The sequence below is a fragment of the Adlercreutzia equolifaciens genome, assembly GCF_029076695.1.
GTDB classification, from domain to species: domain Bacteria; phylum Actinomycetota; class Coriobacteriia; order Coriobacteriales; family Eggerthellaceae; genus Adlercreutzia; species Adlercreutzia equolifaciens_A.
This window is the reverse complement of record NZ_JARFIK010000002.1, coordinates 1-461,373: the sequence shown is the minus strand read 5'-3', so window position 1 is coordinate 461,373 and position 461,373 is coordinate 1. Positions and strand designations below refer to the sequence as shown.

318 protein-coding genes, 1 tRNA gene and 1 pseudogene (1 of these 320 only partly in view) are annotated in these 461,373 nt (G+C 62.5%); 101 read left to right on the top strand and 219 right to left on the bottom strand.

Going from position 1 to position 461,373, the window contains the following annotated elements; genetic code table 11:
- The 4 genes from PZH32_RS07715 to PZH32_RS07700 form a co-directional block, all read right to left on the bottom strand.
- On the bottom strand, positions 1–1,485 hold the 5' portion of the coding sequence (locus PZH32_RS07715; protein ID WP_275207353.1) for an InlB B-repeat-containing protein. 543 nt of this gene lie to the left of the window's left edge; the window shows 1,485 of its 2,028 coding nt (coding positions 1–1,485); its start codon is at positions 1,483–1,485; the stop codon falls past the left edge of the window.
- A gap of 252 nt (positions 1,486–1,737) precedes the next feature.
- The gene (locus PZH32_RS07710; protein WP_275207351.1) at positions 1,738–3,054 is read right to left on the bottom strand and encodes a L,D-transpeptidase family protein; all 1,317 of its coding nucleotides are present in this window, start codon (positions 3,052–3,054) and stop codon (positions 1,738–1,740) included.
- A 123-nt stretch (positions 3,055–3,177) separates the two neighbouring features.
- On the bottom strand, positions 3,178–4,629 hold the full coding sequence (locus PZH32_RS07705) for a hypothetical protein (protein WP_275207350.1): 1,452 nt from the start codon (positions 4,627–4,629) through the stop codon (positions 3,178–3,180).
- Positions 4,630–4,879: 250 nt separating this feature from the next.
- Entirely contained in the window at positions 4,880–5,590 is a 711-nt protein-coding gene (locus PZH32_RS07700; protein WP_275207349.1) for a flavin reductase, read from the bottom strand.
- A gap of 146 nt (positions 5,591–5,736) precedes the next feature.
- Between PZH32_RS07700 and PZH32_RS07695 the strand changes: the two genes are divergently transcribed.
- On the top strand, positions 5,737–6,975 hold the full coding sequence (locus tag PZH32_RS07695; protein WP_275207348.1) for an acyltransferase family protein: 1,239 nt from the start codon (positions 5,737–5,739) through the stop codon (positions 6,973–6,975).
- A 64-nt stretch (positions 6,976–7,039) separates the two neighbouring features.
- On the opposite strand, the gene PZH32_RS07690 is transcribed toward PZH32_RS07695, so the two are convergent.
- The gene (locus PZH32_RS07690) at positions 7,040–8,785 is read right to left on the bottom strand and encodes a right-handed parallel beta-helix repeat-containing protein (protein ID WP_275207346.1); all 1,746 of its coding nucleotides are present in this window, start codon (positions 8,783–8,785) and stop codon (positions 7,040–7,042) included.
- Positions 8,786–9,051: 266 nt separating this feature from the next.
- The gene (locus PZH32_RS07685; protein WP_275207344.1) at positions 9,052–11,754 is read right to left on the bottom strand and encodes a bifunctional glycosyltransferase/CDP-glycerol:glycerophosphate glycerophosphotransferase; all 2,703 of its coding nucleotides are present in this window, start codon (positions 11,752–11,754) and stop codon (positions 9,052–9,054) included.
- Between the two features lie 200 nt (positions 11,755–11,954).
- Between PZH32_RS07685 and PZH32_RS07680 the strand changes: the two genes are divergently transcribed.
- From PZH32_RS07680 to PZH32_RS07660, 4 genes are all read left to right on the top strand, one after another.
- Positions 11,955–13,064, top strand: coding sequence for an NAD/NADP-dependent octopine/nopaline dehydrogenase family protein (locus PZH32_RS07680; RefSeq protein ID WP_275207343.1), 1,110 nt, complete (start codon positions 11,955–11,957; stop codon positions 13,062–13,064).
- A gap of 12 nt (positions 13,065–13,076) precedes the next feature.
- Positions 13,077–14,135: a pyridoxal phosphate-dependent aminotransferase gene (locus PZH32_RS07675; RefSeq protein ID WP_275207341.1), complete on the top strand. Its 1,059-nt coding sequence runs from the start codon at positions 13,077–13,079 to the stop codon at positions 14,133–14,135.
- Positions 14,136–14,395: 260 nt separating this feature from the next.
- Entirely contained in the window at positions 14,396–15,748 is a 1,353-nt protein-coding gene (locus PZH32_RS07665; RefSeq protein WP_343074502.1) for an adenylyltransferase/cytidyltransferase family protein, read from the top strand.
- A gap of 9 nt (positions 15,749–15,757) precedes the next feature.
- On the top strand, positions 15,758–16,777 hold the full coding sequence (locus PZH32_RS07660; RefSeq protein WP_275207340.1) for an acyltransferase: 1,020 nt from the start codon (positions 15,758–15,760) through the stop codon (positions 16,775–16,777).
- Positions 16,778–17,290: 513 nt separating this feature from the next.
- On the opposite strand, the gene PZH32_RS07655 is transcribed toward PZH32_RS07660, so the two are convergent.
- Positions 17,291–17,794 (bottom strand): InlB B-repeat-containing protein, encoded by a 504-nt coding sequence (locus PZH32_RS07655; protein WP_275207339.1) that lies wholly within the window; start codon positions 17,792–17,794, stop codon positions 17,291–17,293.
- An 862-nt stretch (positions 17,795–18,656) separates the two neighbouring features.
- On the opposite strand from PZH32_RS07655, the gene PZH32_RS07650 reads away from it, so the two are divergent.
- Positions 18,657–19,673, top strand: a complete 1,017-nt coding sequence (locus PZH32_RS07650; protein WP_275207338.1) for a hypothetical protein — start codon at positions 18,657–18,659, stop codon at positions 19,671–19,673.
- A gap of 198 nt (positions 19,674–19,871) precedes the next feature.
- Here PZH32_RS07650 and PZH32_RS07645 read toward each other — a convergent pair whose 3' ends face one another.
- Positions 19,872–22,010: a S8 family peptidase gene (locus PZH32_RS07645; RefSeq protein WP_275207337.1), complete on the bottom strand. Its 2,139-nt coding sequence runs from the start codon at positions 22,008–22,010 to the stop codon at positions 19,872–19,874.
- 94 nt (positions 22,011–22,104) lie between these two features.
- On the opposite strand from PZH32_RS07645, the gene PZH32_RS07640 reads away from it, so the two are divergent.
- Together PZH32_RS07640 and PZH32_RS07635 are read left to right on the top strand one after the other, a co-directional pair.
- A complete protein-coding gene (locus PZH32_RS07640) occupies positions 22,105–24,114 on the top strand; it encodes a DUF6020 family protein (protein WP_275207336.1) in 2,010 nt (669 codons plus the stop codon).
- Positions 24,115–24,129: 15 nt separating this feature from the next.
- Positions 24,130–26,439, top strand: a complete 2,310-nt coding sequence (locus tag PZH32_RS07635; RefSeq protein WP_275207335.1) for a polysaccharide pyruvyl transferase family protein — start codon at positions 24,130–24,132, stop codon at positions 26,437–26,439.
- A gap of 123 nt (positions 26,440–26,562) precedes the next feature.
- On the opposite strand, the gene secA is transcribed toward PZH32_RS07635, so the two are convergent.
- The 3 genes from secA to PZH32_RS07620 all read right to left on the bottom strand — a co-directional run bounded on the left by secA (position 26,563) and on the right by PZH32_RS07620 (position 32,223).
- Complete coding sequence (secA, locus tag PZH32_RS07630) at positions 26,563–29,301, bottom strand: preprotein translocase subunit SecA (RefSeq protein ID WP_275207334.1); 2,739 nt, start codon at positions 29,299–29,301, stop codon at positions 26,563–26,565.
- A gap of 130 nt (positions 29,302–29,431) precedes the next feature.
- Positions 29,432–32,026, bottom strand: a complete 2,595-nt coding sequence (locus PZH32_RS07625) for an S-layer homology domain-containing protein (RefSeq protein WP_275207333.1) — start codon at positions 32,024–32,026, stop codon at positions 29,432–29,434.
- A complete protein-coding gene (locus tag PZH32_RS07620) occupies positions 32,023–32,223 on the bottom strand; it encodes a hypothetical protein (RefSeq protein ID WP_275207332.1) in 201 nt (66 codons plus the stop codon). Before PZH32_RS07620 ends, PZH32_RS07625 begins: the two co-directional genes overlap by 4 nt.
- A 556-nt stretch (positions 32,224–32,779) precedes the next feature.
- On the opposite strand from PZH32_RS07620, the gene PZH32_RS07615 reads away from it, so the two are divergent.
- Entirely contained in the window at positions 32,780–33,565 is a 786-nt protein-coding gene (locus tag PZH32_RS07615; RefSeq protein ID WP_275207331.1) for a sce7726 family protein, read from the top strand.
- Here PZH32_RS07615 and PZH32_RS07610 read toward each other — a convergent pair.
- From PZH32_RS07610 to PZH32_RS07600, 3 genes are read right to left on the bottom strand one after another with little or no spacing between them, the layout of a single operon-like run.
- The gene (locus PZH32_RS07610) at positions 33,562–34,599 is read right to left on the bottom strand and encodes a hypothetical protein (RefSeq protein WP_275207330.1); all 1,038 of its coding nucleotides are present in this window, start codon (positions 34,597–34,599) and stop codon (positions 33,562–33,564) included. The genes PZH32_RS07615 and PZH32_RS07610 overlap by 4 nt on opposite strands.
- An 8-nt stretch (positions 34,600–34,607) precedes the next feature.
- Positions 34,608–35,669, bottom strand: a complete 1,062-nt coding sequence (locus tag PZH32_RS07605) for a helix-turn-helix domain-containing protein (RefSeq protein ID WP_275207328.1) — start codon at positions 35,667–35,669, stop codon at positions 34,608–34,610.
- A gap of 2 nt (positions 35,670–35,671) precedes the next feature.
- Positions 35,672–35,962, bottom strand: coding sequence for a hypothetical protein (locus PZH32_RS07600; protein ID WP_275207326.1), 291 nt, complete (start codon positions 35,960–35,962; stop codon positions 35,672–35,674).
- A gap of 158 nt (positions 35,963–36,120) precedes the next feature.
- Here PZH32_RS07600 and PZH32_RS14135 point away from each other — a divergent pair, with 158 nt between their 5' ends.
- Positions 36,121–36,423, top strand: a complete 303-nt coding sequence (locus PZH32_RS14135) for a YjzC family protein (protein ID WP_343074529.1) — start codon at positions 36,121–36,123, stop codon at positions 36,421–36,423.
- 225 nt (positions 36,424–36,648) lie between these two features.
- On the opposite strand, the gene PZH32_RS14245 is transcribed toward PZH32_RS14135, so the two are convergent.
- The 4 genes from PZH32_RS14245 to PZH32_RS07575 all read right to left on the bottom strand — a co-directional run bounded on the left by PZH32_RS14245 (position 36,649) and on the right by PZH32_RS07575 (position 40,492).
- Positions 36,649–36,837 (bottom strand): recombinase family protein, encoded by a 189-nt coding sequence (locus PZH32_RS14245; RefSeq protein ID WP_275207324.1) that lies wholly within the window; start codon positions 36,835–36,837, stop codon positions 36,649–36,651.
- The gene (locus PZH32_RS07585; protein ID WP_275207323.1) at positions 36,831–37,238 is read right to left on the bottom strand and encodes a recombinase family protein; all 408 of its coding nucleotides are present in this window, start codon (positions 37,236–37,238) and stop codon (positions 36,831–36,833) included. Before PZH32_RS07585 ends, PZH32_RS14245 begins: the two co-directional genes overlap by 7 nt.
- A 951-nt stretch (positions 37,239–38,189) precedes the next feature.
- Entirely contained in the window at positions 38,190–39,854 is a 1,665-nt protein-coding gene (locus tag PZH32_RS07580) for an MBG domain-containing protein (protein ID WP_275207322.1), read from the bottom strand.
- Positions 39,855–40,126: 272 nt separating this feature from the next.
- Positions 40,127–40,492, bottom strand: coding sequence for a PH domain-containing protein (locus tag PZH32_RS07575; protein WP_275207321.1), 366 nt, complete (start codon positions 40,490–40,492; stop codon positions 40,127–40,129).
- A gap of 833 nt (positions 40,493–41,325) precedes the next feature.
- Here PZH32_RS07575 and PZH32_RS07570 point away from each other — a divergent pair.
- Positions 41,326–41,472: a hypothetical protein gene (locus PZH32_RS07570; protein ID WP_275207320.1), complete on the top strand. Its 147-nt coding sequence runs from the start codon at positions 41,326–41,328 to the stop codon at positions 41,470–41,472.
- A 38-nt stretch (positions 41,473–41,510) separates the two neighbouring features.
- Here the strand turns inward: PZH32_RS07570 and PZH32_RS07565 are convergent, their stop codons facing one another.
- From PZH32_RS07565 to PZH32_RS07555, 3 genes are all read right to left on the bottom strand, one after another.
- Positions 41,511–43,508: an S-layer homology domain-containing protein gene (locus PZH32_RS07565; protein ID WP_275207319.1), complete on the bottom strand. Its 1,998-nt coding sequence runs from the start codon at positions 43,506–43,508 to the stop codon at positions 41,511–41,513.
- A gap of 252 nt (positions 43,509–43,760) precedes the next feature.
- Complete coding sequence (locus PZH32_RS07560; protein ID WP_275207317.1) at positions 43,761–45,434, bottom strand: FAD-dependent oxidoreductase; 1,674 nt, start codon at positions 45,432–45,434, stop codon at positions 43,761–43,763.
- 165 nt (positions 45,435–45,599) lie between these two features.
- Complete coding sequence (locus PZH32_RS07555) at positions 45,600–47,006, bottom strand: response regulator transcription factor (protein WP_275207315.1); 1,407 nt, start codon at positions 47,004–47,006, stop codon at positions 45,600–45,602.
- 982 nt (positions 47,007–47,988) lie between these two features.
- Between PZH32_RS07555 and PZH32_RS07550 the strand changes: the two genes are divergently transcribed.
- Together PZH32_RS07550 and PZH32_RS07545 are read left to right on the top strand one after the other, a co-directional pair.
- A complete protein-coding gene (locus PZH32_RS07550; RefSeq protein ID WP_275207314.1) occupies positions 47,989–50,097 on the top strand; it encodes a glycosyltransferase in 2,109 nt (702 codons plus the stop codon).
- 6 nt (positions 50,098–50,103) lie between these two features.
- Complete coding sequence (locus tag PZH32_RS07545) at positions 50,104–51,435, top strand: glycosyltransferase family 2 protein (RefSeq protein ID WP_275207313.1); 1,332 nt, start codon at positions 50,104–50,106, stop codon at positions 51,433–51,435.
- 138 nt (positions 51,436–51,573) lie between these two features.
- Here PZH32_RS07545 and PZH32_RS07540 read toward each other — a convergent pair whose 3' ends face one another.
- The 10 genes from PZH32_RS07540 to rfbA form a co-directional block, all read right to left on the bottom strand.
- Entirely contained in the window at positions 51,574–52,767 is a 1,194-nt protein-coding gene (locus PZH32_RS07540) for a glycosyltransferase family 2 protein (RefSeq protein ID WP_275207312.1), read from the bottom strand.
- 52 nt (positions 52,768–52,819) lie between these two features.
- Positions 52,820–53,173: a multidrug ABC transporter gene (locus PZH32_RS07535; protein WP_275207311.1), complete on the bottom strand. Its 354-nt coding sequence runs from the start codon at positions 53,171–53,173 to the stop codon at positions 52,820–52,822.
- Complete coding sequence (locus tag PZH32_RS07530) at positions 53,166–53,699, bottom strand: hypothetical protein (protein WP_275207309.1); 534 nt, start codon at positions 53,697–53,699, stop codon at positions 53,166–53,168. Before PZH32_RS07530 ends, PZH32_RS07535 begins: the two co-directional genes overlap by 8 nt.
- Position 53,700: 1 nt before the next feature.
- Entirely contained in the window at positions 53,701–54,870 is a 1,170-nt protein-coding gene (locus PZH32_RS07525; protein WP_275207308.1) for an ATP-grasp domain-containing protein, read from the bottom strand.
- Positions 54,871–54,950: 80 nt separating this feature from the next.
- On the bottom strand, positions 54,951–55,967 hold the full coding sequence (locus tag PZH32_RS07520; RefSeq protein ID WP_275207306.1) for an NAD-dependent epimerase/dehydratase family protein: 1,017 nt from the start codon (positions 55,965–55,967) through the stop codon (positions 54,951–54,953).
- A 39-nt stretch (positions 55,968–56,006) separates the two neighbouring features.
- The gene (locus PZH32_RS07515) at positions 56,007–57,152 is read right to left on the bottom strand and encodes a glycosyltransferase family 2 protein (RefSeq protein ID WP_275207305.1); all 1,146 of its coding nucleotides are present in this window, start codon (positions 57,150–57,152) and stop codon (positions 56,007–56,009) included.
- Positions 57,145–58,305 carry a dTDP-4-amino-4,6-dideoxygalactose transaminase gene (gene rffA, locus PZH32_RS07510; RefSeq protein WP_275207303.1) on the bottom strand — a complete coding sequence of 387 codons (1,161 nt, stop codon included), beginning with the start codon at positions 58,303–58,305 and terminating at the stop codon, positions 57,145–57,147. The genes PZH32_RS07515 and rffA overlap by 8 nt, the downstream gene beginning before the upstream one ends.
- Entirely contained in the window at positions 58,289–61,129 is a 2,841-nt protein-coding gene (locus PZH32_RS07505) for a YfhO family protein (protein ID WP_275207301.1), read from the bottom strand. Before PZH32_RS07505 ends, rffA begins: the two co-directional genes overlap by 17 nt.
- Positions 61,130–61,135: 6 nt before the next feature.
- On the bottom strand, positions 61,136–62,206 hold the full coding sequence (gene rfbB, locus PZH32_RS07500; protein ID WP_275207299.1) for a dTDP-glucose 4,6-dehydratase: 1,071 nt from the start codon (positions 62,204–62,206) through the stop codon (positions 61,136–61,138).
- Between the two features lie 28 nt (positions 62,207–62,234).
- Entirely contained in the window at positions 62,235–63,125 is an 891-nt protein-coding gene (gene rfbA / locus PZH32_RS07495; protein WP_275207297.1) for a glucose-1-phosphate thymidylyltransferase RfbA, read from the bottom strand.
- 239 nt (positions 63,126–63,364) lie between these two features.
- Between rfbA and PZH32_RS07490 the strand changes: the two genes are divergently transcribed.
- On the top strand, positions 63,365–65,080 hold the full coding sequence (locus PZH32_RS07490; RefSeq protein ID WP_275207296.1) for a hypothetical protein: 1,716 nt from the start codon (positions 63,365–63,367) through the stop codon (positions 65,078–65,080).
- A 34-nt stretch (positions 65,081–65,114) separates the two neighbouring features.
- Here PZH32_RS07490 and PZH32_RS07485 read toward each other — a convergent pair whose 3' ends face one another.
- Together PZH32_RS07485 and ispD are read right to left on the bottom strand one after the other, a co-directional pair.
- On the bottom strand, positions 65,115–66,161 hold the full coding sequence (locus PZH32_RS07485) for an NAD-dependent epimerase/dehydratase family protein (RefSeq protein WP_275207295.1): 1,047 nt from the start codon (positions 66,159–66,161) through the stop codon (positions 65,115–65,117).
- A 12-nt stretch (positions 66,162–66,173) separates the two neighbouring features.
- Entirely contained in the window at positions 66,174–66,890 is a 717-nt protein-coding gene (gene ispD / locus PZH32_RS07480) for a 2-C-methyl-D-erythritol 4-phosphate cytidylyltransferase (protein WP_275207294.1), read from the bottom strand.
- A gap of 204 nt (positions 66,891–67,094) precedes the next feature.
- On the opposite strand from ispD, the gene PZH32_RS07475 reads away from it, so the two are divergent.
- The 3 genes from PZH32_RS07475 to PZH32_RS07465 all read left to right on the top strand — a co-directional run bounded on the left by PZH32_RS07475 (position 67,095) and on the right by PZH32_RS07465 (position 71,401).
- Positions 67,095–68,504: a polysaccharide pyruvyl transferase family protein gene (locus tag PZH32_RS07475; protein ID WP_275207293.1), complete on the top strand. Its 1,410-nt coding sequence runs from the start codon at positions 67,095–67,097 to the stop codon at positions 68,502–68,504.
- An 80-nt stretch (positions 68,505–68,584) separates the two neighbouring features.
- Positions 68,585–70,108, top strand: a complete 1,524-nt coding sequence (locus PZH32_RS07470) for an MBOAT family O-acyltransferase (RefSeq protein ID WP_275207292.1) — start codon at positions 68,585–68,587, stop codon at positions 70,106–70,108.
- 9 nt (positions 70,109–70,117) lie between these two features.
- A complete protein-coding gene (locus tag PZH32_RS07465; protein ID WP_275207291.1) occupies positions 70,118–71,401 on the top strand; it encodes a hypothetical protein in 1,284 nt (427 codons plus the stop codon).
- Positions 71,402–71,501: 100 nt separating this feature from the next.
- Here the strand turns inward: PZH32_RS07465 and PZH32_RS07460 are convergent, their stop codons facing one another.
- Both PZH32_RS07460 and PZH32_RS07455 read right to left on the bottom strand, forming a co-directional pair.
- Positions 71,502–72,893, bottom strand: coding sequence for a right-handed parallel beta-helix repeat-containing protein (locus PZH32_RS07460; RefSeq protein WP_275207290.1), 1,392 nt, complete (start codon positions 72,891–72,893; stop codon positions 71,502–71,504).
- A 112-nt stretch (positions 72,894–73,005) separates the two neighbouring features.
- Complete coding sequence (locus PZH32_RS07455) at positions 73,006–74,787, bottom strand: CDP-glycerol glycerophosphotransferase family protein (RefSeq protein WP_275207289.1); 1,782 nt, start codon at positions 74,785–74,787, stop codon at positions 73,006–73,008.
- Positions 74,788–74,873: 86 nt separating this feature from the next.
- On the opposite strand from PZH32_RS07455, the gene PZH32_RS07450 reads away from it, so the two are divergent.
- Complete coding sequence (locus PZH32_RS07450) at positions 74,874–75,989, top strand: CDP-glycerol glycerophosphotransferase family protein (protein ID WP_275207288.1); 1,116 nt, start codon at positions 74,874–74,876, stop codon at positions 75,987–75,989.
- Between the two features lie 96 nt (positions 75,990–76,085).
- Here the strand turns inward: PZH32_RS07450 and PZH32_RS07445 are convergent, their stop codons facing one another.
- The 7 genes from PZH32_RS07445 to PZH32_RS07415 form a co-directional block, all read right to left on the bottom strand.
- Positions 76,086–76,955: an ABC transporter ATP-binding protein gene (locus tag PZH32_RS07445; protein ID WP_275207287.1), complete on the bottom strand. Its 870-nt coding sequence runs from the start codon at positions 76,953–76,955 to the stop codon at positions 76,086–76,088.
- Entirely contained in the window at positions 76,945–77,754 is an 810-nt protein-coding gene (locus tag PZH32_RS07440) for an ABC transporter permease (protein ID WP_275207286.1), read from the bottom strand. Before PZH32_RS07440 ends, PZH32_RS07445 begins: the two co-directional genes overlap by 11 nt.
- Positions 77,755–77,958: 204 nt before the next feature.
- Positions 77,959–78,999, bottom strand: coding sequence for an MraY family glycosyltransferase (locus PZH32_RS07435; protein ID WP_275208213.1), 1,041 nt, complete (start codon positions 78,997–78,999; stop codon positions 77,959–77,961).
- A gap of 123 nt (positions 79,000–79,122) precedes the next feature.
- A complete protein-coding gene (locus tag PZH32_RS07430; protein WP_275207285.1) occupies positions 79,123–81,483 on the bottom strand; it encodes a glucosaminidase domain-containing protein in 2,361 nt (786 codons plus the stop codon).
- A 418-nt stretch (positions 81,484–81,901) separates the two neighbouring features.
- Entirely contained in the window at positions 81,902–82,492 is a 591-nt protein-coding gene (locus PZH32_RS07425; protein ID WP_275207284.1) for a C40 family peptidase, read from the bottom strand.
- 426 nt (positions 82,493–82,918) lie between these two features.
- Positions 82,919–85,030 (bottom strand): NAD-dependent DNA ligase LigA, encoded by a 2,112-nt coding sequence (gene ligA, locus PZH32_RS07420; protein WP_275207283.1) that lies wholly within the window; start codon positions 85,028–85,030, stop codon positions 82,919–82,921.
- Between the two features lie 71 nt (positions 85,031–85,101).
- Positions 85,102–85,641, bottom strand: a complete 540-nt coding sequence (locus PZH32_RS07415; RefSeq protein WP_275207282.1) for an HdeD family acid-resistance protein — start codon at positions 85,639–85,641, stop codon at positions 85,102–85,104.
- 158 nt (positions 85,642–85,799) lie between these two features.
- Between PZH32_RS07415 and PZH32_RS07410 the strand changes: the two genes are divergently transcribed.
- Entirely contained in the window at positions 85,800–86,723 is a 924-nt protein-coding gene (locus PZH32_RS07410; protein WP_275207281.1) for an NAD(P)H-hydrate dehydratase, read from the top strand.
- Here PZH32_RS07410 and PZH32_RS07405 read toward each other — a convergent pair.
- Entirely contained in the window at positions 86,713–89,274 is a 2,562-nt protein-coding gene (locus PZH32_RS07405; protein ID WP_275207280.1) for a hybrid sensor histidine kinase/response regulator, read from the bottom strand. The genes PZH32_RS07410 and PZH32_RS07405 overlap by 11 nt on opposite strands.
- 128 nt (positions 89,275–89,402) lie before the next feature.
- The gene (gene glmS / locus PZH32_RS07400; protein WP_275207279.1) at positions 89,403–91,250 is read right to left on the bottom strand and encodes a glutamine--fructose-6-phosphate transaminase (isomerizing); all 1,848 of its coding nucleotides are present in this window, start codon (positions 91,248–91,250) and stop codon (positions 89,403–89,405) included.
- Positions 91,251–91,523: 273 nt separating this feature from the next.
- On the opposite strand from glmS, the gene acpS reads away from it, so the two are divergent.
- Positions 91,524–92,081 carry a holo-ACP synthase gene (gene acpS, locus PZH32_RS07395; RefSeq protein ID WP_275207278.1) on the top strand — a complete coding sequence of 186 codons (558 nt, stop codon included), beginning with the start codon at positions 91,524–91,526 and terminating at the stop codon, positions 92,079–92,081.
- 84 nt (positions 92,082–92,165) lie between these two features.
- On the opposite strand, the gene pheT is transcribed toward acpS, so the two are convergent.
- From pheT to PZH32_RS07380, 3 genes are all read right to left on the bottom strand, one after another.
- Positions 92,166–94,616, bottom strand: coding sequence for a phenylalanine--tRNA ligase subunit beta (pheT, locus tag PZH32_RS07390; RefSeq protein WP_275207276.1), 2,451 nt, complete (start codon positions 94,614–94,616; stop codon positions 92,166–92,168).
- Positions 94,617–94,824: 208 nt separating this feature from the next.
- On the bottom strand, positions 94,825–95,886 hold the full coding sequence (pheS, locus tag PZH32_RS07385) for a phenylalanine--tRNA ligase subunit alpha (RefSeq protein ID WP_275207275.1): 1,062 nt from the start codon (positions 95,884–95,886) through the stop codon (positions 94,825–94,827).
- Positions 95,887–96,285: 399 nt separating this feature from the next.
- A complete protein-coding gene (locus tag PZH32_RS07380) occupies positions 96,286–97,461 on the bottom strand; it encodes a coiled-coil domain-containing protein (protein WP_275207274.1) in 1,176 nt (391 codons plus the stop codon).
- 274 nt (positions 97,462–97,735) lie between these two features.
- Between PZH32_RS07380 and recN the strand changes: the two genes are divergently transcribed.
- The gene (gene recN, locus PZH32_RS07375; RefSeq protein ID WP_275207273.1) at positions 97,736–99,364 is read left to right on the top strand and encodes a DNA repair protein RecN; all 1,629 of its coding nucleotides are present in this window, start codon (positions 97,736–97,738) and stop codon (positions 99,362–99,364) included.
- A 152-nt stretch (positions 99,365–99,516) separates the two neighbouring features.
- Here the strand turns inward: recN and PZH32_RS07370 are convergent, their stop codons facing one another.
- Entirely contained in the window at positions 99,517–101,247 is a 1,731-nt protein-coding gene (locus PZH32_RS07370) for a polysaccharide deacetylase family protein (protein ID WP_275207272.1), read from the bottom strand.
- Positions 101,248–101,595: 348 nt separating this feature from the next.
- Positions 101,596–103,713 (bottom strand): excinuclease ABC subunit UvrB, encoded by a 2,118-nt coding sequence (gene uvrB / locus PZH32_RS07365; RefSeq protein WP_275208212.1) that lies wholly within the window; start codon positions 103,711–103,713, stop codon positions 101,596–101,598.
- 177 nt (positions 103,714–103,890) lie between these two features.
- Between uvrB and PZH32_RS07360 the strand changes: the two genes are divergently transcribed.
- Entirely contained in the window at positions 103,891–104,946 is a 1,056-nt protein-coding gene (locus PZH32_RS07360) for a YeiH family protein (protein WP_275207271.1), read from the top strand.
- 777 nt (positions 104,947–105,723) lie between these two features.
- Here PZH32_RS07360 and coaE read toward each other — a convergent pair.
- The 5 genes from coaE to PZH32_RS07335 form a co-directional block, all read right to left on the bottom strand.
- Positions 105,724–106,323 carry a dephospho-CoA kinase gene (coaE, locus tag PZH32_RS07355; RefSeq protein WP_275207270.1) on the bottom strand — a complete coding sequence of 200 codons (600 nt, stop codon included), beginning with the start codon at positions 106,321–106,323 and terminating at the stop codon, positions 105,724–105,726.
- 236 nt (positions 106,324–106,559) lie between these two features.
- Positions 106,560–107,786: a 30S ribosomal protein S1 gene (rpsA, locus tag PZH32_RS07350; RefSeq protein WP_275207269.1), complete on the bottom strand. Its 1,227-nt coding sequence runs from the start codon at positions 107,784–107,786 to the stop codon at positions 106,560–106,562.
- Between the two features lie 288 nt (positions 107,787–108,074).
- Complete coding sequence (locus tag PZH32_RS07345) at positions 108,075–108,323, bottom strand: TIGR03905 family TSCPD domain-containing protein (RefSeq protein WP_275207268.1); 249 nt, start codon at positions 108,321–108,323, stop codon at positions 108,075–108,077.
- A gap of 118 nt (positions 108,324–108,441) precedes the next feature.
- Entirely contained in the window at positions 108,442–108,780 is a 339-nt protein-coding gene (locus PZH32_RS07340; protein WP_275207267.1) for a P-II family nitrogen regulator, read from the bottom strand.
- Between the two features lie 62 nt (positions 108,781–108,842).
- Positions 108,843–110,174, bottom strand: coding sequence for an ammonium transporter (locus PZH32_RS07335; protein WP_275207266.1), 1,332 nt, complete (start codon positions 110,172–110,174; stop codon positions 108,843–108,845).
- Between the two features lie 371 nt (positions 110,175–110,545).
- Here PZH32_RS07335 and PZH32_RS07330 point away from each other — a divergent pair, with 371 nt between their 5' ends.
- Together PZH32_RS07330 and PZH32_RS07325 are read left to right on the top strand one after the other, a co-directional pair.
- Positions 110,546–111,211 (top strand): GNAT family N-acetyltransferase, encoded by a 666-nt coding sequence (locus PZH32_RS07330; RefSeq protein WP_275207265.1) that lies wholly within the window; start codon positions 110,546–110,548, stop codon positions 111,209–111,211.
- A gap of 131 nt (positions 111,212–111,342) precedes the next feature.
- Positions 111,343–112,551, top strand: a complete 1,209-nt coding sequence (locus PZH32_RS07325) for a hypothetical protein (RefSeq protein WP_275207264.1) — start codon at positions 111,343–111,345, stop codon at positions 112,549–112,551.
- A gap of 55 nt (positions 112,552–112,606) precedes the next feature.
- On the opposite strand, the gene dxs is transcribed toward PZH32_RS07325, so the two are convergent.
- The 9 genes from dxs to PZH32_RS07280 all read right to left on the bottom strand — a co-directional run bounded on the left by dxs (position 112,607) and on the right by PZH32_RS07280 (position 123,217).
- A complete protein-coding gene (gene dxs / locus PZH32_RS07320; RefSeq protein ID WP_275207263.1) occupies positions 112,607–114,487 on the bottom strand; it encodes a 1-deoxy-D-xylulose-5-phosphate synthase in 1,881 nt (626 codons plus the stop codon).
- A gap of 9 nt (positions 114,488–114,496) precedes the next feature.
- A complete protein-coding gene (locus tag PZH32_RS07315) occupies positions 114,497–114,826 on the bottom strand; it encodes an exodeoxyribonuclease VII small subunit (protein ID WP_275207262.1) in 330 nt (109 codons plus the stop codon).
- A 4-nt stretch (positions 114,827–114,830) separates the two neighbouring features.
- Positions 114,831–115,337 carry a transcription antitermination factor NusB gene (gene nusB, locus PZH32_RS07310; RefSeq protein WP_275207261.1) on the bottom strand — a complete coding sequence of 169 codons (507 nt, stop codon included), beginning with the start codon at positions 115,335–115,337 and terminating at the stop codon, positions 114,831–114,833.
- Between the two features lie 169 nt (positions 115,338–115,506).
- Complete coding sequence (locus PZH32_RS07305; RefSeq protein WP_275207260.1) at positions 115,507–115,857, bottom strand: Asp23/Gls24 family envelope stress response protein; 351 nt, start codon at positions 115,855–115,857, stop codon at positions 115,507–115,509.
- On the bottom strand, positions 115,854–117,206 hold the full coding sequence (gene accC, locus PZH32_RS07300; protein ID WP_275207258.1) for an acetyl-CoA carboxylase biotin carboxylase subunit: 1,353 nt from the start codon (positions 117,204–117,206) through the stop codon (positions 115,854–115,856). The genes PZH32_RS07305 and accC overlap by 4 nt, the downstream gene beginning before the upstream one ends.
- Before the next feature lie 2 nt (positions 117,207–117,208).
- Positions 117,209–119,095, bottom strand: a complete 1,887-nt coding sequence (gene accB / locus PZH32_RS07295) for an acetyl-CoA carboxylase biotin carboxyl carrier protein (protein ID WP_275207256.1) — start codon at positions 119,093–119,095, stop codon at positions 117,209–117,211.
- A 147-nt stretch (positions 119,096–119,242) separates the two neighbouring features.
- Positions 119,243–120,667, bottom strand: a complete 1,425-nt coding sequence (locus tag PZH32_RS07290) for a helix-turn-helix transcriptional regulator (RefSeq protein WP_275207255.1) — start codon at positions 120,665–120,667, stop codon at positions 119,243–119,245.
- Positions 120,668–120,879: 212 nt separating this feature from the next.
- A complete protein-coding gene (locus PZH32_RS07285) occupies positions 120,880–122,604 on the bottom strand; it encodes an FAD-dependent oxidoreductase (protein ID WP_275207254.1) in 1,725 nt (574 codons plus the stop codon).
- Positions 122,594–123,217, bottom strand: a complete 624-nt coding sequence (locus PZH32_RS07280) for a cytochrome c3 family protein (protein WP_275207252.1) — start codon at positions 123,215–123,217, stop codon at positions 122,594–122,596. Before PZH32_RS07280 ends, PZH32_RS07285 begins: the two co-directional genes overlap by 11 nt.
- Before the next feature lie 516 nt (positions 123,218–123,733).
- On the opposite strand from PZH32_RS07280, the gene PZH32_RS07275 reads away from it, so the two are divergent.
- Complete coding sequence (locus PZH32_RS07275) at positions 123,734–124,615, top strand: DegV family protein (protein ID WP_275207250.1); 882 nt, start codon at positions 123,734–123,736, stop codon at positions 124,613–124,615.
- Positions 124,616–124,784: 169 nt separating this feature from the next.
- Here PZH32_RS07275 and efp read toward each other — a convergent pair whose 3' ends face one another.
- From efp to PZH32_RS07185, 18 genes are all read right to left on the bottom strand, one after another.
- On the bottom strand, positions 124,785–125,348 hold the full coding sequence (gene efp / locus PZH32_RS07270) for an elongation factor P (RefSeq protein WP_275207249.1): 564 nt from the start codon (positions 125,346–125,348) through the stop codon (positions 124,785–124,787).
- 182 nt (positions 125,349–125,530) lie between these two features.
- Positions 125,531–126,400, bottom strand: coding sequence for a YczE/YyaS/YitT family protein (locus PZH32_RS07265; RefSeq protein ID WP_275207248.1), 870 nt, complete (start codon positions 126,398–126,400; stop codon positions 125,531–125,533).
- Positions 126,401–126,564: 164 nt separating this feature from the next.
- Positions 126,565–127,614 carry a sensor histidine kinase gene (locus tag PZH32_RS07260; RefSeq protein ID WP_275207246.1) on the bottom strand — a complete coding sequence of 350 codons (1,050 nt, stop codon included), beginning with the start codon at positions 127,612–127,614 and terminating at the stop codon, positions 126,565–126,567.
- A 2-nt stretch (positions 127,615–127,616) separates the two neighbouring features.
- Positions 127,617–128,420, bottom strand: coding sequence for a hypothetical protein (locus PZH32_RS07255; RefSeq protein ID WP_275207244.1), 804 nt, complete (start codon positions 128,418–128,420; stop codon positions 127,617–127,619).
- Positions 128,421–128,422: 2 nt separating this feature from the next.
- Positions 128,423–129,190, bottom strand: a complete 768-nt coding sequence (locus PZH32_RS07250) for a hypothetical protein (RefSeq protein WP_275207242.1) — start codon at positions 129,188–129,190, stop codon at positions 128,423–128,425.
- Complete coding sequence (locus tag PZH32_RS07245) at positions 129,174–130,172, bottom strand: ABC transporter ATP-binding protein (RefSeq protein WP_275207240.1); 999 nt, start codon at positions 130,170–130,172, stop codon at positions 129,174–129,176. The genes PZH32_RS07250 and PZH32_RS07245 overlap by 17 nt, the downstream gene beginning before the upstream one ends.
- A 153-nt stretch (positions 130,173–130,325) precedes the next feature.
- Positions 130,326–131,009, bottom strand: coding sequence for a response regulator transcription factor (locus PZH32_RS07240; RefSeq protein WP_275207239.1), 684 nt, complete (start codon positions 131,007–131,009; stop codon positions 130,326–130,328).
- Between the two features lie 86 nt (positions 131,010–131,095).
- Positions 131,096–132,244 carry a Xaa-Pro peptidase family protein gene (locus PZH32_RS07235; RefSeq protein ID WP_343074501.1) on the bottom strand — a complete coding sequence of 383 codons (1,149 nt, stop codon included), beginning with the start codon at positions 132,242–132,244 and terminating at the stop codon, positions 131,096–131,098.
- Between the two features lie 90 nt (positions 132,245–132,334).
- Complete coding sequence (gene aroQ, locus PZH32_RS07230) at positions 132,335–132,763, bottom strand: type II 3-dehydroquinate dehydratase (RefSeq protein ID WP_275207237.1); 429 nt, start codon at positions 132,761–132,763, stop codon at positions 132,335–132,337.
- Positions 132,760–133,869: a 3-dehydroquinate synthase gene (aroB, locus tag PZH32_RS07225; protein WP_275207235.1), complete on the bottom strand. Its 1,110-nt coding sequence runs from the start codon at positions 133,867–133,869 to the stop codon at positions 132,760–132,762. Before aroB ends, aroQ begins: the two co-directional genes overlap by 4 nt.
- Positions 133,851–134,387: a shikimate kinase gene (locus PZH32_RS07220; protein WP_275207234.1), complete on the bottom strand. Its 537-nt coding sequence runs from the start codon at positions 134,385–134,387 to the stop codon at positions 133,851–133,853. Before PZH32_RS07220 ends, aroB begins: the two co-directional genes overlap by 19 nt.
- Before the next feature lie 74 nt (positions 134,388–134,461).
- Positions 134,462–135,628 carry a chorismate synthase gene (gene aroC / locus PZH32_RS07215; protein WP_275207232.1) on the bottom strand — a complete coding sequence of 389 codons (1,167 nt, stop codon included), beginning with the start codon at positions 135,626–135,628 and terminating at the stop codon, positions 134,462–134,464.
- A 186-nt stretch (positions 135,629–135,814) separates the two neighbouring features.
- Positions 135,815–136,741, bottom strand: coding sequence for a shikimate dehydrogenase family protein (locus tag PZH32_RS07210; protein ID WP_275207230.1), 927 nt, complete (start codon positions 136,739–136,741; stop codon positions 135,815–135,817).
- Between the two features lie 31 nt (positions 136,742–136,772).
- Positions 136,773–137,375, bottom strand: a complete 603-nt coding sequence (locus PZH32_RS07205; RefSeq protein WP_275207228.1) for a YqeG family HAD IIIA-type phosphatase — start codon at positions 137,373–137,375, stop codon at positions 136,773–136,775.
- A 20-nt stretch (positions 137,376–137,395) separates the two neighbouring features.
- Entirely contained in the window at positions 137,396–138,598 is a 1,203-nt protein-coding gene (gene mltG / locus PZH32_RS07200; RefSeq protein ID WP_275207226.1) for an endolytic transglycosylase MltG, read from the bottom strand.
- Positions 138,599–138,668: 70 nt separating this feature from the next.
- A complete protein-coding gene (gene ruvX, locus PZH32_RS07195; RefSeq protein ID WP_275207224.1) occupies positions 138,669–139,085 on the bottom strand; it encodes a Holliday junction resolvase RuvX in 417 nt (138 codons plus the stop codon).
- 3 nt (positions 139,086–139,088) lie between these two features.
- Entirely contained in the window at positions 139,089–140,237 is a 1,149-nt protein-coding gene (locus tag PZH32_RS07190) for a toxic anion resistance protein (RefSeq protein ID WP_275207222.1), read from the bottom strand.
- Positions 140,238–140,286: 49 nt separating this feature from the next.
- Positions 140,287–141,747 (bottom strand): 5-bromo-4-chloroindolyl phosphate hydrolysis family protein, encoded by a 1,461-nt coding sequence (locus PZH32_RS07185; protein ID WP_275207220.1) that lies wholly within the window; start codon positions 141,745–141,747, stop codon positions 140,287–140,289.
- 352 nt (positions 141,748–142,099) lie between these two features.
- On the opposite strand from PZH32_RS07185, the gene PZH32_RS07180 reads away from it, so the two are divergent.
- The gene (locus tag PZH32_RS07180) at positions 142,100–143,026 is read left to right on the top strand and encodes a site-specific integrase (protein ID WP_275207218.1); all 927 of its coding nucleotides are present in this window, start codon (positions 142,100–142,102) and stop codon (positions 143,024–143,026) included.
- 9 nt (positions 143,027–143,035) lie between these two features.
- On the opposite strand, the gene PZH32_RS07175 is transcribed toward PZH32_RS07180, so the two are convergent.
- Complete coding sequence (locus PZH32_RS07175; protein ID WP_275207217.1) at positions 143,036–143,614, bottom strand: hypothetical protein; 579 nt, start codon at positions 143,612–143,614, stop codon at positions 143,036–143,038.
- Between PZH32_RS07175 and PZH32_RS07170 the strand changes: the two genes are divergently transcribed.
- Complete coding sequence (locus tag PZH32_RS07170; RefSeq protein ID WP_275207215.1) at positions 143,593–144,180, top strand: restriction endonuclease subunit S; 588 nt, start codon at positions 143,593–143,595, stop codon at positions 144,178–144,180. The genes PZH32_RS07175 and PZH32_RS07170 overlap by 22 nt on opposite strands.
- An 11-nt stretch (positions 144,181–144,191) precedes the next feature.
- Here the strand turns inward: PZH32_RS07170 and PZH32_RS07165 are convergent, their stop codons facing one another.
- The 13 genes from PZH32_RS07165 to PZH32_RS07105 all read right to left on the bottom strand — a co-directional run bounded on the left by PZH32_RS07165 (position 144,192) and on the right by PZH32_RS07105 (position 164,249).
- Positions 144,192–147,422: a type I restriction endonuclease subunit R, EcoR124 family gene (locus tag PZH32_RS07165; protein WP_275207213.1), complete on the bottom strand. Its 3,231-nt coding sequence runs from the start codon at positions 147,420–147,422 to the stop codon at positions 144,192–144,194.
- 12 nt (positions 147,423–147,434) lie between these two features.
- A complete protein-coding gene (locus tag PZH32_RS07160) occupies positions 147,435–148,079 on the bottom strand; it encodes a Fic/DOC family protein (RefSeq protein WP_275207211.1) in 645 nt (214 codons plus the stop codon).
- A complete protein-coding gene (locus tag PZH32_RS07155) occupies positions 148,072–148,254 on the bottom strand; it encodes a hypothetical protein (RefSeq protein ID WP_275207209.1) in 183 nt (60 codons plus the stop codon). Before PZH32_RS07155 ends, PZH32_RS07160 begins: the two co-directional genes overlap by 8 nt.
- Before the next feature lie 31 nt (positions 148,255–148,285).
- Complete coding sequence (locus PZH32_RS07150) at positions 148,286–149,518, bottom strand: restriction endonuclease subunit S (protein WP_275207208.1); 1,233 nt, start codon at positions 149,516–149,518, stop codon at positions 148,286–148,288.
- Position 149,519: 1 nt separating this feature from the next.
- A complete protein-coding gene (locus PZH32_RS07145; protein ID WP_275207206.1) occupies positions 149,520–152,030 on the bottom strand; it encodes a type I restriction-modification system subunit M in 2,511 nt (836 codons plus the stop codon).
- Positions 152,031–152,254: 224 nt separating this feature from the next.
- Positions 152,255–154,891, bottom strand: coding sequence for an alanine--tRNA ligase (gene alaS / locus PZH32_RS07140; protein WP_275207204.1), 2,637 nt, complete (start codon positions 154,889–154,891; stop codon positions 152,255–152,257).
- A gap of 123 nt (positions 154,892–155,014) precedes the next feature.
- On the bottom strand, positions 155,015–156,415 hold the full coding sequence (locus PZH32_RS07135) for an AI-2E family transporter (protein ID WP_275207202.1): 1,401 nt from the start codon (positions 156,413–156,415) through the stop codon (positions 155,015–155,017).
- 34 nt (positions 156,416–156,449) lie between these two features.
- Complete coding sequence (locus PZH32_RS07130; protein ID WP_275207201.1) at positions 156,450–157,319, bottom strand: DUF948 domain-containing protein; 870 nt, start codon at positions 157,317–157,319, stop codon at positions 156,450–156,452.
- A gap of 143 nt (positions 157,320–157,462) precedes the next feature.
- The gene (locus PZH32_RS07125) at positions 157,463–159,013 is read right to left on the bottom strand and encodes a response regulator transcription factor (protein ID WP_275207200.1); all 1,551 of its coding nucleotides are present in this window, start codon (positions 159,011–159,013) and stop codon (positions 157,463–157,465) included.
- A gap of 150 nt (positions 159,014–159,163) precedes the next feature.
- Complete coding sequence (locus tag PZH32_RS07120) at positions 159,164–160,783, bottom strand: FAD-dependent oxidoreductase (RefSeq protein WP_275207199.1); 1,620 nt, start codon at positions 160,781–160,783, stop codon at positions 159,164–159,166.
- Positions 160,784–160,952: 169 nt separating this feature from the next.
- A complete protein-coding gene (locus PZH32_RS07115) occupies positions 160,953–161,618 on the bottom strand; it encodes a helix-turn-helix transcriptional regulator (RefSeq protein ID WP_275207198.1) in 666 nt (221 codons plus the stop codon).
- A gap of 148 nt (positions 161,619–161,766) precedes the next feature.
- Positions 161,767–163,083: a replication-associated recombination protein A gene (locus tag PZH32_RS07110; protein ID WP_275208209.1), complete on the bottom strand. Its 1,317-nt coding sequence runs from the start codon at positions 163,081–163,083 to the stop codon at positions 161,767–161,769.
- Between the two features lie 353 nt (positions 163,084–163,436).
- Complete coding sequence (locus PZH32_RS07105; RefSeq protein WP_275207197.1) at positions 163,437–164,249, bottom strand: UTP--glucose-1-phosphate uridylyltransferase; 813 nt, start codon at positions 164,247–164,249, stop codon at positions 163,437–163,439.
- A gap of 48 nt (positions 164,250–164,297) precedes the next feature.
- On the opposite strand from PZH32_RS07105, the gene PZH32_RS07100 reads away from it, so the two are divergent.
- Positions 164,298–165,383, top strand: coding sequence for an FAD:protein FMN transferase (locus PZH32_RS07100; protein WP_275207195.1), 1,086 nt, complete (start codon positions 164,298–164,300; stop codon positions 165,381–165,383).
- A 165-nt stretch (positions 165,384–165,548) separates the two neighbouring features.
- Complete coding sequence (locus PZH32_RS07095) at positions 165,549–166,502, top strand: MarR family transcriptional regulator (RefSeq protein ID WP_275207193.1); 954 nt, start codon at positions 165,549–165,551, stop codon at positions 166,500–166,502.
- Between the two features lie 45 nt (positions 166,503–166,547).
- Here the strand turns inward: PZH32_RS07095 and PZH32_RS07090 are convergent, their stop codons facing one another.
- From PZH32_RS07090 to PZH32_RS07075, 4 genes are read right to left on the bottom strand one after another with little or no spacing between them, the layout of a single operon-like run.
- Entirely contained in the window at positions 166,548–167,309 is a 762-nt protein-coding gene (locus tag PZH32_RS07090; RefSeq protein WP_275207191.1) for a hypothetical protein, read from the bottom strand.
- Complete coding sequence (locus tag PZH32_RS07085) at positions 167,306–169,156, bottom strand: FAD-dependent oxidoreductase (RefSeq protein WP_275207190.1); 1,851 nt, start codon at positions 169,154–169,156, stop codon at positions 167,306–167,308. Before PZH32_RS07085 ends, PZH32_RS07090 begins: the two co-directional genes overlap by 4 nt.
- A gap of 4 nt (positions 169,157–169,160) precedes the next feature.
- Positions 169,161–169,676 carry an FMN-binding protein gene (locus PZH32_RS07080; RefSeq protein WP_275207188.1) on the bottom strand — a complete coding sequence of 172 codons (516 nt, stop codon included), beginning with the start codon at positions 169,674–169,676 and terminating at the stop codon, positions 169,161–169,163.
- 12 nt (positions 169,677–169,688) lie between these two features.
- Positions 169,689–170,294, bottom strand: a complete 606-nt coding sequence (locus tag PZH32_RS07075) for a cytochrome c3 family protein (protein ID WP_275207187.1) — start codon at positions 170,292–170,294, stop codon at positions 169,689–169,691.
- 331 nt (positions 170,295–170,625) lie between these two features.
- Between PZH32_RS07075 and PZH32_RS07070 the strand changes: the two genes are divergently transcribed.
- Complete coding sequence (locus PZH32_RS07070; RefSeq protein ID WP_275207186.1) at positions 170,626–171,765, top strand: DUF5692 family protein; 1,140 nt, start codon at positions 170,626–170,628, stop codon at positions 171,763–171,765.
- A 156-nt stretch (positions 171,766–171,921) separates the two neighbouring features.
- On the opposite strand, the gene PZH32_RS07065 is transcribed toward PZH32_RS07070, so the two are convergent.
- From PZH32_RS07065 to PZH32_RS07000, 14 genes are all read right to left on the bottom strand, one after another.
- A complete protein-coding gene (locus tag PZH32_RS07065; RefSeq protein ID WP_275207185.1) occupies positions 171,922–172,338 on the bottom strand; it encodes a DUF454 family protein in 417 nt (138 codons plus the stop codon).
- Positions 172,339–172,581: 243 nt separating this feature from the next.
- Positions 172,582–172,773: a hypothetical protein gene (locus PZH32_RS07060; RefSeq protein ID WP_275207184.1), complete on the bottom strand. Its 192-nt coding sequence runs from the start codon at positions 172,771–172,773 to the stop codon at positions 172,582–172,584.
- Positions 172,774–172,834: 61 nt separating this feature from the next.
- A complete protein-coding gene (gene ccsA / locus PZH32_RS07055; RefSeq protein ID WP_275207183.1) occupies positions 172,835–173,599 on the bottom strand; it encodes a cytochrome c biogenesis protein in 765 nt (254 codons plus the stop codon).
- 85 nt (positions 173,600–173,684) lie between these two features.
- On the bottom strand, positions 173,685–174,392 hold the full coding sequence (locus PZH32_RS07050) for a heme exporter protein CcmB (protein ID WP_275207182.1): 708 nt from the start codon (positions 174,390–174,392) through the stop codon (positions 173,685–173,687).
- The gene (locus PZH32_RS07045; protein WP_275207181.1) at positions 174,393–175,106 is read right to left on the bottom strand and encodes an ABC transporter ATP-binding protein; all 714 of its coding nucleotides are present in this window, start codon (positions 175,104–175,106) and stop codon (positions 174,393–174,395) included.
- Positions 175,103–177,394, bottom strand: a complete 2,292-nt coding sequence (gene ccsA, locus PZH32_RS07040) for a heme lyase CcmF/NrfE family subunit (RefSeq protein ID WP_275207180.1) — start codon at positions 177,392–177,394, stop codon at positions 175,103–175,105. Before ccsA (PZH32_RS07040) ends, PZH32_RS07045 begins: the two co-directional genes overlap by 4 nt.
- 15 nt (positions 177,395–177,409) lie before the next feature.
- Positions 177,410–178,075, bottom strand: coding sequence for a cytochrome c maturation protein CcmE (locus tag PZH32_RS07035; protein ID WP_275207178.1), 666 nt, complete (start codon positions 178,073–178,075; stop codon positions 177,410–177,412).
- 429 nt (positions 178,076–178,504) lie between these two features.
- Complete coding sequence (locus tag PZH32_RS07030; protein WP_275207177.1) at positions 178,505–179,578, bottom strand: CapA family protein; 1,074 nt, start codon at positions 179,576–179,578, stop codon at positions 178,505–178,507.
- A gap of 176 nt (positions 179,579–179,754) precedes the next feature.
- Positions 179,755–181,023 carry an ammonia-forming cytochrome c nitrite reductase subunit c552 gene (locus tag PZH32_RS07025; protein ID WP_275207175.1) on the bottom strand — a complete coding sequence of 423 codons (1,269 nt, stop codon included), beginning with the start codon at positions 181,021–181,023 and terminating at the stop codon, positions 179,755–179,757.
- Between the two features lie 429 nt (positions 181,024–181,452).
- The gene (locus PZH32_RS07020; protein WP_275207173.1) at positions 181,453–182,295 is read right to left on the bottom strand and encodes a NapH/MauN family ferredoxin-type protein; all 843 of its coding nucleotides are present in this window, start codon (positions 182,293–182,295) and stop codon (positions 181,453–181,455) included.
- Between the two features lie 180 nt (positions 182,296–182,475).
- Positions 182,476–182,727: a chaperone NapD gene (locus tag PZH32_RS07015; RefSeq protein WP_275207171.1), complete on the bottom strand. Its 252-nt coding sequence runs from the start codon at positions 182,725–182,727 to the stop codon at positions 182,476–182,478.
- A gap of 132 nt (positions 182,728–182,859) precedes the next feature.
- On the bottom strand, positions 182,860–183,192 hold the full coding sequence (locus tag PZH32_RS07010; RefSeq protein ID WP_275207169.1) for a nitrate reductase cytochrome c-type subunit: 333 nt from the start codon (positions 183,190–183,192) through the stop codon (positions 182,860–182,862).
- A gap of 10 nt (positions 183,193–183,202) precedes the next feature.
- Positions 183,203–185,746: a molybdopterin-dependent oxidoreductase gene (locus tag PZH32_RS07005; RefSeq protein ID WP_275207167.1), complete on the bottom strand. Its 2,544-nt coding sequence runs from the start codon at positions 185,744–185,746 to the stop codon at positions 183,203–183,205.
- A 64-nt stretch (positions 185,747–185,810) separates the two neighbouring features.
- A complete protein-coding gene (locus PZH32_RS07000; RefSeq protein ID WP_275207166.1) occupies positions 185,811–186,467 on the bottom strand; it encodes a 4Fe-4S dicluster domain-containing protein in 657 nt (218 codons plus the stop codon).
- A gap of 280 nt (positions 186,468–186,747) precedes the next feature.
- On the opposite strand from PZH32_RS07000, the gene PZH32_RS06995 reads away from it, so the two are divergent.
- On the top strand, positions 186,748–188,136 hold the full coding sequence (locus PZH32_RS06995; RefSeq protein WP_275207165.1) for a PLP-dependent aminotransferase family protein: 1,389 nt from the start codon (positions 186,748–186,750) through the stop codon (positions 188,134–188,136).
- Positions 188,137–188,426: 290 nt separating this feature from the next.
- On the opposite strand, the gene PZH32_RS06990 is transcribed toward PZH32_RS06995, so the two are convergent.
- Both PZH32_RS06990 and PZH32_RS06985 read right to left on the bottom strand, forming a co-directional pair.
- Positions 188,427–188,502: transfer RNA gene (locus tag PZH32_RS06990), tRNA-Ala, on the bottom strand.
- A gap of 68 nt (positions 188,503–188,570) precedes the next feature.
- On the bottom strand, positions 188,571–188,897 hold the full coding sequence (locus tag PZH32_RS06985; protein ID WP_275207163.1) for a Veg family protein: 327 nt from the start codon (positions 188,895–188,897) through the stop codon (positions 188,571–188,573).
- Positions 188,898–189,186: 289 nt separating this feature from the next.
- Between PZH32_RS06985 and PZH32_RS06980 the strand changes: the two genes are divergently transcribed.
- The gene (locus tag PZH32_RS06980; protein ID WP_275207161.1) at positions 189,187–190,176 is read left to right on the top strand and encodes a C-terminal binding protein; all 990 of its coding nucleotides are present in this window, start codon (positions 189,187–189,189) and stop codon (positions 190,174–190,176) included.
- Between the two features lie 282 nt (positions 190,177–190,458).
- Here PZH32_RS06980 and PZH32_RS06975 read toward each other — a convergent pair whose 3' ends face one another.
- Together PZH32_RS06975 and PZH32_RS06970 are read right to left on the bottom strand one after the other, a co-directional pair.
- Positions 190,459–191,145: a cytochrome c3 family protein gene (locus PZH32_RS06975; RefSeq protein ID WP_275207160.1), complete on the bottom strand. Its 687-nt coding sequence runs from the start codon at positions 191,143–191,145 to the stop codon at positions 190,459–190,461.
- Positions 191,146–191,260: 115 nt separating this feature from the next.
- Positions 191,261–192,937 carry an FAD-dependent oxidoreductase gene (locus tag PZH32_RS06970; protein ID WP_275207159.1) on the bottom strand — a complete coding sequence of 559 codons (1,677 nt, stop codon included), beginning with the start codon at positions 192,935–192,937 and terminating at the stop codon, positions 191,261–191,263.
- 461 nt (positions 192,938–193,398) lie between these two features.
- On the opposite strand from PZH32_RS06970, the gene PZH32_RS06965 reads away from it, so the two are divergent.
- Positions 193,399–194,955, top strand: a complete 1,557-nt coding sequence (locus PZH32_RS06965) for a helix-turn-helix transcriptional regulator (RefSeq protein WP_275207158.1) — start codon at positions 193,399–193,401, stop codon at positions 194,953–194,955.
- Positions 194,956–195,206: 251 nt separating this feature from the next.
- Here PZH32_RS06965 and PZH32_RS06960 read toward each other — a convergent pair whose 3' ends face one another.
- From PZH32_RS06960 to nifS, 10 genes are all read right to left on the bottom strand, one after another.
- Entirely contained in the window at positions 195,207–195,878 is a 672-nt protein-coding gene (locus PZH32_RS06960; RefSeq protein WP_275207157.1) for a peptidylprolyl isomerase, read from the bottom strand.
- Positions 195,879–196,030: 152 nt separating this feature from the next.
- Positions 196,031–197,230 (bottom strand): NADP-dependent isocitrate dehydrogenase, encoded by a 1,200-nt coding sequence (locus PZH32_RS06955; RefSeq protein ID WP_275207155.1) that lies wholly within the window; start codon positions 197,228–197,230, stop codon positions 196,031–196,033.
- Positions 197,231–197,465: 235 nt separating this feature from the next.
- Positions 197,466–199,019, bottom strand: coding sequence for a cellulase family glycosylhydrolase (locus PZH32_RS06950; RefSeq protein WP_275207153.1), 1,554 nt, complete (start codon positions 199,017–199,019; stop codon positions 197,466–197,468).
- An 882-nt stretch (positions 199,020–199,901) separates the two neighbouring features.
- A complete protein-coding gene (rsmA, locus tag PZH32_RS06945; protein ID WP_343074500.1) occupies positions 199,902–200,960 on the bottom strand; it encodes a 16S rRNA (adenine(1518)-N(6)/adenine(1519)-N(6))-dimethyltransferase RsmA in 1,059 nt (352 codons plus the stop codon).
- Positions 200,944–202,086 (bottom strand): flavodoxin family protein, encoded by a 1,143-nt coding sequence (locus PZH32_RS06940; protein WP_275207151.1) that lies wholly within the window; start codon positions 202,084–202,086, stop codon positions 200,944–200,946. The genes rsmA and PZH32_RS06940 overlap by 17 nt, the downstream gene beginning before the upstream one ends.
- Positions 202,079–203,065, bottom strand: a complete 987-nt coding sequence (locus PZH32_RS06935) for a TatD family hydrolase (RefSeq protein WP_275207150.1) — start codon at positions 203,063–203,065, stop codon at positions 202,079–202,081. The genes PZH32_RS06940 and PZH32_RS06935 overlap by 8 nt, the downstream gene beginning before the upstream one ends.
- 8 nt (positions 203,066–203,073) lie before the next feature.
- A complete protein-coding gene (gene metG / locus PZH32_RS06930; RefSeq protein WP_275207149.1) occupies positions 203,074–204,648 on the bottom strand; it encodes a methionine--tRNA ligase in 1,575 nt (524 codons plus the stop codon).
- Positions 204,649–204,753: 105 nt separating this feature from the next.
- Positions 204,754–207,405 carry a hybrid sensor histidine kinase/response regulator gene (locus PZH32_RS06925; protein WP_275207148.1) on the bottom strand — a complete coding sequence of 884 codons (2,652 nt, stop codon included), beginning with the start codon at positions 207,403–207,405 and terminating at the stop codon, positions 204,754–204,756.
- A gap of 204 nt (positions 207,406–207,609) precedes the next feature.
- Entirely contained in the window at positions 207,610–208,074 is a 465-nt protein-coding gene (gene nifU / locus PZH32_RS06920) for a Fe-S cluster assembly scaffold protein NifU (RefSeq protein ID WP_428994022.1), read from the bottom strand.
- Positions 208,075–208,142: 68 nt separating this feature from the next.
- Positions 208,143–209,369, bottom strand: coding sequence for a cysteine desulfurase NifS (nifS, locus tag PZH32_RS06915; RefSeq protein ID WP_275207146.1), 1,227 nt, complete (start codon positions 209,367–209,369; stop codon positions 208,143–208,145).
- 200 nt (positions 209,370–209,569) lie between these two features.
- On the opposite strand from nifS, the gene PZH32_RS06910 reads away from it, so the two are divergent.
- Positions 209,570–209,968 carry an RrF2 family transcriptional regulator gene (locus PZH32_RS06910; protein WP_275207144.1) on the top strand — a complete coding sequence of 133 codons (399 nt, stop codon included), beginning with the start codon at positions 209,570–209,572 and terminating at the stop codon, positions 209,966–209,968.
- Here the strand turns inward: PZH32_RS06910 and PZH32_RS06905 are convergent, their stop codons facing one another.
- Positions 209,969–210,430, bottom strand: coding sequence for a cupin domain-containing protein (locus tag PZH32_RS06905; RefSeq protein WP_275207143.1), 462 nt, complete (start codon positions 210,428–210,430; stop codon positions 209,969–209,971).
- 168 nt (positions 210,431–210,598) lie between these two features.
- Here PZH32_RS06905 and PZH32_RS06900 point away from each other — a divergent pair, with 168 nt between their 5' ends.
- Positions 210,599–212,107, top strand: coding sequence for an MATE family efflux transporter (locus PZH32_RS06900; RefSeq protein WP_275207141.1), 1,509 nt, complete (start codon positions 210,599–210,601; stop codon positions 212,105–212,107).
- On the opposite strand, the gene PZH32_RS06895 is transcribed toward PZH32_RS06900, so the two are convergent.
- The 6 genes from PZH32_RS06895 to PZH32_RS06870 all read right to left on the bottom strand — a co-directional run bounded on the left by PZH32_RS06895 (position 212,104) and on the right by PZH32_RS06870 (position 278,166).
- Positions 212,104–212,991: a LysR family transcriptional regulator gene (locus PZH32_RS06895; protein WP_275207140.1), complete on the bottom strand. Its 888-nt coding sequence runs from the start codon at positions 212,989–212,991 to the stop codon at positions 212,104–212,106. The two genes, PZH32_RS06900 and PZH32_RS06895, sit on opposite strands and share 4 nt — an antisense overlap.
- A gap of 10 nt (positions 212,992–213,001) precedes the next feature.
- Positions 213,002–213,898 (bottom strand): MBL fold metallo-hydrolase, encoded by an 897-nt coding sequence (locus PZH32_RS06890; RefSeq protein WP_275207138.1) that lies wholly within the window; start codon positions 213,896–213,898, stop codon positions 213,002–213,004.
- A gap of 866 nt (positions 213,899–214,764) precedes the next feature.
- Entirely contained in the window at positions 214,765–215,337 is a 573-nt protein-coding gene (locus PZH32_RS06885; protein ID WP_275207136.1) for a M48 family metallopeptidase, read from the bottom strand.
- Between the two features lie 3 nt (positions 215,338–215,340).
- Positions 215,341–216,216 carry a 16S rRNA (cytidine(1402)-2'-O)-methyltransferase gene (rsmI, locus tag PZH32_RS06880; RefSeq protein ID WP_275207135.1) on the bottom strand — a complete coding sequence of 292 codons (876 nt, stop codon included), beginning with the start codon at positions 216,214–216,216 and terminating at the stop codon, positions 215,341–215,343.
- Between the two features lie 304 nt (positions 216,217–216,520).
- Entirely contained in the window at positions 216,521–277,900 is a 61,380-nt protein-coding gene (locus tag PZH32_RS06875; RefSeq protein WP_275207134.1) for a PASTA domain-containing protein, read from the bottom strand.
- 38 nt (positions 277,901–277,938) lie between these two features.
- Positions 277,939–278,166 (bottom strand): hypothetical protein, encoded by a 228-nt coding sequence (locus PZH32_RS06870; protein WP_275207132.1) that lies wholly within the window; start codon positions 278,164–278,166, stop codon positions 277,939–277,941.
- Positions 278,167–278,466: 300 nt separating this feature from the next.
- On the opposite strand from PZH32_RS06870, the gene PZH32_RS06865 reads away from it, so the two are divergent.
- On the top strand, positions 278,467–279,717 hold the full coding sequence (locus PZH32_RS06865; protein ID WP_275207131.1) for an acyl-CoA dehydrogenase family protein: 1,251 nt from the start codon (positions 278,467–278,469) through the stop codon (positions 279,715–279,717).
- A gap of 358 nt (positions 279,718–280,075) precedes the next feature.
- Here the strand turns inward: PZH32_RS06865 and PZH32_RS06860 are convergent, their stop codons facing one another.
- From PZH32_RS06860 to PZH32_RS06845, 4 genes are all read right to left on the bottom strand, one after another.
- Positions 280,076–280,969, bottom strand: a complete 894-nt coding sequence (locus PZH32_RS06860) for a LysR family transcriptional regulator (protein WP_275207130.1) — start codon at positions 280,967–280,969, stop codon at positions 280,076–280,078.
- 135 nt (positions 280,970–281,104) lie between these two features.
- Entirely contained in the window at positions 281,105–281,899 is a 795-nt protein-coding gene (locus tag PZH32_RS06855; RefSeq protein ID WP_275207129.1) for a TorD/DmsD family molecular chaperone, read from the bottom strand.
- 53 nt (positions 281,900–281,952) lie between these two features.
- A complete protein-coding gene (locus PZH32_RS06850; protein WP_275207128.1) occupies positions 281,953–282,534 on the bottom strand; it encodes a 4Fe-4S dicluster domain-containing protein in 582 nt (193 codons plus the stop codon).
- A gap of 18 nt (positions 282,535–282,552) precedes the next feature.
- Positions 282,553–285,282, bottom strand: a complete 2,730-nt coding sequence (locus PZH32_RS06845; RefSeq protein ID WP_275207127.1) for a molybdopterin-dependent oxidoreductase — start codon at positions 285,280–285,282, stop codon at positions 282,553–282,555.
- 156 nt (positions 285,283–285,438) lie between these two features.
- Between PZH32_RS06845 and PZH32_RS06840 the strand changes: the two genes are divergently transcribed.
- Entirely contained in the window at positions 285,439–286,035 is a 597-nt protein-coding gene (locus tag PZH32_RS06840; RefSeq protein WP_275207126.1) for a hypothetical protein, read from the top strand.
- Between the two features lie 424 nt (positions 286,036–286,459).
- Here PZH32_RS06840 and PZH32_RS06835 read toward each other — a convergent pair whose 3' ends face one another.
- The 4 genes from PZH32_RS06835 to PZH32_RS06820 all read right to left on the bottom strand — a co-directional run bounded on the left by PZH32_RS06835 (position 286,460) and on the right by PZH32_RS06820 (position 294,286).
- Positions 286,460–291,283, bottom strand: a complete 4,824-nt coding sequence (locus PZH32_RS06835; protein ID WP_275207125.1) for a 2-hydroxyacyl-CoA dehydratase — start codon at positions 291,281–291,283, stop codon at positions 286,460–286,462.
- Between the two features lie 24 nt (positions 291,284–291,307).
- Entirely contained in the window at positions 291,308–291,967 is a 660-nt protein-coding gene (locus PZH32_RS06830) for a TetR/AcrR family transcriptional regulator (protein WP_275207124.1), read from the bottom strand.
- 169 nt (positions 291,968–292,136) lie between these two features.
- Complete coding sequence (locus PZH32_RS06825) at positions 292,137–293,609, bottom strand: sensor histidine kinase (protein WP_275207123.1); 1,473 nt, start codon at positions 293,607–293,609, stop codon at positions 292,137–292,139.
- On the bottom strand, positions 293,603–294,286 hold the full coding sequence (locus PZH32_RS06820; RefSeq protein ID WP_275207122.1) for a response regulator transcription factor: 684 nt from the start codon (positions 294,284–294,286) through the stop codon (positions 293,603–293,605). Before PZH32_RS06820 ends, PZH32_RS06825 begins: the two co-directional genes overlap by 7 nt.
- Positions 294,287–294,478: 192 nt before the next feature.
- Between PZH32_RS06820 and PZH32_RS06815 the strand changes: the two genes are divergently transcribed.
- Complete coding sequence (locus tag PZH32_RS06815; RefSeq protein ID WP_275207121.1) at positions 294,479–295,267, top strand: hypothetical protein; 789 nt, start codon at positions 294,479–294,481, stop codon at positions 295,265–295,267.
- Here PZH32_RS06815 and PZH32_RS06810 read toward each other — a convergent pair.
- On the bottom strand, positions 295,264–295,872 hold the full coding sequence (locus PZH32_RS06810) for a carbonic anhydrase (protein WP_275207120.1): 609 nt from the start codon (positions 295,870–295,872) through the stop codon (positions 295,264–295,266). The two genes, PZH32_RS06815 and PZH32_RS06810, sit on opposite strands and share 4 nt — an antisense overlap.
- Before the next feature lie 69 nt (positions 295,873–295,941).
- Between PZH32_RS06810 and PZH32_RS06805 the strand changes: the two genes are divergently transcribed.
- The 6 genes from PZH32_RS06805 to PZH32_RS06780 are packed head-to-tail and all read left to right on the top strand — an operon-like array spanning position 295,942 to position 304,269.
- Positions 295,942–297,321: a hypothetical protein gene (locus tag PZH32_RS06805; RefSeq protein WP_275207119.1), complete on the top strand. Its 1,380-nt coding sequence runs from the start codon at positions 295,942–295,944 to the stop codon at positions 297,319–297,321.
- 1 nt (position 297,322) lies between these two features.
- Positions 297,323–298,099, top strand: coding sequence for an FHA domain-containing protein (locus PZH32_RS06800; protein WP_275207117.1), 777 nt, complete (start codon positions 297,323–297,325; stop codon positions 298,097–298,099).
- Positions 298,100–298,101: 2 nt separating this feature from the next.
- Positions 298,102–298,767, top strand: a complete 666-nt coding sequence (locus PZH32_RS06795; RefSeq protein ID WP_275207115.1) for a 4Fe-4S single cluster domain-containing protein — start codon at positions 298,102–298,104, stop codon at positions 298,765–298,767.
- The gene (locus tag PZH32_RS06790; protein ID WP_275207114.1) at positions 298,764–300,893 is read left to right on the top strand and encodes an AAA family ATPase; all 2,130 of its coding nucleotides are present in this window, start codon (positions 298,764–298,766) and stop codon (positions 300,891–300,893) included. Before PZH32_RS06795 ends, PZH32_RS06790 begins: the two co-directional genes overlap by 4 nt.
- Complete coding sequence (locus PZH32_RS06785) at positions 300,883–303,789, top strand: protein kinase domain-containing protein (RefSeq protein ID WP_275207113.1); 2,907 nt, start codon at positions 300,883–300,885, stop codon at positions 303,787–303,789. The genes PZH32_RS06790 and PZH32_RS06785 overlap by 11 nt, the downstream gene beginning before the upstream one ends.
- A gap of 54 nt (positions 303,790–303,843) precedes the next feature.
- Entirely contained in the window at positions 303,844–304,269 is a 426-nt protein-coding gene (locus tag PZH32_RS06780) for a hypothetical protein (protein WP_275207112.1), read from the top strand.
- Positions 304,270–304,317: 48 nt separating this feature from the next.
- On the opposite strand, the gene PZH32_RS06775 is transcribed toward PZH32_RS06780, so the two are convergent.
- The 4 genes from PZH32_RS06775 to PZH32_RS06760 form a co-directional block, all read right to left on the bottom strand.
- Positions 304,318–305,625 carry an MFS transporter gene (locus PZH32_RS06775; RefSeq protein WP_275207111.1) on the bottom strand — a complete coding sequence of 436 codons (1,308 nt, stop codon included), beginning with the start codon at positions 305,623–305,625 and terminating at the stop codon, positions 304,318–304,320.
- A gap of 4 nt (positions 305,626–305,629) precedes the next feature.
- Positions 305,630–306,322 (bottom strand): Crp/Fnr family transcriptional regulator, encoded by a 693-nt coding sequence (locus PZH32_RS06770; protein ID WP_275207110.1) that lies wholly within the window; start codon positions 306,320–306,322, stop codon positions 305,630–305,632.
- A gap of 149 nt (positions 306,323–306,471) precedes the next feature.
- Positions 306,472–307,035, bottom strand: coding sequence for a 4Fe-4S dicluster domain-containing protein (locus PZH32_RS06765; RefSeq protein WP_275207109.1), 564 nt, complete (start codon positions 307,033–307,035; stop codon positions 306,472–306,474).
- A gap of 7 nt (positions 307,036–307,042) precedes the next feature.
- Positions 307,043–309,505 carry a molybdopterin-dependent oxidoreductase gene (locus PZH32_RS06760; protein ID WP_275207108.1) on the bottom strand — a complete coding sequence of 821 codons (2,463 nt, stop codon included), beginning with the start codon at positions 309,503–309,505 and terminating at the stop codon, positions 307,043–307,045.
- A 331-nt stretch (positions 309,506–309,836) separates the two neighbouring features.
- Between PZH32_RS06760 and PZH32_RS06755 the strand changes: the two genes are divergently transcribed.
- From PZH32_RS06755 to PZH32_RS06745, 3 genes are all read left to right on the top strand, one after another.
- Positions 309,837–311,201 carry a PFL family protein gene (locus PZH32_RS06755; RefSeq protein WP_275207106.1) on the top strand — a complete coding sequence of 455 codons (1,365 nt, stop codon included), beginning with the start codon at positions 309,837–309,839 and terminating at the stop codon, positions 311,199–311,201.
- Positions 311,202–311,296: 95 nt separating this feature from the next.
- On the top strand, positions 311,297–311,608 hold the full coding sequence (gene rhaM / locus PZH32_RS06750) for an L-rhamnose mutarotase (protein WP_275207104.1): 312 nt from the start codon (positions 311,297–311,299) through the stop codon (positions 311,606–311,608).
- A gap of 60 nt (positions 311,609–311,668) precedes the next feature.
- Entirely contained in the window at positions 311,669–312,139 is a 471-nt protein-coding gene (locus PZH32_RS06745) for an acyl-CoA thioesterase (protein WP_275207102.1), read from the top strand.
- A 610-nt stretch (positions 312,140–312,749) separates the two neighbouring features.
- On the opposite strand, the gene PZH32_RS06740 is transcribed toward PZH32_RS06745, so the two are convergent.
- From PZH32_RS06740 to PZH32_RS06725, 4 genes are all read right to left on the bottom strand, one after another.
- Positions 312,750–315,218, bottom strand: a complete 2,469-nt coding sequence (locus PZH32_RS06740) for a phosphatidylinositol-specific phospholipase C domain-containing protein (protein WP_275207101.1) — start codon at positions 315,216–315,218, stop codon at positions 312,750–312,752.
- A gap of 251 nt (positions 315,219–315,469) precedes the next feature.
- Positions 315,470–316,951, bottom strand: coding sequence for a helix-turn-helix transcriptional regulator (locus tag PZH32_RS06735; protein WP_275207099.1), 1,482 nt, complete (start codon positions 316,949–316,951; stop codon positions 315,470–315,472).
- 554 nt (positions 316,952–317,505) lie between these two features.
- Positions 317,506–322,668 carry a DEAD/DEAH box helicase gene (locus PZH32_RS06730; protein ID WP_275207097.1) on the bottom strand — a complete coding sequence of 1,721 codons (5,163 nt, stop codon included), beginning with the start codon at positions 322,666–322,668 and terminating at the stop codon, positions 317,506–317,508.
- Positions 322,665–322,862, bottom strand: coding sequence for a hypothetical protein (locus tag PZH32_RS06725; protein WP_275207096.1), 198 nt, complete (start codon positions 322,860–322,862; stop codon positions 322,665–322,667). Before PZH32_RS06725 ends, PZH32_RS06730 begins: the two co-directional genes overlap by 4 nt.
- A gap of 157 nt (positions 322,863–323,019) precedes the next feature.
- On the opposite strand from PZH32_RS06725, the gene PZH32_RS06720 reads away from it, so the two are divergent.
- The 3 genes from PZH32_RS06720 to PZH32_RS06710 all read left to right on the top strand — a co-directional run bounded on the left by PZH32_RS06720 (position 323,020) and on the right by PZH32_RS06710 (position 326,041).
- On the top strand, positions 323,020–323,652 hold the full coding sequence (locus PZH32_RS06720) for an NAD(P)-binding oxidoreductase (protein WP_275207095.1): 633 nt from the start codon (positions 323,020–323,022) through the stop codon (positions 323,650–323,652).
- A 103-nt stretch (positions 323,653–323,755) separates the two neighbouring features.
- Entirely contained in the window at positions 323,756–324,568 is an 813-nt protein-coding gene (locus PZH32_RS06715) for a MerR family transcriptional regulator (protein ID WP_275207094.1), read from the top strand.
- Between the two features lie 147 nt (positions 324,569–324,715).
- Positions 324,716–326,041: an MFS transporter gene (locus PZH32_RS06710; protein ID WP_275207093.1), complete on the top strand. Its 1,326-nt coding sequence runs from the start codon at positions 324,716–324,718 to the stop codon at positions 326,039–326,041.
- Here the strand turns inward: PZH32_RS06710 and PZH32_RS06705 are convergent.
- Complete coding sequence (locus PZH32_RS06705) at positions 326,038–328,221, bottom strand: HelD family protein (RefSeq protein ID WP_275207091.1); 2,184 nt, start codon at positions 328,219–328,221, stop codon at positions 326,038–326,040. The two genes, PZH32_RS06710 and PZH32_RS06705, sit on opposite strands and share 4 nt — an antisense overlap.
- A 648-nt stretch (positions 328,222–328,869) precedes the next feature.
- Between PZH32_RS06705 and PZH32_RS06700 the strand changes: the two genes are divergently transcribed.
- The 4 genes from PZH32_RS06700 to PZH32_RS06685 all read left to right on the top strand — a co-directional run bounded on the left by PZH32_RS06700 (position 328,870) and on the right by PZH32_RS06685 (position 333,714).
- Positions 328,870–330,438 carry a C69 family dipeptidase gene (locus tag PZH32_RS06700; RefSeq protein WP_275207089.1) on the top strand — a complete coding sequence of 523 codons (1,569 nt, stop codon included), beginning with the start codon at positions 328,870–328,872 and terminating at the stop codon, positions 330,436–330,438.
- A 269-nt stretch (positions 330,439–330,707) separates the two neighbouring features.
- The gene (locus PZH32_RS06695) at positions 330,708–331,724 is read left to right on the top strand and encodes an alpha/beta hydrolase (RefSeq protein ID WP_275207087.1); all 1,017 of its coding nucleotides are present in this window, start codon (positions 330,708–330,710) and stop codon (positions 331,722–331,724) included.
- Entirely contained in the window at positions 331,697–333,058 is a 1,362-nt protein-coding gene (locus PZH32_RS06690; protein WP_275207086.1) for a phthiocerol/phthiodiolone dimycocerosyl transferase family protein, read from the top strand. Before PZH32_RS06695 ends, PZH32_RS06690 begins: the two co-directional genes overlap by 28 nt.
- On the top strand, positions 333,055–333,714 hold the full coding sequence (locus tag PZH32_RS06685) for a DUF6320 domain-containing protein (protein WP_275207084.1): 660 nt from the start codon (positions 333,055–333,057) through the stop codon (positions 333,712–333,714). Before PZH32_RS06690 ends, PZH32_RS06685 begins: the two co-directional genes overlap by 4 nt.
- A gap of 5 nt (positions 333,715–333,719) precedes the next feature.
- On the opposite strand, the gene PZH32_RS06680 is transcribed toward PZH32_RS06685, so the two are convergent.
- From PZH32_RS06680 to PZH32_RS06660, 7 genes and pseudogenes are all read right to left on the bottom strand, one after another.
- Positions 333,720–333,857: a hypothetical protein gene (locus PZH32_RS06680; protein ID WP_275207082.1), complete on the bottom strand. Its 138-nt coding sequence runs from the start codon at positions 333,855–333,857 to the stop codon at positions 333,720–333,722.
- A 26-nt stretch (positions 333,858–333,883) separates the two neighbouring features.
- Positions 333,884–334,096 (bottom strand): annotated as a pseudogene (locus PZH32_RS14240) (HipA N-terminal domain-containing protein); the annotation flags it as partial.
- Positions 334,086–334,412 carry a helix-turn-helix domain-containing protein gene (locus PZH32_RS14235; protein WP_428994021.1) on the bottom strand — a complete coding sequence of 109 codons (327 nt, stop codon included), beginning with the start codon at positions 334,410–334,412 and terminating at the stop codon, positions 334,086–334,088. The pseudogene PZH32_RS14240 and the gene PZH32_RS14235, both read right to left, overlap by 11 nt.
- A gap of 116 nt (positions 334,413–334,528) precedes the next feature.
- Complete coding sequence (locus PZH32_RS06675) at positions 334,529–335,296, bottom strand: energy-coupling factor transporter transmembrane component T family protein (RefSeq protein ID WP_275207080.1); 768 nt, start codon at positions 335,294–335,296, stop codon at positions 334,529–334,531.
- Between the two features lies 1 nt (position 335,297).
- Complete coding sequence (locus tag PZH32_RS06670) at positions 335,298–336,275, bottom strand: energy-coupling factor ABC transporter ATP-binding protein (protein ID WP_275207078.1); 978 nt, start codon at positions 336,273–336,275, stop codon at positions 335,298–335,300.
- Positions 336,272–337,111, bottom strand: a complete 840-nt coding sequence (locus PZH32_RS06665) for an energy-coupling factor ABC transporter ATP-binding protein (protein ID WP_275207077.1) — start codon at positions 337,109–337,111, stop codon at positions 336,272–336,274. The genes PZH32_RS06670 and PZH32_RS06665 overlap by 4 nt, the downstream gene beginning before the upstream one ends.
- 239 nt (positions 337,112–337,350) lie before the next feature.
- Positions 337,351–337,959, bottom strand: coding sequence for a hypothetical protein (locus PZH32_RS06660; RefSeq protein ID WP_275207075.1), 609 nt, complete (start codon positions 337,957–337,959; stop codon positions 337,351–337,353).
- A gap of 629 nt (positions 337,960–338,588) precedes the next feature.
- Here PZH32_RS06660 and PZH32_RS06655 point away from each other — a divergent pair.
- On the top strand, positions 338,589–338,897 hold the full coding sequence (locus PZH32_RS06655; protein WP_275207074.1) for a type II toxin-antitoxin system RelE/ParE family toxin: 309 nt from the start codon (positions 338,589–338,591) through the stop codon (positions 338,895–338,897).
- The gene (locus PZH32_RS06650; RefSeq protein WP_275207072.1) at positions 338,890–339,189 is read left to right on the top strand and encodes an addiction module antidote protein; all 300 of its coding nucleotides are present in this window, start codon (positions 338,890–338,892) and stop codon (positions 339,187–339,189) included. The genes PZH32_RS06655 and PZH32_RS06650 overlap by 8 nt, the downstream gene beginning before the upstream one ends.
- A 184-nt stretch (positions 339,190–339,373) precedes the next feature.
- Here the strand turns inward: PZH32_RS06650 and aroF are convergent, their stop codons facing one another.
- The 12 genes from aroF to PZH32_RS06590 form a co-directional block, all read right to left on the bottom strand.
- On the bottom strand, positions 339,374–340,177 hold the full coding sequence (gene aroF, locus PZH32_RS06645) for a 3-deoxy-7-phosphoheptulonate synthase (protein WP_275207071.1): 804 nt from the start codon (positions 340,175–340,177) through the stop codon (positions 339,374–339,376).
- Complete coding sequence (locus PZH32_RS06640) at positions 340,174–340,455, bottom strand: chorismate mutase (RefSeq protein WP_275207070.1); 282 nt, start codon at positions 340,453–340,455, stop codon at positions 340,174–340,176. Before PZH32_RS06640 ends, aroF begins: the two co-directional genes overlap by 4 nt.
- A 205-nt stretch (positions 340,456–340,660) precedes the next feature.
- Positions 340,661–341,239 (bottom strand): HdeD family acid-resistance protein, encoded by a 579-nt coding sequence (locus PZH32_RS06635; RefSeq protein WP_275207069.1) that lies wholly within the window; start codon positions 341,237–341,239, stop codon positions 340,661–340,663.
- 360 nt (positions 341,240–341,599) lie between these two features.
- Entirely contained in the window at positions 341,600–342,019 is a 420-nt protein-coding gene (locus PZH32_RS06630) for a HepT-like ribonuclease domain-containing protein (RefSeq protein WP_275207068.1), read from the bottom strand.
- A complete protein-coding gene (locus tag PZH32_RS06625) occupies positions 342,000–342,653 on the bottom strand; it encodes a nucleotidyltransferase domain-containing protein (RefSeq protein WP_275207067.1) in 654 nt (217 codons plus the stop codon). The genes PZH32_RS06630 and PZH32_RS06625 overlap by 20 nt, the downstream gene beginning before the upstream one ends.
- A gap of 232 nt (positions 342,654–342,885) precedes the next feature.
- Positions 342,886–343,569, bottom strand: a complete 684-nt coding sequence (locus tag PZH32_RS06620) for a molecular chaperone TorD family protein (protein WP_275207066.1) — start codon at positions 343,567–343,569, stop codon at positions 342,886–342,888.
- Between the two features lie 69 nt (positions 343,570–343,638).
- Positions 343,639–344,235: a 4Fe-4S dicluster domain-containing protein gene (locus tag PZH32_RS06615; RefSeq protein ID WP_275207065.1), complete on the bottom strand. Its 597-nt coding sequence runs from the start codon at positions 344,233–344,235 to the stop codon at positions 343,639–343,641.
- 15 nt (positions 344,236–344,250) lie between these two features.
- The gene (locus PZH32_RS06610; protein ID WP_275207064.1) at positions 344,251–347,001 is read right to left on the bottom strand and encodes a molybdopterin-dependent oxidoreductase; all 2,751 of its coding nucleotides are present in this window, start codon (positions 346,999–347,001) and stop codon (positions 344,251–344,253) included.
- Positions 347,002–347,200: 199 nt separating this feature from the next.
- On the bottom strand, positions 347,201–348,184 hold the full coding sequence (locus tag PZH32_RS06605) for a slipin family protein (protein ID WP_428994020.1): 984 nt from the start codon (positions 348,182–348,184) through the stop codon (positions 347,201–347,203).
- Position 348,185: 1 nt separating this feature from the next.
- On the bottom strand, positions 348,186–348,650 hold the full coding sequence (locus PZH32_RS06600) for a GntR family transcriptional regulator (RefSeq protein ID WP_275207062.1): 465 nt from the start codon (positions 348,648–348,650) through the stop codon (positions 348,186–348,188).
- Positions 348,651–348,671: 21 nt separating this feature from the next.
- Positions 348,672–349,679 (bottom strand): NrfD/PsrC family molybdoenzyme membrane anchor subunit, encoded by a 1,008-nt coding sequence (nrfD, locus tag PZH32_RS06595; protein WP_275207061.1) that lies wholly within the window; start codon positions 349,677–349,679, stop codon positions 348,672–348,674.
- Positions 349,680–349,902: 223 nt separating this feature from the next.
- The gene (locus tag PZH32_RS06590) at positions 349,903–350,856 is read right to left on the bottom strand and encodes an undecaprenyl-diphosphate phosphatase (protein ID WP_275208206.1); all 954 of its coding nucleotides are present in this window, start codon (positions 350,854–350,856) and stop codon (positions 349,903–349,905) included.
- A 634-nt stretch (positions 350,857–351,490) separates the two neighbouring features.
- Between PZH32_RS06590 and PZH32_RS06585 the strand changes: the two genes are divergently transcribed.
- The 4 genes from PZH32_RS06585 to PZH32_RS06570 all read left to right on the top strand — a co-directional run bounded on the left by PZH32_RS06585 (position 351,491) and on the right by PZH32_RS06570 (position 354,771).
- On the top strand, positions 351,491–351,937 hold the full coding sequence (locus tag PZH32_RS06585; RefSeq protein WP_275207059.1) for a helix-turn-helix domain-containing protein: 447 nt from the start codon (positions 351,491–351,493) through the stop codon (positions 351,935–351,937).
- A gap of 81 nt (positions 351,938–352,018) precedes the next feature.
- Entirely contained in the window at positions 352,019–353,248 is a 1,230-nt protein-coding gene (locus PZH32_RS06580; protein ID WP_275207056.1) for a hypothetical protein, read from the top strand.
- Positions 353,249–353,352: 104 nt separating this feature from the next.
- Positions 353,353–353,910 (top strand): phosphodiesterase, encoded by a 558-nt coding sequence (gene yfcE / locus PZH32_RS06575; protein ID WP_275207054.1) that lies wholly within the window; start codon positions 353,353–353,355, stop codon positions 353,908–353,910.
- 33 nt (positions 353,911–353,943) lie between these two features.
- Complete coding sequence (locus PZH32_RS06570; RefSeq protein ID WP_428994026.1) at positions 353,944–354,771, top strand: TrmH family RNA methyltransferase; 828 nt, start codon at positions 353,944–353,946, stop codon at positions 354,769–354,771.
- On the opposite strand, the gene PZH32_RS06565 is transcribed toward PZH32_RS06570, so the two are convergent.
- From PZH32_RS06565 to PZH32_RS06540, 6 genes are all read right to left on the bottom strand, one after another.
- Positions 354,768–356,303, bottom strand: coding sequence for a serine/threonine protein kinase (locus PZH32_RS06565; RefSeq protein WP_275207052.1), 1,536 nt, complete (start codon positions 356,301–356,303; stop codon positions 354,768–354,770). The two genes, PZH32_RS06570 and PZH32_RS06565, sit on opposite strands and share 4 nt — an antisense overlap.
- A 23-nt stretch (positions 356,304–356,326) precedes the next feature.
- Positions 356,327–356,749 (bottom strand): XRE family transcriptional regulator, encoded by a 423-nt coding sequence (locus tag PZH32_RS06560; protein WP_275207051.1) that lies wholly within the window; start codon positions 356,747–356,749, stop codon positions 356,327–356,329.
- 105 nt (positions 356,750–356,854) lie between these two features.
- Positions 356,855–357,607 carry a DUF5067 domain-containing protein gene (locus tag PZH32_RS06555; protein ID WP_275207050.1) on the bottom strand — a complete coding sequence of 251 codons (753 nt, stop codon included), beginning with the start codon at positions 357,605–357,607 and terminating at the stop codon, positions 356,855–356,857.
- 167 nt (positions 357,608–357,774) lie between these two features.
- Entirely contained in the window at positions 357,775–358,584 is an 810-nt protein-coding gene (locus PZH32_RS06550; protein WP_275207049.1) for a hypothetical protein, read from the bottom strand.
- Positions 358,578–359,273 carry an ABC transporter ATP-binding protein gene (locus PZH32_RS06545; RefSeq protein ID WP_275207047.1) on the bottom strand — a complete coding sequence of 232 codons (696 nt, stop codon included), beginning with the start codon at positions 359,271–359,273 and terminating at the stop codon, positions 358,578–358,580. Before PZH32_RS06545 ends, PZH32_RS06550 begins: the two co-directional genes overlap by 7 nt.
- 104 nt (positions 359,274–359,377) lie before the next feature.
- The gene (locus PZH32_RS06540) at positions 359,378–360,307 is read right to left on the bottom strand and encodes a C39 family peptidase (protein WP_275207046.1); all 930 of its coding nucleotides are present in this window, start codon (positions 360,305–360,307) and stop codon (positions 359,378–359,380) included.
- A 266-nt stretch (positions 360,308–360,573) separates the two neighbouring features.
- Between PZH32_RS06540 and PZH32_RS06535 the strand changes: the two genes are divergently transcribed.
- The 4 genes from PZH32_RS06535 (at position 360,574) to PZH32_RS06520 (ending at position 366,249) form a co-directional block, all read left to right on the top strand.
- Positions 360,574–361,275 (top strand): response regulator transcription factor, encoded by a 702-nt coding sequence (locus PZH32_RS06535; RefSeq protein WP_275207044.1) that lies wholly within the window; start codon positions 360,574–360,576, stop codon positions 361,273–361,275.
- Entirely contained in the window at positions 361,265–363,532 is a 2,268-nt protein-coding gene (locus PZH32_RS06530; RefSeq protein ID WP_275207042.1) for a sensor histidine kinase, read from the top strand. Before PZH32_RS06535 ends, PZH32_RS06530 begins: the two co-directional genes overlap by 11 nt.
- Positions 363,529–364,512, top strand: coding sequence for a diaminopimelate dehydrogenase (locus PZH32_RS06525; RefSeq protein WP_275207040.1), 984 nt, complete (start codon positions 363,529–363,531; stop codon positions 364,510–364,512). The genes PZH32_RS06530 and PZH32_RS06525 overlap by 4 nt, the downstream gene beginning before the upstream one ends.
- Positions 364,513–365,289: 777 nt before the next feature.
- Complete coding sequence (locus tag PZH32_RS06520; protein WP_275207039.1) at positions 365,290–366,249, top strand: DUF559 domain-containing protein; 960 nt, start codon at positions 365,290–365,292, stop codon at positions 366,247–366,249.
- An 84-nt stretch (positions 366,250–366,333) separates the two neighbouring features.
- Here PZH32_RS06520 and PZH32_RS06515 read toward each other — a convergent pair whose 3' ends face one another.
- Genes PZH32_RS06515 through PZH32_RS06490 form a run of 6 tightly spaced genes read right to left on the bottom strand, consistent with a single transcriptional unit; the run spans position 366,334 to position 373,385 of the window.
- Entirely contained in the window at positions 366,334–368,931 is a 2,598-nt protein-coding gene (locus tag PZH32_RS06515) for an acetyl-CoA carboxylase carboxyltransferase subunit alpha (RefSeq protein ID WP_275207038.1), read from the bottom strand.
- Complete coding sequence (gene fabZ, locus PZH32_RS06510; protein WP_275207037.1) at positions 368,924–369,397, bottom strand: 3-hydroxyacyl-ACP dehydratase FabZ; 474 nt, start codon at positions 369,395–369,397, stop codon at positions 368,924–368,926. Before fabZ ends, PZH32_RS06515 begins: the two co-directional genes overlap by 8 nt.
- Before the next feature lie 15 nt (positions 369,398–369,412).
- Complete coding sequence (fabF, locus tag PZH32_RS06505; protein WP_275207035.1) at positions 369,413–370,690, bottom strand: beta-ketoacyl-ACP synthase II; 1,278 nt, start codon at positions 370,688–370,690, stop codon at positions 369,413–369,415.
- Positions 370,687–371,445, bottom strand: coding sequence for a 3-oxoacyl-[acyl-carrier-protein] reductase (gene fabG / locus PZH32_RS06500; protein WP_343074499.1), 759 nt, complete (start codon positions 371,443–371,445; stop codon positions 370,687–370,689). The genes fabF and fabG overlap by 4 nt, the downstream gene beginning before the upstream one ends.
- A 1-nt stretch (position 371,446) precedes the next feature.
- A complete protein-coding gene (locus PZH32_RS06495; RefSeq protein WP_275207033.1) occupies positions 371,447–372,409 on the bottom strand; it encodes an ACP S-malonyltransferase in 963 nt (320 codons plus the stop codon).
- A 10-nt stretch (positions 372,410–372,419) separates the two neighbouring features.
- Positions 372,420–373,385 (bottom strand): nitronate monooxygenase, encoded by a 966-nt coding sequence (locus PZH32_RS06490; RefSeq protein ID WP_275207032.1) that lies wholly within the window; start codon positions 373,383–373,385, stop codon positions 372,420–372,422.
- Between the two features lie 175 nt (positions 373,386–373,560).
- Here PZH32_RS06490 and PZH32_RS06485 point away from each other — a divergent pair, with 175 nt between their 5' ends.
- The gene (locus PZH32_RS06485) at positions 373,561–374,634 is read left to right on the top strand and encodes a 3-oxoacyl-ACP synthase III family protein (RefSeq protein ID WP_275207031.1); all 1,074 of its coding nucleotides are present in this window, start codon (positions 373,561–373,563) and stop codon (positions 374,632–374,634) included.
- 540 nt (positions 374,635–375,174) lie between these two features.
- Here the strand turns inward: PZH32_RS06485 and PZH32_RS06480 are convergent.
- Positions 375,175–376,326, bottom strand: a complete 1,152-nt coding sequence (locus tag PZH32_RS06480; RefSeq protein WP_275207030.1) for a CapA family protein — start codon at positions 376,324–376,326, stop codon at positions 375,175–375,177.
- Positions 376,327–376,336: 10 nt separating this feature from the next.
- Positions 376,337–377,203: a hypothetical protein gene (locus PZH32_RS06475; protein WP_275207029.1), complete on the bottom strand. Its 867-nt coding sequence runs from the start codon at positions 377,201–377,203 to the stop codon at positions 376,337–376,339.
- Between the two features lie 479 nt (positions 377,204–377,682).
- Between PZH32_RS06475 and PZH32_RS06470 the strand changes: the two genes are divergently transcribed.
- Both PZH32_RS06470 and PZH32_RS06465 read left to right on the top strand, forming a co-directional pair.
- Positions 377,683–378,462, top strand: coding sequence for a sortase domain-containing protein (locus PZH32_RS06470; protein WP_275207026.1), 780 nt, complete (start codon positions 377,683–377,685; stop codon positions 378,460–378,462).
- Positions 378,463–378,544: 82 nt separating this feature from the next.
- Complete coding sequence (locus tag PZH32_RS06465) at positions 378,545–379,456, top strand: exopolyphosphatase (RefSeq protein WP_275207025.1); 912 nt, start codon at positions 378,545–378,547, stop codon at positions 379,454–379,456.
- A 35-nt stretch (positions 379,457–379,491) separates the two neighbouring features.
- On the opposite strand, the gene PZH32_RS06460 is transcribed toward PZH32_RS06465, so the two are convergent.
- Positions 379,492–380,160 (bottom strand): dioxygenase, encoded by a 669-nt coding sequence (locus PZH32_RS06460; RefSeq protein ID WP_275207024.1) that lies wholly within the window; start codon positions 380,158–380,160, stop codon positions 379,492–379,494.
- Between the two features lie 54 nt (positions 380,161–380,214).
- A complete protein-coding gene (locus PZH32_RS06455) occupies positions 380,215–380,478 on the bottom strand; it encodes a hypothetical protein (protein ID WP_275207022.1) in 264 nt (87 codons plus the stop codon).
- Between the two features lie 154 nt (positions 380,479–380,632).
- On the opposite strand from PZH32_RS06455, the gene thrH reads away from it, so the two are divergent.
- The 4 genes from thrH to PZH32_RS06435 all read left to right on the top strand — a co-directional run bounded on the left by thrH (position 380,633) and on the right by PZH32_RS06435 (position 384,672).
- Positions 380,633–381,232, top strand: coding sequence for a bifunctional phosphoserine phosphatase/homoserine phosphotransferase ThrH (gene thrH, locus PZH32_RS06450; protein WP_275207020.1), 600 nt, complete (start codon positions 380,633–380,635; stop codon positions 381,230–381,232).
- 83 nt (positions 381,233–381,315) lie between these two features.
- Positions 381,316–383,262 (top strand): elongator complex protein 3, encoded by a 1,947-nt coding sequence (locus tag PZH32_RS06445; RefSeq protein WP_275207019.1) that lies wholly within the window; start codon positions 381,316–381,318, stop codon positions 383,260–383,262.
- Positions 383,259–384,140 (top strand): class I SAM-dependent methyltransferase, encoded by an 882-nt coding sequence (locus tag PZH32_RS06440; RefSeq protein WP_275207018.1) that lies wholly within the window; start codon positions 383,259–383,261, stop codon positions 384,138–384,140. The genes PZH32_RS06445 and PZH32_RS06440 overlap by 4 nt, the downstream gene beginning before the upstream one ends.
- Positions 384,141–384,318: 178 nt before the next feature.
- On the top strand, positions 384,319–384,672 hold the full coding sequence (locus PZH32_RS06435; protein WP_275207016.1) for a nitrous oxide-stimulated promoter family protein: 354 nt from the start codon (positions 384,319–384,321) through the stop codon (positions 384,670–384,672).
- Between the two features lie 18 nt (positions 384,673–384,690).
- Here PZH32_RS06435 and PZH32_RS06430 read toward each other — a convergent pair whose 3' ends face one another.
- The gene (locus tag PZH32_RS06430; RefSeq protein ID WP_275207015.1) at positions 384,691–385,146 is read right to left on the bottom strand and encodes a low molecular weight protein-tyrosine-phosphatase; all 456 of its coding nucleotides are present in this window, start codon (positions 385,144–385,146) and stop codon (positions 384,691–384,693) included.
- Between the two features lie 21 nt (positions 385,147–385,167).
- The gene (locus PZH32_RS06425) at positions 385,168–385,947 is read right to left on the bottom strand and encodes a hypothetical protein (RefSeq protein ID WP_275207014.1); all 780 of its coding nucleotides are present in this window, start codon (positions 385,945–385,947) and stop codon (positions 385,168–385,170) included.
- A 287-nt stretch (positions 385,948–386,234) separates the two neighbouring features.
- On the opposite strand from PZH32_RS06425, the gene ettA reads away from it, so the two are divergent.
- The 9 genes from ettA to PZH32_RS06380 all read left to right on the top strand — a co-directional run bounded on the left by ettA (position 386,235) and on the right by PZH32_RS06380 (position 395,122).
- Positions 386,235–387,914, top strand: a complete 1,680-nt coding sequence (gene ettA, locus PZH32_RS06420) for an energy-dependent translational throttle protein EttA (RefSeq protein WP_275207012.1) — start codon at positions 386,235–386,237, stop codon at positions 387,912–387,914.
- A gap of 360 nt (positions 387,915–388,274) precedes the next feature.
- Positions 388,275–389,510, top strand: coding sequence for an ABC transporter substrate-binding protein (locus PZH32_RS06415; RefSeq protein WP_275207011.1), 1,236 nt, complete (start codon positions 388,275–388,277; stop codon positions 389,508–389,510).
- Between the two features lie 3 nt (positions 389,511–389,513).
- A complete protein-coding gene (locus PZH32_RS06410) occupies positions 389,514–390,377 on the top strand; it encodes a carbohydrate ABC transporter permease (RefSeq protein WP_275207009.1) in 864 nt (287 codons plus the stop codon).
- Complete coding sequence (locus PZH32_RS06405) at positions 390,374–391,042, top strand: carbohydrate ABC transporter permease (protein ID WP_275207007.1); 669 nt, start codon at positions 390,374–390,376, stop codon at positions 391,040–391,042. Before PZH32_RS06410 ends, PZH32_RS06405 begins: the two co-directional genes overlap by 4 nt.
- Positions 391,039–391,548: a hypothetical protein gene (locus tag PZH32_RS06400; protein WP_275207006.1), complete on the top strand. Its 510-nt coding sequence runs from the start codon at positions 391,039–391,041 to the stop codon at positions 391,546–391,548. The genes PZH32_RS06405 and PZH32_RS06400 overlap by 4 nt, the downstream gene beginning before the upstream one ends.
- On the top strand, positions 391,545–392,291 hold the full coding sequence (locus PZH32_RS06395; protein WP_275207005.1) for an ABC transporter ATP-binding protein: 747 nt from the start codon (positions 391,545–391,547) through the stop codon (positions 392,289–392,291). The genes PZH32_RS06400 and PZH32_RS06395 overlap by 4 nt, the downstream gene beginning before the upstream one ends.
- 43 nt (positions 392,292–392,334) lie before the next feature.
- The gene (locus PZH32_RS06390; RefSeq protein WP_275207004.1) at positions 392,335–393,651 is read left to right on the top strand and encodes an RNA polymerase sigma factor; all 1,317 of its coding nucleotides are present in this window, start codon (positions 392,335–392,337) and stop codon (positions 393,649–393,651) included.
- A 116-nt stretch (positions 393,652–393,767) separates the two neighbouring features.
- Complete coding sequence (locus PZH32_RS06385) at positions 393,768–394,337, top strand: helix-turn-helix domain-containing protein (RefSeq protein ID WP_275207003.1); 570 nt, start codon at positions 393,768–393,770, stop codon at positions 394,335–394,337.
- Positions 394,337–395,122, top strand: a complete 786-nt coding sequence (locus PZH32_RS06380) for a zeta toxin family protein (RefSeq protein WP_275207001.1) — start codon at positions 394,337–394,339, stop codon at positions 395,120–395,122. The genes PZH32_RS06385 and PZH32_RS06380 overlap by 1 nt, the downstream gene beginning before the upstream one ends.
- A 73-nt stretch (positions 395,123–395,195) precedes the next feature.
- Here PZH32_RS06380 and PZH32_RS06375 read toward each other — a convergent pair whose 3' ends face one another.
- The 4 genes from PZH32_RS06375 to PZH32_RS06360 form a co-directional block, all read right to left on the bottom strand.
- A complete protein-coding gene (locus PZH32_RS06375; protein WP_275207000.1) occupies positions 395,196–395,984 on the bottom strand; it encodes a 4Fe-4S dicluster domain-containing protein in 789 nt (262 codons plus the stop codon).
- Between the two features lie 9 nt (positions 395,985–395,993).
- Positions 395,994–399,104 (bottom strand): molybdopterin-dependent oxidoreductase, encoded by a 3,111-nt coding sequence (locus PZH32_RS06370; RefSeq protein WP_275206998.1) that lies wholly within the window; start codon positions 399,102–399,104, stop codon positions 395,994–395,996.
- A 176-nt stretch (positions 399,105–399,280) separates the two neighbouring features.
- The gene (fdhF, locus tag PZH32_RS06365) at positions 399,281–401,989 is read right to left on the bottom strand and encodes a formate dehydrogenase subunit alpha (protein WP_275206997.1); all 2,709 of its coding nucleotides are present in this window, start codon (positions 401,987–401,989) and stop codon (positions 399,281–399,283) included.
- Positions 401,982–403,814, bottom strand: a complete 1,833-nt coding sequence (locus PZH32_RS06360; protein ID WP_275206996.1) for an NAD(P)-binding protein — start codon at positions 403,812–403,814, stop codon at positions 401,982–401,984. Before PZH32_RS06360 ends, fdhF begins: the two co-directional genes overlap by 8 nt.
- Positions 403,815–403,972: 158 nt before the next feature.
- On the opposite strand from PZH32_RS06360, the gene PZH32_RS06355 reads away from it, so the two are divergent.
- Positions 403,973–405,205, top strand: coding sequence for an MFS transporter (locus tag PZH32_RS06355; protein ID WP_275206995.1), 1,233 nt, complete (start codon positions 403,973–403,975; stop codon positions 405,203–405,205).
- Between the two features lie 148 nt (positions 405,206–405,353).
- Positions 405,354–406,082: a hypothetical protein gene (locus PZH32_RS06350; protein ID WP_275206994.1), complete on the top strand. Its 729-nt coding sequence runs from the start codon at positions 405,354–405,356 to the stop codon at positions 406,080–406,082.
- Between the two features lie 183 nt (positions 406,083–406,265).
- On the opposite strand, the gene PZH32_RS06345 is transcribed toward PZH32_RS06350, so the two are convergent.
- Positions 406,266–407,369 (bottom strand): cation diffusion facilitator family transporter, encoded by a 1,104-nt coding sequence (locus tag PZH32_RS06345; protein ID WP_275206993.1) that lies wholly within the window; start codon positions 407,367–407,369, stop codon positions 406,266–406,268.
- A 326-nt stretch (positions 407,370–407,695) separates the two neighbouring features.
- On the opposite strand from PZH32_RS06345, the gene oxc reads away from it, so the two are divergent.
- From oxc to nifJ, 3 genes are all read left to right on the top strand, one after another.
- Entirely contained in the window at positions 407,696–409,477 is a 1,782-nt protein-coding gene (gene oxc, locus PZH32_RS06340) for an oxalyl-CoA decarboxylase (protein ID WP_275206992.1), read from the top strand.
- A 187-nt stretch (positions 409,478–409,664) separates the two neighbouring features.
- Positions 409,665–410,714, top strand: coding sequence for an AEC family transporter (locus tag PZH32_RS06335; protein ID WP_275206991.1), 1,050 nt, complete (start codon positions 409,665–409,667; stop codon positions 410,712–410,714).
- Between the two features lie 323 nt (positions 410,715–411,037).
- Positions 411,038–414,763, top strand: a complete 3,726-nt coding sequence (gene nifJ, locus PZH32_RS06330; RefSeq protein WP_275206989.1) for a pyruvate:ferredoxin (flavodoxin) oxidoreductase — start codon at positions 411,038–411,040, stop codon at positions 414,761–414,763.
- A 92-nt stretch (positions 414,764–414,855) separates the two neighbouring features.
- Here nifJ and PZH32_RS06325 read toward each other — a convergent pair whose 3' ends face one another.
- From PZH32_RS06325 to frc, 10 genes are all read right to left on the bottom strand, one after another.
- Positions 414,856–415,947 carry a 4Fe-4S binding protein gene (locus tag PZH32_RS06325; protein WP_275206987.1) on the bottom strand — a complete coding sequence of 364 codons (1,092 nt, stop codon included), beginning with the start codon at positions 415,945–415,947 and terminating at the stop codon, positions 414,856–414,858.
- 45 nt (positions 415,948–415,992) lie between these two features.
- Entirely contained in the window at positions 415,993–416,622 is a 630-nt protein-coding gene (locus PZH32_RS06320; RefSeq protein WP_275206986.1) for a 4Fe-4S dicluster domain-containing protein, read from the bottom strand.
- A gap of 12 nt (positions 416,623–416,634) precedes the next feature.
- Positions 416,635–417,372, bottom strand: coding sequence for a TorD/DmsD family molecular chaperone (locus PZH32_RS06315; RefSeq protein WP_275206985.1), 738 nt, complete (start codon positions 417,370–417,372; stop codon positions 416,635–416,637).
- Positions 417,373–417,443: 71 nt separating this feature from the next.
- Positions 417,444–418,292, bottom strand: a complete 849-nt coding sequence (locus PZH32_RS06310; protein WP_275206983.1) for a dimethyl sulfoxide reductase anchor subunit family protein — start codon at positions 418,290–418,292, stop codon at positions 417,444–417,446.
- Positions 418,293–418,883 (bottom strand): 4Fe-4S dicluster domain-containing protein, encoded by a 591-nt coding sequence (locus PZH32_RS06305; protein WP_275206981.1) that lies wholly within the window; start codon positions 418,881–418,883, stop codon positions 418,293–418,295. It abuts the gene before it with no gap.
- The gene (locus PZH32_RS06300; RefSeq protein ID WP_275206980.1) at positions 418,884–421,754 is read right to left on the bottom strand and encodes a molybdopterin-containing oxidoreductase family protein; all 2,871 of its coding nucleotides are present in this window, start codon (positions 421,752–421,754) and stop codon (positions 418,884–418,886) included.
- Between the two features lie 49 nt (positions 421,755–421,803).
- Positions 421,804–422,613, bottom strand: coding sequence for a hypothetical protein (locus PZH32_RS06295; RefSeq protein WP_275206978.1), 810 nt, complete (start codon positions 422,611–422,613; stop codon positions 421,804–421,806).
- A gap of 198 nt (positions 422,614–422,811) precedes the next feature.
- The gene (locus PZH32_RS06290) at positions 422,812–424,311 is read right to left on the bottom strand and encodes a helix-turn-helix transcriptional regulator (RefSeq protein WP_275206977.1); all 1,500 of its coding nucleotides are present in this window, start codon (positions 424,309–424,311) and stop codon (positions 422,812–422,814) included.
- 355 nt (positions 424,312–424,666) lie between these two features.
- The gene (locus PZH32_RS06285; RefSeq protein ID WP_275206976.1) at positions 424,667–424,879 is read right to left on the bottom strand and encodes a helix-turn-helix domain-containing protein; all 213 of its coding nucleotides are present in this window, start codon (positions 424,877–424,879) and stop codon (positions 424,667–424,669) included.
- A 157-nt stretch (positions 424,880–425,036) separates the two neighbouring features.
- A complete protein-coding gene (gene frc / locus PZH32_RS06280) occupies positions 425,037–426,404 on the bottom strand; it encodes a formyl-CoA transferase (RefSeq protein WP_275206975.1) in 1,368 nt (455 codons plus the stop codon).
- 233 nt (positions 426,405–426,637) lie between these two features.
- Between frc and PZH32_RS06275 the strand changes: the two genes are divergently transcribed.
- Entirely contained in the window at positions 426,638–427,654 is a 1,017-nt protein-coding gene (locus PZH32_RS06275) for a helix-turn-helix transcriptional regulator (RefSeq protein WP_275206974.1), read from the top strand.
- Between the two features lie 11 nt (positions 427,655–427,665).
- Here the strand turns inward: PZH32_RS06275 and PZH32_RS06270 are convergent, their stop codons facing one another.
- The gene (locus PZH32_RS06270) at positions 427,666–429,321 is read right to left on the bottom strand and encodes a PAS domain-containing hybrid sensor histidine kinase/response regulator (protein ID WP_275206973.1); all 1,656 of its coding nucleotides are present in this window, start codon (positions 429,319–429,321) and stop codon (positions 427,666–427,668) included.
- A gap of 161 nt (positions 429,322–429,482) precedes the next feature.
- On the opposite strand from PZH32_RS06270, the gene PZH32_RS06265 reads away from it, so the two are divergent.
- Positions 429,483–430,067 carry a hypothetical protein gene (locus tag PZH32_RS06265; protein ID WP_275206972.1) on the top strand — a complete coding sequence of 195 codons (585 nt, stop codon included), beginning with the start codon at positions 429,483–429,485 and terminating at the stop codon, positions 430,065–430,067.
- Here the strand turns inward: PZH32_RS06265 and PZH32_RS06260 are convergent.
- Entirely contained in the window at positions 430,064–430,990 is a 927-nt protein-coding gene (locus PZH32_RS06260; RefSeq protein WP_275206971.1) for a LysR family transcriptional regulator, read from the bottom strand. The genes PZH32_RS06265 and PZH32_RS06260 overlap by 4 nt on opposite strands.
- A 219-nt stretch (positions 430,991–431,209) precedes the next feature.
- Between PZH32_RS06260 and cysK the strand changes: the two genes are divergently transcribed.
- Positions 431,210–432,145 carry a cysteine synthase A gene (cysK, locus tag PZH32_RS06255; RefSeq protein WP_275206970.1) on the top strand — a complete coding sequence of 312 codons (936 nt, stop codon included), beginning with the start codon at positions 431,210–431,212 and terminating at the stop codon, positions 432,143–432,145.
- An 80-nt stretch (positions 432,146–432,225) separates the two neighbouring features.
- On the opposite strand, the gene mnmA is transcribed toward cysK, so the two are convergent.
- Positions 432,226–433,380 carry a tRNA 2-thiouridine(34) synthase MnmA gene (mnmA, locus tag PZH32_RS06250; protein WP_275206969.1) on the bottom strand — a complete coding sequence of 385 codons (1,155 nt, stop codon included), beginning with the start codon at positions 433,378–433,380 and terminating at the stop codon, positions 432,226–432,228.
- A gap of 336 nt (positions 433,381–433,716) precedes the next feature.
- Here mnmA and PZH32_RS06245 point away from each other — a divergent pair, with 336 nt between their 5' ends.
- The 3 genes from PZH32_RS06245 to PZH32_RS06235 all read left to right on the top strand — a co-directional run bounded on the left by PZH32_RS06245 (position 433,717) and on the right by PZH32_RS06235 (position 435,861).
- Positions 433,717–434,574, top strand: coding sequence for a hydroxyethylthiazole kinase (locus PZH32_RS06245; RefSeq protein ID WP_275206967.1), 858 nt, complete (start codon positions 433,717–433,719; stop codon positions 434,572–434,574).
- 56 nt (positions 434,575–434,630) lie between these two features.
- Positions 434,631–434,927 (top strand): MTH1187 family thiamine-binding protein, encoded by a 297-nt coding sequence (locus PZH32_RS06240; protein WP_275206966.1) that lies wholly within the window; start codon positions 434,631–434,633, stop codon positions 434,925–434,927.
- 160 nt (positions 434,928–435,087) lie between these two features.
- A complete protein-coding gene (locus PZH32_RS06235; protein WP_275206964.1) occupies positions 435,088–435,861 on the top strand; it encodes an ATP-binding protein in 774 nt (257 codons plus the stop codon).
- Here the strand turns inward: PZH32_RS06235 and PZH32_RS06230 are convergent.
- Positions 435,858–437,399: a PLP-dependent aminotransferase family protein gene (locus tag PZH32_RS06230; RefSeq protein WP_275206962.1), complete on the bottom strand. Its 1,542-nt coding sequence runs from the start codon at positions 437,397–437,399 to the stop codon at positions 435,858–435,860. The genes PZH32_RS06235 and PZH32_RS06230 overlap by 4 nt on opposite strands.
- 358 nt (positions 437,400–437,757) lie before the next feature.
- On the opposite strand from PZH32_RS06230, the gene pdxS reads away from it, so the two are divergent.
- Both pdxS and pdxT read left to right on the top strand, forming a co-directional pair.
- Positions 437,758–438,714 (top strand): pyridoxal 5'-phosphate synthase lyase subunit PdxS, encoded by a 957-nt coding sequence (pdxS, locus tag PZH32_RS06225; protein WP_275206961.1) that lies wholly within the window; start codon positions 437,758–437,760, stop codon positions 438,712–438,714.
- A 42-nt stretch (positions 438,715–438,756) separates the two neighbouring features.
- A complete protein-coding gene (gene pdxT, locus PZH32_RS06220; RefSeq protein WP_275206959.1) occupies positions 438,757–439,386 on the top strand; it encodes a pyridoxal 5'-phosphate synthase glutaminase subunit PdxT in 630 nt (209 codons plus the stop codon).
- A gap of 78 nt (positions 439,387–439,464) precedes the next feature.
- Here pdxT and PZH32_RS06215 read toward each other — a convergent pair whose 3' ends face one another.
- Positions 439,465–440,019 carry a MarR family winged helix-turn-helix transcriptional regulator gene (locus PZH32_RS06215; RefSeq protein WP_275206958.1) on the bottom strand — a complete coding sequence of 185 codons (555 nt, stop codon included), beginning with the start codon at positions 440,017–440,019 and terminating at the stop codon, positions 439,465–439,467.
- A gap of 161 nt (positions 440,020–440,180) precedes the next feature.
- Positions 440,181–440,696, bottom strand: coding sequence for a very short patch repair endonuclease (locus tag PZH32_RS06210; RefSeq protein ID WP_275206957.1), 516 nt, complete (start codon positions 440,694–440,696; stop codon positions 440,181–440,183).
- Between the two features lie 114 nt (positions 440,697–440,810).
- On the opposite strand from PZH32_RS06210, the gene PZH32_RS06205 reads away from it, so the two are divergent.
- The 5 genes from PZH32_RS06205 to PZH32_RS06185 all read left to right on the top strand — a co-directional run bounded on the left by PZH32_RS06205 (position 440,811) and on the right by PZH32_RS06185 (position 445,386).
- The gene (locus tag PZH32_RS06205) at positions 440,811–441,326 is read left to right on the top strand and encodes a pyridoxamine 5'-phosphate oxidase family protein (RefSeq protein WP_275206955.1); all 516 of its coding nucleotides are present in this window, start codon (positions 440,811–440,813) and stop codon (positions 441,324–441,326) included.
- A gap of 73 nt (positions 441,327–441,399) precedes the next feature.
- Positions 441,400–442,056 carry a response regulator transcription factor gene (locus PZH32_RS06200; protein WP_275206954.1) on the top strand — a complete coding sequence of 219 codons (657 nt, stop codon included), beginning with the start codon at positions 441,400–441,402 and terminating at the stop codon, positions 442,054–442,056.
- A 9-nt stretch (positions 442,057–442,065) separates the two neighbouring features.
- Positions 442,066–443,535 (top strand): sensor histidine kinase, encoded by a 1,470-nt coding sequence (locus PZH32_RS06195; protein WP_275206953.1) that lies wholly within the window; start codon positions 442,066–442,068, stop codon positions 443,533–443,535.
- Positions 443,522–444,409, top strand: a complete 888-nt coding sequence (locus PZH32_RS06190; protein WP_275206951.1) for a hypothetical protein — start codon at positions 443,522–443,524, stop codon at positions 444,407–444,409. The genes PZH32_RS06195 and PZH32_RS06190 overlap by 14 nt, the downstream gene beginning before the upstream one ends.
- Before the next feature lie 143 nt (positions 444,410–444,552).
- Entirely contained in the window at positions 444,553–445,386 is an 834-nt protein-coding gene (locus PZH32_RS06185) for a M15 family metallopeptidase (RefSeq protein WP_275206949.1), read from the top strand.
- Positions 445,387–445,446: 60 nt separating this feature from the next.
- On the opposite strand, the gene nrfD (PZH32_RS06180) is transcribed toward PZH32_RS06185, so the two are convergent.
- From nrfD (PZH32_RS06180) to PZH32_RS06165, 4 genes are read right to left on the bottom strand one after another with little or no spacing between them, the layout of a single operon-like run.
- Positions 445,447–446,346 carry an NrfD/PsrC family molybdoenzyme membrane anchor subunit gene (gene nrfD / locus PZH32_RS06180; protein ID WP_275206948.1) on the bottom strand — a complete coding sequence of 300 codons (900 nt, stop codon included), beginning with the start codon at positions 446,344–446,346 and terminating at the stop codon, positions 445,447–445,449.
- 5 nt (positions 446,347–446,351) lie between these two features.
- Positions 446,352–446,891 (bottom strand): 4Fe-4S dicluster domain-containing protein, encoded by a 540-nt coding sequence (locus PZH32_RS06175; RefSeq protein ID WP_275208204.1) that lies wholly within the window; start codon positions 446,889–446,891, stop codon positions 446,352–446,354.
- On the bottom strand, positions 446,891–449,053 hold the full coding sequence (locus PZH32_RS06170; protein WP_275206946.1) for a molybdopterin-containing oxidoreductase family protein: 2,163 nt from the start codon (positions 449,051–449,053) through the stop codon (positions 446,891–446,893). The genes PZH32_RS06175 and PZH32_RS06170 overlap by 1 nt, the downstream gene beginning before the upstream one ends.
- Positions 449,054–449,103: 50 nt before the next feature.
- Complete coding sequence (locus PZH32_RS06165; RefSeq protein ID WP_275206945.1) at positions 449,104–449,838, bottom strand: ferredoxin-like protein; 735 nt, start codon at positions 449,836–449,838, stop codon at positions 449,104–449,106.
- 298 nt (positions 449,839–450,136) lie between these two features.
- Here PZH32_RS06165 and PZH32_RS06160 point away from each other — a divergent pair, with 298 nt between their 5' ends.
- Positions 450,137–452,296 (top strand): aldehyde ferredoxin oxidoreductase, encoded by a 2,160-nt coding sequence (locus PZH32_RS06160; protein WP_275206944.1) that lies wholly within the window; start codon positions 450,137–450,139, stop codon positions 452,294–452,296.
- A gap of 108 nt (positions 452,297–452,404) precedes the next feature.
- On the opposite strand, the gene PZH32_RS06155 is transcribed toward PZH32_RS06160, so the two are convergent.
- Together PZH32_RS06155 and PZH32_RS06150 are read right to left on the bottom strand one after the other, a co-directional pair.
- Positions 452,405–453,550 carry a hypothetical protein gene (locus PZH32_RS06155; protein WP_275206943.1) on the bottom strand — a complete coding sequence of 382 codons (1,146 nt, stop codon included), beginning with the start codon at positions 453,548–453,550 and terminating at the stop codon, positions 452,405–452,407.
- Positions 453,551–453,559: 9 nt separating this feature from the next.
- Entirely contained in the window at positions 453,560–454,156 is a 597-nt protein-coding gene (locus tag PZH32_RS06150) for an iron-sulfur cluster assembly scaffold protein (protein WP_275206941.1), read from the bottom strand.
- Between the two features lie 258 nt (positions 454,157–454,414).
- Here PZH32_RS06150 and PZH32_RS06145 point away from each other — a divergent pair, with 258 nt between their 5' ends.
- Positions 454,415–456,286, top strand: coding sequence for a response regulator transcription factor (locus PZH32_RS06145; protein WP_275206939.1), 1,872 nt, complete (start codon positions 454,415–454,417; stop codon positions 456,284–456,286).
- Positions 456,287–456,296: 10 nt separating this feature from the next.
- Entirely contained in the window at positions 456,297–456,518 is a 222-nt protein-coding gene (locus PZH32_RS06140) for a hypothetical protein (protein WP_275206938.1), read from the top strand.
- Here PZH32_RS06140 and PZH32_RS06135 read toward each other — a convergent pair.
- The 3 genes from PZH32_RS06135 to PZH32_RS06125 all read right to left on the bottom strand — a co-directional run bounded on the left by PZH32_RS06135 (position 456,515) and on the right by PZH32_RS06125 (position 460,973).
- A complete protein-coding gene (locus PZH32_RS06135) occupies positions 456,515–457,696 on the bottom strand; it encodes a pyridoxal phosphate-dependent aminotransferase (protein WP_275206937.1) in 1,182 nt (393 codons plus the stop codon). The genes PZH32_RS06140 and PZH32_RS06135 overlap by 4 nt on opposite strands.
- Positions 457,697–457,823: 127 nt before the next feature.
- Positions 457,824–459,182, bottom strand: a complete 1,359-nt coding sequence (locus PZH32_RS06130) for a hypothetical protein (protein ID WP_275206935.1) — start codon at positions 459,180–459,182, stop codon at positions 457,824–457,826.
- Positions 459,183–459,629: 447 nt separating this feature from the next.
- A complete protein-coding gene (locus PZH32_RS06125; RefSeq protein ID WP_275206934.1) occupies positions 459,630–460,973 on the bottom strand; it encodes an MFS transporter in 1,344 nt (447 codons plus the stop codon).
- Positions 460,974–461,373: the final 400 nt, after the last annotated feature.

Below are 461,373 nucleotides of genomic sequence, written 5' to 3'. Positions count from 1 at the left end.
GAACTGCGACAGGTTGCCGCTGACGTTCTTGCCGCCGTTCAGCTGATAGGTAACGGTATGCGGCTGGGACCACTTGGCGTAGACCGTCACTTTGTTGTCGGTGGTGTGGCTGGCCGTGAGCTTCGTTACCTTCGTGGTGCACTCCGCATCGGTGTGCCACCCGTCGAACTGGTAGGCCGAGCGCGTGGGACTCTTCAGCGTCAGCGACGTGTAGAACGAGCTTACGTTTGAGGCGTGGTTCGTGCCGCCGTTGAGCACGTAGGTCACCTTATAGGGCTGGGTCCACTTCGCGTAGACCGTGGCGTTTTTCTTGGACAGCGAGGTAACAGGCGTGGTCAGAGCCGCATCCGAGAACCAGCCGTCAAAGCGGTAGCCCGAGCGCACCGGAGTGGGCAGCGTCAGCGTGCCCGTGTACACCACGGGATTGGGAGCATAGAGCGTGCCACCGTTGAGCTGGTACTTCACCTGATAGGTTTTAGCCGCCGTGCCGAACTCCACGTAGGAGAAGTTCACATCGCAGTACTTGCGGGAGGTGCCGGCCACCGTGCCCACCGAAGTGAACTGCCACAGGTCCGTAGACTCTACCCCCGAGGAACTGGATCCCCAGGAATAGCGCGCCACCCAACGCGACCAGCCGTTTTTCTTCATGGTGGCAGCGCTGAAGCGCGTGTCGGTCAGCACATTGTTGAACCAGTCCTGGTTAGCGTAGATGCCCACCGTGTAGCCCTTGGCCTGCAGCTGCGTGCAGAAGGCCTCGGCAATGTCTCCGATAGTCTTCTTGGCCAGCTTGCGCTGGGTGGCATCCTCCATATCGAAGTACACCGGCAGCTCCAAATCAGCTGGACCGAGGCCCGCCTTGCTCATCTGGTCGAGCACCAGGTTCACCTCGTGGCCTACCGAATTGACGCCGGAGCTTTTCGTGTTAAGGGCACGCGAGTAGATGTAGACGCCCACCTTGATGCCGGCCGCCTTGGCCCCCTGGATGTTCTGCACGAACCAAGGGTCGTAGAACCCGGTGGCCGAAGTAGAGCCATCGCCGGCGCGGATAATGGCGAAGGTGATGCCGTCGGCCTTCATCTTCTTCCAATCGATGGCCGTGTACTTGCCGCCGCTCTCGTTGTTGAAATAGGAGATGTCGACGCCCACTTCCTTGACCCCGGGCACGGCAATGACCGTGTCCTTATCGGTGGGGTTCTTGCGGTAGGCGTAGGATTGCACGCCGAAGGGGTTGGACCAGGTGGCGCGATAGCCGTCGTCCACATCGGTGAAGGCGCCCATGAGGGCGATGCCCGCTTCTTCGGCCTGTTCCAACAGGTAGTTCTGGGGATAGCCGTCGGTGAAGCGCCAGCTTTGGGCAGGGCTCTCCTGAGCCGCCACCGGAGCCGCTGCCGAGGCATCTTGGCCATCGGCGGCAAAGGCGGCCGTGGGCACCAGGGCCAACACCAACAGCGCGGAAAGAGACAGTCGAAGTGCTTTTGAGTTCATTGAGGCTTCCTTTTACACTCGATTGACACCGACGGCAATTTCGTCAGCAAAGTGCAAGCATGGTAGCATTTTTCTCGAACGGGCCGCAACCGATTCGCAATCTTAACGAGGGAAAGCTACAAAAACCGTGCTTACCTGAACAGGGGTTCTTGCAAAAAAAGCGAGCCGGTTTCCCGGCTCGCTTCACCATGCAATCTCTGAATTACCCGAAGGCGTCCGCCGCAGCGCGGGACTGAGAAAAGCGCTCCTCCCCTAGTAGGTCCACACCTTCGTGCCGCTGGGGATGTTGCGGTTGATCCACTTGGCATTGGACAGGGCCAGGCGCACGCAGCCGTGAGAGGCGTTGATGCCCAAGCGTCCGTCCTGGATGGACGTTTGGGAATGCGGGTTGTACAGCACGCTGTGGAACAGGTAGTTGCCGTAGAACTGCGTCCAGTACCAGCAGGAATAGCCCTTTTCCTCACCGAAGGACAGGCCGCGGCTTCCAATGGTGAACTTGCCGCGCACCGTACGGGAGCCCCAGGCGCCCGTGGTGCACTTCCAGTACTTGTACACCTGCCAATTGCCTTTCTGCCCCTTGAGAATTTCCACGCGATTCTTCGTGGTGTCCACCAGGATGAGCCACTTCGTGGCCGAGCTTTGGCTCTGGGCCTTGGCGGCCATGGTCATCTGGGTGTTCATCTCGGTGCCGGACTTCGTGGTAATGCGGGCGCTGTTGCGGTTCGCCTTCGTGTTGTACTTCTTGTTCGTTGCCTTGCTGGATTTCTTCACCAGCTTCACCTGGTAGGCCTTCACCTTGGCCAGCTTGGGGGCACCCACCACCGCACCGTTGGTGCCCCAGCCGGTCCAGCCCAGGCCCACCAAATACACGCGGTAGTACAGGTTGTACGTCTTGGCCAGGGTGCCCGTCAGCTTCACCTGCATGCCCTGCACCGCCGTAGAAGCCTTGCTCGTACCGGCGGACGTGCCATTGGCCTTCCAGGCCGACCAGCCCTTATTGGCCTGGTAAACACGGTACTTGATGGAGCCGGAAATGTTCTTGCACTTGTTGTAGATGCGGATGGCCGTGATAGGACTCGTAGTGATCTTCTTGCCCATGAGCTGGCCCATGGCGGCCTTCTGCCACTTTCCGCCCTGCTTCGAGGCGGTGATGAAGGACACCGTCACCTTCTTCGGCTTGGACGGCGCGGGCTTTGTCGGCGTGGTGGGCGTAGTGGGCTTGCTGGTGTCGGGCGTGGACGGCGGCGTCACCGGGGTGTCGGCACCGGGGGTATCCGGGGTATCGGCACCGGGGGTATCCGGGGTATCGGTGCCCGGGGTATCGGGCGTGTCCGTGTCCGGGGTGTCAGGCGTGTCGGGCGTAGCCTCGCCCGCGTCCGTGCTGGGCGCGTCGGGCGTGGTTTGACCCGCGTCCTGGTCGGGCGTAGTTACGGCTCCCGGCGTGTTGGCATCCGTGCCGTCGGCCGCATCAGCAGCCAAGGCCGTTGCCGGACAGAGCGATACGGCCAGCATACCGGCCAACCCCAGCGCTACACAGCGCTTCCAGAAAGACAGAGCAGTAGATTCCATGACAACCTTTCGCTTTCATTGCTAGCTCAACGGCTCCCCCGCCGTCATAGTTCATAACCTGGCATTATAGTCTCGTTTCCCCGCTCGCCACAACCCATAGTTATCGCGATGTGGGAAACCCTGCTAACCCTTCTTCACCATATCGGCATGCACGCCATCGATGGCCTGCACCAAGGCGGCCAGCTTGCCGTACTGGCCGCAGGCGGAACTCATGACCGACAGCACGTAGGGATGTCCGTCCACCAGCACCACACCGGCATCGTTCTGCACGTTGTAGCCGCCCCCGGGAAACCAGCCGGGCTTCGTGCGCGTGGGCGTGGTCAGGGCCCGATCAATAAACGAATTCAACGGATGCGCGTGCAGACCGCGCACCTTGGCCGAACGGCTGTTGGTCTCGCGATAGTAGTACCAGTAGGTGCCGATCCACAGCTTCGCCAGCGTGCGAGAGGAGAGGTAGGTATAGTTGCGATTGCCGTTCATCTCGGCGGACGAGATGCCGCAGTAGGCCATCATCTTGAGCATGGGGCTGTGGCCGAACCGGCTTCGCAGGCTTGCGTACCCCTCGTTACTGGACACTTTGATGGTGCTGCTCATGGTGCCGTAGGCCGAGGCGGCGCTGCTGGGGCGGTACTTGTTGACCGCCGCCACGTAGGGGCCCTTGATGGTGCTGGCGCTGTACTGCACCTTCCCCGGATTGTAGCTGATGCCGGCCCCCGTGGTCAGATCCATCATGACGAAGCTGAGCTTGTAGCGACTAAGGGCCTTGATGGCCTTCTGCAGCTTTTTGCCCGCCGAGGAATTAAGCGAGTACGAGGTGCCGAACACCTTGAGGCCACTGCCCTTGGCCTTCGCGATGGCCTTGATAAGCTGCGGGCGCGTCTTGCCGCCCTGGGCGTAGAAGTACTCGGCGCTGGACTGACCGGCCGAGAAGTAGCGGTTATCACGGGAGCCGGGGGCTGCCGAGCCCTTCTTCACTACTTTCACCTGATAACCGCGCACCGACGCCAGCTTGCGGGCGCCCACGGACTCGCCGTTCTTGCCCCAGCCCGTCCAGCCGTAGCCCACCACGTTGGCGCGATAGTAGATGGCGTACTGCTGGGCCAGCTTGCCCGTCAGCTTGATGCGCAGGGCCTGCACGGGAGCGGAACTTTTCTTCAGGCCGGCCGTGGCGCCGTCGCGCACCAGATCGGTCCAGCCCTTGCCCGCCAGGTACACCCGGTAGACCACCGATCCGGACACGGAGCTTTTCACCGAGAGGCGCAGGGCCGTCACCGCGTTCGAGCCTGTGGTGCGGCCGGCCTTGGCAGGAGCCTTCACCGCCTTCCAGCCGGATTGCCCCACCTGGGTCGTCTTGCAGGTGATGACCGGGGCGGCAGGAGCCGCGGGAGTTGTGGGAGCCGCGGGGGTAGAGGGATCTGCGGGTTCAGAAGGCTCGGGGGCAACGGGCTCATCGGCAACCGAAACCGCCGCGGCCGCCGTCGTGGACGAAACCTCTTCTGCAGCGAAGGCCGCCACGGGGCACAGAGCCGCCGTCAGCACCACCATCAGTGCGGCAAGGATAATGCACTTGCTCACTCGTTTTACCATAGCAGCGGCGTCGCGCGCCTTCCTCCTTCAGGAATCGGAAACCCAGCGAAAAGCCGTGCCGACCCCACCAGAGGCGACACGAACAGAATAAGCTTTTCTCAGGCTGTAGATTACCAAGGAAAAACGGCGCTCTTGACGTTTCTCGACCAAATGGGCAGAAGCCCAGCGGTCGATGGCGGCCGCCTACCGCCGTCGCCGAAAAAAAGAACGCGGCCGGGATGCCCCGGCCGCGAACGGTTTAAATCTCGATGCGCTCGAACATGTCGCGCGGCGCCCCGCAGATGGGACACACAAAGTCCTCGGGTAATCCGTCCGGATAGCCCTCCTCCACGTAACCGCAGATCATGCAGCGCCAGGCCACGCGCTTGCCCGCGGCCGGAGCCTCGGGGGCTGCCGCATCCGCCGCCGCAGGAACCGCAGCCGCGGAGTTCTCCGGATCGCCCTCGGGATTGTAGCTGGCCGCCTTCGCCGGCGTCTTGCCGCCCTTCACCGCATGATAGTAGGCATAGGTCAGCGGATCGCCCGTGCCCAGCACCTCGCTTTCCTCCACGGTGCCGACGAACAGATAGTGGGTGCCCACGTCGATGGTCTCGGTGACGCGCACCGAGAAATGGGCCAGACCGTGGGCCGTGACATAGGGAATGTCCGCGCTGTCGACACTGTATTCGCAGGCAGCGAACTTATCGGTGTCGGCGCTGGTATGGAACCCGAAGGTGCCGATAAGCTCCATGGGTGCGTCCTGGGACAGGACGGTAGCGGCGTAGCGGCCCGTTTCCAGAATGGCCGCCGTGGTGGCGTTTTCCTTGTTAAGCGACACGGTTACCGTGGGCGGCTCGGAGGCCACCTGCAGAAACGTGTTGACAACGCAGCCCATCTTGCGGTCGCCCACATGGGAGGTGATAAGGTACAAGCCCGAGCTCAAAGAGCGAAAAGCCTTGCGATCGATCATAACGGTTCCTTTCAAGCAGCTTTTTTGCTGACCTTTGCGATTATAGCTAGGAAACCATCGCCGTTTCCGCCGTGAAAGATTTCTTGACGGAATTGAAAAGTACCCTCACAGTGATCACGGAAAACGAAGCCGACCAAGGAGCACCGGTGAGAAGCTCGAACATCGAACTTTTGCGCATCCTCAGCATGCTGATGATCATCCTCTTTCACTTCAGCGTCCACGGCACCTGGCCCGAGGGCGGTCCGCTGGCCTCGGACGTGGCCGTGGAAATGCTCAGCTTCGGCGGCAAGCTGGGCGTCAACTGCTTCGTGCTCATCACGGGCTACTTCATGGTGAAGTCGCGCCTGAAGCTGGGGTCGCTGCTGCGCATTGTCTTCGAAACCTGGTTCTACTCCTTCGCCATTCTGTTCTTGTTCCTGGCAGCCCAGCCCGACCTGGTCACCGAGGCGAAGCTGCGCAAGGCCGTACTGCCGGTCATCTCCGGCGAGTACTGGTTCATTACCTGTTACCTGGCCCTTATGGTGATCAGCCCGCTTTTGAACCGCGCCTGGAGCCAGCTGGGGCCGCGCGGGCGCAGCCGCACCATGGCCGTAGGTTTCGTCATGCTGTCGCTTTTGCCCACGGCCAGCACCTTCAACCCCATTGGTTCGGACTTGATCTGGTTCTGCTATATCTACCTACTGGGCGGTTGGGTGCATGAGCGCCACCAGAATGGATGGGATCGGCGCAGCGCGGCGGTGGCGCCGGCGCGCACCGCAAGCGTGCTCTCCTCGGCGGCGAGCCGCGCGGGCGCCAGCACGACGCCTAGCCCGGCGAACACTCCAGCTGCAGACGACACTCCCCCCTTCTGCCGACTCGACCCCGCCGTGTTCGTGAACCGCTGGGGCGCCGGCCGCACGGCCGTCATCAGCGTGCTCTTCGTCTGGGTCAGCATGGCCGTCATTGGCTGGGCCCAGCGCGCCGTGGGCTTTGACCTCATCTACCCCGATTATTTTGTGTGGCAGTACATGGTGCCCACGTTCTTCGCCTCAATGGGATTGCTGCTGGTGTTCCAGAGGCTGACGATGCCGGCCATTCCCTGGGTGAACACCGTGGCGAAGACCACCCTGGGCATCTACCTCATCCACGACAATCCCATCATGCGCGCCTGGATTTGGCCGCACTTCGCCCCCGTCTATGACCTGGGATTCTTCGGCATCCTAGGCTTGAGCCTCCTGGCGGCCATCGGGGTGTTCGCAGTGGCGAGCGCCATCGACTTCGCGCGCATCACGCTGCTGGAGAAGCCGCTGTTCGCCTGGATCAACCGCCGCTTCAGCGACACCATCGAGCGCGCCAACCAGTGGCTTTCGCTTGCGGAACCCGAGGAAGACGTCGGCCGCTCCTAAGGCCGCCCGCGCAAGCCGCGCCCGTACCCGCGCTCGCCAGCGAGCGGAGATTCCGCCCGACGGCCTACTTCTTCGTGGTGGTCTTCTTCACGGGCTCCTTCACCAGCGTGCTGCCGGACACCTTCACCTTGCCCGTCTTCAACTTCACCACCTTGGCGGCCTTGGTGCCCGAGAACTTATTGGCCTTGATGGTGATGGTGGAGGTCTTGGTGGTGTCCACGTAGATGGCGGGCTGCTTCACGTTGCGAATGCGGTTGCTGGCGATAGTCTTCGCGTAGCCCTTGGCCAGCACGTTGATGCCGTGGGAGCCGGGGCTCGTGATGACGTTGCTCTTGATGGTGGTGGCCGTAGCGCCCTGGATGCTGATGCCGTACTTCTTCGGCGACGTGATGGTGTTGCTCTTGATGGACGCCGCCGAGGAGCCGTCGCTCACAAACACGCCATGGCCCGAGAACTTCGCAATGGTGTTGCTGGCAATGGTGTTGTTCGTAGCCTTGCTGAGCAGCCAAATGCCGTAGCGCAGAGCGCCGGCGCGATTGCCCGTGAAGGTGATCTTGTTGCCGGAAATAGTGGAGTTGCGCGCGTCGTCGAGCATGATGCCATGACCCGTGGTCTTGATGGTGTTGCCCTTCACCGTGACGCCGCTGACGTAGTAGTTGCCCGCGGGAATGGGGTCCCACTCCACGCTGCCCGAGGTCAGCTTGCGCGAGAACGTCCAACCGCACAGGAAGATGCCGCGCGGCGAATTGCCCGTGTACCAATCGTAGCCGGACGCCGTAATGGTGTTGTTGCGGATGATAATGTCCTGCTTCTTCGCCGGCGCCTGGTACTTGCTGGACACCGTCGTGGGCACGCCACCCTGCTTGGCCAGCGTGGAGGCGAAGTACATACCGCGCGCGTGACCCATGTACACCACCACGCCAGCCGGGGCGTTCTTGATGGTGTTGCCCTCGATGAGGGTGTGGTAGAAGTTCATGGTCTGGATGGCCGCGCTCTTCAAGTTAGTGAAGGTGTTGTTGCGAATGGTGACGTTGCGCACGTACTGGTTGAGCACCGCCGTGTGCGCGCCAATGCCCCGCGGCACGTTGGTAAAGGCGCAGTCCTCGATGGTCAGGTTCTTCACCGGCAACGCTTCAGGCAAGTGCCCCGGGAAGTGCTTGGTGTTGAGCACGTCAATCTGGAAGGCCTCGGGAATCATGGTGTAGGTGCCCACCTGCACCTGATCGCGGAAGGTGCAGCCCGACACCGTCATATTGGCCACGCCGCCCACTTCCACCAAGTGCCCGTTGCGGGCGTTGCGCACGGTAACGCCGGTCATGGTGACGTTCTTGGCATGAGCCAGCTTCACGCAGGTGTTCGCGCGGCCGTTGTTGTCCAGGGTACCCCCAATGAGGTGGATGTTCTCGTAGTAGTAGCCGGCCTGGGTGTCGACCGCCTCACCGATGCGCACAGCGTTGCAAGTTTTGTCCTTCTGTACCGTGAGCGTCACGTCGGTCAGATCCAAGGTGGTGTTGCTGTACAAGCGCAGTGACTTCGATAAGGTGTAGGAGCCGGGTGCCACCTTAATAATGTAGGGCTCTTTAGCCGTCGCGCTCTTCTTCGCTCCGTTGAGCTGCTTTTGCACCTCGTTGGCCGCGTCCTCGGTGGTGGGCGTTACCTCGATGACGGTGTCCGCAAACGCCATCTGGGGCACAGCCGCTAGAAGCAGACAGAGCACGAGCGCTACCACCGCAACAACCATTACGCCCGTCACGCCGCCTTCGGGCCGACGACCCACGGTTCCGTTCGCTGCCGCCCAGTCAATTGTCATAGCTCGCACCGCATTCCTTGTCAAAAAGCCTGATGAGGGAAGGATCCATACTAACAGGCCGTCAAGAAAAGCGCTAGCATTTCGAGCCAGATTCCACGACAGAATTCCGCAGCCCTCCGGGATTTCGGCAACGCCCAGGGACCCCGCGTGCCTAGGACTCCTTCAGGGCCTGAGCCGTTACCTCACTGAGCAAGTTGGTGCTGCGCATGACGAACACCACATCCTTGATGTCGGTATGCTCGGCCAGGAAATCATCGATAGTGCCGCTACGACCGGTTCTTGGTCTTCTCTTCGCTCAACTTCACCACGGCGTCGAAGATACGCTGGCAATTGTTGTAGTCGGAGAATCCGAACATGGCATCGGCGCGGGCCAAGTACTCCTCTTCCACCTGACAGTCGCGCTCGATGTAGGAGATGATGGTGTCCACCGTGCCGTCCAGCGTAGGAGCAATAGGGCCGAAACCGTCTTCCTCGTAGCTGAAATAGCTTTCCTCCCCGTAGCTGTGACCCGTGCCGAACACCGAGTCGTACTGGCAGTACACCAAGGGCTGGCGCTGATAGCCGAAGTCGAAGCCCACACCGGAGTAGTCCGTCACCAAAATGGCGGACTCGCCCAACACGCGCTCGTAGTCGGCCGACCCCTCGCCCACCTTGATGACCTGGTTGCCCTTGAAGTCCTTCGCCTGCTGCTCGAAGGCCGGATGAACGTAGAACTCGCCGGTGTAGCCATGCTTCTCCATGACCTCCAGCAAGCGCTGATTGTTGATGAGCCCGTTGTAGAACTTGCAGTAGTCGGTGTCGGCGAAGCCAGGCACCTCCTCGCGCTCGCTGGTGCCGGGGATAATGGGGCCGGCAATATTCGCGCGCCAGGTGGGCAGGAAGGCCACCACGCGCTTCTTGGCCACGCCGTCGTAACCGTCGTAGCGCGCCATGCCCAGCACCGCCACCTCGTCGGGCAGATAGCCGTAGTCATCGCCCACCAGGGCGTTGCGCTCCATTTGAGTGCTGACGGAGAACAGCTTGATGGGACGGCTGGCCTTGCCCAGCATGGAGGTCAGGTCGCCGAACAAGGTGCCGTGGGTCAAGTACACCAAATCGTAGTCGAGCATATCCTTCACGAAGTTGAGCTCTTGGCCGAAGGGGTCGATCACCGACATCTCGGTGCGCGAGGACACCACGATGTCGGCCAGCAAGAAGCGCAGGCGATACCCGAAGGTGCGCGGGTCCAACACCTGTCCGTAAGACTTCACCGCTTCGTAGTCGGAACTGGACTTCTCCAGAGCGAAGTACATCTTGGCCCCGTGATAGCCCGACTTCATGGCGTAACGGTAGACATTCTCGGCGTTGTCGCCGGCCTTCCACTCTTTGTCGGCGAAGATCCAGATGGGCTTCTTGAGCAGGGCTCGGTGGAGATGAGCACGCAGGCGCATCCAGGCGTACTGGGCGCGCACCGAAAAGGCGAACTTGTCGTTGCCCATAATCTCCTTCAGGCGGCGCCACTCCGAAGCGGCCACCGTCCGGGCACTGCGGCGATAGGTACGCAGCTCGTCGTCCATGTGCTTGATAACCACATCGCCCATGACGCAGTAGTCGTGCTTGGCCGTTTGGACGAACTTGGCGAACAGCTCAAAGTGGGGCGAGAGCACCACTTCGTAGCCCTCGGCACCCACCTGGGCCCGCACGCTGTAAATGCTTTGGGGGCGCAGCGGCACATCGGCGATGAAGCGCATGCCCTTAAAGGCCACCTCCCCGGTGATCAGGCGCTTGTCCCGCGCCGGATAGGGCACCAACCGCGCGTCGAAGCGCTCGTTGGTGGCGCGGTCGTAGAGGTACAGCTGGTAGGGCACGCCCATGCCCTCTAGGTCGGTGGTGCCCTCGATGTGCAACGAAGCACCGCGCTTCTCCAGCTGGAAAATGTCACAGTCGGCCTTCGCGTTCAAGGTAAGCACCGAATGGCCCTGATAGTAGGCGCGCTTGTGGTCGGCCCACACCACCTGGGTAAAGAAGTCCGGCTGCTTCATGCGATAGACAATCATGCGCTTGTCGCGCGACATCCAGCGGGCGCGGGCGATGACGGGCACCGTCACCTCGTCCAGCAGCGCCAGTACCTGGCTTTCCCAGGTGGCCCCCTGCTCTTCGGTCAAGGGCTCGCTGGCGGCGCCGAACAGCTGCCAATTGATGATATAGAGCGCCGTGGCCTGGATAAAGGGCTGCACGAAGCCGTAGCGGTCGCGCGAAGCCTGGTACAGACGGCGACACACCTCAAGGTTCTGAAGATGCTTCTGGTACGTGGCCACCTGGGACAGCGAGGAGCCGTCAGCGCGCTTGCGATACTGGTACACGCACTCGGAAGCGGCCCCGTACAGGCACTTATTCAACAGCACGCGAGCCACGAACAACGTGTCCTCGGACGTGGACAAATCTACATCGAAGCGCAAGTCGGCCACAGCCGAGGCGCGGAAGAAGCAGTTGCCGATGGTGCTTTGGATATCGTCGGGCGACGAGGCCAGGGCAATCAGACGGCTCGTGTTCTTCTTTTTCTTCTTGAAGCGGTAGGCCAAGGGGTGATCGCTTTTGGCGCTCTCGAAAAGCACCAAATCGCCCACAAGTAGATCCACACCGTCGCCCTCGTCCTCGAAGAACTGCAGGGCGCTTTTGAACGAGGTGGACGTCCACAGGTCATCACTGTCCAGGAAGGTGACGAAGCGGCCCTTCACGTGCTCGAGGCCCGCGTTGCGCGCTGCGGACACGCCGGCGTTTTCCTGGTGAATGACCGTGACGTTTTTCGGGTAACGCTCACGGAACTGGTCGCACAGCGCGGGGCTGCCGTCGGTGCTGCCGTCGTCCACCAGAATAACCTGGATAGCCTTCATGCCCACCGTCTGGTCTACCACTGACTGCAGCGTGCCCTCCAAGTAGGCCTCGGAGTTGTAGACGGGGATGATGACCGATATATCGAATGTAGGCACGGCGAACCTCCCGTTCATGCCTATTCACCTGGTAATACGTTACCCGATTGCCGCCTTGGGCAACCGTGGGCAGTAACGAATCATACTATCACAGCGCGACCGCGCGCATTCTGTGCATATGCCGAAGATACGAAAACCTCTCTCCAGCTGCACAAACCTTGGTTTACCATGATGGTCGATCAAGACCTCAAGGAGACCCTATGGTTATTTCCGTTTTCGGAGCGGGCAATCTGGGACTTGCCTGCTGCGCAAAACTGTCGCGCAACCACCGCGTGACGCTCTACACCCAGCGCCCCCACCACCAGCGCGAGGAAATTCGCTTTGAAGACGAAGGCTCCCCCGCCGAAACCGCCACCTTCTTCGTGACGGACAGCCTGGAGGAAGCCTGCAACGCCGAGCTGATCCTGTGCACCTACCCGGCCTTTCTGCGCCAGCAGTTCGTGACTGACATCACGCCCTTCATCAAGCCCGGCACCCTGCTGGGCTTCGTGCCCGGCTACGGCGGTATCGAGTACTTCTGCCAGGACCTCATCCGCCACGGCGTCACGGTCTTCGGCTTCCAACGCGTGCCCTACGTGTGCCGCTCCAACTGGAACGAGCGCTTCGCCCAAATTCTCTCGGCCAAAGCCGAACTGTTCGTGGCGGCGCTGCCCAAAACCGAAACAGCATCCGTGGCCGCGCTTGTGCAGTCGCTGTTCTCCATTCCTACCCAGGGACTGAAGGAGTTTCTGGCCGTCACCCTGGTGCCGTCCAACCCGCTGCTGCACACCTCCGGCGCCTACGGCATCTTCAAGGATTACCAGCCGGGCAACACCTACCCCGAGCAGCTTATGTTCTACGAGCAGTGGAACGACGACACCTCGCGCTTCCTTTTGGCCTACGACGACGAGCTGCAGGCCATCTGCCGGGCCCTGGCCCCGCTGGATCTCAGCGAAGTGGTGTCGCTGCGCACCTACTACGAATCCCCCACCCCCGAGGCCATGACGCAAAAGCTCAAAAGCATCAAGGCCTTCGAGGTGGTGAAGGCCCCCATGCGCGCCACCGAGGACGGCGCCTTCGTGCCCAACTGGGACGACCGCATGTTCACCGAGGACTACCCCTTCGGCGTGGCCATCATCAAGGACATTGCCACCTTGGCCGGTGTGCCCACCCCCACGGTGGACACGCTGCTGGACTTCTACCGCCAGCAAACCGGCATTGCCTACCTGGACGCCGACGGGCGCGCCCTCAAGGACGCCAGCGCCAGCGCCATGCCCCGCACCTTCGGCCTGGACAGCCTTCAGGCCCTCATTCAGTTCTACCAGTCTTAAGGAGTACGCTTCATGGCTTATTACGTTGACGAGCACATCGAGAACACCGAGCGCGTTTTCCCGGAGCCCGGCCGCTACGGCACCCTGCGCTACGACATGAACGAGAACCCCGAGGGACTGCCCGCCTGGTTCGTCGAAGAGGTGAAGGCCGAGATCACCCCCGAGTTCCTGTCCATCTACCCCGAGCCCGGCCGCTTTCTGGAGAAGTACGCCGCCTACGTGGGCGTGCGCCGCGATTGCGTGACGGCCACCAACGGCTCCGACCAGGCTATCCGCTACCTGCTGCAAACCTTCTGCGGCCAGGGCCACGACGTGGTCACCGTGGCGCCCTCCTTCGAGATGTACTGGGTGAACTGCAACATCCTGGGACTGCACCACGTGCCCGTCTCCTACAACGACGACCTGTCCTTCAGCATGGACAACCTGCTGGCCGCCATCACGCCCAACACCGATGTGGTGGTGCTGCTGAATCCCAATAACCCGGTGGGCGACGCCTTCAGCCGCGAGGACGTGGTGGCCGCCGTTGAGGCCGCCCGCGCCGTGGACGCCGTGGTCATCATCGACGAGGCCTACCACTACTTCTACCCGAACACCTTCATCGACCTGACGCAAACCTACGACAATGTCATCGTGCTGCGCACGTTCTCGAAGCTGTTCTCCCTGGCCGCGCTGCGCCTGGGTGTCATCATCTCGAATCCCGAGATCATCCACTACGTGAACAACGCGCGCCTCACCTTCGACGCCAACGCCCTGGCCCTCCTGTTCGCCGAGCGCATCCTGGATCATCCCGAGATCATCGACGAGCTGGTGGCCACCGCCGTGGAGGGTCGCCAGTGGGCCGTGGACGAGCTGGCCGCCCGCGGCTACGAGACGCGCCGCTGCGAAGGCAACTTCATCTTCGTGCGCCCGAACCGCCCCGCCCCCGAAGTAGCCGCCGACCTGGCCGCCCGCGGCGTGCTGGTGAAGTCGTGGAATTCCGGCATGCTCAAGGACTACCTGCGCATTTCCACCGGCTCGAAGCAGGCCATGGAGAAGCTGGTAGACGCCCTGCTGGCCGTGGACGTCGCCTAGCGCGCGTCCTGTTGGAGCCGCGCCGGCCGCGCACGCTACCCGCAGCGAGTCACTTCCAACCGCTGCGCTTGCGCGGCTGCCCCCACCTAGCGCGCGTCCTGTTGGAGCCGCGCCGGCCGCGCACGCTACCCGCAGCGAGTCACTTCCAACCGCTGCGCTTGCGCGGCTGCCCCCAGCGCCTCGCGGCCCCCACGCCCGGGCAAAGCCGCCGGCACCCCACGCGTCCCACCCCATTACCTCCGCGACCCAAAGGATTCCCCGTGAAAAAAGTCATCACCTACGGCACCTTCGACCTGCTCCACCACGGTCACGTCAACTTGCTGCGCCGCGCCAAGGAGCTGGGCGATTACCTGATCGTGGGCGTCACGTCGTCGGACTTCGACAAGAACCGCGGCAAGATCAACGTGAAGCAGTCGCTCATGGATCGCATCGAGGCGGTGAAGGCCCTGGGCATTGCCGACGAGGTTATTCCCGAGGAGTACTACGGCCAGAAGATCGACGACATCCGGAACTACGACGTGGACATCTTCGCCATCGGCTCCGATTGGCGCGGGCACTTCGACTACCTGAACGAATACTGCCAGGTGGTGTACTTGGATCGCACCGAGGGCATCTCCAGCACCCAGCTGCGCGAGGGACACAACCACATCGCCCTGGGCATTGTGGGGGCCTCGCGTGACATCAGCAAGTTCATTGCCGAGAGCAAGTACGTCAGCGGCATCGACATTGTGGCGCTCTTCCCCGACGGCGACGACTACGATTTGGGAGATGCCGTTTCGCAAGTGGACTCCCTCGAGGCGCTGCTGGCGGAGTGCGACGCCGTGTACGTGGCCAACGCCCCGGAGCGCCGTCACGCCACGACCACCACTGCCCTGGAGGCGGGCAAACACGTGCTGTGCGAGTCGCCCGTGGCGCTCACGGCCGCCGAAGCCGCCGCTTCCTTCGCCCTGGCCCGCGAGAAGGGGCTCGTGTTCCACGAGGCCGTGAAGACCGCTTACGCCTTGGCTTTCTCGCGTCTGACGCTGCTCATCAAAAGCGGCATGATCGGCACGCCGGTGTCGGTGCGCTCCACCTGCACCAGCCAGGCCTTCGCCAGCCCTGCCGGCAGCCTCATCGGATGGGGGCCCATCGCGTCGCTGCCCATCTTCGAGATGCTGGGCACCAACTATCTGTCGGCCAGCGCCGCCTCGCTTTACAGCCGCAAGGACGGCACCGACGTGTTCACCAAAGTGGACTTCATCTACGAGGGCGCCTGCGCCTCCTTCGAAGTAGGCAGCGGCGTGAAGTCGGAGGGCGAGCTGGTCATCGCCGGCACCAAGGGCTACGTTTACGTGCCCTCCCCCTGGTGGAAGACCGACTACTTCGAGGTGCGCTTCGAGGACTTCTCCAGCAACAAGCGCTACTTCTACCAGCTGAACGGCGAAGGCATCCGCGACGAGATCTCGGTGTTCGCGAAGACCATCCAGGACGGCAAGAAGCCCAACCTGGACATCACCGAGGAGCAGACCGTGGCCCTGAGCGGCCTCATCGAGGCCTACCGCGCCGGCACCATGACCGTGCACAACCTGGGCCTGGAGGCCAAGGGCACCACCATCAGCTTCTTCCAAAACTAGGAGGGCCCCATGAGCGTGGTTCTGACGTCGAGCGAAGACGCGGCGGCATACTTTGAAAACGCGGACAATTGCCTGATCGGAAGCGTGCCGGCGCTGAATTCGTCGCGCATCGAGTTCGCCGAGGGCGCCTCGGGCAACATCTTGTGCTGCGGCGAGGGCGTCTCTCTGGCCAGCACGCGCATCACCTTCAAGGGGTCCAACGCCGTGGTGTTCATCGAGGGACCGAACAAGGATCTGCGCCTGAGCGTGACCGTGTGGAGCTCGTCGGTGTTCGCCATCGGCGCCTCCACGTACACCAACGGTGCCCTGAACGCCATCGCCTCCGAGCGCCGCTCCATCTTGATTGGCAAGCGCGGACTGTTCTCGTTCGGCCTGTGGATGCGTACGGCCGACCCGCATCTGGTGTACTCGGCGGACACCATGGAGCGCATCAATCCCAGCAAGGACGTGCTCATCGGCGACCACGTATGGCTCGGTCAAGACGCCATGCTGCTGAAGGGCGCTACCGTGGGTTCGGGCAGCATCGTGGGCGCCTGCGCCGTGGTGGCCGGCAAGCGCATTCCCTCGAACACCAGCTGGGCAGGGAACCCGGCGCGTCAGGTGGCTGCAGGCGTGTTCTTCGACAGCGCCTCGGTGCACAACTACGCGGAAGCGGACACCAAGCGCTCGCAAACTTACAATTCCGACCGCTGGATCTACCGCGGCCCCGCCGAAGCTGCCGATTCCGACCTGGTAAAGCTTGGGCAGCAACTGGCCGCGCTTGGCAGCGACGCCCCCGCCAAGGCTGAGGCGCTAACCGCAGCCTACGCCACAGACAAGAAGAACCGCTTCGCCTTCGGCGGCACAGGCCGCAAGGCCAACGACGAGGGAGCCGCGGACGCAGGGAAGACCGCGAGCTCAGGGCACAGCGAGAAGGATGCTGCCGCCGACATCCCTAGCGGACAGGCCGCGAGCGGAAAACGCAAAGCGAGCGCGCCTCGCAAGAGCGGCGGCCTGAAAGCCGCCCTCAAGAAAGTCCTAGGCAAGTAGCGCACCGCGGCGAGAAGGCCGCTGGACAAACCCTACTTGATCGCGTTGCAAAATTGCGGTTTTGTAAATTCGACACGCTTCGAGACAAAAATCCGTTGCAAACGAGCGATTTTTCACCGTCGAGCATTCCCGCACGAGCCGTCTTCCCCGAAGTCGAACTCGTTTCCCCAGGGCGCATTTAGCTGCGGACGACCCACGCATCCACAGTGACCCTTTTCTCGGTGCAAAATCGTCGCTTTGCAACGGATTTTTGCTTGCGAAGCATCAAAAAATGCAAAATCGCACTTTTGCAGCAGCGAAGCAAGCCGACCCTCGAAGCTGGCCCGACATACAACCTCAGCAGGCCAATTCCGCAACAACCCAACTAAGCGCCCCTCGGAACAGGGGTACCGGCCGGCTCTCAGCAGAGCGCCTCTCATGGTAGGCCAAAACCCCTCCGCTGCAGGTCAGCTAGCAGCCCACAGCAGGCCGAGCATCTGGCTCTCGCAGCAATCTAATTGGTTGGCTTCCACTCTACGGGCGGCACACTTTGCAGGCCTCGTAGCCCTGAGCGCGAGCACTGGAGCGCGTCGTCTTGATGGGTGTCTTTTTCAGCGTTCGGCAGCTGACGCGATGATACTTCGTGCCAGTTTGGGACAGATAGACCACATCGCCTTTAGACTCGCTTGCCGAAGAGCTAGAGGACGACTTCTTTTTGGCCCATTTCGCATATACGGTGATATTCTTGTTCGTCACCGACTTCACGCGCTTGGTGCACTTTTTATCGGAGTACCAGCCCTTGAAGGTATACCCGGAGCGTTTCGGGCTCTTAAAGGTCAGTTTGCCGCTGTACTTGGCTTTGTTGGCTTTAACGTTCTTACCGCCATTGAGCACGTACTTAACCTTGTACGTTTTTGCCTTGGCGGCACTGTCCGCATGGGCCACTTCCGGAGAGGCCACCGTCGCGGCAACCGCCCCCGCAGGCACCAACGCAAAGCACAGCAACGCAGACAGCAGTACATTTCCCAGTTTGTTCATAGAAGCCCCCTTCGTAAACCCACGAACTACCAGGCATTATAGCATGACTGCTTCCTGAAGATCGCCCGACACCTCCCTCGCTGTCGCCCGACCGCCCCCACGATCGAGCGACAGCATCTCCCGCGGATTTTGCAGCGCCCTAGCTGGCTCGGCGGCATCTCCTGCGAAGCCTCCAAACCTCCTGGTTCGCACGGCAGCACTTCCTGCGGATCTTGCAGCGCCCCCTCTCGGTTCGCCGGCGGCATCTGCTGCGTCATCGCTTGCGACAGAGCAAACTGTCGCAAGCCACCACCACGGCAAGCCAAATCGACGTAAACCGCCATAGGCAGCAAGCCAAGCCGCCGCAAGCCACCAACACTGCGAGCTAAGCTGCTGCAAAATTGCGGTTTTGTAATTCCGGCGCGCTCCGAGACAAGAATCCGTTGCAAACGCGCGATTTTACACCGCTGAGCACCCCCGTATGAACCGCCCTCATCGGCGCCAGGCGCATTTCCCCAGGTCACACCCACCAGCAGGCAAGCTACGCACCCGAAGCAGCCCTTCCCGCGGTGAACAATCGTCACTTTGCAACGGATTTTCGCTTGCGAAGCGTCCAAAAATGCAAAATCGAACTTTTGCAGCAGGCAAGGAGGGGATGCTTGCGGGCTTGCGGGCTTGCGGGCTTGCGGGCTTGCGGGCTTGCGGGCTTGCGGGCTTGCGGGCTTGCGGGCTTGCGGGCTTGCGGGCTTGCGGGCTTGCGGGCTTGCGGGCTTGCGGGCTTGCGGGCTTGCAGCTCACCCCCTCATGATGCAAGTTGGCAGCGCACCAACAATCCGTCCGCGAGGGCACCTGAAGAGGTGCCCCTCGGCTACCCTTCCCTGCTATGAGAATCTTCCTATACGGAACATCCGCCTTCGCTCATTGGCTCACTACGCCGGCGGTGCCCCGCGCGGAAGACCTGGTGGGCGTCAAAGCCCTCATAGATTGTCGGCCCACCGCCGAAGCCGTCACCTATCTGCACACGCACTACCCGGCGCTCCCCCTTCCGCTGCACTTCACCGTGGACAAGCGAGTGGGCCGCACGCCGTTGCATGCGGTGGCCCACCTCAATACGTTTCCCCTGGCCGGGAAGCCGTTCGTGCGCATCGGCAACGGTGTGCATGCGGCCAGCCCCGAGCTCTGCTTCGTGCAGATGGCGCGCGAACTCCCCTTCCCCGAACTCGTGAAAGTAGGCAGTGCGCTATGCGGCTCCTACCGTATCGACGCGCGACGGCGCAACCAGCTGGCCGATCGACCACCGTTAACCACGCGGGCGAAGATTGAGCGCTTCCTGGAGCGCAACCCAGGTATCACGGGAGCCAAACAAGCGCGGCGGGCAGTGAAGTTGCTGGCGGAAAAGACCGCCTCACCGCCGGAAGCTTTTCTGGCCGTCTTGCTCGGGGCCGACCATCGCTACGGAGGCTTTCATCTGCCCGACCTGGAGGTTAATCGGCGCATGACGCCAGGCAGCAAGGCGCAGGCCATCGCGTCTCAAGGCAGCATCACGCCCGATTTGGTGCACCGCGCCACCAAGCTCGCCATCGAGTACGACTCGAACAGCGAGCACTTGACGCCCCGGCAAATTGCCAAAGACGCGCGACGGCGCCTAGCGCTCGAGGCCCAAGGCTACAAGGTCATCACCGTCACCGCACGCCAGCTGGGCAATCGGTTCGACATGCAGCGCATCGCCACCGAAGTGGCGCGTCACCTGGGACGCGAGCTGCGTCCTCAGGGGAAGAACTTCCCGCAGCGACAAGCCGAGCTGTTCCAAGCGGGTTGGTCGCTGAGCGCATACCTCAACCCGTGCTGGCTCACGGGACAGGAGATCATCTCGAGCGCAGCAGGCCTCCCGCAATCATAAGCCTCTTTACTGAGCTTTTACCGCGCCCGTCGGAAACCAGCCCACGCATCAGCAGTCCCCCGCGCGCAACCAGGAGTTGTAACATGCGGCGTCTCTCTGCGCGAAAACTAGCGCGCACACGAGGGTACACCATCCCTCGACCGACAGCCGACCGAGCCCCCACCCCAAAGCCCTGCGGCAACGACCCCGACGCGCTCCCTACAAAATCCCCGCTTGGATGGCGTTCATCATGATGCCGGCCATTTGGGCGCGGGTGACGTAGCTGAGGGGAGCCAGGCTGCGAGTGCCGTCGCCGTTGTCGATGCCGTTGAGCACGCCTTTGTCCACAGCCCACATAAGCGACTCGCGGGCCCAATCGCTGGTCTGGTTCGTGCCCTGAAGCGCGTTGTACTTCGCGGGATCGGCGCTGGCGGTATCGGCATGGGCCACGTTGGCGATGATGCAGGCCGCCTGCTCGCGGGTCAGGCGATCGCCCACGCCGAAGAGCGAGGACGTGTAGCCGTTCATGGCGCCGGCGCTCACGGCCCAGTTCACGCCCTTGTCGTACCACTCACCCTGCTTCACATCGCGCTGCGGGGCGGCGGGGGCCACCGCGTCATGGCCCAAGTAGTTGTACAGCATGCTGGCCGCCTGCTCGCGGGTCATAACGGCGCTGGCGCCGAACAAGCCGCTGCCGTCGGCATAGCCGTTCAGAATGCCGCGCTCAGCCACGAAGCCCACGGCGGGATAAAACCACGCCGAGGACGGCACGTCCAGGAACTGCCAGGGATGATGCTCCTTCAGGTAGGACACCGCCGCGGCCGCGTCCAAGGCGCCGTGACTGCCGCTGGTCTGGGTGCGATCATTCACCGGATCCTTGATGGGCGTGGCCGTGGCGTACAGCGCCGCGCAGGCCTCGTCCACCGTGGCGTTGGGCACCGCGGCGAACATCAGAGCGAAGGTGCCGGCCACCATGGGCGACGACGACGAGCTGCCCGAGGCCGCCGTGTAGTCGTTCGTCGCTGCAGGGTAGGTAGACCAGACGGCCTCGCCCGGAGCACTAATGTCTTTGGCGGCGTTGTAGTCCGACCAGGAAACATTCGTGCCCTGAGGCGTCAGGGCCGTCACCGCCACGCACTCCTCGAAGTCGGCCGGATAGAGCGGCTCGGTACGCGGCTTGTCGATACCCACATTGGCATACCCGTTTCCACCAGCGCAAACCGTCACAATGCCGTACTTCTCGCGCGCCTCGCGAATATAGTCGTGCAACACCTTATCGTTGACCCTCGAGTCATAGGAGCCCAAGCTCATGTTGATAACGCGCAGGTTGGGCAGCGCCCCCGACGACTTCAGCTTGATCACCCGGGCGAAGGCATTACGCAAGAACACCGTGGAGCTTTGCCCCTGCTCGGTGAACACGCACACCGGCAGGATGCTGGCGTTATAGGACGATCCGGCAATGCCAATGCCGTTGTTGGTCACGCCAGCGGCAATACCGGCCACATAGGTGCCATGGCCTGAATTCGCCAGGAAGTTCACCCCCGAGTAGCTTTGGGCACGGTTGGTGGTGGCGTCCCAGGCGTAATTGGTCAGCACATTGGCCTTCAGGTCCTCATGCGTGGGCATGACCAAAGCGTCCAGCACAGCAATGGTCACGTTCTTGTTGGTAATTGCTTCGTTCCAGGCGTCGGTCAGCTTGGCGTTGTAGAGCCAGTACTGGTTCGGGCTCTGGTTGGGGCTGGAAATAGCGGCGTAGGGATCGTTGGCGCGCAGGGCTGCGTAAAGAGCCAAGCCCTCGCCGGCCTCCTCGCCCAGGCCAGCGGAATACAAGTCCACAGAGGCACTCTCTTGCGGGGCATCAATGAGGTAGTACACGTAATTCGGCTGGGCCGCCACCACACCAGGCACCTGGGCCGCTGCGCGGGCCGCCTCCTCGTCGCTCTGACCGTCGACGGCTTCGGCGGCGAAGACGGCCTGGCCGTCAGAGGCCTCCACCAGGTCGGTCACCTCAATGCCGACCTCGGACAGCGAGTCCACCACGGCGTCTGCGGCATCCGCGATAGCTGCCGCATCCGCGCCGCCTTCCGACCGCATTCCCGTCGCAGTCTCGACAGAAAGCGCCGCAATGGCCGGATCCTCCACGGTCACCAGGATGCCATCGGTAGCCGCTTCGGAAGTTTCCCCAACCCCCGCTGACACAGCGGCCGAAGGAGCCATCGAGGCACCGGCCCCGTCCCCGCCTGCAGCGAGGGCGCCCACGGGTGCACCCAGCATAACGCCGGCCGCCAAAACGGCGGCGCACAGGCACGCGAAGAAGAATCCCGGCAGTGAGACGAAAGAGCGGCATTGTTTGTTCATGTCATTCCCCTAATGTGGCGTCTGTCGTTTATGGGTCTATGGTACTTTACTAGCATAAACACACACGTAAAAGCAACACAGGAGAAAGGATACCATGGGCGCTCTCCGTCGTTCGACACCGATCTACGGTTCGGCGCTTATCTGCGCTTTCTTCATGGCTTTGGCGAACCTCGCAGGCTTCGTCTGCTCGCGCGCCACGGCTGAGGACTCCTATGCGCTTCACTGGCCCGCGGCCCCTGTGGCCATCGGCGCCATCGTGGCCATGACCCTTGTGGCCTACCTGTTGCTTTCCCTCCTGTTCCGTTGGTTCGATAGGCACACCGGCTGGCGCACCTTTTACCCCTCCGGCTTCTTCGCCCGCCACCCGTTCCTCATCTCGGCCGTCATCATCGCTTTGGCGTGGCTTCCCTACCTGATTGTCTACTTCCCCGGCACGCTCACCTGGGACGGCGCGCGCTCTATGAACCAGTTCATCACCGACGCGCCGCTGGAGAACCACCACCCCGTGCTCATGAACGCGCTGTACGCGGGCCTTATGACGCTGGGCCGCACGCTGTACTCCGACAACCTGGGGCTTTTGCTGGTAGTGGGCTTCCAGTACGCGGCCTGCGTAGCGGCGTTCTCGCTTTCGGTGCGCCAACTGGTGCGTATGGAGGCACCCCGCGGACTGACCATAGCCTCCCTTGTGTTCTACGCGGTCTACCCCGGCTGGGGCATCTTTGCGCAAACCGCCATCAAAGACACGCTGTTCTTCGCGGTGTTCTGCTGTTTCTCGCTGGTGCTTCTGCGCCTGTTGCGCAGCCCGCAGCCCACGCGCGGAATGTGGGTGGGGCTACTCCTGGCCAGCTTGGCCTTGTGCTTCACCCGCAACAACGGCATCTACATTGTGCTGCCCACCCTGGCGGCCGTGGCTCTTTACTTCTGGGCGAAGAAACGGCGCGAGACCCGGGAACACGCCCGGGCGGCCGCCGCCACGGGCCGCTCCGAAGCCATCCCTAGCACCCGCCAGCCAGCCCACGCCCGTCACGCAACCAGCACGCAGCCCATGATCCAGGCTCGCTCACAGCACGCCACCCAGCCGCCAAGCGACGGCGCCAGCTCTCCCGATAGCGCCCGAAACACCACCCGCCGCCCCGCTCTCACGGCTCTGGGTGTCCTCGCCGCCTGCCTGGTCACCTACGCGCTTGTCTTCCAAGTGGCATGGCCCGCGCTGGGCATCAACACCAAGGAGGACAAGGAAATGCTCTCGGTGCCCTTCCAGCAGACGGCGCGCACGCTGCTGGAGCACCCCGACGACGTCACCGACCAGGAGCGCGCCGCCATTGCCGCCATCCTCCCCTACGACCAGCTGGCCGACACCTACCTGCCCGATCTGGCCGACCCCATCAAAGAGGCGCTCATCAGCGAAGACGGCAGCCTGAGCGGCGCCAATCGCAGCAACTACTTCGCCGCGTGGCTCTCCATGGGACTGCGGCACCCGGCCACTTACCTGCGCGCCACCCTGGCCAACACCTACGCCTATTTCTACCCCTGGACCATCGTAGGCCCCGATATCGATCGCCCGCTCTTCTATGTGTGGATGCAGGGCGAGCCCATCAACAAAACCTTCGCCGTGCACAACGTCATGCCCGACAGCGTGCGCCGCCCCGTCACGCACTTCCTGGACCAGCAGCTGGAAACCCCCGGCATAGCGGTGCTGTACTCGCCGGCGCTGTACGTATGGCTCTTCCTTATCCTGCTGGCCTACGCCGCCCATAGGCGCAACCGCCAAGCCTGGGTACTGGCCGCGCCCGCCATCATGCTGCTTATCACCGTGCTGGCCGGCCCCTTGAACGGCCAGCTACGCTACGTGCTGCCCATTGCCGCTATGCTGCCACTGTTCGCTGCCTGCGTGCTGATGCCGCAGCAGAAGACAGCGGCCCCGCCACCGGCAACGCGGGGGACGCAACGCGGCCGTGCCATAACCATCCCCGCCGGACGGCCGGCCGAAAGCAACGCCTGGAGCACCCAGCCCGTATCGTCCGCAAGTCGCACAACCGACGCTCGCCGCACGCCCATCCCATGCCGCACCCCCTCGCCCACTCCGCGCCGCCGGACGCGCTAACCGTTTGGAGACCCCATGTACCATCGCTTCATCCTGCTTGCCAACCCGCTCGACGGCGCCGCCTCGCTCTCGTGGCGCGTTAAAGGCGCCTTGGAGAACCTGGGTCACACTGTGTTCTGGTTCACCCCAGAGCAGCATCCTTTCCTATTCGAAGTGGCGAAGAAAAGCGAAGGGAACGAAGGTGGCGGAGAGGACAAGGGCAGCGAAGGAACCGTACCCACTGCGTCCACCCTGCGCGTCAACCTCGATAGCCTGGCGAAATTCCTGAAGCGCCAGCAGCCCGACGGCTTCATTACCGCCGACGGCATTGCCCTTACCAACGAGCAGCACGCCACGCTCCGCCGGCTCAGCCCGACAACCACAGTGCTGCCCCTGGAGCAACTGGCGCCGCAGCCTCTGGTGGACCAAACCTACCTGACCACCCCGCTGGCCAACACCATCGCCTACCCGCCGCGCCTTATGTGCCTGGAAGAGGCCACGCCCCAGCGCATCGAAGCACTGCGCCAGCTGGAAAGCACGGCGAAGGAGCTCAAGCTTCCCATCCGCTGCCTGGGCAGTGGATGGCCCAAGGAGTGGCGCATCGACCGCGGTGTATTCCACTGGTTGGCGTACACCTCGCGCTCGGCCGTGGCCCGCATCCAGTTCGCCGACAACGGCCCGAAGCCGAACGCGAATCTGGAGGCCCTGGCGGAGGCCGACGGCGCACCCGTCATCGTCCTAGAGGGCCCCGAAAGCGCAGCCAGGGCGACTACCGCCGCGGATACCCTGCGCGCACTGGTTGCCGAAGGGCTCCCCCGCGAAGCCCAACGCTTCCCGCGCCACACCCAGGCCCTGGAAGACGGCACCACCCTGGAAACCGAGCTGGAGCGCACCCTGGCCAGTCTGACAGGACTGGCCGGCTCCCCCAGCCCCCGCACCATCGTCTCCATCCTAGGCTACTTCGGCATGGGCAACTACGGTGACGAGTACATCCTCGCCACCCTGGACGAGCGCCTGCGCGAAACCGTGCCCGGTAGCAGCATCGTGGCCATCAGCGAGAATCCGCGGCACACCCTGGAGCAGCGCGGCATCTACGCCCTGTCACTCAAGGACATCGTCGCCGTCGACCGCGCCCTGGCCTTCGCCAGCGCCGCGCTAGTGGTGGCCGGGCTGTTGTTCGACCAGGGCATCCGCTGGACCGCGGGCAAGGCCGAGGCGTTCACCTCCATCCGCGTGTCCGACATCCCCGGCATTGCCGCCTACGCCTCGCTGGCCGCGGCCAACGACACGCCCATGATCTTCCACGGCATTGGCGCCGGCCCTCTGGAGGTGCTGGACGGTCGACAGCTGGTGAAGCTCTTGGGCAAGCAAGGCGCCCTGTTCACCCCGCGCGACAAAGAGACGGCCGAGCTGCTGCGCGGCTGCGGCGTACCCGAAGCACAGGTCATCGAATGCGCCGACACCATCTTCCTGAACACCATAGGGAACGAAGCTGCTCCCACCGCCGACAGCGAGGGCCTGGACGCCAGGAGCGTGCCCGCCCCCTCTCCCTTCGTCGCCATCTCACTGCGCGAGTACGAGAACACGCCGGCCGACTTCCCCGCTCGCATGGCCCGCACCCTGGACGCCGTCGCCACGGCCCATCCGGAGCTCGCCTTCATCTTCTGCATCCTGGACCCCGGCGACCTGAAGCTGTCCCAGGCCGTTATCAATGCCATGGAGCACGCCGAACGCTGCCGCATTTTCGAGTACGACAACAACCTGGACGCCCTGACCGAGCTGCTGAAGAGCGCCCAGGCCGGGTTCTCCATGCGCTACCACAGCGCTCTGGTCATGAGCGCGTTCGGCATCCCCTGCGTGGGCATGGACTACCTGCCCAAGGTAGCCTCGCTCTACGTCGACCTGGGCGTACGCGACCTCCTGGTGCCACCCACAGCCACCACCGAGCAGTGCACCACCGCCCTGCTGTCGGCCATCGATGACGCCGCCACCTGGCGCAGCAAGCTGGCCGAGGGCATCGCTCCGCTGCAAGCTGGCAGCCAGCGCGCCTTCGATCTGCTGCTGGAGAACATCGCCGCCACCAGCCCGTCCAAGCAAGGCGCCATCCCCCAGGAATTCTTCCTGCACACGAAACCCGCCCCCCAGCGTCGCCAAGCTTCACTGGAGAAACAGCTGGCCGCAGCCAAGGACGACGCAGCAACAGCGAAGAAAGAGCTGGCCGCTACCAAGAAGAAGCTGAAGAGCGCTCGCGCAAAGCTAGCAGTTGCGAAGGAGGCTGCCCAGCAAAACGCCCAGAAGCGCAGCCCCGTCGCACGCGCCCTGCGCAAGCTTACAGGTCGCAAGTAGCAGCAACCAGGCCATCAACATCCACGCCGACACGTATATACCGCAGGCCGGCTCGTTAGCAGCCCCTGCGCCATTCGGCATGACGGAAGCGGTCATGCCGAATGGCGCCACGAGGCTAGACGCCTACTTGGAGCCAGACCTCGGTTCATCCATGCCAACAAAATCATCTTCAGACGACCCGCGTTGGCACGAATCGTCTGTCAACTGCTCATCGACTTCCGACCGGACCTCTGAAGTAGCTTCACACTCAAATTCTTCTTCGTCGATCAGTGCCGACTCTTCGTCATCCTGAGGCCCAGAAAAAACCATTCGCTCAGGATCCATAGTTGTCGCACCATCTAACGACTCGATCATCTGCATCGCTTCGGCCATAGAAAGCTCTTCTTCAGTAGGTGGAGCGATACGCAAAGCCGCCTGCAACATATTTTCATACACGGAATCAACCATTGCACCAAAAGAGTTGTATGTGTCTTCCTTATACTCAACCAAAGGATCACGTTGCCCGAAACTACGAAGGCCAATCCCCTTTTTTAGATAATCCATATTCGTTAGATGATCAACCCAATGAGCATCCAGCAGGTTGAGCATCATGCTATCGCAAATGTCACGAAATTCATCTTCGCCAAACACGCTTTCTTGCTTCTTGATCGCACTTTCGATTTTTTCGCATATCGCCTCAACAAGAACCGAGCCATCCTCATTGTGCTCAATTGCTTCAACATCGAAGTCTTCATCGCCTGTCATAGCAACAAGCCACGCACTCAGCGCCTGCAAGTCCCAATCATCGCTAGCAAGGTTAGCGGGGCACAGCTCATCAACCTTAGCCTGCACGGCATCTAAAGCGATTTCATCTAATTTGTACAGGATATGCTTACCATCAAGTACTGCATTACGCTCTTCGTAGACTGCCTTTCTCTGCAGATCCATCACGTCGTCATATTCCAAAATACTTTTCCGGACAGCAAAATGCATAGATTCAACTTGACGCTGAGCCATGTCGATCACTTTTGAAACAAGCTCATCCTGAAGCGGCTGGCCATCAGGTATTCCCCGACTCTCCATCATAGCCGACACTGCCCCAAGACGATCTGAGCCAAACTTACGCAACAACGGATCATCGAGAGACAGGTAAAACTGGGATTCACCGGGATCGCCCTGGCGTCCAGCGCGGCCACGGAGCTGATTGTCGATACGTCGCGATTCGTGACGCTGGGTACCTAGCACGCACAGGCCGCCAAGCTGTCTAATCTCATACCCCTCACGCTCGATGATAAAATCTGCTTCATTCTTAGCATGGCGCAACTGCCACTCTTCAGCGTCCTCCTCCGAAACGTTAAAACGACTAAGCGCGTCCTTGTAGAGATGTTGATAGCTACCGCCTAAAAGGATATCTGTACCACGTCCCGCCATGTTCGTAGAAATGGTGACCGCGCCCTTTCTGCCCGCCTCGGCAACAATAGCAGCCTCTTTCTCGTGATTCTTGGCATTTAGAACCTCATGCTTGATGCCGTTTTTCTTGAGCATTCCAGAGATGGTCTCAGACTCTAGCACAGAAGCAGTACCCACCAAAACTGGCTGACCAGACTTATGCCTACGCTCAATCTCCTCTACTACTGCCCTATTACGAGCATCTGCCGTTCGATATATTAGATCCGGCCTGTCTTTACGAATAACTGGTTTATTAGTGGGTATTACCACTACAGGTAACTGATAAATTTGATTAAATTCACTATCCTCGGTCAGTGCGGTTCCCGTCATACCCGATAGCTTGTCATACATTCGGTAGTAGTTCTGCAGTGTTACCGTAGCAAGAGTATGGTTCTCTGGTTTAAGCTCTACGTGCTCTTTCGCTTCAATGGCTTGATGGAGACCCTCGTTGTAACGACGTCCTTCCATAACACGACCAGTGTACTCATCAACAATTTTCACTTCACCATCAACAACGACATATTGGTCGTCACGATGAAATAAATACTGCGCAGTAAGAGCCTGCTTCAAATGATTAGCTAATTGACCCGTCACATCGCTATATATGTCAAGCTGAAGACGATCTTCGATCTTGTCAAGACCAGACTCGCTAGCAAATATAGTACGGCGCTTCTCATCAAGACTGTAGTCGTCTTCAGTGAGATCTCGCACAGCAGCAGCAAACTTTTTGTAGCGATCAACGGCATCTAGACCAAGACCGGAAATGATGAGTGGAGTACGCGCTTCGTCGATGAGAATCGAGTCCACCTCATCAATAATCGCAAAAGAATGTCCCCTCTGCACCCGGCCCCCGACATTCATGACCGTGTTATCTCTTAGGTAGTCAAAACCGAATTCAGCATTAGTGCCATAGGTAACAGAGGCATCATAGGCTGGCTTTCTATCGCTAGACTTCATTCCATTTTGAAGCAAGCCAACTTCCATGCCCAAAAATCGGTACACACGGCCAATCCATTCGCTGTCGCGCTTAGCAAGATAGTCATTGACTGTAACTATGTGAACATTTGAGCCATCAAGCGCATTCAGAAAGCCCGCAGCAGCCGAAACAAGGGTTTTTCCTTCACCTGTTTTCATTTCAGCAATGCAACCATCATGAAGAGCCATTGCGCCCAGAAGCTGTACGTCATATTGACGCAACCCGATAGAGCGACGGCTTGCCTCCCTGACCAGAGAGAACGCCTTAACAACAAGGTTGTTCTTATCCTCGCCCAAGGCAACAGAGCGACGCAGCTCATTGGCAAAAGCTTTTAATTCATCATCACTCATCAACTCTAAAGATGACTCCATCTCATTGATAAGCATTAGTTTTTCATTGTATTGCTTAAGCCTTTTGCCCTCGCCGAGAGTAAGAAACCTGGAAAGTAAGTTCGGCATAAATTACCTCTAGTCATTTCAGTAGAAACATATGAGACTCCCCCTGCAATTGCTCACAGGGGGAGTCTCTATCGAAAGCCTATACGACAACCGTGCTCATCCTAAGGCTTAGGATGCCATACAAATTGTGCTACACAAGCTTCGTCGGCTGATAGTTCACAGCCATCGCAGCAGCCTCAGCGCGGTTCACCTTTGCAAGAGGATTAATGATGCCGTCATTGTTGCCCATAACCTTAGCGGAAACAGCCCAAGCGACACCGTCCTTCGCCCAATCGGAGACAGAAGCGCCATCCTTAGCGGCAGCCAGCGTAGCAGTCACGTCAACACCAGCAACCGTAGTGGACTTCACGGCCTTAGCATAGTTCCAAAGCATGCAGGCAAACTGCTCACGAGTAACAGTCTGCTCAGGACCGTAATTGTCAGTACCAGCGAAACCATTCACAACGCCGGCAGCCTTAGCCCAAGCAACAGCCTTGGCATAATAAGCCTTCGGGTTTACGTCGTCAAAGGATACATAACCCATGTCAGCATCGCCGATGATACCGCCCTCGTTGCCGAGAATACTACCGTCGCCAGCCATGTTGAACAGGATGCAAGCAGCCTGACCACGAGTCAGCTTATCGTAAGGACCAAACAGCCCCTGGCCCTCATAGCCAGTCATATACCCGAGCTTGTCAGCCTTATATACGGGATTGAAGAACCACTCGCCAGGAAGAACGTCAGCGAACTTCAGCTTAGCGTAAGGAGCGGTCTCGAAAGTGAGAACCGTCTGATTCTCAGCAGCATCGGAGAAGACGTAGTTGCCAGAAGCATCCTTGTTAGCAGCCTTAACGATAGCACGAACCTGCGTCTGGGCATCCTGCGGAATGGAGGTGACTACCTTCCACTGATCCTTCTCAGCGTCATACATTTCCCAGGTAACCTTGGTGAGCGTACCAGCCACGGCGCTGTAGTCAACGTCGTCGTACTCAATAGTACCGTCAGCATCCTTGACGAAGACATTCGTGGGCAAGGAGTCGATTTCGGCGGTGGTGTCGAACCACTTGTAGCCAGTCGGCGTCGAAGTGTAACCCACGGTGCTATCGCTCACGGAATCATCAGCCGTCGAGAGAATGATGTTATCAGCAGTGAGATTCAGCTTGTTGATCGTGATGGGGAGAGTGTTAACACCCGTCACGACATAGTTAGCAGGATTGAACGTCACAGTATAAGTGCCGGCCTCAGTAAGCGGGAAGCCGATCTTCTCGCCAGCAGCATTCGTCACCGTCACACCAGCAGAAGCGCCAGTCTGATTCTGGGCGAATGCAGGAGTACCATTTGCATCCTTGATGTTCCAAGTAATGTCAGCAGAGGTGATACCATTGTTGGCACCGGAACCATTGTAGGTAGTGGTGATGGAGGTCACACCCTTGCCCTTGTAGGCAACATAGAGGCTAGTGTCGGCATTCACGGAACCAGCCAGAACGGTAACCGTGATGGTCTGGTAGCCAGCAACATCGAAGTTAGCGTCAGCGGCTGCCTGAACAGTAACCTGGTACTTGCCAGGAACATTGGCTGCAAGATCCTCAGCAGCCGACTTGTCGGCAGTGCCGGTCAGGCGATCCACCGTGACGGTGAGAGCATTCGTTGCGGAATCAAGCTTCTGAGTACCATTCCAGGCAGTAATCTTATCCGTGTCATAAGCAGCATCGCCGTCGGCCACATTGATGGTAGTGTCAGCAAGCGCAGCATTATTGTACTTGAAAGAAGCCAGGGTATTAACCTTGGTGATGGTAAGGCCAGTCTTCGGAGCGGTCTTGCCAGAGGCCTGAACGAAGTTCGCATCGCGCGGAGTTACAGAAGTAGCCTCCAGGTTGTACACACCGACGTTGCCCCAAACGCCATGATTGGCGCTTTGGGTATCCGCCATATAGAGCTTAACAAGCTCGGGCTTTGCAAGCGTGGCCTTCTCGGTGCCAGTGCCCACCGTAACGGAAGTCGGAGTCGTGGGGTAATCGCCCGTGACAAACTTGGGGTACTCAACAGTTGCATTAGCCAGATCGAACGGATCCACCTCAACAGAAGCCAAGGTAACCTGCTGGCCAGCATAAATGCCGCTACCAGTCACCACAGCGTAATAGGTATCCGCATCCAGGACCTCAACACCAGGAGCAGAAGCCAGCGAACCGGCCTTGAGCCACTTCACCGAATACTGACCCTCAACGAGGGGCGTATACACAGTATCAGAGCCAGACGTGTCCTTCTGAACCACGCCGAGGTTCAGCGGGGCGCCAGTGTAAACAAAGTCCTCATCCGCATAGTTGGTGGCGTTCTCCGGATCCACCTCGTACACGGTCAGGTTGTTAAAAGTGGCAGGCGTAACGGTAAAGGGAAGAGCGATCTCGCCGCCAGCGTAGGGGCCCTCTTCGGCAGTAACAACAGCCAGATACTTGCCCGGGTAGATAACCTGATTCACCTGCTCGCCCTTGTTGCCCTGGGCATCGGCGGTGTAGTAAGTCAGGGTATAGCCCTTCACCATCGTATAAGAGTTTGCAGTGGCCGCAGTGCCATCAACGGTATCGCCAACCTTAACGACGTTGGCAACCGTCTCCGCAGTCGCGCCAAAAGGCGTAACCTGCGTAGGCACCACGTTCAGCGGCTCACCGGTAGCCTGAATGGTCACACCAGTGGTCTGCGTTGCGGCAGCCTGATCAGACCCAGTAGCCCACTGAGCAGCAGCGGTCACAGTACCACCGGAGAAAGCATCGCCAGCGAGCAGGGGGAGATGCCGTCGTTGGACTCAACATCCTCTGCGCCAGCAGCAAACGCGGCAGCAGGAACCATACCGACAGCAAGCACACCAGCCAGCGTTACGCTGGTTGCCTTTGCAACGCCCCCTTTCATAGATCCCTCGATAACGGTCTTGTTTGTGCTGGTAGTCATATATGACTCCTTCCTCAGTTCTAGCACACTTTCCTGAAGAGAATTGCTAAGGGTCGGAAATCTTGTGGTTGTCGCATAAAGCTTGTGCCGTTTTGTTTTTTGGCAAAGATAGACCAAAGCAAATCTTCTAGAGACGGATTTTATACGATGACAAAGCGTTTTGCCAGAAATTTTGCCTTTTTTTCCTAAGCGGCACAATTTCTCGTATATTTCCGCGTTTGCTCCTGCAGAATCTACCTTAAATACAGGTATTTCATGAAAGTCCAGTTGCAGTTCGGTGTGAACATTTTATGCACGTGCTTATCATCTTATGCTTGGAGACTCACACCGAACACCTTATTTTTTCAAATGCATCATCAACTTGTTTACGGAACGACGTTTGTCGACCTAGTATTAGAGAGACAGCGTGCTCCCACGCTCCAGGCCGTCCTGAGTCTACAAAAAAATGAACGGGTGAGATTTTTTAATTGTAGGTCAGTCTATGACCTATTTGGCGCTCCGCAAACTATTGTAGTATTTATTCTTGTTTTAGATCAAATTAATCAAGAGTTGGGATTTGTCAGAGATCATGCTCAGCAGCAAAACGGAGCTCCAACACCTATTTGCCAATTACTCGACTTTGAAAACGTCGAACGTGCTTGAGCAGCTTCTAGAAGAGTGCTGCGTTGACACAAAAGGAAGGAATCCGCGCGAGGTAATCAACGATCTTTATTTTGACCTCTACCCCAACGAAACCGTCGTGAAGGCCTCGTTCGTGCAGAAGGCTCTCCCTCTCAAAAAAGCTAATTCCGTTTACGCATTCGAAGTACCAGCCGGCAATAGTCGTGCGGATGTTTGTCGCATAGGACGACTCTCAACTGCGTATGAAATCAAGACTGAGTATGATTCATTCACTCGCCTCGAAACACAGCTTAGGGACTATTTGAGCATTTTCGATCTTTGTTACCTCGTCGTCCCCAGAGCGCAGCTTACGAAAGCCGTGAATCTATCACCCCCCACTTGCGGCATCATCACCTACACGCACCACCGACGCTCCATTGCATTCTGCACGAAAAGGAAAGCCCTACCTACCAAAGATAAAAACGTTCAGAAGCAAATTAACTCCTTGTCCCAATCCGAACTGCATAAAGCTCTATCTAGCACTCAAGCAGAAAAGCAGCCAGGGGCAACACTTGGCAACACGACACAAAGCCCCACAGACCTCAATAGATCCTTCAAAAGAATCCTTAAGCAGCGTTATGAGCAGCGATGGCGCTTTCTGCAGGAGCATCAGGCCGAAATACTTCCTATCGACTACGAGTGGTTCTTCTTCAACAACATCGACCCTTCAAAAGTGTACTAACGCTCACTTTGGGCAATCTGCTGTATATAACGAATAACGGTTCTAGTGACCCAAGTTGCAAAATTCCCAGCATTCCCGTTAGGCCAAGCTGCACGGAACTGCCCGAGCGCAACACAATCCCGTCTAGGGTCAAGAACATCTAGGTCATCCTCGAGCGCTTTGCAAACGCTCATTAAACCCCTCATGCCTTTGCTGGAATCCGGATTCATATACACGCGAAACCTATTAACATCATCACAATAAATGAAAATAGTGGCGCAGGCTTTGCCGCCGTTCTTTATGTTTAGCTTTAGGTCGTTCCTCAAGCCCGCATAGTCACCAAAACCGTCGAAACCATGTATCCAAAAATCGGTCCGCACCCTATTGTCAATCAACGATGTGTAGCCACGCTCCTCGTACTCCTTGTTATTTACAGAGCGCTTTCTCGGCGAATTAAGCAGAATGGAACAAGCGGCGACTTTCGCGCTTCTCAGTTTCTCAAACTGGATAGCCTGCGACTTCAAAGGCTTTTCACCAATATCGAAAAAAAAGTAATCTGACCCAGTGAGCCGTGAAACGGAGGCGGGATAGCCCCTTGGATCTTTGTCGATACAAAAACCAACTGGCTTGCCAGGATACGCGCTATGCATCCTGTCGATAAAGGAGGCCACCTCTTCGTCCGGCGGATTAATAACCCCTGAGCAGATTGAGACAACTGGCACAAGATGCTCGAACCTGGCTAGCTTTTCCAAAGAAGCAAGATAGCTCCTCGGGTCATCACTCAGCTCACGAACGCGTCCCAGCTTACTAACATCCAGCTGTTTGAATTCGCTCAGATCGCAACGATGGTAATCTACAAAAGCAGTGCTGGACGTAAAGAAGCTGTTTAAACTTGCCGGACTTTTGTACCAGCATCGCTTGGACGGAGAGGCGTCCTCTTCAACAATTCTTACCAGCGGCATAATTCCAGGCCGCGGCAAAATCCCCTTTGAAGTCAGCTCTCTCAACGCACGCATTTCGCTATCCCAGTTTTTCACTATGGGCACATACACCATGGCTATCCTCACTTACGCAACGCCGCAACAGCCCTATAATCCACTATACTCTCGCGAGCCAACCGCCCTGCCAAAATACCGGGATGAATATCATTGCGAGCGGCCTGTCTTCGTATTTCCGCAGAAATATCTTCCTGAGCCGTAGTGGCCAAATCGTTTAGAATATTTTGATAAACGTCCGGATCAATCAACAAATCGCGAGCAAAGACGTTAGCATCTTGCTCTTTTTCATCTTTGCTATCGTCGTCCTTGTCCGAGGACACAATCGTCCCTTCTTCAAGATGGCCACAGGCAATATGGCCCAGTTCGTGAGCAATCGCGAACCAGACAAGGTCGTGACTGCGAAAACGCTTTGTGTACACAACGGCAGGTCTACCATTGCAAAAAATGGATGCACCCCTAACTTTTGACTCACTTAGCGCTTCCCGATGATGCAGGTATACACCACAACTATTTAGCACGAACCGACAATCGTCGAGCGATTGTTCCGTATCTGGATTCTGGGACAAATCACGCAAAACCGATAGCTGCTTCGTTAGTTTTTCGGCATCAAATTCAGGGAGATCACCCTGATCGTCAGTGGCAATTTCATGCAATGCTAGTCTCAGCCAAAGCTCAATGGCCTCTCTCTCGCCCCCGTCTTCGAGAAAGGCCGCCCTATTTTGGTATGCCGGCTTAAAGTCGCTGAATCGCTCAAGTCTCAGGATCTGAAGCATCTCAGCCGCCATCTCAAGATCACTGAGGGTCGTGCGGCCGAACACTTCCTTGAATTTGAATCGTTTAGCAATACTAGGCAATTCGTCGAGAGGAATGCGTTTGTATTCTTCACGTTTTAACTTGTATTCCTGGTATTTTCCCTCGTAATTAATCCAGTAGGATGCTGGGACGTCCGATATAACCTTTTCAAGCAAAACGGCCATTTCGACAGTAAGCGCTGTCTTTCCCCGAACAATGTTTGACAGGTGTTTTTGGGTTACACCCATTAGGCGGGCTGCATCTTTCTGTGATATTTCATTAGCCTCCAGATATTCTTGAATCAAGCTTCCTGTATGAACAATGAACTCTTCCACTGCTACCCCATTCTGCGTTTTTCGATATTCAGTATCCGGAGGGACACAACATCTTTTTCCTCCAGGAGAGCTCCTTGGCTATTTGCCGCAGCCTCCACAATAAAGGAGTATTTCGAATTAAGAGACACGCTCCAGCGGTTTACGCCTTCGCCAAGTCTTTTAAGTTTCGGAGGAGGACAGGTGGGAATGTCGCCCAGACATTTAGCAGCCCTAAGCTCCGACAACCTATTAACTATTTGAGACGCTACAAACGGAAAGGATTCATTGATCCTTAGCCGATCGTTCAGCTGCAACTCCAGTTCTTTGGTTTTATAACTAATATCCAAGTTTACACCCCGACTTATTCCTAAAATTAACCTTATAGGTAAAATATTATAATGATTACCATATCACTTGACAAGACAGTAGACGGCCTTTACCATGACTGCTACCATCCATCCGTATCACCGTGATGCAGAGGTGGCCACGGAAGGGCGGTAAAAGGAAAGCGGCCCCGTGGGGCCGCAAAGAGGAGTCTGAGCCATCCACCAAGATTGTCGCTCAGACACAACGCACCATAAAGGTGCAGAGAGGATCTATTATGACATATAACAGCATCTTGCACAAACCCGGCGAAGACGACCAGCCGCCGGGAACGTACGTAGAGACCGGCCCGCGAGGAGGGGAGGTGCGCGATCCCCGTATTGTCCATATCGATCCCGGCGATCGGCTCCCCCCTACACAAGAACCTGGCCACCGCTGGGTACGCAAATAGCCGTCTAGGCTTACGCAGGAGCCTGCATCGCCTCGCATAAGTCTCAAGACTCGAGGGCGCGCTTCAACAGGCGCGCCCTCTGCGTACAGCTCAAACAGCGCACGCCCAACGAGCACCTGCTGTAATAGCCGCTTCGCCCTCACCTGAAGCTTCAACAGCTACACTTAATGCTCTGCCACCAAACCATGCAGCATAACCAGATCCCCGAGAGAAAGGCTTCGTTAGCTATCCAGCTGCGTGTATCACTCCTCGCGCCTTCGCCAAGGCAACGCCCTCCGCCTGACGCTGACGGATGTTCTCTCGCTCCACCTGAGCCACGTAGCTGAGGATCTGCAGCACCAGCTCCGAGATAAAGCGGCCCGTAATGTTCTCCTTGTTCTCGCGCGTATCAAGAAGCGGCATGTCAATCACCACAATGGCGCAGCTTTGCGCTTCGTGATGGTGCGCCACTCCTCTATCACCTCGTCGTAGTTGCGACCCAAACGGTCGATGCTTTTGACGGCCATCACATCGCCCGGCTTCATCTTCCGCATGAGCTTGCGATACCGAGGCCGCTTAAAGTCCTTGCCGCTTATTTTGTCCGAGAAGATGTTCTCCTCCGCGACGCCAAAGTTCAGCAGCGCATCAATCTGGCGATCGAAATTTTGGTCCTTAGAGGAAACCCTCGCATAGCCATAAACGGTTCCACTGCCTGCTGTATCTTCGCTTGCGGCCGCGATGCTTATTTTGCCCCCGCAAGCCTTCTCGTTGTCCATTCCGCCCTCGCGAGCAGCTCCGTTATCCATTGCGCCCTTGCGAGCAGCTCCGTTATCCATGACGCCTCCTGACCGTGCCCAATGCAGGCTCCCACAAAACGCACGGTTCCTGCTGATGTTTTATTACATTATTTTCCCCTTTTTTACCATCAACGCACCTGATAGAAACCCATTTTTCGCCCGATAAACTGCTGCAGGACACGCTGCACCACGCATCTGGGTCGAAGCCGGGGCAGCAGGAGGCCTTCCCGGGCACCGCAAGACACACCGTAAGACAAACAGAGCCCCATCCCCGCCGTAAACCAGCCAAAGGCCATCCCTGCGCGCCGCAGACCGGCGACACTCCTTCTGCGTGCCCCAAGACAGGCAAGCACCTATCTCCGCTGCAAAAACAAGAAGGGGCCTTCTCTCCATATGCTGCAAAACGCGGTTTTGTAATTTCTGCTCCTGGCGCAATGAAAATCCGTTGGTAAGCGACGATTTTGCACCGTGAGAGCGGCGTTTTCCGGGCGTTCAGCAACTCAGTCGCAGAGTTTTCCCAGGTAACATCAGCACCTTCCCCGCCTCTACGCGACTACAGGCGGCGATGGCGGTGAAAAATCGGCCTTTTTCAACGGATTTTTGCCTCAATGCCTCCCGAAATTGCAAAACCGCGTTTTTGCAGCGCGGCTGGCCACCTCGATCGGCCCGACGGGGGACGTCACCATCGAAATTATCAGCTGCCATCTCAAGCACGAGCCGCCCGGACAACGCATCACCAAAACCACCCGTCGGCTAAAACACAAGCCGTCCCACCGCAGGAACCAGCAACCCAGCGTCCACCACACCTTCCGCCCCTCGGGCGTCTCGCACGCCTCATGCACCACGGCCGTCTCGTACGCCTCGCGCGCTCGAGCGCCCTCGGCGCCCACAACGCTTCGGCCCGCGCGGCCCACCGTGCCCCTAAACAGCGGAAGCCCCTCATGGGGGCTTCCGCTTCCTTCGCTTCTCTCACTCAGAGCCTAGTGCCGCCTAGTAAGGCGTCACGCTCTTCGTTTTACTCCAAGGGCTCACCTTCAAGGTTCCGTTCTTGTCGTAATAGTAGGCCCGAGCGCGTATGTAGATCTTCTCGCCAGAAGAATAGTTGCCCGTCACCGTATCAGTGTAGCCTCGCCAGGATTGCGTGAACTCCGGATAGCTGCCCTTCTTGAAACTCTTGTTCGAGCTAACCTGAACCTGATAGTAGAAAGACGACTTGAATCGGATCTCAATCCTATTGAAGTCGGTTTTCTTCACGGTAAAGCTTGGTGCCGTAAGCTTCAGGTACTCCCAGCCGTAACCGCCATACTGGCTCAAGTACGTCTTCTTCCCCACCTTCTTGTAAGCCTTCACGTAGAAGGAAACGCTACGATCGTCCTTTGACGCGCGCGTGATGGTGCAGCTGTTGCTCTTTGTCGTGCGGTAAAGCGTGTACTTGCCTTTCTTGGCGTTGTAGCGGTACACCCGATAGCCATCGGCGCCCTTCACCTTGCTCCAGCGTGCGCTGATACTTGAGGTAGAAAGCGTCTTAGTTTTCTTCACCACAGGATCTTTGGGCAGGATCTTGTAGGTCTTTTTCGCCGTACCGGCATAGTTGCCCTTGAATTTGATGGTGGCGGTGTACTTGCCTACCTTCTTGGCACCGCCCGATATCTTGATGGTGTAATCACGGCCCTGCTTGAGCGGAGTGTACACACTGTAGGAGTCACCGTAGTCGTCGGTCCTGGTGGCATAGATATAAACGCCGGGCACGCGTTTTTTGCCCGTGTACGTCATGTTGTCGATATAGCACTTCGAGATCTTTACCGGATTGATCTTGAACGTCGCTTTGGCGGTTCCGCCGTAGTTTGAGGAATCGCACGTTACCGTTACCGTAGCCGTTCCAGCATTTACGTTATTGCTATAGCTTACGTCGTAGTCATACCGGCTCAGCGTTTCATCGCCGGCCTTAACGGTGACATCAGGCTCAATTTTTTCGCCCGTATAGGTGTAGCTGGTCTTACTCAGGCTGACCTTAATACCTTGCTTGGTGATCTCGAACGTCGTTTGTCCCGAGCCGGTCAGTCGCTCCGAATTCGCCCTTACGGTCACCGTAGCGGTGCCAACGTTGTAGTTGTTTCGGTACGAGACGGTGTACTCTTCAGGATCGATCGCCTCTCCCCCAATGCGCACCGTCGGTACCGGTTCGATGTATTCGCCCTGGAAGGTGTACGAATTCCGAGGCAGCGTAATCGCAGCCGTGGAAAGATCAAGCCTCTCCTTAATTTCGAACACGGCACGGAGCGTTCCCTTATACTCCGGCGATCGGCCGGTTACCGTCACAATGCCCGTTCCAGGCGCGTTGTTGTTCTCATACGTCACGCTGTAATAATACGAGGAGAGGATTTCTCCACCGACACGCACGGTAACGTCAGGCCGAATGCTCCATCCCTGGTAGTAATAGCTTGTCTGCGATAAAGTGAGCGAGCCAGTACTGATGTCGATCGCCTTATCGGCCTCATCCGTCTCATCGGCAACAAGCGCATCGAGCTGGGCGGTCTTTTCGGCCCGGTCGATAGCGGCCGTTTCGTTCCCGTCGGCAGCGAACGCAGGAGTCGCAAACGCGCACAACGCCGCTAGCGCGCAAGCAGCAACAAATAAGAGCTTGGTCTTCCGCATCAGAATCTCCTTCTCCCCATGGTGCGGCAGCGCTATCCGCGAAATGGCCGCCGATGACCTGCGCCAACACCCTGAAACTGATGTCTATGTTAGCGCACAGCGCGCCCAATTGAAAGCCAAACCTGACCAGGGAGCTTAGCAGATGTAGCGGCGTGGCATTTTTCGGCAACCAGGCCCCTCTGGCAACAAACCGAAGGAACAGACGGGGCTACAAACAGGCCATCAAAAGTAGGGCCGCCTCGCCTTGCGGGCGAGGCGGCCTCTGCTGATACCTACCTCAAAACATAAGCCCCGATAAGAAGATCCAACCTGCGGATGTTGATGTCGCGCTTCAGATTGACTTTCACATGTCCCACATGCGTCCATAGCTCCAGCTCGGCGTTGATGTCAATATGCCCGGCGTTCTCAGACGACCACACCTGTACGGCCTTCCACGGGATGCTGTAGACCTCCACCTTCTTGCCGGTAATGCCCTGCGCGTCGCGAAGGATCAAGCGACGGTCAGTAAAGATCGCGCTGTCGCGCAGCGTCTTGTAGGCGGCCACCGGCTGCTCGCCGGGAACCAAAAGTTGCTGAACGTCGCCCGGGATGGGGCATTCCTCAATGAACGTGAACTCCATCATGTTGTCGATTGCCATGGCGCTTCCTCTCTCCTCTATCGGATTCCAGCACGGGCCTTCATCTGCGCGCGAGACTTACGCCATCGCGTCCGACGAAACCCGTGCGGGACAAGATAAATCACCAGCCCGCTCTTCAGTCTGCAGAGCCCCCATCCTTAACCAAGCAGCCACCTTCCATCATGGGGCGCACAGGATGGCCCTATAAGCCCAGCCAAATCACCCGACATCCCCAGCCCACCTCAGATGCGTCAACCATGGGACTACAGCCCAGCCGTAGCCATCGGCTCCAGGGCGCCGCGAGCTTCTTAACGGTCTGTACGTGCGGCAAGGCTCACACACCCAAACGGCTCCGCACCCTGGAACTTCCCCAGGCACATGAAAATCCCGAACCTCTACAAGACCCATGTCTAAGCCATACGCCCACGCCAGACACACGGACCCCGCTGCAAAAGTTCGATTTTGCATTTTTTACCTTTGCCGCGCCGAAAATCCGCTGCAGAAGTTCGATTTTGCACCGTTGAGAGGGGGCCGCGGGCCCGAGGCTGCGCAAGAGAATCTACGCCACCTGGGAAAACTCGCCCAGTACGAGCGCGCTTTGGCGATTTGCTGGGTTCATGCGGTGCAAAATCGCACGATTGCAACGGATTTTTCGTTCCGAGCCTTCCGAAATTACAAAACCGCACTTTTACAGCGCAACAGCTGCCATGACGAGTCTTTCCAACGTATTCAGGGACACTAGCCAGAAAAGACACCAGCTAGAGTAACATCGCCGGCCAAAAGCAAAAGGGCCTGACTGCATGATGCAGTCAGGCCCTGCTTATTGCACGCTTATACGGAGAAAGAAAATCCAGGTGGCAAAACAAGGCGACGCTCACCAAGTCCGCAACTATCCAAGCGGCAAGACAACGAGCACCCGACCACTCGCTCCTCAAGAAGCCGATGCCCCCGAGGGACGCATCGTGCTTCCTTCCATCCAGCTGGCGGAAGAAGGCGCGTAGGATCGGCGGTTGCGACCGCTTCGCGCCTCCCTACTCCCCTACTTCCCCAGGACGTCTCGCTGGAGAACGGCCAACATCTTGGCTGCCTGGCAGCGCTCGGTGTAGCCGCTCGGGCGGATGGCGGTGCCTCCGTCGGCCAGGGCGTAGCCGGTGATAATTTCCTTGTCCATGATCCACTCCACCGAGGGAACAGCCCAGCTGGAAATGCTGCTGTAATCGGACATGGCCTGGGCCTTTTCGCCCACAGGCGTCACGTCTACCTTCCCCACCACGCGCGCGTAGGTGGTCAGCATGGCGGCAAACTCCTCGCGGGTCACGTAGTTGTTGGGGCCGAAGGTGTTCGTGCTGCCGTAACCGCTGATGATGCCCTCGGCGCGGGCCCACGCAATGGCCGGCCCGTAGTACTCGTTGTAGTTCACGTCCTTGAACTTCGTCGAGGTGGCGGCAGGCTTGCCGGCCAAATTGTGCAGCACCGTGGCCGCCTGACCACGGGTGATGCGGTCATGGGGGCCGAAGGTGCCGTCGGCGTAGCCGTTCATGATCTTGCGATCGGTCACGAAGCCCAGCACGTCATCGATGGCGTACCATGCGCCGCGCTCCACGTCCGAGAAGCCGTAGTTGTCGCCCACAATCTCGAAGGAGATGTCGCGCTCGGTGCCCTGGTACAGGCCCTTGCCCACAATCTTGCCGTGGACCGTGCCGGGGTTGACGTTGTTCTGCAGCTCGAACTCGAAGTCGATGCCTTCGACCAGCGCCACTCCGTTGTACTTCAGCGTCACCTGGGGCTTCACCGGCTTGCCCGTGAACTTGTAGGTGGCGCCGTCCTCGGTCAGCACCGCGTCGCTCAGCGCGCGATAGCTGTTCACGAACTCCACGGTGTACTCGATGGGATCTTCCGCAGCCCCCACAATGCGCACGCGGAACGTGTCGCCGTCCTTGTAGGGATAGATGGTCTCTTCGGTGTTGTCGGGCGTGAAGATGACGCACCCGCGATCGCCGTAGCCCTGGTTGCTCACGTACAGCTCACCGTCGTTGCCCTCGGTGCCGCCCGGCTGGGAGAACTGCCAGGTCTTGCCGTCGTAGAGCCGCGTGAGCGTGACACGCACCTTTTCGGGCTGGGCAATGGTGCCGCCCACCGAGAATGACCAAGGGTAGCCCTTCTGGTAATCGCTGGTAACAACCAGCTGAACCGGCGTCGTTTGCGCGGGCCACGCCACGTACTTGCCCGTGTCGCCCGCATAATTGCCCGCCGTCTCCATGGCGGAGTAGTAGCGGTAGCTCAGGTTGCTCTCGGCGAAGCCAAAGCCCGTCGTGGTGAGGTTGGGGTACAGAATCCAGCGACGATGCCCCAGGTCGGTCTTATTGTTCTCGCCGGGGTCGGCCAGCCAGCCTTGGAGGACCGCAGAAGCTAGCTGCGGACGGCCCGCGGAAAGGTTCGACGAGCCCGCACCTTCGTAGCCTAGCTGGTAGAGGGCATCGTCCATGCCCGCCGGGCGTGCCGGGGTGTGATCGATGGTGCCATTAGCGGCGCAGACCACGGCCGCGGCCTGGGCGGCCTCGTTCTTCGCCGTGGTAGTAGTCACATCATGGCCCAGACCAGCCAGGTAGCGAACGAGGTTCACGTAGCCCAGCGCGGGCTCGATGGTAGCGCGGTTGAGTGCGCCGGCACGATAGGGCGCCACGGTGCTGGGGGTTACGTCGTAGATGGTAGCGAAGCTGGGATAGGTGGCGTCAAACTGACGCAGAGCGGCCAGGGCGTCTTCGCGGGAGATCTTCTGGTCCAGCGGGTTGATAGCCTGCAAGGCAATGCCGTCGGTGGCAGCGGGGGCGCTCGCCTCAGTGGCGGCGGCGACCGGCGCAGAGCCGATAGTCGTTACGAGGGAGCTTTCCATCCCCTGCGCGACAACTTCCTGAGCCGACCGAGCCGGCGCTTCGGCGGCGCCTCCCTCGCCCGCCAAGGCCGTGGCGGGCACTAGCGAGACCGTCAAGAGGCCGCAAAAAGCCATGCTGAAAACGCTGCGTGTCAAGTGCTTCATTTCTACTCCCTTTAATTTGACCTGCGCAATCATTGTTAGTCAGTATAGGATAATGACGCCCCGTCCACAAGCCGACGACCCGTCAAAAGGCATCTTCTAACAGGGAAGAAGCCAGCACGTAAAGCACATTTCGAAGTGCAGGCAGCAAGAGGAAGAGGCCCACTGCCGCGCCCTCCCTTCTCCACGCCAAGTAGTAAGCGCCCGCACGGCCTAAAGGCCGACGGGCGCTTACCGGGAGGGCAAAAGCGAAGCTTAAGCGGTCTGCTTGATGAACTTATCAGCCGCCTCGGCTCCGTGATATCCCGAGAAGTACGAGAAGGAAGATGCCGAGCCAGAGAACGCATGGTTGTAGTCCGTAGTGAAGAATCCGCCAGAATCTAGACCGCCGGCATACAGGCCCGCAATGGGCTTGCCATTTGCGTCGGTCACCTGCAAATCCTCGTTCACCTTAACGCCGCACAGCGTGGAAAGACGCGAAGGAATGCACTTGATGGCGTAGAACGGCGCCGTCTTGATCGGGAGCAGCATCGAAGCATCCTTGAAGAAGATGTCGTCCTCGCCCTTGTCGCACAGGGCGTTGTACTCGTCGATGCTCTGGACCAGCGCCGCCGCTTCGATACCGGTTTGGGACGCCAAGTCCTCAAGAGTATCGGCCTTGAAGCAATTGCCCGCTGCAGCCCCAGCGTCGAGGGCCTCCCCCATGCCCGGCTCGGGATCAAACGTGTAAGGCAGCCCACGGCTCTGGCAGAAGAAGTTCTCGGTCTCCATGCGCTTTACCATATCGGCATCGAAAACGTTGTAGTAGCAGTGACCAGGCGCGTAGGAGGCAAAGTTGAACGGGATCGTGAGATTGGTGAAGCTCTCGCATCCCACTCGCTTGCCGTACTTGTTGATCCACAGATACGGCTCGCTCGCCGCTCGGTCAATGGGGTCTCCATAGGGAACGCCGCCGTCAACGTTCGGCGTCTGGCCCTGGGACCACTCCAGGCCACCGTTAGTGGCGCCGACACCCAGCATCATATTGATGCCGTCGCCGTCATGCTCAAGCTGCTCGTCACCCACAAAAGCAGCATCGCCCTTGGAGCCCAGATAGTAGTGAACCATTTCGGCATTGCGCCCAAAGCCGCCCGTAGCCACAAAAACAGCTTTCGCCTGGTAGTACGTAGGGGAATCAGCTGCACCGGCAACGGCGCCCACCACAGCGCCGTCGGCATCCACGACCAAGCTGGTTGCCGGCGTCCCCGTTACAATCTCTCCCCCGTTTTCCGCCAAAATCTGACGGCAGATATCGGCCAACGCGGCAGCTTTTCCTTCGAAGAACATACCCGCACCGGTATTGGGGCCGGCCAGCGAGTAGAGCAGCGTGTTCACCTGGGCGCCCTTGTCGATGAACCAGTCATAGGGCTCATTGCAGTGACGCAAGAACGAGCTGACCAGCATCCCGTCGGGACGGTAATTGTTGAAGTGCATGAAGTAGTCGTAGGCCTCTTTGATGGTCCATGTTTTGTGGCCCTGCTCCTTGACGTACTTGCATGTGTCGAGCGCAAAATGCGCCTCTGTGTAAGAGGTGGCGCCGCCATCGCTCGTTGCCTTTTCAAGCACAATAACCTGGTTGCCAAGCTCAGCCGCATGAGCCGCCGTGGTCAAGCCGCACACGCCTGAGCCGATGACCAAATAGTCGCACGACACCGTCTCCAAGCCCGCGGCCTGGTCTGCCGGGGTGCCCTCAATGGCGAAGGGATGAGTGTCGCGCGTCAGATCGACGTTCGCCTCCGCTCCTGCCGTAGCATCCGTGCCCGTTTCGCTCAACTCGGGATCGTCATTGGCAGCTGGCTGAGAAGCGCAACCCGCCAAAGCTCCTGTGGCGCATACCGCAAATGCTCCCGCGCCGCCCGCTTTCAAAAAATCGCGTCGTGAAATAGTCATGATTGACCCTCCTTTTGATACTCCCTCCGGACGCCGCACAATGAGGACGCCCAACGAGGATCACCATAACCAGAGAGCAACAAGAGCAAAAGCCACCTTTGGGGCTGTTTTCTGCATCCAACCCCTTTTGGGCTATCTATTTTTCGATGCAAAATACGGGATCATTCACTTGTTGAACTGGAATAAGTCAAGAAGCTCCTGTTTCGAGTGAACATCAAGCTTGGCGTAAATGCGACGCGTGTGACCTTTGACGGTATCGGGCGAAATACACAGCGTTTCAGCTATGTAGGTACCACTGCGTCCTACCGCCAAGAGCTTGAGCACATCCTGCTCACGCGGCGTCAATCCATGGCTTTGGACCAGGGAGCCGACGATATCGTCGATACTGGGAGGGGTGATAGCAGGCACCGAAACAATCGTTTCAGTGCTTTCGTTCGGCTTGGCCTCGCTACGACGTTTGCGCGCCGGGGCAACAACGGCGAAAACCAGCGCGATAATAATCAGGTAGGCGAACACCATCGCAAGGCAACCGTAGAAAAGCGCCTCGTCCAACGAAAGCTGCGAGCAAATGCGCCCCAGCACGGCGCCAACCCCCGTCGAGAGAGACAGCACACCCCAGCACACAGCGCCCAAGGGCACGCTTACAACACCATGTCGCTGAGCCTCATAAGCACAGAGCGCAACCGCCTGCACGAAGAGAAACTCCACCGCAGCCATGGAGAGCAACTTGAAAATAGTCACGTACGACGACTGGAGAATCGGCACAAAGAGAATCAACGTGGCCATCAGAAATATGACAACTTGAGAGCCGTTAATCCGACTTTTGAATGTGCGAACGAGAAGAAGCGCCAAAGCCGACCCCAGCGTCGGCCCAATCAAATGAATCCAAATCTGCGCGCCAATGGGAACTTGGCGCTCAAAAAGAGCGATGTAGCTCATGGCAATTGAGATGATAGAGATTGTGGCGAAACTTACCAGCGCCATAGCGGGCAGCTTGAGAGCGTGACCCAGAACAAGCCGCCCGTCTTCCTCCTCTTGGCCACCCGTATTATCAGGAGAAACGCACAGAAGGGCGTCGACGAAAAGGAGCACCACGAATACTGCGTAGACAATGGGACCTTCCACGAATTCGTAGCCCCAAGCAAAGACGTTCCCTGCCAAAAAGCCAAGTGCCACATTGACCAGCACGTTGCCGCGTAAAGAAGCACTCAACGCCCTAAACCAGAGCACGAACAAGCCCGTCATTCCCACCGAGCAAAGCAAACACCCAACGGCACTCAACGAAAGCGTCGAGCCTGACAGCAGCAGCAAGCCCGCACATGCGCAAAGAGCGGGAATCCAGGCTGGCACCAAAAGCCGAGCGCCGCGGCGAACACCGAACACAAGAAGTCCAACAGCAAAGAGAGATGACACGATCAGGTATAACAAGAAGAGCGATCCCTCGCCCCCGGACCGGTCAGGAAAAGAGAACACTTGACTGTTCATGTAGCCCTTAGTCAAGGACCAGAATATGCCGAAGCCCAGCACAAGTCGTGCACGCTCAGCGCCATTATGCGTCAAGTTTGCTCCCATAGCGGCTCCCTCCCAAAAGCAGCTTTTCAGTATAACCGAGCATTAGTTCTTGCTGGTGCGAGGGCAGAAAAACGTGAGCATCGCGAAACCCGCTATGCTACCGAGAGGAGGCACCGCCACCTGGACGGTGTCAAGAAAGGGTTGTCTCGATCTGCACACTGCCGAGGGGGAGCGCCGCTCCTCCGCTGCCGAGGGACTGCTCTCGGCACGCGCAGACGAGAACAGCAAAATCGCCATTTTCAGCGGCTCCACACGATGCCAAACGCTTTCTTCGCTCCCCTCCATGCTGCAAAAACACGGTTTTGTAATTTCTTGCTCTCCGAATTCAAAAATCCGTTGTAAACGTGCGATTTTGCACCATAGCGACGGCACCGACCGAGTGAAGGTCAGCTGTCAGTCTTTCGCGACCTGGGCAAACGCATGTCGACGCAAATCGCAACGCGCCTCAGGCGACTTTCAGCGGTGCAGAATCGAACTTTTGCAACGGATTTTCAGTTGCGCGCCTTCGGGTTTTACAAAATCGCATTTTTGGAGCGCCTCACAACGGGATGAGCCGCAGCGCAGGTCCCGTAGCTAGCGACAAGTCGAACGAAGCTGTGGCACAGACATAGCGGCCAGTGGCAACCCGGAGCGATTCACGACGCAAATCGCAGCTCGCAACAACATAGAGAAAGAGAACCGGGACGCAGAGGACGCGACAGCAACCCCTCCATGCGCCTCAGGCTTGCAGCACACGTAAGGCACCAGAGCGGCCGCCTTTCGCGACAGCCAAAAGCCGTCCTCGCCATCAGCCTGCATTTTTGCTATCGCGTTAGCTCTTCCACTGCAGAAGCGTCTGAATTGCGCGGTAGAATACGAGTGCTGGTAGGCTGCTGGCGCACTGCTTGTGTCGCCTCCAACTTGGCGCAACTGCATGCAGCCATGCAGACGCCCATCGGCAGCAGCCAGCATCTACCGTTCGAACCTGTTGCTAAGGGGACCCATGGAGCCTGTGCTTTCCATCATCATGCCGGTGTACAACGTGGAGCGCTATCTGGCCGCGTGCCTGGAAAGCGCCTTGGCCCAGGACATCCCCGGCCTTGAAATCATCTGCGTCAACGACGGATCCACCGATTCCTCTCCGGAAATCTTGCAGCAGTTCGCCGCCCAGGACAGCCGCATCCGCGTCATCAACAAGGAGAACGCCGGCTACGGCGCCGCCATGAACGACGGCCTGCGCGCAGCGCGCGGCACCTACGTGGGCATCCTGGAATCCGACGACCGCGTCTGCGACGGCGCCTGGCAAACTCTGCTTGACCTGGCCCAGGACAACGACCTGGACATGGTGCGCGGCTCGTATATTCGCTGCTACCACGGCACCGAGTCGCTGTACGACCCCCACAAGGGCGCCAGTGCGTTCTGCTCGGAGCAGCAGCCCCCGCTCCCCTTCGACGAAGTGTTCGACCCCGCGAACTTCCCCGTCTGCTTCTGGGTGAATCCCAGCTTGTGGACCGGGCTCTACCGCCGCAGCTTCCTGACCGACAACGGCCTTTGGTTCACCGAGACGCCGGGCGCGTCGTACCAGGACACCGCCTTCGGCTTCAAAACCTGGGCCCTGGCCAAGCGCGTCATGCTCACGGAAACCCCGGTCATCCTGTACAACCGCGACAACGAGGCGTCGTCGTCGAACTCGAAGAGCAAGGTCTTCGCCATCTGCGATGAAGCGGCCGAATGCGAGCGATTCCTGGCCGAGCGCAACCTGATCGATACGCTGGGGGCGGCGCTGGCCTCGCTGCGCTACCGCACCTACCACTGGAACGCTCAGCGCGTCGCCGACGAGTTCAAAGAGAGCTTCAGCGAAGTCATGGAGCGCGAACTGGGCGCCGACTACCGTGCGGGATACTGCACGCCGGAAGTGTTCAAGCGCAACGATCTGGAGTTCATCACGCGCATGGCCGAAGGAGCACCGGCCGTCAGCGTAGTCTTTGCGGCCAACGGTTCCGCTGATGACAACGAAGCGGCCTTTAACTGCGTCAAGGCCTTCACCAGCCAAGATATCGAGATCCTTTACGTACCCTGCGAAGAGGGAGAGGCTGCAAGCGCGGCAACCGCGGACGACCTCCTCAAGACCGGGGGGCCTGCTGCCACCGAGGCGCCCGTCGCGCCGGCCTCCGCAAACAGCGTCGACGCCGTTGCCCTTGACGACCCGCGCGTGCGCGTCCTTCCTCCCTGCACCACCACGGGCCAGGCGCTCAACGCTGGCTTGAAGGAGGCGTGCGGCACCTACCTCATGCTCGTCGAGGCCGCCGATCGTCCCGAGCCGCGCGTCCTTGAGTACTTCGTGCGCGCCGCCGATCGCGACGACCTGGACGCCATCGCCTGTCGCTGGCTGCACAAGATGGGCACGCGCCCCTCCCTAGCGGGTAACCCGCTTCTGGACTGGCCGCGCCATGGCAAACTCTGTAGCGCCGACGACCCGCGCGGCTTCGTTCTGCGCTTCGATACGACGCTGCTTGCGAACAAGATGTTCCGTGCATCGTTCCTGAACGGCAGCAACTTCACATTCCCCGAAGGTCCCGATGCTGTCGCCTCCTTTGCCAGGGAGGCGCTCTCGGCCGTCGCTCGCGCCACCGTGCTTTCGGGCCGCGTGGTCACGCGCACGGGTGATCAACCCTTTGCTGCCGATCCGAACGAGCTGCTCTCCATTGCCGAAACCGTCAAGGAGCAGCTAGATGATCAGGGCATCTATGACGACAATGCCCTGGATTTCCAGACATGGCTGACCGCGCTCTATTCCTACGGGATGCAGGTGCGCGCCATTCAGCTGGCCAGCGCGCAGTCCGACCTCGCCTCCGCCACCACCTCGCTTGCCAGCACGCGAGAGAAGCTCGCTTCCGCGCGCGAGAAGGCGAAGGAGCGCGGCAGCGAGCTGAAGCGCACCCAGAAGGCACTCGCTAAAACCGAGACGCGTCTTGAGAAGACCCAGGAAAAGCTTGAGAAATCCCAGGGTGATCTGGAGAAACTCCGCTCCTCAAGTTCGTTCAAGGTGGGTCGCGCCCTAACGGCTCCGGCAAGGGCTCTCAAGCGCTCTGTCAACCATTCCGGGAAGTAGGCCGCTATGATCGATGCGCGATCCGATACCACAACCACCGAGAGCGCCCCCACCCCCTTGGTCTCCATTGTCGTGCCCGTCTACAATGCCGAGCGTGACCTGGCCCAATGCCTGAACAGCCTGCTGGGGCAAACCTACCAGAACCTGGAGGTCATCTGCGTCGACGACGGCTCCTCCGACGGCTCGGCCGTCCTTATCGCCGACTACGCAGCCCGCGACCCGCGCCTGCGATTGATCAAGCAGGGGAACGCCGGCCCGGGCGTAGCTCGCAACCGCGGCATCGAGGAGGCGCACGGCACCTACCTTTACTGCTTCGACGCCGACGACTGGTGCGATCCAACGCTTATCGAGAAGGCCGTGGCGCTCCTGGAGCGAACCGGAGCTGATCTGGCCGTTCTCCCCCATTGTGAGTACGACGAGCGCGTCGGAGCGCCCCTGCGAGTGTCCTGGACCGTCCTGCGCGGCAAGTTCCCCGACGAAGTCATCTCCTGGCGCGACAACCCCGACTGGATCCTGGAGAGCTGCCAGAACTTCCCCTGGAACAAGGTGCTGCGCATGGACTTCGTACGGAAGCACCAGCTGCGCTACCAGGACCTCTACCTCACTGAGGACCTCATGTTCGCCGGGCCGGCCGTGCTATTGGCCGACCGCATTGCCCAGCTTGACGAAGCGCTGGTCTTCCACCGCAAAGGAACCGGCCAGAACACCATGGCCGCCAAAGACAACCATCCCCTCGATTTTCTGGCCGCTTTCCTGGCCTTCAAAACCTTCCTGGAAGAACAGGGGCTGTACGAACCCCTGCAGAAAACCTATGCGAGCTGGGCTGCCGGCGGCTGCCTCTACAACCTGAACACCCTCAACACCGCCGAAGCCTTCCAGCTGGTCTATCGCACGCTCGCCGAGGGAGGCGCCAAAGACCTGGGACTTTTCGATGCAGAGCCGAGCGACTACCTTACCGAGCGCTACGGAGCCTTCGTGGAGGACCTCAAGCAGCTCTCTGCCGACGAGTATCTGTTCAAGCTGTACGGCACCACCGAGGACATTCGCCAGCGCGCCGTGTACCGCGCCGCCGTACGCCTGGACGAGTTACGCGATTTGCGCGTCCAGCTGGCCCAGGAGCGCCAGCGCCACGAAGCAGCCGAAAAGAAGCTGAAGCAGCGCCTCAAGAAGAAGGATGCCGCCCTTAAAGAAGCCCGTCAACAGGCGAAAGCAGCCCAGAATACCGCTGAGTACCGCGTCGGCCGCGCCCTCTGCCGCATTCCCCGCAAGCTCCAGACCCTTACGCGCTCAAAGCGCGACGCCAACACGGCAGCAAACACCGATATCGATAAAGCCTAATCGGCCTCCGTTCGCGCGGAGCCCCAGATCGAGCATCCCACGCGAAGGTCACAACGCGGGCTGAATGCGCCGAGGGTCATCCTCTTCTAGTCAGACGATGAGCGCAGCCCAACGGTGCAAGGATGCCGCGGCGCCCTCCTACCGCTTCAAAGCCCGGAAGGGTGCCGTCAGCGCGCGTCCCACCTTGAGCGAGGTGCTTCCCTCCAAAGCTGTCACGCGCTTGCGCGCTTTGTCGCGCTCTTCGCGAACGGTCTTCAGCTGACCCTTCAGCTCGCGACGCTCAGCTCGCAGCTTTTGCTGGGCCGACAACTTCCGCGCGTTCTCCAACTCCAAGTCGCGAGCGGTCATATACAGGAATGCTGCCATGAAGTCGTTGAAGGGCAAATCCCGCACCATGGTAATGAACTCGTTGTACCGCTCCGTGGGATAGTAGCCCTCAGGCTGCACGCCAATACGCATTTCCGGGAACATCACGTCGCGCACGAAGGCCACGCCGGTCTCCATGCCTGCTGAGGAAGCGATGTTGCGCAGCGTGTGCCGCGCCACCCCCACCACCTTGCTGTCAAAGCTCTGCTTGGTGGCTCCCAGCTCGCTTCCGATGGCGCGGTACACCTCAAGCCAGCTTTCCAACGGTCCCAGCGGATCCTGAGACAGTGTTCCCACCAGGCTGTCGGACCGATCGATGCGATAGCACACCAGCGACTTGTTCACCACCGTAATGCGCTGCGCCTTCCACAGCGCCAGGGCAGAGATAACCACGTCCTCGCCGTTGCGGCGCGACGAATAAGCCAGCTGATGCTCGCGCAAAAAAGCCCGACGATACATCTTGTTGTACATCATGATGGTGGTGAAGCTGAAGATGAACTCCTCGTTGCTTTCGCGGTTGAACGGCAGCTCTTCGGGCACACGCTTCATGTTCAGATAGGACGGGTCGGTCACCGTTAGATCGATGCCTTCGTAAAACCGCTCGCCTCCGCAGACGCAGATATCGGCGCGGTCGTGCTCTGCCTGGCTGCTCATCAGCTCCAAAGCGTCCAGGGCCATCCAATCGTCGGAATCGCAGAACATGATATAGGTGCCCCGGGCTGCAGCCATGCCGTTGTTGCGCGCCACGCCGGCGTATTGATTCTGCTGGCGAATGACGCGCACGCGCGGATCAACTGCCGCGTACTCCTCTAGAATGGCGTCGGATCCATCGGTGGAGCCGTCGTCTACGCAGATGATCTCGATATCCCGCAACGTCTGATTGATCAGGCTGTCCAAGCACTCGCGCACATAAGGGGCCGTGTTGTACACCGGCACCACCACAGAAACTATCGGTTCAGCTGCCATACTCGCCCTTCTTCGCCGTATTCGATGTCCCCATTATACGAGAACCCGCCGCCTACAATCCCGTGGCGTAGACGGCAATGCCGGCCAGGATGAGGCCCAAGGCCAGCAGCTTCTTCTTGGTAATCTTTTCCTTGAAGATAAGCACGCCGAAGACCGTCACGTACAAATAGCTGGTAGATTCCAACACCGGCCCGAAGGACAGCGGCACGACGCGGTAGGCAATGATGCACATGAGCGTAGTGGCCACAAACAAGGTGTAGGCGAAGATCACCGGGAAGTTCAAGTACTCCGCCAGCTTGGAGTCGTAGGTTTTCAGGGCGGCTTTCTTGAGGATGACTTGCGACACCGCGCTGATGAACGTGCCCAGCAGCAGGATGCCGGAGTACAGTATGAGGGCGCTATCCATCGATGATCACCCCCTGGGAGCCCAGAAGGTCCCTGCCCGATTGCGGGCCGTCCGCCGGGTCGGAGCCCGTCGCATCGCCGTCCGCGCCAGCGCCTCGGCTGCCGTGCGCCTCGCTATCCGCATCTCGTCGGCCGCCTCCCGACGAGCCGCCGGACGCACCATCCGATCCATTATTCTGCTCTTCCCCATCCGCGTGGGCGAACAGTACCACACCGGCAATGATAAGCGCGGCACCGATCACCTTGCCTACGGTAATAGGCTCGCTGAAGAACAGCGCGCCCCATACGATGCCCCACACAATAGTGACGGCCTTGTTGGAGAAGGCGCTGGTCAAGGGCATGCGACGCAGAATCTGCTGCCAGCCGATGGCGTACACGCCCAGAAGCGCAATAATGCCCGCGTACAGCGCCACGAACTGCCAGCTCAGGAAATCCACTCCCGCGGCCAGCTTGCTCAAAATGCCGCTGGTGGAGTACACCATCAACAGCAAATGCAGCGCGAACAGGGTTTTCAGGCGCGAGGACATGCTAGGCCTCCACCTCGGGCAAATACTTCTCTATCTCCCCCATCTCGTCCCCGGAGAAGATGAAGAACCCGTAGCGCGAGCCGCTGTCGACAATGGCATGGTCCGCCGCGTACATCGGGCTCACGAACTCCAGACGCTCCGGCGCCTCGGCGCGCAGGGCCTCAAGCGCCGCCCGGTCCTCGGGTCCGAACACGAAGCGCACGGCTGCCGCACGACCCGCCCCCTGCCCGGGCTCTGGCACGGCGGCCGGCTCATAGCCCAGGGCCACATCGATGACGGCGTTCACGAAATCGTAGCCCGTGGACAGCCGCACCAAGTCGCTGCCGATGCAATCACCGCCCATGCGGCTGCCAATCTCGATAATCTTGATGGAGCCGTCGGACGCCACCTTCACTTCAGCATGAGAGGCGCCGTACTCAACCCCCAAGCTGTCCAGGGCATGCTCCACCACCGCACGGATGGCCTCCGCCCGTTCGGGCGTAATGCGCGCCGGTTCCACATGACCGCGCTCGATGAACATGGGCGCGCCGCTGGTGAACTTCTCGGTAATGGCCAGGAAGCGATGCTCGCCCTGCCAGGTGATATGCTCCACGCTGTACTCGTCGCCCTCGGCGAATTCCTCCACCAGGGCCTCGCCCATGAAGCTCTCATCCAGCGCGCGCTGCACCGCCGCCTCCAGCCCCTCGGCCGACGCCAGCTTCGTAATGCCGCGGCTGCCGGAACGATCGGCGGGCTTCACAATAACCGGGTAGTCCAGCGAGGCTGCCAGCACGGCCAGATCGGTGTCCGCCGTCACGGGAAGACTGCGCGGCGAAGGGTCGCCGTGCTCCTCGAAGGTGCGCCGCATCAGCTCCTTGTTGGTGCTCCGGTGCACGCAGTCCATCGAGTTCGCCGTCAGCCCCAACCGTTCGGCCACGGCCGACACGGTGATATTTCCCAGGTCCGACCCAATGCAGGCCACGCCGTCCACGCCAATGCGGCGGCATTCGTCGGCAATGGCCTCCACCTCGGTAATGCTGATGGGGTAGAAAACGTCCGCGGTGCGCTCCCCTACGTCCCCCGCTTCCCAGGCGAACACATGGGTCTCGATGCCGCGCGCCTTCGCCGCCAAAATCAGCGGGTTCTGGAAATCGGACGCCCCGATGATGGCCAACTTGATCGGATGAGACAAGTCAGCTGGCTGGCTGCCTCGGTCTTGAGAATGAGACAAGTCAGACGGTTGGCTGTCTCGCTGCTGCCGGGGGGTCACGGTTAGGCCTCGCGCTTTCGGGAATCTACGAGCGCCTCCCAGCGGCCGCTTTCTAGCTCGGCTTTGTAGTCTTCCATCATGGCCACGTAGTCGGTGTACTCTGGCTCGAAGCCGAAGTCGCGCTTGGCCTTCTCCATGGAGTAGAGGAACGACGGCGTGTTGTTGGGCTTGTCCGGACGGTACACGATGTTCGAGCCCTTGCCTTCGCCGAACACCTGGATGACGGCGCGAGCCTGGTCCTCCAGGTCGAGCCCTACCCCGCTGGTCATGTTGTACAGGCCGCGGGTGTCGTCGCTTTCCAGGGCCATGGCGAAGGCGCGGGCCACGTCCTTCACGTAGACAATGTCGCGGCTGATATGCGGGTCGCCCCACAGCTCGATGTCCTCGCCAGCCTCGGCACGCTCGATGAAGGTTTGGATGCCCGACTTGTAGGGCTTGCCGTTCACCAGGATAGTGCCGTGGGGGCCCACGCCGTACACCGGCGGAAAGCGGAAGCAGGCGCACTGCATGCCGTGCTGCTGATTGTAGTACTCCATCACGTCGTTGGCGGCGTTCTTGCTGATCACGTATACGGCATGGTCGCCGGTGAACTTGAAGTCGCGCGGCTCCTCCTCGGTGATGACGCGGCCCGTGCCCCAGGCGCCGGACACATCGGAGTAGCTGCAGGTGGCAATAACCTTGGGGATGTGATGCTGGCGTGCCCACTCGAGCACGTTGATGAGGCCGATGACGTTCACCTCGAAGTACTCGGCGGCGTTCTCCTGGTTATCCAGATCGGCGGTGGCATTGGCCGGCAGCAGTCCTGCCAGCACGATAACGCCCTCCACGTCTTCCGTGGGCAGCTTCGCCAAGTCCTCCGGCTTGGTCATGTCGAATGCCACGAACCGGGCGCCCATGGCCTCGAGCTTCTGGCCTAAGGCCGCATTGCGACCCGTGGCCACCACCTGCTTGCCTTGGCCAAGCAGGTAATCCACCGTGTACATGCCAATGAAGCCCGTGGCTCCAATCACTAGCACCATGCTGTTCCCCTTCCCGCGGCGCCTGGCCGCGCAAAACCGTTAGTCCGCCGTCCCCGGGCGTCCGGCCCGGTCGCGCGCGTTCGCAATGCCCAAATGGTGCCGACGCCCCAAAGCGCGGGCGTTGAGAATCTCCTCGGCCGACACATCGCCGTTCAACACTTCGGCCACCACATAGAGCGGACGGCCCTTCACCTCTTCGAAAATATTGCCCACGTACAGGCCCACCACGCCCACGGAGGCCAGGATAAGGCCGCCCATGAAGAAGATGGCCGCAATGGTGCTGCTCCAGCCGGCCAGCATGTCGTCGTGATGCAGCGCGTGGTTGATGATAATGGCAACAATGGCCACAAAGGCGATAAACGCAAAGGCGAACCCGATGGTCACCGCGAACTTCAGCGGCTTGGTAGACTGAGCCGTGATCAGCTCGAACGCCATGGCCATCTTCTTCTTGAAGCTGTAGGAGCTCTCGCCCTCGAAGCGCTCGTCACCCTCCAGATCAATAGCCGTCTGCTTGAAGCCGAGCCACTTGATGAACATGGTGTAGGCGCGGTTGCGCTCGCGCATGGAGCAGTAGCTTTGAATGACAATGCGACGCGAAATGCTGAAGTTGCACAGGGACGCATCGTAGGTGCCGTCGGTGAAGTACTCGTACACCTTGTAGAAGGCCCGCGAGAAGAACTTCGTCACGCCCGTGTCCTTGCGGGCAATGCGGCGGGCGAACACCACGTCGTAGCCCTCCTGGGCCTTGGCATAGAGCTGCGGAATGCTCTCGGGGCGGTCTTGCAAGTCGCAGTCCATGACCACCACCCACTGGCCGCGGCACAAATCAAGGCCGGCCGTGATGGCGCGAATTTGGCCGAAATTGCGCGACAGCTTCACGCCCACCACCCGCGGGTCCAAGGCGCACAGCTTTGCCACCGCCTCCCAGGAGTTCTGCGGGTCATGGTCGTCCACCAGCGCAATCTCGAAGCTGACGCCCATGCTCTCAAGCGTGGCCACCAAGCGGCGATGCAGCTCGGGAAGGGCGCCCTTGCACCCGTACACGGGAATGACCACCGAGATGTCCACGGCATCGGGCACCGTAGGCGCGGTCGCACCCATCGGCTGTGCCGCCACCGCGCGCTCCGGCGCCGGCTGCCCGGCCGCCGTCACGGCTGCCGCCACGGCGCGCTCCTCGCTACCCACGAGCCTCATCCTCCTGGGCGTAAAAGGCCAGCACCGCGTCGATGACCGCTTGACGATCCTCCGCCGTCAAGCCGTAGTACAGCGGCAGGCGCACTAAGCGCTCGCTGATGGACGTGGTCCACTCGTCCTTACCATGGAAGCGCCCGAAGCGCTGCCCGGCCGGCGACGAGTGCAGCGGGATATAGTGGAAGGCGGGGTAGATGTCCCGCGCCTTCATAAAGTCGATAAGCGCCGTGCGCTGAGCCAGGCTGTCGCACACCAGGTAGAACATGTGCGCATTGTGCTCGCATTCCTCGGGCACGTAGGGCAGTTGCACGCGACCGACCTGGGCCAAAGGCTCGAAGGCCTGATAGTAGGCGTTCCAGGTGGCCAGGCGATCGTTGTTGATGGCATCAGCCTCTTGCAGCTGGGCCCACAGATAGGCCGCGTTCATGTCGCTGGGCAGATAGCTGGAACCGTAATCTACCCAGGTGTACTTGTCCACCTGGCCGCGGAAGAAGCGGGCGCGGTTCGTCCCCTTCTCGCGGATGATCTCGGCGCGCTCCACGCAGGCTGGATCGTTCACCATAATGGCGCCGCCCTCGCCCATGGAGTAGTTCTTCGTCTCATGGAACGAGTAGCAGCCGAAATCTCCCATGGTGCCCAAGGGGCGCCCCTTGTAGGTGCTCATCACACCCTGAGCCGCATCCTCCACCACCTTCAAGTTGTGGCGGCGGGCAATGTCCAAAATCGCATCCATCTCGCAGCCCACGCCGGCATAGTGCACCGGCACAATGACGCGGGTGCGCTCGGTAATGGCATCCTCGATTTTCTTCTCGTCCAAGTTCATAGTGTCGGGACGAATATCCACGAATACCAGCTTCGCCCCAGCCAGCACAAAAGCTGTGGCCGTAGTGGAAAAGGTGAAGCTGGGCAGAATGACCTCGTCCCCCGGCTCCAGTTCGCAGAGAATGGAGGCCATCTCCAACGCCGTGGTGCCACTGGTGGTCAGCAGGGCCTTGGGCGTGCCGAAACACTCCTCCAACCACGCGCTGCACCGCTTGGTGAAGGGGCCGTCCCCACAAATTTTGCGGTTGGCCTCGGCGGCCTCGCGCACGTAGTCCATTTCCGTGCCCACATAGGGAGGCACGTTGAAGTTAATCGTCTTGCTCATGCTGCTCTTTCCTGTTTTGACGCTTTGTCCACTGGCGACGGCCGGCCACCAGCAGAATGAGCCCCGCCACGCCGGCCGCCGTGCACAGAGCGCCAGCTTCCAGCCCGGGCGTTCGGTAGGTGAACACCAGCTCGTGGGCGCTTCCGTCCATGGCCACGGCCATGAAGCCCGTGTTCGCCTTCAAAATCTCTACCGGCTTACCGTCCATGGTGGCGGACCATCCCGCCGAATAGGGCATCGACAAAAAAGTATAGCGTTCATCGGCGCCCTCTTCAGGAGCAACGGCCACGTCCATGCGGTTTGTGGCGAAACTGATGGACGCCTTGTTGTTTTCCTTCAGCTTCTTCAGGTTCTCCTCAATGGCGCCCACTGGCTGGGACACGATGGACAGCTTGTCCCAGCTATAGAACCCCGGCTTGGAAAAACGAAGGAGGAACTTCTTGCGCGCCTTGTCGCTGTAGCCCATGTTGACGGCCCAGTTCACCTTGCCGCCGTAGGACGACGAGGTGCTGGTAGCCACCTGCAAGGTGCGGTGCACCCCGCCAGCGCGCAGCCCAATGCTGGTGCGGCCCGGGGCCTCCCATTTCAGCTCGTCCCACGGTGTGGCCAGCTGGCCTGTCTCCCTATCAATGACGGCCGGCTCCCCCAAAGCCAGCCGCTGGCCCTCCAGGCTCAGCGGCTCGAACCGCAGATTGTCGAAAACCACATAATTCTCCGCCTCAGCAATGCCGTCCACCCGCAACAAAAGCCTTCCGAAGGGCTCAAGCACTTCGACACCCTGATCGGTCACGCGAACACCCTCCTGCTCGACCACCTCATAGGGCTGCTCCTCCGTGGACACCGGCGCAGGCACGCCCTCTTGGGCCGCCAAAGCCTCGTCCGCAAGCACGCACCCTTGGGTAAGCGCTTCCTGCCGCTGCACCATGCCTAACTCGCTGAACGCCGAAGCAGAAATGGCCGTGTCGTACGTGAAAGCCAGGGGCAAGGCCAAGTCGGATTCGTACAGCAGGTACGGCCCGCGCGTGCGCACCGTTCCCAAATCTTGCGCTAGGGTGTAGCCGTAAGGCGGCGTATCCGAACGATCTTCACCGCCATCGCCCCCGTCGCCCTCGCCCCCAGCCGCAGCGTCCTCGACAATGAAGTACTTGGCACCCATGAGATTGTCGAGGGCAAAGCGTCCCTCCACACCGTTGTAGATGTAGTTCGTCCAGTGGCTGCTGACGCCGACATCGTAGCGCGCGTCATCAACGGCCTGGTTGTAGAAGCTCGAGAAGAAGTCGAAGCCCTTGACCCCGGCAAGCAAGGTTTGATTGCGCGCCTCGTACACCCCGGCCCGATCAACGCGATAGGCCGGATCGGCCCCTCCCTCAATACGGTCGTAGGGCACGGCATGGGCGCGAACGGCAGCCCCTTTGGCATCGACAAACTGCGCGGCGTAGTCCTTATCCAAAGGCGAGTTGAATAAAATCGACGTCGTTACCGTACAGGCAATAACCGCCACCGACAGTAGCCCCGCCGCAACGCGCTTCGAAACACGGGCCCCCACTATCAGCACAATCACCACCGCCGCAAAGAGCCCCAGCCCCACGAACGAGAGCAGCGTCTGGGCATCGAAGGCATAGGCCCCCGCCCACAGCGCCATCAGCACCGTAAGCACACCGAAAACCGCCCATTGGCGTCGGCCGAAGCGATGCAGACAGGGCACCGCCAACGTTGTCGCATTGGCGGCGCAAAAGCCCAGCACCACCAGCCAACGATCGGTAACGTACCCAAAGCCGTTCAGGGCCGAGCCTATGGCGGGAATCATGGAGCCGGCCACGCACAGCCCCAGCCCCACAGCCCACGGACGCCACACCTGCTTGTCCATAAGCTTGCGAGAGACCAGAAACGCCAACGACCCCAAAACGGGCACCACGCCCAGCACCAGGCCGCGGGTATGCACCAAGCCGCCAATCAGATTGCTGCCGTATTCCCAATAGAACAGGAACGTCTCCCAAGTGGGAATGGTGCGCTCCAAATCCACCCGGCCCATGGACGTAAGCACCAGAAACATGGGGACGGCCACCACCCCGGCCAAAAGCGCCGCCAGCAGCACATACCCCACATACTGGCCGAGCAGCGCGAAGAAACGCTTCGCGCTGCGCTCGGCGCTTCCCAAGAAGAAGGCCAGCAAACAGTACACCACGGCAATGATGAGTACCATATAGGAGAAGTACAGCGAAAAGAGCAGCAGCAAGGCAAACCCGCCAATGAACAGGTAGGGGCTCTTGCGCGCCATAATGCGATCGGCACCCAGCAGAATAATCGGCAGGAGAATAGCCAGGTTCAGGAAGTTCGGGTGGCGCAGCACGCCCCAGAACACCACGAACCCGCAGAGCACATAGCACAGCGCGCCGCACAAGGAAGCAGCACGGCCGCGGCCACGCCCCAAGCTGTACCAGGAAAACGCCACGGCCGCCAAGAAGAAGCGCACGAAGATAAGGGCCTCGAACACGTACTCGGCATAGCGAGGCGGGCAAAACACCGACACCAGATTGAACGGATCGTTCAGGCAGCCGCCCATGGTGGCCAGAATGTCGGCTCCGTAGCCCATGTCAAAGGAGTACAGCGGCACTTCGGGCGCACCGGCCACCAGCGAAGAGAAAATGCCGCGCAGCCATTCGCCCTCGTACACAAAGAAGTTGTAGTAAAGCGCCAGGCCGTCGGGGCTCCACAGCAGCGAGTGACCCTCGGTCCAATGCACAAACGTCACGCCGGCGAAGGCCACCGCGCACAGCACCAGCAAGAGAGCGTAGTATTTCGCGCCTCCGCGCGTGCGTTCCATGGCTTCCTACGCCTCCTGCTCCGCGGCCGGCACGTAGCTGCGGTACTCCCCCGACAACACATGGTCCAGCCACTCCTGGTTGTCCAGATACCAGTCGATGGTGCGCACGATACCGTCCTCGAATGCCGTTTCCGGCTCCCAGCCAATTTCGGCGCGGATCTTGTCGGGGGCAATGCCGTAGCGACGATCATGGCCCTTGCGATCCTCCACGTAGGAGATCAGCTCCTCGGTAATGGCCTCGTCATTGGTAGCGCTGGCGCATTCCTCGATGATCTTCTTCACAATGAAGATGTTGGGGCGCTCGTTATGGCCGCCCACGTTGTATACCTGGCCCAGGCGGCCCTGCTCCAACACCCTATCAATGGCCTTGCAGTGGTCCTCCACGAACAGCCAGTCGCGCACGTTCAGACCGTCGCCGTACACCGGCAAAGGCTCGTGGGCCAAGGCGTTGCGAATCATGAGCGGGATGAGCTTCTCAGGAAACTGGAAGGGGCCGTAGTTGTTCGAGCAACGGGTGACTACTACGGGCATGCCATAGGTGTCGTGATAGGCCAGCACAAACTGGTCCGCCGCCGCCTTGCTGGCCGAATAGGGGCTGTGAGGGTTCAGCGGCGTGTCCTCGCGGAAGAAGGCCTCCGGGTCGTCCAAAGGCAGCGAGCCATAAACCTCATCGGTGCCTACCTGCAGATAGCGCTTACCCGCGCGCCAGGTGCCGTCCTCCTGCTCCCAGGCCCGCCGCACGGCGTTCAGCATGGACACCGTGCCCATGACGTTCGTGTCCGCGAAGGCGCCGGGATTAGCAATGGAGCGGTCCACGTGGCTTTCCGCGGCGAAGTTCACCACATAGTCGGGATCGTACGTAGCCAGCACGTCCTCGATGGCCGCCGTGTCGCGAATGTCCGCCTGCACGAAAATATGGCGAGGATCGCTCTCCACGGCGCGCAAGTTCTCGCGGTTGCCCGCATAGGTGAGGGCATCGACGTTCACCACGCGGATGTCGTCGTACTTGTCCAGCAGATACAACACGAAATTAGATCCGATGAAGCCCGCTCCACCGGTTACGAGATAGGTTTTCACGTTACTCCCCTTCGCTTGGCAGCGGCGCCTAGGCCACCGCCCCGCCCTCCCGGGCAATGTTCATCAAATATTGGCCGTAGGCCGTCTTCTTGAGCGACTCGCCCAAGGCCAAAAGATGCGCGGCGTCGATAAAGCCGCGCCGATAGGCAATTTCTTCCAAGCAGGCGATGTAGAAGCCCTGGCGCGACTGCACCGCCTCTACGTACTCTGCCGCCTTGAGCAGCCCTTCGGGCGTGCCCGTGTCCAGCCAGGCCATGCCGCGGCCCATAAGTTCCACGCGCAAATCGCCCGACTCCAGATAGGCGCTGTTCACCGTAGTAATTTCCTTCTCGCCGCGAGCGCTGGGCTGCACCTGAGCGGCAATATCGCACACCGTGTGGTCGTAAAAATATAAGCCGGGTACCGCGTAGTTCGACTTCGGTACTTCGGGCTTTTCCTCGATGCCCACCACGTGACCGCGCTCGTCGAACTCCACCACGCCGAAGGCGCGGGCGTCGTGCACGGGATAGCCGAACACCACGGCGCCGCCCTTGGTTTCCACCTTGGCCCGCGCCTGCTCCAGAATGCGGGTGAGATCCTGGCCGTGGAACATGTTGTCGCCCAACACCAGGGCTACGTTATCGTCACCTATGAAATCACGACCGATGATGAAGGCCTCGGCCAACCCGCCCGGATTATCCTGGACGGCGTAGGTAAATTCCATGCCCAGATCAGAGCCATCACCCAGCAACTTCTCGAAGCTGCCGATGTCCTGGGGCGTGGAAATGATCAGCACCTCGCGAATGCTTGCCAGCATGAGCACGCTCAGCGGATAGTAGATGAGCGGCTTGTCATAGATGGGCAGCAGTTGCTTGCTGACCGCCTTGGTAATGGGATAGAGGCGCGTTCCTGAACCGCCAGCCAAAATAATGCCTTTCATGGCACCGCCTTACACAGACCCTCGTACATCTTCGAATGCAGCGTTTTCCCATCAAACCACGGGCAATCGCTGGTCTTCGATTATATTCGTTATACTGGTATCCGAAACCATTCCCCTCTATTTGATGCAATTCTATTACCAAATTGCTCATTATGCCTTGGAGCAGCCCCGTGTCCCTCGTCGTCCCCTCACCTGCGTTCGCGCATCAACCGCCTCGCCGAAGGAGCGCCTGGTGTGCCTTGACGGCGTTGTTGTTCGCCCTCATTGCCACAACGCTCATGGGTTTAAGCACGGCCACCGGCGGCCCTGATGACGACCTGGGCATTGCCATGGTGCTCTCCACCCTCTACCCCGATGCCGGCCAATGCCCCTTTACCAATGCCGCTCTGAACAACCTCGTCTACGGGCTCAACACCGCGCTGCCGGCCCTGAACTGGACCCTCGTCATCGAACGGCTTTCGGCAGCCGCGGCCTTGGGAGCGCTGACCTACGGGCTGCTTCGCTCGCTGCCACGCGGTTTCGCCCTCGCCGTCCTTGGCTTTGTCCTCCTGCTTATCTATCCGTCTTGCACGGTTAATGCCAATTTCACCGTTGTGGCGGCGCTTTGCGTATTCGCGGGCGAAACCCTGCTTTGCCTGAGCATCCTGCGCCAACGTACCGGCCAGGGCGTCCTCGGCGCAGCCCTGACGATCCTCGGATTTCTCTGGCGCCCCAGCATTTTGCTTCTCTCGGCGCCCTTTCTGGCACTGGCCTTCTTGGTAGCGGCATGTCACCTACGGCGCCTCGGCGACCCTTGGCGCTCCTGGCTCCCGCGGGCGCTGCTCCTCCTGCTCGGCCTTGCCCTTGCTGCGGGCTGTTTGAGCCTCTACCACCAATCGGTTTGGAGCGAAGAGCCATGGAGCGCCTGGCTGGCCTACAGCGACGCTCGCTCGCTGCTTTGCGACTACCCGGTCAAGCCCTACGAGGCCATTGCCGAGCAGCTGAGCGCCCTCGGCGTCTCGGAGAACGACTACTGGTGCATGACCCATTGGATCACCGCTGATTCGTCCTTCTTTACCACCGAGCGGCTCGAAGCGGTGGCCGCCGTGGCCTCAAACGCTCAAGTCATCACGCCCCTTGCTGCTCTCACCGCCGAAGGCGCCTCGCTCTTGAAAAGCAACCTCTTGCTCACCCTGGGCATCGGTATCGTAGCTGTCGTCGCCGCGCTGGCTGGCGGGCGCGGGGCGGCGGCCGTGGCCGTGCTGTCCCTGGGCGCCGCCTTCCTGGTCTGTCTGTACTTCCGCATTACGGGGCGCCTTCCCGAACGGGTAGAATACCCCATCTGGCTTCTCGGCTTTTTGCCGCTGCTGGCCCTGCTGGCTCTTCCCGACCGACCGTCTTTGCCTGGGCCGGCCGCAGCCACCACCGCCCCTCATCGCCGCGCTCCGTCTCCTCGCCTCGCTCGCGCGGGCACTGCCTTGGGGCTTTTGGCCGGAACGGCCAGCGTCGTTGCCGCCCTGGTGCTCTTCGCCCCCACCGTCGATTTCCAACGCATCGACCAACTGCAGCAGACAAGCGCATTTGCCGAAGAGCAGTCCCTCGTCCAGCATTTCTCCCAAGGCGACGATCTCTACGTTTGGGCGCCCAACGCCTACGTCTTCGTCGAGCGCCAACTGCAGTATCGCTTCCTGCCGCCCCAGCGCTTCATGGACCACAACGTCCTGGCCGGCGGCTGGACCCAGGGATCTCCGCTTATTGCGGCGCAAAATGCGCGGCTGGACCTCGCCAACCCCCTCCAAAGCCTTCTTGCCAATCCCCATGCGCGCCTGGTAGCCAAGAACTCCGAAACCGTGCAGCACGTGCTGACGTTCCTGCGCGAGCATTACGACGCCCACGCAAAAAAGAAGACGCTTGAGAGAATCGACGTCGATTCCCGCAAGCGCCTCCGCGTGGTTCAGTTCATTCCGTCAAGCTAGGCGTCCTCGAGCGGCCGCCTTCGCCGCCATGCCCTTAGTCGTCCAGGTAGTCCATGAGATTGCGGTACATGGCCTCCAGTCCCACCTGGGGCTCCCACCCAAGGGCCGTCAGAGCGCTCACGTCCAGCGGCAGATGGTGCTCGGGCGGATAGGGAGCATTAGGATCCACCTCCACGCGCACCTCCATGGGTGCTCGCGCGCAGGAGGCGGCCACGGTCTCGGCCATGCCGCGCACCGAGGAGTAGGTGGCGGGATTGGCCACGTTGTAGGCGCAGCCGGCCTCGCCGCTCACAAGCACCGTCAAAAGCGCCCTCACGGCGTCCGCCGTGTACACGTACATGCGCGTGCTGGCCCCGGTGGTTTTCAGCACCACATCCTGGCCGGCCATGGCATTGCGCGCAATCATGGCGAAGATGCGCTTGTCGTCCTTGGGAATGCCCGGGCCGAAGGTTTGGGCCAAGCGGGCCACCTTGGCAGGCACACCGTATTCGGAAGCATAGGCCACGCAGTACTGTTCGGCCATGCGCTTGCCCTCGGGATAGCAGCTGCGCACGCTCAAAGGATCGCAGTAGCCCACGGCATGCTCGTCGAGCAGCGCGTCCAAACCGGGCTGCTCGTTGCCGTCACCGTACACTTCCATGCTCGACACGTAGACGAAGGATTTGGCACCGGCCAGACGGGCGTTCTCCAACATGTTCACCGTACCGCCCACAATGGCCCGGGCCGTTTCCACGGGGTGCTCCATGAAGAAGGCCGAGGCCGTGGGGCAGGCGGCGTGGATGACGTAGTCGGCCGCACAGGCGTCGGGCGCCGCGGTTTCCACCTCGGCCACCACCAGCACCAGACCGTCCTCGGGACCATAGCCCGCGAGCACCGCCTGGGCCTTCTCTACGTTGCGCACCATGGCCATAACGCGCAGGCCGGCATCGAAGGCGCGATTGCGCTCCAGAAGCGCCCGCACGCAAGCGGAGCCCACCAATCCCGTGGCGCCGGTCACCAGCACCGTGGCGCCCGTCAGCTTATCCCAGTCAATGGCGGTATCGGCGGCAATGGCGCGCGCCTCCTGCTTCAAGTCAAACATAGCACCTCGAATCTAGAAACCGAAAATCTGCGAGTTCTCCCGAGCATCCACAAAAGCGCGGAACGTGTAGAAGTCGGACGGTGTGGTGATCTTGATGTTCTCGGGAGACCCCTCCACCACGTGCAGCGGATGGCCGTAGTGACGCATCAGGCTCGCGGAGTCGATGAAATCGCCCAGACCGTCCTCTTCGGCACGGCGGTGCGCCGCCAGCAGCTCGTCCAAGGGGAAGCACTGCGGGGCCTTGGCCATGCGGCAGGCCTGACGCTCGATAATGTTGACAATCTGGCCGTCCTCCTCTTGCACGATGGTCTCGATGGCCGGCGTCACCGTCACCGCGCTGCCGTGCTCGTCCACCGAGGCCAGGCAGTCGGAAATAGTCTCGGAGCTTACCAAGGGGCGCACGCCGTCGTGTACCAGTACCGTGGCGTCCGCATCGACGTGCTCGGCCAACGCGTCAAGCCCGTGGCGGATGGATTCTTGCCCCGTTGCGCCGCCGGGCACCACGGCCACCACTTTCTCGATGTCGTAGTGCACGAGTTTCTTCTCCAAAAAGGGAATCCAATCCTCCAGGCACACCACCACAATGGCGTCGATGTCGGGGTGGTTCTCGAACACCTCGATGGTGTAGAGGATGATGGGCTTGCCGTGCAGCTCCAGAAACTGCTTCGGCCGCGTCTTCGTATTCATACGCTGGCCCGTGCCGCCAGCAAAAATAAGGGCACAGTTCATGAAAACCGTTCTCTCGCAAGCTATTACGTACTGTGATTATCGGCCATGTCCCAAGGAAGAACAAGCAGATGAGTGCCGATCTACTAATTTAGCATCCAGAAAAGAACAAAGTAGATGGGTTCTGCCCATCCCCGTCATTGGCCCTCTCACCTTGCGCTATCATAGTTCAGATTGAAATATCTTTCTATGGAAAGGCAACGCCCCATGACCACGGTTCGACGCGCTGCAAAGTACCTGCTCAAGCATGGCCCAGTGCAGTCTTGGAACAAATACCAGGCCCGCAAGCACCGCAGCAGCTCAACTTCCACCGAAAAGCCCTTCAATATTCTGCTGCTCACTAACCGCGATTCCGACAACGTGGGCGATCAGGTCATCGAGGCCTGCGCCATTTCGCTCATCTCCACCGCCATGAAGAACATGGGCATCAAGAACTTCAAGATCAACAGCCGCGCTGCAGGCATGATCTCGCAAAAATACCTCTCCACGCGCGACGACGCACTGCTTGATTCCGCCCGTCAGGCCATCAAAGACGCCGACGTGGTGGTCTTTGGGGGCGCCCCCCTCTTCAACTATCGCTACCAAGTATTCTACGAGCGCACGGCCATTACCCTCGAGCTCGCGCAGGAGTACCAGACGCCGGTTATCTTCTCATCCATCGGTGTCGAGGGCTACGACGAGGACAACGAGAAGTGCCAGCGCCTCAAGAAAACCCTGAACTTCGACTGCGTGAAGCAAATCACCACCCGGGACGACTTCGAGTCTCTGCAGAAGTTCATCGAGGGCGATCGCATCACCATCGGCAAGGTCTCCGATCCGGCGGTGTTCACACAAAAGGTGTTCGAAAAATTCGTCAAACCCAACGGCAAGAAGAAGATCGGCGTGTTCATCATGCGCGCCAATGCCTTCGTCGATAACGGCATCAAATTCACCCGCGAGGATGCCGCGGCCCTGTGGCTCGACCTTATCAAGCAGCTGGAGGAGAACGGTCTGGACTACGAGCTTCTGACCAGCGGTCACTTCGGCGATGAGGCCTTCCTCGACTACCTGATCAAGCACTACAACGTGGACGCCAAGAAATGCGTGTTCAACATGAACTCGCCCGAGAAGCTCATCGAGAAAATCTCCTCCTACGACGCCGTCGTCTCCTGCCGTCTGCACCCCAGCATCATCTCGTTCTCGCTGGGCGTGCCTTCTGTCGGCATCGTCTGGAATTCCAAGGTCAACTATTTCTACGATGCCATCAACTACCCTGAGCGCATCGTCGAAACCGAGGGCATCAACGGTACCGACCTGGTGGCCAAGCTCAAGGGGGTCATGGCCGAGGGCGTGCAGCATGACGAGGAGTACCTTCTCACCGTCTATCGCATGCTCTTCGATGCGCTGCGCCCCATTGCGAAGCCCGATCATCCCGAGATCGCAGCCTACAACTACGACGAGCTCATCAAAAACCTCGTTATATTCCAAGGCACGTCCGACAAGGAAAAGGGCGAGAAGGTCAAGCGCAAGTTCCGCCGCACCTACGGCAAGTACAACGATCTTTCGGACGCCAACCGCGATTTGAAGCGTACCGTCAAGCAACTTGAGAAGCAGCTGGAAGCGGCCCGCCGCGAATAGGCCTCTTCTTACTCCGTCCGCCCGCATGGGGCGGACGATCCCCGCCTGCTTTTCCGCTTCGCCCGCCCCCGGAGGTTTTCATGGTCTTCTCCAGCACCGTCTTCCTGTTTGCCTTTCTGCCGGTTTTCCTGGCTGTTTACTTCATCATGCCCAAGCGGGCAGCTCGCAACATCGTGCTTCTGGTCTTCTCGCTGTTGTTCTACGCCTGGGGCGAGCCGGTGTACGTGTGGCTCATGGTGTTCTCCATCTGCTTCAACTGGGCCTTCGGTTTCGCCATTTCGAAAACGGGGGCACGCGGCGCCCAGAAGGCGCTTCTCGCAGCCGACCTGGCGCTCAACCTTCTCATTCTTGGGTTTTACAAGTATCAGGGCTTTCTGGCTGAGAACATCAACCGCGCCATCGGCGAGGAATTCATCGCCGAACTGAACCTGGCGCTGCCCATCGGCATCTCGTTCTTCACCCTGCAGGCCATCACCTATGTAGTAGATGTGTATCGCGGCCAGGTGAAGGCCCAGAAGAATCCCTTGTATCTGGGCATGTACATCGCCATGTTCCCCCAGCTGGTGGCGGGCCCCATCGTGCGCTACTCCGACATCGAGGCCGAAATCGACAACCGCCATGCCACCCTGGCCGGCTTTGCCCAGGGTCTCCGACTGTTCTGCGTGGGCCTCGGCAAGAAGGTGCTGCTGGCCAACACCGCCGGCACCCTGGCCGATTCGCTCCTGCCCCGCGAGGCCGCCGACATCGGCTTCGTGGGTTGCTTCTCGGGCGTGGCCGCCTACACCTTCCAGATCTACTTCGACTTTTCGGGCTATTCGGACATGGCCATCGGCATGGGCAAGATGATGGGCTTCGACTACCCGCGCAACTTCAACTACCCCTATACGTCCAAGTCCGCCACGGAGTTCTGGCGTCGTTGGCACATGACCTTGGGCGGGTTCTTCCGCGATTACGTCTATATTCCGCTGGGTGGCAATCGCGTGAAGACGCCCCGCTTTATTCTGAACACTATGATTGTGTGGGGCCTCACCGGCATCTGGCACGGAGCGGCCTGGAACTTCCTTCTGTGGGGCCTGTACTGGGGCGTGCTCATTCTGCTGGAGAAGTTCTTCATCATGAAGGTGCTCGACCGACTACCTGGCTTTGTCAGCCACATCTGGTGCGCTGTACTGTTCTTCTTCGGTTGGCTTCTGTTCGCCGTCACCGGCCTGGGCAACATCGCCGAGTGGTTCTGCGCCATGTTCGGCGCCTACGGCTGGCTCGGCACCTCCACGTTGTGGGAGCTGCAGTCCTGGAGCTACGTAAGCCTTGTGCCTATCTTTATTATCGGCTCGCTGCCCTGGGCCCCCTGGCTGCGCAAGAAGCTTCAGGCCTGGGCCGAAGGCGACCCGCATCGCGCCATCGTGGCTGCGCCCCAGAAGGGCAACACCGCCGTGCCGCCGTGCCAGGCCGTGCTTGAAGCTCCGGCCGTCACGCCGGGCCGCGCCCGCATAGTCACCGCCGTCAACGTCCTTGCCGACGTGGCGCTGCTGGCCGTGTTCGTGCTGTCGGCCATGTCGGTGGTATCTAGCTCGTACAACCCGTTCATCTACTTCCAGTTCTAGGAGAGCGTCATGAAGGCTCGCAACACCATCTTGACTTCGCTTTTCTGCCTGCTCCTTCTCACGCCCTGCGCGCTGTGGGCAGCCCAGGAAGGCCTCCGTCTTCCTTTGCCCGATTGGCTCACCGCCGAAAGCGCTACCTATCTTTCGGGAGGTATCTCCGAATCTCATCTCGAGAAGCATCTTTCGCTCAAGGGCTTCGAAACCGAAGAGCTTCAAGAGGCGCTTACCACCGAGATTGAAAATCATATCCCCTTCAAAGCCACGGTGCTTCTCGCCAACGCATCACTGCAGCGCAACGCTATTGCGGCGTCCAACCTTGTGGCGAATTTCGAAGCGTACCCCACCTTCTTCGGCAGCAAAACCGTCTATATTCCCCAGCACGACGCCCTGGCAGACTACCCTTCTACAAAGCAATGGACGCTGAAACGCACGAAGAAGACGGCCGAGGGCATTGCCAAAATTGCCAGCCAGGTTCCCGACAAGAACTTCTATTTGGTAGTGGCCGACATGTCCTACACCTCCGCATCTAATCCCGCGCACCAACTGGTAGCGAACGCTCTCTCCACCAACGACTACCTGGAGGTGCTCAACGAGGGCACTGAAGAGACGCCGAACGTTCACGTGGTCAGTCTTACCTATGATGACGATGCCGAGTATTACCGCAACTATTACCGCACTGACCACCACTGGAACGGCTACGGCACCCTGGCGCTCTACCGCACCCTGCAAGCTACCGCCAAGCTGCCCTACACCGTGGAAGAACCTCGTCCCACACTCTCCTTCCCCGGTTTGGCAACAAACGGCTCCTATGCTCGCGACGGCCTCATGCTCCTTAACGAGGCGGTCGAGGAGCCTGCATTCGACCTGACAGGTCTGGAGGTGCAGAACACCGAGCTGCCCCCTATCGCGCAAGCAGACAGCGTCGAGGCGCTTCTCGCCATGGGCCCCATCGCGGAGTACAGCTTCTACACCCAGTGGTACGGCTCCTCGCTTTTGACGGCCCAGTCCCCTCTGGTCAATCAAGCCTCCCCTTCCGACAAGCGCGCCCTGGTCATCATGGACTCTTACGCCGATTCGCTTCACTGGCTCCTGGCACGTAATTACACGTACCTGCAATGCTATCGCGACATCCGCGACGGTGAAGAGGGTGACTTCACGCTCATTGATCGCATCAACGAAACCGACGCCGACGACATTTACTTTGTTGGCAGTACAAGCGCCTACACGCGACCGCCGCAGTATCTCCCCCACTATTTCGATTTACCCGGCGATACCACCTCTTCGAAGAACTAGCCCCTCAGCGAACGGGCCTCCTGACGCAACAAAGAAAAGGCCGGCGCCACGTGAATGCGGCGCCGGCCTTTGTTCTGCTTACGTATCGCGAAGGGCGTTTCTACCAAGATCCATCTGAGGTCTTATTGCCCTCGTCTCGAGAGAGCGTGGAGCCGCGAGCAATGGAAATATCGCGTGTCATAGAGCCTGTCACGGTGTTGCCAATGAGCTGGTTGTTGATGCTCTGATCAATCAGCTGAATACCGTAGCCCGTACCCTGAGAGCTGCCGTTCTTGGTAAAGGAAACGGTATTGCCGGACACCACGCTGTTGCGCGTGTCGACCAGTCGAATGCCGTGACCCGTCGTGTTCACCTTGTTGTTCGACACCGTCACGCCGCTCGCATAATAGTTCCCTGCCGGAATGGCGTCTGTACCTGCGTTCTTGGTCAGCTTCTTTGCGAAGTTATAGCCATACACCAAGATGCCGGCATTCTCCGTCTTCGTGATGACGTCATCCCCCGCCACCTTAATGGTGTTGCTGTTGATCACGATTTTCTGATTGGCGGCCGGCGTGCGATAGGCGCTCGAGATCTTCGTTTTCACATTGCCCTCTTTGGCCAACGTCGAGGCGAAGAAGACACCCTTGGGAAACACGGTGTACACAGCAATACCGCGGGGTGCGCCGTTGATGGTGTTGCCCTCAATGGTGCAGTTCTGGTAATTGAGCGTCTGAATAGCGGTGCTCGTGCACTTCGTAAACGTGTTGTTCAGAAACTTGATGTTCGTCATGGGGCAATTGAGGATGGCCGTGTGGCTTCCTACGCCGCGCGGCACATTCTTGAACGTGCAGTTCTTCACCACAATGTTCTTGCAGGCCAGAGGCTCCGAGCGATAGGTAGGCATGTGGCGCTTAACCAGAATGTCAATTTGGATGGCCTCGGGCGTCGACACGCTGGCGTTCTTGGTAAGCACCTGATCGTAAAGCGTGCAGCTGTCCACGGTGAAGCCATCGGCACCGGCCACTTCTACCAAGTGGGCGTTCTTCGTATTGTGGATCTTCATCTTCTTGAGCGACATGTTCTTGACGTGACCAATTTGAATGACCGTGCACCCATGGCCGGCGTTGTTCAAGTCGCCGCCCACAATGGAGATGTTCTTGTAGGCGTAGCCCGTCTTCTTGTCGAGAGGCGTATCGCCCACCTTGATCATATTCTTGGACTTATTGGTGGCCTTGAGCTTCACGCCTGTCAAATCGAGCGTCGTATTGCTGTAGATCCGCAAGGTTCCGCTGAGCTTGTAGGACCCCTTCTTCACCTTGACGGTGTACTTGTTCCCGCTTTTGGCCTTGGCATGGGCCTTATCGAGCTGCGCCTGAATGACCTTGTAGGCGTCAGCGCCACTTTTCGGGTTCGCTTTCACTGTGGTGGCCGCGAACGCCGTGGTGGCCCCCAGCCCCAGCGTACCGACGCAGAGCGCGACAACCATCGCGCCCTTAAGAAGCAATGAGCGCATACAACCTCCTTTAACTCTCTGTAAACAAGGAGTTATTTTAGCAGGTGAAAGCCGATAAAGACAGTCGGCGAACCTCGTTCGCTACCGCTATCGAAGCCGTTGTGCGCTCTTTCTACTTCATCTTGACGCCCGGCACGTCCTTGCCCAGCAAGATGGTGTTGATGGCGCGGTCAGTGGCCAAGCCCGAGTTTTCCAGACAACGGTCGATCATGGAGGCGTCAGGCTCCTTGGCGTCGTAGGCGTTCGTGGCCAGCACGTCCATGAAGTCCGCGAAGGTATCGCACACCACGCCCGGCGCCATCTCGTCCACGGTGCGCTGCACGCCGCGCGTGGCCTCGTAGATCACCTTGTCGGGCACATAGAACACCACAGGCTTCTTCAGCAGCAGGAAGTCGTAGAAGCATGACGAGTAGTCGGTCACCAGCACATCGGCCACAAAGAACAGCTGATTGAGGTTCTCTTCGGACAGGTCAAAGATGCGATCTCGGAACTTCTCCGGAATATCGGGCAGCTCATCGATGAAGTGATGCATCTCGAACACGAAGTAGGTGTTCGTGTCGCAGCACATCTCGTAGAGGGCCTCCATATCGAAGTACTCCTCGTAAGGGTAATGAGCGGTGCGCTGCCCCGAGCCGCGGAAGGTGGGCGCAAATACCACCACGCGACCCTCGTCCATCCAGGGATAGCGCGCCAGCAAATCGGCCCGAGCCTCAGCGGCATGGCCTTCGTCCAGGAAATGATCGAGACGCGGCATGCCCGTAGCCAGCAAAGCCTGTTCCTCGATGCCGAACACTTCGGAGTAAATCTGGCGCAGATGCTCGTTGCCAATAAGCGCATAATTGTAGCGACGATGGGCGGACTGATAGGGGTCGGGCGAACCCTTGATGCCGAAACGGGCATAGCCTACCGATTTGAAACCCACGCCGGCATGCCACACCTGAGTGAGCACCGTATCGTCACCGGGATCGATAAAGTTAAACACGGGGCAATAGTCGTCGATGAAGATGTAGTCGGCACGTGCAATGGCCACGATGTCGCGCGTCCACGAGAAGGGGTTCTGGTGCCCCTCAAAGGTATTGCGGTAGCGCTCATCAATGACGAAATCGGCGTCCAGCCCGCGCTCGATCATGCGATCGCGAATGGCGGCCATGTTATCGGTGGGCTCGTCGCCGTTCTCTTTTAAGAACAGTACGCGGTTGCCCTTGTGGGGAACCAGCCCGTGCACCACCCGATGAAAAGCCGCAAACACCTGCTTTTCCAGCTGGCGTTTGCTGAACCGGCGGAAGCGCGGGTTCTTGTTCTTCACGTAGTAGTCGATAGCCAACACCAGGTTGTTGTACTCGGTACGGTCGGTGCGCGGCAAAATGGAAGCGGCACAGGAATACTTGCCGTTCACATAGCGGAAGACGCGGGACAAATCGCCCAGACGGCCCAGCAGCTCGGGGGCGTATTCGATATTGTGCGTATTGTAGGGGTGCTCGGCAATGCGGTCGGCCAGCATGGTGCGGTCATAGGTATACTCGCGCCACGTTATTTCCTCCTGAGCAGCCCGCTTGCGCACGCGCTTGGGCAGGCTCGTCCACACGCGGTGCTTGACCTGTTCCACCAGCCACGGCATATGCTCCTCGGCCCAGGCCAGGGTCAGGGGTTCGTAGGCAATGCGCTCGCAGAACAGCCATTCGCCATCATCGAACGGCTCGCGGTTGCCCGTCTCGACAATGTTGACCCGAGCGCGCACCAGCTCCCCGTTGCCCTCCTCTGTGCGCTCCTCAATGAAGTTGACGAAACGCTGGGAGCGCAAGCGGTAGAGCTTCAGGCTCTCGCCGTCCGTTGCGCGATAGCGCACTTCCAGAAACACGCGGTTCCACGATATATCTTCAACGGTGATAGTCACAGGACCTCCCAAATTTCCACTGGGAAGCATGATACCATGGTCACCGAAACCCGAAGATTACTCCACACCGAAGGGCCCGATCACCCGTGCGAAATCTAGCCGTCCACGTTGCCACTGCGCTGCTGAAGCTGCTGTACTCCTTGTGCTCCCTGTTCCCCACGGACAATCGCTGGGTGCTCATCAGCCGCCAAAGCGACGAGGCTCCCCTTGATTTCCGTCTCATGGCCACCTGGTGCCAGGAACAGCAGCCTCCCATCCAAGCGGTTATTTTGTCCAGACAGCTGCACAACCCCCTGGCCTATATTCCCGAAGTGTTTCGCCAAGTGTTCTTCATTGCCACCAGCAAAGCGGTGGTGCTCGATTCCTACTGCATTGCGGTCAGCCTTCTTGGCAGCACTATCAAGGCGCCCGTCGTGCAAATTTGGCACGCCCTGGGCAATATGAAGAGGTTCGGCTTCACGGCGCTGGATTCCGAAGAGGGGCGCAACCCCGAGACCGCCCGGCTTCTGCATATGCACGAGGGGTACGACGCCATTGCCGTCTCGTCGCTTTCGTTCCGTGACGATTTCGCCGCCGGTTTCGATGCCGACCCGGCTCTGCTCTTCGAAGCACCCCTCCCCCGGGCCGACCTACTCACGGCGCCCGCATCACGCACGGCCCAACGTGCGGCCGTTGTAGGCCAACACCCCCAGCTGCAGGGCAAGAAGACCATCGTCTACTGCCCCACCTTTCGCAAGGTGCCCGCAGCCAACACCGAGAAGGCCATGACGGCGCTTATCGGTGCCGTGGATTTCTCCCGCTACAACTTGGTCTACAAGCCTCACCCTGTCAGCACGCAGGTCATTGACGACCCTCGCGTACTTACCATTGCAGGCAACAATCCCGATCCGCTGTTCGCTGCCGACTACGTCATCAGCGACTATTCCACCGTCATCTATGAGGCAGGGCTTTTGGATGTGCCCGTCTATCTCTACGCCTACGACTGGGATAGCTATAACCAGAAGCGCGGTATGAACATCGATCTCGAGCACGAGGTGCCCACGCTCTTTACCGCCGACGCTCAGCGCATTCTTCGCGCCATCGAGAATGACGACTTCAACCGCGAGGCCTATCAGGCGTTCACCCACGCCAACGTGGCCGTCCCCGCAGATGAAAGCTGCACTGAGCATCTGTGCCGCTCTATTATGGCACTGACGCGGTAAATTGCTCTTGCGCAAAAGCAAGCGCCCCACGGGCAGCAGCTCGCGGGGCGCCAGTCATGTCAGGTTTAGAAGCGGTGAAAGCAACCGCTCGCTTCCCTAGGCCATATTGTCGTAGAAGGCCACCGCCTCTTCGATGGGACCGTCGAACCGCTTCGTACCCTTATCGAGCACAATGCCGCGCTTGCAGAATTCCTCGGCAGCTCCCGACGAGTGGGTCACGAACAACACGGTAACGTTCTCGTCTTCCATAATCTCGCGCACACGGGCGTAGCATTTTTCCTTGAAGCGCTTGTCACCCACGGCCAACGCCTCATCTACCACCAGGATTTCAGGATCCGAGGATACAGCCAAGCCAAAGCCCAAGCGCGACTTCATGCCCGAGGAGTACATGCGCACCGGCTGGTCGATATAAACACCCAGGTCAGCGAACTCGATGGTTTTCGGAATAAGGGTTTCCAGCTGTTCATCGGTAAAGCCCATGGCCTTGCCGCGCAGGCGCACGTTCTCGCGCCCCGTGAGCGCCTTGTCAAAACCAGCTGTCAGCTCCAGAAGCGCGCTCACATGGCCGTTAACGGTTACCGTGCCCTTGGTGGGATAGGCAACGCCGGTTACCATCTTCAGCGCGGTAGACTTGCCGGCACCGTTCTCGCCCAGAAAGGCCACGGCCTCACCCTTCTTGATCTCAAAGGACAAGTCGTTGTTCGCATTCACCGTGGTGACTAACTCGCGCTTCTTCTTGCCCCAGAAAATACTGGCGAAGCGCTGCTTGTCGTTCTTGTACAGCTTGTAGGTCTTCGTCACATGATCGAAGCAGATGGCTACCTCGTCCGAGACCGGCGTGCCGTTCTCATGCCCCTCTTCCACCACAACATCGCTGGATTCCGCTTCGATGCTCTTGGCTTCCGCCTCGGCATTCGCCGCCGCCTGGGCCACTTGCTCCTCGGTGGGGTAATCGCTAGATGACATCGGGCACCTCCTCCCGCGTACGCTTGTACACCACCAGCGTCACCACCAGCATGGCCACGAACACCACAGCAAAGCCAATGACCGCCATGGGGTTTTCCCAGATCCACGTTTTGTCGTAGACCGCGCAGCGGAACATGGAGGCAATAAACGTAATGGGATCGAACATCAGCAGCGTCTGCAGCCAGCCAATGCCCAGATCGTACACGTTGAAGATAATGCCCGACAGCCAGAACAGCGGCGTGGAAAAGGTGACGATGAGGTTCTTAAAGTCCTTGCTGATGGCCGACAGCAAACTGGTAGTCAGCGAGAACATATAGAAGAACACGAACATAAGCACAATGGCCACGGGAATTTGCAGCAAATACCAGTCCAAAGGCTGCCCGAACAGGAAATACACCACCAACAGCAGCGCCACCATGCCCAAATGGATAATCATCTCGGCAATGGCGAAAATGGTGGGAATGCCCGCCAAGGGGAACTTGATCTTGTTGACCAGATATTTGAAGCGAGCAAAAACACTGCTGCCCGTACCCAGCATGGTTTGAATGTAGAACCAGGGAACCAAACCGCCCATCAGCCACAGAATGTAAGGCGGCGCCCCCGGTTCGTTAGAGCCCGATCGCAAACCGATTTCCAGGGCAAACCAGAATACGCAGATGTACACAATGGGCTTGACGAAAAGCCACGCCGGACCCAAAACGGTGCCGCGGGCCTGCTTGCGCAGATCGAACAAGGCGAGGCTGAAAATCTGCTCACGTCGTTCCCACTGAGACCGAATGATATTGACCAGGGTTGACACGTTCCTCGATTCCCTCCGCCTTCATTGCGAGGCACTATTCTACCATGAGCCGCCATCCCCCACGAAATAACCCTCCCAATACTCGGTAGAGACCGCCTATCAAACAAACGAAATCCGTCAGAAGAGCAGATGAATTTAAAGGCTTCATATCAGGCGGAGCAGCGATCGGCTCCCGGCCGAAAGCCCAGAGTCCCCAACGAGGCTTTACCGTCCGTGCTTGCCGTAGGATTTCGGCTTATCCTCCTGGCGCGTATGCCGACCGTGATAATGATGGCGCAGCACCTTGTCGAAAATCCCCAGCTTCCAAAGGATAAGGAACGAAGCGCCAATAAGGATGAACATGACCACGAACACGGTGATGCCATGGGTGCTGGACATAACCCATGCCCCCAGGCCCAACAGTGCCGTCCACGCATAGACAATCACCACGGACTTTCGCACCCCATAGCCCTTGCGCAACAGCATATGGTGCAAGTGCTTGCTGTCGGCCTGCTGGATAGGCTGATGGTGATACAGGCGGCGAATGATAGCGGCTCCGGTATCGGCAATGGGAATGGCAGCAATCACAATAGGCACGGCCATGACAATGACCGTGGGAGAGCGCATGACGCCCATAAGCGAGATGACGCCGATCATGGCGCCCAGCAAAAGCGAGCCGGAATCCCCCATGAAAATACTGGCCGGCGAGAAGTTGTAGCGCAGAAAGGCCAAGGTCACGCCAAGAAGCACAATGGACAACATGGCGGTCTCTTCCAAGCCACGACCAAAGGCGATGATGAACAGAAAGAAGGAGGCAATGGCCGTAATGCCCGCCGCCAAGCCATCGAGTCCGTCGATGAGGTTAATGACGTTCATGAAGCACACGAGGTACAGCACCGTTAGCGGATAGGCAAACCAACCGAACTCGACATAACCGGCCCCGAAGGGGTTGGCTATACTGGAAAGCAAAAGGCCCGAGGCGGCAATGATGGTGGCGCCCAGCACCTGACCCAGGAACTTAATGCCCGGCTTCAGGGAATAGACGTCGTCCAAGGCGCCCACTACCACAATGACCAAGAGGCCCACCATGACCCCGGCATGGTTGATGGTGTGGTCGGTGCCGTGAACATAGAAACCGTACCAGCCCAGAAAGTACTCTCCCAGCACCTCCACTAAGAGCGCCACGGCTATGCCCATGGCCATAGCAATACCGCCCATGCGCGGAATGGGGGTTTTGTTCACCCGTCGCGCGCTGGGATAGTCCACAGCGTCCAAACGCAGTGCGAGCCTTCTTGCCAGAGGGACGCAAATATACGTCACAGCAAAGGCAATAAGGCCCAGCACCATAAAATGTCGAAGCGTTACTCCCACTCGGTTACAGCTGAGACACTAGAACTCGAGGCTCTTCAGCCACTCGGTCAGCTCTGCCAAGGTCTCATCAGTAACACCCAGACGCTGCTCGCGTTCTTGCAGGTACTTCTCACGGTCGACGAACTGCATCAGCTGCTCGTCGCTGAACTCGCTCAGATCGATATCGCGCACATCGACAATGCGCTTGGCGAAATCGGGGAGCTTGTCGTTCATGGCCGTAATTTTCACCACGTCGCCCGTATGCGGGGCCTCGACGTAATAGCCGTCGCCCAAGTACATGGCCACGTGATGCACGTTCTCGTTGTTGCCGAAGAACAGCAGATCGCCCGGCAGCAGCTCTTGGAAGGACACCTCGATGCCCACGTCGCACTGATAGTACGTGGTGCGCGGCAACTCGATGTTGAACACCTCGCGGTAGCAGTACTGCACCAGGCCCGAGCAGTCGAAGCCGGCCGGCGTGGTACCGCCCCACAGGTAAGGAACGCCCAGGAACGATGTGGCCAGCGTGGTCAGGTCGTTGAGCGTGCGCTCTTCGCGCACGGGCAGCGGCGCCCCCTGCTCGATCAGGGTGTCGAAGCCCTCGAAACGCAGGGCGTTGACCTCGTTCTGACGCTGCTCGAAGGCCGTGTCGGCCACGGGGGCCTCCGGCTTCTCCAGGTACACCGGCACGTTGTACATCTTCTCGGCCAGGCGCGTCTGCTCCTCCCAGTCGGCCAGAGCCTCCTGGTACTCGGCGCTGCCGTTCAGATACTCCTGGTACTCGGCCACCAGCGCGTCGTAGTCCTCCTTGTCCTTCACCGGATCGAGGAAGACCTCCTTCTGGGTTTCCTCGTCAATGACGGGAAGCACCAGCACGTCCATGGACTCGTAGGTAAGCGGCACATCGAAACGAGTCAGATCGTAGGTTTCGATGAGGTCCTGCAGCTTCTCGGAGTAGAAGATGTCCGTGGCGTAACGGCCCACCAGGAAGTCGGCGGCATCCACGAAGCTCTCGGTGTTCGACTTGTGCGCGCCGGCGTAGAAATCGCCCATGGAGTTGGACAGCAGGTCGGCGTAGTCGGCCAGAGATTCGTTGACATTGGCATACTGACGGAAGTCGGACATGATGGAATAGGTGCTGCCCGAGCCGTCATCCTCGCGCGTGGGCAACTGGACACTGTTGCCGTTGTACACGCCCTTGATGCCGAACAGGTTGTTGTTGGGGGCCTGAGACAGCGTAGAGTTACCCGAAGCCGACTCCAGAATGGCCTGGGCAATCATGACCGAGGCGTACAGATCGTTCTCGGCGGCGATGGTACGAGCCGACTCGCCGATGAGGGCGATGAACTTCTCGGTAGTAAGATCCTCGCTGTAATGACGGGCCACATAGGCCGAATTATCCATATGGGTGAAGCTGATGGACGGCACCTTGGCGGCCACCTGCTTCAAAGGCGTTTGCGCCTTGCCCTTGGCCACCGCCGTGGCATGGGTGGTGGCGGTGATGGCCGAAGCGCCCGAAGCGCTAGGCTTCTGCACGCCGTCCTGCACCGGATCGGAGGTGTCCTCGGGAACGTCAGGCTTAGAGGGCTGGGAGGGTTCCGTGGGCTCCGAAGGCTCGGCCGGCTCCGACGGGTCAGTCGGCTCGGCGGGTTCAGAGGGCTCGACGGGATCCGCCGGTTCAGCCGGCTCCACGGGCTCGGCCGGCTCCACAGGTTGCACCGGCTCCGCAGGTTCTGCGGGTTCGCTGGGAGTCGTCGGCTCGGCGGGATCGGCGGGTTTCGCGGGTTCCGTCGAGTCAGCAGGTTCGGACGCGTCGTCTGCAGCCCCATTGTTGGCCGTTGCATCCTGGTCAGAGGCGGGCGCCTTATCGGCAGCGGCGCCATCCTGGTCTGCGGAAGCAGCCTCCTGCTTGGCAGCGGAAGCGGCGGGAGCCTTCTTTACCTCGGCCGGAGCCGCCTCTTCGGCTTCCGCCTTCTGGGCCGTATCGGCAGCGGCAGCTGCTGCCGCCTCGGCCTTGGCATGGGCCGCAGCCTTCTTCTCGGCCGCTTCTTTGGCAGCGGCCTCTTCGGCCGCCTTCTTCTCTGCCGCCTCCTTGGCAGCCTGCTCATTGGCAGCCAGCTGCTCGGTCAGAAGCTTGCACAAGTCATCAAACTGAGTATCGTCCAGAATGTCGTCCAACCGGGCCTGGGACAGCGAGGCCTCCGAAGTGATGGTGCCGTCTTTGATCCACTCAACAGCCTGCTCGAACGACTCGGGGACGGGCACCTCCTCGGCATCCTGCTTCTTGCTATCGTCATCGCCAGCGTAGCTGACATCATAGGTGGCTGCCACGCCGCCCACAGGGGCAACGATCAGCGCCGCCGCTGTCAAAAGCGATACGGCTTTCTTCGATGATGTCATCGTGCCTCCTTTTGCTATCTTCTCTCTCGTGCGCACGCATAAGGGTACGCGAAGCCAAGCCTTTCCAGCTTCGAAGTTCGTATTATAGCGCGAGAAAAGATGCTGTCCAACGGGCAAAACACCCTTCAGGAACTATTCAGATGAGGCTCATTGACCCGCCGTCGAAGCAATCTTGGCCAAGATTGTTTATTTGACCAGGTACTTTTTCTGCGAAGCCAGCTATCTCAATTAAGGTAGCCAAGGTAAACAAAAAAGCAGAAAAGTTCTTCCCAGCGGACGTTTTCGCTGATGAGCGGGGTCATCGAATACAGCCAGCTCCACAAAACCAGGGCACCGCGCAAGCCCCTCAGCAACACCATTGAAGCAGAGAGCAACGGTTGGCGCCCTAAGAGGCACCGACCCCAGGAGAAGAGGCAGCTTACAGGAGGCGCTTGGCAAACGACGGAGCGTGGTAGTCGAAGTTCGACACCTTCACTTGGCCGCTGCCTGTCGAGGCGTGGATGTATTCGCCATCGCCCACGTAGATACCCACGTGATACACGCCGCTGCCGCTGCCCCAAAAGAGCAGATCACCAGCGACCAGGGAATCCATGGATACCGACGTGCCCAAGGCGCTCTGCTCGGCCGCCGTGCGCGGCAGCGAGCGACCCAGCGCATGCTCGTACACCCAGCGCGTGAACCCCGAGCAATCGAAGCCGGAGGGCGTGGTGCCGCCGTACACATAGGGAACGCCCTTATGCTTCAGCGCTTCTTTGACCACCGCCTTGCGATCGGCCTTTTTCTGAGCCTTGGCCTTCTTCTCGGCCGCCTTCTTTTCGGCGCGCTCGGTGGCCTTTTCGGCCACATCGGCCACATAGTCTTTGATTTCCTCGACGTACTGGGACGTCTCGGCCATGAAACCGAGGGCCTGGGCCTCGGCAGGAGCGGCGCTTACCAACAGAGCCGCAGAGATCAGGGCGGCCGCCACCGCGGCAGAAGCGCCCTTCAGGCAGTTCTTAAAAGTAACCATGGCCCGACACTCTAAAGGCCGCCGCGCTCCTTGCCAACCGTCTCCACAACCCCCACGCGTCCGGAACAAAGGGCCAACAAATCCCCTCCGCACCGTCTCCATTCATGAGGAAGCAGCAAGGAATTGAAAGCACAGAGTTCTCCCAGCTCAACCAAGGCTGAACCTAACGAAGCCATGGCAAAGCCCGATGGAGATATGGAACGTCCCGATCGAGTGAACTCCACACAAGCAAACTCGACCAAGGCAGAGCCCGGCGGGGGCGTCGGGTGCCCTGACCGAGCGAGTTCCGCAGCGACGAAAACAGCCCAGTGGGCTGTTTTCCAAAGCGAGGACTGTCTGAGCGAATCAGGGTACCCGGCGCCCCCGCCCCCGCGAGAGCTTCAACCGCAAGGATGCCCTATGGCTCCACCCCAAGATACTTGCTACCTACACCTCTCGAGGCACTTCACCAGTCTCAAGAAGGTGCAGCAACTGAGCCTCATCAAGCACCGGCACACCCAGCGACACGGCCTTGTCGTATTTGGAGCCGGCGGACTCCCCCGCCACCACAAACGACGTCTTCTTAGAAACGCTCCCCGAAACCTTGGCCCCCATGGCCTTCAGGCGCGCTCCGGCCTCATCACGGGTCATGCCCGAATTCACCAAGGTGCCCGTCAGCACGAAGGTGAGCCCTGCCAGCACCTGGGGCACCTCCTCGCCGGGAACTAGCGTCTCGGCCGCCATGGTAACCCCAGCGGCGCGCAGTCGGTCGATAACAGGCAGGTTGTCGGGCGTGCGGAAGAACAGCCAAATGCCATGGGCCATCTTCGGGCCCACGCCATGCACCTCCGCTAGCTGATCCTCCCCCGCGGCCATGAGCGCGTCCATGGACGGGAAGGCGTCGGCAATGAGCTCGGCCGTGGTCTTGCCCACATGACGAATGCCCAGGCCGAACAGCACGCGCGCAAAAGAGCGTCCCTTCGAGGCCTCGATGGCAGCCACGAGCTTCTTGCCCATGGTATGGCCCAGACGGATGGGCTCGCCTTCCTTGTTCACGCGACCCATGTTCAGAGAGGCCAGCTCATCTTCGGTCAGCGAGTAGTAGTCGGCCACATCGGCCAAACGTCCGCTCTCCACCAGGCGCGAGACAATCTCCTCGCCCATGCCGTCGATATCGAGAGCGCCGCGGCTGGCCCAATGCAGCAGGCGCTCCAGGGCCTGAGCCGGGCAGTCGATGGAAATGCAACGGAAAGCCACTTCGCCCTCGTCACGCACCACAGGGCTGCCGCAGCTGGGGCACAGGCTGGGCATTTCCCACACCCGCGCTTCGGGGCTGCGCAGCGAAAGGACCGGGCCCAGTACCTCGGGAATGACGTCGCCGGCCTTGCGCACAATGACGGTGTCGCCGATGCGCACATCCTTGCGATGCACTTCGTCCAAGTTGTGCAGCGTCGCCCGGGCCACGGTGGACCCGGCCACCACCACCGGCTCCAGCTCGGCCACGGGCGTCAGCGCACCGGTACGACCCACCTGCACGGTAATGTCGCGCAACAGCGTCGTCTTCTCCTCGGGCGGGAACTTGAAGGCAATGGCCCAGCGCGGAGCGCGGGACGTAAAGCCCATGGCACGCTGGCGGGCGAACTCGTTCACCTTCACCACCACGCCGTCAATCTCGTAGGGCAGCGATTCGCGACGCTCGAGACAAGCCTCGCAGAACGCCCGCACCTCGGCAGCCGTCTCGCACAGCTTCACGTCGGGATTCACATGGAAACCCGCCTCGCGCAGCCACTGAAGCAGCTCCCACTGACCCGTCACTTCAAGCGAGCGATCGTCGGCGATGGCATACATGAAGGTAGAAAGATCGCGCATCTGGGTGATGGCTGGATCCTTCTGGCGCAGCGAGCCGGCCGCAGCATTGCGCGGATTGGCGAACGGCTGGCGCCCCTCGCTGACCGCAGCAGCGTTCAGCAGTTCGAAGCTCTTCTTCGGCATATACACCTCGCCGCGCAGCTCCAAGCTGTCCACGCCAGGGGTAATGGCCGCCAGGGCACCCTCGCGCAGGCGCAGGGGCACATCGCGCACCGTGCGCATATTCACCGTCACGTCCTCTCCCGTGGTGCCGTCGCCGCGGGTAGCCGCGCGCAGCAGCACGCCATCCTCGTAGGTAAGGGCAATGGAGCTGCCGTCGATCTTCAGCTCGCAGCACAGCGGCGGCAACGTGCCCCCGCAGGCCTCGGCCGTGCGTTCCATCCACGCGTCCAGCTCGTCAAGGTCCATGGCGTTGTCCAAAGAGTACATGCGCTGCTCATGGACCACCGGCGCGAACTGCTCGCCCACATAGCCCCCGACGCGCTGCGTGGGCGACGAGGGATCCACCAATTCCGGATGAGCCGCCTCCAACTCGCGCAGCTCGCGCATAAGAGAATCGAAGGCCGCGTCAGAGATAGTGGGGTTGTCGAGCGCATAGTACTGGTAGCTGTGATGCTCGATCTCCTTGCGCAAAGCCGCCGCCCGCGCCGCCGGATCCTCCCCAAACAAAGAAACCTGCTCATCCGCCATGCTGTGCCCTTTCGTACAAAGAGGGCCCGGACGAATCCGGGCCCTGGAATTTCGCGGTGACTATCTTACCACTAGTGGTTCTGCACCATAGGAATGTTCGCCTGAGGAAGCGTGACCCCGTACACCGCCATCTGCACGCCACGGGCCATCAGGAAGAAGCCCAGGAACAGCGCGAAGGTACCCGGGAACAGGAAGAACGCGATGCCGCAGAGCACCGATACGATGCCAGCGAACAGCGTCCAGCCCCAGCCGGACATCTCGCGACGGAAGCGCACCGCCGCCACAATCTCAAAGATGCCGTAGGCGCAGACGAAGATGCCCATCACCCAAGGAATGACCACGGCCGAGGCAATGGGGTGAATGATGAACAGCACGCCCAGCACAATGTCGCAAATGGCGTAGGCCAGCGCCCAGCCGGACAGGCCCTCGCTCTTGCGGTAGCGGAAGTACGCGTAGGCATCCACAATGCCGGCGGCCAAGAACATGCAGCCTGCGATAACGGCAATGGAGACCAACGTGAGCCCCGGCACCATCAGCAAGATGAAGCCGATGATAATCAACGCGATACCGGCAGCGAACATGCCCCAGTTACGTCCTACTTTCATGTCCATAACGATCACACTCCTAGACCCTGGTTGTATACTGAATACGTCATCATTGTAGGAGCGGGACAACCCGTAAACGGTCTGCACGGTTGACGCGTTGCCGACAAGAATGCGCGACGTAAGCGGGGCGTTTGATGACCATTTTTCTCAACTAAAGGATGCCCATGGACATTACCCTCAAGCTCGGCCGCAGCAACGAAGCCCTGGCGGCGCTGCTGCCCTTCCCCGCCGCCGAGGCCAACAAGTATACGCGCGGACACCTGAACCTGGTGGCGGGCAGCGCCGCCTACCCGGGAGCCGCCTGCCTGGCGGCCGCCGGAGCCACCCGCGCCGGCGCCGGATACACCGAGGTCTTCTGCGCCGGCAAATCCATGATCACCGTGCGCGCCTGGATGCCGTCGCTAGTGGTGCGCGATTGGCGCACCTGGCACCCCGCGCGCCTCGAGGCGCCGAAGCCGGGGCACCCCACCGCCTGCGTCATCGGCTGCGGGTTCGATCCCGAGGACAGCGCCCCAGAGCCCTTGGTCATGAAGACCCTGCGCGCCTTTCCTGGGCCTGTCCTCATCGACGGCGGCGCCCTGGCACTCTTGGCCACCCCCACGGGCCTGCGCCTGGCCGCTGAGCGTGCCCAGGCTGCCGCGGGCTCGACGGGCGAAGACGGTGCCGCAGCCGCCGGACCTCTCATCTTGACGCCCCACGGCGGCGAGGCGGCTCGCCTTGCCCGCGGGGCGCGCCTCCCCTCCTTCGGCAGCGATGTTCCAGCCCTGGCCGTAGCCATCGCCCGCGCTTATGAGGCCGTCGTGGTGCTGAAGGGACCGATTACCTATATTGCCACCGCGAACGGCACCGTAGAGGCCATGGATCGTGGCACCGCGGCCCTGGCGAAGGCCGGCACCGGCGATGTACTTGCGGGTATTCTGGGAGCGCTGCTGGCCCAAGGACTCGCACCCACGGATGCTGCCGCTCTCGGCTGCGCCCTTCATGCCGAAGCCGGTCGCGCTGCCGCCGAGCAGCTCACCCCCATCTGCGTTACCGCCGAGGATGTGGCCAACGCCCTGCCCGCGGCCATTCGCGCCCTTACGAAGTAGCCGTCAGCTGGGCCACCACGCGCTCGAGCACTTTGATGTCGATGGGCTTTGCCACATGGGCGTTCATGCCGGCCTCCAGAGCCTCGCGCGCGTCTTCGGCAAAGGCGTTGGCCGTCATGGCCACAATGGGAATAGCCGCCGCATCGGGGCGCTTCAAGGCGCGGATAGCGCGGGCGGCGTCGTGGCCGTTCATGACAGGCATCTGCACATCCATGAAGATCATGTCGAACTGGCCCAGAGCGCTGGCGCGGAACTTCTCCACGGCCTGCTGGCCATTCTCGGCCACTTCGCTGGTGGCTCCGTGCATATCCAGGATGGCGGCGATGATCTCGGCGTTCAGCTCGTTGTCCTCGGCCACCAGGAAGTGCTTGCCTTCCAAGGCGTGCTCCAGCACCTCGGCCGAGGGACCTTCGGCGGACTCCCGGGACGCGTCCTCCTCGCGGGCCGGCGGGAAGTCCAGATCCACAATGAACGTGCTGCCGCGACCCACGGTGCTCTCGACGGAGATAGTGCCTTCCATGAGGTCCACCAGGTTCTTCGTGATGGCCATGCCCAAACCGGTACCTTGAATCTTGCTGGTGGCCTGAGTCTCCTCACGGGAGAACGAGTCGAAGATGGTGCGCAGGTACTCCTCCGACATGCCAATGCCCGTATCGCGCACGATGATGCGCAGATGCTGCAGCTCGCCATGGCGCTTGAGCGATCCGTCGATACGGAAGAGGATGGAGCCGCCATCGGGGGTGTACTTCATGGCGTTGGACAGCAGGTTCATGAGAATCTGGCGCAAGCGCCCCTCGTCGCCCACCAAAGCCTCGTGGTCGAGCGTGCCCACCTCGACCGTAAACTCCTGGTGCTTCTCGTCGGTTTGCGGACGCATCATGGCCTCCACGGCCTCCACCGTCTCGGGCAGGCGGAACACGCTGGCGGTCAAGGTGGTTTTGCCAGCCTCGATCTTGGACATGTCCAGCACGTCGTTGATGAGCCCCAGCAAATGCTGGCCCGACGTGGCAATCTTATGGTTATACTCCCGCACCGCCTCGGGGTTCTCGGCGTCGCGGTCGATAAGGGTGGAGAAGCCCAGGATGGCGTTCATGGGCGTACGAATATCGTGGCTCATGGAGGACAGGAAACTGCTCTTGGCCTGATTCGCGTCCTCGGCCGCCTGCTTGGCATCCACCAGCTTCTGGCGAATGTCGTGCTCGTCGGTGACGTCGGTCAGCGAGTAGATGATCTTCTCCTGGCCGTCGAGCTTGACCCCGTGGCTGGTAATACGCAGCCACATGGAACGGCCCAACTTGCTGTTAAAGCACTCGAACTCCCAGCTACGCAGCGCATCGGGCATGCCGGAGTGAACGATGGCCGCCACCTTGGCGTAGGCCTCGTTGGGGCTTAAAGGATCAATGACGAAGAACTCGCGGGCCGGGATGCCCATGATGTCCTTGATGTTCTCGAACACCGCCTCCACCGTGCGCTCTTCCCCGTCCACAATAAAGATGGCCGTGTCGATATTCTCGCCAATGGCCTGGTAGAGGCTTTGCACATAGAGCTCGTAGCGGTGCTCGCGACGCCAGCGGTATACGAAGAGCAGCACCAAGGCGGCCACCGCCACGGCCACGGCCACGGCTAGCACGGCCACCATGCGCGTGGTCAGACCCACAATTTCCGTGCCGTCCTTCTCAACTACGGAGAGGGGCAGCAAGGTTACCAGCGACCAGCCGGGCTTCGCCTCCAAAGGCGTGCTGTAGACGAACTGCTGCTCGCCTTCGAAGGAGAGCACCTGGCTGTCCGTGGTGGCGTCCGCAATGTGGCCGAGCAGCTGGTCTACCTTGGCATCGGTATTGCCCGCTTCTTCCAGCAACGAGGCCAGATCGCCCTTTTGAGCGTCGGCGGCGCCACGGTTGGCGTCGAGCACAATGGTGCCGGCGGAGTCCACCACGTAGGTTTCTCCCGCGTTGGTGTAGGTAGTGTCATAGGAGTTCTGCAGCTCGTCGGCGGGAAACGAGATGTACACCGCGCCGAGAACCTCGTCAGCAGCCAAGTCGCTGTTGTCGCCCGGCTCCCGCTCGTCTTTTGCCAAGGGCGCGTAGAACAAGATGCGACGCTCGCCCGCGTGGCCGAAGTACACCTCCGACGACCCCGTCTTGCCCTCGAGGGCCGGAGCAAACAGTTCTTCCTCGCGCTCGGCGGGATAGAGATCCGACTCCGTCGACGAGCACCACACCGTGCCGTCCTTCATGCGCACCCAGCCGGTGGAGGCCCCATGGGTGGCCAGAAAGTCATCCACCTGATCGGGAATCTCTTCAGCAGGAGCATGGGAAAGGTAATGAGCCAGGCTCTGCACCCCGTCCTGATCGGCACGCAGGCACTCGTCCAAGTAGCGCGCCCGGGAGGTGGTCAACTCCATGACCGACGTCGTGGTGGTGCTGCGCACAAGGCCCTGGATGCTGTCGCGATAGAAGAGGCTCGTCGCCACAACGACGGCAGCCAGCAGCGCCACGATCACCAGGACCATGGCCATGATTTTACGGCTGTCAACCTTGACGGCGTGCATAGCTCCCCTTCAGCGTTACGCGGCAATAGCCGTGGGAACGCCTTCGCGCGCCCGGGCCGATGAACTCCCAGTATAGCAGGGGAAACCCTATCGCCATGCTGTGAATAGGGCCGCTCAAAGAGCGGTCGTTACTCCACTGTTACCGATTTCGCCAAGTTGCGCGGCTGATCGACATCGCAGCCGCGCTTGACGGCTACGGCGCGGGCCAACAGCTGCAACGGCACGCTCGCAGTAATGGGGCTGAAGGTGTCGCGTACCTTGGGAATGTAAATGACGTGGTCAGCATGCTTTTTAATCTCTTCGTCGCCCTCGGTGGCCACGGCCACGATGCAGGCGCCGCGAGCGCGGGACTCCTGCAAATTCGACACTACCTTGTCATAGACCGGGCTGTTCGTGGCAATGGCAATGACCGGGAAGCCCTCGTCGATGAGCGCGATGGGGCCGTGCTTCATCTCACCGGCGGCATAGGCCTCGGCATGCAGGTAGCTGATCTCCTTCAACTTGAGGGCGCCTTCATAGCTGGTGGCCGCTCCCATGCCGCGGCCGATGAAGAGCGCGCTCTGGGCGTCCACCATGGCCTCGGCCGCCTCGTCCACGGCGTCCTCGCATTCAGCCAAGATACGCTCCACCTGCTCGGCGGTGTCGGCCAGCTCGCTGAACAACAGCTTGATCTGGCCTTGGGTAAGCTGGCCCTGGGACTGTCCCAACAGCATGGCCAGAAGCGTCAGGGATACCACCTGACCCAGGAAGCTCTTCGTGGAGGCCACGGCAATTTCCTTATTGGCCTTGGTGTAGATAACGCCATCGGATTCGCGGGCCACCGGGCTGCCCACCACATTGGTGATGCCGAACACCTTCGCACCGCGCACCCGGGCGTCGCGGATGGCCGCCAGGGTGTCGGCGGTCTCGCCGGACTGCGACACGGCCACCACCAGCGTAGTGGGGGTGATGATGGGATTGCGGTAGCGGAACTCGCTGGCCACCTCCACTTCGCAGGGAATGCGCGCCCAGCCCTCGATGAGGTTCTTCGCAATGAGGCCCGCATGATAGGAAGTGCCGCAGGCGATGACGTAGACGCGGTCGATGAGGTTGAGCTCCTCGGCACTCATGTCCAGCTCGTCGATGACCAGGCTGCCGCCGGACAAACGCCCAGCGAGGGTGTCGCGAATAACCCGGGGCTGCTCGTGGATCTCTTTCAGCATGAAATCCGGGTAGCCGCCCTTCTCCGCCACGTCGATATCCCAATCCACATGGGTGATTTCCGGCTCCAGCGGATTGCCCGCCTCGTCGAAGTACTCCACTGTATCGGGGCGCAGGCGCGCCATCTGGCCGTCGGCCAGTACCACCACGTCGCGGGTGGCGTCGATCATGGCGATGATATCGGAGGCCACATAGCTGCCGTGCTCGCCGCGACCCACCACGATGGGAGAATCCTTGCGGCAGGCAATGATGGTGCCCGGCTCCTGCTGAGCCATGACAGCCAAACCGTAGGCGCCTACCAGCTGGGCCGTGGCCTCGGCCACGGCGGCGCGCAGGTCGCCCTGACCGGTAGCCAGCATGCGATGGTAGGCCTCCTCTACCAGATGGGCCACTACTTCCGTGTCGGTGTCGCTCTTGAACACGTGGCCGCGGGCCGTCAGCTCCTCGCGCAGCTCGGCGAAGTTCTCGATGATGCCATTGTGCACCACGGCAATATCGCCCGCGCAGGAGGTGTGGGGGTGGGCATTGGCCTCGGAGGGCTTTCCGTGGGTGGCCCAGCGGGTGTGGCCAATGCCGCAGGTGCCGGTCATCTCGAAGTGGGTGAGAGTGTGGGCCAGCTCGGACACCTTGCCCTTGCGCGTTACCACCTGGATGCCGCCGTCCTGCTCGACGGCCACGCCGGCCGAGTCATAGCCGCGATACTCCATGCGCGTTAGACCCTCTACCAAAATAGGCGTGGCCTTCTGGCTTCCCGTGTATCCGACAATTCCGCACATACCCTGCTCCTATCAAAATAGGCGGCCCACGCCGCCCCGCTCACAACCGCGACGCGCCTCAGCCGCGCCCGCGCCAACGAGCCGCTTGAGCTTCATCAGCACCAGCAGCGCTTACGGCCTGGCCGCGCCCGCAGCGCGCTTCACACTCTTATCGTTCGCCCATTGTACCCAACCCTGCTCACGGCCCTCAACCGCTTCACGAAATAAGAACGCCGCTGCCGGGTGCTTTGGTATCATGCCTTTACAGCAAATCAGCCGCACCAAAGGAGCCCCATGGCCCGCTCGAAGAAATCCCAAGCCATCGTCGATGGCGCCCTGTCCATGGCCGTGCCCGACGACTCCGTCGGCCTCGGCGTCGACATCGTGGAAATTGCCCGCATGCGCAAGATCATGGATCGCTCCCCCACCTTCGTGGAGAAAACCTACTCCGCCGCCGAGCGCGCCTACTGCGATGAGCACACGCACCCCGAGGTGCACTACGCCACCCGCTTCGCCGCCAAAGAGGCCGTGCTCAAGGCCCTGGGCACGGGCTTTTCCGGCGGCGTGCATCCTCTCGACATCGAGGTGCGCCGCACCAGCAAGGGACGCCCCTACGTGGTGCTCACCGGGCGCGCCCGCGAGATTGCCCGCGAGCAGGGCGTCCGCGAGATTCCCCTCTCGCTGTCCTTCACCCACACCGATGCCGTGGCCTGCGCCATGACCATCACCGAGGAGTCCATCGCCGCCCAGGAGCGCCGCCGCGACCCCATGGAGGAACTGACCAAGCAGTTCAAGGAAGCCCGCACCATGCTCGACGATCTCCCCACCAACGGAGCCAACAAGACGGAATAGCGGCGCCGAGACATAGGCCCCCCTCACAACAAAAGGCCGGTCGAGATACGCTCTCGACCGGCCTTTCGCTTCCTGCGAGCTATCTTACCCGCGAACCTCGGCTCCGGTGGCTTTTTCTACCTTGGTGACCAGCTTGCCGTGGGCTTTCTCCACTTCTTCGCTGGTCAGCGTGCGGTCGGCCGCACGATAGGTCAGCGAGTAGGCCAGGGATTTCTTGCCCACGCCCACGCGCTCGTCATCGCGGTACACGTCGAACAGCGCCACACTCTCCAGCAGCTTGCCGCCGGCCGAGGTCATGACCTGCATCATCTTCTCATGGGACACGTCCTCCCCCACCACGAAGGCCTGGTCGACGGTGACCGCCGGGAAGGTAGGCACGTCCACATAGGGGCGCGCGGGCTGCGCGGCGCGCACCAGGGCATCCAGGTCAAGCTCGAAGGCCACAATAGGCGCCTGAGCGCCGAAGGCCTCGGCCACCAGCGGATGGATCTCGCCCACCCAGCCCATGACCGCGCCGTTGGCCATCATCTCGGCCGCACGGCCCGGCTGCAGCTGCGGCGCTTCCTCGGCCGTCAGCGCGCGGAAGCGTACCTTGGGCAGCGCCAGCTCGCGGGCAAGATTCTCCAGGACGCCCTTGCCGTCGAAGAAGTCGAAGGGCACGGCCGGACGGTTCCAGGCCGCCTCGTCCATGGCACCGGCCAACACGCCGGCCAGGCGCTGGCGCTCCTTGGCCTTCTTGCGGCCCTCGGCGGCGAAGAACACGGTGCCGATCTCATAAAGCTGGATGTTCTTCACGCCGCGGCTCTGGTTGTAGGCCACCGAGCGCAGAAGACCGGGAATGATGGACTGGCGCATCACTGACTGATCGGCGTTCAGCGGGTTCAGCAGCTCCACGGCCTGCCCCAGACCCTCGGCCGGCAGACGCAGGCGCTCAATATCGCCGGGCTCGGCGAAGGAGTAGGTCATGGTCTCGTTCATGCCGGAGGCGCGCAGCGTATCGTTTACCAGGCGGCGCGTCTGCTGCTCGTCGGTGCGCGTACCCACGCGCTTGCGGCCGCCGGGCAGCGTCGGCTCGATGCGGTCCATGCCCCACAGGCGCAGCACTTCCTCGTACAGGTCGATCTCGCGCTCCAGATCGGGGCGGAAGGTGGGAGGCAGCACCTGCAGGGCGTCCTCGTTCTCGCTGGCGGACACGGCACAGCCCAGGCGCACCAGAATATCATGCACGAACTCGGCGGGAATCTCGGCGCCCATCATGGCGTTGAAGCGCGGAATGCGGAACGGCAGCGGCGCCGCTTCGGTAGGCAGCGGATACACATCCACCACACCGGGGCGCACGGTGCCGCCGGACACCTCGGCCAGCAGGGCCGCGGCGGCCTGCGAGACCACCTCGCACAGGTTGTCGTCTACCCGGCGCTCGTAGCGCATAGAGGCCTCGGAGATGAGGCCCAGGTTGCGGCTGGTGCGCGAGGTGCGGCCGTGCTCGAAGGTGGCCGACTCCAGCAGCACGGTGGTGGTGCCCTCGGTCACCTCGGTATCCAGACCGCCCATGACGCCGGCCAGAGCCACGGCGCGCTGGGGCGTGGCGATAACCGTCATATCGCTTGTCAGCTCGCGCTCCTCGCCGTCTAGGGTGGTCAGCTTCTCGCCGTCCTCGGCCGCACGCACAACAACAGACACCGAGCCGTCCTCGGCCTTCAGCGTGTCGTAGTCGAAGGCGTGCAGGGGCTGACCGTACAGGTACAGGATGTAGTTGGTCACATCCACCACGTTGTTGATGGGACGGCCGCCGGCGGCGCTCACGCGCTCGGCCAGCCAGTCGGGCGAAGGCCCGACCTTCACGTTGTCGATGACGCGAGCGGTGTAGCGCGGGCAACGGACCGCTTCAGGGATTTCCACGGAGACAGTGGCGGCCACATCCTCGCCCGCCGTGCAATCGGCCAGCTTCGCCACATCATCGGCCAGGGGGTAGTGCACGGGCTGCTGGTACATGGCGCCCACCTCGCGGGCCATGCCCACCATAGACAGGCAGTCGGGGCGGTTCGGGGTAATCTCCAGGTCGAGTACCGTGTCGCCGGAGCCGATGATGTCGGCAATGGGAGTTCCCACGGGCGGCTCGTCGGGCAGAATCCAGATGCCGCTGTGGTCCGACCCCAGGCCCAGCTCGCGCTGCGAGCAGCACATGCCCAGGCTGACCACACCGCGCAGCTTGGACTTCTTGATCTTGAAATCACCGGGCAGCACCGCGCCCACCGTGGCCACGGGAACCTTGATATCGGCGGCGATGTTCGGCGCGCCGCACACAATTTGCACGGGCTCCTCAGCGCCCACGTTCACCGTCACCACATGCATATGGTCGGAATCGGGATGGGGCTCGCAGGTGAGCACCTGACCCACCACCACGCCGTCGAAAGCCTCGCCGAGCGTCTCCACGCCCTCGACGCCCGTACCCGTCAAATCCAACTTATCGCAGAACGCCTTCAAATCCGCTGGCACCGCCGTATAATCCGAAAGCCACTTCAAAGATACCTTCATTGTCTATTCTTTCTCTTATGCGATTCCCGCCGCAAAACCAGCAAGAATCGCCCTGTTCAAGCAAGGTAGAGTCCGGAGGGACGCGGGATGATGCCCACCAAGCGAGTTCCGCAGCGAACGGAAATGTCCAGTGGACATTTCCGCCGAGCGAGGACTGTTTGAGCGACTGGGCATTATCCCGCGGCCCTCCCCTGGGAGAGCCTCAGCCCTAAAACTGGCGGAGGAATCGCATGTCGCCCTCGAGTAGCATACGCAGATCCGGCACATTGTACTTAAGGCAGGCAATGCGCTCCACGCCGATACCGAAGGCGAAGCCCGAGTACTCCTCCGGGTCGATGCCGCTCATAGAGAGCACGTTCGGATCCACCATGCCGCAGCCGAGAATTTCCAGCCAGCCGGTGCCCTTGCACATACGACAGCCCTCGCCATGGCAGATGCCGCAGCTGACATCGGCCTCGGCCGACGGCTCGGTAAAGGGGAAGTAATGGGCACGGAAGCGCGTCTTGCGCTCAGGGCCGAACACCTGCTTGCAGAAGTAGTCCAGCGTGCCCTTCAAGTCGCCGAAAGTGATGCCCTTATCGATGACCAGGCCCTCGATCTGATGGAACTGGGGCAGATGCGACGGGTCGGCCACATCGCGGCGGTACACCTTGCCGGGAGCAATCATGTAGATGGGCAGCTCCTGGTCCTCCATGACGTGCACCTGCACGCCCGAGGTCTGCGTGCGCAGCAGCACGTCGGACTCGCCGCGCACGCGGGCGGCATCGCCGGACAGGTCGTGCACGTAGAAGGTGTCCTGCATGGAGCGACTCGGGTGGTCGGCCGGGGCGTTCAGAGCCGTGAAGTTATAGTAATCGGTTTCGATCTCACTGCCCTCGTAGACCTTGTAGCCCAGGCCCATGAAGATATCGGATACCTCGTCGATGATGCCGTTGATGAGATGGCGCGTGCCCATTTGCTGAGAACGGCCCGGCAGCGTGACGTCCACGGCGGCCGCGTCAATGGCTGCGGCCAGCTCGGCCCCTTCCAGCACGGCCTTGCGAGCGGCCAACGCCTCTTCCACTGCCACGCGCGCCTCGTTCACCGCCTTGCCCACGGCAGCGCGCTCCTCTTTCGGCACCGAGCCCATGGAGCGCAGGTAGCCGGTCAGCGTACCCGCCTTGCCCAAGACGCGCACGCGCACGTCCTCGAGGGCGCTCGTGGTGTCGGCGGCCTCGATTGCGGCCAGCGTCTCGGCTTCGAGCGCGGCCAGTTCCTCCGTAATCGCCATCTGTCTTCTGCACCTTTCTCTTGCAATAAAAAAGAGCCCTCTCGCGTCCTTGCTGGATACGAGACCCAATCCAAGGACGAGAGAAGACTCTCGCGGTACCACCCTGGTTGACGAAGCCGTGGCCGCCGAGGCGGTAAACCGCCCCGAGCGCCCGTGCCGCGCCCGCTCTTTCGCTTGATAACGGAAGCACCCGTCGCCCCCTACTGACCGTCTCGCCAGGGTGCAGCACCCCGCGTCCGGGTTCAGAGACGCTGCTCGGAAGGGAATTGGCGGACGCTTCGATGGGACCCTTTCAGCGGGCAGGCCCCTCTCTGGAAATCGTCGACGACTCCGCCACTGTCTTCGTCATCGCATGTAACTGCGCATTCTAGCACAACAGCGCCCGCAGCGCGGGCCGCGCTATAAGAACCGGTAGCTGACGGTACGCAAACCCCACGCCTTGCAGCTGGAGAAGCCGAAGGCCTTCCAAACACCTGGCTGCAGGTCGAGGGCGCGGCTGCCGCCGCCCAGACCGCCGCAGTCGTTGACCGTGGCGTAAACGGTTTTGCCGCCGTAGGAAATTTCCACCGTGCGGCCGAACAGCTTGCGGTAACCCGACAGCGACATGGGCACGGCCACGCCCATGGAGTTGTCGTCGCACACCGCACCGGTGGCCGTGGTGCCCGGGTTCGGGGTGCTGGGATCGGTTTTACCGCCGTAGGCCGAGGCGACGCCCGTTTTCCAGCCCTCGTTGGAATCCTCCGCGGGCTTCGAGGGCTGCTCCGGCTTATCGACCGGCGCGTTGTCCGAGGCCGAATCATCGCCATCAGAGCCGCCCTGCCCCGGAGCATCGGGGTCGGGGTTGTCGGCCACGGGCTCGTCGTCGGACACCACGTCCTCGCGATCGATGGTGTTGGCGTTCGGGTCCTCTTCGGCCGCCGCTTCTTGTTCCGAAGCCTCCTGCTGCTTGCGCAGTTCCTCGGCCTGACGGGCCAGCTCGGCAAGACGAGCCGCCTGATCGGCCTTGGCATCGGACAGCTGGCTGGTGGCGTCGGCCACCACGGCCTCGGCCTCATCGCGCTTGGCCGCCTGGGCAGCCAGCGCCTGCTCCTGGTCGTTCTTCTGCTCGTTCAGCTCAGCCGACACCTCGTCGAACTTCTGCTTGCGCTCTTTCTGCTTGGCAATTTCGTCAGCCTGATAGGACATGATCTGGTTGACGTACTCCATATTGCGCAGCAGGTCGTCGAAGTTCTTCGAGTCGAGCACCACGCCCAGAAGGCTGACGAGGTTGCCCTCGCGGTATTCGCCCACGGCCACATCGCCCAGGGCCTCGCGTCCCTCGAGCATGGCCTGCTGAGCCTTCAGCGCCTTCTTGGCCGTCTTATCGATGCGCTTCTGCAGCTCGTCGACTTCCGCCGAGAGCGCCTCGTATTCCTCGTTGATTTCCGCCATGCGCGATTCGGCCGCGTCCAGCGCAGACTGCGCCTGATCGACCGCCGCCTGGGCATCGGAGGCAGGATCTGCCACCGCAACCGGCGCCCCCCAGGGCACGGTTGTGCACGCCAGCAACACGGCCAAAAGCCAAGCTGCCGCCATGCGCCCATATCGTTGCAGGTGTACCAAGGTAACCCTTTCGCTCTTCCAATAGGAGCCTCAAGGCGACGGCGTGCCGTGCGCCACTGCGGGCATCGTTCTATCTTGCCCAATAGCCGCAAGACTGGCAAGTGCCTTGGCGAAAAAGACACGAGCCGCCTCGAAACGCCGCCCAAACGTTACCACGGAAGATGAGGAAAAGCAAACATTTGATCGTTTTTGTTGTCTTGCGTCGATCGCTCCTCTATACTGCGTTGCACCACGAGAAAGGCTCCCCATGATCGATGAATTGCACGTCCGCAACCTCGCCCTCATCCGCGAGGCCACCCTGCAGCCCTCACCGGGCCTCACGGTGCTCTCGGGAGAAACCGGCGCCGGCAAAACCGCGCTGCTCTCGGCGTGCAAGCTGCTCATGGGCGCTCGCGCCGACAGCGCCATGGTACGAGACGGAGCCGACCAGGCCCAGGTGGAGGGGCGCCTTTTCCTTGCCGATGCTCCCCATGCCGATCCCGCCGAGCTGGTAGTGTCACGCCGCGTCGGTGTCGACGGCCGCTCCCGCGCCAGCCTCAACGGCGCCATGGCCAGCGTCTCTGAGCTGGCCCATACCGTAGGGCCCCACATCGAGCTCTGCGGTCAGCACGAGCACCAGGCGCTGCTCAAGCCGGCCGAACACGGCCCTTTGCTGGACGCCTGGGCCGGGCTTGCGCCTACCGTCAGCGCTTATCAGCAGGCCTTTCAAGCAGTTGTAGACGCCCAGCACCATCTTGACGTCTTGCAGGAACAGGCCAACGCTTCCTCGGTGCAGCTCGAAGAGGCGCGCTTCACTTTGAAAACCATCGAGGGCGTCAATCCCCTTCCCGGTGAATACGAGGAGCTGCTCGATTTCCTCTCCAAGGCCGAGCACGCCGAAACCCTCGCCCGCAACTCCCACGGTGCCGCTGAGGCGCTTTCGGGCGATGGCGGAGCGCTCGATTCTCTCAACAGCGCCATAGCCCTGCTTGACGAGGCGGCCCGGGCCGATGAGAGCCTGGCCCCCTACGCCACCTCGCTGCGCGAAGTGTGCTTCGTGGCCGAAGACGTCGCCCGCGATATGAGCGGCTACTACGACGACATCGAGTTCGACAGCGGTCGCCTCGCCCAGGCTCAGGAGCGCGTCAGCGCCTTCCAGGGGCTCATGCGGTCCTTCGGGCCCACCATGGACGAAGTATTCGCCCGTTGGGAGCAAGCCTCTCAATTGGTCGCCCTGGTGGATGACGCCGACCAAACCCTGGCTCAAGCCACGAAAGCCCTCGAGCAGGCTGAGAGCCAACTTGCCGACGCCGCCTCCCACTATCACCAGGAACGTCACAAGGCCGCTCCCCTGTTCTCGGAAGCGGTCAACGAGGTGCTGGCGCGTCTGGAAATGGGCGGCGCCCAACTGGAATGCACCGTGGAAGAACTGCCGCGGGAACGTTGGACCAAAGCCGGCGCCTCGGCCGTCTCGTTCGCTTTCCGTCCCGGAAAGTCCATGCAGGCGCGGCCTTTGGCGCGCATTGCCTCGGGCGGCGAGATCAGCCGCGTCATGCTGGCCATCAAGGTGGTGCTGGGTGCCAAAGACGGCACGGACACCCTCATCTTCGATGAGGTGGACGCCGGCGTGGGCGGCAGCACGGCCACGGCCCTGGCCGCCGTTCTGGCCGAGCTGGCCCAAAGCCACCAGGTTATCGCCATCACGCACTTGGCCCAGGTGGCCGTAACCGCCGATACCCATTACGTGGTCGAGAAAACCAATCCCGACGAGCCGGAAACCCACTTGCGTCCGCTCACCGGCGCCGAGCGCGAGCGCGAGGTGGCCCGCATGCTTTCGGGCGACGCCACCGAGGCATCCCTGGCCCACGCCCGCGAAATGCTCGAAGGCGCCCGCTAAATCGCCCTTGACGCCTTTGTCGTAGGAGCGGACGGTCCGCTCGCCACCGCAGGGACTACCAGCCCCTTCCGAAACCGTTCCCCGAAAACGAAAAGCCCCGGCTCCCCACAGCGGCGGGGGAAGCCGGGGCTCTTGCCTTTGCAGAGAGGAAGTTACTCGGCAGCGTCCTGGGCGTCTTGGGCCTTCTGGGCTTCTTCGGCCAGCGCCTTGGCGTCGTCGTAGGCCAGAAGCTCATCGATGGTAACGAACTTGTAGCCCTTTTCAATCATCTTCGGCAGAGCGATCTTCAGGGCCTCGATAGTCTGGGTGCGCGGACCGCCGCCGTCGTGCATAAGCACGATATCACCCGACTTGGCCGACATAATGCGATCGGCAATAACATCGGCGCCAGGGGTGCGCCAGTCCTCCGTGTCCACGTTCCAACCAATTTCATAGGACACATAGGGCGCCACGTTCCAGATGATGTCATCGTGGAAGTTGCCGCCCGGCGCGCGGAAGGCCGTCGGCGCCTCACCGCCGGTCACGCTGGTCACCGCCTCTTGGCCCTTGGTCACTTCCTCCACCTGCTCTTCGGGGCTCATAAGCGTCAAGTCCACCCCGTTGCCGGAACCTGATGCATGATCCCAGGTATGGGTAGTAATTTGGTGACCCTCTTTTACCTCGCGCTTCATGGCGTCGGGGTAATCGGCAATCTGCTCTCCGATAGTAAAGAACGTTGCCTTGACGTCGTACTCCTTCAGGACGTCCAGCAGCTCGTTGGTAGTGGGCCACGGGCCGTCGTCAAAAGTAAGGGCAATCACTTTGTCATCGCCGGTATTGGCGTTGTAGCTGAAGTACGTGTTGTTGACCACAGGCTTGGTAACTTCCTTGACCGTTTTGCCCGAGATCTTGCCCGTGCGCTTTTCCACGGTGCCAGACTCGCCGGTGATAATGGCATGGATGGCACCCTCGCCGAGCGTCGTGGTCTTCGGCTTCTTCTCCACCGTCTTGGCGTCGTAGTCCTCCATGATGTCGGTGCCGGCGCTAATTTGCACTGTATCGTTCTTATGGACCGCCGTGGCCGGGTCAACAACCTCCTCGCCGTTGATGGTGGCAGTGAAGGGAGTGCCCTTCCCCTCCTCGATGACCTCGCCATCCACGGCGACCAAGTTGCCCGGCTCGGGGCTGACCACGCCGTCGGCAATAAGATCGGCCACCGTGGTTCCGCTGTCGACCGTGCAGGTCATGCCGTTGACCACGGTATTGAAGCTAGGAGGATTCAGGTACAGAAACACCCCGGCGCCAATGGCGCCCAAAATGACCACCGTCAAAATAACAGAGACGATGCCGGCCTTCTTCTTGGGCTTTTTGGTGTAACGCGTGTAGTCGGCATAGGGCGCCGCCTGATCAGTGGTTTTGCGGGCCGGATTAACCCGCGGGTTAGTAGCCGCATAGCCGGCATAGCCAGCGTGGCGCTGGGCGCCGTGGGCCGTCGCAGAGCCAGGGTACGGCTGCTCGGTAACGGCCGCGTACTCATCGTAGGCGGCACGAGCTGCCGCCTCGGGAGAAAGCGGTTGGGAAGAAGCCGGGGCCTGGGCCGACGAACCCGCCGACGGGGCGGCCTGCGAAGCCTGGTGCGCCGAACGACGAGCCGCTCCATTGGACTCCCCCAGGGAGCTTGCAGCCACTTCATGACGCTGACGACCCTGCGGGGCTGAAGACGGCGAACCCGCCGTCGATGCCGCGGCGCTCTGAGCAGCGTGGTTGCTGCCAGCCGGTGCAGGGCCAGACCCAGACAAATGCTGGGTGGGCGCCGCCGAACGACGCGTGGGCTTCTTGTGCTGACGGGGGTTGTTGCGCGGGTTATGGCTGCCCGCGGGAGTCGATGAGGGCTCTTCGTGCATGAAACTTCCTTCGAGATGCTCCGTTTAAGCTGAGTTTAACGTTTATTACCAGGTAGGGGCATTATACGTCTTTCACCTAGGACGGGCCGTAAAAGCCGCCTTACATTTCCGTAAACTTACTAAGATCACCGTCTGCTGTATGCAGAAAGTATGCGATTCCGGGCCAATCGGGGCACCCGCTGGCGCCGGCAACGCGCTGCCTCAGACCTGCAGCGATAAAAGATGCCTTCTCCAGGACTCCCCTATCACAAGCAGTCCAGCTTCCAAAGCTCGTCTCGGAAAAACCGCCGCAGGCCAGAGCGCGACCATTGCGGACTCGGGCACAGCCACAGCAGGACAGGGCGCCCTTTAGTTCGCGCGACTGCTGCCGTAGGCGGCATGCTTGCGGTTGCCGAAGGCACTGCCCTTACGGGCGCTCTTCTTCAAGTCCTTCAGCACGTCATCTTCCGAGGAGCCTTCCACCGACGAGCGCAGCTTGACCACCTGGTCGCGCAGGCGCGCCGCCTCCTCGAAGTCCATATCGCGCGAAGCGGCCGCCATGTCGTCCTCCATGGACGAGATAATGCGCAACACCTCTTCGCGGGACAGCTCGGCCAGCTCTTTGTTCACCTGTTCGGCGGTAGTGCCAGCCGCCTCCTCGGTGATGTAGCCCATGATGTCGTTGATGGCCTTGCGGATGGTTTGCGGCTCGATACCGTGCTCTTCGTTGTAGGCCATTTGGATTTCGCGGCGACGCTTCGTTTCGTCGATGGCGCGGCGCATGGAATCGGTAATGCGGTCGGCGTACATAATGACCTGGCCCGATACGTTACGAGCCGCACGACCGATGGTCTGGATGAGTGAGCGGTGATTGCGCAGGAAGCCTTCCTTGTCAGCGTCCAGAATGGCCACCAGCGACACCTCGGGCAAATCCAGGCCCTCGCGCAAGAGGTTGATGCCCACCAGCACGTCGAACTCACCGCGACGCAGATCGCGCAGGATTTCTGTACGCTCCAAAGTGGCAATGTCCGAGTGCATATAGCGCGCCTTGACTCCCTGGTCCAACAGGTGGTCCGTCAGGTCCTCCGCCATCTTCTTCGTGAGCGTGGTGATGAGCACGCGCTCGTCGCGTCCAGCGCGCTCCTTGGCCTCATCGATGATATCGTCGATCTGGCTGGTACTCGAACGCACGATGATCTCCGGATCCAGCAGGCCCGTTGGGCGGATAACCTGCTCTACCTGGGCCTGACTGACTTTTTCCTCGTAATCACCCGGCGTGGCCGATACGTAGATGAACTGCGGGATGCGGTCCTCGAACTCGTCGAAGCGCAAGGGACGGTTGTCCAGGCAGCTGGGCAGGCGGAAGCCATGCTCGGCCAGGGTGATTTTGCGGGAGCGGTCGCCCTCGTGCATACCGCGAATCTGCGGCACCGTGACATGGGACTCGTCGATGATGCAGAAGAAATCCTTCGGGAAGTAGTCGATAAGCGTGTAGGGAGGCTCACCCGGCTGGCGCCCGTCCAAATGCCGCGAATAATTCTCGATGCCGGAGCAGAACCCCATGGTCTCGAGCATTTCAAGATCGTAGTTCACGCGCATTTCCAAGCGCTGGGCCTCCAGCAGCTTGCCCTCTTCCTTGAACTGCTGCAAACGCTCACGCAGCTCTTCCTGGATGGTGCCCAGGGCGCGATCCATTTTGGGACGCGCCGTGACGTAGTGAGATGCCGGCCAAATGGGCAGGGCCTCGTAGGTGCCCAGCACTTCCCCAGTAACCAGGTCGATCTCGGCAATTTCCTCGATCTCGTCGCCCCAGAACTCAATGCGGATGGGGTTGTCGGCGTAGGGTGGGAACACGTCGAGTGCATCACCGCGCACGCGGAAGGTGCCGCGCTTCAGCTCGTAGTCGTTGCGGTCGTACTGGATGTCGATAAGTTCGTAGATGACCTGGTCGCGGTCCATTTCCTTTTGCTTGTCCACGAACACCGCCATGCCGGCATAGTCCATGGGGCTGCCGATGCCGTAGATGCACGACACCGAGGCCACCACAATGACGTCGCGCCGCGACAGCAGCGCCGAGGTGGCCGCATGACGCAGCTTCTCCACCTCTTCGTTGATGGAGGCGTCCTTCTCAATGAAGGTGTCGGACGAGGGCACATAGGCCTCGGGCTGGTAGTAATCGTAGTAGGACACGAAGTACACCACCGCGTTGTCCGGGAAGAACTCCTTGAGCTCGGCGGCCAGCTGCGCGGCGAGCGTTTTGTTGGGAGCCATGACCAGCGTGGGCTTCTGCACCGCCTCGATGGTCTTCGCCATGGTGAAGGTTTTGCCCGAGCCCGTGACGCCTAGCAGCGTTTGGTAGCGCAGGCCCTCCTCGACGCCCTTGGCCAAAGCCTCGATGGCCTGGGGTTGATCGCCCGAGGGCTCGAAGGGGGAAACCACTTTGAACGGGGTGTTGGCCAGGCGAACCTCGGGCAGCTTGCCCTCCATGGCCACGCCCTCGATATTGGAAAGATGAGTAGACACGCAGTCCCCTCTCTTGAGCTATTCGTTATAAGGAAACTAGTCTAGCACGTTGGCAAGTAAATGAACAGATGTTCGTATAATTTTCATGCCTAGGAGTGTTATACTCTCCAACCGTTCTGATCCTTGTTGGAAAGGCTTTTCGTGGCAAACCTGGCAACCGTTGTTCCCGGCATTGGCATCTGCGCGGCCATTGCCATCCCCTGCTGGTTTCTCGGCGAGGCGCTGCCCGTTATCGGCGGTCCGGTCTTCGCCATCCTTTTGGGAATGCTTATTGCCATCTGGTGGAAACAGTCACGCCGCGGCACCGTCCAGAGCGGCATTGCTTTCACCGCCAAGAAAATCCTCCAGTACGCGGTCATTCTGCTGGGCTTCGGCCTCAACTTGGCGCAAATTGCCGCTGTGGGCGCCGAGAGCCTGCCCATTATTCTCTCTACCATCGCCACGGCGCTCATCATGGGCTACGTGCTTTTCAAGTTGCTGCATATGGATTCCGCCATCGCCACGCTCATTGCCGTGGGCTCTTCCATTTGCGGCGGCTCGGCCATTGCCGCCACGGCACCGGTCATTCACGCCAAGGACGAGGAGGTGGCCCAAGCTATCTCGGTTATCTTCCTGTTCAACGTAGTAGCGGCCCTCATCTTCCCTACCCTGGGCAACGCTCTCGGCATGACGAACGAGGGCTTCGGCCTGTTCGCTGGCACGGCCGTGAACGATACCTCCTCGGTGACCGCCGCGGCCGCCGCCTGGGACGGCATGCATCCGGGCTCCAACGCCCTCGACGATGCCACCATCGTGAAGCTCACGCGCACCCTGGCCATCATTCCCATCACACTGGTACTGGGCATGTGGGTGGCGCGCCGCGAAGGGATCGGGGCTGAAGCTGAGGGCGCCAGCAAACCCGGTCTTCTTGGCAGCTTCTCTCTCAAGCGCGCCTTCCCGATGTTCATCCTGTTCTTCCTTCTGGCATCCGTGCTCACCACTATCGCCGTGGCCTGCGGCGCCGATGTGGCGGTCTTCGCCCCGCTGAAAACACTCTCGAAGTTCTTCATTGTCATGGCTATGGCAGCTATCGGCCTGAACACCGACATTGTGAAGCTGGTCAAAACCGGCGGCAAACCCTTGCTGATGGGGCTGGTCTGCTGGATTTGTATCGCTGGTGTCAGCTTGGGCATGCAGCAGCTTTTGGGGTTGTGGTAGCAGTAGCCGCCAGCCGCAGCTAGCGTCTTCACTCGTTCCCGTCCATAGAAGATTCAGCAGCCGCGAGGCGCCCCATCCATCAAACGCCCAGCGGTCGCGGGGCGTTCAACCCAAGTTTGCCGGAGCGACAAAACCCGGTGAGCCAGCCCGACCAAAACCTGTCGACGCAACAGCGACGCCAAGCGCGGCTGATCGACCAAGCCATCAGCGCACCAACAATAGCGGGCATTGGCGCTCGACCCAGACACGTCAGCGCAACATCAACCGAGGTGGTCAAAATCTTCGCGAAGCAGGGCTTTTGCCCGAAATCGATCGATTAAGGTCGAAAAACCGTTGAGGTTGAAGGTTTTGCCCACGGAAAACCGTGGCTTGGGTGGAAAACGGACCTCAATTGACCACGGCCTGGTCAAAAAGCAGTCGAGGTTGGGGCCAAACCCCCGCCTCGAGCGATTTGCGACCTTAAAACGCTCTTTCCGGGCAAAAGCCCCGCCTGGAAGCTTTTTTGACCACCACGAGCCGGCGGGGGGGGTTACGCAGTTGGCCGCGAGCCCCTCCACGGCGCTTAGATCGCCAAGCACGGCCTCGCTCTGCATCTTCGACCACCCCAGCAGAGACCCCACTCCCCCGACGCCGTCGCCAGCTCGGAAGCCGCACAGCTTCCCTGCCCCACAAACAAGAGGGAAACGGTACCTCGCCACTCCCTCGTCCCTCAAAACACGAAGGGAGCGGCACTTCGCCGCTCCCTTCGTTGGTTGACGCTCGTATCGACTGCTGCCGCTAGATGGTCTTGCGATACTCATTCCACCAGGCGATAACCTCGTTGCGCAGCTCTTCGGGGGTACCGTCGTTGTTGAACACCACGTCCGACGCCTCGATGCGGTCGGCGTCAGTGATCTGACGGGCGATGCGGGCGCGCACGTCCTCCTCGGGGAAACCCGAGGCCACGGCGCGCTCGATGCGCACCTCCAAGGGTGCGAGCACCGCAATAACCACATCGGCCCCATAGGCCAGTGAACTTTGGCGGTTGCGGAACACCGAGTACTCCACCACCACCGCCTCTTTGCCCTCGGCCGTGAAGCCGTCGATAAGATCGGTGTAGCGCTCCTCAATGCGCGGCATGGTGATGGTGTTGAGCTTGCGCGTAGCGGCCGGAGTAGCAAAAGCCTTGGCGGCCAGGGCGGCACGCACCACCTCGCCGTTCTCATCGAAGATGTCGTCGCCGAAGGCACCGCGTAGGTCGTCCTTCACCGTATCCCAGGTAAGCACCTCATGGCCCACCTGATCGAGGTCAATCCAGGCCAGCCCCTGCTCGGTGAGCGCCTTGCGCGCCGTGGACTTACCGGCGCCCATGCCGCCGATCAGAAACAGCTTCTTCATCCCATACCTCCTGATACTTCCTTTTCAGTATGTCCATGATACACGAGAAGGCTCCTCCGAGGACGCTCTTCTTGAACCTCGTAGCAGTTCGTAGAGTCAGCAGGGTTCTGCCGGTGTCTGTCGGAGCCGCACCATCACGCACTTCGGCCGTCTGTCCGAATGATCGAAACATAAAACGAGCCACCCCTGCGGGGCGGCTCGTCAAAATGCCAATGCTGAGAAGGCGACGCGGGGGTTTACTCCTCCACCGTCTCCACCTCGACGACCTCGGCCTCGGCCGGAGCCTCGTCCTTGTCGGCCTTCTTGCGCTTGGCCGGCTTCTCCTCGGCCTGGATGGACTCGTCCACCTCGATCTCGAAGCCCAGCTCCTCGGCAGCAGCCTTCATGGACAGGCTGATGCGGCGACGGTCGGGGTTGATCTCCATGACCTTCACCTTCACATCGTCGCCGGCCTTGACAACCTGGGCCGGGGTGTCGATGTGACGGGCGGCCATCTCGGAGATGTGCACCAGGCCCTCGATGGAGTCGCCCAGCTCGACGAAGGCGCCGAAGGGAACGATCTTGGTGACATGACCGTCGACGATGGTGCCCACGGGGTAGTTCTCCACCAGCTTGATCCACGGATCGGGCGTGGTCTGCTTGAGGCCGAGCGAGATGCGCTCACGCTGCAGATCGACGTCGAGCACCTCGACCTCCACCTCGTCGCCCACCTTGACGACCTCGGAGGGATGGTTGACGTGGTTCCAGGACAGCTCGGAGATATGCACCAGACCGTCGATGCCGCCCAGGTCCACGAAGGCGCCGAAGTCCACGATGGAGGAAACGGTGCCCTTGAGGCGCATGCCCTTGGACAGCTTGGAGAGGATCTCGGCGCGCTCGTTCTTGCGGCCCTCCTCCAGCAGCACGCGGCGGGACAGCACGACGTTGTTGCGGTTGCGATCCATCTCGATGACGCGGGCCTCGATCTCGGTGCCCAGGTACATGTCCAGATCCTTCACGCGACGGAGGTCGACCAGAGAGGCGGGCAGGAAGCCGCGCAGGCCGATGTCGAGGATCAGGCCGCCCTTGACGACCTCGATGACCTCGCCGGTAACCACTTCGCCGGCCTTGAACTTCTCTTCCACGGAGATCCAGGCACGCTCGTACTCGGCGCGCTTCTTGGAGAGGATGAGACGACCGTCCTTGTCCTCCTTCTGAAGCACCAGAGCCTCGATCTTGTCGCCCAGGCTGACGATGTCGGACGGGTCGGCGTCCTTGCGGATGGACAGCTCGCGGGAGGGAATGACGCCCTCGCTCTTGAAGCCGATGTCCACCAGCACCTCGTCGTGCTCGAGCTTGACGACGGTGCCGTCGACGAGATCGCCCTCGTCGAAGTCGGTCAGCGTGCCATCGATCATCTCGTTCATCTGCTCGTCGGAGATATCGGAGAAATCGATAACGGACGTGTTCTTGATTTCGGTCAAAACGGACCCCTTTCAAAAACTAAATCGGGGACCCTTCGTCATGATGGTTGATACTTACCATGTTCGCTTGCACGGGGCAAGAGATCGCTGTACAACAAACATGTCTCGGGGGCCAACAGTTACTTGCACTTGCCCACTTCGGGCAAGCTTGCCCAGTATAGCACCGCGCGCCCTAAACTGATTGTGAATTTTCCCCGAGTGCCGCCTATTTTCACGACTTAGACAAACGGGCAAAACAAAGGCGCCGCCGACCCCTGCGAGCCGACGGCGCCGCCTTGTCCGAAAAGCCTACTGGTGCGCCTGGGCCTCGCGCAGAGCCTGGGCCATCTGATCGGCGCAGGAGGTAGAGCGGCGGCCGCAGGTGTGGCCCTCCATCATGGCCACAATGTCGTCCACCTTCTGTCCCTGCACCAGCTTGGCAATAGCCTTCAAGTTGCCATCGCAACCGCCGGTGAATTGCACGCTCTGGATGGTGTCTCCGTCCAGCTCCACGTCGATCTGGCGGGAGCACACGCCCTTGGGAATATAGGTATGCATGGGATTCCTTTCTCGCTTTTCCCCTATTCTACCTTCTTGGGGCAAGAAAGAAATCCCAAGCCCTCCGCAGGTCGCCAGTGTGGGCCAGGCGGCGCGACCCGACGAGATGCTCGGCCGTCTACACCGCCTCTTCCCCGCGCTCGCCTGTGCGAATGCGAATCACTTCCTCCACAGGAGCCACGAAAATCTTGCCGTCACCCACTTCACCGGTGCGCGCCGCGCCAATGATGATGTCCACCAGGCCGTCCACGTCGCCGTCGTCCACCACAATCTCGAACTTCACCTTGGGCACCATGTTCAGCAGCACCTCGGTACCACGGACGTACTCCGTCCATCCGTGCTGGGCGCCGCATCCATGCACCTGGGAAATGGTCATGCCCGACACATTCGCCGCAAACAAGGCATCCTTCAGCGGCTCCATTCGCTCGGGTCTCACAATAGCCGTTACTCGCTTCATGTTGTCTCCTTCGATCAGCGTCGCCCCAGTACCCCACCAGGGCCGCAACGCATAGGTTCTTCCTAGTCAAGTCCCAGGTAGGCCGGATAGGCCGACTCGCCGTGAATGGCCACGTCCAGGCCAACGGCCTCGTCCTCGGCGCTGACGCGCAGGCTGCCCTTGAAGCAAGCCCTCACGATAAAGCCCAGCACCACATCGGCCACCACCACGAACAAGATGGTCACCACAATACCGAGCACCTGGGCTCCCAGCAGCGACCAGTCGCCGGTGTACAGCAAGCCGCCGTGATCGGTCCACGACAGGCTGGGCACGCAGAAAAGGCCTGTCAGGATACCGCCTACGATGCCGCCCACGCAATGGCATCCGAAAGCATCCAAAGCATCATCGTAGCCGATCTTGCGCTTGGCCACGGAGATGGCCCCGAATACCACGGGGCTCACGATGGCGCCCATCACCAAGGCCGCCCAGGGCTCCACGAACCCGGCCGCCGGGGTGATGGCCACCAAGCCCGCCACCAGGCCCGTGGCGGCGCCCACCAAGGTGCACTTCCCCACTTTCACGCGCTCCACCAAAAGCCAGGAGAGCACACCGGCGGCACTGGCCGCCACGGTGTTCAGCAGCGCCAGCCCCGCCACGCCGTCGGCGGCGAACTCCGAGCCGGCGTTGAACCCGAACCAGCCGAACCACAGAAGCGCCGCGCCCAGGGCCACGAAAGGCACGTTGTGCGGGCGGTAGCTCAGCACGGCGAAGCCCTTGCGCTGCCCCAGCATCAGGCACAGAATGAGGCCCGTCAAACCCGAGGAGATATGCACCACATCGCCGCCGGCGAAGTCCAGGGCGCCGATGGTCTCGCCGATAAGCGAGCCCTCCCCGCCCCACACCATATGGGCCAGGGGCGCGTAGACCACCACCACCCACACGGCCACAAAGGCGCACACCGCGCCGAACTTCATGCGCCCGGCCACTGCGCCGGTGATAATAGCGCAGGTGATCATGGCGAAGGCCATCTGGAACGCGATATCGATGATAGCCGGGTACACCGCCCCCAGCGCAGGATCGGCCGCCAGGGCGCCCTGGCTGGCCAAGATGCCGTAGGCGTCGGGCACGCCCTCCGCCTCGGCCATGACATCGTTGACCGCGCTCAAGCAGCCCAGCTGGTCGAGACCGCCGAAGAAGGGCAGCGATCCGTCGCCACCATAGGCGAAGGACCAGCCGCACACCACCCAGATGACGCCCACGATGCCCAGCACGGCGAAGATCATTACCATGGTGTTCACCACGTTCTTGCGCCGCGAAAGGCCGCCATAGAAGAACGCCAGACCGGGCGTCATGAGGAGCACCAGCATGGTGCACACCAGCATGAACCCGGTCGATCCCGTATCAATCATTGTCATCAACCTCCCTGGTCGTTCGCGTTTCGGTGACCAGAGGTCGACAAACAGCCTTTCGGTTTCTCGACTTCTTTTCACCCGGCGCCTTCTCCACTTGCTTCCCCTATTCTCCTCGGGCGCATCATGAGAACAAAGGTCATCGATGATTGTTAACTCGCTCAAAAAGGAGTATTAACGAGTGCGACCCCGGCTTGTTACGCTCTGGAAACACGGAAGGCGCCCAGAATTGCGTGAAAATGGTCACATTACGTTTAAAAACTCAGCGAAAGCATCGCGCACGGCCCCCAAGAGCCCTAGAATCAGGACAAGAGACGCAATGAGGCCCGCGCAACGAATCCAGGCGCGACCCGCGCACTTATAGGAAAGGATGAACCATGAGCGTATCTTTCAGGCAAGTCGAGCGCGACGAAGAAGTTGAGGCGCTGGCCCATATGGCCTACGTTATCTGGAACGAGTACTGGCCCGCCATCATCGGCCAAGAGCAAACCGACTACATGGTGGAGAAGTTCCAGAGCTTGAACGCCTTCCGCACCGACATTGCCGACAACAACTACGAATACTGGTTCGTCATGAGCCGCGAGGACGAAACGCCCCGCGAGCTGGACCAGGCGGTCCACGGGGCCGACATCCACGACGAGGGGGACACCGTCGCCGGTCGCGTCAACGACGCCGTGGAGTCCGATCGCGACGCCGAGCTGGCGCGCGACGCCGAGGACTTCGCCCGCACGGCTCCCGAGGCCCGCATCGTGGGCTACACCGGCGGCTACGTGGACAAGGCCACCAACCGCTTCTTCATCTCCAAGATCTACCTGCTCAAGGAACACCGCGGCCAGGGATTCTCCTCGGCCACCATCCGCTTTTACGAGATGATCTGCCGCAAACGCGGCCTGGACGCTATGTACCTCACCGTCAACAAGAACAACGAGATGGCCATCCGCGCCTATAAGGCCAACGGCTTCGAAATCATCGAGTCCGTGGAAACCGACATTGGCGAGGGCTTCGTCATGGACGACTACGTGATGGAGCGCAAGGTGCGCTAGCGCCGCACGTTTCCCTTCGGCATCGGAAATCTGACAGTTTTCATCACCTTTCGCGCCCGCCCTGCTCCTCGGCGGGCGCTCCGTATAATGGGCAAGTTCTCTTAGCTTGTCCACGCCTTGGAAAGGATGTCATGGGTGTTTCCGAACCTACCATGAAGCAGCTTCTCGATGCCGCCTGCGACGATCCCGCCTTTTTGGCCGCCCTGCAGGATAGCGTGGCCGCCTCGGCTCCGCCCCAGGCCATCGACGATCTTCCCTCCATCACCGGCATCGCCGACGAGACCACGGCGCGGCTCATCACCTTCATGCGGCGCATCAACGGCTTTCCGCGCTTCAACGCCCAGTACGGCGCCGTCGGCGACGATTACTGGCTGCTCCCTCCCTCGCTGCTGGTGTCCATGCACGACATTGCCAGCCGTGCCTCGAGCCATTCGCACCTTTGGCACGCCGCCCAACGCCTCGCCCACCAAGGCCTGCCCGACCAGCGGCTCTTCGAGGACATCCGCGCCGCTGCCCTGCGCGACAAGCTGATTCTTCCCACGGAGGCCCTGCGCGCCATCATTGTCCACGGCGAGGCGCCCCGCACCAGTGGAGAGCGCCTGGTAGCCAACACGCTCTGCTTTATTCGCGAAACGGCCGAGGGAACCAACTCGCTGCGCCGCGGCGACTACGAGGGCGTGCTTCAGCGCATCACCGAAGGCACCGCCTTCGCCTGGACGCCCCAATCCCCGTCGCAACAGCCCCTTCCCCCGACTATTTTGGCCGGCCTGCAGCGCTGGGGCACGCATCCTTTGTTCGGGCTGCTCATGCATTCGGAAGTGATGTGGTACCACCGCCCTTTTCCCGCCTGCAATGGGCTTATGGAGGTGGCGTGCCGCCATGCGGCCTGCCATCGCATCGGTATGCCCGCCCTCTCGCTCGTGCCGCTCTCGAGCCTGCACAGCACGTACCACGTCCCCAACTACGCCGTTCCCGCGGGGGACTTCGGCGTCGACCGCACCGAGGAGCTGCTCGAGCTCATCGACCTCATCACGGAATCGCTCATTGAGGCGGAGCGCGCCCTTTTGGCCGCCGAGGAGGAAATGGCCCTGCGCAAGCAGCGTATCTCCCTTGATTACCGACTCAACCATCGCCAGGTGGCGCTGGCCCACCGCATGATCGACGACCCGACCCTCGTTATCGACGTCGGATCCTATCGCCAACAGTTCGATGTGGCCCTCACCACGGCCCGTGACGACCTCAAGCGCCTCGTGGAGCTGGACTATTGCCGCACCGCCTACCAGGGAAAGCGTCAGATTTTCTGGCCGAACGGCCTGACGGACAAACCCGTGCTCCGTTAAAAAAGCGGCCGACGAAGCCGTCGGCCGCTTGCAGAAGCTCGAAAAAACCGCGCCCTTAGCCAGCTAGCGCCGTGCGCACGGCGGCAGCAATGCCGGCGGCGTCGAGACCCAGGTCGGCAAAGAGCCGGTTGACAGGGCCTTGGGGCACGAACTGATCGGGAATGCCCAGGGTAAGCGTGGGCACCGTAGCGTTCTGGCGCGCCAGCACCTCGAGAACGCCCTCGCCGGCACCGCCGGCAATGACGCCCTCCTCGATGGTGACCACCAGCGGCGTGGCTGCGGCTGCCGCAATGGCCTCTTCGTCAAGCGGCTTTACCCAGCGCATGTCCACCACCCGGGCCTCGATGCCCTCAGCCGCCAGCACCTCGGCAGCCGCGCGGGCTTGCCCCACCATGCGGCCGAAGGCCAGCAGGGCCACATCGCCGCCCTCGCGCACGATGCGCGCCTTCCCCACTTCCAACCGCTGGGGCTCGTCGGGAAGTGCCGCACCTTCACCGGTGCCGCGCGGGTAGCGCAGCGAGACCGGACCCTCCAGGGCCAAGGCCGTGTGCAAGGCGTGCACCAGCTCGGCTTCGTCGGAAGGAGCCATGACGCGCATACCGGGCACCATGCGCATATACACCAGATCGAACACGCCGTGATGGGTGGGGCCGTCATCGCCCACCAAGCCGGCGCGATCCAAGGCGAACACCACATTGGCCGAAGGCAGAGCGCAGTCGACGATCATCTGGTCGATAGCGCGCTGCATAAAGGTGGAGTACAGGGCCACCACGGGCTTCTTGCCGCCAGAGGCCAGACCCGCGGCCATGCCCACGGCCTGCTCCTCGGCAATGCCCACGTCCACAAAGCGGTCGGGGAACTGGGCCGCGTAATGCTTCAACCCCGTGCCACCGGTCATAGCGGCGGTGATAGCCACCACATCGGCATCGTCGGCCGCCTCGGCCGCCAGGGCGCGGCCGAAGACCTCAGTGTAGGTGGGATACGCCGCCGGCGGCTTCGTCGATTGGCCCGTGGCAATGTCGTAGGGGCCAACGCCGTGGAAGCGCTCGGGATCGCGGCGGGCAGGCTCGTAGCCCTCGCCCTTGCGCGTGACCACGTGCACCAACGCCGGTCCGTCCATCTCCAGCACCAAAGACAGCATCTCGCGCAGCTCGGCAATATTGTGCCCATCCACCGGCGTGGTGCACACAATGCCCAGGGCCTCGTAGATCATGGTATGGGGAATCACCATCTGCTTAAGCGATTCCTTCATGTTCTTGCCCAGGCCCAGTAAGCCGCGAGCGGCGGGGCCACCCTGCTCCATGGCCGCCTGCAGCCCCTCGCGCGCCTCGCGATAGTGGCTGTTGGCGCGAATATTGCCTAGGTGCTTCATCAGGGCACCCACATTGCGCGAGATGGACATCTCGTTGTCGTTCAAGATGATGACCAGGGGCAGCTGCTCGTTGCCCATGTAGTTGAGGGCCTCGAAGGCCATACCGCCGGCCAGCGATGCGTCGCCGATGAGGGCCACCACTTTCTCGTTGGTGCCCTTCAGCTGACGCGCTTTGGCCAAGCCAGTGGCAATCGAAAGCGAGTCGGACGCATGGCCGGAGGGATGCACGTCGTAGATGCTCTCCGAGGGCTTGGTGAAGCCCGAAATGCCGCCGTAGGTGCGCAAGGTCTTGAAGGCCTCGCGGCGCCCGGTGAGCAGCTTGTGAGCGTAGGCCTGATGCCCCACGTCGAATACCACGCGATCGCGTGGCATGTCCAGGAGGCTCTCCAGGGCCACGATGATGTCCACGGCCCCCAGAGACGAGGCCACGTGTCCCCCGGTCACCGAGGTGGTGGCCACAATTTCCTGGCGAATTTCCTGGGCCAGGATGGCCAGCTCCTCGTTGGTGAGCACCTTGAGGTCGCTGGGGGCGTTGATGGCGTCGAGAATGCGGGGCTCGTCCATAATGGTTCCTTACACCGCCGGGGCTTCCGGCGCAGACGGGGCATCGAACGTGCCCGAGGAAGTCTCCGTCGCAAAGGTTGAGGGGTTCTCAGCCGTTTCTTCTGCGGCCAGAGGGCTTTCTGCTGGCGAAGCGGAGGGCGCCGCAGACTCTTCCTCGGCGGCCAAATGCGCCTCGATATCCTGCTCGGACAGATCGCAGGCCGAAAGACCCAGCTTCACGGCCTCCTCATAGAGCTTGAGCGCGTCGTCGAGGGAAATGTCCTCGGCGCTTACCTCGTCGACAATCTGGTTCAGGCGTTCCTGCACCTCGCCAAAGGCGCTCCCCCTCTGCTCGGCCATGGGGCTACACCCCCACCTGCACCACAGCGGCAGCGCCGGAGGCGCCGACGATGGCCCCGGCCGTCTCGGCCAAAGCCCCCGTCGCGGGAGGCTCTTCGCCCATCTGGCGGGCAATGCGGCCGAGCACGCCGTTCACAAAGCGCGGGGAGTCCTCCTCGCCGCCGAAGTCCTTCGCCAGCTCCACCGCCTCGTTGATAGAGACGGAGACGGGCACGTCATCCACATGAAACATCTCGTAGGTAGCCAGGCGCAGGATAGAGCGGTCCACAATGGGCATGCGCGACAGCGCCCAGTTCTCGGACGCCGCGGCAAGGCGGGCGTCAATGTCGCCCAGGCGCTCTTCCACGCCATGAACCAGGCCCAGGGCATAGTCGGTCAACGGGCCGTCCTCGATGAGGCACTGGCCGCTTTCCAGCAGCTGGCTGGCCGGCTTGCCTTGAATTTCGCTGGTATAGAGAACCTGCACCGCATGGGCGCGATCGCGAGTTCGCTCGTGTTTTCTGGCAGACATGAATGCTCCGTTGGGTTGCTAAGGGCAGGACTTGAAACGGCGCCGCCTCCCGGCGGCACGCGCAGGCCCGTTGCGACAGCTTCAGTGCCGTCGGGAAAACGGGCAGACCAGCATCAAAGCGCTGGTCAAGGGACGTTCGCCCGGCGAAAGCCGGGCGAACGAAACAGGCCTAGGACTTGAACTGGATGCCGTCGACGTAGACATCAACCGTGTCCACATCGATGCCGGCCTGGGTCTTCAAAGACTCGGCGATGGCCGTGCGCAGGGCCGCCGCCAAATCGGGCAGCACGTAGCCGTGGTAGACCTCGACGTGGATGGACACGTGCAGCTTGCCATCGTCGTCAAGGTTGGCCTCGATGCCCGAGGTAGAGGGCTTGCTGGCCAGCATGGAACGAATGCCGCTGGTGGCAAAAGAGCCCAGCGACGCCACGCCGTCGACCTCGCTGGCAGCCACCGAAATGATGGTTTCCAGGACGCCGGGGGCGATGGAAAGGCCTTCCACGCTCATTTCGTTTGTCATAATACGTCTCCCATCTGGGTTTCGATGAAGTCGGTAGTGGCTTCACCGTCCAAGAATACCTCATTCTCGAGCACACGCTGATGGAATGGAATAGTTGTTGCAATTCCTTCAATGACGAATTCATCGAGGGCACGCTTGGCGCGGGCCACGGCCTCGGCGCGATCCTGGCCGTGCACGATGACCTTGGCCACCAAGGAGTCGTAATAGGGAGAGATGCGCGAGCCGGGACGCAGGTAGGTTTCCACGCGCACGCCAGGGCCCGCGGGAGGCTCGAAGCGCGTCACGTTGCCCGGGCACGGACGGAACCCGTGGGCCGGATCCTCGGCGTTGATGCGCAGCTCGATGGCATGGCCGGCCGGTGTGAAGGGCGCGCGATGGGCGCAGCTCATAGCCTCGCCGGAGGCAATGCGCAGCTGCTCCTTGATGATGTCGGTGCCGGTGATCTCCTCGGTGACGGGATGCTCCACCTGCACGCGGGTGTTCATCTCCATGAAGTAGAACTGACCGCGCTCGTCAAGCAGAAACTCGATGGTGCCGGCGTTCTTGTAGTCCACGGCGCGCACGGCCTTCAGGGCCGCCTTCATCATGTCGCGGCGCAGGGGCTCGGACAGCGCCGGCGAGGGTGCCTCTTCCAGCAGCTTCTGGTGACGACGCTGAATGGAGCAGTCGCGCTCGCACAGGGCCACGGCGTTGCCGTGGTCGTCGGCCAGCACCTGCACCTCCACGTGGCGGGGACGCAGCACCAGCTTCTCCAGGTAGACGCCGTCGTTGCCGAAGGCCGCGCCGGCCTCGGTGCGGGCCGCCTTGTACTGGGCCTCCAGATCGGCCGGGTCGTGCACCTCGCGCATACCCTTGCCACCGCCGCCGGCCGTGGCCTTGATGAGCACGGGGTAGCCCACCTTCTCGGCGAAGGCCGCGGCCTCTTCCACCGTGTCCAGGCAGCCGTCGGAACCGGGCACCGTGGGCACGCCGCACATCTTCATGGTCTCACGGGCGCTGGATTTGTCGCCCATGCGATCGATGCAGTCGGGGGCCGGGCCGATGAACACCAGGTCGTTGTCGGCGCAAGCGCGAGCGAAGTCGGCGTTCTCGGCCAAGAAGCCGTAGCCCGGGTGAATAGCCTGGGCGCCGGTGTTCTTGGCGGCCGCGATGATGGACGGCATGACCAGGTAGCTTTTGTTGGACGGGGCCGGACCGATGCAGACGGCCTCATCGGCGTACTGCACCGGATAGGTGTCGGCATCCTCCGTGGAGTACACGGCCACCGTCTTCACGCCCAGCTCGCGGGCAGCGCGCATGATGCGCAGGGCCACTTCGCCGCGGTTGGCGACAAGAATCTTATCGAACATAATTAGTTCTCCGGGAGGGTCTGGACGGGCTCGTGGGGCTCGATGTAGAAGAGCACCGTGCCGAACTCGACCGGCGTGGCGTCGGACAGGCACACCTCGCGCACCGTGCCCATTTCCTCGGCGGTGATCTCGTTCATGAGCTTCATGGCCTCCACGATGCAGAGCGTCTCGTTGGCGGCCACCTCATCGCCCATCTTCACGAAGGGCGGCTCGCCGGGCGCCGGAGCCTCGTAGTAGGTGCCCACCATGGGAGCCGTCACCGGCACCCAGGTGGCCGGACGGCTGGCACCGTCGTCGGCGGCAGCGGGAGCCGCGGCCGGAGCGGGAGCAGCGGGCACGGCCTGGGCCTGCGGGGCAGCCGGAGCGGCCGCTACGGGAGCGCCCTGACCTGGCATGCGAACGGCAATGCGCATGCCCTCTTCCTCGACGACAATCTCACCGACGCCGCTTTCCTCGGCGACGCGAACCAGTTCGCGAATCTGATTGATATCCACGTAATCGTCCTCCTTGGTGGCGCTGGACTCCTGCTCCAGCATGAAATCGACCTTCTCGGATACACGGTGCTTGCTCAAATAGGTACGGGCCTCGTTGGGGAACAGGGCGTACATGAGCACGTCCTCTTCGCTTTGGGCCAGATCGCCAATTTCCTCGGCCATCTCGTCGTAGGTGGTGGTGACCAGCTTGCCCGGGGCAATGGACGGGTCGAGGATCTCGGCATCGCCGGCCACCTTCGCCACAATTTCCTTGTCCATGTTGCCCGGCGCCTTGCCGTAGTAGCCGCACACGTAGTCTTTCATTTCCTTGGAAATGACGCTCCAGCGCTTGCCGGTAAGCACGTTGAACACGGCCTGGGTGCCCACGATCTGGGACAGCGGGGTAACCAGCGGCGGGTAGCCCACCTCGGCGCGCACCTTCGGAATTTCCGCCATAACCTCGGGCAGACGGTCGGTGGCCTTCTGCACCTCCAGCTGGCTGACGAGGTTGCTCATCATGCCGCCAGGCACCTGGTGCGAGTACACCTTCATGTGCATGAGCGAGGACACGCCGCGCTTGTAGTGGCCGCGCTTGCGCATTTCCTCCCAGTACTCGGAAATCTCGAACAGCAAGTCAAGATCGAGGTCGGTGTCGTAGCGGCTTTCCTTCAAAGCGGCCACGATCATTTCCACCGCCGGATGCGAGTTACCGAAGGCCAAAGGCGCGTGAGCCGTGTCGGCAATGGCCACGCCGGCTTCAGCTGCCTTGATGATGTTGGCCGGGGCCATGCCGCCGACATAGTGGCAGTGAATGTGCACCGGCAGGCCGATTTCCTCGTTGAAGGCCTTCACCATGCGCTCGGCGCGGTAGGGCGTGAGCATGCCGGCCATGTCCTTGATGGCAATGGTGTCGGCGCCCAGGTCCTTCAGCTGCTGGCCGTACTCGAGGAAGGAGTCCAGTGTGTGCACCGGGGAGATGGTGTAGGAGATGGCGCCCTCGAACAGGCCGCCGCACTCCTTGATGGCCTCGGCGTTGTCCACGACGTTGCGGATGTCGTTCAGCGCGTCGAACACGCGGAACACTTCAATGCCGTTGCGGTGCGCCGCATGGATGAAGCGATGGACGATGTCCTTGGAGTAGTGCTTGTAGCCCACCAGGTTCTGGCCGCGCGAGAGCATGGCAAGGGGGGTGTTGGGCGTGTTCGCCTTGATGGCACGCAGGCGCTCCCAGGGATTCTCGTCCAAGAAGCGCAGGCAGGAGTCGAAGGTAGCTCCGCCCCATGCCTCGATAGCCCAGTAGCCGACGCGGTCCATCTTCGGCAGGATCGGCAGCATGTCGCCGATCTGCATGCGGGTGGCCCAGAGGCTCTGCTGGCCATCGCGGATCGTGGTATCCATGATCTGAAGCCGTGGCATGAACTCACACCTCCTCGTTCATAAGTTAGTCAAAGGTCAAGTTTGGAATTATAGGAGATGCCTACCATGGTCATGATGCTGAAGGATCAATTTGCCGACAAGAAACATCAAGGAAACGGCGGAGGGTAGCTGCGGGGCGTTTCCCGATCAGCCGACTACCTCGCTCTCGATAAGGTCGATGAGCTCCTGGTGGGAATGGATGCCCAGCTTCGCATAGATGTGCTTGACGTGCGCCTTGACCGTATTGCGCGAAACCACCAGCGCCTCCTCGATGTAGGCGCGATCGCGGCCGCGGGCCAGCATGGCGAACACCTCGGCCTCGCGCGGAGTCAGCCCGTGACGGGAGGCCACCGCCTCGCAACGATGCTGGAACACCTCTTCGGGGGCTTGGGCGGCCTGCTGCTCCCCCACCGGGACCACGCCCTCGATGACTGCCTTGAACGTGAACTTCCGCAGGCCCAGGATGACATAGCCCGCAAAGACCAGCAGCAGCGCCGCGGGAATGGCGAAGCGCAGCTGGGGGTCGGCCACCACCCAGCCGTTGGCCACCATACCGGCCGCCGCACCCACGAGCGATCCTACCGATGAGGCGCCATTGCCCCAGGCGATGACTGTGGCTGCGCCCAGCGGATTGCGTGCGGCAATGGCCACCAGCGCCAGCTGCGCCGTTATGGCAAACAGGCTGTTGCCGGCGTTCAGCAGGGTCACATCGCCCCACAGCACCGAGGGCTCCGTGCGGGTGGCCAGCAGAAAGCCGCCGATCACGGCCAGAGCCGAAAGCGACACCAGCACATCGGCCGAAAAGGGACGTCGCTTGACAAGGACGTAGGCCAGCACCAGCACCACGGGCAGCGCCGACGCCTCCGACAGGCGCGGAGCCCCTGCTACCTCATCGAAGCGCAGGGCGAAGCCGAAGGCCACCTGGAACAGGAACAAGCAGATGAACAGGGCCGAAAAAGGCGCCAAGAACGAGGTGGGGCGCGTCACGGCCAAATCGGCCGGGGGCACGTGGGTCGCCCCTTTCTGCAGAAAGCCCTCGGCGCGCTTTGCTGACAGGCTCAGGGCCACCAGGGGAAGGACAAGGTAAGCCGCCGTGCCCACGGCGGGCGCCAGCAAGGAGAACCAGGGCGCCCCCACCATCTGGAGAGAGCATGCCGCAGCGATAACCGCAGCGGCCGCCCAGCCGCTCAGCGTTGCCAGCACCAGGCCCACCGTCACCGTAACGCAGGCCCGACCGCAGGCCACCAGGCTCGCACCCACGGTAAGCAGCACGGGAGAAGCAAGTGCCAGGCCGGCCGCCAGCAGGATTCCGCCTCCCACCAAGCATCCCAGCATCAGAGCCAGAAAATGCCGGGGGCGAAGCCGCGAGGGCGATCGCCAAGCCAGGACCCCTATGACCAGAAAAGCCAAAGCACCGCAGGTAACGGAGATATCGCGAGCGAACATGAGCACCGCATCGAACTGGGGGAACACCGAGGCGTTCATAAGCGAGGTGGAGCACAGCAGCGCCCCATAGGCCACCAGCGCCCGCAGGACGAGCGCCCTCGAACTTTGCGCAGCTTGCATTTCCATGAGCGCACCCTCCCCTTCACTCCGTTGATCCATTGTACGTGAAAACCCCCGGCCTCGGCAAAGACCAGGGGTTTTCGTTGCGCCAGCGCGAGGAAGGGATCGCGCCGGGCGTGCAAGAGGCAGTCCTTAGGCCCGCTTGCCCAAGGCGGCTGAATCCGCTCGCCGCCCGCATTTCAGCCGGCGGCGCGGAGCGCGGCGTGTCCAGGCCGAACCTAGGCCTGGCCCGTGGCGGCCAGCATGCCGGCGCGACGACCAAAGGTCATGGTGCGACCGCAGGCAAGGCCAGTCATCAAATTCGGATAGCTTACGCTGAAGAAACCACCCGAGTCGTTGCCAGTCAGATAGATGCCCTGGATGGGATCGCCGTTCTCGTCGCAGGGATGCATGTTCGTGTCGATGGTGATGCCGTCGATCGTGGCCAGGAACCAGGCCCCGGTGCGCACGCCGTAGTACGGCGGCGTATCGATGGCCATCAGACGGTGCTTCTCCTTGAAGTAGTCGGTGTCCTCGCCGGCCTTCGCCATCTCGTTGTAGTGCTTCCACGAGGCCACCGTGGTCTCCACGGGCAGGTTCAGCTTCTCGGCCAGCTCCTCCATGGTGTCGGCCTTCTGCACGTAGCCGTCCTCGATGAGCTTGTCGATCATGCCGTCCACCACCTGCATGGGGATGTTGTTCTTCGCCCCGTTGGGGAACGGGAACAGGCGGCAGCAGCCTACCTCGTCCATGGCCTCGGCCTGGGCCGCGTGGTTCGCGTCCCAAATGTCCACATAGGTTTGCTGAGGCTGCATGATGGTGGAGTGCAACATGTAGTCATAGGGACCCGACTCGTTGCAGAAGCGCTCGCCCTTGAGGTTCAGCTTCAGGAAGGGCTGCTCGCCGAACCAGAACCAGCGTCCGAGCACGCCGTCGCCGGCGGTCTGGTCGGGTTTGACGCAGGCGCGGTTGAAGGTGACGGCGGCGCCCAGCGGATCCATGGTGGCGCCCATCCAGAGGCAGGCTTTGATGCCGTCGCCCGTCGGATTGCCGCCCGATCCCGGAGCCGCAATGCGGATCTTCTGGTTCCAGGCCTGGCGGTCCTCCATCATCTCCAGGTTGTTGCCGTAGCCGCCGGTGGAGAGGATGACGCCCTTGCTGGCATTGATGCGAATATAGTGGCGGTCGTTCTTTACGTCGCGGGCGATAACGCCGGTCACGCGGCCGTTCTCGTCCTGCTCGCACTTGATGAACTCGGTGAACCAGCGCACCTCGGCACCCTGCTCCGCCGCATAGGCCAGGATGGACTCGGCGAAGCCCCATTCCTCATCCTCGGCCACGGCATCGGTCAACTGAGGGCTGTGACCCGTGGCATAGGCCTTGTCGCGGCCGGGGTCGGAGGTGTCGCCCACGCCGCCCTCGAACTCCATGACCAGCTTTCCATCGCGCTCGATGATATCGGTGAGCCAGTCCACCATAGCGCCGGACTCGTTGGCCCACAGCTTCACCACGTCGTAGTTCACAAAGCCGTTGGCGTAGCGCACAATGTCCTCGATGGCTTCCTTCTTGTCAATTTTGAACTCGGGGAACTCGTCGAACGAGGCCTTCTGAAGACGCGAGTCGATGGCGCCGATGTCCTCGCGGACGTTCTTCGGCGTGCCCTGGCGGTCAATGCCGAGCACCTTCGCGCCGTTCTCGGCAGCCGAGATCATCGCGGGAATACCGCCGGTGCCGATACCCACCACCAGCACTTCGGTGTCCAGGGTCTCGGTAATGTCGGACTCCAGGATCTCGGGCGGAGCGCCCAGCCACGAGGGGCCGCCGAAGTCGCCGGTACTGGGGTTGTTGGGCGTAGCGGCCGCGTAGCCGTGGCCGCAGCCGGACAGCGAGCCCGCTGCCAGGGCACCCAGGGCGGCCACACCGGCGCCTTTGAAGAAGTTGCGGCGAGAGACGTTATTCTGCATTGGGGGCCTCCCATCCTTCGGGCATGGTCAAGTCGTGGCACTCGTTGCACATGAGCACCTGGTTCTCGTGGATCTTGTGGCAATCGCCGCACTCCAGGGCCAAATCCTGATGGCTGGCATGGGGGTTGTACTTCTCATCGTTGCCCTCGAAACCCCAGAGCCCCGCCGTAATCTCGTCGAAGCTCGTGCCCAGGGCATGATGGCACTCGGAGCGGGCGCAGAACTCCTCGGCGGCGAACTGCTTGCCCGTGGCCAGCATGGTGCCGTCATCGGTCATGGGATAGTTGTCGGACACCCAGGCCATCACCTCGGAGATCTGAGTGGTCAGCTCGGCCGTGTGGCAGTTCAGGCAGCTCTCGTCCGCCTCAGCGTGGGCCGTTACGCCCAGCTGCGGGTTGTCGGATTCGTAGGTTTCCACGTAGTAGTCCATGGGGCTGTGGCAGATAGCGTTGCAGAAGCTGGGCTGCTCATGCCAGACCCAGAAGCCCGCACCCGCCACAATAATGATGGCCACCACCACGCCGGCGACGATCCATCCTTTGCGGCGCGGCTTCTTGGGGGCCGGCACGCCAGGGGCACCAGCCGCCGTCCCCTTTTCCTCGTCGATGCTCATTTCTCAATCCTCCCTTCCTTGTTCGTTGAGAAAGAACACCGCGATTGTGCGCCCGAACGTTGCCAAAAGCTATTACCCCGCTGGGGTAAACTTTGCGTTTACCCAGGTAGACTGGGGGTTATAAGCCACATGACCTATTAGCCCAACGGCCGACCACCCTAGCGTCCGGGCGGTCGAGCACCCTGGCGCTCCAACCCCCAACGCTCAGCCGCCCCAACGCCGAGCAACCCCTGGCGCCCAACCGCGCCAACGCCGAGCACCCTGGTGCCTGGACGCCCAAGCCAGGGCGCGCGGCTTCCCACAACACCGCGTCCGAAAGTGCCCAGCGGCCACGGCGGCGCACCTTTGTCAATGACCCGTTTGCTCCTTTATTTATGAATTCGCAGACTGCTTTTGCGCGGCACCGATGGCAGGCGGACGGTTGCACGATAGAATACTGGGAAAGATTTGAACGCCGAGTCGAAAAGTGGCAGCATGGTCCGCGCGACATCGGCGCCCCGCAATCAGGAGGCTAGCGTGAGCGTTCGCATTATCGTGGATTCGTCGGCGGACATGGAAACCGAGTACGCCGCCGAGCACGACATCACCATCATCCCCATGACTATCAGCTTCGGCGAGGAAGAGTTCGCCGAAGGGGTCGACCTCAGCCGCACGGAGTTCTTCGAGCGCTTGGTAGAAAGCGACGAACTGCCTCGCACCAGCCAAATCCCCCCGATGGTATTCCAGGACCTGTTCGCCGAAGCCGTGGAAGCCGGCGACACTGTCGTCTGCATCACGCTGTCCAGCCGCCTTTCGGGCACTTACCAAAGCGCTTGCATTGCCGCGGCTCCGTTCAAAGAATCGGTTTTCGTGGTGGACAGCCTGAACGCCACCGTCGGCGAGCGCATTTTGGCGGAGCGCGCCTGGGCCCTGCGCGACGAGGGTCTGGCCGCCGCCGATATCGCCTACTGCCTCGACCAGGAGAAGAACGACATCCGCTTGGTCGCCTCGCTCGATACGCTGGAATACCTGCGCAAGGGCGGCCGCATTTCCGGAGCCGCCGCCATGGTGGGCGGCCTCCTGTCCATCAAGCCCGTCGTCACCGTGGAAGACGGCGAGGTGGTGGTAGCCGGCAAGGCCCGCGGCTCCAAGCAGGCCAAGAACATGGTGTTCCAGAAAATCAACGAGGCCGGCGGCATCGACTTCACCCGCCCCATTTGGGTGGCCTACTCGGGCTTGTCCGACAAGGCGGCGCGCAAGTACATCGAGGACACCCTCGCCCAAGCCGCAGCGGCTGAAGAGGCCGAGCGCGACGACGCTGCCCTGCCCGCCGACCTGCCCCTCAGCCTTGTAGGCGCCGTCATCGGCACCCATGTCGGCCCCGGCGGCGTCGCCTTCGCCTTCTTCGCCCGAGAGTAGGCCGAGAAAGCAAATGAGTCCAAACGCAAAGAGAGGATCCCGAAAGATCCTCTCTTTTTCTTTAAAGAGCCTCGCAGGTTCGCCCAAGGAAGTCAGCGAGGGTTCGACAGGTGCCTGTCGGAGCCGCAGCATCGGCGTAAACGTCGTTGCGTCAGCAACGGCGGAACATTTAGACGCGCTTGATGAAGCGGCCGTCGCGGGTGTCGATCTGCAGCACGTCGCCGATCTCGATGAACGTGGGCACCTGCAGCTCCTTGCCCGTCTCCAGGGTGGCCGGCTTGGTGGTGTTGGTGGCGGTGTCGCCCTTGAAGCCCGGCTCGGTGTGGGTAACTTCCAGCTCCACGAACATCTGGGGCTCCAAGCTGATGAGCTCGTCGCCAGCGTAGAGCAGCGTGGCCTCGTCGTTCTCCTTCAGCCAGTCAGTGGCGGCACCCACGGTGTCGGTGGGGATGGCCATCTGCTCGTAGGTGTCGTTGTCCATGAAGTAATAGTCGGCACCGTCGTTGTACAGATACTGCATCTTCTTCGTCTCCAGACGCACGGAGTCGAACTTCGTGCCGGAGTTGAAGGTGTAGTCAACCACGCGACCGGTCTTGATGTCCTTCAGCTTGGTGCGCACGAACGCGCCGCCCTTGCCCGGCTTCACATGCTGGAACTCCACGATGGTGCACATCTTGCCGTTGTTGATGATGCACATGCCGTTCTTGAAATCGGCGGTAGAAATGCTTGCCACGAATGCTTCCTTTCATTGCACGCGGCAGAGCCTCTTCGCTGCTCGCACCGCGCCTGATTCACAAACTGGTTTATTATAGCCGCCCCAGGCCTTCTGCGCAAAGCCAGCCGCAAGAAGTCCACGGTCGAAGGGCAAAAGGCGGTCGCTCCCCCAGCCGCTCGGCAGAAGCACCGCAAGCGAGACTACGCCGCGCCCTCTTCCTCGGCGGCCAGCAGCGGAACCGGCTCATCCTCCACCAGGCCGCGCCGCGCCGCAACTAGGGCGCGCACTTTGCCGTAGACGGCCATGTAGGCGTTCACGATAAGGCCGGTGCAAGCCGCGCACACGATGGTGCCTTCGCGCACGCCAGCCAAATGACCCATGAAGGCGAAACTGCAGATGATGGCCAAAGCCGCACAGGAAAGATCGAAGCACACCTTCCCCGTGCCGAAACGGATGCCCGTCTTGGTGACCACCGCCTGAACCACCGCCTCGCCGCAATTCATTACCGTGCCCGACACGACGGTCATCACAATGCCCAGAGCAAGAATGGCCATACCGACCACAATCCACAGCCACGAGACCCCATAGCTTGCCGGGGCCGCATCGCCCAGCCACGCCATAAAGACATCGATGCAAACGCCGAAAAATACCGAAATGGGAATTTGCAGCAGGTCCACGGGGCGGAAGTCCTTGCGCAAAATAGCCACTTGAACCAGCACCAGAAAGCACTGCCATCCCAGCATGAACGTACCGAAACTGATGGCGGGAAACGCCAAGCTCAGCACGTTGGGCGTGGCGGAAATGGGCGAATTGCCCAAGTTAGCCTTCACGATGACATCGATGCCCAGGGCCATGACGGCAATGCCCGCCAGCATGAGCGCCACGCGGCCTATCAGGTACAAAGTGAGGCGAGGGCTCGAAGGCGTTGCGCGCGATGCGCCGCGTTCGTCAGGATCCTCGCCGACGGTCGAGACAGACTGCGACGGCGTGGTTGCGCCCGAGCGCTCGCGCCCCATGGACTTGCCCTTGACCCGAATCTCATTCCCGCGATTCTCTGGCCGTACCGTCATTGTCTCACCGTCCTCTCGGCTCACTCGTCGGTTGCGTCTCTTCAGTTATAGCACTGCGAGAAAAAGACGGCGCGTCGATTTACGCGAGGACGGGCAAACCGCCGACTTGCGGAAAGTCAGCCTCCGCTAACCCCACCAGAGCGACCAGTGAACTGCAGGAAGCCTCAACCCTCAAGCCTCATGACAAACCGCTCAGCTTCGGCTTCAGCCGTCAGCTGCAGACCCATAGCCTGCGCCAGCTCGAAGGCGATAGCCAGGCCCAGGCCGCTGCCGCCAGCTTGGCGAGCGCCGTCTCCGCGGTAGAAGCGGTCGAAGACGCGAGCGATGTCGAGGGAGTCCAGACGATCGGCGGGATTGGAAACCACAAGCTCGAAACCAGCCCCGTTGCCAGAATGCGTGCGCCCCGAATCAATCGTGCCTGCAGCGGGGGCATCGGGGCTGACCGGCTCGGGCGCTCTCGAATCCCGCGCCAGCGGCTCCTTACCGGTCGGCGCCTTCGCCTCCAACGCCCTCGACCCTTTGCTGCCCGGCGCCTCTTCCCTTTCCGCGCCAATCCGCAGCTCAACGCATGGGGCTCCGCTGCCGTGACGTAGGCAGTTGTCGAGCAGGTTTCCCACCAGACGACCCAGCGCCTCGCCGTTGGCCCGTACCATCACGGCGCACTCGGGCAACCGCACCGCTGGCTCCCAGCCACGCTCGACGAACGACGGGTAGCGCGCCCCCAGCGCCTCGGCCACCACGGCGCCCAGATCCACCTCTTCGCGCGGCAACTCCTGCGCGCCCTCGTCGATTTTGGCGAACTCGAACAGCTGATCCACCAAGCCGCGCATGACTCCCAACCGCTCGGTAGCAGCCGCTACGCATTCGTTGCGCTCGGCATCGCTTTCGGCCAGTTTATACAGCTGCAAGTAGCCCTGAGCTCCGGTGAGCGGGGTACGCACGTCGTGAGAGAACGAAGCCAGGTTCCGCTGCAGTTCCTGGCGCTCGGCATCGGCCGCGCGCCGCGCTCCATCTGCCTCGTCGATCAACGCGTTCACCTGCAATGCCAGCGCTTGGGCCGCTGGCGTCGGAAACGTCAGGCGCACCTTTCCCGACCGCCCGTGCCCCCGCGCCAGCAGAAGTCGCTCCATGGCCCGCAGCTGCCGCCCGCTTAGCCACACCACCGCCACCAAAGCCGCAGTCAGCAGCAGGCACAACGCCACCAGCACGATCATCGTTAAACCCTCTTTCGCCGCATCGCCAGCCAGCTGAAAGCCGCCGCTGCTACCGCAAACAGCATCGAGGCCGCCATATCTCCCGCATCCGGCGCCGTCCCGCTTTCGCACATGCGCCCGACAACTTGCAGGGGCAGCCAGGAAAGCGGTTCGCTCAGGGCTCCTTCACCGCCCACCATCGCGGCCAACGCGAACAGCCCGCTGTCAAAAACGCACCCGCATAATAAAGCGGCGAAGAGCACCGCCACTGCCTTGCGCCCCGTGGCTACCAGTACCGCAAACGTTGCCATGGCGCAAAACACGGAAACCAGGATCACCACGAGCATCCAGCAAACCAGTCGTCCCCCGTTAAACCCCAGGTTCAGGGTGGGGAACGAGAAGATCGCCGCTGCTGTCGCCGCCAAAACTGCCGCCACAAGGGCTATCGCCACTATGACCACCAGCGCCGTCATGGCCAGCACATACTGCCAACGGGAGTGCGGTCCCACCAAGAGCGATCGTAGGCCGCCCTGCTGCACGTCATCAGCATACAGCACCGTCACAACCCACGAAGTAAAGAGAGCCAGATAGAACGGAGCCCTTCCCTGGTCGAGCACGAGCACTCCCTCTATCCACAAGCGCCCTGACGAAGGCGAATCAGAGGAGTAGCCCATAACGGGCAGCCCAAAGAGAGAGCCGCCCGCGAGCGCGCTCTCGCAAGCCGAGCGGCCTATGACGAAGGCGATAAAAACCGCCAAGGCCAGAAATCCCCAGAACGTCACAGATCGCACCAACCGATACAGCTGGGCGTGCAGAATGTTCAGCATGACTACCTCAGCTCCTTTCGTCGCAGAATCAGGGAGCAGACGAGAACGCCCAAAAGAGCTATGAGCGCTGCTTGGACAAACCACCACGGCTGGACGACGCCCGTTCCTTCGAGGGTGCTAGCCATCCCGGACAAGGAATACGTCGTCAGCATTTCATCGGCTATCCGATCAAGAGGCGCCGGCAGGTAAAACGCCGCCACGCGGGCAAACGAGAAGAGCACCGTGGAGGTAAGCAGCGCCGCACCGGCAATTCCCCAGGTGGCGGCATTTTTGCTGGCTATCACGGTAAGGGCCATCGCCACCAGCGCATAGGCCGTCGCGAAAACCGCGAGCGCCCCCAGGCGCTGAGCGAACGTAGCAGCGCCTTCTGAAGAGAACGTGAATCCGAGACGAAACAGATTAAGTGCCAGAATCACACTGAGCGCTACCATCACGGCAACGATCGCGCCGAAAACAAGCACGGCCGCCGCCAGGACATAGGAGCGGCGTCCCTTGGCGTCCACCAGCACATTTCGCATCGTGCGGTTCGTCAGATCGGAGCCGAAAAACCAGGCGAACCAAATGGGCAGGAGCGCCATAGCCAGCTCGAGCACCTCGTGCCGACGCGCGGCTTCGGCGAAGGTCGCCACGCCCTCCGAGTACCATCCCGACGCAAAATAGTTCGAGCCCTCAAAGGCATAGAGCGCCAAACCCGCCACAAGAATCCACCACAGCCGACTGTGGAGCAGCCGGTAAGCGTCGGCGCGGAGCACCCTAAGCATTGCCCCCACCGCCTTCGCGGCCTTCCTTGCCTTCTTCGCGCACAGGAGCGGTACCGCCCATGAGGGCGACGAAGTACTCCTCGATATCGCGGCTGTGGGTATACAGGCCGCTCACGGACACATTCGCTTCCAGAAGGACGCGGCCCACCTCTTCGGCCGTGGGTGCCTCCATACCAGCGACGGCGGGGGCCGTTTCTGAGGCCCCTCTGGCGCCGACGCGAATGGCGTCGTCGGGCATGACGGTGAATGCCACGGCGGGCCAGCGCTGCTGAAGCACTGCCAGGGCGCGGGGCGCGTCGGGGGTTTCCACGCACAGGTAGTCCGTGCACTCCGCGGCCACCTGATCGGTCGTTACCTCGCAGACGAGCCGTCCCTCGCGAATAACGCCGTAGCGGGTGGCCATACGGTCTAGCTGATCCAGCACGTGCGAGCTGATGAGCACCGCCACCTGCCGCGTTTCAGCCAGATTCACCAGCAGCTCGCGCACCAGGCACACCCCTTCGGGATCAAGGCCGTTAAACGGCTCGTCCAGAAGCAGCACCTGGGGCTCCCCCACCAGTGCCAGCGCCAAGCCCAGCCGCTGCTTCATACCCAGAGAGAAACGCCCGGCACGATCGCGCAGGGCAGGATCGAGGCCCACGGCTCGCACCACCTCGGCCGTTGCCTCCTTCGCATTGGGAAGACCCTGGGCCAACGCGCGTACCATCACGTTCTGAAAGGCGGAGAGCGAAGGGTTCACCGCCGGCTGCTCGATGAGGCAGCCGAGGTGAGCACTTGTCTGACAGGGACCCAGGACTTCGCCGCAAATTTTCACCCTGCCCGATGAGGGCGCCAGATATCCTGCCAGCATTTTTAGCAACGTCGACTTGCCCGCCCCGTTGCGACCAACCAAGCCATAGATTTCGCCCGGAGCCAGAGTCAGCGAGACCCCATCGACAACAAGTTTCCCCCAGAAGGAACGAGAGAGGTTTTCGCATGTCAAAGCCACCACAAGCTGTCCTTTCCGCGATGCAACCGCTTTCGTCCAGCATAGCAACCAACCTTCCAGGAACCGCCGAGGAAATGCCAAGATTCTGACAAGATGAGACGGTCGACTGCCTCGGGGCTGTCCCGCTGCGGCTCAGTTGGCTTTCTCGCACTCGATCTAGCTCAGGTCTTGCAGCTTGAACCCCACTCCCCACACCGTCTCGATAAGGTCCTGGACCTGCGCCGTGCGCAGCTTCGCGCGAATGTTGCCGATATGGGTAGCCACGGCCTTGTCCTCCAGCGCGACCTCACTGCCAGCCGCTGCCGTCGAAAGGTTCCGCTTGGTATGCACGCGCGCCGGCTCGGCCATCAGTGCCTCCACCATGGCGAATTCCGTCGGCGTCAGATACACCGAAGCGCCGGCCGCCACAAACGTCCGCGCTGCCGGATCGAGCACCCACGACCCATAGCGAAGCACGGCATGCTCTGCACGCTCCTCCCCTCCCGCATGAGCGTCATAACGGCGCAGCACCGCCTCAATGCGGGCGTCCAGCTCTTCCAGGTCGAACGGTTTTACCAAATAGTCATCAGCACCCAACTGCAGCAAGTCCACACGATCGGCCACAGTGGCGCGAGCAGAAAGCACGATCACCGGCAACCGAGCGGCCACCGCCGCGGCCACCACATCCTCACCAGCGGCTCCCGGCAACATGAGATCGGTAATCAGCAAGTCGAAGTCGCCGCCCTCCAGCCGCAACAGTCCCTCGGTACCCGAAAAGGCCGCCGTACAGGCGGCACCCCGCTTTTCCAGATAGGAGCACACCACCTTGTTGATGGCCGCGTCATCTTCTACGACCAGCATGCGCAGGCCTTTTATCACAGCGCACCTTCTCTCTTCTGCGGAAATTTGGCAGCGACGCCCCCGAATGAGACGGCCTTCGGCGTAGGCTAGATCACTACCATCTCGTGGGTGCTCTTGGTGAATACGTCGAAGCCGTCGTCGGTGATGACGCCGAAGTCTTCCAAGCGCATGCCGAACTTGCCCGGCAGGTAGATGCCCGGCTCCACGGTGACCACGTTGCCTGCTACCAGCGGCTGCTCGTTGCGCGGCGCCAGCACGGGCTCCTCGTGGATATCGAGACCGACGCCATGACCCAGGCCGTGGCCCATACGTCCCGCGAAGCCACCCTCGGCCAGCACCGATTCCGCCAGCTCGTGCGCTTCCTTGCCCGTCACGCCGGGCGCCAGCATAGCCTCCACCGCCTCGTTGGCCGCCCGCAGCGTATCCCAGGCGGCACGCATCTCGCCTTCGGGCTCGCCGAGGAACACCGTGCGCGTCATGTCCGAGCAGTACCCGTAGGACTTCGCCCCGAAATCAAGAACGACGCACTGCCCCGCCTCGAGCATGGTGGCGCCGGGGATGGCATGGGGGCTCGCCCCGTTGGCGCCCGTGGCCACAATGGAGGGGAACGCCAGGCCCTGAGCCCCGTGGCGCAGCATGAACTCTTCCAGTTCCAGCTGCACCTGTCGCTCGGTCATACCCGGCTTCATATATTGGATGATATGGGAAAACGCCGCATCGGTAATAGACTGGGCCCCGCGCATGCGAGCCACCTCGTAGGGATCCTTCACCGCGCGCAGCTTGAGCACCAGGCCATCGGTCTCGCCAATGGGGAAATCGGCGGGGAAGGCCTTCTGGAGCGCGCGATACTCGGCCAAGGTCATGGTGTCCTCTACCTGCAGCTCGGCCTCGGGCATGCCGTGCAGCCACGAGCCGTTCCACTGGCGCGCCACAAAAGCCGCGTGGCTCTCGCGGGCAGTATCGATGCGAATGGGCGAACGACGGGCCGCCTCTTCGCAGGCGGTGGCGTAACGCGAATCGGTGTGAAGCACCGCGCGGTCGCCGCTGATGTACAGAGCATGGGCCGCCTCGTCGTCGAAAACGTCATCGAAGGCCGTAATCCAATGGATGTTGGACGTGTCGCGCACCACCATGGGGCTCGGCCGTCCGTCGCGCAGCTGAGCCAAAGCGCGCAGCAGCTGCCCCACATGCCACTCGCAAGCCACCGGATTGTAAAGCTCGTTGTACACCGTCATAGCATCGACTCCGATTCTCGTTTCGCAAACTACGCAGGCCCTCAAGAGCGACGTTTCAACCGCCCTCGAGCAGCGCCCGCGGCCTCTCCCCTACTCCTCCAGCAGCATATCGAGGGCACGCAGATAGCCCTCCTTGCCCAGACCCTTCACCTGGCCCACGCAGGCCGGCGCAATCACCGAATGGCGGCGGAACTCTTCGCGCTTCGAGATATCCGAAATATGGATCTCCACCACCGGCACGTCAATGCACTCGACTGCGTCATGAAGCGCATAGGAGTAGTGCGTATGCGCTCCCGGGTTGTACACAATGCCATCGTACACCCCATGGGCCTCATGTAGTTTGTCAACCAAGGCCCCTTCATGATTCGACTGAAAGCAATCGACCTCGCACCCACGCTCGGCCCCATAGGCCCGAACCATTTCCTCAATGGCAGCCAGCGTATCCGACCCATAAATGGCCGGATCGCGCACGCCAAGCATATTCAAGTTCGGCCCGTTCATCAGCAAGATCTTTTTCACTTCGAAGCCTCCCATGCGCGCAAGTGCTCCAGGATGACCGCGTCCTCCACGGCCACCAACTCCCACGACCCAATGTCCCGCGGCAGCACGAAGCGCACCTCGCCGCTGCGCGTCTTCTTGTCGCGCTTCATAGCCGCCAGAATGTCGTCGGCCGGCGCCGACCACGGCAGCGACGGCAGGCCCAGACGATCCAGCAGCTCGCCCTGGGTTTGCACCAGCTCGGGCGACGTGCCCACCACGTCCACGCCCAGCTGGGCCGCAAAGCGCATGCCCTCGGCCACGGCGGCTCCATGGGAGTACACCCCGTAGCCGGCCAAGGTCTCGATGGCATGACCCAAGGTGTGGCCGTAGTTCAGGCACTCGCGCACGCCGCGGCTCTCCGTCTTATCGGCCGCCACCACGCCGGCCTTGAACACCACGGAACGCGCGATGGCCTCACTTACCACGGCGTCATCACGGGCCGCCAGAGCGTCGGCCTGCTCCAACAGCCAGAAGAAGAACTCGTCGGAATCGATTACCGAGGACTTGGCAATTTCCGCGCAGCCGCAGGCCCACTCGCGCTCGTCCAGCGTGGCCAGAGTGTCGGTAGAAGCCGCCACATAGGCGGGCTGCTTGAACGTGCCCACCAAGTTCTTGCCCGCGTCCAGGTTCACGCCAGTCTTGCCGCCCACGGAGGAGTCCACCATGGCCAGAAGCGTAGTTGGTACCTGGACAAAGGTGATGCCGCGCATGTAGGTGGAGGCCACGAAGCCGGACAGGTCGCCCACCACGCCGCCGCCCAGGGCCACTACCGCTGCATCGCGAGTGAGCCCCAGCTGCGCCATGGCGTCCCAGATCTCGCCAGCCACGGCCACGGATTTCGCCTCTTCGCCCGCAGGCACCACAATGTCGCTTACGCGGAACCCCGCGGCCTTGAGCGACGTACGCGCCGTCTCCAGGTAGAGCGGGGCCACGTTGGCGTCGGTGATGATAAGCAGGTGCGGCGCATGGGCCACGGCGGGCAGCTTCTTCGCCCAAGAGCCGAGCCCCTCCAGGACGCCCGTGCCGATGCGCACGTCGTACGGCGTCTCGCCGGGGATGTTCACCACTACTTTTGTTGCGGGCACAGCACGCCCTCCTTCTCCAGAATGCGTTGCACTTCACGGGCGATGGCGGGCACCGACTTGCCGGCCGTGGACACCGTCACGTCGGCCACCGCCTCATAGAGGGGGCGGCGCTCCTCGCACCGGGCCCGGGCGCTGTCCAAGTCCTGGAACAGCGGACGCGTCGATTTGTCGCGAATACGATCGGAGGCCTCGTCGGCCGTCACATCGAGGAAGACCACCAGGCCTCCCTCGGCAAAGATCTCGTGATTCTCCGGCGTCACCACCACGCCGCCGCCGCAGGACACCAGAAGCGGATCCTCCTTGGCCGCCAGCTCGCGCAGCACGTCCGTCTCGATGGCGCGAAAGCCCGGCTCGCCGTCGGTGGCGAAGATCTCAGTGATCTTGCGCCCTTCCCGACGCTCCAGATAGGTGTCCATGTCCACCGAGGCAATGCGGCAGGTGCGGGCCAAACGACGGGCCACCGATGTTTTGCCCGCTCCCATGAAGCCCACGAAGAACACCGGGCGCGTCAGCACCATGGGTTCATCCGTATGCGGAGCCGGGCGCCGAGAGCGGCCTCCACGGCGCTGTGCGTCTTTTTCCTGCGCCATAGCTATCGCCCCATGGTCTTCAAACGCTTCTGGTACGCCTTGATGGCCGCTTTCACATCGGCCATGCAGGTGGAACCGAAGGCCTCCAGGTAGGCGTTGGCCAGGGCGAAGGCCACCTCGCCCTCGGCCACCACCGCGGCCGCGGGCACCGCGCAGGTGTCGCTGCGCTCCTTGGAGGCCTCCTCGGCCTCCAGCGTGTCCAAGTTCACCGTGCCCAACGGCTGCATCAACGTAGGGATGGGCTTCATGGCCGCCGTCACCACCAGGGGCATGCCGTTGGTCATGCCGCCCTCCAGACCGCCGGCGTTATTGGAAGTGCGCACGAACTCGCCGTTCTCCAAAGCAATGGGGTCGTGCACCTGAGAGCCCACGCGGCGCGCCGCCTCGAAGCCCAGGCCGAACTCCACACCCTTGATGGCGGGAATGGAGAACAGCGCCGCGCCAATGCGCGAGGTCAGGCGATCGGGGCCCGTGGCGTAGGAACCCAAGCCGGGCACCAGGCCCGTGGCCACCACACGGAAGGTGCCGCCCAGGCTTTCGCCGTCGGCCTTGGCGCGATCCACGGCGCGCTTCATGGCCTCGGTAGTGCGCTCGTCGGGGCAGCGCATTTCGGAAAGCTCGATATCCAGGGGCGCATGCTGCACCACCTGGGCCAGATCCTCATCGGCCAGGCGCACATCGCCCACCGACGTCACATAGGAGAACACATCCACGCCCAACTCGGCCAAAAACTCCCGCGCAATGCCGGCAGCGGCCACGCGGGCCGCGGTCTCCCGGGCGCTGGCGCGCTCGAGAATGTTGCGGCAATCATCGGTGTTCGTCTTCAGGACACCCACCAAGTCGGCATGGCCCGGGCGGGGCGTCACCTCGCGTACCAGATCGGACGGCGCGCAGCCGAAGGCGGCCATGCGGTCGGTCCAATTCTCCCAATCGCGGTTGCGCACCGTCAGCGCAATGGGCGTGCCCAGGGTGCGCCCGAAACGCACACCGCTGGTCACGCGTACGGTGTCCGTCTCGATGGCCTGGCGGCCGCCGCGGCCGTAACCGGACTGGCGACGCTTCAGATCGGTGTTGATCTGCTCCTCGGAAATGGGAAGACCGGCCGGCACCCCGGTCACAATGGCCGTGAGCTCGGGGCCGTGGCTCTCCCCCGCAGTGATGTATTCCATGCTGGTTGCTTTCTGTCGTGGATAGAACAGGCCTATTGTAGCGCAGCCGTCTTTAATTCCGGGACGTGTTCGCCTAAGGTGACACGGCATCGCCCCCGATGGCACCGCGAGACAGCCGCTACCGCGCGACGCGCCGCCACGGCGCCTCGCCCAACCCCGCTCCGGCCGGCGAAAACGACAGCAGCCCTACAGGTTGAAGCCCGCCGCCTTCGCCATAAGGTCGAACAGAGCATCGTCGGAAAGATCCAGCTTAGGTTCCTCAGTAATATCGCGCAGGATATGCACGGTTACCACGGCCTGGCCCACCAGCATGCCGGCCCCGTCGAAAGTACGGCATCCCGCCGCCCGAGCCGCGGACACCAAGGCCGTCTCCCCGTGACTGTAGACCACGTCGAACACCGTCTGGCGCGCCGACAGCAACGCCGTGTCGAAGGGGGCGCCATCGCCCTCGTTCATGCCCAAAGGCGTGGCGTCCAGAATGATGTCGGCCGCTGCAATGGCCTGGCGCGAGGTGTCGTAGCTGCCGTACTTGAACTCCACCTGACGGTACACGTCGGCAAAGCTCAAGTGATGCTCCTGAAACGCCGGCATATCCACCGTGCGTCCCACCAACGCTCCCAGCTCGTCCACGTAGGTGCGCAGCACGTCATGGGCCCGGGGCACCGCGCGCCCCACCAGCAGCACCTCGGCCGGTCCCGCCTGGGCCACGGCATGGAGAATGGACAGCGACGTGGGACCCGTGCCGCACACCACCACCTTCTTACCGCGGAAGTTGACGCCCTCGCGCTCCAAGTAGGCCACACAGCCCTGGCCGTCGGTATTGTAGGCAATAAGCGTGCCGTCCTTGTTCACCAGCACGTTGGCCCCGTGGGCCAACTGCGCCGAGGCCGCCTGCACATCGGCGGCGGCGAAGGCCTCGGGCTTGTAGGGCGTGGTGATGTTGATGGACAGGAAATCCCGCTCCTTCAGGAAGGCCTCGGCCTGGGCAACCTCGGGAAGATCCATAAACCCGTAATGCCACGGCAACCCCACCGACTCGAACACCGCGTTGTACATGACCGGCGATTTCGAATGGGCGATAGGATGCCCGAGGATGTACAGGTTCTTGGTCATAGCGTTCTCCTTGATCAGCGCCGATGGGCAGTTACTCTTCGTGGGCCGGTGCGGGTTGCGCCCTTACCACCGCGGCCGCCGGCCGTCCGGGAATCGCCTCAGGGCCGGACACGCCAGCGTCCGCCGTCGCATTCACCGCCGGCTCCGGCTGACGGTCGCCCAGAATGGCAGATTCCAGCACCCGCAGCACCTTCGTGTGCTTCAGATCCTGTTTCACCAAAGGCTGCAGCATATAGGCGGGCAGCCCGGCGCAGTGGGCACCCAGCACATCGGTGGTCAGCTGGTCGCCGATGACCACGGTGTCGCTCCGCCGAGCCCCCAGCTTGCGCATACCGGCGAAAAAGGCCGGCGGCAGCGGCTTCATAGCTTTGGCCACCAGGGGCAGTTCCATCTGCGCGGCGAAATCGTGAGCGTCGGCGTGCCAGTTGTTGGACACCAGGCAGAACTGAACGCCGGCCGTGCGGGCACGTCCCAGCCACATCCCTACATCGCGGGGCACCGCATGGGTGTCGCGGGCACGGATGGTGTTGTCGATATCGAGCAGCACATGGGTATACCCCGGCGCCAGCAAATCACGCTCGATGTCGATATCGGTTATGCGCGAGAAATAGCGCTCGGGACTCCACAGGGCCATAGTCTCCCCCGAACGCAGCCCTAGGCGGCGTCGTTGTCGGCAGCCCCATCGGCCGCGTCACCAGGATGCTTCGCAATGGCCGCCTGATGCTCTTCGTAGGTTTGGCTGAACACATACTGCAGGTTGCCATCGGCGTCGTTGTAGAAATAGAAGAACAGGTCGTCGCCTTCGGCGGGGTTAAACGTAGCCATCAGGCACTCGAGGCCCGGCGAGCAGATGGGCGTAGGCGGCAAGCCCTCGTGCGTATACGTGCTGTAGGGCGTATCGGCATGCACTTCGTCAGCCGAAGGATCGTGACCTACTTCGTAGGCAGTGGTGGCGTCAGACTCCAGATAGGGATGATCGGAGGCCAAGCGGTTGTAGAACACGCGCGCCACCCGAGCGCGCACCTCCTCATCGCCGCTCGACTCCTTCTCGACGACGGAGGCCAATTTGACCGCATCGTAGAACGAGAGCCCTTGACTGGCCGGGTAGCTGTTGGCGAAATCATCGAACAGCGAAGCGGTCTCGATGCCGAACTGGGTGAGCATCATGCGCGCGACGGCGGCGGCATCCATGTCATCAGTGACCGCATAGGTTTTCGGGAACAGGAAGCCTTCAAGGGAGTTCGTGCCCACCGATTCCAGAAACGGGAACTCGGCGGCATAGACGCTCGCATCGGCCGTGACGGCCGTGAAATCCTCGGCAGAAATGCGGCCGCCCGTAGCCTCGGCCACCGCATCGGCCGTGGCCGCCAGGGTCAGCCCCTCGGGCACGGTAAGCGTGTCGCCCGCCGCCGCCGGCCCCGCCATGATAGCCCGCACCAGCTCCTCGGCCGTCATACCGCCCTCGAAGGTGTAAGTGCCCGGAATAAGCGCAGAAGCAGCCTCGAGGCGCGTCACCTCGCTGGTGAAGTCCTGGGCCGAGGGAACGAGATGGGCTTCCGCCAGGGCCTCGCCGATGGCCTGAGCGCTTTCGCCCTCGTCGATGGTCACCTGCGCCGTTTGGCCCGCTTCCAACAACTGCGGCTGCTCGGCCGTGCAGCCGCGCACCGCGAAGAACACCACCGCAGCCACAATGATAAGGGCCACGACGCCCAGGAAGATCACCGGCTTCATATCGCGCTTCGGCACGATGGCGCTGGTGTCGTAGGTGCGGAATTCCTTATCGCCGCGGGCGTGGGCCGCTCGGGCCGCCCGCGTGGGATGCGAAGAGTAGGTGACGTTCTTGTTATGACGAGCCAAGAGAAGGCCTTTCTCGCAAAGCACCGGCACCGCCGGCGGGCAAGCCGAGGCCCCTCATGCCAGAACGCCCCTAGGCTCGGGCGCGCTCATCGAGCCACGACTGCAGAAACAGACTTGCGGCTATCATATCAACCTTGCCGCGCATGGACCTTTCGTCGTAGCCCTTTTCACGCAAAATGCGTTTGGCCTCGGCGGAACTCAAGCGCTCATCGGCGAAAACATGGGGAATGCCGCACGCAGCGCTGATGGCGTCGGCATTCTGGCGGATACGCGCCGCCTGGGGCCCCTCCTCCCCCGCCAGCGTGCGGGGCAGGCCGCACACCAGCAGCTCCGGCTCCCAGTCTTCCAGCACGCGCTTGAACGGTTTGGCGTTGGCCAGCACTTCGGCCGCCGGCAGCACGCACACAGGACTGGCCACCCGCTCTCCCGGGTCACTGACGGCCACACCCACGCGCACCTCTCCGATATCGAGCGCCATAACCCGCATGGCCTAGCGCACCTCCAACATCTTGGCGCGCAGCTCGGCCTCCATGCGACGCATCTCCGTCTCGGCCTCGGCGCGCTTGGCGCGGCCCTCGGCCTGGATCTTCATGACCTCGTCGAAGGTTTGGATGAGATTCTCGTTGGTGACGCGCAGGGTTTCGATGTCCACAATGCCCCGCTCGGACTCGCGCGCCACGTCCACCGTGGACTGCTTCAGCTTCTCGGCGTTCTTGCGCAGCAGTTCGTTGGTCATATCGGTGACAGCGCTTTGGGCGCGCAGGGCCGCCTCGTTGTTGGCCAGGCCCAGGGCCAGCACCATTTGGCTCTTCCACAGCGGAATGGTGTTCACCAGGGTGGTCTGGATCTTCTCGATCATGAGCATCTCGTTGTTCTGCACCAGGCGAATCTGCGGCGCCATCTGCATGGCCACGGTGCGGGAGAGGTCGAGATCGGAGAGTTTCTTCTCGAAGCGGTTGCAAGCGGCAGCCAGCTTCTGCACCGCCTCGGCATCTTCAGTGGATCCGGAGGCCTGAGCCTTCGCCGACAGCTCGGCCAGCTCGTCCTCGCGCACCTGGGCCAGGCGCTGGCGGCCGGCCAGCAGGTACATGGTCAGCTCCTTGAAGTAGGTGAGGTTCAACTCGTAGAGCTGGTCGAGCATGGCCGCATCCTTCATGAGCGTCACCTGATGGCCCTCCAGGGCCTTGGCAATCTTGTCCACGTTGGCCTCGGCGGCATCATAGCGAGCCTTCAGCGCCACAATCTTGTTGGCCTGGCGCTTGAACAGACCGAAGAAGCCCTTCTCCTCATCGTCGGTATCGAAGCTCTTCAGCTCGGTGACCACATTCGCAATAAGGTCGCCGGCCTCACCCAGATCCTGAGTGCGCACCTTCTCCAGGGCCGTCTCGGAAAACGACGCCATCTTCTTCTGGGCGCCCGAGCCGAAGGTGAGCACCTGTTGGGAGTTCGCAATGTCAATTTGCTCGGCGAAGGCCTCCACCTGGGCCAGCTCCTCGGCCGAGAGCGAGTCGGCCAGCGAGGGGGCTGCCGGTTCCGGAGCGTCCGTCTCGATGATGGCGGCCTCAGTCACCTCCTCCACCGGGTCCAGAGTCAGCTTCGGCGTAGGAATGTTATCGAGGTTCTTCAATTCGTCGTTCATGGGGAATCCTTTCGGAAGAAGGGGAAACAGGGAGCGTTCTCAGAATGGTCTAGGGTTTGGCGTCAAAGGGACCGTCGGTCAGGCCCTCCTGGGCCAGTAGAGCGTGGAGCACCGAGATGTCGGCGGACACGTCCATGTTGAGCTCCTGGAAGGTGTCGTCGAGCAGTTTTTCGAAGGCGCTGTTGAGCACGTCGAGGGTGTGCTCGATCTCGCGACGCGAGGAGGCGATGTTCTCGCCCTGGACGGGCTGTTCCTCCAGGGCGTCATAGGCTTCGAGCAACTTGAGGGTGGTTGGCAGATAGTAGTCGTTCAGGCGGTCGAGCCCGGCGATGACCTTCGGCTCTTCCTCGGCGCGAGCCAAAATGCGCGCCGTCACTTCCTCGAGGGCGGTCACCTTCTGGCTTACCGCGGCGTCGTCAATGCGGGCGTTGAGTGCGGCCATCTGCTGCAGCGCGCTCTGGCCGCGATCGATGAAGGCGCGCTCGGCAGGGCTCAGACGATCGGCGCGCGCCTGCTGGGCAGCTTGAGCTGCCGCCCGGGCCGCCTCCTCGGCAGCGCGCGCCTCCGCGGCGGCCTGCTGATCGGCCAAAGCCTGGCGCTGTGCCTGCTGGAACTGCAAGTATTGATGATAGGCGCTGTCGGTAACCATAAGCGTTTGGTTGTTATCGTCCAGGCGTCCTTCGGGCAGATAGCCGCCCTTGATGAGGCGGCGCACCGTCGAAAGCGTTGCCTTGGGCGAAAGCTGCAGACGTTGAGCCAGCTCGTCGATGTTGCACACCTCGCGATTGCCCATGATGCGCTTGAGGGCCTTGAGCCGCGACGCCTTGCGCAAGCAGCTGATACCGAGACCGAGCACCGCTGCCGCTCCGGCCGTCAGCAGCCCGAAGATTACCGCTGTGGCAATGCCCGCAGGCACGGCCGTCACTCCCATAACGAGTCCCGTGATGGCTGCCCCACCGAAAACAACCGTGCCCGCGCCGCCGGCAGCAGTCATAAGCGCACCGGAAGCGGTGAGGCCCCAGGACGAGCGGAAGCGCTTCTTGGCCCGAGCAAGCGGCTGCCCGGCCGACGCGTAGGCCGCCCGATAGGCCGGCGACGCCGTTGGCGAACCAGCTGCCGGAGCCGCGCCCGGCGCGCCCGACTGCGGCCGATACGCGGTAGGAGCGCCCGACGCGCCTCCTTGCGACCGATAGGCCGCCGAGGCCTGCGCCGCTTTCCGAGCCTTCTTCTGGGCTTTCTTCTGCGCCTTGCGTTTCGCCTCCAGCTCCTGGTAGGCCTTAAGGTTCTTCTCGGGCGACTGGCCCAAAGCCTCGGCCGCCCCGTCGGCGGCCTTATTCACCAACTGGGCAAACTGCGAGAACGCCTTGTCCACCGACTGGCACATTTTCTGGAAGTCCTTGGCCGACATGCCCGGAACCGGGCTTTGGGCGCCGGGACGCGACGCATCGGACCAACTCGCGCTGCTGCGAGCTGCGTCCGCCGACGCGAACTCGTGCGGCGTCTCGTACACACTCTCTGGTCCGGGCGTCTGTGGCTGCGGCGCCGACTGCGGCCTTCCCCACCCGTCGACAGGCCGCTGAGGGCCAGACGAAGAAGGGTACGGGGAATCCATGTGCGCTCCTAACCGCAAGCAGCCTTACGCTGCGACGTTATAACTTCCCGCCATCTTACCACGCGGCCCCAACACCCCTTTAACGCTCCCCCATGCTTCCACGCAATGCGCACCCGCAAGCATTGCTCTATCCCCAAAAAAGGCTCTCCTACAAGTTTCTCTTGAGCCGCAAAAATTACCTCGCTACTCTTAGGGCACCTTCATCAGCGTGAGCAGCTTAAACACACCACCAAACGTAGAAGGGACCCCCATGATTAACGAGCTGACTCCCCAAGACACTTTTTACGACTACTACCATCAATGGGTCGCCATGTACAAAGAAGGAGCAGTGCGCGACGTCACGTTGAACAAGTATCGCCTCACCTGCTCGTGGCTCAAACGACTAGCTCCTGATTTGGCCCTCTGCGAGCTCAACCGCATCACATACCAAAAGCTGTTGAACGATTACGCCGAAAGCCACGAACGGCAAACAACGATGGACTTTCACCATCAGCTCAAAGGAGCGGTTCTAGACGCAGTGGATGAAGGGCTCGTCGAGCGCGATCCAACACGAAAAGCCATCATCAAAGGCAAAGCTCCTCGGGCGAAGAAGCAAAAGTACCTCAACCAATTCGAGCTTCACCGACTCTTGAACGACCTCGATTTGGGAACAGAGGTTACCTGGGACTGGATGATTCTTCTCATAGCAAAAACCGGGCTGCGTTTCTCGGAAGCTATCGCGCTCACGCCCGATGATTTTGAGTTTGGACGGCAAGTTGTATCGGTCAACAAAACCTGGGACTACAAAAATGGCTCAGGATTTGTGCCAACGAAAAATCGCTCTTCTGTCCGTAAAGTTCAGCTTGATTGGCAGTTGGTCATCCAATTCTCGGAGCTCACCAAACGGCTTCCGCAGGATGAACCCATCTTTGTCCGCGGAAACGTGTACAACTCCACCGCCAACAGCATTTTGGAACGACACTGCGTTCACGCTGGCATTCCTGTCATTTCCGTGCACGGCTTGCGCCATACTCACGCCTCACTTCTGCTCTTCGCGGGGGTATCAATCGCGAGCGTAGCCAAACGTCTCGGCCACGCCAGCATGAATACGACGCAGAAAACCTACTTGCATATCATCCAGGAACTTGAGAATCAAGACGTTGACCTTGTCATGCGGTCAATCTCCAGCCTAATCTAACGATACCCATCACTCACGCTGATGAAGGGTGATGAGGGAGTCGAGCCGTTGGAAGAAAGAGCCGATAAGACGCTGTTCTTTCCAAGAACACCACGCTAATTCCCACTCGCCGTACTCAATGGCATTGATGCCAGGTTGCCCTGAACGCTGCGATGTTATCTCGACAAACTTCGCATAAGGCTCTGTCAGTGTCTGTTGATAGACAAACTCAGGGTCTGCATCTTGACTCAATCGGGCACGAATAAGAAAGCCAGCGTAAACAATCCCTCCGTCATCATCCCTGTTCAAATATGTTTTTCCTACGCTTGCGCCAGTCCGCGCAAAGACGATGTCGCCTTTCTGTAGATACGAATCATCACCAATGCAGAACTCAGGATCGGGTGAAGTCAGGTCCTCGTTCAGAAATTCATGCGTTTCATCATCGATATCTGTGATTCGCAAATATTTAATTTCACCGTCATAAGGCACGGCCGAGGCGCCCACGCCATACTGAAGGTGCTGCGCAACTTCCCCCAGCTTACGCTGTTCCCAAGCAGTTGCACGCTGGCGGCTATGAAGTGCGGCTCGTGGGTATACCGGTTGTGCCACCTTGCCCGACAAACAGTGGAGTATTAACTGCAACGCTTTCTTGGGAACAGCGTAAGCTGGGGGAGGTCGGGTTTACGACTTCAGGTGTCGGGTTTCCTGATGCCGAACAAGGCGGAGAAAAAGGAGTTCCTTTCTTCAAAGTCTCTGACATGAATACGCCCGGAAATGAGCGAGTTCTTATTCACTCCAATAACTATGTGACCGATGAACAACTATCTCGAATGGGCTGGCGCCCAGTGTCTCAAGTGCCAGCGATTTTTTTTGCAAAAGTCGGTGCAGCTGTAATGCTTAATAGAAAGCGGCTGGTAAATGAGCCGTTTTTGTTGGACAACAACACCATGGCTTTCTCGATGGACGTTGATTCCATCGACCCAGGCTTCGGGCAATCATTATTTGAGAGACTGGACTTTACAAGTCTAATTCAAACTGGGGCACTGCCTTCTTATAACGGATCTGATGTTGAGGGCATGCGCGTTTGGATGCCAAACGAAGTTCCTGAGCAACAAGCCATAGGCTCTTTCTTCCAGCGGCTTGACTCGCTCATCACCCTTCATCAGCGTAAGTGATGAGGGAGCCTTTACAGATCTATGCCTCCTTCTAGCACGAAGCGCTTGAGCAGCCCATGAGCCTTCATTTTTGTTTTGAACGACGGGATCGGCGTACCTTCAGCAGCTGATAAATACTTTCTCGCAAGATCAGTGTCGACAGTATCGACAAGCTTATCGAAACGCCCGAACTCGTTCAGGCTGGCCTCATCGGGAGCCGCTTCTAGCAGTTCCGCCAATAAGGCCCCGTCGACTCCAAGCACTTGAGACGCTTTGGCAATCTGAACATCCTTGGCATGACGCTGATATTCCGTCACGTAATCGCGGAACGTTTTGCCCGGATCAACGAACACGTCACCGCTCTGCACATCGTGGATGAACAAGGTTGCGTACTTCTGCTCTTCTTGGCTTAAACTCGCAAAGCTCTTATGCAGAGCTGCCAAGGCAGCCTCGGCCGCCTCGGCGTTTGAGCCCTCAACCTCCAGCTCCTTCAACCACTTGGTGAAGTTCGCATTCATATAATCCTGATCGATCTTAGTAGTGTCGATCTCCATTAGATGCCCGCTCAGATCATAGGGGATCGAATCGCCAGGACGCTCACCCGTGCCCCGCGGCTCCAGCTCCTTGTAGCGTTGGGCAAAAATAAGATAGTCGGCTTCGCTACACAGAGAAAAAATCGCCTCCCCATCGTAAGCCAGAGCATCTCCGCCATTGGGCACATCCTCAATCGACACATCTTCGCTCAACCGACCATCAACGTCGAAAACGTACAATTCCTGCTCCCAAGTAAAGCCCTGCACCTTGCATGCATCAAGCAGCATGTTAAATTCGCGAAAGAGCGAGGCGAACTTACCCTTGGCCTCAGGCGCGTCAGGCAATCGAGAGAAATCGGCCACGCCGTTGTCTTCGAACACCGCGACGATATCCTCGTACACCAAGTTCAGTGAGATCAGATTCTCCCTCAACTTCGGAACAAACAGATCGAGTGGCTTGTCGCCTGAGTACAGCGCCACTGCCTCTTCGATGTTTTGCTTCATGGTGTACGGCCTACGATAGTAGCGAATGGTGCCGTGAGGCTTTTCGCTCTCGTTGAACAGTCGATTCGTTCGACTGAAAGCCTGAATAATCATTTCATAACGCAGCATCTTGTCCAAATACAGCGTGTTCACCCATTTGGAATCGAAGCCCGTGAGCATTTGGTCTACCACAATGAGCAAGTCGAGCTGCTCTTCCGGCTTCTTATCGATGCCCAGGTAGGGGCGCTTGTGAGCCAGACGGTTCGACACATCCAGCTTAAACGACGCCCACATAGGCAGCGAGTACTCTTTACCGTAGCGCTTATTGTAATCGTCGATCACTTCAGCAAGCGCGTCCTGTTTTATGAGCGCCTTGTCTATCTTCTCAGCCTCATTGTCAATGGAAGGATCAACGAGCACGGTCACGGCAAGCTCTGGCTTTCCCTGCTTGAAAAGCTGATAGTAATCGAGTGCCTCGGGAATGGAATGGGTGGCAAAGATACCGTGGAACTTGCTGAATCGACTGAACTGCATCCAATGTCTCAGTATGTCGGCGACCACCTGCCGCTGATGCTCGGTAGGTCGATCCTGATCTGGCGTACCATACTGCGCCTCGGGCACCATAGATTCAACGCCTTTGCACGGTTTCCCCTCGCCATCGAGCGTCGGCTCCATAGGAAGATCCATGACGTAATAGTATACCTGCTCCCGGCGAGGATCGCCTCGCACCTCTTCGATACTGCTAGCCTTCGCTTCAGCCAGGGCCACCTCATTACGAAGCTCGAAGGGATCAAAAGTACTTACCGGGTACGTGTCGAATCCGAGTACGTTACCGTCACGAATGCCGTCGGCGATACTGTAACGGTGCAGGCAATCGCCGAACACGTCGCTCGTAGTACTGAGACCCTTCTTGTTCTCATCCTGAATAGGCGTACCGGTAAACCCGAACATCAGAGCCCCGGGGAACGTCTTGCGGATAGTCTCCATGTTCTTGCCAAATGTGGAGCGATGGCATTCATCCACAATGAATACGAGACGCTTTTTGCGAATAGCCTCCAAATCTCGCGCGCTCAGCGCATCCTCGTCGATATTGCCCATTTTCTGAATTGAAGTGACAATGAGCGTATCAGACGGATCGTTGCTCCTCAGTTTAGCCTTCAGCACATCGGTGCTCTCCGTTGCCTGCACCGATTCCGACTCGTTGGCGAAAGAGCGGTACTGCTCTAGCGATTGCGTACCCAACTCGATACGATCAACTAGGAAGACCACCTTTTCGGCATCTTTTGAGTTGGCAATAAGCTGCGCGCACTTGAAACTTGTCATGGTTTTGCCGCTGCCAGTGGTATGCCAGATATAGCCGCCCTTCAAACCGCGCGCTCCCCACAACTTATCGCGATTCACCACCGTCACGCGGTCGGAGATGCGACTCGCCGCGAAGTACTGATAGCTGCGCATCACCTTCAGCACGCCATCCGAATCATCGGCTACGGTGTAATAGCCGATAAGCTGATGGGCCATGGGGATGCTAAGCAGGTATTTGATAACGTCATTCCACCGGTTAATGGGCTCGTTGTTGTAATCAGCCCAGTGGAACATGAACTTCTCGTTAAAGGCGCCATCGGGCCCCGGGTTGGCAAAGTACTTCGTTTCCTCGGGGTTCATCGCAACAAAGATCTGAACAAGCGAGAACAAGCGCTCAAACACACCCTCATGCGCGTACTTCTGGATCTGCCCCACGGCCTGGGAAACCGGCACGCCGCTTTTCTTGAGCTCGATATGGAACAGGGGCATGCCGTTAATGAGCAGCATAAGATCGCCCCGGCGGTCGTGTCCCAATTTCGACTTCGACGGAAAAACAGGCTGCTGAGCAATTTGGTAGCGCGTGCTTCCTCCGGCAATTTCCGCAGGATGAAAGATACGCAGCGCCACGTCGCGCCCAATATGAAGGCCGTCTTCGGGATTGTCTCGCTTGATAACAATCTCGCGTCCGTTGATAAGTTCGTTGATAGCCACTGGCGTCCGCTCGGCCACCAACTTCTCAATAATCTGCCGCATCTCGCCCTCAGTGAGCGGCACATCATTCAGACAATCGCGATGCTTGTTGTTCTCAAAGAGGATGGAGGCCCAGTTGTCGATAAGATCCTGCTCAGTTGGGTACTTGAGCACTCCCCCAATATCATCCCAGCCGTAGGCTTTGAGCGTTTCAATGACCGCTTCTTCGAAGGCCGACTCGCTGTCGAACACCATTGAACATTCCTCCTATTTGTTCAGCTTGAGCAAACCCTGATTAAGGGGGACGGCGGGGTCGCAAGGGGAAGATATGCGCTCGAACATGGCGATCAATCCCGATAAATCCATGTCCTCTGCTGCGGCCCTGCTCGCCTCGTCGTTTTCCTCGCCCGAAACGAGCCGCCAGTCCAAATCAAACCCAGCGTCATGGCACAGCAGCGTCCAAAAAAGCCGCTGCGTTCGACCATTGCCCTCGCGAAACGGATGTATGAAGTTGTAGTTGTCGAAGTGGTAGGCCAACCGCTGAGAAAACTGCGATGTCGAAAGGCCCTTAAGCATGTCGTCTTTGCGTAACTCGTCCTGTGCCCAATCGAACCCCATCGGAATATTCGGAGACGGAAGGAAGAATTCTGACCCCTCACGACTCTTCCGTATTTCGACAGTGCGCGGTTTCCCGGCCCAATCATAGATATCCCGAAAAAGCCACTGGTGGATACGCAAAAAATCGTCCATCGAACCCGTGACGCAGAAGGGGAGTTCTTCTAGAAACTCACTCGTACGCATAGCGATAAGTTCACCTTCGGCATTGCGCAGTTCATCATATGTAGAGGCCCCGACAAGATTCCTCAGAACGCCCGTGGCTGGATCAATGTACGGATCCACGAAATCAGCCATGAGAGACTGCCTTGCCCTCAACCGTCCAACGGCGCTTTGTTCGCCGCATGAGCTCCTCGATGGAAATCTCTCCTGCTACATACTCGTCAGCATCCTCGCGAAACTCAGCAGAAACGTACGCGCCTTCCATTTCGCCCGAATGGATGGCTTCAGCAATTACCCGTTTACGATCCATGGCAATCTCCTATCTAGGCACAGCGTAAGTATCAAACGAACATCTTCTCAAGTAAAGCCTGCTTGAGATTCTTTAGCACATCAAGCTCACGCTGATGAAGGGTGATGAGGGAGTCGATCTTGGCGAAAAGCGCGCCGATGGCCTGCTGTTCGGCCAAGATCGGCAATCGAAGGCTCGATGTCGCAAGATCGTCGTTGTAAAGATGGACGACTGATTTCCCCTGCGCCTTTCCTGCAAGCTCTCTATGCTGAACGCCATTGGAAATGCTGAGGGCAAGAAACACCGAATCAAGGTTCGCATCTGGTAAAACAACATTCAAGCCTCCTCCCAACAAAATACCAGGTGAGAGCACAGCTGTAGCGATAGCAATGTCTTCTGCGGTTTCGCCAGAGGATGGAGTTATCACCTCACACCCAGTACTAACAATAGAGCCATCGGCCTCATCGGCGAAGGTGTCGACACTTGTGATCGCAAGTTGGTAGGAAGTATAGAGGCGGCCATAGTGGATAAATGGGGTTCCTTGCTTTTTGATATCGGATTTGGAATAACCGACGCCTTTGGTAAAGCCAGCCACCTCCCCCAGCTTACGCTGTTCCCAAGGATCGGTGAAGCCCTCGAAGCGAATCTCAGGTTCACTTTCCCCTTCTTTCGGAAACATCTTTTCCAGCAGCGATTGTTTTACGGTCTTGAGCTTGTCGTGCTTACGCTGATGAAGGGTGATGAGGGAGTCGAGCTTGGCGAAGAGCGAGCCGATGGCCTGCTGCTCAGCAACCGCCGGTACGGGTATTTCCTCTTCAAGAAAGTCCGATGCAACAAGATTGTGCATCATCGTTGACGCTTTCGTGGTCTTCACCAGCACAGGACGCATTATCTTCTCGAGATTGATAGCGTACTTCCAGTACAGAAGATCATACTCACCTTTTGGTGAAAAAACATCGAAGATATGGGAAATAATACCCGGCCCGATGGTGTTTTCGACGAATCTTCCATACATGAAATCCTTGCTATGGTGTCCCTCGAACGCAATGTCCCCTAGCCTCATGATATTGTAGGTTTGCAGATAGTCTTTTCCGGAAAATCTCTGCTCCGGATTGAACTTCATTGTGGCGACGGAGATAATGCGATCCCCTTTGATCGTCCCGTCGTTTTTCTCTGATGATCGAGCATACATCTCCCCTAGCTTACGCTGTTCCCAAGGATCGGTGAAGCCCTCGAAACGAAGAGCCGGCATGCAGGCGTTTTCCGACTTACGCTGATCATCCATGCTACTCACCCGCCAGAAGCTTGCGGAGCTCTGCGATACCTAGCATGTCGAATTCGTTCCCGACAAGCTGTCCGAGCATTTCATCTAACTCTCGCTCTGCTTCACTAATCTGCGATGCAATTGAGGCGTAAGTATCTTGGTATTTGTCCGCCAAAGCATTAATGCTTTTGACCAGCTGATCGACTGCCTTTTGGGGAAGCGCAAGCAGATCCCCCATAAGAGGAGTCACCCACTTCTCTTCGAGCAACTCGTACACTTGCTCATCGGTAAGCGACTCAACAACCTGACGCGTTTTCTCCTCGAGGTTAGTCACGCCCTCCTTCACCTCTTTCTTGAGCGCTTTTTCGCGCTTTTGAAGGGTGGCTAGCTCTCGCTGCTTAGCCTCAATCTCTTCCTCGGACAAATCGGCAGAAACCTCGTCCGTTTCCTCATCGTCTTCAGCCTTTGGCAGCTCATCCTTCAATGCAGAGCATGCTCCCGAAACGCGATTGAGCTCATTTTGAAGCGACTCAAGCGCCGCCGCGTCATCGGCAAGGAGCTCGCGCTGCACCAGGTCGAAGGGAAGCACATGCCCTTTCCAGCCATCTTGCGCCTCTACATCCTTGCCGGACTTCTTTTTGAGAACCATGAGAGGATCGACTTTGCGCGCCGCGTCGAAACCTTCGGTCTGCAGCATCTCAAGGTCGGCAGAAATAGTCTTCCACGCATCGTCGAGCACCTGGTAGGCCTGATACTTATCTACCAGGGAGAATGGTTCGATGCGCTGAAAAATACGCTGCGCCACAGCCGCCTCTTCACCAGCTGCATCCACCGTCTCCCATCCCCCTATGAGGGAGGAGATAAGCTCACCTCGCAGACTGGCAAAATCATTAGAGTAAGCGCCAAGGTATGCTTTCACCGCCGCATCATTCTCTACGACCTCGCGTACATCCTCGGAAATCAGTTTTGAGCAATGGCTATTCTCCCCTGCGAACAGCGCTTCGCGCAACCCGGGTAGCGCTTCCCAATAGACCGATAGCCCATCAATCTCCTGGTTAGGGATACCGCCGAACATCGAGGCGTACAAATCCCACGTCTCGGCTGGCTCAGAAGAGTCAACGTATCGCGGAATATTCAGGTTGTAGTCGTTCTCGCGAATCTCATCCTTGGACACAAGGCGAGAAAATCCTTCGATGGTCGCCCTTGCAGTTACCACATCGACGATACGACGAATATCCGAGGAACGCAGCTGGTTGTTCTTGCCGACCTTCTCAAACCCTTTAGAGGCATCGATGATGAGGACGTCATTTTCAGCACGCTTCTGGCGCAGCACCATCACAATAGTAGGTATGCCAGTGCCGAAGAAAATATTCGCCGGAAGACCGATAATTGCCGCAATTTTATCGTTCTCGATGAGGTTGCGACGAATCGCCCCCTCCTCGCCCCCACGGAACAACACGCCATGGGGCAAAACGATGCACATGACGCCCGAGGGCTTCAGATGGAAAAGATCATGCAGCAAGAAAGCGTAGTCCGCTTTCGAACGCGGAGCCACTCCATAGGCGAAACGGATGTCGGTATCTTTCCCCTCCGGTTCCCAGCGCTGGGAGTAAGGAGGATTAGAGACCACCGCGTCCACGTAAAGCGGATCATAGCTACCCGCTGGGTCGGAATCGTCAAAATAGGGCCAGTCTTCTTCCAGCGTATCGCCATTGCGCACAACGATATTAGCTGGCTTAATACCGCGCATTACCAAATTCATGCGTGTAAGGTTATATGTAGCCTGGTTTAGCTCCTGAGCATAGTAAATGATACTGTCCTTATCGCCCAGACGGCGCTCTACAGCATCACCAATGGTCAGCAAGAGCGAGCCCGAACCGCTCGTAGGGTCGTAGATGCGAATCTCTTCCTGGTCCTGCAAATGATGGGCAACAATCTCGGACATAAGAACCGAAACCTCGTGAGGGGTGTAGAACTCACCAGCTTTTTTGCCCGCACTGGAGGCGAACTTCGAGATGAGGTCTTCGTAAATATATCCCAGCATATCGTAATCCTGCCGACTGTGCATGGGAATCGTCTGGATCAGGTGAATCAGATCACGCACTGCCTTTGTCTGCGAGGCAGCGCCATCACCAAGCTTAGAGAGACCCGTTTCCAGCGTTACAAAAATGCCGTCGAATACCTTTTTATACCGCTGGCTTGTCAAGCGGCGGAATGCTGAAAGCGCTTCGTATACTTGGGAGATAGCAAAGTCATTGCCCGCTTGCACCCAGGTGGAGAACAGATTTGGGTAAGCGATGAAGTAGCCGAGGCGCTCCTGTGCGTAGTCGACCGTTTCGGCATCCCCCTCTACCAGCTGCTCCATATCCGCAGCAGTCATGCCTTCGGCAAGGAAGAACTGCTCCTCTTTTTCGGAAAGGTACTTGTAGAAAATAAAGCCGAGAATAAAGTCCTTATACTCGCTGGCATCCACTTTGCCGCGCATACGATTGGCTGATTCCCAAATTTTCGCAGCGAGTTGTTGCTTGTTCATACAGAGGATCCTTCCCGGCGTTTTCGCAGATTAGGCCATTATACGCTAACGCTGCATCAGAGCGTGAGCCAAGAATGGGACAGGCGTTTGCGCAGTAGCTGTTGAACAATTGCCACGCACGGCTGGCTTACCGCAAATCGTGCAGCAGGCTGCTGCACAAACAAAAAACGGGCGGGGTCTCCCCCGCCCGCTGGCTCGTTCGTCTTGCTGGTACCCGCGCTCCGCTACAGAATCATGTTGCGGGCGATCTCCAACGCGTCGTCGATGCCCTCGGCGTTCTTGCCGCCAGCCTGGGCCATGGTGGGCTTGCCGCCGCCACCGCCCTGGATGGCCGGGCCCATGGCCTTGATGAGAGCGCCGGCGTTGAAGCCCTTGGCCACGGCCTCGTCAGTACCGGCCGCCATGAGCACGGGCTTGCCGTCGTTCACGCCGGCTACCACCAAGGCGCCGGGCTCGCTCATGCGGCTGCGAATGACGTCCCACATGTTGCGCATCTGGCCACCGTCGCGCACCTCGGTGCGGGCGATGATAACCGGGTAGCCGGCCGGCGCGTCCTGCACCTGGGACAACAGCTCGGTAAACATGTCGTCGCTGACCATGGTCTTTGCGCGCTTGGCCTTCTGCTGCATGTCCTTCATGGTCTTGGCATTGGCCGCCGTGCGCTCCGACACGTCGAACATAGGCACGCGCAGGATGGCCGCCGTCTCCTTCAGCTCGGCCTCCACCTTGTCCAGATAGGCCAGGGCGCCGTAGCTGGTAACGGCCTCGATGCGACGCACGTTGGCGCCTACCGACGTCTCCGTGGTGATCTTCATGAGGCCGATCTCGGCCGTGTTCTTTACGTGGCAGCCGCCGCACAGCTCGCGGGAGAAATCGCCCGCTTCCACCACGCGCACCACATCGCCGTACTTCTCGCCGAACAGACCCGTCACGCCCGCGGCCCGTGCCTCTTCCAGTGAGGTCTCATAGATGGTGGTGGGCGTAGCGCTCATGATGTGCATATTGGCCTCGCGCTCCACCTCGGCAATTTGCTCGGGGGTCATAGCCTCGAAGTGGGTGAAGTCGAAGCGCAGGCGGTCGGGACCCACGTAGGAGCCGGCCTGCTTCACGTGGTCGCCCAGCACCTTGCGCAGAGCGGCATGGAGGATATGGGTGCCCGTGTGGTTGCGCTCGATGGCGGCGCGGCGGTTGGCGTCCACCTTGGCCACGACGGTATCGCCCACGGCAATGGTGCCCTCATCGGAGCGCACCGCGTGGACGAACAGGCCCTTCTCGGGGGCCGTGGTGTCAAGCACGTAGACGTGGTCGTCGCCGTTCTCGATGACGCCGGTGTCGCCCACCTCGCCACCCATCTCGGCGTAGAAGGGCGTGGCGGCCAGCAGCAGCTCGCCGGTCTGACCAGCCTCCAGGCGCTCGACGCGCTCGCCCTCGTGCAGGATGGCGATGACCTTCGTCTCGGCGGCCGTGGCGGCATAGCCCGTGAATTCCGTGGGGCCGAACTCCTTCAGCAGGTCGGCGTAGATGCCGCCATAGGTGGACCAGGCGGCCTCGGCGTCCTTGGCGCCGGCGGCGCGGGCGCGCTCACGCTGGGCCTCCATGGCGGCCTCGAAGCCCTCCATGTCCACGGCAATACCACGGCCCTCGGCAATTTCCTGGGTGACCTCCACGGGGAAACCGTAGGTGTCGTGCAGGGTGAAGGCTTCCTCGCCGGCCAGCGTGGTGCCCTCCAGCTTGCCCAGGGCATCTTCCAGATAGGCCTGGCCCTGACGCAGGGTGGCGCCGAAGCGCTCCTCCTCGGCCATGATGAGCTTGCGCTCCAGCTCGCGGTTCTCCACGATTTCCGGGTACACATCGCCCATAAGGCGCACGATCTCGTCCACGTACTCGTTGAGGAAGTGACCCTCGATGCCAATGAGGTGCGCCTTCATGATGGCGCGACGCAGCAGGCGGCGCAGCACGTAGCCGCGGCCCTCATTGGAGGGCAGAATGCCGTCGGCAATCATGAACGTAACGGCACGGGAATGATCGGCAACGATGCGCAGCGACAGATCGGTCTCAGGGTTCTCGCCATAGGTAACGCCGGCCAGGCGCTCGCCCACGGCCACCAGGCTGCGCAGCACGTCGGTCTCGTAGTTGGACTGCACGCCCTGCATGATGGCGGCCATGCGCTCCAGGCCCATACCGGTATCGATGTTCTTCGAGGGCAGCTCCTTCAGGGTGCCGTCCTCCTGGCCGTCGTACTGGGTGAACACGCAGTTCCAGTACTCCAGGAAGCGATCGCAATCGCAGCCCGGGGCGCAATCGGGGCTGCCGCAGCCGAACTCGGGGCCCTGGTCGAAGTAGATCTCCGAGCACGGACCGCAGGGACCGGTGGGGCCGGCGCGCCAGAAGTTGTCGTCCTCGCCCAAACGGGAGATATGATCGTCGGGCACGCCCAGGCTCTTCCAAATCTCGATAGTCTCGTCGTCGTCCTGGAACACCGTGAAGTACAGGCGCTCGGGGGGCAGCTTGAGCACGTTGACGGAGAAATCGTAGGCCCAGGCGCACATCTGCTCCTTGAAGTACTCGCCGAAGGAGAAGTTGCCGAGCATCTCGAAGAAGCTGAGGTGGCGCCCCGTGGTGCCGATGATGTCGATGTCGTTGGTGCGGACGCACTTCTGCACCGTGGTAGTGCCGATGTAGGGAGCCTCCAGTTCCTTCTGATGCAGGAAGTAGGGCTTGAACTGCACCATACCGGCACTGGTCAGCAAAAGCGACGGGTCGTCGGGAATAAGCGAGGACGAGGGCATGCGCTTGCAGCCCTTGTCTTCGAAGTAGCTCAGGTACTTCTCGCGAATCTCAGCGGTTGTCATGTACTGCATAGATGTCCTGTCCGTCCTTTACCGGTCGTAGAATATTCGTCGGAAATTATAGTACAAATGCGAGGAACACAGCGCCCTGCCCTTGAAATACGCAGGGGCGGCTTGGCAACCGCCCCCGAAAGGTTACTTTTGGTTCTTCCCGCCCTTATCGTGCGGCGACTCCGGCGGCCGCGGCGTCACCTTGCCGTGATGCTGCGCGCGCATATGGGGCAGCCGCTGGAAAAAGGCCGTGTCCTCCAGGCGGATGGCCTTCATGGAACCCGTGGAGCCGGGGCTCGTGGCATCGGCGGCGGGATTGACTACCTCGTTGTCCGAGGGAACACCCTTGAAGAACACACCGTCCTCGGCCACCAAGTGACGGCCCGTGCGCTTTTCGAAGTAGTAGACGAACACGGACTTGGCCACCGCCACCAGAGGAATGGAGGCAAGCATGCCCACCAGCGACCCCATGAGGCCGCTCATGGCGCCGCCCAGAGCCGAGCCCACCATCAAGGCCATGAGCATAAGGGCCGGATGAATGTCCACGGAATTCTGCATGATCTTCGGTGACACGAAGGTGTACACCAGCTGCTGGATGACAATAGTGGCCAGCAGCGCGATGAGGGCCACCAGCGGGCTGACGAAGATAGCCGCGATAGCAGCCAGCGCGCCGCCGAGCCAGGGGCCGATGATGGGGATGATGTTCAACACGCCGGTGATAAGCCCCAACACCGCGGCATTGGGAACGCCGGCCACCTGGAAGACAATGCCGCAGCCCACGCCGATAACGGCGCACTGGAGCAGCGTGCCCTTGATGTAGCCGCCCATGACGCGCGTAAACGTGGCGTGGAAGAACTCCGCGTCCTCCTGGTGCTTCGGGCCGATAAGGCGCCGCGTCTCGCGACCCAGGGCCGGCAGCTCCATGAGGATCCAGAAGGCAATGACCAGGCCAAAGCCGAAAGCCATAAGCCCGTTGGCCAAGGTGGTGCTGAAGGCCACGATGCCATTGGCGCTGCCCTGGGCAATGGAGGAAGCCCAAGAGGCGGCCGACTTCTGCACCTCGGCAATAACGCTTTTCACCGTATCGTCTTCAAATACCGGCGCATAGCGGGCGTACATATCGTTGCCCCAGGCAATGACAGCGTCCACGTAATGGGGCATGTTCGACAACAAGTCGTTGAACTGGGCATTCAGGCCGAACATTGGAGAGAAGAGCAAAAAGCCCACCAGCGCAATAACCAGCGCCATGACAACATAGGCAATGGTGGTGCCCACAGCGCGATTCACATGGTGCTTTTCCAGCCCGTTCACAATGCCGCGCAAGCAGAACACAATAATGAGGGTCCAAATGAGAATGGCCACCGGTACCGACAGGATATTCATGAGGTAGACGACCACGCCCAGCAGCAAAATGCCGGCAATGAGGGACCACAGATCCAGGAAACGCACCCGCGCCCGGGCCTCCTTCAGACCCCAGGGCAGCGTGCGGTGCGCCGGCTGAGCGGCGTCGCGGGGATCGGGAGAAGTTACGGTATCGGGGCTCATGGGATCACCTGACTCTTGCTTACCTGTTTCGAGCTTACTGAACCGTGTAGGAGCTGCTGCCAGAGGGCTTGACCGGAGCCGGCTTCGCCTGGGCAGCCGCCGCGTTGGGAGAGATGGCAGGGTCGACCGTTGGCTCGTCCGTGTCGCCATTAGTGGCCGTCACGGCGGCATTGGTGATGGTTTCGGCCATCCCGCCCAGCTGGTCCTCGAAATCCTGGGCCTTGGCCTGACGCGCCTTGCCCTCGGCTTTGCGCTCAGCCATGCGAGCCTTCTGCTCGGACACCAGCGCACTGGCAGCACTGCCCACGGCGCTGACGGCATCGGCGACGGTGGCCTGACGCGGCGCCGGCTCGCCCTCGTGGGCGGCAGCGTCGGCGGCGGCCCCCAAGTTCACCGACTCATCCGAGGCGTAGCGGGGCTTGAAGCGGTTGCGCAAACGGCCGGTGAGCGTGTTCACCAAGTCGATAGGGGCGCTGGTGACGGTGTCCACCGAGCCGGCCACCTTCGACACCGAGTCGGTGATCTGGGTGACGTCCTCGAGGATTTGATCGACGCGCATGAGCTCAAGATTGGCTGCATCGACGGTAAGCGACAGGCGCTCAAGCAAGGGATCAACGCGATCGACGGCCGGCTTCACGCCGGTCATAGACTCGTTCACCTTGGCCATCAGGGGCTGCACCTCTTCGGTAAGCAGCGTGTTCACGTTGCCCATCAGCGGATCCACCTGGGCCGTAATTTTCTCAACGTTTTGCAAGGTGGGGACCAGCTCTTTGTGCGCGTCGTCAATGGTGGAACGCGTCGAGCGAATGGTAAGGGCCAGCTCGACGACAAACCAAACGAGCACCGCGCCGACCAGCACGTACACAATGGGCAATGCCACATCGACTATTGCGGCGAAATCCATGATGAGCCTCCTTATATTTACGAAGACCTGACTATACTATTACCTTGTTCATTCTAATAAGTCGCCCGAGGATTCCACAGACCGCCACCACAAGGTAGCCGTTTCGTAAACGGCCGTAGACAAGGCGTCAAGCAAGCTGAGGGCTAAGAGAGATTCTGCCGCGAGGACCATTCCCCTTCGACGATATCGAACAACTCCTGACGGGTATGGATAGCCAGCTTTTCGTAGATATGGCGAACGTGAGTCTGCGTGGTCCCCAGCGCAATGGAAAGCTCGTCACAAATCACCGGAAGACTGCGCCCTCGAGCCAGGAGGAGGAACACCTCCGTCTCCCGCGGAGTAAGGCCATAGCGCTCGGCCAAGGCTGTGAGCCAGTCGGGGTTAAGGCGATCGTCGGTGTCTTTCGCTCCCGCCGAATCACTTCCCTCGGTAGACAAGACCTCAGTTGTCAGCGAGGAATTCGCGAAACTCTTGTCTTCGTCAGATGGTGTCTCGTCCCGCTGCTCCGCACCTGCTTCATCCAGAAGCGCAACCATGCTCCTGTTGCGCAAAAGCAGCATGGCAATCACGACAATGGCAATGACCGAGATCGAGATCAGAAGCGAAAGACCCGACGAAGTCACACTTAAATGATTTGCCACCCAATCGCCCACGGGCTTCGCAACCAGAATAGCCACCTGAATGATGCCATAGAACAAGGCGAAACCACGAACCGCGGAGGTGCGCGTGCGCCGCACAACGTTGCACAACGCCACCCAAACCAGCATGTTCAAGCACCAATAGCCGGCTCCCAGCAAAATAAAAACGAGCGACGAATCGGAGTCGGCGAACACCAAAAACGAGAGGAAGCCTGCGATCATCAAAGGAACAAGGACAACCGCCATCGTATTGAACCCAAAAGGGCGTCGCGAAAGCAGAACCGCCAAGAAGGAAGCCGTCGAAATAAGGAAGCCGCCGAATTGGGTTAACAAGCCCACCCGAGAAAAATCGTCAGCCGCAAGAGGCGTTGAAATGAGACGCAAAACTTCATTAAGGATGATGCAGAGCCCAAGACAGCCCAGCACCGCAACAATGCCCCGCGACGTGAGGGCTCCCGTGGCTCCGTCAAGGCGCGTTGTCGTCTCCCGAGATTCGCGCGATCCCTCCAGCAAAAGAAGAAAAGCTCCGTAGGCAAGCAAAAGCGCCGGGAGAAGCCACAGAAGCTGTCCGGCAAAATACTCCGACAATACGAGATAAGCTAAGGTACCGAACGCAAAGGAGCCCGTCGTCATGAGCGCTGCCTCGCGCGGGCCTTGGCGGCAGCAAAACGCTCCCCAGAGGACGAGAAGCATCGCCGTGCCAAAGGAAGTAGCGAATCCCACAACAGCGAATGCCAACGCTCCTGAAGGGGCGCCAACTACAGTTCCCAGCACCGTAGAACAAGATCCCGCAACGGCAATGCCCGTTGCGAGCAATGTGACACCATGCCGGTGGTCCCTCATCCAGGGGCGCTCCCCAAAGATGAACATTGCCGCCATGCCTGCGAGGTAGAAACAAGACGAAATGAGCAGCTGGGGAGGATAGAGACTTTCGACCAGCCAAGGGAACACCGTCGCGTTGGCCGCAGAAAGGTTCATCCACGCCCAGTACGAGCCGAGGCCCACCATGGCGGCCACCATGCGCGCAACACCTATGCTCTTTTGGTTCTCTGTCATGAAGCTTGTGCCCTTCCCTCCTGCTCCCATCATAGCGCAAGTTGCAAAACGCGTGCGCTCGCGGCGCGGCGGCCGAAAACGCATGCCTTTGCCGAAGCACGCAGAAACGCCGCCCTCACGGGCGGCGTTTCAAGGGAGGGCGTAAGAGACCTAGTAGTCTTCCCCAAGCGCACTGAGACCGGCCAAGTGACCCGTCACCGCAGCACGACCCAGACTCATGCCGGGAATGACCATGGGATGCTCAAGACCACCGAACCAGTTGCCCGAGTTGTTGCCGCAGGCGTACAAGTTCTCAATCACCGCGCCTTCTTCGTCGATCACCTCCATGTGATCGTTGATGATCAAGCCGCCCAAAGCGCACAGCAAACGCGGCTGGCGACAAATCGCATAGAAGGGCGGCTCTTTGATAGCGGTAAGACGTGCGGCCTGCTTGCCGAAATCGGTATCCTTGCCCGCATCAAACAACTCGTTATAGCGCGCCACTGTAGCAGCGAACGCCTCGGCCGGGACACCCATTTTATCCGCAAGCTCTTCCAGCGTGTCGGCGCTCAGCACATCCCCGCTGGCAATGTAATCATCGATGAACTCCATGCCGAAGCCCGGGAACGGCCCGTTCTTCTGGTTTCCCTCGCCCATCTTGCCCGCCTGAACATCGGCTTTGTAGTTGGCATCAAATACCTGGAAATGGATGAACTCCGGCTGGTTCATGGCCTGAGCGTAAATCTGTCCGTAGGACATATCCTCGTTGCAGAAACGCTCTCCCTTGAGATTGACCCACAGCCACGGGCAGCCCGAGCCCGATGCCGGCGATGAGGGCGCCATGCCGGGATCGTAATGGATGTTGCCTGCATGGGGCGATTTCTGCATGGCGGCTCCCACCCAGGTTCCCATTTTATGGCCGTCGCCCGTATTGGTGTCGGTGCAGTAGGCCGTCTGCAGGCCCTCAATGTGAGACATGAACTCGCGACGCAAATCGGGGTCGGCGCCGTAGTCGCCCGCAGCCAAGATAATGCCCTTAGCTGCATTAACCTGCACATAGGATCCATCCTCGCGCTGGGCAATTACCGCTGTGACCGGGCCATCGCCTTCGCGAACAAGCTGAACGGCAGGCGTCGAGTACAGCACCTGGGCACCCAGCTTTTCCGCCTCATCGGTGATAACCTGAGCAACGCCCTTCATTTGGTCGGCGCCGAGAAATACCACACCACCCGAATAGGCAAAGTTCCATGCGTCTGGATACTCCACATCGGCGCCGGGATCATACAGAATGGGCTCGCAGTTCTCATGACCCGTGCACAGTTCTACCATGCGGTCCACCACTTCGCCGCTGAACTCGGCCCAGCGATGCACGAGCTTCCGATCGCTGCGATTCTCGCTTTCGCGCGCCCAGCGATTCAGCTCCTCCTCCACATCCCAATCACCGCCGTGCTCTTTCTGCAGCTTTGTTCCGTAGGCTCCGATGCCCATGCCGTTGGCGATACACGTCGCCTCCTTCTGAAGCACTACGACGTTTGCGCCGCCCTTGGCAGCCGTGTAGGCCGCATTGCAGCCCGAAACGCCCGCACCTACAACAACGATATCGGCCTCAATGGTTTCAGCAATGTCTTCAATGGGGGCGGGGGCAGTGCGCCAATCGCTTGCCGTGCTCGCCAATTCTTCCGTTCCCGTGGCGCTCTGAGGCTGCGCAGCGCAGCCCGCCAGCCCCGCTACGGCGCCGGCGCCCAGAATGCCGGCACCCGTCAGAAAACCTCTTCTTGTCAGCTGACTCATCAGAATCCCTCCTGTCAAAATTGCGCTTCATCCTCCTACGATGAAGCGCCCTTCACAGAAAACCTTATGAGGGACGGCGACGCAGAACATCCATCGAAACCTTTTATTTTCTCGATGGGAACCTATCGTTTGATTCAAACGATAGGCGAAGAATTACCCGATCAAAGGATTATCGATTGTCTCCTTTTCGCTCAAGCACCACCTCTTTCAGCCAGCCCATACCTACCCCCAAGGCTACACCGAGCAGGGAAATAAGCGCGCCCACCATAACGGCGAACAGACTGGGGGCGCCGAGACTTCCTTGGAACTCCAGCCAGTTCGCCAAATCGAAGGTCAGATAAGACGCGGCGGCGTAGAGCACGCCGAACACCAGGGGCAGCGCCCACTTGGCCTTTCCCCAATAGTCTTGCACCCCTATCACCACCGACAGAACAAAGGCCGTGAGCGGATACACTGCCCAGAGGAAGACGAGCCCGTAGCCCATGGCCTGGGAGGGGTCGAGGAACACCCAAAACTCGATAAGTCCCGCAGCCCATACAAGAAGCAGCACCGCTGTAATCACTACTTCCCCCACATGGCGACGACTCCGGGCAGCATCCGTGGTTTCCCGGAGATAGGCGCGGTAACCCAGGCTGCCAGCCCCCTCTTTGAGCAAGACGTCCAAAGAGACCCCGTAAGCGTCGCTTAAGGCAATGACACTCAGAACGTCGGGATAGGTCTTCTCGTTTTCCCAATGGGACAGCGTCTGACGCGAGACACCAATGGCCTCGGCAGCCTGCTCCTGGGTAAGTCCGGCCGCCGTGCGGGCCTCTTTGAGTTTTGCTCCAATGTTCATAGCTTCCCTTTCTCGCCCTTCCATCCTAGCGTGACAAGGGAAAACGTCTATCAAATATCTTTTACAAAGAGGGTGAATTTGCTGCCCGCTCCGGTTTTGGCGGGATGAAATGGCAACTTGTCCCTGCCGACACCGGCGCGGCGCGAAGCTAACCCTGGGGCCGGCGATCGCGGGCAGCGGCATCGGTGCGATAAGCTTCCCAGCCGCGCTCGCTGGGCTGATAGAAGCAACCGCGCTCAAGGCCGTCGGGCAGATACCGCTGATCCACCCAGCCGCCGGGATAGTTGTGGGGATAGCGATAGGTGCCATAGTTCTCGGAACCGGGGCGGTGCCGATCGCGCAGGTAATCGGGCACCTTGCGAGCGGGCCCGTTGCGCACCTCGCGCAGGGCGGCGTCAATGGCCGCCTCGGCAGCGTTCGATTTGGGGGCCAACGCCAAGTAAATGGCCGCCTGGGCAAGATTGATGCGGCACTCCGGATACCCAATAACCTCGGCGGCGCGGAAGGCGGCCTCGGCCACGAGAAGCGCCTGGGGATCGGCGTTGCCGATATCCTCCGAGGCGGCAATGTACATGCGCCGGGCGATGAACTTAGGGTCCTCTCCCCCATCAATCATGCGGGCAAGCCAATAGACGGCCGCATCAGGATCGCTGCCGCGCATGGACTTGATGAACGCGGAGATAATGTCGTAGTGCATGTCCTTGTTCTTGTCGTAGGGCAGCGCGCGGTGCGGCGTGGCGGTGCGCACCATGGCCTCGGTAATGGCTACCGGTGCCTCAGCCGTGCCGGGAGCCACCAAAGCCGCCGCCAGCTCCAAGGTGGTAAGCGCCCCACGGCCATCGCCCCCGGCCAAGGTGACGATAGCATCAAGTGCTGCATCCTCCACCACGTACTGCCCCGCCAGACCACGTTCATCAGCCACGGCGCGGCGCACCAACTTCGCGATTTCCTCGTCGGAAAGCGAGTGTAGCTCCACCACGCGCGACCGCGAAATAAGGGCGGAGTTCACCTCGAAGAAAGGGTTTTCCGTAGTAGCGCCCACCAGCACCACCAGACGGTCCTCCACGGCATGGAGCAGCGCATCTTGCTGGGAGCGATTGAAACGGTGGATCTCGTCCACGAACAAAATGGTGCGCAGCCCACCCATGACAAGCCGCTTCTCAGCCGCGTCAATTTCACGGCGCAAGTCGGACACGGTGCCCCCAATAGCAGACACCTCTACAAAGGTGGCTTTTGTAGACTCGGCAATGACATGGGCCAGCGACGTTTTGCCCGTGCCCGCCGGGCCGAATAAGATAACCGAGCTGAGCGCGTCGTTCTCGATAGCCGCGCGCATCCAGCTCCCCTCGCCCACGGCCTCGGTCTGACCTACCACCTCGTCGAGCGTACGCGGCCGCATACGCACCGCCAAAGGCGCCACCGTCAGCTTCTGATCGTTCTCCATAGCAGTAAACAAAGTATCCATGGCGAACATGGTAGCACATTTGTTCGAATAGCAACATCTCACTGCAAAAAAGAAGCGGCCCAGCCGGAGGGGGCCGGCTGGGCCAGAAGGAGGGGGATTGCGACTCTCTCAGGAGCCGCTATCTGCTTTAAAAGAGACAAAGCAGGCAAGTGATCGGAGGGGTTGTCTCACTTGCTGACGTCAGTATAACAAGCGCCCTTGAATTCCCTATGACGGAGCCATGGTGAACTTGTGGATTTGATTACTCATCGTTAAGATTTTCGTCACCTTTTCTGGGGTTTTGCCTCCAAGAGCCTTCGTCAGTCCCCATCGGGAGCGCGCCGGGCCAAGCCCCCGCGTGCCCACCACCTTTCCTAGGCGTTCTTACGCGCGAACAAGATGTTGTTAGTCTCAAGCCAGCTTTCCACCGTGCCGGTATCGAAACCGTCATCGGGATTCACCACCAGCGCGTACATCTCCTCTTCCTGAAGCACCGCATCGAGCGCATCGGTCAGCTGAATCTCGCCGCCCACACCCGGCTCGACGTCGGCCAGAAGCTCCATCACGCGCGGCGAGAGCAGGTAACGTCCGAACACGGCCAGATTGGACGGCGCGTCCTCCAGGGCCGGCTTTTCCACCAGCGAGTCCACCTTCCACACATTGTCGGCCACGGGCGCGCCAGCGATAACGCCGAAGCGGCTCACCTGGTCATCGGGAACGGGCATAACGGCAATGACGCTGGCGCCGCCGTGGGCATCAGACACCTTCTTCATGGCCGGCAGCATGTCGTTGCCGGGCACCAGCACATCGCCCAGCAGCACGTAGAACGGCTCGGCGCCCGTCTGCTCGGCCGCGCAATGCACCGCATGACCCAAGCCCAGGGCCTCGTCCTGGTACACATAGCCCACGTTCAAGTTGCCCACGTACTCCACAGCGTCGGCATAGGCGTCCTTGCCGCGCTCGCGCAGCAGAGCCACCAGATCAGGGTTCGGCGTGAAGTGGTCCTCGATGGCCTGCTTCTCGCGGCTGTTGATAATGATCACCTCGTCGGCGCCGGAGGCCAGCCCCTCTTCAACCACGTACTGAATGGCCGGGCGGTCCACCACCAGCAGCATTTCCTTGGGCTGGGCCTTCGTAGCCGGAAGAAAGCGGGTACCCAGACCCGCAGCGGGAATCAGTGCCTTCATCAAGCGCCTTTCTCTCCACAGTTCGTCGATGCATCGATATTACAGGATATGACTTATACTGAGCCCATGGAAAACGACAACGCGCAAAATATCGACCCCATTCCCTCGGAGTCGTTCTTCGAATTCGCAGCGGCCGCCGAAGACAAGCCGGCCACGGCGCACTTTCTTGCCTTCAACACCGTCATCGAACTGCAGGCCTACGGCAATGAGGCCGAGGCCCGGGCGGCCTTCGAAGAGGCCCGCACCTCCTGCCGCACCTACGAGCGCTTGCTCAGCCGCACGCTCCCCCACTCCGACATCTCCCGCATCAACGCTGCCGCCGGACGCCCCGTGGCCATCGACCGTCGCACCTTCGACTTACTGCAGAAAGCCGTCGGCTACTGTGCCGTCAGCGAGGGCGCCTTCGACATCACCGTGGGACCACTCGTGCGCCTCTGGGATTTCCATCGGGGACGCAAGGCCGATCCCTCCATGCTTGCCTACGCCGCCAAGCACGTCAATTGGCGAAACCTGAAGCTGTGGGAGGAAGAAAGCGCGAAGGAGGTCGAGCGCGACCACGAATCCGAAAGCAACGAAAGCAACCGCCAGGCACAAGAGAGCCCTTCGACGGCGCCCACCTTTTGGGCCCAGCTGACCGACCCCCAGGCGGCCGTGGATGTCGGAGGCATCGCAAAGGGCTGGATTGCCGACGCGCTCATGGAGGACCTGCAGCGTCACGGCCTCTCGGGCATCATCGTGAACCTGGGCGGCAATGTGCTCGTATCGGGCACGAAGCCCGACGGATCGCCCTGGCGTGTGGGCGTGCGCGACCCTCGCAACCCTGCCGAGCTTCTGGGCGCCGTGCCCCTTGCCCGCGGCTCCGCCGTCACCAGCGGCATCTACGAACGCTGCTTCACCGATAGCGAAGGACGCTTCTACCACCACATCCTCTCGCCCCTCACCGGCCAGCCCGTGGACACCGACGTAGCCGGTGTCACCGTCGTGTGCGAAAAGTCCATCGACGCCGAGGGCTTCTCCACCACCTTGCTGGCCCTAGGCACCGAACGAGGCCGCGCCCTGGTAGAGCGCTACCCCGAAATCGCCCAAGCCTTCTTCGTCGACGCCGAGGGAGTTATTACCCCGGCGCGGGTCTAAGCCCTGAAAGTTCTTGCAAAACAAGCCAAATTAGGGGCGACCAACAGCTCAACATCGACAAAGTGACAACTCGCAGATTTCTTTCTATCGAGCCGAGGGCTTTGGCGTTAAAATTATTACAGCGATGAATTACTCACTGAACTATCTTTGTAGATAAGGGACGCCATGACCGCCGATTCGCCCTCTTCCACCCATACTGCCACCGAGGCGCCGCTCGACTTGGACTCCACCTACTTCGTAGCCTTCGAGATGGCCCACGAGGCACTCCGTCGAGGTCTGGGCACCGCCAGTCGCCTGAACGTCACCCAATACCGCGTGCTTACAAAGCTGCTGCAGGCAACCAAGCCCCTGCGCCAGGGCGACCTCGGCGAGGTGCTGGGGCTCAAGCCCAACGTGGTCACCCAAGCCGTCGACGTGTTGGAGCGCGAGGGACTCGTTACTCGCACCACGGGCACCGCCGACGGCCGCACGCGCTTTCTCCAGGCCACTGAGGCTGGCGCCCAGCACGTTGCCGCGGTGAACCAGGCGCTGGTCGACAGCTTGTATACGAACTTCCCCACGGAGAACCCCACCTACCGCACCATTCTGGAGGCAGCCGTCGCGGCTGGCGCGCAAATCGAGCCGCCGCTCCATCGCGGTAAGGCCCAGAAGTTTCCCGCTTCGCGAGCCCTCGTGTCCGTAGAGCTCATTCGTCAGGAAACCGAGCGCGTGTTGAAAGAGGCCACCGGCGCTTCGTTCAACGAGTGCCGCATTGTCCAACGCCTGAGCGAAACTGGTCAGCCCGAACGCGTAGGCGTCCTGGCCGAGGCCCTTATGATGTCGCCCGTCAACGCTGCCCGCGCCACCGAGCGCCTGGTGCAGCGCGGCTGGGCCCAGCGCCTCAAATCGCCACGGGACAAGAAAGCGGTCTACGTCGCCCTGACCGACGAGGGCGTCTACCAAGCGAACGTCATCAACGCCACGGTCAACGAACTGGGCCAGAACAAACTGTGGGCAAACCTCACGCCCGACCAGCGCCAAGCCATAGAAAAGGTCGGCCACGTCGTCGTAGCCGACCTCAACGCCCGCAAACAGGCCAAAGAGCAAGCAGACCTGGCCGCTCTTACCCCCGTAAAGTAGCAGCGGGGACGGCAAGCACGCCGTCCCCGCTGCGGACAAGTCAGACTAAACCGCCGGAGCAGCTTCGCGAGCCACGGAGGCCGGAGTCTTTCCCAGCTTACCCAGGTACGCCTGCGCGCCGAACAGCATCACCAGGTTCACCGCCAGATCAGCCGCAAACCAAGCACCCAGCACGGGCAGATCGATGGCTACGCTGTTCAGGGCCCCGAAGGTGCCCACCGTCAGCACCATAACCACCGCACCGCACAAAGCCACGGCCGCCACCAGCGAGACGCTCAAGCTACGCCCAGCGCGGGCCCGAGCCACGCAAGCGCACACCACCAGCGAGGCAGCACCCAGCAACGTGCCCAGAAACGCCGCAAACCCGATGACACCGAGCACGATGACCGGCAGCCCCGGCAGCTTCGAGCTCATGGAGCCCACCTGCACGGCCGACAAAATGCCAAGCACCACGATGACCAAGCACACCAGCGCCACAAGCGCCGTAGCCCAGCCCCACAGGAACGCCGTGCCCGCACGCCCCGTGCCTTCGCGACCTTGAGCGTACAGCACGCCATAGAGCACCGGGGCCGCCGTGGATACCACCAGCGCCAGACCCGCGGCAAACAGAAACGCCACGAAGGCCGAGCCCGTGAGGATCGAGCAAATCACATCGAGAATGGCCACCCCCGACGCCGAAATATAGTCGAAGGCCAGAATGCCCGTAGCCCCGGCCACCGTCAGGCCGATGCGACCGAGAAGCGCCACAACTAGCGCCATGGCGAACAGCGTCAGAAACGGCCGCGCCATACCTTTCATTGCCTTCATCGAGCACCTCCCATCTCGTTTTCCACCGCACTGGTACCGCACAGGTAGCCGCCGCAGAACGCCAGCCCCACGTCGCCCATGAGCGAGCCCAGAATAGGATCGCCAATGTAGCTGTTCTCGCCGCAGGCGCCACCGGCTGTATGCCAACCGGCGTAGAGACCGGGAATGACGCGGCCGTTCGTGCCTACAACCTGCATCTGATCGTTGATGAGCAGACCGGCCTTGGTGCCGTACAGATTGCCGCCGATACGGCAGCCGTAGAACGGCGGCTCGGTGATGGCATGGAGCCACTCGGGCGGCATGGGGTACATGAAGTCGTCCTCGCCGCGCTCGCAGGTCTCGTTCCATCGGGCCACGGCCTCGGTGAGCACGCCCTCGGCCAGGCCCAGATCGGCCTCCAGCTCTTCCAGGGTGTCGCGGCGCTTCAGCACGTCGGCCTCGATGGCATCCTGCACGCCGTGGTGCCAATCGCGATAGTGCTCGGGCACCTTCTCAATCTGCTCCAAGTCCGGCGTGATGAGCTTGCGGCAGTGCTCCTGAGCAAACCCGGCCAGATGATCCTCGTAGTTGGCGTCGAAGATAATGTAGGAGCGATGACCCGGCGGGGTCATCTGGATGGTGGCCAAGTCGCCCAAGGCGTAGATGGCGTTGGCGCCGTCCTCGCCCACGCGGGAATCCATGTAGCGCAGACGATTGCCGCAGCGGTCGATGGTCAGCCACGGCTGGCGGGACAGCTGGGTCATGCCGTCGTAGAGGAAGCGCGCCCAGGTGCCGCCCTCGGCCTGCCAGTCCACGCCGCCGTCGAAGGAGGCCGAGGAATTGAAGCCGGATACATCGGCGCCGGCCCCGAGCCCCATACGGAAGCACTCGCCGGTCTCGCTGGCCGTCAGATAGCTGGAGGCGCAGCCCATAGCCGCCGTAGGAATGTACTTGTCAAGCAGCGCCTTGTTGTTGCAGAAGCCGCCCGCCGTCAAGATGACGGCGTTCTTGGCGTGAATGTAGCGCTCGTCAGTGAAGCCCTCGTTGATGACCACGCCCACCACGCGGCCGTCCTCGTCCTGCACCAGGGCCACGGCGGGACTTTGGAACTTGTAGTCCACCCCCTTGCGCTGGCCGTAGGCGAACATGGCGTCCGTGGCGTCCTTCATCTTCAGCACGTGGTGGTCCAGCGTGGAGTTCTTGGGGGCCACGTACACCGGCACCTCGCCCAAACGCCACTGGACGCCGCAGTCGGCCATCCAGTCCAAGCTGGGACCACCCTCCGAGGCAATCTTGTAGATGAGCTTCGGATCGGCCGCATAGTGGTACTCGTCCATGGCCCAGTCAGTCAGGGCCTGGGCATTAAAGGGATAGCTGGGGAAGGCGAACTTCTTGCCCTCCTGCATGGACATGCCGCCCAGAATGCCGCACATGCCCGCTTCCTGGGCATTGCCGCCGGGCAGTCCCAGGGCCTCGACGCAGATGGTGTTCGCGCCCAGCTCGGCCGCGCGAGCCGCCGCGTTCAGGCCACCGCCGCCGGCGCCCACCACGCAAATGTCGCATTCGTAATCCCACGAAGCCGGCACGGCACGGGGCGGAATGGGCGACGCGTCGTTGGCCGGGAAGGCCTCGGGGTTGTGGTCGCGGTAGGTGCCGTCCGAAGCGCTGGCGTTGGTGGCGGCGCTTTCGGGCACTGTCGGCGCGTTGTCTCCCTCGCGCGTCCAAGTGCCGTAGCGCTCATCGGCCGCAAACGCATGGTCGGCGCCGAACAGCCCGGCCACGGCCGCCGCTCCTGCGGCTACGGCCGACCCGGTCAGAAAGTCGCGACGCGACAGACCGGAAGCGCTCGTCTTGTTCTCTGTCGTCATGGCTCTACGCCTCCTCTCCGGCTACATCGGCCGCGGTAGCTTCCGAGGCCACGCCCTGCTCGGCCTGGGCCAGGGCATCGTCGACGGCCTGCTTCACGCCGGCCGTGGTAATGGTGGCCCCAGAAATGGTATCGATGTCCGACCCCTGGGCCGCCTCGATCATCTGGGCGTACTTGCCGTCGCGAATGGCCTCATAGCCACCACGGCTCTGGCTCTCGCCCTCTTGGGTGGTTTCCAGGCACGAAATGCGACCGTCGTCCACCAGTAACGTCACCGTGATGAGGCCCTCCATGCCCTTACCCACGCCGGTGTAGACGCCATCGTGCAGCGATCCTTCGGCACGCGCCGTCGGATCCGCCGCTACTTCCGCAGCCCACGGATCGTCCGCATGGAGCGCCAGCTGTTCGGCACTGGCAGCATCTTTGGAGCCCGAGCCCTCGAAGGACGCCCCGCAGCCGGACAGGCCCAGCGTCAGCGCCGCAGCGCTGCAGGCAACTATGGTTAGCTTGCTCGTACGCATTGCTCCCCCTCCCTAGGCCTTGGCCGTCGGCCCGGCGCTCTGCACGGGAGCCGCCCAGCCTTCGGGAACCTGGTAGTCGTGACAGGTGTTGCAGTACATCATGGACTGGCCATGGGCGCTGTGGCAGCTGCTGCAATCCAGCTGATAGCCCTGATGGGACTCATGGGGGTTCACACCCTCTTCGCCGCCCCAGTTCTGGGTAGTCTCCACCACCTCGTTGAAATCATGGCAACCGGCCGTGGCGCACATCTGCGCGTCCGAGCGCACCCCCACCGTAGTCAGCATGCCGTCCTCGCCAACGGAATAGTCGCCGCGCACCCAGGCCAAGCCCTCGTTGATCTGCTCGTCGATCTTGGGCTCATGACAGTCGAGACACGTGGTATCGGCCACCTGATGGGCATGGGCCATCAGGGCTTCGTCCTGGTAGTAGCCCTCCACGTAGGGGTCCATCGGCTCATGGCAGATGGCGTTGCAGAACGAGGGACTCTCGTGCCACACCAGAAAGCCCGCGCCGGCCACCACCAGCACGACAGCTACGACGCCCACCACCATCGGCCACTTTTTACGCGGTCGGCGCGGAGCCGCCGGCGTCGCGGGCACGTTCCCTTCTTGTTTCATGACCCCCTCCAATCGTTTACTTCCGATTTTCAGTAATTTCTTCGTGAAAGTTTTTATTTACTTTCATTTTTGAAATTTATGACAGGCATAGTAGCAAGGTTTTTCCTGTGTAACAAGGTTTTATTGACGGATAATTTAAATATGTCAATTGTTATCAATTTAGCGATTTGTGAATATTGACTGAAGATGATGATGGGAGTATGGTTTTTGCCAACGAGCAAGGAACCGCCTTGCAAAGCCGGTGGGGGTGGGCCAGCGCGGCACCGCGTCCTTTCCTGATCCACCCCCACTGCGCTCCCCCATCAGTGGTATTGATTAAGGAGGGATACCCATGTTATTCGACGTGTACGGACCCAACGCGCTGTATCAGTGGCTTGGCTTGGCCCTGGTGCTGGTGGCGCTCATTCTGCTCAATGAGTTCGCCCGTCGCACCAAAGCCGGCGGCATGATCATGTTCTTCGGCGTGTCGGCCGTCATGACGGTGTACTGCATCGCCATTGCCATCGGAGCTGGCATGGGTCAGGAATGGGCCCTCAACAACCCCACGCACACCGACATGAACAGCTGGTTCCATTACGCCAAGGTGTACGCGGCCCTGGCCGGTTGCATCGGTTTCATGGCTCTGAAGTACTCCTGGGGCAAGATCGGCCGCTCCCATTGGTTCAAGGCCTTCCCCTTCGTCATCGTGGCCATCAACATCATGATCGCCGTGGTGTCCGACTTCGAGAGCGCCTTCCGCGCCTTCGGCACTACCTGGGTATCCTCCGAGGGCGTTACGCTCTACGGCGGCTGGCACAACGTGTTCAACGGCATCGCCGGCATCCTGAACATCCTGTGCATGACCGGCTGGTTCGGCATCTACATCTCCAAGAAGCGCCAGGACATGCTGTGGCCTGACATGACCTGGGTGTTCATCATCGCCTACGACCTGTGGAACTTCTGCTACACCTACAACTGCCTGCCCACGCACTCCTGGTACTGCGGCATCGCGCTGCTGCTGGCACCTACCATTGCCGGTCTTATCTGGAACAAGGGCGGCTGGATCCAGAACCGCGCCTTCACCCTGGCCATGTGGTGCATGTTCTGCCAGATGGTTCCCATGTTCGCCAATGATTCCATCTTCGCGGCGAACTCCGTGAACAACCCCAACGTGAACCTGGCCGTGTCCCTCATCGCCCTGTTCGCCAACATTGCCGCCCTGGCCTACATCGCCTACCGTTCCAAGAAGCTGGGCGTGAACCCCTACAAGCAGGAAGTCTTCGTGGGCACCAAGGACTTCACCGAGGCCATGGAGCGCCGCGCCGACACCGCTTATCTGCTTGAGACCGAGCCGAAGAGCGCCACAGCTGCCGAGATCGCCGAGATGGTGGCCTACAACGAGTTGCCTGTGAACGGCGAAGTGGGCTTCGTCTACGTAGCCAAGGACGCGGGCGACACCACCGTCGAAGTAGAAACGACGCAACGGAAATAACCGCATCCCGTCTCCGCCGTCCCCGAAACGCACGAAGGGAGCCCGCCAGGGCTCCCTTCTTTATTGGTGGATGAATCTCTTTGCCACCCCGTCTTCGCCTGAGCCTTTGAGGCACGCGGCCCTCAAAGGCTTTGCGCAGCGCGCTGGCAGGGCCTTCTAGGCTTCTAGCTCCAGCTCGTCGCTCAAGGGAGCGACGGCGGCTTTTTCGATAGTGGGGATATGGAACACGGCCAACCACAGCAAGAACAAAGCCACAGCGGCAAGAATGCCCCACACCAGGGGCTTCTGCACTAACAGGGCCGATACCATCAGAACGGCATAGGAGATAGCCAGCATACGTACTTTGGCCCCCACGGGCATGCCGCCGGCCTCCTTAAAGGGTACCACGTAGGCACGGTACACTTTGGTTCCCGTTATCCACGCGTGCGCGCGGGGCGAGCACTTCGCGAACAGGAACGTGGCCAGCAACAGCAGCGGCGTCGTTGGTAGCACGGGCACGAACACGCCCACAATGCCCAGCCCGCAGGCCAACCATGCTACTCCCAGCAGCAGTCCGCGCAGAATTGGGTTCATGGCACTCCCCTCTTCGACCTTCACCCCGGGGCAGCCCCAGGGCCCGTAGCCAGCGCTTCGCACCCGGAAAAGCACACGAAGCCCAGCGTGCGTTCCAGCATACAAAAGAAGCCCGCCCAGGCTCATCACCTGAACGGGCTATTCCATACACGCTAAGCCGGACGCTTTCCCTTGGTGCCCCACGCACCAAGGAAGCGATGCTCGGAGATCCGCAGGAAGGGTCCATCCGAAGACCCGCGGCAACTACTGGGTCTTGATCTGTTGATCGGCCACGGCCTCTTCCAGCAGCATGAGCTGAGCCTCGGCCTTCTTCGTGCCGCGGAAGATGATGAGCACGTACACCAGGAGCGCCACCCACAAAAGAGCATAGGCGGCAATGAGGTACGGCGCCGAAGGCAGAATAGTGGAGTAGATATCGGCAAGAATGGGATTCATGGTTCGACCTTTCTATCGGCGGCCGCTCCCCCGTCAAGGAAGCGGGCCATCGTTCGCATCGCTAGTCTTCGAGGGATTCCTTGAGCGCTTCCACGCGCTGGGTCAGGCGCACCTGGTTGAAACGGGCACGGTACAGGGCAAAGCCCACCAGCAGCATTCCCAAGGCGCACAAACCCACGCACATGCCCATTTCGGGGCTCATGCCGCCCTCGCGCAGCACCACCGGGTGGATGGACGAGGGAATCAGGCGCGTGATCATAAAGCAGATGGGCACGTCCACCGTGGCAATGATGGCAATAACAGCCGCGAAGGTGGCCCTGCGCTCCGGCTCGTCTACCGAGCTGCGCAGCACAAAGTAGGCGATGACAATGAGCATCAAAATGAGGTAGGTGGTCAGACGGGGCTCCCAGCTCCACCACACACCCCACTCGAAGCGCGTCCACATCTCGCCGGTGATCATAGTCATGATGATGAACAGCAGCGAAATCTCCAGACAGATGCGCGAACAGGTATCGAAGCGCTGGTTCTTCGTCATCAGGAAGCGCACCGCGTAGTAGCAGCCGAAGGCCATGCCCAGAAACGAGGTGATGGCCACGGGCATATGGAAGTAGAAGATCTTCTGCGACAGCAGCATCTTCTGGGACACCATGGAGTCGCCGATAAGCTCGACGCCGTCCACCGCCGCACCGCCCACGGGGGGCACGATGAAAAACGCCATAAGGAAGCCGAGAGTAGTCAGCACCGCTCCGGCAATCAGAGCCGGAGCCATCAACTTATCAGGCCACTGCCCCACCTCCGGCAACTTCAGTTTTTTCTTGTCGGCCACAAGGCCTCCTTTCCTTCAGCGCGCCCCTCGGGGCCGCTTACCTCGCAACACGCGTTGTCCGTCCCCACGGCCGACGCGCGTTGCGCTAGTTCACCACAAAGTCGTAAAGCACCCACGACGCAAGAATCATGATCACGTCATAGCCCGCTCCCAAAGCCAGAGCCGTAAAAAAGCCCTCGGCGAACACCTCGCCGCCCACCAAGGCACAGGTAGTGGCGGATACGCAGGCGTATAAAAGCGGGAAGATAATGGGCACAAACAGAAGCGCCAGCATGACGTCCTTACCGCGGGTGGAGGCCGTCATGGTGGACAGCAGCGTACCGATGCCGGCGATGCCGATGCTGCCCAGCAGAAGCGGCACCACCAAAAGCCAGCCAGTCTCCGCCGGCGCCGCGAAGCTGGAGAAGAACACCCAGTACAGCGGCACGGCGATAACTTCCACCAGGGCCAGGAAAATCAAGTTGGACGTGGCCTTGGACAAGAAGATGACGCCTCGGTCGAGCGGCGCCAGCAGCAGGCCCTCCAAGCAGCCGTTCTCCGTCTCATGGGAGAACGAGCGGTTGAGCCCCAAAAGCGAGGTGAACACCACGAGCGCCCACAGAAGACCGCCGGACGCCTCAAGGAACTCCGCCCCAGGACGGGCGAAGGAAAGCGCCACGCCAAAGACCACAATGACCAGAAAGGCATAGATGCCCATGGACACAATCATGTCCTTGGTGCGGAACTCCGCCTTCAGGTCCTTCGCCAACAGCGTCCTGTACTGCGTCCACGTGGAGGGAGGCTTGCAGGCCATTTACGCCACCCCCAATCCCACGGTCGAGCGATACAGCGCCCGGAACTCATCATCGGCCAGATCGCCCTTCTCGGCGAAGGCCACCACGCGGCCCTTCGCCAGCACCAGGACATGGCTGGCCAGGGCAAGTCCCTTGTCCAGATCATGGCTGACCATGACGAAGGTGCGGTTCTCGCGCACGCTTTCGATGAGCTCGTCGAAGATCTCGATGGCGTGGGGGTCGAGCCCCGAATACGGCTCGTCGAGCAGAACGAGCGAAGGATCGTTGATCAGAGCCCGGGCAATGGAGGTGCGCTGGGTCATGCCTCGCGAGAAGGTGCGCACACGGTCCAGGCGGCGGTGCTTGAGCCCCACGGCGTCCAGCAGTTCGATCACCCGCTTCTGGGGGTTTTCCACCCCGTAGAGCTTGGCGTAGAGCAGCAGGTTCTCCTCGGCGGTGAGGTCGGGGTAGAGCATAGGGTTGTGAGAGATGAGTCCAATGGACTCGCGGGCGCGGTCCGGCTCTTCCTTCAGGCTGATGCCGCCCACCTCGATGGTGCCCTCCGTGGGACGCGACAGCGTGGCCAGCATGCGCAGAAGCGTGGTCTTGCCGGCGCCGTTCGGCCCGAACACCGAGAGAAAGGCTCCCTCGGGCAGCGTGAACGACACGTCGTCGACGGCCTTGCGGCCGCCGAACGACTTCGTCAGATGATCGACTGTCAGGGCCGCCGTCACTGGGCGTCCTTATCCTCGGCGGTAACCGGCGCGGACTCCGCGACGACCGCTTCCGCCATCGCGACCTCCTCAGTCGCCGCAGGCTCTGCCGTCACCTCGACAGTTTCAGCCTCGGCAACAACCACGTCCGCGTCCGGAGTCTCAGCGGCCTGAAGGGCCACCGGCTCATCGGCCGGATCGGACTCCTTCCGACTGGCCCGCTTGGAGAACAGCGAGACAACCGAGCCCGCCATGAGCAGGCCGAAGCCCACCCACACGAAGCTGATCAGCGGGTTGACGCGCACGTCCATGGAGAAATCGCCCTCGTCGTTCACGCCGCGGTACACCACGAACAGATCTTCCAAGGGGAATCCGATAACGGAGGCCTCCAGCTTCTGCTGCTGCGTGGTGCCCGTCACCTGGACCGACGGGTGCACCTGACCCACGAACTGGCCGTCTTTGTAGGCATCGAAGGACACGGTGTAGCGCACGTTGCCGTTACCCAGGTCATCGATGGAGTTGCCCGTGTACTGCAGCTCGAAATCCTGAATAGTGAAGGTTTCCGCTGTCGTATCGGCCTCTTCGTCATAGGGAATATAACCGGTGACCTCGGTGACGTACATGGAAGAGCCGATGAGGCCCACCAGGATGATGCCCATGGCCGCATGGCACACCGAGCCGCCGAACAGCGGGAAGCGCTTGCGCAGACCGCCCGCGGCGCGCACATTGCGCAGCGCCCGCGCCGCCATAAACGCCGCATTGAAGAACAGGAGGCTGGCCACCAGGAAGCCCACCACGGCCAAACCGTTGTAGTACAGCGGCGCGCCCTGCTCCAGCAGACCCTCGGCCGTAGCGCCGCCGGCATCGATCTGCGCCTGATAGCTGGGCAGCAGATAGGTGGCGAAGTAGATCATGAGAACGATGAACAGCAGCCCCGCGCACAGAGCGGGAATGCGAGCCAGACGCCAGAACGCCTTCTTCTCAGTGCGGCGCCAACCCAGAAGCGGGCAGATGGCCAGTACGGCCAGATACAGGATACCCAGGGGGCGCGCGATGGCGTTATAGGTACCGGCCGACAGAGCCTGGCCACCGAAGGGCAGCCAGCTGGGCAGCGCCGAGGAAATGGTCATGTAGGCCAGCAGCACGGCGAACACCACCATGACCAGATTGTTCACGTAGTAAGCCGCCTCTTTGGACATCAGGGAGTCGATGTCGTCATCGGCCGCATTCTCGACACCGAAGCTGCCGCGACGCACCAGCAGGCCCACGATGCCCGCCAAAAGCGACACAATGATCAGTGCCGCGAACAGCACGAGCGATACGGGGTCGCCCTCGAAGGCGTGCACCGACTGCACCAGGCCCGAACGGGTGATGAAGGTGCCCAGCACCACGAACGAGAAGGTCAGGCAGGCGCAGAACACGCTCCAACGCTTGAAGGCACCGCGCTGGCGGTACACCGTGAAGGAATGGATAAGCGCCACGCCGATGAGCCACGGCAGCAAGCTGGCGTTCTCCACCGGGTCCCAGCCCCAATAGCCGCCCCAGCCCAGCACCACGTAGGCCCACACGGCACCCAGGCCAATACCGGCGCCCAGCAGCACCCACGAGAACATAAGGAAGCTTGTGGAGCGGTTAACCCACAGCGGCGAGTCGTCGTTGACGATAAGGGCAGCCAGCGCGTAGGCGAAGGGAATGGTCAGGCCCGCGTAACCGATGAACAGCGTGGGCGGATGGATGGCCATGGCCCAGTGCTCCAGCAGCGTGTTCATGCCCACCATGGAGGCCATGGCATTCAGCGAGCCGTCGTCGGAGAAGTAACGGCTGTCCGTCACCGTGAAGGGCATGTTGCTCTCCGAGAACAGGAGCACGCCCACAAAGGCCAGCAAGACCACCTGGGCCACGGCCAGGGCAGCGTTGTCCAGGGGGCGGGTGTCCTTACGCGTGGCAAACACCAGCACCGAATTGAATACGGCAATGAGCCACGCCCAGAACAGCAGCGAGCCCTCGCGGCCGGCCCACAGGCCCGCCAGCTTGTAGAGCCACGCCAGGTCGCCCGTGGAAGACGAGCGGTTGTCGAGCACGTACTGAATGGTGTAGTCACCCGAGAAGAAGCACCATACCAGCACGGCGCAGCACACTGTCAGCGCCACCGCGCCCAGCACCGTGGCCAGACGGGCGCCCCAGGCCCAAGTCTCGGAAGTTTCGAATGAGCGGCGCTTGTAGGTGATATGGGCGGCGCCCAGGCACACCAGGGAAACGGCGCAGCAAGCAAAGGCCACTAAAAGGCCCAGAAGTCCAATCATCGACATGGAAGGTCCTTTCGCTTAGCCCTCGAGGGCCACGTCCGTAGCGGCAAAGCTGCCGTCGTCGTTCAGGGAGCCCGTGAGCACCACGGTGGCACCGTCGGTTACCTCGTCAGAGAGCGCACCGTCGAAGGCCACGGGAATTTCGCCCGCGCCGCTCTCGTCGACAATCACGAAGCGATCGCCCTCACCCGCCGGCTTCAAGGTGCCGTCCTGCACGGTGCCGGCCACCTTGACCATCTTGCCGTACACGTCGGCGCCATAGCCCAGCAGCTGCTCGATCGTCAGGGCGCTGTCGGCGTTCTCATACTTGGAGGGGCACTTGGTAACCAGCTCGGAGCACTGCAGCACGCCGGCATCGTCGATCTTTCCCGTGCAAATGGCCGTCACGTCGTTGCCGAATGTGGACGAGGCAGCCCCGTCGTAGACCACCTCAAGCTGGGTGGCCGGGTCGCCCTCGGGGTCGTAGATCTTGAACGTCAGGGTGTCGCCGGCCGTGGAGAACGAATCCTGCACCACGTTGCCCGACACTTGGACCTTCTGACCAGCCTGGGGATTCTCGGCAGCTTCAGCCACAGACAGGGTTTGCGCGGCGGTGTTGCCGCCCACGAAGGCGAGCACCAATATCAGCACGATAATGATGACGCCCGAAACCGCAATCATGCGCTTCTTCATCTTCGCGTTCATGAAACTCCTTCTCGCTCGCGATTGAGCCGCCTCCCCTACGGCTTGAAAACATCCTTCAAAGTATCGCCCATGATGCAAGCGCCCTGGAAGACAAATCGTCAAAACCAGCACTTTTGCGCAAAATCTTACCTTGCGTTCTTGCTCGCCTCATAGGTTCATACCACCTCGTATCTTAAGGAAGAAAGCGCGCAGGCGCATCACCCTTTCAGGGTAGTTCTGCGGATCATCAACTTTTAAGGAGAGCCAGAATGCCACAGACAGGGCAACGGACAGTAAAAGCGGGCGGACAGCGAGACGGCCAACCAGCGAGACGACCAACCGTCTGACTTGTCTCATCAGAGTGAGACGACCAACCGTCCGAAACCCTCCCCTACCTCATGAGACAGGCCAGACGGCTGGCTGTCTCCTGGCTGTCTCGCTTTGGCTGTCTCACTTGATCTTCCCTGTAGAGGTTACCTTGACGTGCATGCCACGGCTGAGGCGGTTCATCTTCGCAATGAGGGACTTCTTGGCGCTGCCCGTGAGCACGCGAGGTTGGAAATCGTTGGTGGAGCCTTTGCCCGACAGCGAGCACGGGATAATCTTAGCGTCGTTCTTGCTGGTCAGCTTACCGTTGCTCACGGTAAACGTCTGCTGGAAGATCATGGTGTCCTTGTCGGCGGGATTGGTGTTGCCACCGAAGCAGAAGTTGCCCAGGCTGTACACAATATAACGACCCTGGTACTTCTCGAGGCCCTGCAGCACGTGGGGGTGATGGCCCAGTACCAACGAAGCACCGCAATCAATGGCATAGCGGCCCAGCTTCTTCTGGGTGGCGTTGGGGTAGTAGTCGCGCTCGATGCCCCAATGGAAGCTGACGACGATGATGTCGGCCTTGGCCTTCTTCGCTTTCTTGATACCGTTTTTGACGTCGCTCTTCTTCACGCCGTCCACCTCGTCGAAGCCCAGAAACGCCACTTTTACGCCCTTGACGTTCTTATAGGCGATGGTGGATTTGTAGCTGAAGGGAATGCCAGCTTTTTTGAGCACTTTCTTCGTGTTGCTGAAGGCGCTCTTTCCGAAGTCCATGGTGTGGTTGTTGGCCAGATTCACCACCTCCACCGAGCCCTTCTTCAGGATGTTGACGTACTTGGCAGGCCCGCGAAACGTGAAGGCCTTATTGGCACGCGTGCCGCCCGAAGTGAGAGTTCCCTCAAAGTTCACGATGGTCAGGTCGTCCTTGGCAAAGACCGATTTCACCTTTTTGAGGAAATAGGCATCGCCATGGCGCTTGTAATACTGATTGAACACGCTGTTGTAACGGGAGTCGACCCCCAACGTGCAATCGCCCGCCGCGCTGATGGTGATAGACACGGGCTCCACCGGTTGATCGGCCTTCGCCTGCGCCGCATAGGCCATCGACGAAACGCCGAGCGCCATCATCAGGGCCGCCACAAATGCAACCAACAGGCCCGCAAGCCCAAACCAACCAGCACCAGCAACTCTCTGAGACCGGACGTGCATCAGGACCTCCTCCTTCGCCTTTATCCCCGCATCATAGCACGCCCCATCCCCCAACACCCCAGCAGCATGAGACGGCCAACCGTCTCATTGTTGGCTGTCTCCCTGCCTGGCAGCACAAGGCGCGCCCGACGGGGTGCGGGGCGCGCCTTGGGTACGGTGAAGGGTCTGCGCTGCGGCTACCAGGTCATGCCGAGAAGCGCGTAACCGGCCTTGAGCTCGTCCTCGCACTTGTCGAGGTTGTCCTGAGCCAGGGTGTGGTTGTGGGCGCCTTCGGAGTTCTCCACCATCACGAAATCCCAGTAGAACTGCGCGTGGCGATGAATTTGCTGGGCCTCGGCCAGCTTGTCGGCATCCAGGGTCTCGCGCTGTTTCGCCAGCTCCTTGATATAGGCGTCAATCTTCGCTGCCAGCTCGTGCTCACGATCCGTGGTGACCTTCTGCCACTCGACAATCTGACCGGGCAGATCGGCATGGCAGCCTTGGCACTTCTCCATGATCTCGGGGCTCTCCGTGGGGTTGATCAAGTTGTGAGAGCTGAACTCGGTGCCATCCTCAGCCTGAGCCGGCGCCATATGGCAGTCGGCGCAGCTGTAGCCCTGCTTCGCCATGGACGACTGAGCGCCGCCGTAAATGGTCTCGAACTCCGGATGCTGGGCCTTCAGCATGGGAGCGCCGGTCTCGGTGTGCTCCCAGTCCTTGAAGTCCATGGCATCGTAGTAAGCCAGTATGTTCTCCGCCGTCATGGCCTCAAGACCGTCGTAGGGGTTGGAGGTTGCCTTGGTCTCGGGAGCGAAGTAGTACTCATTGTGGCACTGACCGCACGTCTCGGCCTCAACGGGTACCTTGTCAGCGTCGGCTCCCAGAGCGTTGATGAAGTGCTTCTGGGTAACTACTACCTTGGACGGATCGTTCTCGTGGCAGTTGTAGCAGCTGATGGGCTCGGTCATCTCCATCAACACCTCGGCGAAGGGCTTCTGATAGGCCGAATCACCCTCGGAGTTCACCATGGCGGTGTACTGGGGCGTCTTGCAAGTAATGCAGTTGGCCAGGGTATTCTCGTTCACGCGGGGCGTCTCGGCCACCGACTGCAGCGTATAGGCATGGCTGGCCGCCTCGTCGTAACCCTTGGCAAAACCGTAGCCTGCGTACATGGTAACCAGCTCGGGATATTCGGTCAGATAGTCCATCTTGCCCTGGGGACTGTTGGACTTGTTGGCCAGATAGGTCTCGTACTGGTTGGGATAGATGTCCTTCCACGACTCCGCCAGCACCACGCCGAACTGGTCGGCTTCCGGCGTTTCCGCCGGGGCTTCTATCGCCGTAGTGCCGCTCGACGACGAGGCTGCCGGCGCGGGACTTCCGCCCGGTGCGCACGCAGCCAGCCCGGCCACCAGGGCAATGGTGCCTAAGGCCGCCGCCACTGACTTCAGCTTTGACTTTCTCATGATGTCCCTCCTTGATCGCTTCGCATTGCGAACCTTTTATTCCCGGTGCAACCACTACCCTCTATCAATCAGGGCTTTTTTCGGTTTTCACCAGGAATAACGCTAATATGAAGATACTATGGAGACAATGAAGAGCAAAGGGACACTCAGCGAGAAAAGCATAGGGACAGTACCAGCCGTCGACAAAAATCGGGATGCCCCCAGAACAATCGGCGACATACCAGCGCAGGGAAAGCATGCCAGGTTCCCAAACCCACCAGTTTGGTTCCCGCCTTTTCCGCTGGCCAAAAATGCGACCTGGGATTTTCCTCGGACAGGGAACCAAAGTGGCGCATTTGGGCATACAGCAGGGAACCCAACAGTGCGATTCTGGAACCTTGGGGACGCCCCTGCTGCAAGCTGCTATGGGCTGCCAGAAGGCAGCCTCATTTAGCGCGGCCGGCGGCCGAGCTGAAAGCGCAGCGCTTCGGTAGGACAGGCGTCTACGCAGGCACCGCAGACCATGCAGTCGCCGGCGCGCACCAGAAGCTCATCGCCGTCTACCGCCGGCTCCAGAATAACAGGGTCGGCCAGACAGGCCGCTTTACACTGGTCGCAGTGGATACACGCTTCGTGATTGATAGCCACATTCACCTGGCCAGCGCGGCCGATGGCCTGGTATACCCCGCCCAACGGACACAGCGAGCGACACCAGATGCGGCGGCTGAAGAAAAGCTCGGCCACCAACACCGCCGCCAGCGTGCCCATGCCAGCAATGCCGCCGAACACCAGGCCCTTGTTCATCGCGCCAATGGGTGACACCGCTTCGAATACGGGGAAGCCCACGAGGGCTGACAGCCCTACTACCGCCGCAGCTACTACCAGCTTCGTGCGGCGCGGCACCGTGCGCTCGGGCACCGCGATGCCCAGCTTGCGCCGGAGCCAGTCGGCGCCCTCGCCCAGCAGGTTCACCGGGCACACCCAGCCGCAGAACGCCCGGCTGCGAATGATCCCGTACACCACCAGCACCAGAAGAGCGCCCACCAGAGCCGCAAGCTCCAGACTATGGCTGGCCGCGAAGACCTCAAGGGCGGCCAACGGGTCAAACAACGTGACACCGCCGACGCTCGAAGACGAGAGGCTGCCGAAGAACACCCCGTCAGCCGGGGTAGGCATCTGCTCATCGCTGCCGGCAAACAGACCGAAAACACCCCAGCCTGCCAAAAGCGGCGGCAAACAGAACAGCACCAACACGGCCAGCTGCACAACCCGTCGTATGATGGTGACCTTCACTTTTTCTCTCCTCGCATTATGAATCCAAGTCAGCGAGGTTCCGACAGGTGCCTGCAATTGCCCCGCCTTTGGGCCAAGTTGGCTTCGGCCAACGCCGTGCCCAAAACAAGGGGCAAGGGCAGGCGCCTGTCGGAACCGCAGCGTCGACGGGTCCGTTCGTCCCGTCAGGGCGAACGGAACTTACAGCGTCTCGTCTTCGAAGTTCACGTAGATGAGATTCACGTTCAGCACACCGGGGATTTCCACGAAGCGGCTGGCCATCTTATGAGAGGCACCGGTGGAGGGCGCCTCGACGGTCACGACAATCTTGTAGTCGTTGATCTCGTGTACCTCAACGCCTTCGAGCTGAGCCAAGGCCTCTGCCACCGCCTCGACGGCATCGGGGAGGGCCTCTACCACTAACGAGGAAATGACTACTTTTTCGTCTTCCATGGTCTTCTCTTTCTCAAATATGACGGCCCCCTCCTGTGGGAGGGGTGCAGGAGGAGGGCCGTCGCAAGGCGCCTCCTGGGCTGACCCCATGCGGGGCAGCCGAGACGCACCGTGGGAAACCGTCGCAGGCGCCTACTCCCCTGCCACGGGATGGCAGGTCAGGCACTCGGTGCGAGGTCCGTCGATTTCGCGGGTCTGCTTATCGCCGTTCGCGTAGTGGTCCTCGGGCAACGGCGTGGCAGCGGCCAGGAACACCTCGGCATTGTCGCTGGAGCCATGACAGCCGTAACAGCCGTTGGCCCCCAGGCTCTCGAAGCGGCCCTCGTGGCTGGCCGTCATCAGCGGCGGCTCGCCGGGCCCGTACACCACCTCGGCCTCGGCCGTAGGCTGGCTGCAACCGGCCAAGGCGCCCAGGCCCAGCACACAGGCCACGGCCACTGCGGTCAGGCAATTCGTCTTCTTCATGGCAGCCCTCCTAGATCTTCTCGATGGAAACGCAGGTCTTTTTGAAGTCCGGCTCCTTGGACAGCGGGCAGTAGGTGTCCTGCACCACCAAGTTGATGAGCGTCTCTTCGGCGAAGAAGGGCGCGAACACCATGCCGCGGGGCGGACGGGTGCGGCCGGCCGTGGACACCGTGATGTCGCAGGTGCCGAACCGCGAGGTGAGGCGCACGCGATCGCCGTCGGCCACGCCGAGCGCAGCGCAGTCCTCGGGGTTCATGTCCAGCAGCGCCTCGGGCAGCGCACGGTTCAGCTCGGGGATGCGGCGCGTCATGGAACCGGTGTGCCAGTGCTCCAGCAAGCGGCCGGTGCTGAACCAGAAGGGGTATTCCTCGGAGGGCTCCTCCGCCGGCGGCTCATAGGGACGGAACACCACCGAGGGCTTCTTGTCGGCGGACTTGTAGAAGCTTACGCCGCCGGGCATGTCGTGGTCGCCGTACTGCTCCACGCCATACTGGTCGAAGCCGTCCTCCTGAGGGCCGTCGCAGAAACGCCACAGGGTGGGCTTCCATTCGCCATTCACCTCGCGCACCGGCCAGGTCAGGCCGTGGTTGTGGATGTACTCCTCGTAAGGGGCCAGCTGCTTGGCCTCCATCTTCAGCTTGGCGCTCTCGTTAATGGCAGCGGCGCGCTCATTCAAGCTGGGGTTCGAGAAAGTGCGGTACTCTTCCCAGATGCTCTTGCAGGTTTCGCGCTGGTCGGCCTTGAAATCGGAGGCTGCCGCGTCGTACCACTGGCCGAACAGGCGCTCAAAGGCGTCCTGGCCGTCGATCTGCTCGCCTTCCAGCGTGCGCTTGGCAATCTCCATCATGGCCCACAGGTCCCACTTGGCCTCGCCCGGCGGGTCGATGGCCTTCTCGAACACGGCCGTGCGACGCTCGCCGTTGCCAAAGGCGCCCTCGCGCTCCACCCACATGGCCGCAGGCAGCACCACGTCGGCATACTGGGTGGACAGCGTAGGATACACCTCGGACACGCAGATGAAGGCGTCGTTAATGCCCTTCAGATCGCCCTTGCCCAAAAAGCGGGTGAGGTTCGGCATGGATACGGCCCAGTTGTTATGGGCGCTCCACAAAAAGTCGATGTTGCCCTTGGAAAGCTCGCGGAATATCTTCACCGTGTGGAAGCCAGGGGCCTCGATGGCATCCAGATAGCCCTCGGGCAGGTTCCACACCGCCTCGGTGTAGCGGCGATGATCCGGGTTCTTCACCACCAAGTCGGCGGGCAGGCGGTGGCTGAACGTACCCACCTCGCGGGCGGTGCCGCAGGCCGTGGGCTGGCCGGTCAGGCTGAAGGCACCGTCGCCGGGCAGCGCATAGCGGCCCGTAAGCAGGTGAATGTTATAGATGCAGTGGTTCATCCACGTGCCGCGGTTGTGCTGGTTCACGCCCATGGTCCACAGCGACAGCACCTTGCGGCTCTTGTCGGCGAACACCTCGGCCAGCTCCTGGATGTCCTCGGCAGGCACCCCGGAGATTTCGGAAGCATACTGCAGCGTATAGGGCTCCAAGCGCTTGGCGAAAGCGGCGAAGTCGATAGGCTCTACGTTGTCGACGGCCTGGCCGATATCGCTTTTGTCGTAGCCGTCGTCGGTAGCGTTGCCGATGTTCTCGGTACCCTGTTTGAACTGCACATGGGCCGCCACGAACTCCTTGTCGTACTTGTCGTTCTGGATGAGGTAGTTCGCGATGGCGTTGGCAATGGCAATGTCGCTTCCGGGGCGGAACGTGAGCACCTTGTCAGCCGAGGCCGAGGTGCGCGTGGTCATGGTGGTCACGTCGTAGTGACGCACGTTCTCGTCGGCCAACTTGCGCGCCGTCAAGCGCGAGTACAGCATGGGATGGGCCTCGGCCATGTTGGCGCCCCAGGTGACGAAGGTGTCGGTCTCATCGATGTCGGCGTAGCAGCCGGCAGGCTCGTCGGTCTGGAACACGTTCATGAAGCCCACCACGGCGCTGGCCATGCACAGACGGGCGTTGGGGTCGATGTTGTTGGACAGCAGACCCGCCTTCCAGAACTTCGCCTGGCAGTAGCCCTCCACAATGGGCTGCTGGCCGGAGCCCCAGAACGCCAGACGGCTCTTGTCGGCCTTCCAGGTGTCGCGCAGCTTCGACGCCACCAGATCGAGCGCCTCGTCCCAGGTGGCCTCGCGCAGGCCCTCGGGGGTGCCCTTGGTGGCCTTGTCGTCGCGAATGAGCGGGCAGGTCAAACGGTCCTCGCCGTAGAGCGCGTTGGCCAGATAATAGCCCTTCACGCAGTTCAGACCACGAGACGATCCGTTCTCTGGATCGCCCGTCACCGACACCACCTTGCCGTCCTTCGACTCCACGATAACGCCGCAGCCGCAGCCGCAGAAGCGGCAGACGCCCACGGTGCTCACCGTGTCGGCCGGCAGCGCCTCTTTCTTCGAGCCGCTCGTGGACGGCAGGCTCGAGCAGCCGGCCAAGGTGCCGGCCGCGGCCGCCGATGCCAGGGCCACCGCCGTGGTCTTCACAAATAGACGTCGGGTAAGCTCCATTACGTCCTCCCTCCTCAAGGGCCCGCAGGCCCGGTTACCTAAGATGCCGCGGCACGGGAGCGCGTTACGCCACGCCCTCTGCCAACGTTACCGGCGCGCCGCCGTTGCGCTGGGCCACGTAGGCCGCCGCGTCCGCCCCCGTGGGCACCACCACGATGGCCGGGGCCGGATCACTTACGGGGCAGCGCTGCTCGCACAGGCCGCACCCGGCGCAGGAATCGTTCACCACCTGGGGCGCGAACACTGCATGGATGTCATCGCCCTCGCGAGGGCGATAGTCGATGACCATGGCCTCGTCGATAAGCGGGCAGGCGCGATAGCACACCTCGCAGCGCATACCCTGGTACGACAGGCAGGTGTCCTCGTTGATAACCGCCACGCCCATGGCTGCTGCAGCACGCTCGGCGGGTACCTCCAAGGCGCCCGTGGGGCAGGCAACGGCACAGGGAAAGTCCTCGCACAGGCGACAGGCCTGCTGACGAGCATTGATATACGGAGTGCTCGCCGCCGTGGCCGCTTCGAGGGGCGCAGCGTGGATAGCGCCGTAGGGGCAGGCCTCCAAGCAGCGTCCGCAGCGCACGCAGCGTGCATCGAAGCACGAAGGCTCGCCGGCTCCCGGAGGCCTCAGCAACGGCACGGGCGACGGAGCGGCCGCCCAAGCTGCCTGAGCCACCAGCACGCCCGCGGCGCATACTCCTGCTACTGTGCGAAGAATCGACACTGCCACCTCTTCTCCGAATGAACAGTCCCGCGCCGCCATGGTTCCACGCGGCACAACAAATCCGGCCCGAGGCCGGAACTTCAGGGCGCAGCATACAATGGGGACGGTTTGCTCTTTAAGGGACAGTTCGCGCTTCTTTTTAGGGGACAGTTGCCCAGATGGGGACGGTTATCTTCTATTTCATGGGGACGGTTGAAAAGATAAGTCCCAGGCTCCACGCGAAGCTTCGCTCTTTGCTAAGCTAGTTGCTAAGAGATCCGTGGCGCAGAGAGGAGCGGCCGTGCATCTGGACGAAAGCTCTCCCCTCCCCTTCTATCAGCAGCTCTTCGATCAAATCCATGAGCGCATCGAAAGCGGGGACTATCCAACCGGCAGCAAGCTGCCCTCCATTCGCGGCCTGGCGGCCGATCTGGGATGCGCGCGCAATACCGTGGAAACGGCCTATCACCTGCTCACCCAGGAGGGCTACGTCGAAAGCCATCCCGGCTCCGGCTATATTGTGCAGAACGTCTCTTACCTGCAGCCGGACGCGAAGAGGATGACGTCGGCACCCGCAGGTCAGGACGACACACAACCGCGCTACAACTTCACCTACGGCAATTTAGAGCCGGGCACCTTCCCGGCAGCGGCGTGGCGCTCCCTGACCGACGACATCTTGCTGTCCATCGACAGCGTGGGCTGCGACGCCTACAACCACCCCTTTGGCGAGGAGCAACTCCGCGAGGCCATCGCCTGGCGCCTGAACACCCAGCGCGGCATTACGTGCACCGCCGATCAGATCATTGTGCAGGGAGGCACGCAGACCAGCATCCAGAACCTGCTGACGCTGTTCGACAGCACCCAGGATGTCGTCGCTTTGGAAGAGCCGGGCTACGATGGCGTGCGGGCCGTGTTCGAACGTTCGCACTTCCCCATTGTCCCCTGCCCTATCCTGGACGGGCCCCAACGTTTCCTGGATGCCCTGGAGAGCTCCAAGGCGCGACTGCTCTACCTCACGCCCTCCAGCCAATTCCCCACCTGCCAAGTCATGAGCGTCGAAGTGCGCGAACGAGTGCTGGCCTGGGCCGATCGCAATGACGCGTACATTCTGGAGGACGACTACTGTCGCGACTTCCGCTATCGAGAGCGCTCGTTGCCGCCCCTGGCCTCCATGGACACCCACGGACGCGTCGTGTACATGGGCACCTTCTCCAAGTCGCTCTCGCCCGCTTTGCGCATCAACTACCTCGAGTTGCCCGAGCCCCTGCTCGGGCGCTGGAAGAAGCAGTTCGCCAACTCCTACTCGCCCGTACCCTGGCTCAACCAGCAGGTACTAGCACGGTTCATGGCCGATGGCTCGTGGGACCGCCATGTGCGCCGCGTTCAAGCGAAGAACCGGCGCAAGTACGAGACGCTCACACGGGTTTTGCGCGAGACCATGGGCAACGAGGTAGATATCCTTGAGAACGGCACGGGCCTGCACCTGCTGGTGCGCGTGCGAGACGGTCGCTCCCAAAACGAGCTTATCGAGGCCGCCCGCGCCGAAGACGTGCAGGTATACGGCACCCAGAAGTACTGGGCCAACCCGGCCCACACCCCCGACAGCACGGTGCTGGTAGGATTCTCGGCCATTGCCGAAGAAGACATCGAGCCCGGCATCCGAGCCTTGGCGAAGGCCTGGTTCGGGTAGGCCGGGGCTCGAATCCCTGAGGCGCCTCGAATACGAAAAGGCCCCCTTTGCAGGGGGCCTTAGCCTTTCGCGGCCGAAAAGAGCCGCCTCTGTCTTCCCAGGTTCCAAGAAACGTCGGTTTGGTTCCCGCCTTTCCTTCTGGGCGCAATTGCGACCTGGGGTTTTGCAAGCACAGGGGGACCAAAGCGACGCAATTTGACGCATCAGCGGGAACCAAACAGCGGGATTCTGGAACCTGGGGGGACTCCAAATACAAAAAGACCCCCTTTGCAGGAGGTCTTTGAGTTTCGTGGTGGAGATGAAGGGATTCGAACCCTCGGCCCCCACGTTGCGAACGTGATGCTCTCCCAGCTGAGCTACATCCCCACGTTAGGTGCGCTTTTGGCGCAGGGCAATAGTTTGCCCGTTTCGACGGCGATTGTCAACTAAGAAAATTAGGAGACCACACGCTCTTCGACGGCCACGTCGATAAGCTCCAGAGACTCGTCCACGAAGGGCGCGAACAGGGGCTCGCCGTTCTGCGACAGCTCTACCATGCCGGTGAGCACGTCGACGTACTGATAGGATTGACGGGCGGTGCGGCCGCGCTTGCGGTCTACTTCCATAATGAACAACTGGGGATGAACCTGAGTGAGCACACCCTCGCTTTCAACAATCTTCGAGCGACCCATATTGGCGCGGACCTTCAGCCGTTGACCCACGAAATCGTGGAGGGTATCATGAATGCTATCGACGATCTTAGCTTGCTTAGCCAAATCCATGGGCTATCTTCCTAACATGGTTTTCCGTACAAGTACAACTGCACATCTTACCACGCCTGTCAAGGGTCGCAAGTCTTTGGCGGCTGGGGGCAATCAGAGCAATGTGAGCGGTGCCGCAACCAGGCAATCCCCACCTCCGGTCCTGCGCTCGCACCGCCTTTGATCCTGCGGCTGCACCGCCTCCGCTCCCCTCTTTCCGCGTAACGGACGGGGAAACTTTGGCCGCCATGACAGCCGCTCTCTTCTCTTCCCCGTACAATCAAGCAAAACAACGGAAGCGGAGGTACCCATGGCCACTATTGTGATGACGGACAATGATTTCGGCGACTGCTCCTTCGAGCGCCAAATGGTCGAGGCGGCCGGCATTGACTTCGTCGGCTACAGCGAACTGGCAGGCCGCGAGCCCGCCGAGCTGATCAAACATTTGCAGAATGCCGACGGCGCTATCACCTCCTACGGCTTCTACCGTGCTGAGGTGTTCGAAGCGCTCCCCCAGCTGAAAGTGGTTTCCAAGACGGGCACCGGCGTCGACAACATCGACGTGGCCGCCGCTACCGCCAACGGCACGGCCGTCTGCAACGTGCCGGCCTACGGCACCGAAGTGGTGTCCGATCACGCCATCGCGCTTACCTTGGCCGTGCTGCGCCGTATCAACGAAATTGACGCCGACATGCGCCAAGGCATCTGGGACTTCCGTCGCCGTCGCCCCCTGGGCCAGGTGCACGGGCGCACCTTCGGCGTGGTAGGTTACGGCAATATCGGTCGCGCCGCGGCCCGCAAGGCCCGAGGCCTCGGGTTCAACGTGGTGGTCTGGGATCACAAGGGCACACCGGGACGCTTCACTCCCGAGGACTTCCCCTACGTCAGCTTCGAGGACCTTCTGCGCACCGCCGATGTGGTCAGCTTCCACACGGCCCTGGTGCCGGCCACCCATCACCTGCTGAACGCCGACAACATCAAGCTCATGAAGGACGATGCCGTCGTGGTGAACACCTCCCGCGGTGCTGTCATCGACACCGACGCCGTGGCCGCCGCCCTGCAGAGCGGCAAGCTCTGGGGCGCGGGTATCGACGTCTTCGAGCACGAACCCGTCTCCCCGGACGCCCCCATCTGCCAGGCGCCCCACACCGTGCTTACCAGCCACGCTGCCTACTGGTCTGAAGAATCGGCCGTCGAGCTGCGCACCCGCTGCACCCAAAACGCCATCGACGTCGTGCTCGGCCGCCAGCCCGAAGCCTGCGTGAACCCCGAAGCCCTTCCCGCAGCTTTGGCAAAGTAGCTCGCGAGGGCGGCGCACCCGTCGGCAGGGCTCTCTGAACACCATAAAAATGGGCGGTCGCAAGACCGCCCCAGTAAATGCATGAAGGAGCGCAGCGCACGAGCGAAGCGAGCAGCGGAGCGGGTGCCCAGACGACGGGTGCGCCGCCCTCGTGAGCGGACGACCCGGTAAGGCCTCCCGTAGCTCGCCCCAAACAAAAAGCGCCCGGCTGCAACAGCCGGGCGCTCACTCGAATCTCAAGGGAGGGAGACGAGATTCGAGCCCTTTGGAAAGGCGAATGTTTTAGCTGACCGAACGCTCGCGCAACTCGTGGCACGTGCCGCACTCGAAGACGCCGCGGTGGTGGCACTGTGCGCAGTACTTCATGGCATCCTTGGACAGATCCTTCGAGTGGTTGTTGTGGCAGTCGGTGCACGTGGCCGGCACCTCATCGTGGCGCTCCCCTTCGGGGCGCTCATGAGGATTGACCGTCGTGCCCTTGTCATCGGTCAGGGCCGTGGAGTCGGCCGTCAGCTTGGCCACCTCGTCCAGGTCGCCATGGCAGGAAATGCACGTCTGCGGATCCACCGTGTCCACCGTGGCCTTGGAAGCCGGCTTATCGGCATAGGTCACGTTGGCATGCTCGGTGGACAGCACGGCCTCGTCGGTGTGGCACTGCACGCAGGTAATGCCCTCGGCCTCGTGGGCCACATCCTGGGGACAGGCCGTATCCGTGGCCGAAGCAGCCTCGGTGGTGTGACAGGTGGCGCAGTCGCTCTCCATGGTCCAGTTGACCGGCTGGTTCGCCATGGGATCCTCGGCATCGGCGGAAGCCTCGGTGGAGGCAGCGCCGCCGTTGCCCTCCGACGCGGCCGGCGCCTTCGGCGAGCAGCCCGCCAGCATGCCAACCACCAGCGTCACCAGCAAAATAGCGCCGAGCAGCGCCGCAAGGAACAGACGGCGATCCGGTGCTGCGGTTTTCTCAGTCATAGGTTCTCCTCTCTGTGCGGCTCGGCGGCCGGACCGCCGAGGCGGTCCGAACAAGGGGGCGGGCTCAAGGTCCGCCCCCTCAGGTCAAGCATTCAGCACAAGCTTTTTCGTTTGCCTACTCGGTAGCGTCCCAGTTCTCCAGACCCGAGGCGTGGCGGGCGGCAATACGGCCCCACACCTGGTTCTCGGCGTTGTTGCCACCGGTGATGCCGTAGGTGTGGCTCTGGAAGTTGCCGAAGCAGCCAGCGGCGTACAGGCGCGGAATGGGGTTCTGAGCCGGATCGAGCACCTGGGCGTTCTCATTCTTCATGGGGCCGCCCAGCGTGGAGCAGGAGCCGGGGTAGATGGACACGGCGTAGTAGGGGCCGTTGTCCAGCTCGACGAGGGTGTCCTCGGAACGATCGAAGCGAGAGTCCTTCTTCGCCTTGCAGAAGCCCTGGTACTCCTCGAAGGTGGCCTTCAGGGTGTCGATGTCCATGAGCGGATCGCATTCCTTGATCTTCTGGCCCAGCTCCTCGATGGTGGCACCGGTCAGAATCCAGCCGCGCTCCAGCTCGGCCTTGTTGTCCTGGCTCCAGCCGTCCCAGTCGCGCAGAGAATCGGGAAGATCGCTGGCGAAGTTGCCGCACTCGAAGAAGTCGCCCTGGCTGGTGGACAGCTTGCCGGCGTCGAAGCAGCTCTGGTCGAAAATGCCCCAGGAGGGAATGCGGTCGAAGTCTGCGATGGAGTCGTCGAAGGACAGCAGGGTGTGCCAACCGTTGTGCGGCGAACCCATGTTGTTCTCGTTCACGAAGCGACGGCCCAGACGGTTCACGTTGAAGTAGCTGAAGCCGGGCATGAAGTACAGAATGGAGAAGTCGTACTCGGGATCGCGGGTCCACATGGAGTACATGGAGATGGCCATGTCCATGTGCCACAGCTTGGCTCCCACATCCTCCACCATCTTGATGCCGTCGCCGGTGTTGAAGCGCCAGCCCTCGAACTTGAAGGGCGAGCACTTGAGGTACTGGTTCTTCAGCTCCTCGTTGAACTCGAAGCCGCCCAGGGTCATGATGACGCCCTTGCGCGCCTTCACGGTCTTCTCCTCGTTGCCGATCATGGTGTAGGCGCCGACGATCTCCTTGGTGGTGGGGTTCTGGATGAGACGCTCGTCATGGCAGTCGAACAGCACCTCCACGCCCAGGGCCTCGCGCTGGGCATCCAGCTCGTGGAAGGACAGCATGCCGAAGCCGTCGACGGAGGACAGCTTGCAGGAGCCCTCGTAGGCGTTGTCGTCCAGGAAGTAGTACTCGGGAATGCCGCCGGCCAGAGCCTGCTCCACTACCTCGTAGGTCATGCCGTACTTGTCGGCGTACTCGGTGTTGCGGGCGCACTCCTCAACCCAGGCCTCGATCATCGGATCGGGGGTCTTGCCCTTGGTGAAGGCGCGGATGTAATCCTTGAAGCGCTCCTTCTCGGCCTCCTCGATGATGGTCCACTCGCCGTTGTTGATGGAGCTGTTTCCGCCACCGCGCTCGGGGGCCTTCTCCAGCACCAGCACCTGCTGGCCGCACTCGTCGGCGCCGATGAGCGACGCCCACATGCCGGCACCGCCGTAGCCGATAACCAGCAGATCGCACTCGTAGTCCCAGGACTCGGGCAGCCAGTCGCCGGTGTTCGCCAGGCTGCTGTCGCCGGCGCCCTCGCTAGCGCAACCGGACAGCGCCGCGGTGCCCGCCATGGCGGCCGCGGCAATGCCGGCGCCCTTCAAAAACGAGCGGCGGGACACGCCCAGGTTCATGTTCTTGCTCATAGGATTCCTTCCTCCTTATGAATGCGAACGGACCCTCCTTTTTCAGCGCCGCTCCCGAAAACCCGTGAGGCCCCTGCCTCGTTTCCGAGCCCTCGGCGACGCACTGCCGTTCGCGTTGGCACCTCGAAACCTTACGGACTTTCCGTTCCACGCACATCGGAAGAGCGGTCGGATTTTTGAAAAAGAATCTGATGCTCCATAGGATTTTGCAGGTCAGAGCCATATAGGATTCTCCATCCTATAGGCGCAAAAGCCCACTTTAGGTAATATTTAAGCCCTCAAACGGCTCCAAAACGGGGCATCCCATAAGGTACCGACACGCAAGGACAAGGGAGGGAACCTGAGTGTCGAACACGACGGATTCAACAGCCGCCTGCGCTGCAGTCGAGACGTCTTCGGATATCCCGTCGCCAAGCAGCAGCGAAAACGCCCGCGCGCCCAAAATTAGCGACGGGTTCATCTTGAACTTCAGCATCCTTGTTCTGGGCTTCGGACTCTGCCGTGCCTGGATTATCTTCTGCTTGGGCGCGCCGCTCATCTCCCCGGACGCCGCCCCGAGCCATTGGCTGTATCTGGCCTCGGGAGCCCTCTGCTCACTGGTCGTTGCCCTGCTCTGTCGTCGCAGCAGCGCCCCCCTCAGCCGCACGCGCACCGTACTTTTCCGCCTCACCCCGGTAGCGTTGGCTATCAGCGGCGCGCTCATCTTGCTGGCGCTGCCCCTGCAAAGCGAGCTTTTGCTGGCTGTTGGCTTTATCGTCGGCGGCCTGGGGGCCGGACCGCTTCAGGTGCTCTGGGGCGATCGCTTCGCTTATCACAGCGTGGAGTTCGCCACCTTCGCCTCACCGGCGGCGGCCATCGTCACGGCGGTGGTGGTGGCTCTTTCAGCTGCCCATGCCAGCTTCATGAGCTTCATTGTGGTACCGCTGCTGTCGTTCGGACTTTTGCTCTTCCACGGGCGCCGCACTGGTGCGCCCTGGGGTCCCGTGGCGGAGCAGCCTGACGAAGGCGACGAGAGCACGGCGGACGCGCGAGCCGCTAGCGCTGACGCGGCCGCAGCAATCCAGCAGGACGCTCCCCTGGCGCCCAGTTCCCGAGAAGACGCTCCTGCCCCCGTGCGGCGGCGCAGTATGCCCCTGGGCATCGGCAAGCTCATGTTCTCCATCATGGTGTTCTCGCTTTTGTGCCGCATGTTCGACACCGTGCCCACGGGCCCCGACCCGCTGGAGGTCTTCGGCGGCAGCGCCGTGTTCTCACTCATTGTGGTGGGCATTGTGTTTTTGGCCATCGTCTCCAAGGTGCGCGAGCGCTTCAACCCCTCCACCATCTACCGGCTCTCGCTGCCCATTATGGTGGCCGGCTACGTGGCCATCGCGCTCTTCTTCGACACCCATGGCTTCGCCTCAGTGCTCATCATCAACATCGGCTACGAGTTCTTCGACATCCTCACTTGGGTGCTCTTCGTCGATGCTGCGCGCCGCCCTGGAGAGAACGCCCTGCACATCTTCGGCCTGGGCGTGGCGTTCATGTTCTGCGGCATGGCCCTGGGCAACTGGGGAAGCCACCTGGTGGACTCGCTCATCGTGTCGGGGAGCCTGCAAACCAACGTCGTGGCCATGGCCGCCATTCTGGGCCTCGTCATCGTAGCGTTCCTGGTCCTGCCCGAAGGCACCCTCTCGCAGCTGTCCGGCAGTCGCCGCGAAGCTCGACGGGAGAAAGGCGCCGAAACGACGGACGCGCCGACGCCCGAAGCCGCTGCTGAGGCGACCCCTGAGGCTGACGCTCCCACGGCAGGCCGCATCGAGCAGCACTGCGCCGCCGTGGCCCGCGATTTCGGCCTCACGCCGCGCGAGAGCGAGGTCATTGTCCTGCTGGCCTACGGCCGCACCCTGGCCATCATCGCCCGCGACCTGCACATTGCCCAGGGCACCGCACGTACCCACATCGAGAACATCTACCGCAAGCTCGACGTGCACAAGCAGCAGGAGCTCATCGATTTGGTGGACTCCTACGAAGGCTAGACTGTTGCGCGCTGCTGGACGGCCCCATTGCCGCTAAGCGCGGTTCCACGCCTGCAGCCAGGCATCCCCCGAGCTAGGCCGGCTATCACGGCCAGGCGCGTCTCCGCAGCTCGAAGGACTTCCCGCATACCGACACCAAAAGGGAGCCCGTCGGGCTCCCTTTTTCATGCCGATGGTCGCTTCGACCCCTCTACGGCTATAGCAGCTTCGCCTTGGCGCGCATCGCCTCAGCGTTCATCACGGCTCTCGCCTTACTGCGCGTTCTCTTTCGCCGCCGCTCGCTCGGCACGCTCGCGCTCCAGGCGGGCCATGACCTCCTTGGGCGTCTCGGGACGCGGCGTCTCCTGGGCGATAGCCTCGGCCAGCGCCTCTTCATCGGCACCCTCGATGCGAATGCCCACAATGGCGTCGCCAATGGCCAGAGCGTCCAGCAGCTCGTCACCTTCGACTACCTGGCCGAACACGGTATCCTGCTCGTCGAACTCCGGCTGATCGGCCAGGGAGAAGTAGAACTGACAGCTGCCCGAGTTGGGCGCCGACTTCACGGCCATGCAGATGTTTCCACGCCCATGATGGTTGCGCGGGTTAGTCTGCCACTCGTCGATAATGGTGTAGCGAGCGTCGCCCGTACCCGGGTGCATGCCGCGAATCACGCCCTGCACGGCGGCCAGCACCTGGGCCGGCCCCATGGCACGGGTTACCGGGCAGCCGCCGGCCACCACCGAATCCGCCTTGCGCGCATGAAACTTCAAGTTGTCGTAAAAGCCCCGGGCCGCCAGCTCCACAAAATTGCCGACGGTAACAGGAGCATCTTCGCCCCACAGCTGCACGGTGACGGGACCTTTGGAGGTTTCAATGATTGCGCGCTCGCTGCCCGTGGGCACATAGCGCGGCGTGTACAACGGCAATTCAATGCGTGCCATAGCGGTTCCTTTCTCGAAAAGCACCGCAGCCACCGAACCTTCCTCCCTCAGAAGGCCCCCTCATCGCGGCCGGGCGCAAAAAGCGACCTCTCCATCCTAGGAAAGAGAGGTCGCTGCGTCATCCGATGAAGAATCCTATTTTCGGTGTTTTCCTAGCTCAAGCGCCGGGCAATAGCCTTGATGAAGTCGCCAGTGCTCAAGGTGGTGGGGTTTTCCAGCGTGGTGATGCGGGCCAGGTCGCCCGTCATCTCGCCGGCCTCGATGGTGTCGAGGGTGGCCTGCTCCAGGCGATTCGCGAAATCGACCAAGTCGTCCAGGCCGTCCAGCTCGCCGCGCTTGCGCAGGGCGCCCGTCCAGGCGAAGATGGTGGCCACGGAGTTCGTGGACGTCTCCTGGCCCTCCAGGTGCTTGTAGTAGTGACGCTGCACGGTGCCGTGAGCCGCCTCGTACTCGTAGACGCCGGCAGGGCTGACCAGCACCGAGGTCATCATGGCCAGCGAACCGAAGGCGCTCGACACCATGTCGCTCATGACGTCGCCGTCGTAGTTCTTGCAGGCCCAGATGAAGCCGCCGTCGGCCTTCATCACGCGAGCCACGGCATCGTCGATGAGCGTGTAGAAGTACTCGATGCCGGCCTCTTCGAAGCGGGCCGCGTACTGGTCGTCGTAAATCTCCTGGAAGATGTCCTTAAAGCGGTGGTCGTACTTCTTGGAGATGGTGTCCTTCGTGGCAAACCACAGGTCCTGCTTCTGATCGAGGGCGTACTCGAAGCAGCTGGTGGCGAAGCTAGCAATGGAGGCATCCAGGTTGTGCATGCCCTGGGCCACGCCGGGGCCCTCGAACTGGAACACCAGCTCGCGCATCTCGGTGCCGTCGTCGCCGGTGTACACCAGCTCCACTTTGCCCGGGCCGGGCACGCGCATCTCGGTGTTCTTGTACACATCACCGTAGGCGTGACGGGCGATGGTGATGGGCTTGACCCAGTTGCGCACGCAGGGCTCGATGCCCTTCACGATAATGGGAGTGCGGAACACGGTGCCGTCGAGCATGGCGCGGATGGTGCCGTTGGGGCTCTTCCACATTTCCTTCAGGTCGTACTCGTCCATACGCGCGGCGTTCGGCGTAATAGTAGCGCACTTGACGGCCACGCCCAGACGCTGGGTGGCCTCGGCCGACTCGATGGTGACCATGTCGTCGGTGGCGTTGCGGTTCTCCAGGCCCAAGTCGTAGTATTCGGTCTTCAGGTCGACAAACGGACAAATCAGATCGTCTTTGATCATTTGCCAGATGATGCGGGTCATTTCGTCGCCGTCCATCTCCACCAACGGCGTGGTCATCTGAATCTTGGTCATGGGCACCTCTCCCTCGCGAACGCTGATTGCTGGCGTCCATGTTACCGCGATTGCCCGCAGCCGCCGCGCTCAATTAGCGGGTTAACCAAAACGAAACGAGCAGCGGTGGCCGCAGCGCGGCCGCGCCCAGGGAGGTGCCCCCTGCGCCCTACCCCGGCTTCAGCCCGATGGCTGCACCGGCTTCGACCCGATGCGGGGTGCAATCGGGGGCCGCCAGCCCACGGCCAACTCCCCGCTAGTCCTCGACGACCGCCAGACTGGACGAGCCCTTCACGATGAAGCCCACGTCGGCGATAGAACCGCCCGTGGCCACCGCGCCGTTGTAGTCGGTGTTGGTCAAGGTCAGCACGTTGCCCTTGGCCGAGGCCTCGCAGTTCCAGTTATCCGTGACCGTCACCGGCCCGCTAAAGGGGATGCGCACGGTCCACTCCTCGAGCGCCGCGCTGTAGTTATCGGCGGTCAGATCGTACAGGAAGAAGGTTTCGCCGTCTTCTTCCCAGCGCTCGGACACCGTGGCAGTCCACTGAAGGGTGCCCTCGGAGAACACCATCATCGCCGAACCGGCCTTGTTGTCCTTCCTCGGTGCCGTGGCCAGGCGCAGCGCTTCCTCATCGAATCCAGGGGCATGGAGCGTTTGCACCAGCCATAAGCCCTCCTTGCTCAGGTCCTCTACGGTAAAGCCCGAGGTCTTCTTCGAGCTTGAGCTGATCAGCGCCGCGCTTTCTTTCTTATTGGACAGGTTCCAGCAGATATAGCTGACATCCAGGTCGTCCATAAGCTCCACCCAGGCATCGGCCGAGTCGTAGTCGATCTTGCCGTCCCCCGACGCCTCGCAGATACCGAACTCCGTCACGAACACGGGTAAGCCGCCCTGCACGGCCTTCTTCAGCGCATCGCGCAGATCCTTCTGATGGGTGGCCGCGTAGAAGTGCAGCGAGTACATGACGTTGTCGAACTCCAGAGGGTCGGCCGCTGCGGCCGCCACATCCTGGCTCCAGTTCGGCGTGCCCGTGATAATAACGGCGTTGGGAGCCGCCGCGCGAATGACGGGGATGATCTCATTGGCGTAGGTTTTCACGTTCGACCAGGTGGTCTCACCGTTGGGCTCGTTGCAGATCTCGTAGAGCACATTGTTGTTATCGGCGAAGCGCTCCGCCACGCGTCCCAGCAGCGCCTTGGCATCTTCCGCATTCCACCAGGGATTCTTGTCGCTCAAGGTGTGCCAGTCCACCACCACGTACAAATCAGCCGCCGTGGCGTACTCGATGCCCTTGATCAGCGTTTCCTCCAGCTTCGCCCGATCGCCACCGGTGGCATAACCGCCCTCGTCGGCCGGGTACAGCGCCAAACGCACCACGTTGGCCCCCCAGTCGGTGCGCAACTCCTGGAACAGCTCCTTGTTGACGAACTGAGGAAACCACGCCAACCCGTGGGTCGACACGCCGCGCAGCTGAATGGGCTGGTTGTTCTGATCCATTAGCTGGGCGCCTTCCACATGCAGGGCGCCTGCCGTTGAAGGGCTGGGCGGGAGCGGCTCCTCTTCCTGAGCGTTCGCGGCATCCGACGCCGGGGCGGTGTCCTGCCCGCCCTGGGAGGAGCGGTCGATCTCAGCGAGACCCGTAGGCGCCTGCTCCACCAGGGCATCACTGCCTTGGGGCGTACCCAAGGAGTCGGCCGTCACCGCCAGCGCGACGCCCGCAGCCACCAACACCACTAACGCGACTACAGCGGCAATCAACCGCGAGCTCTTGTTCGATCCGCTCAATCCCCCGTGCTTGCCTGCACCCATGCCGCCGCCCTTTCCTGTCACACAACTTGCAGGCTGTCATTGTATACCAGCGCGCCTCCAGCCCAAGAAAACGCCTTACCTACTCTTGCCAGGGTGCTCAACCACTCTCAAGGCAGCGATCGACCACTTTCATGAAGAGCGCCCAGCCACTCGGCGGCGGCTCTCGACCACCCGTATGGAAGGGCGCTCAACCACTTTCGCAGAGACTCTCGGCCCTCACCAGCCCGCTTCGACAACCTTCACGGCGGCGTTCGGCCACTCGCGCGGGCCCCTCCGGCTCTCCCGCCGCAGCATACCGCCAGCCTTCGCTCCTTCTGCTGCAAAAGTGCGATTTTGTATTTTCGGGCCTTCCAGAAGGAAAAATCCGCTGCAAAAAGCCGATTTTTCACCGCGAGAAAGCTCGTTTTGTGGGCGATAAGCGCCTTGGCTTTCGCTTCACCTGGGAAAACACTACAGCCTGCTAGAATTGACGCTCTTCTCGAGCACCCCGATGGTGCAAAATCGAATCTTTGCAACGGATTTTCCGCTTTGGGACATCGAAAAATGCAAAACCGAATTTTTGCAGCATCTCCACCGACAGCCCACCCATTACCTGAAGACCTTTCTGGGATACGCGGCACCCTCCAGGCATTTTCCGCTGGCACGGCATCTTCCAGAAATTTCCAGCCGATACGACACCTTCGGGGCCCCTTCGCTGACGCGATACCTTTCGGACCTCTCCCGCCGACGCACCACCTTCCGGGGCCCCTCACTGACGCACCACCTTCCGGGCCTCTCCCGCGACTACGCAAGGGACGCGGCGGCGCGGCGGAGAGATCCCCGGGGGTGCATCGCGTGCTGCCGCACGCCGCTCCCCTACAACGGCGCGCCGCCGCTTTACCGCTACGCGATGCAGTCGAGCAGTGCTGCTCCCAGAGCCAGAAACTCCTGCTGGTCGAGGGTTTCGCCGCGGCGCTTCGGGTCGATGGCCGCCTGCTCGAACATGGCCGGCAGCTGGGCTACCAGCGTTGACGCCTCCACCGAGTGGCCAGCCAGCTTCACCGTTCCACGACCAGAGAAGTACGTTTTGCAGGAGTTGGCCAGCGTTTTGCGGCGGTTGGCAAACGCAGCATCGGCCATAAGGCAGGCCGCGGCGATAAGCTGCGGCGTGGCCGGGTGGCCGGCAGCGTCAAGCGGCACCGTCCGATCCAGGCGAATGACCGCCGAGTCGACGCGCGGAGGCGGGAAGAAATTGCCCGGGCCCACGGCGAAACGCCCAGCAGGCCGCGCGTAGAGCCCTAATTTCACCGTATAGGCGCCGTAGTTCTTCGTGCCCACGGCGGCGGCCATGCGATCGGCCACTTCTTTCTGCACCATGACCGTGGCAGATTGCACGTCGGGAAACTGCTGGAAGTAGTCGAGCACCACCGTGGCGGCTACGGCATAGGGCAAGTTAGCCACCAGCTTGTTCGGCGAAACAGCGCCCGAAGCGGCTCCCGTCGCTGCCGACGTCGCTTCATCGGCGCACTCGGAGCCTCCGCCGATTCGCGCCATGGCCGAACCGATATCGCTCTCCGTGACATCCAGCGCGTCTTTCTCAATAAGAGCGAATTTATCGCGCCAGGGCCAGAGGGTGTCAGCCAACACAGCGGGTAAGTCAGGATCGCGCTCGATGGACACCACCGAAGCGGCGTGCTTCAGCAGGGCAATGGTCAGCGTGCCAATGCCGGGCCCCACTTCAAGAATGTGATCAGTCGGCTGCACGTCGGCCAAAGCGACAATCTTTTTCAGCACGTCATCGTTGACCAGGAAGTTCTGGCCGAGAGTGTACTTGGTGCCAATGCCGTGAGCTTCCAGCACCGCGCGCGTGGCGCTCGGTGTGGACAGGGGCGACAGACGCCCGTCGTCGGCAAACGCGACGGGCGACGGGGCAACTGACGGCGTCCTAGCGTCGTCCACCACGGCCGTTACCCTTCTTCTTGGTGTTCTTGCGCCCGTAAGCCGGGCCCCCGCTCTTACCCGAAGGCTTGCGCGACGACGAGCGACCCCCTTGAGAGGCGTCGCCTTTCCCTGCGGCGCGCTTGCTACCAGCGCCGGCCCGTTTGGCCTTGGAGTCCTTGCCCTTCGACGTCCCACCCTGAGAGTTTGACGCATCCGAGGGTTTCCCCGCAACTTTCGGAGCAGCGGAAAGCGAAAGGGTCGCCCGACCCTCCGAGGCGCTGCCTGCAGCGCCTCCTGCACGGTGCGCGCCGGCTGTTCCAGCGGCACGGACGGCCCCGCTATCGACAGCATGCTCATCCGACCACGGCTCGGCAAAATCATCGGGCCAGTCGTCCTCGGCGTCGGCAGCACCATCGCTACCTGCAGGCCACACGGCATCGGCGTCCCTCGCAGGCCACGCCGCATCGTCGGCCTCCCACGCCGCATCGCGCTCCTCGGCGCCTTCCCAGGCCGCAGCCTCGTCGTCCACCTCTTCCCAGGCCAGCTCGTATTCCTCGGCATCGGCCAAAATCTCGCCCGAGGCGTCAATCTTGCCTACCCAGTCAAGTACGGTCTCAATGCGGAAGCCGGCCACGGAAAGCGCGGAGCGCAGGGTGCCGATCATGGGTTCGAAGCCATGAGGGTCGCCGCCCTCCCCCACCACGTGCACCACGGCGGGACGCTTGGGATAAGTGCGCAAGTTCGTCCAAAAGTAGGGCTGCAGGCGATCGAGCAGTGCCTTCAGCTGAGCCGGCACACTGGCGAAATACACCGGAGCCACCACGATGAGCTCGTCGGCGGCGTCCAAGTGCTTGCGCACCTCGGCCATATCGTCGTCGATGACGCAGTGATGAAACGGCGCCTCGCTGGCCACCACGGTTTCTACCGGAAGCAGCGGATCGCCCTCCTGAAAGGTGAACAGCGGCTCCTCGGAGACGGCGCGGCAAGCATCGCAGCCCATGCACGGCTCCACGGGCGTACTGGCCACCGAAACAATAGACACGCCGTCTTCGGGGCATTCATCGATGCAAGCGTTGAACAGCGCATCGGCCAAAGCGGCACTGCGCCCCGCGGCGCGGGGGGAACCGGCAAGAATGACCCTATGCATGGACGCCGTCCTCGTGGCTGCGCTGCCAAGCCGTCGGCTCGCGATCGAGCAGCCCCACGGCGTTGGCGTACAGCTGCTCGAAGAACACCGCGCGCTCCTCGGGCGTTTCGGCGCCGCGCACCGTGGCCATAAGATCAGCCGTCCAGACGGTATGAGCAGGCTCGCAGGCAATGCCGCGCAACGGCTCCGGCGTCATAAAGGGCGCGTCGGTCTCGGTGAGCAGGCGATCCAGAGGCACAATTTTGGCCGCCTCGCGCACCTCGTCGGCCTTCTTGAAGGTAAGCGGGCCGCCGAAGGCAATAAAGCAGCCGGCATCTACCCAGCGACGCAGCTCGGCCTCATCCAGGTTGTAGCAGTGCAGCAGCGTGCCCGCCTCGGGGAAGCCTTCCTCCTGCAAAATGGCGAAGCCGTCGTCGTGGGCCTCGCGCATATGCAGGCAGATAGGAAGCCCCGTCTCCTTCGCCAGGCGAATTTGGGCGCGGAAAACCTCTTGCTGCACTTCACGCGGCGACAGATCGTAGTGATAGTCCAGGCCAATCTCGCCCAGGGCGCTCACACGGCGATCGGCCAAATGCGCACGCAGAGCCGCCTCCAGCTCTGGCGTGTAGAGCTTAGCGTTGTGGGGATGCACGCCGCAGGCAATGCGCACTCGCGGCACGGCCACCACCACTTCGTGCACGCCGCACTCGCAGTGGCCGGTAATGCGCCGCAGTGTGCCCGTGGCCTCCAGGAGCCAGCCGGGCAGGGCCCGGAAGGGGCCGAAGCCGTCTTCCGAGGGGTCGACGATACACTCCACAAATCCGACGTTATGGGCGCCGGCGCGAGCCAGGGCCAAGGCAGGGTCGCGCAACATCTGCACATGGGCGTGGGTGTCGGCAATGGGGCCTTCTATGGCCGGCGCCTCAATCTCGCGCCACACCCCGTGCTTGCGCTTCTGATGGAACAGCGCGTCCTCGAAAATCGGTTCATCTTCTAGCATGTCACTCCCTACAGCTCAGGCAAGTTGTCGACGTCCAGGCGCGGGAACAAAGGCTCGCCAATCTCTACGGCGTTGCCGGCGGGCAGCTGGCCCCAGACCGTGGCGGCCTCGATGTCCGTCACCTCGTCGATGGCACCCAGGCCTAAGCGTCCGAACACGTCGGCCGAGGTGTTCGGCATGAAGGGCGCCAGGTACAAGGCGATGATGCGAATAGCCTCCAGGCAGTTGTAGAGCACCGCGGCCAGCTCGTCGGCCTTCTCCGGATCTTTCGCCAGGGCCCACGGCGCGCTCTCCTCCACGTAGAGGTTCACGCGGCTGGCCAGCTTCTGCACCGCAGCGGCGGCGCCAGTGAAGTCAACTTGAGCCATGCAGCCGTCGTATTCCGCGTACAGCTTGTCGGCAATCTCGCGCAGCGGATTGTCGGCCGCTGCGGCCGGAGCCTCGGGCACGCGGCCCTCGAAGTACTTGGTGGTCATGTTCGTGACGCGGGACACCAGGTTGCCCCAGGTGTTGGCCAGATCGGCGTTGTACACCTGTACCATGCGCTCCATGGAGATGGCACCGTCATGGCCGAACTGCACGTCGCTCATGAAGTAGTAGCGATAGGCGTCCACGCCGAACACGCGCACCAAATCGGCCGGCATAAGGCCATTGCCCTTGGACTTCGACATCTTCTCGCCCTTGGTCAGCAAAAAGCCGTGGCCGAACACCGTGTGGGTCACGGGCATACCGGCTGCCATGAGCATGGCCGGCCAGATGACGCAGTGGAAGCGGGTGATGTCCTTGCCCACGAAGTGATACTGAATGGGCCAGCGACGCTCGAACTCGTCGCCGCGCTCGATCTGGTCGTAACCCATGCCGGTGAAGTAGGCCAGAAGCGCGTCGGCCCACACATAGCACACGTGGCCCTCGTCGAAGGGCAGCGGAATGCCCCAGTCGAAGGACGAGCGCGAGATGGACAGGTCCTGCAGACCGCCCTTCACAAAGGAGACGATCTCGTTCTTGCGACTTTCGGGGCGAATGAAATCGGGATGGGCCTCGTAGAACTCCAGCAGGCGATCCTGGAACTCGGAAAGCTTGAAGAACCAGTTCTCCTCGCCGGCCGCACGGCGCACGGGACGCTTGCAGTCGGGGCAGACGAACTCGCCTTCCTCGTTCTTCTCCAGATCGCTCTCGGCGTAGTAGGTTTCCTCGTGCACGCAGTACCAGCCCTCGTAGGCGCCCTTGTACAGCCAGCCGGCGTCATAGAGCCCCTGCCAGAAATCCTGCACCGTCCGGGTCTGGCGCTCCTCGGTGGTGCGCACGAAGTCGGTGTAATCGATATCGAGCAGCTCCCAGGCCTCCTTGAAGGCCGGGGCCAGGGAATCGCACCAGGCCTGAGGGGTCATGCCGTTTTTCTCGGCCGTCTCGGCAATTTTCTGGCCATGCTCGTCGGTGCCCGTGACCAGCGCCACGTCGTAGCCGTTCATGCGCTCGTAGCGGCAGATGGTGTCGGCCGCCACCGTGGTGTATGCCGTGCCCAGATGAGGGGCCGCGTTGATGTAATAGATGGGGGTGGTGACGCTAAAAGTTCCCTTGGACATAACCGGGGTGTCTCCTATCCGGAAGCGCATCAGCCGATGACACTGCGGCTTCCCTTCAGTAATACCTGCAGGCTATCTTAACACCGATGCCGCGGTTTCGCGGGCTTAGCGCCCCAGGACTTCGCCGAGCGTGGCGGCCAAACCTTTAATGCTGATGGGCTTGGAAAGATGGTCGTTGGCGCCGGCGCGCTTGGACTCCTGGACGTCTTCGGTAAAGGCGTTGGCCGAAAGCACCACAATGGGCAGCGTCGCGGCATCGGGACGCCCCAGAGCGCGAATACGGCGCGTGGCCTCCAAGCCGTCCATGACCGGCATCTGGATGTCCATGAGCACCACGTCGTAATAGGACGGCCCGTGCACGTCCACGGCCACCAGAGCCTCCTGGCCGTTCACGGCCGTTTCCACCTCCATGCCCAAGGACTCCAACATAGCCTGGGCAATTTCGCTGTTCAGCTCGTTGTCCTCTACCAAAAGCACGCGACGGCCCGCGAACGAGGGGCCGGACTCGGCGTCCTGTTTGTCCGCAACAGACTCCGAAGGTCCGGCAGCTCCTGCTGACTTGAGCACTTCCCCCCTGCCGTTGACGCCGTCCTGCTCGCCAGCAACCGCAACGCCCTCTGCGTCCACCCCGTTCGCGGACGCGTGCCGCAACTCAAGATGCACGGTGAACGTAGTACCGCAATGGGGCTTGCTGTCCACAGTAATGGTGCCGCCCATGAGCGAGACAATGTTCATGACGATGGACAGGCCCAGGCCCGTTCCCTCCACGTGCTCGGTGCGCGAATCGTGCTCGCGCGTAAAGGGCTCGAACACATGCTCCACGAATTCCGGAGCCATACCGCAGCCCGTATCGGCGAACACGAACTCGTAGTCGCTGCAGTCCTCCATGCGGGAGGGCCGCTCGGTCAGGCGCACGGCCACGGTGCCACCCGGGGGCGTGAACTTCACCGCATTGCCCAGCATGTTGATAAACACCTGCTGCAGGCGCAGGCCATCGCTCAGGATGACGGGATGACGCACCTCGACCATGGAAAGCTCCAGCTGCAGGGACGACTCAAGGCAGCGCTGGGCGAACACCGTCTCCATTTCCTTCATAAGCTCGGCCAGGTCCACCTCGGCCGACACCAGCACCAAGCGTCCGTTCTCGATCATCGACAGGTCGAGCACCTCGTTGATGAGGCTCAACAGGTGGTTGCTGGACAGGGTGATCTTGCCCAGGCAATCGTCCACCTTCTCCCAGTTGCCCTCGTTCATGCGCGCCAGCTCGGTCATGCCGATGATGGCGTTCATGGGCGTTCGAATGTCGTGGCTCATACGCGAGAGGAAGTCGCTCTTCGCATTGTTGGCGGCAATGGCGGCGCGATAGGAATCCTCCATGGCCTGCTGCATCTGCTTCTCGCGCCTCTTAAGCGCCGTCACGTCCTGGGTAATGTACACCAAGCGCTCGGGGTTGCCGTCGCTGTCGCGGGCCACGCAGATGAAGTTGAAGTCCTCCCACTTCAGCACCCCGTCGCGATCAACCTGGAACTCAAAGCGCACGTTGTCCTCACCGGACCGCATGCGCGAGAGCAGATGATCTCGATCCAGCAAGTCGGCCGCCTCAGCTCGCGCCTCGTCTCCTACCACCATGGACACAATGCGATCGCGCATGACCTCGTAGGTGCCTTCCGTGGGGGTGGTGCCGTCCGGTGCCACCGGCCCCGTAACGTAGCGGAAGTGATCGAGGGGAATGTTCACCAGGGCCGTGCGCCCCGCCAGCTTGTCCAGCGCCGCCTCGACATCGGCGCGGTCGCGCATTTCCCGCGTGAAGAAGCGGTGCTTACGGTTGCTGTAAATCACAATGCCCACAATGACGCCCACGAACACGATGACGATGACCACCAGCGCCCGCCAGCCGCCGGCATTCGCCGCATCGATCATATTGGCCGTGGCCACCTCGGGGAAGGTTTCCACCACCATCCAGTCGGTAGCGGGCACGCGGGCCACGCATACCGAACGAATGCCCTGATCCGTTGCATAGGAGAACGAGGCGTCCTTCTGGCTTTCGAAGGCGTCGATGAGCTGACGAGCCGCCTCCTCGCCCTGCCCGTGAGTGGCGTAGGCCTCTTCGAGCAAGTTGTCCCCCGCGCGGGCGCCATCGGAAGAGGCAATGATCTCGCCAGAGGGCAGCACTAAGTGCACGCTGGACTCATAGCCGAAAAAGGAGCTGGCCAACAGGTCGGTCATACGGCTCTCGTGGTAGTGGGCCAAAAGCAGGCCGATAACCGGACCGTCCACACCGCGCCGCACGGGGGCATAGAAGCACACCAGGTTCTCGTGGGTAAGACGCGAGTCGAACACCGTCTCGATGCCCGACTGCCCTTCCATGGCCTTGGCGAAGTAAGGACGATCGGCCACATTGACGTTGTTGCCGTCCACCGTCAGCAAATCACCCTGGGCGTCGACGAACTCCACCGTGTCGAAAGGGGCCAGCGTGCCGACGATGCCGAGCCATTCGCCATCCTCGATGACGTTGGTAACCTGAGACGATTCCGAGGCAAGAGCGGCCACCGTCTCAATGTCCATCTGGGCGTTTTGCAGATAGGTGGAAACCAGCTTGGCCGTTTGCTGCGTGGCATCGGCAATGTACTGGTCGGTTTGGGAGACGATGCGGTTGGACGTTTGCTGCATGAAGGTGGCAAACGTGGCCACCACGGCCACAAACACCAGCACAAAAGCGGCTATCGAAAGCCAATATTTCTTTCCCTCAGAATCCACGCAGCCTTCTCCCCATCATGTCACAGCTGCTAAACATGATAGAGGAAAGCATAATTGCGAAAGATGGCAAGTTGGAAACAGCTGGCGCAGAAAAGGCCCTCCCGTCGGATGGCGGGAGGGCCTGTACGTTAAGCAGCTTGCAGGCCAGACTGCACGAGAATCAGATCGCCCGCACGCTAGCCCGTACTGCTGTTCGGGCGATGATTACTCGTCGTCCTCGTCCGGAATGTCGTGGTGATGGTCATGCTCGGAGATGTCGCTGACCGGCTTCTCCAGGCCTTCGATGACCAAGTTGTTCTTCTCGGCGTAGTCCCACAAGGCCGCATGGATGGCCTCCTCGGCCAAAAGCGAGCAGTGCACCTTTACCGGCGGCAGCCCATCGAGGGCCTCCATGACGGCCTTGTTGGTCACTTCGAGGGCCTCCTGGACGGTCTTGCCCTTCACCAGCACCGTAGCCATGGAGCTGGTGGCGATGGCGGCGCCGCACCCGAAGGTCTTGAATTTGGCGTCCTGGATGACGTTGTTCTCGTCGATGTCCAGGTACACGCGCATGATATCGCCGCACACCGCGTTGCCCACGGTGCCGCAGCCGCTGGCGTTCTCGATTTCGCCCACGTTGCGCGGGTTGGAGAAGTGGTCCATAACCTTCTCGGAATAGTTCATAGCCATAGGAAGTATCTCCTTCTTGTTGGTTTCTCGTCGGCGACGGACCCCTTGCGGGGCCGCATCGGAAATTGCTAGTTAGCGTAGGGGAAGCCGTCGGCCTTCATGGAGGCGATGACGGAATCCACCTTGCCCTGCTTGAAGTCCTCGTAGAGCGGGCTCATCATGCGCAGGTTCTCCAGGGTGGTCTTCAGGGAGTCCACGGCAAAGTCCACGTCCTCCTGGGTGGTGTCGCGCCCGATGGTCATGCGCAGCGAGCCGTGGGCAATTTCATGGGGCAGCCCGATGGCCAGCAGCACATGGCTGGGATCCAGGGAGCCGGACGTGCAGGCCGAGCCGGACGACACGCAGATGCCGCGGGCAGCCAGCTGCAGCAGCATGCCCTCGCCCTCGATGAACTCGAAGGAGAAGTTCACGTTATTGGCCAGGCGACTCTCCCAGGAGCCGTTGAGCTTCGCCGAGGGAATTTCTGCCAGAATGCGCTTGATGGCGTGGTCGCGCAAAGCCAGCTGGCGATCGTGTTCGGGAGCCAAATCGGCCATGGCCAGCTCCGCCGCCTTCGCAAAGCCCACGATGCCGGGCACGTTCTCGGTGGAGCCGCGCTTGCCGCGCTCCTGCTGGCCGCCGTCGATCAGGTTCTGCAGCTTCACGCCCTTGCGCACGTAGAGCAGGCCCACACCCTTGGGGCCGTAGATCTTGTGCGAAGAGGCGGACAGCATGTCGATGCCCATTTCGTCCACGTTGATGGGCTCATGGCCGAAGGCCTGCACGGCGTCGGTATGGAAGGTCACGCCGGCCTCGTGAGCCGCTGCCGCCAGCTCGGCGATGGGCTCGATGACGCCGATCTCGTTGTTAGCGAACATAATGGACGCCAGGATGGTGTCGGGGCGCAGAGCCGCCTTGAAGTCCTCGACGGACACCAGGCCGTGCTCGTCAACGGGCAGATAGGTTACCTCGAAGCCCTCGCGCTCGAGCGCTTCGCAGGTGTGCAGCACCGCATGATGCTCGATGGCGCTGGTGATAATATGCTTGCCCTTGGCCGCATGGGCGCGGGCAAAACCCTTGATGGCCCAGTTATCGGACTCGGTGCCACCGCTGGTGAAGAAGATCTCACGCGGCTTGGCGCCAATGACCGAAGCCAGGGTCTCACGGGCGGCGGCCACGGCGTCGGAGGCCTCCTGACCCAGCGGGTAGATGGACGAGGGATTGCCGAACTGCTCGGAGAAGAACGGCATCATGGCCTCGACCACTTCCGGGCGCACCGGCGTGGTAGAGGCGTGATCAAGGTAAATTTGCTTCATGGGGCTTTGCTCTGCTTTCCAAATTCGTTGACGCTGCCCCACGCCACCGCCGCCTTACGCAGCAGCGGTCGGTTCCTCGAGGGGCCTCGTCTTTGTCTAGTAGTTTGCTAGACTTTAATATAGAGGGGTTGCGCAAATTGTCAAGAAACAGATAGGATTGTCCTCGTCATCTGCGAACAATCTTCGGAAAGCGAGCATCGGTGAAGATTTCGACAAAAACTCGTTACGGCATGCGCTTCATGATCGACCTGGCCCAGAACGAGGGCGAGGGCTGCATGGCCTTGAAAGATGTGGCCGAGCGCCAGGGTATTTCCAAGAAGTACCTTGAGCAAGTGGTGGCCCCCCTTGTTGCCGCCGAGCTGCTGACCGTCACCCGGGGCAACCAGGGCGGCTACCGCCTGGCCCGCCCCGCTGCCGAAATCACCCTGGCCGACGTGGTGGCCGCCTCCGAGGACGGCCTGGAACTGCTGGACTGCATGGGCACCCTTTCCGCCTGCGAGCGCGCTGAGGACTGCCCGAGCCGCCGCGTATGGGGCGGCCTGCAAGATGCCCTTACGGGCTACCTGAAAGGCCGCACCCTCGCCGATGTCATCGATTAGCTAGCTGAGCTGGCCGTACTGCTCGTCGGTGACGGGCTCGAGCCATTCGTTGGTGCAGTTCTCCCCCGGCACGCTGAAGGCCAGATGGGCGAACCAGCTGTCGGGGGCCGCGCCGTGCCAGTGCTTCACCCCTGCGGGAATGTTCACCACGTCGCCTGGCTTCATCTCGATGGCTTCCTCGCCCCAGGCCTGGTAGTAGCCGCGACCGCCCACGCAGATGAGCATCTGGCCGCCACCCTTATCGGCATGGTGGATGTGCCAGTTGTTACGGCAGCCCGGCTCAAAGGTGACGTTAGAGGTAGGCACCTGTTGGGCCGTCAGCGGCGCCAACCAGCTGCGGCCGCTGAAGTACTGGGCGTAGGCCTCGTTGGGCGCGCCCAACGGAAACATGAGGGTAGCGGCGAAAGCCTCGGCGTCGATATTAGCGCCGAGCGCGTCGCGCCCCGCTGTCTGTTTGATCATGGGGATACTCCTGACTTTCTAAGGGTAGTTTTGCTGCAACCTATGCTACTGCTGAGCTTGTTTCAGGTGAAATGCCCATGACTCATGATCATATATGCATCCAGTGCATGATTAGCCATAAATCATTAGCATTTGCTATCGATTGGCCCCATCCTGCATGATGGGGTCATGAACAAGACCCGCCGACATACCACCTTCCGCCATCCACATCCCCGCCGCGTGCTCTTCACGGCGCGCGACCTGTTCGCGCTCATGGCTCCTTTGGCCGTCGAGCAGGCACTCGTGATGCTCGTGAGTGTGGTTGATGTGGCCATGATCTCCAACGTATCGGAGGCGGCTGTGTCGGCGGTGTCCCTCGTAGACATGCTCACCTACTTCTTCATCGTGCTGTTCGCCGCGCTTTCCGCCGGCGGCGCCGTGGTAGCGTCCCAGTACCTGGGCGCACAGCGACCCGCCGAAGCGTCCCGAGCCGCGGGCCAGCTTATCGGTCTGGCGTTTTTGTTCGGCATGGGGCTCGGCGCCGTCATACTGGTTGCCGAAGAGCCGCTGTTGGCATTACTGTTCGGCCAAGTGGAGGCAGCGGTGTGGGATGCCGCCTGGCTCTACCTGCTCTTCACCATCGCCAGCCTGCCCTTCCTCGCCCTCTACGACGGAGCAGCGGCCGTCTTCCGCTCCATGAACAAGACTTCGGTGACCATGTACGTGTCGCTGGCCGCCAATGGGGTGAACGTGATCGGCAACGCTCTCGGTGTCTTCGTCTTCCAGGCGGGCATCCTCGGCGTGGCCGTGCCCACACTTATCGCCCGCGCCTTCTCCGCCGTCGTCATTTTGGCGCTTCTGCGGCGGCCGGCGCTACCCGTCTGCGTACGTCTGCGCGACACTCTGCAGCTGAAGGCCGCCATGGTGCGCCGCATTCTCACCATCGCCGTACCCGGCGCCATCGAAAACGGCACTTTCGCCTTCGGCAAAGTGGTGGTCGTGGCCATCGTTGCGCTGTTCGGCACCACCCAGATGGCCGCGAACGGCGTGGCGGACTCCATCGAGAAGCTGGCCGTGCTGGTGGTCACCGCAAACAACCTGGCCGTCATCACCGTAGCCGGCCAGTACCTGGGTGCTGGCGATACCGCGGGGGCTCGCTTCGGCGTACGCCAGGTGATGAGGGCTTCCTTCGTAGCCACCGCCGTCTTGGGCCTGGGGGAAATTGCTCTGCTGCCGGCATTGAGGCCGCTCTTTGCGGTGACCGACGCCACCTGGTCGCTGTCCTGCGTGCTCATTGTCACCCACAATCTTATGGCCATCGCGCTTCATCCGGCGTCGTTCAACCTGGCCAATGCCCTGCGCGCCGCGGGGGACGTGACCTTCACCATGGTGGTGGGCATCGCCTCGCTTATCATCTGCCGCCTGGGCACCGCCTATCTGTTAGGCGTGGTGGCCAGCTGGGGCATCTACGGCGTGTGGCTGGGCATGGGCGCCGACTGGCTTGCCCGCTCCGTTGCCTTCGGGCTGCGCTGGAGGTCCCACGCCTGGGAAAGCCGCAAGGTTATCGAGGATACTCCGCGCGGCGAAAAAACCCTCTCGAACCACTCCCCCACAGCCGCGCAACCACCATGTAGCAGCAACCTCACCTCTCAGGAATTCACGGCTGAGACGCAGCCGATATCCATGGCTTCTTCCTAGCCGACGCTCCGCAGTCGCTCGGTAGCGAATTCCACGAAAGCCTGGACCGCCGCCGTGTGGCGCAAACCGCGCTTCCAGGCCAGCACCGTGGAGCTTTCAACGGCCGGCTCAAGCGGCACCACAGCGAAGCGGGTCGGATCCCAATGGGCCACGCTGCCTTCCACGCACAGCAACACGACATGGCCTCCCTCCACCAGCGGCGCCGCGCTTCCACCCAAGTTTACGGTGAAGCGCGGCGTCACCTTTTCCAACGATTCGCCCAACCAGTTTCCTATCAGGCTCTTCACACCCGCGCGGTACGGCAGGCTCAGCACGCGGCCCTCAAGGTCGGTAGGACGTACCGAAGCCTGCGCGGCCAACGGGTCGTCCGGCGCCATGGCCGCCACCCAACGTTCGGGAATGTCGATGGGCAGGTACTCGTAGCGGGCCACGTCCACCGGCTCCAGCAGCAGGCCAAAATCGAGCAATCCGCGATCCAGCCGTCCCGTTACCTGGTCGGCGATGCCGGTGAACAGGTCGAAGGTCACCAGAGAATGCTCTTCGGCAAAGGCTGCGGCCAAATCAACCACAAGGCTCGTGCTGGCCAGCTCTCCCGAACCGATGGAAATATGCCCGTCCAGCTCGGCGCCGTGCCCGGCAAGCTCCTCTTCCGTCAGCGACACGAGGCTCACAATTTCCACCGCGCGACGCTGCAGCAGCAGCCCCTCGTCCGTCAGCTCCATGCGCTTCTTTCCTCGGCGGAACAACGCGCAGCCCAACTCGTTCTCAAGGGTTACCAGCTGGCGCGAGAGTGCCGGCTGCGTGATATGAAGCAGCTCGGCGGCCCGGGTGATGGACCCCTCTTCGGCGATGGCAAGAAACGACTGCAGCAAGCGAATTTCCATAGATTGTCCCCTAGCCGATGCTGACAAGACGGCTTTGGTAGGCCACCGACACCTCCGTGGCGAAGCGGCGCGCGCCGTCCTCGTCAGCGAGAGCGGCCTCGAAGGTTTCGCGCGGCAAGCGGTAGGTGTTGTTCTCCTGGGACACGTGCATAGCCACGGCATGGCGCAGGCCATCGTGGGCCAAGCGCGCCAGGGCCTCACGGGACTGATCGTTGGACAAATGGCCCACGTTCGAGGCGATGCGCTGCTTGATGACGTAGGGATACGGGCCTGTCTCCAGCATGCGGCTATCGTGGTTGCATTCGAGCGCCAGAAGGCGCACCCCGGCCAGCGCCTCCCACGCCGCGTCAGTCACCATGCCCGTGTCGGTCATGAAGCCGAGGGAGTCAAGCTCCTCATGAGACCGCGCGTTGTCTGCCGCGGCGGCCCGCGCCGCTGTCTCCCCCGGCGCGACCACGGCGGTGGGTTCGGCCACCTCCTCATCGAAGCGAAACCCGAACGACTCCGCCGCATCATGGGAGGTACGGAAAGGGCACACCGCCAATCCCGCCACAGAGAGCACGTCACCACCGACGAAGTGAGCCACGGGAGCGCCTACGCTTTCCGCCGCATCGCGCACGGGACGGGAGGCGTCGTACACCGCGCGGCTCGCGAACACCTTGGGGACGCATCCCGCCTTCGCCAAGCCGCGCAGTACTACGCCCAAGCCCTTGGTGTGATCGCTATGATCATGGGTGATGAACACCGCGCGCAGCCTAACCGCATCGAAGCCGGCCTCCCCCGTACGCTCGAAGAAATCGCGTTTGCAAATGCCGCAGTCAATGAGCACGCCCTCGCCGGTGCGTCCATTCTCCACAATGGCAGCGTTTCCGCCGCTCCCACTGGCCAGCACATGCAGCTTGATCACATTTTCCTCCTTCGCAGTTTTCGCTTCCATCCTAAACGAGCCTCGCCCACAGGCAGCCAAGAAACACGGGAACTACGGGAAGGCGCGCCCCTCAAGAGCAGCGCCTCCAAAACACGATCGCACCTCCGCACAGAACAGCATCGCGAGCGCTGCTAGGACCGCACGCGTTTCAGGTGCCCCGTGGGCGCTCACCAGTTGCGGGCGCCCCGCAACAGGATGCCCCGCAACAAGAACCACGCCGCAGGAATCTCGCGGCAGGAATTTCGTGGCAAGAACCATGCGGCAAGAATCTCGCAACAAGAACCGCGCCTCCCAACCCCGCTGCAAAATGACGGTTTTGCAATTTCTGAACCCTGGAGCGAAAAAATTCGTTGCTAAAGCTCGATTTTGCACCACTGCGATGCCCGAAATGCGTGCCAAGCCAGCCGAACCGCAGCGTTTTCCCAGATGAATAATATCGCCGGACGCTCAGGTCCCGTAAATCGGGCTTTGGCGCGGTGCAAAATCGCATGTTTGCAACGGATTTTCGTCCCAAGGGCGCCGAAAAATACAAAACCGCAATTTTGCAGCTCTTCCCGCCCCGACGTCGGGGGTTCATCCAGCACGTCGCGATCACAGTCCCGTCACCCGCAGCGTCTTGCTGGCACAGCACCACGCGCTGGATCAATGCTCGCTCCTGCAGCGATCCGCGACTCTAGGGCGCTGCATCCGAAGCGCCTCGCATCCCGACCAGCGCCTCCACCCCACGCCTCGACCCCGTTCAGCGCCTCGTGCCCCCACCACTTGAGCTTGGTCAGCGGGCTGTGATCGGGGCGGCATCGCCTGCAGCGTCGCGCGAGTCGATAGCGCCGCGCCCTATGGCCTCTCTACCGCAGCTTTGCGCGGCGTTCTTTCCAGTCGGGCATGAAATGGGTCATGAGCGCCTGGAAGCGCGGGCCGTGGCCTCGTTCCAGCAGATGGCACAGCTCGTGCACCACCACGTATTCCAGGCATTCTGGCGGATACAGGGCCAGCCGCACGTTGATGCAGATACGACCCGTGGCCGGCTGACAGCTGCCCCAGCGGCTCGTCATATTGCGATAGGCCACCTTGCCAGCCTTGACGCCCATAATGGGCTCCCAGGCAGCAATCAGCACCGGCACGCAGGCCGACACCACCGCTTTCCACTGGGCTACTTCCTCGGGACTGGCAGCGGCCGCCTCCCCGCGCGGCGAGGCGGCAATCTCCTGCTGCTGCCGCTCGATCCAGGCGCGCTTCTCGCGCACAAACGCCCGGATGGTGGCCAGGGGCAAGCGCCGCGGTGCCGACACTTCGATGCGGCCATCGGGCGGCTTTACCCGTAAATGCATGTTCTTGATGCTCTTGCGCGTCAGCCAGATTTCCAAGTCGTCGATGAAGACCAACTCGGCCGGCGATGCGCTTTTTCTTGCCGAAGCCATGAGCTAGACGCCCTGGGCCTTCTGCGCGGCCATGGCCAGATCGTAGGCGTCGTTGCGAGAAATGCCGAACTCGGCGCCCAGGCGCTTGGCAATCTCCTTCGTGCGCAGGCCTTCGGCCGCCAGCGTAGCCGCCAGCGCCTCGGCCCCCGCCGCGGCCCCTGCGGCATCAGCGGCCGCCTCGTCCGCATTGGGCCCGTCGATGACCAGCGCAATCTCGCCGCGAATGCCTCCGGGTTCCTCGGCGCGCGCCGCAAACACCTCCGCCAGCTCGGCCGCGGTGCCCCACGCCACTTCCTCGTGCAACTTCGTCAGCTCGCGGCAGACGGCCACCGAGCGCAACGGCAGCACCTGGGCCACCGCGGCCAGCGCTCCCACGAGCCGATTAGGGCTCTCGTAGAACACCAGCGCCGCGTCAAGCCCGCGCAGGCCCTCCAGCACCGCGCGCTGCTCGGCCGCTTTGCGCGGAAAGAAGCCGCCGAAGTAGAACCGCGGATTCACCGTGCCCGAGGCCACATAGGCCGTGGCTGCGGCCGAGGCGCCAGGCAGCACTTCCACGGGCACGTCCACCTCGTGGGCCGCCGCCACCAGGCGCAGGCCCGGGTCGGAGACGCCGGGCATGCCGGCATCGGAGCAGTAGGCAATCACCTCGCCGGCAGCTACGCGCTCGATGATCCCGGCGGCGCGGGAGCCGATCAGGGCCTCGTCAAGCCGTTCAAGACGCTTCTCGATGCCGAAATGCGCCAGCAACTTGCCCGTCACCCGCGTGTCCTCCGCACACACAACGTCGGCGCCGCGCAGCGCCTCCAGCGAGCGCAACGTCATATCCCCCAGGTTGCCGATGGGGGTAGGAACAACGATGAGTTTTCCTGAAGATGTCATGGGCGAGATTTTAGCACGAGAAAAGAACGGCGCCGCGCCCGGGAAAGGGCGCGGCGCCAAAAGCTCGGAGCATAACCGCCGACAATCGCTCAGCCACTGGCCGGCTCGGCAGCGACGCGACCCTCTGAAAATCCAGAGCCCGTCCTATGCCAGGCAGCCCACCGCTCTCTGCTCAGCTCTACGGGAGGCAGGTGCCTCGTGGGTAATCAGGGGGTTCCACGAGGCGGCCTGCTCCATCTTGCACGCAGGAGGCCTTGCAGGGGATCAGGGTTCTGCAAGACCATCTGCTTCATCGAAAGTCTTCCTATTCGTCCTCTCGCGAGCGACGGGCCAGGGCCATGAGCATAAGCGCCAGGGCCATAACCGCCGCCAGCAGGGCAAGGCGCATCATCAACGCGTCACCGGTCTGAGGCAGCAGGCTGCGAAGGATCTTCGTAAGCCAATCCGCCTCGTAGATGTTGGTGGTCCAACCGTCCTCGACGGGCTCCTCGCTCTTCCACAAGCCAATGTCATGGAAGGCAGAGTCGTTGCCATCGCTCACGGCCCACACCAGCGCATCGGGGCCTTCGACGTAGGCAACGCCGTCGGCGTCTTGGCCTTCCTCGGCCAGAGCCGCCAGCACAATCATGCCGGCATGGTTATTGTCGGGATCGGCCGCGATCTGCAGCGTGGCACCGTCCAGGTCGGAATCGCGCGTGAAGTCCTCGGCCGCGTCCATCGGCGAAAGCTCGTAGCCCTCCGGCACACCGAGGCTCTGCAGCTGGTAGCCGTAGAGCACGCGGCGCTCCTCGCCGTCGATGGTGCGCTGGCCCGCCACGGGCAGACCCGCGAACTGCCAGAAGCCGTCACCGGCGCGGCTCGTGGCGGTGGGCAGCGAAATCTCGGTGCCCTCGCCCTGACCGAAGTCCTCGTCGAGCTGCCAGGCGGCGCCGTCGTACCAGTAACGCGTCAGCTGGACGTCGGCACCGGCCACACCGCGGGCATCTTCGGCGGCCGAGCGAATACCATCGCCGGGCTTCTCCTCGTCTTCCCAGACCACGCCGGAGAGGGAGACGGTCTTGACGCCAGGCTCTTCCTCCGGATCGAACGTGCTGCCGCCCGAATTCTCCTCGGGGTTGGGCACGACGCCGTAGTTGTGATGCAGCGAGTTCAGCCAGTTGATATCGGACCAGCGGTTGCTGCTCAGCTGCGCGTCCAGCTCGGCCACGCGAGCCTCGTAGGCATCCAACAGCGTCGGGGAACCCGAGCCGTCGTAGAGCGGACGGCCCTCGGCGTCCAGATCCTGCTGACCGTCGCCGTTGGCATCGACGGGCTTGCCGAAGATGCACTCACGCCATGCATCGCTCATAGCCTCCAGATCCTCGCGGCTGGCATGGGAGAGCCAGTCGGGCGTCAAGCCCATGGCCGCAGCGGCCAGATCGGCCGGGGTGTCGCCGATGGCCGGCTTGTCGCCCTCGTCGCTGCCGTCACCCTCGTCGCCGTCGCCCGCATCGCTGCCGGCATCGCCGTCTTCGGCCGTGTCGTCATCCGCAGCGTTCTCGCCCTCGTCGGCCAGGGCTGCCACGGCATCCTCGAACGCCAGAGCCATAACCGTCAGCACCTGGCCCTCGACGCCCTCGTCGCCGGACTCAGCGCCAGCACCCGCACCGGGCTCGGTCTCCTCGCCCGCACCCGTGCCGGCATCCTCGCCGTCGCCAGGTTCAGTGCCGTCACCGGCATCCTCGCCTTCGTTGCCGCCTTCGCCGTCGCCCTCGTCGGGCTCCGTCGTGGGCAGGTCGGCCAACAGCACCTCGGGGCCGGAGGTGTAGGCACCCTCGTCCTCGTTGGCAATCTTAGTCAGCATGATCAGATCGCCCACCACGCCGTCTTCGGTCACCAGGCCCGAAGGCTGCACCATATCGCCCTCGTTGGGACGCAGGGCGCCGGTTTCCTCATCGAAGTCGGAATTGATGGTATCGTCCTCGCCCGCATGCTGGATAGTGGGCTCGTAGTTGTCCTCGTCGGGAATGCTCAGCACCTCCACGCGGTAGCCGTAGAGCACCTTGATGGAGCCGTGGCGGCCCACCTTGTGGTAGCCGGTGCCGGGAGCCATAAAGGCCCAGTCGCCCGTCGAGGTGGTGGCGTCGTAGGCGCTGCCATAGATGATCGGCTCACCGTTGTCGTCGGTGTGCACCGTATCGCGGCCGCCGGCCAGGGCAATGGCATCGGCCGCGCTAAGCGAGCCGGTCAGGGAGTTCGGATCCACCTTGCGCACGGTCTCGTCGAGGTCGTTCTCGCTCTCGAAGCGAATCTCGTCGCCCTCGACCATGACCGCCACGTCCTTCTGCGTGAAGGTCCAGTCGCGACGCCACACGCCGCCTTCCGTCTCCTCGGGCTCGCCCGCATCCAGCTCGAAGACCACCGTCTCGAAGGCCTCGGCCAACCATTCGTTGCCCGGCACCTCCACCATGAAGTCAAGGTCGGTTTCCTCGTCGTGCTCCATGCGGTAGTAGCCGTAGAGCAGGTCCTCGTAGAGCCACTCGAAGGCGACCAGCTCGGGCATCGTGCGCACGTAGCCCTCGTCGTTCATGGCCACCAGCCACGCCACCATGCCGTCGATCAGACTCTCGTCGAAGGCATCGATGTCGAACTCGGGGGTTTCCTCCTCGCTGTAGGTCATGCCGCCCAAGGCGTAGAGCTCTTCCAGCTGCTCGGCGGTAAGCGTCGTGCTCTCCGGGGTGATCTCCGGAGCTTCCTCGCCCGGAGCCAGCTCGGACGCGCCCAGCCCGGAGGTGTCGTACCAGTAGCGCACCAGTTTCACCACGGCGCCCTCGATGCCGGGCTCGGAGCCGCCCTCGGCAAGCAAGCCGTCCTCGTTGGAGTCCTCCCACACCGTGCCGGCCATGAGCACCGGGCGCTGAAGCACCAGGCCCGCGTCGCCGGCGAACTTCTCGTAGAGGCGGTTGGCCAGGTCGTAGGGCACATTGCGGTACGTCACCTGGTAGTCGCTCGTGCCGAAGGTACCGGCCTCCACGTCCTTGGCCGGCTGGGCCACCACCGCATAGGTGGACTCGGCGAAGCCGTCCTCGTTGTAGTCGCCGGACATGGACGCCTCGAAGCTCTGCAGGTCGGAAGTGCGCTGACCCGGAGCATCCACATGGTAGCGGCTGGCCAGGTACTTGGCGTTCTCGCCGTCGTTAAGAACGCGCACCGAGTAGCCGGCCAGGTACGGCTCGGCAGTGTCGAAGCCGGACGCGTAGTCCTCGTTGGCCACGGGCTCGAAGTAGAGCTTCGTGGTGCCGTCGGGGCCCAGCACCGTCATGCTGGTGTCGCTCGGCTCGCTCACCGGGCGCCAGCCATAGGCGCCCTTCTGGTACGGATCGAAGGTAGCGTAATCGGCCTGGGGCTGGTACACCTTGACGCCGTTCTCGTCGCGCGGCGCCACAGGACGGCCCGTCAGCGGATCGAGCGTGTAGGCCTCCTCGCCCTCGGTATCCACCAGCACATAGGCCGGCAGATCGTTGAAGCGGTAGTCGCCGTTCTCGTCAGTCAAGGTAACCAGCTGGTAGTCCTCGAGATCCACCGTGGTCAGCGACGAATCGCCGCCCGCAGACCCGCCGGGCTCCTCGGTGCCGTCGCCCTCCCCTTCGCCGTCCAGGGCCAAGGTGGCGAAGCGAGGCAGAGCGAAGGAGGCGCCGAAGGAGAGCAGCGACGCCGTGGCGATGCCCTCGTCGGCATCCCCATCGGCACCGGCGCCCTCGGTATCGGTGGCGCCCTCGGACTCGTTACCGCCCTCGGTGCCGTCACCGCCCTCGGAGCCAGCGCCTTCATCGACGCCATCGCCCTCGGATTCGTCTCCGCCCTCGCCGGTGTCCACCGGCTCGTCGAAGACCGTCACGGTCACCGTGATGCCCACCAGCGCCTTGGAGCCGGCCGCGGCGGACTGAGCGTACACCGTGCCGGGCACCTGGCCCTCCACCGCGGGATCGCCCGTGACCACGGAGCCCGCAAAACCGGCAGCCTCCAGGGCGGCCACAGCCTCCTCGGCCGTCATGCCCGTCACGTTCGGCACCTCCACGCTGTTGAAGCGCTCGCCGTTGCCATTAAAGTTCTCGTTGAGCACCCACACGCCCGAGGCGTACAGCTCGCGCTTCTGAGTGCCGAGCAGGTTCTCGTAATCGTAGGCGCGGCCCGAGCGCACCAGGTACAGACGGCCGTCGCCGCCCTTCACCACGTTGCCCTTGGCCGAGCTCTTCAGGCACAGGCGGTCGTCCTTCCAGTACAGCTCGTTGCCGTCGATATCCTCGAACAGCTGGTAGCGGCCGCCGTCCACGGCGTAGTACTCGGGCACGAAGTAGCGCTGCTCGAGCACCACCTTGAAGTTCTCCAACGGATGGTTGTCGTTCATCACGCCGTCGTAGTCCTCGTCGTACCACACGCTGCCCATGAGGCTTGCGTGGTCGGGCGGGGCGAAGCCGGCGTTCATGGCCGACTGGTTCTGGCCGAGGGCGAAGTCGAAGCTCAGCTCGGTGCCGTCGTCCAGCGTGCGAACGATGTTCTGCGCCGGGTTGGTCTTGGCGTTGGCCACGCCGGCCAGAACGATCTTGCCGTCCAGGGCGTTCTTGCTCACGCCGTTGCGCAGCACGGCACCGTGGAAGCTGTCGGAGCCGTTGATGCCGTCGCTCACGTAGGTAATGGCGTGATCCGGGTTGTAAAGTTCCTCGCTGTTCTCGTCGTTCAGCTTGTTCAGGCCGCCCTCGGTGTTCACGGTCACCGCCGCGGACGCCTTGTCGGCCGCGCCGCCATGGGGCTTCGTGCCGGTTTGGATGGACTGCTCGTCCCAGCCGCGCTCCTCGTCGGTGCCCGTCATGGCGATGGGATAGGAGCCGGCGGTGTAGCCCTCCCACTCGGCCTGGGCCGCGGCGTCCTCGCTCAGCGCGGGAAGCGCGTTGGAGTTCACCGCATCGAGGGCCGTGTTCTCCCATTCGTAAGAGGTGACCAGCAGCGATACCATGCCGGTCTCGCTGTTGGTGCCGTCGATCTCCAGGGTATAGCCAGCCATGCGCCATGCGTAGGAGGCGTCGTCGTTCGTCGGCACCATGGGGTTGCCGTCGTTGTCCAGCATGATGTTCACGCGACGGCTCGCATCGCCCAGCGGCTTGGTGGTGTCCACCGCCACGGCCGTCGGCAGCCCGGCGAACTCGAAGTAGCCCTCCACGTCCGTGGTGCGGCGGCTCGTCTTAAGCGCGCCGTCGGCATCGAGCACCGCGTGCTTGCCGGCATCCGAATCGGTCTCGATCAAGTTGTAGCGGTAGTCGCGATAGGTGTCGGTCAGGTCGAAGGCCTCGCCATCAGTCACCCACGTGCCCTTGCCGCCATCGGCCGCCGGCTCGTAGTACCACTTCTGCAGGCGCACGCGCTTGCCGTTGTAGCCGGCCTCGGGACCGTAGGTGACGCTCTTCTCCACCTCGTTGCCGTTGGCGTCGTTGGTCACCTCGGTGCGGGTCTCGGGCAGGTACTCGTACAGGCCGTCGTAGTCGGCGTCGGAGAACACGAAGCCGGAAATCTTGTAGGTGGGCACCACGATCAGGCCGCCGTCGTTGTGGGCGCGATCGCGACCGGCCATGCCGTCGTAGGCTGCCAGGCCCGTGGGCGCGCCGCCGGCCATCTGGTAGCGCTGGGTGCGGCCTTCCAGGGTGGCGACCACATCGGCGTTGGAGGTCGGGGGCGCCCACAGCACATTAGTGTCGTCCACGATGCGGCCGTCGGTGGTCTTGTTCTCGGTATCCACCACATCGACGAGCACGATCATCTCGTCGTCAGCGCCTACCAGCGCGTTGTCGGTGTAGAGGTCGGAGTCCTCGGTGTAGGACACCTCGTTGCCCTCGCTATCCACGCTCACCCGCTGCTTGGCCTTCAGGTAGGAGCCGGAGGTGACGCGCGGATCGGTGACGCGCACCTTGTAGCCGTACACCACCCAGGCTCCGTCGCGCACGCCGGAGGTCTCCAGGTTGTCGAAGCGGTAGGTGCCCTGACGCCACAGCTCGCTGCCCACCACGTGCTCGCCCAGGGCCTTGGGCGCCAGCACGGCCTGGGCGCCGTTGGCGTCGATGCGCACATCGCCGGTCAGCGTGCCGTTGATGGTGCGCTTCACCTCGTCGTCGGACAGCACCACCATGTCGTCGGCGGCCGTGTTGCCGTAGGACACCAGGGCGCCGGCGCTGTTCCAGTTGGACTGATAGGCGAAATCGTCGTCGCGGTGCCAGCCGGTCTGGCCGTTCTCGGTGCCGTACCAGTAGCGCTCGATGTCGACGCGGTAGCCGTTGTAGGGCTGCTCGCCGGCGCTCTGGATGCCGTCGTTGTTCTTGTCGTTCCACAGGAAGCCGGTAATGGACTGGCGCGTCGGCTCCACCAGACCCACGTTGCCGCCGGCCACTGGCGTCAGGACGCGCTTGTAGTGGAGGATGCCCTCGTCCTCGTAGGGGCCGGGCGTGCCCTGGAACTCGATGGTGCTGTTCACCGTCAGCCAGTCGAAGCCCACCGAGCCCTCGGCGTCGCCGGAGAGCAACTGGCCGAAGGGCACGCGCTGCCAGTCGGACTCGTTGGCCAGGCAGGTGCGGTTGGCGGCATCGGCCGGCACGCCCTCGGCGGCCACCACGATGCGGCTGCCGGCCGTGGAGGAGCCGTCGCCGTAGGCCCCGCCGACGCGCACGCCGACGTTGCCGCCCACCACGGCCTGGTCGCTCACGACGCGACCGCCGGCGGCGCCGTTGCGCACCAGGGAGGCCACGTCGGAGTCGTTGGCCGGGTCGTCGGCTACGGCGCCGGTGTGGTAGCGCGTCAGACGGCGCGAGCCGTCATCGGAGCCCTCGGCCAAGCCGTCGATCTCCACCTCGTAGGAGGCCAGATGGTACGCATCGTCGTAGAGGGCCGCCAGCGACGCCTCGCCCAAACTGGCCACCGTGGTATCGTCCGCGGCGGTCAGGCTGCGGGCAGCGCCCTTGCGAATGGCCGCCGGCACATTGGCGAACTCGTAAACACCCTTGTTAGTGCCATCGAGGGTGGTCTTGTCGGCCGCCGAGCCGTCCTCGGTCACCGTCTTGGCCACGCCGCCGTTGCCGAAGGCCGTCTCGCGGCTCCAGGTCTCGGTGGTCGTGTCGTAGGCCCACTGGGTCAGCAGCATGGTGACGCCGGCAACGCCCTCCTCGCCCTGGTCGCGCTGGCCGTTGTAGGCATTCGTGAAGCGGGCGACATCGGCCACGGCCTCGCCGGTGGCACGGTAGGTGTCGTCCCAGATAAGGCCGCGAATGCTGGTGGACGGCACGCGAATGAGGCCCGCGTCGCCGCCGTAGGCCATGTTCACGCCGCCGGACACGTCGTAGACAATGCCGTCGTAGGGCTTGCGGCTGTCCTCGGAAACGCTGTCGTTGGGCAGCGGACGGGCGGTAATGACCAGGCCGTCGGCGCGTACCAGGCTCTCGCCGTCCTCGACGCCGGTGTTCTTCGTCTCCTGTACGCGATGCACCAGCGGGAAGTCGGCCGCCGCATCGGCGCCCGCACGGTAGATGTCGGATTCCACGCCGTACTCGTGGGTGCCGGCCACGGCCGTGCTCTCCACATCCCCGGCCGCATGGGCACGGGTCAGCGAAGCGCCCGCGGGCAGCTTATCCACGTATAGGCGATAGCCCACCAGGTAGTAGGTGGTGACATTGTTGACCGTCACGTCGTAGGACGTGCGCATGCGCGAGAACTCGTAGTAGCCGTTGGCGTCGGTCACCGCCGTTTCGCCCTCGTCGTCGGGCACGCGCTTCCACGTCCCGTCGCTACCGCCGCTCTTGTCGGCAGGATCCAGATAGTACTTCTCGGCATGGACGGTCACCCCGGCAAAGCCAGGCTCGCTGCCCTCGCCCAGGTGCTGCTCGCCCATGTCGTCGGTGGTGATTACTTGATCGCGAATGCCGTTGTAGTCGCGATCCTCCCACACGTAGCCCGAGATGGGCGCGTTGGGCGGCTCGGTGAAGCCGGCATTCATGCGACCTTCGCTCTTGCCGTAGGTCAGATCGAAGGACACCGCACCGGAGGCCACGTCGTACTGCGTGGGCGCCGGGGTCTCCCCCGTGCCGTCCACCGTCGTCGAGCCGGCCACCACCAGCACGGTATCCAGCGTGTGCACATTACCGTCAGAGCTGTTGGAGGAGTTCGGGAACGCCTCGGTATCCTCGCGGTACACCGGGAACATCGCCGCACCGTAGCGGGCCACGGCATCGGCGGTGGCATGAGCGCCCACCAAACGGCTGTGGGACTTGGAGTTCCACTGGTCCATCTTCGCCATGTCCACGTCGGACGTGGGTCGGCCGTTCTCGTCCACCGGCGTCGGGCTCACATGGAGGCTCGGATCGTTGGACTCGTTGACCTGGAAGAAGGTGGGCAACAGCGTGGAATCGCCCTGCACGGCCAGGGTATAGCCGGCCAGACGCTCGGTGCCGTCCACCCACACGCTTGCCGGCAGATCGGTGAACTCGAAGTAGCCGTCCTGCTCGGCGCGGCCCTCGCAGCCGCCCTTGGCCACGGTGGTGAACTGGGCCATGGCAAACGGCGTCTCGTCGGTGGCCGCCCCCAGGCTCGAGGCATAGGGCTCCACGGCCTTCCAGGCCGCGGCGTCCTCGTCCCAGTACCACTGGCGCACGAAGACGGTCAGGCCGGTCTTTCCGGCATAGCCGCGCTCGCCGGCCTGGGTCAGGTCGCGGTTGTCGCCCATAAGGTCGTCGAAGTAGGTGCCGCGGTTGTACGTGTAGGCACCATCGTTATAGGAGTTGTCGCACCACACGTAGCCGGAGATCGTGCGCGCCGCCGGTTTGATCTCGCCCGCATCGCCACCGCGGCGATTGGCCGGGTCGGTCCAGTGGTACAGGGCCTCGCCATCGTTGGCCTCGTCCATGGCATGGGCCGCGGGCACCTGGCTGAAGGCCGCTGCAATGCCGCCCGTGGTGTCCTCCACGCGGTTGGCCAGAATCACCTGGCCATGGTTGGCGCGCAGCAGCGCACGACCGTCGGCGTCGGTGCCATAGCGCTGGACCAGACGGTAGGAGCCCAGACCATCGCCCGAGGCGTTCACGCCCAGGCCGCGATCGGCCACGGCGGCGTTGGAGTCGGCCAGCACCAGGGCACCCTGGTTGAGCGCCGTCAGATGCCACGGCTGGGCCGTGCCGGCATCCACCACATCGGCCAGCTCCAGGCGATAGGCGGCCAGGAAGTACTCGTCCACGCCCGTGGCGCTGTTGTACTTGACCACGGCCGAGGGCAGGTTGTCGAAGACGTAGCGGCCCTGCTCGCTGGCAGCCGTCGGCACCAGGGTCTCCCCTGCCGCCCCGCGCGTCGTCACGGCCACCACGGCCTGCTTGCCCTGGGCATCGGCCACCGAAACGCCATCGGTAACCACCGGCACGCGCTCATCGGCGGCCTCGCCGGGCTTCGTGGAAACCCAGTCGCTGCCGAAGCCGGCGTTCTGCACCCAGGCGCCGTCAAGCTCGACGGCGGGCTTGGCGCCCTCGTGCACCGTGCCGTCGACGGCCACCCATTCGATGACGCCGGCGGTCTGGGCAATGTAGCTCTTCTCATCGGACAGCTGGTCGAACAGACCGGAGGTAGCGGGCACGTAGAACCACTGGGTGGCGTAGACCGTCTGATCCGCCAGGCCCGCTTCGCCGCCCAGCTGGTTCAGGGCGTCCATCACGCCGTTGGAGGCCGCGTTGTCCTTGCGCGCCATGCCCTCGTAGACCGTGTCGTCCCACACGTAGCCGTCGATCTCGGCCGTGGGCACCACGAACAGGCCGGCGTTCACCTGGGTGCGGCTCACGGCCGGACCGGCCACGTCGTAGCTGACGGCCTTGGCCGCGGCCGCGTTGTTGGCGTAGCTCACCGGCGTGTCGGCGGCCACCGGGGCCGTAATGATGAAGCCCGTGGTCTCGGCCACACCGGATACCTCGCCGGCGCTCTTGTCGTCCTGCTCGCCCTCAGCGGTGAACTGCGGGTAGAGGGTAATGGCCGCCTCGCGCAGCACATCGCGCTTGGCATCGGAATCCTGGTTGGTGGCCTCGCCGGCCGCATCGGAGTGGTAGGCCGTCAGCACGTGGCCCTCGGGCAGCTCGGGCACCGTCACGCGATAGCCGGCCACGGCCAGCACGTCGTCCTCGGCGCGCGCTGCGAACTCGTCCTGGAACAGCGGCTCGCCCGCCTCGTCGAACTGCACATAGGGCAACAGCGCCGGGAACTGATAGTCGCCGGCCGCATCGGTGACGGCGCTGAAGAACCCGGTGTAGCCGTCGATGACCGTCACGGTCTCGGCCGGCACCTCGGGCTGGGCGCCCTCGCCCTCAGCGTCATCGGCATCCTCAGAGCCCTCGTCGGCACCCTCGCCGCTTTCGGCACCCTCGGCATCCTCGGTGCCTTCGTCACCCTCGGCGTTGCCGGCGTCCTCAGAGCCCTCGTCGTTGTCGGAGTCATCGGCCGCATCGCCGCCCACAATCTCCTCGTGGGTGATGACCTCGCCGAAGTTCGGATTCTTGATCCAAGCGCCCATGACGGTGCCGTCGGCGTCCTCGACCAGCTCCACCATGGCGTTCGTGCCGTCGTAGGCCACGGGGGCGAACGTGCGAATCACGTCGCCGCGCTCGTTGCGCGCCGGCGCCGGCTCGAACTGCGCGCCATCGGCGGACAGCGCACCGTCCAGGTAGTACCACTGCTCGAGCACCACCGTACGGCCCTCGGTGCCCACCTCGGTGGCCATGCGGTCGGCCTCCTCGGTGTCGTCCACGCCGTCGAAGTCGGCATCGAACCACACGCGGCCGGACACCGCCGAGGTGTCGAAGTAGCCGAAGCCGGCCGAGGCGGCCGTCTCGGAAACACCGCGGGCCATGTCGAAGCGCACCACCGTCGTGGTGCCGTCAGCGGCCTCGCGCTGCTGGACCACCTTGTAGTTGCCGTCCTGGGTAAAGCTCGTGGAGTTGCCGGCCAGGATGATCATGCCGTCCAGCGTCGAGGCCGACGTGTTGCTCACCTCGTCGTCCAAGGCGTTGTACACCGTGTAGAACCACTCGGGATCCTGCTCCTCGAAGGCCTGGCCCGCAAGGTGGTTCCACTGCAGCGGGTAGTTGTCGAAAGAGGCCACGTCGTCGCTGATGCCGTTATCGTAGGCCACCGTCGGGGCAGCGCCCTGAGCCTCGGCGGGCCAAGGCTGCGTGCCGGTCGGGCGGCCGATGGAGGCCACCGCCGTCGTGGACTGCTCGGGCACGGTCACGGGCACGTTCAGCTCGTCGGCGCCGGTGCCGCCTTCCACCTCCACAGTGTAGCCGGCCAGGTACTCGGTGCCGTCCACGGGCACGTACACCATAAGGTTGTCGAACTCGTAATAGCCGTCGTGCTCGGCAGCCTCGGTGGCGCCGGAGCTCTCCCCTGCCGCCACGGTCAGCGTCGAGCACTCGTAGGCGCCCTCGTGCGGCGCATCGTATACGGCCTTCTTGTTGTCGAAGGTCTCCACCAGATGCCACGTGCCGCCGGTGCCGGCCATCTCGGTGCGGCCGTCGGCGTTGCTGCCGTGGGTCACCTCCACCTCGGAGCCGTCGGGCACGAAGTACCACTGCTTCAGGATGACCTTCTTGCCCACCAGGCCCTGCTCCACGTAGTCGGTGCCCACCGTGACGGTCTTGGCGGACTCGTCGTCGTAGACGCCGTTGTAGTTCGTATCGCGCCACAGGTAGCCGCTGATGGACTGCAGGGGCACCTCCATCAGACCGCCGTCGTTGTGGGAGCGGCTGGCCGCCTTGGCGCGGTCGTAGACCAGCTCGGCCGGGCCGGCGGCTACGCCGCGCTCGCCCGTCTCTACCTGGGTGGCGTTGCCAGTGAAGTCGTCGGGCTCGTTCTGATTGGGATTATGGGAGTTGCCGGCAGCCACCACGTTCTGGAAGTTCGAGATCATATCCAGATCGCGGTTGTTCAGCTCGCCGTTGGCCACGTACGCCTCGTCGTCGAACACGTTCAGCAGCACGTCGTACTCGTCATCGGCCATCAGATAGCCGGTGTGGTAGTACAGATCGGAATCGCGGGTGTAGTCGTATTCCTGCTCGTTGCCGTTCTCGTCCTCCTCGGTCTCGTACTGGTTGGCGGCCATCACCATACGGCTGCGGAACTTCTCGTCGGTGATACGGGCCTTGTAACCATAGATCACCAGCACGCGCTCGGCGCCGGCAGCACCGGCCTCGGCCGCCTCGCCGGTGGCCTTGTCCACCCAGCGCCAGTCGGAGGTCTTCAGGTTGGCGAAGGTGTAGACACCGTTCTCGTCGGTGAGCACGTTGGCGTAGGCCGGCAGCTCGTAGGCGTAGTTGCTGCCCTTCGTGCCCTCGCCGGCGGCCGTCTTCTCGCCCCAGGCGCCTGTGACGCCGGGCACCAAGTCGCTCTTGGCCGCGCCGGTGTAGCGGTCCTTGTAGTCGTCGGGCAGTGGCGTGGCCCACAGGTTGTCCCAATGCCAGGTTCCGGCGGCGCCGTCGGCCTGGGCGGCCTCGGCCTCGTCGGCCAGGTAGTAGTAGCGCTCCAGCGACACCTGCATGCCCTCCATACCGGGCTCGTCGGTGAGCACGCCTTCCTTCAGGTACTGGTTCTGGATACCGTCGTTGTTCATGTCGGACCACAGCACACCGGTAATGCGGCCGTAGGCGGGAATGGCCTCGCCCACATTGCCGCCCTCGGCCAGGGTGCCAGGCTCGAGGGCCGGATGCATCCAGTCGTAGACAATGGAGTCCACGGCGTTGCCCTCGGCGTCCTGGCCCAAGTTGCCCGTCATGTTCTGCGAGGCCTCGATGGCCTGGACGGTCATGCCCTTGGCCCCGGCCTGCGAGGTCTGAGCCAAGATGATCTGGCCGTTCAGCTGGCGATCGGACTGGTCGTCCTGACCGTTCTGGTTGGCCACCACAATGCCGCCGGCCACGCCCCGCTTGTCAAGATCGGCCACGTCCGAGTCGATGTCCACGCTGTTAGTGGTATCGGACACCGGCTCGCGGTAGCGCGTCACCAGCCACGTGTCCTCCGGACTGTCGGTCACGCCGTCGGCGCCGGCGGTCTGCTCGGTCTGGGCCACCTCCAGGCGGTAGGCCGCCAGGTAGTACTCGTCGCTCAGACCGTCGGCCGACTGCACCACGGCAGACACGGGCAGCTCGTCGAAGACGTAGCGGCCCAGATCGTCCTTGCCCGCCACGGTGCCGTCCTCGTTGTACGTGGCGTCAGCGGTCTTGATGGTCACAATGCCCTTCACCGCTCCGACCACCGCCGAAGAGGTCTTGCCGAAGGAGGTGTAGGGGTGGGTCGTGCCATCGGCATCGGTGCGCGCCGTGTAGCGGTCGATGCCGAACAGGATGTTGCGCACCCAGATGCCGTGGGTCAAGTTGCCCTCGGCGTCCGTGGCCGCATCCACCACATCCTGGGAGGCCGCCACCAGATCGGCGTGATCGCGGCGGAAGGTACTCCAGGCCTCGGGCGAGACATAGAGCCACTGGGTAAGGCGCATCTCCTGGTCGGCAATGCCCTCCTCGCCCTCGCCGATAAGGCCGTCGTAGTCGGCATCGTTCCACACGATACCCTGGATGCCGCTCTTCTCCAGCTTCACCAGACCCGCGTCGCCGCCGCGCACGGCCTGGGCCGCCGGGCGGGGCAGATCGTAGCAGCGGCCGTTGTAGAAGGCCGTCGTCTTGGAGGACGTCGGGGCCGTGCCCATCTGGTACTGGCCGCGAGCCGTGCCCTGAGTGTCGTCGGCGAGCTCGGAAGCCACCAGGGCAAAGCCGTCGGTACGGATATCCACCAGACCGTCGCCCAACTGGGCCTGCGGCTGGGCCGCACCGTCCCCGTTGGTTTCGTTGCCGTACTCCTCGGCCAGGCGCACGGTGTTGCCCGCCGCGCGGATGGCGTCGGAGTCGTTCAAGATGTCGTAGCCCGCACCGGCCACTTCCTCGTTGGCCGCATTGTGCAGGTAGGTAAGCGCGTAGTCGGGCTCCACCTCGTTGAGCCACACGCGGTAGCCGGTCATGAACAGCTGGTCGCTCGTCACCTGCTCGGCGGCGCGCTTCAGCGTGTCGCCGGCCGTATCGACGGCCTCGGCGTCCACGGCCGAGGGATCGCCCGCAGAAGCAGGCTCGTCGGCATCCTCGCCATCGCCCTCAACCGCATCCGCGCTCTGGGCCGTGTCGCCCTTCAACGGCAGGTTCACATGGACGCGGCCCGCGAAGTAGGGCTGCACGTCGCGCAGCACCGTGGCGTCGCCCTCGGTCAAGGCGTCCACGTACACGTAGCTGGGCAGCTCGTCGAAGGTGTAGCGGCCATCGGCGCCGGTGAAGGTGCCGTCGAAGTAACCGGCCTCGTCCACACCCACGCGATCATCGAGCTCCATGGCCGTCGCCTCGTCGCCCTCGCCCACCAAGGGCAGCTCGGCGACGTTCGTGCGGTAGCTGAAGTTCTTCGAGCGCACCCAGGTACCGTCCTCGGAAGAGGTTGTGTCGATGTCGGCGTTTCCGTAACCGGCCGCCCGCAGGGCCTCCACCATATCGGTGCCCGCGGCCGTCTTCGTGCCGGCGGGCACGAAGAACCACTGCTCCAGCGTGAGCGTCTTGCCGGCCACCGGCGCATCACCCGAGGCCTCGCCCAGCACGCCGGTCTCATGGTAGAAGCCGTCGTAGTCGGCATCCTGGAACACCAGGCCGCTCACGGCGCCGGTACCGAAGAAGCCGAAGCCGCCGTTCAGGTTCAGCTCGTCGCGGCCGTAGGTCCAGTCGAAGACCAGATCGCCGAAGGCCTGGAGATTCTCGGCCGGGCTCGTCGCCTCCTGGGCGGCGGCCAGCACAATCATGCCGTCGGCCGTATAGCGGCTGAAGGCCATGCCCGCACCGTCCTCGTAGACCGTCTGATCGGTCAGCTCAGCCCAGCGCAGCGGATAGTTGTTCGCGCCATAGGCGCTGGCTGCCGGCTCCAGACCGTCCTTGCCGACCTGGGCCAGGTTGGTCACGTCGCCCACCGTCTCCTGGGCGTTGAGCGCCTTGGAGTTGAGAGCGTCGTCAGCGAAGCTCTCGGCGGCCTCGTCGCCGTCGCCGATCAGGGCACGCTGCTGGTACAGGGTGGCCGGAGCACCGCGCAGGGCATAGGCCTCGTTGCCGCCCTGCACTTCCACCGTGTAGCCGGCCAGGTACTCGGCACCCATCTGGCTGCCCTCGTGGTTCTCGGCATAGCGAGCCGGCAGGTTGGCGAACAGGTATCGTCCCACCTCGCCATCAACGGCAGTGGTCACCCACACGCCGCCGTCCTCGGCGCTGTACACGCTGTCGGGGATGATGGCCGTATAGGGGTTGGCCGCTTCTTCGATGGCCGGATTGGCATGGCCGTCGGCATCCAGGGCCGCCAAGGTGTAGTAGTCGTTGCCGAAGTCGGTGTTCTGCACCCACATCCAGCGGGTGGTCTCCTGGGCCTCGTCGCCCTCCCCTTCCACGGTGGTCACCGGACGGTAGTACCACTGCTTCAGGATGACGCGCTTGCCGCCGATGCCCTGCTCGAGCGCGGCCGGCTCATCGCCCTCGGCCACCTCGGCCCACGGCTGGTAGAGGCCGTCGTAGTCGGTGGCGGCCTGCTCGGTCATGGATGCGTTGGCATCCTGCCACAGCACGCCGGAGATGCTCTGCTCGGCAGGCTCGCGCACGCCGCCGTCGTTGGCGGCGCGATCGGCGCCCAGACCCAGGTCGTAGGTCAGCATCGCCGCCGCGGTGCGTCCGCACACCTCTTCCGTCTCCCCGGCTTCCTCCCTCAGGGAGGCGCCCGTCAGCTGCTCGGCGGCTGTGGCGCTCGGCGTCTTGCCGTAGCGGTCGTCGCTGTTCTGGTTCAAGTTCATGGAGCTGGGAGCCACCACATGGTTCGAATCCGGCGACTCGTCGGTAACCACGTTCAGCAGCACGTCGTACTGACCGGGTGCCATCAGGTAGCCGTCCTCGTAGATCAAGTCGGAGTCGGCGGTGAAGTCGCCGCCCTGCAGCCGCTTGGCCACGCCCAGCTGGCGGTTCCACAGCGCAATGTCCACCACGCGCAGGCGGTAGCCGTAGATGGTCACCGAGGCCGGCACCGTCTCGGTGGTCTCAACCTCGTTGCCCTCGTCGTCGGTGGTAGTCACCGTGCGCTCCGTGGCCGCCTGGTAGTGCTGCGTGGGCAGGTTCGCGAAGGAGAATACGCCCGCGTCGTCGGTGACCGTGGTCCGCGTGGCGTCCAGGTTCTCCTCGTCAATGGTCTTCTCCAGGCCCACGGTGGGATCGGCGTCGTAGGCCGCCCAGTTGTCGGCCCAGGCCTCGTCGCGCGTCCATTGGGCGTCGGCAGGCACCTCGAAGGCGGCGGTCTCGTCGTTCCACACCGCCGTAATGGCATAGCGCTCCAGTGCCACCCGCACGCCCTCGGCCGGCTTCTCGGCGCCCAGCAGCGGATCGGTGCCGGTCACGCCCGTATCCTGCAGGCCGTTGTTGTTCTCGTCGAACCACAGCTTGCCGCTGATGGCCTGGCGCGGAGCCTCTACCTGGCCCACATCGCCGGCCTCCACCGCCACCGGTTCCGGATCGGCAATCCAGTCGTAAGTTTCGGCGTCGGCGCCCATGCCCTGGCCGGCATCGACGGTAATGAAGGCATCGGTGTTGTCGGCCATGAGGGAGCCGCCCTCGACGCCCTGGGCCGTCGTGCCCGCCACTCGGGCCAAGATGACCTGGCCGTCGAGGCTGCGGGTGCTGCGGCTCTCCTCGTCGTCGGACGCGGCGCCCGTGGCCACGGCATCGAAGCGGCTGGCAATGACCATGCCGCCGGCCACGCCGCGACGCCCGTCGCTTGCCACGTCGGAGTCGTCGGTCACCGACAGCGAGCCGTTGATGGTATCCAGCTGCGCCGTGGCCCCGTTGTCATGGTAGCGGGTGAGCACCCAGTCGTTGACGGTGCCGTCCAGCCCGTTGCTCTTCTCTTCGTACAGGTCGGCCAGCTCGGTGCGATAGGCGGCCAGGTAGTACTTGTCGTCGTCGGACACGAACACCGTAGGCAAGTTCTCCACCAGCCACTGGCCGTCCTCGGCCGTCTGCACCGACAGCACGCCGGCCATCTTCTCGCGGGCCAGGGGCGCGCCGTCGCGCTTGCCGTCGAAGATGTAGGCCGTGGCGTCGTCGGGGCCCACCAGCTCGCGGTTGGACGTGTAGCGATCGGCGCCGAAGGCCACGTTGCGCACCCAGATGCCGTGATCGAGCACGCCGTCCCCGTCGGCATCGGCCGCCGCCGCCAGCGCAGCGTTGTCCTCGTCCTCGGCAAGGGCCGGATTGCGCTTGGCGAAATGGGCCCACTGATCGGGGCTCACGTAGATCCACTGGGTCAGGTACACGGTCTGATCGGGGATGCCCAGCTCGCCCTTGTTCTGCACGCCGTTGTAGCCCGTGGAGTAATCGTAGGTGAAGTCGTCGTCGAAGGCGGCCACGGCATTGCCCTCGGCGTCGAGGCGCATGCCGGTATCGTCCCACACCCGGCCGGTCAGGCTGGTGCGCGGAATGAGCACCAGGCCCGCCGAGCCGCCGCGCTGGGCGCGCACCGGTCGCGGCACGTCGTACTTCACGCCGTTGTAAATCTGCTCGTACTGGTAGGTACGGTAGTCGGTGGTAACGGCCGCATCGCCCTCGCCCACCGTCCAGGCCGTATGCTTGGCGCCCTTGTCGGCCACGATAACGTAGCCGTCGGTGCGCCAGGCCGCAGTCGCGCCTTCGATCTTCTGCGCGCGCTGGTCGCTGTCGTAGGCGTCCTGGGTATTCTGATCATAGGCGTCGTAGGTGGCCTCGGCGTTCCAGGAATTGTCGAAGTACTCTTCCACAATCTGGATGACCTTGCCGTCCTCGTCGCGCACGGCGTCGGAGTCCGCGTCCTCCAGTGCGGCACCGCCGGTCAGCGCGTCCAAATCGATGGAGGCCAGATCGCCCAGGTTCTTCTCGCCCACGTTGACGCCCACATGGGTGTCGGTCAGCGCGAAGTCGGGGGCCACCTCGTCCATGGTAATGCGATAGCCGGTCATGAACAGCTCGTCGATGACCGCGTCATCGGCCTCAGCTGTGGCCGCCGTGTCGTGGGGCTGCAGCGCCGCAAAGCCGGCCGCCTCGCCCTGGTTCTTCGTATTCGTGAGGAACACGTAGCTGGGCAGCTGGGCGAACTCGTAGACGCCCAGGCCCTTCTCGTCGGTGGCATCGGTGGTGGCGTCCGCGGCGAAGAAGCTCGAGCGGGCCTTGCCGGTCGCCCCGGCCGCCGCCAGCTCGGCATCGGTCAGCGCATGGACCCAGGCGCCCTGCTCCACCACGGCCTCGGTGCTACCCGTGGCGGCCACGATGGTGTTGTCCGTCGGACGTACCTCGAAGGCCTCATCGGCCGTCAAGGCCTCGATGAGATCGTTGCCCTCGGCGTCCTGGGTTCCCTCGGGCACATAGAACCACTGGGTGATGGCCAGCGTGCGGCCGCCCAGCAGCTGCTCGCCGGGATTGAGAATGCCGTCGAAGTTGTGATCGCGCCACACCTTGCCGGAAATGGTGGTGTAGCCGTACTCGCCGAAGCCGGCGTTCATGCGCGTCTCGTCCTGACCGCGCGAGAAGTCGTAGGCTGCCGTCTGGGCATCCAGGGCCGCCACGGTGGCACCGGCCAGCGAGCCGGCTGCCTCAGCAGAGCGCTCCTGGCCCACGAAGTACTGGGCCGGCGTGCCGGCGGCCTCGACGGCGCCGCCAGCCAGGCGCGTACCGGCCGCGCGATCGCGGCGCTCGACGCCGGCCTCGTCGTCGGCTCCCTGGTACTCGGCCAGGGCCGCCAGCACAATCTTGCCGTCCAGGACGGCCTTGGCAACGGCGCGCTCGGCTCCCTCGCCCACCGTCGCCTGCACCGACTGCTCGTTCCAGCGCACTGGGTAGTTGCCGGCCTCGTAGCCGGCCTCATGGGCGCTCAGGGCCGAGACGGCCTTGGAGTTGACGGCAGCGGCATCGTTGCTGTCCTGCTGGAGCAGAGTGGCCGGCAAGCCCGGAATGGCCGCGGCATCCTGCGAGGTAACCGCACCGCCGAGCACCTCCACCGTATAGCCGGCCAGGTACTCGCGGGCGGGCACGGCCAGCGTGGACGCAAGGCCTGCCTCTTCGTCGGCCCCGTGGCGCGCCACCACATGGCGCGTGGGCAGGTTGGCGAAGGCGTACCGGCCCAGGGTCTCGGCACTGCCCTGATCCGTCAGCGTGGCCAGGGCCGCCGTCTCCTCGTCGCGGGCCGCATTCGGGATGGCATAGGTCAGGGCATGGGGCGCCGCACCGTCGCTCAGAGCCGCGAAGGTGTACTCATCAGCCCCGAAGGCGCGGTTGCGCACCCAGACGCCGCCCTCGGCCATCTGGGTCTCGGCCGTCTCGCCGTCAAGACCGGCCTCTTCCAGGGCGGCCGCTACCGCCTCCTCATCCACCTCGTCGGCTACGGGCACGAAGAACCACTGCTTCAGCAGCACCTTCTTGCCGCCGATGCCCGTCTCGTCCTCGTCCAGCAGACCGTCGTAGCTGGCGTCGTGCCACACGGTGCCCTCGATGGACTGGGCCGCCGGCACGCGCAGGCCCGCATCATTGTGGGCGCGGTCGGCGCCGCGGGCCAGATCGTAGGCCACCGGGGTCTCGAAGGCCTCGGCTACTGCCGCAGGCGTTACCTCCTCGCCGGCTTCGCGCAGCGTCTCCACTACCGCGTCCACCGATGCCACGGCCGGCACGGCGTTGGCGCCGTAACGGCTCTCGGGCCCGTAGGTGCTTGCCAGGCTATAGCGATCGCGCGTGTTCAAAGCGTTGTTGTTGGCATTGGCCACGGTGGCGCTGTTCTGCACGGCAGAGCCCGTCGTCTGGGCTCCCAGCAGCACGATGGCCTCCTCGGGACTGGCCCCGTCGCCTTCGGCGGCCGCGGTCATATAGCCGGTCTCGTGGATCAGATCGGAGTCGGACTGGTAATCGCGGGAGCCCACGGCGTAGGACGCGCCCTGCAGGTACTTGGCCGTGCCCCAATAGCGATTCCACCAGTCGGCCGCCGTGAGGCGCACCTTGTAGCCGAAGATGACGGCGCACGGAGCCGTCTGGTCCTCGGCGCCCTCGACGGGCAGGTCCAGGGTGCCCTGAGTCTTCAAGTGCTCGAAGCGATAGACGCCGGAGTCGTCGGTCAGCACGTTGTGGGTCGCCTCGGCGTCCGTCTCGTAGGCGGCGCCGTAGTGGTTGTCCCCGGCAAGACCCACGGTCGGATCGGCCTCGTAGGCCTGCTGGGCCTCCTCATCGGCCCAGGTGGGATCATAGGTCCACTCGTCAGTGCTCGCGCCGATAACCTGGTAGTAGCGCTCGAGCGTCACCTGCATGCCCGCCAGGAGCTCCTCATCGTCGCCGCGCACGCCGTCGTTGTTCTCGTCGTTCCACACCACGCCCTCGATGGCCTGGGTGGGCGGGGCCACCTCGCCGGCATCGCCGCCGTTGATGGGATTGCGCACCAGCAGCTGGGTCTCCGAATCGATGGAGAACTCCGGCGCCCCGTCGGTGCGCGTGCGATAAGTCAGCCAGTCGTAGGTGACGTAGGCGGTCTCCTCGACGGCGGCCTTGCGCACGTAGCTGCCGTCGGCCGTCTTCACGTAGCGCTGGCCATCGTAGTTCTCGTTCGCGCCCAGAGCCACGTACTGACCGCCGGCGTACTTGTAGTAGGTAGCCGGCGCCGCGGCGGACGCATCGACCAGCACGTCGTCCAAAGGCACGGTCACCTTCGAGGCGTTCAGCGTCACCTCGGTCACCGCCGGGTCCACCGTGCTGCCCTCGGCGTCGGTGGTGCCGGCCATGATGATCTGGCCGGAATGGGCGCGCGTGCCGCTGACGGTCTGGCCGTCGAGGACCATCACCTGGTCCTGAGCGGACAGGGCGATGCCCGCCGTGCCGTCCTCGGCCGAGGCGTCGGCGTCGATGGTGCCGTCCTCGCCCTCGTGGTAGCGGCTGAGCAGCCATTGCTCGTCGTCGTTGGACGACGCGGTATCGCCTTGGGCGTCGACGCGCTTCAGCGGCCCCAGCTCCACACGGTAGGAGGCCAGATAGTGCACGCCCGTCGGCGAGGTATAGGCCGCCGGCAGATTGTCGAAGAGATAGACGCCCAGATCCTCGTCGCTCGAGGCGGTGGCGTAGATGGGCTCGCCGGTCTCCGGATCGGTGCCCACTTCCTCGTCGGTGGCCACCTCCTTCGTGTCGCCGGTGGCCACAGCAATGACGCCGGCCTCCCCTTCGACGTTCCAGGCGCCCGTCGAGCGCGGGCGCACCGCGGTCTCCTCATCAGCCGCCGCGGCATCGTCCTCATCGTCGGCATCGGCCTTGACCGGCTGCGACGTGAACTTGTCGGTACCAAAGGCGTCGTTGCGAATCCACAGGCCCCGACCGTCGGCGGAAAGTTCCGCCTCAATGACGGCCGTGCCCTCGTCAGTGGTCACCGTCACGGTAAAGCCGTCGTCCTCGGCGGCCTCGAACATCACCTCCAGGCCAGCGGCTGCAGGATCGATGAGGCCGGCCTCGACCAGAGCCGCTCGGATGGGCTCCTCGTCGGCGGCATCGGTAATGGGCGAGGCGGCCGGCACGTAGTACCACTGGGTCAGGTAGACGGTCTCGCCGGCCAGACCCTGCTCGGCCGGATAGGCCTCGATCTCGTAGGCCCCGGGGGTGCCCTCTTCCACCACGCGGACGCGCTGGGCGCCCTCGGTGTCCTCGGGCACGGCGCGACCTTCGAGCACCCACTCGATGACCGCCTGGGAGCCCTCGCCGCCGTTGCTATTCACCACCCAGTGGGTGATGGCGCCGTCCTGAATGCCGTTGTAGCCGCGCTCGGATACCGTCGCCGTGTCGACGCCGGCGGGAATGAACGCCTCGTCATGGTAGCTGTCATCCCAGATGCGGCCTTCCAGCGCACCGCGGGGCACCACTACCAGGCCGGCGTCCCAGTTGTACAGACGCGCCGCATCGCCCAAGTCGTAGACGATGTCGTCCTGCACCATCTTGCCGGCGCCGTAGTTCATCTCGCTCTCGAAAGTCTCCACGTTCTTGGTCCACGTGGCGTACTCGCGCTTGAAGCGGGTGTACTCGTCGTTGAGCGCCGTGTACACCTCGAAGGCCTGGTTGTAGCGGGCCATGGCCGCGTCATAGGCCGCCTTCATGCGGTCGTAGGTGGCTTTGTAGCCCTCGTAGGCCGCCACTTCGCCCTCGGCCGCCCAACCCTCGTAGGCCTCTTTGTAGTCGCGGTACACGCGCTTGGGGTAGCTACTGGCGTCCACGTCGGCGGTGCCGTCGGGATAACCGAAGGAGAAGTACGGATCGACGACGAACTGCGGGAAGAAGTCGGTGATGCTCATGCCCTCCGGAATGACCGTGTCCAGGGCGCTGGGAGTCACGAGGCTCTTCGTCTCGTCGCTGTAATAGGTGAAGCCGAGCACGTTCTGGTAGGTGTCCACGAACTCGGTCCAGTACTCGTTCCACGAGGTACGGGCCTCGTCAACCGAAACCTCCACCAGCTCGCCGGTGTCGGCCGAGGTGTCCTTCGAGTACTTGTCGTTCTCGATGTTCAGCTCTTCGGGGTCGGGCAGGGCCACGGGCTCGTCGGGCACGGCCAGCTCGGCGGCCTGCTGCATGGTATAGGCATCGTCCACCAGGGCGATGAAGGCGTCGCGCACCAGATCGCGCTCGCGCTCGTCGCCCGCAGCCGTCACCTCCAGGCTCCAGGGAGTCTTCGGCGTGAAGTTCTCCGGGTAGGTGCCATCGGGATTCTTGTTGGCCTGGTTGTAGGTTTCCACCATGGTGTTGTAGGCGGCAATCAAGTTGTCGCTGGCAAAGCCGTCGTTGGGCAGCCACGGCTCGGTGGCGGCCAAGTGCTCGGTCTGATCGACGCGATGCGAGACGGTGTTGGTTTCGATCTCACCATCGGCGCCCGCGCGGATGATGGACTGGTGCACGACGGTCTGCACGGGAATAACCTTGTAGGTGACGGTGCGCGTGACCGTCTCGCCGGGCACCACCGGCACGCCGGCCCACTTCACCACCGTGCGGCCCGTGATGTCGAGCACGCCGATCTGGGCGCCCAGGGCCGAAGGCTGGCCCACCATGTTCGCCGGATAGGGATCGACGATGTCCACCAGCTGGGCCGAGTCGGTCTCGTTGGTGTAGGTGATGGTGTAGGTAACCGTCTGGGCATCGGCCTCGGTATCGCCGTAGGCGAACTCGCTGAAGGCCGCGGGGCTCGCCGACAGCTGGCCGATGGAGGCCAGCACGATGTACTCGTCGTAGAAGGAGCCGGACTCGTGCTCGGAGCCGGACTCGTTCAGGTAGTACGTGGTCACGGTCTTCTGGCTGCCGTCGACGTTGGCGGCGTTGGTGCCGTCGGCGTTCTGGGCGTTGGTGTACTGGACTTCGCCGTCGATAACCAGAGGGTTGCCATCCTCGTCGGTCTGCACGGCGCGGGCCTGGGACAGCACCGAGGTGGCCTGCGGCTTGGCGGCAATGTCGGAATCGGCGTCCATGGACTTGATGAGCACCTCGTTGCCGTCAGCGTCAAGGCTCGGCGCCAGCTGGTCGCGCAGGGTCACGGCATAGTCCTCCCCCAACGCCGTCAGATCCTCGGTGTCGATGCGCAGGCGATAGCCCGCCAGACGCGAGGTCTGGCCGTCATCGGGATCGGTCACATAGGTGGTCACGTCGCGGAACAGATAGATGCCGGCTGCGGCCGCGTCGCCCGTGTAGGCCTCGCGCAGTCCGTCGACCCACTGCTTCTCGCCGTTGGGCTTGCCATCGACGATGACGTCCTCCCAATAGCCCGGGTACAGCTTCCACTGCCCCGCCACGGCCTCGCCGGTGGTCTCGTCGGTGTGGGCCGGCACGTAGTACCACTGCTCCAGCTTCACCTTGACGCCGGGGTTGGCCTCGTCGAAGCCCTGGCCGATACCGGGCTCGGTATCCTGCTGCACGCCGTCGTAGTTCACGTCGTTCCACACGTTGTTGCCCAAGTAGCCCTTGGTGCCGTCAATGTAGCCGAGCGCGAACTTGTTCTGGCGCTTGTAGCCCATCCAGCGGTTCTCGTCGTCCTCGTAGAGCACCTTGCCGTCCACCAAGGGCAGCGTGGCCTCGAAGGGATAGGTGCGCGAGGAGCCGTAGACGTAGCGCAGGTCGTTGTCGGCCACCTTGATGGCGTTGCCGTCGGCATCGAGGAGATCGTAGTTCAAATTGCCCAGCGTGCCATCGGACAGCGCATAGTCGCCGTCGGACGGGAAGCGCAGGGGGTTCTGGTCCCAGGTGGTCAGGGTGGCCTTCAGCAGGCGGTCGGAATCCAGGTCGGAGGTGCGGATGACGTAGGTGGTGCCCGTGCGCAGACGGAAGCGGAAGAAGCCGTCCTCGCCTGTAGTCACCGTGGCCAGGTTGCCGTCGGCGTCCAGAGCAATGTCGGGCGAGGTGGTGCCCGTCTCCGGATCGTACTCGTAGACGGCCACCTTGATGTTGTCCAGGCGGTACTCGTCGGCCGGCGTAGCGCCCTTCATCTGGGACTCCAAGTTGCCGGTGCCGGCGCCCACCGAATCGAGCAGCGAATTGATCTGCGTGTCCTCTTCCAGGCTGCCGTCGGCCAGCATGTCGTCGCGGTACACCACGCCCTCGAAGGTGGAGCCCTGGGCAATGCCCAGCTTGTAGCCGGTCATCTGGGCGTCGTAGTCCTCGTGGATCTTGGCGTTGTACTGCGAGCGATCCGGGTTGTCGATGTTGGCGGTGTCGTACTTGACCGCCTCCACCTCGATGGGGTCGTTCAGGTCGGTGGTCACCACGAGGGCGGCCTTCTGGCCCGTTTCCTCATCGGGCTCGATACGCTCGGTGGTCACCTTCACCTCGTGGCCCGCCACACCGATAGTCTCGGTGGTGGGCGAGAAGTTGTAGTACTCCTCCGGGAAGGTGTAGCGCAGGCAGTACTTGCCCGGCTTCAGGTTCGACAGGATGAAGTAGCCCGGGTTGCCGTAGTAGTCGGTGGTAGTGTAGGTCACCAGCGGCTCGCCGGCGTCGGCATTGATGTACATGCCCCAGTTGTCCAGCAGAGGCAGCCCGGTCTTCGGATCGCAGCGCACCCAGCGGTCCTGGTTGTTGGTCATGTCGTTGTTCAGCATCATGACGCACTCGCCGTCGGCATTGACAGGGTTGCCGTACTGGTTGAGTAGCTCGACCTTGACCTCGTTGATGCCCGGATCGTCCTCTTCCAGATCGTAGTCCAGATCCTTCAGGGCGCTTACCTTGTTGCCCTTGCCGTCGTCCATGACGGAGTTGTCAAAGTACTCCAGGCCGCCGTCCTCGTCGTAGAGGGCACCGCGAATGAGCTTACGGCCGTTGGCCGAGGTCTGATAGCCCTCCTCGCCCAGCTTGGTATCGTCCAGCTTGCCGTTCCAGTTGGTATCCAGGTACACGTAGTCGCCCAAATAGCCGCGATTGTCCGGCGCGTCGATGAACACGCCGGCGCGGGCGTTCTCGGTCAGCGGTGCCACGGCATAGGGACTCTCGTCCAAGCGGTGCATGAAGGTGTTCCACTGCACCGTCTTGAACATCTGCTCAGCGCGCACCACGCGGCGCTCGGCCAGCTCGCGCTCGGCCGGCGTCATGGCGGCGTACTCCTCGGCGGTGGGGGTACGCATGAGGTCCACATCCGGGTCGCCGGTCTTCGTGCCCAGGAACTTGGGCAGGTTGAGCGGCGCGTCCAGGTTGTAGGTCAGGCGCATGTAGCCACGGCACTTCACATAGATGTCCGGCTTCACCGTCACCCAGATGGCGCGCAGGGCGCGGGTGAGCTCTTCCTTCTTCTCGGGGTGCGACGCCACGTAGGCCTTCAGGTCGGCCAGGCGGACGAAGTTGTACTCCTCCATCTTGGCAGCGTCGTCTTTGATGTCGTCGATGAGCACGGTGCGCTCATCATCCTGGCTGTCGATGACGTTCCAGTTCTCGTCGTAGATCTCGAAGGAGTCGTACTTGTACAGCCACAGCAGATCGTCCTCGGTCAGCGCCTCGATGTGCGGCGAGCCGTTCTGGACGGTGCGCTTGAACGGGCCCACCCACACGGTGACGTCCTTGCCGTCCACCATCTCCTTGGGCACGTTGTTCGCACTCGAACCGTCGTAGTCGGTCACCACGATGGAGTCCAGGTCGGTCAAGCGGCCGGCCCACATGGACTCGCGCTCGGCAGGCTGCGGTTCGCGCTGGTCGCCCTCGGGCGGATTGGAGTTCACTGCCGCCGCGTCGCCGTAGAACGGCAGGATGTCGTAGAACACCACGTTCTTGAAGTACTCGGCGCGCGTGGCCTCGGTGGTGGGATTGAGCGGGTTGCGCAGCGTGGCGGTGTAGCTGTAGCTGGAGCCCTCGGGCACGGCGGCGGCACCGTTGATGTCGCGCATGGCCTGGGTTTCCAGCGTGGAGCCGGACACCTTGGTCTGGTTCACGGCCGCCGAGCCGGCAAACTCCAGCGGAGCCAGGGACATGAGCAGGTGCAGCTGGTCGGTCTGGCCGTCCAGGTTCGCGTCGCGGGTATCGGACTCGCGGGCGCGGCGCACGCCGTCCTCGGTCTCGTTGGGCAGGTAGCCGTTGTAGTTGCCCGGCTTGTAGCCGTAGCCGTAGGTGGACAGCAGCTGCGTGGGCAGCGTGTCGTCGAACTGGCTGTCCAGGGGCACCAAAAGCTCGATGACCATGGACTCGCCCGGATACAGAATGCCGCGGGTGATGGCGTTGTTGTTGTCCTTGGCGCCGGTGAAGTGCCAGCTCATGAACTTACGGTCGAACTTCAGCTCCTCGTCGGCCGAGCCCATCTTGTCCTCGGCGGTCACGTCGGCGTCCTCGGTGTTGATATAGGGGTTCAGCAGCTGGGGCACGGTCATGCCCTGGCGCTCGCTCTTCTGCTGCGGCTGCAGGTAGTCGTCCGAATCGGCCACATAGTAGGTCCAGATGGGCGTCTTGTTGTTGATGTTGGCGGCCGGCACGGTACGACCCGTGACAGGGTTAATGGACGTGGTGGTCTTATAGCCCCAGTCGAAATAGGCGTACTCTTCGCTGCCCGAGGCAATGCTGCTGGTCAGCGTATCGTAGTCCACATAGGTGAACGGCTTGTGCTCCAAATCGCCCGTCGCCACGGTATTCAGCAGGCTCTTCGCCGAGCCCAGGCCCTCGATGTAGGCCAGCATCGTGGAGATCTGCGGGTTGGTGCACACATCCTCCTCGTAGCCGGAGTAGTTGTTGGCGGCCATCTGCTCGGTGGACAGGTTCGACAGGATGATCTTGTAGCGCATCATCAGCGAGCTGGCACGGTTGATGGTCTTCTGGTTCTCCTCCCAGCTGAAGCCCGAGGTGCCGGCACCGGAGAAGTAGCCCGACACAATCTCGAGCGAGAGCACGGGCTCCTCGTCGGTACGGTAGAAGCCGGCACGGTCGCGCTGGTAGGCCACGAACTTCGTGTCGTCGTAGCGCGGCGTGGCGCTGACGAAGTGGTTGATATGGACGTTGTTGGCCTCTTCCTTGCGGATGGTCTTCTCCAGCTCGGCCCACTTCTCGTCGTCGGGGTTGGCCGAGGCCTGGCCCATGGTGGGCTCGGTGACCACCGTGGTGTTGAAGCGCAGCATGGGCGCGTTGTTCGTCACCGAGGCGGGCACCGAGTAGCCGGTCTCCAGAATGTAGTTGCCCTTGGAGTCCTTGGCCACCGTGCCGTCCGGGTTGAGGGACAGCTGCCAGCCCACGTTCATGCGGCGCGGATCGATCTCGTCGGGCTCCTGGATGCCCTGGGTCTCGGGCACGGCCGGATCGTCGGCCAGGGCGTCCACGTTCAGGCGGAAGCCGTGGGGCACGGGCACATCGTAGGACAGGCGGTCGTCGTTGGCATCGTAGGTGCCGTCGGCCTGGGGCTCCACGGCCTTGATGACCCAGCGAATCTGACGCACCTCGTAGCCCGGGTAGCTGTTCAGGAACGAACGGGCCTGAATGGTCACGTTCTCCTTGTCGGCCACGGCGTAGCCGTTCATGTCGCCGATCGGAATCCAGTGGGCCGTCGAGGCGTCGGCGGTGTTGTAGTCGGTGGAGTCGCCGAACCAGTCGGTGTCGTCCTCGCCGTAGAAGTAGTCGCGGTCGGCATCGGTGCCGGACAGGGCGAAGTTCTCATGGTCGGCGTACTCCGAGCCGTTCTGCTCGTCGTAGCCGTTGCCGTAGGAGGACGTGTCGTCGCTGGCAATGCGCGCGTACATGAACACGCGCAGCTTCGACTCGATCTGGTTGGCCTCGCTGTCGCCATCGGCGGTGCGCGTGGCCTTGAAGTCGGCGGCCAGGACGCCCTCGGCATCCACCACGTTGCCGAAGCTGTCGAGGTGGTAGACCGCATCGGTGGGCGCGCCGGTGTCGTCCTTCGGACCCCCGCCGGCCACGGTGTAGGTGCCGTCCTCATCGAACTCGATGGGGACGCCCTTGTAGGTATAGGTGGTGGTGTACGACGAGCCGGGCACTTCCCACACGCCGGTGGACACCTGGTCGAGCACCGAGGCCAGACGGGCCACGCGCTCGGTCTCGCTCTCGAAGGGAGCATCGTAGACCGAGGTCTTCTTCGTAGCCCAGAACGGCACCTGCCAGTCCACCACGAAGCTGTTCACGGCACCGCCGGTGTTCACCGCCTCGGTGATATAGAGGTCGTTCTGGCCCTTGTAGGAAGCATCCTCGCCCGCCTCGACGCCCATGTCGCCGTTGACGAAGCCCTCGCGGTTCTTGGCCGTGTCGGCGCGCACCACCGCCGAGGGCTTGCGCAGGCGGAAGGAGCCGGAGTCGGCATAGACGAACAGATCGTCGTACACCTCGTCGCAATCGTAGTCGGTCACGCTAGTGGCCGTCTTGCCGTCCTCGGCCGTCAGACCCTCGCGGTAGATGCGGGACATGGACTGGTTCTTGAAGCCCACGCCGGCGCGGTGGCTCTGATCCTTCTCGATCTTGCCCTTCCACGCCACGGTGGGCTCGGTGATGGTACCGGGGGCAAGGGCGTTGCCGTCCTCGTCCTTGCCGGCCTCCACCGTCTCGTCGTCGGGAATGACCGAGCCGTCGGTGTACAGATGGCGCCAGCCCACTTCCGAGCTGTTCTCGATCCAGCTCAGGTCGTTCTGGTGGGCCGTCACGTAGGCACGGGAGCCGTCGCCCGCCCAGGCGGCAATCTGGCGCAGCTGGTCGGCCACGTTGATCAGATTGATGAGCGAGCTGTCCGTGGTGTCGCCCACCGAGGTAGCCGCGTCGATCATGGACTCGTCAATGGCCGTGGCCTCGGGGCCCATGTTGTCGATGCGGGTGCGAATCTTCAGCGTGATGGAATCGCCGTAGCCGAAGTAGCCGTTGGGGCGCACGCCGGCATAGGTGGCGCGCACCAGGGAGTCGTAGGTCTGGTACTCCTCGTCGGTGGCGTCGTCGGGCGGCGCCAACTCGAAGACCACTACCTCGGAATCATGGGCATGGCTCTTGACCGCCTCGTCGCTGCGGGAGGCCAGGGTGTCCTCCGGGTCGTCCGGATCAGCCTTGGCGTAGTTCAGGTTGGCCGCATCCTGGGCGTCGGCGGCGAAGTGATTGTCGCCGTAGTCGGGCTGCGAGATGATCTTCACTTCCCAACCGCGCAGGATGAGGTCCTTCGGCGTCAAAAGCTCGGTCACAGCCTCGGTCTGGCCGCGGGGCACATAGGTGCGCTCCACGTAGAAGTTGTAATCGTTGTCCTGGTAGTCGCCAATCCAGCGGTAATGGTCGTCGCTGTCGGCCAGCTCCTTGTCGTCGGTCAGCAGCTCGCCGTCGAAGAAGGTCACCTGCGAGGGCAGATGCAGCGAGAACACCAGCTTGGCGTGCTTCAGGTCGCCCTTGCGCGCCTCGTCGTTGGTATCGGTGTGGTTGGTCACCGTCGCGGCGAACCAGGGGTTCTCGGAGTACTGCCAAGCCTCGGTCTCCTCGGTGGGAGCGAAGATGGTCTCGTGGGTCACCCAGTCGTTGAGCATGCCGAACACGTCGAGCACGTCGGCCTCGTACTGCCAGCCCAGCTCGGGCTCCAAGCGGAAGATACGACCGATGGACTGGGACTCGCGGGTGTCGGCAACATAGCCGCCCTCGTCATCGTAGGTGTAGACCACGGTGCTCTCGGCCACGCGGAAGGAGTCGCCGTTGGGCACCATGCTGTCGTAGGACTCGTCGGCCACGATCTTCAGCGTGCCGTCGATGGCATTGTACAGCTTGGTGGTATAGGCGGTGTAGATGCGTCCCGTAGCCGTACCGCCGGCCGTCAGAGGGCCGGTCGAGGTCTTGTAGGTACGGGTGATGCGCCACTCGGCCGCGCCCGTCTCCTCGTCATAGTACGTGACCGTCACCGTCACATCGCCCGTCGTCTGGTTGTCGGTGCGATGGGCCTCGCGCACCAGGGTACCCAAGGTAGTGGTGTCGGTGTCGGTGTACTCGTAGAGGTCGGTGGTTACCACCACGGCCTTGGTAGCCGTGTTCGTCTGGGTGGCCTCCGTCACCTCGATGAGCTTCTGGTTGTTGGTGGACAGCTTCTGGCGCTTGCGCGTGGCCGTGGTCACCCCGTTGCTGGTGGTAACCGTCGGCACCTGCACCGCGGTGATGATGGAGCCGTCGGTGTTGATGATCATGCCCTGGCTGGCGCCGGCGCCGGTATAGGAGGTGCCCGCATCGGTGGTGGGCACCTTCTCCTGGGACCACTGGTCTACCGGACGGTTGGTGGGGTTGGCCTCCACCTCGTAGGCCGCCTGCAGGGTGGGCTGGCGCACGCGCAGCTTAGTGGCGCTGTAGATGCCCTCGTCGCTATGAACCAGGCCCTCCACGGCCTCGCCCTCGCCGGCCGCCAGCACGCGGGCGCGGCTTACGAAGGGCTCGACGACCGACACCTCGGCCGTGGTGCCGTTCTCCACCTTGCCGTTGGTGCCCGCCATCGTATTGAGGTTCAGGGCCTTGGTGCTGGCAGCGGACAGGCCGTAACGGTGGAGAGTGTAGTCGCCCACCAGCAGGCCCTTGCCGGTCTTGACCAAGCCGGTCTCCGAGCCGCACAGAGGCAGCGGGCCGGAAAGACCCGTGCCGCCCAAAGAGGCCGTGCGCTGGGTGCCCTCCCCTTCCGTGTAGCGGCCGTTGAAGCCCACCAGGTAATTGGTAGGCACCGACTCAGAGGTAGCCGTACCGGAATTAATAGAGCTGTCGGCAATGAGCGTGCGAATGATATTGCGCGTCGAAGCCTTGTAATAGTAGCCCCCCGTCGAGGACCAGACTCGGGAGTAGCTGAGCCACGAGCTTGTCGTGGCATCGAGGCGCAGGTCGTTGCCGGCTGCCTTTTTGCCCTGGTAACCGTGGTAGGCGTTCTTGTAGCTGGTCTGGTTGGCGGTGGTGTTGTTGTAGTACTGGTCGTAGCGCTGGGAGTCGGCGTTCTGGGCCGGCGTGGGCTGCGCCAAGGAGCCGGCATAGAAGGGCGAAGCCACCGCCGTAGCCGCCGATCCCTGCTTTACCGTAACGTCCTCGTCGGTAAGGAACTTGTAGCCGGGCACCTTGGAGGTGACGTAGGTGCGGATGTTGTCGTAGGCGCGGTAGGACGCCTCGCCGTCGAGGCCCTTGGGCTCGTCGTAGGTGACGATGTTCAGCTTGAAGGTGGCCAGGCCGTTGTTCACAATGCTCGTCACCAGGTCGCGCTGCTCGTTGAAGCCGGTGGAGGTGGGCTCGAAGCGCACCACGTAGCGATACTCGTTAGCGCCCGTATCGGTGGACACCTGCTCGTAGGTGCTCGTCACCTTGAAGTTGGCCGCCTTCCACTCGTGGGACAGGTTGTCGTTCACCGAGTTCAAGGTGGTGTAGTCGGTTTCGTCCTCGGGCGTGACGGCGTTGCCGAGGTTGGTGTAGTTGGAGGCGTCGGCCCCCACCACCGAGGAGATGTCCCAATCCTGGGCGTCAATTTCCACGGTCTCGCCGTTGCCGCTGTAGGGGAACTGCGTGGTGCGGCTGTAGGGAGCCACGCCGTAGGGCAGCACCACCGTGACCACGGGGAGCACGAGCGTGCCCTTCTGGCCGCCGTCCACGCTGTAGTTGTTGGTGTACGCCGACGTGGCGTAAGCCGTATTCGGCTGAGTGGAGCGATAGCCCGAAGCGTAGCGGTACAGATAGCCGTAGGTGCTGCTGGAGGAATCGTAGTAGGTGTCATACCACGTATAGGGCTGATCGGCCAGCCAGTAGCGGTTCTCCACATGGATGTTCAGCTGGCGCGCCTCGGATTCGGTGTCCACGAAGTAGGTGATGTTATCGGCCTTCACGGCATCGGAGGTGCGCTCGTCGGAGGCGGTGTCCTCGTCCACGTTCTCCACGAACTTGCTCACCGTATTCCAGGTGCGCACGAAGGGCTTGCGCTGGATGGCATGGGTGCCCGTCTCGGCATAGAGCGTCACGCCGTTCTTCAGGCCGTCGTTGAAGTCGATCTGGGAGCCGTCGGTCACCCGTACGCCCATGGGAGCGAGCATCTGCTGCTCATCGGACAGCGCGCCCTCGCCGAAGACGGCGAGGTCGGTGACCACGGTGTTGTTGAGCACCGTCCAGCCCTTGACCGCCGGCATATTCGGCGAGCCGTAGAACTGACCGTACAGCGGCGCATGCACGCCGGTATGGCTGCGATTGATAAGCGTCCAGCTGTAGTCCATGCCATAGGGCTGCACGTTCTGGCGGCGGCTCGGCAGGGCGGCGTTGCCCTCATAGTTGTCCAGGTCGAAAATCTGATAGTAGGCGCTCGAGTTGAAGGGCTCCTTGTCGCCGACATAGGGCTCCGCCGGCTCGACGGGATCAGTGGGCTCGACGGGATCGATAGGCTCCGTCGGCTCGGTGGTCTCGCCCGAGCCCTCGCCCTCGCCGTTGTCGCCATCCTCACCGGTGCCGTCGCCCTCGTCGCTGCCGGCGTTGTCGCCCTTGTCGGCGTCCTCGCCGTCGCCTTCGGCGGCAGTCTCGTCGTCCTGGCCGTCGCCCTCGTCGCCCTCAGCCGCCACCGTCTCGTCGTCAGCCGATGCCGTGGCGATGCCGTCGTCGGCAGCCGGAGCGGCTTGCTCGGCGCGGCCCTCGGCCCTATCGATGCCGGCCTCGTTGTCCCACGGCGCGGTCAGCAGACGGTCGTACCACGTCTCGTCCTCGTTGTTGCCGAAGATATGGCTGCGCACGTCCACGCGGATCTTGTAACCGCCGTCGGTGTAGCAGTCGGTCAAGGACGACGGATCCGGGTCGGCGGCGTCGGTGGCGCTGTTGTCAATGGCGCGGCCGTACCACTTGCCCAGATCCTGCTTCACGGTAATCTTGAGCACCCACGGCTGCGAGCTGGTCACATACTGCTCGCCCACCATCTGGGCCGGATCGGCCGCAATGGCCCCATCGGCGTCGTAGCGCTCGGTGCCGAAGCTGCCCACGGTGGTATAGGTGGAGGTGGCCGGGTCGGCGGAGTAATCGATATCGGCCTTCATCACGTTGCCCGTGCGGTAGACGGCCGGGTCCTGGTTCTCCGCAGGCGCATCGTAGCCGTGGTAGTCGCCATAGGGCGTCTGCAGAATTTCCACCTGCACCTTGTCGGTGTCGATGGCCGCATAGGTCTCGTCCACATAGGGCGCGCCGTCGTTGGCGGCGGCGCCACGGCCGTTGCTGTAGCCGTTGACGGACTTCAGCAGTTCGGCAGAAAGGACTACCTGGCCCTCGTCGTCGAGCACCGGCTCCACGCCGCGAGGCATGACGTAGGTGAACTCGACGCCGTCGAGGTTGCGGTCGCCGTAGTTGTAGGCAGTCAAACGGCTCGTGTAGTCCTGGGCGTACTCAAGGGCCGCCTCGTACTGGCCGAATTCAATTTCCTTCTCAGTGAAGGCCCAGGTAGCCACGTTGTCGCCCAGACCGTTGCGGATGAGGGCGTAGCGTTTCAGGTAGTCCACGTAGTTCACGTCGGAGGCCGGGTAGGCCGTGAGCTTCGCCGCACTGCCCGACGATCCGGTGACCATCAGGTTGTTGCCGCTGTAGCGGCGGCCGGCCTGGTAGTCGTCGGCGCTGTTGGCGGCGCCGTAACGGGAATCGTAATCGGACACCATCTCGGAAGACGTGGCGAGCCACGCCTTCACCATGTGCACGCGGGTCTGCGACCAAACAAGCGGTGTGGCCGACACCGTGGTGGCAGACGCCGTGTTGGCAACGGCCACCGTGCGGCCCGCTTCAACCGTCGAGGCCACCACGGGCACGCCGGCCTCGGTGGTCTCGCCGGTCTCCTCGACATTCACGGCGTCGGCGAAACGGGAACCGGCCACGAACGTGAAGTAATCGCGGGTCCAGTAGCCCGAGCCCGTGGCGCCGCTGCTGGAGAGCGTCGTCTTGTTCAGCGTGACATAGGCATAGCGGTTCGGCAGCTTGGTCTTCAAATCGGTCAAGTTCACCAGACCGTACTTGCCGCTGTTGTCCGTCAGCAGATAGGTGACCTTCTGCTTGTTGTTGGCCGTACGCACATCGAAGTCCATCAGCTGGCCGTTGGAGCCCGAGGTGCCGTAGTCGTAGCTGTTGATCAGGCCGGCGGTGCTGGAGGTGCCTTCAGCGACAGCCCCGTTGGACTTGGTGTCGTTGGCGGTGCCGGGAATGAACGTCGCGGTGTTCTTCAGCATGTCGTAGGTATCCACATGCTTGGGCTTGTCGGCCGTGAAGGCCGCCTCGTGGATGAGGGAGTCCATGTCCATGACCACGTTCTGGGTGTAGACCCGGCTCGTGTCCTGGATGGGGCCGCTGCTCAACGTAAAGCCGGCCGAGCCCACGGACGGGCTCGTGAACATACCGCCGGCCACGCAGCTGGGATGGCCGCAGTGCAGGTGGTACACCGAGTGGTAGTACTCGCCGAAGCGCGGCAGATAGGCGGGCTTGAGGCCCGTGGTGTTCTTCGTACCGTCGGCGTTGGTGGCCACCGTGCTGGAAGCATCGAGGTCCTTGTACACCTGGGGCAGGTTCTCCTGAGCCGCACGCACCGGGAAGGCGATGGAGAGAGTGTCCCCCACTTCCATGCAGGTGCTATCGGCATCGGGACGATCCGTCGGGCGCAGAGCCGTGTTGTCGGCAATATCGGAGCCGGCGTTCAGCTCGTTCTTGGGCAGGAAGCGGCTCTCGGCCGGATCGAAGGCCGGACCGGCGCCCTCGGCGTCGCGGTAATCGGGATCGGACACCCACTCGATGCGGAACAGGCCGAAGCGCGTGTCGTTGCTGACTCCGCTTGCCGTCGGATCGATGTCGGTGTAGGTCTTGCCCCAGCTGTAGGTGCTGGTGCCGCCCAGGGTGCAGGGATTGTTCTCGCCGCCGTAGGTGCAGATGCCCAAGGCGTCGGAATCGTAGTTCATGGAACCGCCAAAGTCGGCCGCGGTCTGCTCGTAGACCTGGGTGACCTTCAGCTTCAAACCGCGCGTGCGGTCGGCGGTCACATCCTTGCCGTTGCGATCCTTCCACACCAGGTTGCCGTTGTTGATGGCCTCCTCCAAATAAGCGGCGGTAATCTCGGCGTTGTCGTCGCCGGTGTAGCCCGCGGCGCGGGCCGCCGTCTTCAGGTAGTCAAGGGGCAGACGCTCGTAGAACACGGCATCGTACAGCTCGCCCTCGCCGGCGGTGGTCTCGTTGGTGTGGGTGGCGTCGGTACGGTCGAGCAGGTTGTTCTTCAGCGTATCGCGATACCAGAACACCTCGCCGGCCACATAGGTGGTCTTCTGGGGCGCGTTCTCGTTGTAGGCGGACACCGCCTCGTCGCGGGTCTGGAACACCTGGGTCTGGAACTGGGTATTGGGACTGCGACGATACACCGTCAGGCTGTTGGAGCGGCTGGTGGGCACCGTGTAGCCATTGTCCTGCTTGGTCAGCCAGTTGCCCTGGTCGCCCGGCTGGGCGCTGGGGTCGTCGGCCGCCGGCTTCTCATGGTAGTAGTGCGTGTACCCCACGTCCATGGACACGCTGCCCGTCCAGTAGTCGGCGATGTCGGCCGTCGAGGCCAGGCTGCGCGTGTCGTTGAAGCGGCCCACGCCGTCCAGGGTGACGGCGTCAAGCTTGTAGGGAGTCAGGCCATCGGCCGTAGCGGGCACGTCGAAGTAGGTCCAGCGCATGGCCATGGCCTCGCGGAACAGGTTGATGTCGAGCACGCTTTCGGTGCCCTCCACCCGATGGCTGCGGCCGGTCATGAACGCGGTAAGCGCCTGGGCGTCCTGGTCCTCCTGGAACCACGCGCCCAGCAGCTGCTCGGTAGTGGCGTCCTCGACGTCTTCCTCGGCGGAGGCCACCGTCTTGGTGGCGCGCACCACACCCTCGGGCCACGCCGCCTCGGCCGCCTCCAAGGCGGCCAGGTCGGCTTCGCTTTCGCCGTTCAGGGGCACGTAGTACTCCACCTTCACGTTCTTGCGACCCGGGCTTACCAGCTCGCTCACCGACTCGTCGGGGTTCGACATGTTGAACGAGGAGGTGGGCACCATGCCCGTGGTGGTGTTATCCGGGATAGTGAGCTTCGTCTCGCCGTTGACCGTGGCCTTCGGATAGGCAATGTTGTGGCCGTAGAACTCGAAGACGCGACGGCCGTTGGGCACCTGGTTGACGGTGTCGAAGGAGTTGGTGAAGTTCACCGCCACCGTGATGTCATTGTTGTGCAGCGTGGGATTGGTCAGATTGCCAATGCTGATGCGGGCCGGGTTGCCGTCCTGGTTGGCCGTCGTGCCGCGCGTGGGCGAGCTGTTCGTCCACGCAATGGCAATGGTGGGATCATCGTAGTGGTAGGTATCCCAGCCCAGGGCACTGGTGGTGGTCATGCGCGACGCAGCCACCGCGGTCAGCTGGTTGTTGGCATCGCGGCCAAGCGGCGACGTGGCCAGCCAGCCCGCCTCCCCTACGGCCGGAACAGCGCCCGTGCCGTTGGTCAGCACGCCGTTCGCATCACGCTCGGGGTCAGCGGCCGCCGCACCCTGGGCGGTGCGGTTGGCCACCACGCTGTGCACATCGCGGGCCCGAGCGGCGGTGCCGTGGCTGTAGAAGGTCACCCGCGAGGCAATACGGGAGCCGTACTGCTTGCGGCCGGATAAGTCCGCCGTCAGGTTGTACTCGTGGAAGTAGTTGATGGTGGAGGAGCCGGCCAGGGCCTTGCCGTCGGCGCCGGCCGTATTGGCGTGCACCATGCCCTCGTCGCTCAAGTTCTTGTAGTTGTCGCCGGCACCGCTGCCTTCCACGCGATACTGAATGTAGCCGTGAAGCGGAGCCGAGGTGGTCACGAAGCTGGCGTGCACCTCGCGCGCCGACGCCACCGGCGTATCGCCGTCGGCGTTGAACAGACGGTTGGCCTGGCTGTTGTAGACGTCCGACTCGAACTCGTCGGTCATCTGGGTGATAACGCGAATATAGACGCCCTCGCCCGGGCCGATGAGCTGATGGGCCGAGCCCACGGAGAACAGCAGGGCGCGGTTCTCGTCGTAGTACTCCGGCGCGGCCGCCTCTTCGCTCTCGCCCGCGTCGGCCCCATCGTTCTCGTCGCCTGCTTCCTCGGTGCCCTCGCCTTCCGCCGCGTCCTCGGCGGCCTCGGCCAGGGCCTCGGCAGCCGCGTCGGGCGTGACCGTCACGACCTGGCGACGGCCGGTGGACCAACGGGTCATGTCGGTGGACTGGGGCACGTCGGCCAGCGACACGTTGCCGGCGCCGTCGAGCATCATAGCGGTTACCGTAGCGGCCTCGGCATCCTCCAGCAGGTTGCCCTCGTCGTCGTAGACGCCCAGGGCCGGGCCCCACTCGCTGCCCGTAGCCGCCGAGGTGGTGCCCACGGTGTTGAGCACCTTGCCGTCCTCGCGCACCACTTCCCAACCGACAATGCGCTGGCCCTTGTTCACGGTGAAGCGCGCGTCGGTGTGCTGCAGGGGCAGCTGGGAGGCGGCATTGGCGCCCACATAGAGCGTATACTCCAGGTAGTCGCCGGCGTACAGGGCGCCGTCGGGCACGTCGCTCACGGTTGCGGGCAGCTCGTAGCTGAACACATCGGTGACTCGCTGATCCTCGATGTCGTAGGCGAAGACGGTGTCCTTCTTGGTGGTATACGTGCCGGACGTGGTGGTCTGGCCGTCGTCGGAAACATAGCTTCCCGTGGCGGTGCCGTAGTTTACCGGCGTGGCCAGCTTGCGACCGCGCACCAGCGAGGTTTCCATGGTGCCGATCTTATGGGCCACGCGGTAGGCGGCCGTATCGTCCATGATGCCCTGGGGCGTGGCCTTGCCGGCCACGGTGGCGCCCTCGAGGTTCGGATCCTTGGAGGTAACCGACACCGTCAAACGATGGCGCGCGTCGGTGCCCAGGAACTCGTTGGACTGCTTGCCGAAGGTAGGCGTGGAATCGTAGTTCCAGTTGGCGCCGTTCTCCTTGGTCTCGTCATCGGGGGCCAGGATGTTGTCCGAGGACAGCGTGGCCGAGGCCACCGTGGCGGCCGCGAACTGCTCGGCCGGACGGTCGACGAAGGTGCCGTCGTACTTGAAGGCGTAGTTGAGGTTCGTATTCGTGACCTTCGTGCTCTGGCTGGAGCGCGTCAGATACTGACCGGAGTCGAGCAGCGTCTCCGGGTAGCGGCGATCGGCATTGGGGGCCACGTAGGACACCGAGAGGTTGGTAACGATAGCGCGAGCATAGGGCTCCTTGAAGCTGTCGGTCTCGCCGTATCCCTTGATGGTGTTGGTCTTGTCGATGGCCTGGTAGGTGCCGAAGGTAATGCCCTCGCCCGAGTTGCCCTCTTCGACCGTGCTCTCGTAATAGGTCTTCGAGCCGTCGTCCACCTCCACGGCATTGCGGAAGTAGCTCTCGAAGTCGATGATGTAGTCGCCGTCGGGGTCGGCCACGGGCATATGATCCTCGTCATAGACAATGTTGCCCAAGTCGTCCACCTGGTAGGGTCCGCTCACGCGGCCCTCGCTGACCAGCTGCTCCCAGGTGACGGTCTTCTTCTGCTGGGCGCCGGCGGCATCCACGTAGGTGAAGTCGATGGTGGTCACGCCGAACCAGGCGCCGTCGCACTCCAAGCACACCGGATGGCCCTCATCGCCCAAATCCCAGGCCCGAGCGTTGCCGTGGGCAGTGCAGGCCTCGGCGCGCACGAACTCCTCCTCGCCGGGAGCATAGTGCTCCGCCGTCTGAGACACGTAGATGGGACGTTCCGTGCCGTCGTCGGTCACCTGGTACTGGCCGGCCGCGTCAAGCTTGCGCTTGCCGGTGTAGGCCACATAAGTCTCCGTCTCCTCGTCGTAGACGAAGGGGCTCACCCGGTAGTCGAGGCAGGTGCCCGCCTCGTGGTGAGCGCAACCCTCCCCCTCGGCCAGATAGGCCGGCACGTAGAGGTTCTGCAGGCGGAACACCTTGCTGGCCGCCGTGGAGATGTTTTCGTCAAAAGCGCTTGTCAGCTTCACCGAATCCAGATGGGCGGCCCGACGGTTGGTCGACGAGGCATCGGCGCGGTTGCTGAAGCGCACCTCGTAGACGGCGCGGGTGGGCGTCAAGTTGTCGTCGGACACGCCGTTGCCGTAATCGTAGATGTACTTCACATCCGTATAGGTGTTGCGCGCGGTGGTGCTCGAGGTCGAGCTGGTGGTATAGCCGGGAATATAGCCGTAGGTGTTCGTATCGGTGGTGTAATAGGTGCGGTAGAACTCGCTGGCCGTGTTGTAGGAGTTGGCGGTCTTGGCACCGTTGTTCTCGGTCTGAATGGCGGCGTTGTAGCCGTAGGTTACCTTGTAGCCGGTCATCCACGCCGTATCGGTGCCCGACTCGCGGGGCACCCAGCGATAGGCGCTCGACGAGGTGGAGTTGAACTCCTTGCGGGTGCCGTTGGTAATGTAGTAGCTCGTTGCGTAATAGGTGGACTTGTCCGAGGAGCCCAGCAGGGTGGCGGGCGCATAGAAGTGCGCCCGGGTCACGGAGGCCTTGTTCAGGGCCGCGTCGCGATAGTCCTGGCTGGTGTTCAGCGGGTTCTGCTGGCCCTTGTAGATATAGGGACGGCCCAGCAGCGCGAAGTCGGACACATTGGCGCCCGAGCCGGCATCGCCGTCATAGGCGCGGGCCGTCTCGGCCGTGGCGTCGGCGTCGCCGCCGTAGGGACCCAGATCCAACGTGTAGGCCGTGACGAACTCGTTGTCGGCCAGGTCGATGATAAGCGGCTCATGGTCGGTGTTGCCCGCCGTCTCCTGGGTAAAGGAGTTGGTGGCCACCGAGTACTTCTGATACTCGGGCGCGTTGTTCCACAGCGTGTAATCGGCGAAATCCGGCGTGGCATCGGCCATGCGCTTGAACCAGATCACGGCGTCGCCCTCGTTGTTGAGGCCCTTGGTGAACAGCCAAGCCAAGCCTTGATCGGAAATTTTCACCTCGGTGCCGTCGGCGGCCACCTGATAGGTGCCGTCCTCGCGAATGCGCAGGGTACGGTCATGGTCCTCCTGGCGCTTGTAGCCGCTGGCACTGGTAAGGCTCTCCGTCCAAGCCTGGGTGGTCAAGGTGATGTACACCTTGTCGAAGTTGCTGGCACGCTCGGCCTTGGCGTAATTGGTCACCGGGTTCAGGTGCATCCAGATATTCGAGTTATAGTTGGCGCGCGTGCCCTCCTCCACGGCGGTCACGTCGCCCTTGAAGAACTTGAGGCCCGTGCCCAGGAAGCCGAAATAGTCATAGGAGGCGTCGGGCTGGATGACCGGCATGGTATCGCTTACCCGCAGATTGTCGGCGGCCGTAATGTAGTTGCCCCAGGACTTGTAATCGTGATCGGTGTAGCCCGTGGAGTTCCAGCCGGCCGGCCAACGGTACAACGACAGGTAGTAGGCCTCGTCGGCCGCGTATTCGCGGCGGTCCGAGTTGTTGGCGGTGTCCATGCTGTTGCCTTGGACGCCCAAGGAGCCATCGTTGCGCTTGATGGAGGTGCGCAGGTAGTTGCGGCTATCGTACACGCTGAAGGTCACCGAGGTGCGCAGGTGGCGCATCTTGCCCTCGTCAAAGGTGTAGTAATGGTAGTGATGGCCGCGCCAGCCGTAATAGTACGAATAGTAGCGGTTGTTGTGGCAGGCACCGGTGCGGTGGTAGTTCGTATAGGAGAACGAGCCGCGGGCGTCGTCCACCGACCCGTCGGCACGCTGGCTGGGCGAGTCGTAGCGCTGGGCCGCGGCATGCACGTAGTTGCTGCCGGAGTAGGCACCGCCCACGGTCATTTCCACCTCAGTGGTGGCCGTCACGTTGCTGGCCGTGGTATCGGAACCCGGCGCCTTGGTGAAGCGGCCCGTCACCTCGAAGGACATGATGTCGACCCAGGTGTTGCTGGCGGTCAGGTTGTCGGGAATCCACTGGCCGTAGTCGGGCAGCAGCGAATTGCCGTCGCCGTCCGAGGTGCCCTGGTTGACGGTCACGTCATAGACGATGGAGGTCACGTAGTCGATGGATGTGTTCTCGTCGTACATCTCGAAGGTGTCGCGGTAGGCCTCGCCCTGGTTGGCGGCCGAGGGCACGCCGAACGAGGGCACGTGGGTATCGCCGTCCATCTTCAGCAGGTTCAGACGGAAGTAGTAGTTGCCATCGGAATCGAGCTGCACCGAGGTGCCCGTCGCCTCGCCGTCAAGGCCGGTGCGGTCGGTGTTCAGGCTCTCGTAGTACTGCTGGCGAATCTCACGGCCGCTCACTTCCATGCTCTGACCGCTGCGGTAGTTCACCGTCACGCTGTTCAGGTACGGCAGAGCCTGCTGCTTGATCTTCACATAGTAGGCATCGAAGCCATCGCCCTGCAGCGTCTGCACCAGGCGCAGGTTCGCGCCGGTGTTATAGGTCAGAGAGCCCACGGAGTCGTAGTGCGGGTTGCCGCTCTGCGACTCGGTGGCCACCGACGTGGACGTGGGATCGTACACGTAGCGGATGTTGCCCGTGGTGTTGTTGTCCTTGCTGCCGTACATATGGTGGGTGGTCTGGTTGTGGTAGTCCCAGCCGCCGTCCATGATGCAGCGGTTGTACCAGTAGCCGGAGTTGCCCTGCTGCATGTAGGACGTGTCCTCGGGGGCCACCGGGGTTACCGTGGCATAGCCGGCGCCGGTGCCGCCGCTGACGCCCACGCCGCCGGGGTTGGGCGTAGTGTCTACCTGGCGGAAGTCCACCAGGAACGAACCTTGGGCCTTGTAGCCAATGGCCAGCGTACCCGTGCCCTCGGTGCCCGATGAGCCCCAGCAGCCGGAATGGCCGGCATGATGGGAATCGTTGGAGCCGCTCGTGTAATGGGTAAAGCGGTTGCCCGCCTTCTCGCCCCGCAGCGGCAGCCACTCCGAGAAGTAGTCCTCCAGATCCACGTTGCCGTCATCGTCCACCTCGGGCAAGGACAAATCGCCGCCCGTGGTGGCAGCGCCCGTGGAGATGGTCAGGCGCACGTTCTTCAGGGCCAGATCCACCTCATCGCCCACAATAACGTTGTCGTCGGCATCCACCACGCCGACGCAGGCCACCCGGCCCTCGGCCACAGTCTCGCTCGACTCGCGGATGACGTCCACGTCCACCACATAGCCGGCCTTGGTCAGTTTCTGGGTGGCCTCTTCCACGGTCAGTCCCACGCAGCCGTTGAACAGCTCGGCGCGAATGGACTGGGGCGTCTTGCCCGAGCACACCGTTACCACCAGGGTACCGCTGGCCTTGCCCGTCTCGGGATCGGGGGCAACGAAAGCACCGTCGCGCTCGATGGAGATGATGGCGCCCACGGTGGCCGTATCGTCTTCGGCCTGCTTGACCTCGAGGGTGTAGCCCAGCTCCTCCAGGTACTCCTTAGCCGACGGCGCGCCCTCCTCCGCTGCGGTCTCGAAGGGCTTGCCCACCAAGTTCGCCAGCAGCGTCCTCTCCTGGCCCAAGGGCGTGGGGCCCGTGCTCACCACAATGCGCACGGGAATGCGCGTCACCGGCTTGGTCACCGGCGTCTCGATATCGGGCAGCTGCTCGCCCTCCGGATCGTCCGGATCCACCGGGCCGCCCGGCGTGGTGATGACCTCGCCCGTGGGCACGTCCTCGGTGTAGGGCTCGCCGGCTCGCTCGATGCGGATGATCTCGCCGGCCTTGAAGATATCGCTCTGCTCTTCCTTCACTTCCGCAATGGCGTAGCCGGCCTCAGCGGCGGTCAGCGCCGCCTTGGCCTCCTCCAGGGCCATCTTCTCGAAGGCCTCGAACTCGCCGACGGGACGCTCGCCCAGAGACACCACGATGGTCACGGGGGTCACGGGCTCCTTCGTATCGGGATCGGTAACCGCCGTGCCCTTCTCGAAGCGCAGCACCGTGCCCTCGGGGCTCGAGCTGTACTCGCCCACCGACTCCTCGGCCACGCGGTAATCGTCCATGGCAGCCAGGGCCTCGCGGGCCTCGGCCTCGGTCTTGCCCACCAGCTGAGCCAGCGGGTCGACCGTCTCCTGCTCGCTGGTCTTGCCCAGCGAGACAACCACATGCACCACGGCATAGGTGGTATCGGTAGACTGCTGCACCAGCTCCACCGAGATCACGTTGCCCTTGGGCACCGCCGTGGAGGTCACCTCGCCGGTTACCTCGTCGGTCTCGTCGTCGCTGATGCGGTACTCCGCGTCGATAAGGTACTCATCGTTGCGCAGCAGCCATTTGGCCGTGGCCTTCTCGGCAGCCGTGGCGCCCTCCAGCACGCTGTCGGCCACCCAGTAGGTGATGCCGCCGGCCTCGGGGTCGCTCGACTCGGTCGGCACCAGGAAGGCGCGGTCGTAGCCGTCGTCGCTCTTCACGTACAGCTGTGCCACCGCCACGTTGATGGTGGAGGAACCACTGGCGCGCAGAGTGGGCACGTACTTGCTCAGGTCGGCCGCCGCCACAGCCGTGTATCCGTCGGCGCCGGCCTCCTCGTCGATGTCCTTCTCGTTGAAGGTGTAGAACTGCACGCCGCTGGCCAGGGCGTCGGTCTTCAGTTCGAACTTGACGTAGTTACCGTCTTTGGTCTTCTTGTTGATGGTATCGATGACGTTGGCATTCACGTCCTCGTCGGACAGGTCGGGAATGGCCTGGCCGCTGGTAACGTCGGCATAGGCCGCGCGGGACACGGCGTCGTAGTACATCTTCGAAATGAAGATGAGGGACTTGTCCACACGGTTGACCGTGTAGTTGTCCGCCGAGAGCAGCACGTCGCCGTTCTTTGCCGCCGTGCCGCTGACGAACAGGGGCAGATCAAGCGGCAGCTCGCGGAAGCCCTCGATATGCACCGAGGTGGTAGCGGTGACGGTGCGCTGGGTCTCGAAGTTGGAGTCCTGGTAGCCCTGGACGATCACCTGCTGATTGGCGTAGTCCACGGCGTCCTCGGCCATGTCCTTCCACGAGTACAGCTCGAAGGCCGTGGGCACCTCGATGCCCATGGCGTACACCTGCTGCTCGGTCAGGAAGAAATCGTCGCTGTCGTTGAGCGGGAAGGTGTCGCCCACCTGGTAGGTGGCCTCGACGCCGGCCGGCAGGGCGTCGGCCGGCAGCTTCTCGATCTTGAAGCCGGCCAGGGCGCGGTCCTCCCCTTCCCCGGTGAAGTACGGCGCCAGCACAATGGTGCTCGCCTTGGCGGCCTCGGTGGTGTTGATCGTCGTGGCGTAGGCGGCCACCTGGGCCTGGGTCTTGCCCGTGATGCGAATCTTGCCGATGCCGTCCAGCGGGAAGCAGGCCATCAGCTGCTTGCGCACCGTGTAGTTCAAGGCATGGAAGCCGGTGTAGGCGTTCTGCACGGCCTTGGTGGTGGTGCCGTCGACGGTCTCGTCGGCCTTCAGCCCGCGGATGTTCGTCTCGTACTCGATGGGGAAATCGAAGCGCACGTCGGAGTCGTCCAGGGTGGAGTAGGCCATGGTGCCCGTGCGCGGCTCGTTGCGCATCTGGGCCCAGTAGGTGAAGGTCTTGGCGTAGGGCACCGTCACCTCGGTGCGGTTGCCGTCCGAGGCGCTCGTATCGGTGCGCACCGTCTCGGTGTAGTCCTCGTTGCCGTAGCGCACATAGGAGTGAATCTCCATGGCCGGGCGCGGCACGGAAAGCGCAGCGCACTTGTTCTCGGACAGACGCAGGTCGTGGTTGCCCTTCTGGGTCATGAACAGCTGAGCGTGCAGCATGTTGTCATGGGGATAGTTGTAGCTGTAGTAGCGGTAGCTGTTCTGCGTGTAGGTGGTGATGTAGCGGCTCTGGCAATTGAGCGATCCGCCGTAGCCGTCGTTGTTGGTGTCCACGTTGTTCACGCCGTTGTACCAGTCGGTCACGCCGGAGGCCTTCATGGTGAGCTTGCCCTCGGCGTCGGCGTTGGCATCCGTGTAGCCGTCGGGGGTGGCCACGCCGCTGATGCTCGGGCGCCAGCTGGGCTCCATGCTGGCATAGTTCAGGCGCGTCTCGCACAGATAGCAGTCGGTGAGCTTGTAGGGCGTCACATTGTAGGCCGTGGTCACGTTGTCGCTGGCGAACTTCGCCCCGAAGGCGGCATCGTTCACCGCCGTGGTGCCCCACAGCGCCTCGAAATCGAGCACCAGGGAGCCGTCGGCCTCCAGGGTCAGGTCGGAGCGGTTCAGCGTCTTGGTGAAGCGGTGGCCATCGGGCTGCAGGAACTCCAGATCGATGGAGGTCAAGGTGCCGATGGTGTCCAGGGCCGTGCCGAAGTCCAGACGGCTCGTCTTGAAGCCGCGCACCACGCCGCGATTGACGAAGAGGCCGTCGGTGTCCAGGCCGTCCTCGCTGTAGGCGCTCGTCAGCATCTGGTAGGCCTTCATGGACACGCTGTCGATGCGCATGGTCAGCGTGACGGCGTCGGAGCGGGACAGGGTCTTGTTGCGGAAGGTGAACAGGTAGCCGGCATCGTCGGCGTCGTTCTCCACCTCCACCACGGCGCGGGAGCCGTTAAGCAGCGGCGTGTTGAGGCCGTTGCTGTAGCCCGTGGAGTTATTGGCGTTGCTCTGGTTGTCCTGCTCGGGCGTGGAGTTGGTAGCCGCGCCCGTCGGGCGGGAGGCCGCGCCCTTGAAGGCCGTGGCCTGGCTGACGGGATCGAAGCGACCCACGGTCACCTTGCAGGTGGTGGTGCGGTCGATGTTGCCGTAGTAGGAGGACAGCGGATAGTAGGCCGTGGTGGACGAGATCAGGTTGTCGTAGCTGTTCTGCTTCTGCACCACGGTGCCCGTGGTGTTGGTGCGGTTGCCGTAGGTTTCCACGTTGCCGAACAGACGGGCCGTGAAGGCCGTGCCCCCGCGCACCGTCAGATTGGCGTTCATAGTGTCGTAGACCAGGCGCACCGTCTTGATGGGCGCCCACGTAGCGCCGGGGGTCATGTAGGGAGCGAGGCTGTCCTTGTCCAGGGGCAGCGACAGCGTGCCCTCGTAGCCCTTGTCCGTAATGGTGCCGAGCCACTGCTCCAGGTTCTCCTGGGACAGCGGGATGATAGCCATGGGCGCCGACTCGGGCACCGTGTAGGTGCCGTACTTGTGGTAGACCGTCTGGTTGTAGCCGTACAGGTAGATGGCCGAAATCTTACCGGCGCGGTTCGTCCACTCGTAGTCAAGATCAGGGTTCTCCTCGAACTGCTCGGGCGTGAGAACGGCCTTCTTGCCCGACGCGGCCACACGCTGGTAGCCGTCGATCTGCAGCTCCTTGGCCAAGAAGCCGCGCTCCGACTTCGTCAGGCCATCGGCGCCCGTTTCGATAGTGGCCTGGTCGAGCACCAGGTCGAGGTAGCTTTGATCGGTGGTGGACTTGGTGTCGTTCTCCAGGATGTACTCGAACCAGGCGAACTCGCGCGCGTCGTCCGTCGCCGTGACGCCCTCGCCCCAGCGATAGGGCACCCAGCCCTGGGTAGCGGCGGCATCGATGGAGGCGCCGTTGGCGTTGGTGTAGCCCTTCTCCACCCGCGAGACCACCAGATGCTTCTCGCCCGTGGCGGAGTTCACCCACTGGCCGGTGGTGGAATTGGTCCATGAGCCGTTCACCCAGTTGCCCGTGGCGCCGGTCCAGTGCTTGTCGGCGGTCTCCTCGTCGCGGGCCCAATCGGTGCCCGTCCAGTGCTTGCCGCCGGTCCAGTTGAACGTCGTGCGAATGGAGGGCTCGGCGGTCAGCGGCTTCATGGAGCTGTAGTCGCTCGTGGTGGTCCAGGTGTGGCCGCTGGTGTGATTATGGTTCGCCGAGGTGGAGGCGTTGGCCTTGGTGTTCCAGTCCTCGGTCTTGTAGTCGGTGCTGAACACGGCGCTTACCGTCTGGTTCACCGCGCGGGAGGGACGGCCGAACTGGTCGATGAACACCTGGCCGTTGTCGGCGGCCACGTTGGCGGCCATGCCCGGCAGGTGGAAGACAGCCTTCAGCAGGTAGTTGCCCGGATCGCTGTCGTCGGCGCCGTCGGAGCCCCAGGCGCTGTCGGGAATATCGAGCACCACTTCGGTGATCTCGTTGCCGTCCTCGTCGGTTTCCTTGTTGCCGTCGGCGTCCCACACCGTACGGGTGGTCACATAGTCGGCCAGGTTCAGCGTGTAGGTGGGCGCCTTGGGCAGCACGGCCGTCTTGACGCCCGTCGTGGCGTTGGTGGTGAACAGACCGTCGGAAGCGTCGCGCTTCACCGTGTACAGTTCCACGGTGTAGCCCTCCAGCAGCTCCTTCACCTGATCCACGGACAGCGCGCCGAAGGCGTCCATGTCAATGGTGCGGTCCAGATGGTTGCCCTTGGTCTCCATGTCGTTCACGTCGGTCACCGTGGTGGCGGACAGACCGGCCGTGGGGGCCAGCAGCTTGTGGCCGGCCACCTTCTCGGCCAGCAGCGCCTCCAGGGTGGTGGCGTTCATGAACAGGTGCGTGGTGTCGAAGCCGCGCCACAAATCGTCTACCAGTTCGGAGTACACCGGACCCACGGCAAGGCGCGCCGAGTCCATGGCGTAGGTGCCCGAGGGATTCGACAGGAAGTAGCGCCAGCCGGAGTTCTCGGAGCCCATGAGGGTTTCCAGCTGCTTGCTGGCAAACCCGTTGGTGCCGTCGTAGATAAGATAGCTGCTGGTGTCGCCGGGGCGCTCCGCCGAAAGGAAGGTGCGCGTGCGAATGCCGGGCTTGATGGGATCCACCTGCGAGCACAGCGAGGCGGAGTCGTCGCGGTCCATGCCACTATAGATGTCGGTCGTATGATTCCAGTTCGCGGAGAAGGCCGTGGGCGCGGTGACGAACTGCTCCTCGCCGGTCTCCTCGTCCACCACCGTCTCGCCCGTGGGCTTGTCGTAGGTGGCTGTCTCAAAGCAGGTATTGAAGTCGGAACGCAGCCCCACATCGCCCACCGCATCGGTGCGACCCACCACATCGATGGCGGCACCGCTGCGCACGCCCTTGTTGAAGTGGCGCGTATCCAGGCGGAACTTCAGGAAGTAGCCGTTCTTCCACAGCGTGGAGGGCAGCACCAGGTTGCCCGCGGCGTCATAGAAGGCGCCGGCGGCCAGCAGGGCCTCCAGGGTATAGGTGAAGGTGGTCTTCAAGGTGCCGGCGGCATCAACGCCGCTGGCCGTAATGGTCAGACCGGGGATAGCCGACTCGGCTGAGTCCCCTTCCCCATCGTCGCCCTCGGTGCCGTCGCTGTCGCCTTCGATGGCGTCCGCCAGGGGCACGTAGGCGGTGATGGCCACGGTCTTGATGGCATTGCCCTTGTCGGTGCCCAGCTTGCTCCAGGTAAGGGCGTCCATCAAGCCGCTCGACAGCGCCACGGCCTTGGCGTCGTAGGCCCGATAGCGGTTGGCGTAGTCGCCAATCTCAGCCGTAGGCACGGCCGTGGCGGGCATGGTGCCAATGGCCAGGTAGCTGTCGAACATCTCGTAGTCCTCCACCACGCCGGCCGCATCCTTGGCGCCGTAGATGTTGGTGCCGAAGGTAGAGGTGGGCGAAGCCGAGGGGTTCGAGTAGTTGGTGTAGGTGAAGCGCCAGCCGGAGCCGTAATAGCCCATATAGGCCAGGGTCAGGTCGCTGCCGCTGACCGCCGCCATGGGGGCCGGGTTATCGGCGAAGTAGCTCTTGGCCACCACGCGCTGGCTGGTGGGCGGCATATGGGCGAACAGATCGGCCGTGTCGCGGGTGCGGGTCAGCTCGCCGAAGCGGTTCGCGCCATAGGCCGAGGTGCCCGGTTCCCACACCGTATCGGTGCCGGCATCGTTGCCGTAGGCCAGATGGTTCCATGCCTCCACCTCGTAGGTGGTGTAGAAGCGCGCGGGCAAATTGATGATGTCGTAGTACCAGTCATTGCTCATAGTGCTGTTCACGCTGGGCGAATCGATGCTGTAGCCGAAGAAGTCGACGTGGGCATCATCGGCCGCGGTCACGCCGCCGGCGAAGTAATCGTAATCGAGCGTGACCGAGCACAAGTCGTTGCCCAGCCATACGGCGGCGTCAAGCACCACATCGCCCGCCTCGGTGCGGGTAATGCCGGCCTCGGCCAGGGCGGCCAGCTCGGCGGCGTCCGTCGTGGTGAACCACTGCTCAAGGGTGGCGCCGTCGATGGTGGTGGCATGGGTGGCCGAGCCCGGGGTGGTGGCCGTGGTGTTGCCCGAAGAGGAAACGGTTACCACATTGCGGGTGGCCAGGTCGTTCTTCACGTACCACGTCAAAGTCAGCTGGCGCAGGGCGTTGACGCTCTCGCCGTCGGCCGTCGGCTTCTGGCCTGCCTCGAAGAGCTTCTTGGAAAGCGTCAGATGGGTCGTGCGGAAGCCCACGTTGCCGATAAGGGCCTGGGCGCGGGAATCGGAGTTGGGCGTCAGGGTGCCCAGCACAATCTTGGCGCCATGGGTCATGGCAAACTGCTCGCCGTCGGCGTCGGTGCGATGATTGGTCACCACGGCGCGGTAGCCCACCGACTCGTCCTGGTAGTAGGCCCGCGGCTCGCTCGTGCCGGCCGCATGGGTGGTCTCCTCGTACTTCTCCAAGGTGGAGAGTGCCTGGTTCTCCTCGGTGGCGTGCTTGTAGGAGTACAGGTACACGTTCGGACGCGTGGGCGGCAGCACCACGTTCAAGGTGGTGTAGGTGGTGTGCGTATAGGGAGCGTTCGTCGTAACGGCGGCGCTGGGCGTGAAGGCGTCCTTGCGCGTGAAGAAATAGTTCAGGTCCTTGTAGGTGCCGCCGTCGTAGTTGGTGTTCCAATAGCTGCGCAGCCAATCGGTGCGGAAGGTGCCCGACACGGCGTGGTCGATGATGCGGTAGGTGCCCTCGCCCCAAATTTCAACGGTGGCGGGGGTGGCGTTCACGTCCTTGCCCTGGGTCTGGAAATCGCGCATCCACAGCTGCACGGAAAGCAGGTAGCCCGGGTCCGTCTCGGTGGTAGCAGCACCGCTCTCCTCGTCGGCCACGGTAGTCTCGCCGCTCCACAGCGCGCTGTCGAGCACCATGTCGCCATCGTCCTGGAAGGTCATATGCTCGGCCAGCAGCAGCGCGTTGCCCGTCAAGGCCGAGGTGTCGCCCGCCTGCACGGCCGCCATGGCATCGGCCACCTCCTCGGCCGTGAACGCCAGAGAGTGGACGGCCTCCGTAGCATCGGAGTCGAGCAAGTAGTTGATCTGCAGCTTCTGCAGACGGCTCACGCTCTTCAGCAGGCCGTCGGAAAGCGCGATGGCCGAGGCGGTGAAGCCCACATAGCGGTCCTTATAGCGCACATAGGGAATGTTCGACGTGCCGAAGTAAGCCTTGCGCATGGGGAAGGCGGTGTTGTTCGACAGGGCGAAGCGATAGCCGGAGCCGTCCTCCTCGTAGTAGGAGTTGGTGTAGCCGTAGTTGTTGGCGTTGGACGACGAGCTCTGATTACCCACCTGACCCAAGGCGGTGCCGCTCTTGTTCGTGTTGGCGGTAATGCCGCTGCTGCGCTTGAAGGAGGTGGCCTTCACGCGGGGCAGCGTCGGATAGGGACGGGCGTTCAGCGTGGCCTTCGCGCCGGCCTGCCAGTCGGTGCCGCCCTTGAAGTAGTAGGCGCCGATGACGAAGTTGTAGGTCTCGCGATTATAGGAGACAATGCGATCGCACACCGGATAGGAGTCGAAGTTCAGCACGAAGTTGTTCTTCTGAATCTCGGCGGTGATCTTCTCGCGGGTCCAGTCGGACTTGTACTGCCATTCCGGCGTATGGACGTTGTTGATGACACGGCTGAACAGTTCCAAGTCGTTCACGTCATCGGTGTAGCCGTACAGCTCGATATAGGCATCGGACGAAGCGCCGCCGGTATAGCGGTCAAGGTGCACCACCACGTTGAGCAGATAGCCCTGGCCCCACTCGTCGTAGGGCACCACCAGGTTGCCCGCCTCGTCGAAGCCGTAGGCGTCCACCAGGTCGGCCCAGGCCACGAACTTCGTCTGCACCGTGGTGTTGCCGCGCTCGTAGTAGCGCAGGGTCACGCCGGCAATGGTGGCATGCTGGCGGAACTCAGCGCTCACAGCCAGCGCCTGAGTCTGGAAGCCCTGGACGGCGTTCTCGTAGGCCTCCACGTCGTCGGTACCGGGGATGGCCTGGCTGCGGATGGCCGCGCCGGAAAGGGCATCGCAGGAGAGGTGCGCGTTGGAGCGGCTGGTGATCGTGCCGGAAGTGCTGGTGGTCCAGGTATTGTAGATAGTATTGTTGTAGGTGGTAACCCCGGAGTGGTTGGCCTTGGCGTCGTGGTTCACGTCGGTGGTGCCAATGAGCAGCTCGGCATCCCACATGTCGCGGCGACCGTTGCCCAGCTGGATGCGGTAGCCGGCGCCCGGCTCGCCCCAGTACGAGGTGGCGTAGCTCTTCTGACTGCTGGCGGCCACGTTGCCGATGCCCGGGTTGGTGCGATCGAAGAAGGCGGTGGCCGTCACCGTGGGGTTCGGCTTGCCCGCCAGGCCCAGCAGGTGGCCGGCGCTATTGGAGAAGCTCTGCTCGTCGCCGGTTTCCGCATAGTTGCCCAGGTTGTTCCAAGCGGCGTTCTGGTAGGTAGCCTCAAAGTGGGAGGGCGCGCTCACAATGACGTAGTAGTTGTCGATGTAGGTGTCGCGCTCGTAGGTCTTGTAGTAGTCGAGGAACCGATCGTCGAGGGTCACCGATGTGCCGCCGCAATAACCGTATTTGCTACCGCGATAGTAGTTGCTGTGGGAGGCGCAACCGTGGTTGGAGCAAATAACACCATCCACCCTTTCTGTGCGCGATGCAATCAAGCGATCCGTGGACAAATGAGCGCGGGTGGCATCGATCTCGGTATAGAGCTTGTTCACGTCCGGCGAGTCGATGCCGTAGCCGAACAGATCCACAAAGGCGCCGTTGTCCTTGATGCCGGCCGCCACCCAGGAGAAGGTCAGCTCCACGCGGTACAGATCGTTGCCGTTGGCGCCGGGGTTGGCGAGCGCCCAGGGGGCGTCGGGGAACAGCGCCGGGTTCGACCAAAACTCGCTGGGGATAATCAGGCGCCCATCCTCCTGCAGGTACCCGTTGGCCGGATCCAGCAGGTACGCGCCTAAGGTGGTGTCCTCATAGGTCACGTCCTCACGGGCCACCGCGCCCGAGCTTTGAGCCGACAGGAACACCGCATTGGCCAAAGGCGTAACGCCCGCAGCCGCGTCGGCGCCGGCGGCCGAAGCAGCGCCAGCCGCCTCGTCGTCCTCGTCCGCGGCAACGGCCTGGGCGCCCTCACCCTCCTCGGTCTCCTCTTCTCCCTCGCTGCCCTCGGCCGCTTCGGTCCCATCGGCGTCCAGGGCTCCCGCCGCTTCCATAGCCTCGGTCACTTCCGCATTGGCGGCATAGGCGGCCACGGTGGCCTGGGAGGCCACGGGCACGCGCACCGGGGTGGCCAGGTCAATGGTGGTCACATAGGTGTTGGTGGCCTTGTTGGCGTTCAGGGTACCGGCGGGCATCCAGGTAAGCTTCAGGCTGGTCAGGTTCATCTTGCTCTGGTCGAGCACGTCGGCCGAGAGCGTCAGGTAGGTGGTGTGGTAGCCCAGGTTCTTCTTAATGCCCGGGGCGTTCGGGTCGGTGCGCGGCTGGATATCGCCGATGACCAGCTTCGCGCCCTCCTTCATGGCATAGTTCGAATTGTTGGTGATAACCGTACGGTAGCCGGCGTTCTCCTCGTTCACGTAGGCAATGGGCCACGGGTCGCGCACCGCCGGATAGCCGAAAGCGTTGAACAAGCCGTTTTGGTACACCGGCTGGGTACGGCCGTCGATGGTCTTGCCCGCGGCCGTGCCGTCATCGGCCTTGCCGCCCGGCGTGGAGGCATGCTGCACCTTGCCGGGCTCGGTGCTCAGCACATCCGTGTCGCCGGCATTGTCGGTGGCCGCGGTGCCCACGCCGTAGGAGCCGGTGCGCACCTTCGGCTTCACCGGCGCCAGGATAGAGCGCAGAATGGCCGAGCGGCTCCAGCTGCGGCTCCACGCCGCGAGAATCTCGTTCGTGACGAACTGCGCCTGAAGCTTAATGCCATTGGGCACGCGGTTGGTGGTGACGCCCCACAGCTCCACGAAAGCGCGGTTCGCCTTGGTGATGTTGCTGTTGATGTACGAGTAAGCCACCGTCACGTTGGTGACATAGCCGCCGGCCCACACGGAGTCGTCCAGGATGAAGCCCTTCTGGGTGTCGTCATAGACGACACCCGAGGGGAGGCTCCCCTCGGCGCCCGCCGCGTAGGCCTCGGCCACGGCGGTCAAGTCCACTGTTTTCAAGTTGGCCTTCGCCGTATCGGTCAAGTCATAGTACTGAATGGACAGCGACTTCACCGTGCCCACCTTGAACAGGCCCTCCGCCAGCATCATTTTCTCAGTCTGGAAATCCACCAGGCTGCCGTTCAAGGCCTCTGAGGGCATGGCGCCAATGGTAAAGGTGCCGCCGCGCTTCAGGTGGTAGTTCGTCTGGTTCGTCAGCGTGACGCGGTAGCCCGAGCCCTCGTAGGTGTAGTAGGCATTCGTGGAAGCTCCGTCGCTATCGAAGCCGGTAATGGCGTACTCCCCTGCCTTGCGGCGATCGGTCGACTCGTCGGCGTTGATGTCGGTAGTGCCGTTGAAGGCCTGCACGTGAGGAATGAACTGAACCGGATAAGGGCTGCACTTCAAAGTGGCCTTGTCGGCATAGGCCTTGTCCCAGGTGACCTCATCGTAATGAGAAGTGAACACACCGCCGGGGGTGAGCACCTTCGGGGTGCTCTTGTTCACGGTGTTGTTGGCCTCGCCGAACACGTCCACGTAGGCGCCGGCCGAGGCTTTCACATTAGCGGCAAAGTCGGTCATATCCAGCGTGAAGCCGGTCAGGTAGTTGTACGTGCCCTGAGGCGTATCCTCGTCGGGGTCATCGCTCTTCAGCTCCCAGCCGCGGCCACCCCACGCCGTAGCCGAAATGATAATCTGGCCGTCAACGCCCACGGTAACCCCGTAGGCCGCCGGATTAACCGAGGCGTCATCGCCGGGCAGGGACTTGCCGGCGGCCTTGCGAATGGCAGCGCCGGGCACCTGGGCCGTCTTCGTGGCGCCATTGGGCTCGTTGTAGGTAACGGTCAAGTCGCCCGGCGTCATGGCCTCGAGCAACGCCGGCGACAGAACGACCGCACTCACGAAGTAGTTCTCGCGCAGGTTCGTATCGCGATGCTCCAGGGGCAGATCCACCATCGGCGAACTGTTCAAATGGGTGCGCAGGCTGGACAGCGTCTTGCCGAAATGCAGCTGGGCCGTGCCCAGAGCATAGGAGGAGTCGTTGGCCACGGTCATACGCCAGCCGGAGTTCATGTCGCCCACGAAGGTGGTGACCTCGTGAATGGCCGGGTCGGCCGTGTTCGGGGCGCTCTTTACCAGCGGGCTCGGGTCGCCTGGGTAGGCGCTTTCGCTGAAGGTGGTCATGGTCAGCGTGGGATTGATGGGCGCCTTGCCGAAGGCCAGGGTGCCGCTGTCGGCCCAGGACATATCCCAAGCCGTCGAGTCGTACTCCGTGGTGAACACGGCACCGGGAGTAATATCGACCTTGTTGTTCAAGGCGCCGTAGACATCGATGTAGGCCGTGCGATCGGCAGCCACCTGAGGCTTGAAGTCCTCGAAGCGCTGGACGAAGCCTACCAAATAGCTGTTGCTGCCCGTATCGGCAGCCCCAGCGGCGGTGGTGCCCTTGCCCGCCCAGGCCGCACGGCTTACCACAATTTGACCCTCGGAGCCTACGGTAATGCCAGCCGCCGCCGGATCGACGGCGGGATTGTCGCCCTCGAGCGGGACGCCGGCCGCAGCACGCAGCAGCTCGCCGGAAATAACGGCGGTGTAAGACGTATCGTTGGCATCCACATAGGTGATCTCCAAGTCACCCAGCACCGCCACTTCCTGCAGCTTGGCCGACAAGGCAATGGCGCTGGCCAGGTAGTTCTCACGGCCGCCCGTCAGGTGGGTGATGGGCTTGCTTGTCAGCGGCACCGAGGCCACGTTGTGAGTGCGCTCCGCGGACAAGGTGCTACCGAACACCACCTTGGAGGTACCCAAGGGGTCGGTTTGGGCGTTGGACAAGTTCAAGCGCCAGCCCGCATCCTCGTAGCCGGGGAAGGCCGTCATCGTGTTCGTGTTGCCACTGCGCACCGAGGCGGTGTTGGCCTTGGCGCCGGCCTCTTTCGAGCCGCGATAGGCCTGCACTTCCACCACGGGATTGATGGGCGCTTTGCTGAACTTCAAGGTGGCGCTGTCGGCCCAAGCCGTATCCCATGAGCTTTCCGCATACTCCGTGGTGAAGACGGAGCCCGGAGTAATGTCCACATTGTTGTTAAGGGTGCCGAACACATCGATATAGGCGGTGCGATCATCCTTCACAGCCTGGTTGAAATCCTCGAAATGCTGCACGAAGCCCACCACGTAGCTGGAGCCCGACGTGTCCGCCGTACCGTCAGCCGCCGTGCCCTTGCCGCGCCAGGCCATGGGATCGATAATCAACTGGCCCTCGGAGCCCACGGTAATGCCCGCGGCCACGAAGTTGGCGTTCGGATCGTCCGACTCCAGTGGATGGCCCGCCGCCACGCGCAGAAGCTCGCCGGGGATAACCGCCGTGTAGCGCTTGTCGGCGCTGTCCACGTAGGTAACTTCCAAGTTGCCCAGCACCGCCACCTCCTGCAGCTTGGCCGAAAGGGCCAAGGCGCTTACCAGGAAGTTCTCGCGACCACTGGCGCTATGGGACAGCGGCTTGTCGATCAGCGGCACCGAGGCCACCGATCCGTCGCGCTCGGCAGACAGGGTGCTGCCGAACACCACCTTCGAGGCGCCCAGCGGGTTCACCTCGTCGTTGGACAAGTTCAAGCGCCAGCCGGAATCGGTATAGCCCGGATAGGCTGCCATCTGGTTGGTGTCACCGCTGCGCACCGAGCCGGTCATCTTCTTCGCGCCAGGCTCCGCCGAGCCGCGGAAGGCCTGCATGACCACCACGGGCTTGATGGGCGCCTTCACAGAATCAATGGTGGCGCTGGCCGTGGCAGTGCTGTTGGTGATGAGCGACTTCGACATGGAGGCCGAGATCTTCTCGTAGTTGGTCTGGAAGCTGGCCGGCAGCGTAATCTTGCCCACCATGGTGGGGGTGCCGAATACCTCTACATATAAATTAGTAGCAGAGCCGATTTCGCGCTTGCTGTCGAAGGACTTGAAGTTGATGGTGGCGTTCACGAAATAATGGAAGCCCCAAGCGCTGGCGGTAATGGAAACATTGCCGTTCTCGTCGGTGCCGTAGGTCTTGAGAATCTGATCCCAGGTGTACGTGGCGTTGTAGCGGTTCGCACCCAGGGCCCCCTCGCCCATTTGGGCCGAGAAGGTAATGGACTCGATGTCGCTATGGTCGATCAGCGCCTTGGACAGCGTAAAGGTAGAGGCCGTGAACTGGTTGCGCTCGGAAGCACCGGGCATATCGCCCACGGTGAAACTGGCCGGGGCCATCTTCGAGTTGGACGTGTTGTTCAGGCGGAAGCGCCAGGCGGCGCCGGAGCGGTTGAGGATAACCTGCTGAACGCCCGGAGCCTGGGTGGTGGCCGACGCGGCGTCCATGACCTTGTTGGTAGTCGAGGCCGAGCCGAAGGCAGCCACCGTGGGCGTGGTCTTCACCGCACTGGCATAGGTGGCCGTGGTGCTGGTGGAGGCCTTGCCCTCCACAATGAAGCGGCTCGCATTGAAGTCGGACACGTTGTACTTCCACTGGCGGCTGCCGTAGTCGACCGCATTCGTAGTGGCGTAGTTGTGACCCGGCAGCAGCATGACACCGGTCATGCTCACCGTTGTGGGCAGCGTCACCGAGCTGGGCAGCGGCGACTTGAACACCACGCGCACGTTGCCCGTGAAGTTCGCACCGCTTTCGGTAATGCCCGGCAGCGGGTTGATGCCCATCTCGCGCAGCTGGTCCGCCAGGCTCTTGGCATCGGCACCCGTCTCACCCACGCGGTAGAGCACCTTGCCGGCCTGGGAGGTGTCCACTTCTACCGGGGTATCCACACTCACCCAGCGGGTGACCATGTCGCCGTTGACGCGGTCTTCGGCACCGGCGCTATTAAGCGTGTAGTGGCCGTCCCACACCTCGAACTGCAACACCAGGCCGCGGCTCTCGGTCAGCGCCGGCGTGCCCGTGGGCGTGGCCGGCTGCGAGCTGAACTTGAAGTCCTCGGCATTGGTGTCGTAATAGTCTGCCAGCTCCTTGTTCGGATCGCTGATCTCAATCTCGTAGTTCTTCAGATCGAAGTAGTTGGGCACCGTGCTGCTCAGGCGCGGACCCACCGTGGGCGTTTCCAGGTTCAAACCGTACAGCGGCATGTTGCCCGTGGTAATAAAGCTGTTGGTCACGAAGGTGGCCCGATAGCCCAGGTAGCTGTTCGTGGTGGAGCGCACCAAGGCCTGACTGGTCAAATCCTTGGCGTAGGTTTGCTGCGACATACCCACGGTGGCATCGCCGAACTTGTCCTTCAAGCGCGGGCTCAGCGTCTTGGACCACGACTTCTCACCGGAGGTTCCCACGTTATGGCCGAAGAAAATGGTAGAGGTGCAGTCCAGTTCGGCCCAGTAACCACGCTGGTTGTTGTAGGTGGTGTAGTCCAGGTTGGTAGTGTAGGGAATGGCCACCAGGAAGGAGGTCTCATCCCCCGTCATCATAGTGTCGTCCTTGTCATAGGCAGACTCGAACACGATCATGCCCGACTGGGAACGGTTGCTGTAGCCCAGGAATTCCTTCTGCGCCTCGTCGTTGTCGGCCAGCTGGGCATCCTCGGCCCGATGACGGTTCATGATCTCGTAGAGATTCGTGAAGTCGTCCATGTCCAGATCGTCATAATCTTCCTGGGTCCAGTCATCGGTGTTGAAGATGATGACGCCGCCCTCGTTGATGCGGCCCACATACCGGGTGGACTCATCGCGGGAGGGATCCGAAGCCGAGCCCGTGGACCAGTCGATGGCCTCGGAGGTGTTGTCACTATATAAGTAGTGGGCACGCAGGTCCTGGTCGATCAGGCCCTTGCCGCCGTTGGAGGTGGGGTTGGTGGCGCGTAGCTGGTATTCCACGTAGTCGATATCGGCCGTGGAGGTTTCAGGCGACTCGTTCTTCGTGGTCACCTTGTACACCATATAGTTGTAGCGATCGTAGTACACGTTGTTGGAGACGGCCTGGTAGTAGCTGTTCCAGCGCAGGTTAGTCTTCAGCAGGGTAATCTTACGGGTACTGCCTTTGCCCGGCTCGCCCATGGGGGCCACGAGGGCCGCGCCGGGCGTAGTGGCATAGTGGCGCACGGCCTTGCCGGAACCATCGGTATAAACATAGGCAGCGCCGCCGATGTTGATATCACCGCCGGCGTTCTCGGGGATCTCGCCGTTCATGGCTACTTCGAAAGTGGGCTCTTCGGCCTTGTACTGAGAGACCGTCATCTTGTAGTCGTAGTCGTCGCCGAGAAGGTCGCCCTTCCAGACAAAGCGCAAGCGACCGGTATAACCGTCCTTGAAATTAATGCCCGTGCCGGCGATATTATCAGAGGTGAACTCTTTCGTGGGATCAGCCTTGCTCGTTGCCTTGCCCTTGGTAATGTAGTCGTCCAAGCGCACCGCTTTAAAGCCCGTCCAATAGTTGAGCGACTCCTCCTCAGGGATGGCATCGGAGAGCAGGTAGACCTCCCAGCGATCGAGAATGGACGAGTCCATCTTGATAGAGAAGTAGGGCGACTTGGCGTTGTTATAGCCTTCGCCCGAGGCGGACCACTGGCTATATTGATAGGTCTGCGAAAGGCCGCCTTGATCATTGGGCATCAGGTAAGGAATCTCGGCATCGATATAGGTGGCGTACATGAACTTGCCCATGGTGCCCATGATGTCTTCTGGGTACTCGTCCGGGTCCAAATTCACACCGCCCAAAGAACCGTTGTCAACGGCGAAAATGATGTCAAGCGTAAGGCGCGGAGTCTCCGTATCGGATACCAGGTAAGTATTAGCTGCAATTTGGTTGTTGAGGCCCGGGCTCGGAATATTCGGATTGAAATGATCTTCCGACAGCGGGTAGCTGGTGTTCTGGAGGTTCGTGGCAAACAGGGCAATGCCCGCGGACATGATGCTGTACTGCATCGTCTGCACGGACTCGAGCCATGCTTCGTCGTCCTCGAAGCTCGGGGCCGCCGGCTCTTCCTCAGCGGCCGGCTCATCGGCGGGCTCGTCCTCAGACGCCGGCTCGTCGGCCGGCTTATCGGAGGGCTCCTCGGCCGCAGGCTCGTCGGACGGCGCCTCCTCGGGCTCATCGGCCGGCTCAGGCTCGGGCTCGGGCACCGCCGGGAACGTGATGGACTTCCGGCCCAGAGCCACGACGGTCGTTACGTCCTCATCGGCCAGCGTGTCGTTGACGGCGTCGGCCTTGGCCGCCTTTTCTTCCTGCACCGTCTTGGCGCGAGCGGCCACCGTCAGCTCGAAGCTGGGCTTGACGGGACGGAAGCCCTCCCCCTCGGCCGCTTCCTTCAAACTGGACACGGCGTAGGGCACCGCTACATAAAGCACGCGCTCGCCGTCGGTTTCGCCCGAAAGCGCATCGGTGGCCAGCGTGGCGCCTTCCTCAATCTCATAGGTTGCCTCGGCCACGCCGTCGGCCACCTTCTTCACAGAAGCCAGCTTGCGGCCAAGCGCCTTAATGGTGGACGGGTCGCTGGGATCCACCATGGCCAGCTCTTCGGCCGACAGATCGGTGGCGTCGAAAGCCACCAGGTTCTCAGCGGCAAGCATCCCCATGCCCTGGACCGTCTCAGGCTCATCGGTCACGTGCAGGGTGTAGCCCTGCTCCTCGAAAGAGCCCTTTGCGGCCGCAACGGTCACCAAATAAGCAGCAAAGCCCTGATCCTGGCCCATGACCGGATCGGCAGCCTTCTTGATAGTCGCATCCACCGCCATCTGAGCTGTGGCACCGGACAGGGTCACCGTCACCGCTGCCGCATCGCCGAACGAACCATAGAGCGAATCGCCCTTGAGCGCATCGTTCTCATCGCGATCGGCCACGAACGAGCAGGCCTGGTAGCCGGCGCGCACTTCAACGAGGGCCTCAGCCGGCACGTTCTTGGTCAGCTTCGCGGTAGCCACCGGCAGGGCAGTGCCCGCAGGGAACTGGCCGCGGGTGTCCTGCACGGTAATGCCGTTCTTGTCCTGCACGCCTTCAAAGCGCAGGACAATGGAGCCGGACAGGCCCTTGGCGGCCTCCTCGGCGGCGTGCTTCAGGTAGCCGTCGCCGTGCTTGGTGTACGCCGTCCAGCCCGCCGGCAGATCGAAGGCAAGCGTCGCACGCAGGTTCTTCTTGTCGGCACCGCGCGCCTTCCACTCTTCTTCCGAGAGCGTAGTGGCCAGCGAGCCGTCTTTCGCCTGGTACAAGTACGGCGCCTCGAAGGTGAGCACCAGCGCGTCGGTGGATTCCACGCCGCCCACGTGCCCTCCGTCAAAGGTCACAGCGGTGTTGCCGAAGGAAGGCGTCAGGGTCGCACTTCCCTCTCCCACCTGGTAGGCCCCGTCCGAAGCGCGCAAAGCGCCGGCGGCAGACAGGGTAAACGAAACACGCTCGGCGAAGGCAGCGGCCAAATCGTCCTCGGCAGTGGTGGCCGGGGTCAGGGTGCCCTCCACCTGCTTGGCAAGCGTTTTGTCGGACAAGGAGGGAATTACCTGGGCAGCATCGATCAGGTCCTCGGGCAGGAAGGCGTCGATCTGCTCCTGGGAAGGCTCGTCCTTGGAGCCTTTCTTGTCGCTATCGGCCGCAGTATCAGAGTCGGCCGCATCGCTGGCATCAGGGTCATCAGGGTTTTCGGCGTCATCAGGGTTGTTGGCCGTTTGGGACAGATCGCCGTTGTCCACGTCATCGATGATCTCGTCGCCGGTACCCGAAGCCATGGGCACGGCGTCGTCGACGATCATGCGACGCGCCTCTTCAAGAGCGTAGGTGTTCCAGCAGGTCAGCACCAGCAAAATGGAGAGCACCACCGCTATGGTCTTGCCAAAGGGATTCAACTGACGAGGAGCGTTGTGGCTTATCACGCCAGCAACGTTCGCGCCCCTCGTATCCATCGGAGCGTCCTCCGAAGAAGTGGCCACAACATCGCGCAAGCCGTCTTCCTGCGGGAAAACGGCCTCGCGATGAGAAGTGAGTCGATCACTGCCCATCATATATCTATCTTTCTCTGTGCCTGAGAAGAGGTCCCTGATTACCTCTTCTCAGGACTTAGCGCCCTCGCTTCCCTGATTAAGCAAAGGCCTTTTTGCTGATCAACAGGCACATCTAATACCGGACATGCCAAAACACAAGCTCTCACTTGTAAGTGTAATATTAGCAACACTTTGGCAACGCCGTAAAGCCTTTTGTTACAAGAAAAAGGGTAAATGACCAGGGATTTCTTTCCTTTGCGCATTCTTGAAAGATAGTCAATAGTCATTCAGTCCTCCATATCTTTCGTTGCCATGTTGTAACTTTTCGTTGAAAAGAGAAAATCGAACGATAAAAACCCTGTTCAAAAGGCGATTATTGACTTTACGGCAATAGATTTTTGTTCTTCTGCGCGATCTTCCGTCAGATGCCCGACGGAAGCAGCTATCCAATTCTTCTCCTTATGGAATTATTTTTCTTGCTTATGGATTTCGCCCTGAAAGGGCGCAAGAGCCAATTGGATTCCTCTCCGAAAATCGGGCATGATGCAGGCAACGGAAATTGCGCGCACACCGCCAAAGGAGGCCCCATGAATCCCAACGCCACCATCACTGACGAGGAGTTCGAGGCTTACCTCCAGCGTATTCGCGCCCTGGCCGAAGGCCCCTTCGAAGAGATGCAGAAGGAGATCGAGGTTACCAACAAGTTCCCCGAGGCCTTCTACGATCTGGCCCGCGAGAACGATCTGTACCGCTTTTACCTGCCGGCCGAGTACGGCGGCTGGAACTTGAACGAGCAGGAAATCCTGCGCGTGCAGGAGGAGTTCTCGCGCGGACCGGGCGGCATGCGTATGCATCTGCACCATGCCGCCGACATGAACTGGCGCATCCTGGACGATTACGGCAAGCCCGAGCTCAAGGCCCGCTATATGAACAAGTTCCAGGACAAGTCCATCTACTGCAACTTCGCCATCACTGAACAGACAGGCGGCACGGGAGCCGACCTGCACACCACGGCCATCAAGGACGAGGATGGCAACTACATCCTCAACGGCGAGAAGTGGCTCATTTCCCATACCGACTGCTCGGACTTCACCTATGTCATCGCCGTCACCAACCCCGACGACCCGAAGGACACGCGCCTGTCGGCGTTCTTCGTGCCCGTTGATGCCGAAGGCTTCGAGACCATTCCCATGCCCCACATGATGGGCTGTCGCGGGGCCGGCCACGCGGGCCTCAAGTTCACCAACGTGAAGCTTGATCCGATGTACCTCCTTGGCGAAGAGGGCCAGGGCATGGAGGTGGCCATCCATTCGCTGTCGGTGTCGCGTGTGCACATCGCCTGCTCGAATTTGGGTATGGCCCAGCGCATGTTGGAGATGTCACTGGCCCGCGCGGCCAACCGCGTCACCTTCGGCAAGCCCATTGCCACACGCCAGGCCATCAAGATGAAACTTGCCAACATGCAAATGATGATCCACGCCCTGCGCTGCGCCGTCTACGACTTCGCCCGCGATTTCGACAACGACCCCCATGGCCCCTATATCGAGGAGAAAGCCGCTATATGCAAGCTTTTGTCCATCGATACCGTGAAGCTGGTGTCCGATGAGATGCTGGAGATCTTCGGGGGCGACGGCTACTTCGAGGACTCCCCCTACGGCCCCACCGAGCGCCTGTACCGCGATTGCCGCGCCATGTGGCTCGAAGAGGGCGCGCCCACGGTGCAGCGCATCACCATCGCCCGTGAATGTGAGAAGCACGGCGGCCAGATTGGCTACCAGTTCGACGAGACGCCACCGTACCCGGCTGAAGAGGCCGCTGAAGGCGCGGCAGATGCCTAGTCGCTAGCTCGAACCCATCAATTCCTTGCCGCGGCGCTGCCCGGCACCCCTCCCCTCCACGCCCCGCCCCGACTCCTTCCGGGGGCGGGGCGCTCCATTGCGCGAAGTCTTCGCAGGAAAGAGGCTGTCGCACCCGACGGCCTTGGGGCACCGGCCCATTCGCATCCGACGATGCGCTAAGGCTGCTAGGTTCCAAAACCTCGCCATTTGGTTCCCTGAAGTGTGCCAAAACCTGCCGCATCGGTTCCCCATCGCCAAGAAACCCCAGGTCGGAGACCCCCGAGAAACAAAGTCAGGGAACCAAACTGACCCATTCTGGAACCTAGGCGAGCCCCGAAGGCTCAGTCAAGCATGGAGCCTACGCGAGTCCCGCTAAGTCGCGGGCCAGGGCAATCATGTTCTCGACAGCGCGCGTTTGATAGCGGTTGCGGTCATAAACCAGATAGATGGGATGGAAGCCCGCGCGCGCCTCTTCCAGGCGCACTGTGCGCAACTGCGGGAAAGGCGCCAAGCCCAAGGTGTCCAAAGAGATGCCCACGAAGGTCGGATCAGCCGCAATGACGCTGCCGAGGGTTATCTCGTCGTCACACCACTGACGTTCGCGGAGTGCCACGCCGCACCACTCCACGAACCGGTGCACTTCATCGCCCAAGGTGGTGCCTTGGCGATAGGTAACCACCGGGGCATCGCCCACGTCAGAGAGCGCAATGGCCGACCGTCCAGCCAGCGGATGATCCTCGTGCACCACGGCCACTAGATCCTGCGCGCCCAGCGGCACAAATTCCAGGTTGGGCCTATGCTCAACGCGGGCGCAGAGAGCTAGGTCGTATGCACCCTGCTCTACCTTTTCGACAAGGGCCTTCGTCAGCCCCTGATATAGCCGTACGTCTACCGCGCCACCGTAGCGGCTGCGATACTCTTGCAAAAGACGCGGGAGGATGCTGTCCTGAACGGTATACACCGTGCCCACATCCACCGTGCCCGAAAGGCTGGAGGCGTGTTCCTGGGCAATGCTCGTCCCCTTGTCGATGCTGTGCAAGCCGGCCGCTACGTACTCGTAGTACTCGCGGCCCCATTTTGTCAGGCGCACATTGCGTCCCGTGGGCTCGAACAGCGGCACGCCCAACTCGCGCTCCAGCTGCTTGATGGAGTTCGAAAGCGCCGGCTGCGTGATGAAAAGCGCCTCGGCTGCCTGCGTATAATGCTCCACTTCGGCCAGCTTCTTGAAATAGCGCAACTGGGCAAGATTCATTGGCTCCCCCCCCGAAATCCCATAACCACCCAAATGAGACCAGTCGGACGGTTGGCTGTCTCATGGGACCCTCGGTCAGCACGCTCAAATACCTGATTGGCATCAGTTTATCATGGCAGCTTTCGCGCCGCCGCTTCACTCTATAGCGGCCAGCCAGTTATCGTCCGAAAAAGGAAGGCGACAGGACTTCCAAAGCGGCAGATCAGGTGCCAGAGGACCGGGAAGCGCGCTGTCAACGACCCTCGAAAGGCCCTCTTCTCCATAGGCGATCGCCTCGCCGCAAAATACCCGGTCATTGTCGACGAACTCCGCAAATGCATGTACCATCCAAGGGTACAGAACTCCCCCTTTTGTCAAATGGGCAGTCTCAACAAAACGGGGCAGCCACGGAGCGAGGTGCTTCTGCAAAAACTGAAGCTGATTACGCATGGCTCGCGCAAAATCTTCCAGATGATGCTCCTCAAGAGCCTTGAGGGCTTGCGCTGACTCGAACGCCATAAACTGCGCCTCCAGCGCAACATGGGTCTCGTCTATCCGGTGGAAACGCGCGGTTTGCCAACCCGCCTGTTGATAGCACCGCCGCACTGCCAATGTCTCTTCTTGGAACAAACAGGGCTCACCCCCCATATAAAGCGCACCCCAACAGGGGCTTTCGGGCACGCCTGGCCCTACAAACATGCGAACGTACTCGCTCGGGGCGCCCTCGAGCACTCGCTCCACGTCAAGCTCTTCAAGAAAGCGACGAAATGCGCTCAGAGCAGGGTTTTCGGCGGCAAAGGGCTCAAGTGCGTCAAGCGTCGCCGACGAGATCCACCGATCCAGCAGCTCAGCTGTCATGGGGCCGCAAAACACATTATGGAACGCTGCGTACAGGTAGGTACGCGCAGCCAGCAATTCTTCTAGCTCTCGAAGATCTTCGTTCACCGTCATTCCCCCTTTCGCTCCCAGGCGGGGGGCGCACTGGGCGCCCCCCGCTCTGTCTGCTACAAATCCTCGATAACGCGGCCTTCACCTGCAGGGACGCTCATCATCTTGATAAGAAGATTGGGGCTTGTCACCCCCGCATCGGGCATAGCACCCATCTGTTGCACAAGGTCATCACCGTACTTGGCACGCAAAGCATCAAGCTCACCAAAGTCAAGAGCTCGATTCATGCAGCTCGTTACGCATTGCGGCACCATGCCCGCATCGCGCAAGGTCTTACAAGAGTCGCACTTTTTCGTATAGCCCTCGGCGCTTACGTATTGGGGGGCACCGTAGGGACAGGCGTTCACACAGGATTGGCAGCCGATGCACACGGTGGTGTCCTGCATCACGACGCCCGTCTCCGCGTCCTTCGCTAAAGCACCCGTCGGGCACACTTCCACACAGGCAGGGCTATCGCAGTGGTTGCATCCTATTGACAGGTGCACAATAGAGGGACCCGGGTAAGAGCCAAACTCGTAGGTAGTCACTCGACGGGGATGCACCCCCATCTCCGCCACATCGAATCTCTCCAAACAGGCCACCTGGCAAGTACGGCATCCCGTGCATTTAGTCGCGTCGAAATAGAATCCCAAAGACATCGTTGAACTCCTCCCAGATTACTTTGCGTTTTCAAAGGGGTCGCTGTCGTACGCGAAGTCCACTTCGACATCGCACTTCTCGAAGTTCACAACAGCATTGTTGTAGCCCGACAGAGAGGGCATGTAATTGCTCATCACCGGTGCCGTCAAACTGTTATCGCACGATCCAATATCGACCCAGTTGTCGGGATCGCTCTCATCAAGCTTTAGATGTCCCCCATGGGTCAACCCTACGCAGCCCGGCATAACAGATGCCATGGGTTGACACTTACGGCGCATGCGCCCTCCGTGCGGACTCGTCAGCTCAATCGTGTCACCTGCCTTCAGACCCTTCGCCTCCGCGTCCTCGAGACTAATATATACCGGAGCTTTGAAGGCGTCCTGCACCCAAGGCTCATAGTCGGAGCTGTGAATACGACGCAGGTGGTGTAAGTTGAAAATCTGGAATGGATAGTCCCCTTTAACCTGGGCATCCCAATCGGCGAAGGTGTGCTCATAGCCCGATGTGGGCACAAAATAATTGGGGTACGGCTTAATAGGCTCCTCCGACAAACCCGAGGCATTGAAAACATCAGCCTTCGTCTGGCAGTAGATTTCGAATTTGCCCGACGGCGTAGTGGGAATCGGATTGGCTTCCGGGTCGGTGATATAGGCCAAATAGCCGTAGTTCTTCGAGAAAGCATCGCCCTCTTCTCGGCGAACCTGGTAGCCGCCCTGTTCAATAAAGTCGCGGTAGTCGATGAGGCCCTCGCGCGACTCAAGAACCACACCAAACTCATCGATGACGTCCTGGGTAAACCCAATAATGGGCGTCGCCTCACCTGCAGCGTCCATGGAGACGGCGCTTGCCAGACAATCGAAGGCGGCCTGGGCCTCGTTCACGAACAGCGTCGAAGTATCCAGTCCAAGACGCTCTGCCAACTCCATGGCTAACTGAGTACGCGACTTCGCTTCGTAAAGTGGAGGAACTAGCGCCGTACGCGCAGGGAGCAGCGCGGTACCCAGCGCCGACCCTAATTCCGACGTGTCACCAGCGAGACTGGGCCATACGTTTTCCTGCAGATCGCCCTCCCATGGCGAACAGGTAGGGAGCACGATGTCGGAATAAAGCGCCGGCGTTGTGGCATTGATACCACTTGCCATAACAAATTCGCACTGACGAAACACCCTAACCGCATTGAAAGCGTCAATTTTGGCATTGAAGTAGTTGTTCGTGCCGTTGAGAATCATTTTGATGTCGATATCATGCTCCACACCCGGATGATAGGCGGGCATTGGAGATGCCTCGTCCTCGTAGCAGACCGTTTTGCCCTGAAGAATAGAGCGCCACATGACAGGAGCATGCAAATAGATGTTCTTAGTGGGGTTCTCCTGCGGAAGACAGGTGCCTGACGCAGACGTGGCGACCGTTTGTCCGGGAATGCCAAAGGCGAACATGTTGTTGCCGATGCAATTGCCGGGCCTTCCCACATGACCACCCATCCAGGCGAGGGTAAACACCGCTTGAGGGAAGTTTTCCGCACCCACATTGCGCGCGGCACCGCAGCTATAAATATAGGCCACATTGTTGTCTTTTGCGCAAATCTGGGCAAATTCCTTGATCAAGTCGACGGGAGTCCCGCAGATAATAGTTGCCCATTCAGCGTTCTTCTCTACGCCATCGTACGTACCGCGCAGATACCCTTCGAAGCTCTCCTTCAGCTTAGCGTCCGCCGGCATATGCGCATCGTCAAAGCCAACGCAATACTTATCCAAGAAGTCATGATCGATGACGCCACCCTGCTCATCGTCCAATTTGACCATTTCACCCATCACGCCCAGAAGGAAGGCAGTGTCCGTGCCGGGTCTCACCGGAATCCAAAGCGCCTCTAATTGTGAGGCTGTTGCATTGCGGTCAGGACCAATGCTGATGAATTTGGCGCCGCGCTCCTTTGCCTCCTGAAAGTGAATGAGGTGACTCTGGGCCGACCAGCCGACATTAGCACCTTCAAACACAATATAATCGGCATTCACATAATCCTGGAAATCATTCAATCCACCGATGCCTAAAGCGTTGGCTCCGAAGTAGAGCGTTCCCACACCTGAAGCTCCCGGCGACTGCGTGTCGATCACATCAACATAACCGCCCATGGCGCACATAATGCTCTTATAGGGATCTGCGTAGGTGCTTCCGAGCACGGCGGTAGGACCATAGCTCTCGTATATGCGCTTGATTTCAGAAGCCGCCAGATCCAAAGCCTCGTCCCAGCTAATAATCTCCCACTCGTCCTTGCCGCGCATTTCTCCATTCGAGTTGGCGCCGCCGCCAGGCTTCCATCCTTTACGTTTCATGGGGTATCGTATGCGACTCGGCCCGAATATTTCCTGACGACGGGCGCGACCCTTCAGGCAGGCTCTCCGCTGAGGGTTCACCGAGCTATCTTCCTCGCTCTCATCGGTCTTAATGCGCACAACCGCATCATCCACTACGTAGGCGAATTTCCGGCACCGGCCGGCACAGCCATTGCCCGTCTCGCAAGCAAAGGGCAGCCACGAGCCTTCCCCTTGAGCAATCATTCGATCGACCGACTGCTCAGGTAAGGCAGCCGCATTGACGATCGCGCCTTCCTCACCAGTGCCGGACAAGGGCTCGTTGCTCGGTGCGCAGCCGGAAGCCACTGCCGCCGCAGCGGCCATACCCGCCGCTGTAGCCTTCAGGAAGCTACGACGGCTGAACTTCGCCATCGATTCGGTTTCATTGCGTGCCATGTCTCTCCTCTCTCTCCGTTTCCGCGAAGGAAGACAGACCCCCTCGCGTCACGTATCACGATAGGCGAGGTATAATGTGCGCGCCCAACCAACTAGGGGTTGCCTGTACCACCTTTTCAATGTTGCCTAGGCCACACAGCCAGCAAGCGGGGGATCATGATTGACAACTGCTCTGATAACTTTTTCTGCGCACAGCTGCCCGAACCAGTTCGACGCCGCCTTTGCGAGCACTGCGTGAAGACAACCCACGCCCAGGGCACTAAGCTCAAAGTCGACGCCAATCGACCCTGGATTGTCCTTGATGGGCTTCTGATCAGCACTGAACAGGGGAAGCCAGCCTCGCTCTCGGCGCCCGGTCAAATGAACCTCAACGAGACGTTTATTGTCGACGCCGCTACGTCGCTGCCCTTTCTGGATAAACATATCGAGAAAAACATCGACCAGATCTACTATCTATGCCTGCGAACCACCACACTCGCCTCAGTACCGAACGGCGTCGTTCACGAACTCCTAGATGATTACGACTTTCTCCGTGCATCCTGGAACAACATGACGCAACTGCTGACCATTCTTTCCTCCTATACCTCAGCGGTGTACTTCGGCACTGCCAAGGATGCTGTCCGGTACGTTGTGCAACTTGCGGAGTCCTGTGGTATCGACAATCTTACCCATCGGGAAATAGCCCTCATGACGGGGCTCAACCGCACCACAGTCACCAAGACCATGCACGAAATCAACCTGGAAAGCGCCTAGAAAAGACCCAGCACACTACGAATTCGACAAAAGCTTAAGACGGAGAAGGGGGCTTAGCCCCCTTCTCTTACTAGCTCTGAATGTACGCTTGCCGTAGTACTCTTTTTTGCACCAAGCGCCGTGCGAGACAGCCAACCAATGAAACGGCCAACCGTCTGACTTGTCTCATTCGGCCGTCCCGGAGCGGCAAGATTCCAGGATCGCGCAGTTTGGTTCCCCTCGACGTGACAAAACTAGCCGCTCTGGTTCCCTGCCGTCGAGAAACCCCAGATCAGCATCTCCCCCAAAAAAGAGGTCGGATACCAAACTGGCCTATCCTGGAACTTGTGTCTCCAGAATGAGACAAGTCAGACGGTTGGCTGCCTCACCTGGAACTTGCGCCTCCCCCGCGCACACGTAGGGGAGGCTTCTCGTTCCTACCCCGCTAGTCGGCCACCTCTTCGGCTACCTCGATTTCTACGTCGATGGCGCCGGCGCAGGTGGTGCACACGGCTGCGGCCTCGGCGGCCTCGGCCAGGTTGGCGCCGTCACGAGCGGCATCGCGGGCAGCGCGGGCCTCGGCCTCCTTCTCGGCCAGGTTCGCCTTGGCCACGGCAATCATCAGCTTGATGCGGTTCAGCTGGTTCACCTCGGAGGCACCGGGGTCGTAGTCTACGGCCACGATGTTGCTCTCGGGGTAGCGGCGACGCAGCTCCTTGATGGTGGCCTTGCCCACCACGTGGTTCGGCAGGCAGGCGAAGGGCTGGGTGCACACCACGTTCGGGCAGCCAGAGCGAATGAGCTCCACCATCTCGGCGGTGAGCAGCCAGCCCTCGCCCATGGAGTTGCACAGCGACAGAATCTCGCTGGCGTAGTCGGCCAGCTCGTAGATGTCCGCCGGCGGATGGAAGCGCGTGGACTTCTCCAGAGCGTCGGTCACCGGCTTGCGCAGCTTCTTGATGGCTGCCAGGCCGATACGGCTGCCCAGGGCGCTCTTCGCCGACTTGCCGATGGGGCGCTGGAAGATGCCACCGGCAATGCCGAACAGGAAGAACTCGATAAGCCCGGGCACCACGGCCTCGCAGCCCTCGCGCTCGATAACGTCCACAATCTGGTTGTTGGCCGTGGGATGGAACTTCACGAGGATCTCGCCCACCACGCCCACACGCGGCTTCGTGCCCTCGCCCTGCAGGGGCAGCGTGTCGAAGTCCTCCACAATGCGGTTCACCGTGCGCTTGAACTCCGCCTGCTTCACGCCGCGCATGAGCTGCGCCTTGCACTCGGCCATCCAGTAGTCGAACAGGCGCTGGGCACTGCCGGGCTCTACCTCGTAGGGGCGGGTGCGGTACAGGCACATCATCAGCAAGTCGCCGTACTGCAGCGCGTAGATGGCCTGGTAGAGCATCTTCGGCGTCACCTTGAAGCCGGGATTCTCCTCGCCCAGGTCCTTGAACGAGATGGCAATGACGGGAATATGCCCCAGGCCCACCGACTTCAGCGCCTTGCGGATGAGCGAGATGTAGTTGGTGGCACGGCAGCCGCCTCCGGTCTGCGTAATGAGCACGGCCAGCTTGTCGGTGTCGTACTTGCCCGACATGACCGCTTCCATAATTTGGCCCGTGACCAGGATGGACGGGTAGCAGATGTCGTTGTTCACGTACTTCAGGCCCGCGTCCACTGCGCCGTGGTCCACAGAAGGCAGGAGCACCGCGTTGTAGCCGTTGCGCTTGAAGATGGGCACCAGCAGCTCGAAGTGATAGGGCGCCATCTGCGGGGCCAGGATGGTCCAGCCCTCGTCGCGCATCTGCTCGGTGAACTGCACGCGCTCGAACTCGGTGGACTCGCCGTCGCGCTGCTTCACCTCGGCCGCGGCCACCACGCCGTCGGCCTTCTCCGTGAACGACTGCGGCACTAGCTTGTCGATGTTCGACAGATCGATACAAGCAGCCGGGCAGCCCACGCGCTCGGCAGCCTCGTCGGCCGCCGCCTCGGCCTCGCGATCGGCCTGGTCCTTCAAAGCGGCCAACAGGCTGCGCACGCGAATACGGGCGGCGCCCAAGTTCGAGACCTCGTCGATCTTCAGCACGGTGTACACCTTGCCCGCGGCCTCCAGCACCTCCTGCACCTGGTCGGTAGTAAGGGCGTCCAAACCGCAGCCGAAGGAGTTCAGCTGGATGAGGTCCAGGTCCTTGCGCTGGGTGACCACCTTGGCGGCCGCGTACAGGCGCGTGTGGTACATCCACTGGTCCACCACGCGAATGGGGCGCTCCAGCTGGCCCAGATGGGCCACCGAGTCCTCGGTGAGCACCGCCAGGCCGAAGCTGGTCAGAAGCTCGGGAATGGCATGGTTGATCTCCGGGTCCTGATGGTAGGGACGACCCGCCAGCACAATGCCGCGCGTGCCCGTCTCCTCCATCCAGGCCAGGGTTTCCACGCCCTTGGTGCGAATATCGCGCTTGAAGGCCTCGTCCTCGTCCCAGGCGGCGTCCACGGCGGCGTCCACCTCAGCCTGGGTGAGCTTGCCGCCCTTAGCGCCCACGGCGTCCTTGAAGTTCTCGGCCAGCTCCACATAGAGGCGCTTCTTCAGTTTCTCCTTGTTGTCGTAGGGCAGCCACGGGCTGACAAAGGCCACAGGCGACTCCTGCAGCTCGTCGATGTTCAGACGCAGGGCCTCGGGATAGCTGGCCACAATGGGGCAGTTGAAGTGGTTGCCCGCGGTCTCGTCCTCCTGGCGCTCCCACTTAGAGCAGGGCATCCAGATGAAGTCGGGCCCCTTCTCCAGCAGGTTCATGATGTGGCCGTGGGACAGCTTCGCCGGATAGCACACGCTCTCCGAGGGCATGGACTCGATGCCGGCCTCGTAGGTCTTCTTCGTGGAGGGATCGGAAAGCTCCACACGGTAGCCCAGCTTCGTGAAGAAGGTGAACCAGAACGGGTAGTTCTCGTACATGTTCAGGGCGCGGGGAATGCCCACGGTGCCGCGGGGCGCGTCCTCGGAGGCCAGCGGCTCGTAGCCGAAGGTGCGCTCGGCCTTGTACTCGAAGAGGTTCGGCACCGCCGAGGCGGACGCCGCCGTGCCCAGGCTCTCGCCCTTTTCACAGCGGTTGCCCGTGATGAAGCGACGGTGCTTGCCCGTCACCTCGTCCTTGCCGAAGTCGTTCACCGTCAGCAGACAGGCGTTGGAGCAGCCCTTGCAGCGCACGGTGCGATGGCTGGGCTCCAGGGCCTGAATGGCCTCAAGGGACAACAGCGTGCTGCCGGGCACCTTCGGCCCCACGTCGGGCGACAGCGGCTGCTCGGAGAAACGGCGCACGGCGTCCTCGTAGCGATCGCGGGCCAGCAGAGCCGCACCGAAGGCGCCCATGTTGCCGGCAATATCGGGGCGCACGGCGTTGACCTCGGACAGCTGCTCGAAGGCGCGCAGCACCGCGTCGTTCAGGAACGTGCCGCCCTGCACGATAACCTGGGTGCCCACATCATGGGGGTCGCGAATCTTGATAACCTTGAACAGGGCGTTCTTAATAACGGAGATGGCCAGACCCGCGGCAATATCGCCCACGGTGGCGCCTTCCTTCTGGGCCTGCTTCACGCGGGAGTTCATGAACACGGTGCAGCGGCTGCCCAAATCCACCGGGTTCTCGGCGGAAATGGCCGTCTTCGCAAACTCGGCCACGTCCAGGTTAAGGCCGCTAGCGAAGGACTCGATGAAGCTGCCGCAACCCGAGGAGCAGGCCTCGTTCAGCATGATGTGATCGATGACGCCGTCCTTCACGCGCAGGCACTTCATGTCCTGGCCGCCGATGTCCAAGATGAACTCCACGCCGGGCAGCATCTCCTGGGCGCCGCGCAGGTGCGCCACGGTCTCAATCTCGCCGGAATCCACGCGCAGGGCCTCCAGCAGCAGACCTTCGCCGTAGCCCGTCACCGTGGCATGACCGATGGTCACCAAGGGCTCGCCGGTTTCCGGATCGCGGGGCAGCACACCGTAGAGCTCCGCCACGGCGGCCTTGGCGCAACCCAGCACGTCGCCCTTGTTGGACGCGTAGGTGGACCAGAGCAGCGCCCCGTCCTCGGCAATAAGGGCCGCCTTGAAGGTGGTGGAGCCGGCATCGATGCCCAAGAAGGCCACGCCGCGGTACTCCTCCAAGCTGGCGCGGCGCACGCGCTCGGCGTCGTGGCGGTTGTTGAACTCGGTCAGTTCCGCATCATTGGCGAACAGCGGGGCCAGGCGCACCACTTCGGAGCCCTGCATGTCGCCCAGGCCCTCCAGGCGCGTGAGCACCTCGGCCAAAGGCTCCGGCTTCGCCCCCTCGGCCACCCCGGCAATGGCGCAGCCGGCGGCCACGAACAGATGGGCGTTCTCGGGCACGATGATGGCCTCGTCGGTCAGATCGAGCGTCTCATAGAAGCGCTTGCGCAGCTCGGGCAGGTACTGGAGCGGACCGCCCAGGAAGGCCACGTTGCCGCGGATGGGACGACCGCAGGCCAGGCCCGAGATGGTCTGGGTAACCACCGACTGGAAGATGGAGGCGGCAATGTCCTCCTTGCGCGCGCCCTCGTTCAACAGCGGCTGCACATCGGTCTTCGCGAACACGCCGCAGCGGCTGGCAATGGGGTAGATGGTGCTGTGATCGGCCGCCAGCTCGTTCAGGCCACCGGCGTCGGTATTCAGCAGCGCCGCCATTTGGTCGATGAAAGCGCCCGTGCCGCCGGCGCAGGTGCCGTTCATGCGCTGCTCGATGCCGTTGTCGAAGTAGATGATCTTCGCATCCTCGCCGCCCAGCTCGATAGCCACGTCGGTGGCGGGAATGAACGTCTCCACGGCGGTCTTGGAGGCAATGACCTCCTGCACGAAGGCAACGCCGAGCCACTGGGACAGCAGAAGACCGCCCGAGCCGGTGATGGCAATGGTCATGGTCTCGCTGGGGTAAGCCTCGGCCGCCTCGCGCAGCACCTCCACAATGGTGGCGCGCACGTCGGCATGGTGACGGCGGTAAACAGCCCACAAAATGTCGTGGTCGTTGTTGAGCACCGCCAGCTTCACCGTGGTGGAGCCCACATCGATGCCGATGTGGTAGGGACACGCAGCCGCGGCCGCCCGAGCCTGGGCCGCTGCCTCGGCAGTGTTCGCCTGGTTTTCCGCCACCGTGGCCACGCGCGGGGCGCAGGAAGCGCAGCCCCCCTTGAGCGCGGCCTGCTCCTCGGCGGAAAGCTCGTCGCGCTTCACGGAAGCCTCGGTGATGACTTCGGTGTACTTGTTCTTCTTCATAGAATGGTTCCTCGTTTTCTTGAACTACAGCTCGATGGACTCGCCGGGTTTGATAAAGAACAGGCGCATGGCGATGTTGGCCATGACCTCAGATGATTCCGGAGTGCCGCGCTCGATCCAGCAGGCGATGATGCCCAGGTAGGCCGCGGCGTAGAAGGCCACGTAGTACTCGACAAAGGCCGTGGGATTCTGGCGGTACTTCTCGTGCAGGATGTTCTGCACCAGGTTCTCGCACACCGCCTCGCGCAGGCGCGGGCCGAAGCGAGCATCGCCCCCCGGACCCAGCACCGCGTGGAGGAAGTCGCTCTGCTCGCGCAGGTAGTCGAAAAGCTCCACCAGCAGCGGCAGCGGGCGCTTGGCCACCCGATAGGCCAGCATGTCGGCCAAGGTGATATCGTGCATGCGCCCTTGGAGCAACCCAATGTCAGCCATGACCTCGTCCTCGAGCATAGCCAGCAAGTGCTCTTTGTCGTTGAAGTGGTTGTAGAAGGTGCCCCGGTTCAAATCGGCCCGCTCGCACAGGTCGTTCACCGTGATGGCGTCGAACCCGCGCTCCTCCATAAGGGCGATGAGGGCACCGCGCAGCGCGCGCTTCGAACGCGTGATGCGCCGGTCTTCGCAGCCAGGAGTAGCGGCTTTCGCCGACTCCGGCCGTGCGGGGGAAAGCGTTGCGGCTCCAGCCAAGCTCTCTCCTTCTCAACAGGGTGAACCCGCCATAGCGAATTCAACAGCGTGAACGTTAATGAACAGCTTGTTCAATTACGGCATTGTACGCAGTTCAGCCCCGTTGCGCAATGGCCGAAGGGGCGTCCTTAAAAGGAAATCCGCAAATTTCGATAGGTTGAATCGAGCGTTAGCGCGCCTCGGGAAGGAACGCGGTGAACACGGTTCCCGCGGCGTCGCTCTCTACGCCGAGAGTACCGCCGGCCTCTTCTACCACGGTGCGCGCGATGGCGAGCCCCAATCCGTGGCCCTCGCGCGAGGTGCGGGCCGCATCGCCGCGATAGAAGCGATCGAACACCTTGGGCAGTGCTTCGGGAGCGATGGGGATACCCGTGTTGAACACGCGCAAGCAAACCTGCGGCGCCTCGTTAGCCCCGGATGCCTCTTCGCGCTCAAGGCTCACGCGAACCTCCCCGCCCTCGTTAGCGTACTTGCAGGCATTGTCGAGCAGAATGGTCATAAGGCGCTTGGCCTTAGCGGGGGCCAGGGCAACGATGCAATGCTCTTCGATGGCGTCTTCCAGCACCAACGAGCGCTCGTAAGCCACTGACTCGAACTGGAGCAACTCGTGCTGGGCAATGCGCGACAAGTCGGCCACGCTTTCCGAGGCCGCGGGGGCTTCGGGGACTGCGGGGGCTTCGGAAGCAGAGGGGCTCGGCGCCGTCACCGGCCCGTCAGCCGCGGGCACCGCAGTTCCATCGCCCGCCTCGGCCGAAGCCGCTTCCGAAAACGCGACCTCCTCCGCAGCCATCGCCTCGGCCGAAGACGCCTTCGCCTTTGCCGCGGCGCCCCGCTCGTCATCCTCGGGAGCCATCGTGAGCAGCATATCCTCCACCAGGGTTTGCATGCCCCGGGCCTCGGCCTGAGTGCTGCGAATCCATTTGGCGCGCTCGCCCTCTTCCATGGACGGCTCCTCGAGCAGGATGGCGCTGTTGGCCAGTATCACCGTGAGCGGGGTTTTCAGGTCGTGGGCCGCATCGCCGACAAACTGGCGCTGCTGGCGCCACGCCCGCTCAACGGGCCGCAACGCCCAGCAAGAGAACAGCAGGGCCACCCCGAAGAACACCACCAACGTGGCCGCTTCCACCAAGCCCAGCACCAGCACCAACCGCTTCCAGTCGGGCAGAAACGCCGCTTCGGTAAAGGCAACGTAGGTGGTGCCGGCAATCACCTTCTCCTGGTAGCACAGCTCGTACTCGTCGATAATGCCCGAGGCGTTCTCCCCCGGATGCAGCAGCGAGGCAGCCCGCTCCAGCGCCGCATCGCCCACGCGCACGCGGGGGTGCGACACCAGGGAAAAGCCGTCGTCGCTGAAGCGATAGATAGCCAGCGGCCGGCTTCGGTAGGTATCTTGATCGTTCCAGTGACGCCCAATCTCGCCGTCCCACTCCTCTTCATCCTCGTCGTCGAAATCGTCGTCGACGTCGCCCAGCCAACTTACCTGAAGCGCCACCGCCTGCAGAGCGCCGTCCAGCGAGGAGTCCAGCTCGCCGACATTCTGCTGCCAGTTGATTACGCAGATGGAGGCGAACACCGCCGTCAGGATAACGGTAACCGCAGCCATGATGATGGCGATGAATTTGATGCGCAGCTTCTTCAGCATGGCGCATCCTTGCGGGGAACGAGCTTATAGCCCACGTTGCGCATAACTTTGATCTCCTGGGACGAGCCGAGGAACTTGAGTTTCTTGCGCAGCATGGAGATGTAGGCCTCGACGCTGTTGCCCTCCACAGGCTCGCCTTCCCATACCTGCTCGGCAATTTGCGCCTTCGTAATGACCTGGCCGGCGTGGACCATGAAGAGGCGTGCCAGCAGAAATTCCTTGTTGATAAGCTGGAACTCCTCCCCGCCGCAGCGAAGCGTGCGCGTGGTTTCGTCAAGCTCCAGATCGCCCGCGCGCACCACCGACGTCGGAGCCGGAGTCACCCGCCGCGTCAGAGCGCGCACCCGGGCAACCAGTTCGCCCGTGTCGAAGGGCTTTGTCATATACAGATCGGCCCCGCCGTCCAGGCCGGCAATCTTGTCGGGTACTTCGCCGCGGGCCGTAAGCATGAGCACGGGGGTGGTCACCTGGCGTCGACGCAATGCGGCCACAGCGCTGACCCCGTCCATCAAGGGCAGCATGACGTCGAAGATGATCACGTCGTAGGAGCCCAGCGTGGCATACTCGAAGCCGGTGGCCCCGTCATGCACCACATCGGTGGTGTAACCCTCGCGCTCAAGCACGTGGGCCACCGCTCGGGCCACTCCCCGATCATCCTCCACTATCAGAGCACGCACCCTGTCTCCTCCGTCCTTGCGTCCGCCTTTGTCGACATTTTGCAAAGCGAACCTGAAACCAGTCTTAAAATCGCGGACATTTCAGTCTCATTTCAGATTCGGCTCCTATTCTACGGCCATCGACCGACGCGGCCCCCGTTGGATGCCGTCGGTAAGAAAACAGTTTGCAAGTCTCGAAGAAAAGGAACATTCATGAGCGAGCAGAATCATAACGAGCAGAACAACCAGATCATCCCCGCCAACGACGCCGAGAAGGCTATCGAAGCCGTCGAGGTAACCGCCGAGGCCGCGAGCCCCGCGACGGACGCAGCCGCCACCGCCCCCATCGTCGAGAACGTCGAGGCCACGGCCGCGATGCCCGCTGCCGAGTCGGTGACCGCCGAGATTCCCGTGGACCCCACCGACGCCATGCCCACCGTCGAAGCCACCGTCGAGGCCGTCGAGACCGCCGAGGCGCCGCAGGAGGACACCGGCGCGGACAGCAAGGACACCGCCGTGTTCACCGCCAACGCCAAGAATGGCAAGCATGCTGCCGCTCCCTGGTACGAGAAGATCACCCGCAGCGTAGGTGCCACCGTGGGCGTGGCCGTCGGCGCACTGGTGGTTGTGGGCCTGACCGCCGGCCTGTCCGCCTTTGCCGGCGCCCAGGCGGGTTCCTTCGACTTCGATCACGACCGTCCCGTCAAGCAGGAGCGCGTGATGCCGGGCTACGGCCAGAGCGACCGCGATGACAGCTACGGCTATGACTTCGATCGCGACGACAACGGCTACGGCTACGGCTGGGGCCAGGACGGCTCCGATCGCGGCAGCAACGGCAACTCCGGCCGCGGCGGCAACGCCTACGGTTACGGCTGGGGCAGCAGCTACGGTGCCGCCACCGACCTGAGCGAGGGCTGCGACAACGCCGGGTGCCCGGGCTGCTCCGGCTTCGACCAGGACCTGCAGCGCGCTATCCCCTCGGGCTTCGAGGCCATCGCCTAAGCCAGGAAATCCACTACGCCGCAGTGGGTGTGGTACACCGCACTGCCCACCATGAGTCCCTCCTCGGCCTCGAGCCGTGCAATTTCCGGCGACTGGCGCAACGCCGCCACCGACGCCTGGGCGTTCAGCACGCTGGCCTCGTAGGGATCATGGACATCGCCCAGGGCCGCTGCAATGCGGTCGGTAATGGCCGCTACGGGGCCGCCCTCGCCATCGAGGGCGGCCTTTATGGCGCCACAGTGTGTATGGCCCAACACCAGCAGAAGCCGCGTGTGCAAATGCTCACAGGCGTACACCGCACTGGCCAGCTCCGTCGGCCCCACCACATTGCCCGCCACGCGGATGACGAAGAGCTCCCCGAGCCCCGCCATGAAGATATGCTCGGGCACCACCCGGGAATCGGCGCACGTGATAATGCAGGCGAAGGGTCGCTGTCCCTTCTCGAACAGCTCCTGAATGCGCGCCGGCGAAAGATCGCGCTCGTGATCCAGGGCCTCCACGTAAATGCGATTGCCCGCTTCCAGACGTCGCAACGCCTCGGGCGCCGGCACATGGGCGTCAATATCGTAGTCGTCGGCGGTATAGGTCATCTCAGACTGGCTCACGGGCGCTCCTCTCGCTTGTTTTCCCTTTATAATGGCGGTTACCGTTATTTGTTGCAAAGGGGAACTCCCATGAGCGGGCCGAAGACAAGTCAGCTGGAAATCGAGCGGCGCATCCAGGCGCAGCTGGCCGCCTTGCGCTCCGACGTGAACAACGCCCGCTCGAAAGCACGGGCCCGCATTCTTGCTCGCCGCGATGCGCTGCTGGCCGCCTTCGGGAATGACCCCTCTCTAGAGGATGCTGCGGAATCGGTGCGTGCCCTAGCGGCCGCGGCGCTGGCACGTTTGGATGCCGAATGCGCCTTTGAGCCGTGCGCCGCCATGGAAGACTCCGTGGCCTCGGCGGCCCAGTGCGGTCGTTCGGCCGCCAGCATCGCCGATGCTTTCGAGAACGACACCGCCCCCTTCGCCGCCCGCGCCGAGCGCGCCCGCAACCGGGCGGCCGCCCGCCAAGACCAAGCCCACTTCCTGGCGCTTCTGGCTGAAGCGGCCGAGCGAGAAGAGGCGATTGCAGAAGGCGAAGCGGCCATCGCACAGGAGACGGCGAGCGCATCAGGCAACGGAGTGACAGCGCAAAGCTCCCCTTCAGCGGCCAGCCGCGGCGACCAGGCCGACAACCAGGCCGTCGCACAACGGGCCTTGGCGCTTCTACAAAGTCCCCATACGTTACCGTCTGATCGGACCCTTCTTCGAGAAACCGTGCGCAATCTGCAGCCTGACACCATCGCTCAGCTTGCGCTGCTTTTACCGGCCATGGAATCGAATACGCGTGCTTCGGAGGTGCTATCCGCCGCCATCGAAGACGCGGCGATGCAGTTGAGTGCCCGAGACTGCGCCGTTTCCGCCGCACCATCCTTCGCCACCTTGGAAGAGGCAGCGGCCTATCGCGACATGCTGCTTCGCCGGCTGGAGGAGGCCGACCGCAACGCCTACTTGCAGGCTTGCATCGACACCGTGATGGCGCGCCACGGCTACACCATCAGCCGCTCAGTCACCCTGGGGCGTGACCTGGCGGGCGACCACCGCCTCTTCGGACGCGAGGACGCCACGGAAGGACTCCATGCTTTCCTGTCCGACAGCGGCGATCTCATGCTGCAAGTAGCCGGACTGCCCGATGGCATCGACAGCATCTCCGAAGACGCGGCCGTCTGCCTGGAAGCCGCTGCGCCGGGAGCGCGCACCGACGAACTCCTGGCCGACCAGCACGACTTCTGCGCAGTTTACGACGAGATAGCCGCCGACCTGGCCGCCTTCGGCATTACCAACCGCGTCCAGTATCGTGCCGAGCCCTCTGAGGCTTTCTGCCGCGAATTGGTGCAGGAACACGGCGAACAGAGGGCGAGCATCCAACAGCACGAAGCAGCAGGTTCCTCGACCGTCGGCGCTTCCCCCGCCAGCACGCCGCACCGTCGTCGCAAGCGCAGTGGTGGGGCCGCCAGGGAGATGAGGTAACATGCAGCTTTGCCCCTGCGGATTCGCCAACGCCGACACGGCAGTCACCTGCGTTGCCTGCGGCCGCGCCCTGAACGCCGTCAGCAGCGACAGCGACAGTGGCGCCAACACGCCCCCGGACACGGATTCTTTCCCCGCGCCGTCGGACGCACTCCCTGCTGCGGAAGTCTCCTGCGCCCCCTGCGCTCCCCGTACCCTCGTGCTTGAAAACGCCCGCGGCGGCGCAATCTCCATTCCCGCTCCGGGCGGCCTCCTCGGCCGCGCCGGCGATTTCGAGCCCGACTCCTTCTCGCCCCGCGTCTCCGGCGTCCACGCTCTCGTGGTCTGCGACGAGGAGGGCCATTGGACCATCGAGCATCTGGGGCGTAACGGTTCGTCCGTAGAGCGGGGCGGATCGTGGATCACCTTGCGCACCGGGGAGCCCGAGCCCCTCTTCGGAGGCGAGACGCTGAAGCTGGCCGATATGGTGTTCCGCGTGTCTTTAGCCGATGCGTCTACCCCAGAAGCCGGCGTCACCACTACGGCAATCAGCCCCGACGCCACTGGGGAGCCCGAGGCAGCAGCCGTCGCGGTGCCCTTCGGGGACGTGGACGCGCCCGGCCAAAGCGCCACCACCCCGGAACCACTCCTTGCCTGGTCCGTCCGCTGCCCCGTCTGCGGCACCGAGCACGCGGTGGCCTCACCCGAAGAGCGCGTCGCCCAGTGCTCCTTCTGCCAAGATCCCCTCGATGCGCGGCAGATTGCCCGCCTAACGCCGCGGCCCCTTCCCCACGCCTGACCATGTTCGTCGATCGCCTTTACTACCCGGTGACCACCCTTGGCCCTGGCGAGCGCATTGTCGTGTGGACCTGCGGCTGCACCAAGCACTGCCCCGGCTGCGCGAATCCCGAGCTATGGGAGATGCGCCCCGAAGCAGCTCTTCCCAATGAGCGCCTAGCAGCGCTTCTGCTGGACTTGGCGGCCCGCACCGGCGCCCACCGCCTCACCTTCACCGGCGGCGACCCCTTGGAGCAAGCTGACGACCTGGCCGAAGTCCTGGCGGCCGTACGTCCCACCTTCGACGACATCCTGGTGTACACCGGATTCGTGCTGGAAGGCGAGGCACTTCTGACCGGGGATACGTCAAACGGCCTCCTCTCCCCGCAGAACAGCCTCGATGGCTTCACGGCATCGACCCCCGAGGCTCTCCTGCGCTGCCGCCTCCCCGCTGCGCTCGAACCTCTCATCGACGTCATCATCGACGGTTCCTACGTGGCCGCCCTCAACGATGGGCGCTGCGGGCTGCGCGGTTCCACCAATCAGCGGGTGATCGTACGCTCGCCCCACCTGGAAAACCTTTATCATGAAGAGGAGCAGAAGCCACGGCGCATTCAAAACGCCGTGTTCGACGGCCGCGCGCTTTCCATCGGCATCCACGGGCGGCCCCCGAAGGAGGAACGGCCATGACCGCACCCACTTGGCAACGCGAGCTAGACAACTTCGTCGGCATCAAGCCCATCTTCGTTCTGGAAGGCAACGTGGCCGACTGCTACCCCTGGCAGCCCGCCGATCAGGCCGAACCCCAGTTTCTTGGACTCAACCAGATGCTTCCCCTCCTGTTCGCCGGCTTTGACAGCAACCGCCCGCGGCCCTACCGCTTCCTGTTCGTCGACCCCCTGCGCGGTGTGACGGATCCAGCGGGCACTGGCGAAGCCCGCACCTTGGCCCAAGCGGCCGAGCGCCAGGCGGAGCTCATCTCGCGCGAGGCCGAGGCGCTCAATCCGGCCAGCGATCCCGCCAGTCGCCAGCAGCCCTTCGCCGCCAACCGCCTGGTGCACGATTCGCTCCTGGTGCGCGCCGCCCTCTCGCGGCGCCTTGACGCCGAGACGGCTCCCACGGCACCCGCCGCACCAAGCGCCCCGAATACCACCGAGGACACCACAGCCAACACCGGCAACTCTGCCGCAGCCGCCGGCACCGCGTCCGGCCCCTCCTCCGTTGCCTGCGTCTTCGACCTGGCCAGCCGCGTGGCCTCGAGTCCCGAGGACCTCACCCCCGAGGAGAACGCCGTGTTCATGAACCTCCTCATCGGCGCCCAGGACGCCATCCGCGGCGACGGCTGCCACGTGAACACCTTGGTGCTGGTGGTGAACAAAGCCTCCGACCTGCCCTCGTGGCTGCTGCGCGGCAACCCCGACGTGCGCGTTATCTCGCTGCCCAACCCCGACCGGCCGGCCCGCGAGGCCTTCATCGACGTGGCCTTCCCCGACCTGCACGACCCGGCCCAGGCCAAGGTGCGCAGCAAGTTCATCGACACCACCGACGCCATGAAGCTGGCCGAGCTCGACGAGCTGCGACGCCTCTACGCCCGCGGCGGCACCGAGCCCGCGGCCATCCCCGAGCTGGTGGACCTGTACAAGTACGGCATCCGCGAGAACCAATGGACCGCCATGCTCGACAAGCTGCGCGACCATCCCGCCGACGCCCTGCGCCGCCGTGTGAAGGGCCAGGAGGCCGCCATCGAGAAGATCGTCTCGGTGCTGAAGCGCTCGGTGCTCGGGTTCTCCGGCATGCAGCACTCCTCGGGCACCAAGCCCAAGGGCGTCCTGTTCCTAGCCGGCCCCACGGGCACGGGCAAAACCGAGATGGTGAAGGCCGTCACCGAGCTTCTGTTCGGCGACGAGCGCAGCTACCTGCGCTTCGACATGTCCGAGTACGCTGCCGAGAACGCCGATCAGAAGCTCTTCGGCGCCCCTCCCGGCTACGTGGGCTACGAGGCCGGCGGCCAGCTGACCAACGCCGTGCGCGCCAATCCCTTCTCGGTGCTGCTGTTCGATGAGGTGGAGAAGGCCCACCCCTCCATCATGGACAAGTTCCTGCAAATTCTGGAGGACGGCCGCATGACCGACGGCCAGGGCCAGACGGTGTACTTCAGCGAGACGCTCATCTTCTTCACCAGCAACGTGGGCATTTCCGAAGAGGTGCTCGACGAGCATGGGCGCATCATCGGGCGCCGCAACATCGTGGAGCCGGGCGAGCCCTACGACGCCATCCAGGCGAAGGTGGAGGCCGCCATGGCCACGCACTTCAAGCCCGAAGTGCTCAACCGCATCGGTGACAACATCGTGGTGTTCGACTACATCTCCCCTGAGGCCTCGCGCCTGATCCTCGATGCCCAGCTGGGGAAGATCAACGGCAACGTGTGCGCCCGCTGCGGCATTACCGTGGCGCCCTCCGATGCCGCCGTGCAGTGGCTGGCCGAGCAGGCCCTGGCACCTGCGGTGCGCGAGAACGGCGGCCGCGGCATCGGCAACCTGGTGGAGAACGCCTACCTGAATCCCCTGGCCTCCTTTATCTTCGACGCCAACGTGCAAACGGGCGAAGCCGTGGAGGTGCGGGTGGACAGCGCGGGCCTGACGTTCAGCCGCGCCAACCCCGACAGCGGGCACGCGCCTTTCGTGGGCGGCGCTGCCGCGACGGGGCGCTTGACGCCGCAGGCGGCCGCAACGGGGACGCCACAGCCGGCCCCGTACGACAATGCCGAACCGGCCGCCCCCATCCCGTCGACGGCGGAAGGCCCCCATGGCTGCTAGCGATCGCATATCCCGCGAGCCGCGCCGTGCCGTGGCGCCCACCATTGTGGACGCCGAGCCCACGGTGGTGGATTTGGACAGTACCGCCCCGCTGCTGTCGGGCGACGACCTGCCCTTTACCGGCGACGGCGATCGCGCCTTCACCTTGCACACGGCCGACGTTATCGGCGCCGGCGGCCAGGGCACCGTAGTGCGGGCCACCGACGAGGACGGGCGCATCTATGCGGCGAAGATTGCCTTCCAGCCCCACGCCGTGCGCGACCGCATGGCCCGGCGTACGGTGCTCGCCTACCTGCGCTCGCTCATGACCGAGCACCCCTTAGGCGAGCGCCATTTCGAGGAGACGCACCTTATGCCGCTCTACGCCACGGGCCAGGTGCGCGACGAGGTTCCGGGGCTCGGCGAGACCACCTACGATGTGGCCGTCTTGCCAGTGTGCGTCGACCGCTTCTCCCACGCCGCGGACATCACCTACGAGGATTTGCGCGACCGCGTCATTCCCCAAACGGCCAGCGCCCTGCACCTTTTGCACGAGCGCGGCATTGTGCACCGCGACGTGAAGCCCAAGAACCTCTACACCCTGGGAGACGCCGTGGTGCTGGGCGATTTCGGCATCTCGTCGGTGCTGGAAGAAGGCCGCGACACCGGCGCCACCAAGGTGGACCGCCGCACCCCCGGCTACTCGCCCCACTCCTCGGTGGTGCAGCGCGAGAACGACTGGTACGCCCTGGGCTACACCATCTGGACGCTGTACAACGGCGGCCGCCACCCTCATCAGACGCTCATCGACGGCGACGACCTGTCCGCGGTGCTGGCCGGCGGCCGCCCTGTGGCCTTCGCCGCCCGCGCCCCGGAACACGAGAGCCTTGGCGCACTCATCTACGGCCTGACTTACGCCCACGCCAAGGGACGTTTGGGTTACGAGGACATTCAGCGCTGGCTGGCCGATCCTGCCGCCTTCACCTACCGCGACCCGCTCGATGCCGCCGCCATGGCCGGGCCCGCGGGCTATCAGTTCGAAGGCACGGTCTATGAGAGCCGCGCCGCTTTGGTGACGGCCCTGGCCCAGAACTGGGAGAAGGCCAAGCGGCACCTGTACACCCACGGCTTGGAGGATTACTTCCGCAAACTGGGCGAAACCGATCTGGCCGTGGCTTTGAACGACCTGACCGACAAAGAGCCCGACACGCTGCCCGACGCCCTGGACGGCAACGAGGACCTGGGGCTCTCCCGCGCTCTGGCGCTGATCGATCCGGCCCGCGAGGTGGTGTTCTGGAAGGGCGAGGCCCTGGTGCCGGGACGGGCCGCCGTGGGCGCACTGTTCGCCCGCATAGCCGCCACGCCCCTGGGCTTTTACCGCATCGTAGGCGACGAGGACGCCCTGCGCGACGTGCTGGGCGTTGTGGCCGTGGCCGGCTTCCCGGAAGTGGCGAACACGGCCCTTGCGTGGCTGCGCACCCACGACGACGCCCCCTTAGCTGATCGCGTCGACCGCACCCTGGCCGTACTGGAAGCCACCACCGATGACGCGGGCGCCGTGCGCAGCTTCGCCTTCCGCTACGATAGCGCCGGCTGGGCCGTGTGGGTGCAGGAGAACCTACGGCTCTACCAAGGGCGCACCCCCGCGGGCGAACGCCTGGTGCGCGCCGTGGGCGCCGTGAAACTCGACCCCGCTGCGCCCCTGGCCGAAGCGGCCGAGGCGCGCGCCGCCCTGGTGGAGGGCGCCGAGGCCCTGGAAAGCCACTGCGAGGCGAGCCCCCACCTCCACCGCTTCGGCATTGTGCGCGACCACGAGACCGTCGTGCCCGCCACGGCCGCGGCCTATTTCTCCAGCGAGCTGTTCGACCGCCCCGTGCCGCGGGGCTTCATCAGCGCGCTCATGGAGGCTTCGGCCGCCGATACCCAGGCCATCGCCCGTGCCAAGGCGGCAATGTGGGGCCATCGCAGCTGGGACTTGGCCCAGGACGCCAAAACCGCCTTCGAGACGGCCGCCACTGAAGTGGACGCCCTGGCCGATGCCGAGCGCAAGGGAGCGCCCATCGACGGCGTTTCCAAACCGGCCTTTTTCGCGCGGCTGGCCGCCGCCCTAGCCTTTGTCCTGTTCGTGTGCTGCTTCGTCCCCCGCTTCACCTTCGGCACCTGGAAATCGGGTGTTACCCATGCGGGCGACCCGTTGGCCACGGCTTCCACCGTGCTGGTATCGCCCACGGGCATGGGCGCCGGCTCGGTCTATCCCGATGCGCTGCTGGACATCTCAGCCATCCCCACAGCCACCTTCACCGGCCTGGCACTGCTGGGCTTTCTGGCAGCTGCGGCTTCTGTGCTGGCACCCAAGCTGGCCGAAGCCGTCTTCGCCATTCAGGGCGTGCAGACTAAGGGGCGCACCCGTCGGCGCGCCACGGCCCTGAGAAAGGAAGCAGGCCGCATTGCCGACGGCGACGGCGAGGCCGAGGGCTGGATTACCGGCACCGAGGAGGGCGCGGTGCCCGTCGTGCGCGACACCAGCGTGTTCATTGCCAAGACCCGCGCTCGACGCCACCCGCGCGCCACGTCCACCCGCCTGACGAAGCTGCTCTTCTGGGGCGGCGCCGCCCTGGCCGCCACCTGCATCACCTTGGTGACCACCGCGGGGCTCGGCTACGACAGCTGGAGCGATATTGCCAGCGAGTTCTCCTTCGAGTTTCTGGAGAACCAGCTGTCCTGGGGCATTGCCTACTGCGGCCTGGCCGCCGTGTCCTTCGGCGTCATTGCCTTTTTGCGGCGCGAACATCCCACCATGGTCACACTCTGCCTGCTGACCATCTCCTGCGTAGTCCCCTATCTGGCCGTGGCCCTGGGCTTCATCGCCTTCGTCCTCCTGGTCATCTACTTCGTCTTCTCGATCTTCCGAAGATAAGACGGCCAACCGTCTCATCCCCCGTCACCCCCCCCGAACCGTTAGGATCGCCCCATGAGAGCCGCCCCCGATACCAATGCCGCTGACAACCCGCTCGCCCGCGCCGTGAAGCGCCGCCAGAACGTGCAGGCAATCGGCACCTTCGTGGGCTTGCTGCTCTTGCTCGGACTCATGAACCTGACGCCCATTCCGCGCTGGGTGTGCGAGGCCTTCGAGCTTGACCCGGAGGCGCCCGCCTCGCAGCTGGGTCGTGCCTATTGGGACGATTGCTTCGGTGGACCCCTGGGTTCCTTGGCCGCTGGCACCCTGCCGCATCCTGAGGACCTCAGCTACGCCCCCGAAGCCGACGAGTTCCTGGCAGCGTTGGAGGAATTCGCCGCCCGAGAAGAAGCCGCTCAAGCTGCCGAGGAAGCTGAAGCGGAGGGAGCCGAAGAGACGGGCAGCCCGGACGAATCATCGGGTGACGGGACTGCCGCCTAGACTCCTACGGCCTTTCGTCTCGCTGGTGGTGGAGCTGCCGCAGGAGCCCTAAGGGCGCTGGCGGCAGGTGGGGACGACAACAAGGGCGAGCCCGAACACAGCCACGACGGCACCCTGCGCTACAAACGGAACAACCGAAGCGGCCCCCAGAGCGGCAAACACGGCGCCGAACAGCGCACTGGCACCCGCAATGCCCAAATCGATGGCGTTCTGCTGCAGCGAGAGCACCGTGGCACGGTGCCGCGGAATGGTGCGGGCCGCAGCCAGGGCCTGCGCGGTGGTCATGGCACCCCCGTAGCCAAAACCCAGAGCCACGCCCGACACGGCGAACGCAACAGTGTCACCCGCCGTGCCGCCCAGGCCCAGCGCCGCGAACAGCGCCACGCCCACGCCCGAGCACACCAGCCACGCACCCAGCAACCTTCCCTGGGGAAGCCGGTCGGACAACGCACCCGCCACCGGATTGGCCACCAAGCCGCCGATGCCCAACAAGGTGAAATACCATCCGGCATTCATCAACGGATCGACCGCGGCCACAAACGAGCGTGTGAAACTGAACATGAGCCCGTAGCCCACGGCCACCACAAAAGTGGCCAGCACCACAACAGCGACCAACTGATAGGGGAAGGAGGCGCCTCCCTCTTCCTGCGAAGAAGCCGATTGCGCCGCGTTCTGCGGCGCTGAAGCACTTCTCCCAGCTCCCGGGCCCGCAGTAAGATCGGCCTCCTCGCCACAAGACATCCCATCCAAGGCACCTCGTGAGCCCGCAGGCGGTTCATCGCTGCTTCGCAGAACCCCCGCGCAGAAGAGGGCCAGGAGCGCACAGGCGGTCATCGCCCAGAAGCACACCTCAAATCCAAAGGCATCCACCAGCGAAAACGCCACCACGGGGCCCAGCAGCAAGGAGAACGACGTCACGAAGCGATACAAGCCCAGCCACCAGCCCTGACGCTCGGGGGTGGCCGCATTGGCCACGGTGGTAGTGGCCGAGGGCCAGAACGCCGCAAGACCTACCGCCTGCACGCAGCGCACCGCCGCAAGCGCGATAAAACCCTCGCAGAACGGCAGCAGGATGCCGCCCGCCACAAAGGCCGTCAGGCCGCCCACTAAAAGCGGCTTAGTTCCCACGCGATCGGCCAAAGGCCCCACGAAGAAGCGCAGTACCACGGCCACGGCCAGATACAGGCTGTTCTGCAGACCGCCCTCGGCCAGCGTGGCCCCACGATCCACGGCAAAGGTAGGCGTGAGCGTCATGAACACGTTGTTGTAGGCAAAGGCGAAGAACGCGGCCACAAACAAAGGGGCCAGCAGTTTCGCCGTCGCCGCGTCCGCCCCGTCGCGCCACCGCGTCGCCATCGAGTTACTCCTGCTCGCGCTGGGCAATGTCGACCAGACGATCCACGTCGATCACGCGAATGGCATTGCGCTGCTTCGCAATAACTCCCTGGGAAGCCAACCGCGACATGACCGAGGTCACGGAATTGCGGCTCACGCCCAGCATGTCGGCAATTTCGGTGTTGCCATAGGGCAGCACCGCCACGCCATCTTCCTCAACGAGTGCCTCAGAAGCCAGCTCGGCCAACAGCATAGGCACCCGCTGCGCCGTGGCAAAAAACGATTGATTCAATACCTCGTTCGTCTGCATGGACAACAGACCGAACAGGTAGCGGATGGTGCGGTCGGTAAATTCCGGGCACCCGTGGAGCAACCGGAAAAACGAGTCCTTCGGAATGGCCAGGAGAACGCAGTCTTCCTCGCATTGCATGGTGGACATGGGCATGCAGTCGTCGCGCAAAATATGGTAGCCCAGGTACATGCCGGCACCGTAGCGATCGATGACCTTCTTGCGACCGGCGCGGTCCAGCTTGAAGCACTCCACCACGCCCTCGGCGATATAGTAATGGTTTCCGTCGGGCTCGCCCGGCCAGAATACCATGCCGCCCTTGGGCACCCGGCGCACCGTATAGGAGGCGTCCACGCTTTGCAGCATAGCCTCCATTTCCGCACGGCCGATGGGCTCTTGCACTACCTCGTTCTTGCCTGACCACGTCATGGCTCCCCCTCCCCGTTGTTGCCAGCCTTTCCTGCTGACAGCGTGTTAAATCATACCATGGGCACCTCTCCCTTTCCCCTGAAACCAGCAGGAGCAACAGCGTTGATGCACTGTTGCTCCTGCATAGAGGGAGGGCTTGTCAGCAGGTCCTACACGTAGTAGACCGAAGGCGCCGTGCCGTTTTCCTCGAGATAGGGCTTGGCGCCCTTCTCGGCGATGTACTTCGCCACCTCGCTCTCGGGGTCGTTGATGTCACCCACGAAGCGGGCCTCGGCCGGGCATGCCTGCACGCACCAGGGGCGATGGTCGTTGTCCAGGCGATCGAAGCACATGGTGCACTTCGAGGACACGTTCGCCTCTTCGTCGATCTGCGGCACATCGTAGGGGCACGACTCGACGCAGGTGCCGCAGCCGATGCACACCTCCTGGTCCACCACGACGGCGCCGTTGTCGTCGCGCTTGGCCATGGCGCCCGTGGGGCAGTTGGCCACGCAGGCCGGGCTTGCGCAGTGGTTGCACAGGGTGGGGCGGAAGTTCATCTTCACGCTGGGGAAGGTACCCGTCGGGCGGTACACCGTGTCGCCGTCGAGGCTGAACACGTGGCCCCAGTACAGGTCGCCGGGGGTTTCGTTGGAGACTTTGCAGGCAACGACACAGGTCTGGCAGCCCATGCAGCGCGTCGTATCAATCACCATTCCATATTGCTTAGCCATGTTGCACCTACGCCTTCTCTACTTCGACCAGCACGTCGTAGAATGCCGTGCACGTCTGGGAAATGTGCTCTTCGGTGGGGTTCAGGGTCAGATGGGTGAGCGTCTGATAGTTGCCCTCGATGGTGTAGTCGGGCGTCCAGCCGCTCTGGGTGGCCACCGTGCCGGGCACGATGCCCTCGGTCAGGAACACCTTCATCTTGCAGGCGCCGCGATCGTTGGTGATACTCACCACGTCGCCGTCGGCAATACCGCGCTCCTGGGCGTCCACCGGGTTCATCTCGAGGATGGGCTCGTCCTGGATGCCCGCCAGAGACGGAATGCCAATGTGCTGGGTGTGCACGTTCATGCGGTCGTGGTACTGCAGGAACACCAGCGGGTACTTCTCGCCGAGCGGACCCTTCGGATCCTCCAGCATCGGCTTGTAGCAGGGCACTTCCTCTTCGAACTCCACCAGATCGTCGTTGTAGAACGTGAACTTCGTGGAGGGAGTGGCGAACACGCCGTCGGCGAAGACGATCTGCGAGTCGTAGATGCCGTCGGGACGACCCCAGATGCCGTCGGCCACGGCCTGGTCGAAGTCGAAGCCCTCCCAAGCGGGATGCTCCTCGTTCACGAAGCTGCGCACCCACTCCTCGTCGGTCTTGTTCCACAGATCGCCAAGGCCCACCTTGGCGGCCAGCAGCGACATGATCTCAACGTCGGACTTGCTCTCGCCGGCCGGCGTCACGGCCGGGCTCTGGAAGAAGACCCACGGCGAGCGATCGAGGAAGTCCCACTTCTCCCAGTAGTTGCAGGCCGGCAGCACGTAGTCGGAGTACTTGGCCGTCCAGGTCCAGTAGGGATCCACCGTCACGATAGTGGAGATGTTCGGCAGCACCTCGTTGATGATCTTGTTAGCGTCGGGGCTCATGTTGATGAAGTTGGAGTTGGCGAACCACATGAAGTCGATGGGGTTCGGGTCCTTGTTGATGATCTGGTCATACAGCGTGGAGCTCTTCACCATGTTCACTTCGTTGGCGCCGGTGTTGGCCCAGTCGTCGTAGTTGAAAGCCGGGATGGTAATACCGGGGGTGGAGCGAATGGAAGCCGTACCGCCTGCATGGGAGGCACCGCCGCCCTCGACGCCGATGTAGCCGGCCACCGCGGCCAGCGTGGCCACCGTACGGAAGGGCGAGTGCGAGTTGTACACGCGCTGCATGCCCTGACCCATGCGGATACCGGCGGGCTTGGCGTTGATGTACTCCATAGCGAAGGTCTCAATGACCTCGGGGTCAAGGCCGGTGATCTCGGAGGTGTACTCGAGGGTGTACTTGGACACTTCGTCCACCAGGTGATCGAAAGCGGTGCGGCACTTCTCGCCATTCACCTCGAAGGTGCCGGAGAGCGCAGCGGTCACGCCCTCGGTGGTGTTGGGCACGGCGGCCTTGGCGGTCTCGTCCCACACCATCCAGGCGGCTTCGTCGCCCTCGCCGTCGCGCAGCAGGGCACCGTCGGACTCGCGCACCAAAAACGGCGCGACCGAGTTGGCCACCAGCCAGTCCTTCGCGTGCAGGTCCTTGCTGATGATGACGTTCATCATGCCCAGGGCCAGCGCTGGGTCGGTTTGGGCCTTGATGGGAATCCACTGGTCGGCAATGGCCGCCGTGGAGCAGAGACGCGGGTCGACGACGACGATCTTGGCGCCGTTCTCGCGGGCCTTCACCAGGTAGCGGTACTCGGAAGTGTGGGTGTCGGCCACGTTGCGGCCCCACAGCACCACCATGTTCGAGTTCATGTAGTCACGCGTGTCGTGAGCACCGCGGGCCTGCCCAAAGGTAAGGGTCATGCCCATGGAGGCGCCGTGGTCGCCCATGATGCCCTCGATATCGAAGGCGGTGCCGCCGTAGGTGCCGGCGAAGCGGGTAGGAGCCTCCCAGGACAGCTTCGAGAGGTTGCCCGTGAAGGAATAGAAGCCGCAGGCTTTGGCGCCGTACTGGGCCTTAGAGGCCTCCATGCGCTCGGCAATCTCGTCGATGGCCTGCTCCCAAGAAATCTGCTCGAACTCGCCGGAGCCGCGCTCGCCCGTTCGCTTCATGGGGTGCATTACGCGCACGTTCTCGTCATGGGTGCGCGTGCCCAGGCCGATGGAGCGCAGGCAGCAGTTGGCGTAGTCGTCGCGGCCGGGCATCTGGCCGGGCGTCACCGTGTAGATCTTGTCGTCCTTCACACGGGCGCGCAGATGGCAGCGCGAGGTGCAGTTCACCGAGCAGCAAGCGCTCTTGTAGGTGAAGCCCTCCTCGGGATCGGCCACCGGGCCCGTCTCGGCCAGCTTCTCGTCCTCGGCGGGAGCCGCGCTGGGTGCACAGCCCACGGCCGTTGCGCCAATGGCCGACGTGATCGTGAGCCAGCCGGCACCCTTGACGAAGGTGCGGCGGGTAAGCTTGCCGTCCTTCACAACCTCAGTGGGAGCGAATTGGTCTTTCTGTTCCATACTTCTCCTCCATCTTTTCGGGACAGCGGTCAGTCGACCGCCGCTTCGCGGCGAGGGGCACAGAATTGGAATAGTGAAGATTCCCCCATCGAGCCCTCTTACCTCTCCCTGGGCTCTTCTACGTCCCCCTCAGAACGAATGACCTCAGTATAGGAAGGCGCCCAAAAGCGTTCTGCCCAGTTTTGGGCACAAGCGAATGCCACTTTTGGCTGGACGGCCACCCTTCAACGAGGGCGCACGGCAGCAGGCAGGTGAATTTGCTAGACTGTTCGGCAACCTCATTGACGGCCTGCGCACCGGGCGCAGCAGACGCGGAACCGAAGGAGCTCCCATGCAGATCACCCCTGCTGAAATTGCCGAAACGCTGGCCATGGTGTCCAAGCAGAACCTGGACATCCGCACCATCACCCTGGGCATCAATTTGCGCGGCTGCGTCGACGCCGACGTGGACGCGCTGGCCACCAAGGTCTACGACCGCATGACCTCGGCCGCCGAGAAGCTGGTGCCCACGGCCGAGCAGCTGGAGCGCGAGTTCGGCATTCCCATTGTGAACAAGCGCATCTCGGTCACCCCCATTGCGGAAATCTGCGCCGCCGTCACCACCGACGACCTCTCCCCCATCGCCCGCGCCATGGACCGCGCCGGTGCCGAGGTGGGCGTCGACTTCGTAGGCGGTTTCTCGGCCCTGGTGCACAAGGGAGCCACCCGCGCCGACCACAAGCTCATGGACTCCATCCCCGAGGCGCTGGCCACCACCGAGCGCGTGTGCGCTTCGGTGAACGTGGGTTCCACCCGTGCCGGCATCAACATGGACGCCGCCTTCAAGATGGCCGGCATCATCAAGCGCGCCGCCGAGCTGACCGCCGACCGCCAGTGCATCGGCGCCGGCAAGCTGGTGGTCTTCTGCAACGCCGTGGAGGACAACCCCTTCATGGCCGGTGCCTTCCACGGTTCCGGCGAGGCCGACGAAGTGGTGAACGTGGGCGTATCGGGCCCCGGCGTGGTGCGCGCCGTCCTGGCCGACCTGCCGAAGGAGGCCGACATCACCACCGTGGCCGAGGCCATCAAGGCCACCGCCTTCAAGATCACCCGCGCCGGCGAGCTCATGGCCCGCGAGGCGAGCCGCCGCCTGGGTGTGCAGAAGGGCATTCTGGATTTGTCCCTGGCCCCCACCCCGGCCGAGGGCGACTCCGTGGCCGAAATCCTGGAGGCCATCGGCGTGGGCCAATGCGGCGGCCCCGGCACCACCGCGGCCCTGGCCATGCTGAACGACGCCGTGAAGAAAGGCGGCGTTATGGCAAGCTCCAGCGTGGGAGGCCTGTCCGGCGCCTTCATTCCCGTCTCCGAGGACGCCGGTATGATTCGCGCGGCCGAGGACGGCGCGCTTTCCATCGAGAAGCTGGAGGCCATGACCTGCGTGTGCTCCGTCGGCCTCGACATGATCGCCGTGCCGGGCGACACCACCCAGGAAGCCATCTTCGGCATCATCGCCGACGAGTGCGCCATCGGCATGATCAACTGCAAGACCACCGCCGTGCGCCTCATCCCCGCCATCGGCAAGCAAGTAGGCGACCAGCTCGACTTCGGCGGCCTGCTGGGCTACGCCCCGGTCATGCCCGTGAACCCCTACGCCGGAACTGTGTTCGCCCACCGCGGCGGCCGCATGCCCGCCCCTTTAAACTCGCTGAAGAACTAAGCGTCTTACAAGCTTTCGCCAAAAGAGCCGCGACCACCGAAGGCCGCGGCTCTTTTTCTATCATGGAGCTCGGCAATCTGCAGCAAGGAGGACCCATGATCAAGACATTCAAGATGAAGCTCTACCCCGGCATGGAGGAAGAGTACGAGCGGCGCCACAACGAGCTGTGGCCCGAGATGATCGATATGATCCACGAGCACGGTGGCCGCAACTACACCATCGCGCTGGATCCAGACACCCTCACGCTGTTCGGCTACATCGAGATCGACGACCCCGAGAAGTGGGCCGCGGGCGCCGACACCGCCATCAACCGAAAGTGGTGGGATTTCATGGCTGACATCATGGAAACCAACGAGGACAACTCCCCCGTCAGCGTCGACCTGCCCGTGCTGTTCCATTTGGACTAGCGTCAGCGGTCTTTCGCTATAATCGGAAGCGAACACCAAGCGAGGAAAGCGAGCGCGACCATGCATGTGCATACCCCCATTACCGTCCGATACGGCGAGACCGATATGATGGGGGTGGTGTATCACGCGAACTACCTGCTGTACTTCGAGGACGCGCGCATCGACTACCTGAACGCCGCCGATTTCTCTTACAACGAGCGCATCGAGCAGGTGGGCTACATGAGCCCCATCTACCACATCGACATTACCTACAAAGCGCCGCTGCGCTACGGCGAAGCGGGCTTCGTGCGCACCTCAGTGGCGAAGAACCTGCCCATGCGCACGGTCTACCGCCAACAGGTGTTCCGCGCGGAAGATGCCGCGGGCACTGACGAAGCCGGCGAGCCGCTGCTGCGCGAAGGGGCCACCCCGCTGGTGGATGCTCTGGTCACCGTCTGTGTGGTAGAGCGCGAAACCTTCAAGCCCGTCAGCCTCAAGCGCACCTTCCCCGATTTGTTCGAGAAATACGAGAAGCTCGTGGAAGAGGCCTAGACGACTCTGGCAAACATCATCCGCCAGCCCATATCAGACCTTTTCGCCGCCATTGCAGCGCTAGGCGACTCCTGGCAAAACACCCTGTACCAGCCCCGTACGTACTGCAAATGTGCGATTTTTCATTTTCCGCTCGTCAAAAATCGAAAAAGCGGTGCAAACGTTCGATTTTGCACCAAAGAAAAGGCCCTTTCGCGAATATGAGCGTCGCGCTAATATTCGCCACCTGGGAAAACAGCGTTACCACGTCGATCGGGAGCCACTTTGCGAGGTTTCGCGGGTGCAAAATCGACTGATTGCAGCACATTTCGAGTTGAGAGCGTGACGTTTTTACAAAACCGCATTTTTGCAGCAGCCGCCCCCAGCCCACAGGAGCCAACCAATATACCCTCACCAAGACACCCATAAACTCAAAGAGGGGTCCGGGGAGGCCGGGGGCCGGGGAAGCAGGGGTCCGGGGAGGCCGGGGGCGGAGGGGCGGAGCCGGGGGGCTCGGGGGTTCGGAAGTCCGGGGCCGGAGGGGCGGAGCCGGGGGCTCGGGGGCCGGAGGGGCGGGGCCGGGGGTCCAGGGCCGGGGCAGGGGCACCAAGACCCCTTCGGGCGAACTCCTCTACCTGCAGCGCGACACCCTCTTGCGGGCGATCAGCGCCACCAGGGTGGCAGCGATCGCAGCGACGCACCAAACCGCGGCGCAAACAGGATCCCCCGTTTGCGAGAGCTTCGTGTCTGAAGCCTTAGAAGCACTCTTTTCGTTATCGGAAGACCGAGCATTCGCCTGCTCACGCCCATCTCCATCATCCTCCGCGCTTTCAGATCCTTCCCCGCCATCGGGACTCTCTACGTCTTCCCCATCCTCGGGATTCCCCGAGCCTTCGCTAGCGCCAGCACCTGCCTCCTCGACAACGAACTTCATCGGTTCGCTGGCGGCCAACTGGTAGTTTGCCGCATCCGCTCCTTCCAGGCCCTGGGCTTGCACCCAGTAGGTGCCAGCCGGCAGCATCCCCTGCGCATCAAGTACGACCGGCTGACCCGGCGCCCCATGATCGTCGCAAAAGAACGCAAGCGCCGGCATGCACTCATCGTCCTCGAGAACCCCTTCTCCGCCCTCATAGACCAGCGTACCGGTCAGCTCGGCAGCAAGGTTCGAGGAGGGCTCCAAGCGCCCGGTGGCTTCCCATCGGCACGTCACGACGCGCGGCTCCACCTTCACCAACACTTCGCCCTCAAGTGTCGTCGGGCTCATAGCGCCATCCGGTTGCACATTCACATAGCACAGACGCTTCATGCCGGAGTCAGCCACCGAAAGGCGCTCGCCCTCCGCCGCCAGCTGCAAGAAGCCGTCGCCAAGGACCTTTCCGCCCGTCAAGCGGCCCTGGGCCAGCGACTGGCCATAGGTGAGCGTCACGCTTTCGGGCAGCGCAAAGGGCGCGGCGGCTGCTAGCGTGGCGCCGCTGAAGTTGTGACGGTAGACGTTCCAGCACATCTGCGCGTCGACGAAATCCATCATCACGACACCCAGGAACCGCTGATCGCCGCCGGCAAGAATCTCGTTGGTATAAAGTCGCTGCTTCATGTTGCGCGCAGCGGTGAAGGGGTTGTTCTTGGTGCAGCTGGTGTAGTTCAGCACCCAGGCATGCTCTCTGGCCGCCTCAGCCCCCGATTGCCGCGAAGGAGCGGAGGCCAAGGCACCCTCCACGTAGGCTATTTTGCTATCGGCCGTAGTGCCGTAGTTGTCCTGAACCCAGGCTTGAATCTGGCTGGCATCGCGGATTTTCACCGTGTCCTTCGTGCTGGCATACGCGTCGTTGTAATCGCCCCACATATGCAGATTCAGCCCGTAGCTGTGCTCGTTCAGGCCCTCTGGAGCAAGCGCCTTCGCATCAATGCGGTGAGCGAACACCATCTTGCCGCGTACATGGCCAAGGGACGGAACAACGGTGTCGGCGCCCAAGTACACCCGCTCCGGATAATCGACCGTAGCGGCCTCGTACAACGACGCCAGCATATTCTTCTCGTCGCCCGCGCTCCCCGATTTCGAGAACATGAGCACTACCGTCTCGCTGGGATGCTGCTGAAGAAAGCGATCGACGTCGGCCAGCACATGGGAAAGTCTCAGCTCCGCCCCCGAGCGCTGCAGACAGATAGTTCCTCCGTGGTTGACGTAGGGATCCTTGTCGGCCAAGCCGTCCATGCCTAGGCGCACGTCGAGGAAGCGCACACCGGCTGCCAATTGCTCATCGATATAGTACTGTTGGCAAGCCGTGAACGAGCTTTGGGGCTCAATGTCGCCGAAGGTGCGACAGGTGCCGCTGTCATGGGTTCCGGGCAAAGAGATGTCCGTGATGAGCGTGCTGTCTGGCAGCGCGGCCATCCAATCAGCCGCCCGTCCATAGGTGGAGTACGCCGCTACATCGCGGCCAGTCTCGTTCACGATAATTTCCAGATCCCAGGCCATGGGCGTCGAGCTTTGCACGAGCTTGTTGTCGTTGGCGTCTTTGGAGGGATTCTCCAGCGAAAGGTATTTTCCGCTGTTGTGATTGATCACGTAATAGGTGCCGTCGGCATTGCGCTCGAACGCCCATTGCCGGCTGAAGTTCTTGTCGCCCTTGTCTTTCCAGACGTGCACCACCGCGCCGTCTTTTTTCGACTGGCCGTCCACATCCCATAGGTTGTAGTTGGTCACATCGGTCTCGATGAAGTCGATCATCGACTGAATATAATAGTAGCCCGCCCCCTCGCCCGAGGCGCACGTAAGATAGAGCTTGGACGAGGTACCCAAGTTGTAGAGGATGCAGGCATTGCCAATAGCCAAACCGTCGTGATTCACATTGGCAGTGCACAGAAACCCGTGGGGGCGCAGCTTCACATAGCAGCGATCAAGCTCTCCGTCAGTCAGGCGACCGATCTTGACCGAGGGCGACTGAAGGAAACCGGCCGTTTGCGACTGGGGCACGGCAGCAACATCAGGGGCGGAAGGAGAAGCAGCGTCGGCGCCCTCGGCCAGCGCCGTCCTTGGCCAAACCAGCAGCGCCGCGGTCGACAGAGCCAGCAACGCCGCCAAAATCGTCACAAGCATCATTCGCAGCCACCGTACGCTGCCACGCTGTTTCTGCCGATAGCTTGTCGTCGCACCCATGGGAATCTCCTCCCCCGCGCCACTTCTTCTCTGAAAGGTCATTGTACACGAGAAGGCGCACAACCTTGCCCGCAGGCCGTTGCAGTGAAGACCGCCGCCGAGAAGGGAACTCGCGGCCCTTGCGCTCGCCGATGCCATTCGCCAGGAGGTGGCGGAGCGCCCCGGCATCACCGTGGTTTAAGAGAGTCGCTTCCCTACTCCTCGTCCACCAGGTGGATGAGCTCTTCGCGCTTGCCAATGCCCAGCTTGCGATAGATGTTGCGCACATGGGTGCGCACGGTACTCACGGAAAGCACCAGATCCTTGGCAATGTACGTGGGAGAGAAACCGCGCGCCAGGTACACGAGGATTTCCGCCTCGCGCGGGGACAAGCCGAACCGTTCGGCCAGGGCGGCACAGCGCGCCTCGAGAGGCACCCGCACGGGCAAATCGGCCAGGACGCTGTCAGCCACCAGAGCTCCCTCGGTCGCCTCGGCAGTCGCGGCAGCCCGCGCCTCTTGCAGTTCGCCCAGTTCGTCCCATGCCGTGCGCCCCAAAAACACCAGCAGCACGGCAATAAACGCACCGGTAAGGACGGTGAGCCACGGTGAGAAATCAGCCGCAACCTGGAGCACCTGGGAAAGGATGCACCCCATCAGCGCCGCCAGTGCTACCACGCTGACGCCGAAGCCCACAGCAGCCTGCGCCGGCAGCTCGCGGGCATGCACCACCGCCAGGAACAAAGCGCAGCCCAGCATAGCAAGCGCCAGATAGAAAAGATACAGCGCCACCACGGACACCTCGCGCGGGAACGTGTCGGCGGGGAAGGCGCCCAGCACCACGAACACCGCCCCCAGCAGCGGAACGAGCACGCGGTAGCACCAGGGCAGCAGTGGCTTGCGCCCCCACAGGAAACAGACGCCGAACACAATGACGGCCGCCAGCACGCCACCGAGGAACGTGGCCTGCACCACGCCGAACGCACTGTGCGCCATCACCGTTGTCATGAACGCGAAAACCGCCAGTCCTAGCAAGGGCAGCCACGTAACCGAAAGGAGGTCCCGCAGGGCACCCCGAGGAGCGGCCTCCGGGAAACCGTCGCCCGTCCCTTGCACCCGAGCACCAACCCAGAGCGGCACCACGCCCGCCAGCACGAGCACGCCGTACACCGGCACCAACAGATGCACGGGCAGCAGCGAGAGCACCCACCCCAGAAACGAAACCACCACACCGACAAAGCCGCAAAGTAAAAGCGCCCGATCCATCGGCACAGCCACCATGCGAGCCCAAGCAGTCACCAGTATCGGCAAGGCAGCGCCGGCGACAAACCCTGCGAACGTGGCAAGCAAGGGCACGGGCTGCTCTTGGAACAGCAGCGCCAGAAACAGCGCGATGGCGCCCACGTAAGCCGCCACGGCCACGCGCGACGAAATTCCGCCCTCACGAACCTGCGGTGACGTCTGCAGCCCACGGACAGTCATAAGAACGGCAACAAGAAGCGCCCCGAGCAGCAGGGCGAAGAGAAAGGCGTCGCTGAGGGCCCACGCCTGAGGAGCCCCGGAGAAGTAGGAAAGCGTCGGAGTATAGGCCGGCAACGTCAAGACGAACGCCGCCAGGGCGCCATGAATCGGGCGCAGAACAAACGGCATCGACGACGGATCGCCCGCTGCCCAGCTGGGTATTGCCCTACCCGCCATAGTTCCGCCCCCTCTCGTGCCTCAGCGACGTCGCTCGCAACGCCCCTTGGATCTTCTTTCTGATTCTAGCACGGGCAAAACGGCTCGCCGATGCCGAGAAAAACCCGTGGTCAAGATGATATTTTCGACCCTACCTAAAAAGAGTGATGCCTTTACCGAAGATAGGCGATTTCCCCCCAGGCCACCGCATCCTATAGTAAGCGCGTTCCTCAGGGGGCGGTCTCCCACCGGGATGATCTTTTTGGGGCCATTGAGGTCAGGCCGGCCCCGCCCCCGCTTAGGACTTCACCGAACGTCGTCCGCTCGGCTCAACGGCGTTCCGGGCGATGGCTCTCCTTTCTGGCCATCGCCCTCCTTCTTTACCAACTCCGTTGCCTCCTGCGATTTTGAGGGGGTCGCAGTTCATGGCATATTCGAATACGGGCGCCGCGCTCCGAGAGAAGCGCGGCGCCCGTTTCGCGTTTACGACAACGTATGTAAGCCAGTTCGAGCAATCGCCTCCCCGCGGCGGACCGCCTAAGCTCCAGCGTCCTCGAAACGGCCTGCAAGCTCCCTTAGAACGGGCTGGCGTACAGGCGCATTCCGTTCGGCAGGCGCGCAAACCCCGTCTGCTGAAGCAAGGCGGCCAGAGGCGTGGCCAGCACGTCGACGCCGTTGCAGGTTTCCACGACAATCTTCTTGCGCGACGCCTCGGCGCCCGCGCGCTTGAGAGTGGCCAGCACCTGATCTTTAAGGGCCGCTACCGCATCTGCCAGCATCCCCTCGTCCTCGGTGAAGGTCACCAGCCCCTTGAGACGCGGCGCTGCCCAAAGCACGGGCGCTCCCGCAGCGAGTACCACCAGAGAGCCCTCACGGCGGCTCGGCCGTACGGTAAGCGCAAGTGAATCGGGGGCAGCCTCTGCCTCCGAGTTCTCACCGCCGAGTTCGATCACCGGCGGCCACGGAAGCCCTGCGCCGTAAAGGCAAGCCGGATCGTCGGCCGCCACCACAACCAGAGAGCCTACTTCGTGCCCAGCTCCGCCGTCTCCCCCCTCGGCCATGCGTCTCAGCACTTCCACCGTCTCCCGCGCGGCAAACTGCGCCGGCCCCAGACCTTCCACGAAGTGGCCGCGGGTCAACTCGCCGGCATCCTCCATGGCGCGCAGCACGGGATAGAGCGTCGACAAGCCGCCCGGAACACCACCCTGCAACGCAATATCACGCGTGATGACGCCGTAGCGATCAAGAAGCGACTCAACGAGCGCTACGGCCTGCACCGTGCTCGACGCCTCCGCGGGCGCCAAGAGCATCCAGCGGCCCGCCAGAGCGCCATCGAAGGCGGCAGCGGCCCCCTGGCGCGCCACAACGGTTGCTCGAGCTTGGCGGCGCATTTCCGAGCGCAGCGAACGCCCGCGGCGACTGGTCGCGCGTCGCGAGGGCGGCGGCGTTTGGCCGCCGGAACGCGCCACGGGCGGCTGAGCCGTCCCGCCAGCCCGCGGGAAGGCGAAGCTGTCGCTGGCAACGATGCCCTCCCGCACCAACGCTCCAAGAGCGTCGGCCACGTCGCGCTCGAGAAGCGCAGAGCCGCCCAGACGTCGCTGCGCCGCCTCCACGAGCGCTCGGAAAGAAAGCGGACCCTGTGTGGCCATTACCTGGCGAACCGCCGTCCGCAGCGACACCGAATCGTCAGTGGCATCGGGAGTCCCCGGCTCTGCCATGCCCTCTTCAGCCACGCCCAGTGCCGCATCCCACGGCAACGGCGCCAAGGGCGAATCCGTGGGAAAGAAAGCCACTTCGAACGAGGCATGCTCCTGACCATCCGCGCCGCGCGCCGCCCACAGCACCTCCTCGGACGACAGAAGCTCGTCTAAGTAAGCAGGCCGATAATCAATCACGCGAGCGGGGAACACGACGGCCTCCCAGAATGCCGGCGGCAGGTACACGCCCTCGAACTGGGCGATCACCGCCGCCACGCCCTCGACGCCCCGCAGAGCGCCCTCCTCCACGCTGGCAACCTCTTGCCGACGCAGCAAAAAGCGCTCGAAGACCGCGGGTGCCACAGGCTTGACAGCCTCCTGCGCCTTAGCCAGCGAACGGGCCCGCAAGCGACGAAGCACCCCGGCATCGACCCAGCGGTCGGACCCCAGCCGAAGAAGCTGTCCCTCGGCCGTCAAGCGCTCGAGTGCTTCCTGCACAAGTGCTGTGCCAAGCCCGAAACCTTCGGTCGCCTCGCCGGTTGCGAAGGGAGCGCGCGTGCGTGCGAATCGTGCTAGCAGGCCGTCAAGAGGAAAGCGCCGCTTCATCAGCCCCTCGGCCCAGGAAGGAATCTTGACACCCAAGGCAGCACTCAAGCGCGGCCCATCATCGGCCGATACCCATCGGGTGCACCCGGCAACCTCCGCGGGAAAGGCCCGGCGCTCAACTTCGAGAGCCCGGAGAAGGCTCTCCACCTCCGCAAGAGTCACGGAAACACCGCCGCCATCATCGGCCGACGCCAAATCCGCCGCAGCGCTCGACGCCGCCGTGCGGGAGCCATCGACAGGCTGAAGCCGCGCGGCCACCTCTTCCACCGAAAGCGGTCCCAGCTCGCGCAGCAGGTCGGCCACCCCCTCAACGCCCTTCACCCGCCAGCCAAGGGCCATGCGCTGAAGTTCAGCTTGAACCTGGGCCACCACCGAAGGGTCGAGCACCTCCTCCACCGACCCCGATCCCAGCAGTTCGGCAAGCAGCGTCGGATCTACCGCCAGCAGGGACGCCTGGCGCTCTGCGTGGGGCAAATCGCCCTCGTAGAGATGCTCGCCCAAATAACCGAAGACCAAGGGCGCGGCGAACGGCGACGGCACCGCCGTTTGGGCCTCCACCGTTTTAATGGCGCCGGCGGCCAGTCCTGTCATCACCTCGCGCAGGGCTGGCAGATCAAACACATCCTGCAGGCACTCGCGCAGCGCCTCTAAAATGATGGGGAAATCCTCCTCCTGGCGCGCGGCCTCCAAAAGCTGGCCGCCTTTCAAACGCTGCTGCCACAACGGGGCCCGCTTGCCGGGCGCCGTCGGCGACATAAGCAGCGCGCGAGCCGCGCACTCGCGAAAACGGGCCGCGAACAGGGCGGTGTACCCCACCCGATCCCGCACCACAGCTTCCAGCTCATCGGGGTCGAACAAGAACAGCTCGGCACCGGGCAGGGACTCCTCCCCCATGGGCACACGCAGCACGATGCCGTCATCGGCCGCTACGGCCTGCGGGTCATAGCCTAACGTGCTGTTGATACGGTGGGCCACGGCCAAGGCCCACGGCTCGTGCACGCGACGCCCGAACGGGGAATGGAGGATGACCCGCCAATCCCCCGTCTCGTCGGCGCACTGCTCGATAACTATCATGCGATCGGTGGGCACCGCCCCCGTGCACGAACGCTGGGCGCCCACCAGAGCCGCCAGGTTGTTTCGCGCGCTGGCATCGAGACCGTCGGCCTGCAACCGCTCGCTCAAAGTCGGGGTCAGCGACTCCTCGGCCTCTTCGCCGCGAGAAGGCACCCCGGCATCGAGAGCCCGCACAAAGGCGCCGCGGGCCCGACCCGTCTCGTAAGGGCGCCCCACGGCCTCACCGTGCCAGAACGGCAACCGCGCCGCCCGGCCCGGCGCCGCTTCCACTATGACGCGATCAGCGCCGATTTCCTTGATGCGCCAGGTGCTAGTACCCAGGGCGATGATGTCGCCCACCCGGGACTCCATCACCATCTCCTCGTCCAGCTCCCCCACGCGCCGACGCCCCTGACGGGCGTCGCCTTCGGGCAGCACCACCGAGAACATGCCCCTATCGGGAATAGTGCCTGCTGCCGTGACGGCCAAGCGCTGGGAACCAGGACGCGGCTTCAAAAGCCCCGTCTCGCGATCCCACAAAAGGCGCGGTGCGAACTCGGCAATCTCGCCGGAGCCATAGCGGCCCGCCAGCATAGCGAGGACACCCTCGAAGGAGCGCCGCGGCAAGTCGGCGTAGCAGGCCGAGCGACGCACGATGGCCAGCCACTCATCGGCCGCAAGACCGTCGGAAACCATAGAGACCGCGGCCACCGTTTGCTGAGCCAGCACGTCAAGCGCGTTTTCCACCAGGCGCGTGGCCTCAATGGCACCGGCCTCCATGCCCTCGGCCATAACAGCGGCATCGATGACCTCCACGCGGGTGCGCGGGTACATAATGCCCACCGAGCGACCGCCCACTTGGTGGTTCGCACGACCGACCCGTTGCAGGCCGCTGGCCACTGAATAGGGTGCCGCCACTTGAATGACCAGGTCGATGGCGCCCATATCGATGCCCAGCTCCAAACTGGAGGTGGCCACCACGCAGGGAAGTTCGCCGCTTTTCAGCTCGCGCTCCACCTGCAAGCGCTTCTCTTTGGACACCGATCCGTGGTGCGCTTTCGCAATCAGCACCGAAGGCTCCGTGACCAGCTTGGTGGTGGACCCGATATCGGAGCGGAAGGCCATCCCTGGCGCAGCAGCCATCGGATCAGTCCCCGTGCGCACGCCGCGCACTTCCGCCGACCGTCCACCATGCACTGCCGCCATGGCGCTGTCATCGCTTTCAACTCCTGCGTCTCCGCTCCCCGCAGTCGCCCAATACCCGGCACTCTCGGCATGGGGCGCATCGAGCCCCAAGCGCTTAGCGTACAGCTCGTTTAAACGAGCCGTCAGCTTCTCACACAGCCCACGGGAGTTCACGAACACGATGGTGGAGCGATGGGCCAGCACTTCGTCGAGAATGGCCGCCTCGATGTGCGGCCAGATAGAAGATGACCCCAGGCGGCTGTCGGGATGGGGCGCGGGGCCCTTCCCCTCTTCTGCCGCCATGACCGCGCGCAGGGCCCGGTCGGACTTCCAGGCGTTCTCAACGGCAGCGCGCCGCGGACCCGCGCCGCGCACCCGCGTCCCGTCGCCCGCCCCCGCAAAACCCTCGAAAGCTGGCACCGCCGTCATGTCCCGCACGGGCACGCGCACCGAAAGATCAAGGGAGGGAGGAGCCTCCTCGGCCACCACCGTCACGGGATGGCTGCCGCCCAAAAACTGCGCCACTACTTCGCGAGGGCGCACCGTCGCCGAAAGGCCCACGCGCTGGGCGGGCTGCTCCAGCAGATCATCAAGGCGCTCCAGCGAAAGCGAAAGATGCGCCCCGCGCTTGTCGCCCGCCAAGGCGTGGACCTCGTCCACAATGACCGTCTCCACCGAGCGAAGCACTTCCCGCGCCTGGGAAGTCAGCATGAGGTAGAGCGATTCCGGCGTGGTGATGAGGATGTCCGGTGGATTGCGCACTATCTTCCGACGCTCGTCGGGCGTGGTGTCCCCCGTGCGCATAGCGGTGCGCACCTCGGGCGCCTTGCCGCCCATCACGGCCGCCTCTTCAGCTGCCAGCGCAGACAAAGCCGAAAGCGGTCCCTGCAGGTTGCGGTCGACGTCGGCCCCCAGAGCCTTCAGGGGCGACACGTAGAGCACCCGCGCGCCAGGAGCCCACTTCTCGCCCGCCGTCATGGCTGCCGCCTTCTCGGCCATGAGCCGATCGATGGCCCACAGAAACGCTGCCAGGGTCTTGCCCGAACCCGTAGGCGCGATAACGAGCGCGTTATCACCCGCCGCAATGGTCTTCCACGCCCGCTCCTGCACTGCCGTAGGTGCGCCGAACGCCTCGGCGAACCATCGCTGCGCCCAGGCGGAGAAGCCATCCATGGAGCTGTTGCCCACAACACTCACAGTAGACCCCGCTCCTCGAAGAGCGCAAGCGTCGACTTCAGCGCCAATTTCCGCGCCGTCAGCTGCTGATAGGTGGCCGTCTTCACCTTCCCCTGGGCACGCAAAGCCTCAAGCTGCTGAAGCACCAGCGCGTTCTCCGCAACCAAATCAGCCAGCACCCCCTCGAACTGCGCCAAGCGCTCTTGGTCGTTCATGCCCGCCCTTTCCTGCCCCGAAGCCCTAGGACAACGGGAACCTTTCAATTCTGGAACGGCCCAAGGTCGTTCGACTTTTCTTGCATCCAGCGTACCACAATCAAGAAATGCGCTTCCAAGGACGCGCATCTGTCAGTCTACTGAATCGAGGCATGTTATGAAGGTATTTGTAGGTGGCGCCTCTGGGCGCGTGGGGCAGGTTCTGGTATCCCTTTTGGCCGACGAAGGGCACGAGGTGGTGGCTGCCAGCCGTCATCCCCTGACTCCTTACAGCGACCACGTCCACCCAGTAACCTTTGATTTCCACAGCGATGTCGACACCATGACCGGAGCGGTAAAGGACTGCGAGACCGTGTACTTTGTGGCCGGCTCCCGCGGCGCCGATCTGCTGCAAACCGACGCCTTCGGCGCTGTCAAGCTCATCGAGGCCTGCAAGCGCGCCGGCGTGCGACGCTTCGTTATGCTCAGCTCCATGTTCGCCACCGAGCCCGAGCGCTGGGAGACCGAGAAGGGCCTTGCCGACCTCACCGACTACAACATCGCGAAATTCTTCGCCGATAAATGGCTGGAGAACAGCGGACTCGATTACACCATCGTGCAGGCCGGCTTCCTCACCGAGGACGCACCGACTGGACACATCCAGGTGAACCCGGCCCACGAGGGCAGCATCCCTCTGGCCGACGTGGCCGCGGTGCTGGCCGAGGTGCGCGGACTGCACAACACCTACGGCAAGCTCATCATGGTAGTAAGCGGCGACGAGCCCATCGATAAGGCCCTGAAGACGCTGTAGCGAAAAGCGGTAGAATAGGGAACTCCTGGGGACGGCGCGCTCAAGATAACGGAGCCGCCCCCCACTTCAATCACTACCAGGCAGACCAACGGGAGGGAGCCCCATGCGCAGCAACGAGGTGGCGAAAACGGCCGGCGTGACCGTGCGCACCTTGCGCCATTACCATCAGCTGGGACTCCTGCCCGAACCGCCGCGCTCCGCCAACGGCTATCGCGAATACACCGCCGCCGACTTGGCCCGGGTCCTGCGCATCAAGCGCCTGGCCTCGCTGGGCTTCCCCCTCGCCCGCATCGGAGCGCTGCTCGAAGAGATGGACGAGCAGGCCACAACCGACGGCGACGACAAAGCAGCCGGCCTTTCGCCGCTCTCGGCCCTCGACGAGCTCGATAGCGAGTTGGCCCTGCAAATCGAGGCCCTTCAAGAGCAGCGGCATACCATTGCCGCCCTCAAGGCCGAGCAGCTCTCACCCGACATGCCCGTGCGCTTTGGCCGCGCCATCCGCGGCATTGTCGGTAACAGCACCGACGCCACAAGCCATGCCGCCCTGGTGGTGGCAAGCCATCTCTACGGCGATCGCGAGATGGCCGAACTGGAGCGAGTAGCGGCCCACATGCAGGACACCTCCTTCGCCGCGGCCATGGAGTCCCTCGACCAGCGCTGCTCACAGCTCGCCCCCGATGCTCCCGAAGCCGAGCGCGCGGCCATTGTTAGCGAGTCCCTCGACTTGCTGGCGCCCCTCATCGAGCAGTTCGACGCTGCCAACTGGACGCGCGAAGCCACCAAGGAAGAGCAACTCCTCGAAGAACTGGCCAACGAGTCGCTCAACGAGGCCCAGCGCGATGTGAACGAGCGCATTGAGCGCGCCATCGGCGAGATTCTGGAAGCGCGAGCCACCAAAGAACTCCCGCACACCTAGCTGCGCGATGCCCCTACCCCGCCCTTTGACCGCCCTCCCCCAACCTTCGCCACCCACCTCACAACTCCTTCACAGACCGTTTGACCCCGACGCAACGTCATAGTTTTTACTGCCTTCTCGAACAAACCACTCGAGAAAGGAATCGCTATGGCCCCGCATCGCGCCGAACCGACCGCCCCTGGACCGCGGCCGTTCTCCCTCGGCGCCCCTGTCTCCCCGCGCTACCTGCTGTCCTGCGCCCTGTCGCTTCTGGGCAACTCGGTCGCCGGCGTCATCCTGCCTCTGATCCTGTTGGCCACCACGGGCGACCCTTTGGCCGCCGGTACTCTGGCGCTTATCTGCGCCGCGCCCCAGATGATCATCGGCCTGGTAGGCGGTGCGCTCATCGACCGTTTCAACCGCCGCAACGTGTCCATTATTTCCGATCTGATGTCCGCCGCCTCGGTGGCCCTGCTGCCCGTGGTCGACATGATCTGGGGTCTCAGCTTCGGCTGGTTCGTGGTGTTGGGACTGGTGGGCGCCATCGGTGATATTCCGGGCATGACCGCCCGCGATGCGCTGCTGCCCGCCGTCTGCGAGCGCGATGGCAAGAGCCTGCAGAAGTTCATGGGCCTCACCCAGTCCCTCGACTCGCTCACGGTCATTGTGGGCCCGGCCTTAGCTGCCTTCCTCATGACCGCTATCGGCGACGCCAGCGCCCTGTGGTTCACCGCCGCCATGTCCTTGGCTGCGGCGCTCGTAACCCTCACGCTGCCCCGCGCCATCGGCCGCACCGGCGCGCAGGACGCCGAGACCGCCCCGGCCACCACCTCGCGCGGCGTTGTCCGTGACGCTCTGAGCTCCCTCAAATCGGGCGTGGCGGTGCTGTTCAAGCGCGACGCCCTGTTGCGTGCCAGCATGCTGCTCACCTTCGGCATCGTCATGGTCATGGGCTCGCTCCAGGGCCTGGTGCTGCCCGTGCACTTCACGAACGCCGGCACCCCCGAACTTTTGGGCTACGTGCTGTCAGCCATGTCCGCCGGCATGCTGGTCAGCTCGTTGGCTTATTCGGCCCTGGCCCACAAGCTGCGTCGTCGCACGTGGTTCGCCCTGTCGATGTTCGGCATGGCCTTGGGGCTGCTGACCATGGGCCTGCTGCCGACCTTCCCCGTTATGGTCGGTGGTGCCGCTCTGCTGGGTCTTTCGGCCGGACCGGCCTCGGCGCTCCTTGGATTCTTCGTCTTCGACCGCATTCCTGCCGAGAACCGCGGTGCGGCCCTGGGCACCCAGAATTCGCTCATGCTGGTAGCCGCGCCCGTAGCCGTATTCGCCACTTCGGTGGTGGTGAAGACGGCGGGGCTCGCCGTGGCCGGCGTGGGGCTCATCGCCTGCTGGGGTGCCGTGACCGCCTGGGCCCTGACCACCCCGAGTCTGCACAATATGGACGACCTCGAGCGCCCCGCCATCCCCATGCCCGATCGCTGCTGCGACTAGGCGCGCTCGGCCGTCGCTTTTCCCAAGAGCGGCGATGGTTCATCGCGGAAAAGAATGGCCAAGCGATGCATGGCACGCGTAACGGCCACATACAGCAAATTGCGATCGGACTCTGTCGCGTACTGCCGCGCGTCCACATCCAAAAGCACCACTTCGTCGAACTCCAAGCCCTTCGCTAAACGCACCGAGCTCACCACCAGACCGCCGGGATATTCATCGGTCTCGTCAGTCAGCAGGGTGAGCTCGTGGTCGCGAGCCATGAGTTCTCCGTAGCGCGCCGCAAGGAAATCCGACTTCGCAATAATGCCCAAGGTGCGTCGGGTACCACGTTGCCATTGAGCCACAGCGTCGTCTATCGCCTCCAACACCCCGCGTGTGTCTCCGCAGCGCACCAAACGCGGCTCCTCGCCGTGGCGCTGCACAGCCTCAAGGCCGGCGATAGGCTTCACTTGCGCAGCCAGAGCCGTTATCTCCCAGGTCGAGCGATAGCTGCGCATCAGCGACATAATCCGCGCCCCAGGATAGCGAGCCGCCACCGCCGAAGGCGCCGTCGCCTCACGGTCGTCCACCAATTGGTTCACGTCGCCCAAAATGGTCTTGTCGCAAGGGAAGGTCCGGGCGATGACCTCGTGGGCCACCGGCGACAGATCCTGCATCTCGTCGATTACCAAATGGCGTACCTCACTACATCCGTCAAAACCGTCGGCTCCCTCGAAGGCCCAATGGCACAGCGCCAGCGGAAAGGCATCCTCCCATTCCACCACCCCCGACGCAGGAACCTTGCGCAGCGCACTGCGCCCCGTCTCCGCCAGGAACCGTCGATACAGCGCAGGCGCGTTCTTCGCCGTCATCATGCGCCGCAGGCGACCCGCGAGCTCACGTCGCGTGGGCAGTGTCTGGGCGTAACGGCCGAACGTCTGACCATGAGCTTGCTCGCGAGCATCTCCGGCCACGAGGTCGAGACGTTCGCTGAAGGGCACCGGCGCATAGGCGGCAAATCGCTCGGCCAGCCACGAAGCCTCCGCGGTGGCGCCGCCCACGGGAAGATCACGGGGATCAAAGACGAGATGAGCCCCTTCGGCCGCCATGAGACCGTCAAGCCACGATGCCAGCTCATCGGCAAACTCCTCGGTGCCCTTCGCCCGTACCCTCACCATGCGAGCAAGATCGGTCTCATCCGCCCAAGAGCGCGGCGGCTGCACCTTGGCCACTCCCCTTAAAAGCCGCTGGGCGAAGCCGTAGAGGCTCCATTGCATCACGGGCTCTTCGCCCAACTCGGGCAAAACGCCGGAAATATAGTCGGAAAAAACTTGGTTGGGCGAAAGAATAGCCACCGAGTGCGCGTTCAGGCGCTCTTTCTGCCGATACAGCAAGTAGGCAATACGATGCAGCGCGATGGAAGTCTTGCCTGAGCCCGCCACCCCTTGAATGATCAGCGTGCCCGGCGCCTCGTCGCGGATAATAGCGTTTTGCTCTTGCTGGATAGAAGAAACAATATCGTGCATTTTCGCGTCGGCTGTACGCGAGAGCGCCTGAACAAGCACTTCGTCGCGCACACTCGAGGAGGAGTCGGCGGCATAGCGCAGTTGCCCGTCCTCAATACCTATTTGGCGCTTGCGCATAAGTGTACCCTCACGTCGCCCCGCTGGCGCCTCGAAGAACGCCGGACCGGGCTCGAAGTCGTAGAACAGGCTCGCTACGGGACTGCGCCAATCCGAAACCACCGCCTGATTGCGCCAGCTGAACGCAAAACGGCCCAGGTAGGTCACTTGCTCGCCTTCGGCATCGGCAAAATCGACGCGAGCGAAATAAGGTACCGCGGCCAACTTCGCAAGGCGCTCGCTCGACCCTTGGGCCGTCGCCGCTTGCACCCCCATGCGGCCCAACTCAAGGGCAGAAAAATGCGCATCTTCGGGCGATAGTTCTCCCCGTGCTTGAGTCAGATAGGCTCCGGTTTCGTCATGAGCGGCCTGCATGCGCCCGGCAAGGCCATCGGCCCGAAGCCGTGCCTCCTCGATGTGGCGCTCCACCATTGCCAGGTGAGCCCGCTCTTCCTCCTCCACCGTCACCGCTTCGGCCTCCCTGGACGAAGCCGTACTTGCCCAAGAGCTCTCCGAACCTTGCTTTCCGTCCTCCCGCACCGCTTCTCCGACAGCAGGCAACATCTCTTGCAGCCCCATGACCTCTCCTCTCTCTTTATCGACTCGCAACACTCTCTAGCCCTTCACGCGACATCAACGGCCCGCGCCTATAACGCTATCGGGTCAGCAACGGGCGCAATCCACGCCGGAATGCCAACGTGAACAACCCGTGCTGGGGTCAACGAAGCTGCAGGCTCCCAGGACCCGATAGGACGCACGCAAAGAAGGCCCGGCAATCAGCGGGGTCCGCACAAGGAAAATGATTAGGATTAGTCGCGAGCTGAAAAAAGAAAGGGAATTCGATCGCAGTGCTCATTAAGGCACCACATAAATCGATCAGCTCGTTCACACACCTGAGCGGTCGGCGGGGCTGCAAGGCCAGATTCGCGTCGACATCGAGGCGGATTGGCTATGGTAGCGGCGCGTATGTCCCTTCCCTCCCTCCACAACACCGACCTTCATCAAACGTCCACAAACATCCCCGTACCCAACTGCTGGGGCGAGTAGACGCGCTCGGCGGCCCCTGATTATCCCCTGCTTTCCCATTCGCCCTCGGCTTGTTGACAAACTGGGGGCACTCCCCCCGCCAACCCTGCGGTCAGCGTATACCGAAAGAGTACGAAACCAGCCGCCCGGCGGGCTTAAGGCTCATGCGCGCCGCACGGCCATTCGAAAAGGAGGCCTTTTATGGCTTGCACAACCCTGCTCGTCGGCCGCTTGGCCACCAACGACGGGTCTACCATTGTCGCCCGCAACGAGGACGGCGAGGATTTCTCCTTCGATCCGAAGAAGCTCATCGTGGTGAACCCGGAAGACCAGCCGCGCACCTACACCGGCGTGGCCAGCCACCTGACCATCGAACTGCCCGACAACCCTCTGCGCTATACCTGCACCCCGAATGCCGACCCCTCCAATGGCGTCTGGGCCGAAACTGGTATCAACGCCGCCAACGTGTCCATGTCGGCCACCGAGACCATCTCGGCCAATGCCCGCGTGCTGGGCGCCGACCCGCTGGTGGTGTACCAGCCCGCCCAGGGCAAGCCGGGTGACGCCGACTACAAGCCGGAAGTGCCCGGCGGCATCGGCGAGGAGAACCTGCCCACCATCACGCTGCCCTACATCACCACGGCCCGCGAAGGCGTGAAGCGCCTGGGCGCCCTGGTGGAGCAGTACGGCACCTACGAAACCAACGGCGTGGCCTTCGGCGACGCCCACGAGGTGTGGTACTGGGAGAACATCGGAGGCCACCATTGGATTGCCCGCCGCGTGCCGGATGACTGCTACGTGGTGCAGCCCAACCGCCAGGGCATCGATCATTTCGACCTGGCCGACGCTTTGGGCGATCAGTGCGACTATATGTGCAGCGCCGACTTGGCCGAGTGGATCCGCGATCACGACCTGCTCATGGACATGCCCGCCAGCGACGAGCCCCAGGAAATGGTGGAGGGCCTGCCCCGCTACTTCAACGCCCGCATTGCCTTTTCCACCTACACCTGGCTCGACCAGCTCTACAACGCCCCGCGCAAGTGGTATCTGTGCAGCCGCCTGACGCCCTCCGATCCGCGCTTCCAGGGCCCGGCGCCCGAGTTCGGTCCCGAGAGCCTGGACATCCCCTGGGCCCTGCGCCCCGACAAGAAGCTGTCGGCCTCGGACGTGAAGGATTGGCTGGCCACTACCTATGACGGCACCGAGTACGACTGCTACGGCACCAAGGGCACGCCCGCTACCCGTCACCAGTACCGCTTCATCGGTATCGACCGCACCTCCGAGTGCTCCATCCTGTGCATCCGCCCGAACGCCCCGAAGGCGCTGCGCGGCGTGCACTGGTTCGCCCCGGCTTCCGGCCCCTTCAACACCGCCGTGGCCATGTATGCGAACGTGAAGGCCATGCCCGCCTATCTGGACACGCCCACGAAGGTAACCACTGACAGCCTGTACTGGAACAACCGCCTTATCGGCGGCTTGGGCGATCCGCAGTTCTTCGAAAGCTACGAGGCCATTCAGGCCTATCGCCTGAACACCATGGCCCAGGGCTATCAGTCGCTGCACGAAACCGACGCTGCCCTTGCCAAGCTGGCGAAGGAAGGCAAGGTTGACCTGGACAACATGGACGATCCGCAGGTGCTGACCACCTTGGCCGACGCCAACCAGGCGCTCATCGACAAGGTGCAGGTCCAAACCCAGGTCGTGCTGGGCGCCGTCCTTGACCAGCGCACGGTCGAAATGAAAAATGCGTTTAATATGAACGACCACTAGGAAGCAGCGGATCCGCAGGTTTGATCTGATCAGGGTATCCATTCTTCGCGTATCGGCACCCAAAGCTTGCTGCACCCCGCGGTTACCGTTTGTCGCCAGCGGGCCTGCTTCTCTTTGAGAGCAGGCCCGCTTTCGTTAGCATGAGACTCATCATTTACGCATCGTCAAGCCGTCGGAGCGCAACCTCGCCCCCCGGCAAGCGAAAGGCCAGTTCCAAGCTCGCTTGCTACCCACGCAGCCAAGCGCTCCCCGCCCGAAAGGATGCCCCTATGTCTATGAACCCGGCCCTGCAGGCCGCCATAAAAACGCTCACGCGCATCATGCCCGACACCTCGGCCTCCTGGGCCGATCAGCGCAAGGCCGAAGAGGCGGCGGCGAAGCTCACCATCGCGGACCCGCGCTGCCGCATCGACGATCTGACGGCCACCGCGGCCGACGGCTACGAGATCCCGCTGCGCCTGTTCACGCCCCTCGACATCGATCTGTCCCTGAAAACGGGACTCCACGTGAACGAGGACTACCGCGGCACCATCCTGTTCTTCCACGGCGGTGGTTTCGCCAACGGCGATATCGGCTTCTACACTGACGCCTGCCAGCGCATGGCTCTGAAGCTGGAACGCCGCGTCCTGTCCGTGGAGTACCGCCGCTCCCCCGAGCACAAGTTCCCCACGGCCCTGGACGATTGCTACGAGGTGGCCCGGCAGCTGTACGCCGGCACGCTTCTGCCCGACGTGAAGACCAAGCACATCGTGCTCATGGGCGACTCGGCCGGCGGCAACTTGGCAGCCGGCGTGTCGCTTCTCGCCCGCGATCGCGGCGACTTCGCCGTGCGCACTCAGGTGCTGCTGTACCCCCTCACCTACAACGACCACAGCCTAACCACCCTGTTCGATTCGGTGCGGGAAAACGGCGAGGACTATCTGCTTACCCGCGAGGACATTGTCACCTACATCAACCTGTACCTGGCCAAGCCGGAGGATTTCAACGACTCCCGTTTCGCGCCGCTGCTTGCCTCCAGCGTGGCCGACCAGCCTCGCACCCTTATTGTGACCGCCGAGTACGACCCCTTGCGTGACGAGGGCGAGGCCTACGCGGCGCGACTGGAAGCCGAGGGCAACGAGGTGGTGTGCTGCCGCATGTACGACGCCATTCACGGATACTTCCTCTACCCATCGGTGCTCTCGCTGGTGCGCGACACCTATCGGCTCATTGCAAACTTCCTCGACGACGAGGACCTCCCCGACGAAGGCGCTCTGCCATGGCTGCCCCTGCTTGGTACCGACTAGACAACGTCGGAAAGTTCTACGCCTCCCAGGCGGGCAGCTCGAACCAGACCGTGTTCCGCCTGGCGGCCACTATGACCGAACCCGTGGATGCCGCGGCGCTCCAGCGCGCCCTCGATGCCACCATCGAGCGCTTCCCCGGCTTCAACGTGTGTCTGCGCAGCGGCCTGTTCTGGCATTACCTGGAACCGGCGAAAACCACGCCCACAGTCCAGCCGGAAACGCTGCCGGTCTGCTACGGACTGCACACGGGGCCCAAAAGCGTGCTCTTCCGCGTCACGTATTACCAGCGGCGCATCAACGTGGAAGTGTCCCACATGATTTCCGACGGCCGCGGAAGCCTCGAGTTCCTGAAGGCCCTGCTGGCCGCCTACGCCCATGAGCGCTACGGCGCCCCCGTCAGCCAGCAGCCCTACCCGGGCACTGAGGCGGCGAAAACCGAGGATAGCTTCTCGGCCCACTACGACCGAGACGCGGCCGGATCCACCGACCAACCCAAGATCTTCCGCCTGCCCGGATGGAAGACCGACGAGCACTTCACCTATCTGGAGCTTCACTATTCCGCGACCGCCGTCCATGCTCGGGCGAAGACGGCCGGCGCCACGGTGACCAGTTGGCTCATCGCCGCGGTTATTGCCGCCCTACGTGCCGAGATGCCTCCCTCGGAGCGCAACCGCGCTATCCACATGGACGTGCCCGTCGACCTGCGCTCACTTTTCGGCTCCACCACCCTGCGCAACTTCTTCGGCCTGGCCTTCGTCAGCTACACCCCCGGCGACACCGACGAGACCCTGGCGCAGATTGCCGCCCAGGTGCAGCAGCAGATGACCGACGGCACGGAGCCCGCGGCCCTGAAGCGTCGCATGATGACCATGGTCAAGCTGGAGAAGAACCCGTTTCTGCGCATGGCCCCCTTGTTCGTGAAGGATCTTGCCTTGGATCTTGCCGCTTGGAAAACGGCCCGGGAAGTTACCTGCACCGTTTCCAGTCTGGGACGCGTCACCGTAGATGAGGCCGCAGCGCCCTACGTCGAAGGCATCAGCGCCTTAACGTCGCCTGCCAGCCTGAACTTCATCATCAGCACCTACGGCGACGATTTGAGCATCGGCATTTCCAGCCGCCTCATCAGCCTGCGCGCGGCGCGCCACCTGGTGCGCCTTCTGGCCGAGGAGGGTATCACGGGCTTCGCCAACGTGAACAAGGAAGCCGCAGAGGTGGATCACGATCTGAAAGAAGCCCAGTTGGAAGACCGGCTTCTGGCCGCCGGGGCCGCATGGCAGCAGCAGAAGACCGCCGCGCCGCGCCGCGACCAAGGCCGGGTGGGGAGACGCTCATGAAACGTTGCGACGCATGCCATCTTGACTATACGGGCAACCTCAACCGCTGCCCCCTCTGCGGCACAGCCCTGACGGGTCCCGAAACCCCGTCGCCCTTCCCCGCCAACACCTTCGTGCGCACGGGCACCTTGGCGCGTCGCGTGCTGCTCATCGCCAGCCTGGTTATCGCTGCGGGCACGGTGACCCTTGGCATTGCCTTGGGCAGCTCGCCGCTTTCCGTGGCAGCCGCCGTAATTGCCCTAGCCCTGAACTATCTGTTCGTGCGCAACATGATTGTGCACGCGCCGGACTTTCTGCGACTCATCGAGCGCTACTTCCTGGTGCTCCTGGCCGTGGCCGCCCTGTGGTTCATTGCCACGGGCAACCTGGCCGTTACTACCTTCGTCATTCCCGGCATCAGCCTGCTCGCCATCCTCTTCGACGCTGTGCTCGTAGGGGTGTTTCGCGGCACGTTCGTCACCGATTACGCGAAATACCTTATCTACGACGTGGTACTGGGCGCCGTACCGGCCCTGTCCCTGGCCCTGGGCCAAGTTACCTGGCCCTACCTGGCCTGGGCATCCGTGGCTGCCGCCGTGCTGTTCCTGGCCGGGCTGCTGCTGTTCACCAAGGGCCGCTTCGGCCGTGAGGCGAGGAAGCTGTTCTCGGTGAAGTAGATACCCTACCCCAGCCGCGCCAGCGAGCGCTCGCAGAGTTCTGCCACGAGCGGATGCAGGCGGCTGCCAAGCTCGTCAATACCCGGCAGAGTCGAATGGTCGGCAAGCACCTCGTCCAGCGTGCCGGGTATGCGCTTGCCCAAGGCCGCCATCTTTCCCGTCCGAGGCTTCTTCGCACTTCAAGGCTGTCGGGCAAAAGCCCAAACAGGAACGGCCTTACGAGCTTATCGCCGAATACTTTATTGGATACGGGCATCGCCAGAGAAAGAGGAACGCCAGCATAGTCCTCGAAGTAAGAGAAGGAGAGAGAACCGTTTGCCTCCTGCTGCACTACGCCAGTGCACTCTCCAGCGATACTTACCTGAAGCGCATTATTCGCCATCGTGGCCCCCGTCCGTCCAGCTATCAACCGTACGCAGAAGGAGAACAGCGTAATCGTCCGACTGCGTTACGGGCTCATGCCGCACTTCGCACCCATCGCATTCAAGATCGATCAGGCGAAGATCAAGGCCGAGCGGAGTCAGAATGAGGGCAAGTTTCTCCAAACCGATACCGGAAGCTTCCCCTGACTCGAGAAGTCGGATCAGGCGCTCAGACACACCGGCCATTTCTGCCAGCTGACACTGCGTAAGCCCGCGAGCAAGCCTGCAACTTCGCACCCTGATTCCAATAGAGCGCGCCAACACCGTTGCGTTCATAGGGCAGCCCCCTCTCGCAGAAATACAAATAACGGCACTATTTTACCGAAAATGTAATAGGTAAAATAGTGCCGTTATAGGAAGTGCTGAAAAGTTGCGATCTGATGGAGGAGCCCCTACCCCACCACCGCCACGATAATGGCGGCCGCGAGTACCAGCACGCAGGCGACAATGGCGGCGTAGTCGGACGCACCGAGGGGGTACTCCTTGTAGCCGCTGGCACGGGTACGCAGGTTGAAGCCGCGCACTTCAGCGGCAATGGCGGCAGAGTTCGTCTTGCGCACCGAGCTGATAAGCAGCGGTACGCACAGGGGGATCATGAGGCGCACCTTCTGCACGAGAGAGCCGTCAAAAGCCACACCGCGGGCCGTTTGGGCCTCCATGATGCCGGCCATGTCGTTCATGAACACGGGAATGAAGTGCACGGTGCTGGTGAAGGTGAACGCGTACTTATAGGGCACGTGCAGCTGCTTCACGGCCGAGTTCGTGATGTCGTTCATCTTGGTGACGTAGAACACCAAGAACAGCGGGATGGCAGCGGCCATGAGGCGCACCATCACCGTCAGCGCCGCCAGCAGGCTGCCGGTGCCGATGAAGCCCCAAGGCAGCGGCACCAGCGGCACGCCGTAGGGCGTGGTCAGCAGGATCACCACCGCCAAAATAAGCGAGAACGCAAACACCGCCTTGCACAGACCCGCCGTCTCACGGCCCAGACCGCAGGAGACGGCCAGCGCCAAGGCCGCCGCCAAAAGCACAACCAGAAACACCAGGTTACTGGTGACAAAGCAGGCAATGGCGAACAGCACGGCACAGATGAGCTTCACGCTGGGGTTCATGCGGTGCAGGATGCTGTCCCCCGGCACATATTCCAGAAACTTCGCCATCTTAGCAGCCCTCCTCTTCGCTCGTGCCTGTCGCCGCCGTCGGCGCCTCGTAATCGGCCGGCGCCTCCACGATGCCCGCCGCCGCGGCACCTTGCTCGGCAGCCAGCACCGCCAGCACATCGTCGGCCAGCGCCGCCGCTTCGGCCACATCCTGCAGCTCGGCTTGCTTCGCCTGAGCCACGGCCTCCACCATCTGGGGCACCGTGTTCGCCGCCGCCACGGCGGGGGCACAGCCGGGCGGGCGGCCAAGAATCATGGATACCTCGCTTACCTGGGGCGGCAGAATGTGAGCGGCCTTCAGCACCGCGCCGTCGCGGAGCACATCGAAGGTGGCCCCGTCGGCCACTACCTGGCCGGCTGTCATGGCAATGACGCGGCGGGCGAAGTCGCCCACCACCTCCATGTCATGGCACACCATGATGACCGTAGTGCCACCCTCGTTCAGCTCGCGCACAATGTCCATGACCTTCACGCACTCGCGGAAGTCAAGGCCCGTGGTGGGCTCGTCCAAAATGATGGTGGGCGGCGCCAGCACGATGATGGAAGCCAGGGCCAAAAGCTGACGAGTGCCGCGGTTCAGCAGGTAGGGCTCCGCGTCGCCATCGAAGCCGAAACGCTCGATCATGGCGTCTACGCGGGCCTCGGCCTCGGGACCCTCCTCGCCCAGCGCCTTAAAGCCGAACAGCAGCTCCTCGCGCACGGTGTTGCAGCAAATTTGCCGATCGGGGTTCTGGAACAGGAAGCCGATCTTGCGGGCCAGTTCGCTGGTCTTTAAAGCCGTGGTGGGCACGCCGTCCACCAGCACTTCGCCCGCCGTTGGCTTGAGGAGTCCGTTGGCCAGACGCATGGTGGTGGACTTGCCGGCGCCGTTGGTGCCCACAAAGGCCACGAAGTCGCCGTCGCTCACCGTAAAGCTGACGTTGCGCAGCACCGCCAACTCGCCATCGTAGGACGCCGAGACGTTCTTGAACTCAATCATGCGAGCACCTCCTGAAGCGCTGCCACCGCCTGGGCCACGTTGCGCACCGTGGGGCCGTCATAGAGCCCCTGCTTGCCCAGGGCGTTCATAAGCGTTGTGGCGCGCGGGCAGTTCACGCCCAGGGCCAGCAGCTCGTCGGAGTGGGCCAGCACCGCGTCGGGTGTGTCGGCGAAGCGAATGCGACCGTTATCCACAATGACCAGCAGGTCGGCATAATCAGACAAAAGCGCGATCTTTTGCTCCACCACAATGACCGTCGTGCCATGTTCGCGCGCGTAGCGGGCCAGCAAGTCGAACACTGCTACGGAAGAAGCCGGATCCAGCTCAGCGGTAGGCTCGTCCAGCACCAGCACTTTCGGATGCAAGGCAATCACGGAAGCCACGGCCACCTTCTGCTTCTGGCCGCCGGACAAACTGTCGATGGTGCGGTCGCGCAAGTCCTCGATGCCCATGGAGGCCAGGGCCTCATCGACCCGCGCGGGGATCTCCTCCCGCGGCACGGCGAAATTCTCCAGGCCGTAGAGGATCTCGTCCTCCACCACCGTGGACACCATCTGCGAATCGATGTCCTGGCACACGCTGCCCACCAGTCGCGACAGATCAGTCAGCGAGGTTTCCACGGTGTCGCAGCCCTCTACGCTGACGGCGCCGTAGAAATCACCGGGATAGCAGTGCGGGATGATGCCGTTGATGGCGTAGGTGAGGGTGGACTTGCCCGACCCCGCCGCTCCGGTGATGCCGACGAAGGTGCCGTCGGGGATGGTCAGGGATATGTCCTTCACCACCGGCTCGGCACCCTCGCGGTACCGGAAACTGAATTCTTTGAACTCGATCATGCTTGCCTTTCTTGTTGCAACTCCCACGAGGGCGGGGCCACGGGGTACCCTGATTCGCTCAAACAGTCCTCGTTTTGGAAAACAGTCCACTGGACTGTTTTCGTCGCTGCGGAACTCGCTCGGTCAGGGCACCCCGTGTCCCCGCCGAGCTCAACTCGAACTCGAAAAGTCACTGGCCGTTCGTAACATTAGCGAGGTTCCGACAGGTCCGTTCGTCCCGCCAGGGCGAACGGAATACGTTAGCGCTTCAGCACCTTCTTCAGGGGGGTGGCCAGGATCTGAACGAAGATGCAGTTGAAGGTGGCGGTGCCCAGGACGATGGCTACGTAGGCGGCCATGGCCACGGCGAAGTCGCCGCCGACGGATACCACGTTGATATAGACGGACAGCGCTGCGAAGGTGAAGCCGGACACGCAGGTGGAGATGAAGGTGTTCACCAGCGGGTTGATGTCCAGCTTGCCGATCTTCATGGGCACGTGGATGAGCAGGCCGCAGGCCAGGGCACCCAAAAGCTCAGAGGGGATGTTCAGCAGCGGCGTAGCGTTCAGCATGGGGATCTGGCACACGAGACCGGCGATCAGGCCGATCACCAACGACTGGGCCACGTTCGGGCGAATAATGATGATAGCCAGGCAGTAGGCGGCGATGATGAAGTTCGGCTTCATGCCGAAGGAGGCCAGCAGGCTGCCCACGGTCAGCTTCAGCACGGCGCCGGCGGCCAGCAGCACAGCCACGAGGATGAGGTCCTGAATGGCCAGGCCCTTCTTGTCCTGGGTGGCCACGGCACGCTTGGCGCCCGTAGCGGGGGTTGCGGTCTCGCCGTCAGCGGTCATACGGAGTTCTGCCATTTCGATCAGTCCTTTCTTGGGCACAGGGCCCGGTTGCGCTTGCCTTTCGCAAGCTTTCCTTGTCTTCGCAATTGCCCTGTGCCGACGCTGATCGAGAGAGGCGATCCAACAAAAAAGGGATCTGTCCTTTGCTTAAAGGACAGATCCCTTAAAGATCTGCGGTGCCACCTTTAATTGGCTCGCGGCTGCGAACCCTCTCGTGAACGGGCCATCACCCATTCTGCCTTTAACGCAGGCTCACGGTCCAGATACTCGGCCTTGCGGATACAAACCGCAGCGGCCTTTCCCCTTTCCCTCGGCGATCCATTTACCATCTGGCGTTCTGCGGGAATCTCAGCTACGCCCGCTCTCTGGGAGTGCCCGGATGGCTTGACTTTCGCCTCATCGGTTTCAGGTCTATTCAATTGCTGGGCCGTACTTTAGCACAACAAAGCACGGACGCAAGCCTTCAGTTTCAATTTTGTTGCGAACGGTATCCACCGCGTTTCCTCGGTCATGCGACACCTGCGCAAAATAAAATCCCCTGTTCGTTTGTGAGATAACGACCCGAAGCCTCCTCGTGTCAAACTGACAACCAACATGGGAAAGTTGACTATTGTATCTTTTAAGATACAATACAGGAGGGAACTGTGAGAATTGAAGCCAGCTCTACCTATCGTCGCTGGATGCGAAACCTACGAGACACCCGAGCCAAAATGCGCATCAACGCTCGAATCGCGCAGATGCAGCACCACGGTGCCCTGTTTGGTGATTGGAAGCCCCTTGACCACGATCTTATAGAGCTTCGCTTCCACTTCGGCCCAGGCTATCGCATTTATGCGTCGCTTCAGGGCAGCGAGCTCTTACTGCTTGTGGCGGCCGGCGACAAGACAAGCCAAGCACGGGATATCGCCCAAGCTCGAACGATCCTTAACGAATGGAGGAAGAATCATGACTGAGAAATGGGAGCAATGGGATGCAGCTGCGGACATCAATACGCAAGAAGACGTTATCGAGTTCATGAACGCCGTACTTGAGCTCAACGATCCGTCGCTCTTCTCAGAAGCGCTGGGCATTGTCGCCCGTTCCAAGGGCATGACCAGCCTCGCCCGAGAAATCGGCGTCGGCCGTGAGAGCCTCTACAAGTCTCTCAGCCGCTCGGGCAACCCGCGCTTTTCGACCGTGGCGAAAGTTCTCGACACCATGGGTCTCGAATTCCAAGTAGCGCCCAAGACAACCGTAACGGCCTAAGCCCATTATCCTCAGCCACAGGCACGGTCGACGCTCGCGCAGCGTCTCCCCAGTCATGCGAACCCGGCATAGCGAGTGCCCTTCCCAGCTCAAAAACCCGAGGAAGGCACTCTCGACAAAAGAAGGCTCCCAGCACACCAACGCTGGGAGCCTTCTTATCCAAACCTAATTGGGCAGAATCGCGTTACACGATCTTCTTTCCCAGCACGGCGGCCAGCTCGCGCAGCTGCTCGATGAGCACGCGGAACTGGGCCGGGGTCAGCTGCTGGGGGCCGTCGGACAGAGCCACCGGCGGGTTGGGATGCACCTCGATCATCAGAGAGTCGGCACCGGCGGCCACGGCGGCCATGGCCAGGGAAGGCACCAGGTCGCGCTGACCGGCGGGGTGGGACACGTCGATGCACACCGGGTACAGCGACTGCTTGTGAATGACCGGCACCGCCGCAATGTCCAGCGTGAAGCGCGTGGCCGTCTCGAAGGTACGGATGCCGCGCTCGCACAGCACCACGTTGGTGTTGCCGTGGTCGGTGATGTAATCGGTGGCGGCCAGCCATTCGGCAATAGTGCCCGCGAATCCGCGCTTGTACAGCACCATCTGATGGCTGTCGGCCGTTACCTCGCCGATCTTCTTAAGCAGGCTGAAGTTCTGGAAATTGCGGGCGCCCACCTGCAGGCCGTCCACATAGTCGGCCACCAGCTGGCAGTGGGCCGAGTCCATGACCTCAGTGAGAGTCTTCAGGCCGTACTTGTCGCCGGCGTTCTTCATGATCTTGAGCGCTTCTTCGCCCAGACCCTGGAACGAATGGGGGTTCGTGCGCGGTTTGAAAGCGCCACCGCGAATCCAGGACAGGCCCAGATCGGCAATGCACTCCGCCACCTCGTCGAACTGCTCGGCCGACTCCACGGAGCAGGGACCGGCGTAAATGGTGATCTCGTCAGTGCGCTGACCAAGATCGGGGATGGGGGCAAGTTTCACTTCTTCGCTCATACGGACGGCGTCTCCTTACTTACTCGAAGGATGGTCTCGTAGATAGCACGGAGGTACTCGTTATAGAGCGGGCCCTCGTTGTAGGAGGCAATCTTCGCAAAGATCTCCTCCTCTCGGCGGGCGTCGTAGAGGCCCATATGGGCATCGGGCTTCAGCCCGCGAATGACGAGAGAGTGGCTGGCGCGCTTATTGAGAAGCGCCACGAGCTGACGATCGATCTCGTCGATCTTCTCGCGATGCTTCTCGATCTCGGCCAAGGCGCTGGTTTCGTCTGCCATCGCAATTCCTTTCCGGATTAAAAGCTTTAGCGTGAAAGGGGCTCGGGCGCCCAAAAGCGCGAACGCGGAGCCACCTTGCCGCACGCGTGCTGCCTATAATAGCAAAAACCCCTGCGTATGCAGGGGTCTTTCATGAAAGTTAACATAGGGTGTCTCGATACCCCGCCATCGGCGATGGCGATTGCGGGAACGGGTGTTGCGCGCCCTAGGCGTGATGACCCTTCGCCATGGGACCGCCGCCGGCCTTGTTCTCGGAGTCGCGCACGTACCATTCGATGAACAGATCCATGGCGCCGTTTACCACAAACACGCTGCCCAGCACCAACACGAAGGTCATGGTGGCGCCAAAGGGATTCACTACCACCAGCACGCCGCCGACGCCCACCAGGATGCTGACGGCCAGCACGGCTATCCACACGTTGCCGCCGTACCGACGCATGTCGAAAGCACGCACCAGGTTGACAATGGCGCACAGGATAAGCACGAGGCCCAGCACCACGGAGAAGAAGCTGGCCAGCGCCTTGGGGAAGATGAAAGCAATGGCGGCCACAATGAGATAGAAAACGCCGGTCATAAGCATGCCCGTATCGTGATAGCGAGCGCCTTTGCCGCGGAAGTACGAAGCCAGCGAGCCAATGCCCATGAGCAGCATAGCCACCGCGAACAGCATAATGACGCCGTTGATGGTAATGGACGGATACACCATGAGAAACAGGCCGAACCCAATGCACAACACCGCTTGAACCATATTGTTCGACCGCACAATGTTCAAAAACTTCTCCATGGCGTTACTCCCATCTATGGCGGACCGGGTTCCTGCTTGACCCTTGCCGGCTCGAAAGCCACGTCCGCCCACCAGCAAGACCCCCTACGAGTCTTGCACTCTCTTTCGTTTAGCCATGGTACGAATGATCGGGGCTTTCTTATTTAACGGCCGTCAAATGGCACAAAGCGGTAACGGCGCTGTCACCACTCCCCCATCGAATTGATACGAATCGGTAACCTTATTGACGCCGCGCAAAATCCAGGAGGTCGCTCGAGCAGGCGCACAAGAGAGGTACGGATACCGAGGCGCCGAACCCGACAGCAATCGTTTCCGCTACAAACAGCGGACCCAACGCGCGTGGCATTTCCCGCTTAGAGTTCATTCCGAAGTTTCGCGTCCAGGCGCGCCGATGTCCTCAGGCAACTCCAGCTCGAATCCTTGATCATCGCAGAAGGCCTGACAGCCTTTAAGCAACCGAGGGAAGTCCGTTTCAATGACCTCCCAGATAAGATCCACGTTAACATCTCCATACGCATGCGCCAAACGGTTGCGCACGCCTTTTAAGGCACGACGCTCGAAGTCGTAGTAGACGAGCACCTCGTCGCTCAACGCCCCCGCTTCTTCCGTAATGCGGAACACGCGGTTCATAAGCGCTTCAGCCAGCAACTCATCATTGGTCGACTCAGGCTGCTTGAATCTCTGCTCGGTAATGCCGAGCTCCTCAATTTGCTGTCGCGTAAGCGTGACAAGATTAAACATTTCTTGCACGCGGGCTAAATCAGTGGCTTTCGCGCTCATAGACGAGTACCTTCTCTCGTTCAATGGCGACAGCCAAATTGGGGTTTTTCAAGTGCTTCGCCGTCACCACATCCACGGATCGTCCCGTCGTGCGCTCAAGCTGCTTCTGAAACTGGGCAACTTCAAATAAGCTGAAAGGAGCCGTTTTATCGTACTCCAAACGCACATCGATATCGCTTTCGGCCGTAAAATCCCCTCTGGCAAAAGAGCCAAACACGAAAGCATGCGTTACAGCAGCGAACTTAGCCGCCTCCTCGGCAACAGTCTGCATAACACGAGAGCGCTCATCGCGTGACCCCGCCTCCTCAGACGGCCCCTCAATCAACCCGCCTTCCCGATCCGCAACGCCAGGATCAGTCAGGTCGGAGAAGCGAACTACGCGAGGACAAACCGCGGCAAAGCGTTCCACAAGGTCCTCCCCTTCATAACCCTCGTCGATGAGCTGTCGCAAGATATCGAGCGACAGATCTTCATCCTGAACCGGCAAAGGTTTGATGAGCAAGCCTTCAGGCGTCTCCTCTAAAAGCGCGTACTCAGCAAAGCCCATATCGCGATACGCTTTTGCGGGAATGGTGATCTGCCGTTTGCTGGAAATGCGAACACGCCGAGGCGCGCTAAGAGCCGCTTCCGCCATAATCCCTCCTTACCAAGCGCTTGGTACCAAGCAAATATAGCACATAGGCGCTGGAGGCACGTTTTGCTTTTGCAACTTTTGCAAACTTTTTCTGGCTTTGCAAACTTTTGCAACTTTTGCAAAGCCGTGACTCACCTTGCCCATGGGTACAAAAAAACGGCGTCGACCTGGGAGGGAGTTGGTCGACGCCGTTTTCGGAGGAGGGGTCAGCGTTAAAAGGAGCCGAAACGCACTAGAGGCGATCCAGCTCCTGGGCCATGAAGGCCGCTCCAAGCTGGCCAATGAAGTGATAGGTTTCCTCTTCGGCTTCACGTGCCATTTCCTCGAAGAATGGGATGGCCCACGCACCAAGATGCTCCGTTAAGAATGCGGCCGCCGTTGCAGCGATTTCAGCGGCAGCGTCGTCGCTGCCGTCACGCAGGGCAATGCCCTGGTTCGTGCGCAGCACCTGCATAAAGGCCAGCTGCATCGCCATATGGTCAGGCCGCAGCGCCGGCTTGAAGTCGGGCGCGAAGCCCATGCGTGCATATAGCTCCTTCAGATCCTGCACCGTCTGCGCGAGCGCAATCTCGAGTCCTTTGGCACCATCTTCGTTGCCGAGGAATCGACTCTCAAAAAGCGTGCTGACGCTGAACTGCGGATTCGTATATAGGTGAGTGTAGTCCTTGCGCACGCGATGGAAATACGCGTCGGCATCTTCAACGCCCACCTGCTTGCCAATCCAAGCGCGAAACTCCCGCAAGGGCTCCTGGGCCGTCTGCAAGTCAAGCTCGCCGGCAATGGCCTCTATGTCACTGAGCAGCTCTCCGCCATACAGGCCGTCGGTCACGGCCGCCGTAGGCGTGATCACAAAGTATCCTAGTACCTGGTACATATCCGCGGACGCGAAAAGGCGCCCCATCTGATCGATAGTCATAATATCCTCCTCCTGGATGTTGCCCCCTCAGGGGGCCGGGCTTAATCCCGGCCCCCATGCACACCCGAGCTACGCGGGAATGTAGTACACCGACGGGTTTGTCCCCTGCTCCGGCATTAACTGAGCCGCGTCGCGCTCGTCGATCATGGACTTCAACTCGTCCAGATCTCCGAAGATACGCGCCTTGGCCAAGCAAGCTTGGGCGCAAGCAGGAACCTCACCGCTGTCCAAACGCCCGTTGCCCTTGCAAAAGTCGCACTTGTCCACGGTGCCCACCGGCATTGCCTGATAGCGCATCTCCTCATAAGGCGTCAGCTCTTTGCCGAAATACCCCTCGTCGGACTCGATATAGGAACGCGCCCGGTACGGACATGCCGCAATGCAGCTCTGGCAGCCGATGCACACCTCTTTGTCGATCGTGACAATGCCGTCTTCGCCTCGCTGGCTCGCACCGCTGGGACACACCTCCACACAGGGGGCATTCTCGCAATGCATGCACAACATAGGGGTGATATGGCACGTCACATCAGGATAGGTGCCTTCGAACACCTGCTCGACACGGGACCGGAAGACCGTGGGCGGTGTTCCGTTAGCCCCCTTGCACGCTGTCACGCAAGCTCGACAACCTACGCAGCGACGCAGATTGATAACCATTCCGTAAGTCATAGGTCATCTCCCCTTCTACTTCTTCGACACTTTGACGCGAATGCACTGATCATAAGCTTGAGTCAAATGGTCGAAGCGCTTCGGGTCCTGCCCCGGGATAAGGTGATTGATGCCGATGCCCTTGCTTTTGCCCACAGGGATAAATTCAGACTTCGAGCCTAGGCTCCCCACCACTACTGAGGCCACTTCAGGATGCACAGTCTCACTTACAAAGAGCTTCCCTTCAACCGTAACGCCCTCGCGACTCGTCAGCACGATATCGTCGCCTTTTTGAAGCCCCTTTGCAGCCGCCGTTTTAGAGTTCATCTCAATGGCATAGAGCCATGGCGTCTGTTCGTTCACCTCGTTGATCCAAGCGTTGTATACCGAATGGGTGTCGATGTTCATGGCATCAGTCCAATAGATGGGGAAGATGTCGAAATCGGGCTCCTCCACGTGATGATCGCAGCACTCCATCCATTCCGGCATAGCCGTGAACTCATCATACTCAAAATCAAACTGGAACCCACCAAGAGCATCAATGGCCCGCTTAGCATTATCTTTCGCCTCAAGAAGCACATCATGATAAAGCGGAACGCGTCCCGGTCGATCATTGGCGAAGATGTACATTTCCTCGACTTTGCGCGGATAGGTGTATACGCCGTTCTTCTTAAACCACTCAAGGCCATGCTCGTCGTCTACCGCCGACTTGTACACAGCGTCGGCGAGCGCCTCTAAGTCAAGCTTCTTGGTGATATCGAAGTAGCCTTCAGCCTTGTACTCGTCTTTCAAGAACTTCGTCATCATGAGGACCGTCCAATAGCCCTCGTTGCTGCCACTGCGATTGACCAGCTCGCTCACGATATCGATAGCGCCCGGACAATCGTCTCGCGCAGGCACCACTGGCTGACGGATGCCAAGCGTCCAGGGCACATCCACGCCACCACAGCCCTTGTAAGCATAGTAGGTCAGCGGATACGGCTCGAAGCGCTCCAGATAGCAAGCTTCCGGGAGCAGCAAATCGTAGAAATACGTGGCATCTGTTAGATAGATTTCGCACCCGATGACATAGTCGAGATCCTTGTACATAGCGATCTGCTCGTCGTGGTTTTGCCACCAACGGATAGGATTGCAGGCCATCGTGAACATGACTTTTGACGGAGGGAAAGCGTTGTTGAACATCTCAGGCTTCACCTGAGAGATAAACTTCCAGTGGGGGTCCATCTCTGCAATGGGGCTCAGTTCCTTAAAGCCGCCCGAAGTGACAACGATGTCTTTCCCGTAAGTCTTCTCATAAATAGAGTTGCTGGCGTCAGAGCCCATGCCATGGGAATTCAACAATCCGTCAGGCTCGTACACCGTGGAAGGCCACGAGACGGTGCTGTTTCCGTCGGCAAATCCTTGACATTCAGCAGCAAAGGTAATGAAACCTCCGCACTCGTTGCAGGAACCCACGAGAACATTTAGACCCATAACCGCCATACAAGTTTGTCCGCAATGCTTGTGGTGGACCGCTCCAGAGAACAGGTCGGCACACGCAGGACGATAATTGAGAGTCACGCCATCGACCTCGATGGTTTGACCAATACAAGCCGCCTCTCCGAATTCCTTGGCGACTGTGCGCATAGTGGCGGCAGGGACTGTCGTGATTTCTTCTTGCCATTCAGGTGTATATTGCTTGATATGGTCCTTATATAAGGTGAACGCTGTAGCCACCTTCTTGCCATCATGCTCGAACTCGCCTTCGAGCTGCGGATTCTCGCACTGATCATAGGGCTTGATCTTGCCATCGGCTTCATCGCGATAGAGCGCTTTGCCGCTTTCCCCATCTCTCACCACGCGCTTGGTCTCTTTATCGACCAGCGAGGGGCCGTTGGTTCGATTAATCAAATAATCGTAGTCAATCAAATCAAGCTCGTGAACGAGGACGTTAGCCAAGCAGAGAGCCGCAGCCAGATCGGTACCCGGACGTATGGGCACCCAACGCTCAGCCTTTTGGGCGCTGGCGGACATATGAGGATCGAAAACCGTCATCTTCGCGCCCTCGTCACGCGAATCTGCCCAACGGGCGCAGCTAACGTTATAGCCATGGCGCGTGGCAATACCCGCCTGAGTACCAAACTGAATAAGATACTTACAATACGTCCAGTCAGGACCGGAGTTGCCCGTCGTCGTATACAAGTCGGAAAACTGGTGAATGCCAGCGCCGCACAAGTCAGAGTTCATAAACTCCATCGTGCCCCAGCCACCAGCAGCGCCATACCACAGATACTCACCGGCCACCGAGGAAGCTACCGCATGACTCCACATAAAGTTGTTCGGGTTCTCTGCCACGGCTTCTTTGATCTTATCGGCGGCCAGGGTGTATGCCTCTTCCCACGTAATCTCTTCCCAACCCGGATCGATGTCGATACCCTTTTCGGGATTCGTGCGCTTCATAGGCTTGGTAACACGATAGGGATCGTACAGCTGCATAATGCCCGACGCACCCTTGCCACACATACGACCGCCATTGGGGGCGTTCTCGTCGCCTGCCAGTTCGACAACTACCCCGTCCACCACATGGGCTTTGATGTTGCATTGGTTGAAGCACATGTTACAGCTGGTGGGAATCCACTCGTCTTGCTGATGACCCGTCTCCGACAGGGCTTCTTCCCCTGCGTCACTTCCCTGCTGGCTTGCACAGCCCACCAGCGATGTCCCTCCGAGGCCCAGAACAGCGGCAGCGGCACTGGCTCCAGCAATAAACGATCGCCGGCTCATGCCTTCGCCGATTTGTCGTTCCATGATCTCCCCCTATCCTCTTTCTTGAAAAGAAATTGCATCATGGATTCGGCCGAATCGCGTGGCTCCACCATAACAAATTGTCCTATGACAATCAATGATTATCATAGGACAATTCCTCAAATCATATTCCTATTTTTAGGATAATTTAATGACACGATGTCATTAAAACACCTGATGAGGGCGGCCGCTGCCGCCGCTACTACTTGCCGAGCACGCTCTTCAGTGCATCGGCCGCTCCGTCAGCCCCGTTGAAGCCTTCGGCAAAGGCGCTCGGTACCAGCACGGTCCCCTCCCCTTCGCGCAAAGACTCATTAAGCAAGTGCATGGCACGCAGGCGAGACACCGCCTCTTCGCCACCCACCAGATCCTTCATTTCTTCGAGAATCTCGTAGATATCCTGCTCGGCCTCCATGAGGATGATGCGAGCCTTCTTGCGCTGCTCCGCTTGCGCCTCAAGGCTCATTGTTTCCTGCAAGTCCTTGGGCAGAAGGATGTTACGGATTTCCACCGAGAGAATGGTCACACCCCACGGAGCAACCTTTTCCTCAAGTACGCGCTTGAGCTCGCGGTCAAGCTGCTCGCGGCGAATGGCCACTTCCGCCGCGCCGGCCCGTCCCAGGGCATCGCGCAAAGCGGTTTGAGCGGACATCTCCACAGCGCGCGTGAAATCACCTACCTCCACGCAGGCGTCCTTCGCGTCCCATACGTGCCAGAACAGTACTGCGTCCACATTCATGGGCACCAAGTCTGCCGTCAACGTCTCTTCCGCATAGAAGGTGGTGACCCGCGTACGGGTATCTACACGCAAGGTATTGGACTCCACCACCGGCCACGTCCAGAAAAGCCCCGGCCCCGACACGCGGTTAAACCGACCCAACCTTAGCACAACAACACGTTCCCACTGCTGGGCAATGTGACATGACGAAACCGCCAGCAATCCCACTACCAGCGCAACGATAAGCCCTGGCAGCGTTACATCATCCACTACCAGCCAGCTTACCGCCAGCGCAATCAGCGCCATCCCCACGAACAGCACCGCCGAAAATACCAGCACGCCGTTATTGGAGGCGCGCTCGCCAATAATCTCCGTCGTCACATCGGGAACAACGCGCCCCCGAGGAAGGCTTTTCGCCACAGATCGATCTTCATCCTCCGCAACGCCTCGAAACCCTAGAGCTGCCATACTAAGCCCCCTTTTCCCCAGCCGAAGCGTCGACCTGATCGAAGTCAATGATGCGGCCGTTTACTTCACCGCGCTCTCGCGCCTCTTCGTACTTCAACCGTTTGATTTTGCGCGAGAGCGCCCGCTGAATGTCATCGTAGCCCAAGCCTAGCTCTCGACAGGAGGCGATGCACTCGTTGAGCACGGCATCCACTTCGTCTTCCTTCTCCTCCGCCACCGAGGCTGCTGCGTCGGTCACGAACACGCCGCGTCCGCGCGTCGATTCCAAATAGCCATCGGACACCAGACTCAGATAGGCCTTGTTCACCGTGTTGTAATTGATGGAAATCTCCGATGCCAGGCCGCGCACGGTGGGCAGCTTATCACCGGGCTTGAAATAGCCGTCGTTGATAAGGTAGGCAATGCGCTGACGCAGCTGAACCCACAGGGGCAGATCACTGGATTCATCGATTTCGAAGGGAAACATAATCGGCCTTTCCGTTGAGTCCTACAAGATCAGCGCCGCATAGGTTGCCGAGGGCGGCAATCCGCACGATACCACCAGAAAGCGCAAAAGAGCGGCGCCCGTCAGAACGCAAGCGGCAGAAAACGCCATAGAAGCCTTCAGCGCCAAGGAGTCAGCCCGCAGCAACGCCCCCACCCGATCGAGGGTCACATGCAAACCGAGACCGATCCCTTCAACCCCAAAAGGTACAAGCAAGCCCACCAGCACCAAACCGCCCCAAAACCACGGCGCCGCTTCTCCGCCCACCAAGACCGTGACCGAGCGCAGAGCAGCCGCCGCTGTCGAGGTGAGGGGTGCATCCAGCGATTCGCCGCCGCCCGCCGCCCACGCTGAGAAGAGCCAGAGTCCCAAGCAGGCCCCCTCCGCAACAATCACGAGGGCGTCGAGACGCGTGAGCGCACCTAGCACCGAGCCGAAAGCCGCCCCGCCCCGGGAGAACACCCCTATCAGCAGCGTCAAGGCCAACCCGCTCGATATGCTTGACAGCACAAACAACACAGGAAGCCAGCCGCTATGCCACAGCGGCACCGCCTGCATGGAGGACAGCAGCAGGCCCGTGTAGAGCGTTGTTACCACCCCCGCCAACACGAGCGCTCCGGATACCAGACGAAAGACCAACAACGAGAAACGCCACCGTCCCTGCCAAAAAACCAAGAGCGTTGCACACAATACCAAGCTGGCAACCAACGCCCAAGCACCCACAACAAGATAATTCTCCAAAGGAGCCAGGACGAGAAGCGCCAATCGATCGAGGCGCCCAAGATCCGCCAGCAGGCAGACAATCGCCAGCATCAGCGCCACAGTGGCAGCCACCAACAAAGCCGAGAAAAACTGGCGGTACTTACTTCCGCGCTGATCACGAAAACGAGCACCCACGCCCCTCTGAACATCGAGTCCATCAGCAAGCAGGCCGAGCATACCTGCCACAACGCAGGCACCTCCCCCGCAACCACCCAAGAACAGGTAGGCTATGATCAGCTCGCTGAACATCTGCTCCCCTCGCGCCCCGTCCTTTTTCGAAGCGTTTACCTCAATAAGAGCAGATTATCATAAGACAATTAGTCAACAAACCCAACAGCGAAACTTCTCGTCAGCACCTGCTGGGAGTTTTCGCACGGTTTTTTACGTTCCGTTAGCACGTACCACGAGAAAGGCAGCCGCGAAACCACGGCGCTTTGACGCCCCTCGATTCTCGGATGCCGTCGCTCAGTCCCTAGAGGAACAGCTTCGCCCCGAAGTAGGCCAGCACCACCAGGCCCACGATAATGCGGTACACGCCGAAGGCGGTGAAGTCGTTCTTTTTGATGTAGCCCATAAGGAATTTGATGGCAATGACCGACACCACAAAGGCGGTAACAATGCCCACGGCCAGCACCACTATTTCGGTAGCAGTCATGGCCATGCCCACAGCCAGCACATACTTGATGAGCTTCAGGACGCCCCAGCCGAACATAACGGGGATGGCCAGGAAGAACGTGAACTCGGCCGCCGCCGTGCGCGAGCAGCCGCACAGCATGCCGCCGATAATGGTAGAGCCGGAGCGGCTGGTGCCGGGGATGATGGCCAGCATTTGGAAGCAGCCGATCTTCAGGGCCGTTTTCCAGTCGATCTCGTCCACCGTATGCACGCGGAACAAAGCCTGCTCGGCGTTGTCGCCGTCATCGCCCGGGCCCACTTCGTAAACGGGACGGGCGTGGCGACCGCGCACCGAGCGCGCACCAACCCGATGGCTTTCCAGGTAGACCGCCTCGCGGCGGCGGTTGCGCTGCTCAAGCACAATGAACACCACACCGTAGACGATGAGGGCGATGGCCACGGTCCAGGCGTTGTAGAAGTACTCGTTGAAGAAGTCGTCCAGGGTCAGCCCAATGGCCGCCGCCGGAATACAGCCGATGGCCACCATGCCCCACAGCCTCCACGTTGCGTGCTTCTGGACGCGCGTCTTGCGCGGCGAGAAGGGGTTGAGCTTGTGAAAGTACAGGATGAGCACGGCCATGATGGCTCCCAGCTGGATAACCACCAGGAACAACTCGAGGAATTCCGCCGATACATTGAGCTTGACGAACTCGTCGACTAGGATCATATGGCCGGTGGACGAGATGGGCAGCCACTCGGTGATACCCTCCACCACGCCGATGAAAAACGCCTTGAGCGCCTCGATGAGCATATCCATGCGCACACACCTTCATTGCCGGGACCTTGCGCGCGGAACGCCGCAGCGCTCCTCGCAACTCTCGCATCGTACCATGGGGAAGGGAAGGCGCCGCCATTTTCCGCGAAAGTCCACGGCCGCCTCCCGGCAGCGTCGCCTTGCGTCCGCGCCGGCCCGCCCTGGCGCCCCTGGCGGCGTGTCCCGGTATCCCTCCTGACAGCCCGGCTCCCTGGTGGCGCGCGCTGGCGTCACTTCTGATGACCCGACACTCTGGCATCCCCGGTAACGCGGTCTGGCGCCCCCTAGCAGCTCGGCGTGGTCCCCCGAAACTCGTCGAGGCATCCAAAAAAATCTTGCGGCAGTTCGGTTATAACGACAGGGCCTTGGACGCTGCCCCCGTACAATACTGGTGGCGATCTGTCGTTTTCCGTCGCTTTCTCGGGCGGAAACGGCGGCGCCCATTCCGAAGGGCCCAGCCCTTCCCGTTGCGAGGGAGCGACCCATGAAAAACTCCAACCACCCCCACGGATCGCGATTTACCGCCCCTTTCACGCAGCGCCCTTGGCGCCGGCAGCGGCACCGATCTCCCGCATCCCCCGCCCGAGCACGATGCGTAGCCCTAGGATGCTTCCTGGCTGCGCTTCTACTTATGGGGTGCGCTTGCGGGCTGGCCCTGGGATGGCCGCCCGTACCCGATGCCTCCACCTCTTCCATTGTGGCCAGCATCCTCGCCGGCACCGTGGCCCTTGTCGGCCTGGGCATTCTGCAAATCATCGATGCAGAACGCGCCGCCCGGGAGCCGCTCACGGCGCCCTCCTGCGACCCCGTGGAAAACCGGCTGCGCGCCCTGCACCTTACGGCGAAGGAGTTGGCGGTAGCGCGGCTCATCCTCCAGCATTGCAGCTACCGCGACATTGCTCGCATCTGCGGTATCGCTCCTCGTACGGTGCAATTTCACGCCTCGAACGCCTTTCGCAAAGCCGCGGCCACCCGCCGGCGCGACTTCGAGCAGCTGATGCTCGAGGGCCCACAGGCGTCCGCACCTGACGGCGAGAGTCACTCGGAGGGCACCGATGCCAAACCTACCTTGCGCTGACCGCAAGGTAAACATTGGTAAAACAATGTGTTTTGGTCAGCAATAGGCGAAAGCACCGTGATAGCGTGGAGACCGAAAACCATGATGACATCTCTCAACATATCCTCGTCCTCCCCATCGTCTCGCCGCGAGTCTGCCGACGACGCTCCTTCCCGCACCAACGACACGCCTCCCGTCGAACCCTCGCGCCACGACATGCACGCCAGCGCCCCCGACGCCTCCGATACCGCCTGGGTCTACAATCTGCAAGCTGTCGCCGTGCTCATCATCGTGCTAGGCCAGGTCCTTGACGGGCTGCAGGCAACGGGCGCGCTGCCGATCAGCGAGGCAGCCCTCTGGCTTCACGACTGCCTGATGCCCCTGCAGCTTCCCGTGCTCTTCTTTTGTCTCGGCTATCTTTACCAGCGGTTTCGCCAGGTGCGCACCGGCCGAACCTGGCTTCTCAGCATGAAGCGCGAAGCCTGCGTGCTGCTGGCGCCCTTCGCGGTGTTCACCATTTTGTCCCTGATCGCCAACAGCGCCGCTGGTCTGCAGCCAGCCCTGTCTGGCCCCCAGCTTCTCGATGCCCTGGTGCTGCACCCCGTGGCACCCCTGGGCTACCTTTACACGGCCTTCCTGCTGCTGGCCATCACCCCTACCGTGAAAAGCCGCCGCAACGCCTACGGGTTGCTGCTGGCGGCGGCGTTGGTCAAAGCCGCGGTGGCGGCGCTGCTCACCGTTCCGGACACCGCCGCCCTGGCCGCATCGGCTCCCTATGCCCTCATTTCCGTCGCTGAGAACTGGGTCTGGCTTGCCGGCGGCATGGCGCTGGCGCTGCTGCGCGGCCTGCCCCTCATGCGCAGTCGCGAGAAGGCCTGGGCCCTCGGCGCGCTCTGGATTGCCGCCAGCGTCATCACGTTCATGGCTGGCTGGATCGGCGAAGTCTCCCACGCCATCCTGGACGCTATCGGCATTCTCTGGTTCGCCTCCCTCTTCGCCACTATCTTCCGCCGGGGGCACCAGGATGGTTTCTTCAACTTCATCACGGCCTACACCATGGCGTTTTTCCTGATGAGCGGACCGCTCATCACGGTGGCCCGGGCCCTCCTTGTCGGACTTGGCCTCGCCGGCGGCACAGCGCCCGTGCTTTATGCCATTGTCTTCCTTGGAGCTGGCTTTGGCGCTCCCTTGGCGCTTCAGTACGCCCTCGAACGCGCCGGACGCCTCGACGCCATCGTTTACCCGGGCCGCTTCCTGCCGCCCCTGGCCGATATCTTGCGAAACCCCACCGCGCCGCGGCGACCTCCGCGCAACCGCCTTACTCTATACTAGGTCGGTCAGAACGCACGACCCGTTTCCCTTGGAAAACCGCCGCCGTTCCACCACCGCATCGCCCAATCGACGCCCTAGCGTCACGGAACTTAGAAAGGACGTTCATGAAGCTGGTCATCGCCTCCGATATCCACGGCTCTGCCCTCTTCGCCAAGCAATTGATGGACCGCGTGTCCGCCGAGCAAGCCGACCGTCTTGTTCTTTTGGGCGATCTGCTCTATCACGGCCCGCGCAATCCGCTGCCCCCGGGCTATCACCCCACCGAAGTGGCGGCCATGCTGAACGCCTCGCCTGTGCCGGTAGTGGCCGTGCGCGGCAACTGCGAGGCCGAAGTGGATCAAACGCTGCTCGACTTCCCCTGCATGGACACCACCGCCCAGATCATCGACGGCAACCGCACGCTCATGTTCTCCCACGGACACGTCGTGTCGCCCGAGAACCACCCGGCGCTTCCCTCGCCGGCCGCCCTGTTCACCGGGCACACCCACAAGAAGATTCTCGAGGGCCGCAAGGGCGTCTGGTACGTCAACCCCGGCTCGGTGTCGCTGCCCAAAGACGGCATCCGCTCCTACGCCACCTACGAGGACGGCGTCTTTGCCCTCAAGCAGCTGAAAGACGGCGAAGTGCTGGTCCAGGCCATCATGACCGATTTGGAGGCCTAGGCCGTGGAGCCCTGGCTTGCCCCCTTCGCCTCCATGACCGACGGCGAGCTGCGCGACCCCAAGCAGCTGCTGGGCTTGGCGCGCGCCATCGACCCCACCGCCCCGGCCGGCTCTCTGGCCCAGGGGCTGTTCGTCGCCGAGTCGGTCAACGTCATCCAGCGAGCCCTGGACGCGGGCTACCTTCCCTTTGCCGTCCTGACCGACGAACGCTGGCTGCACGCCTCGGAAGCGCTCATCGAAGGGCTGCGCGCGGCAAACCCGTCACTTCCCGTGGCCGTGGTGTCCACCAACGAGATGTGCTCCATTACCGGCTACGAAACTACCCGCGGCCCCCTGGCTGCCTTCCATCGCAAGCCGCTGCCCGCCGTCGCCGAAGTGCTGGCCGGCGCCCATCGCGTGGCCATCCTGGAGGACATCACGAACTACACCAATATCGGGGCCATCTTCCGCAGCGCCGCCGCTCTGGCCATCGATGCCGTACTGCTGACGCCCTCCTGCCACGACCCCCTGTACCGACGCGCCTCTCGCGTGTCCATGGGCACGGTCTTCCAGGTACCTTGGACGCGCATCGGCTCCAGCCGTGCATGGACGGACGAAGGATTGCCGCAGTTGCGCGAAGCGAGCTTTGCCACCGCGGCCCTGGCCCTGAGGGACGACTCCTTGCCGCTGCAAGCGCCGTCGCTGAAAGCCATCGACAAGCTGGCCCTCGTGCTGGGCACCGAGGGCGATGGCCTGGCATCGGCCACTATCGCCCACTGCGACTACACGGTGCGCATCCCCATGGCCCATGGAGTGGACTCCCTCAATGTGGCGGCCGCCAGCGCCGTGGCTTTTTGGGAGCTCAGGTGGGAACGCGGCTAGGCGGCAACAAGCCCCGCCGAAGAGGCCGCCAAAACCAGCACTGCCATAAACAGGAAGCCGCCCAGGGCCACCGCGCCGCCAATAAGCAGCCCCTTGCCAAACGTCTGCCCTTTGAGTAACGGAATGAAGCGCCGAAGAAGGCGCTTGTCGAGCAGGGCATAGGCCATTCCCGAAAATGAGACCGCCAGGCCCAGATAGGCTAAGACGCGAACAGCATCGGGGTATTTCAGCAATTCGGGCGTAGGGTTGAAGGCCACCCAGATACAAACAGCTACCAGCAAGAACCAAGTAGGCACGACCACGCCGTCCCACACGACACCGATAATCTCACTTACCTTCAGCGACGTCCCACCCTGGGGCGTTCGGGCCGCCGGCCATCCCGTTGTCGGCGCGCCCGACGCCGCAGGCGCCCCCGCCACCGGAGCCGGCCCCGCCCATGCGTTCGGAGCGCCCGTCCTCGGCGCCCCGCCAGCGGGGACGCCTGCTGCCGGAGCCCAACCGGCTCTCGGCACGCCCGAATTCTGCGGTCCCGGCACGGTCCCCAAGCTCGGATGCGGCGTTGCCGGATAAGCCGGAACGCCAACCGCCCCTCCTGCCACCGCGCTCGGCTGCGGAGAGCGCACTGAAGCCGCCCCCTGGCCCACTAGCATCGCCACGGCTTCGGTAAAGGCGCCCTTCAATGCCCGAACCGACTGATAGCGCCCTTGAGGGTCGAAAGCCGTGGCCCGCGCCAGCACGGGCCTCAACGCCACGGGCACCCGCGGATCATTGAACCCGCTCCGCGCCACGTCGGCCGTGGGATTGCATTCAGTAAGCAGGAAGTACAGCACCATGCCCAGGGCGTACACATCGCTGCGCACGTCGGTCTGGCCGTAGCCGAACTGCTCGGGCGGCGCGTAGGCGCGCGTGGCGAACGGGGCCGTATCCGACGAGGCATCCTCGCGGAAGGCCCGAGCAATGCCGAAATCGATCACGGTCAGGCTCGATCCGTTGACAATAACGTTTGTGGGCTTTAAATCGCGATGGATGAGCGGCGCGCCAAAATCTTCGTGCAGCTCGATGACGCCGTCGCATAACGGAGGAAACAACTCGCAGGCCAGAGCAAGGGAGGGGTCACGCTCGTACACCTCGTCGTGCAATGTGCGTCCGCGCGCATACTCCATCAGCACAACCAGCTCGTCATCGCGCTCATGCACGCTGTACACCGCTGGAAGATGGCGGAAACGGCGCCCGCGGCGCTGGGCGGCGAACAGCTCTTGATAGGCCGCCCCCATATGGGCCGCCATGTGAATGCGCTTGCGAATGAACGGCCCCAGCGACGAGCCGTTCTCGGCCCGAATAACCACTAGTTCGGTGATCTCGTATTTGGAGGTCTTCAGCACCGCCTGCACCTGACAGCATTCGTCCAGGCCCAAGGCGTTCAGGTATGAGGCAAGTTCGTCGTTTTCCATGGAGCCTATGGTACCAAAGGAACGTTCCACCTGGTACCACGCCTCGTCGGCCGCACGACTCATCAGAGCATCATCGGCCAAGATCACCGCGTCCTCCGGCCGTGCTAGCCAATGGTCTCCTCGTTGAAGCGGTAGAGCTCCTCATCGGCCCGCTGCAGCGAATAGCCGTTCTGCAGCGCAAAGACGATGATGGCATCGCGTCGATTTTTCGCATACAGTTCGCTGACGCCGCCGGCTCTTAGCAGCCGGTTCGTCTCCACGCGCGAAAGCCCCATGGCAAAGGCCAGCTTCAGCAGATAGTTGCGGTCCACATTCGGGCGCTGACCCTTGAAAATCTGGTAGCCATAGGTCTCGTTGATGCCCGCATCGCGCACCACCACCGAGCGCTTGAGCCCCTTGGCCTCCAGCAAGAAGGCCAGGTACTCGGCCACGGTGCGGTTGCCCACCTCGGGCCGGTCGATGAAACTGCTCAGATCCGGCGCATCAAGCAGCTCGGCCAGCATGTCCTCTGTCAGCGGCTCCTCCACGCGCCTCTTCCTCCTTTTTCGTGCCATGGATGCCTTCTTATTCTAACGGCATGCCGCGCACCGAAGTGCGCGGCATGGGTAAAACTCTTCTATGCCATTGGGGCCTTAGCTCAGATTGAACGTCTTCTGAGCAATGAGCTCATCGCTGAAGTCGAAGAGCTCCGTGACCTCCACCTCGACCGGGTTCTTCGTGTCGGCCAGCACGTAGGCCTGCTGCACGGTAATGGACTTACCCGGCTTGATGTCCTTCATCAGATCTTGGCTGTCAACGCCGTCCACGCCGATGGCACCCTCAAGCTGAACACCGTCCTGGAAGGCCTTGGCGCCAATGGTGGTCATGAAGTTGCAGGCCTTGTCGGAGTTGTTGGTGAAGGTATAGGTAATAACGGCAGCCTTTTCTCCCTGGTAATCAGTACCCATGGCGGCTTCGTCGATGGTTACCACGTAAGTCGCTTCAGTCTGCTGCGCATCGGCCGCGGCAGTATCTTCCTGCGCGCCCTCGGCGGCAGCACCACTCGCGGCGCCCTCCTCGGCGGGCGCCGTCGCCGGCTGCTCGGCCGTCGTCGAGGAAGAGCCCGTTGTCGTAGCCGGCTTGTCGGCGCTGGCAGCGGCACCACCGTACATAGCCACGGTTACGATAAGGGCCAGCACACCCAGCACCAAGCCGGAAATGGCAATGCCCTTGCCACCCTTCGCGCCCTTCACCGTCTGGAACACCCCAATGGCGCCGAAGATAATGGCTAGCAGCACAAACGGAAACGACAGCAAATTCAGCAACGGCACCACCGAGCTGATGAGGGCGATAATACCCAGCACAAGGCCCGTAACGGCCATGCCCGACGTCGGTTTCTTCTCCATTTCAAATCCCTTCTTCTTTGGTAAAGCGGAGTACGTTTCTCCTTATGAGCACCAAGAAGGGTATCGGTTCTGCGCAGCCGTTTCATTAGCTGCCAGCTAAGGTTGGGCATAAAAAATCCCGAGCGCGCCAAAGCACTCGGGATCGGTCGCTTACGGAAGACGAGCCGCTAACTCAGGTCGATTTTGTTCTTCACCACAAAGGCCGTGAGCAGCACCGCCCCCACGGCCAGGGCAGCGTTCACCACCATCTGCATCAGCGACAGCGATGCCGCAAAGGCCATACCGTCCGTGCCGCCGAAAACCGCGGCGAACGAGCCCATGCTGAATACCAGCGACACCAGCCAGCCGATACCCAAAAACAGCCCCACGGCAGCAGCTACTTTATGGCGACGCGCCCACCAGGCACCCAGGGCCAACGCCATGAAGGCCAGCGCCAGCTGATAGGCGGCGCCAATGAGCACATTCACCAGCCCCACCACGGCCGCCACGGCGTTGAAGTCGTGCACCACACCGAACATGCCGCTCATCAGAGACAGTATCGCAATGAAGACATCCGGGTCGCCCTCGGCGCTCACCATCATCATGCCACCGGCCAACCCCACAGCTACCAGGGAGAACACGACCATGACCACCAGTGCTACCAGATACTTCGCTGCCACCAACTGGCCCGCACGCACTGGCAGCGTGAGGGCCAAGTAGCCCTCATCGGTGAACATGGTGCGGTAGAAGCGCATAACGATAAGCAAGAACATAGCCACCAGCGATGCCCACACCACGAAGGCCAGAAACAGCGACAACATGACCAGCGAAGCCTCCGGGCCGGCGAAGAAATCGCCCCAGTACGTCAATTCTGACGCTTGTTGAGCCGCCATCGAGGCGCCCATGCCGCCCAGCCCCGCCGCAATCATCACCGCCAGCAGCAACACGGCTTTTTTCCACAGACCTTTGATCTCGTGGACGCACAACGTACCTAGCATCGGAACTCCTCTCGGAAGTAGGCGTCCAGCGTGGTGCCCCGCTCGTGGGTCACGTACCCCAAGGGGGCGTGAAGCATCATCTGGCCGTAGCGCAGCAGCACGAAATCGTCGAGCACGGTCTCGACGTCGCGCACCAGGTGGGTGGACAGAATGATAGTGGACTGCGGACGATAGGCGCGCACAATGGTCTGGAGAATGTAGTCACGCGCCGCCGGGTCAACTCCGCCAATGGGCTCGTCCAGCAAATAGAGCGCCGCCTGACGGGCCATGACCAGTACCAGCTGCACCTTCTCTACCGTGCCCTTCGAAAGCGTCGAGCACGGAGCAGCCGGGTCCACACCCAGGCGCGCCAGCATGTCCTGGGCCAGCAGCCCATCGAAATCGGCGTAGAAGTCGGTGAAGTAGGCCACCATTTCGCGCACCCGCATGGAACGGGAGAAATAGGGACGATCCGGCAGATAGGACACGACCGCCTTGGTCTCGGGGCCGGGCGCCACACCGTTGATGGCAACGGTGCCCGCCGTAGGATGCGTCACGCCGGCGATAATCTTGAGCAGCGTTGTCTTGCCCGAGCCGTTCGGTCCAAGAAGCCCCACTACCCGTCCTGCCGGGATAGAGAGACTCACCTGATCGAGCGCCACCTGCGGCCCAAAGGCCTTGGTCACGTCCCGACATTCCAGCAATGCCACGATAACCTCCTTTTCCAGGGAAGCGGTAAGGTCATCCTAGCACAGCAGCATTGCTGAGCCGCACGCCCATCGAATGAGCACAGGAGCGGCGCAGGACGCCCACGCTACGCGCGGCGGAACGCCCACAAATTGCGACACTGGTCGAGCACGCGCTGGGCATCCCAGCTGTGAGCGCTATTCTCGGCGCTGTTCGGATCGTGAACCACGAACTTGCCCTCCGCGTCCACGCCGGACAACACGATGAAATGGCCCGTGGTGGTGAAGTCTCCGGGGCCCACGGTGCAGATGACGGGCTCACCGGCCTCGAGGGCTGCCTTCACCATGTCCACGTCCGCTGGCAGCTCCCGCGAATCAAGCCCCAGCCGAGCCGCGCCTTCGCTCATGAGCAGCCACGAGGTGAGGCCTTCTTCCACGTAGCCGTTTTCTTCACTGAAAGCGCTCATGGCCGGCGGGTCGAAATCGGTCTTGCCCGTCAGGGCCACATAGACCATGGCAAGACTCGTGGGCCCGCAACCGCTGTTCGCGATATCGGCACCCGCGTAGGGCGCGCTTCCCCATTGGGGATCAATCTGATAGAGATAGGGCACCTCTCCCCGGCGCCACTGGTCCTGCGGGGTACTGGCAGGCCTTTCGTCCGCGGCGGCAGTCTGGGGCAGCGCGGCCGACGTCAGCGCCAGAGGCTCCTCTGACGCCAGCAGCGATTGCACGGCGCCTCCAGCGGTCGCTATAAGAAACACCGCGAGCCCCACCGCGGCCACCAAGGGCACAAGCCGCAGCGACGCCATCGCCGAGCGCGTGCCGCGCCGCACCATGACGGAGGGCTCCTGCGAGAACTCCAACGCCGAGCGTCGCCGCACGGGAGCGCTCCCAGCATCGCGGCGCCGCGAATCTTGAACCGCGAAGGCCGTCGCCTCTCCCGAACAGCCTCCCACGGGCCCCGACACCGCAGCACAGCGCGCCACCGTCCCGGGAGCGCCGGGGCGGCTCCACTGCTCGCGGCTAAAGGGGTTCTGCGTATATGATTCGTTTCCCATAGGGTGCTCCTGAAAATCTCGTCGGGGCCAGGACGGCACAGCAGGACGGATCCCGTTGCCCATCCCACAGCGTGACGCGAACGCCACGGCGGCGCCCAGCGTCTCTCTACCCTATCCCCCCTTCGCCTTACCCGTCCCATAGCAAATGCTGAACTCTTCGCAAGGGGCCTTAACTTTTTCTTACAAGCTGCTCAGAGCGCCACGCGTAACTTATAAACAGGCCGTCAATCGTGTACCATGGACTCATGGAGAAACGGGCCCACATATTGGTAGTAGACGATGAGCAGGCCATCGCCGACTTGGTGGTGAATCTGCTCGTAGCCGAGGGTATGGATGCCCTGGCCTGCTACAGCGGCCAAGCTGCGTTGGAGCAGCTGGCGCGCACGCCTTTCGATTTGGCCATCGTGGACATCATGATGCCCGGCATCGATGGCTTCGAGCTCTGCGTGCGCATCCGCCAGCTCTGCGATATTCCCGTCATTTTCCTCTCGGCCAAAGACGAGGAGGCCGATCAGGTGGTCGGCTTCACCCTGGGCGCCGAGGACTACGTCACAAAGCCCTTCCGCCCCCGCGAACTGGTGGCCCGTGTGAAGGCGCGCCTGCGCCGGCGCCAAGAGGCCACGCCCGCCTCGTCCACCCTGCTGCGGGCCGGCGCCATCGAAATCGACCTGCGCACCCACTTGGCCACCCTCCACGGCGAGCCGCTACACCTCACCCCCAAAGAGTTCGCCATCCTAGCCCTGCTGGCCCAGTCCGTCGGCTCCCCTGTGTCCGCCGCCGACCTCTTCGAGGGCGCCTGGCACGAGCGCTTCGACGACGCCGCGGCCAACACCGTGATGGTGCACATTCGCCGCCTGCGCAAGAAGCTGGCCGACATCGACGCCTCTACCGCCTTCATCGAGACGGCCTGGGGCGTCGGCTACAAACTACGCGGTGGCCCGGGCGCCGACAACGGCTATGGCGCTTAAGAGCGAGCAGGCACGCGTCCTGCGCCGACGCGTGCTGGGAAGCACCGTTCGCAACCTCATTATCTTTACCCTTGTCTTCGCCTTAGGCTGCGTCGCGGCCGAACGCACCATCGTGCCCAGTCTGGCCAATTATCTTGCCGACTCCACCTCGGTTTGGCGCACCCTCGACTCCTCTTCCGACTATCTGGCCATTTTGACCGAGCAGGGCATGTTCGACGCTCCCGCCTTCAGCGATCAGGTGGACGCCCTGGCGGCCGACGGCTACTCGTCGGAAGAGGGCAGCGTCTCCGAGGCTGAAAAAGAGCTGAGCGAGGGAAGTAAGCTGATTCAGGAGTATCGAGCCAATCCCGAAGCGACGAAGAACCCCGAAGAGACAAAGAAGATGGAGGCCGAAGGCCAATACTCAGTGCAGGACGTCGAGGATGTGGACGCCAACGTGAGCGCCGCGGTCGACGGGCCCTCCGATACCAGCGAGAGCGAGAGCGGCGACCCCCTCGACGAGCCTGCGGCCCAAGAAGATGCAGTCCCCTACGTAAGCTACGAGGAGATTCTGGCCGCCTACGGCATTGCCCCCGATACCGCCAGCGCTGCCCAAGCTATGGCAGCCCTGCATATTTCGGCCATGATCCAGGAGCTGCATCTCTCCCTGGTCCAGGAGCCCCCCTTCATGCCATCCCAGATCACGGAAAACCAAGCGACCCAGATTCTCTCCATAGCGGCCCTCTATGGCTACGACGAAACAAGCCTCATGGGCACGCTCTCCGATGCCTATACCGCCTCCCAAGACGAGGCCTATGCCGCCTGGAAGGATCTGAGCCCCGCCGAACAAGCGCGCGCCCTGGGCATTCCCTCCGATCAGCCCGTTTGGCAGGTGGAGCGCGACGGCCAGGACTCCTACGCCATGCGCGACATTGCCACCTACACCATGCTCAAATCACTCAAGCTCCCCTTGGCGTTTTCCGTGTTTGCCATCGGCATGCTCCTGATTGTCTTTCGCTCCCTCAATCGGTCCCTTCGATCCTTCGACGACCTGTCTGGCGCCGTGGCCACCTTACTGGCCGACAAGGACGCCCCCATCGACCTGCCCGCCGATCTGTCCATCGCCCGCAACGAACTGACCGTCATCCGCCAGCAGTCCCTGGCCGACGAGCGCGCCGCCCATGCCGCCGAGCAGCGTAAAAACGAGCTGGTGGCCTACTTGGCCCACGATATCCGCACGCCGCTCACCTCGGTGCTCGGCTATCTGGATCTGCTGCGCGAGACCACCGACCTGCCCCGCGACACCCTGCGCCGCTACGCTGACATCGCCTACTCCAAGGCCGAACGCTTGGAAAGCCTGATCAACGAGTTCTTCGAGATCACTCGTTACAACCTTTCCGCCATTCCCATCGAGCGCGAGACCATCGGCGTGCGCCTGTTCTGCCAGCAGGTAGCGGAGGCCTTCTTCCCCGAGGCTTCGGCGCGCAACATCCGCATCTCCGTCGACGTGGGACCCACCGAGCAGTTCTTCGTCGATCCCGACAAGCTGGCCCGCGCCCTGGGCAATGTGCTGCGCAACGCCGTGGCCTACGCCGACCCGAACTCCGTCATTGCCCTGACCGCACGCCAGGATGCCCGCTTCACCACCATCACCGTGGCCAACCGAGGCCGCGAGATTTCCGAGGCCCATCTGGAATCCATTTTCGAGAAGTTCTACCGCGAAGACGGCGCGCGCACCACGCGCAGCGGCGGAGCGGGCCTCGGCCTGGCCATTGCGAAGGAGATTGTGGTGGCCCACCATGGCGACATCGAGGCGGCCAGCCAGCGCGGCGTCACCATCTTCACCTTGCGCATTCCCACCCACGGGGAGGACGAAGCCGCCCCCGTACAGCCGCTGCCCGCCCCGCGCAGCGGCGCAGCTGCTGCTCCGGCAGCAGACCGTCGCTCAAGCGCATCCCAACTGCCATCCCCAGGGCGCAGGGCGGCCCGTCCGTCTCGGACGCAGTCGGCACCATCAGCAAGCACACAAAGCCGATCCGAACCGCCCCGTTACACCACGCCCCAGTCTGGTGCGATCACTTCGGCAATCGATGCCGCGGGGGCCACGGATGGACATCAGGCCCCCAGATCCTCCGCCAGCCGGGCCGTTTCCGAGTACCCAGCACCCCCTGCTCGGTTAAATCCTCGTTACGCGCGGCACGGGAGGCGCGCGGACGCCACCCCCATGCGCCATAATGGAGCCACTAAACGCACTCAACCCTCAAGGAGGCACTGGTGATTCGCATTGGCATTCTCGGATACGGAAATCTCGGACGCGGCGTAGAGCTGGCCGTGGCCGCCAACAACGACATGGAGCTGGTGGGCATCTTCACCCGCCGCAACCCCGACAGCGTGAAGCCCTACGGTGAGAACGTGGCCGTATGGCCTGCCGCCGATCTGGCCGCCCATACCGACGACATCGACGTGCTGGTGCTGGCCGGCGGCTCCGCCACTGACCTGCCCGAGCAGACGCCCGAGGCGGCCCGCCTGTACAACGTGGTGGACTCCTTCGACACCCATGCCAACATCCCCGAGCACTTCGCCGCCGTGGACGCCGCGGCCCGCGAAGGTGGTCACGTGGCCGTTATCTCGGTGGGCTGGGATCCCGGCATGTTCTCGGTGAACCGCGTGTACTCTGGCGCCATCATGCCCAACGGCGCCGACTACACCTTCTGGGGCCGTGGCGTGTCCCAGGGCCACTCCGACGCCATCCGCCGCATCCCCGGCGTGGTGGACGCCCGCCAGTACACGGTGCCCGTGCCCGCCGCCCTGGAGGCGGTGCGCTCCGGCTCTAACCCCGAGCTGACCACCCGTCAAAAGCACACCCGCGAGTGCTTCGTCGTGGCCGATGAGGGCGCCGACACCGCCGCCATCGAAGAGGCCATCGTTACCATGCCCAACTACTTCGCCGACTACGACACCACGGTTACCTTCATTTCCCAGGAGGAGCTCGACCGCGATCACGCCGGCATCCCCCACGGCGGCTCGGTTATCCGCACCGGCACCACGGGCGCCAATGGCGAGAACACCCACGTCATCGAGTACTCGCTCAAGCTGGATTCGAATCCCGAGTTCACCGGCAGCGTCTTGGCCGCCTGCGCTCGCGCCTGCTACCGCATGGCCCAGGCCGGCGAGACGGGCTGCAAGACCATCTTCGACATTGCACCGGCCCTGCTCTCGCCGCTGAGCGCCGAGCAGCTGCGCGCTTCCATGCTGTAAGGGCGCCAACGGCAAACGCGCCAAAGCCTGCAAGCCGTCCTGTCGGCGGCGCATCAACCCGAATGGGATAACGCCGGCCCCTCCCGAAAGGCGACGCGCCGCAATCAACGAGCACCAACGAGAAAACCCGCTTCGGCGGGTTTTCTCGTTTCACGGAAGTTTTCCAGCCTTCACGCATCCAAGACTGCAATCTCCAACGCAAACGCGTCCAACGTCGTACCATCGCGCACCACGCACAGCCCAAGCCGCGCGCCTCGCACAGTCAAGACCACGCCCTTCGCTGCGGCAGTGCGTGGTCAACGACGCACCCTTCTCCGCGGGCGGTGCATGGTCAAAATCACAGCACTACCAATTCCCGCGCGATCAATGTCGTAGCCCCGCCAATCCCCGTGTGGCCAATGTCGCAACCCCGCCGACCTGCGCTGGGTCGATATTCCGTCGAGGCGGGGCTTTTGCCCGAAACGGAGCTTTTAAGGTCACGATTGCGCCCAAGTTGATACTTTTGCCCGCCCAAAAGATTACCTCGAGCAATTTTTGACCAAATTGAGCAAAGTTCGGTTATGAAGAAACGCCCTGACCTCGCAAAACGCTACCATGGTCGTCAATCGTCCCTGGGCAAAAACCCCGCCTCGAAGCTTTTTCGACCTTAAAAGCTCCGTTTCGGGCAAAAGCCCCGCTTCGAAAGAATATTGACCACCCTCTTGCCCTCCTCAAATCGCTCCACCACTCCCTGCCGTCTCCCTCAAGTCCGCACCTGGTCCCGCAAAGGAGGAATCCATGGCTCTCTTTCTTGGCTTCGACACCGCCCGAACCCTTTGGCGCCGCGCACGAGGACCCATCGATCAGTACGCGCGACGCCAGCCCTCGGTCACCAAGCCTCCTCTAGCGAACGAGATAAAAAGCGCCCGCGCCTTTCTCCAAAGCCGCCATCTACTGAACCCCGTCGATCCGCTGCACGTGGTCATCCCTGATCGCACCTGCCATCGATCCCTCGATCACGCCGTATGTCACGTATGGAACGGCCCGGCAAAGCTCAGCTTTCATCCTCTGGGCACCGACCTCTTTCTCAGCACCCCCGAAGCCTGCTGGCGCCAAATGGCCGGCACGACGGACCTCATTGATACGGTGCGCCTTGGCTATGAACTGTGCGCCTCCTATGTCCCCGAAAGCGAGGACGAAGAGCTGCCCCGTCGCCTGCCCCTTACCACACCGGGGCGCTTAGCGGAGTTCGTGGCGAAAACCGACGAAGGGCGGGGCTGCTCTACGGCTCGCCAAGCCCTGGCCCACATCGCTGCCGGATCCGCGTCTCCCCGCGAAACAGCGGTAGCCCTGCTCCTCAGCCTCCCCCGCTCCGTCGGCGGCTACGGCCTTCCCCGGCCCACTATGAACGAGCGCATCCCCCTCGTCCGTGACGGCGGCCAACTGACCGAGCGAGAGTATTTCCTAGCTGACCTGTGCTGGCCCGAACTCAAAGTATGTGTCGAATACGACTCCGACGCCTATCACAGTACCGAGCGCCGCGCCGTAGCCGACTCGTCCAAGCGCAACGCCCTGCAAAGCCTGGGCTACCAAGTGCTCACACTTACCAACCAACAGGTGAAAGACGAGCAGCGACTCGACGAGGCCGCCGCGGCACTCCACCACCTGATGGGGCGGCGCCTTCGCCTGCGCGGTCAAAACTGGCAAGAGAAACGCCGCCTCCTGCGCCAGCGCCTTCTCGACCCCAATCGTCGCTAGCAGAGAAAAGTAACCCCCACCGCAGCAACAAGAGAGCCGCCCCCAGGGACGGCTCTCTCAAAACACACGGTATGCGGAAACACCCTAGAACTGGGCGAAGCGCTCCTGGCGCTGGCGCACCAGCTCCTCAGGGCTCAAATCCGCCAGCTCCTTGTAGGCTTCGCGCACGTAATCGCGCACCGCGGCCACGGCCTCGTCGGGATTCTCGTGGGCCGGGCCCTCCCCCTCAGAAAGCACGGCGTCGATAACGCCGCACGCCAGCACCGACGCCGCGTCCATCTTCATGGCCTGGGCGGCCTCGGGGGCGCGGGAACGGTCCTTCCACAGGATGGAGGCGAAACCCTCGGGCGAGAGCACCGAGTACACCGCATGCTCCTGCATGGCCACGCGATTGCCCACGGCCAGGGCCAAGGCACCGCCCGAGCCGCCTTCACCAAGCAGCACGCTGACTACGGGCACCGTCAAGCCGGCCATGAACACCAGGTTGTCGGCAATGGCGTTGCCCTGGCCGCGTTCCTCGGCCTCGGTACCGCAGAAGGCACCCTGGGTATCCACCAGGCACAAGATGGGACGGCCGAACTTCTGCGCCTCGCGCATCAGGCGCAGCGACTTGCGGTAGCCCTCGGGCTGCGGACAGCCGAAGTTGCGCGCCACGCGGTCGGTCAGGTTCACGCCCTTCTCCTGGGCAATCACCGTCACGGGATGGCCCGAGATCCAACCGAGACCAGCCAGAATAGCCCCGTCGTCGGCAAAGGCGCGGTCGCCGTGTAACTCGATAAAGCCCTCGACAATACCCTCGATATAACGGCGCGCCGTAGGACGGTGCACGTTGCGGGCAATCTGCACGCTTTCCCAGGCACTGCCGGCCTCAACCTCGCCGCTAATGCCCGACTTGCGCGCCTCGCGACGGGCATGGCGCTCCAGCTCGCGACGGTCGGCGGCATCGGCCTCCTCGCCCTCCTCGGGCTTGCCGATGAACTCGCCCACTACTGGCACCGCCTCGGCCAGATTGCGCAGAAAGCCCGCTTCCTCCTCAGCGCCCAGGCGCTCGTTCTCTTCACGGGCCTCGGGAGCCACATCCACCGAGCCGTAGGCGCCGGCGCCCACCGAAAGGGCGTCCATAACGCTGTGATAGGTAACGATGCGCGTGGGATCGTCAGCCGGGGCATGCAGGGCCAGCAACTGGGCCAGCACGCTGCGCATCTGCGAGCGCTCCACAATAGCGTCGATTAGGCCATGCTCCAAGGCGAACTCGGCGGTCTGGAAGCCCTCGGGCAGCTCCTGCTTGATGGTGTCGCGAATAACACGCTGGCCGGCAAAGCCGATAAGGGCGTTGGGCTCGGCCAGCACAATATCGCCCTGCATGGCAAACGAGGCGGTCACGCCACCCGTGGTAGGATCGGTAAGCACGGTGATGAACGGCAGCTTCGCCTGACTCAAGCGCTCCACGGCGCAGGACACCTTCGCCATCTGCATGAGGGAAATGAGGCCCTCCTGCATACGGGCACCGCCCGAGGCGCAGAACACCACCACCGGCAGCCGTTCCTCAATGGCGCGGTCGATAAGCGCCGCCACCTTCTCGCCCACCACGTGCCCCATGGAGCCCATGAAAAAGCCGGACTCCATAACGCCGATGGCCACGGGCAAGCCGGCGATAGTGGCGCGCCCGGTGCACACGGCCTCTTCCAGGCCACTGCGTTCGCGCTGGTCGGCGATCTTCTCGGGGTAGCCCGGGAAGTCGAGCGGGTTGGAATCGGGCATCTGCGCGTTCCACTCCTCGAACGACCCGGCGTCCACCGTAGCGGCAATGCGCTCGTCGGAGCGCAGGCGCTGTAGGGTGCCGCAGGCGGGGCAGCGATGGCCCTCGTCGATCATCTCCTGCTTGTCGAAGAAGAGCTTGCACTTGTGACAGCGGCGCCAGTGGGTGGGACCCTCGTCGTCGTCCACCGTGGGCGCGGCTCCCTCTTCCCAAGGAGCCTCGGAGGGCACCGAGCAGGCACCGTCACCCTCGGCCGTCAGTAGCTCCACCCAGCCCATGCGCATAGTGCCCTCGAACGCGGGGGCGAACACGCGCAAACCGCGCTTGGCGGCGTGGCGCAGGAAGTAGCGATCCTCGGCCAAGGGAGCCGTGGCGCTGTCAAGGAAGATGAGCGACGCCCCGCAGGCCTTTGCGGCCGAGAGCACCGTGTAAATATTGCCCATCAGCAGATCGGCGCTTACTTGGGGCGTGGTGAGTCCCAGGTTGTAGGTGGGCAGCGTGCGACGAGCGAAGCCGTCCAGGGAGCGATTGTCCACGGTGGCAAAGACCACGTCCAGGCCAGCCGCCTCCATGGGCACCACGAAGGCGCGGGCGTTTTTCGCCGAGGCGATAACCAGAGCCCGCGGCTTGGCCGCACGCATCTCGGGGGAAACAGCGAAATCGTCGCCGATGGTGGAACGCACGTGGCGCGCCACATGGAGCACCGCCTCTTCCGGGTCCTCGGGCGTGCCGGGAGCCTTGGCACCGATGAGGGCCGCGGCGGTATCCGGCAAGCTGCCGGCCGCTTCGGCAATGGCATCCAGGGCATAGGACACCGCCGACTTCAGCGCACCTTCGGCCTCGGGCGCCTCGGGAGCGGTCGCCTCGTCGCTGACCAGCTTGCCCGCTGCGTCGAAGCTGATGTACTTGGAGCTTTTAGCCATGATTCTCGTCCTTCGGCGCGAGCACGTACTTCTGCGTGGCCGTGGCGCACACCTGGCCGTCAACGGAGGCCTCTACGTCGGCCACCACCAAGCGGCGAGACGACTTCACAATGGTTGCCTTCAGGGTGACCACGTCGCCCGGCACCACCTGACGGCGGAACTTCGCCTTGTCGATGCCAGTCAAAAAGCCGATGCAACCGCGCAGCTCGGGATCTTGCAGCACGGCAATGGAGGCGCACTGGGCCAGGGCCTCCATGAGGATGACGCCGGGCAGCACCGGATGATCGGGGAAGTGGCCGCGGAACAGGTCCAGATCGGCCGGCACGTCCAGCTCGCCCTCGATGGAGACGCCGGGCTCGACGGCGGTAATACGGCTCACCCACACGAAGGGATCGCGATGGGGCAGAATGCCCTCGATTTCCGCACGCCCCCAAGGCAGGGGCGGCAAGACGGTCTGATCAGCCATGACGCAACTTCTTTCTTAGTTCTGATAGGGCGAGAAGGCCAGTGCGGCATTATGGCCGCCGAAGCCGAGGGACGTGGACAGAGCCACCTTCTGGGGGTAGTCGGTCTTGGCCTCGGTGACCACCGTTACCGGGCAGTCCTCGGCCGGCTCGGCGAAGCCCGCCGTGGGCGGCACGGCATCGCGCGCCACAGACAGGGCGCACACGATGGCCTCTACGGCGCCGGCAGCACCCAGCATGTGGCCCGTGGTGCCCTTGATGGACGTGACCGGCACCTCGGCCGCACCCTCGCCCACCAGGCCGTAGAGCGCCTTCGACTCGGTGGCGTCGTTGGCCGGCGTACCGGTGCCGTGGGCGTTCAGGTGACCCAGGTCGGCAGCGGTGAAGCCGCCCTCGGCCAGAGCGGCCGCCATGGCAGCGGTGATGGCCGTAGCCTCCGGGTCGGGCGCCGTCATATGGTAGGCGTCGCCCGTGCTGCCGAAACCGGTGATCTCCGCGATGGGCTGGGCCCCGCGGGCCAGAGCGCTCTCCAGCGACTCGATGACCAGGGCGCCCGCACCTTCACCGGCCACAAAGCCGCCGCGGCGGGCGTCGAAGGGCAGTGAGGCCTGGGTGGGGTCCTCGGCACGGGTCAGGGCCGACAGGTTGGTGAAGCCGGCAATGCAGATGGGGCTCACGGATTCCTCGGTGCCGCCCACCAGGGCCGCATCGATGTAGCCGTGACGGATATCGCGCAGGGCCGTGCCGATGCAGTGGGCGCCGGTGGCGCAGGCGGTCACCACGTTCAGGCACTCGCCGCGCATACCGTAGCGAATGGCCAGGTTGCCGGCGGCAATGTTGCCGATCATGGTGGGAATGAACAACGGGTTCACGCGCTTGGGGCCCTTTTCCTCCAAGGTGGAGAAGCTCTTCTGCAGCTCGTCGATGCCGCCGATGCCCGTGCCGAACACCACGGCAATGCGATCGCGGTTCTCGTCGGTCACCTGAAGGCCCGACTGCTCCAGGGCCTCGTCGGCGGCCACGATGGCGTACTGCACGAAGCGCTCGAAACGGCGGGCCTCCTTCTTGGAGAGGCCGTGCTCAGTGCCGTCGAAGTCGCGCACCTCGGCGGCAATATGCACTTCGTAGTCAGACGTGTCGAAGCGCTCAATGGGGGCAATGCAGGTCTCACCGCTCATGAGCTTGTCCCACAAAGCCTCGACACCCACGCCAGCGGGTGTAACCGCGCCCACGCCGGTAATGACCACGCGATGGGTGCCGTCGGGGCGGCGCGTCTGAATGTTCTCGTTCGTCATAGGGACATACCTCCGTCCACGCAGATAACCTGCCCGGTAATGTACGATGCCTCGTCCGAGGCAAGGAAGCGCACCAGATTCGCTATGTCGGCCGGCTCGCCCAGACGTCCACAGCCGATGCGGCTGGTGATAGCCTCTTTCTGGCTGTCGGACAGGGCATCGGTCATGTCGGTGGCAATGAAGCCCGGCGCCACGGCATTGGCCGTCACGTTGCGCTTCGCCAGCTCTTTGGCAATGGTCTTGGTCATGCCGATGACGCCGGCCTTGCTGGCAGCGTAGTTGATCTGCCCGGCATTGCCGTAGACGCCCACCACGCTGGACATGTTGATGATGCGGCCCCAACGCTGCTTCATCATGGGCTTGGCTGCGGCACGGCAGCAGTGGAACGTGCCCTTCAGGTTGATGTCGATAACGGCGTCGAAGTCCTCATCCGACATGCGGGCCGCCAGACCGTCGCGAGTGATGCCGGCGTTGTTCACCAGCACGTCCACGCGCCCGAAGGCCTCCATGGCCGCGTCGATGAGGGCGTTGGCCTCGGCCTCAACGGCCACATTGGCCGCCACGGGCAGCGTCTCGACACCGAACTCCTGGGTCAGGGCGGCTGCCACCTCTTCGGCAGCGGGCAAGCTGCGCTCCGACGAGCTGTTCACTACCACATTCATGCCCGCAGCCGCTAGCTCGTGCGCAATGGCACGACCGATGCCGCGGGTAGAACCGGTGACTACCGCCACACGGCGGTCGATCATCTCGGCCATACTACTCTTCCTTCCACTCTTCCACGAACGCCTCGAAACTGGGGCGATCCTGCACGCAGGCGCGGGGCGCGCTGCGATCGATGCGCTTGATAAGGTTGGCCAGAACACCGCCGAAGCCCACTTCGGCGAACTGACGGGCGCCAGCCTGCTGCAGCTTCTGCACCGAGGCTTCGAACTGCACCGGCGACGTCAGGTGCGCCACCAGCTCGTCGCGGGCGCCGGCCGCCGTCAGCGGAGCCGCGTGCACGTTGCCGATGACCGGCACAGCCGATTCGCGGAACGCTACCGTATCCAGATAGGCGCCGAAGGGCTCGGCGGCGGAAGCCATCAGGGGGCTGTGGAACGCGCCGGACGTGGCCAAACGAGAGCTACGGCCTTTCTGCGCTGCCCAAGCCTCTTCGGCCCGCTCGATAGCCGCCGGCGTGCCGGCCATGACAATCTGGCCGCCGCCGTTCATGTTGGCCGGCACCAGCACGTCGCCTTGGGCGCAGGTGGCCGCCAGCTCTTCGGCCTGCTCCGGCGTGATCTTCAGAAAGGCGCTCATGACGCCGGGGTTGGCGTCGGCCGCTTCGCCCATGAGACGGGCGCGCTCGGCAATAAGGGCGAAGGCGTCCTCTTCGGACAACATACCGCCCAGCACCATGGCCGAGATTTGGCCCAGCGAGAACCCGAGCAGCGCATCGGGCACCACGTCGCGGGCCATGAGCGCCCAGCCCGTGCCGATGGACAGCGCACTGATGGCAATCTGGGCGTTGCGCGTGTCGTTCAGCTCCTCGGCATCGGCCTCGCGCACCAGGGCGGCCACATCGCGACCCAGCACCTCGGAGGCGCAGGCGAAGGTGTTGGCCACTTCGGGAATATCCAGCACGTCCACGCCCATGCCGGGCTTCTGCGAGCCCTGGCCCGAGGCCATGAACACCAAGCCGGCCGGGCCCAAGGGCTCCAAAGGGGTTGCGTCTACCATGACCGCCCCCTTACACGCGCTCGCGGCGGCTGTTCAGGGCCGCCAACTCGTCCAGCCCGCGGCCGGCCAGCGCCTCGGCCTCGCGCACCATGCCCGTGATCACCGACGCCGCGGTGCCTCGCTCGGTAACGAGGGCCGCCACTTGGCCGGCCATAACCGAGCCGTTTTCTACGTCGCCGGCCACCGCGCGGGCCAAAGAGCCGGCGTACATGCCCTCCAGTTCCTCGCCGCTCTTGGCAGCCATTTCCATCTTGCGGCACTCGCGAGCGAACTTGTTCTTCAGGCCGCGCACGGGATGCCCCGTGCCACGCCCGGTAACGATGGTGTCGGAGTCCTTCGCCGCCAGCACCTTCTCTTTCCAGGCCTCGTGCACGCTGCATTCTTCCACGGTCAGGAAGCGCGTACCGCACTGCACGCCCTCGGCGCCCAGGGCGAAGGCGGCCAGCATGCCGCGGCCGTCCACAATGCCGCCGGCGCCGATAACGGGGATGGACACCTTCTCGCACACCGCCGGAAGAAGCGCCATGGTAGTCAGCTCGCCGATGTGACCGCCGGCCTCGGTGCCTTCGGCCACCAGCGCATCGGCGCCCAAGCGCTCCATGCGGGCCGCCAGCGCCGCCGATGCCACCACGGGCACCACCTTCACGCCGGCCTCTTTCCACATCTTCATGTAGTTGGCGGGGCTGCCCGCGCCGGTGGTGACTACTTCCACCCCCAGCTCGCACACAAGCTCGGCCACTTCGCCGGCACGCGGATCCATGAGCATGACGTTGATGCCAATGGGCTTGCGGGTCAGAGAGCGGGCGCGGGCCACCTGCTCGCGAATCCACTCCGGCGAGGCGCCGCCGCAGGCAATGATGCCCAGGCCGCCGGCCTCGCTGACCGCGCCGGCCAGACCGCCATCGGCAATGCGCGCCATGGCTCCCTGCACGACGGGGTACTCGATACCCAAAAGCTCGGTGATGCGGGTCTTCATAACGATGAGTCTTCCTCTCTCTGATAAACTATCTGAGAAATCTTAAGGAATTTACGCGAAAAACTGACTGCGCGTCTAAAATCTTCATCAAACATCTCATGGATGATCGAGAAGATCATAAACGCAGTGACTATCATAGCGCAGCTAGCGGCGCATTTCAGGGAAAGGAACGGCTTTGGGCAGCGTAATCATCGGATCGGGAAAGTCTCTGCCGAAACGAACGGTGACCAACGACGAGCTGGGCGCTATCGTCGACACCTCCGACGAGTGGATCGTCCCGCGCACCGGCATTCATACGCGCCAGATTGCCCTGGAGGAAACCTGCACCGATCTAGGTGCCGAGGCAGCCCTGCGCGCCCTGGGCCAGGTCGAAGGCGGCTGGCAGCGCGACGAGGGCGCTCTCGATCCCGCCTCGCTCGATCTCATCATCTGCCCTACCCTTACCGCCGACACCCACTTCCCCTCCGAAGCCGCCCGCATCCGCGAACGCATCGGCGCGGTGAACGCCGTGTGCTACGACATGTCCTGCGCCTGCTCGGGTTGCGTGTACGGCATTTCCACCGCCGACCTTATCATGGCTGGCAGCGCCTTTGATCGCGCCCAAGCCGAAGCTGCCGGTCGCGCCCCGCGCCGCAACGTGGTGCGCCGCGTGCTGGTGGTAGCCGCCGAGCGCCTGAGCCGCCTGGTGGACTGGGAAGACCGCGCCACCTGCATCCTGTTCGGCGACGGTGCCGGCGCCGTGGTGCTGGAATGGCGCGAGGACGAGGAGGGCGTGCTGTCTTCCTATATGGAGAACACCGACGACACCGCCCGCACCCTGTGGTGCGACAGCGCCTTCTGCGCCCGCGAAACCCCCTTCGCCGCCAACAACGAAGGAGCCGAGGAGCGCGGCAACCTAGATCCCCACATGCGCATGGCCGGCCAGGCGGTGTTCAAGTTCGCCACCGCCGCCATGATGCGCTGCACCGAGGAGGCCCTGGCCCGCGCCGGCCTGACCATCGACGACGTCACGCTATTCACCCCCCATCAGGCCAACGAGCGCATCATCCGCTACGCGGCCAAAAAGATGGATCTGCCCATGGAGCGCTTCCAGGTGATCATCGACCATGTGGGCAACGTCAGCGGCGCCAGCGCTCTCATTGCACTGAACGAGGCGCTCTGCGAAGGCAAGCTCAAGCGCGGCGATATCGCCTGCATGACCGCTTTCGGCGGCGGCCTCACCGCTGGCTCCTGCGTTCTGAAGATCTAGCAGTCCGCGCGACCGGTCCGGGGAGGGCCCTGGGGGGGAGGCTTCGCGCTTTTTCCCGCAGACCTTGGTCGTCCGCGCTACTCCCACAAAACAGGAAAACAAGAAAGCAAGCCTCCTGCCCGCAGCAGGTTCCCAAATGGGCCTGTTTGGTTCCCGCAGCTTCAGCAGTTAAATATTCTGACCTGGGATTTTATACGCGCGGGGAACCAAATACCCGCTTTTTGGCAAACCTCAGGGAACCAAACAGGCCGATCCTGGAACCTACGCTTCAACCCACAGCCCCACGCGCCGCCTGCACCCGTAGGCCCCGCGCCCGGAGGGTTCTGCAGCGGTGTCTGAGCGCCCCGCGGAGAACGCGGCTGGTAAGAAACAGATTCCACTTCGCCAGCACCGATGCGGGGATAGTACCGACTTATGGGCATCATCTTCTCTGTTTCTTTTGCCGCGTTCGCAGCGGGATCAGCGCGAAGTCTCCGCTGCGGAACCCTCCGGGCGCGGGACCGGTCAGGTGGCGTTATGCCGCCAGCTGGCTCAGCAGCCCTACGCCGCCACCATTTCCGCGATCTCGTCGGTGGAATCCTGGATCTTCTTCTCGATGCGCGCTTTCTCGTCGCCCTCGGCCAAGGTGGGCTGATAGGTGTTGCGATCGCTTTCGCTTGACACCGAACAGGCGATGAAGTCCACGTCGTCGTTCTTCGCCACCTCGTCACCGGTGACGGTGAAGGTTTGCTGGAAGATCATGCAGTCCTTGTCCTCGGGGTTCGAGTTGCCGCCGAAGCAGAAGTTGCCCAGGCTGTAGACAATGTAGCGGCCCTGGTATACCTCGTAGCCCTGAATAACGTGGGGGTGGCCACCCACCACCAAGTCGGCGCCCGCATCGATGGCCGCGTGACCCATGTCGATCTGGTCCTGAGTGGGCGTGTACTCGCGCTCGATGCCCCAGTGCACATAGACCAGCACCAGCTGGGCACCTTCTTCGCGCGCCTTCGCAATGTTGTCGGTCATCTGCTTGCGGTTGTCGTCGCTGTCTTCGGGGAAGGCCGCACCGATGAGCGCCACCTTCACGCCCTTCACGTCGCGGTAGCAAATGCGGTCGTAGCCGAAGGACTCAATGCCCTCGGCATCCAGAGCCTCGATGGTGTCGTCAAGGCTTTGCTGACCGTAGTCGGCCGAATGGTTGTTGGCCACAGAGGCCGTCTCGACGCTGGCCGAGCTGAGAATTTTTGCGTATTCAGCTGGGCCTTTGAAAGCGAACTGCTTGTCGGCGCGCTCGGTGCTGTCGGTGAGGGTACCCTCCATGTTCACCACGGTCAGATCGTCGGCACCGAACAGATCGGCCACGTTCTTCAGGAAGTACGCCGGGTCCTCGTTCTCAGCCTCCCAGCGCGCCGTGAAGTTGCGCGAGGCATCGAAGTTCTCGTCGGTGCCCAAGGTGCAGTCGCCCGCGAAGGTGACCGTCAAGGTCACCGGCTTCTCCTCGGCCTCGTCGGCGGCAGGAGCGCTTTTGTCTGCCGGCTCAGAAGCGGCTTGCGTCTGAGGCTGCTCCACCGTCGTCTCGGCGGGGGCCTCCGAGGCTCCCGAGGCCGCTGCGGCTTTGGAGGAGACCAGAAAACCGACAGCAACCAGCTCGACGACAATGATGGCAACGATGAGAACTTTGACCGGGAGCGGACAGACGGGCTTGACGTACATGGGGGCCTTTCTAAAGAACAAGCAACACAACAATGACTATCAACAGGATAACAATGATGGGGATGCTGATCTTCAGGAAGAGCGGAATGCCTGCTCCACGGCCAGAAGAGGCGGTGTAATCGGCGCGACCGCTCATGACGCCGCCGGAAAAGCCCACGCCAGCGCCGCGCATATCCCGCGGGCGCAAAGGCAGCCCATGAGCCGGAGCATCCGGCGACGCCTCGAAGCCCTGACCGGCCCGCGAGCGCCAGTTGGTACGGCTGTTGACCGTGTCGAGCATGGGATCGGGGCGATCGCGCTCGTCGCGGGAATAACCCGAAATTTGATGGCTCTCATTGAACGTGCGCGAATCAATACTGCCGCGCCCGTCAATGACCTCGCGGTTGAGCGCTCGGCCACGGCGCTCTTCCGACAGGGCATCGCGAGAGGCGCGAGCGCGCTCGTAGCTTTCCTGAGACGAACGGGTGAGGTCGTAGCTTTCCTGCGAGGACAGCGGAGGCACCACGCGGGTGCGGCGCTGAGGAGCGCCGGAAGCGGCCCCCGACACCGGACGGGGACGCTGGGCCTCGCGCGCGGCGCGCAGGGCTTCCTGCTCGCGCTGCTGGGCGGCAAGGGCCTCTTGGCGCGCACGACGGTCGGCGTCGCGCTGGGCGGCGCTGGCCGCATAGGACTGGGAAGCCGCCTGCGAGTACATACGCGCGTTGCGGGCGCGCATTTCATCTTGAGAGGCGTAGGATTGCAGAATGCTCTCGCGAGAGGGACGGGTGGTTATCTTGCCGCGCGAGCCCGGCCGCGCACCGCGGGGGGCCTCGGGAGCCTGACCCTCCGGAGCGCCCGGCACAACTCCGTCATAGCGGTCGTCGTCGTTCATTCCCATGGATAATCAACCTCTTGTTCGTCTGTCCTGCGTTTAAGGCTCATTTGGTGGGAGTGCGCCCGGGCAACGGCGCCCGCAGCGCGCGACTCTGTTCGGCAAACATAGTCGTGGTGCCATTATAGGCATAACGCCGCCCTTATCCAGGAACGTTTCCCGAAATAGTGCCACATACCACGGTTCCTTTACACCTTCGGCATCTCCCAGCTGCCACTCTTCCGTGCCCGATCTTGTTTGCGCAGCGTCAACAGAACTGACGACGCGACAACAGCAATCTCACGAAACGGCGACTTTCTTGCGTCTCGGTGATGAAGCCCATACGCGAATCAAACAAGCACCAGTTCAGAAGCTATTTATGACATTCCCGCTCTAAGATACAGCGTGAAAGGGATTGCCCCGATCCCCGGCACCCCGCTCAGGGTCGGGCACAACCGGGCTTCCCCCGGCCGCCGGTCGAGGGTGCTTGGGAAAGGAAGAAGATCATGAAAGCACCTAAGGCATTCGCCGCTCTTATCGCCAGCGCCGGCGCCCTCTGCCTCGCCGCCGGTCTTGCCTTCGCTGCCGACACGCCGCTGCCCACCGACGCGCCCGCACCCGAGCAGGCCCAGGACACCTCCATCACCAAGCAAGTAGCGGTCACCATTGTCTACCAGGACGAGAAGGAGGCGGATTCCATGGCCGCCCAACTCGAGCAGTCGCGCAACGACGCCCTTGCCGCCATCGAGGCCGAGGCCAATGACGGCGCCAGCACCGTGGGCACCACCATCGGCACCGCCTCGGCCCTCCAGGTAGCCAAAGACGCGGTCCAGGAAAAGTACGGCGTTACCGATCTCGAAAGCGAGAAGGACATTGAGGCCGACACCGTCGAGAAGCAGGTGCCCACGGTCATGGAGGCCGACACCATCGACGTCAACGGCACCGAGATGTCCTACGTCCCCTCGTACAAAACCGCCTCGGCTCCGGCCACCGGTGCCGGCCTGTGGATGGGATCGGACAGCACCACCGATGGCACCTGGGGATACTTCATCGGCCATAACCCGGGCCCCTTCACCTGCGTCATGTCCCTGAAAAACGGCGACCCCGTCACCGTCTGCGACGACGATGGCAACATGCGCACCTACCACGTCGTAGACGAGTTCATTGTGCCGGACTCCACCTATTGGGAAGACATCCAAGCCCGCGTCACCACGTACGGCGAGTCGATTATTCTGCAAACCTGCTGCGGCGACAACGCCCACTATCGCGTCGTCGTAGCCGACTAGGCAATCCGCTGCTTGAACTATTCCGGGCCATGGGGCACACTGGGGGCCGTCCCTGAAGGCGGTTCGAGAAAGGAGTGTTCCCATGGCCCGTTTCGGCGTTATCGACCTGGGATCAAACTCGGTGCGCCTGGTGGTCTACGACGTTAAGGAAAACACCACCTCTCCCCGCTTCCGCACCGTGGTGGACGAGAAGAAAATGGCGGGGCTGGCCGCCTACGTCATCGAAGGCGAATTCACTCCCGAAGGCATCCGACGAGCCGAAAGCATTCTGACCTCCCAACTGAAAACCGCCCGCACGTTGCGCTGCGAGCGCATCGATATCTTCGCCACGGCCGTCCTGCGCAACTGCGTCAACTCCAGCGAAGCCGTCGCCGCTCTCGAGCAGGCCATCGATTACCCCATCAACCTGCTTTCCGCTCGCGAAGAGGCTCACCTCGGCTTCGTGGGCGCCACCTTGGGCCACCCGCTGAATAGCGGCACCCTCATCGATATCGGAGGCGGGTCCACCGAGCTAACCGTGCTGAACGCCACCGGCGACACCGACGGCATCAGCCTGCCCCAGGGCAGCGTCTCCTCCTATGCCCAGTTCGTCTCCCTAGTGCTTCCTACCGCCGCCGAATGCGCCGCCATCGAGCAGGCGCTGCAAACGCAATTGAGCGACGTGGAGGATCTTCCCGCCTACCGCACGCCCCATCTGTTCGGCATCGGCGGCTCAGTGCGCGCCGTGGCCAAGATGCAGGCCCAAGCGCTGGGCATTGGCGGCAAACCCCCTCTGATTACTCGGCAGAACCTGCAGAACCTCTTCGAGCTCTTTGGCGCGGAACCGTCTTTGTTCGCCCACAGTGCCGTGAAGGCATGCCCCGACCGCGTGCACACTCTGGTGCCGGGCATGGTCATGGTGCGCACCCTTATGGACAGCTTGAACGCTGAAGATCTGACCGTCTGCAAGCACGGCATTCGCGAAGGCTATCTTGTCGCTCATATGCTGAAATAGGGGCCGTGGCCACCCATCGCCGGGGCGCTGCGCCTCTACTCCGCTCCGCGCACCCGCTCCATAACCTTGCGCTCCAGCTCTTGTGCCGTGGGCGGCGTCCAACTGATGGCACTGGCTCCGGCCTGCAGCGTCTCGAGAATGGAAGCGTCCGTAGGACCGCCCGTGGCAATGATAGGCAGATGCGGGTACTGCTCATGGAGCTGAGCCACAACGGCGGCCGTGCGACGCCCCGCCGCCACGTTCACCATGTCCACCCCGGCCTCAATTTGGGCACGCGCCTGATCATCGGCACGATACACCGTCACCACGACGGGCACATTCACGTGGGCGGCCAAATCGTGCACGGTGTCCACGGGAATGCCCGCGTTCACCACCACGCCGGCCACGCCCTGCATCTCGGAGTGCAGGGCCAGGGTGACGCAGCGCTCGCCCTGGGTAATAGAGCCGCCCACGCCGTTGATAACGGGGCGCTGGGAGGCCGCCACCAAAGCCTGGGTGATGGCCGGTTGGCACATGAAGGGATACACCGCCAGCACGGCGTCGGCGTCGCAGTGGCAGATAATGGCCAGGTCCGTCGAGAACACCAGCGACTTCACCAAACGACCCTGGAACATGATGCCCGGGGCTTGCTGGATAACGCTGGGCACCGGCAGCTCGGCCGGAGCGTTAATGTCACTTAAAATGCCATCGGCGCGCTCGATCATAGGGCCTCGGGCCTCCCTTCTTTTTTGGATCCGCCTAGTATAAGGGCGACCGCGCTAAAGGCGCGGCAGAAACAGCATCGCCACAAAGGAAATCAGAACGCTGATGCTGAACACCACCAGCACGGGACGCAGCGGCTTTTTCAGGTACACGCATACCAGGGCCGCGAACCCGCACACGCCTGCTACCGCCCAACAGAGAAAGACGATGACCGTCAAAATATCAACCATGGCAGTCCCTTTCTCTTTCTTGCGGAAGCCAACGAAACCGTCGGTGCGCTCGGCGGCCGTTGATAACCTATTGCTGATGTTATCGATCATGGTAATCCACTTGCGGTGTTGGGGGTGCCACCCTCCCTCTTCGTTGCCCACCCGTTGGGAAAGTTGGGATACGCTGGGCCAGAAGAATCCCCTAGCGGGCGGCTCGCCAGTTCTTCTCGGTTCCGCGCCCCCGCCGCACAAAGGAGCAGATCCCATGAATGTTGTTTGCCTGGACCTCGAGGGCGTGCTGGTTCCCGAAATCTGGATTGCCTTCGCTGAAGCCGCCGGCATCCCCGAGCTGAAGCGCACCACCCGCGACGAACCCGATTACGACAAGCTCATGGCCTACCGCCTGAACATTCTGCGCGAGCACGGCCTGGGACTGCCCGACGTGCAGAAGGTCATCGCCACCATCGATCCCATGGAGGGGGCCCGAGCCTTCCTGGACAAGCTGCGCGCCACCACCCAGGTCATCATCATCTCCGATACCTTCGAACAGTTCGCCAAGCCGCTTATGGAGAAGCTTGGCTGGCCCACGCTGCTCTGCAACGAGCTGGTGGTGGACGCCGACGGCACCATCACCGACTACCGTATGCGCTGCCCGCAGACGAAGCTCACCACGGTCAACGCCCTGCAAAGCTGCGGCATGGATACCATCGCCGCGGGCGACTCCCACAACGATCTAGGCATGATCCTGAACTCGAAGGCCGGCTTCCTGTTCCGCTCCACCGACGCCATCAAGGCCGAGTACCCCGACGTACCGGCCTACGAAACCTACGACGAGCTCTTCAGCGCTATCGAGGCGGTTCTGTAGGAGCCGGTGCAGCACCCTCCGCCAACACCGATGGCGCCCCTTCGACCGTGCGTTCGAGGGGGCGCCGCGCTTATAATGGGCCCATGGAAGATGCACTTCGGGAAATAATCGACGCCGTGCGGGCGGGCACGCCCGTGGACGCCGTGTGGCTGGATAAGCTGGTGCGCCGCCATAACCGCGCGGCCCATGACGGCACGCGTCGCGTGGCGAAGCGTCGACTCCTGCCCTACTACCTGGCGGTGCGGGCGAATGAGCCCGAGCACTGGGCTGCATGGAACGTCGACGAGGCCACCGATCGAGCCGTAGTGCGCCTCTTGCAGGCAAAGCCCCGGCGAACCGCCTCGGGGGTGGCCACCATCACGGTTATCACCAAGCCCTGGCGCTGCTCCAGCCAGTGTATCTACTGCCCCAACGACATCCGTATGCCCAAAAGCTATCTGGCCGACGAGCCGGCCTGCCAACGGGCCGAGCGCTGCTGGTTCGACCCCTTTTTGCAGGTGGCGGCGCGACTGCGCGCGCTCACGGACATGGGGCATGTCACCGACAAGGTGGAGCTTATCGTTCTGGGAGGCACCTGGAGCGACTACTCCCCCGCCTACCAGCGCTGGTTCATCGGCGAACTGTTCCGCGCGCTCAATGCGAACGACGACGAGCGAGCCCGCGAGGCCGAGAAGCGGCGTGCTTTCTATGAGGCCCTGGCTCTCCCTCGCGAACGTGACGATCTGGCCGCCACTGTGGCACCCGTGCAGAAGCGCATCGATGCCGGCGAGCTTACGTACAACCAGGCGTGGCCCCTCGTGTACGAGAGCGACGCTCATCGGGTCGTAGCCGAAGCCATCGAGGGACGGAGCGATGGGGCTGCCCCGCGTCCAGCAACGGCCCTCGACGCCGAGGCTCTCGCCCTGGAGAGCACTCCGCGCCCAGCAGCCGAACGCACCGGCCACGACGCTCTTTCCCTCGAAGGCGCGCCAACGCCCATCTCCTCCGCCGCCATCGAGCGGCTGCATCGCGCCAACGAGACCGCAGGTAAGCGCGTCGTAGGCCTCGTGGTGGAAACGCGCCCCGACCTCATCACCGTAGAAAGCTGCCAGGAAATGCGCGCCCTTGGCTGCACCAAGGTGCAGCTGGGCATCCAAAGCCTGGACAATCAGCGTCTGACCGCCAACGGGCGCGCCATCGACGATGAGCGTATTGCGGAGGCGCTGGCGCTGCTGCGCCTCTTCGGGTTCAAAAGTCACGTGCACTTCATGGCGAACTTGCTGGGCGCCACTCCGGAAGCCGACGTGGCCGACTACCGTCGCCTGATCACGGATCCGGCTTTTCTTCCCGACGAGGTGAAGCTCTATCCCTGCGCCCTGGTGGCCAGTGCCCAGCTAACCGAGGCCTACGAGGCCGGCACATGGCGTCCCTACAGCGAGGAAGAGCTAGTAGCCGTCCTGGCGGCCGACGTGGAGGCCACGCCGCCCTATACCCGCATCTCCCGTATGATTCGCGATATCTCCGCCACGGATATCTTGGTGGGCAACAAGAAAACCAACTTGCGTCAGATTGTCGAGGGGCACCTGGAAGCCGAAAATGCGTCGGTGCAGGAAATCCGCCATCGCGAAATTGCCGTCGACGGCGCCGATGCCGCCAGCCTGACCCTGGAGACCGTGCCCTATCGCACCACCGTCAGCGAGGAGCGCTTCCTGCAGTGGGTCACACCGGAAGGCCGCATCGCCGGCTTTTTGCGGCTCTCGCTTCCAACAATGAACCTCTCCGCTATCGAGGGCGCCTTCCTTCCCGCTCAGCCGGGAGAAGCCATGATTCGCGAGGTGCACATCTACGGCAAGGTGGCCGCTCTGCACCAAACCAGCGAGGGCACCCAGCACTTAGGTCTTGGACGCGCCCTGGTCGAGGAGGCCTGCCGTCAGGCAGCGGATGCCGGCTATGACGCTCTCAACGTCATCAGCGCCGTGGGCACCCGCGACTACTACCGCAACCTGGGCTTCGCGGATCACGGCTTGTACCAGCAACGAGGCCTGCAATGAACAGCGAAGAGTTACAACAGCGCGGCACCGCCGACGGTTGCGACGCCAGCGCTGGGAGCGCGCCCTCGAAGGAAGAGGGGCACGCGCGGCCCTTCAGCGACGCCGTCGTCCGCCAGCTGAACGCCTTAACCTCCGCGTTCTACGCTCAAGAAGCCGCATCGTTCTCAGCGACGCGGCAATCCCCCTGGAAGGGCTGGGACCAAGCACTCTCGCTCATCAACGAGACGGATCCGGCCCTTCTGACGCGCCCCGTTCATCTTCTGGATCTTGGCTGCGGCAACCTGCGTTTCGAACGCGCGCTGGCCGAGCGAACCTCGGCGCCCCTCACCGTCACCACCGTAGACAACTGTCCGCCTCTGGTAGCCAAAGCCCAGGCGACGGAGTTGCCGGCGCGCACGTCTGTGGACTTCCGCCAGCTGGACGTCATCGAGACGCTGCTGGACGAGACCCTTCCCGACCGTCTGCCCAACGGCACCTGTCACCTTGCCGTGGCCTTCGGCGTCATGCACCACGTACCGCGCTTCGATCTGCGCGCCCAGCTCCTCAGCCAGCTGGTTCGCGCCCTGCGCCCCGGTGGTTTTGCCGTAGTCTCGTTCTGGCAATTTATGGACGACCCGCGCCTGGCGGTCAAAGCCGAGCGCGCCACGGCCGAGGGGCGGACGGCTCAGAGGCTTCCCCCCTTCGGCGACGGAGACTATTTGCTGCCCTGGCAACAGGCGGAGGGGGTGTACCGATTTTGCCATCACTGCGACGAAGAGGAAATAACGCAGCTTATAGCCGAAGCCCAGACCGTCGCGCCCCTGCGCGAAATTGCGCGCTTCAGCGCCGACGGCAAGAGCGGCACCCTCAACCGTTATTGCGTGCTGCAACGCCGTTAGCTGCTCCAGCCTTATCAAGCGTCAAGGTATCCGCGGGCGCCATCCACGTCGCCCGCGCAACAACGCCGACGGCGGCTCAACGAGGCGGCCAGCACCGTCCCACCTTGCTTTCCGCAAGGTCCTGTGCAGGTTTCGAGAACTTTCCGTACCAAGGACAGTTGCTGTTAGAATGCCGCCCATGACACGACCCGAAGACACCCCCGCCATTGCCAAGCGCCGCGAGCGCGAAAAACGCACCGTCTCTCAGATGGTGGCGCTGTACTGCGCTGATCATCACGACGCCAATGCCCGCACTGAGCGCTCCTACAGTGGCGAGCCGCTCTGCGCCAACTGCCGCGCGTTGGACGAGTATTGCGTCTTGCGCACCGAGCGCTGCCGCTCCATGGCAGTAAAAACCAGCTGCGAAGCGTGCGGCAATCACTGCTACGCCGCCAAACAGCGCGAAGCCATTCGAGAAGTCATGCGCTATGCGGGACCGCGCATGCTGCTTCACCATCCCGTGGCCGCCGTGCGCCACCTCCTTAAGAAGTAGCACTGCTGTGGCGCGGCCTTACGCCTCCAGCTCCCGCAGCAACCCCTCGCAGCCAACCACCACGTCCTCATAGGTAGTGGCGAAATCGCCCGTGTACCATGGGTCGGCAATGCTGCGGTCTTCCCCGATGAAATCAAGCAGTTTGCGAATCTTGCCATCGGGATCACCGCCCAGCATACGCTTCATGTTGCGCACGTTGGCATCGTCCATGCCGATAAGCAAGTCGTACTCGTCATAGTCCGTCGGTCGCAGCTGGCGGGCCCGCTTTTTCTCGAACCCGCCGATACCGTGCTCGCGCAAAACGCGCTGCGTTCCGGGGTGTACCGGGTTCCCTATCTCTTCAGTAGAAGTGGCAGCCGAGGCAATGACGTAGCGGTCGGCCTCGCCGCGCTTCCGCACCATATCTTTCAGCACGAACTCGGCCATGGTGGAGCGGCAGATATTGCCGTGGCACACGAACAGAATACGCGGCATGAGAGTCCTTTCACCCGCGCGCTACTGTACGCGCATCCAGTAACTGTTGAGCTTCTTACCGTTTTTGGACTTCGCGTTCTTATAGAACGAGGTGTTCTTGAAGGAAGTCTTGCCCTGCCAGAACTGCTTGTCAGCCTTGGTTTCGACCTTCTTGTTGTAGCCGCCAACGCCAATGCACAGGCCCTTGTAGCTGGCAGGATACGTGATAGACACGTGGATCTTGCTCTTCTTCCACAGGGCCAACGAGTGGCAGCGATCCTCGTCGGTGATCATTTTCGTAGGATTGCTGAAAGTCCATTCAGAGCTGCGCACCGTGACCTTCTGCTTGTTGCCTGACACCGCCAGACTCTTACCCGTGGTGCGATCGACCACCGCCACGTAAATGCCTCCGCCAACGCTGTCGGTGTCCACGTAGTAATCGCTGTTCATGATTTTATGAACCTGTTTCTTCGTGGGCGTCCAGCCCAAGGTGCGCACTACATCAAAGGAGAGAACCTTGTAGGCCGCCTTGTTCTTGGACACGCGCACTTTGTAGTTCTTCATGACAATGGTGCTCTTTTTGGCGCCCACACCAGCATAGGGCTCGGTGATGGACAGTTTCTTGTTAGCCTTGAGCGACCAGCGAAGCTTCAGCTTCGCCATCACAGCCGTTGAGGTCTTCTTCGTTGTTGAGGCCTTGGTGGTGGTTGCCTTCGTGGTAGCCGCCTGGGCCTCGGGCGCCAGGGCAGGCAGGGCCGTCAGGCCGACGGCCAACGCGCAGGCCGTGAATAGGGCGGTTGCCTTTTGCAAGAGCTTCTGCATTTCGTATCCCTTCCTCTTGAGTGCGCCCAGTGTACCGCGCTCGAAGCCCTCGCCCTTTGGCCAACTTGGCGCCAACAAGAAAAACCCGCATGGCAAACGAAGGAAATCGCTCCAATCTGGGTAATAGTTGCAATTTGTAGGCATTTGCCGAAGGGGTTTGTTCGCTTTCGCGCCCGAAGGGTCATTCCGTGCGACAATACCACCCAGCATCAACGGGTGCTGCGAACGCCGAAGAGGGCAACCGCACGGACGCCGCACCGCACCCACTCGATTCACAAGGAGCATTCATGGCGGAATTCATCTACACCATGTACAAGGCCCGCAAGGCCGTGGGCGACAAGGTCATCCTCGACGACGTCACCCTGTCGTTCTACCCCGGCGCGAAGATCGGCGTCGTGGGCCCCAACGGCATGGGCAAGTCCACGCTGTTGAAGGTCATGGCCGGCCTGGAGGAGGTATCCAACGGCGAGGCACGCCTGTCCCCGGGCTACACGGTGGGCATCCTGCAGCAGGAGCCTCCGCTGGACGAGGACAAAACCGTACTGGAGAACATCCAGATGGCCTTCGCCGACGTCCTGGCCAAGGTGGAGCGCTTCAACAAGATCGGCGAGGAGATGGCCGAGCCCGACGCCGACTTCGACGCCCTTATGGAAGAGATGGGCAAGTTGCAGGACGAGATCGACGCCGCCAACGGATGGGATCTGGACAGCCAGCTCTCCCAGGCCATGGACGCCCTGCAGTGTCCCGACCCCGATGCTCCGGTGAGCATCCTCTCGGGCGGCGAGCGTCGCCGCGTGGCCCTGTGCCGCTTGCTGCTGGAAGCCCCCGACCTGTTGCTGCTCGACGAGCCCACCAACCACCTGGACGCCGAATCGGTGCTCTGGCTCGAGCAGTTCCTGAAGAACTACCCGGGCGCCGTGCTGGCCGTCACCCACGACCGCTACTTCCTCGATCACGCCGCCGAATGGATCTGCGAAGTGGACCGCGGCCAGCTGTTCCCCTACAAGGGCAACTACTCCACCTACCTGGAGACGAAGGCCGCCCGCGTGGCCGCCCAGGGCCAGGCCCAGGCGAAGCTGGCCAAGCGCATGGAGCGCGAGCTGGAGTGGGTGCGCTCCAGCCCCAAGGCCCGTCAGGCCAAGTCGAAGGCCCGTCTGGCCAACTACGACGCCATGGTGGCCGAGGCCGGCAAGGCCAAGAAGCTGGACTTCACCGAGATCCAAATCCCCGTGGGCCCGCGTCTGGGCTCGAAGGTGCTGGTAGCGAAGAACCTGCACAAGGAGTTCGACGGCCGCGTGCTCATCGATGACCTGTCCTTCGAGTTGCCCCGCAACGGCATTGTGGGCGTCATCGGCCCCAACGGCGTGGGCAAGACCACGCTGTTCAAAACCATCGTGGGCCTGGAGCCCTTGGACGGCGGCGAGCTGGAAGTGGGCGAGACCGTAAAGATTGCCTACGTCGACCAAACCCGCGAGGGCATCGACCCCACCAAGAAACTCTGGGAAGTGGTATCCGGCGGCACCGACTACATGATGGTCGGCGAGACCGAAGTGCCCTCCCGTGCCTACGTGGCCGCCTTCGGCTTCAAGGGCGCCGACCAGCAGAAGGCTGCGGGCGTGCTGTCCGGTGGCGAGCGCAACCGCCTGAACCTGGCGCTCACCCTCAAGGAGGGCGGCAACCTGTTGCTGCTCGACGAGCCCACCAACGACCTGGACGTGGAAACGCTCTCCAGCCTGGAGGCGGCCCTGCTCGACTTCCCCGGCTGCTCGGTGGTGGTCAGCCACGACCGCATGTTCCTCGACCGCATTGCCACCCACATTCTGGCCTGGGAAGGCGATGACGAGAACCCCGGTCGCTGGCACTGGTTCGAGGGCAACTTCGAAAGCTACCAGGCCGACCGCGAAGCGCGCCTGGGCAAAGAGGCCGCCAAGCCCCATCGCCTGCACCGCAAGCTGACCCGCGACTAACACCCAAGCGCGGCCTGGCGCAACCCCGCGGCACGCCCGCTGTGACATTTCCGCTCCTTCAGTCGTATTAGGAGAAACCCTCACGACTGAAGGAGCTTTTTTATGGGAATCGACCGCCCGCCTCGTCTCTCCCTCGGCCTCCCCACAACGAGGCGCCGTCACGCAGTCGGAGCACACCGCGGGTGCCGAACCTTCCCCGCTCCTCTGTGGCGCCCCGCCGTCGCCTGCCTTCTTGCTGCTATGCTTACTCTAGGCGGGTGCGGCGCGCCCACCAATGCCCCCTCAAGCAGCACCGTCAGTGCCGACTCAACCACCCTAACCGTCTACGTCCTCCAAGGCTTCGATCCGCAGGAGACGGGCGTGAGCAGCTCGGAATACCTGCTCCGCCAGGCCGGCGCCCTGTTCGAAGAACGCCATCCCGGAGCAACGGTCAACGTAACCGTGGGGATTCCCGCCAACGGCGGTCTTACCGCCGAGGACGCCATCCGTACGCTCAACGCCGAGCTGGCCGCAGGCGAAGGCCCCGACGTCCTCGTCCTTGACGGCTTGCCCCTGGAACAGCTGACTGCCCAAGAGCGGCTGCAGGATTTAACCTCCCTGAAGGACGGCTTGGATAGCAGCACCTACTTCACTAACATCGTGCAGGCAGCGGGCGCGTCCCACGCCGTACCCGTCTCGTTTTCCCTACCCATCGTCGCCGGTAGTACCGCACTGATCTCTCAAGCTAAGACCGCATCAGACCTGGCCACTCTCATTGCCGAAGACCCCGCCTTTGCCGACGCGCTCGCCGCCGGCACGGGGGTTCAAGAGTTGCGGGCCACCTTCTATCCTCTCCTGATTGAGAACGGAACGCTCAACCAAGAGGCCCTGGTCTCGTTTCTCTCCAGCGCGAAAGCCGTGCTGCTTGCCGCCGGCGAACGCTGGCACACGCTCAACCCCGAAAGCGACATCGACACCCTAGAGCTGGCTCTGCAGAACCTGTCCCGCCCTGCGGTAGGCGGCTTTTCCAGTTGCGACCTCTTTCTTGAAGAAGGAACTGCCCTGACCCTCGGGTCTCTCAGCAGCGCCGTGGACTACGCCTATCTTCTCCTGGAGGAAGAGCAGGCTCCACAGCCGTGCACCCACAAGCCCCTGGCGGAAGGGGCCGCGCCAGTCTTTACGCCCCATACCCTCCTAGGCATCAATGCCGCCACCGCGCAGCCAAACCTTGCCGAGGATTTCGTGGCGTTCTTGCTCTCTGACGAGGTGCAGGAAAACCTCCTGGGCGCGGGCATGGGCACCGGCATTCCCGTCAACAAAAGCGCTTTCACGGAGCTCAACACCGAAGCCAATGGCTATTCCGTCAGCTTCATGGACGAAGCCACTGCAAGCAAAGGCGAAGGCGGCGGGGTGGAGTACAGCCGCGGGCCCCTTTCCGCCGAGGAGATGACCGCCTGCGTGCGCCTCATTGAATCGGCGACGACGCCGGTAGTTTACGACCAAGTTATCGTTGACGCCCTCGCCGATGCTTTGCGCCGCTGCTGCAACGGCGCCGCCACGGTAGAGGAAGCTGCCGTAGAAGCAGCCCGCGTCATCAGCTTGCGGCTGGAAGCCTAAGCTATGGCACGCGCCCGCACTCCCCGCCCTCCGCTTCTTTTTCTGGCACCCAGCGTGCTGGGTACCGCCTTCTTCGTCGTGCTGCCCTTTGTCGACGTAGTGCGACGTTCGTTCTTGACCGACGCCGGCTCCACGTTCGCCGGCCTGGACAACTACCGTGCCGTCATCGGAAGCAGCGCGGCCCAGCTTGCCGCCACCAACACCTTCGGGCTTCTCGGGATGGGCGTGCCCCTCCTGCTTGCCTGCTCGCTGGCAGCAGCCCAGCTGCTTCAGAAGACCACGCCAGTGCGCTCGTTCATGAAGTCAGCGCTCCTGATTCCCCTGGCACTGCCGGTGTTTGGCATCGCCCTCGTAGTGTCGTTCTTATTCGCTCCCGAAGGCCTGGTCAACGAAGTCCTCGTCAACCTCAATCTGACCCCCCATCAGTGGCTCGAAGGACCCGAGGCGCTCTTCGTCATGCTCGGCTTGTTCCTTTGGAGGAACTTAGGGTTTGCCACCATTCTGTGGTTGGCAGCCCTGGGGCGCATTCCCGCCTCATGCCAAGAGGCCGCTCGCCTCGATGGGGCATCGTCCTGGCAGCGGCTTCGTTATCTCACCCTGCCTCTCATAGCACCGGCCGCTGTCTTTCTCGCCGTATTCTCCGTGGCCAACGGCTTCAAGATCTACCGAGAGATCTACCTTCTCGCAGGAAGCTACCCGCCCGACAGCCTCTACCTGGTGCCCCACTTGTTTACCCACTGGTTCGCCAACCTGTCCCTCGGAAAGCTTGCCGCAGCTACCGTGCTTCTGACGGCATCGTTACTTGCCATGTTCGCCATCATAGTCGGGGCGGTCGCCCTGCTCCGCCAAGGCGGTGATCGCCGATGATCGATGCGTTTCTCCAGGTACTCCTCGACGAGCCCGCCTTCCATGTGCTCCTGTCCAACTCGTCCTTCATTGCCCTTGGAACCGCCTTGGGGCAGGCCCTGGTGGCGTCACCGGCCGCCTGGGTACTTGCCCGCGCGTCCTTTCCCGGGCGCCGCTTGATCATCGCCCTCTACGGTCTTCTGCTGGTACTGCCCTTTCAGGCTCTTTTGCTTCCCAATTACCTGGCCCTTCGCGCACTTGGCATCGACAACACCCTATGGGCCGTGGTGGCTCCGGGTATATTCAGCGCCTTCCCTCTCCTCGTCATGGTCGTTGCGTTTCAAGCGGTGCCCCAAAACCTCCTCGACAGCGCTCGCCTCGATGGCGCGGGCGAAGGGGCGATCTTTCTGCGCCTCGGCCTCCCCCTGGCTTCCTCGGGCGTTTTCGCCGGACTGCTTTTGGGATTCTTCGAGTCTTGGAACGCCGTAGAACAGCCCGCCGCCTTCTTGAAAGATCCAGCGCTGTGGCCCATTGCCCTGTTCGCTCCTAGCAGCGTCCCCGAAGCTGCCGCGCTCATGGGGGCTGCCGCCGTGCTGGCCGCCGTACCCGGCTTGCTTCTTTTTATCGCCGGACTGCGTTTTCTCGACGAGGGCGCCCTCGCCACAGCCCCAAGGAGATGCTCATGAGAAAAGCCGCCCTTGTCGCCCTCGCTCTTTACGTTGCCCTCATGACCTGGTGCGGTACGGAGTCGCAAGCCCGTTACGTCGCCAACACGCCCCAGGTAAACACGACGCTCCCTCTTACCGTCCTTCTGCCCACCGAAGACGGCAACAGCGAGCAATCTTGGTATCCCTGCGTACCCGCCGCGGCGCTTCATTGGGACGAGGGCAGCCCCTACCTGTACGTCGTCGACACGCGCCCCGGCTTTTTCGGATCGGAGCTTTTCGTACGTCAGGTCAGCGTGGCGATGCAGCCAGGGTTCGGCGAAGACGCCGACCAGCTTATCCCCCTTCAGGCTGGCACCCTTGGTGCAAACCAGCTCATCGTGACGGAAGCCAGCCTTCCCTTGGAGAATGGCGCCGCCGTAAGGGTAGCCGGGTCAGATGCCCCTCGCGCCCCTGCCGAATGCGCCACCGACGCAGAAAACCAACCAGCCCCGCCCTCTTCCCCTCAATCTTCGGAGGCCCTATGAACCATCTCGCTCCCTTTCTGCGCATCGAGAACCTTTCGAAATGCTACGGCCCCACAGCAGCTGTCCAGTCCTTCACCTTGACCGCAAGCTGCGACGATTTCGTCGTTATCGTCGGCCCCTCCGGATGCGGCAAGTCAACAGTCTTGCGCCTGGTAGCCGGTTTGACCGCACCCAGTTCAGGCACCATCTGGCTGGACGGCCAAAACATCACCGCCCTGAAGCCCGCGCGGCGCGACATCGCCATGGTCTTCCAGGATTACGCTCTCTATCCGCACCTTACCGTAGCCCAGAACATCGCCTTTCCTTTGAAGCTGCGTCACGCGCCGCGTGCCCAACGGCGCGAGCGCGTTGAGGCCACGGCCCAGCTGCTCGGTATCACCGACATTCTCAATCGACGTCCCGCGCAACTCTCAGGCGGCCAGCAGCAGCGCGTGGCCATCGGACGCGCCCTGGTGCGCGAACCGCGCCTCTTCCTCATGGACGAGCCGCTCTCTAACCTAGATGCCCACCTGCGGTTAACCATGCGCACGGAATTTCGCCGCCTAGCCCAACGGCTGGACGTCCCCATCCTTTACGTTACCCACGACCCCGCCGAAGCGCTGGCGCTGGCTACCAAGCTCGTGGTCATGGAGGCGGGCCGTATCGTTCAAGCGGGTACGCCCGCCGAGATACTGGCCGACCCTCGGGGCACTTTCCTTCCCCTCTTTCTTGAGGCGGCAAAAAATAATTCCGCGCCTTGGTGACATTTCTCCTTCCTCATTCGTATTATGGGGAAGGAGAAATGTCATGAGACCACCTATTGAGCCTGAACAGACGTCGTTTATCGAAGAGGCGGTAGCCGCTTGGGGCGATACCGTGTACCGCGTCGCGCTTAAGCGCACGGGCTCTCCCGACGAAGCCGATGACGTCTACCAGGAGGTATTTGAGAAACTGCTGGAAGCCTCTCAGGACTTCGCCAGTTCCGAGCATCTGAAGGCATGGCTCATCCGTGTCACCATCAACCGCTGCCGCGACCACCAAAAAGCCCATAGCTTCAGTCGCACCGATTCCCTTGAGAGCCATCGGGCCGAAGCGGAACGCAAGCTGGCCACTGCCCTTGAGGAAAACGGCAGCGCCGACGGCTTCAGTGACGAAATGAATCGCGCCCTCTCGAAGCTGCCCGACGATCAGCGCACGGCCGTAGATCTCTTCTATCAGCGCGATCTTTCTACCGCCGAAATAGCTAGCGCTACGGGCGCCACCCCAGGCGCGGTGCGCACCCAGCTCTATCGAGCCCGCCGCACCCTGCGACGTCTCCTGACCGCCGGCGCCGTCGTCTTGGCTGCGGTATTGGTGGGACTGCTGGCGGTCAACGGCGCACCATCCGAAAACGAAGAGGCCCCAGCGCACCGCGCCCCCGCCGCGGTCAACTTCTTTGCCTTGCGCGCCTGGGCCGCGCCCGATGGCGCCGCGCCCACCACCATCACCCCGAGTGAGCCCCTGGGTATCGGGTGGCTGCATCCTCAGTATTGGGACCCCAACTACAACCCCGAAGATCCCTTCGAGGAGGGTCCCGTAGATATCACGGGCATATCATGCACCACGTTCAACTTCGATGCCCAATGCGTCGGGAACAACCTGGCCTCGATCACCTATGAACTTACCGGATCGGAAGCGTGGTTCTCCTACGAAGGGACGGACGAGGCCCTGGCGCCCTACCGAGACCCGTGCAAGAGCATCACTATCGACTACACCGACTCCGAAGCGGTTCAAGCCAGCATCGACGTGATCATCGAGGTCATTCAACCTTTGAGCGATAACCTCAGGAGGCGCTACGAAAACGCCACGCAGGACGACCACTACAACGCGTACTGGAGCGAGGTCGTGCCCGCGGGGTTCGTCGAAGCCGCCCGCGCCCTTGAAGGCAGTGAGCTGATCCTGACCGCCACCTTTACCGATGGCAGCACTCAGACGAAGACGTACCGCTTCGCCTTGGTACCTGACTTCGAACGCCGGAGCCAACTGCTGGTACAGCGCATCATTGAAGAATGGGGGCAGCACGAAGGGCGCGTGGTCGACCATGGCAGCCTTCCGCCTCTCGTGGTACTCGAGCAAGGTAATTGATTTATCTATCATTTGATATATTTTAGAAAATAATTTAATCAATAGATGGTATTCAATCTTTCCTTGCTTATCACAAGATGGTACTATCCCACCAACACCGCGAGGAAGGAATTGTCATGATCGACCCCCTCACTCCCGAAGCCATTAAGGATATTCGGCGTCATTACGGTTTATCTCAGCAGGCCTTCGCCCGCATACTCGGCATCGGGGAAGCCAGCATCGCCCGCTATGAAAACGGCGCAAAGCCCACCAAGGCCAACGCCAATCTTATTCGTGCTGCCGCCATCCCCCAGTTCATGGCCGACTGCTTGGAACGCGAGGGCGAAGCGCTCTCTCCCAAGCAGCGAGAAAGCGTCGAGCGCATCGTGTACGCCGAAGTCACCTTTGACGAGGAGGGAAACACCATGGACATCAACGAGATCTACGAGCTCACCCTGCAGCAAGAAGTACTCAACGAGAAAGCAGCCGAGCTTTTGGGAGACATCATGCGCGGCCTCATGGAAGCCGAAGCCACCCACGACGAAGGCCTCAAGCTTGTTTATGAGGACATGTTTGCCCAGATCTCCCTCTTGAAGCCCGAAATTACCACCAGCGAAGCCCTTGACCATACCGCGCTTTCCCGCATGGAAGGCGAGCTTTGCTGCATGCGTAACCTGATCAACCGTACCATGAAACGAGCGGCTTAATGGAGGAGCTTGCTGCCTACACCACCCAGGAGCTCAACGCTGTCGCTGCCACCCTTATCACGTCGCTCACTTATCCGCCTGCCATCGCGCCCTCGACCCATCCTCAAGCCGTACTACTGGACGGTCAGAGCGGTGCAGGGAAAACCACACTCCATGACATTTTCAAGGGCAAGTTCGCCAACAACGTCATTGTTGTCAATGGCGACGAGTATCGCTCTTTCCATCCGCGCTTTCGGCAGCTGAAGAAGCTCTACGGCGACGACTACGTGCTGCACACCGCCTCCTGGGCTGGCGCTATGACCGAGGCGCTGATCGACCGGCTTTCACGGTTTGGCTACAACCTCATCGTGGAGGGCACGCTGCGCACGGCGGACGTGCCCCTGAAAACCGCCCGTCTCCTGAAAGAGCGCAGCTATCGCGTATCGCTGGCCCTTATGGCCGTGAAGCCCGAGATATCGCTGCTCAGCTGCCAGTTGCGTTACGAGGAGATGCGCGTCGCAGGCACCACCCCCCGCGCCACCGATCCGGCCCACCATCGCAACATCGTCGATCAAATTGTCAGCAACCTGCACACTCTTGAAGACAGCGGCACCTTCGAAAACATCTATCTGTACACGCGCAGCCAAGTCTGCCTATTTCCCCGCGAAGACCGGCAAGGCACCGCCAACGAAGTTCTCGCGGAAACCCTCTTCGGCCCCTGGACTGCCGAAGAGAAGAGCCACTACCAGTTCCTGAAAGAAAAACTCAACCGCCTCCGCGCGACGCTCGAGTCGAAAACAAGCTAGCAAATCAGAAGCTCCGCCGACCCCTCCTGTCACCATCGGCAACAGGAAGCCAACGTCAGCGGAGCTCCTCTCGTTACCGCTTAGGCTGCTTCATGCCGTAGCCGAACAGCACGATACCTCCTACGGTAAGCACTCCGAGCACGCCCAGGGAAACCGGGCCGGTCAGCTCGACGGCCTGCACGGTCTTGTTAGAGCCAGTATCGGCCAGCACCTCGCCGCGCACCCCGGCCAGGCCGTACTTCAAAACCTCCAGCACGCGCAAACCGCCCTGCTCAGTGGCACCGAACAGGCACGCGTCCGCAAAGCCCTGCTCCTGCAAGGCTGCCACGCGCTGTTGGCCTTCCTCCAATAGATCGGCGCGCTCACCAAACAGCAGCGCGCCGGCGGAGCAAGCTCCCACGCACAGCGGCGCCTCGCCGGAAGCCACCACATCGGCACAGCCGTCGCATTTCACCACGCGACGCTGCGCCTCGTTAATGCGCGGCACGTCGAAGGGGCACACGGTCTCACACAGGCCGCAGCTTACGCACCGATCGGCGCGATTGCGCACAAAGCCCGTCTCCTCATCAACGGCCATGGCCCCGGTTGGACACACGCGCACGCAGGCCGCATCGCGGCAATGCATGCAGCTTTTGCGGCCGAAAGTATACTGGAAGTCCTTCTCGCCCGCTGCCTGCTCCAAATAGGTGAGCGCCATCAGCGCGTTGCCGTCCACGTCAGGCGCCCACGGCGCCACCGGCGCCGTCACCGACGAAGCGTCCTCGGCGCTCCCCTTCAGACCGCGCTGAGCGCTGCATGCCATTTGGCAGCGCTTGCAGCCGATGCAACGGGCGCCATCGAACAACAAAGTGTTATCAGCCATGTTCGCCCCCTACGCTTTCTCGATGGTCACGGCAAATGCCTGCTGGGCCAGGGCCCCCGTGCAGCCATCGCCGGTGTCGGGCACCAACGATTCCACGGCAGCTGTCGGCACCTTCGGATGATCCCATCCATAGGGCGCCGTCACCCGTACCGTATGCCCCTCGCCCTCGCCGCTGGTGAAGGGCCGCAAGCGCCCCGTCACCCACGCTGAAGCCGTTAGGGCCCCCTGCGCGCAGGAAAGGCGCACCGCGTCTCCCGACACCACGCCTAAAGAGGCCGCCAGCTCCTGAGACATCTCGACGTAATTGGCCGGAGCAAGCGAGGCGGCTGCGGCGCTGAAGCGCTCGTCGCCCAGGCCGCCGCCGTCCCAGCCCCCGGTGCGCAAGCACGCCGTCACCGTGGCCTGAGCGGCTGCCTCATCGTCGACCACCACGCCCCGAGCCAGCACGGGACATTCGACGGCGCCGTTGACCACCGAAGAATCCACCAAGCCGGACACCTTGTAGAACTCCGGCAGAGGGCCCGTGGGCACATCGAAGGCCACCAAACGTCCGCACTGCTCCCACAGCTGGGGGAACGCGTGGTTATCGGGCAGCACACTCTCGCCCGTACCGCCCGCTGGGAAATCGGCGGCATCGTACTGGATCCAGCGGGTACCGTCCCATTCCACCACGGTCTTCTCGGCGTTCCAGGGCCGTCCCGCCAAACCGCAGCTGCCGCGGTTGCCGGCAATGCGCACATTGCCCGGCCAGGAGAACCCCCAATGGTCGAAGATGAGCAGCTCGGCCGGGTCGTCGACCTCGCGACGCCCTACGGGCTGCTGGCTGTAATCGCCGGCACCGGCCACGTTGTTCCAGCTGCCGCTGTAGATAAGCGCGCCGCACGCCGTGGAACCATCGGCCGCCACCTCGGAGGGCTGGCGCATCAACTTGACCGTGTCATCGTCGAAGGTAGTGCCCGCCACCAGATAGCCGTTCAAAGCCCAGGAAACCTTGCGCGGGCAGAACTGGTCGTTCGCACGGTAGTCCCATTTCGCCTTCAAAATAGGAGTGGAGAACACGCCCTTGTCCGCCCGATAGCGCTCGGCCACACGCATCCACAGGCCATCGATAATCTCACCGGCACTGAGCGCCCCCTCGGGAGGCGTTACCGCCTGGGGGCTGTACTGCAACCAACGCGCACCGTTGACCCAGGTACCGTCTTTCTCCCACGGACGAGCCGAGGGGAGCAAGTAGACCGTCGTGCCCGATGAGGCAGCGTCGAAGTCGGGCGCGCGCCAGAACGTGGCCGCCTCGGTTTCCGACGCATCGGTGGCCACCAGGAAGTCAAGCGAAGCCAGCGCCTCAGTGAAAGCAGACCCCGCCAGACGCGCCGGGTTGGCCTCCCACAAGAACAGGCCCTGCACCGTGCCGTCGTCGATAGCGCGCTCCAGGCCCAGCAGTCCTTGACCAGCCGCACTCGAAGTTTTGGGGAGCCAGTTGAAGCCATAATCGTTCTCGACCGTGGCCGCGCTTCCCCACCACTCCTTGAGCAACGACACCAGGGCCTTGGCTCGATCAGTGTGCTGGCCATCGGGCGCCGTGTGCGCCTCAAGCCACGTCTTCAGCGCGGCAGTGTCCTTGGTGGGCATAGGCTGGTAGCCCGGTAGGAGGTACTCCACCAACCCCATGTCGAGGGCGCCCTGGCTGTTCGCCTCGCCGGTCAAATCATGGACTGCGCCGCCGGCCATGCCCAGGTTGCCCAGCATCAACTGCACCATGAGCACGGCACGACAGGCCTGGGTACCGGTCTCGGTAGCGGACAGGCCGGCCCCGTACAGGATAGTGCCCGCCTGCTCCGGGGCACCCGTGGCCCCGAAAGCCGCATAGGCCTGCTCAATGGACCCCGCATCGGCGCCGCAGATAGCAGCCACCGTGTCGATGTCGTAGCGGCCCACGTGAAGGGCCAGCTGCTGCCAGGCCGACAAGGGATTGCGCAGGGTGACGTCACGCTGCACCGAAGGCACCTCGGGAAGCTTCCACGAGGGAACGCCCGCCGAGCGAACCCACCCGTAAGGGCTACCAGGCAGCGTGCTCCAGCCCGTTGAGCGCAGGCTCTCATAGGCCCAGGCGCTCGGGTCGTAGGCGCCGCGCTTCTTGCTCCAGCCGGAAAAGAGCCCCTTGTCGCTATCGAACCCGAAGCTCCCCTCCAGCACATAGGACGCATTGGTGAAGTTGAGCACGTACTCGTGCTGCCAAAGATCGTTCTGGATAAGATAGTTCATCAGGCCGTTCAGAAACGCGATGGCCGTGCCGGGGCGCAGCGCCACGAACTGGTCGGCACGCTCGGCCGAGGCCGTAAAATGATCGTCGACCACAATCCAGGTGGCACCCTGGGCCTGAGCCTGCTCGATCCAGGGCAGAACAGCCGGGTTCAGCACCGGATCAACGCCCAGCGACAAAATAACGTTGGCATGGGCGCAGCTGCTCAGAGGAGCCTCCGCCGAAGGCGCGCCAATGGTGGCCGTGCTGGCCCACGAGCCAGCCGCACGGTCGAGGCTCGCCTCGCTGTCAACACGCGTGACGCCCCAGCTGCGCAGCGCCTTTCCCAGCGCGTACTGCTCTTCGGCGGTCAGGCGAGCGCCACCGAAGCTAGCCAGGCCGTCGCAACGGTTCACCGCAACCTTGCCCTCCTTCTCGACGAAGGAGTCATCGCGCACCTGCTTCACCCAATCGGCAATCTCATCGAGGGCCGCATCCCACTCCAGGGGCTCCCAGGCGTCAGCCCCGGGACGCCGCACCAGCGGCGTTGTGGGCCGGGCCGCCGCGGCCGGCAAACCCTCCCCCGGCGTCTCGGGCCACAGACCGTCGGCCTGCGCTGCGCCCAGCACGCACAAGCCTCCGCGGTTCAGAGGATGCTCCTCGTCACCCTCAACGGCCACAATGCGCCCGTCGGCCACGGTGCATACCACGCCGCACCCCGCCGAACACCCGGGGCAGACGCAGCGATGCTGCGTCTGATGGGAGGCGGCCTCCTCATCACCGGGAGCCGCTACGGCCACGGCGGGCCCCAACCCCGCAGCGGCCACCCCGGCCACAGCGGCGCCGGTAGCTCCCAGAAATCCTCGTCTCGTCAAATCCATGGGCTTTTGCTTCCTTTACGGTCCACGCTTCTGCTTGGTTTTAGTTCGCCATTTTTACACAGCGTAAACGCCCGATGGCCCTCGGGGACCAAGGTTCCCGAGGGCCATCGCGAATTGACCATAAGTTGTCCACGTTTTAGGCCACGAACAGGCTATTGTTGAGTCGGTTCCTCACGCTACAGCCGTTCCACGGCTACGGCGCACACCTTGTACTCGGGCACCTTGCACACGTCGTCGAGGGCCGCGTTGGTGAGCCAGTTCGCATTGCCGTCCTGGAAATGGAAGGGCATCCAGGTTTCTCCCGGCGAGGTTTTCGCCGAAACCCGTGCCGTGGTCTCAAGGCTGCCGCGCCGACTCGATACCCGCACTTTCTCGCCGTCGGCCACGCCCAGACGCGCGGCGTCCTCATCGTTGAGCTCGATAAAGGAACGGTCGCCCAGCTGCTGCAGTCCCTCGGTGCGGCTGGTCATGGCGCAGGCGTTGTACTGATGCAGCACGCGCCCCGTCATGAGCACGAAGGGGAACTGAGGATCGGGCAGCTCGTCGGAGGCCCGGTACTCTGCGTCCGAGAACCAGGCGCGCCCACGGGTGAAGGCGCCCACATGCATGATGGGCGTCCCGGGCGAGGCCGCCGTGGGGCACGGCCACTGCAGCCCCCGACCGTCTACCTCCGCACTGTCGAGACGCTCGTGGCTGATACCGCCGTAGCTGGGCGTGAGCGCGGCAATTTCATCCATGATGGCCGCCGGCTCAAGATGGGGTTGAGCGTAGCCCATGCGGTTCATGATCTCCGTGAAGATCCAGGTGTCCGCCCGCGTGCCCTCAATCTTCACCGCTGGACGAATGCGCTGCACCCGTCGCTCCGTGTTGGTGAAGGTGCCCTCCTTCTCGGCATAGCTGCGGCCGGGCAGCACCACGTCGGCCAGGGCCGCCGTCTCCGTGAGGAACAAGTCGTCCACCACCAGGAAGTCGAGGGACTGCAGCGCGCGCAGCACATGGTTGGTATCGGCATCGGTGCGCACGGGATCCTCACCGAAGATAAACAGGCCCCGCAAACGCCCATCGATCATGGCCCCGAAGCACTCGGTGGCCATCAGGCCCGGCTCGGGCGAAAGTTCAACGCCCCAGGCCTCCTCGAACTTGGCCCGCACCTCATTGTTGGCAATTTTCTGATAGCCCGGCAAATCGGCCGGGGTGGCGCCCATGTCGCAGGCGCCCTGCACGTTGTTCTGGCCGCGAATGGGGTTCACGCCGCAGCCGGGACGGCCCAGCTTGCCCGCAGCCAGGGCAATGTTCGACAGCGACATCACGCCCTCGGTGCCCGTGGAGTGCTCGGTCACCCCCAGGCAGTAGATGATAGGGGCACGATCGGCCTGGCCGTACAGACGGGCTGCGGCCACCAGATCATCGGGGTCGATATGGCAAATTTCTCCCACGCGCTCAGGGGTATAGCTTTCCACCATGGCCGCAAAGGCGTCGAAGCCCTCGGTGCGCTCCTCGATGAAGGCACGGTCAATGAGCCCCGCATGGATGAGCTCGCGCACAAAGCCGTTGGCGAAGGCCACATTCGTACCGGGACGCAGCTTCAAGTGAATATCGGCCTTCTCGGCCAAAGCGATGTCGCGCGGGTCCACCACAATGAGCCGACTGCCCTCCTCCACGGCTCGGCGCACCTGCATGCCAATAACGGGATGGGCCTCCTCGATGTTGGAGCCCACCATCATGATGACGTCGGGCGTGTCGGTAATATCAGCGATGGTGTTGGTCATGGCGCCCGAGCCCAAGGTGGTGGCCAGGCCGGCCACCGTGGGGGCATGGCACACGCGGGCGCAGTTGTCCACGTTGTTCGTGCCGAAGGCGCAGCGCGCCATCTTCTGTAGCATATAGATGTCCTCGTTGGCCGATCGCGAACAGGCGAAGGCCGCCACCGACTCCGGTCCCGTCTGACCGATAAGCTCCTGGAAGCGCTCGGCCACATAGTCCAGCGCCGTGTCCCAATCCGTGGGCTCCAGCTCCCCGGTGGCCTGGTTGCGCACCAGCGGCGTAGTCAAACGGTCGGGGGCCTGCACGAAGTCGAAGCTGCCCGAACGGCCCTTCACGCAGAGGCGGCCTCCGTTAGAGGGTCCGTCGACCGCCCGCGTGTCCACAATGCGGCCGTCCTTCACCACCAAGTCGTACTGGCAGCCCGTGGCGCAGTGAGGGCAGGTGGTGCGCACGTAGCTGACCTCCCAGGCGCGGTACTGCTCTCGACGCTTCTCCACGATGGCGCCCGTGGGGCAAGCCGCCGCGCAGCAACCGCAGCTCTCGCAGCCGCTCTCGCGCCACGAGGGCCCGAAGGGCGCGAACACCGCCGTGCGCGGGCCGCGCTTGTAGGGCTGCAGCGCATGATTGCGCGCCTGGTTGTTGCAGGCGCCCACGCAGCGCTGGCAGCCAATGCAGAGGCTAGGATCGAAGCGCAGGAAGGGGTTATCGTCGAAGATGAAGGGCGCCGCCGATTCCGCGGGGAACGTGGGTGCGTCGATGCCCACCTGACGGCAGACGTCCTGCAACGAGCAGGCGCCGTTCTTCAGGCAGCTGAAGCAGAAGTGGGTGGTGTTCAGGCCGTGGCGCGCCAGTATTAAGTCGAGGGCTAGGCGCCGCGCTTCGCGCACCCGCTCGGTATCCGTGCGCACCACCATGCCCTCGGCAACGGGGGTCTTGCACGAGCAGACCAGCTCGTCGACGCCCTCAACCTCCACCACGCACACGCGGCAAGAGCCGATGGCACTTACGTCCTTCAGAAAGCACAGCGTGGGCACGACCGCACCGGCCGCCTGAGCGGCCTCCAATACCGTAGCGCCGGTGGCAACCTCCACAGGCCGTCCGTCAATCATTACCTTAGGCATACTGGACTCGCCCTCCTTCCACATTACCGCAGCCGTTGACGTCGCAGCGCAGGCAGCGCCCGCACTCCTGCACGGCTTCCTCGTGGGTAAAGGGCTCCTCCACTGCGGCGAAATCGTGCTTGCGCTGACGCGCCGGGCGCTCGGTAGCCGCCACGCGGCCGCGCGGGGTGCGATCAACGATGTCCGCCACCGGCACCGCGGCCGGGCAATCCAGGGTGTGGCCGTAACCCAGATAGTCATCGATGTTGCGCGCCGCCACCTTGCCCGCGGCGATGGCCTTGATAACCGTGGCCGGGCCCGTTTGGCAGTCGCCGCCCACAAACACGTTGTCGAAGCCCTCGGCCAGAAGAAAGTCATCGGCCTTGAAACGGCACCGCTCCACGGCCATGCCGAACACGGCAAAGGGATCCGAGAGAATATCCTGTCCCACGGCAATGAGCACCACATCGGCTTCGATGACCTGGGTGGGCTTGTCGGCGTCCACCGGCGTCGGGCGACCCCCGCGCACCGGCCCGGGCATTTGCGGACGCGTAACGAGGGCGCGCACCGCACCGGTCTCGTCCACCTCCAGGGCCTCCGGCGCCTGAAGCGGCAGCATCTCCACGCCCTCGGCAATGGCCGCCTCCACCTCTTCGGCCAAGGCCGTCATGTCCTCCAAGCGGCGTCGGTACACCACGGTTACCTCACCGCCGCAGCGCACGGCCGTTCGCGCACAATCCATGGCCACGTTGCCGCCGCCCACTACCACCACGCGCTTGTCGGTGAAGTCGGGATAGACATCGTCGCCGATGGCCCCCAGAAGTTCTACGGCCGACATAACGCCGGCGGCCTTTTCGTTCTCCAGGCGCAGCGTCTTGCCACCGTGGGCGCCGATGGCCACGTACACGGCATCGAACTCGGCGGCCAACCGCTCCATTTCCGCAGCGTCCACTTCATGTTCTAGCGACACCTCGATGGCGCCGGCGCTCACCAGGGCCTCAAGGTCGTCGTCAAGACGCTCGCGCGGCAGGCGATAGGCGGGGATGCCGTAGCGCATCATGCCGCCCAGGGCGCGACGCCGCTCGAACACATGCACCTCATGCCCCATGAGTGCGGCGAAGTAGGCGCAGGTGAGCCCCGAGGGGCCGCCACCCACCACGGCGATGCGCCGACCGCTTGCTGGAGCGGCCACTGGCAGGGGCGCCTGAGTAGCTGGGCACTGCTCGACGGCATAGCGCTTGATGCCGCGAATGTTGAGCGGCGCGTCGATGAGCTGACGGCGGCATCGGCCCTCGCAGGGGTGCTCGCACACATAGGCGCAGGCCGTGGGGAACGGGTTGTCCTTGCGCACCATGGCCACGGCGCCGGCACAGTCGCCCTGGCCGGCCAGAGCCAGATACGCCGGCACGTTCACATGAGCAGGGCAGTCGGTTTCGCAGGGCACGGTCTGCCCCATGCCGGCGGTGCAGCGATAGCGCTCAAGATGCTGGGCATATTCGTCAGCGTAGCGCTCGAAGCTTTCCAGCAGCGCCTCGCCGGCCTCGAAGCCAATGGCGCAGTCCGAGGCATCGCGGGCCAGCACCGCCAAGGCGCGCAGGTGCTCGAAGTCCTCGACCGTGGCGCGGCATTCCGCAATGGCGCGCAGCAAGGCGGCCGCTTGGGGCAGCCCGTCGCGACAGGGAACGCATTTTCCACAGGTCTGAGCCGCCGCCGTTTCCAGCAACGCAGCCTGCGCTACCACCGGACAGGTGCCCGGTGGCATGGCGGCAACCCGCCGCTCGAAGCGGGCAAGCAGGGCGCCCAAAGATCCCTCGTCGGCGGCCGCCCTGATAGACAGCTTTGTCATGCTTCTCTCTTCTCTCTTCAACCCTTTGGCACGTCGTCTTCAAAGGTAAACGCGCGTAAGTATAGGAGCGGTTGTGTTTCCAGCGCGTAACAAGATTACGAAGCTGCTCATTCTTTCTGCGAGGTGCCGTAATCTGGCAGCCAGAGAAAGGAACGCCCATGCCGCACGCCCTGCAAAAGCACTATCGCGCCATCATTGTGGTGGGCTGCTTTTTGGTGCTCTTCGCCAATCAGGGCCTGCCGGCCACGGCCTTCAACGTCTACCAGACCTACCTGGTAGCCCTCCCCGGCGTGGGCGCGGTAGGCGGGTCGCTCGTCATGACCGTGCGCGCCTTCGTTTCGTTGGCGGTCATGCTGTTCGTCACCGCCTTCTACCGCCGCATCGACGCGCGCTACGGCGTGCTGCTGGCCACCTTGTGCACCGCTGCCGGCTTCGCCGTCTACGGGCTGTGGGAGACCTTACTCGGGCTGTGCCTCGGCAGCGTGCTCACCGGCATTGGCTACGGCCTGGGAGGCATGGTGGCCACCACCATCATTCTGGGCCGTTGGTTTCACGGGTCTCTGGGCGTGGCGGCCGGCTTCATCGGTATGGGCAGCGGCGTCGCCTCCTTTGTCATCCCCACAGCAGCGGCCGAGATCATCGAGGCCAGCAGCCTCTCCACCGCCTTTCTGTGCGAGGCTGGCCTGGCCCTCATCCTCGCTCTGCTCTTCGCCCTCCTTCTGCGCTCCGACCCCAAGCAGGTGGGGCTCGCCCCCTATGAGCCGTCCGCTCCCACCTCCGCGAAGGCCGCGCAGCGCCAGCGCAAACCGGCCGCCGAGGACCTCGTCGGTCGCGACAAACATCTGATGATGCTTGCCATGGTGCTCATGGGAGGCGTGGCCATTACCGGCTTCGGCTACTTCTCGGTGCTGCTGACCTCGTCGGGCATCAACGTTGTGGCCGCTGCCGTCATTACCTCCCTCGGCGGTGCCTGCCTGGCCGTGGGCAAGCTCGTCTGCGGTTGGACCTTCGATCGCTGGGGCACGCGCACGGGCACCGTGCTGTTCTTCGCTATTCTGACTCTGGGCCTGGTGCTCTGCGCCACCGTCGGCTTCGGCGGCCCCACCGAGGGCTTCTTTGCCGCAGTGGCCTACTGCACGGGCATTGCCGTGGCCACCACCGGCATAGCCGTCTGGTCGCTGGAGCTCTCGAGCCCCGCCCACACCCTGGCCACGGTGCGCGATTTCAATCTGGCCTATGCCGCCGGCGGCTTCCTCTTCAATATGATGCCCGGTATTCTCATGCAGTTCACGGGCAGTTATGCGGCTACCTATGCGGTGTTCGTCGTGTTCTCGATCCTAAGCGCCGGCATTGTCGTGGCCGTCTATACGCGACGGCTGGGACACTCGTAGGATGGAGCGGCTGTTGCGCCCCATGCAACAGCCGCCTCCCGTTAACAGGAACTTCACAGTTGGCTCCAAGCGTAAAAGCTGACTTTGTTGCTAAGAGAAGCATCGCTATACTAACGTCATTCTGTTCGTTCGTGTAAAGGAGAACTCCATGTATCCCAATCATGCGAAAGCCATCAAGGGCATGAGCATTGCCAATATTGTCCTGGGCATCTTGACGATCCTGGGCGGCATGGGCGGCTGCGCCGCCTTCGGCGTCGGCGGGGCTGCCCTGGCCGGCTACGATTACATCCCTCTCGACGACGGCACCTATCTTGACGCCGCCGCCACCGCAGGCATCCTGGGCGTGTTCAGCATCCTTATGGTGCTGCTCGTCATCTGCGGCATCGTCGTTCTTGTGGCGGGCATCATGGGCGTGCGCGGCGCCGACAAACCCGAAAAGCTGAAGAGCGTTATGGTTTGGAATATCGTGGGCGCAGTGGTCAGCTTCTTCGGCACCGGCATTATCAGCGCCGTGCTCTGCATCATCGTGGCCGTGTTCGCCAACAAGGACAAGAACGCCTACGCTGCCGGCGCCGCAGCCGCGCCCTACGGTGCCTATGGAGCGTATGGTGCACCGGTGCCCCCCGTGGCGCCGGTCGCCCCGCAGCAGCCGGCCGTCTCCAACGCCCCCGTGGTTCCCACCACGCCCGTGGCCGCCGAAGCCGTCACGCCGCAACAGCCGGCCCCGGCCCAAGTTGAGGCCGTGGCTCACGAGGCCGAGGTGGCCGCCGAGCACGCTGCCGACCCGGCCATCATCCTGCCCAACGACAACATCCAAGACGTGGACGTTGCCTCCGTGGTCATCGAGGAATCCGACAGCAACAAACCGCAGGCGTAACAACTCCCCCTGCAGCGGCGCTTCCCAACACGCCTCAACTAGCAGCTAAGCGGGCCCCGGCTCATCAGAGCCGGGGCCCGCTTCTTGTGATGCGTCGCGCCGGGGACACCTCCTCCCCAACGTCCTTCGCCGACACCGGCCGCTGGCCCTCTGCGCCTTCCTCCAGGGGTCCCCGCCTCGGTGCTAGCCCTCGTAGTCGGTATCGACGATGACGTTGTAGGTATAGGCGGGATAGGCTTTCTCCATGGCCTTCACCACCGCCTCGCGAATGGCGTCATCGTCGGCCTTGAAGTCGATGACCAGATCGAAATAGACCGTCTTGGTATCGTCGTCCACATAGAAGCCGTGGGTTTGCAGAATCTTCGGATGCTCCTCCACTATGCGCGTCAGCTTGGCACGCATCGGCGCGAACTTGCCCGTGGTGTTCTCGGCGTAGATGCCCACCGTGGCCACGATGTTGAATTTATCGTAAAGCCCCAGGGTAATTTTGCGGGTGAGCTCATGAATATGGCAGGCGCTCATATCATCGGGCACCTCGATGTGCAGGCTGCCGATGGTCTCGTTGGGCCCGAAATTGTCCAGCAGCAAATCGTAGGTGCCGCGCACGCCATCGAAAGAGTTCACGTAGTCCTCTATCTTACGACCCAACTCATCGTCTTCGCGCTGTCCGATGATGGGCCCTAAAGCGTCGCGCAGCACTTCCAAGCCGGCCTTGATGACCACCAACGAAATGAGCAGGCCCACAATACCGTCGATGTTCACGTTCCATGCCAGCTGGGCAATGGCCACCACCAGGGTGCCCGCCGAAAGCACCGCGTCGTAATTCGAATCGATGCCCGACGCAATAAGCGCCTGGGAGTTCGTCTTCGTGCCGGCGCGCTTGAAGTACACGCCGATGAAGATCTTCGCAATAATGGCCACCACAATGACGGTAAGGGTGATGGCCGTGTAATTGGTAACGGCCGGATGGATGATCTTGTCGATGGACTCGCGCAGCGACAGCGCGCCGGCCACCAGAATGATAATGGCGATGATGACCGATGTCAGGTACTCGATACGACCGTAGCCGAAGGGGTGTCGGCGGTTCGGCCGCATGCCGGCAATTTTCGTGCCCACAATGGTAACAATGGAGGACAGAGCATCGGTGGCGTTGTTCACCGCGTCCAGGATGATGGCGATGGAGTTCGCCGTGAATCCCACAATGAGCTTGAACACCACCAGCAGCATGTTGCCGGCGATGCCCACGAAGCTCGCCTTGATAATCTCGCGCTCTCGCTCGTTCTTCATCTTCGATCACCTTCGTTGCTCGATCGCGCGCGTTCGTATACGACTCTTTTGATTATAGTCCCCGCAAACGCCCGCGGTACGTTGACCATGTTGCCTTTCAAATGCAGTTCGGTAACCCCCCGCCAACATCACCTCTAAGGGGTGAGCTTGCTCAGCGGCAGGGTCTATATTTCAGAGCAGAAGCAGCGCTCCCCTTCTGCCTGTCTGCCTTCACGCAGCCCGCGCCGTCCAGTAGCACGCACGCCAACGGGCTTCCCCAGGCACCAGCGCACTGGCGAAACAACGTTGCCGAAAGTCTGAACGCTCTCAAAAACAGGAGGCACCCTATGACTGCAACCGACCAGACAGCATCAGCCGCCACCGCGAATCTGACCGACGGATTCCACGTGCTGGTTGAATCGCTGCTCAAGAACGATTTCGACAAGATGTACGGCGTCATCGGCATCCCCGTCACCGACGTGGCCCGCATCGCCCAGGCCAAGGGTATTCGCTACATTGGCCTGCGCCATGAGTCCGACGCCGGCAACGCTGCCGCAGCCGAGGGTTTCATCACCGGCAAGCCGGGCCTGTATCTGACCGTGTCCGCCCCGGGCTTTATGAACGGCCTCATTCCCCTGAAGGAGGCCACCGAGAATGGCTGGCCGGTCATCATGATGTCCGGCTCCTCCTCGCGCGAGCTTATCGACCTGGGCGAGGGCGACTACGAGGGCATGGACCAGCTGAACTACGCGAAGCCCTTCTCCAAGGCCGCCTACCGCGTTGACAAGGTGGAGGACATCCCGCTGGTAGTGGCCCGCGCTATCCGCGCCGCCTGCACGGGGCGCCCCGGCGGCGTCTACATCGACCTGCCCGGCGACACCCTGGGTCAGACCATCGATGCCAGCGTGGCCGAGAGCCTGCTCTACAAGGTGAACGACCCCTGCCCCGCGCAGATTCCGGCCCAGAACGTCATCGACCAGGCCATGGAGCTGCTGTCTACCGCTAAAAAGCCCCTTATCTATCTGGGCAAGGGTGCTGCCTACGCCCAGTGCGACGAAGCCATCAAGCAGTTCGTGGAAAGCACCGGTGCGCCCTATCTGGCCATGTCCATGGCCAAGGGCCTGCTGCCCGACAACCATCCGCAGAACGCCGCTTCCGCCCGCGGCATGACCATGCGCGAAGCCGACGTCGTGGTGATGGTAGGCGCTCGCCTGAACTGGATGCTCAACTTCGGCAAGGGCAAGCACTGGAACCCCGATGTGAAGTTCATCCAGATTGACATCGACCCCACCGAGATCGACAACTCCCGCTACATCGCCGCCCCGGTGGTCGGCGACATCAAGAGCACCATCGGCCTGTTCAACGAGTACCTGGCAAAGAAGCCTTATCATGCCGATCCGGCCTGGATGGCCGCCATCAAGGCCGACAGCGAGAAGAACAACGCTCGTTTCGCCGGTGCCACCACCGCCGATACCGTACCCATGACCCATTACAACGCCCTGGGCGCCATCAAGAAGGTCACCGACGCCAACCACGATGTCTACATTGCCAACGAGGGCGCCAACGCCCTGGACGACTGCCGCGACATCATCGACATGTACCTGCCGCGCCATCGTCTGGACTGCGGCACCTGGGGTGTCATGGGCGTGGGCCTGCCCTACGCCATCGGCGCCGCCGTCACCACGGGCAAGCCGGTCATCTCCATCCACGGCGACTCGGCCTTCGGCTTCGACGGCATGGAGGTAGAAACCATCTGCCGTTACTCGTTGCCTATCACCGTGGTCATCCTCAACAACGGCGGCATCTATCGCGGCGACTTCAAGAACTTGGGCGATGACGGCGACCCCTCGCCGCTGACGCTGTCGGCTTGCGGCCACTACGAGAAGATGATGGAGGCCTTCGGCGGCACCGGCTACTACGCCAAGACGCCTGAAGAGGTTGAGAAGTACGTGGCCGCCGGCGTGGCCAGCGGCAAGCCCACCATGGTGTGCTGCGAGCTCTCCATCCACTCCGGCAAGGAGTCGGGCCACATCACCTACTTGAACCCGCAGCCCGTCACCGGCCCCCTGGTTGGCAACGAGCAAGAAGACCTGGCCGAGCACCGCGAAAACGGCAAGTTGGTTGATTAAGCAAGAGAGCTCCCCTCTCAACCTCAACCAAGGCTGAGTCCGGCGCAGACGCGGGGTGTACTGACCGAGCGAGTTCCGCAGCGACTGGAAGTGTCCAGTGGACACTTCCACAAAGCGAGGACTGTTTGAGCGAATCAGGATACCCCGTGGCTGCGCCCTCGGGAGACCCGCGAGAAAGGGTAAGAAAATGGGAGACATCGGTAACATACTCCTCTCAGACATTTTGCCGATCTTCGTCATTATGATCCTCGGCTACTTGGGCGGTCGACTGCACAAGTTCGACCACGACCAGATGCAGGGCCTCAACAAGGTCGTGCTGGACATTGCCCTGCCGGCGGCCTTGTTCGTGTCCATCACGGGCGCAACGCGCGAAATGCTGTTCAGCGACTTGACGCTGACCCTGGTGAGCCTCGGCGTGGTCATCGGCATGTTCATGCTCAGCTTCCTGTTGTGCTGGAAGGTGTTCAAGCACAACATCGCTGAGGCTGGCGTATGCGCGCTGATCGCCGGCTCGCCGACCATCGGCTTTCTGGGCTACGCCGTGCTCGACCCGGTGTTCGGCACGGGCACCCAGACGGGCCTCGTGGTGGCCATCGTGGCCATCGTGGTGAACGCCATCACCATCCCCATCGGCATGTACCTGGTGAATAAGGGCGAGAACCAGATGACGGCCCAGAACGGCGGCAAGACCAAGCTGGCCGCCACCGGCGCTACCGCCACGGCCAAGGGCAACACGCCCGCGGCTCCAGTCAAGAAGAACTCCAGCCTCACCGCTATCGTGAACGCCCTGAAGCAGCCTGTGGTATGGGTGCCGCTTCTGGCCGTGGCCATCGTGCTGGTGGGTATCCAGTTCCCGAAGGCGCTTTATCCCTGCTTCGATCTGATCGCCAAGGCCAACTCCGGCCTGGCCGTGTTCGCCGCCGGCATCGCGCTGTCCACGGTGAAGTTCAGCCTGGGTAAGGAAATCCTCTGGAACACCTTCTACCGCAACCTGCTGACCCCGGCCGTGGGCCTGGCCATCGGCCTGCTCTGCGGCATCCACGGCGAGGTGCTGCAGATGTTCGTACTGGCCATCGCTCTGCCGCCGGCGTTCTCAGGCATCATCATCTCCAGCCGCTACAACATCTACGTGCGTGACGGCGCCTCCACCGTGGCCGTGTCCACCCTGGTCTTTGCCGCCACCATGCCCCTCTGGATCGTGGTAACCCCCATGATCGAGCACCTGTTCGGAGCGTAATCGGCTCACTTATCTTCTCGGCGGCTCCGCCTGAGTCGGAGCCGCCGGGTATTCTGATTCGCTCAAACAGTCCTCGCTTTGTGGAAGTGTCCACTGGACACTTCCAGTCGCTGCGGAACTCGCTCGGTCAGAACACCCGACGTCTCCTCTGAACTCCCACTCAGCAGTGGCAGAGCGAAGAGGGACACGGGGTGGTGCTCACCAAGCGAGTTCCGCAGCGAACGAAACAGCCCAGTGGGCTGTTTCGCCGAGCGAGGACTGTCTGAGCGACTGAGCACTACCCCGTGGCCCGACCCCGGGGGAGCATCGAGAGAGGATTCATCATGGGTACACGACAGGCGATGACGGGGATGGAGGCGGCGGCGCAGGCGGCCTATGCGCTGTCCGATGCGGCCATGATCTTCCCCATTACCCCCGCTTCCCACATGGCCGAAACCGTCGAGAAATGGGCCAGTCAGGGACGCAAGAACTTCTTCGACCACACGGTGGTAGTGAAGGAGATGCAGTCGGAGAAGGGCGTGGCCGGCGCCTTGCACGGATGCCTGGCGGGAGGTGCCCTGGGCACCACCATGACGGCCAGCCAGGGCCTTATGCTCATGATCCCCAACATGTACAAGATCTCCGGCGAGATGCTGCCCGGCGTCTTCCACGTTACCTGCCGTTCGCTGGCGGCCCACGCCCTGTCCATCTTCGGCGACCATCAGGACCTCATGGCCGTGCGCGCCACGGGCGTGGCCATGCTGGGTTCAAGCTCGGTGCAGGAATGCCAGGACCTCTCCTGGGTAGCACACCTGTCGGCCATCGACGGCAGCCTGCCCTTCGTCCACTTCTTCGACGGATTCCGCACCTCCGACGAGGTACAGACTATCGACGTCATTGATCCGGCCGCTCTGCGGCCGCTGGTAAACTGGCAGGCCATTAGCGCCTTCCGCCACCGCGCCATGGACCCGGAGCACCCCACCGTACGCGGCACGGCCCAAAACCCCGACATCTACTTCCAGAACCGCGAGGCGCCCAACGCTGCCTACGACGCACTGCCCGGCATCGTGCAGAAGAACATGGACGCCCTGGCGAAGGTGACGGGCCGGCAGTACCACTTGTTCGACTACGTTGGCGCGGCCGACGCCGAATACGTGGTGGTCACCATGGCCTCCAGCTGCGAGACCGTGGAAGCGGTGGTGAACGACTTAACGGCCCAAGGACAGAAGGTGGGCCTGGTGAAGGTGCGCCTGTACCGACCCTTCTCGGCCGAGCACCTGTTAGCCGCCCTGCCCGCCACGGTGCGCGCCGTATGCGCTCTTGACCGCACCAAAGAGCCAGGCAGCTTGGGCGAGCCCCTGTTCCTCGACGTGATGGCCGCCGTGGCCTCAGCGCGCCCGGATGTGCGCGTTATCGGCGGCCGCTATGGCCTATCCTCCAAGGAGTTCGATCCGGCCCAGGCCAAAGCCGTCTTCGACAACCTGGCCGCCTCCTCCCCCAAACCACGCTTCACCGTGGGCATCATCGACGACGTCACCCGCCTGTCCCTTCCCATACCCGCCTATCAGGCGCCCGCAGCCCAGAAGCTCACTCAAGCGGTGTTCTACGGCTTCGGCAGCGACGGCACCGTCAGCGCCAACAAAGTGGCCGCCCGCATTGTCAGCGACAGCGCCGGCAAGTACGTGCAGGAATACAGCTGGTTCGACTCCAAGAAGTCCGGCGGCCTGACCATTTCCTACATGCGCTTCGGCGACGAGCCGGTGCATGCCCCCTGGCTCATTACCGAGGCCGACTATCTGGCCTGCCACAAGGACATCTACGTGAAGCGCGGCTATGCCATGCTCGATAGGCTGCGCCAGGGCGGCACCTTCGTGCTGAACGCCCCCTGGACGGACGTGCGTACCCTGGACCAGCAGCTGCCCGCTGCACTGCGCCGCGCCATTGCCGCCAAGAAGGCCCGCTTCTACGTGATCGACGCCGCGGCGCTGGCCGCCAAGGAAGGCTTGGGGCCGCGCATCAACATGATCATGCAGACGGTGTTTTTCAAGCTCACCCAGGTTATGGACTTCGACGAGGCTGTGCGCTTGCTGAAGCAGGACGTGGCCCAGGTCTATGCCTCTAAGGGCGCCGATGTGGTGGCCCGCGACCAAAAGGCCATCGACCAAGCAGCCGCGGCCCTCGTGGAAATCGCCTACCCGAAAAGCTGGGCCGAGGCGCGCGACAACGAAGAGGCGCCCAGCGACTACGCCGCTGGAGCCGGAGCGGCACCGGCCGTGCGCCTGGGCTCGGTACCCGGCGAGGACACCTTCATCGAGAAGATATTCCGCCCCATGGACCAGCTGCGCGGCAATGAGCTGCCCGTCTCAGCCCTCGATCCCGCGGGTATTGTGCCCCCGGGCTCGGCTGAGTACGAAAAGCGCACCGTAGCCTTCGAGATCCCCGAGTGGGACGTCACCAAGTGCGTCCAGTGCTACGAGTGCTCGCTGGTATGCTCCCACGCAGCTATTCGCCCCTACGTGGCCACCGATGCCGAGCTGAAGGGCGCCCCCGCAAGCTTTGCCACCAAGCCAGCAACGCTCAAAGAGCTGGATGGCATGCACTTCCGCGTGCAGGTGTACCCCGAGGACTGCGTGGGCTGCGGCAGCTGCGCCGACAACTGCCCCGCCCCGGGCAAGGCCCTGGTCATGAAGCCTTTGGCCACCCAGCTGGAAACGCAGAAGGAAAACCTCGCCTTCGGCCAGCGCAACATCTCCCTCAAGGACACTCAGGTAAGCACCGCCAACATCCCGGGCACCCAGCTGCAAAAGCCGCTGCTGGAGTTCTCCGGCTGCTGCGGCGGCTGCGGCGAGACCCCCTACGTGAAACTGCTCACCCAGCTGTTCGGCGATCGTCTCATTATCGCGAACGCCACGGGCTGCTCGTCCATCTGGGGCGCTTACATGCCCTCCATCCCCTACACCGTCAACCCCAAGGGCCACGGTCCCGCCTGGGGCAACTCGCTGTTCGAGGACAACGGCGAGTTCGGCTACGGTATTGCCAAAGCCGTCAAGCTGCGCCGTCAGCATCTGACAGACCTGGTGAAGAAGGCTGTGGGACAAACCGTGGACGATCCGGCCATCGCCAACCCCGTGGGCATCGACGCCCAGGCGAATATCGCTGGCGTCGCAAGCATCTCCCCTGCCTCGGCACCCACAGCGCCCGGTGCCACTGGCGCGGCGCTCTTCTCCGACGGCACCACCGCTCTTCTACGCGATTGGCTGGCCGAGGCCGATAACGCCGAGACTGCCTACACCCTGGGCCAGGCAGCCCAACAGGCACTGGCCCTGGAGCGCGACACCCTGCCCACGGGCAGCCCCACCCGCACCCTGGCCAACGAGATCCTCGACTACGGCGAGATGTTCGGCAAGAAAAGCGTCTGGGCCGTGGGTGGCGACGGCTGGGCCTACGACATCGGCTACGGCGGACTGGACGAGGTGCTTGCCTCTGGCGAGAACATCAATGTGCTCGTCCTCGATACCGAAGGCTACTCCAACACCGGCGGTGAGATGTCCAAGGCCACCGAGCTGGGCAGCGTCTCGGGCTTCTCCTTGGATGGCAAGCCCACGCCCCGCAAGGACCTGGGGCGCATGGCCATGCAGTACGATTACGTCTATGTGGCCCAGGTGTGCCTGGGCGCCAACATGGAGCAGACCATCACGGCCCTGCGCGAGGCCGAGGCCTACGACGGCCCGTCTATCGTCATCGCCTTGTGCCCCTGCATTAGCTGGGGCATCAAGGGCGGCATGAGCACGAACCTGCGCGTGGCCCGCGAGGGCGTGCGAGCCGGCTACTGGCCGCTCTTCCGTTTCAACCCGCTGCGCGCCGCCCAGGGAGAAAACCCCCTTACCGTGGATTTCCGCAAACCCGACGACGAGCTGGACGACTTCCTCGACAAGCAGGACCGCTTCGCCTCGCTTCTGGCCCGCGACCCGAAGCGCAGCCAGACCCTCCAAAGCGAGCTAGCCAAAGACCTGGCCCGCGAATACACCGAGCTGGAGCGCGAAGTAAAGGTGTACCAGCCGGAGAGCTAAACCCCAGCCGACAGCAAAGCCCCCTCCTCGTGTACTACGAGGAGGGGGCTCTCCAACCCGCTCTAGCGGGTTTCTTCATGTTGCAAAAAAGGCTAGTCAAGTGCTGCCGACGAGGTCACGGGCTCCAACTCCGTCGGCAGCTCGGCATCAACGGCCGCCGCATTTTCCTCGCGACGGCGCAGGCCCCGTTTCGTGAAGCTGAGTGCTCCCTTCGGGCACGCCTCGATGCAGGCACCGCAGCGCGTGCATTCCGACAGCGGGCGCGTTCCCAAGTTGCTGCGCGGATCGATGTTCTCCGGGCACACGCTGGCGCACACCGCGCAGGGCTCGCCGGCCGTGCGCAGGCACAGCGCCTCGTCGGCCTTGGGACGCAAGGTGCGATTAAAGGACGACACCAGGGACATGAGCGCACTGACCGGGCACAAGTTGTGACACCACCGGTGAAGTACCACCAGCTCGATGACGATAAGAGCCGGGAACAGGAGCAGTCCCCACGACGGCTCGTTGAAACCGACCAGGCGAACCAGAGACACCACGGTGCCGAAGGTCAGGCCAATGGGGCAGATAAGACAGAATACCGGGAAGCCGAAGATGAGCGCCGAGGCCAGGGCCCCGCCAAGCACCACATGGCGGCTATCGAGCCTGACCTTGCGATGAGCGACCGTATCAGAGGGCGCGGCGGGATCCTCGGGCTTCGATGCCTGCGTCGCCGAGGAGGGGTTCGACGACGGACACGAAGTGGTGGCACCTTCTCCCGAGCATCCCGTGCATCCCGCGCACCCCGACGCAAGACTCAACGCCTCGAAACGAGAGAGAGCCTGATCGGCCGACTGCTGCCGCTCTTTCTTTTGCGCTGCCTTCGTCTTTTTCCCCGAAAGGAACCGGGACAGGACATTGACCGGGCAGGCCCAGGCGCAGAACGACTTTCCCAAAAGCAGTATCAGCGCGAACACGATGACCAGAGCCACCACCACCGAGAGAATCACCGAACGCGACGCCAGCAGCGCCTCGAGGCCTCCCAAGGGGCACAACAGGTACAGGTCGCCTATGCCGAAGGAGGACAAAGTGCCCCATCCCACGTGAAATATGCAGCTGATTACTACCGCCAGAGCCACCACGCCCGCAACGATGCCGCGCAGCACCGTGGGCTTGAAAAACTTTCGGCCCTCGTAACGTTTCGCCATTGCTTCGACTCCGATCTCAACAAAGGTCGCTTAGCAACCGATAACTCAATTTTGGGACACGGCAACGACGTTGATGCCCTTGTGGCCCGATCCGCTGTAGGTGCCGTAGGCACTCGAAGGACAGAGGAACTGGCAGGCGCCGCAGCCGTTGCACTTATCCTGGTCGATCTGGAGACGGCCCTGGTCGTCGAGCCACAGCGCCTCCCATTGGCAGGCATCCACGCAACGGGCGTCGCACTTGCCGGACAGGATGTAGGTCAGGCACTCATCGGGGTCGATCTCGGCAACGCCGATCTTATCCGTCTCGGCGTCGAAAGCAGCCAAAGCGCCAGTGGGACAAGCCTTGATGCACTTGTACGCGCCCTCGCACATATCGCAGTATCCAAATTGGAAGCTCACGCGGGGCAGCCGTGCGTTCACAAGGCCGTCGGACACCGTGCACACGGTAATGGCCTCGCGGTCGCAGGCGCTCCGACAGCGATCGCAGCGAACGCAGGCGCCGAGAAGCCGCTCGTAGTCCTGACCACCCGGCGGCCGCAGAAAGTCACCGTCGCTGGCAAAGGCCTTGCCGGCGCCACCCAACACGAGCAGCGCCGCCGCCACAGCGCAGCCGCCCACAAGCTCTCGCCGAGACATGCCGGGCACGCGCTCGGTCTTCTCCTTCTCCTCGCTCATGCTGCCACGTCCTTACGCGGCCTGGGAGGAAGCGTCGCACGAAGCGATCGCCGCACGAGCACCGGCAAGGGAGGCCGGCTCCTCGTCCAGATAGGCCTTCGTCACCTTCAGCACGCCGCGATAGAAGCGCGTTTGGACGAAGTTCATGGCGCGATCGTAGAAGAGGTCGAACCAGCTGGCAATATGCGCTTCGAAGAACTCCTCCTGCAGCGCCAGCTGCGCGTCGCAGCCGGACCAATCGCCCTGGTCCAGACACGCGACCGCCCGGTCGCACAGGATAGCCATGAACTCGAACTCGAAGGCCAGGTGATCCTCGGGGATGTTCATCCCCTCGGGCAGCATGATACGGGCCTCCTTGTACGCGCGGAACACTTCCGTGCGCGGCCCGCGCATAAGCAAACCGGATTCGTCGCGGAAGAGCGACTCGTAGGGCATGGCCTGCTTGCCGGCGATAACGCGCGTGCCCAGGAACGCCCCGGTATGATCGGCCGACAGCTCCTGACGCGTGCCGGTGTTGCGCTTGCGCAGGTAGCGGAAGATATCGTCGAAGCCCTCGGCCATGAGAGACTCTTCCTTGCCCGCCCGCAGCTCTGTGTAGTCCGTCTGCGCCATGGCGTCAATTTCGTCCTGCGTAAGCGCTCGGAAATAGAGGTCCTTCAGCATACGGTAGAAATCCGCGCGCGCCTTGATCTCCTCACGAAGCTCCTGGGCCTCGTTCTGCGCCGGCTCCCGCTCCTCCAACGTCTCCATTGCATTCTCCTTACCTCGAAGCGAAGTGGCAGAGCGCGCCTGATCGGCCCTGCCACTTCGCCTCCTCATACCTACAGGCCGATGACGCGCGAATTCATCGCCACTTCAAACAGGCCGAGAAAACCGCTGCCCACAACCCACATGAAGGCACGCAGCGACACAGCGCCCACCGCCGTAGCGGCCAGCCCCACGCAGGGAACCGCCAGGGAGTCCATGTTCTGCTTGCGAGCCATAACCACGACGCCGCAAATGGCCGTGATGACAATGCCGCAGGCAATCAGGCCGCCCCACAGAAGCACCGGCTCAGTAGCCGCCGCCTCAAAGCCCACGGCCAGCACGTAGCCGAGAATCGACACCGCGCCCAGCACAGCGCCAACGCCCACGGGAATGGCCATCTTGCGCAGATCGGCCTCGTCGACCTTGCACACCACGGCGCACACGGCGTAGAGGAAGGCACCCAGCGCCAGCGACGTGCCCAAATAGGCGAAGGGCAGAAGCTCGGTGTTCCACGTCGCCTGGGACTCGATAACGTAGCCATGGCCAGTAAAGAACGCCAGCAGCAGACCGAACACACCGCCGACGGCGGCCACGGCCTTCTGCGCGGACTCAGCGGCACCGCGCTTGAGCAGCACCATATAGACCACCATGAGCACGCAGGTAATGCCGATAAGGATCAGCTCGATCGAAATGCCGGAGAACGAGCCGATGTTCCACACAGCGGCCATAACGTTCTGCGGGGAGGCCAGGTGGGCCACCGAGCAGAAACCGCCGACCACCGCCACAATAAGGGCAACCAGGGCAATCTGGAACTGACCCTTCTTGTTGGAGGTCAGCAGATCGGACAGGGCCAAATAGGCAAACGTGCATCCTCCGCAGCCTGCAAGCAGGGAGAACAGAACCAGGGGCCATTCAACGGACATTTAGATCAGCTCCTTCCACGCCGCAATAGACGGCGACAGAATGTACTTCGTCGCGGGATGCGCGTTGCCCGGGTCGGGCAGCGAGTGAATCGCATCGGCATCGTATTTGGCCAGCTCCTTGGAGGCATCGCTGTTCGGATCATCCAAGTCGCCGAAGAAACGAGCACCCGTGGGGCAGTTGTGCACGCAGGCGGGCACGTCGTCGCCGGCCGCCGTCAGCTGGCTGCACAGGGTGCACTTCTCCACCACGCCCTCGGTCTCGTTGAAGTGGCGGACGCCGTAGGGGCAGCCGAACATGCAATAGCGGCAGCCGATGCACTTGTCCTTGTCCACCAGCACGACGTTGGTCTCGGGGTCGCGGTAGCTGGCGCCCGTGGGGCACACGCTCACGCAGGCCGGGTTCTCGCACTGCTGGCAGAACACGGGCAGCCAGTACATTTCCACGTCGGGGAAGTCGCCGGTCGGGCCCACAGCCGTTACATGGTTCCAGTACTCGCCCAGGGTCAGGCCGTTCTCATACTTGCAGTGCACCACGCAGCTGTCGCACCCGCTGCAGCGGTCAAGATTTACTACTAAGCAACGCTTGCTCATTTAAAACACCACCTCATCGGTCTGGGGCTCGCCCTTCAACGTCGGCAGGAACGCCTCGAACTGCTTCGGCTCCGTCCAGATGCCCTCGGGCTTTTCGGCCTTCTCGATCTGCACGTTGAATCCGCGGTACGTGGCCGATCCGATAATGGGGTCGTTCACGTCGTCGCGCGTCAGGTTGGAAATACCGTACTCCCAACCGCCGGTGCGCTTGTCGCCGCGCGAGTCATCGAACAGCTCGGGGTACCAGAAGCGCTCCTCGCGCACCACGCGGGGGTTGATGCCGCGGGTCAGGTACGCGCGGCCGTAGGCAGTGCCGCGACGGGAGGTGAGCTTCACCCAGTCGCCGTGCTCGATGCCGTAGGAAGCCGCCGTATCCGGGTGCATGTAGCAGTCGGGCACCGGAGACAGCTCGCGGTTGAACGGAGCGTGGCGCAGCGTGCCGTGGTGGAAGTGCTGCACACGGCCGCTGGTGAACACGAGCGGGTAATCCGTGTCGTTCTGCAGGCCGTTCTCCTCGAACTCGACGTAACGGCAGATGGGGCTGTAGTCCAGGCCCGTGTCTTCCCACTTGTAGGGCCAGGTGATGAAGCCGCCGTTCTTGCCCAGCTCCTTGAAGGCCCACACGTAAGGCTGCGTCTTGCGCGACTCGGTGGCAAAGCCCACCGGCAGCCCATCGTCGGCCATGGCCTCGTGCTGGTAGTAGCTCCAGTACTCCTCGTCGGGCTGGACGAGCGGCGCGTAGTTGTCGTAGTTCTCGATGAGATCGTCCCACGACTGGGCACCGAAGCGCTCGGCCCACAGGGCCTTCTTGGCCGCCGGATCGTCGTAGACGACGCGGCTGTTGCCGTTGTACAGATAGTCGAAGTCGAAGAAGAAGTCCTCGCCCTTCTTCTCGGCAATCTTCTTCGCCACGGCCATGAAGGGTCGCTCGCAGGCCACCGTCTCGCCCAGATGGATCATGCGCTGGCGCAGCCAGTTGTAGTTGATCTGGTTGTTCAGGTTCTCGAAGGAGTTGTACTCGGCCCACTCCTCGTCAGGCAGAATCAGGTCGACGTAGTCCATGGTGAACGACGTGAAGTTCGTGTACTGCTGAACGATGAAGTCCTGGGCGCGATAGCCGGCATCCCAGCCCGAGGTGTTGGCGATGGTGCACATCTTGTTGCCGGAAACCTCGAACAGGATACGGGGACGATAGGGCTCGCCCGTGGCCGCCGCCTCGCGGATACCGCCCGTAACGGCCATGTCCATGAAGAACGAGCCGCGGTACTTGTCGGAACCCAAGCGGTCGGTGAGGATCTGCAGCATGCCCTTGGACATCTCCTCGGGATCCTTGCCCGACTCACCGAAGGCCTTCTGCAGCGCTTCCTCGCGGGCCTTCTTGTTGCCGTTCTCGGTCAGACCGTAGGTCCAGCCCAGGCCCCAGCGAGAGTTGTGGTCGCCCGGAGCGTTCGTCATACGGGTCTCGCCGTAGGAGCCATGGTAGGTCAGGGTGCAGCCGGGCTTGTTGATATAGCCCATCATGCACTCAAGCGCCAGAATGCCAATGGGGACGTTCGAGGACACCTGCTGCATGTCGGCGAACACACCCTCGGCAATGCCGGCATGCTCGGCCTCGCCGTACAGGCGGATAGCCTTCTCGATGGCATCGGCCTTGAGCCAGCAGGTCTCGGCCGTCTGCTCGAGCGTCCAGGGCTCGGCCTCTTCCCAGTAAATCTGACCAGCGGTCTTGCAGGTCTTGCCGTCGATCTCCACCTCGGTGAAGACCACGGGGTCCACCGGCGAATCCTCGGGCGCGGTGTAGGGGAAGGGCTGGATCTTGTTCGTCTTCGCATCGAAGCACACGTAGGCCGGCGTGGAGTAGTAATCATTGGGGTCGGCCGCGGGGTTCTTGTAATCGGGCCAAATGTCCTCGGCGAGAATGGGATTGCCATCGGGATCCATGAGGAAGGGCAGGTTGGTCCAGTACTTGCAGAACTGCTCGTCGATCAAGTTGTTCTCGATGACGTAGCGCATGAAGCACAGCACCAGCGCCGTATCGGAACCCGGGCGGATGGGCAGCCACACGTCGGCCTTCGTGGCATCGGGAATCATGAAGGGGTCAATGACGACGGTCTTCACACCGCGGTCAACGCGAGCGTCGGCCATACCGTGGCCCGACTGGGCAGTCTGGCTGGTAGAGGGGGAAGCACCCCAGATGACGCACACTTCCATGGTGGGGTTGTACTCGTTGAAGGGCTCGACCACCGAAGAGTCGGCCATGGACAGGCAGGGCTCGGCCTGGCCGATGATCAGCGAGCCGGCCATACGACGAGGGCCGAAGCACTGCAGGGCGCCGCCGGACAGCTGAATGGGGCCGCCGAACATCTTCGGGAAAATCTGGCCCTGAGGCGACACGTACTGGCCGCCGCCGCCCGTGCCCATCCAGACGCCGTAGGGGCCGTACTTCTCAACGCTGGTAATAAACTGGTCGGCCGCCAGATCGATGGCCTCGTCCCAGGAAATGCGCTCCCAGCTGGCGTTGGCAGCACCGCGCTCGCCTACGCGCTTCATGGGGTAGAGGATGCGCAGCGGGCTGTAGGCCGTGTGCTGCTGGGCCATGCCCTTCAGGCACATGGCGCCCTTGCTGACCGGCGCCTCCGGATCGCCCTCGAGCTTGACGATCACGCCATCCTCCAGATAACCGATGCACGGGCAGCACTGAATGCAGCCGTGGCAGCACGTGCGGATGGCGGTACGCTGGGTACCCGATGCCGCAAATGCCTCAGGCGCCTCGATAAGCGAGCTTGAGGTCTCTATCCCCAACGCCGCCACAGCGCCCGTCAATGCCGCTGCCTTCACAAAGCCGCGACGTGTCATAGCAGGTGAACTCATAGCCTCTCCTTGTCCTTCTCTCTTTGCTCTGATGTCCTGCAACTTTTTCCTACTTGGCGAGCTTCTCCATAAGCTCGAGGTACCTCCTCCCCCCTTCGGTAACGTTCCACGAACCTTTCCACACCAGGGCACCGCTGCGTTCCAGCTGGTCAATGAAGACGCTGGGCTGCAACGGCACGTTCGTGATGGTATTGGCTGAGCCAGTGCTCAGAACATCCGCCCCTTTGAGGAGCGAGTTAATCTCTTGGAATGTGCGGGGCTGCTTGCAGAAATCCAGCACCTGGCAATAGGTCTGGGCGCGCTTGGGGAACATATTCATAAGATCGTCCATGCGCTTCTCGGGCTTCATCTGGTTGCGCACCTCGCGCCCAGCCTCGGTGTCGATGAAGGCGTAATCGAAGACCAGATCGTCGATTTCGTCTTCAGTCAGACCCTCTTTCATCTCCTCGGTCACGCAGGCACCCTGCTCGTCAAGCTCGATGCGGTCCAAAGCGCCCGCGTCCTCAAGGTTAATGATGAGTCGGTACTGATTCTGCCCGCAGTGCTCGAACTCGGGCTGCTGACCCACCAGGGTCTCCACGTCGCCCAGCCGGCGCTGCTCTTGGCAGTAGTCCAAAATGGCGTAATAAATTTCGCGGAAGCGGGGGTTGTCCATCAACTTCGTGACAATGGCCACCTGCTCCTCATGAGTCAGCGGCTCCGAGGCCATCTCCTCGACTTCGGTTGCCTGCTCGAGCACCGACTGATCTTTGGCCATCAGGCGCGCGGCCTCGCGGGCCACCGCGTCATCATCCATCCCCGTCTGTACCGCCGCTTCGCTGACGGTATCCACCATGAAGTCATCCAGGGTCTCGCCCATGGCATCCTCCTCGCCCTTATGCTCCTCTTGTTTACTGTCCGCCGCCAACGCGGTTACGAACATTTGACAAAAGGCATCCTAAGGCCGTTGGGGAGGCCTGCCATCGCGTCTGAGAGTTGAAATAGGGAGATTTTTGCGATATCCCCCCTCAGAGGGGAGAAAGAACGTTTTCGCAGGTGAAAATGGGTTGAGAAGACGCTAATCGCGCTTGCAGAAGCCGTCGAAGAGCATGATGAGGGCCTCTTTGGAGTTGGCGCCCGTCTTTTCGTAAATATGGTTCACGTGAGTCTTCACCGTGGACTTGGAGACGCAAAGCTGCTCCTCGATGTACGCCGTCGTGTACCCCTTCACCCACAGCTCCATGACGTCCCGCTCGCGGCGTGTCAAGTGGTAGCGCGTGGCAAAGGCCTCCAGCAGCTCTTCGAGCTGAGGGGCAAGGTGCTCGGCCGCCTCTTCCGAAGAGGCCTTGGCACCAACCTGTGGGTCCTGCCGCGGCGTCGACGAACACCCCAGGGCGAACTCTCCGCGCTGCTGGGCGCCCATGACAAGCAGCATGACCACAATGAGCACCATGAGGAACACCAGGGCCAGCGGCGCACCGCTGTGGCCCAACACCAAAGCAACGAACAGACCGACAAGCGTGCCCGCGCAATGGAACAGCACCATCAAGCTGTAGCAGAACAGCGCCGGTACGCGGCGCTCAAGCACAATGCCGAACAGCATATAGACAATGACGTAGCGGATCATCTCGGAACCGATGCGACTGACGCTATGCAGGAAGCCGATGGAGAACTCAAGCCCTAAGGCTGGCAGGGTCGACGCAAGGACAATGACAGGAATGGCCACGTAGAAGGTGGCGGCAATATTCACGCGCGTAGCCACGTAGGCCAGCCCCAAGGCGATGAGGTTGACCGACATGCGCCGAAGGGTCTGCATGAAAACCGCGAGCAGGCCCACCTCGCCGAAACCCTCGTTGTGCTCTACCACGACAAGAGCCTCTGAGGGAATATTGACTAAACCGAGAACGATGATGAGCAAAAAAGGCACGGCAGCCCACGCTTGCCTCAGACCGAGTGCAAGCTCGGGAGCCCCCTCCCCTCCGCGAGGACGCTCCGAGCGATGATCCGCTCCCTCGACCGCACCCTCCCGATGCCTGACCTGAAGAAAGAACGTCGACACCAGGGGGAGAAAAGCGTAGAAGATGTACTCGGCATTGGCCGGAAACAGCTCGGTGGTCAGGCTGATGACCGCGCCCAGCACAATAGCACTGCCGATAGCGAGCCACATATCGGCCCGTCGCAGCGCCGTCAGACGCTCCCACCAGCATATCAGCAAAAAGCAGCGGGCAACGCCCGTAAGGACATTGGCGGCGGAAAGCCATTCGGAGCTGAGAGAGGCATCGAGTACCAGATAGAGCGCGAAGGTCCCCAGGGTACCGGCAAACCCGAAAAGATAGATGGCCTCGCGATGGCGGCGACGCACCAGCGGAGCAATCCGAAAGCAGAAGAGAAGCAGCACCAGCGGAGGCACCAAGGCAAACGCGTACTTGAGAATCTGATCGAACACGGGCGTCGATGTCAGCACGCTGGCCGAGACCATCTGGCCCCACGCATCCAAGCAGCCATAGCCAATCACAAACGGCGCAATGGCAGCAAGACGATCGCCAAGCGGGCGAGAACCCACAGCTTCGGCAGGCAAAGCCCCGCCCCTTCTCTTAGCCCCCTCGGAAGTTGTCATCGCCACCGCGCTCTCTACTTCTGCTTTTTACCGCATCCCGCCAAAACGGGAATCCCTCATCTTCATCCACACCTCACAAGGCCCGAGACCGTGCAAAACACGACCACAGGCGACGCAGGATCGTCTCAGTATAGCAGTGGCACGACTGATTTTTCCCTTAGGTGCGCTGCATCTTTTTGATTTCACCCTGGTAAGCGACGCGCCAACCCTCTTGCGTTCCCCCTTGTCATCGCCCCTTTTTAGACTCCCTCTCTCGAAGTTCGTTTATAACCGAACTCCCTGGCGGCACCGACCTAACGGGTCGGCGCCACTGCTTTTACAAGCCTCGGAACAGCTCGTACACGGACACTCCCAGAGCATCGGCAATCCGCTCGAGCGAGCGCAGCGTGAGGTTCTTCTTCCCCGCTTCAATCTCGCTCATGTAGGATTTGGTGATGCCCGTCATCAGAGCCAAGGTGCCCTGAGGGAGTCCCGCAGCAATGCGCAGAACGCGAATGCGATAACCTACTTTCTCTTGAAGGGACTTCATGCTTCCAGCCTAGGGGAAGCCCGCTGGAACCCGTTTCCTCACAAACGAACCGCCGGCACCTTATGACGAAAAAAATCCGAGCCCGCGCAATGCGGACTCGGATTTCCCGGATACAGATAGTTGCGCACCGCCGGGACAGGACGGTTGCCTAAACCTGCTACTTACCAGCCTTCTTCTGCATCTCCTGGTACTCGGCGTAGGTGATGACCTTCACGGCGGGGTTGTGCGGTGTGGCCGGAGCCTCCAGCACGCCCTGCTCGGTGAACTGCTGCACCTGATCGGCGGTGTAGCCCAGGCTCTCCAGAATCTCGGCGTTGTTCTCGCCCAGGTCAGGAGCGCGCTTGTAGTCGGGCTTGAAGTTCGACATGGTGAAGGGCAGGCCGATGGTCTTGAACTTGCCGCGGGCACCGCCCTGGTCGATCTCGGGGATGGTGCCGTCGTTCAGCAGGTCGGAATCGTTCTCGATCTCGTGCCAATCAAGTACCGGGCCCACCGGCACGCCAGCGGCGCCCAGCTTGTCGGTCAACGTGAACTTGTCGTACTGCTTGGTGTACTCCTCGATGATCGGGTACAGCTCGTCCTTGTGCAGCTGGCGGTTCTGCCACGGCGTGAACTTCGGATTGTCGGCCAGCTCGGGCTTGTCAATAGCCGCGCACAGCTCCTTGAAGGCCTTCTCGGAGTTCTCGATGACAATGTACACGTAGGCATTGGGATCGGTCTCCCAGCCCTTGGCCTTGTAGCACCAGCCAATAACCTGACCGCCCTCGGTGTTCTCGGCGCGGGGAATGGTGTCGGTCCAATCCCAATCGGGGTACACCTCGTAGTGCGGCAGGGCGCCCAAGTTGTCGAGCATGATCTGGTCGCGCAGCTTGATACGGCACAGGTTCAGCACGGCGTTCTGCATGGACTGGTACACATAGCAGCCCTCGCCGGTGTGCTCGCGCTGGAGCAGGGCCGAAAGGATGCCGATGCACAGATGCATACCGGTGTTGGAATCGCCCAAGGCTGCCGAAGACTGGGTAGGAACGTTGAAGGAGCCCTCGTTCCAGCCCGTGGTGGAAGCAGCGCCACCGGCAGACTGAGCCACCGGCTCGAAGGCCTTTACCTTCGAGAAGCGCGAGTTCTGGCCAAAGCCCTTCAGAGAGGCCATGACGCAACGGGGGTTGATCTTGTGGACGTTCTCCCAGCCAAAGCCCATCTTCTCAACGTCGCCGGGGCCGATGTTCTCCACGAACACGTCGGCTTCCTTCAGCAGCTGGGTAAGAATCTGCTTGCCCTCGTCAGTTTTCACGTTCAGCGTGAGCGACTTCTTGTTGGCGTTCAGCTGGAGGTAGTACACCGACCACGAGTCAGCAATATCGAGCAGCTCGGTACGGGTAGGATCGCCGCCGGGACGCTCGATCTTGATGACCTCGGCGCCCATCCAGGCAAGCAGCTGCGTGCAGGACGGTCCGGACTGAACCTCGGTCCAGTCGACCACCTTCATGCCGGCCAAAGGAGCCGTCGAATTATTTGTTGCAGTCACAGGAACACCTCGTTTCTTTCGAGTTCAGAATGTGCTACGTTGTCTATTCTAGGAAGGGGGCCCGCTGTCAGCGGTCGATGATCTCCTTTGTCATCAAGCGGTTTGCCGCCTGTGGCCATTGAGAGACTTTGACCGCCGTCCTCCCTTCGCCGCCAGCTCGTGCCCCTTGGCTGCCGCGGATCGTATACGCCCCGTGCCTGTTTCTGCCGTGCCCACGTGAGAGGATGATCCCCATGGACAACGAGCGTCAGAAATTGAAGCTGCTCCACCTTATGCGCCTGTTCTACCGCCACACCGACGAGCAGCACGGGCTTACCACCCCGCAACTCATCGAGCTGTTGGCCGAAGCGGGCATCGACGCCGAGCGCAAATCCATTTACCGCGACATCGATACCTTGCGCTCCTTTGGGTTCGACATCCAGAAGCTGCCCACCCGGCCCACCACCTACGCGCTCGTCTCGCGCTCGTTTACCGCTGCCGAGCTTATGTTGCTCATCGATGCCGTGCAGTCCTCGCGGTTCCTCACCGAGCGCATATCCAACAAGCTGGTTCGCGGTGTTGCGGAGCTGGGCTCGAAGCACCAGGTTCGCTCCTTGGCGAAGCACGTGCACGTAGAGGGCCGCATTCGCATGCAGAACGAATCGGTGTTTCACAACGTGGACGTCATCCACGAGGCCCTGGCCGCCAAGCGCAAGGTGGCCTTCCGCTACGTGAAGCACGATGTGAACAAACGCCCCGTGGCCCAGGGCAACGGGCGCACCTATCTGGAAACGCCGGTGCGCCTGGTCTATTCCGAAGGGTGCTATTACCTTATCGCCTATAACGAGAAGCACGAGAGCTTCCCCGTCTACCGCGTCGATCGCATGCAGGGCCTCCGCATTGCCGACGAATCGGCCGTACGCAACGAGGCCATTGCCACCTTCGACATCTCAGCCTTCAGCAGCCGCACGTTCAGCATGTTCGGGGGCGAGGCCGTGCCCGTCACGCTGCTTGTCAGCGCTGAGGTCATGAGCGCCATGATCGATCGATTCGGAAAAGACGTCGAGGTGACCTCCGTGGACGAGGACCATGCGCGCCTGTGGACCACCGTCACCGCCAGCCCGACGTTCTTCGGCTGGCTGGCCCAGTTCGGCACCGCCGTGCGCATCGAGAAGCCCGCGGGCTTGGCCGCCCAGTACACGGCCTATTTGCAGGACATTGTTGCCAGCTATGGGGAGAAAGAAGAGGACCCAGCCGCCGCGGAGGAGTAAAGGACGCCGCTTTAGGCCACCACTGTGGCCATGAGCGCCTCGAGGCGGCGCACGTCCAAGGGCTTCGGCAAATGGGCGTTCATGCCGCTTTCCAGCGAACGCATCCGGTCTTCCGAGAAGGCGTTGGCGCTGACCGCAATAATAGGCAGCGTGGCGCGCAGGGCGTCGGGCAGCGCGCGGATGGCCCGCGTGGCCTCGTAACCGTCCATAACGGGCATTTGGATATCCATGAGCACCACGTCGTAGGCATCGGCGGGACGCTGGGCTATCTTGTCCACCGCAATGCGGCCGTTCTCGGCCGTATCCACTCGATACCCCGCATCCTCCAGCAGGCACACGGCAATCTCACGGTTAAGCTCGTTGTCCTCTACCAGCAAGATGTTGCGCACCGCGCCTAAGCCGTGATGAGCCGAGGGACTCGCCGCGCTTTCGCTGTCGTCGGCCAACCGCAGCCGCACGTCCACGGTGAACGTCGATCCCTCGCCCGGGGTGCTGTCCACTGACAAGGTGCCCTCCAGCAAATCGAGCACATAACGCACGATGGTAAGACCCAAACCCGTACCTTGAACGCCGCTGTCAGTGGTGTTGCTTTCGCGTTCAAAGGGCAGGAACATGCGGTCGAGAAAAGCCGGATCCATGCCAATGCCCTGGTCGGCCACAACAAACTGGAAGGCGCCATAGCCGGCGGGCGCCTCGGACAGCTCCCGCACGGACAAATGGACCTCGTCGCCGCGATGGGAATACTTGATAGCGTTGTCCACCAACTGCAACAGCAGGTGCGAGAGGCGCACGGCATCGGTGATCACCGCATCGTGGGCCAAGGGAGCCACCTCAAGCTGCACCGCCACGCCGTTGCGCTGCGCGGTGTCGCGACAGTCGAGGACCACCTGGTCCATGATGGCCGTGATGCGGCATTCAGCCTCAGCCAGCTGCATCTGCCCCGCCTCCAGGCGGCTGATCTCCAGAGTCTCGTTCACCACGTCGAGCAATTGCTCGGAGGCCACGCGAATGCGATCGGAGTAGGTAAGCACGCGACCATGGTCATTGCCGTGAGCCTTGATGAGCTGCGCATAGCCCACAACGGCGTTCAGCGGCGTGCGGATATCGTGGCTCATGTTCGACAAGAACGTGTTCTTCGCCACATTGGCCGCCTCGGCCTGAGACAGCGCGCTGCGCAGCAGCGACCGGTGCTCCAGCTCCCGCTCATAGGCCTCGGTCAGCTGAGCGTTAATACGTTCGAGCTCTTCAACATGGGCCCGCTTTTTGTCCGTGGCATCATTGACGAACACGTAGAAGAAATCGCCCTCGTCAGTGCTGACAAAGTGGCCGTAATCCTCAATCCAGCGCACGCTGCCGTCACGACGCACAATACGGTACTCCACGTAGTCCATATCATAGGTGCTCGCGGCAATTTGGCGCGAGATAGAGCGCTCCACCGAGTCGACGTCGTCGGGGTGCACCATGCCGGGAAACGTGAAGCCAGTCAACGCTTTGAACTGCTCAAGCGTGGTGCAGCCGAACATGCGCAGGCAGGCATCGTTCACGTACACCAGCGATTCGTCTCCATGGGCGTGGTATACAAAAAAACCGCCGGGCATGCAGTCGAGCACCTCGGAGATATCCAGGTGCATGCGCTCGAAAAGCGTCGGTGTTGTCTGCTCGGCCATAGCGAAGGTCCCATCGAATATTACTAGTAGTTTCGTATCCTATCACTGCTTTCGGCCTCCGCGAACCGCCAGGGTAAAAGTCCGTCACAAAGCGTTACATGAAGGAAACAATTACTCCTCGGTATAATAACCACCTCTGCTCGATTCTTCGAAGGAGTCCCATGGCCGAACGACTGCAAAGCCCTACGCGCACGAAAGCTACTTGGAAGCCGCGCATCGACGATGGCGATCCCTGCTTTTTGACTGACCAAAAAGCAACGTTGCTGGTTGTGGACACGGGACGCCCGAGCGGCTACCGCGAGCCGGGTCGCTCCCCTATCGCCGAGCTTCCCTACCAGCATCCCGTGGACACGGTGACAAGCGCTGGTCTGACGCCGCTGCCCTTCATCGAATGCGACGAGGTGCCCGAGGGCGTCGCCTTGCGCTACCGCATCGTCGGAGGCTACGACGCCAACGCCGTGCAAGTGACCTGGGACATTGTCCCGTACCTGGCCGATCGCGCCGAGAACCCCGTGCGCCTGGCCTGGGTGATGCTGAAAACCTTCACGGGATTGCAGGTGAAATACCCTCTGCCTGGCAAGCGCGGGCCACTGGTATTCGCCCTGGCCGACGAAGATGCCTATGTCTACTGCGACGAGCCGGTGTGCCAGGAATGCACCTTCCGCTGCAAGCAGGGCATGGTGCTCTACGGGGCCTTCGAGGGCCTCGGCGTGGTGCGCGTGCCGCTTTCCCCGAACCGCCGCTAAAGGGCAGCCGCCGCCAGCTGATAGCCTTCTACGAACAGGCTGAGCTTCTCGATATAGCGCTCGGCCAGCTCCGACAACTGGCGCTCGTTGTGCACAATGTAGCCCACCCGCATGCGCTCGGTGGTCTGCAGCGGCACGCTGGCAATGCCCGTGTACATTTCGCTGGACAGCACCCCGGTAGAGATGGTGTAGCCGTTATGATGAGCCAGCAAATTCGACAAGGTGCCGCGATCGCTGACGGCAATGCGCTTCTCGTGAGGCAGCTCGGCCAAGGGCTCTTCGGCGTAGAAGAAGGAGTTGTTGGAGCCCTGTTCGAAAGAATAGCGCGGGTAGTCGGTGAGGTCGTCGATGGTCACCAAAGACCGTTGGGCCAACGGGTGGTTCTCGCTGATGAACACATGAGGCTGGGCCGTGAACAACAAGTTGAAGGAGAGGTTGGCGTCCTCCAAGGCATGGCCGATAACGCTCTCGTTGAAGGTGGACAGGTAGAGCACGCCCAAATCGCTGCGGAAATCGCGTACATCCTCGATCACTTCGGAAGTGCGGGTCTCGCGCAAGCTGAAGTTGTAGCCGTCGCCCTCGTACTCCTCGGCCAGCTCCAGAAAGGCCTCCACCACGAAGGCATAGTGCTGGGAGGTGATGGCCAGCCGCTGGGCACCGCCGTGGCCCGGCCCCGCATAGCGCTGAGCCATAAGATCGGCCTGCTCCACCACTTGGCGAGCATAGCCCAGAAGCTCGATACCGTCGTTGGTCAACGTGATACCGCGATTCGACCGCTCGAAAATGGTGACCCCCGTCTCGCGCTCGATGTCGCGTACCGCCACCGACAGGCTCGACTGCGATACATAAAGACTATGGGCCGCTCCACTGATGGAACCGTGGTTGGCAATGGCGATAAGATAGCGCAGCTGCTGCAAGGTCATGGGGTCTCCAAAGTCTAGTAGTTTTCTAGACATTATACGTCTAACGACGCTTCGTCAATGCAGAAATCATACCCAACGGCCCCTCCCCGCGCCGCCGCGGCCATCGAAAACCACTATACCCCCTCGGTTGACGGAACCCCGCCATCAGGTAGCATGAGCCCCGACAGCCAGCCGCGAGTCCACCAAGGGCGGAGGCTCGCAATCAGAAAGGACAGGTTCGTGAACGTACACAAGAGCGTAACCGAGCTCATCGGCCACACGCCGTTGGTCGAGCTCACCAACTACGAGGCGGCCCATCAGCTGCCCGCCACCCTCATCGGCAAAGTAGAATCCTTCAATCCCGGCGGCTCGGTGAAGGACCGCATTGCTCAAGCCATGTACGACGAGGCCGTGGCCGCCGGCAAAATCAACGCCGACACCGTCATCATCGAACCGACGTCCGGCAACACCGGCATCGGCCTGGCGGCTATTGCCGCTGCCCGCGGCAACCGTATCATCATCACCATGCCCGAGACCATGTCGGTGGAGCGCCGCAACCTCATGGCCGCCTACGGCGCCGAGCTGGTGCTGACCGAGGGCGCCAAGGGCATGAAGGGCGCCATCGCCAAGGCCGACGAGCTGGCCGCCGAAATTCCCAATTCGTTCATTCCCTCCCAGTTCACCAATCCGGCAAACCCGGCGGTGCACGAAGCCACCACGGGTCCTGAGATTTGGGCCGACACCGATGGCACGGTGGACATCCTGGTGGCCGGCGTGGGCACAGGCGGCACTATTTCGGGAACGGGCGCCTACCTGAAGGCCCAGAACCCCGCCATCCAGGTGGTAGCCGTAGAGCCCGCCGGCTCTCCCGTGCTTTCCGAGGGCCGTGCCGGCGTGCACAAGATCCAGGGCATCGGCGCCGGCTTCGTGCCGGACACCCTCAACACCGAGATCTACGACGAGATCATCCCCATCACCGACGAAGAGGCCTTTGCGGCCGGTCGCGAACTGGCGGCCCACGACGGCCTGCTAGTGGGCATCTCTTCGGGAGCCGCCGTGGCGGCGGCCACCAAGTTGGCCGAGCGCCCGGAAAATGCCGGGAAGAACATCGTGGTCATCCTGCCCGACACGGGCGAGCGCTACCTGTCCACGCCCATGTTCAACAGTGCCTCTTAAACCATCCCGTCGTCACTAGGCCCGCACCCTGCAGGATGCGGGCCTTTTTTGCGTAGGGGGAAAGGCGCAGGAGAAGCGACCTAGCGGCAGCCGACGATGGTGCCGCCTCCCACCACCACGTCGCCGTCATAGAGCACGAGCGACTGCCCGGGCGCGGCGGCCCGTTGGGGCTCGGCAAACGTGACGGTCAGCTCATCGTCGCCCGTCTGCTCTGCCACGGCCGCTACCGGACGCTGCCGATAATGCGTTTTCACCTGCACCGAGCAGGGCCCCTCAAGCCGCTCCACGGCAACAAGATTGATATCGCGAGCCGTGACGGTGTTCACCTGCACCTCATCGGCACCCCCCACCACTAAAGTGTTGGCCTCGGCGTTTTTAGCGAACACGTAGAGCGGGGCTGGCGCGGCCACCCCGATGCCCTTGCGCTGGCCCACGGTATAGTGGATGAGCCCGCGGTGGGTACCTAGAACGCGGCCGGCGCGGTCGACAATGGGGCCCGGCCGAAACGCCGGGGGCACCTTTGCCGCGTCCCCATCGGAAGGCAGTTCCAGGCGGTGCTGGATAAAGCCCACATAGTCACCATCGGGCACGAAGCAAATGTCCTGGCTTTCGGCCTTTTCGGCGTTGACGAAACCGTGCTCCCGCGCCAAAGCGCGCACCTCGGCCTTTTGAAGCGCGCCCAAGGGGAACAGCATATGGGCCAGGGAATCCTGGGTCAGATGATAGAGGACGTAGCTTTGGTCTTTCGAGGCATCCAAGCCGCGCAGCAGCTGCCAGCGCCCCGTGGCCTCGTCGAAGCGGCGGCGGGCATAGTGACCGGTGGCCACATAGTCGAGATCTAGCTCGCGACGACGACGCTGCAGAGCCGCGAACTTCAGGAAGCGGTTGCAGTCGATGCACGGGTTGGGCGTCGTGCCGGCCAGATAGGCGCCGCAAAAGCGATCGATCACCTGCTCGCCGAATAGATCGCCGAAGTTGAAGGTGTAATGGGGCACGCCCAGGCGCCGGCAGACCGCCTTGGCGTCCTCCACATCGTCCAACGAGCAGCAGGTGGATTCGGCATCGCAGGCCACATCGGCGTTACTGAACAGCTTCATGGTAGCGCCCGTCACCGCGAAGCCCTCTTCGCATAGGAGAAGCGCCGCCACCGAGCTGTCGACGCCCCCGCTCATGGCCATCATGACGCGCTGCGGCGATCCTTCAGGTTCACCGACGGCGCTTGGCGCATCCCGCATATCCGACGCATCCTGCAAGCTTTGTTGTTCATACCCATCCATGGCGGCCATCATAGCACAGGGTTTTCCAGCTCCACGTCAGCCGCCCGGCACCTTTCTCTTCTTTTTCTGCCCGAATCCACACGTCTCCTCCCGCTGCGCTCCTACTTTCCGCTATGCTTTGACTTGTTGCAGGGGTACCGTCCCTGTCGGCTGCGCTTCAGCGCGACGGGCGGCGGTTGAGAGGGCTTGCGCCCAACCCTTAGAACCTGTCAGTTAACACTGTCGTAGGGAGCACCGTCGCTTAACGAAGCGCTCCCCTGACGGAGCGCTTTTTTGCGCTCGGGAAGGAACGTCATGACCACGTTTACCGAAACCGAATTGCGCGCCTTGATGGCCAAGGCCGTGCGCGAGGTGCGCGCCACCAACCCGTTGGCGCCCTCCATCACCAACACCGTTACCCAAAGCTTTGTGGCCAATGCTCAGCTGGCCGTGGGCGGGTCAGCGGCCATGGTGTACCTGCCCGACGAAGGCGAGGCCGTCGCCCAAGCTTCGGGCGCCACCTACATCAATCTGGGCACGCTTCTGCCCATCTACGAGGAAACCATTCCCCGCACCGCCCAGGCCCTGGCCGCGGCCGGCAAGCCCTGGGTCCTCGACCCCGTGGGCATCGGCATCGGCAGCCTGCGCTCGCAGCTGTTGCGTCAGGTGCAGCCGTGCAAGCCGGCCCTGGTACGCGCCAACGCCTCCGAGGTAATAGCCCTGGCGAACCTGTGGGGACTGGAGGCCGACGAGGAGGTCACCGACGCGTCGGCCAGCGGACCGCGCGGCGTGGATGCCACCGACTCGGTGGATGCCGCCGAAGCCGCCGCGGCGGCCATCGCCCGTTTCACCGAAGGCGCCGTGGCGGTATCGGGCCCCATCGACCTGGTTACCGACGGCACCACCACCGTGCGCCTTACCGGCGGCTCGCCGCTGATGGAATGCATCACCGGTGCCGGCTGTTCGCTGGGCGGCGTGGCCGCGGTGTTCTGCTGCGTGGCCGATCCCTTTGTGGCCGCCCTTGCAGCCACGGCAACCTATAACGTGGCCGGTACGCGCGCTGCCGCCCGCACCGACGCACCCGGCAGCTTCCAGGTAGCCTTCCTGGACGAGCTGTACCACCTGACCTCCGAAGACGTCGCCGACGCCCCCATGAAGCTGGAGGCGCGGTAGTCGCCCAGGCCGCTGCCCTGGACGCCGCACGACCGGACCCAGCAGAAAGGAAGCCCATGAACACGTTAGTAGCTGTTGCCATTGCCCCCTTCGGCGTGGGCGACGAGCTGGCCCCCTACGTGGCCGAGGCCATTCGCATCATCCGCGATTCGGGGCTGCCCCATCGCACCACCTCCATGTTCACAGAGATCGAAGGCGAGTGGGACGACGTCATGGCCGTCGTGCGCGACGCCACCTTCGTCCTAGCCAACCAGGGCATCCGCACCGAGGTCATTTTGAAAGCCGACGTGCGCCCCGGGCACACCGACACCCTCAACCGCAAGATAGCGGCCGTCGAGGAGCTGCTGGCATAGCAGGCGACAACGCCTCAAGGGCCCAAGCTACCCCGCTTTCCCCGATGGCGAAGGCGTAACGAAATGCTTCCGAGGTGCGGGCGGGCACCGCCGCAGGCAACCAAGAATTCTATGATGAGAAGCATAGAAGCTTCGAAGCACCTGCGGGAAAGGAAGCGCCATGCTGCGTACGGTCATTCAGATTGATGAGGAAAAGTGCACGGGCTGCCGCCTGTGCGTTGACGCCTGCCACGAGGGCGCTATCGGCATGGTGGACGGCAAGGCACGGCTCTTGCGCGACGACTACTGCGACGGCTTGGGCGATTGCCTGCCCGCCTGCCCCACGGGCGCAATTACCTTTATCGAGCGAGAAGCGGCCGCTTACGACGAGCACGCCGTCGCCCAGCATCTGGCTGCCCGTGCCGCAGCCGAACAGATTGCCGAAGACGATCTCGACCGCACCGTGGCCAACCTGACGGCAACCCCCACAGGCTGCCCCGGGTCACGGGCCCGCTCGTTAGTTGCTAACGCAACTTCGGAGGAAGCGAAGGCCGACGGCGGCGAGGACGTTTTTGCCGTGGCCGAGCTGCCCAGTCGCCTGGTGCAGTGGCCGGCGCAGATCAAGCTCGTGCCCACCCAGGCGCCCTATTACAACGGTCGCGGGCTGCTCATTGCTGCCGACTGCACCGCCTTCGCCTGCGCCAGCTTCCATGAGCGCTTCATGAAGGGCAATGTCACTATTATTGGCTGCCCTAAGCTAGACCAGGGCTCCTATGCCGAAAAACTGGCTGCCATTATGGCCGACAACGATGTCACCAGCGTCACCATCGCCCGTATGGAGGTTCCCTGCTGCGGCGGCCTGGAACGCGACGCCGCCCAAGCCGTGGCCCTCAGCGGCAAAGATCTGCCTCTAAACGTGGTCACCTTCTCAGTAACAGGCAACGTCATTGCTTAATCCAAGCAGGCGCGCACCAGGGCCTCGGCCGTAGTCGCAGGATTCCCCTCGGGAAGCGACGGCAACGACACCACCATCGTTGCCGGTCGGGGCTTCACCGAAAACGCACCGGAAACCTGCGAGGGCACAAGACCCGCAGCCCGCTCGGTATCATAGCCCCCCAAAGGTACAAGATGGACGCCCCGTGAAGCTGCCGCCTCAGCGATAGCATGCTCACGTCGGGTAGCTTCCTCAGGCCAGAGCGGCTCTGCGCTGTCCACCTCCAGAAGAAAATGAAGTCCTGCCCCCGCCCGTCGAACGGCCAAGCGTTCGGCGCCGTCGACATCGCGCAGCGCTGCCAGCAAGCTATCCTGATCGCGCCGATAGCGGGTACGCTGGCGATTCACATGGCGCTCGTACTCGCCCGTCTCCATCAGACGAGCCAACGTCAGCTGATCAAGCACGCCCACCGTGCAGGCATAGAACCCCAACCGTTCGCGAAACACCGCCGCCAACTCAGGCGAAAGCACCATATAGCCAATGCGAAACGTGGGGCCGAGCGACTTGGTGAAGGTGTTCAGATAGATGACGCGCCCTGTTCGATCCAGTGACTGCATGGCAGGAATAGGGCGTCCCGTCATGCGAAACTCGCAGTCGTAATCATCCTCGATAAGAAAGCGATCGGGATGATCCTCAAGCCAGCCCAGCAGTTCCCGCCGCCGTCGGGCGGTCATAACCGTGCCCGTGGGCAACTGATGGGAAGGCATGCAGTGCACCACCGATACCGCGTTGCTGCCAGAAAAAGTCATGCGCATACCATCTCGATCCAGCGGCACGGCCATCAGCCCCACGTCGTTGCTGCGATACACCTGAGCCAAACGCGGATACCCAGGATTCTCGATGGCGAAGGTGCGCTGGCGGCCGAGCCCCTGCACCACAAAAGAGTAGAGCGTCTGCGCACCAGCTCCCACAACAATCTGATCGGGCTCCACCTCGATGCCGCGTGAAGCGCGCAGATAGGCTGCCAAGGCTCGACGCAGGCGCAAGGCCCCCATAGGACTTGCCGCTCTTTGGAGGCTCGCCTCGCTCTCCTCTGCCAGCACCTGCCGCGTAGCCCGTGCCCACGTTTTGTAAGGGAACACCCCTTGCAGCGCCGGCTCCACCCCTAGCTTTTCGAGCGGCTCGGGCTCCCCCTGTCCTTCCTGCGCCCTTCCGGCTTGTTCAGGCAGCACCTCGCGCAAAGACATCTCGCCCGCGGGCGGTTCCGTCGGATGAAGGCCCAGACGGCGCAACTGTCGTTCCTGGTCGGAAGGGAGTGCCAGCGAAGCCACGAAGTGTCCCCGACGCTCTTGAGCGTAGGCGTAGCCCTCGGCAACAAGCTGACGATAGGCGCCCTCGACGGTGATGACGCTCACCCCTAAGTGACGCGCGAACTCGCGCTTGGGCGGCAGTTTCGCCCAGGGCCTCAAATGCCCTTGCTCGATGTCCTGGCGCAGAAGACGATAGAGCTGCTCGTAGAGCGGCACCGTCGAGTCTCTCTGCAAGTCATAAGTAAGCACGATGGCTCCCTCGCCTTCTTAGGCCCTCTCCTTTTTGGCTCCTCCCCTTCATGAGGTCCCATCAGGGCGCCTGGAGTCCGCCGAAGGAGCGCTTGGAGCTCGCCGATGGGACGCCTGGGCTTCAGGCAGTTCGCCGACAAGACACCCATCGGATCGCCTGAACCTCAACGAACTCGCGGACGAGTTACCCATCGGCTCACTGAGGCCTTAAGCGGCTCGACACCAGAGGGGGGTTCTAGCTGTGACCTTATCAATTTTTAAAAAACTGGCTATATCGATATAACCACAGCCATTCTACACTACCCAGCACGCCCCAACGGAACCAAGCTCGGCTCCATTCGTCCCAGAAAGGAATCTTATGGCCCCCTTGTCCTCACCCGAAACCACCGACGCCGCTGCTACCGCCACGGCCGCTGCCGGCGCCACCACCCCGCTCCCCAGCAGTGCCGAGCAAGTTGCCCTCAATCGCCAGCTTGCCCAAATGCTCAAAGGCGGCGTCATCATGGACGTCACCACGCCGGAACAGGCGCGCATCGCCGAAGCAGCCGGCGCCTGCGCCGTCATGGCCTTGGAGCGCATCCCTGCCGACATCCGCGCTGCCGGCGGCGTCTCGCGCATGAGCGACCCCGCCATGATCAAGGGCATTCAGGCTGCCGTCTCTATCCCCGTCATGGCCAAATGCCGTATCGGCCATTTTGCCGAAGCCCAAATTCTCCAGGCCATCGATATCGACTATATCGACGAGTCGGAAGTGCTGTCCCCCGCCGACGACACCTATCACATTGACAAGACTCAGTTTCGCGCCCCCTTCGTCTGCGGCGCGCGCAACCTGGGCGAGGCCCTGCGTCGTATTGCCGAGGGCGCCGCAATGATTCGCACCAAGGGCGAGCCGGGCACCGGCGACGTGGTGCAGGCCGTACGCCACATGCGCCTCATCAACAGCCAGATCCGCGCCGTACAGGCCCTGCGCGCCGATGAGCTTTTCGAAGAAGCGAAGCGCCTGCAAGTGCCCTACGACCTGCTGCGCTCGGTCCACGAGGCCGGCAAACTCCCCGTGGTGAACTTCGCCGCCGGCGGCATTGCCACCCCGGCCGACGCCGCCCTCATGATGCAATTGGGCGCCGAGGGCGTCTTTGTGGGCAGCGGCATCTTCAAGTCGGGCGATCCGGCCAAGCGCGCCGCCGCCATTGTCCAAGCCACCACCAACTATCAGGACCCCGAGCTCCTTGCCAACCTGTCGGAAAACTTGGGCGAGGCCATGGTGGGCATCAACGCCCAGGAGATAGAGCTCATCATGGAAGAGCGCGGTCAGTAACGTGAGAGCACGCAGTAAGACCAGCGCCAAGGGAGACGCATCATGACAACTATCGCGGTCCTTGCCGTGCAAGGGGCCTTCATCGAGCACCAACGGCGTCTCGAGGCACTGGGATGCACCGTTCGCCAGCTGCGTCACGAAGCCGATCTGCAGCATTCCTTCGACGGCCTAGTGCTCCCTGGCGGCGAATCCACCGTGCAGGCCAAGCTCCTGCGCGACACCGGTCTTTTCGCCCCCTTACGCACGCTCATCCAGGAAGGCCTTCCCGTTCTAGGCACCTGCGCCGGCCTTATCCTGCTGGCGCAACACCTGGATGGATCGGGCGATACGACCAACCTCGACCGCCAGCTTGCCGCCAAGCGCACCGCCGTCGACGGCTTTCGCACGCTGCCCGTTACCGTGCAGCGCAACGCCTATGGGCGCCAGCTGGGCAGCTTTCATGCCGAAGGCCTGTGGCTGGAAGACGGCGCCGCACATCCCGACGGAGCACCTCTCCCCCTCACGTTCATTCGCGCCCCGCGCATCGAGAACGTCGGCCCCGCTGTACAAACCCTCGTAACCTACCAGGATGCACCGGTGGCCGTGCGCTACCGCAACCAAATCGGCGCCGCGTTCCATCCAGAGCTCGATGCCGACAACCGGCTCTATCGACTTTTCCTCGACCTCCTCTAAGCCACGGGCACAAACGACGGGCGCGGCCGCCGAAGACGTGCCGCGCCCGTTTTACCAAGCTCTCTACGCTTGCGCGCCTTACTTGCAGCCGCACTTCTTAGTCGAGCCCTTGGCCTTGCTGCCCGATGCGCAATGATGATGGCCGAAGCGATGCACGCGGTGGCCATGATGACGATGGGGGCGCTTCTTAATCTCGGCATAGTCGACACCCATGTCCTCACAGGCCTCGTTCACCTTGGCGCACAACGCCACCAGCTGCTCCTTCTCCTGATCGGTCAGGTAAGAGCACACGGCATCAGCGGCTCGGTCCTCGGCGGCCATGCGCTTCTTGAGGATTTGCTTGCCCGTTTTCGTCAGCGAGATGCGATGCTTGCCATCGCCCTTCTTCGTAATGTCGACGTAGCCATTGTCAGCGGCCTTTTTGGCCACGGCCATAACCTCATGATGGCCCCAGCCCAACGTACGGCCGAGTTTCTTGCAAGAGATGCCCTTCTTGTCACCGAACTTGGCCACAACTTTGATGAGGGCACCTTGACCACGCTTGAAGCTGCGCGGACCTTCGTTGTGCATAGCCAACTTGCTGTAATTGCCGGCGCGCTTCAGCGCAGCCAGCACTTCCGTTGATTGTGTCATAACGACCTTCTTTCTTGAGAATGCGGAGGTACGGTTTCAGCTTACGAGGTGCCAGCGAGCTATGGTCGCTCCACACGCCGAGTCGCAACCAAACCGTTGCGGGGCCATCATCGACCCTCCGTCAATGATCCGTGCTCGGCCGCCGCAAGCCGCGCGACATTCTACGCTTCCTCGGGAAAGGCCTCGTCATAGGGCGGGTCGTCGGGACGACGCACCGTCTCATAGATCAAGCGGCGGGTGGCGGGCAGTTCCTTTTTGCGCAGCTGATGCTCCCAAAGCACCAGCACCCGCCAACCCTGCTCTTCGAGGGCCACCAAATTGCGCTCATCCCGTTCAACGTTGCGGGCGAACTTCGCTTCCCAGTACTCCACGTTTTTCTTGGGCACCGACAGCTGACAGGTGGGACACCGGTGCCAAAAGCACCCCCGCACTTCGATGGCAATTTTGCGGCCGACGAACGCCACGTCGGGACGCCCCGGCGCCTTGGCCCAATCGACGCGGTAGCCGGTAAAACCCATTTCGCGCAACATGCGACGCACTTTCATTTCCGGCGAGGTATCGCGACGCTTGTTACCCTGCATGGATTTGCGCGTGGCCAGGGACACCACCCCGAAGTCATAGCGGCCGCCGCCATCTGCAGCGCGAGATCCCTCTTCTTGGTTCTTCTTGCGTCCCACCGCCGACTCTCCTCGCTCGCGCCTCATTCGTCCTTCGCATTATAGCCATTCCCAGCCTTGGGGTACCGCACTCCCCCTGCTACAATGGCCCCGTACCAAGCGAAAGGAGTCTCCATGTCTCATGCCATGCGCCGTCACAAGCAAATGCTCCCCTTCGATGAGTGCCTGGACATTCTCGAAGAAGGAGCCTACGGCATCCTTGGTACCGGCGGCACCGACGGCTACCCGTACGCGCTGCCTATCAGCTATGCGTTCGAGGCCGACCCCGACGGAAGCGCCGAGACACCGCGCGGTCGTCTCTACCTCCACTGCGCCACCACGGGCCACAAGCTCGACGCCCTGGCCGCCAACCCGCGCGTGTGCTTCACCGTGGTGGGCCGCAGCCAAGTGGTGCCCGAGGAGCTTACTAACTTCTATCGAAGCGTCATCACCTTCGGCACCGCACACCTTGCCGAAGGCGATGAGAAAATGAGGGGGCTCATCGCTCTCGGCAACAAATACTGCCCCGGTCTCGACGACTTCGTCTCGGAGGAAATCGACAAAGCGTTCAAGCGTCTTGACGTGCTCGTCATCGAACTGGAGGCCATCACGGGCAAGGAGGCCATCAATCTGACCCGTCAGCGCCCGTAGAGATCTCGTCAACCACGGGGCCTGATGCAACAATGATGGCTTTCCGTGGCAGCATGGCCGCGGAGGTTACGCCATGAACACTATCTTGATTGCCGAAGACGACGAAGCCATTGCCCACCTGCTCACCGTTGCTCTGGAAGGAGCCGGTTATCGCTGTCGTTGGGCCCAAGACGGCCGCGTTGCCGCCGATCTGCTGGAGCGGGAGCGATTTGACTTGGCCCTCCTCGACATCATGCTGCCTAAGATTGACGGCTATGATTTGCTGGCCTTCGCCCAAACCCGTGACGTGCCCGTTATTTTCCTCACCGCCAAAGACTCCCTCGATGATCGCGTCCGAGGGCTGCGCCAAGGTGCCCAGGACTACGTGACCAAGCCCTTCGAGCTGATGGAGCTTTTGGCCCGCGTCGATGTCGTGCTGCGTCGCTGCGGCAAGCTCGGTCGCACGGTGACCCTTCCGCCCGATATCGAAATTGACACGGCGGCCCACTGCGTTCGCAAGAACGGAGAAGTTGTCCCGCTCACTGCCAAGGAGTTCGACCTCCTGCTGTTGTTCGTGCGCAATCGCAACGTAGCTCTCTACCGCGACCGCATCTACGATATGGTATGGGGAGACGGACCTCTCGGCGACAGTCGCACGGTGGACCTGCACGTGCAGCGCATGCGCAAAAAGCTCGGACTGGAGAAGCGCCTGGTAGCCGTCTACAAGGTCGGCTATCGTTTGGAATGGTAGGACCTGCCGGTGCGCCTGTCCTGGAAACTGTTCTGCAATATGGTGATTGTTGCGGCCCTGGCCCTGTCGCTGGGAGGCTATGCTCTTATCTACTCGCAGTTCAAGATGTCCCTGAACCGCGAGGTGGAGGCGCTCCTCGAAGAAGGCGACCTGCTGCGCTATGCACTGGTTAGCGAAAGCGGCACCACGGCATCGGCCGGGGAACTTACCTTGGCAGCCCGTCAGCTGGCCGAGGCCACGGCAAACCAGTCCCTGTCCTTCGCCTTAACCACCGCCGAGGGAGCAACGCTCATGACGAGCCCCTCCTTTGGCGCCCCCGCCACAGCCCTTGCCTCATCGCTGGGATCCGAAGAGCGAGGCTGGGTCCTGGATGAGCGTCCCGGCGGCACACGCATGCTGGCAGCGGCCACCCCCGTGCCCACCACGGGCGGCGATGTCTTCCTAGAAACCCAGCGCGATGTGAATGAGCTGTTTCACCAGCGCGACGAACAATTCCGCCTGTTCGCCTCTATCGAAGCAGCGGCCGTGGCCGTGGTCGGCCTTACCGCAGGATTGCTATCGCTGTGGATTACCAGGCCCCTGCGACGCCTTTCCACCGCCTCTCGGGCCATGGCCCAGGGCAACCTCGAGGAGCGCGTTCCGGTCCAGGGCAATGACGAGCTGAGCACCTTGTCCCAAGATTTTAACGATATGGCCGATCAGGTGGAGGCTCACGTCAACGCCTTGACGGCCGCCGCCCAACGCCAAGAGGACTTCATCGGCGCCTTCGCCCACGAAATCAAAACGCCCTTGACTTCCATCATCGGCTACGCCGAGCTGCTGCTGTCACGGCCCGACACCAGCGAGGAGGCTCGGGAGAGCGCCCGCTACATTTTCCGCGAAGGTCGGCGCCTGGAAGCCCTCTCGCGCAAGCTCATGGATCTCCTCGTGCTGGAAAGCCAGAACTTCGAGCGCCGCCCCGTGGCCATGGATGCCTTCCTCGGCCAAGTAGGGGGTGCCCTCGAGCCGGCTCTGACCGCCTCCGCCGTGAGCCTCACCGTGAGAGCCGAGCACGCCACCGTCACCCTTGATCCCGACCTTGTTGAGGCCGCCTGCCTCAATTTGATCGACAACGCTCGCAAGGCGTGCGAGGCCGCCGGCCCGGCAGCCGCCCCGGCCCGAGGGCACCGCATAACGGTCACGGGACGTTGCGATGGCGCAGCCTACGTGATTGCCGTCACCGATAGCGGTGCCGGCATCCCCGAGGAGGATATCGACCGCATCACCGAGGCCTTCTACATGGTGGACAAGTCTCGCTCGCGCGCCCAGGGCGGAGCCGGCCTTGGGCTGGCCATTTGCCAGCGCATTGCCCGGCTCCACGGGGGCAGCCTTTCTTTCACCAGCCTGCCGGGCAAGGGCACCACCGCCCGCTTGCGCCTTCCCTTGGCCCCCGACACCACTGCCCCTGTGAGCAAGGAGGCTCGCCATGGGCACCGCTAAAACCATCGCCGCCGTTGCCGTCACCCTGACGGTGCTCGCCGCCTCGATACTGGTGCCGCCCCAGTTCTCGCAGCTGCAGGACAGGCAAATGACGGGCCAGCTCCACGTAGAGGCGGATCACTCCCGCCCCACCGTGGCCTCCAGTGCCCCCAACCTCCTTGAACGTCTCCAAGTGTTCGACGGCGACCTGGAAGACGACATCCTGACTCTGGCTCAACCTCTCGGCGACGAAGAGCTGGAACGCTGGACCGAGCGTTTTCGCGCGAGCCGCCAATCCTTGGTCGACGAAGGACTCCTCGATGCATCGCTGGCCGAGGAGCCGTCAAATACCGAGAGCTGGGGAAACCGCACCCTGTACTGGGACCCGGCCGGCGATACCGCCGTCAGCACCGTGAGCATCTTCCAGTCCTCGACCGACAAGGACGACGCCTATGCCCACGAGGGATGGATGATCTTCGACGAGGCCAGCGGCAGCCCTGTGGCCTTCATCTTCGGGCCCGCAAATACCGACGCCGAAGCCGTCAGCATCTCCCTTGCCGACGAGGAAGGCGAGGGCTCGCTTGTTGTCGAGCACGCCGACAACGCCGCCTTGACCCAAGACGAAACTAGCGGCTCCTCCGCCGAAGCCATCGATCCCGAACGCTACGCCCAGTGGCTCGCTGCGCAATGGGGCCTCACCCTGGAGCGTACCCAGGATGGCAAGAAAGCCAACTGCTTTGAAGTAGCCGACACCGGCGTCAACCTCACCGTCGACGCCGCCTTAGCCCCCTTCGCCGTCGAGGTAATCCTGGGAACGCCCGCCGAAAGCCTCGCCGTCATTTCAGATGCGAAATCCACGTTCGACTGGGAGTTTGCCGCCATCATGAATAATTGACGAGAAAACGCTTTTTCCATAGCAGCATCAAATGATGCAGGTAAGATGCCCCCAGCATCTACTCTTCGCAGAGAACAACCTGCACCAGCATGGCAGGCAACAGCGACGTTGTTCCGCGCCCAGCCCATCGGAAAGGAGGCCCCGTGTCCGTGCAGCATGCCACCCTTACCCGACGTGAGGCCCTCTTCGTCCTGGGCGGAACCGCGGCAGCCGCAGCCCTCGGCGTTGCAAGCTGTCAAGCCCGCGCTGCCGCCGACCCCACCGCCTCGTCGCCGCATCTGGGTTCAAGCTTGGCCGACAGCCCCCTCAATCCTGGCGCGGCGGCCAGCGCCGCCAATCAGGCAACGTCCCTGAGCCTGCACGCCCCGGCGCTCACCCTCGAGGATCTTCCTTGGAACCTGCGCCTCATCAACGGGGAGCATCCTTTACCCGACAACTTCGAGGCCCCCGAGCTCAAATCTTTCGCCGACGGCGCCCATGCCGTAGACAAGCGCATCTATCAGAGCCTGCAGGCCATGCTGAAAGCAGCCCGCAAGGCGAATCGCCACCCCGTGGTCTGCTCCTCCTTCCGCACCCGCGCCAAGCAGCGGGAACTGTATCGCGCCCGCGTACAGCAATGCAAGGACGAGGGGCTTACGGGCAAGAAGGCTCGGGAGGAAGCGGCGTTTTGGGTGGCGCGTCCCGGCTGCAGCGAGCATGAAGCGGGCCTGGCCGTCGATCTGGTCGACGAAAGCTACCAGGAGCTGGACAAGAAGCAGGAGAAAGCCAAGGCGCAGAAATGGCTTATGAAGCACTGCGCCGACTACGGCTTCATCCTGCGCTACCCCACCGACAAGAGCGATATCACGAACATCGGCTACGAGCCCTGGCACTACCGCTACGTAGGCGCCGAGTACGCCCGTGCCATCACCGACAGCGGCCTGTGCTTTGAAGAGTGGCTCGAAACCTACCTCGCAAACGGCGAAGGGCGGGGATAAACCCCGCCCTTCTCGAAAAGAAGTGGAGCGTTGCGGCACCAGGGGGAGGCGCCGTCGGCTCTAGAACATCCAGGGCTGCACGATGGTAATGGGCAGCGCCGCCGAGACAATCATCAAACGCAGAACAAAGCCGCCGATAAGAACACCGGCATCAGAGGCCGCGCTGACCATCTGGCCGGTGCGGGACGTCTCCAGCTGATGCGAGGCAATCCACAGCATCCAGCATTCCAGAATAGTGGGAACAACCAAGCCCACGGCAATGAACAGCACCCAGAAGGCCACGGCCCAGTTGCCGGAAATCAAGGTCATGACGCTGGCCCAGCCGGCAGGGCTGGGATTGGCCGAGGTGACGAACAGCAGCGCCGCCACCAGGATAAGCTCCACCACGGGCAGCCAGAAGTGGAACTTCTTGAGCACCACCACGCGGTTGAACTCGTCGGGCTTCACGAAGGCGCCGATGAGCAGCACGATGGCCATGCCGGTGGACACCGCCGACACCAAAAACAGGATGGGCAGAAGCGCGGTGTTCCACAGCGGGAAGCCCTGGCAGACGCCGAGCAGGCAGCCCGTGTAGGCCGCCACGCACAGGCCCATGACGGTACCGAGAATATCAAGCCACGCGGGCACGTCGCGCTTCATGAAGTCCATGACGGCCACAATAAGCGCCACTACCACGAATGCAGCCAAGAACACCACACCCCAGGTCATGACCGACCCGAAGTTGGTCAGCAGCAGAGCGAAGCGCAGCGGATGCTGGAAGCCCGCCATAGCGTCGAACATCAGCAGCACCAGGCCGATGCACACGGCCACCGGCGCCACTACGCGCCCGATGCGCATAAGGCCGTGGCATTCCGGATGACGGAAGCGGATGAACGTCGAGGTGACGAACGCGCCGCCGCCCAATCCGGCAAGGAAGAGGTACCACGCAATGATGGCGCCCCAAATGGGTTCGTAGGTCATCTCAATCACCTCACGTAATAAACTTTGGCCTGCGTCAGATCGCCGGCGATGGGCTTGGCGCCCTTCTCGACGATGGTGCGGGCCAACTCGGAATCAGGATCGTCCAGGTCGCCGAAGACGCGGGCATGGGCGGGACAGGCCTCCACGCAGGTGCAGGTGGTAGCGCCCTTCTCCGTCTGCACGGCGCAGAATCGGCACTTGTCCACGGCGCCGGTCTGGGAGTTGCGCACGCGCACCTGATAGGGACAGGCCGACATGCAGTACAAACAACCGATGCAGCGGCCCTGGTCCACGCTGACAATGCCGTCGGCGCCCTTGTGTGCCGCCCCCGTGGGGCACACCGACGCACAGGGGGCGTCATCGCAGTGCATGCACTGCAGCGGCACCGTCTCTACCTTGACGTTCGGGTACTTCCCCGTTTCCCGCCGCTCGAAACGGATGAAGTCCTCATCGGGCAGCAGGTTGTTCTGACGCTGACAGGCGGTGCGGCAGGCAGAGCAGCCCACGCATTTCGTCGTGTCAATGAGCATTCCGTAGCGAGTCATCATGCACCTGCCTTCCCGACGGTCACCATGGACTCCTGCAGAAGCGGGGCGCCATAGGCCGTCTCCAGTGCGAAGGGCACGAAGCGCGCCTGACGCACACCCACGCCGTTGGCCTGGGTCTGTTCGTTGTTCTCTACGCCGTAATGCGAGGCAAGGTACAGCGCCGTGGGCTCAATCAGCTCCGTGACGTGCACCGGCACCCATGCCGAGGCGTACTCGTTCTCGATAACCACCTCGTCGCCCTCGGCCACGCCCAAATCGGCCGCGGTCTCGGCACTGACCCACAGACGATCGAGGTCGTATTGCTGGGCGATAGCCGCCAAAGGAGCCGCGTTGACGGTCTCGGCCGCCGTTTGGGTAGCCTGATTGCCCGTGGTCAAACGATAGAACTCGAATCCCAGGGCATCGGGGCTCACCGTGGGCGCAACCCAGGTGGGCAGCGCCGTCAGGCCGGCCTGGGCCGCCGCGTCGCTGGCGCACTCGATCTTGCCCGACGCCGTCGGCCAACCCGTGGCGGTCGTCTTGAGCGCCGTCGATCCCACAGCAGCCGCTCCAGCCGCCGTGCATCCGCAGGCCTGGCAGTAGGCATCGGTGGCCTCGGCCAGGGTAAAGGGGAAGGCGCTCTCGACGCCCGTGGCCGCAGCCACAGCCTCGACAATTTCAGGAATCGAGCGAGCCTGCTCTACCTGGGGCTCGATCACCTGCGAGGAAACTACCAGCGTTGGATGAACCGCCCCGGACACACTGGGAAGCTGGGCACTTTCGCTCCACGTCTTTTCAGGCAGCACGAAGGTACAGCAGGCGGCCGTCTCGGTCAGCTCCGGCACGATGGCCACCGACAGCGTGCAGGCCTCGATGGCCTCCTTCACGTAGGCCGGATCCGGATACTCCGCCACCACATTGGCATCGGCTAGGAACAGCGCCTCGATGGCGCCGTCGTGGGCCAGACGCAACGCCTGCGGTGCCGAGCCGCCAGCGGCCAGCGGGTAGTCATTGGTCGTGACATCTGCGGTCGTCACTGCCACCGGTGCCAATACGGTATCTGCAAGATCAACGGCCGGGGTCTCGGCATACACACCGCCGGGCACGTTCCAGCTGCCCAGCATAGCGTTGACCAAGGCCGTGGCGCGCGCCAGCTCGCCGGTGTTGCCGTAGGCGCCCCCGAACAGGGCCAACCACGACAGATCAAGAGAAGCCGCTGGCGCCGCAGCAGCCAGCTCCAGGGCCAGCGTCTCGATGCGGTCGGCGGAAAGCCCGGTAATCTGGGCTGCCCAGGCGGGCGTGTAGGTGGCCAGCGAGGCCTCCCAGGCTTCGTAACCCTCCATGGCCGCGGCCGCTTCTTTGGTCACCTTTCCATGGGCCGCCAGGCTGTGGGCCAGGGCCAGCACCAGGGCCAGGTCGGTGCCGGCGTGCACCGGCAGCCATTCCGTGGCCAGAGACGCCGAGGCGGGCATGCGCGAATCCACCATCACAATGGCAGCGCCGTTTTCCTTGGCCTTCTCAAGACCGGCAACCGTGCCCGGATCGGGCATCTCCACCGCGCTGGCACCCAAGATGACCACCATCTTGGTCTGAGCGTAATCCACTTCACAGGCCTGGTAACCCGTGGCCTGGGCCAAGCCCGACGCCACAGAAAGCGATGCGGTGGCGGCATTGGTGTAGCTGTTGGCGCTGCCCAAGGCATTCATCAGACGCGTCCAGTAAAAGGAGGCGGTGGACGTGCCGTTGGTAATGGCCGCCAGGGCCTCGGGGCCCTTCTGCCCCTTGATGTCGCTTAAGGTGTGGCCGATTTCCTCGAGAGCCACGTCCCACTCGACGGACTCATAGCTGCCGTCGTCTTTGCGGCGCAGCGGCTCGGTCAGTCGATCCTCGGACGTGGCCACGGCGGCCGATCCAAAGCCCCGGGCGCACAAGGTGCCGGCGGCATGGGGGTTGGTGGCGTGACCCACCACTTTGTCGATGGAGCCATCGACCACGTAGGCGGCATAGCCGCACTGTTTCGCACAGGCGGTGCACTGCGTGTTGACCACTTCGTCGGCATAGGCCTGGTCAACGGCAGGGGTGGATGCGCAGCCCGTCAGCGTGGCACCGGATGCTGCCAAGGCAGCCCCCGCGGCACTGGCGGCCAGGAATCCTCGCCTGGTAATTGCCATCTCAGACATTGCTCTATCCTCTCTACCAGAAGGCATGTCGCGACGTTTCCCGTTGAGACCTAGGCCACAACGATCGTCGCCGTGGACACAACCCCTCCGTCGATAACTTTCTGCGCGATATCTTCCCAATCGATGAACTTGATGGCACCATTGGGGCACTGCTCGGCGCAGCGGCCGCAGGAGACGCACTTGGTGGAGGTGCCCGTCTGGGCATTCACCTGAGGCATGTTCCAGGGGCAGGCGGCACTGCACATGCCGCAGCCGATGCACGCCTCCTCGTCCACAACGCGGGCGCCGGTTTCCTCGTCCGCAGAGATGGCGTGAACCGGGCAGTACTTCGCACACTGAGGATCAGCGCACTGCTTACAAGATTGGACGGTGAACTGGCAATTGCCAAAGATGCCGTCGTTGGTATCAACGCCCGAACCGAAGTTGTAGTTGTCCCACACGCGCACGCGGGCGATGGACTGCTGCGCAGCCCCGTCGTTCTTCAGCGTGCACATCATCTCGCAGCGCTGGCAACCAGAGCAGCGAGCACGGTCCGTGACGATCATTTTCGCAGGAGTGGTGCGCAGTTCGATACGGCCCGAGGCAATGGACTGGGTGGTCACGCCCCAAGAGGCCAGGACGCCGCCGACCACCAGGCCGGCCACGCCGCAGCCGGCCATGGCCAGCACCGAACGGCGGTTGAAGGTTTTCGGCTTCGGCTCGGCGGCAGCCGGAGCGGAAGCGGTGCTGCCAGAAGCAGGAGTCTGCTGAGGGGCAGCGGGATCAAATTTCTGGGTGTCTGTCATTTTGAACTCCCCCTTGTATTAGTTCGCTTAGAGAGAACTCAAGATCGCAAACGCCGCGCAACACTGAGCATGTTAATAATGAATGAAGGGTTTGTGTACCCTCTTTGAGGGGCATTACCGAAAGTTTTTCTTTTGTTTGTCGTCCGTCAACCGTGCCGTTGTTTTTCTGTCAAAAAATGTCCCCTCATTGAGGGTATCGCTGCAAAACCCCTGCATATATGCTTATTTCATCGATTACTCCAGATCGCGAAGAGCGTGCCGCGCAACAACAGCACACGAAGAGATTTGGAGCTTCATCATGGCAGACACCAAGCTTGATCCCGGAAAGTCCTACGGTTGGACCGGGAAAATCCTCCGCGTTAATCTCACGGACGGAACCATTTCGACAAGCCCCACCGATCCCTACAAGGCCTACGTAGGCGGCATGGGCATCGCGAATAAGATTATGTACGACGAGGTGCCCGCCGGCACCGACCCCTTCTCTCCGGAGAACAAGGTGGTCTTCGCCGTCGGCCCCCTGACCGCCACGGGCGTGCCCCTGGCCGGCCGCACCACCATCGCCTCGCTGTCCACCTACACGAAGGACCATCAGGTTGTCGACGCCCACACCGGCGGCATGATCGGCGCGGCCATCAAGAAGGCCGGCTGGGATGCCATCATCCTGGAGGGCGCTTCCGACAAACCGGTCTACCTGGTCATCGACGACGATGACGTCAAAATCAAATCCGCTGACAAGGTATGGGGCTTGGGCACCCGCGCCACCACCGAGGCGCTGTCCCGCAAGGAAGGCACCGACTTCTGCGTGGCCACCATCGGCCCGGCCGGCGAGAACCTGCTGCCCTACGCTTGCATCATCAACTCCCGCAACCACTCCGCCGGCGCCGGCACGGCCGCCGTCATGGGCTCCAAGAAGCTGAAGGCCCTGGTGGTGCGCGGCACGAAACCCATCTACGTAGCCGATCCACAGGCTGTGGCCGACCTTTCCGACTACATGCTGCGCGAGATCGTGGGCTCCAACAACAACCACGTGGTGCCCTCCACCCAACAGGAATGGGCTGAGTACTTCGACGCCGGCTCCCGTTGGACGGCGCAGAAGGGCCTCGATTGGGCCCTGGCCGAGGGCGGCCCCATCGAAACCGGCGAGCCCAAGCCCGGCGAGATCAACACCGTGGGCTACCGCTGCATGAAGTCCTTCAAGGACGAGGGCCCCGAGGCCGAGAAGTACACCATCAAGATGGACGGCTGCCACAGCTGTCCCATCCACTGCTACTCCGACATGCGCGTACCGGCCAGCGCAGCCAACGGCGGCTACGAGATCACCGGCAACACCTGCGTACCGAACTTCCCCTTCACCAACTATATGATCGGCATTCTGGGCGAGAACACTACGGTGAAACCCCAGAGCGAAGACGCCCTGGTGTGGGACCAGGTATTCGGCTCCACCATGGACGATCTGGGCCTGTGGTGCAACTACGGCCAGATCTACCGTGACATTGCCCACTGCTACGCCGACGGCGTATTCAAGCGCGTGCTGCCCGAAGAGGAGTACGCCGCCATCGACTGGGACGCCTTCAAGAACAACGACCCCTCCATGGTGCCGGTGCTGCTGAAGAAGATTGCCGAGAACGACTCCGAGCTGGCCTACGTGGGCCACGGCCCCTTGGTGTGGACCGAGCGCTGGAACGACCAGGCCTGGAACGACACGGCCGCCTCGTGCATGATCAACCCCCGCGGCTGGCCGGTCCACCACGCTCACGAGTGCTTCGGCCAGGTGGGCCTGCTGTACAACATGATGTTCAACCGCGACGACATGATCCACTCCGCCGTGAACTTCCAAGGCTGCGGCCTGCCCTTCGAGCTGAAGCAGCAAATTGCCGCCGAGGTGTGGGGCGACGCATCGGCCATCGACCCGGACAAGAACTACACCCCCATGAACGAGTACAAGGCGAACTTCGCCTGGTGGTCCGTGGTAACTGACGTCCTGCACGATTCGCTGACCCTGTGCAACTGGGTATGGCCCATGACCATGAGCCCCACGGCCGCCCGCGACTATCGCGGCGACCTGGACCTGGAGGCCAAGTTCATGAAGGCCGTCACCGGCGAGGACGTGACCACCGAGGACCTGTACAAGGCCGGCGCCAAGATCATGACGCTGCAGCGCGCCAATACCGCCCGCGGCATGACCGACAAGGACGGCAACATGGGCACCAACGACTTCCGCACCATCCATGACGTGGTTACCGAGTGGCCCTACACTATGGACCCCGATATCCCCGTGTTCACCGAGGGCACGAACAAGATGGACAAGGAAGACTTCCAGAAGGGTCTGACCATGCTCTACGAGTGCTTCGGCTGGGATCCCGAGCTGGGCTGCCCCACCGCCGAGTGCCTCGACTACTACGATATGCCCGACGTCAAGGAAGACCTGGCCGCCCTGGGCCTGCTTCCCGACGCCTAGGCGTTCCGATAGGGAGGGCCGTGCCTCCTGAAACAGCCCTCCCGCAAACGAAAAGATCCCCGCATAAGCGGGGATCTTTTCGTTTGCGCCGAAGTCTCGGGAATACCGCTATACGTTACGCTTGCGCTCGACGGCGTCCCATTCGGCCAGCGCTTGGGCGCGCACCGGCGTGAGAAAACGCGTCGAGAAGAAATAGACATCGCCGTTGGAGGCCTCCAGGCGCTCGATGTCCTCAGCGCGACCCTGGGCCACGGCATCGGCGAAGGCCGCTTCCACGGCTGCGGCATTCAGGCGGAACGGGTCGTTGGCCAGAGTTGCTCGGGCCATGGGACGCGGGTATACCGCCGACTCCTCGCGCACGCACTCGACAAAGGTGGCTACGGGATCGTCTTCGGCGGCCAGGAAGGCCCAGCGAGCGTAGGAGTCGGTCATAGCGGCGCTGTCGTACAAGTAGTAGCTGCTGGCCCCCATGAGCAGGCGTATGCCCTCGCATTCGGGGAACCGAGGCACTGCTTCGGTGCCTTCGGTGGCTTCAGCGGCATCAGCATCAGCAGCGTCAGCGGCAGCCGCAGAAAAAACGCCCTCCGAAGACTCTTGGTCCTCAACGCCATCCATGACTTGCTCTGTCACCTCAAGACCGACGGCCACGTCTCCACTGGCATGCTCGGTACCCGGCTCTCCTTCGCCGCTCCCGTGCGAAGGCGCTTCTCCGTCGGCAACCGCCGGGGCTTCTGCGGTCGCATGGCGGCGCTTGAAGGCCGGTGCTCCCACGGCCCGGCCGTTGGAGGATGAGAACGGCGAATTGACATGTTTGTTGCGGGGGCGCTCGGGCGCCTCAGCGCCCCCGGCAACGGCTCCGTCACCCAGACGCTCGGAAGCAATCTCGGGCTGCGCCCCTCCCGCCTCCATCAGGCGGTCATACACCGCCATCTCCAAGTCTTCCGCGGTCATGACGTCAGGCACCAGCCCTTGGGCCTCCCACTGCGCCGGCTGCGACAGACGGCTGCCGCGCGTGGCCAGCCGCACGGCATCGAACACGGCCGCAATCGCGCGCTCACGCTGCTCCTCGGGGCTGAGCGTCTCAGTCTTCGGCACCTCCGGCTCCCCGAGGGAACCGCCCTTGTCATCCCCCTCTCCAAGGAAGCTGGCGGGAAGCCCCGCACCCGAAAGCAGCTCGCCCTCAGCCACCTCGCCGCGCTCCACCGCCTCAGCCAGCGCCACCACGGCGGCGCGGATCTCATCCTCTTCGCGCATGGTAGCCTCCTACTCGTCGTCCATGGATGCCACCAGCAGCTCGGTACGCGTGTCGCGCAGTGAGCAATGCTCGCACATGAGGCAGGCTATACCAGCCGTATCGCACGGCACCAGCGCATCCAGCTCGGCCAAGCCAGCCCCCTCACGCACAAGAAAGTCACCCACCAAAGCATGCACGGCCTCAACGGAAAACGTCAGCGTATTGGCCTTTCCCGCCGGCACCCCATCCACCGCCGCCCGCACGTCCTCGGTAGTCAGCGTCAGGGCCTCCTCCAAGGTTTTGCCCTCGATCATCTCGCAGGTAACACTGGCGCAGGCCGTCATAGCCAAGCAGCCCCGGGTCTTGAACCCCGCCTGCTCGATAACCCGCGTAGCGGGGTTGATGCGGGCAAACAAGCGGAAGGCCACTTCGCCGCGCTTGGATTTGCCTACCATGGCCTGAGCATTCATGCCCTCGGGACGGCCGCCGTTGCGATAGTTGGCCACAATGGCCAGTACCATATCGGAATACCCCGCCACTTCGTCCAAAGCCTCGGTTTGGTAGGCATCGGCCGTGCGCAGCAGGACGCGGGTCGGCGGCTCGTGGTAGATATCGCGCTCGCTCATGGCAACGCTCCTTTCACCACTGCCCTCAACCAGGGCAGCGAATCGAGTTCAAGAATCTTGACACTCTCCCTCATGATTAATGTCAGCCTACCAGAAGGACCCAGTGGCTTTTACCCTCTTTCGGATGACGTTTGGTAGCAGTCAGTCAACAGCGAGCTTTTCCTAATTTTCCAGGGAAAACCCCACGAAGAAAGGGCTATTATAGGGAGCACTTGCGCAGCGGCACGCAGGCCGGTGCGCTCACAGGGGAGGAAAAACATGCATGCCGTTGCCAGCGGGCTTATTTCCCGCATCAAAACGTTTTGGCCCATGCTGGTGGGCATCGTGTGCGCCCGCACCGCGCTTATCGTGGCGTGCTACGGCAGCTACTCCGCCACCGACGAGGGACTCTTCACCGACGGGGCCATGCTCATCACCTGCGCAGCCTTTCTCGTGCTCCTTCTCGTTTTCTCACGCACGCGCGCCCTGCTGCCCGATCGGGTCGTGCAGATTCTCTTCGCTGCCTCGGTAGCTGTGGCCGCGGGCTGCTCGGTGGCCCTTGCTACCCTGGACGCCACCAGCCACGCCCCTGCCTCTCTCACGTTTGGCCTCAGCGTTCTTTCAACCACGGCGCTCTCGCTGTGCATGTTCTACTGGCTGCGCAGCTTGCGCCACACCGACGAGGTAACCGCCGCCCTCTTCGTCTTTGCGGCCTTTGCCGTCAGTGTGCTGCTGGTCTACGCGCTCTCGTTCACGCCCGCCCTCGTGCAGAACATCCTGGGAGCCATCCTCATTGTCATGCAGCTTGCCCTCATGGGACCCTCAAGCACCCACGAGGACCAGCTGGCCAGCCGCCCCCATCGCCGCGCCCGCACCTTCTTCACGTTTGCCCGCAGCTCCATGCAGGACGCCCGTTTCCTCACGGCTTGCACTGTGGGCATGGGGTGCCTTGGCTTCGTCGACGGCTTCTTGCGCGGCTACCCCGACGGGTTGCCCATCCCCTTCACGCCGGGCACGCGCTTTGCCTATGCGGTGGGGGCTGTCATCGTGTGCGTGCTGCTTATGGTGCTCACCGTGCGCCGTCGCGAGCGCGTCATGACCGTGGGCATTTTTATCGCTATGGAGCTGCTGGCCAGCTTCGCCCTGGTGCTTTTCGGCGCCTTCCCCTTCCATTGGGAAATCGGTGCGGTGGCCGTCAACATCCTCAACATTGTCATCTGCGCCTACTGCTTTTACGTCATTATCGCCTTCGTTAATTTTGGCGATCGCGACCCGTATTTCTATGCCCTGGCAGGCTGGGTCGTCTGCTTCGGCACCCGCTCGGTGGCTCGTATGCTCTTGCTCGGAGTCTACCCCCTGACGGGCAACGATATCTTTATCAACTCGTTGCTGGGCGCGCTCATCCTCATCTCCACCCAGGTGGTACTCGTGCAGTTTCTGCTGGCCGAGCATCGCGAATGGAGCACCGAGACCGATCGGCGTGAAGCCGAGATGGACCGCCGCGAGGCCCTGGCCGACGAGCAGCTTCGCCAAGCCCAGGCCGATATCGCCTCTTCCGAAGAAGCCCTGGCCCAAGCCGAAGAGGCCCTGCAAAACGCCACACGCAATGCCGCCGAGCACGAGGCGGCCGAAGTAGCTGCCGCCGTGGCCGCCGTCCAGAAAGCCGCCTTCGAGGCCGTCTCCGCAGCCCAAGCAGAACGATGCATCAAATGCACCGACGGGTGCTCACCCGCCCTCCGTTCCTCAAGCGCACCATCGGTCCCCGGCACCGAAGAGGCCCTTCTCGGTCATCCCCTCAACCGCCAGCGGATGTCCCAAAACGAAACAATCTCCGGGAACGCGCCACGGGCGAAATCGCCTGCGATCACCAGCCCTTCCTCCATGGCCGCCCCCGATTCGCCTTCCAGCGGCATCGATCTAAGCGCCACTATGCGCCAACGTGTTCAGGCCATGGGCGAGCAGTTCCTCCTCTCCGATCGCGAGGTGGACGTGCTCACGCTGTACGCCCTAGGCTACACCCAGAAGAAAGTGGCCGAAGAGCTGAGCATTACCCCGGCCACGGCCCACACCCATATCAAGCGCATCTACAGCAAATGCGGCATGCATTCGCGCCAGGACATTCTCGAGTACCTATCCGCCTACGCTTCGTAAAGGAAAACCCATGCCCTCCTCCCCCGCACGCAAAAAGAAAGGCGCCCCCGTGACGGGAGCGCCGCTGTATCTTCGCTGGCTTTCACTGCTCTGCGCCGTTATGGCGCTGTTCTGCGTCGGCGTCTTCGTCATTGGGTACAAAGACCCCAGCTTCGGCCGCGTGGCCACCTTAGTGGCCCTGGTAGTGGCCAGCGTCGCACTCTTGCTGGCATCGAAGCGGCTGAGCCGTTAAGCAGCGTAGCTCTCCTTCAGAGCCGCAAAGGCCGGCATGGAGCGCTCGATGGTGTCGCGCGCAATACAGTAGGACAGGCGCACCCAACCCGGGCAGCCAAAACTGTCCGAAGGCACCAGCAGCAGTTCGAAGCCCTTGGCGCGCTCGGAGAAGGCATTGGCGTCGGGCTCCAGCGCTTTCACCCACAAGTAGAACGCACCGTCAGGCTCCACGTACTCGTAACCCAGCGCATCCAGGCCCTCCGTGAGCAGGCGACGGTTCTGAGCATAGGCCTCCACGTCCGACGGCTCGTCCACGCAGCGGGCAGCCACGCGCTGCAGCATCACGGGCGCGCACACGTAGCCCAAGGCGCGGCCGGCGCCGGCCACGGCCACCGCCACGGCATCGCCGTCCTCGGCATCATCGGACACGTACACCCAGCCAATGCGCTCGCCCGGCAGCGAGAGCGCCTTGGAGTAGGAGTAGCACACCAGCGTGCGCGGATAGATGGACGGCACCCAGGGCACCTCGGCGCCGTAGGTAATCTCGCGATAGGGCTCATCGCTGATCAGGTACAGCGGGCGATCAAGCTCCGCCTCCTTGCGGCTGAGCAGTGCCGCCAGGGCCTCCAGGCTCTGACGCGTGTACACCGCGCCCACGGGGTTGTTCGGGGAATTAATGATCACCGCGCTCGTGCGCTCGTTGATGGCAGCGTCCAGCGCCTCGATATCCGGCTGGAACGACGGCTGCAGTGCCGGCACCTCCACCACCGTGCAACCCGCCGCCTCAATCCACGTGCGGTACTCGGGGAAGTACGGCGAAATGACCACCACCTCGTCGCCGGGATGGGTGACCGCGCTGATGGAAGCCGCCAGGGCCGCGGCCGCTCCCGCCGTCATGTACACATGAGCCGCCGTGGCCTGCTGGCCGTAGCGACGGGCAATGGAGTCGGCAATGGCTTGACGCACCGGCGGCAGGCCAGCGGCCGGGGAATAGGCGTGCAGCTCCACAGGATCGAGCGTCAGCAGCTCTTCGAGGGTTTCGCGCACCAGCGACGGCGCCGGCACCGAAGGGTTGCCAATGCTGTAGTCGAACACGTTCTCGGCGCCAATTTCCGCCTTGCGCTCCAAGCCGTAGGCAAACAGCTCGCGAATGACGCTCGGCTCATCGCCCAGGCCGTACATTTTCTCGTTGATCATGGGGCATCCTTTCCTACCCGCTGCGGCAGCCTGCCGTAGCGTCCCGGCATTCGGCCGACACCCCGACAAGCAGCGCCTCGGCTCTCTCGCTCCCCGCTATTCTAACCCTCAGCTGCCCAAAGGGTACTCACGCAGACGCCAAGACGCTGGGAAGCTCGGCCGAATCGACGGCCGCCTCCCCCAGCTGTTCAATTTTGTCGCGGAGGTCGGGGTGAGCCCGGAACACAAAAGCGCGCCCCTCCTGCTCGCGCACCAGGTAGCCCTCCCGCTCCAAGCTCAGAAAATCGGCACGGGCCGTGCCGTAGGCAATGCGGAAAGCGCGCTGATGCGGCGCGATGCGCATAACGGCCCCGGGCTCGCGAATGAGCGACGAGAGAATGGACATCTGACGATGGTTAATGTCCGATTCGAAAATGCGCTCGATCTGCTCGTTAAGGCGCTCCAAGTAGCTCAGAGCACCATTGAGCTTCTCCAGCTGAAACAGATAGCGCTTTAGATTAAGTTCGAAGTAGGGCGTGAAGTCGAAGCCGAAGCCGAAATCGGTGGACCAATGCGCGAACACGGCCTCTTGGCGGGCGGCATCCACCACGTCATCCCCCTCGCGCACATCCAGACCGTCGGGCAGCCACGCCATAACCGGCAAATCCCATTTTATGGCAATGATGTTGCGCAGCAGCAGCCCTACCAGCACGTTCAAGTGAGGCACTACGTTGAAGTAGCGGAAGAACCACATGATGTTCACGATGCGAAGCACCGGACCGAAGCGCATATCGTCATCGGCCGAGCGCGCCCGTTGGCACACCAGATCCATGAGCACCTGGGATTCCGGCGGCGGCAAGTGCGGATCGAGGGGCACAGGATGGCGCTCGGGCAGCGAGGACAAATCCACTCCCTCGATGAGGTCGTAGTACAGGTTCTCGATGAGCCCATGGGTAATCTCGCGATGGGCCAGCAAGTCGCAGCGACTCGACAGACTGAAATAGTTGGCCACCAGTCGATCGAGGGAGCTGGCCGGAGCCTCCCCTACATACAGCTCATGGACGCGCTCCTCATCCACGACAATATCTTCGGCGCTCAGGCCGCCAATAAGGGTGTTCTCAATGAAGCGCGTGATAAAGGCTGATCCCTGAATCTCGCGAAGCGAACGGGCCAAAGACGAATTGCCCTTCATGCGCACTTCCATCATCTCCGAGTCGAAGGACAACGCGCTGGTGGTGATCATCCACATGTCCGCTTTGCGCTCGGGATCCTCGGGGATAAACACGGCGGCCTGCTTGCGAATGGCCGTCAGGATGCGCCAAATATCATTCTTCGAGTACCCTTCGGGTAAATCGAAGTGATCCAGGTCCTCAAACAAAAGAATGCCCACATCGGCCGCTGAGCGCAGCTGGAGAAAGCAGGGATGGCTCATAAACTCAACCGTAGCCTCTACAAAGTCATCCCGACTGAGGGTCACGGTTTTGGTCTTCTTGCCCTGTGTTGCCATGGTGCCCCTTTCCTCACGGATTCGAGGAAAGAATAGCAGATCTGGCATCAAAAATTATCAGATTCTGTCATTAGTAATATCAAGTTTTAAATTGATTACTATCTATAATTAATATACTTATTATCATTATTTTAGATATTGATAATAGCAGGTAAACAGCGCATAATGCGAGATAAGAAAAGGAAGTATTTCCCCCTTTGCGAATGATCGAACCACTAAGGAGGCCCGAAATGAGCGACTGGCCGATCATCATCCGCTAAACGGATGCCGGGGCATACGCCCCAACAATGTGCTCCTGTGCCATTCCCACAGGGAATTTGAGGTGAGAACCCCGCTGCCATGCCCTTACGCAGCGGGGTTTCTTACGCTTTGGACCTTTCCACAAAAGAAAAGCCCCTCACGGGGCTTTTCTCGATAACTTGAGCGAAAGGCTTGCAAACACCTTCCCTACTTCACGTCGTTCAGCTTCTTGCCGGAGTGGTCGTGGGTCATGCACATGGCCACCAGAGCGATAATGGCAATCACTACCATGTACCATGCCGGTGCAATGGCATTACCCGTAATGTCGATCAACCAGAAGCTGATGAAGGAGGCCGAGCCGCCGAAGATGGCGTTGGCCAAATTAAACGACAGAGCAAAGCCCGAATAGCGCACATCGGTGGGGAAGGTCTCGGTAAGATAGCTGGCCAAGGTTCCGTCGTTGATGGTAAGAATGAGGCACATCACCAGCTCGACCAGAAGGATGACCCAGAAGTTCATGGTGCCCAGCAGGATAAAGGCCGGCACGGTGAACACGATGAAGCCCACACAGGCGCCAATGAGCATCTTCTTGCGGCCGAAACGGTCAGAAATACGTCCGGACAGGAAGATGAACCCAATGTAGACGATAAGCACAATGGTGGTGATAGTGGATGCGTCACCGGGATCGTACAGCAGGACCGTCTCCAGATAGTTGGGCAAGTAGGTAAGCACGGCGTAGAAGCCCACGGCGTTCAGCACACAAGCACCGAAGGAGATGAGCAGCACCTTGAAGTGTTTCTTGAACAGGGTGCGGATGGGATGCTCCACTTTCTCGCCCGTGGCCTTCAGCTGCTCTTGCATCTGCGCGTACACCGGGGAGTCCTCCAGGTGCGTACGGATGTAGTGCGTGATATAGCCCAAAGGCAGCGCCAGCCAGAACGGGATACGCCAGCCCCAGTCAACCACAAAGGACGAGTCGGCGCCCCAGGTGTTGAACATGAACGTAGCGAGCAGCGAGCCCACCAACAGGCCCGTAGCCGTAGAGGCGGGCACCATAGAGCAGTAGAAACCGCGATGGTTGTGCGGCGCGTATTCCGCAATGAACGTGGCTGCACCCGCATATTCGCCGGCAGCCGAGAACGACTGCACCATGCGCAGCAGCAACAGCAGCAAAGGAGCACCGATGCCAATGAGCGCGTAACCGGGAAGACAGCCAATCAGGAACGTGGCGCCGCTCATAAGCAGAATGGATACGGACAAGGCCCATTTACGGCCCTTCTTGTCGCCCATGTTGCCCCAGAAAATGGCACCGATGGGGCGGACCAGAAACGAGAGCGCGAACACGGCAAAGGTGCTCATAACACCCACGAAGCGGTCTTCCGAGGGGAAGAACACCAGGGCGATAACCGTCGCCAGATACGAGTAGGACGCGTAATCGAACCACTCGATGAAGTTGCCGAGGAATGAGGACCCGGTTACCTTCCTCAAAACGGCGTGCTTCTCGGCTTCGGAAGCGGTGGCGTACGTAGAAACAGCTGCATCAGATGCCATGGCAATCACCTAGACCTTGGTTGAGGGGGACAGGAGCGGTACAAACCATGATGTCTCCTTCCAAAAGGGTCCAACTTAGCTATCCACCTTACCATATGAATTGTTTTATGCAGTTGTCATTGAGGAAATACTCATCTGCACAATTTTTTCCATCTTGCCTCATCAGGGGTTTTGTGAAAAATAGTTTTTACCACCTGATCTTTTCGAGCAACAACAAAAAAGGAACCCGCCGAGGCGGGTTCCTTTCGCATGCGCTATGTGCAATGGCGAAGCGGTGCTTACTTCCACATGTCGGGGCGCACGAGGGTGGGATCCTCGACGCGGTTGGGGAAGTAGTCCAGGCACTCGCCCTCGCGGTAGACGTCGGCCGTGGAGCAGTGCAGGCCGCCGCCGAACGGGT

Bases quoted from the DNA above. Each gene is read 5' to 3' on its own strand.
- PZH32_RS06570 (WP_428994026.1), top strand. From the start codon at position 353,944: ATGACCGACGGCGAGCTGCGCGACCCCAAGCAGCTGCTGGGCTTGGCG.
- PZH32_RS07335 (WP_275207266.1), bottom strand. From the start codon at position 110,174: ATGACAATGATTGATACGGGATCGACCGGGTTCATGCTGGTGTGCACC.
- PZH32_RS06955 (WP_275207155.1), bottom strand. From the start codon at position 197,230: ATGACCAAGATTCAGATGACCACGCCGTTGGTGGAGATGGACGGCGAC.
- PZH32_RS06800 (WP_275207117.1), top strand. From the start codon at position 297,323: ATGCAGCTTTGCCCCTGCGGATTCGCCAACGCCGACACGGCAGTCACC.
- accC (WP_275207258.1), bottom strand. From the start codon at position 117,206: ATGTTCGATAAGATTCTTGTCGCCAACCGCGGCGAAGTGGCCCTGCGC.
- PZH32_RS07650 (WP_275207338.1), top strand. From the start codon at position 18,657: ATGAGAATCTTCCTATACGGAACATCCGCCTTCGCTCATTGGCTCACT.
- PZH32_RS06665 (WP_275207077.1), bottom strand. From the start codon at position 337,111: ATGATCGAGTTCAAAGAATTCAGTTTCCGGTACCGCGAGGGTGCCGAG.
- PZH32_RS06905 (WP_275207143.1), bottom strand. From the start codon at position 210,430: ATGATCAAACAGACAGCGGGGCGCGACGCGCTCGGCGCTAATATCGAC.
- PZH32_RS06720 (WP_275207095.1), top strand. From the start codon at position 323,020: ATGAAGGTATTTGTAGGTGGCGCCTCTGGGCGCGTGGGGCAGGTTCTG.
- PZH32_RS06740 (WP_275207101.1), bottom strand. From the start codon at position 315,218: ATGATGCTTGTGACGATTTTGGCGGCGTTGCTGGCTCTGTCGACCGCG.
- PZH32_RS06770 (WP_275207110.1), bottom strand. From the start codon at position 306,322: ATGACGTGGTCAGGCAAGAACGAGGTAGTGCAAGAGCCCATCGGCCGT.
- PZH32_RS06260 (WP_275206971.1), bottom strand. From the start codon at position 430,990: ATGACCTTGCAGCAGCTGCGCTATCTTATCGCCATTGCCAACCACGGT.
- PZH32_RS06335 (WP_275206991.1), top strand. From the start codon at position 409,665: ATGGGAGACATCGGTAACATACTCCTCTCAGACATTTTGCCGATCTTC.
- PZH32_RS07585 (WP_275207323.1), bottom strand. From the start codon at position 37,238: ATGGATAACGGAGCTGCTCGCAAGGGCGCAATGGATAACGGAGCTGCT.
- PZH32_RS07445 (WP_275207287.1), bottom strand. From the start codon at position 76,955: ATGTCATCTAGCGATTACCCCACCGAGGAGCAAGTGGCCCAGGCGGCG.
- nrfD (WP_275207061.1), bottom strand. From the start codon at position 349,679: ATGTTCAGCGAGCTGATCATAGCCTACCTGTTCTTGGGTGGTTGCGGG.
- PZH32_RS07035 (WP_275207178.1), bottom strand. From the start codon at position 178,075: ATGAACGCGAAGATGAAGAAGCGCATGATTGCGGTTTCGGGCGTCATC.
- PZH32_RS06215 (WP_275206958.1), bottom strand. From the start codon at position 440,019: ATGACACAATCAACGGAAGTGCTGGCTGCGCTGAAGCGCGCCGGCAAT.
- PZH32_RS06440 (WP_275207018.1), top strand. From the start codon at position 383,259: ATGAACAGCGAAGAGTTACAACAGCGCGGCACCGCCGACGGTTGCGAC.
- PZH32_RS07050 (WP_275207182.1), bottom strand. From the start codon at position 174,392: ATGGCCTGCAAGCCTCCCTCCACGTGGACGCAGTACAGGACGCTGTTG.
- PZH32_RS07340 (WP_275207267.1), bottom strand. From the start codon at position 108,780: ATGAAGCGAGTAACGGCTATTGTGAGACCCGAGCGAATGGAGCCGCTG.
- thrH (WP_275207020.1), top strand. From the start codon at position 380,633: ATGAATGTTGTTTGCCTGGACCTCGAGGGCGTGCTGGTTCCCGAAATC.
- PZH32_RS06135 (WP_275206937.1), bottom strand. From the start codon at position 457,696: ATGATCAACGAGAAAATGTACGGCCTGGGCGATGAGCCGAGCGTCATT.
- PZH32_RS06175 (WP_275208204.1), bottom strand. From the start codon at position 446,891: ATGACTCGCTACGGAATGCTCATTGACACGACGAAATGCGTGGGCTGC.
- PZH32_RS06670 (WP_275207078.1), bottom strand. From the start codon at position 336,275: ATGATTGAGTTCAAGAACGTCTCGGCGTCCTACGATGGCGAGTTGGCG.
- PZH32_RS07125 (WP_275207200.1), bottom strand. From the start codon at position 159,013: ATGACAGAGAACCAAAAGAGCATAGGTGTTGCGCGCATGGTGGCCGCC.
- PZH32_RS07485 (WP_275207295.1), bottom strand. From the start codon at position 66,161: ATGTTTGACTTGAAGCAGGAGGCGCGCGCCATTGCCGCCGATACCGCC.
- nifS (WP_275207146.1), bottom strand. From the start codon at position 209,369: ATGAAGCAAATTTACCTTGATCACGCCTCTACCACGCCGGTGCGCCCG.
- PZH32_RS06390 (WP_275207004.1), top strand. From the start codon at position 392,335: ATGAGACCACCTATTGAGCCTGAACAGACGTCGTTTATCGAAGAGGCG.
- PZH32_RS07065 (WP_275207185.1), bottom strand. From the start codon at position 172,338: ATGAACCCAATTCTGCGCGGACTGCTGCTGGGAGTAGCATGGTTGGCC.
- PZH32_RS06275 (WP_275206974.1), top strand. From the start codon at position 426,638: ATGGACAACGAGCGTCAGAAATTGAAGCTGCTCCACCTTATGCGCCTG.
- PZH32_RS06245 (WP_275206967.1), top strand. From the start codon at position 433,717: ATGACCACGTTTACCGAAACCGAATTGCGCGCCTTGATGGCCAAGGCC.
- PZH32_RS06940 (WP_275207151.1), bottom strand. From the start codon at position 202,086: ATGCATAGGGTCATTCTTGCCGGTTCCCCCCGCGCCGCGGGGCGCAGT.
- PZH32_RS07145 (WP_275207206.1), bottom strand. From the start codon at position 152,030: ATGAACAAGCAACAACTCGCTGCGAAAATTTGGGAATCAGCCAATCGT.
- PZH32_RS07180 (WP_275207218.1), top strand. From the start codon at position 142,100: ATGATTAACGAGCTGACTCCCCAAGACACTTTTTACGACTACTACCAT.
- PZH32_RS06975 (WP_275207160.1), bottom strand. From the start codon at position 191,145: ATGACTGAGAAAACCGCAGCACCGGATCGCCGTCTGTTCCTTGCGGCG.
- PZH32_RS07070 (WP_275207186.1), top strand. From the start codon at position 170,626: ATGTTATTCGACGTGTACGGACCCAACGCGCTGTATCAGTGGCTTGGC.
- PZH32_RS06710 (WP_275207093.1), top strand. From the start codon at position 324,716: ATGGCCCCGCATCGCGCCGAACCGACCGCCCCTGGACCGCGGCCGTTC.
- PZH32_RS07290 (WP_275207255.1), bottom strand. From the start codon at position 120,667: ATGGAAATGCAAGCTGCGCAAAGTTCGAGGGCGCTCGTCCTGCGGGCG.
- PZH32_RS07280 (WP_275207252.1), bottom strand. From the start codon at position 123,217: ATGAGCATCGACGAGGAAAAGGGGACGGCGGCTGGTGCCCCTGGCGTG.
- PZH32_RS07120 (WP_275207199.1), bottom strand. From the start codon at position 160,783: ATGAGTCAGCTGACAAGAAGAGGTTTTCTGACGGGTGCCGGCATTCTG.
- PZH32_RS07005 (WP_275207167.1), bottom strand. From the start codon at position 185,746: ATGGAGCTTACCCGACGTCTATTTGTGAAGACCACGGCGGTGGCCCTG.
- PZH32_RS07240 (WP_275207239.1), bottom strand. From the start codon at position 131,009: ATGCTGGTCGTAGAAGATGACGCGGCCATCAACAAGGTGGTGTGCTCC.
- PZH32_RS07675 (WP_275207341.1), top strand. From the start codon at position 13,077: ATGGCTTATTACGTTGACGAGCACATCGAGAACACCGAGCGCGTTTTC.
- PZH32_RS06345 (WP_275206993.1), bottom strand. From the start codon at position 407,369: ATGAAGAACGAGCGAGAGCGCGAGATTATCAAGGCGAGCTTCGTGGGC.
- PZH32_RS06960 (WP_275207157.1), bottom strand. From the start codon at position 195,878: ATGGCACGCATTGAATTGCCGTTGTACACGCCGCGCTATGTGCCCACG.
- PZH32_RS06760 (WP_275207108.1), bottom strand. From the start codon at position 309,505: ATGGAACAGAAAGACCAATTCGCTCCCACTGAGGTTGTGAAGGACGGC.
- PZH32_RS07025 (WP_275207175.1), bottom strand. From the start codon at position 181,023: ATGAGAAAGTCAAAGCTGAAGTCAGTGGCGGCGGCCTTAGGCACCATT.
- PZH32_RS07545 (WP_275207313.1), top strand. From the start codon at position 50,104: ATGATCGATGCGCGATCCGATACCACAACCACCGAGAGCGCCCCCACC.
- PZH32_RS07635 (WP_275207335.1), top strand. From the start codon at position 24,130: ATGTACCATCGCTTCATCCTGCTTGCCAACCCGCTCGACGGCGCCGCC.
- PZH32_RS06315 (WP_275206985.1), bottom strand. From the start codon at position 417,372: ATGGAGACGTTGGAGGAGCGGGAGCCGGCGCAGAACGAGGCCCAGGAG.
- PZH32_RS06205 (WP_275206955.1), top strand. From the start codon at position 440,811: ATGTCTCATGCCATGCGCCGTCACAAGCAAATGCTCCCCTTCGATGAG.
- oxc (WP_275206992.1), top strand. From the start codon at position 407,696: ATGACTGCAACCGACCAGACAGCATCAGCCGCCACCGCGAATCTGACC.
- PZH32_RS06850 (WP_275207128.1), bottom strand. From the start codon at position 282,534: ATGTCTTTGGGATTCTATTTCGACGCGACTAAATGCACGGGATGCCGT.
- PZH32_RS07095 (WP_275207193.1), top strand. From the start codon at position 165,549: ATGACCGCCGATTCGCCCTCTTCCACCCATACTGCCACCGAGGCGCCG.
- PZH32_RS06805 (WP_275207119.1), top strand. From the start codon at position 295,942: ATGAGCGGGCCGAAGACAAGTCAGCTGGAAATCGAGCGGCGCATCCAG.
- PZH32_RS06685 (WP_275207084.1), top strand. From the start codon at position 333,055: ATGAAACGTTGCGACGCATGCCATCTTGACTATACGGGCAACCTCAAC.
- PZH32_RS07430 (WP_275207285.1), bottom strand. From the start codon at position 81,483: ATGACATCATCGAAGAAAGCCGTATCGCTTTTGACAGCGGCGGCGCTG.
- PZH32_RS06775 (WP_275207111.1), bottom strand. From the start codon at position 305,625: ATGGCGACGCGGTGGCGCGACGGGGCGGACGCGGCGACGGCGAAACTG.
- PZH32_RS14235 (WP_428994021.1), bottom strand. From the start codon at position 334,412: ATGAACGCAACGGTGTTGGCGCGCTCTATTGGAATCAGGGTGCGAAGT.
- PZH32_RS07030 (WP_275207177.1), bottom strand. From the start codon at position 179,578: ATGCACGTCCGGTCTCAGAGAGTTGCTGGTGCTGGTTGGTTTGGGCTT.
- PZH32_RS06980 (WP_275207161.1), top strand. From the start codon at position 189,187: ATGGCCACTATTGTGATGACGGACAATGATTTCGGCGACTGCTCCTTC.
- PZH32_RS06735 (WP_275207099.1), bottom strand. From the start codon at position 316,951: ATGGCGGGTAGGGCAATACCCAGCTGGGCAGCGGGCGATCCGTCGTCG.
- PZH32_RS06870 (WP_275207132.1), bottom strand. From the start codon at position 278,166: ATGACTATTGACTATCTTTCAAGAATGCGCAAAGGAAAGAAATCCCTG.
- PZH32_RS06520 (WP_275207039.1), top strand. From the start codon at position 365,290: ATGGCTCTCTTTCTTGGCTTCGACACCGCCCGAACCCTTTGGCGCCGC.
- PZH32_RS06970 (WP_275207159.1), bottom strand. From the start codon at position 192,937: ATGAGCAAGAACATGAACCTGGGCGTGTCCCGCCGCTCGTTTTTGAAG.
- PZH32_RS06675 (WP_275207080.1), bottom strand. From the start codon at position 335,296: ATGGCGAAGTTTCTGGAATATGTGCCGGGGGACAGCATCCTGCACCGC.
- PZH32_RS07520 (WP_275207306.1), bottom strand. From the start codon at position 55,967: ATGGTGCTAGTGATTGGAGCCACGGGCTTCATTGGCATGTACACGGTG.
- PZH32_RS06640 (WP_275207070.1), bottom strand. From the start codon at position 340,455: ATGGCAGACGAAACCAGCGCCTTGGCCGAGATCGAGAAGCATCGCGAG.
- PZH32_RS06660 (WP_275207075.1), bottom strand. From the start codon at position 337,959: ATGGCAGAACTCCGTATGACCGCTGACGGCGAGACCGCAACCCCCGCT.
- PZH32_RS07165 (WP_275207213.1), bottom strand. From the start codon at position 147,422: ATGGTGTTCGACAGCGAGTCGGCCTTCGAAGAAGCGGTCATTGAAACG.
- PZH32_RS07330 (WP_275207265.1), top strand. From the start codon at position 110,546: ATGAGCGTATCTTTCAGGCAAGTCGAGCGCGACGAAGAAGTTGAGGCG.
- PZH32_RS07380 (WP_275207274.1), bottom strand. From the start codon at position 97,461: ATGGCGGCAGCTTGGCTTTTGGCCGTGTTGCTGGCGTGCACAACCGTG.
- glmS (WP_275207279.1), bottom strand. From the start codon at position 91,250: ATGTGCGGAATTGTCGGATACACGGGAAGCCAGAAGGCCACGCCTATT.
- PZH32_RS06625 (WP_275207067.1), bottom strand. From the start codon at position 342,653: ATGGCGGAAGCGGCTCTTAGCGCGCCTCGGCGTGTTCGCATTTCCAGC.
- PZH32_RS06170 (WP_275206946.1), bottom strand. From the start codon at position 449,053: ATGTCTGAGATGGCAATTACCAGGCGAGGATTCCTGGCCGCCAGTGCC.
- PZH32_RS06900 (WP_275207141.1), top strand. From the start codon at position 210,599: ATGAACAAGACCCGCCGACATACCACCTTCCGCCATCCACATCCCCGC.
- ettA (WP_275207012.1), top strand. From the start codon at position 386,235: ATGGCGGAATTCATCTACACCATGTACAAGGCCCGCAAGGCCGTGGGC.
- PZH32_RS07530 (WP_275207309.1), bottom strand. From the start codon at position 53,699: ATGTCCTCGCGCCTGAAAACCCTGTTCGCGCTGCATTTGCTGTTGATG.
- PZH32_RS07345 (WP_275207268.1), bottom strand. From the start codon at position 108,323: ATGCATACCTATATTCCCAAGGGCGTGTGCTCCCGCCAGATCGACGTG.
- PZH32_RS06395 (WP_275207005.1), top strand. From the start codon at position 391,545: ATGAACCATCTCGCTCCCTTTCTGCGCATCGAGAACCTTTCGAAATGC.
- PZH32_RS06470 (WP_275207026.1), top strand. From the start codon at position 377,683: ATGAAAGCACCTAAGGCATTCGCCGCTCTTATCGCCAGCGCCGGCGCC.
- PZH32_RS06705 (WP_275207091.1), bottom strand. From the start codon at position 328,221: ATGGGGCTGCAAGAGATGTTGCCTGCTGTCGGAGAAGCGGTGCGGGAG.
- PZH32_RS06455 (WP_275207022.1), bottom strand. From the start codon at position 380,478: ATGATCGATAACATCAGCAATAGGTTATCAACGGCCGCCGAGCGCACC.
- alaS (WP_275207204.1), bottom strand. From the start codon at position 154,891: ATGCAGTACATGACAACCGCTGAGATTCGCGAGAAGTACCTGAGCTAC.
- nifJ (WP_275206989.1), top strand. From the start codon at position 411,038: ATGGGTACACGACAGGCGATGACGGGGATGGAGGCGGCGGCGCAGGCG.
- PZH32_RS06530 (WP_275207042.1), top strand. From the start codon at position 361,265: ATGGCGCTTAAGAGCGAGCAGGCACGCGTCCTGCGCCGACGCGTGCTG.
- PZH32_RS07465 (WP_275207291.1), top strand. From the start codon at position 70,118: ATGAAGGCTCGCAACACCATCTTGACTTCGCTTTTCTGCCTGCTCCTT.
- PZH32_RS07405 (WP_275207280.1), bottom strand. From the start codon at position 89,274: ATGCACGCCGTCAAGGTTGACAGCCGTAAAATCATGGCCATGGTCCTG.
- PZH32_RS06325 (WP_275206987.1), bottom strand. From the start codon at position 415,947: ATGGCGAAACGTTACGAGGGCCGAAAGTTTTTCAAGCCCACGGTGCTG.
- PZH32_RS07075 (WP_275207187.1), bottom strand. From the start codon at position 170,294: ATGAAACAAGAAGGGAACGTGCCCGCGACGCCGGCGGCTCCGCGCCGA.
- PZH32_RS06885 (WP_275207136.1), bottom strand. From the start codon at position 215,337: ATGGCTTCGGCAAGAAAAAGCGCATCGCCGGCCGAGTTGGTCTTCATC.
- PZH32_RS07610 (WP_275207330.1), bottom strand. From the start codon at position 34,599: ATGGTGTATGTGCCCATAGTGAAAAACTGGGATAGCGAAATGCGTGCG.
- PZH32_RS07560 (WP_275207317.1), bottom strand. From the start codon at position 45,434: ATGACTATTTCACGACGCGATTTTTTGAAAGCGGGCGGCGCGGGAGCA.
- PZH32_RS07700 (WP_275207349.1), bottom strand. From the start codon at position 5,590: ATGATCGATCGCAAGGCTTTTCGCTCTTTGAGCTCGGGCTTGTACCTT.
- PZH32_RS06200 (WP_275206954.1), top strand. From the start codon at position 441,400: ATGAACACTATCTTGATTGCCGAAGACGACGAAGCCATTGCCCACCTG.
- PZH32_RS06270 (WP_275206973.1), bottom strand. From the start codon at position 429,321: ATGGCCGAGCAGACAACACCGACGCTTTTCGAGCGCATGCACCTGGAT.
- PZH32_RS06590 (WP_275208206.1), bottom strand. From the start codon at position 350,856: ATGCTCATCGAGGCGCTCAAGGCGTTTTTCATCGGCGTGGTGGAGGGT.
- PZH32_RS06150 (WP_275206941.1), bottom strand. From the start codon at position 454,156: ATGAGCGAGCGCGATATCTACCACGAGCCGCCGACCCGCGTCCTGCTG.
- PZH32_RS06445 (WP_275207019.1), top strand. From the start codon at position 381,316: ATGGAAGATGCACTTCGGGAAATAATCGACGCCGTGCGGGCGGGCACG.
- ispD (WP_275207294.1), bottom strand. From the start codon at position 66,890: ATGAACTGTGCCCTTATTTTTGCTGGCGGCACGGGCCAGCGTATGAAT.
- PZH32_RS07205 (WP_275207228.1), bottom strand. From the start codon at position 137,375: ATGGCCCTGTGGAGTCCCGAGCGCTATTTCTCGCGCATAACCGATATC.
- PZH32_RS06580 (WP_275207056.1), top strand. From the start codon at position 352,019: ATGATGACATCTCTCAACATATCCTCGTCCTCCCCATCGTCTCGCCGC.
- PZH32_RS07110 (WP_275208209.1), bottom strand. From the start codon at position 163,083: ATGGATACTTTGTTTACTGCTATGGAGAACGATCAGAAGCTGACGGTG.
- PZH32_RS06600 (WP_275207062.1), bottom strand. From the start codon at position 348,650: ATGTTTCCCTTCGAAATCGATGAATCCAGTGATCTGCCCCTGTGGGTT.
- PZH32_RS07620 (WP_275207332.1), bottom strand. From the start codon at position 32,223: ATGACTACCAGCACAAACAAGACCGTTATCGAGGGATCTATGAAAGGG.
- fdhF (WP_275206997.1), bottom strand. From the start codon at position 401,989: ATGCCTAAGGTAATGATTGACGGACGGCCTGTGGAGGTTGCCACCGGC.
- PZH32_RS06695 (WP_275207087.1), top strand. From the start codon at position 330,708: ATGTCTATGAACCCGGCCCTGCAGGCCGCCATAAAAACGCTCACGCGC.
- rfbA (WP_275207297.1), bottom strand. From the start codon at position 63,125: ATGAAAGGCATTATTTTGGCTGGCGGTTCAGGAACGCGCCTCTATCCC.
- PZH32_RS06785 (WP_275207113.1), top strand. From the start codon at position 300,883: ATGGCTGCTAGCGATCGCATATCCCGCGAGCCGCGCCGTGCCGTGGCG.
- PZH32_RS07475 (WP_275207293.1), top strand. From the start codon at position 67,095: ATGACCACGGTTCGACGCGCTGCAAAGTACCTGCTCAAGCATGGCCCA.
- PZH32_RS06350 (WP_275206994.1), top strand. From the start codon at position 405,354: ATGTATCCCAATCATGCGAAAGCCATCAAGGGCATGAGCATTGCCAAT.
- PZH32_RS06430 (WP_275207015.1), bottom strand. From the start codon at position 385,146: ATGCCGCGTATTCTGTTCGTGTGCCACGGCAATATCTGCCGCTCCACC.
- PZH32_RS07160 (WP_275207211.1), bottom strand. From the start codon at position 148,079: ATGGCTGATTTCGTGGATCCGTACATTGATCCAGCCACGGGCGTTCTG.
- PZH32_RS07535 (WP_275207311.1), bottom strand. From the start codon at position 53,173: ATGGATAGCGCCCTCATACTGTACTCCGGCATCCTGCTGCTGGGCACG.
- PZH32_RS06725 (WP_275207096.1), bottom strand. From the start codon at position 322,862: ATGAACGACCAAGAGCGCTTGGCGCAGTTCGAGGGGGTGCTGGCTGAT.
- nifU (WP_428994022.1), bottom strand. From the start codon at position 208,074: ATGGCTATGAACTATTCCGAGAAGGTTATGGACCACTTCTCCAACCCG.
- PZH32_RS06630 (WP_275207068.1), bottom strand. From the start codon at position 342,019: ATGAGCGCGAAAGCCACTGATTTAGCCCGCGTGCAAGAAATGTTTAAT.
- pdxT (WP_275206959.1), top strand. From the start codon at position 438,757: ATGACAACTATCGCGGTCCTTGCCGTGCAAGGGGCCTTCATCGAGCAC.
- PZH32_RS07255 (WP_275207244.1), bottom strand. From the start codon at position 128,420: ATGCTGAACATTCTGCACGCCCAGCTGTATCGGTTGGTGCGATCTGTG.
- PZH32_RS06320 (WP_275206986.1), bottom strand. From the start codon at position 416,622: ATGAGCGAGGAGAAGGAGAAGACCGAGCGCGTGCCCGGCATGTCTCGG.
- PZH32_RS07645 (WP_275207337.1), bottom strand. From the start codon at position 22,010: ATGAACAAACAATGCCGCTCTTTCGTCTCACTGCCGGGATTCTTCTTC.
- PZH32_RS14135 (WP_343074529.1), top strand. From the start codon at position 36,121: ATGCAGAGGTGGCCACGGAAGGGCGGTAAAAGGAAAGCGGCCCCGTGG.
- nusB (WP_275207261.1), bottom strand. From the start codon at position 115,337: ATGTCTGCCAGAAAACACGAGCGAACTCGCGATCGCGCCCATGCGGTG.
- PZH32_RS06165 (WP_275206945.1), bottom strand. From the start codon at position 449,838: ATGACAGACACCCAGAAATTTGATCCCGCTGCCCCTCAGCAGACTCCT.
- PZH32_RS06490 (WP_275207032.1), bottom strand. From the start codon at position 373,385: ATGAAGACCCGCATCACCGAGCTTTTGGGTATCGAGTACCCCGTCGTG.
- PZH32_RS07565 (WP_275207319.1), bottom strand. From the start codon at position 43,508: ATGAAGCACTTGACACGCAGCGTTTTCAGCATGGCTTTTTGCGGCCTC.
- PZH32_RS07370 (WP_275207272.1), bottom strand. From the start codon at position 101,247: ATGCACGAAGAGCCCTCATCGACTCCCGCGGGCAGCCATAACCCGCGC.
- PZH32_RS07135 (WP_275207202.1), bottom strand. From the start codon at position 156,415: ATGAGCCCCGATACCGTAACTTCTCCCGATCCCCGCGACGCCGCTCAG.
- PZH32_RS06475 (WP_275207029.1), bottom strand. From the start codon at position 377,203: ATGGGAATGAACGACGACGACCGCTATGACGGAGTTGTGCCGGGCGCT.
- PZH32_RS06410 (WP_275207009.1), top strand. From the start codon at position 389,514: ATGGCACGCGCCCGCACTCCCCGCCCTCCGCTTCTTTTTCTGGCACCC.
- PZH32_RS07550 (WP_275207314.1), top strand. From the start codon at position 47,989: ATGGAGCCTGTGCTTTCCATCATCATGCCGGTGTACAACGTGGAGCGC.
- PZH32_RS07210 (WP_275207230.1), bottom strand. From the start codon at position 136,741: ATGACCAAGAACCTGTACATCCTCGGGCATCCTATCGCCCATTCGAAA.
- PZH32_RS07470 (WP_275207292.1), top strand. From the start codon at position 68,585: ATGGTCTTCTCCAGCACCGTCTTCCTGTTTGCCTTTCTGCCGGTTTTC.
- PZH32_RS06130 (WP_275206935.1), bottom strand. From the start codon at position 459,182: ATGGCAACACAGGGCAAGAAGACCAAAACCGTGACCCTCAGTCGGGAT.
- PZH32_RS06790 (WP_275207114.1), top strand. From the start codon at position 298,764: ATGACCGCACCCACTTGGCAACGCGAGCTAGACAACTTCGTCGGCATC.
- PZH32_RS06555 (WP_275207050.1), bottom strand. From the start codon at position 357,607: ATGGAGAAGAAACCGACGTCGGGCATGGCCGTTACGGGCCTTGTGCTG.
- coaE (WP_275207270.1), bottom strand. From the start codon at position 106,323: ATGAAGAAGCTGTTTCTGATCGGCGGCATGGGCGCCGGTAAGTCCACG.
- PZH32_RS06360 (WP_275206996.1), bottom strand. From the start codon at position 403,814: ATGACAAAGCTGTCTATCAGGGCGGCCGCCGACGAGGGATCTTTGGGC.
- PZH32_RS06795 (WP_275207115.1), top strand. From the start codon at position 298,102: ATGTTCGTCGATCGCCTTTACTACCCGGTGACCACCCTTGGCCCTGGC.
- PZH32_RS07505 (WP_275207301.1), bottom strand. From the start codon at position 61,129: ATGGAACGCACGCGCGGAGGCGCGAAATACTACGCTCTCTTGCTGGTG.
- PZH32_RS06375 (WP_275207000.1), bottom strand. From the start codon at position 395,984: ATGGCTGATAACACTTTGTTGTTCGATGGCGCCCGTTGCATCGGCTGC.
- PZH32_RS07100 (WP_275207195.1), top strand. From the start codon at position 164,298: ATGACTTATACTGAGCCCATGGAAAACGACAACGCGCAAAATATCGAC.
- PZH32_RS07325 (WP_275207264.1), top strand. From the start codon at position 111,343: ATGGGTGTTTCCGAACCTACCATGAAGCAGCTTCTCGATGCCGCCTGC.
- PZH32_RS07285 (WP_275207254.1), bottom strand. From the start codon at position 122,604: ATGCAGAATAACGTCTCTCGCCGCAACTTCTTCAAAGGCGCCGGTGTG.
- PZH32_RS07080 (WP_275207188.1), bottom strand. From the start codon at position 169,676: ATGCGTACGAGCAAGCTAACCATAGTTGCCTGCAGCGCTGCGGCGCTG.
- PZH32_RS06355 (WP_275206995.1), top strand. From the start codon at position 403,973: ATGCCGCACGCCCTGCAAAAGCACTATCGCGCCATCATTGTGGTGGGC.
- PZH32_RS06610 (WP_275207064.1), bottom strand. From the start codon at position 347,001: ATGGAACGACAAATCGGCGAAGGCATGAGCCGGCGATCGTTTATTGCT.
- PZH32_RS06125 (WP_275206934.1), bottom strand. From the start codon at position 460,973: ATGGCATCTGATGCAGCTGTTTCTACGTACGCCACCGCTTCCGAAGCC.
- PZH32_RS07220 (WP_275207234.1), bottom strand. From the start codon at position 134,387: ATGGTGCTGACGCGCCCGGTGTTCTTCGTGGGCTTCATGGGAGCGGGC.
- PZH32_RS06370 (WP_275206998.1), bottom strand. From the start codon at position 399,104: ATGGATTTGACGAGACGAGGATTTCTGGGAGCTACCGGCGCCGCTGTG.
- PZH32_RS06620 (WP_275207066.1), bottom strand. From the start codon at position 343,569: ATGACTATCGATCAGATGGGGCGCCTTTTCGCGTCCGCGGATATGTAC.
- PZH32_RS06515 (WP_275207038.1), bottom strand. From the start codon at position 368,931: ATGGCTAAAAGCTCCAAGTACATCAGCTTCGACGCAGCGGGCAAGCTG.
- PZH32_RS07155 (WP_275207209.1), bottom strand. From the start codon at position 148,254: ATGGATCGTAAACGGGTAATTGCTGAAGCCATCCATTCGGGCGAAATG.
- PZH32_RS06855 (WP_275207129.1), bottom strand. From the start codon at position 281,899: ATGACGGTGAACGAAGATCTTCGAGAGCTAGAAGAATTGCTGGCTGCG.
- ccsA (WP_275207180.1), bottom strand. From the start codon at position 177,394: ATGTCGATGATTGGACTTCTGGGCCTTTTAGTGGCCTTTGCTTGCTGC.
- PZH32_RS06985 (WP_275207163.1), bottom strand. From the start codon at position 188,897: ATGGATTTGGCTAAGCAAGCTAAGATCGTCGATAGCATTCATGATACC.
- PZH32_RS07460 (WP_275207290.1), bottom strand. From the start codon at position 72,893: ATGCGCTCATTGCTTCTTAAGGGCGCGATGGTTGTCGCGCTCTGCGTC.
- pdxS (WP_275206961.1), top strand. From the start codon at position 437,758: ATGGCCCCCTTGTCCTCACCCGAAACCACCGACGCCGCTGCTACCGCC.
- recN (WP_275207273.1), top strand. From the start codon at position 97,736: ATGATCGATGAATTGCACGTCCGCAACCTCGCCCTCATCCGCGAGGCC.
- PZH32_RS07710 (WP_275207351.1), bottom strand. From the start codon at position 3,054: ATGGAATCTACTGCTCTGTCTTTCTGGAAGCGCTGTGTAGCGCTGGGG.
- PZH32_RS07015 (WP_275207171.1), bottom strand. From the start codon at position 182,727: ATGGAAGACGAAAAAGTAGTCATTTCCTCGTTAGTGGTAGAGGCCCTC.
- PZH32_RS07540 (WP_275207312.1), bottom strand. From the start codon at position 52,767: ATGGCAGCTGAACCGATAGTTTCTGTGGTGGTGCCGGTGTACAACACG.
- PZH32_RS06835 (WP_275207125.1), bottom strand. From the start codon at position 291,283: ATGAAGAAGAACAAGTACACCGAAGTCATCACCGAGGCTTCCGTGAAG.
- yfcE (WP_275207054.1), top strand. From the start codon at position 353,353: ATGAAGCTGGTCATCGCCTCCGATATCCACGGCTCTGCCCTCTTCGCC.
- PZH32_RS07425 (WP_275207284.1), bottom strand. From the start codon at position 82,492: ATGGTTACTTTTAAGAACTGCCTGAAGGGCGCTTCTGCCGCGGTGGCG.
- PZH32_RS06825 (WP_275207123.1), bottom strand. From the start codon at position 293,609: ATGCTGAAGAAGCTGCGCATCAAATTCATCGCCATCATCATGGCTGCG.
- PZH32_RS06140 (WP_275206938.1), top strand. From the start codon at position 456,297: ATGCCCTCCTCCCCCGCACGCAAAAAGAAAGGCGCCCCCGTGACGGGA.
- PZH32_RS06300 (WP_275206980.1), bottom strand. From the start codon at position 421,754: ATGAGTTCACCTGCTATGACACGTCGCGGCTTTGTGAAGGCAGCGGCA.
- PZH32_RS06145 (WP_275206939.1), top strand. From the start codon at position 454,415: ATGCATGCCGTTGCCAGCGGGCTTATTTCCCGCATCAAAACGTTTTGG.
- PZH32_RS06935 (WP_275207150.1), bottom strand. From the start codon at position 203,065: ATGCTAGAAGATGAACCGATTTTCGAGGACGCGCTGTTCCATCAGAAG.
- PZH32_RS06435 (WP_275207016.1), top strand. From the start codon at position 384,319: ATGACACGACCCGAAGACACCCCCGCCATTGCCAAGCGCCGCGAGCGC.
- fabF (WP_275207035.1), bottom strand. From the start codon at position 370,690: ATGACGAACGAGAACATTCAGACGCGCCGCCCCGACGGCACCCATCGC.
- PZH32_RS07410 (WP_275207281.1), top strand. From the start codon at position 85,800: ATGGACATTACCCTCAAGCTCGGCCGCAGCAACGAAGCCCTGGCGGCG.
- PZH32_RS06845 (WP_275207127.1), bottom strand. From the start codon at position 285,282: ATGGCACGCAATGAAACCGAATCGATGGCGAAGTTCAGCCGTCGTAGC.
- PZH32_RS06865 (WP_275207131.1), top strand. From the start codon at position 278,467: ATGAATCCCAACGCCACCATCACTGACGAGGAGTTCGAGGCTTACCTC.
- PZH32_RS07130 (WP_275207201.1), bottom strand. From the start codon at position 157,319: ATGGATTTCGCCGCAATAGTCGATGTGGCATTGCCCATTGTGTACGTG.
- PZH32_RS07190 (WP_275207222.1), bottom strand. From the start codon at position 140,237: ATGAACGACGAATTGAAGAACCTCGATAACATTCCTACGCCGAAGCTG.
- PZH32_RS06155 (WP_275206943.1), bottom strand. From the start codon at position 453,550: ATGCGCGAAGAGGATGAGATCCGCGCCGCCGTGGTGGCGCTGGCTGAG.
- PZH32_RS06540 (WP_275207046.1), bottom strand. From the start codon at position 360,307: ATGGGAAACGAATCATATACGCAGAACCCCTTTAGCCGCGAGCAGTGG.
- fabZ (WP_275207037.1), bottom strand. From the start codon at position 369,397: ATGGCTGATCAGACCGTCTTGCCGCCCCTGCCTTGGGGGCGTGCGGAA.
- PZH32_RS07235 (WP_343074501.1), bottom strand. From the start codon at position 132,244: ATGACGGTGTACAACGAGCTTTACAATCCGGTGGCTTGCGAGTGGCAT.
- PZH32_RS06190 (WP_275206951.1), top strand. From the start codon at position 443,522: ATGGGCACCGCTAAAACCATCGCCGCCGTTGCCGTCACCCTGACGGTG.
- rsmI (WP_275207135.1), bottom strand. From the start codon at position 216,216: ATGACATCTTCAGGAAAACTCATCGTTGTTCCTACCCCCATCGGCAAC.
- PZH32_RS07260 (WP_275207246.1), bottom strand. From the start codon at position 127,614: ATGATCGTGCTGGTGGCGTTGTGCCTGCTGCTGACTGCGGCTTTGGTG.
- PZH32_RS06700 (WP_275207089.1), top strand. From the start codon at position 328,870: ATGGCTTGCACAACCCTGCTCGTCGGCCGCTTGGCCACCAACGACGGG.
- PZH32_RS07660 (WP_275207340.1), top strand. From the start codon at position 15,758: ATGAGCGTGGTTCTGACGTCGAGCGAAGACGCGGCGGCATACTTTGAA.
- PZH32_RS06895 (WP_275207140.1), bottom strand. From the start codon at position 212,991: ATGGAAATTCGCTTGCTGCAGTCGTTTCTTGCCATCGCCGAAGAGGGG.
- PZH32_RS06550 (WP_275207049.1), bottom strand. From the start codon at position 358,584: ATGCTAGGTACGTTGTGCGTCCACGAGATCAAAGGTCTGTGGAAAAAA.
- PZH32_RS07580 (WP_275207322.1), bottom strand. From the start codon at position 39,854: ATGCGGAAGACCAAGCTCTTATTTGTTGCTGCTTGCGCGCTAGCGGCG.
- PZH32_RS06380 (WP_275207001.1), top strand. From the start codon at position 394,337: ATGGAGGAGCTTGCTGCCTACACCACCCAGGAGCTCAACGCTGTCGCT.
- PZH32_RS06780 (WP_275207112.1), top strand. From the start codon at position 303,844: ATGAGAGCCGCCCCCGATACCAATGCCGCTGACAACCCGCTCGCCCGC.
- PZH32_RS07575 (WP_275207321.1), bottom strand. From the start codon at position 40,492: ATGGCAATCGACAACATGATGGAGTTCACGTTCATTGAGGAATGCCCC.
- PZH32_RS06265 (WP_275206972.1), top strand. From the start codon at position 429,483: ATGGCCGAACGACTGCAAAGCCCTACGCGCACGAAAGCTACTTGGAAG.
- PZH32_RS07115 (WP_275207198.1), bottom strand. From the start codon at position 161,618: ATGAACATTGGAGCAAAACTCAAAGAGGCCCGCACGGCGGCCGGACTT.
- PZH32_RS06605 (WP_428994020.1), bottom strand. From the start codon at position 348,184: ATGGCAGCTCTAGGGTTTCGAGGCGTTGCGGAGGATGAAGATCGATCT.
- ruvX (WP_275207224.1), bottom strand. From the start codon at position 139,085: ATGCGGGTTATGGCGCTCGATATCGGAGAGGTGCGCGTGGGTGTGGCC.
- PZH32_RS06465 (WP_275207025.1), top strand. From the start codon at position 378,545: ATGGCCCGTTTCGGCGTTATCGACCTGGGATCAAACTCGGTGCGCCTG.
- PZH32_RS06385 (WP_275207003.1), top strand. From the start codon at position 393,768: ATGATCGACCCCCTCACTCCCGAAGCCATTAAGGATATTCGGCGTCAT.
- PZH32_RS06650 (WP_275207072.1), top strand. From the start codon at position 338,890: ATGACTGAGAAATGGGAGCAATGGGATGCAGCTGCGGACATCAATACG.
- pheT (WP_275207276.1), bottom strand. From the start codon at position 94,616: ATGAAGGTATCTTTGAAGTGGCTTTCGGATTATACGGCGGTGCCAGCG.
- PZH32_RS07150 (WP_275207208.1), bottom strand. From the start codon at position 149,518: ATGGATGATCAGCGTAAGTCGGAAAACGCCTGCATGCCGGCTCTTCGT.
- aroF (WP_275207071.1), bottom strand. From the start codon at position 340,177: ATGAGCGAAGAAGTGAAACTTGCCCCCATCCCCGATCTTGGTCAGCGC.
- fabG (WP_343074499.1), bottom strand. From the start codon at position 371,445: ATGGCCGAGATGATCGACCGCCGTGTGGCGGTAGTCACCGGTTCTACC.
- PZH32_RS07085 (WP_275207190.1), bottom strand. From the start codon at position 169,156: ATGACGACAGAGAACAAGACGAGCGCTTCCGGTCTGTCGCGTCGCGAC.
- rffA (WP_275207303.1), bottom strand. From the start codon at position 58,305: ATGAGCAAGACGATTAACTTCAACGTGCCTCCCTATGTGGGCACGGAA.
- rhaM (WP_275207104.1), top strand. From the start codon at position 311,297: ATGATCAAGACATTCAAGATGAAGCTCTACCCCGGCATGGAGGAAGAG.
- PZH32_RS06715 (WP_275207094.1), top strand. From the start codon at position 323,756: ATGCGCAGCAACGAGGTGGCGAAAACGGCCGGCGTGACCGTGCGCACC.
- ligA (WP_275207283.1), bottom strand. From the start codon at position 85,030: ATGGCGGATGAGCAGGTTTCTTTGTTTGGGGAGGATCCGGCGGCGCGG.
- pheS (WP_275207275.1), bottom strand. From the start codon at position 95,886: ATGGCGATTACGGAGGAACTGGCCGCGCTCGAAGCCGAGACGCTGGCC.
- PZH32_RS06690 (WP_275207086.1), top strand. From the start codon at position 331,697: ATGGCTGCCCCTGCTTGGTACCGACTAGACAACGTCGGAAAGTTCTAC.
- PZH32_RS07640 (WP_275207336.1), top strand. From the start codon at position 22,105: ATGGGCGCTCTCCGTCGTTCGACACCGATCTACGGTTCGGCGCTTATC.
- aroC (WP_275207232.1), bottom strand. From the start codon at position 135,628: ATGGAATACATCACTGCGGGGGAGAGCCACGGCCCCGAGCTCACGGCC.
- PZH32_RS07680 (WP_275207343.1), top strand. From the start codon at position 11,955: ATGGTTATTTCCGTTTTCGGAGCGGGCAATCTGGGACTTGCCTGCTGC.
- mnmA (WP_275206969.1), bottom strand. From the start codon at position 433,380: ATGCGGGATGCGCCAAGCGCCGTCGGTGAACCTGAAGGATCGCCGCAG.
- nrfD (WP_275206948.1), bottom strand. From the start codon at position 446,346: ATGACCTACGAACCCATTTGGGGCGCCATCATTGCGTGGTACCTCTTC.
- PZH32_RS06400 (WP_275207006.1), top strand. From the start codon at position 391,039: ATGAGAAAAGCCGCCCTTGTCGCCCTCGCTCTTTACGTTGCCCTCATG.
- PZH32_RS06495 (WP_275207033.1), bottom strand. From the start codon at position 372,409: ATGGTAGACGCAACCCCTTTGGAGCCCTTGGGCCCGGCCGGCTTGGTG.
- PZH32_RS07690 (WP_275207346.1), bottom strand. From the start codon at position 8,785: ATGACAATTGACTGGGCGGCAGCGAACGGAACCGTGGGTCGTCGGCCC.
- PZH32_RS07655 (WP_275207339.1), bottom strand. From the start codon at position 17,794: ATGAACAAACTGGGAAATGTACTGCTGTCTGCGTTGCTGTGCTTTGCG.
- uvrB (WP_275208212.1), bottom strand. From the start codon at position 103,713: ATGGAGGGCAAGCTGCCCGAGGTTCGCCTGGCCAACACCCCGTTCAAA.
- PZH32_RS06240 (WP_275206966.1), top strand. From the start codon at position 434,631: ATGAACACGTTAGTAGCTGTTGCCATTGCCCCCTTCGGCGTGGGCGAC.
- PZH32_RS06815 (WP_275207121.1), top strand. From the start codon at position 294,479: ATGAGCGAGCAGAATCATAACGAGCAGAACAACCAGATCATCCCCGCC.
- PZH32_RS06765 (WP_275207109.1), bottom strand. From the start codon at position 307,035: ATGGCTAAGCAATATGGAATGGTGATTGATACGACGCGCTGCATGGGC.
- PZH32_RS06305 (WP_275206981.1), bottom strand. From the start codon at position 418,883: ATGAGCAAGCGTTGCTTAGTAGTAAATCTTGACCGCTGCAGCGGGTGC.
- PZH32_RS06160 (WP_275206944.1), top strand. From the start codon at position 450,137: ATGGCAGACACCAAGCTTGATCCCGGAAAGTCCTACGGTTGGACCGGG.
- PZH32_RS06840 (WP_275207126.1), top strand. From the start codon at position 285,439: ATGATTGACAACTGCTCTGATAACTTTTTCTGCGCACAGCTGCCCGAA.
- secA (WP_275207334.1), bottom strand. From the start codon at position 29,301: ATGCCGAACTTACTTTCCAGGTTTCTTACTCTCGGCGAGGGCAAAAGG.
- dxs (WP_275207263.1), bottom strand. From the start codon at position 114,487: ATGGACGAGCCCCGCATTCTCGACGCCATCAACGCCCCCAGCGACCTC.
- PZH32_RS06425 (WP_275207014.1), bottom strand. From the start codon at position 385,947: ATGCAGAAGCTCTTGCAAAAGGCAACCGCCCTATTCACGGCCTGCGCG.
- PZH32_RS07415 (WP_275207282.1), bottom strand. From the start codon at position 85,641: ATGGACATGAAAGTAGGACGTAACTGGGGCATGTTCGCTGCCGGTATC.
- PZH32_RS06405 (WP_275207007.1), top strand. From the start codon at position 390,374: ATGATCGATGCGTTTCTCCAGGTACTCCTCGACGAGCCCGCCTTCCAT.
- PZH32_RS07105 (WP_275207197.1), bottom strand. From the start codon at position 164,249: ATGAAGGCACTGATTCCCGCTGCGGGTCTGGGTACCCGCTTTCTTCCG.
- PZH32_RS06480 (WP_275207030.1), bottom strand. From the start codon at position 376,326: ATGTACGTCAAGCCCGTCTGTCCGCTCCCGGTCAAAGTTCTCATCGTT.
- PZH32_RS06310 (WP_275206983.1), bottom strand. From the start codon at position 418,292: ATGTCCGTTGAATGGCCCCTGGTTCTGTTCTCCCTGCTTGCAGGCTGC.
- PZH32_RS06875 (WP_275207134.1), bottom strand. From the start codon at position 277,900: ATGATGGGCAGTGATCGACTCACTTCTCATCGCGAGGCCGTTTTCCCG.
- PZH32_RS06745 (WP_275207102.1), top strand. From the start codon at position 311,669: ATGCATGTGCATACCCCCATTACCGTCCGATACGGCGAGACCGATATG.
- PZH32_RS07090 (WP_275207191.1), bottom strand. From the start codon at position 167,309: ATGAAGGCAATGAAAGGTATGGCGCGGCCGTTTCTGACGCTGTTCGCC.
- PZH32_RS07555 (WP_275207315.1), bottom strand. From the start codon at position 47,006: ATGGGAGCAAACTTGACGCATAATGGCGCTGAGCGTGCACGACTTGTG.
- PZH32_RS06635 (WP_275207069.1), bottom strand. From the start codon at position 341,239: ATGGAGAAGTTTTTGAACATTGTGCGGTCGAACAATATGGTTCAAGCG.
- PZH32_RS07265 (WP_275207248.1), bottom strand. From the start codon at position 126,400: ATGACGGTACGGCCAGAGAATCGCGGGAATGAGATTCGGGTCAAGGGC.
- PZH32_RS06615 (WP_275207065.1), bottom strand. From the start codon at position 344,235: ATGACTTACGGAATGGTTATCAATCTGCGTCGCTGCGTAGGTTGTCGA.
- PZH32_RS06285 (WP_275206976.1), bottom strand. From the start codon at position 424,879: ATGAAGTCCCTTCAAGAGAAAGTAGGTTATCGCATTCGCGTTCTGCGC.
- acpS (WP_275207278.1), top strand. From the start codon at position 91,524: ATGGCCCGCTCGAAGAAATCCCAAGCCATCGTCGATGGCGCCCTGTCC.
- PZH32_RS06755 (WP_275207106.1), top strand. From the start codon at position 309,837: ATGCAGATCACCCCTGCTGAAATTGCCGAAACGCTGGCCATGGTGTCC.
- PZH32_RS06295 (WP_275206978.1), bottom strand. From the start codon at position 422,613: ATGGGCGAGACCCTGGATGACTTCATGGTGGATACCGTCAGCGAAGCG.
- PZH32_RS07060 (WP_275207184.1), bottom strand. From the start codon at position 172,773: ATGAATCCCATTCTTGCCGATATCTACTCCACTATTCTGCCTTCGGCG.
- metG (WP_275207149.1), bottom strand. From the start codon at position 204,648: ATGTCCAAGGGAACTTTTAGCGTCACCACCCCCATCTATTACATCAAC.
- PZH32_RS06460 (WP_275207024.1), bottom strand. From the start codon at position 380,160: ATGATCGAGCGCGCCGATGGCATTTTAAGTGACATTAACGCTCCGGCC.
- accB (WP_275207256.1), bottom strand. From the start codon at position 119,095: ATGCCACGGCTTCAGATCATGGATACCACGATCCGCGATGGCCAGCAG.
- PZH32_RS07315 (WP_275207262.1), bottom strand. From the start codon at position 114,826: ATGGCCGAGCAGAGGGGGAGCGCCTTTGGCGAGGTGCAGGAACGCCTG.
- PZH32_RS07305 (WP_275207260.1), bottom strand. From the start codon at position 115,857: ATGACAAACGAAATGAGCGTGGAAGGCCTTTCCATCGCCCCCGGCGTC.
- PZH32_RS06860 (WP_275207130.1), bottom strand. From the start codon at position 280,969: ATGAATCTTGCCCAGTTGCGCTATTTCAAGAAGCTGGCCGAAGTGGAG.
- PZH32_RS06950 (WP_275207153.1), bottom strand. From the start codon at position 199,019: ATGGGTGCAGGCAAGCACGGGGGATTGAGCGGATCGAACAAGAGCTCG.
- PZH32_RS07010 (WP_275207169.1), bottom strand. From the start codon at position 183,192: ATGAAGAAGACGAATTGCCTGACCGCAGTGGCCGTGGCCTGTGTGCTG.
- PZH32_RS06585 (WP_275207059.1), top strand. From the start codon at position 351,491: ATGGGGTGCGCTTGCGGGCTGGCCCTGGGATGGCCGCCCGTACCCGAT.
- PZH32_RS06235 (WP_275206964.1), top strand. From the start codon at position 435,088: ATGCTGCGTACGGTCATTCAGATTGATGAGGAAAAGTGCACGGGCTGC.